The sequence below is a fragment of the Xanthomonas euvesicatoria genome (assembly GCF_013112235.1).
Taxonomy (GTDB): domain Bacteria; phylum Pseudomonadota; class Gammaproteobacteria; order Xanthomonadales; family Xanthomonadaceae; genus Xanthomonas; species Xanthomonas euvesicatoria.
On sequence record NZ_JABFFS010000001.1, the window covers coordinates 2,405,775 to 2,867,147 of the forward strand.

Sequence of the window (461,373 nt, forward strand, 5' to 3'; positions counted from 1 at the left end):
CTGTTCGGCCGCAACACGCCGGCAGGCGTGGTCAAGTTCAATTCGGTCAAGCCGACCATCGGCGCCAATGACGGCTACGCCAGCCTGTCGTACGGCACCTACGGCACCATGACCCTGGAAAGCGGCCTGAGCATCGCGATGGGCGACCATTGGGCAGCGCGTCTGTCCACGCTGGGCCAGCGCCGCGACGATTGGGTGGAAAACCGCGACGGCCGCGATCTGGAAGGCTATACCGATTCGGCCGTGCGCCTGCAGCTGCTGTACCAGGCCAGCGACGATTTCAGTGCCTTGTTCAATGCGCATGCGCGCCATCTGGACGGTACCGCGCGCCTGTTCCGCGCCAACATCATCCAGCCCGGTACCAATCAGCTGGTGGATGGCTTCGATGCGGAAAAATCCTTCATCGACGGTGCCAACCGCCAGGAACTGCAGACCTACGGCGGCAGCGCCAACCTGACCTGGGACCTGGGCGACATCGCGCTGCACTCGATCACCGCCTACGAAGGGATCGGCAAGTACTACAGCCGTGGCGATATCGACGGTGGCTTCGGCGCGGTGTTTGCGCCGCCGTCGGGCCCGGGCGTGATTCCGTTCCCGGTGGAAACCGCCGGCGGCATCAAGAGCCTGGACCAGTACAGCCAGGAAGTGCGCGCCGAATCGCAGTACGACGGCCCGCTCAACTGGCAGGCCGGCCTGTACTACTTCCACGACGATGTGGAAGGCGAAAACTACACCTACAACACCCTCAGCGGCGGTGATCTGGCCAGCTATCAGCTGACCCGCCAGCGCAATACCTCCTGGGCGGCGTTCGGCTCGTTGAACTACGCGGCCACCGACCGTTTGAACCTGCGCGCCGGCATCCGCTACACCTACGACAAGAAGACCTTCGACGTGCTGGCGCTGGACCGCGTCACCCTGGTCGAACCGTCCAGCGGCGAGACCGACAACTCCAAGGTCACCGGCGATCTGGCGGCTACGTTCTCCATCAACGACGCCGTCAATGTGTACGCACGTGCCGCACGCGGTTTCCGCGGCGCCAGCTTCGGCGTGCCGTCGGGCACCGCGCCGCTGACCGTGGCCGAGCCGGAGACGGTGGATTCGTTCGAGGTCGGCATCAAGTCGGACCTGTTCGACAACCGCGCGCGCCTGAGCTTTGACATCTACGATTTCCGGGTGAAGAACCAGCAGCTCACGGCGGTGGGTGGCGCGTCCAACGACATCCGCCTGCTCAATGCCGACAAGACCAAGGCCCGCGGCGCGGAGTTCGATTTCGAAGCCTTGCTCACCCAGAACCTGCGCGTCACCGCCGGCGGCGCCTACAACTGGACTCGCATCGACGACCCGAACCTGTCGGTGGGCATCTGCCGTACCTGCACGGTCACCGACCCGATCAACGCGGCCGGCCGTGCGGTGATCGACGGCAACGACCTGCCGCAGGCAGCGAAGTGGATGGCCAACGCCACCCTGCGTTACGGCATTCCGATGGGCAACGACGGCGAGCTGTTCTTCTACACGGACTGGTCGTACCGCAGTGAAGTGAACTTCTTCCTGTACGACTCCAAGGAATTCACCGGCCAGCCGCTGGTCGAAGGTGGCGCCAAGATCGGCTATAACTGGGGCGCGGGTGCGTACGAGTTGTCGGTGTTTTGCCGCAACTGCACCAATCAGATCCGCGTGACCGGTGCGATCGACTTCAACAACCTCACCGGCTTCATCAACGACCCGCGCATCGTGGGTGCGCAGTTCCGCGCCAACTTCTGATCGGCGTTTTGGTGGAGCACTATCGAACCGCCGGCGATCATGCCGGCGGTTTTTTTTATGGCAGCAGGAGTGGGCAGATGCAGCGGACCTGGCAACGCGCGTGGGTAGCGATGGCGATGTGGTGCGTGGCGACAACCGCGGGGGCGCAGCAGTCGGCCGCGGCCGTGCAATCCACGCTGGCATCGGTGCAGGCCGAGAAAGTGGTGGTCTCTACCGACGTTGGCGACGATATCGACGATGCCTTCGCGTTGGGGCTATTGCTGCGTCGCCCGCAGTTGCAGGTGCTGGGCATCGCATCGACATGGGGCGACACCGCGTTGCGTGCGCAGTTGCTGCAGCGGTTGTTGCAGCAGGCCGGGCGCAGCGAGATTCCGCTGGCAGCGGGCGCGCGTACCACCAGCACCATCGCCTTCAGCCAGGCGCGCTGGGCGGCCAAGGGGCAGTTGCCGGCGGCACTGCCGGATGCGGCCGCGATGATCCTGCAGCAGGCGCGCCAGCATCCGGGCGAGGTCACCTTGCTGGTGCTGGGGCCGATGACCGATGCGGCGCTGGCGCAGCAACGTGACCCGGTCGGCTTTGCCAAGCTCAAGCGTGTGGTGGCGATGGGCGGATCGGTGCGGGTGGGTTATGGCAAGTCTGCGTATCGTCCGGCCAGTGCGCCGGCGCCGGAGTACAACATCCTTGCCGATGTGCCTGCAGCGCAGCGCGTGTTCTCATCTGGTGTGCCAATCGTGCTGTTGCCACTGGATGCCACGCAGATCAGCCTGGAAGAACCCGAGCGCATCGCACTGTTTGCGCATGGCGACGGGCTGACCGATGCGCTCACGCAGCTGTACTACCAGTGGCGCAACACCGACCAGCCCTGGGCCAGCGCCACGCCCACGTTGTTCGATGTGGTGCCGGTGGCCTGGTTGCTACGTCCGGCGCTGTGCCCGACCACGCCCTTGCATCTGGACGTGGATGCGCAAGGCTATACCCGCGAAGGGGCTGGTGCGCCCAATGTGCAGGCCTGTTTGCACGTGGACAAGCCGGCGCTGATCGAGATGTACATGCGTGCGTTGTTGGAGTTGCACTGAGAATGAGGAACACAAAGAGTCATGCCTGATCCCGCGGCGAGTGCTTCTTTGCAGCTCTTTGTGATCTAGCCAAAAGCCGGGTTGGTCGACAGCGCGGTGCCCTCACCGATCACGGGACACGCCGTGAACCTGTCCGTGGGGGATCGATGGCGTCATCCATGCCGCCATCGGTCCCGCAAGCGGTGAGGGCACCGCGCTAAACAGTTGGCTGCTGACCAACTGAACGCGGGTCACTCGGCTCGCGTGCTGCCGCGGATCGATTGTTGGCATTCGATGGACGAGATGACAGAACGAGCGAGGCCCTGCAGGCAAGTCGCAGTCCAGCTGCCTGCGCCAGGCGGCATGACGTGGTTCGGCGGTCGCTCCAAGCGCGAGTACCAGACCACTGCGCTCACCGCCAGTCTGCCATCGCATCGCTCGCCAGCAGCGCACGCTTGCCGCCCATCGGCAAGCAGCCACGTCGTCGCATCGGCGCCATCAGCCAGATGCGCAGCGTCGTTATACTTGCGTTCTCACATTGCGAGTAGCACGAATGGACAGCCAGGGATCACGGATGATGCGGTCGGGCACGCGGCGGGTTGTGCTGTGGGCGGTGTTGCTGGCCGTGGCGATCGGCGCGGTGGCGTGCAAGCGCAACGAAAGCGGTCAGCGACCCGCCGCCAGTGGCGAGGCGATCAAGGCCGAAAAGCAGGCCATCACCGGTTTCGCGCTGGCGCGTGCCTATCCCGACCAGACCAGCGACGGCCTGTCGCTGGCACTGGAATTCTCGCGGCCACTGGTCGGCACGCAGGATTTCGATGCGCTGGTGCGCTTCGAAGAAAAGGTGGGCACGGGCGACAGTAGCTGGACGCTGTCCGAGGACGGCAAGACGCTGCGCTACCCGTACGTCGAAGCGGCCAAGGACTACACCGTCCTGGTCGACGCCAACCTGCTGGCCGCCGACGGCAGCCGCCTGGGCAAGCCACTCAAGCAAAAGGTCTACACCGGCGAACTCAAGCCTGTGGCCGGGTTCGCTTCGCAGGGCAGCGTGCTGCCGGCGCGCGAGAGCCGTGGCCTGCCGGTGGTGTCGGTGAACGTGCCGGAAGTGGACGTCGAGTTCCTGCGCGTGCGCGAGAAGTCGCTGCCGGCGTTCTTCCAGCAGTTCCAGCGTGGCGGGCGCCGTGGCAGCTGGGATCTGGAGAGCGAATACAGCGGCAACCAGCCGTTGTCCAAGCTGGCCGACCCGGTCTACGTCAATCGCTTCATCCTTGGCGGCAAGCAGAACGAGCGTGTGCTGACCTACCTGCCGACGCAGGACATCAAGGAACTGCAGGAACCGGGTTTGTATTTCGCGGTGATGAAGCGCGCCGGCAGTTTCGAGAACGAATTCGACACCGCGTTCTTTACCGTCAGCGACATCGGCCTGCATACGCGCGCCTACAAGGACAAGTTGTTCGTGCACACCGCCTCGTTGCAGAGCGGCGAGCCGGTCAAGAACGTGGAGCTGCGCATCCTCGATGCCAAGGGCGAGTTGTTCCTGAAAGGGGCGACCGACGGTAACGGCAATGCGCTGCTCAACTACACGCTCGACGCCGGCCATGTGCTGACCGCACGCAGCAAGACCGACATTACGCTGCTGCCGTTCAACCAGCCCGCACTGGATCTGAGCGAGTTCGCCGTGGCCGGGCGCCAGGGCGCGTGGTTCGATGTGTTCGCCTGGGCCGGTCGCGATCTGTATCGCCCCGGCGAGACCATGCGCGTCTCGGCGATCCTGCGCGACAACGACGGCAAACCGACCAAGCCGCAACCGGTGTTCCTGCGCCTGAAGCAGCCGGACGGCAAGACCTTCCGCGAGACCAAACTGCTGCCGGGCGAGCAGGGCTACTTCGAATTCGCCCAGCAGATTCCGGCCGATGCACCGACCGGCCGTTGGCAGGTGGAATTTCGCACAGATCCGGCCAGCAAGGACGCCGTGCAGGGCATGACCGTGCGCGTGGAAGAGTTCCTGCCCGAGCGCATGAAGCTGGACCTGGACAGCACGCAAAAGACCCTGAGCGCCGGCCAGCCGTTCAAGCTGGTGGCCAATGCCGCGTATCTGTACGGCGCACCGGCCGCTGGCAACCGTTTCACCGCCAAGCTGGCAGTCAGTGTGGAGCAGCATCCGCTCGAAGCGTTGCCCGGCTGGTTCTTCGGCGACCCCACGCTGGAGCTGCCGCGCGAAGCCAGGGACGTGATCGACACCGAATTCGGCGGCGACGGCATCCTGCACGAAGACATCGCATTGCCGGACGAGGCCAAGCCGCTCAGCACGATTGCCGCGGTCGTCTCCGGCAGCGTGTACGAAACCGGCGGGCGCACGGTCACCCGCACCCTCAAGCGCGTGCTGTGGCCGGCCAAGGCGCTGGTCGGCGTGCGTCCGTTGTTCGACGACGCCGACGGCGCCGATGCCAATGGGACGGCGCGCTTCGAAGTGACCCGCGTGGATGCCGACGGCAAGCCGCAGCCGGCCAAGGGCCTGAAGGTCACGCTGGTGCGCGAGCTGCGCGATTACCACTGGAACTACACCGACAACCACTGGGATTACGACTTCACCCGTCGCTTCGAAAACAAGGACACGCGCACGCTGGATGTGGGCAGCGTCAATGCCAAGATCGATTTCCCGGTGGAATGGGGCGAGTACCGCCTGGACGTATTCGACCCGGCGAGCGGGCTGACCACGCGTTACCCGTTCCGCGCCGGCTGGAGCTGGAACGATGAAAACCGTGGCCTGGATGCGCGCCCGGACAAGGTCAAGCTGGCGCTGGACAAGACCGGCTACCGTGCCGGCGACACGCTCAAGGTCACGCTGACCCCGCCGCATGCCGGCAAGGGCGTGCTGCTGGTGGAAAGCGACAAGCTGTTGTACGTGCAGGACATCGACGTCAAGCCCGGCAGCAGCTTCGAGATTCCGGTGACCGAGGCGTGGGAGCGCCACGATGTGTATGTCACCGCACTGGTCTTCCGCGGCGGCAGTGCGCCCAGCAAGATCACCCCGGCACGCGCGGTGGGCGTGGCCTATGTGCCGATGGACCGCAAGGCGCGGCGGGTGGCGGTGGGCTTGTCCGCGCCCAAGCAGATGCGCCCCGAGCAGCCGTTGCCGGTGACGGTGAGCGTGCCCGAACTGGCAGGCAAGGCCGCGCACGTGACCATTTCGGCAGTGGACGTGGGCATCCTCAACATCACCCGTTTCCCGGTGCCCGATGCCAACGCGCAGTTCTTCGCGCAGCGTCGTCTGGGGACCGATGCGTACGACATCTATGGGCGGGTGATCGAAAGTTTCGAAGGCGCCAGCGGCAAGCTGAAGTTCGGCGGTGACATGGCGCTGGAAGCCTTGCCGCAGGCCAAGCGCCCGACCGCGCGCGTGCAGACGGTTGACCTGTTTTCCGGCTCGGTAAAACTCGACGCAAAGGGCAATGCGCGCGTGCAACTGCCGGTGCCGGATTTCAATGGCAGCTTGCGCGTGTCGGCGTTGGTGTACTCGGATACCCGTTACGGCAACCGCGATATGGAAACCATCGTGCGTGCGCCGATCCTGGCCGAAGCCAGCATGCCGCGCGTGATGGCACCGGGCGACCGCAGCACGGTGACGCTGGACGTGCAGAATTTCACCGGCAAGCCGGGCGAATTCAACGTGCGTGTGGAGGGCATTGGCCCGCTCGCCATCGGCGAGGCGTCGCGCAGCGTCAAGCTCGGCGTGGACGCCAAGCAGACGCTGAGCTTCCCGCTGAGCGCCACCGAAGGCTATAGCGTGGCCAAGGTGCGCGTGCGCGTGGATGGCAATGGCTTCAAGGCCGACCGCAGCTACGAGCTGCCGGTGCGCGCCGGCTGGCCACAGGTGTTGCGGGCACAGACCCGCGTGCTCGACCCGCTGGCGCCGATCACCCTGGACAGCGGCTTTGCCGATGGCCTGATGGCCGGCTCGGTGACCGCGCGCATGGTGGTCAGCGCGTTGCCGCCGATTCCGTTCGCCAGCGCATTGCAGGGCGCGTTGGAGTATCCGTACGGCTGCGCCGAGCAGACCACCAGCAAGGGCTATGCGGCGCTGCTGCTCGACGATGCCGCCGCCAGAACGCTCGGCACCAAGGGGCTGGAGGCGGCCAAGCGCCGCGAGCGCATGGAAGGCGCGTTCGGGCGTCTGGCGTCGATGCAGATCGCCAGCGGGCATTTTTCGATGTGGGGCGACGATGGCCACGTCAATCCGGGCCTGACCCCATACATTGCCGAATTCCTGCTCGACGCCAAGGAGGCCGGTTTTGCGGTGCCCGACACGGTGCTGCAGAAGGCGCTCAATCGCCTGAGCGAAGATCTGTTGTCCGGTGGCAACGAGTTCTATGGGCAGGACCGTCGCGACAACTTGAAGTTCGCCAATCAGGCCTGGTCCGGCTACGTACTGGCACGCGTCAACCGCGCGCCGCTGGGCACGCTGCGCGCGCTGTACGACAACCAGCGCGACAAGGCGCTGACGGGCCTGTCGCTGGTGCATCTGGGCATCGCCTTGTCGCTGCAGGGCGATACCAAGCGTGGCGATGCGGCGATCAAGGCCGGGTTTGCCAAGGACAGCAGCGAGCGTCCGCCGTACTTCGGCGATTACGGCAGCGCGATCCGCGACGACGCGTTGATGATGGCGTTGCTGCACGAACGCGGTTTGTCCAAACCAGAGTACGACACCCGCGCGGTGGCCCTGGGCCGCGCGCTGGATGCACGTCGCGCGACCGGTTGGTTGTGGCTGAGCACGCAGGAGCAAGTGGCGCTTGCGCGGTTGGGCAAGGCGTTGATGGTCGGGCAGGGCAAACAGGTGTCCGGCAGCTTGACGGTGGGCGACCAGGTACAGCAGATCGCACCGGCACGCGTGTTCGGGCGCAGTTTCGACAGTGCCGCCCTGGCGCGCGGCGTGCAGTTCGCGCCACAAGGCGAGGCGCCGATGTACGCCAGCCTGGAAGTGGCCGGCATTCCGCGCAGCGCACCGGAACCGGACACGCGCAATCTCAGCGTGGAGCGCAGCTGGTACACCACCGACGGCAAGCCGTGGACCCCGCGTCCACTCAAGGAAGGCGAAGCGTTGATCGTGCGCGTCAGCATCACTGCCAACAGCAGCATGCCCGACGCCTTGCTCACCGACCTGTTGCCGGCCGGTTTGGAAATCGAGAATTTCAATCTCGGCGATGCCAAGCAATGGGCCGACGTGGTGGTGGACGGCATCGGCATCAGCGAGCGGTCCAGCGCCGCCGACGTCAAGCACGAAGAGTTCCGCGACGACCGCTATGTGGCCGCGCTGGCGCTGTCTTCGGGCAGCAAGGCGCAGGTGTACTACCTGGTGCGTGCCGTCACCCCGGGGACCTACACGGTGCCCCCCTCGCTGGTGGAAGACATGTACCGGCCGGAGCTGCGTGGTGTGGGGCGCAGCACGCCAGCCACGATGACGGTGGTGCAGCCGTAAGGTGACGCGTTCGCCCTTCTCCGTCGGGAGAAGGGGCCCTGCCAGGGGCGGATGAGGGGACGAGCGAAGCCTGGTGTCGTTGGCATGGCATGAGTGGCTTCGCCCGTACCCTCACCCCAGCCCCTCTCCCGCAAGTAGAGGGGCTTTTGCAGCGCGCTTGCGATGTTTCCCGGTAGCCGCTGAGTGCTTGCTTCGCATGCAGCGATATCGCTGCGCCTTGTCTTCTCGGTGCGATGGTAGCGACACGCAAAGGTCATTTTTACGCTCTACGGTGGCGTGCTTTCTCATCAGCGCAGCATGATTGCTGCGCGACTTACGGGATTCCATGCAGCGCTTCGATCCGTACCGTATGCACCTGTCCGTTCTCGCTGTGGCCATCGCAGCATGCTCGCCTGGCGTGCAGGCTCAAAGTGTCGCTACCTCATCCGACTCCGCGCGCCTGGCGTCATCGATGCGCCCAGCCGGTGCTTCATCCAACGAAAGCCAGCGACCTGTCGAGACAGCGTCAGCCTTTGAAAAACTCTCTGGCCTCGCGACCGCAGCCTCGCCGAGCGACGCACCCGACAGCGACGCACCTAGCAGAGATGCAACTGCCGCAGACATGGCCAAAACCGGCGTACAAACCCTCGATGCCATGCAGGTCACCGGCGTGCGCCGCGCCAACGCGGCTGCGGTGGAAAGCAAGCGTGCGGCCACCAATATCACCGATGTGATCAGCGCCACCGACGTGCGTGCCTTGCCCGACAGCACCATCGTTGAGGCATTGCGGCGCGTGCCGGGCTTGTCCGTCTTGCCTGCCACCGACAACGAGCATCCGCGCGATGAAGCGGCCACGCCGGTATTGCGTGGCCTGGGGCCGTCATACAACAACGTCACCATCGACGGGCTCACCATCGCCTCGCCCGGTACACCGAACGGCACGCTCGGTTCGATCACCCGCGGTGTGCGCCTGGATCTGTTGCCGGCCTCGATGGTCAGCGAATTGCAGGTGGTCAAGACCTTCACGCCCGACCTGGACCCCAACGCCACCGGCGGTGCGATCAACCTGAAAACCCGCAGCGCGTTCGAAAACGGCGGCAAGCCGTTCTTCAGCGCCGAGGCGGCGCTAGGCCACGCCAACGATGTGGGCAAGCCGCGCGATCAGGACGATCCGGGCTATCGCGTCAACGCCACCGGCAGCCGCACCTTCGGTAGCGAGCAGCAGTACGGTCTCACCGTGTCTGCCAACTATCAAACGCTGAGCAGCTACACCGAAACCCATATGACCACCGACACGGTGCACTACGGGTTCTACGACAACAGCGGTGTGTTGCAGACCGGCGACAATCTCGGCAATGGCTGGGCGGTGCCGCAGCAGGATAAATACTGGTACGTGCAAGATCAGCGCGACCGTTATGGCCTCACTGGCAAGTTCGAGATGCGGCCCAGTGCGGCGCTCGAAGCCTACGCCATGGCCGGCTACTACTATTTCAAGGACGACATGGAGCGCAACGAGGTCATCATCGACCCGCGCAACCGTGGCCAGGTCTTCAATCAAACCGCAACCTCCGGCAGTTATCCCGGTGGCGACATCGAGGTGGGCTATTCGAACCAGATCGTCACCACGCGTACCAAGGTGGCGCAGCTGGGAACGATCTGGCGGCCCACCGATCGCCAACAGCTTTCCGCGCGTGGCGCGTGGTCGGATGCGACCTACGACGAGCCGATTCGCATGATCAAGTACGCCACCGGCATCACGCGTCCGGCACCGGTGCCGGTGGGCCAGACCGGCAGTGGCGTGACCATCAATGCCACGCCCAATTATGCGTTCAATTACGACACTTCCGGCCTGGATCAACGCTTCGGCGTGTCGCCGCAGGCGTATGGCGACCTGGACAATTACAGCCTGTCGTACTGGCGCCCGGACTATAAACGCACCGCGTCCGACCGCATCCTCACCGGTCGGCTCGATTACGGTTTCAACCAAGGCGAAAGCGATCAAGGCATCGGTTTTGCGGCAGGCGTGTCGTATACCACCGACAAGCCGTCCTATGAGATCTATCGCGTCGAGTATCAGCCCAATACGACGGCGCCGGCGTTCGGCCTGGCCGACGTGGTAGGCACCGGCAGGGCGCCGATGCGCTATGCCGGTTTGAACCTGCTGAGCATCGACCCGAACAAGGCCAATCGCGTGCTGGCGGCCACGCCGTTGAGCGCGTTCAACAGCACCGACCAGCAGGCCTTCAGCAACCAGGATAATTTCACGCATACCGAAAAAATCTTCGGTAGCTATGGCTTGGTCAGCTATCGCAGCGATCGCTTGAACGCGCAGGCCGGTGTGCATTTCGATAGCACCAAGCTCGACACGGTGGGCCGCCAGCGGCAGCTGGATGCGGCAACCAATCACTACGTGTACGTCGATAACCCGACCAGTGCGGATTACGACTATCTGCTGCCTTCGGCGGTGATGACCTATCACCTGACCGATGCGCTGGATCTGCGTGCCGGTGCAAGCCGCACGTTGGGCCGCCCGCCGTACGACGCCTATGCGGCGCGCACCTCCATCGGCTTCGTCAATACGACAGACGCCGGCAACCCGAATGCGCAGGGCGTCACCGTCACCATCGGCAACCCCGACATCAAGCCGCGCGTGTCCAACAACCTGGACCTGTCGCTGGAATGGCGCCTTCCCGGCGATTTCGATGCGTTCGCATCCGCTGCCGTTTTCGACAAACATATCCAGGACGAGATCTTCACGCTCTCGCGCACCGATAGCTTCACCTTCGACGGCACCACATATGCGAATGCGTTGATCAGCACACCGGCCAATGCCGCCAAGGCGCGCATCCGTGGTGTGGAGTTCAACGGCATCGTCAACACGTTAGGGCCGGTCGCGCCGTGGTTGAGCGGCGTCGGTTTCAGCGCAAACCTCGCATTGCTCGATGGCAGCCTGGACGTGCCTTACAGCGTCGGCAGCGGCAGCAGCCTGACCCAGCGCGAGCGCACGCTCGACAATCTGGTCGGTCAGCCCGATTACACCGCCAACGCGACGCTGTTCTACAACACCGGCGGGCTGGAACTGCGCGCGGCCTACAACCGGCAAGGCAAGGCGCTGCGCTCGGTCGTCAGCAATATCGACTGGCAGGACCTGTATTGGTCGCCGCGTTCGCAACTGGATTTCACCGCCACCTATGCGGTGAGCAAGCAGTTGAGCCTGATCGGCCAGGTCAGCAACATCACCCACAGCCGCATCACCAGCGTGACCGGCCCCGGGCAGAATCTGCTCAAGGACAGTTACTCGGTGCCCACCACCTATTGGGTGGGTCTGCGGTTCACGCCCACGTTGTGAGGGCAGCCAGGCAAGAGGTGGCGAAGCCTGCCATCCTGAATTCGATGCCTGCCGTCCACCCGCTTAATTTCAGCCGCGTGTGCGACGCGCGGCAACGCCGGTCCTCCGCGCTACCGTTTGCAAACATCTGCTTGGAGTTGTTCGATGACATCACGCCCCATTGCCGTCCTCGCCGCCGTGCTGTGCACAGTCGTGACCACTGCAGCAAGTGCCGCACCGACAGGCGTGGCCGCGATCCAGGCGCGCCTGACCAACCCGCAGGGCGGCCTCGTCGTGGTGGCGCACCGCGGATGTCATGCCGCCGCGCCACAGCATGGCTTCACCGAGACCGCGCCGGAAAATTCGCTGGCGGCGTTGGAGCGCTGCATCGCCATCGGCGCCGATGTGATGGAAACCGATGTGCGGCGTGCCGCCGACGGCAGCCTGGTGATGCTGCATGACGCCACCGTGGACCGCACCACCGATGGCACCGGCAAGCTCTCCGAGTTGACCCTGGCCGATCTGCAGAAGCTACGCCTGCGCAGCGACGAAGGCGGTGCACAGGCACCGCTGACCGACCAGCGCGTGGTCACGCTCGAGCAGATGCTGGCCAAGGCCAAGGGGCACATCCTGCTCAACCTGGATGTCAAGGACGCGATCTACGTGCAGGTGATCGAGGCGGTCGCACGCGCCGGCATGCAGCATCAGGTGATCGTCAAGGCCGAAGCCGGTATTTCTACCGCGCCACTGGCTGCGATGCCGCCCTTCAACACCGTGTACTTCTTCCCGATCCTGATCAACGCGCATGGCAATGCCGATCTTGCGGCCATTGCAACGGCACAGACGCGCAATGCGCGTCCGATGGCATTCGAGTTACCCAAGATGACTGCCGCGCAATTGCCGGCCCTGGCAGCGGTGAGCAAGGCGCACAACGTGCGGCTGATGGTCAATTCGTTGTGGGAAGGCTTCATTGCCGGCTATGGCGGCGATGCGGACGCCGAGCGCGACCCTGGCAGGGTCTGGGGCCGGATGTATCGCGACGGTGTGTCGATCATCCAGACCGATGCACCGGAAGCCTTGTTGCGCTACCGCGCCACGTTGGAAAAGCGCTGAGCGGAAGCGACTATGCCGCCGTCCCAGGCGGCGGCAACCAGGTCTGGCACGGCGCGCCGTGCACCAGACAAATCGACGGACGAGACATAACGTCTACCGAAGTGCGCACGTGGGCATCGCCACCAGCTGCCGCCAATGCGTGCTGCTGCCGAAGGCCGCCGGCCGCGCCTTCGGTGTGAGTGGCCTGATCATCGCAGCCACCTGCATGCGGTGGCCACAGGTAGGATCAGACGGTTGCGCGCAGGCAGGTCCGCATGTGGCTCACGGGCTGTGCCTGGCCTTGCGCCCGTCGCTTGTCCGGCTGGCTGTGCGGCTGATCGCGCTGCCGATACGCCAGGCCCGAGCCGCGTAGGAGTGGCCGAAACGCGTTTTGCCCTGCATGCTTTGCGCGATGGATGAACAGCCGCAGGCACCAACAGGGATGGATCGGACGCCGTCGCGCCCGCAAACGCCGAACCATCAGGCCCGCAACGGACGCCGCTGGCTGCGGTGGCTGCGCTTGAGTGCGGCTGCCTTGCTGAGCGTCATGCTGCTGCTCGATCTGGCTTTTCCATTGCCGTTGCCCAAGTCCCGCGACACCTCCACCTTGGTGGTTGCGCGCGACGGCACGCCCTTACGTGCATTCGCCGACCGCAATGGCGTATGGCGCTATCCCGCCACGCCGCAGAGCGTCTCGCCGTTGTATTTGCAGGCGCTGCTGAATTACGAAGACCGCTGGTTCTGGCGTCACCCGGGCGTCAATCCCTGGGGTCTGCTGCGTGCCGGCGGGCAGTGGATCGGGCAGGGCCACATCGTGTCCGGCGGCTCCACACTGACCATGCAGGTGGCACGCATCCTGGACCCGCATACGCGCACACCGTGGGGCAAGGCCAAGCAATTGTTGCGCGCGTTGCAGCTGGAAGCGCACCTGAGCAAGCACGAGATTCTGATGCTGTATCTGGAGCGTGCGCCCTATGGCGGCACCATCGAAGGGGTGGAGGCGGCCAGCTGGGCGTATCTGGGCAAGCCGGCCAGGGCCTTGTCGCACGCCGAGGCCGCGTTGCTGGCGGTATTGCCGCAGTCGCCAAGCCGGTTGCGCCCGGACCGTCATCCCGAAGCCGCGCAGCGCGCACGCGACAAGGTGCTCGATCGCATGGTCGAGCTGGGCGTGTGGTCGCGCGCGCAGGTGGACGATGCGCGCATCGAACCGGTGGTCACCCGCTCGCTCAAACCACCGTTGCATGCGGCCTTGCTGGCGCAGCGCCTGCACAGTGCCCAGCCGCGTGCGGCGCGTATCGCCACCACGCTGGATGTGGAATTACAGCGCACGCTGGAAGAGCGCGTGTCCACGTATTTTTCGCAGCTGCCGGAGCGCACTTCCGCGGCATTGTTGGTGGTGGACAACGCCACGATGGAGGCGCGCGCCTATGTGGGCTCGGCCAGTTTCGGCGACCGCAAGCGCCTGGGTCATGTCGACATGGTGCAGGCATGGCGCTCGCCCGGCTCCACGCTCAAGCCCTTCCTGTATGGCATGGCGCTGGACGATGGCCTGATCCATTCCGAAAGCCTGCTGGTGGATGCGCCGCAGAGCTTTGGCGACTACCGGCCCGGCAACTTCGATGCAGCGTTCAACGGCCCGGTGAGCGCGGCCACGGCGTTGCGGCTGTCGTTGAACGTACCGGCGGTGGATCTGCTTGATCGCATCGGCCCGGCGCGCTTTGCTGCGCGACTGTCCAATGCCGGGATTGCGCTGCATTTTCCCTCCGGCAGCACGCCGTCGCTGGCCTTGATACTGGGCGGCACCGGCGCACAGTTGCAGGAGTTGGTGGGCGCGTTCGCCGCGCTCAATCGCGGCGGCATTGCCGGACGCGTGCGCTATACGCCGGATGACGCGCGCATCGATCGGCGCTTGATGTCGCCAGGTGCGGCGTGGATCGTGCGCGAAATCTTGCAAAGTAATCCGCGGCCCGGATACGGCAGCGGTACTTTCGACACTACTGCACGCCCAGGCGTGGCGTGGAAGACCGGCACCAGTTACGGCTACCGCGATGCATGGGCCATTGGCGGAACGCGGCGTTACACCGTCGGCGTGTGGGTAGGACGGCCGGACGGCACCCCGTTGCCGGGCCAATACGGTGCGGTCACCGCATTGCCGTTGATGTTCGAAGTCATCGATGCTTTGCCCCGCAGTGCTGGCGACAGTGCGCCATTGCCGATGCCGCCGTCGGTGCAGGCAATCGACATCTGCTGGCCGCTGGGCGGCGCTGCCGATCAAACGCCACCGGCTCTGTGCGCACGTCGTGCCGATGCATATGCACTCGACGGTGCCGTGCCGCCCACCTTTGCCGAGCGCGATGCGCGCCTTTGGCAAAGCGGGCAGGTGCGCTTCGAGGTCGATGCGCGCAGCGGTCAGCGGTTGTCGCAGGAATGCAGCCAACCGCATGCGCGTGCACCGCGCGCGGTGGCGCGCTGGCCGGCGTTGGTCTCGCCCTGGCTCAGTACATCCGAACGCGCCGCCGCACAACTGCCGCCCTTGGCTGACGATTGCGTGCCGGACGGGCGCATGACCGGTGGCGGGATGCTACGCATCGACGGCTTGAGCGACCGCGCCACGCTTGCGCGGGCCAACGACGCCGCGCGCCCGGTGCGGTTGCAGTTACGAGCGCTGGGCAGCGAGGCGCGAATCGATTGGCTGCTGGATGGCCGCTGGATTGCGCAAACCACCGGAAGACAAGGGTTTCAGCGCGATTTCGAAGAAGTGGGGTTGCACACGCTCACCGCAATGGCCAGCGATGGCGCATGGACGCAGTTGCGCTTTCGCGTGTTGCGCTGACCGGGTTGCCAACCAAGTGCGACCGCCCCGTGCGTGGCGGCAGACCGGCTGTGCGCGACAAACGTGTAGGAGCGCACCTGGGCGCGAAGAGGTCTTACCGGGAATGCGTCATCGCGCCCAGGTGCGCTCCTACAGAGGCGTTGACGAAGGCGGCGGCGTGTCGGATCTGGCCGCCTCATGCGATCGTTGCTCATTCGGGACGCGACCGTTTACGCGCAATCTGGCGGCACAAAAAAAGACAGACAGGGCGCTCGAGGCGCTGCCCTGTCTGTCTCATCATTGAATCGATTTCAATTTCAACTCGCTGCGATCTCCATCGCAACGCATCGCTACATCGCAGAACTCAACTCACTCGCCAATCCAGCCTTCCAGCATGTCGGCAAATTCATCGGCATGCTCTTCTTCCTGGGCCAGGATGCTTTCGAGAATGCGCTTGGTGGTGGTGTCCTTGTCGCCGATGAAGTCGATCATCTCCCGGTAGCTATCGATGGCGATGCGTTCGGCGATGAGATTTTCCTTGACCATGTCGCGCAGGTCGGTGCCTTCCTTGTATTCGGCATGCGAGCGCTTGGTCAGGGTGTCCGGATTGAGATCCGGTTCGCCGCCCAGCTGCACGATGCGCTCGGCCAGCTTGTGCGCGTGCTCTTGCTCCTGTTGCGCATGCTCCAGGAACTCGCCCTTCACTGCGTCGGCAAGCATGCCCTTGGCCATGAAATAGTGGCGGTAGTAGCGCAAGGTGCACACGTATTCGGTGGCAAGCGCGGTATTGAGCAATTCGATCACCTTCTCGCGATCGGCGTGGTAGCTCTCGGTGATGGCGCCGTCTTCGATGCTCTGGCGCGCGCGGGCGCGCAAGGTGGCAGTGTCGGTGATACCGGCGGGAGTTTTGGTGGCTGGCTGATCAGACATGGCTGGCCGTTTTCCTTCTGAGTGATGGGAGAAAGGGGTCTCAATCCGGCAGATGCTGCAGCACGTAATCGGCTGCAGAGACTTTGAATTCGCCGGGTTCTTCAACAAACAACGCCTTGACCACGGCGTCGTCTGCATACAGCGCGTAGCGGCGTGAGCGCAGGCCCATGCCCGAGCCGCTGGCGTCGATTTCAAGGCCCAGGGCGCGCGCCAGTTCGGCGTTGCCGTCGGGTAACAGGTGCAGGCCGTCGGGAATCAGCTGGCTGCGTCCCCAGGCCTGCATCACGAACGGGTCGTTGACCGCGGTGCACAACACCTCGATACCGCGCTTGCGGAATTGCTCGAAGTGTTCCACGTAGCCCGGCAGGTGCTTGGCCGAACAGGTGGGGGTAAAGGCCCCCGGTACCGCAAACAGCAGCACCTTGCGGCCTGCGAACAGGCTGTGGGTGTCGATAGCCTCGATGCCATCGCGCAGGCGCTTGAGCACGACTTCGGGAATGCGGTCACCAACGTGGATGGTCATGCGGCTAGCTCCTGTGGCTGAACGGATTCTAGAAAGGGGTAGGGGAAAAGCGCGTCAACGCGCTTGAAATCCGTGCGGCCACGCCTATCTGACGCACATGGCCGGCGCAACCGCGCACCGCGCAGTCGCCGGCCCCGTCATCAACCTGTTTGGAGGCTTTCAATGAACATCGTTCGTTATCCCCAATTTCCCACCCACGCGCTGCAGAACGAGATCAAGCATGTGTTCGATCGCTTCTTCGAGCAGAACGGCGACACCGACGAATCGGCCGTGGTGACCGCGCAGTGGGTGCCGCGCGTTGACATCAAGGAAGAGCCCAATCACTTCGTGCTGTACGCCGATTTGCCGGGCATCGACCCGAGCCAGATCGAGGTGCAGATGGACAAGGGCATCCTGTCGATCAAGGGCGAGCGCAAGAGCGAATCCAGCACCGAAACCGAGCGCTTTTCGCGCATTGAGCGCCGTCACGGCAGCTTCCATCGCCGCTTCGCGCTGCCCGACAGCGCCGATGCCGATGGCATCACGGCTGCGGGTCATAACGGCGTGCTGGAAATCCGCATTCCCAAGCGCCCGGCAGCCACGCCGCGCCGTATCCAGGTGGGCAACGGTCAGAGCACCAGCGGCAGCACGGTGCAGTAAGCGCAAGGAACGTCGCGGCGGCGCGCTGTGCAGGCGCGCGGTGTTCGCTGGGCCCGCCTGTACTGTGCGTGCAGGCTGGCCAGGCGCCCGGCAGTTTCGCCTGGCACCTCATGCCAGCCGGAACTGGCCGTCGCGCGACGCTGGACCTGGAGCGAGGCCGCAGCTTCGCTCTCCGGCGACAGTCGCGCCGTAGAATAGGCGCGGTTGCCCGCCCGGCTGCGAATAGATTGGCCACCAGCTCCATGGCGTGACCGCTTGTGGACGCGGCTGGTATGCGAACCCGGCACGTACGTCCGTACGGTGCAGGGTGCGTGCCTGCCGCGCCGCACTCGCGCTGTCCGCCGCAGCGCTGGCCGTTCGAACTGGCTCGTGGCCTCGGCTGCGGGCCGTTTTTTTTCCAGAGGTGATTAGATGGAATTCAAGGATTACTACGCAACGCTCGGCGTGGAGCCCAGTGCAGGCGATGCGGAGATCAAGACCGCCTACCGCCGGCTCGCACGCAAATATCACCCCGACGTCAGCAAGGAAGCCGGCGCCGAAGACAAGTTCAAGGCGATCAACGAAGCCTACGAAGCGCTGCGCGACCCAGCCAAGCGCAAGGCCTACGACCAGTTGAAGGCGCAGGGATTCCGGCCGGGCGACGAGTTCCAGGCCCCGCCCAATTACGGTGGCGGGCAGGGCTTCGATTTCGAAGAGGTGTTCGGCAACGGCGGTGCCGGTGGCGGCTTCAGCGATTTCTTCGAAAGCCTGTTCGCCGGCCAGCGCGGTGGCAGGCCGCGCGGTCCGGGCGCCGGGCCCGGTGCAGGCGCCGGTCCGCAGGCGCGCGGCGACACCCGCGCCAAGCTTGCGGTGCCGCTGGAAGCGGTGCATTCGGGCGACAGCGTGCGCATCACCATTAATGGCAAGCAACTGGACGTGCGCGTGCCCAAGGGCGTGCAGCCCGGCCAGGTGATCCGCCTGAGCGGGCAGGGCAACGGCGGCGGTAACCTGTTGCTGGAGATCGAATACGCGGCGCATCCGCATTTCGAAGTGGACGGGCGCAACATCCTGTACACCTTACAGGTCATGCCCTGGCAGGCGGCGCTGGGCACCACCATCAGCGTGCCCACCTTGGGCGGCTCGGTCGAATTGAAGGTGCCGGCCGACTCCGACGCCGGGCGCAAGCTGCGCCTGCGCGGCCGCGGCCTGCCGGGCACCACCCCGGGCGACCAGATCGTGGAACTGGAAATCCTCGCCCCAGCCCCGACCGACGACGCGCAGAAGAAGGCATACCGCAATCTGGCCAAGGCATTCGGCGAGACCGTGAGCTGAGCCGGTCGGCGCGGGCTGGATCAGCTGTGCGCGTACGAGGGATGAGGCAGGCTAGGGTCGTCCTGCGATGCAGCCGTTGATGTCGACGACCAACAGCGTCGAGTCTTGGCCGCACCCTCAGCCGGCCCCGGAGAGGGGAGCCCGCCCCTCTCCCTTGGGCGAGCGGGGCAGGGGATTCGGTTGCTCCGCAACGTGATCATCAACTCGATTTGCCCCCGGCGCATCGGGATCCCGCCCCATCCAGCGCCACGCGCCCCTTTCCCTGCCCCGAAAGGGGAGTAGGGGGGCAGCGAATCGACGCGTTGGCTCGGTAAGCCCTGTATTGAATCCAGCCTGGGCTATTGGACGTAATGGCTCCAGCGACTCGCAAAAACAGCGCCTCGCTCCATCACCTCTGGCCTCGCTCGCAAACCTCGAACCAGCACACAACTCACCTGGCCCAGCTATCGAAAGCGCGGCCGGCGCACTACACTCGCCGCGCACACTAGGGGAAACACATGGCACGTATTTTGATCGTCGACGACTCGCCGTCGCAGCTGCTGGGGATTCAGCGCATCGTCGAGAAGCTGGGCCACGAAACCATCACCGCCACCGATGGGGCCGCCGGCGTGGAAGCGGCCAAGGAATCGCTGCCGGATCTGGTGCTGATGGACGTGGTGATGCCCAACCTCAACGGGTTCCAGGCCACGCGCACGCTCAAGCGCGAGCCCACCACCCAGCATATTCCGGTCATCCTGGTCACCACCAAGGATCAGGACACCGACCGCATGTGGGGCATGCGCCAGGGGGCCCGCGCCTACATCACCAAGCCGTTCTCCGAAGACGAACTGCTGGAAGTGATGGAGCGCGTGTTCAACCAGAAAGACGAGCCGCCGAAAGCGTAAGTGCACCGGCCAGCCGTGATCGCAGTCGGATTTCGGCAACGCAAAGGTGGGATTAGCGGGAGACGGGCCAACCCTCTCCTGCGCACTGGGGAGCCGGTGTGAGTCGGCAGCCCGGCGATGCGCAACTCGACCTCGTCGTGCACCATCGCTTGGCAACTGGACCCCTCAGCCTGCGCCGAGCGCCATCTTCTGCCAACGGGCCAGGGGAGATCAGTTGGGGTGAGGCGGTGCAGCCGTCATTGCCTGGGAACAAGGTGTGCTGGGTGCCAGGGACGCAATCGCCGCTTGGCCCGCACGTGTGCGACGTCCCTCCCATCACCATCCGTGCCCCAAGCCCTGCCAGCAGGCATGCGCCCGGTAAATGGTCTTCAGCCGCCCAAGACCAATCAGGTACCCGGCTGCATCCAATGGACGCGCACGCAGCGCTCGGCAGGCGCACCGGGTGCCCGGCGCCGCCACGTGCATCCTTAGTCTCCAGGTCTTCAGCGCAAAGGCCCCTCCCGGCCAGCCGCTGCGTGTGTCCCCAGTCGGCCCGATCCGCCCCGCCGGCTAAACCAACAATGCATCGCACCGGGCCTTTCAAAACGGTGGGTCTGCCCCATCTAGTAGAATCGGCGAATCAAACAACATGGCGGCACTGCGGGACTGGCCCGCACAGCCCCTCGATCATGGAGCGTGCATGGCCTGGAACACACCCGGCAACAAGGGCGGAGACGGCCCGGATCCCAACCGTCGCAGGTCCTGGGGCCCGCGCGGTGGTGGCAACGGTGGCGGTTGGGGCAATCTGCCCGCTCCGTTGAAGGAGCTGTTCGATGGCGGCGTGGGGCGCTGGATCCTGGTCGCGGTGGTGCTGATGGTGCTGTTCTCCAGCTTCCAGCTCATCGGCGAGCAGCAGCGTGGCGTGGTGCTGCGCTTCGGCCAGTTCTCGCGCATCCTGCAGCCCGGCCCGAACTTCAAGCTGCCCTGGCCGATCGAGTCGGTGCGCAAGGTCAATGCCACCGAGATCAAGACCTTCAGCAACCAGGTGCCGGTGCTGACGCGCGACGAGAACATCGTCAACGTCTCGCTCAACGTGCAGTACCAGATCAGCGACCCGCGCAAATACCTGTTCGGTTCGCGCAACGCCGATCTGGTGCTGGAGCAGGCCGCGCAAAGTGCCGTGCGCGAGCAGGTGGGGCGTTCGGACCTCAATACCGTGCTCAACAATCGCGGCCCGCTGGCGATCGCGTCCAAGGACCGTCTGCAGGCGGCGCTGGATGCCTATAACACCGGCCTGGCCGTCACTGGCGTGACCCTGCCCGACGCCCGTCCGCCGGAAGAAGTGAAGCCGGCCTTCGATGAGGTCAACGGTGCCCAGCAGGTGCGCGAGCGCCTGATCAATGAAGCCCAGGCGTATGCCGCCAAGGTGGTGCCGGAAGCGCGCGGCCAGGGTGCGCGCACCCGTACCGGCGCCGAGGGCTACAAGCAGGCCACCATTTCCAAGGCCGAGGGCGACGCCGATCGCTTCACGCTGTTGCAGGCGCAGTACGCCGGCGCGCCGGAAGTCACCCGCAAGCGTCTGTGGCTGGAAACCGTGCAGAAGGTGCTGTCGGAGAACCGCAAGGTCATCGGTAGCGATGGCCGCCAGGTCATCTACGTGCCGCTACCGGCCGACGCCAGCAAGCCGGCCACGACCGGTGGCAATGCCGGCATGCCGTCGATGGTGCCCCAGGACGTGCTGTTGAATCCGCCGCAAAGCGCCAGTAGCGAGGCCATCCGCAACCCGGAGCGCGGCCCGCGCCCGACAGGCCGTGAGGGAACCGAATAATGAAGAATTCGCTAGTCATCGGCCTGATCATCGCCGTCTTGCTGACCCTGATGGGCTCGGTATTCGTCGTGCGCGAAGACCAGACCGCCATGGTGCTCAACCTGGGCCGCGTCGTGCGTGCCGACCTCAAGCCCGGCCTGCACTTCAAGATTCCGGTGGTGGAATCGGTGCGCGTGTTCGACCGCCGCTTTCAGGTACTGGACACCGCGCCGGCGCGTTACTTCACTGCCGAGCAGAAAGACGTGAGCGTGGACTTCTTCGCCATCGGCTACATCTCCGATGTGCGGGCGTTCTATCGTGCGACCGGTGGCGAGGAATCGGTGGCCAACTCGCGCCTGGCCCCGATCATCACCGATTCGCTGCGCAACCAGATCAACTCGCGCACCCTGCAACAGCTGGTTTCCGGCGACCGCAGCGAACTGATCGCCAACCAGCTCAAGGGCATCAATGGCGCCATCAAGGGCTTAGGCATGCAGATCACCGACCTGCGCATCAAGCAGATCGACCTGCCGACCGACAGCCAGGTGATCACCGACGTCTACGAGCGCATGCGCGCCCAGCGCAAGCAGGAAGCCAGCAAGCTGCGCGCCGAAGGCGAAGAGCAGGCCCTGACCATCCGCGCGCAAGCCGATCGCGAGTCCACCGTGATCGTGGCCGACGCCGAGCGCGACGCGCAGAAGCTGCGTGGTGAAGGCGATGCCGAAGCGGCCCGCATCTACGGCCAGGCCGGTTCCAAGGACCCGTCGTTCTATGCGTTCTACCGCAGCCTGGAGGCTTACCGCAGCTCCATGGCAGACGGCAACGGCGTAGTGGTGCTGGACAAGAACGACCCGTTCCTGCAGTACCTCAAGAGCGACCGTTGATCGCTCTGTCTTGAAACATCGCTCTGCCTTGAACCAAGAACGCCCGCGTCATGCGGGCGTTCTTGTATGTGCCTGTCACCGTAGGGCAGACAGACGCGCGCGCCCCATCGTAGGAGCGCACCTGGGCGCGACGGGCCTCACCGGTCGACCCCGCTGACGGCCTCTGACAGTCAGTCGCCACGTGGATTCCTAGCGCAGAACACGGCAACCGCCGATATCCCGCGTGGTCCAAGGCCATCAGCATTGCGGTATGGCCAATATCGACTCTCCCGGGCATCGCGCGCTGCGCCGCGGTAGGCAGTCTTCGCCCAACAGCGCTTACCTGCTGACTACCGCGACATGGCAGCGTCGCGCCGTGTTCGCAGATTTTCTGATTGCGGCAACCGCCTGTCGAGCATTCACCAAAGCGACGCCTTGCGATGCCAGGCTGCTGGCCTGGGTGTTGATGCCTGATCATGTCCATTGGTTGTTGCAACTTGGGAGCGACACCGCATTGAGCGACGCGGTTTCACGCATGAAAGCTTGCTCAGCCCGCGCAGCGAATGCGCAGCGTCAGTCTCGTGCACCGGTCTGGAGCCGCAGCTATCACGACCACGCATTGCGCACGGACGATGATCTGCCCGCTGCGGCGCGCTACATCATTGCCAATCCGCGACGGGCCGGGCTGGTGACGCGGGCCGGGGACTATCCGTTCTGGGACGCAGTCTGGCTGTGAGACACATCTGCCGTAGGAGCGCACCTGGGCGCGATGGCTTCACCGGTAATGCCTGTCGCGCCCGGGTGCGCTCCTACGGGGTGGTTTTATCGGGGTGGTGGTTAGGGCTGCCCGTCGTGGATCGGGCGATGGCCGCTTTGGGCGGTCTGCAGGTTTGCCAAGGCTCGCTACGTTGCCGTCCCTACGACCCAATTGGGATGTCGCTACGGTGATCCGGCAGGCTAGGGCCCCTAGGGACCCTGGTGGCCGGCAGCGCTCGGAGCACCACGCAACCGACTGCCAGCCGCAATCTGACCCGCCCCCGATCCGCCGTCCGCCAGGGGTAGTGCAGGCCAGCGGAAACCCGGATAATGCACAAAAGCCGGCCGGGCACGCTCCAACCAGAGCACTCGGTTCGGCTTTTTCCGTGTCAGGGCTATCGCGCCACTGCAACGCTCCCCGATGGAGCCGCGCGCAGGGTGTCGCGGCCAGCCCTGCAGCGGTCCCATCCCGCGGCCCCGATGGCCGCAGCAAAACTTAGGAGTTCACCCGTCATGGGTCAGTCAGTTGTCGTGCTCGGTGCCCAGTGGGGCGATGAAGGCAAAGGCAAGATCGTCGATCTGCTCACCGAGGAAATCGGTGCGGTGGTCCGCTTCCAGGGCGGCCACAACGCCGGCCACACGCTTGTCATCAACGGCAAGAAGACCGTCTTGCATCTGATTCCGTCCGGCATCCTGCGCGACGACGCGCTGTGCCTGATCGGCAATGGCGTGGTGATCTCCCCGGCTGCCTTGATCAAGGAAATCAGCGAGCTGGAAGACGCCGGCGTGGAAGTGCGTTCGCGCCTGAAGATCTCTCCGGCTGCGCCGTTGATCATGCCCTACCACATCGCCCTGGATCAGGCGCGCGAGAAGGCGGCCGGCGGCAAGGCCATCGGGACCACCGGTCGCGGTATCGGCCCGGCGTACGAAGACAAGGTGGCGCGTCGCGGCATCCGCATCGCCGACCTGCATTACCCGCCGCAGCTGGAAGAACTGCTGCGCACCGCGCTGGATTACCACAACTTCGTGCTGACCAAGTACCTGGGCGTGGAAGCGGTCGATTTCCAGAAGACCTACGACGAGGCGCTGGCCTTCGGCGAGTACGTGCAGCCGATGAAGTCGGACGTGGCCGGCATCCTGCACGACCTGCGCAAGCAGGGTAAGCGCGTGCTGTTCGAGGGCGCGCAGGGTGCGTTGCTGGACATCGACCACGGCACCTATCCGTACGTCACCAGCTCCAACACCACCGTGGGCGGCGCACTGGCCGGTACCGGCGTTGGCGCCGATGCGATCGACTACGTACTCGGCATTGCCAAGGCGTATGCCACGCGCGTCGGCGGCGGCCCGTTCCCGACCGAACTGGACGACGAAGTGGGCCAGGGCATCCGCGACCGCGGTGCCGAATACGGCGCCTCCACCGGTCGCCCGCGTCGCTGCGGCTGGATGGATATCGTGGCGCTCAAGCGTGCAGTGGCCATCAACGGCATTTCCGGCCTGTGCATCACCAAGCTCGACGTGCTCGACGGCATGGAGAAGCTGAAGATCTGCATCGCCTATGAATATCACGGCAAGCGCACCGAGTACGCGCCGCTGGACGCGCAGGGCTGGGAAGAGTGCACCCCTGTGTACCTGGAGTTCCCGGGCTGGAGCGAGAACACCCACGGCATCACCGTGTGGGATGACCTGCCGCCGGCCGCCCGCGCCTACCTGCGCGCGCTGGAGGAACTGGCCGGCTGCCCCATCTCGATCGTTTCCACCGGCCCGGACCGCGACCACACCATGGTGCTGCAGGACCCGTTCGCCTGATCGGCTGATGCGTGATCGAACCGACGAAAGCCCTGCGAAAGCGGGGCTTTTGTTTGCGCAATGCCATTGCGTTGCCTGGCCACGCGCCCGGCACCTGTCTGACGGCCGCTGGTGAGGTGTTGCTGGCCACCCCCGCCTGATCGATGCGGGGCGGGTTCAGCATGGCCGTGTAGCATGCTCGCGCCAGCCGGGATTGCCTTGCCCTGGTTTGATGCATGCGTGCCTTGTCGTTGCCGTGGCTTCTCTTTGACGTGTGTGTCTTCGCGTCTGTCAGGCAGGCGCATGACTTTCGGCCGTGTGTGGTCTTGCGGGCCGGCGCCATGATGCTGGCCGCTGTACGACTTCGTTTACTTCATTACTCTTTTTAGGAATGTCATGCGCCAGATCCTGGTGACTGCTATTGCGCTGGCCCTGGCCAGCACCTGCGCCGTTGCGCCGGCTCACGCTGCTGTGGCTGCACCGGAGGTGGTCAGCGCATCGGCCGCGCAGGTCACCAGCCAGTTGCCGCGCACGGCCAAGCCCACCCACTACGCGGTGGAGATCACCCCGCATGCCGACAAGATGACCTTCGACGGCAAGGTGGCCATCGACATCGTGGTGCTACAAGCCACCGACCGCATCGTGTTGCAGGCGGCCAACCTCAGCTTCGCGCGCAGTACGTTGGCGCAGCGCAAGGGGGGCAAGCCGCAGACGGCCAAGGTCAGCACCGATGAGCAGGCGCAGACCGCCACCTTCGCCTTCGACAAACCGCTGGCACCGGGCAACTACGTGTTGTCCATCGACTACAGCGGTGTGATCAATACCCAGGCCAACGGCCTGTTCGCACTGGATTACGCCACCCCGCAAGGCCAGCGCCGCGCGTTGTTCACCCAGTTCGAAAACTCCGATGCACGCCGCTTCATCCCCTCGTGGGATGAGCCTGATTTCAAGGCCACCTTCGACCTGGCAGTCAATGCGCCGGCCGCGCAGATGGCGGTGAGCAACATGCCGGTTGCCTCGTCCAGCAATGCTGCTGGCGGCATGAAGCGCGTGGCGTTCCAGACCACGCCCAAGATGTCAACGTACCTGTTGTTCCTGAGCGTCGGCGACTTCGAGCGGGCGACGCGCAAGGCCGACAACGGCACCGAGATCGGCGTGATCGCGCAGAAGGGCAAGGTGGGCCAGGCGCAGTTCGCACTGGATTCCGGGCGCGACGTGCTGCATGAATACAACGCCTATTTCGGCATTCCGTATCCGTTGCCGAAGCTGGACAACATCGCCGCACCCGGGCAAAGCCAGTTCTTCAGCGCGATGGAAAACTGGGGGGCGATCTTCACCTTCGAGTACTCGCTGCTGCTGGACCCGGCCACGTCCAACATCAACGACAAGCAGGACGTTTTCACCGTTGCCGCGCACGAGATCGCGCACCAGTGGTTCGGCAACCTGGTGACCATGGCGTGGTGGGACGACCTGTGGCTCAACGAAGGGTTCGCCAACTGGATGGAGGCGCGCACCACGCACAAGCTGCACCCGGAGTGGGATATCGACAACACCGGCGCAGCCTTCAAAAGCCGCGCGGCGATGCAGCGCGATGCGTATGTCACCACCCACCCGGTGGTGCAGCACGTCGCCACGGTGGAGCAGGCCAGCCAGGCATTCGACCAGATCACCTACGACAAGGGCGAAGCGGTGATCGCCATGCTCGAAGACTATGTGGGCGCGGACAACTGGCGCAGCGGCGTGCGCAGCTATCTCAAGCAGCACCAGTACGGCAACGCCGTCACCGATGCGCTGTGGCAGCAGATCGATGCAGTGGCACCGGGCAAGCAGTTCACCCAGGTGGCGCACGACTTCACGTTGCAGCCGGGTGTGCCGTTGATCCAGGTCAGCGCCAGCTGCACGGCCGGCACCACGACCGTGCAGCTGAAACAAGGCGAATACACTGTCGACCGCCCCGACAAACAGCCATTGCGCTGGCATGTGCCCGTCACGGTGCGCGGCGCCAGAGGCACGCCGGTGCGCGTATTGGTGGATGGCAGCGCGCAGGTGCAGTTACCCGGCTGCGATACGCCTGTCGTGGTCAATGCCGGGCAGAAGGGCTACTTCCGCACGCTGTATGCACCGGCGCAATTCACCGCGCTCACCAAGGGATTCGACGCCTTGCCGGTGGTCGATCAGTTGGGTGTGCTGATGGATACCGCTGCGCTGGCACCGGTGGGGCTGCAGCCCGAAGCGGACCTGCTTGAGCTTACCGCCAAGGTGCCGGTCGGTGGCTCGCCGGATCTGTGGAAAGTGGTGTCCGAAACGTATTCCAACATCGATCGCCTGTTCGCGGGCGACCTCAAGGCGCAGGCCAGCTGGCGGCGCTTCGCGCGTGCGCGGCTTGCTCCCGAGTTCGCCACGCTCGGCTGGGACGAGCGCAAGGACGACAGTGCACAGACCAAGCAGCTGCGTGCCAGCCTGCTCAACAGCCTGAGCGCGCTGGACGATGCACAGGTGATTGCCGAAGCGCAGCGTCGTTTCGCTGCGTTCCAGGCCGACCCGGGCACGCTGTCGCCGGAACTGCGTAGCACGGTGCTGCGTATCGTCGCCCGCCACGCCGACTCCGCCACCTGGGACGCATTGCATGCCATGGCGAAGAAGGAAACTTCCTCGATGCTGCGCGACCAGTCGTATGCGTTGCTCGCCTACGCCAAGGACCCGGGGCTGGCGCAGCGCGCCCTTGAACTTGCACTCACCGACGAACCCGGCGCCACCACTGGCGCCAGCATGATCGGCGATGTCGCCAGCGAGCACCCGGAGCTGGCATTCGACTTCGCCTTGGCGCATCGCACCCAGGTGGACACGTTGATCGACTCCACCTCGCGCGCCCGCTATTACCCGCACCTGGCTGCAGGCTCGAACAAGCTGGAGACCATCGACAAGATCAAGGCGTATGCCGACACCTACCTGGCCCCCACCTCACGCCGCGATGCCGAAACCGCCATCAGCACAATCCAGACGCGCGTGACGTTGCGCGAGCGGCGTGTGCCGCAGATTGCGGCCTGGTTGAAAAAGCGCAAAGCCTGACGCGTTGCGTGGAGCAACAAAAAGCTCGGTTTTTCCGGGCTTTTTGTTTGGTGCAGTGGCCACCAGTGCAGGTGAAGCGCGTTGGCCAGCAACAGTAGCGAAGGGATCCAGTGGTTAGATGCCTGAAAGTGGAACGCCTGCGGGGTGACTGCCGATTTCGGTGTCTAGCGATTCCGCGCGGTGCTGCGTGCTGCATCTTTGTGAGCTGCGCCTGGCTCCGGCGCGCTGGCCGACCGGCTGCGGTTGGCTGCGTGCATCACGTCATGCGCATTGACATATTCTCGCGAACCCGATTGTCCATGTCTTGCTGCTGGCTCTGCGCCAGCGCCTGCTGCCGCTGCACGCTGGCGGTTTCCAGTTGTTGCAGCGACTGCTCAACCGGTGTGCGCACCGCCACATCGGTGGGCATGGCAGCACGCAAATGGGCAGGGTTAAGCACCGACCGGATGACATCATGCGCATTGGCCAATCCATTGCTGGGTTCGTCGCGAACGATAGGCAACGCAGGGTCAACAGGGTATGCAAGCTCAAGCCAGCGATTGCATGTGCAATACGGCGCAAGACATGGGAAGACGATCCATCACGGCCAACAGCATCATGCATGTGGATCACGATGCTGGCGATGCAACAGCAGCTCGCCCCGTACGTCGACGGAGGGCGCTTGCCGCCATCCGTTGCGCTACATGTCGAGCTGCAGTGGCATCAATCCAAGCGACAACGCGTCACGCCCCGAACGCACCATCGATGGTATGCATCGCGCCGGTTACAAAGCTCGCTTCCGGGCCCGCCAGCCAGGCCACCATGCCGGCCACTTCCTCGGCGCGACCGTGGCGCTTGATCGCCATGAAGCTGTGCATCAGGTCTTTCATCGGCCCGTTTTCCGGATTGGCGTCGGTATCGATCGGGCCCGGTTGCACCACGTTGATGGTGATGCCGCGCGGCCCGAAATCGCGCGCCAGGCCGCGCGCCAGCCCTTGCAGCGCGGATTTGCTCAGCGCGTAAGAGGCCATGCCGGGCAGCGGCATGCGGTCGCCGTTGACCGAGCCGATCACGATGATCCGCCCGCCAGGTGGCATCTGCCGCGCGGCCTCCACGGCGGCGTGGTAGGGCGCGTGCACGTTGATGCGGAACAGCCGGTCCACCGCGTCCGGATCCTGGTCCAGCGCATCGCCGAACAAGGCGATGCCAGAGTTGACCACCAGGACATCCAGCGGCCCGCTGCGTCGCACCGTGTCGATGACCGCATCGCGATCGGCGCTGTCGGCCAGCACCGCGCTGCTGCCGGTGTCGCCGGCCAGGCGCTGCGCCGCCTCGGCGGAGCCGGCGTAGGTAAACGTCACTCGCGCGCCATCGGCTACGAAGCGCCGCACGATCGCGGCCCCAATCCCCCGGCTGCCGCCGAGCACCAATACCGACTTGTCTTTGAACGCTGACATGCACCCACCTCGCTATTAATGTAGCGGTTAATACATAATAGATCTCGTCTGCCGTCAAGGGTTTTGTAACAATGACTACAGAAATCTCCCGGTCCCGCGGCCGGCCGCGGGCGTTCGACCCGGATCAAGCGGTGGCCATCGCGCAGCAGCTGTTCCATGCGCGTGGCTACGACGCACTGAGCGTGGCCGACCTCACCCAGGCGCTGGGCATCAACCCGCCCAGTTTCTACGCCGCCTTCGGCAGCAAGGCCGGCCTGTATGCGCGCATCCTCGACCGCTACGCGCAGACCGGCGCCATCCCGCTGCCGCAACTCCTGGACACCGACCGACCGCTGGCCGACGCGCTGGCCGACGTACTGGAGCAGGCCGCCCGCTGCTACGCCGCAGATCCCGCCGCCACCGGCTGCCTGGTGCTGGAAGGCACGCGCAGCAACGACCCGCAGGCACGCGAGGCGGCCTGCGGGTTCCATGTCGCTGCCCAAGAGTTGATCCGCTCCCACATCGCCAAGCAGTGCCCGCACGAGGCAGACCGGCTGGCGGATTTCGTCAGCACCACCATGGCCGGGTTGTCGGCCAGCGCCCGGCATGGGCAGAGCCTGGAGCGTCTGCTGGCGAGTGCGCGGTTGGCGGGGGAGGGGATTCGGGCGGCGCTGCGCGGGTAGGCAGGGTGCTTGGTTGCAGGGGCAGGGGCGTTCTACTGTGGACCCACCTGCGTGCCAGCATGCCCACTGACGTGGTAGTCAGCGCCGGTGGAGCAGTCACTGGCAAGCTTGCAAGAGTTCGAGGTGCACACCTTGGTGCAGGGGCAAAGCCAGGCGCAGGAGAGATCGCTGCCGCAGCAGGGGCTGAAGCCGCTGAGCATTGGGTGAGCTGTGTCTGGCTTGCGCCGTTGAGCGGTAGACCCTCGTTTAGGTCAGAGCGTGCAGCTAAAGATTGGTCGCAAAACAGCTCGTTCGCCGGCTATTCCATATTCCGGAATATGGAATAAGGCGGGCCTGGCTGTGGAGCTGAAGCCCCTGGATCTGGTGGTGCTGTACAAGCAGGTCGCCCAGGTCAGCCAGGCCTGGACCTATGCATCCCTTGGAGAAGCGCTGGGCATGCGCCCTTCTCAGGTGCATCGCATCTTCAAGCGAGCGGTGGCATCCGGCTTGGCGCTGGAAAAAAGCCGCGGCGCGTTGGAGACGGTACGCAAGGCGCTGCATGAGTTTGCGGTCCACGGCGTGCGCTATGCCTTTCCCGCCGTGATCGGGCCGCCAAAGCGTGGCATTCCTACGGCCTTTGGCGTGCCCCCGCTGTCCACTGCGATTGCCAGCGCCCCAGGGGAGGCACCGGTGTGGCAAGCGCGCAGGGCACAGCCAAATGTGCCCTGTTAGCTGGAATACGCAGCGCTCTTGGGCGCTACTGTAGGAGCTGGCGGCGAAGTTCCAAGCGATGGCTGTCAGTCAGTCTCCACCGCTGCAGCACGCTTTCCCATTGCCGCCTCGATCAGCGCCAAGAGGTTCTGCTGGCGCTGATCGCAGAAGCTGTCGAAGTCATCGGCACGCAGGGCGGCTACCGGGATGCGATGGCTGGCCAGCAGTGCATCCATGCCTGCGTTGTCCAGCTGGACCTGCTTGTGGGCCTGCAGGGCGGCCAGATAGCTGGAGGGAGCGGAGCCTCCAATCATGCGGTTTGCCTTGTAGGAGATCGGCGTCTTGTTGATGATCGAGTCGTAGCGCCGGCGCGGGATGCTCTGCTTCTCGCACCAGTCGCGCGGGAAGATGTGGTGGATGTCCAATGCCACCTCGTCGGCCTCCAGGTCGCGAATACGCGACTTCCAGAACAGGTCCTGCGCACCTTCGCGCAGGACCAGCACGTTGATGCCCTTGTAGGCGGCGCTCAGGCGCGAGGTCAGCGAGGCGAGGCGGTCGATCTGAAAGGTGGCGTCGGCAATTGTGCGCGGCGGTTGGTCATCGTGCTCGATCCAGCTCAGCAGCTCGTCGACGTCATTTGCGATACGGGTCTCCACCGCGCCGCCGTAGAGTTCGCCCAGCACGCCGCACCAAAACCACTGCGCCAGCTTCTGGTGGATGCGCGGCTCGCGCCAGTGCTCGTCGGCGCCGATCAATGCCAACACCGCTGCCAACGGCGCCAACTGGGTGCGGTAAGGCAGGTCGCGTGGCGCGGTGAAACATTCCTGGCGCAGGAACTTGGCCGCACGCAGGAACCCTTGTTCAACGGGGTCAGCCCAGCGCTTGTAGGCATCCAGCGGTAGTTCCAGCACCGATGCGCGCTTGGCGCTGACCGGGGCCACTTGCTTGCCGGTCTTGCCGGCCTCGATATCGGCACGGCGCTTTTCCAGCGTGTGCAGCATGGTCACCGCCTGCAGAAAGTCGGTGTTCTCCACCCCGCGTAGGATTGGTTCTTTGGCCAGCCGCTTGTAGCGCGACGACACCTTACGCAGCTCGCTGCCGTACCAGTCGTCGCGCAGGTTGTAGCCATCGGCGGCGTAGCTGGCGGTCACCAGCTCGAACACCGATAGCGGGACGCCGCCGGTGTTGACCTTCTCGAACACCAGGCAGACTGCTTCCTTGCTGGTTTCTTTCTTCAGCACGATCAGCGGGATCTGGTACTCGTTGTATGCATCGAGCACCTTTTCTTTGAACTCAAAGAACTGCGCCTGCGCAGCGGCGTTGAACTTGAACAGGTGCTGCAGCCAGCCCATCGCCTCCAATATCTCCGAGCATGGGAAGTACAGCTGTTTGCATTCCAGCTCGCGCGTGGACAGGTCCAGATCCAGCCTGCGGCCGAAATCGCTGCGCTGCTGGCGGCTGCCGTCGGTGGCGATGATGGCCTCGTCCAGCCGGTCCGGGCCGGCCAGGGCGGTGGGGATGTGGATGTAGTAGTGGCGGTCGACCGGCTTGCCTTTGTCGGTGGTGGTCTTGACCGGGCCGGACAGCTTGAGCACCTGGGTCAGCGTCGTCAGACGCTGCTGACCGTCGAGGATCAGCTTCTCCGGCGCGGCCAGTCCTTGCAGCGGCACGTTCTCCACCGGGCGGACCTGGAAGCGCACCTCGCCGCCGGTTTCCAGCAGCATCACCGCGCCCACCGGGAACGAGCGCCCCAGGCTGACCAGCAGGCTGCGCACATGTTCGTCATCCCAGACCCAGCCGCGCTGGAAATCCGGTAGCTGGATCTTGCCTTGGACGACGTCCTTGAGCAGGTCCTTCAATGGTAGTTTGGTGCTGTCGAATGTGGTCATGGGTTCGCTTCCTTGTGATGGATGGGATGGATCGGATCAGCTTGTCGCCGCCTTGCGGCCGCGCTTTGGTTTGGGCGCGGCGGCGCGCTGGGCGCGGATGCGTTCCAGCAGCGCGCTGGCCGGTTCGTCGGTGGGGTCCTGTGGCACCAGTTCGCCGCGGAAGGCCTTGGCGAGCAGGCTCTGGGTCAGCGCGTCGATGCGCTGCTTGGCGGCGGCGACCTTGGCTTCCAGTTGGTCGGCGTAGGCGAAGAGCTGTTCTACGCGGCGGACGATTTCATCCTGAATTTGAGTTGGTGGAACAGGAAACACGAAGTCCCTGCATTGAGATAGCGAGATGTTGACTTGGCCAGCTGACCCCTTGGTCTCTTGGGAGACTCGTCTGATGTTAGTTCCCTCAAGAAGAACGAGGTGAATCCAAGCGGACGAAATCGACTCACTTGGGCGGAATAGGGTGATGGCCTGATTGATGTTCCACTCGTCTACTCCTTGAGGTACAACCGCGATCTTTCCAAGTGGTGGGCCGACGATATTCATCAATACATCGCCGGGGATTGTGATCGACTTGCGGCATGAGCCTTGATGAATATCGGCAGCGATATACTGCGGTCTATACTCAAATTCGATAATCCCGTCAACGATGTTGTAAACCTTGAGAAAGGGGATGCCTTCTGTGGTGAACCCTTCTTTGGGAGTTCCGCCGCTTTGGACCTTGGTGCATACGTCTTCCGCGCGCATGTTTCGCCACGTCGTGGTGTCGAATGAGGCATGTTGATCGAGAGCAAGCGATCCGCTTACACCATGATTTATTACTGATTGGCGGAAGCGCTTGAGTAGTGCGGGGATGGCGTCGATGCGGGCCTTGAGAGTGTCGACCTGGGCCAGCAGCGCATCCAGCTTCTGCGCTATGCGCTTTTGCTCTGCCGCCGGTGGGACGGGAACTTTCAGTTCGGCCAGCTTCCCGCGCGCAATCCGCTTCCTCGTGGTCCCGGAAGCGTTGCGCGAAATTTCTTCGCGAATAGGCGAAGCGTTGAGCGTATGCATCAACCAGCTATGGCTGATATCGCGGCTTCCAGAACGAAAAACAGCAACGTCGACGACCGTCAGGCACCGTTGCGGAAGGCGAGGCATTAGACACGCTCGTCCAAGAGGGTCAGGCATTCGGGCAAGCAAGATGTCGCCTTCTTCAAGCGCGGTGCAATTCAATCGGTCGAATGTCTCATCGTTGACGTAACGAGAGGACTTGTCGATAAAGCGCCCGTCGCCAATGTCTGCGAGTTGTAGCAGGCGATTACGCCCGTTTGGATCTTGATCCTTACTTTCAATCCAGTCCCCGTCAGCAAAAATGCCGCCCTGGGCCTGAAGTTCGTTAAGTGAGGCAAAAGCCCACCCTTGCGGCAACTCACTCACCGCCCACCTCACTGCTGGTCACTTCCAGCCCCATCACCTCGGCCAGCAGCCGCTTCTGTTCCAGCGCCTCATCACCGGCGCCCAGCGCCTGCATCAGCGCGTCGAGTTCGCGCAGCGCTTCGCTGAGTTCGGCCATGGCTTCGGCGGCCAGCACTTCGGGTGCGGGCAGGCTGTCGGCATCGACGCTGTCGGCGTCCTTGAGCCAGCTGATATCCAGCGAGTCGCCGCGCTCGGCGATCTGGGCGCGGGTGAAGCAACGGAAGCGCCCTTGCTCGCCTTCATCCGTGCGTGGGCTGGCGCCGTTGGGATCGCTGCCGTAGGCCTCCTCGAACGGTTTGAGATGCGTCGGCCCGAACGGGGTGCGCTTGCCGAAGCTGGGCATGTTGCTGCGCAGGTCGTAGACCCACGTGGCCTGGGTGCAGCCGGTGTCCTGGCGCGGGTTGGCGGCGGTGCCTTTCTGGAAGAACAGCACATTGGTCTTGACGCCCTGCGCGTAGAAGATGCCGGTGGGCAGGCGCAGCAGGGTGTGCAGGTTGCACTTGTCCATCAGGTCGCGGCGGATGTCGGTGCCGACGCCGGCCTCGAACAGCACGTTGTCCGGCAGCACCACGGCGGCGCGGCCACCGGGCTTCAAGCCACGGTAGATGTGCTGCAAGAAGGCGAGCTGCTTGTTGCTGGTCTTGTAGGTGAGGTCGTCACGGGTGGGGCCGCCGCCGCCCTTGGCGGTGCCGAATGGCGGGTTGGACAGGATGATGTCGGCCGGTGGTAGCTCTCGGCCTGCGTTGCTCAGACTGTTGCCAAGGCGGATGGGGCCTGCGCCTTCACCGTCCATGCCATGCAGCAGGCAGTTCATCAGCGCCAGTCGGCGTGTCCCGGGGACGAGCTCCATGCCGACAAAGGCCTTTTCGCGCTGGAAACTGCGCTTCTTGGCGGTGACCTCGGGACCGTACAGATCGTCGTGTTGCGCTTTGATGTAGGCATCGGCAGCGATCAGAAAGCCCGCGGTGCCCGCAGCGGGATCCTGGATGACGTCGCCAAGCTGCGGCTTGATGCAATGGATGATCGAATCGATCAACGCACGTGGGGTGAAGTACTGGCCAGCGCCGGACTTGGTCTCGTTGGCGTTCTTCTGCAACAGGCCTTCGTAAAGGTCGCCCAGGCCATCCTGGCGTGCGCTGAACCAGTCCAGCCCGTCCAGCGCGGTGACCAGCGTTTCCAGATGGCGCGGCTCCTTGAGGCGGGTCTGTGCGTCGGCGTAGATGGCGGCGATCATCGGATCGCTGCTCTGGCCCAGGTTCAGCAGCATTTGCCGGTAGTGGTTGAGCAGGTTGAGGCCAGACTTGCTTTTCAGATCCGGCCAGCGGCTGCCTTCAGGTAGCTTGTGCTCGAAGTTGGGATTGTTCTGCACCTGCTCGTATTCCATCTTGACGAACAGCAGCAGCACCAGCTCGGTGACGTAGTCGCTGTAGTTGATGCCGTCGTCGCGCAGGACGTCGCAGAGGTTCCAGAGTTTCTGGACGATGTCGTTATGGGTCATGGGGTGCTGCCTTGTTCTGAAGTGGTGCGGGCCGGCAGCGCGATGCTGGAGGCCGGCGTGTTGATGGCGTAACGGGTGCTGCGGCCGCTGCCGGGCAGGCGGCGCAAGCAGCCTTTTTCCAGCAGGTCGGCCAGATGGCGGGTGGCGGTGGCCTTGGAGACCTTGGCCACGGCCTGGTATTGCGAGGCGCTGATGCCGTGTTCGAAACCGCGCTCGCCGCCATCGAGCAGGCGGTTGAGCACCTTGACCTGTTCGGCGGACAACGGCTGGGCGTGGTGCAACTGCCAGAAGCGTGCTTTAGCCAATACCCGATCGATGCGGTGCAATGCCTGCACCAGGCTGTCGTGCAGGGTGGTGAGGAACCAGCGCAGCCAGCCGGTGATGTCCAGCGAGCCTTTCTGGGTAGTTTCCAGGCTGCGGTAGTAGCCGCTGCGGTCGGCGAGGATGCTGGCCGACAGTGCATGGAGGCGGATCGCCTGCGGTTGCGCCTGGGCCAGGGCGAGATCGGTGAGTGAGCGAGTGAGGCGGCCATTGCCGTCGTCGAACGGGTGCAGGGTGACGAACCACAGATGGGCGATGCCGGCGCGCAGCAGCGGGTCCAGCGTGGCGTCGGTGCGCGAGCTGGCGAACCAGTCGAGGAAGGCGGCGAGCTGGGCGTCCAGGTCGTCGCGCGGCGGGGCTTCGAAGTGGACGGTGGGGCGGTCGAGCCGGCCGGAGACGACCTGCATCGGCTCATCGCCACGCAGCGCGCCGATGCGGATGCGACTGGGCAGCAGGCTGTCCTGTTCGGCAAACAGCCAGCGGTGCCATTGCAGCAGGCGGGGCAGGTCCAGCGGGGTGTCGGCGTGGCCTGTGGCGTCCAGCATCAGCTCGGCCAGCCCCTCGCTGCGGCCAGTGGTGCGGCGCGGGCTGTCTTCGGCCAGGCCCAGATGGCGGGCCAGCGAGGAGCGTACCGAGCCGACATCCAGCCGCTCGCCCTCGATGGCCGAGGAGGTGACGATGTTGGAGAGCAGGGTGTCCAGCGCTTCGGCGGCCTGCTGGTCGCCGGCGACCGCGCCGGCCATGCCGAGCAGCTGGCCGTGGGCGTGCTGGCAGTCGCGCAGCAGCGCGGCCAGGGCGTCGGCCTGCCAGTGGAAGCCAGGCCAGTCGGGCTGCTGCCAGATCCAGCGGGGGCGGGGTTCGGTGGTTCGGTTGGGCATCGGTGAGCCGATTGGCTGGGTTAATTGGCTCTTTGGATGAGCCGATTATCCCGGCTAATCGGCTCATATGCCAGTGTGAACCACCGACTCAGCCCGTCTGATCCCACAGATGCTCGCCCAGATCGCCCAAGATCTGGTCCAGCCGGCCATCGAGCAGGCGGTCCAACTGCAGGGCGCCGCCGTCGCCGCTGAAGTTACGTTGTACGGTGTCGCGGTCCATCACCACCTCGTGTATCAGCTGCTGGGCCAGCCGCTTGAGCCAGCGCCGCTGCACCGGCGTCCAGCTGCGCTGGGCATAGATGCCCTGCATGGCCTTGTCGACGCGCTGCTCGAACGGCACTAATGCCTCGCCCAGCGCGGCACGGCGGATGTAGCCGATGATGCTGGCAGCGACCTCCTGCTGAGTGCTGTCGCGCCACGCGCCGCGCAGGTGGGCCTCGCTGTAGCCGTGCTGGTCGAGCAGCAGGCGCACCTCACGCAGTTGGGCGCGGGTGAGGTCGCGGGGGCGGTTGACGATGACGCTGAGCGCGGCGGACTGGTTGATCTGCTCGCGGATGAAGGCGTTGAAGCTGTCCAGGTAATCGGCCGGAGCTTCGTTGACGCCGTAGTTCTGTGCGCATTCGAGCAGGGTGTCAGTGTGTTCGGAAATGACCGGGTAGCGGTCGGTGCCCAGCAGCACGCCCACTTCGCCCAGTTGCTCCACCAGACGCGGGTGTTCGCGGAGGAAGCTGGCGGCATTGCGCGCGCCGAGCTTGTGCAGGTGGGTGTGCAGCACGGCGGGCGCTACGCCCCAGGAGGTTTCCAGCTCGCTGAGCTTGTCGCGCAAGTCCGGGCGCTGCTCGGCGCGATGCTGGGCCTTGCGCAGCACGCGCATGATGCGCTGGCTCAACTGGTCGAGCGCGTCGTCGGCATGGCTGCCGCCGTTGCTGCCGGGGGCATCGAAGCTGCGCTGCTGGCCGAGCTCGTGGACCAGCTGCTCGATGCTGATGTTGGGGTCCTTGACCAGCGGGCGCATGGTGTCGACGTCTTCGAGCGCGGCGTACAGATCGACCGGATCGAAGATGCGGAACACGGTCTTGCCGATATCGTCGCAGCGGCGGGTGGCGCGGCCCTTCATCTGTTCGTAGAGGATGCGCGAGCGGACCCGGCGCATGAACACCAGGTTGGCGATACGCGGCACATCGATGCCGGTGGTCAGCAGGTCGACGGTGATGGCGATATTGGGGTAGCGCTCGTTCTTGTAGTTGCGGATCAGCTGGTCGACCTTGTCGCTTTTGCCGGTGATCACCGCGACGCTGGCCTGGTTGTAGTAATCGCCATGGACCTGTTTGAAGGCCTCGTCCAGCTGGTTCTTGACGCGTTCGGCGTGGGGCTGGCTGACGCAGAAGATCAGGGTCTTTTCCTCGCCGTCCGGGTCCAGTTCGATGGCGAGCTGCTCGCAGACGACCCGATCGAAGTCTGCGGTGATCACACGCCGGTTGAACGACTCGATATTGAAGTCGAGTTCGTCTTCCAGCTCTGCGGTATCGACTTCGCCTGTCTGCGTGTTGATGACGCTGACGCGCTCGCCGCGATCGAAGTGGATGCCGTTCTTGCCGAGCGCGGTGGTGTAGCGGATGGGCGGCTCGTGGTCGATCAGCCAGTCATCTGCCACTGCTTCGCGGTAGCTGTAGGTGTAGATCGGCTTGCCGAAGATTTCGGTGGTGTGCTTGGCCGGCGTGGCGGTCAGGCCGATACGGCAGGCATCGAAGTAATCGAGCACGCGGCGGTATTGCGACAGGTATTGCGCGTGGTCGCGCACGGCCAGCTCGCCTTCGGTCATTTCCTGGTCGAGCGTGTAACCGCGGTGGGCCTCGTCGACGACGATACAGTCGAAGGTGCCGATCGGTGGCGGGTCATCGGATTGGAAAATGCGCCGGACCATCGCCTGCACCGTGGCGACCTGCACGCGGGTCTCATCGGCGGTGCGGGTGTCGTCCAGGCCATCGAGGTTGTAGATCTGCGCCAGCGTCTGGTTCTGCTCCAGCTGCATGTCCTGCATCGTCTCGGTGGCCTGGGTGCCGAGCGCGGAGCGGTCGACCAGGAACAGAATCCGGTGGAAGCGCTCGGCCTTGAGCAAGCGGTAGATCAAGCCAATCATTGTGCGCGTCTTGCCGGTGCCGGTCGCCATCGCCAGCAGGCAGTTGCGTGAGCCCGATGCCAGCGCGCCTTCCACTGCCTGGATCGCGCGCTGCTGGTAGTCGCGCAGGTTGAGGTAGGCGAAGCCTTCCTGGGCCAGGTCGCGCTCGGCCTGATCGCGATCGCGGGTGAGCAGATCGGCGATGTCCTCGGGCGTGTGGAACTTCTGCAGCGGGCGCCGCAGGTTGGCCGGTGAGCGCAGGTCGCGGAACCAGATGCCCGATTGCTCGGCCAGCTGCTTGACGTAAGGACGGCCATTGCAGGCGAATGCCAGGGGAATCTGGAAATGGCCGCCCTGGCCATCGGCCCAGCCCGCGATCGAGCTGGCGGCTGGGTAGGCGGGGGCTAGCTCGCCACGCATCACGAAATCGCGCGCGTAGCGCTCGGCCTGGGGAATACGGTCGGCGATGTTGATCTGCTTGCGCTTGGCCTCGACGATGGCGACCGGGGTGAGGCCGGCGAACAGCACATAGTCGGCGTTGGCACGCGGCACCTTGGTGGGCCACTCGGCGATGGCGAGGTTGCGGCCTTTTTCCGGGCGGATGCCCTTGGCGTGGGTGAGGTCGAGCGAGTCTGCTTCCCAGCCGGCCTCGCGTAGCTGTTGGTCGATCAGGATGCGGGTGAGGTCTTCGCTGAGGTCGAAGTTGTTGCTGGCCTGCTGGGTGGCGCCGGCGACCTGCTGGGTGGCGGCCTGGCGGGCGGTGTCGGGCTGTTGCAGGTTGGCGATGCGTTGTTCGAAGTCCTGTCGAAGCCGTTGCAGTTCCTGTTCGCGTTGGACTGCCAGCGCCGCCTGCTCACGCGCTTCGACATCCATCGCTTCGGCGAGATCGGCGTTGAGCTTGGCTTCGCGGTCCTTGAGTTCGGCGAGCGCCTGGCTTTGGTCATGTTGCTGGCGGGCAGTATCCAGCTCCGCTCTGAGGCGACTGACTTCGGCCTGCACTTCGCGCAACGGCGCGGCTGGATCCTTCGGGGGCACGAAAGCACCGGCCTTGAATTCGGCGGCGTTCCTGCCGAAGGCTCGGTGATACCAGACCGCCAGGTCGCGGGCGACCTTCAGGCCATCCATCGCTTCGCGGTGTTGCGTGGTGAAGCCGTGGGTCGCCTTGTTGCCCTCGACCCGCAGCACGTGGAACAGCTCCTGGATCCGCCGGTCCAGGCGTAGCTCGCGCGCGAGCTGGTAGATCAGATCTGCCTGGGTTGTCCGTTGGTCGTGGATGATGCCGGCACGTCCCGCGAGATCCTGGGCAAGTGCTTCGGCGAACTGCCGGAGCTTGATTAGCGTGGTGTTGGGATCGCTGGCAAAGACCTGCTCGGCCATCGAGGCCAGTTTGAAGAAGACCGGATCGTGTTCCTGCAGGAAGGAAAAGTTGCTGTCGACAGTCACACGCGTATCCGTACTTGGCGCCCGGCGGGATGGCATCTCGCGGTAGCCATCATAGGTCACCGATGCTGCCGTCGTCATTCTAGCGCCGGATGCGATGGACCGATATGTGATGGCTTGGGCCGTCCGCGGCGACCTTGTTGGTAGCTGCGCAAGTTTTTCCCGTGAGGCCCCAATCTTTTGTCGACAACTTAAGTCGTTGCCGCAATGAAATTCGATGGCAGCATCGATGCGTCTGCCTGATGATTCGTTCGGAATGGTCCTGCTGCTTAGATGAAATTCCAGGTACCGAAGGGGTTGACGGCGGTATTCCTTGACGGCGGCAGTCTGTAGTTGCACGATCACCTCACGGAGCCTCGAAACTCCACGTGTAGCGGTACCCACCTCCGACAAACCGGTGGGTTTTTTGTGCCTGCTTGTTTAGGGGTGCAACCGACGCGATGCCTGCGTCGGGAGGGCGGCTAATACAACACCCGCAAGGGGAATACGCCCGCCGGCTACACGCGGTTTCGAGCCTCCCGACTTCCCGTCCGTCGCCTTGCGGCGGGCGGGCGGATTCCATGGAATGAGGAGCAGGCCATGTCGGACGTTGTACATGATGTGCAGTCACACCCGGGCTACTACCTGCCAGAAGGCGCGCAGTACCGCTTGCAGCAGCTACGCGACCACATGCGCTTTCTGGCGCGTTTGGCGCAGCCACGTACGCAGGTTGAAGAGCAGGCTAGGCAGCCGGCCATCTGCATGGACGAGTTGGCGTTTTGTCTGGAGTTACTGGCCGAGCAGGTGGGCCGGGTGCTGGACGATGTGGAGTGCGCTGTCATCGAAGGCGCGCATCCATTGCCATGACGTGGTGTGCCGCCTGGATCTTGTTGACGTCTGGATCACCGCCGAATGGGCGCATCACCGGCACGGGTATGGCAGCACGCAGCGGTGCCGATTGAATGCCCGAATCAGCGCTCAAACTGCGCGCGTGTCTGCACACTTGCCTCACTTGTCTTTCAATCCCGCGCTTCTAGGCGCGGTCACTACACCCTACGTGGTCCATCGGCTCGCGCTTGCCTGTAACCGTGGGCGCTGCTGAAAATAATTGCTGCTAAAAAGAAGGCAAACGCTTCAGTTTTTCGTAGGTGCGGTGCATCCGATCACGGGGCGGGAGCGGCGGTTCGGTGAAAAAGGGGTCGCGCAGCAGTCTCTCTGCCTTGGTGCGCTCGCCGGTTCCGTCGTCCAGCATGCTGTTGAAGAAGCGGACCACAATGCGCTTGTGGTCGGCCGGGAGAGCCTGCAACGCATCCATGAAGGGGAAGGTGTCTGCGGTCTTGGCGCGATTGATCCCGATCATGCCCATGTTGTAGTCGGGGCGCTTGAGCACATGCACCAGCAATTGCGCCACGCTGTAGACGTCGCGCGCATGCCTGGCAGGGGTGCTCAAGTCGTAGAAGCCCGGTGTGCCGCCGCGGTTAGGGTCGCCTTCTTCTGCGCCGAGCCCCATGTCGATCAGCCGGAAGATCTTCATGGGTTGGTCGTACATGACGTTGTTGTGCGAGATGTCCTGATGCACGATGCCGGCGTCTTCGCAGCAGGCGATCCCCACCAGTACGTCGGCCATCAGCTGCCGGGCCAGGCCGAGATACTCCATTGCGCTGATGGCGCCTTGCTGCAGCGCTGTGCGTGCGCGGCCAATCATGCTGCGCACGCTGATGCCGTCGATTTTCTCCAGCAAAATGCCGAAGGTGTGTTCGATCTGCACCACGCCGTGGGCGCGCACGATATACGGCACTGCATCGACCGACCTGATCATTTGATACTCCTGGAAGATCATGGCTTTGCGCGCAGCGATCCGTTGCTGCAGCGCCGGTGCGTCTGCAGCGGTGGCAGGGTCGCACAATGTCGGCGGGATCGGCCGTTGCGGGTCGGTGCGCAACAAGGCCTTGAAGATGAAGTCGCGTCCGCAATTTTGCCCGCCCTGCCAAAGATCTTCGGCCAGCCGCACCGCGTAGGTCGAGGCGGATGCGCCGGTGCCGACGGTGGGCATGGCGTCCAGCGTTCCTGCAGTGCCTGCGTGCCCGGTTTCCAGGGTTACGTGGAGAAATCCATTGTCTACATCCAGGGCGCCGGGCTTCAACGCCGAGAGCTTCTGGATCAAGTCCGGGCGTTCGGAGCGGCTGGTCAGCGATTTCACCAGGCGCGGGCTCAGCACGACGTGCTGCCGGGCATGACGCGTATCGCTGACCAGCCGCCGTGCGTTGCGCAAGTTCTGGAATGCGTCACTGCTGTCGGCGCCCGCAAGGGCCGACAGGCGCGCCGGCGTCTCCAGCAGACAGGCCCAGGTCGGTGAGCCGGGTTGCGGGCCCAGACGGGGGCTGCGGCCGGTGACAGGCGTCGTTGGCGAGTCGCTACTGGATGAGGACCAGGTGTGCGGTGCCAACGCTGCCTGCAGGCGGGGCACCACGACTTCCAGACGCTTACGTTCGTCGGCAAGTACGCCGGTGATGCTTCTTCTTTTTTCCAGCAGGTTGAGCGGATGGTCTGCGACAGGATGGGGCGGGGTGTGTGGTTCGGGCGCCTGTGCAGTTTCGGGCGCATCGCGCTCTGCGTCTGCGCGCAGCGCCGTGGAAGGGAGAGTGAAGTTGCCGGAGATCTGTTTCATGGTCGAGGACAGTGGGGTCAACGATCAGGGGAGGTGGCTCTGGCGGTTCGCTTGCAACACGCGGCAGCTGGAGTGAGCCGCTGGCACCAGGGGCCACTCAGCGGCGATGCCGGCTGCGTCACTTTGATCATCATTGAGGCAGTGGTGCATGCGGAGGGAGCAATGCACGAAGCAGTGCAGGCGTGGGCGAAGTTGCGCGGCTGCTGCATGTCTTGGCCGCTGGCGCGGCGGGATCGGCGCCGGCTGTGGTGGCCAACGTGCGCGTTCAACACGATCGCCAGCCACCCTGCTGGTTTGCCTGCAGCGATACGTGGCGCGTGCGTGCACCGCCTGCGCACTTTGGCAAGCTCCGTGCCGCTTGTTTCGTGTTCGGCAATGGTTTTTCGGCCGGATGCGTCATGCCCGATCACGCTGGGGAACAATGGCGCGCAACGATAGCGGAGAAGTGACGATGCGACCTTTAGCATTGACGTCCGCCACGCGCCGAGGCGCCAGGCGCGAGCAGCAAGAGGGCGCGACCGTGGCAGATGCCGGCCCGCCTGCACCGGCCAACGACCCGCATGCCAATACGCAGTTGGCCCAGAGCCTGCCGCGGCGCCCCGTGCGCGAGGCGCGGCTGAGGGCGCCTGGCACGCCGCGTGGCGTCCCCCTCGTCAATCTAGGGCGAACGATGGCCCATTTGGGCGCCGTCGGGGCCGCAGTATGGGGCGGTTTTGCGGCAATCCAGGCGCCTGCAGCGGCGGCCTACGGCTATTTCAACGATGACCTGTATTACAAGAATCTTGCTGTAGTCAGTGGCTACCAGGCAGTGGGAGCGCTGGCCGCATTCCTGGGAATGGGGCTGGCCGACGTGTTGGCCGCGCGCTACGTGGAGGCGCAAAGCCGGTGGTACGAAGTGCCGACCAAGGCGCAGCGCGCAAGCGAGTTGGGAGCCACCGAGGCCTGCCTGGATCAGGCGGTCGACATGGTGACCAGATTGGACGCCGATCCTCCTGGGCCTGGCATGGACGAAGGCGAGCGGCTGGCCTTGGCCAGGGATCTGATGCACCTCATGACGGTAGAACGTTCCCGTCTGCCACCAGACCTATGGCGAGCAGCGCGCGGGGCCGGCAACGATGCGTACGGCCTGGTCGCCCGGCTACTGCAGGCCGCCAGAGCGCGTGCAGCGGAAGAGGCATCCACGTCGTCGGCAGGTTGAGCGCGCCTGCCGGCCAGGTGCCGGGGCGCGGCCCGCAATCGCCGAGCCGGTGCTGCTCGAGGATTACACCGGCGCCGACTTGAGGATGCCCGACAAACTCTCCCGCAGGATCAGCTGCAGATGCATGCGGTTGAGTTCCATGCCGCTGGTCATCACGCTGTGCAGGCCGCCGCACATGGCAGCGACGGCGAAGACGCGGGCCTGGAATTCGTGTTCGCTGCTGGCGGTGTCGGTGTGGCCGCGGAGCAGGCGCTTGAGCAATGCGCTGAGGTGTTCGATCAGCGATGCGCTCTGCCGGCGCATGAAGGCGGCCAGCACCGGGTCGCGCAGGGTGGCCAGGTGCAGCTCCAGGTCGATGCGGGTGCGCTTGATGTTGATTTCCTGCAGCAGCCAGTCTTCGAGCAGGCCGGCGATGAAGTCCACCACGTGCACGTTGGCCGGGCGTTCCACCAGCCACATCTGACGGATGGCGCGCATGTAGTTGCGTTCGAGCAATGCGCGCACCAGCGCGTCCTTGTCTTCGAAGCGCTGCAGCAGGCTGCCGCATGACAGACGGGTGCGTTCGGCGATGAGTTCGAAGCTGGTGGCCGAAAGGCCGATCTCGTCGATGCAGCGTTCGGCGGCATCCAGTACGTCGTCTAGCAGGAGCTCTTCGCGCTGTTTTGCGGTGCGCAGCTGAAGGACGTTGGACATGGGCGAGCGGCGTGGCGGGGGCCTGCAGTATACCGAGCCAGGGTTATGCATCCGTTGGAGCGGCGCTGGTCCGTGCCATGGCGCATGTTCCCTGCGGCATGCACCGTGTGCGGGCTCATGCATGACACCGGTGGCGCGGCGGCGCATGGCCGCACGCATGGTCGACCACCCGTTCACGGCGGCTGTGCGACACGTGGTGCCGACGTGATGCAGGAGACGGGTGTGAGTGAGCACAGTGCGGTTGCAGGGGTGTCGGCGCAGTGGCCGGCGCGCCTGTGGGTGGTGCGGCATGGGCAAAGCGCAGGCAACGTGGCGCGCGATGTGGCCGAGTCCAATGGCGCGACGTTGATCGACCTGGAGCACCGCGATGCGGACGTGCCGCTCTCGGCGCTGGGCGAGCGCCAGGCCGAAGCCTTGGGCGCGTGGATGGCTGGGCTCCCCGAACACGAGCGGCCGACCTTGATCCTGAGTTCGACCTATGTGCGTGCGCGGCAGACCGCCGCCGCGGTTGCGCGTGCGCTCGGCCGGCCGGCCGATGCGGTCAGCGTGGACGAGCGGCTGCGCGAGAAGGAATTCGGCGTGCTCGACCGCTACACCACGTCCGGCATCCTGGCGACGTTTCCGGAGCTGGCCGAGCAGCGCAAGCTGGTGGGCAAGTTCTATTTTCGCCCGCCTGGTGGCGAGAGCTGGTGCGATGTGATCTTTCGGTTGCGCAGCATCGTGGGCGACCTGCAGCGCAACCATGTGGGGGCGCGCGTGCTGATCGTGGGGCACCAGGTGATCGTCAATTGCTTCCGTTACCTGATCGAGCGGATGGACGAGGCCACCATCCTGGCCATCGACCGCGAAGGCGATGTGCCCAATTGTGGCGTCACCGAATATGCGGCCGCGGCCGATGGCCAATCGTTGCAGTTGGTGCGCACCAAGTTCGTACCGCCAGAGCTGGCCGATGAGCCGGTAACCACCGAATCCGACCGCCCGGCCGGAGCGCGCTGATGGCTGCCGCACGCCTTCGCACGCTGAGCGCTGCTGCATTGCGTGCGATGCCGCTGCCATCGCCCGGCGGCGACAAGGAGCAGCGGGGGCGCGTGTTGGTGGTGGGTGGCTCGATGCGCGTGCCCGGTGCGGCATTGCTGGCCGGAGAAGCTGCATTGCGCGCGGGCGCCGGCAAATTGCAGATCGCCACCGCTGCCAGCGTGGCGCCGGCCATGGCCCTGGCGGTGCCCGAGGCATTGGTGCTGGGGCTGGGGCAGAACGGGCAGGGCGAGATCACGCGCGGGCACCGTGCGTTGGATGCGGCGCTGGCAGCCTGCGACGCCGCCGTGATCGGGCCGGGCATGGCGTCGACCACAACGACAACGGCGCTGGTCAGGCTGGCCGCTGCAAAGGCCGTCTGTACCTTGGTGCTGGACGCCGGTGCATTGTCGCGCAGCCTGCGTGCGCCGCCCGGGCGCCCATTCGTCCTGACGCCGCATGCCGGCGAAATGGCAACGCTCGCCGGCGACGACAAGGCTGCAGTGGAAGCGGCGCCCGGCGAGTATGCGCTGACCTTCGCGCGGAAGATGCGCAGCGTGGTGATCGTCAAGGGCGCGGACAGCTTCATCGCCGGGCCGGACGGGGCGTTGTGGGTGCATCGCGGCGGCGTGCCTGGGTTGGGCACGTCGGGCTCTGGCGACACCTTGGCCGGATTTATCGCAGGGTTCGCTGCACGGGGCAGCGATGCATTGACCGCTGCGCTGTGGGGCGTGTTCGTGCATGCGGCGGCGGGCAAGCAACTGGCAAAGCGCATCGGCACGGTGGGCTTCTTGGCGCGCGAGATCCCGCCGGAAGTGCCAGGCATCCTGGATCGCTTGTCGCGTAGGTGATCACGCCCCTCTCCCCGCGGGAGAGGGGCTGGGGTGAGGGTGCTGTTGCTGGGATTGGTGCAGATTGAAGTTTTGTATTTCCTGCAGTTTGTGATGCATCACGCGCTGCCGGCATCGCCACGTGTACACGCACCCTCATCCGGCCCTGCGCGCCACCTTCTCTCCCATCAAGGGGAACGATGTCCCGGAGGGAGAAGGGAAGCTCGATTCGCGCTTGCGCTCGTTTGGAAGGCGATGTTGCGGCGCGTTGGTCGGTTAGGCTTGCGCGATCTACCTGGGAGGGTGCGCGGTGAAGCGAGCGATGACGTGGTCGGTGGTGGGAATGCTGGGGATGGGGCTGGGCACGGCGAGCAGCGCGAGCGCCGCAACGGCGGCCATGGCACACGCGGCAGCTCCGGCAGCATCAGATGCCAGCCTACCAGCGACGAACAACGATGGCGCGTTGCGTATCTACACCAGCTCTCAAGGCGCCACGCAACAAATGCGCGCCAGCACGGCGGCCGCTCCTGTCGCCGGCCATGCATTGACCGAAAAAGAAAACTCCATCTTCGTCAATCCGCAGCGGCAGTTTCAGCAGGTGCTGGGTATCGGTGGCGCGATCACCGATTCCAGCGCAGAGACCTTTGCCAAGCTGCCCAAGCGTACGCAACGTGCGTTGCTCACGGCCTACTACGATCGGCAACAGGGCATCGGCTACACGCTGGCGCGCACCACCATCCATAGCTCGGATTTCAGTAGCGGTAGCTACACCTACATCAAGGAGGGCGATGTGGCGCTGAAGAGCTTTTCGGTCAAGCACGATGCCAAATACCGCATCCCGATGTTGCGCCAGGCGATTGCGGCGGCCGGCGGCAAGCTCACCACGTTTGCCAGCCCATGGAGCGCGCCGGCCTTCATGAAAGACAGCAAGACCATGCTCAAGGGCGGCAAGCTATTGCCCGACTACGCGCAGGCCTGGGCAAGCTACTACACGCGCTTTATCGCGGCATACGAAAAAGCGGGCATCCCGATCTGGGGCATCAGCCTGCAGAACGAGCCGATGGCGGTGCAGACCTGGGAGTCGATGCTGTTTTCGGCCGAGGAAGAACGCGACTTTTTGAAGCATCATCTCGGGCCCACCATGGCCAGCGCCGGCTACGGCGATCGTAAGATCATCGTGTGGGACCACAACCGCGACATGATGGTGCACCGCGCGCATGTGATCTTCGACGATCCGGAGGCGGCGAAATATGCGTGGGGCATGGGCTTTCATTGGTATGAAACCTGGGCCGGATTCGAGCCGATGGTGGAGAACGTGGCGGCAGTGGCGCAGGCGTACCCGGACAAGCACTTGCTGTTGACCGAAGCGGCGGTGGAAAAGTTCGACCCGGCCAAGTTGCAGTATTGGCCCAATGGCGAGCGCTACGGCACGGCCATCATCAACGACCTCAATCATGGCGCAGTGGGCTGGACGGACTGGAACATTCTGCTCGACCAACACGGTGGGCCGAACCACGTGGGCAATTATTGCTTTGCGCCGGTACATGCCGATACGCGCACGGGCGAGGTGATCTACACGCCGAGCTATTGGTATATCGGCCACTTTTCCAAATTCATCCGGCCGGGTGCACGACGGGTCAGCGCAGCCAGCAGCCGTAGCAATCTGGCAACCACCGCGTTTCTCAACACCGATGGCAGCCTGGCCATGGTGGTCATGAATGCCAGCGACGCTGCGATTGCTTACAACCTGTATGTGGGCGAGGCATCCAGCACGTTGGAGATTCCGGCGCATGCGATCCAGACCGTGGTACTGGCGCAGTAAACGAATCGACGCACTTGGTTGAGCTGCGTTCTGGCGCAGCTGCATCCACCGAGCGTGCTCCTTCTGCCGATGGGAGAAGGAGTTTGCGGCGATAACAGCCTGGTGAAGGCGACAGATGCTGCGCTTCGCTTATTCGCCATCCACGGCCAGCGCCGCGTGGATCAGCGCAAGGTGGCTCAAGCCTTGCGGGACGTTGCCCAGCGCGGCGCCCGTGCTCGTGTCCAGCATCTGCGGCATCAGCGCGACATCGTTGCCCAGCTGTTCCAGCAACTGTTCGAACAAGCGCCTGGCTTCAGCACGCTCGCCGAGCAGGCCATAGGCTTCCACCAGCCAGAACGAGCAGGCAATAAATGCGCCTTCGCGTTGTTGCATGCCGCTGTAGCGGTGCAGCAATGCGTCGCTGCCAAGTTCTGAGGCAATGGCATCGCGGGTGGCGATCATGCGCTGGCGGCGCGGCCCGCCCAGCCCAAAGCGCGAGGCCAACAGCAGGCTTGCGTCCAGGTCGTCGGTGCCCGCGTAGAAGGTGTAAGCCTGCTTGGCGTCGGACCAGCAGTGCATGTCGATCCATTCGAGAATCCGCGCCTGTTCGCGTTCCCAGCGTGGCAGCATCGCGGTGGAGAGATGGCCGGCCTTGGCCAGCTCGCTGGCGCGGCGTAGCGCCAGCCAGCATTCCACTTTGGACATGGTGTAATGCTCGGCGGTTTCCAGTTCCCAGAAGCCGGCGTCCTTGCGCATCCAGGTGTTGGCGCATTCGTTGCCGAGCTCGAACAACTGGCGTGCGGTTTCCTGGTCCAGGATGTGCCCGGCATCGAGAAAGCGTGCGGCCATTTCGAAGATATCGCCGTACAGGCACAGCTGCAGCTGGTTGTTGGCGGTGTTGCCAACCCGCACCGGGCGCGTATTGCAATAACCGGGAATGTCGATCTCGCGTTCGTCCGGCACCAACGCGCCATCCAGGGTGTAGCAGGGGCGCACGCCAGGCCGATGCTGGCGGATGGTGCGCATCAACCAGCTAAACGCGGCCTTGGCATCGGCCAATGCGCCCACGCGCAGGAAGGCCTTGGTGGTGTAGGCGGCATCGCGGACCCAGGCATAGCGATAATCCCAATTGCCATTTGCGCCAATCTGCTCCGGCAATGACGTGGTGACCGCAGCGGCGATGGCGCCGGTAGGCGAAAACCACAGGAACTTGAGCGCCAGCGCAGAGCGCACGACCGCATCGTGGTAACTGTTGGCGTAAGACAGGTTGCCGCTCCACTCGCGCCACTCCTGGTCGCTGCGCTCGATGCGCCCACCGATGTCTTCCAGGGCGGGCACCGGGAGCGCATCTTCTTCGGCGGCCAGCAACGCAACGACCTGTGTGTCGCCTGCGCGGATCGCCAGCGTGGCGTGCACACCGCGGTCGTCGCAGTGCACCAGCTGCGCTGCCTCCGTGTCGTAGCGCAGCATGGTCATGAGCGGGCCGACGTGATGCACACGGCCGTTCGGCGTCTCGCTTTGCCAGGGAGTGGCTTCTCCGGCACGTGTGCCGGGGCGGTAGATCAGGTCGAAGACAACGCGGCCTTCGAGACCTTCGATGCGTCGCGCAAGTTCCGACCACGGCAGCCGGCCGGCTTCGCCGCTGTTGAGCGACTCGGTCAGACGTGCGCTGCCGGTTGCGGTGCTGAAGGTCGTTTCGAGAATATTGCTGCCATCGCGGTATCGGCGCTGTACCTGCTGCAGCTGTTGCGGCGTGAGGGCGAAATAGCCGCCTTCGCCTGCATCCAACAGGCGATCGAACAACGGCGGCGAGTCCATCTTCGGCACGCACCACCAATCGATGCTGCCATCGGCACCGCATAACGCCACCGAGCGCCCGTCGCCAATCGCCGCATAAGCGGCGATTGGCAAGGTGCCGGTGGCATCACGCTGAAACTCGGCGCCGGGACGGCTCAAGACAACAGCAGGCCGCCGGTGGCACCGAACACTTCGCCGGTGACGTAGCTCGATTCCTGCGATGCCAGAATCACATACAGCGGCGCCATTTCTACCGGCTGGCCGGCGCGCTTGAGCGGCGTCTCCGAGCCGAAATCGGGAATCTTTTCCGGCGGCTGACCACCGCTGGGCTGCAGCGGCGTCCACACCGGTCCGGGCGCGACTGCGTTGACGCGGATCCCCTTCTCGGCGACTTGCTGCGCCAGGCCCTTGGTGAAGTTGACGATGGCCGCCTTGGTGGAGGCGTAGTCGAGCAGCGTCGGCGAGGGCTGGTACGACTGGATCGAGCCGGTGTTGATGATGGATGCGCCCGGCGGCAAATGCGGGATGGCGGCCTTGCACAGCCAGAACATCGCATAGACGTTGGTCTTGTAGGTGGCGTCGAACTGCTCGGTCGTGATGTCTGCGATGTCTTTCACGGCGGTCTGTTTGCCCGCGATATTGACCAGGACATCCAGTCCGCCGAGCTCTTTCACTGCACGGTCCACCAGTTCGGTGCAAAACGCCTCGTTCTTGAGGTCACCCGGGACGCTGATGGCTTTGCGCCCTTCTGCCTGGATCAGCTGCACCACTTCGGCTGCGTCCTGTTCTTCTTCAGGCAGGTAATTGAGCACGATATCCGCACCTTCGCGTGCAAAGGCAATGGCGGTGGCGCGCCCGATGCCGGAATCTGCGCCGGTGATCAGGGCCTTGCGGCCCTGCAGACGACCAAAGCCCTTGTAGCTGTGCTCGCCATGGTCTGCCTTGGGCTGCAGTTCGTGGATGGTGCCCGGAGCCTGCTGGGTTTGGTGCGGAAATTGCGGCTGCGGAAACTGGGTCAACGGGTTCTGCATTTCGTACTGATTCTTGCTGCCGGACATGCACGCTCTCCTGCATTGGGGGAAGGGCAGGCACGCAGTCATTGTGCGTACCGATGACGGGGAGTGTGGAAAGCGAGGCGATGCGTATCAGTGAACGAAAGTTGTGCATCATGTGAATGCGTGACGGCGGTGCACGCCGTGCGATCACCTCGGCTTTGAAAACGTCGCATTCAGAAACTGACGGCAGACAAGCGCGTGCGTCATGCAGGAATCGACGGCGCTGGCACTGCTGGCGACATGGCAGCGGTGGTGGAACGCGCTGCGTGCGGCTTGCGCATGCGGATCTGCTACCGAGTCAGAAAGCGAGTGCCACTGCCAATGCCGCGACCGAAACCTAGCGAACGTTAGCTCGGGGTCGCGCAGACACCGCATTTGCTGCGGGGTTGCATCGCTACAGGATCATCGGCCGCTACATCTTGCAATTGCGTTGGATCATTGCAGCTGCGCCGACATCGAATACGGCCGCTGCGCTGGGTCGGTGGCCCACTGCTGATTCGGTTTCGCCTGCATGCGGAAACGCAATTCACCGCCAGCCTGGATTTGTTCGTGTGTCACGTAAGCGTGGGTCAACGGTGTGCCGTTGAGCGTGACGCTGCCGACGTAGCTGCGTGCATCGCTCAAGCCCTCGGCGATGATCGCGAAACGCTTCCCATTGGGCAGGTTGAGCGTAGCGCGCGGCAGGAACGGGCGGCCGATGATGTATTGATTGCTGCCGGGCGCCACCGGATAGAAGCCCAGCGTGGTGAACACGTACCAGGCCGACATCTGGCCGAGGTCGTCGTTGCCGGCCAGGCCCTCGGGCCCTGCGTGATACTGGCTGCGCATGATCTGGGTCAGGCGCGCCTGCGTGCGCCACGGTTGGCCTGCGTACGCATACAGATAGGCAACGTGGTGGCTGGGTTCGTTGCCGTGCGCGTACCAGCCGATCAGGCCGGTGATGTCTTCCATGTGCTCAAAGATCTTCGGGTCCACCTTGGCATCGAACACCGCATCCAGCCGGGCAAGCAATGTGTCGTCGCCGCCATGCGCGGCAGCCAGCCCGGCCACGTCCTGCGGCACGTACCAGGAGTATTGCCACGCGTTGCCTTCGGTGTAGTCGCTGCCGTAGCCACTGGCAGACGGGTCGAACGGCTCGCGGAAGGTGCCGGCGCGGGTGCGTGCGCGCATGTAGCCGGTGGCCGGGTCGAAGGCATGCTTCCAGTTGCCGGCGCGCTGGCTGAATTCTGCGGCGATGGCGGGTTTGCCGAGCTTGTCGGCCATGCGCGCGATGGTCCAGTCGTCGAAGGCGTATTCCAGCGTCTTGGATGCGGCTTCGCCTTCTTCGTCGATGGGCACGTAGCCCAGCTCACGGTATTGCGCAATGCCATCGTACGGGCCGTAGTTGGCGCTGGCGACCATGGCCTGCAAGGCTTCCTCTGCGTCGAAGCCGCCGATGCCTTTCATATACGCGTCGGCAATCACCGCGACGGCGTGGTAGCCGATCATGCACCAGGTTTCCAGGCCGTGGAATGCCCATACCGGCAGGATGCCGTAGGCGCTTTGGCGACGCGAGGCGAGCAGCGAATTGACCACGTCGCTGCTGCGTTGTGCCGGCTGCACCAGGGTGAGCAGCGGATGCAGGGCGCGGTAGGTGTCCCACAGCGAGAAGGTGGAATAGTTGGTCCAGCCAGTTGCTTGATGCACCGCATTGTCTGGCCCGCGGTAGCGGCCGTCGCTGTCCATGAACAGCGTTGGCCCCAGCAGGGTGTGATACAGCGCGGTGTAGAGCTGGGTGCGCTGTTGCGTGGTGCCTTGTGCATCGATCGCCGACAGCGCCTGCGTCCATTGCGCGCGTGCATCGGCGCGTACGCGATCGAAATCGAAGCCGGGCATTTCGGCATCGAGGTTGGCGATGGCACCGGCCTCGCTGACTGGCGAGAGCGCCACCTTCACCACCAGCGGCGTGCCGTCGTTGGTGACATCGAATACGCCGACCAGTTGCCGGCCTTCAATCTGCGCGCGCTGTGCAGGATTCTTTTCGCCCGGCGGTGGGAACCCCTTGTAGGGGATGTCCTGTTCGGTGTCGTGGAGTTGCGTGGCAGTGAGCGGGCGCGAGAAGCGCATGGCGAAATACAGCTGCCGGCCGGGCGCCCAACCGCGCGTTTCGCGAAAGCCGGTCACCGTGCCATCGCTGCGCACCCGCAGCCGCGACCACTGCACCTTGCCGGGGTAGTCGTACAGGCTGGTGCGCAGGTCGACCAGCACATGCGCCGGCGTGCCTTTCGGAAACTGGTAGCGGTGCACGCCCACACGCGCGCTGGCAGTGAGTTCGGCGCGGATGTTGCGGTCCTTCAGGGTCACTGCGTAATAGCCGGGCTGCGCCTGTTCGCTGGTGTGGTCGAACTGCGCGGTATAGCCGCTGCCCGGCTTGCTGGCATCGCCGCGTTCCAACTTGATGGCGCCAGCTTGCGGCATCAGCAGGATGTCGCCCAGATCCGAATGCCCGGAACCGGAAAAATGCGTGTGCGAGAACCCGACGATGGTGGTGTCGCTGTGCCGGTAGCCGGCCGCCCAGCCGTAGGCGTCCTTGCGCGGCTTGATTTGCGTATCCGGGCTCAGCTGCACCATACCGAATGGCACCGTGGCGCCAGGATAGGTATGGCCTTCGCCGCCGGTGCCGATGAACGGGTCTACCGCGTCGAAGGCAGCTGCAGGCGTGCGCGGCGCAGCGTTGCCGAAAACTGCGACGACAGCGGCAAGCACTGCCAGCCAACGGGCCCGACGCGGGGCGATCAAGCGAGGCGACATGCAGATTGCTCCAGGCGGATGCAGCGCCGGACCGTAGCACAGCTGCGTGGGCGCGCTACACCCTGGAGCCGCTAACAAAAGCCATTGCGTAGCCGCCAGGCGGGCGCGGCCGGTGCCCGGAATCGGCATACACCACGCGGACACTGCGGTGATGAGCGCGCCTTCCGCGCCCACCCGACGGCTGCGCGCTACGTTTTGTTAGCCACTCTTGGAGGGTGCGATGGCCCTCGCGGCCATGGTTGGGTTCGCTGATCACTCACGGCGTCACGATGTGTGCCGATCGGCATGCACGGCGGCGCACGCGCTTGCTGCGGTGGTGTCGCATTGAGGCTGGTCTACTTTCCCGCGTTGCCGCAGCGTCTGGAAATCGCCGGCAAACGCGCAATTGTCGGCACGGCATTGCAGACTTCAGCGACTCACTTGCGTCGTAAAGCCAGCACTGCCAAACCCGTGACTGCTGCAGCGGCCGCACCGATCAACATCTTGTCGCGCGCAGAGCGTGCCCGCAACGTGGGGCGCCGCCGGTAGCCACCGTCGATGCCGCCGGCAATGCCGGGCGCTGCGAACACATTGCCGCTGGATCGCGCCACCTGTGGTGCTTGCGCAAAATACCGCTTGAAAATACGGTACATGGCGCGCGCCAGGGTCTGCGGTGCCAGCGCATGACCTAGGCGCATCGCATGGACGGCGGTGCCCAACACCACCGTGTTGCGTGGCCGGTCCAGCAGGCGCACGACAGCTGCCGCGACGGTGCGGGTGTCCAGCATCAACGGCGGCCCGCTGATGCGGCGGCCCACGTAATTGGCGCCATGGGTCAGGCCTGGCGTGTCGACGAAGTACGGGTACACATCGCACACGTGGATATGCGGGTAGTCGCTCAGCTCGGCGCGTAACGCTTCGGAAAAGCCGCGCTGGCCGAATTTGCTGGCGCCGTACGCCGCTGCAAACGGCGTGGATGCAAAGCCGCCCGAAGAGATCATGTTGACGAAGATGCCGTGGCCTTGTTCGACGAAGATGGGGATGGCGGCATGGGCGTCGTGCATGCGACCGAGCAGATTGGCGTGGATGACGGCCGCGCTTGCTTCCATCGGTACCTCGTGGAATTTGCCGACCGTGCCCACCCCGACATTGCCGAACCACAGGTCGATGCGGCCCAGAAAACTCTGCGCGCTGGTGGCCAGTGCCTTGACCTGTTCGGCCTGTTTGACGTCGGTGGGCACCACCAAGACTTCGGCACCGCGCGCACGGCAGCGTTCGGCAACCGCATTGAGGGCTTCTTCGCCGCGTGCAGCCAGCACCAGGCGCGCGCCTTGTTCGGCGAATGCTTCTGCAGTGGCTTGGCCGATGCCGCTGGACGCGCCGGAAATCACCACGTGGGCAGGAGGGGTGCGATGCATGCGATGTCTCCACGAAAACGAGCAGGCATGCTTGATCGTCGTGCGTGAACACGGTGCGGCGCTTTGCGTACCGTAGCGTGAAGCTGAACTGGTCGGGCTGGCGCCACGCGTGATGACAGCGTGGCGCTGAAATCGGCGGCAGGCGCCCGCATATCGCGCCGATGGATCTGTTCAACGCTCCCATCGCACCGCTGCAGGTGCTGCACGACCAGCAAGGCGGCGTGCGCTACTGGCCGCAGCTGTTGCCGCCCGCACTTGCGCAGGAGGCGTTCGACGCATTGCGCGATGGCGCCGATTGGCGCAGCCAGCGCCGCGAAATGTACGAACGGGTCGTGGACGTACCGCGCTTGCTGGCCTCGTATCGGTTGGATGATGCATGGCCTGCGGGATTGCCGCTGCAGCGCTTGCTCGATGCGGTGCAGGCGGTGCTCCCGGCGCCATACAACGCGGTAGGTTTGAATCTGTACCGCGATGGGCGCGACAGCGTGGCAATGCATCACGACGCATTGCACACGCTGGTGGCACCGCACCCGATCGCGCTGCTGTCGCTGGGTGCACCGCGCCGGATGCAACTGCGCGCCAGGGACGGCAGCACGCGGGCGGTTGCGCTGGAGCTGGCGCCGGGGAGCCTGCTGGCGATGAGCCACGCCTCGCAACACACGCACGCGCACGGCATTGCCAAGACCGCGCGCGCGGTGGGCGAGCGCATCAGTGTGGTGTTTCGCGTGCGCCCGGCCCAGCGCATGGCGGCCGGGCAACATGGGCCACACTGGGAGCCTGTGCGATCGTAAGGCACAGGCTTGGGCTCGATTGATTGGCAGCTTGCAAACCGCCTGTGCTGCTGCCTGAGACGCACGGCCGTTGCTTCGTGCTGGATGCACCGCACTGCGTTTGCCATGTGCGGTTCGCCCCCGGCCTGAGGGCTGCTCGCTAGGTTATTTTTGTGCTGGATGTCCCGCATGCTGGGTGCATGCGATCTTTACAGCAGCTGCGTGCGCCTGACCGGCAGCAGCGCTCGCTCGCCTACGCGTGCCTGGCGTCTGCGCGCTGTCGTGGCCTTCAGTGACCATTTCGGGTGATTGCCATTGCCATCACCACTGCCCATGCTTGCATGTGATCCCCTAGCCGCGTCGCCCCTCCATGTCTTTGGACCAGACCCGCCACCATCAGATGTTTCCCGAGCTGGACGCGGGCCAATTGTCGATCACCCGGCGCTTTGCCAGTGGGCCGGCGCAACGGTTCGACGCGGGCGACCCCGTGTTCGAGGTCGGCGATGCCCATGCGCCGGTGTGGGTGGTGCTGGAGGGCGCCATCGAAGTGGTGCGCCGCGACGGACTGGGAAACGAAAAGCCGATCACCCGGCACACGCCCGGCCAGTTCACCGGCGAGGTGAGTCAGCTGGCCGGGCGCGCGTCGCTGGCGGCTGGACGTGCCGGGCCGGAAGGCTGCCTGGCGCTGCCATTCGATACTGCGCATCTGCGCGCGCTGATGATCAGTTCGGCCGAAGTGGGCGAAGTGGTGATGCGTGCCTTGATCCTGCGCCGCGTTGGGCTGATCGAGGGCGATGCGTCGGGTTCGGTGCTGATCGGCGAGCCTGACGATCCGCATCTGACCCGTTTGCAGGGCTTTTTGACCCGCAACGGCTACCCCAACACGGTGATGGACGTCTCCGACGACGAAGGCCGCGCGTTGGTGGAGCGCCTGGGTATCCAGGAGCACGACCTACCGGTGATGGTGTGCCCGAGCGGGCGCGTGCTGCGCCAGCCCAGCGATGCCGAAGCTGCGCATTGCCTGGGCATGACGCCGGACATCGACCCGGACAAACGCTACGACGTGGCGATTGTCGGCGCCGGCCCTGCCGGCCTGGCGACGGCGGTGTATGCCGCATCCGAAGGCTTGTCGGTGCTGGTGCTGGACCAGCGCGCCATCGGCGGGCAGGCCGGTGCCTCGGCGCGTATCGAAAATTATCTTGGCTTTCCCACCGGCATTTCCGGGCAGGCGCTGGCCGGGCGCGCCTACAACCAGGCGCTGAAATTCGGCGCGGAACTGGCGATTCCGATCGAAGCGGCCACGCTGGAATGCGGCCGCGACGATGGCGCGCTGAAGCTGGATCTTGCCGATGGCAAGCAGTTGCTGGCCAGCACGGTGGTAATCGCCTCGGGCGCGCGCTACCGGCGCCCGGAGATCGAGGGCCTGGATCGCTTCGAAGGCCACGGTGTCTCGTACTGGGCCTCGCCGGTGGAGGCGCGCCTGTGCGAAGGCGGCGTGGTGGCGCTGGTGGGCGGCGGCAATTCTGCAGGGCAGGCGGTGGCGTTCCTGGCGCCGCGGGTCAAGGAACTGCACCTGATCATTCGGGGCGATGGGCTGGAGAGCTCGATGTCGCAATACCTCATCGAGCGCATCGCCGCGTTGCCGAACGTGCAGCTGCACACCGGCACCGAAGTGGCCGCGCTGGAAGGCGACCCCGAGCGCGGCCTGCAGGCCGCGGTGTTGCGCACCCGCAAGGACGGTGCAACCGCGCGCGTGGCGTTGCGGCACCTGTTCCTGTTCGTCGGGGCAGATCCCAACACCGGTTGGCTGCAGGACTGCGTGGACACCGACAAACGCGGCTTTGTCATGACCGGCACCGCGCGTGGCGACGGCGTACCGGCGTGCCTGCCGCTGGAAACCAATCGCCCTGGCGTGTTCGCCATCGGCGACGTGCGTGCGGGTTCGGTCAAGCGCGTGGCGGCCGCAGTGGGGGAGGGCGCCGCCGTGGTCGCGCAGATCCATCAGTACCTCGCCCATCAGGCCAACCCGGTGCCGGTCTCCGAACTTGCCAGCGCCACCCAGGAGTCGACCAGCGCATGAGCCAGCACTGCCGCCATACTGATCAAATCCATGCAGTCACTCCCAGTGCGCGTGGCTGCGAGGAGTGCCTGGCCATCGACGGCGTCTGGGTGCATCTGCGCCTGTGCCGCAGCTGCGGCCATGTCGGGTGTTGCGACGATTCGCCCCACCGCCACGCCACCGCGCATCACCACGCCACCGGCCACCCCATCATCGAAGGCTACGACCCGCCTGAAGGCTGGGGCTGGTGCTACGTGGACGAAGTGGAAGTGGAGCTGCCGGATCAGACGCCGCAGCTGGGGCCGATTCCGCGGTATGTGTGAGCGGCGCCCCGTGGTGTTCGGCGGTCGCTGCTGGCTTGCGAGGCGGCCGGGAATCGGGAATCGGGAGTCGGGATTAGGGAATCGTAAGAGCGGCTTCCGCACGTTTCATTGCCGCTGTGTTCGGATGTTGTGGGTCTGTTACGGCGAGTGGCGCCTGCTGCTAGGTGCGCTGAGTTGCTTAGTTCATACGCACAAGCGTGAGCTTACTGCGGCCAATGCACCTTCGGCAGCTCGCCGATCTGTGGTCTGGCGAACAGATAGCCTTGCTGCAGGTGGATGCCCAGGTCGCGCAGGGTGCGGTATTGATCGGGTTGTTCGATGCCTTCGGCAATGACGGCGATGCCGAGTTCTTCGCACATGCGCGTCACGTGGCGCACGATGGCCTGGCGGCTGCGGTCGGTGTCGATACCGCGGACCAGGGCGATGTCCAGCTTGAGCAGATCCGGCTGGAACTCGGCCAGCAGGCCGAGCCCGGCGTAGCCGGCGCCGAAGTCGTCGATGGCCGTTTTCATGCCGCGCGCCTGATAGGTGCGCAGGATGCCGAGCAGATGCGCCGGATCGGTGAGATGTTCCTGTTCGCTGACCTCGAAGATGATGGCGTCGAGCGGCCAACCGTATTGCGCAGTGGCCGACAGCGTGGCGCGCAGGCAATGCTCGGGGTTATAGACCGCGTTGGGCATGAAGTTGATCGACAGCAGCGCCGGCAAGCCAATCTGCACAGCGCATTCGATGGCCTTGATGCGGCAGGCCTGGTCGAATGCGTAGCGATTGCGCTCATCCACTGCGGCCAGGATGCTGCCGGCCGACTCGCCGTTGATGCCGCGCACCAGCGCCTCGCCTGCGTAGATGCTGCGGGTGGACACGTCCACGATGGGCTGGAAGGCCATGGTGATCGCGGTGGGGAAGTCCTGGCCGTCGCGGCAGGCATTGCAGACAGGAAGCGTGGTCATGGCGTCAGGTCATCGAACAGCGTAGGTGCAGCCTAGACCTATCGGCCGCAATCGCGTGGGATTGAGCCTGAATCGCTCATGGCAGCATCCTCACCTGTCGGCAGTCGGGCTCGGCGATACTAGGCGCATCGCTCGCATCGGATGCCCCATGACCGCTCTCACCGAACGCTACGCCCTGGCCGTGGACTACGCGCGCATCGCTCACGCCGGGCAGGTGCGCAAGGGCACGCAGGTGCCCTACCTGAGTCATTTGCTGGGTGTCTCGACGCTGGTGCTGGAATGCGGCGGCGATGAGGAACAAGCCATCGCCGGCCTGCTGCACGATGTGGTGGAAGATTGCGGTGGCGGGCACGAGGCCTCGATCCGTGCGCAGTTCGGCGATGCGGTGGCCGATATCGTGATGGCTTGCACCGATGCCACTGCCGAAGACAAGGCCGAGGTGGACAACAGCGAGCGCGCACGCAAACGCGATTGGCGCGAGCGCAAGCAGGCCTATCTTGCGCACCTGCGCAAGACGCCCGAGCGCGCGCTGTTGGTGTCCGGCTGCGACAAGCTCTATAACGCGCGCAGCATCGTGCAGGACCTGGAAAATCCTGCCGTCGGTCAGGGCATTTTCGATGTGTTCACTGCCGGGCGCGAAGGCACGCTGTGGTATTACGCCGCGCTGGAAGAGGTCTTCCGTACACGCAATGCCGCCACCGCGCGGTTGTTCAGTGGCGTGGTGACGCGCATGCATGCCCTGGCCGACACCGGTGAGCAGGTGACGCCGGCACATGCGCTGGGCTGAGCGCCGCTGGGAGACGGCGGTACATCCGGCAGCGGCAGGTACGACGCGCAGATGTGTTGCTGCGCCCTGTCCGCCCTCCATCTGACGAATGCGTCCCGTGCCTCGTCAGCCACCGCATGCGCCCTGCAGCGCCTGGCACCTTGGGTGTTGCCTGCGCTCGATCACCATCGCTGACACCGGCTGCATGGCGCGCACGCTAGGCTGGCGTCTTGTCGATCTCTGGTTTCGGTAGTCATGTCAAACGCGACGTCTTCCACTGGCCTGGTGCGCGTGCGCGGCGCGCGCGAGCACAATCTCAAGAACGTGGATGTGGATATCCCCCGCGATGCACTGGTGGTGTTCACCGGCGTTTCCGGCTCGGGCAAGTCGTCGTTGGCGTTCGGCACCATCTTTGCCGAAGCGCAGCGGCGCTATCTGGATTCGATCTCGCCGTATGCGCGGCGGCTGATCGACCAGGTAGGCGTGCCGGAGGTGGATTCCATCGATGGCCTGCCACCGGCAGTGGCCTTGCAGCAGGCGCGCGGCGCGCCGAGTGCACGCTCGTCGGTGGGCAGCGTCACCACCATCTCCAACTCATTGCGCATGCTGTATTCGCGTGCCGGCCAGTACCCGCCGGGGCAGGAGATCATCTACGCCGACGGTTTTTCGCCGAACACGCCTGCGGGGGCATGCCCGACCTGTCACGGCCTGGGGCGCATCTATGACGCCACCGAAGCGACCATGGTGCTGGACCGCAGCCTGAGCATTCGCGAGCGTGCGGTCGCCGCCTGGCCGGGCGCATGGCATGGGCAGAACCAGCGCGACATCCTCACCACGCTGGGCATCGATGTGGATGTGCCATGGCACACGCTGCCGAAGAAGACCCGCGACTGGATTTTGTTCACCGACGAACAGCCGGTGGTGCCGGTATACGCCGGTTACGACCTGGCCGAGGTCAAACGCGCGCTCAAGCGCAAGGAAGAGCCCAGCTACATGGGCACCTTTACCAGTGCGCGGCGTTATGTGCTGCACACCTTTGCCACCACCCAGAGCGCGCAGATGAAAAAGCGCGTGGCGCAGTATTTGCTCAGCACGCAATGCCCGCAGTGCGATGGCAAACGCCTGCGCCGCGAGGCCTTGTCGGTCACCTTTGCCGGGCTGGATATCGGGGAGCTGTCGCGGCGCCCGCTGGACGAGGTTGCCGAGCTGCTGCGCCCCGCCGCCGAAGCCGCCCCATCCAAAGGTACGCGTAAAGATGCGCGCCAACATCCGGAACAAGCGATCGCCGCGCAACGCATCGCCGCGGATCTGCGCGCGCGTATCGCCGTCGTACAGGCGCTGGGTCTGGGCTACCTCAGCCTGGAGCGCAGCACGCCCACCTTGTCGCCTGGCGAGTTGCAACGGCTGCGGCTGGCTACGCAGATCCGCTCGCAGTTGTTCGGCGTGGTGTACGTGATGGACGAACCATCGGCCGGCTTGCATCCCGCCGATGCGCAGGCACTGCTGGGTGCGTTGGATCAACTCAAGGCGGCCGGAAATTCGGTCTTCGTGGTCGAACACGAAGTGGACGTGATCCGCCATGCAGACTGGATCGTGGATGTCGGCCCGGCAGCCGGCGTGCAGGGCGGGCAGGTGCTCTACAGCGGGCCGCCCGCGGGATTGGAGCAGGTGCAGGCCTCTTCCACACGGCGCTATCTGTTCGGCACGCCGCCGCAGGTGCATCGCCAGGCGCGCGCGGCACGCGGTTGGTTGCAGCTGCGCGGCATCACCCGCAACAACGTCCGCGCGCTGGATGTGGACCTGCCGTTAGGTGTGTTCACTACCGTGACCGGTGTGTCCGGCTCGGGCAAATCGTCGTTGGTGAGTCAGGCGCTGGTGGAACTGCTGGCCGCCCATCTGGGGCAGGCGCAGGCAGAGGACGAAGAAGCACTGGATCCACTGGAGCGCGGCACGCAGGTGCCGTCGGAGGGTGCGATTGTTGCCGGGCTGGATCAGGTGCGCCGCCTGGTGCGCGTGGATCAAAAACCCATCGGCCGTACCCCACGCTCCAATCTGGCCACCTACACCGGCCTGTTCGACCCGGTACGCAAGCTGTTTGCGGCCACGCCCGCCGCACGCCGGCGCCGTTACGACCCAGGGCAGTTCTCCTTCAACGTCGCCAAGGGCCGCTGTGCCACCTGCGAGGGCGAAGGCTCGGTGTATGTGGAATTGCTGTTCATGCCCAGCGTCTACGCACCGTGTCCCACCTGCCACGGCGCGCGCTATAACGCCAAGACGTTGGAGATCGCGCTACGCGGTCGCAACATCGCGCAGGTGCTGGAAATGACGGTGGATCAGGCAGCCATCTTCTTTGCCGACGATGCCAGCGTGTTGCGCCCGTTGCAGGTGTTGCGCGAAGTGGGGCTGGGCTATCTGCGTCTTGGCCAGCCGGCCACCGAACTGTCCGGTGGCGAAGCGCAGCGCATCAAGCTGGCGACCGAACTGCAACGCGCCCAAAAGCGCGACACCGTCTACGTGCTGGACGAGCCCACCACCGGCCTGCATCCGTCCGACGTGGATACCTTGATGGCCCAGTTGCAAGGGCTGGTCGATGCAGGCAACACCGTGATCGTGGTCGAACACGATATGCGCGTGGCCGCCAGCAGCGACTGGGTGCTGGATATGGGGCCGGGCGCGGGCGGTGCGGGCGGCAAGGTTGTGGTGGCCGGAGCGCCGGATGTCGTGGCGCGCCATCGTGGCAGCCGCACCGCACCGTTTCTGGCGCAGGTGTTGCGCGGACAGTAGAACCAACAGGTCAGCCCGCGCCGCATCGTACGAAGTGCCGTGCCTGCGATCCCCCGTGAGCCTACGGACGACGCTAACGGATGATGCCGGAAAGCTGTGATGCGTTGCGGGATGTATCTGGCATCGCGGTCAACTTGCCGCTGCCTGCCCAGGCTGATCACCCGCATGCCTGCCTGTCGATCACGACCGCTTGTGCAGGTGCGTACGAGCGGTATCGACACATAAGGCAGAAGACGCTGCGCATGACAGGGTTGCAAGTGGCATGCGTCGCATTTGCCGCGCTACCGTACGGCCATGCGTCTGACCGACATGGCAGCGGGCCCAATGCATCGCTGCATTGGGCCCGACTGTTGGGATCACTTCACTACCCAAAGCGCCAAGCATTGCCTGCAAGCGCAACGTGCACTGCAGGTCAGTCCGCCATCACCTTGTCCGGCGTCATCGGCGTGCTGCGGATGCGCTTGCCGGTGGCGTGGAAGATGGCGTTGCAGATCGCCGCAGACACGCCGACCAGGCCGATCTCGCCCACGCCCTTCGCACCCAGGCTGCTGACGACGCGGTCGTCTTCGTCGGCGAAGATCACGTCGATGTCGTGAATGTCGGCGTTGGCGGAGACGTGATACAGCGCCAGGTCGTGATTCATGAAGCGGCCGAAGCGATGGTCCGATTGGGTGTGCTCGTGCAGCGCCTGGCCGATGCCCCAGACCACGCCACCCACGATCTGGCTGCGTGCGGTGATCGGATTGAGGATGCGCCCGGCGGCAACGGCGCTGACCACGCGGGTGACCCGCACCGTGCCCAGTTCTTCGTCCACCCGGACCTCCACAAACACCGCGCCGTGCGTGGCACGGGTGTATTTGCGTTGCTTGAGCACGTTCGGCAGCAGGAGGAACTTATCTTCGATCTGCTCCAGCCCTGCAGTGCGCAGCAGGTCGGTCAAGGCGATGGCGCTGCCGGCATCGGCCCGCAATGCCAGCTTGCCGTCGGCAAAAACCACATCGTCAGGTTTGGCCTTGGCAAAGCGCGAGTCCGGCAGGGCCTGGGCCAGGCGCAATAGACGCCCGCGCAGCTTTGCGCACACGCCATCCACTGCCGAGCCCACCGTGGTGACGTGCGAGGAGCCACCTTCGATCGGCGCAACCGGCAAAGTGGAGTCGCCAAGTTGAAACGTCACCTGCTCCAAGGGCAGGCCCAGCGCTTCGGCAGCGATCATCGCCATCACCGTATAGGTGCCGGTGCCGATATCGCTGGCTGCGCTGCTGACCACCAAACGGCCGTCGGCATGCAGCGCCGCATGTGCGCGCGCGAACATCTGCATCGCATCCCACTGCCCGGTGGCCATGCCCCAGCCCACCCACTCGCTGCCTTCCTTGCGCGCGCGCGGCTGCAGGGGGCGTTGCGCCCAACCGAAGCGCTCAGCCCCTTGCTCGTAACACTGGCGCAGCGCCTTGGTGGAGTAGGGCTTGTCGTCGGCCGGATTGACCTCGGCGTAGTTCTTCAGGCGCAGTGCCAACGGATCGATGCCGACCTCATAGGCCAACTCGTCCATCGCCACTTCCAGCGCATGCACACCATGCGCGGCGCCGGGCGCACGCATGTCGATGGGGCTGTATTGGTCCAGACTCACCAGCTTGTAGCCCAGGTGCACGTTGTCGCAGGCGTACAACTGACCGCTCCAGTTGACCACCACCTCGACGTAGTCTTCGATGCGCGAGGTTTCGGCGATGGCTTCATGCCAGACCGAGCGCAAGGTGCCGTCGCGATCTGCGCCGAGCTTGAGCCGCTGCAGCGTTTCCGGGCGGTGGCCGAAGGTGAACATCTGTTGTCGCGTCAGCACCACGCGCACCGAGCGATCCAGCAGGATCGACGCCATCACCGCCAGCGGCAACTGATACTGCGGGCGCAGCCCGGAGCCGAACGCGCCGCCCACGTACGGGTTGCGCACGGTCACCTTGCGCTTGCTCAGCCCGAACACGTGCGACACGTACCAGCGGCTGTTCTGCGAACCCTGGGTTTTGTCGTAAATGGTGAAATGGCCGTCGGCGTCGCGGATGACGGTGGAAGCGAACAATTCCATCGGGTTGTGGTGCTCGACGCCGCTGTAGTAGTCGGCCTGTACCTGGCACGCGGCATTGTCGAATGCGCTCTGCGGATCGCCCTTGTCCTTGGGCGGCGGCGAAAATCCGGCCTTCAACGGCTTGGGCGCGTGTGCACGGTCCAGGTTGGTCATCAGGTTGGTGTCGTGCGGGTCCTGCAACAGCTCCACTTCCACCAAATGCGCGGCATGGCGCGCCGCTTCAAAGGTCTCGGCAACCACCAGCGCGATGGGCTGGCCGCTGTACAAGATCTTGTTGTCGTACAACGGACGGAAGGGCGAGCCGGCCGGCGCCGTCATGTCCTTGTAGAACAGGTCCATGCCGCGCATGTGCGGGCGGTTTTCATGGGTGACGATCTCCAGCACGCCGGGGACTGCGCGTGCTGCATCCAGATGGAAGGCAACGATCTCACCCTTGGCAATGCTGCTGTTGACCACCACGCCATAGGCCAAGTCCGGCACCGGCCATTCGGCGGCATAACGCGCCTGGCCGGTGACTTTTGCGCGTCCGTCGATGCGCGTGACGCCGGTGCCGGTGGGGCGATAGCCGGTGCCGCTGTCGGCAACCGGCGGGGTCAGCGCGCTGTCGGACAGGTCGGGGATGCGTGCGTTCATGGCGATTCCTCCAGCGCACTGGTGCGCCCGCGGTTGTCGAGGGTGCCCTCGCGCGCAACGCTCAATGCGCGCACGATGGCGCGGCGTGCCAGCGGCAGCTTGAAGGCATTCTCGCCCTGCGGTTGCGCACCCTGCAGCAGCGCATCGGCCAGGCGGCCGAAGGTGTCGGCAGTGGCCGGCTGGCCGACCAGCGGTGCCTCTGCATCGGCATTGCGCCAGGGTTTGTGGGCCACGCCGCCCAGTGCCACACGCACTTCGCGAATGCTGCCGTCGTCGGCCAGATCCAGGGCCGCTGCCACCGACACCAGCGCGAACGCATAGGAGAGGCGCTCGCGGATCTTGAGGTAGGCACTATGCGCAACGAAGCGCTGCGCATCGGGCAGATCGATATGCACGATCAATTCGTCCGGCGCCAAGGTGCTATCCAGTTCCGGGTGATCGCCAGGCAGACGGTGGAACTGCGCGAGCGGAATGTCGCGCTCGCCATTGGCGCCCTGCACGTGCACCACGGCATCCAGCGCGGCCAATGCCACGCACATATCCGATGGATGCGTGGCGATGCAATGCGCGCTGGTGCCGAGAATGGCGTTGTATTTGGTCAGCCCGCCAATGGCCGAGCAGCCGGTGCCCGGGTCGCGTTTGTTGCACGGGGTGGCATGGTCGTAGAAATACATGCAGCGCGTGCGCTGCAGCAGGTTGCCGCCATTGCTGGCCATGTTGCGAATCTGCGGCGAAGCGCCGGCCAGAATCGCCGCGCTCAGCAAGGGGTAACGCGTTTCCACCTCCGGGTGATATGCAGTGTCGGCATTGCGCGCCAACGCACCCAGGCGCAGGCCGCCGTCGGGTTGGGTGCTGATGCTGTCCAGCGGCAGCCGATTGATGTCGATCAAACTGCTGGGGCGCATCAGCTGCAGTTTCATCAAATCGGTCAGATTGGTGCCGCCGGCGATGAAGCGTACCGGTGCCTCGGAGGGCACCGGCTGCGTGTCGCCGCTGCGCACTGCAATGGCGCCAAGCGCCGCATCGACGGTGTCCGGGCGGGTGTAGGTGAGCGGAATCATGCCGGCACCGTCCCTGGCGTCCACGGAGTGGCCGCGCTGTCGCTGCTGTCGCTGGGCTTGCCCATCACCTCCATCACGGCATCGGTGATCTGCGGATAGGCACCGCAACGGCAGATATTGCCGCTCATCAGTTCACGTACCTGGTCGCGGTCGTGCGCCTTGCCTTCGTTGATCAAGCCCACGGCCGAGCACAGCTGCCCCGGAGTGCAGTAACCGCACTGAAATGCGTCGTTGGCGATGAAGGCGCGTTGCAGCGGATGCAGTGCGTCGCCATCGGCCAGCCCTTCGACGGTGGTGATGTCGGCGCCGTCCTGCATGACGGCCAGGGTCAGGCAGCTGTTGATGCGGCGGCCATCGACCAGCACCGTGCAAGCGCCGCATTGGCCATGGTCGCAACCTTTCTTGGTGCCGGTGAGGTCGAGGCGGTCGCGCAGCAGGTCGAGCAGGCTCACCCAGGCTTCGAGCTGCAAGTGATACGGCTGACCGTTGATGCGCAGGTTGATCGGGTAGGTCGGCGCACTGGTGGTGGCAGTGGCCGGCGCCGTGTCATGGGCAGTGGCGGGTGTGGCAGTCATGCGAACCCCGTGGCGATGGCTGAGGAGAAGGACCACCACCTTGACGGCGCTGTGGTCAACGCAAAGTGACCACGGCTGCGATTGGCACCGATACGACGCGGCGTACACGCATTCAGGAGCGGCATCGTGATCGCTGCACGCTCGTGCCTGCATGGCGCGAGCGTGCAGGCGGGCACTGTGTGGAGTGTCACGCGGTGCGCTGAATGTGTCAGCTTTGCGCATGCGTCGTGGTGCTGGTGTCCCAGCTGTTGCGACGTGCCGCCATTATCCTGGCGGCATGAAGACGAGGTGGCAGCAATGAGCCGGCGTGGTGGTAGTGCGGATCTTCCCTTGCATGGAGGCCGCGTTCCGCGTTGGTTGGGTGAGCGGATGACGCGGCTTGGCGCAGTGATGTGCGAGGCGATCGTGCACAGCTATGGGCGCGATGAATTGTTGCGGCGGCTTGCGCACCCGTTCTGGTTTCAGTCGTTCGGTGCGGTCATGGGCATGGACTGGCATTCGTCCGGCATTACCACCAGCGTGATCGGCGCGCTCAAGCGTGGGTTGACGCCACTGTCCGGCGAACTGGGCATTCATGTCTGTGGCGGGCGCGGCCGGCATTCGCGTGCCACGCCTTCGGAGTTGCTGGCCGTGGGCGATGCGGTCGGGTTGGACGGCGCCGCATTGGCACAGGCCAGCCGCCTGGTCGCCAAGGTGGACAGCGCTGCCGTGCAGGACGGTTTCGATCTGTATCTGCACGGCTTCATCGTCAGCGACGATGGCCGCTGGGTGGTGGTGCAGCAAGGCATGCATGGGCAGCGCAAGCAGGCACGCCGGTATCACTGGCTCTCCGAAGGCCTGAGCAGTTTTGTGGATGCGCCGCATGCTGCCATCGATGGCGCGCATCAAGGCAACATCGTCAATCTCGCCGACCACCGCGCCGCTGCCTCGCGCGATGCGCAGGTGGAACTGCTGCGCAGCACCGCGCCGGACCGGCTGGCACAGCAGTGGCAACGGATTGCGGGTGTGGAGGCGCCTGCGGCGCAAGGTCCGCTCACCGGCGATCTGTTCGCCGTGCACGCCTGGGACCCGGCACAACAACCGCATCTGTGCATGCCCGACCATCATGACGTGCGCAGCGAAAACGTGATCACACGACGGCTGCACGCCAGCTTGGCCGCCGCTGCCGAAGCGGGGCCGCGCGATTTCACCGCGCTGCTGCAAGTGCCCGGCGTGGGTGCGCGCACCTTGCGCTCGCTGGCGATGGTGGCCGAGGTGATGCACGGCACGCCATGCCGTTTCAGCGACCCGGCACGCTTTTCGCTTGCGCATGGCGGCAAGGACCGGCAACCGTTCCCGGTGCCCACACGCGTGCTCGATCACACCATCGGCGTACTCAAGCAAGCGATGCAGCAGGCCAGACTGGGCAACGACGAACGCTTGCAGGCGATTGCGCGGCTTGACGCGCAGGCGCGTCGGCTCGAAGCCAGCGCGCAAGGGCCGACGGTGGACGACTACATCGCGCAGGAACGTCGCGATTCGCATCGCTATGGCGGGCGTAGCGTGTTCGGGTGGGAACCGACGCCGGAGGATGCGCGCGCGGTGCAGCCGACCCAAGCGCATGCAGGTCGCCGATGAGCGTGCGCGCGCCTGGCAGCACGCCAGTGGCCATCGACGGACGTTGCTTCACCTATGTGTTCCCATGCCAGTGGGAAGACCATTGCAAGATCGGTTTCTCGCGCGATCCGCTGGGGCGCATCGGTAGCCTGCATCCGCGCTGGTTCGATTTTTTCGATCTGGAGCACGGGCTGCTGGTGGAAACCGAGCGCGAGCGCGATGCGCGCGATCTCGAACTGCAACTGCGGCGCCCGCTGCTTGCGCACAACGCACCGCCACCGATGGCGATCCGCGCAGTGGCCGGTGGGCATACCGAATGGTTTCGGGGCGTGGGCGAGGCATTGCAACGTGCAGTCGCGCAACTGCAGCAGGGCGGGTATCGCGTGTTCGTGTTGCGCGACTGGCTGCAGGCGGCGATGGCCCAGCGTATCGATCGGCTCTACGACTGGGCCGCGGTGCAGTTGAGTGCGGACGAACTGGATGGCCTGGTCGGCCCCACGCCAGCACAACGTGCGCTGCGCGATGTACTCGATGGTTACCGCGCATTGGATCTTCCCGTGCAGGCACATGTGCCCGAACATATTTGGGCCTGGTATTGCCGCAACGGCTGAGCATGTTGCCAGCACGTTGACGTGCGTCGCCTCAGCATCGCCTCAACCCTGAGGAGTGCCTTATGCAGATTGCACAACTGACATTGACCGACGCGTTCAAGGTGCTGTTTTCGGTGCGCCAGGTGCAAGCTGCCGAAATGGCGATTGCACCGGGCCAGGGCGAGGGCGGGCCAGACAATCGCCACCGTGGTGCCGATCAATGGCTGTACGTGGTGGACGGCACCGGCGAGGCGGTGATCGAGGGGCAGACGCATGCACTGCAGGCCGGTAGCCTGATCGCCATCGAGCGCGGTGAAACCCATGAGATCCGCAATACCGGGAGCACACCGTTGAAGACGGTCAATTTCTATCACCCGCCTGCCTACGACGCCCAAGGCGAACCGTTGCCAGCCGGTGAGGGGGCGTGATCGCTGGCGGTTTCGCATGTCGTTGAGTGGATCGGTCACGGCGCAGGTGCATGACCTGGAAAAAGCGGCAGGCATGCTTCAACGCCAGGTGAGCACCGCGCCCACTGCGCATTGACGCGGCGCTTGTTACATCGAGTTGCCATCCACAACAGGGGAAGTGCCATGCCACAGGCCAAGACACGCCGCGCTGCTGCCAAGGACAAGCGCGAAGGAAAATCGGCCAGCACCCAGGCCGGCGAATATGTCAAAGAAGAAATCGACCAGGTGCGCGACGGCGCGCATGGTGTGAAAAGTACCAAGCAGGCCATTGCGATCGGCTTGTCCAAGGCGCGCCGCGATGGCGTGGACGTCGCCCCGCGCAGTTCCGCGTCCAAGGCCACCAAGAAAAAAGCCGCGCAGGACAAGGCAGCGGCAACCTCCAAAAAGCCGGTGTCGCCTACGCGCTCGGCCGGTGCCAAGAAAGCCCTCAAGACCGCCAGCAAGGGCACTACCGCCAAGAAGACGGTAGGCAAAAAGGCATTGTCCAAACAGACCACGGGTGCCGCAAAAAAGCGCACTGCCAGCGACCGTTCGACGGCAGCAAAGAAGGCGGCCAAGACCAAGGGCCCGGCAGTACGCAAGGCCGCCGCAAAGAAAGCCGCGGCAACGCGCAAGCGTGCCGAGTAAGAGCGTCTATGCCGTGCAGTGACGTCAGTGCTGACTGGTTGCGGCGTGTGGATCCAAGACTGCGCGTGCAAATGCCAGACAAGCGCGTCGCGTGCCACAGGCCTGTTTTCAGCCGTAGTGGCCCTGCGGTTCGTGTACATGCGTGTCCGCGCGCAAACGCACGCGAGGTCGCAGCCATTGCGCAAACGTCGCTTCGCTCCACGCGCCATCGGCCAGGCCCATCATGGCAACGTATTTCTCTTCCTGCGAAGCGATGAGTTCGGCGCCGTTGAGTAGCAAAAAAACCCGATAGCACACATGGGCAGTCCGTTTGTTGCCATCTACGAACGGATGATTGCGCGCGAACCCGTAGGCCAGGCTGGCCGTCAGCTCTACAAGATCGGGTGGAGGATCGCCGTAGGAAAACAGTTGCTGCGGGCGTGCCAGTGCCGAGGCCAAGAGTGCCTCGTCGCGCACTCCGCTTGCGCCGCCGTGCTCGCTCAATTGACGTTCGTGGATCGCCAATGCAAGTGCGTGCGTGATCCAGACCAGCATGCGCGTGTTCACTTGGCCAGCTTGTTCAGCACTTGGCGATCCTCGCGCATCACCTGCTCGGCCACATCCATCTGCGCGGCCAACGTCGGGTCGAATGCGGTCAGCCTGATGCCGTCGGGCGTTTCCAGTGCATAGAGTTCGTCGCCCTTTCCAAGCCGCAGGCGGGCCAGCAGTTCCTTGGGCAGGATGATGCCGGCGGAATTGCCGATGGCGGTGATCTTGAGCTTCATGGCGGCATCTCGCGTTATTACGAAGGTTATAACCCTGTCGTCAGCCAGTCGCAAGTGGCGTGCTGAAGCGGCTCAGCACGCCAGTCTCGCCTGCTGCGATCGATTGGTGTACAAATGTACACCTTGTCCCGTCCTGCTGCCTCGCCCCGATGCCATCACTTCCCCCCCAACGTGCCGCCGTGTTGGCGTTCCTGCAGGAGCAGGCCCAGGCGGGCGTCTCGCCCAGTCTGGCCGAGATCGCGCAGGCCTTCGGGTTCGCCTCGCGCAATGCCGCACAAAAGCACGTGCAGGCGCTGGCCGACGCCGGATTGATCGAGCTGCTGCCCAATCAGAAACGTGGCATCCGTGTACCGGGAGGCGCCGGTCGCGATGCATTGCTGGCCTTGCCGGTGCTGGGGCGAGTGGCAGCAGGTCTGCCGATCGGTGCGGATATCGGCCTGGAGCGTCAGCTCTGGCTGGACCGCGCGCTGTTTTCGCTGCGCCCGGATTACCTGCTGCAGGTGCAGGGCGATTCGATGATCGATGACGGCATTCTGGATGGCGACCTGGTGGGCGTGCATCGCAGCAACGAGGCGCGCGACGGGCAAATCGTGGTGGCGCGGGTGGATGGCGAAATCACCATCAAGCGCCTGGAGCGCGGCGCCGAACGGATCCGCCTGCTGCCGCGCAATCGCGCGCATGCGCCGATCGTGGTGGCGGCCGATGCCGACTTCGCGATCGAAGGGCTGTACTGCGGCCTGATCCGGCAGGGCTGACATGAGCCAGGAGCCGGCGCGCATCAGACAGGACGGCAATGCGGCCGTGGCACTGCCGTTGGACGCCCTGCTGGCCGCGCGCACGGTCTGGCGTGCAGGCCAGGGCACGGCCACCGCCAATGGCGGTGAATCCACCGGGCATGTGGCATTGGATGCATTGCTTCCCGATGGCGGCTGGCCGCGGCGTGCCTTGACCGAATTGTTGTTGCCTGCGCATGGCATCGGCGAGATCGCCTTGTTGCTGCCCACGCTGGCACGCATGACCGCCAGCAGCAGCCGGGTGGTATTGGTGGCACCGCCGTTCATTCCCTACGCGCCGGCCTGGCAGGCGGGCGGGGTGGTGCTGGAGCATCTGGAAGTGGTGCAGGCCGAGCCGCGCGAAGCGTTATGGGCGTTCGAACAATGCCTGCGCAGCGGCGCATGCGCTGCGGTACTGGGCTGGCCGCAGACCGGCGATGCGCGTGCGCTGCGCCGGTTGCAGGTGGCGGCCGATAGCGGCAATTGCTGCGCGTTCGCACTGCGCGACCGCCGTCATGCGGTGAATGCATCGCCGGCGGCCTTGCGGCTGGAATTCCTGCCCGAGCGCGATGCCTGGCAGGTGCGCAAATGCCGGGGCGGGCAGGTGCCGTCGCAGCCGTTGCGGCTGGCGCATTGAGGCGCGCGCATGTTGTGGGCCTGCATATTGCTGCCGCAGCTGGCGCTGGACGCCGTCCTTCGGCGTCTGGAAGAACCGCAGGCGCCACTGGCGCTGGTGGAAGGCCCGGCGCAGCTGCGCAGCCTGCATTCGGTCAATGCTGCCGCTGGCGCAGCTGGGTTGAAGGCCGGCATGCGGCTATCGGCGGCGCATGCCTTGATGACGCAGGTACGCACCATCGATTACGACGCGCAAAACGAAGCGCGCACGCAGCGGTTTCTTGCGGCCTGGGCGTATCGGCATAGTTCGCTGGTCAGCCAGCAGTGGTCGCGCGCCATCGTGCTGGAAGCCGGTGCCAGCTTTCGCCTGTTCGGCCCCTGGCCGCGCTTCGAGCGTCGCCTGCGCGATGAGCTGCAGGCCTTGGGCTTCCAGCACCGGCTTGCGCTGGCGCCCACGCCGCGCGCCGCACGCGTGCTGGCTGGGCTGCGCGACGGCATGGTGGTGACGCAATTGCCGGCCCTGCACAGCACGCTCGACAAGGTGCCTGTACGCCGCGCTGCATTGCCTGACGATGCCGGCGAGCGCCTGCAGCACATGGGCGTGCGCACGCTCGCGGCGGTGCGCGGCCTGCCGCGTGACGGGTTGCGCCGGCGGTTTGGTGCGGGCCTGCTCGATCACCTGGATCGCCTCTACGGGCAGGTCGACGACCCACTGGAGTGCTACGCGCCGCCAGACCACTTCGACCACCGCGTGGAGCTGGGCTATGAGGTGGAAACGCATCCGGCGCTGCTGTTTCCGTTGCGCCGGCTGATCGGCGACCTGTGCACGTATCTGTCCATTCGCGATGGCGGCGTGCAGCGGTTTTTATTGCGCCTGGAGCATGAAGAAGGCGCGACCGATGTGGAGATCGGTCTGCTCACGCCGGAACGCGCGCCCACCTTGCTGTTCGAGCTGGCCCGCAACCGGCTGGAGCGGGTGGAGATTCCGCGGCCGGTGGTGGCGATGCGCTTGCTGGCACGGCAGCTGCCACCGTTCGTACCGGCCATGCGCGACCTGTTCGATCAGCGCGCGCAGCAATCGGTGGAGTGGCCGCAACTGCGCGAGCGCCTGCGTGCACGGCTTGGCGATGACGCGGTCTATCGCGTGTTGCCGGCCGACGACCCGCGCCCGGAGCGCGCGTGGCGTCGCGCCATCGGCGATGCGGTGCGCGAAGCCGCTGCGCCGCCGCGTCCGCCGCGCCCCACCTGGTTGCTGCCGCAGCCGGTGCCGCTGCACGACCCGCACCTGCGCATCGTGTCCGGCCCGGAACGGCTGGAAAGCGGTTGGTGGGACGACGATGAAGCCCGTCGCGATTACTACGTGGTGGAGACTGCGCGCGGCCGGCGTGGTTGGGCCTTCGCCGCGCCCGGTCGGGTGGACGGCTGGATGCTGCATGGATGGTTCGCGTGAGCGCGCGTATGTTCGCGCGGTATCGGAGCAGGTACCGGCTGTCTGGTGGTTGCGGCTGGGGCGCGTGGCCGATGCCAGGGCTGCAGGCAAGAGCAGCAGCATCTGCAACGGCGCGATCTGCTGCGCATTGCAAAAACCGTCTGGCGCAGCGCGCTGTTGAAGGTAGCCGTCCATGAGCTGGGATGACGCCATCGATGGCGTAGACCGCGACACGCCCGGCGGGCGCATGCCGCGCGCCTGGAATGTGGCCGCACGGTTGCGCGCGGCCAACGACGACATCAGCCATGCGCACGTTGCCGATGGCTTGCCCGCCTATGCCGAGCTGCACTGCCTGTCGGACTTCTCGTTCCTGCGTGGCGCCTCCAGCGCCGAACAGCTGTTCGTGCGCGCACAACACTGCGGCTACAGCGCCTTGGCCATCACCGACGAATGCTCGCTGGCCGGCATCGTGCGTGGCCTGGAAGCGTCGCGCGCCACCGGGGTGCGGTTGATCGTCGGTAGCGAATTCGCCCTGGTCGATGGCACCCGCTTCGTGCTGCTGGTGGAAAACGCGCACGGTTACCCGCAGCTGTGCGGGTTGATCACCACCGCGCGGCGCGCGGCCAGCAAGGGCGCTTATCGCTTGGGGCGGGCCGAGGTGCAAGCGCAGTTTCGCGATGTGGCGCCGGGCGTGTTTGCACTGTGGCTACCCGGCGCGCAGCCGCAGGCAGAGCAGGGTGCCTGGTTGCAACAAGTCTTCGGCGAGCGGGCGTTTCTGGCAGTGGAATTGCATCGCGAACAGGACGATGTCGCACGCCTGCAGGTCCTGCAAGCGCTGGCGCAGCAGTTGGGCATGACCGCGTTGGCCAGCGGCGATGTACATATGGCGCAGCGTCGCGAGCGCATCGTGCAAGACACCTTGACCGCCATCCGCCACACGCTGCCGCTGGCCGAATGCGGCGCACACCTGTTCCGCAATGGCGAGCGCCATCTGCGCACCCGGCGCGCGTTGGGCAATATCTACCCGGATGGGTTGTTGCAGGCCACGGTGGAGCTGGCGCAACGCTGCACCTTCGACATTTCCAAGCTCCAATACACCTATCCCAGAGAATTGGTGCCGCAGGGGCATACGCCTGCCAGTTATCTGCGTCAGCTCACTGAAGCCGGGATGCGGGAGCGCTGGCCGGATGGGGTGCCGAAGAAAATACGCGACGACATCGAGAACGAATTGGCGTTGATCGCCGAACTGGAATACGAGGCTTTCTTTCTCACAGTACAGGATGTGGTGCGGTTTGCGCGTTCCAAAGACATCCTGTGCCAGGGGCGTGGATCTTCAGCAAATTCGGCAGTCTGCTATGCACTGGGCATCACCTCGGTTGATCCGAGCAAGACGCGATTGTTGATCTCGCGCTTCTTGTCCAAGGCGCGTAACGAGCCGCCTGACATCGACGTGGATTTCGAGCACGAACGCCGCGAGGAGGTGTTGCAATACGTCTACGCCAAATACGGGCGCGAACGCGCAGCGCTGGCGGCGACGGTGATCTGCTATCGCGGCAAGAGCGCGGTGCGCGACGTGGCCAAGGCCTTCGGCCTGCCACCGGACCAGATTGCCTTGCTGGCCAATTGCTATGGCTGGGGCAATGGCGAAACGCCGATGGAACAGCGCATCGAAGAAGCCGGCTTCGATCTGGCCAACCCGCTGATCAACAAGATCCTGCTCGTGACAGACCACCTGCGCGATCACCCACGGCATCTGTCGCAGCACGTGGGCGGATTCGTCATCTCCGACGAGCCGTTGTCGTTGCTGGTACCGGTGGAAAATGCCGCGATGGCCGACCGCACCATCATCCAGTGGGACAAGGACGATCTGGAAACCATGAAGCTGCTCAAGGTCGATTGCCTGGCCCTGGGCATGCTGACCTGCATTCGCAAGACGCTGGACCTGGTGCGTGGCCACCGTCATCGCGACTACACGTTGGCGACCTTGCCGGATGAGGATGCGGCGACCTACAAGATGATCCAGCGCGCCGATACGGTCGGCGTGTTCCAGATCGAGTCGCGTGCGCAGATGGCCATGCTGCCAAGGCTCAAACCGGCAGAGTTCTACGACCTGGTCATCGAAGTGGCGATCGTGCGCCCTGGCCCGATCCAGGGCGACATGGTGCATCCGTACCTGCAACGTCGCAAGGACAAGAGCCTGATCAACTATCCCTCCGAAGGCGTAGAGCAAATTCTCGGGCCGACATTGGGGATTCCGCTGTTCCAGGAGCAGGTCATGGAGTTGGTGATCCACGCCGGCTACGACCCTGACGAGGCCGACAAGCTACGCCGTTCGATGGCGGCCTGGCGCCGCGGTGGCGACATGGAATCGCATCGCGTGCGCATTCGCGCATTGATGGAAGGCAAAGGCTACGCCTCCAGCTTCATCGACCAGATCTTCGAACAGATCAAGGGTTTCGGTTCCTACGGTTTTCCGCAGAGCCATGCCGCCTCGTTCGCCAAGCTCGTCTACGCCAGCTGCTGGCTCAAACGCCACGAGCCGGCCGCCTTCGCCTGCGGGCTGCTCAACGCGCAGCCGATGGGTTTCTATTCGGCCAGCCAGATCGTGCAGGATGCGCGCCGCGGCAGCCCCGAGCGCGAGCGTGTGGAGGTGCTGCCGGTGGATGTATTGCACAGCGACTGGGACAACGCCCTGGTCGGTGGCCGGCCGTGGCGCAGCGCTGTCGATCCCGGCGAACAACCGGCGATCCGGCTGGGCATGCGGCAGGTTGCCGGACTGTCGCAAGTGGTGGCGCAGCGCATCGTTGCCGCACGCACGCAGCGGGCGTTCGCCGATATCGGCGATCTGTGCCTGCGCGCCGCACTCGACGAAAAAGCACGCCTGGCATTGGCAGAAGCCGGCGCTTTGCACGGCATGGTGGGCAACCGCAACGCCGCGCGCTGGGCAATGGCCGGCGTGGAGGCGCGCCGCCCCCTGTTGCCGGGCAGCCCGGAGGAGCGCCCGGTGGCGTTCGAGGCGCCGCGCGCCGGCGAAGAAATCCTTGCCGATTACCGCTCGGTCGGCCTGAGTCTGCGCCAGCACCCGATGGCGCTGCTGCGCCCGCAGATGCGCCAGCGGCGCATCCTGGGCCTGCGCGAATTGCAGGGCCGCCGCCATGGCAGCGGCGTGCATGTGGCCGGCCTGGTTACCCAGCGCCAGCGCCCGGCCACCGCCAAGGGCACCATCTTCGTCACCCTGGAAGACGAGCAGGGCATGATCAACGTCATCGTCTGGTCGCACCTTGCGCTGCGTCGCCGCCGTGCGCTACTGGAATCGCGCCTGCTCGCCGTGCGCGGTCGCTGGGAACGCGTGGACGGCGTAGAGCATCTCATCGCCGGCGACCTGTACGACCTCAGCAACCTGCTCGGCGACATGCAGCTGCCCTCGCGCGATTTCCATTGACGCTTTTTAGGTGCATGGATTGCTGCTAGATTTCGCCATCGGTTTGCCTACAACACGGAGTCGTACATGCGGAAATGGATCATTCCTGCGGCCTTGGTGCTGCTGATGGCGGCCGGCACTGCCACGGCCCAGGTGGATGTCGGCGCCTATATCAAGAAGGACAAGTTCGCCGACATCAAGCTATCGCCCAGCGGCGCGTATTTCGCCGCGACCGTGCCGATGGAAGACAAGACCGCCCTTGCGATCATGCGGCGTTCGGACAACAGCATCGGCGCCACCTTCGTGCTGGAAAAAAACACCTACGTGAGCGATTTCGCCTGGGTCAGCGACACCCGCGTGTTGATCTCCATTGCACAGAAGTACGGCTTGCTCGACAAGCCGCTGCCGACCGGCGAGCTGTATGCCATCAATGCCGATGGCACCGGAGCCGAGTTGCTGGTGGGTTACCGCGCACGCGGCACCGGCCTTGGCACCAACATCAAGGTCAAGAAGACCGAAGCGGTGGCCGCATTCCTGACCGACCCCTTGCCCGACGACGACCGCAGCGTGATCGTGGCGATCTGGCCGATGTCGGGGCAGGATCCTTATACGCGCGCAGAAAAGCTCGACGTCACCACCGGCCGCCGCCTCCCGCTTGCGCGTGCGCCGATTCAGCGCGCCAGCTTCACCACCGACCATCATGGGCAGGTGCACTTTGCGCAGGGGGCGGGCTCGGACAACGTCAGCAAGCTGTATTACCGCAAGGGCGCGGGCGACGAATGGGCGCTGATCAATGACGAGCAGGTCAGTGGCCATGTCGAAACACCGCTGGGTTTTTCGCAAGACGAGCGCATTGCGTACTTGCGCGTGCAAAGTGCCGACGGCCCCGATGCGATCGTCGGCTGGGACATCCAGGCCAATCGCCGTGAGCAGGTATTGCGCGACGCGGTGGCCGACCCACTGGAGATCATCTACCGCAACGGCACCACCATCCCGGTCGGCGCCATTTTCATGGCCGACCGTCCCCGCACCCGCTTTTTCGACGAGCATGGGGCACAGGCGCGGATGTATCACAGCCTGGAGGCGGCCTTTGCCGGCAATGCGGTGCGCGTGACCTCCAGCACCAAAGACGGTCGCTACGTGATGCTTGAAGCCTATTCGGGCAGCAACCCTGGCGATTTCTACGTGTTCGATACGCAAGAGAACAAAGCCCAGCATGTGATCAGTCGGCGCGACTGGTTCGACCCCGAGCGCACGGCCACCGTGCAGCCGATTGCACTGCAGGCACGTGACGGGGTGCCACTGCATGGGTATCTCACGCTGCCGCGCAGTGGGGGCGACAAACATCTGCCAACGGTGGTGATGCCCCATGGCGGTCCCTTCGAGATCTTCGACAGCTGGCAGTTCGACGACGATGCGCAACTGCTGGCGCAAGCGGGTTATGCGGTGCTGCAGATCAATTTCCGCGGCTCTGGCAATTATGGGCGCCACTTCCAGCACGCCGGCGCGCGTCAGTGGGGCGGCACCATGCAGGACGATGTGACCGATGCAACGCGTTGGGCGATTGACCAGGGGTATGCGGACGCACGCAAGATCTGCATCTTTGGCGCCAGTTACGGTGCGTACGCAGCCCTGATGGGGGCGGCCAAGGAATCGGGCCTGTATGCGTGCGCGGCCGGGTATGTGGGCGTCTACGACTTGCCGATGATGTTCACCAGCGGCGATATCCAGAAGCGCGGTTCCGGCGAGAACTATCTCAAGCAATGGTTGGGCGATCCGGCCACCCTGGCCGCGCGTTCGCCGGTCAGTCTGGCCAGGCAGATCAAGGTGCCGGTGTTTCTGGCTGCAGGGGGCGAAGACGAGCGCGCGCCCATCCAGCACAGCAAGCGAATGGAAGCAGCGTTGCGCCAGGCCGGCACCCCAGTGGAAACGCTGTACTTCGACACAGAAGGCCACGGCTTCTACACCGAGCCCCATCGACGCGCGTTCTACACCCAGCTGTTGGCGTTTTTATCCAAATCGCTGGGTGGCGCCAAGGCCGACTGAGGGTCACCGAGACGGTCGCCTCGTCGAACTGTCCAGTTCGCTTGCCTCTCCTGTCAGTTGGGCCACGCGGTGAGGCAGTGCGCTGTACAGACCCAGCCAGAAGCCTGAGTGAATCATCCTGCCGTCGGTCATTGGCAGTGAACCGGTCCGTGCTACACCATGCAGGTCCGCGCAGCCGCGCTGGCTTGTCTTTCACCCACGAGGCGATCATGAAGTTGGAGGCGTTGTTCGACCAGTTGCACACCTTGCCCACCGTGCCCAAGGTGGCGCAAGACCTGATCCGTCAATTCGACGATCCGCAGACCGATATCGATACGCTGGCGCATAGTATCGAGCGCGATCCGGTGATTGCCGCCAAAGTGTTGCGGCTGGCCAATTCGGCGCGCTTCCATGGCCTGCGCGATTCCACCAGCGTGGAAGACGCGGCCATGCGGCTGGGCTTCAATACCCTGCGCACGCTGGTGCTGGCTTCGGCGATGACGGGCGCGTTCCGGGCTGGCCCGGGCTTCGACCTCAAGGCCTTCTGGCGGCACAGTTTCGAAGTGGCCGGCATCTGCCGCCTGCTGGCGCGCCAGCAGGGGCTGGACCCGGAGACGGCCTTCACCTGCGGGATGATGCACAACATCGGCGAGCTCTTGATCCAGTCCGGTGCGCCGGAATACGCCAGCCGCATCAATCACGAAACCTCCTCTGCCGGTCATGCGGCCGAAGAAACCCTGCAACTGGGCTTCGGCTACCCGGAAGTCGGGGCCGAGCTGGCACGGCGCTGGCAGCTGCCCGTGGTGATCCAGCACGCCATCGCGTACCAGGTCCGGCCCGCCGCGGCCCCGGACGGGGCACGCATGCCATTGCTGGTGGCCCAGGCGGTACTGGTCTGCGATGCGCTGCATGCGCATGGCGGCGCCACCGCGGCGGCATTGGAAGCGATACGCAGCCCGCTGATGGACGGCGTGGATCTGGACGCGTTGTTCGCCGCGCTGCCGGAGGTCATCGAGGCTGATCGCGCCTTTGCCGAGTTGCTGCACTAACCCTCGGCAGGATGCGCTGCTGCGTCATTCCCGGCGTAGCGGCGCACGCGCACTCTTCTGCGCCTGGCGTCGCACGCGCGGTGTCGGGCTGTTGCCGTGCAGTGATCGCCGCGCCGGGCGCAGATCCCGGCAGGCGCGTTAGCGCAATAACATCCACCCGGCAGCAGCTGACGCCAGTTGCACGGCGCGGCGCACCTGTATCGACGCTGGGGGTGAGCGTGGTTCGAAACGTGCCCGCGTCCTCAACAGCCAACGCGCCGGATACCGCCGCGATCGGACAGATTGCAACCCAGCCGGCAGCGCGTGCGTCGGTTGCCCCTGCGACGTCCACCCGCCATCGCACGCACACTGTCACGCCGCGCCGCAGCTGGACTCGCGTGGACGCAGGCGCTAGCGTGGTGCGGATTTTTGCCTACAGGGGAATGCCCAATGAGCCACGACGCGCAGCCGCGCCAGCTCACCTTCCGTGCCGTCGCGCTGGCCATCGTGCTGGCGGTCGTGCTTTCGGCCGCCAATGCCTACCTCGGCCTGTTCGCCGGCCTGACCATCGCCACCGCCATCCCGGCAGCCGTCGTGTCGATGGGTGTGCTGCGCCTGCTGGGCGGCGGCACCATTCTGGAGAACAACATCGTCCAGACCGGTGCGTCGGCCGGCTCGTCGATCGCGGCCGGGGTGATCTTCACCATCCCCGCGCTGGTGATCATGGGCTACTGGCCGGACTTCAAGTACTGGTGGGTGCTCGGCATCGCCGGCATGGGCGGCCTGCTTGGCGTGTTGTTCTCGGTGCCGTTGCGTCGCTCGATGATCGTTGAAGACCCGCTGCCGTTCCCCGAAGGCAAGGCGGCGGCCGAAGTGCTCAAGGCCGGCGAAAATCCCGGCCCGGGCTTGAAGATCCTGGCCATCTCCGGCGCCATCGGTGCGCTGGTCAAGCTGGCTGCGGCCAGCGGCCTGCGCGTGATTCCCGACACCTGGGCGCAGGCCACCTACCTGGGCAGCAGCCGGCTGGTGGGCTATATCGGCACCAACCTGTCGCCGGCGCTGCTGGGCGTGGGCTACATCGTCGGGTTGAACGTGGGCATCGTGGTGCTGTCCGGCTCGATCCTGTCCTGGCACATCGCCATCCCGCTGTATCAGCAGTTCTTCATGGGCTCGGACCCGGCCCTGGCGCAGAGCCTGGTCGATGCGTCGGCTGCCGATGCAGCGTTCGGCATCTGGGGCGCGAAGATTCGCTACCTGGGTGTCGGCGCGATGTTGATCGGCGGCGTGTGGACCTTGTTCTCGCTGCGGAAATCGCTGCTTTCCGGCGTCAAGAGCGGCTTTGCCGCTGCGCGCAAGAGTGGCGGCGGCGTGGTTGCAGAGACCGAGCGCGATCTGCCGATGAAGTGGATGCTGGTGGCGCTGGTGCTGTGCACGCTGCCGCTGCTGGGCCTGTATCAGGCCATCGTGCAGCAGTGGCATGTGTCGATCCCGATGACCATCATCATGATCGTGGCCGGCTTCCTGTTCGTGTCCGTTTCGGGCTATCTGGCCGGTTTGATCGGCTCTTCCAACAACCCGGTGTCGGGCATCACCATCTCCACCATCCTGTTCGCCTCGGCGGTGCTGGTGTTGCTGCTCGGCAAGAGCGGCCTGGTGCCGGTGGGTATCGGCGCTGCACCGCTGGGCGCAGTGGCCGCGATCATGATCGGTGCGGTGGTGTGCTGCGCGGCGGCGGTGGGCGGGGACAACCTGCAGGATCTCAAGGCCGGTTATCTGGTCGGTGCCACACCGTGGAAACAGCAGCTGATGCTGGGTATTGGCGCGTTCTCGTGCGCGTTGATCATGGCGCCGGTGCTGAACCTGCTGGCTCAAGCCTACGGCATCGGCCCAGCAACGCCACAGCATCCCAACTCGCTGGGCGCGCCGCAGGCGACGCTGATGGCCTCGGTGGCCAAGGGCCTGTTCGGTGGCCAGCTGCCGTGGAGCATGATCGCGATCGGTGCCGGCGTGGGCGCGGCCATCATCGCGCTGGACGAATGGTTGAAGGCCAACGGCAAGCGCTTCCGTGTACCGGTGCTGGCCGCGGCCATCGGCATCTATCTGCCGCTGGAACTGATGGTGCCGATCTTCCTCGGCGGCCTGATCGCGCATCTGGTGGAGCGCTTCCACAACATCCGTGCCGACGACGAAGACGGCCGTGACCGCGTGCATCGCCCGGGCGTGCTGTTTGCCGCTGGCCTGATCACCGGCGAGGCGTTGATGGGCATCGCCATTGCGGTGCCGATCGTGTTGTCCAGCCGCGCCGACGTGCTGGCATTACCGGCCGCGCTGCAGCTCAACCAGTGGGTCGGCCTGGCGATTCTGGCCCTGGTCGGCTGGCTGCTGTATCGCGTTGGCAAGCGCGGCGAACAGGCCGCCTGAGTGTGATGCCAGATGGCGCATGCGCCCCGCATGCGCCCCGCATGCGCCATCTGCAAGCCGCGCCTGGTTGTGCGCGCAGCTTGATCCAGCACAGCTGTGAGGGAACGGGAAACAGCTGTCTGGGCCCCCGGGCTTTACCTGGCGAAGACATGCCAGCGCTGCAATGGCGCCAGGTCCTGCGCACGATGGAGCTCGATTCGCCGTTTCGATTGCATCGCTGCCACTGCGTCCTGCACACCGCATGCAAACCGTGCAGCACTGCCGCATGCGGGCATCGCGGCCTGCACAGCCATCCGCTAACCCGCCATCCAGATTCAATGTCTTTGCGCCGGCTTTACGCCCTGCGCAACTGCCGTGCATAGCGACTTTATGCCGCTGCTGCTTATCGTGCCGTCTCCCGCACAACGGTGCGCCACGAGTGCTGCATGCTGGACTGATCTGATCCCAACCACCCGGTAGACCGTGGTGCGCTCATGCGCTGTGCATGACGCCACAACGCCAGGCAAGTGTCTGGCAGTGCAAGCCCGCGCACTTCCCTGCAGTGGGCGTGTGCATCGCATCGCGACCGCACCGACGCCGCCCGAAAAAACCGCAGTTGCGGCACCGTTGACCAAGCGCAGCGCCGCCATACCGCGCGTCGTAACGCACCACCTCCCACTCTTCAACGCGGCACGGTCATGCGATTCGTGCCGCGCTTTGCCCTGGAATCACCGCAATGCCCACCATCACCTCGCGCTCGTCTTCCCGCAAGACACTGCTCGCCGTCATCGTTACGGCAGCGCTGAGCAGCCTCGCAGTTCAGGCGCAGGCGCAAGACGCCACCGACGCGGCGCTTTGCACCGATCGGCCGACCAAGGCCAATGCCACCTGCACCGTGCCGGCTGGCGAGTGGCAGCTGGAAACCGACATCGGCAATTACACGCGCGACAGCCAGCCCGGCACACGCACAGAGACGGCGTACTTCACCAATCCCACGCTCAAGTACGGCGTCAGCGACCGCATCGATCTGCAACTCAACTGGGCGCCGCAGCTACAGGTCAAGACCACCGACCGCGCCACCGGCGCGCGCAGCAGCCTGAGCGGCGGCGGCGATCTCTATCTGCGCATGAAGGCGCGTGTGTACGAGAGCGACACCGCCAGCGTGGCGCTGCTGCCGTTCGTGAAGGCACCCACCGCGCGTACCGGCCTGGGCAACGACACCTGGGAAGGCGGCCTGGCGCTGCCGGTCAACTTCGTGCTGCCCAGCAGCTTCTCGCTGACGTTCGGTCCGGAACTGGATTGGTTGGCCGACAGCGATGGCAGCGGCAAGCATGTGGCCATCGTCAACGTGATCAATCTGGCGCGCCCACTGACACCAAAGTTGTCGATGGCGGTGGAGGTGTGGTCCTCCATCAACCGCGATCCGGCGCAGACCGTGGAGCAGTACTCGGCCGATATCGCGGCGTCGTATCTGCTCAATCCGCTCCTGCAGCTGGACGTAGGCGCCAATTTCGGCCTCAACGACCGCACGCCCGACACCCAGGTCTACGTCGGCTTGTCGCACCGCTTCTAAGAGCAGCGAACAAAACGACTGCGCAGCCGCCAGGCGGGCGCGGCCGGTGCCCGGAATCGGCATGTACCACGCGTACACGCCGGTTTCTGCGCGCCGTCCGCACCCACCTGACGATTGCTCGCTACGTTTTGCAAGCCGCTCTAAAGCGCCCAGCCGCCCGTGTCGCGTGCAGGCGGCATGGTCTGCGCATGCGTGCGCGGCGCACCGCGTCGCGCCGCAGGACCTCCTGCCTTTGCGCGTGCGCCGCAGCAACGCCTACCATCGACGTTTTGCCGTTGCCGGAGATCTCGATGAAGCTGCGTCACGCCGTACTGCCCCTGTGTTTGCTGGCTGCCCTGCCAAGCCTTGCCGCTGCGCGCGGTTTCGATGTGCGCGACATGGTGGCGCTGGACCGGGTGTCCTCGCCTACGCTCAGCCCGGATGGCAGCGTGGTGCTGTTCGCCAAGCGCCAGGCCAAGACCGCCAATGGCAAGCCGGCCACCAGCCTGTGGGTGCGCAATCTGCGCACGCGCGATCTGGCGCCGCCCAAGCGGCTCACCCCGGAAGGATGGAACGTCAACAGCCCGGCGTTGTCGCCGGACGGCAAGACGGTGTACTTCCTCAGCAGCAAATCCGGTAGCCAGCAGCTCTACGCGCAGCCGATGGCCGGCGGCACGCCGCAGCAACTCACCGCATTTGCGGTGGACGTGGACAGCTACAAGCTCTCGCCGGACGGCAAGCGCATCGCCTTCAGCGCGGGCGTGTTCCAGGACTGCGGCTCGGACCTGGGCTGCACCAAGAAGAAGCTGGGCGAGCTCAAGAACAACAAGGCCAGCGGCGTGGTGTACGACCAGTTGTTCGTGCGTCATTGGGACACCTGGAACGATGGCCGCCGCAACACCCTGTTCGTGGCCGAGTTGCCTGCGGCCGGTGCCAAGGCAGTGGTCGGGGCATCGGCGATCAGCGCCACGTTGGCCGGCGACGCGCCGTCCAAGCCGTTCGGCGGCAACGACGATTACACCTGGTCGCCCGATGGCAGCAGCGTGGTGGCCAGCGTGCGCATTCCGCAGCCGCATGGCCCGGAGGCGAGCAAGAATGCCAAGGCCAGCGGCAAGCCCACCGGCAACGACGAGCCGTGGCAGACCAACTTCGATCTGTACCGCCTGGATGCGACCGGCAAGTCCGCGCCGGTCAACCTGACCGCGGCCAACCCGGCCTGGGATGCCGGCCCGGTGTTCAGCACCGACGGCAAGACGCTGTACTACCGCGCCATGAAGCGCCCGGGCTTCGAGGCCGACCGCTTCGGCCTGATGGCGATGGATGTGGTCAGCGGCAAGACGCGCGAGATCGCGCCGAAGTGGGACCGCTCGGCGGGCGAGATCGTGTTGAGCGAAGACGGTGCCAGCCTCTACACCAGTGCCGACGAACTCGGCGAGCATCCGCTGTTCAAGATCGACATCGCCAGCGGCGAGGCGACCAAGCTGGTGGGCGAGGGTAGCGTGCACGCCCCCACGCTGGCCGGCAATACGCTGGCCTTCACCCGCAACTCGCTCAAGAGCGGTGACCAGATCTTCGTCAGCGACACGCAAGGCCAGGGGCTGCGCGCGATCAGCCAGAGCGCGGGCGAATTGTTGCCGGACGTGCAGTTCGGCGACTACGAGCAGTTCCAGTTCAAGGGCTGGAACAACGACACCGTGCACGGCTACGTGGTCAAGCCGTACAACTACCAGCAGGGCAAGACTTACCCGGTGGCGTTCCTGATCCACGGCGGCCCGCAGGGCAGCTTCGGCAATGGCTGGAGCAACCGCTGGAATCCGCAGACCTACGCCGGCCAGGGCTACGCGGTGGTGATGATCGATTTCCACGGCTCCACCGGCTACGGCCAGGAATTCACCGACGCCATCAGCCAGCATTGGGGCGACCGCCCGCTGGAAGATCTGCAAAAAGGCTGGGCCGCCGCGCAGAAGCAGTACGGCTTCCTCAACGGCGACAAGGCCTGCGCATTGGGCGCCAGCTACGGCGGCTACATGGTCTATTGGATGGCAGGCAACTGGAATCAACCATGGAAGTGCCTGGTCGACCACGACGGCGTCTTCGACAACCGCACCATGGGCTATGCCACCGAGGAACTATGGTTCAGCGAGTGGGAAAATGGCGGCACGCCGTGGCAGAACCCGGCCGGCTACGAGAAGTTCAACCCGGTGCTGCACGTAGACAAGTGGAAGGTGCCGATGCTGGTGATCCACGGCCAGCAGGATTTCCGCATTCCGGTCGAACAGGGCCTGGCTGCCTTCACCGCGCTGCAGCGCAAGGGCATCGATTCCAAGTTCCTGTATTTCCCGGACGAGAACCACTGGGTACTCAAGCCGGACAACAGCATCCTGTGGCATGACACCGTCAATGGCTGGTTGAAGCAGCATATCGGCCAGTGACGGACGACCGACACGCCGCCAGGCGCGGCGTGTCGGTTGCTTGAGCGAATGCGTTCCCTGGGCGATGGGCGTTGTCGAAGTCAGCGTTTCGGCAACCGCATCCTGCCCGTTGCGCCTGGAGTGCTCGCGCACCGCCAGAGCAAGCAGCGGTTATTCCACCTCGCATCTGCCGCGCGTGCACCGCAGTCTTGCCGGCAGTCCATGCCCACCTGACACCTGCGCAGTGCTAGCCGCGTTTGGCCAGCTGGCCTTCCACGATGTCCAGAATTTCCGACACCGCAATCCCGAACGAGCCGGCACGCCCGGCGTCGAACGCGGCCTTCCACTCGGCATACCCGGGCAGATACGCCTGATTGGGCGTGCTGTCGCCGACATGTTCGGCAGCGCTGCGCTCCAGCGTCTGTGCAATCACCGGAATGTGCGGCAGCGTGTCAAGCGTTCCGTTGGGCATTCCCGCATGACGGACCTGGACGTCGCTGATGGTCACGTGCAGGATCTGGCCTCCCTGCGGATGCGTATCGATCTGGTTGATCAGCAGTAGCGGCGTTTCGGCGGCACTGCGCCCGCGGCAGCGCCATAGCTGGCCGACTGCATAGGTTGAAGACGTCGTGGTTGAAGCGTTGGCAATGGCCATCGGGAACTCCGCGCGCAAACCGCAATGATGCAGCTTGCTTGCGACGATGGCGACCGGATCGGCGGTGGACGCGCTGATACCGATGAGTCTGCCGGCGGCAATTGTCGATCCGGAGCGTCTGGCCGTTCCACTGACATCCCGTGCGCTGGATGAGCACGCTTGGCGTGAACCGGTTGCAGCGCCGCTGTGCAGATCACGGGCCAATGCATCCCAAATGCAATTGCCGCAGCGCATCACAGGCATGTCAAACTAGCGCATCTTCCTCTTCCCAGTTCCCTGCCAGGACCGCAAGGACCGTTTGCATGCGCACGTCGTTCCGCCCCGCATTGTGGGTAATCGCTCTGATCTGCAGTCCCGCCCTGGGCGCCGCGTCGCGGCCTGCCGTTGCGCCCGCGCGCGCCCCGGTGGCGGTTGCGTCTTCCGAGCAAGGCGGCGATACGAGCGTGCCATTGCCGGCCGTGCTGAAATCCGGCATGGGGTATCGCGCGTTTGCGCAGGCGGTGATGGAGCAAGGCTGGCAACTGGTGGATCCCCTTGCGGCCGATAGCTGCATGGCCGCGGGCGACTGCGAGATCGAGTTCATCGCGCCCGGCGGCAGCGCGCGGCTGCGCGTGCAGGTGGGCTCACAGGCCGGTGCGGCGGTGGTGCAGAGCTGGCGTGCGCGACAGGTGCCGCTGGATCGCATCGGTAACCCGACCGCTGCGGCGGGAGATGCCAAGCCTGCACCGGCGGCAGTGGACGCAGGCAACACCTCGCGCTGAGTCCTCCGGCCGCAGGCCGATCGCGCATGCGGCGTATCATGGCGCGGCAGGGGCGAATCGTTTCAATCGCGCGCCTGGTTTGATGCGCCTTTCCCGGTCTCGAGCACCTTGCCCTGCATGAACCCTCTCGCATGAAGAGCATCGATCCTGCCGATCTTGAAGCGTTGTTCGATGCCGTGCCGGACGTGTTGTTCTTCGTCAAGGATCGCGAGGGCCGCTACACCCACGTCAACCAGACCATGCTGCGGCGGCTGGGGCTGAAATCGCGCAAGGACCTGATCGGCAAGCGTGTTGCCGAGGTCTATCCCAGTGGCCTGGGCGCCAATTACGCCAATCAGGACGAGCAGGTGCTGGCCGGCGAGGTGATCGACAACCTGCTGGAGCTCCACCTGTTCGCTAACCGTGAGCCTGGCTGGTGCCTGACCTGCAAGCGTCCGTTGCTGGTGAATGGCAAGGTGCAGGGCATCATCGGCATCTCGCGCGATCTGGGCCCGCAGGACGGGCACGAATCGCAGTACGAAAAGCTGCGACTTGCGCTGGCGTATCTCAACGCCAATTACGCGCAGAACGTCCGCATGCAGGCGCTGGTGGAGATCACCGGGTTTTCCATGTCCAAGCTGCAGCGCTCGTTCCGCAAGGTATTCCAGCTCACGCCGCAGCAAGTGTTGGCCAAGCTGCGTCTGCAGATGGCGATGCATCTGCTGCACGGAAACAAGAGCCTTACCGAAATCGGCCACGCTTGCGGCTTCAGCGACCAAAGCGCGTTCGCGCGGCAATTCAAGCAAGCGGTGGGCATGACGCCGCGCGAATATCGTGCGTTGGCGAATGCGCAGCAGTTTTCAGCCGAAACAGTGTAGAGGGCGGGGCGATCTCAACGTGCATGCGCAAGACGTGCGTTGAGCCTGAAAATTCTCTCGAACTGCCTGCTGAGGTTTCCGAACTAGGGCTTGCCATGGATAGGCGTCCACCGGATCTGCAACATTGCGTCGTTTCTTGATTCCTGAGCGTTGTGCCGATGATTCAAAGGCATCGGACATGATGACGGGTCTTGAGAGGTGCCCAAGTTATTGGGAGATGCCTTGACCGCCTCGTCTGGTCATTGAACAACTGCATGCGCAGCCGGCTCGTCTTCGTCTCAGTCACCACGCATTCGCGCCGCATGCAAACCGCGCCGCATTCGGTGGTTTACTAAGGCAGCGATGTCACGCACATCGACATGAGTGGGTCGTGGTTCCTGCGTTGAAACGGCAACACGGTTTTTGCTGCACGTCATCCGCAATTGCATGATGAACAATGCCGGGTCGAGCCAGCAGTGAGTGAGGCAGGCACTGCAGCATGCAACACGATGAGGCAGGCGGTTCGAGCGCCATGGCACGGGTCACGCGGTGACTGCGCCACGCAGTGGCAACACGCATCGCTGCCGGCTCGCAAGGCCTGGCGTAAGGCTCCGCCACGTTCCACGCACATTCCGGGACGGGGAAAACTGGGCGCGGTGTGCGAGCAAATCGAATGGCGATATCGGAGGATGCACCGTGCCTAAAATTGAATCGACCAAGCAGGCCCCACCGGATCCCGCGCAATTGATTCAAACTGCACCGACACCATCGGGCTCGGGATCAGCCGCAAGTAGCTCTGCCGCCAGTGCGGCGCCCTCAGCGCAACTCGGCGGGCTTTCCATCAGGCCGCGACGGCTGGGCCGAGCCTCCAGAGCCAATCTTCCAGCGGCATCGTCCACCAACGCACAGGACGTCATGGCGGCGCTCTTTGCCGCGGCGCCAGTTCCGCAAGGGCCAGATCCTTTCGAGGTATTGAGCAAGGCCTCTTCCAGGCTGAAACGCTTCAACGACCTGGCACAAAAACGTGACGCACCAGCGGATATCAGAGCGCTGGAAGCAAGACTCGAATCCGGAAAGTCTGCGATCGAATCCGCTCGACAAGCCTTGCAGGCGCTGGCCGAGCTGAATATCCGAAAACGCATGCCGGTCGACAACGTCGAAGAACACGAGAATTTCCTGGTGCCGCATTTCGCAGTAGCCGCATCGCTTCACTACGGCGCATGCGAGAAGATGATCGATCAGAAAATGGCCACCGAATTTGGCCATGTGAATACCCAAAGGGTCGAGATGGTGGTGTTGTCCGCTGACGCCATGCGTCTGCAGCAACCGGGACCATGGCTTGCGTTACGCGGGCATCTTCTGAATGCGCTTGCAGCGATGGAGGAGGTTTGCCAGCGCATCAGGTCGCCGATGACGGGTCAGGGGCCACGCGACTCGCTCAAGGACCATCTCCCGGTCGTCAGGGCGATGATGGGATCGTGCCATGAACGGATGCAGACCGTCCGCGGAATGCTCGTCGAAATACATTCAAGGCGCCTTGCCGATGAGGCCAGCGAGTGCGGCCTGCCCCAGGTGCTTGACGGACTGAGGGAGCTCGAAGAAATCGACAGCCTTCACCATGCTGAGGTGGGCGAAGCGCTCAAGCATGTGATCCAGGTCCATGTCGAACGCTTTTCCTCAACCGAGCATTCGCTCACCCCGGAGGGGCTGGCCCGGTGCAAAAAGGTACTCGTCGAATACGCCGAGATACGCGGCCGAGCCGGGATGCAGCTGTGTGTGGATGCCGCCGCGCTCATCGAAGCAGGTGAGCATGCCAGAGATCATCTATGGCCGACGATGCTCGATCTTGCACAGGCACTTGCCGACCAACGTCAGGCAATTGTTGACATGTGTGAGTTCGCCGTCCAGGACAGACAGCTGTTTGGCGCAGCGGCGGTTTCGCCCGGGCAGGCACCGGCGTCGACAACATCAAGCGTGCCGACAACCACGACGACAGCAGGCAAATCGAGCCGGTCGCGCAGGGCACGCGTGCGCACGCCTGATGCTTCCAGCTCGGCGGCAGCGCCCGCGCGGCGGGTCATGGACGAGCGCAGCGCAGCGCAAAAGCAGGCCGACGAGATACTGAAAGGCACGCGTCTGGAGTCGTTGCCGGTGGCAGAACTCGGCGGTGATTTCATCGCGCTCGCCAAGCGCCTTGGCAAGGACACCACCGACGTAGAGCGTCTGGTCGGCGACTCCAGATATGACGCGGCGACGGCCTTCGATTCTGCCAGGATCACCATGCAGGGCTGGTTCGGATCCAGTGAGCGTGTGCTGCAGCTCAAAGGCAAGCTCCGTGCAGGAGACGCGCGCATCGACCACCTCGACACGCGGTTGCGTCTTCTCCAGAGCATCGAGCACGATTTCAAGCGGCGCCAAGCCGATGCGCTCAAGACCGATCCGCAGCCACGTGCGCCGCATCTGGAGCGCCTGTTGGCGATGAATGGACTGGCACGCGTCACGGCGCCGCGCCGCCTTCGCTCGGAGGACGACATTGGCGACCGTGGCAGGCTATTTGAAGTGCGTATCGAGCACACGCCGCAGTCGAATGGAAACATCCCGCGGCCCTGGTTCGTCCACGTACATGCCAAAAGACCGGTCACCCCCGACGGGCTGCGCGCGCTCGACTATAAGGACTTGGCCGCCGTCCACTTGAAGACGGAGAGAGAAGTCAACCTGGGCGCACGCTGGGAGGAGATGATGCGCGCCCTCGGAAATACCGAGGCCAAGGTGCACCGGGCAACCATCGGCTCCAAGCTGCTTGGCCAGCTTTGGGCGCTTGGCGCTGGTGGACAGCAATAGCCACAACGGCCCAGGTGCCGTCGCATACCCAGACCATCAGGTCTCGGATCTGCGGAGAACAGGCGCATCTGGGCGTCCATGCGTGGCAATAGAATGGCAATGTCGGAGGATGCACCGTGCCGAGAGTTCGAGCGACCAATCAAGCCCCAGTGGATCCCGCGCAGTCCGCTCAACCAGCGGCGCCGCCACAGGATGCGTCAACCAACGCGAGCGTGCCTGACGAGGTAGCGGCGCTCTCCACGCAACTCAGCGGGCTTGCCATCAGAACGCCGCGACCGGCCAGAGCTTCCAGGGCCAGTGCGCCTGCATCATCATCCGCTAACGCCAGGGGCGTCCGCGGACCGCTCTTCACCTCGGCGTCTGTCTCAGCAGGACCAGATCAGCTCGAGGTATTGCACACGGCCTCGGCCAGGCTGCAACTGTTCAATCACCTGGTCACAAACGTGGCGCCAAGGGGGGTGGCAGACACAAGATCCCTTGAAGCAAGGCTCAAGTCAGGCGCATCGGCGATCGCATCCGCGCGACAAGGCTTGCAGGCGCTGAGCGAGCTCAAGATCCAACGCCGCATGTCATCCTCCGACATCGAAGCCCATGAGGATCGATTGATTTCGTCTCTCGGGCAAGCCGCAGCGATGAACTATCTGTCATGCGAAAAAATGATCGATCACAAATTGACCCAGGAATTGGGGTCTGTGCTTGCGGAAAGCAGCCAGTTTGCACGGTTTAATGTCCAGGCCATCCGTCTGCAGCAGCCGGAATCATGGCATGCGTTACGCACGCATCTTCTTGATGTCATTGCAGCGTTGGAAGAGGTTTTCCGGCGTATCAAGTCGCCGATGACGAATCGGGCGCCACCCGACGTGCTGAAGGCCCAGCTGCCGATCATCAGGATCACGATGGGATCTTGTCACACGCGGATGCAAACCGTTCGTGGAGTGCTGTACGAAATATATTCAAGAAGGCTTTCCGATCAAGCCAGTTGTTGCGGGTTGCGACAGGTGATGGATCGATTGAGCGCGCTCGAAGAAGTAGACAGATGCATGGAAGCCAAGGTCGGACAAGCGTTTACGGAGCTGACCAAGATCCATCTTGAACGCTTTCTCTCAACCGAGCACTCGCTGACGCCGCAGATGCTGGCCATGTACAAGCAAGTGCTTATCGAATACGCCGAGCTGCGTGGCCGAGCGGCGACGCAGCTGTGTATGGATGCCGCCGCGCTCATCGAAGCAGGTGAACATGCCAGAGATCATCTATGGCCGACGATGCTCGATCTTGCACAGGCACTTGCCGACCAACGTCAGGCGATTGTTGACATGTGTGAGTTCGCCGTCCAGGACAGACAGCTGATTGGCACAGCAGCGGCCTCGCCCGGGCAGGCACCGGCGTCGACAACATCAAGCGTGCCGACAACCACGACGGCAACAGGCAAATCGAGCCGGTCGCGCAAGGCACGCGTGCGCACGCCTGATGCTTCCAGCTCGGCGGCAGCGCCCGCGCGGCGGGTCATGGATGAGCGCAGCGCAGCGCAAAAGCAGGCCGACGAGATACTGAAAGGCACGCGTCTGGAGTCGTTGCCGGTAGCAGAACTCGGCGGTGATTTCATCGCGCTCGCCAAGCGCCTTGGCAAGGACACCACCGACGTAGAGCGGCTGATCGGCGACTCCAGATATGACGCGGCGACGGCCTTCGATTCTGCCAGGATCACCATGCAGGGTTGGTTCGGATCCAGTGAGCGTGTGCTGCAGCTCAAAGGCAAGCTCGGTGCAGGAGACGCGCGCATCGACCACCTCGACACGCGGCTGCGTCTTCTCCAGAGGATCGAGCACGATTTCAAACGGCGCGAAGCCGATGCGCTCAAGACCGATCCGCAGCCACGTGCGCCGCATCTGGAGCGCCTGTTGGCGATGAATGGACTGGCACGCGTCACGGCGCCGAACCGCCTTCGCTCGGAGGACGACATTGGCGACCGTGGCAGGCTCTTTGAAGTGCGTATCGAGCACACACCGCAGTCGAATGGAAACATCCCGCGACCCTGGTTCGTCCACGTACATGCCAAAAGACCGGTCACCCCCGACGCGCTGCGCGCGCTCGACTATAAGGACTTGGCCGCCGTCCACCTGAAGACGGAGAGAGAAGTCAACCTGGGCGCACGCTGGGAAGAGATGATGCGCGCCCTCGGAAATACCGAGGCCAAGGTGCACCGGGCAACCATCGGCTCCAAGCTGCTTGGCCAGCTTTGGGTGGCTGGCGCTGGTGGGGAGCGCTAATCACGACGCGTCGCCTGTCCTCACCAAGGAAGAGATCCTCGAACACACGGCTCAAAGCTCCACGGATCGCTCAACGTGAGTGGCCAGTTGCAGCGGGCCAGGCAGGAACCTGAAAACGGTGAGCATCTGATCGAGGCAATTCGGCGGGCAGGGAGCTCGGTCTTTGTGCCCGCCAACGCCGTGCTGAAAGAAAGCCGGTGTCGAACGCCCGAGCCAGTGCACGCACAGGCGCTGGCGCGCGGCCAGGCGTGGTTCGCCTGACCGTCGCCTTGGGCGGTACTGGTATCGCGCCCGTGCAGACCGTGGCACGTACTGGTCGCAGTCGTCATGTCCGGGATTTTTGAATCACATTGCTGAGGAAGGAGGAATTGCGTGCCAACACCTGATTCACCAGCGCGGCATCCGGCATCCAACCCGCGCCAGACATGTCTTTCAGCTGAGCGCCCAACGAGCGCAAGGAGGACGTGGCGGAGTCCACATCGAGCGCGGCGTACCACTGCTTGACCATTTCCACTTCAGGCGTGGCTTGCCAGGCAAGCGCCTCGCGTATCGCCTCAATCACCGTGGCATGTACGCCATCCAGGCCTTTCGCATAACGGCTGCTCATCACGCTGGCATCAAGCAGCACTTGCAGCGCCCGTGCCGGGTTCTGGACGACGTCTCCCCAACCATACCGAAGCGGTTCTCGTGGATTTGCCGGGGTATCTTTCTCCCGGTCGTAGCGAAAGCCGGTTACGTCAATGCTGACGACCTTGTGGCGTGCATCTTCTCCGGGAATGACCAGCATATTGTCAGGGCCCAGATCAGACGCTTCGCCCAGGGTCAGCCTGGCCAGCAACGAGGCGAACAGCCCGTCCAGACCGCTGTGGCGCAAGGTATCGATCAACGCCTGTTTGCCCGAACGAAGATTGACCGGATCGTTGATCCGCGCAAGCAGCGCGTGGTCTGCGGCGAGTTCATCGGCCTGCGCACCGCTGCCGGCTGCGCTTTTCACACGGGCAGCGGCTTGCTTGGCCTGCGCAAGCGAAACGTCAGGCGGCAAGAACGCCTTGGTCAGGAATGTATCCAGCGGCTCTGCATCATGAATCAGTCGCGAGGCGATGAAGGCGTTGTCGGGCAGTGTCAGCAGCGATGAGTCCGGAATGTGTTGCCGCGGAAGATGGCGTGCCTGTAGCGCGTTGACCAAATCCTGTGCGGCAGCGACGTTGATGATGTCAAACAAGGCCGGGATGCCAAGCGGATTGCGTAGACGAGGATCTGCAGCAACCAGGCTTTCGTGAATCTCGCAGACATCGTCGATGTCCAACGCATCCGTCTTCGCTTTTTCCGTCAATCTCTTACCTTTTTCGGTATCGAGAAAGGCATGGAAGGCCAGTGTCAGCCATTGCTGCGTGGCCTGCTTGTCCATGCTGCCCTCAAGCAGCCTGGCTGCCGAGCCGACGATGTAGCCCAAGCGTTTGTTGGCCTCCGCGCCTTGCCCCTTCGCGCAACATTTCACTGCCTGACCCAGCAGGCTGCGCGAAATTCCGGTTTTGACAAGATGCTCCTGGCCATCGAGCATCCCGACCATGCCCACATCGCTGCCTCCCAATGTCGCCTTGGAGCGCGAGAAGACAACAGCGCTTTCGGACAGGCTCATCGGGTGGCGATGGCCGCCGATGTCGGCCCTGGTGGCTAGAAACGCGATAGGCCGAATGATCGAGAATAGAGGTCTATCCAGGCGGTTTACGACGTGAGCCGAGGCAGGCGCACCGATGCTCCTGCTGCCCGCGGCGTCTGGCATTACGCAATCGAGCGCGGTGGCTGCGCTGGTCCGCGCCGCGCTGCGGCGGGGCGTTAGTCCAGCCAATCGGGCATCAGTGCGGTGGTGCCGATCGTCGTCGGTCGCCGGGCTGCGTGGTAACGCCGCGTCATCGGCTGCAGGAAGCGGCAAGTTTGCTGCGCCAGAGGTCGGGGTGATCCGAGATTCCATACCGTGCTCCAGTGACTAGCGGCACATTCTGCAATGCGGCCAATCCCAAGCAACGCCAGTTGGCGTAATCGTCATCCGGGAAGCGAATAGCGACCGAGCGTCGTCATCGACCCGACCTACATGACCTGGGCGCGAGCGACAGGTAAACCTCGCTCGCGTCAGGGTGCTCCATCGCGGCCTGGTAACGGACATCGCGCAGTGCGCATGCTGGTTGCGCGATCGAAGCTTTGGCCAACGCGAAACAGCTAGCGCTTGCCGTGGAAATGCGCAGTAACCTGCCGCTACCGCGCAAACGCGCGGCAGCGGCAAAAGCCGAGGGGTTTGGGGCCGCCAGCGCGCGGACGTGGCGTGCCTCGGTTTCAAGCCCGGGTACCGGGTCTTCCCGCGGTTACGCCAGCATGCGCACCTTCGGCTCGCGTGCCCACTGGCGGGTTTTTGCTGCGGTAATGAATGCCTTGGTATCGGCGGCCGGAACGACGCCCGCATCCTTGCCGACGTTGCCGGCCTTCAACAACACCTGCGCGCCTTCGTCGAATGCGATGGCCTTCAGATGCGCCCAGGCAAAGCTCACAAAATCCAGCGCCGCCGATTCGCGTGTCAGCAGCTTGGCCGCTTCCGAGGACAGCAATACCGCCACCGCGTCGAACACCACCGAAGGCGTCCCAGCCAGCTGCCCATCGGCGGCCAACTGCTTGCCGTCGCTAAGCTTGGCGCCGCCGAGCTTGGGCGCAACGATCTTGACCGTCGCACCCGCAGCTTCGGCCGCCTTGCGTACGGCCTTGATCGCCGCGGCATCGGAGCCGTCGTGAATCAGGATGCCCACCGTGCGCCCTTTCAGGGTGTCCTTCATCTTGCCGATGACCTGCAAGGCAGGCGAGAGCGGCATGTCGATCGGCGCCACTGCAGCCGGCGGTGCTGGCGGCAGGGCGGTCATGCCCATGCCATCGGCCACACGTTGCGCCAGCTCCTGGTCGATGTGGCGCAGATGACCCACGATGGCCTCGCGTACGTGGGCGGTTTCCACCTTCGACAGTTCGAACACCAATGCCGAGGCGATATGCGCCTGTTCCGGTGCGGTCTGGCTGCGGAAGAACAGCCGCGCCTGGCTGTAATGATCGGCAAAGCTTTCTGCACGCACTCGGCCCTTGGTGCCTTCTTCGGCCGCAGTTGCATGGCTGGGGAAGCCACGCAGCGCTTCACGCGGCGCATCGGCCTGCAGCGAACTGGGCTCATAGGCGACGCGGCCCTTGGGTACGTTCATCTGCATGTGACCGTCGCGCTGGTTGTTGGCGAACGGGCACTTGGGTGCGTTGATCGGAATCTGATGGAAGTTCGGCCCGCCCAGGCGGCTCAGCTGCGTATCCAGATACGAGAACAGGCGGCCTTGCAGCAGCGGGTCGTTGCTGAAGTCGATGCCGGGCACGATGTTGGCCGGGCAGTAGGCAACCTGCTCCGTTTCGGCAAAGAAGTTGTCCGGCCAGCGGTCGAGCACCATGCGGCCGACGATTTGCAACGGCACAAGCTCTTCGGGAATGACCTTGGTCGAATCCAGATGATCGAACGGGAACGTTGCTGCCTGGGCTTCGGTGAACAACTGCACGCCGAGTTCCCACTCGGGGAAATCGCCGTTCTGGATTGCTTCGAACAGGTCGCGGCGGTGGAAATCCTGATCGGCGCCGGCGATCTTGACCGCCTCGTCCCAGATCGTCGATTGCAGGCCCAGCTTGGGCCGCCAATGGAACTTGACGAAGGTGCTTTCGCCCTTGTCATTGAGGAATCGGAAACTGTGGATGCCGAAACCCTCGATCATGCGGAGCGAGCGCGGAATGGTGCGGTCGCTCATCGCCCACATCACCATGTGCATCGATTCGGGTGTCAGCGAAATGAAATCCCAGAACGTGTCATGCGCGCTGGCAGCCTGCGGGAAGCCCCGGTCCGGCTCCATCTTCACCGCATGAATCAGGTCCGGGAACTTCATCGCATCCTGGATAAAGAACACCGGGATGTTGTTGCCGACCAGATCCCAGTTGCCTTCCTTGGTGTAGAACTTCACCGCAAACCCGCGCACATCGCGCGGCGTATCCACCGAGCCGGCGCCGCCTGCGACAGTGGAAAAACGGGTGAATAACGGGGTCTTTTCGCCCACCTCGGTAAAGATCTTGGCGGTGGTGTACTGGCTCAACGACTTGGTGAGCTCGAAATAGCCGTGGGCGGCACTGCCGCGCGCATGCACGATGCGCTCGGGAATGCGTTCGTGATCGAAGTGGGTGATCTTTTCGCGCAGGATGAAATCTTCCAGCAACGTCGGGCCGCGCGGGGTGGCGCGGAGCGAATTCTGGTTGTCACCTACCGGAATGCCCTGGTTGGTGGTCAGCTGCGGGTGCGTGCCGCCTGCCTTCTGGTGCAATTCATCGCCAGTACCGCGCGACCCATCGACGGTGGTGTTGGCAGGTGCGAGGGCAGGGACCTGCGCGGATTTGCTGGGGGACTTGGCCATAGGAACTCCACTCTGGCGGGCTTGGGATGCGGGCTGAGCAATAAAGCCTGGGAGTGGCGCTGTTAATTGCATGTGTCTGCTTGCGAACGAAAACTCACATGTGCAGCAAACATTGCGCGACGTCGCAGTTGCATGTTGCAGCGATCACGAGCACGCACACGCGCAGCCGTGCAGATGCGCAGACAAGCGGGCGCGACTATCGGTGTTTTACAGCAGATCCAGCGGCTGTTTGCGGGTAGGCGGCGCGAAGGCGCGATCGATCTCGGCAAGATCGTCTGCGTGCAATTGCAGCGTGCAGGCCGCGGCATTGGCACGCACATGCGCCGGCGTTCCGGATTCGGGAATGGCGATGACATTGCCGCTGCGGATCGCCCACGCAAGCGCCACCGCGGTGGCTGCAACGCCACGACGCTCGCCAATGGCGTGCAAGACCGGATGATCCAGCAACGCGCGGCTGCCAAGCGGCGAATAGGCCATCACGGCCACCTCGTGCGCGGCGCACCACGGCAACAGGTCGAATTCGATACCGCGGCTGCCAGCGTGGTACAGCACCTGGTTGACCAGGCAACGCGAGCCGCCATCGATTGCCCAGAGCTCCTCCATGTCATCGACATCGAAGTTGGACACGCCCCAATCGCGGATCTTGCCGGCATCGCGTAGTGCTTCGAATGCATCCACCACTTCGGCCAGATCGCTGCCGCCACGCCAGTGCAGCAAATACAGATCCAAGGTGCGCACCCCCAGCCGTTGCAGGCTGGCTTCGCAGGCGCGTGCGATTCCGCGGGCGCTGGAATTGCCGGGCAACACCTTGGACACCACGTAGGGCGGCTGCGCACGGCCGATGGCCTGGCTGATCAGTTGCTCAGAGCGGCCATTGCCGTACATCTCGGCGGTGTCGATCAACTGCATGCCCAATTGCTGACCGAGTTGCAGCGCCTGGATTTCCTGCTCGGGCGCATGCCGGCCCTGGCCCAGGTTCCAGGAGCCCAGGCCTAACGCGGGCACGCGACGCCCGTTGCGCAGGCGCACCTGTGCGCAGGAAGGGGAAGACGATTCGGACATGATGGGTTCCTGTCGCGTTGGAATGAGGGTGGCGGTCGCATCACACCGATCGCCCTGTCACGGCGACGATGGCTGCACCGATGTTGTCGCAGTGTCTGCACGCGCATCCCAGAACGCACAACGATGACGCTGCACGAAGTCGGGCGTTGCGCCGATCCTGTGCGGCGACAGCGTCAGTGGCGTGTCGCCATCAAACAGCGGCCACCGCGGCCGCCCGCCACCGTTGGGATCGCCGGTGCGCGCGAACGCACCCCAATAATCCTGCACCGTATTGGCAAACGCCTGCTGCGCCGGACTGAACTGCGCCCGGCCACTGAGTACCCACGGGCGCTGAAACAGATACACCAGTTCAGAGGCGTGGAACGCGCCCAATGCAGGCGAAAACGGCAGGCGTAACAGACCGTACGGCGCGTGCGGGTCGTCGAACTCGTAGGCGTACACCGGCGCATGCGTGCGCAATGCTCGCCCCAGCCGGCGTGTGGGACAGGCGAAGCCTCCATCGGTCACGATGTCGGCGAACGCCTCCCAGCGCGATTGCGCGGCAACGGCTGCGTATTGCGTCAGCACCGGGGCTGGAGAGGCATGCATGCGTTGCACGCGCGCTTCATATCCGCCGCGCAGGTTGAGCTTGCCGATGTAGGACAGCAATTGCGCAAACAAACGCCCTTCATCGCGATTGGTGCCCATCAGTACCGGCACCTGCGCATGCCGACCGCTGGCGATTGCGGCGGCCGGCGGCAGCGGCAACGCCTGGCCGCCGGACATCGGCGCCCACGCATCGCTGCCGGTCAGGCCGCGCCGTTGTGGTACTGCATCGGCCAGCGTTTCGGCCGGCAGTGCGCGCAGGCATGCGGCAACATCGTGCGTGCGTGCGCAACCCAGGCGTTGCGCCATGCGGACGCCGCCACTTTCTGCTTCGCGCTGTGGCACGCTGGAATCGCTCGCCAGGCAACTGCCGCTTTGCAGGATGGCGCGTTGAAACAACCCCGCCGCGCCGGGCGAGGCGAGCTGATAACAGATGCTCCACGCACCGGCCGATTCGCCGAACACGGTGACGTTGTGCGCATCGCCGCCGAACGCGGCGATATTGCGTTGCACCCAGCGCAAGGCCGCTTGCTGGTCGAGCAATGCATAGGCGCCTTCGCCTTCGCCACGCAGGCCTGGATGCGCGAAGAAACCGAACACGCCCAGGCGATAGTTGGGTGCCACCACAATGACATCCTGGCGCGCAGCCAACGCGCTCAGGTCGTAGTCGACATTGCTGCCCAATTCCAGCGCACCGCCATAGATCCACACCATCACCGCGCGTGGATGCGCTGCTGCCGGGCCGGGCGGTGCGTAGACATTGAGCGTGAGGCAATCTTCGGACACATGCTTCTGCCCGAAGCGATAGCGCGGCAGGCAGGCCGGGCCGGCCTGGGTGGCATCGCGGACCTGCGTCCATGCGGCTGGCGGTTGCGGTGCGCGAAAGCGCAGTGCACCCACCGGCGGCGCTGCGAACGGCACCCCCAGGAATGCCCGACCCTGTGCACTGGCCACACCGCGCACCGGGCCGGCCGTTGTCTGCACCACTTCGGCACGCGCATCGGGCGCGTGCACCAGCGCCGGCACCTCGCCGGGACGGCGCGGTGCGCAGCCAATCAGCAGGCAGGCTGCCACCAGAACGGCACCAAGAAAGTTCAGTTCACGCATGCGCCAGGGTCTGCTGTGGGATGAAAGCGTCCGTCATCATCCTGGTGGCACGTGTAGGCCAGGAAAACGGCTGGCAGCGCGCTGGGGCGTGTATGGCATCCGGGCATTCACACGCAGCCCAATAAAAAACCCAGCCGTGTCACCGGCTGGGTTTTGTCGGCCATCGCGGGTACGGCGATCAGGCCTCGGCGTCTTCCTTGTATGCATCCACCGGGATGCAGGCGCACATCACGTTCTTGTCGCCGTAGACGTTGTCCACGCGCGCCACCGGCGGCCAGTACTTCTGCTGCTTGAGGCTGGGCAGCGGGAAGGCGGCCAGTTCGCGCGGGTAGGCATGCGTCCACTCGCTGGCCGACACCTGCGTTGCGGTATGTGGCGCGTGCTTGAGCGGGTTGTCCTCGCGGTCCAGGCGGCCGTCTTCGATGGCGCGGATCTCTTCGCGGATCTGGATCATCGCGTCGATGAAGCGGTCCAGTTCATGCTGCGATTCGCTTTCGGTCGGTTCCACCATCAGCGTGCCGGCGACCGGGAAGCTCAAGGTCGGCGCATGGAAGCCGAAGTCGATCAGCCGCTTGGCGATGTCCTCGGCGCCGATGCCGCTGGTCTTCTCCAGCGGGCGCACGTCGAGGATGCACTCGTGCGCCACCAGCCCGTTGCGGCCGGTATACAGCGTCTTGTAGTGCGGCGCCAGGCGCTTGGCGATGTAGTTGGCGTTGAGCAATGCCACTTGCGTGGCCTTGCGCAGACCGGCGCTGCCCATCATGGTCACGTACATCCAGCTGATCGGCAGGATCGAGGCCGAGCCGTAACTTGCAGCGCTCACCATGCCGACATCGCCTTCGCCGCCCAGCGTCTTCGGCAAATACGGGGCCAGGTGGGACTTCACCGCACACGGGCCCACGCCCGGGCCGCCGCCGCCGTGCGGAATGCAGAAGGTTTTATGCAGGTTGAGGTGCGAGACGTCCGAGCCCCATTTACCGGGCTTGGCCACGCCGACCAGCGCGTTCATGTTGGCCCCGTCGGTGTAGACCTGACCGCCATGCGCATGCACCGCTTCGCAGATCGCCACCACGTCTTCTTCGAACACGCCGTGGGTGGACGGGTAGGTGATCATCAGCGCCGCCAGGCGGTCGGAATATTTTTCCGCCTTGGCGCGGATGTCATCCACGTCCACGTTGCCGTTGGCATCGCACTTGGTCACCACCACGGTCATGCCGCACATCTGCGCCGAGGCCGGGTTGGTGCCGTGCGCCGATTCGGGAATCAGGCAGATATCGCGGTGGGCCTCGCCGCGGGAGCGGTGATAGGCGCGGATCGCCAGCAGGCCGGCGTATTCGCCCTGCGCGCCGGAGTTGGGTTGCAGGCTCACCGCGTCGTAGCCGGTGCACTCGACCAGCATCGCTTCCAGCTCGTCGATCAGCTGCGCATAGCCGGCCGATTGTTCTGCCGGAGCGAGCGGATGGATCGCACCGAACTCCGTCCAGGTCACCGGGATCATCTCGGCGGTGGCGTTGAGCTTCATGGTGCAGCTGCCCAGCGGGATCATGGTGCGATCCATCGCCAGGTCCTTGTCGGCCAGCGAGCGCATGTAGCGCAGCAGCTCGTGCTCGCTGTGGTGGGTATTGAACACCGGGTGGGTCAGGAACGGAGTGGTGCGCAGCAGGCCTTGCGGCAGGGCATCGGCGGTGGCGGCATCCAGCGCGTCCACATCGGCCGTGGCACCGAACAGCTGCGCCAGCGCAACCACATCGGCGCGCGTGGTGGTTTCGTCCAGGCTGATGCCCACCGCTTCGCTGTCGATGGCGCGCAGGTTGATGCCGGCCGCACGCGCACGGGCGTGGATGGCATCGGCATCGATCGCCTTGACGTGCAGGGTGTCGAAGAAGCGCTCGCCGACGGTAATGCCGGCGCTGCGCAGTGCCGCCGCCAGGATCGCCGCCAGGCGATGGGTGCGGCGCGCAATGCGGGTCAGGCCATCGGGGCCGTGGTAGACCGCATACATCGACGCCATCACCGCCAGCAGCACCTGCGCGGTGCAGATGTTGGACGTGGCCTTTTCGCGGCGGATATGTTGCTCGCGGGTCTGCAAGGTCAGGCGATACGCCGGGTTGCCGGCGGCATCGATCGACACGCCGATCAAACGGCCCGGCATCGAGCGCTTGTAGGCATCGCGGCAGGCCATGAACGCGGCATGCGGGCCGCCGAAACCGAACGGCACGCCGAAGCGCTGCGAGTTGCCGACCACGATGTCCGCACCCCATTGGCCCGGGGCGGCGATCAAGGTCAGCGCCAGCAGATCGGTGGCCACCGCGACCAGGCCGCCTTGCGCGTGCACGGCGTCTGCCAGTGCAGCGTGATCGCCGATATGACCGAAGCTGTCCGGGTACTGCAGCAGCACGCCGAAGCACTCGGCCTGCAGCGCTTCTTCCGGCGTGCCGACGCGCAGCACGATGTCCAGCGGCTCGGCGCGCGTGCGCAGCAGTTCCAGCGTCTGCGGATGCACTGCGTCATGCACGAAGAACGTGTTGGACCTGGACTTGGCCGAACGCTTGGCCAGCGTCATTGCCTCGGCCGCGGCGGTGGCTTCGTCCAGCAGCGAGGCGTTGGCGATCTGCATGCCGGTGAGGTCGGCGCACAGGGTCTGGAAGTTGATCAGCGCTTCCATGCGGCCTTGCGAAATTTCCGCCTGGTACGGCGTATAGGCGGTGTACCAGGCCGGGTTTTCCAGGATGTTGCGCAGGATGACCTTCGGCGTGTGGGTGCCGTAGTAGCCCTGGCCGATGAAGTTGCGGAACACGGTGTTCTTGTCGGCGATGGCGCGGATCTTGGCCAGCGCTTCTTCTTCGGTGATCGCCTCGGGCAGCGCCAGCGGCGCCGGCGACTTGATGTTGCCCGGCACGATGGCATCGGTCAGCGCATCCAGGCAGGCGTGGCCGACCACGTCCAGCATCTGGGCGATTTCCGCGTCGTTGGGGCCGATATGGCGCTCGACGAACGCGCTGTGGTGTTCGAGGTCGCGCAGGGAAGACGGGGTCTGGGACATGGCGGGCATCCGGAGTAGGGGCAGACGAATGGTCGACCCGCATCACGGCCGGTATGACGCGCATGCGCGCACCACGACCTGCCGCAGCAGCAGTCTTCCTCGCGCCCCTCTGTCCTTTTGCCTGAGAGTTTAAAAACGCGGCCTGGCCCGCGGCCTGCCTGCGTTTCGTGCCCCTTCGGCGCCGGCATCGGCCGGTCTCTCCAGAGTTGTACTGCGGATGGTATCGGGCCTGAGCGATTACGGGCTGTTGCGCCTTCGGCAGCGGCAGTGCCGCTTCTCCCACCGTGTTGCCTGGCTAGTATAGCCAGCGCCCAGCCGCTTGGCGAAACGCTTTTCGGCGCCATGAAATGCCAAAGGCCGGGCGAGTCGCCTCGTCCGGCCTCCGGGGTTTGAGCGGCTGCTGTTCTCCGCTACCGGGTGGTCCGGCAACGGCAGCGCCCGCTCGCGACTGCCCGCGCAGGCGGATCAGTGGTGCCCGTTCTTGGGCGGCGGATCGTGCTTGGTATTGGCGCCCGGCGGGGGATAGTCCCCACCGCCGACATGCTTCCACAGACGCTGGTCCAGGGGCTCCAGCTGGCCCTTGGCCCCGGCGGGCCGCTGCAGCGCTTGCGCACCATTGGTTGGCGATTTTTTCGACAGATTCATGTTGACGTCCTCACGGGTTTTCCCTTCGTACGCAGCGTCACGCCGCCCGAAGGGACGACTGCGTGACCGCCTCGGCCATCTGCCCGTTGGCCGGTGAGGCGACAGTGGTCGCTGGACCGCAGAGCCGGGGACAGCACCATGCGATCCAGCGTGCGCGGGTGCCGTTGCGACCCAGGGCCGGCGCACGACGCTGTGTGCGCGGTAACGAACGTCGCATCCGCCAGGTCCGTGCCGGCATGTGCCGATGTGATGCCGGTCACGGCAAGCGCTCCCGACCGCTCGGCCGGATCGCTGGCATTCGCAAAGCGCAGCGCCTTTGCGCAGCGCGTCCGCGTGTGCAGTGGCACGCGATGCAGGCTTGGCTGGCGATGCGTCTCGCCGGCATGCCGCCGCCGACCAGCATCGGACAGGGGAAGGCGCGCGGTGAACTACCACTTCATTTCCGGGCTGCCGCGGGCGGGCTCGTCCTTGCTGGCCGCGTTGCTGCGACAGAACCCGCATGTGCACGCCGATGTCACCTCGCCGGTGGCGCGACTGTACGCGGCGATGCTGATGGGCATGAGCGAGGAACATCCCTCCAACGTGCAGATCGACGACGCACAGCGGGTGCGGCTGCTGCGTTCGGTCTTCGACGCCTATTACCAGGATCGCCAGGGGCTGGGCACGGTGTTCGACACCAATCGCGCCTGGTGCAGCCGCCTGACAGGGCTGGCGACGCTGTTCCCGCACAGCCGTGTCATCTGTTGCGTTCGCGATGTTGGCTGGGTCGTCGATAGCTTCGAGCGCCTGGCGCAGACCCAGCCGCTGCGCTTGTCGGCGTTGTTCGGCTACGACCCGGAAGACTCGGTCTCGATGCGCGCGGACCTGCTGACCGCACCGCGCGGCGTGGTGGGCTATGCGCTGGACGGGCTGCGCCAGGCGTTCTACGGCGAACATGCCGATCGACTGCTGCTGTTGCGCTACGAAACGCTGGCGCAGCGGCCGGCGCAGGCGATGGAGCAGGTCTACGCCTTCCTGCAACTGCCGGCGTTCGCGCACGACTATGCCGGTGTCCAGGCCGAGGCCGAACGCTTCGATGCCGCGTTGCAGATGCCGGGCCTGCATCGCGTCCGTCGCGGGGTGCAGTATGTGCCCCGGCGCAGCGTGTTGCCGCCGGCGCTGTTCGGGCGGTTGCAGGAGCTGGCCTTCTGGGAACGCGGGCCCTCGCATGGAGCCCTGCTGGTATGAGCAGGCGCGTGGCGTGGCAGCGCACGGCGACGCGGCAGCACCGAGCAGGCAGGCAGCACGGGCGGGCGTCGGCGGCCGCCAGCGGATGACGACCCTGTTTCGACGCGAGGCGGTGGACTACCGGCAGCGCAGTCGGCTCGGGCCGGTGGTGCTGCGCCAGCATGGCGCGCTACGTTGGTGCGTCGGCCTGCTGATGACGACCGTGATCCTGCTGCTGGTCGGATTCTTCCGCCTGGGCTTCGCGCGCAGCGAGACCTTGTATGGCACGGTCGTCCCGGCGGGCGGACTGATCTCCGTCACCACACCGCAGTCGGGCGTGGTGGTGCAGGTCGGCGCCGTGCAGGGCCAGCGCGTCGCTGCGGGCCAGCTGCTGTTCGTGTTGTCGGCCGAACATCGCGACGATCGCGGGCGGCCGACCCAGCGCGCTGCTGTGGTGCTGGCCGAACAGCAGCGCCTGGCCGTCGAGGCGATGGCGCAGTTGCGTGCCCAGGGGCGCGTGCAGCAGCAGGCGGCTGCGCGGGCGCTGGCCGGCCTGCGCGACCGCTTGCAGCAGATCGACGCCGAGCTGGACTTGCTGCGCCATCGGCAGCAACTGACCCAATCGATCGAGCAACGTTACCGTACCGCGTTGACGCGCGGCCTGGTCAGCCAGCAATTCGTCGATGAGAAACAGGCCGACGTGCTCGACCAACGCGCGCATACCCTGGAGCTGCAGCGCGAGCGCATGGCCTTGGCCGATGCGCTTGCGCAGGCCCAGGCCGAGGTGCAGCAGTTACCGTCGAACTTGCGCCAACAATTGGCGATGGCCGGTGCCGGCCTGCAGGAGGACCGGCGTGCGGCGATCGAGCAGGCGGCCGCGTCGCGTTGGGAAGTGCGCGCGCCGCGTGCCGGGCGTGTAGCGCTGCGACCGCTGCAGCGCGGGCAGGCGGTCGCGCAGGGGCAACGCCTGGCCGATCTGCTGCCGACGTCGATGGCGACCGAGGTCGTGTTGTATGCGCCCTCCAGGGCCGCCGGGCTGATCGGCCCCGGCATGCCGGTGCAACTGCGCTTCGATGCCTTGCCCTACCAGCACTACGGTCAGTTCGCCGGGCAGGTGGTCGAGATCGCCGTCGCGCCCGAACCGCCGCGTGTCGACTCGGTCTCGGTAAGCGAGCCGTTGTACCGCGTGCGGGTGCGCCTGGCCGGGGATGCCGCGCTGCGTGCAGGACGCACGGCGGTCCTGCGACCGGGTATGCGCGTGCAGGGCACGCTGGCATTGGAATGGCGGCGCTTCTCGCAGTGGGCATTCGAGCCGCTGTCCAGTTTGCACGGCACGCTGCGATGAGCCGCTGGTGGGCGCAGTTGCGCCGAGCGTCCGGCGTGCGTGGATTGCCGATGATCCTGCAGGGGCAAGTCGGCGAATGCGGATTGGCGGCCATGGCCATGATCGCCCACTATCACGGTTGCCACATCGGCCTGGCCGAACTGCGCCGCCGCTTCCTGCTATCGCGACAGGGCACCAACCTGGCCAATCTGGTCGCGATCGCGCAGGTGCTCGGTCTGCAGGCGCGCGCGTTGCGGCTGGAAATGGACGCGCTGCCGGAGTTGCAGCTGCCCTGCGTCGTGCATTGGGATCTCAATCATTTCGTCGTGCTCAAGCGGGTGGGCACCCGTCGTCTGCAGATCCACGATCCGGCCAGCGGGCCGCGGAGCCTGACGCCGGGCGAATTCTCCCGGCATTTCTCCGGGATCGCGCTGGAACTCAGCCCGGCCGCCGACTTCCGTCCGCAAGCTGCGGCGCCGGCAGTGGCGTTGTCCTCGTTGATCGGTCGTGTCCACGGGCTTGGACGGGCGGTCTGGCAGGTGCTTGCGTTGGCATTCGCGCTCGAGGTACTCAGCCTGGGAATGCCGTTCCAACTGCAGTGGATCGTCGATCAGGCGGTGCCGTCGGCCGACATCGGGTTGATCCATGTCCTTGGCGCCGGGTTCCTGTTGCTGGTGGTCCTGCAATCCTGCATCGCCCTGCTGCGCGGATGGCTGATCGCCAGCGTGTCGGCACAGCTGGGTTTTCAATGGATGGGGCAGGTGTTTGCGCACCTGCTCGCGCTCCCGTTGGCGTATTTCGAGAAGCGTCACCTCGGCGGAATCCAGTCGCGATTCGCCTCGATCGTGCAGGTGCAACGCACCTTGACGACCGGATTCACCCAGACCCTGGTCGATGGCGTGCTGGTGATCGGCACCCTCGGCCTGATGCTGGTCTACAGCGTCGGCCTCAGCGCGATCACGCTGCTGGCGGTAGCGCTGTATGCGGCGACACGCTGGCTGTGGCTGCGGAGGATGCGCGAAGCTGCCGCCGAGCAGTTGTTGTGGGACGCGCGCCAGCACACCCACCTGCTGGAGAGCGTGCGCGGCATCCAGGGCGTGCGGCTGTTCGGGCGCCAGCAGGTGCGGCGCATGGACTGGACCCATCTGCTGGCCGAACAGACCAATGCACAACTGCGCCTGGCGCAGGGCGAGGTCTGGCAGTCGTCACTCAAGCGCCTGCTGTTCGGATGCGAGCGGGTGCTGGTGATCTGGCTCGCCGCGTTCGCGATCCTGCGCGCAGAGCTTTCGCTGGGCATGCTGTTGGCATTCATGGCCTATCGCGAGCAGTTCGCCATGCGCTTGTCAGAGCTGATCGATCGGCTGGTGGAGTTCCGCCTGTTGCGCGTCCATCTGGAGCGGGTGGCCGACATCGTCCACCAGCCGCGCGAGGAGGCCGCCGATCAGCGCATCGATGCGCCTGCCTGGAACGACACCACCATCGAACTGTGCGGCATCGGCTTCCGCTATGCCGACGATACCCCGGCCGTGCTCGAAGACGTCAGCGTGCGCATCGCCAGCGGGGAATGCGTGGCCATCACCGGCGCGTCAGGGTGCGGCAAGACCACCTTGGTCAAAGTGATCCTCGGGCTGCTGAAACCCAGCGCCGGACACGTAAAGATCGGCGGGCGCCCGCTGAGCGAGACGGCGCTGACGCCCTATCGCGCCATCGTCGGCACGGTGATGCAGGACGATCTGCTGTTCACTGGATCGGTCAGCGAAAACATCAGTTTCTTCGACCCGGAGCCGGATCAGGCGCAGGTCGAACGTTGCGCGCGCATCGCCGGCGTGCACCAGGAGGTGGAGCAGATGCCGCTAGGCTACGCCTCGTTGTTGAGCGAGGCGGGTACCGGGTTGTCGGGCGGGCAGCGGCAACGCGTCTTGCTGGCACGCGCGCTGTACAGGTCGCCACGCATCCTGGTGCTGGACGAAGCGACCAGCCATCTGGACGTCATGAACGAGCAGCGCGTCAATCGCGCCATCCAGGCAATGCAGGTCACCCGGATCATCGTGGCGCATCGGTGCGAAACCGTGGCCATGGCCGCGCGCGTCATTACCCTGGAGCAGGGCCGGGTGGTGAGCGATCAGCCGATCGCCGATTGGCAGCGGCTGCAGGAGCGCTCCGCCGCAGCCGACTGATCGCTGCCGTTGGCCGCTGGCGCCGAGCACTGCCGGCGCCGTCATTGCCGGGTGCGCAGCCGCTCGGCTGGGCAGGATGACGATGCCGTGCTAGGACGAAGCGGACGCGGCTGCGATTTATGTGCCTGCGTGCCGCGCATGCGCTCCATCGCTGGCCGCATGCGGTGGCAGTTGGCGTAAAGTGTCGGCTTCTTTGCCCCATGCCTGCCGCTGCGCTCGTTGGCCTGACCACCGCTGCCGGTGCCTGCGCGTGGGGAGTCCTCCGGGTACCGTTGCGCATGACTTCTGCTGTTCCCTCCACCCGTCGCATGGCGCTGCTGCTGGCCGGGCTGGCGATGTTCGGCCCGTTTTCGATCGACACCATCTTCCCGGCGTTCTCGCAGCTTGGCCGCAGCCTGGCGGTGGACCAGGTGGCGATCCAGCAGACCATCAGCGTCTATCTGCTGGCGTATGGCCTGATGAGCATCGCGCACGGGCCGTTGTCCGATGCCTGGGGCCGCAAGCGGGTGATCCTGGGCGGGCTGGCCTTGTTTATCGCCGGCTCGATCGGCTGTGCGCTGTCGCAAGACTTGCCCACACTGCTGGCATTCCGCGCGCTGCAGGGCCTGTCGGCCGGCGTGGGCATGATCGTCGGGCGGGCGGTGATCCGCGACCTGTTCCATGGCCCGGACGCACAACGGCTGATGAGCCAGGTGTCGATGATCTTCGGGATTGCGCCGGCCATCGCGCCGATCATCGGCGGCTGGATCCTGCTCAGTGGCGCCGGCTGGCCGTTGATCTTCTGGTTCCTGGTGGTGTTCGGCCTGGTGCTGCTCATCGCAACCCTGACCTGGCTTCCCGAGACCCACCCCGTGGAGGCGCGCACGCCGCTGCAGTTCAAACGCCTGTTGCAGGATTACGTGCGCATCGGCTTCAACCCGCGCTTCCAGCGCCTGGCCGCGGCCGGTTCGTTCAACTTCGCCGGCATCTTCCTGTACATCGCGTCGGCGCCGGTGTTGATCATGCAGCACCTGAAGCTGGGCGAAGGCGATTTCGCCTGGCTGTTCATTCCCACCATCGGCGGCATGACGCTGGGCTCGTTCCTGTCCGGGCGCATGGCCGGGCGCATGCAGCCGGTGCGCCAGATCCGCATCGGCTTCATCTGCTGCGGGGCGGCGGCGCTGGCCAATCTGGCCTACACCTTTGCGGTGGCGCAGATCGCGCTGCCGTGGGCGGTGCTGCCGATCTTCCTGGCCGGCGTGGGCATGGCGCTGATCTTCCCGATCCTGGCGCTGGCGGTGCTGGACATGTACCCGCAGCAGCGCGGCCTGGCCTCTTCGCTGCAGGCCTTCACGCAGTTGATGACCAATACGGTGGTGGCCGGGGTGCTGTCGCCGCTGCTGAGTGAGCATCCGCGGCATCTGGCGATCGGCATGACCGGCTTTTTCTTGCTGGGCTGGCTATTCTGGCGCTGGGAGCGCCGCAGCGGCCGCCGTCTACGGCACCGCCAGGCCACCGAGGCAGTGCCTCTGGAGCCGGCCGACCACCTCTGACCTCACAGGAGCCTGCATGTCCACCGATTCCAAGTTGCGCCGTGATGCCCGCAAGCGCGCCGCCGAGCGCCAGCGCAACCAGGCCGCCGCCAATCCCGCGCCGGTGTCCCCGATCGAACCGCATGCCGAACTCCGCGACCAGCAACGCACCCTGTTGGCCGGCATCGTCCGCCGCGACGGTGAATGGGTGCTGGGCATGGATGGCCGCATCGCCGGCGAAAGCACCAGCGCCGCCCAGGTGCTGGCGCTGATCATGCGCGCGGCCGAGTTGCACGAACGCCAGGGCACCCCGGTGCGGCTGACCTACTCGGACGCCCTCAAGGACGCCGCGCACGCCGAAGCCCGTGCCGACGGCATGGAGTTCGAGCAGTTCAAGACCAGGTTGAGCGAACGGTTGCAGGGCGGCACCAAGCTCAACTGAGCCTGCTGGAACAAGCGCTGCTAGACGCACTGCCTGACACGTCTGCTGTCCACGACAGCGTTGGGTGTCAGTCAGGGCGTGTCACTGGACGCGCAACAGCGGGTGGACGATGCCGACGTAGATGGTGCAGCAGCCTGCCGCAGGTCGCCAAAGCGATGAGCATGCTCATCGCGATCACGGTTTGATCAGTGGCAGGATGCCACCGCGCCATGCAGGCGGGAAACGCTGGCAGCTGCGCGCTGTGTTGCGAGCCGATCAATCCCGGCCACTGCCAGCAATAAGCAATCGTCAGGTGCCACGCCAGCGACAACAGCACCGCCAACGCTGCGATGCACCCACCTGCCGTCATACTGACCAGCAACCACCGCGTGCAACGCTGACCGATCATCGACGCAACACCTCGCTGTCAGAGAGCGCTGCGCCTGAGCAATCTGCCGAAGCGACGGTTGCCCGGTGGTCGACGCTTTCCCTTGCCATGCGTCATCAGCGCGCCGTCGCAGGCGCAGTCGTCGTGGTTGCCGGAGCGGCGGCCGTTGCCTGCCACCCGCACATCTGCCCTTGATTCTGCTGCTTGAGCCATTCGCTCATCGGCGCGAAGTATTCCAGCATCGGGCCGGCATCGAGTTTGTCGTTGCCGGTGAGTTCCTTGAGTGTGGTCTGCCAGGGTTGGCTGGAACCACGCTGCAGCATCGACCAGAACTTCTGCCCGGCGTCCTTGTTGCCGTAGAAGCTGCATTCGTACAGCGGCCCCTGATGGCCGGCGGCCTGGCACAGGCCTTTGTAGAATTGGAATTGCAGGATATGCGCCAGGAAATAGCGCGTGTACGGCGTGTTGCCCGGCACGTGGTACTTGGCGCCAGGGTCGAAGAATTCTTCGCCGCGCGTGCCGACCGGCGCCACGCCCTGGTACTTGGCTTTCAGTTCCCACCAGGCCTGGTTGTAATGCTCGGGCGTGATGGAGCCGTCGAACACGCCCCAGCGCCAGCGGTCGATCATCAAACCGAACGGCAGGAACGCCACCTTGCTCAGTGCCATGCGCATCTGCGAATTGATCAACGACTCGCGGCCGGTCTGTTGCTCGCCCACCATGCCGATCGACTGCAGATACTTGGGCGTCATCGCCAGCACGATGGTGTCGCCGATCGCTTCGTGGAAGCCATCGTTGGCGCCGTTCTGAAACAGCGGCGGCAACGGGTTATAAGCCAGGTCGTAATAGATGTGGCCCAGCTCGTGGTAGATGGTGGTGAAGTCTTCTTCGGTCGGCTTGATGCACATCTTGGTGCGCACGTCCGCGCCGATGTTCTGGTTCGGCTCGCCGCCCATGTTCATGTCCCAGGCGCTGGCGTGGCACACCACATCGCGGTCCAGCGGCTTGATGAACTGCGAGCGCTGCCAATACGTGTCCGGCAGCTTGGGCATGCCCAGCGATGTGTAGAAATCCTGCGCGCGTTCGGTCATCTGCTTGGCGGTACGCAGCTGCGCCTCGCGTTCGGCGTTGAAGCGTGCGGCCGCGCCACCATCGCCGCCGGTGTTGCGCGCCAGCACTGCGCTGAGGTTGCCCTGGTACTGCTTTTCCAGCGCGGAGGTGATGTCCAGATCGCCGGCGCCAGGGTAGGGCTGCAGCAGATCCCACAGGTTGCTCCAGTCCTGCTGCCACATATTGCCCATCAGGTGTGCCGGCAACAGGCCGCCGGCGACCTCGCCCTTGTCCTTGCCGTATTGCGTATCGAGTTTGCCGCGCGCATAGCACTGCAGCTGCGCATACAACGGTTTGACCTGTTCCCACAGACGGTCGGTTTCGCTGGCCAGTTGCGCCGGCGGCATGTCGTAGCCGCTGCGCCATAGCACCCCGACGTCGGCGAAACCCAGCCCGCGTGCGCCCTCGTTGGCCAGTTCGACGAAGCGTTGGTAGTCCTTGCGCATGGGCTGCGCAGTGCTGTGCCAGCCCTCCCAGGCGTCGAGTTGTTCGTTGTAGTCGCGGCTGCTGGCCAGCACTTGCTCCAACTCGCCGAGCTGGCGGCAGCGGCGCTGCTCGCCTTCGCCCACGCAGTAGCTGCCCGCGCCGTAATCGCCTTCCATCTTGGCGGCGATGCGGGTGAGTTCGGCCAGCTTGGCCGGGTCGCGCGGTGCGGGCAGGGCACTCATCAATTTCAGCAATTGCAGCGCACGCGCACTGTCGGCCGACATCGGTGTGCCGGCGTACTGCTTGGATTGTTCGATCCACCGGTCCAGCTGCGCCAGCGAGCGTTCGTTGGCCTTGGCCGCCAGCAACTGCGAATCGCCGTTGATGTAGGTCGACGACAGCCACTGCGCCGCAGTGATTTCCGGATAGGCCGCCTTGTATTCGGCGCTGATGCGCGCAACGAACTGGTCGGCGCTTTCGGCCAGCGCGGTCTTGCTCGCCACAGGTGTGTCCGGTGGTGCCGCATCCCGGCGGCAGGCCGACAAGCTCAGGGTGCCGGCAGCCACAGCCAACGCCAGCAACAGCAAACGAGGATTCACGGGTGGTCCTTGCAGTGAAGTCCGGCGAAGGCTAGAGCGCGCCGGGGTTCAGGGCAAGGGGCAACGCACGCCACGCATGCGATGTGCGGCGCGGGCAGATGCAGGCGTTGGCGATCAGCGCAGCGTGGTGCCGGTGCACTTGGCGAACAGGTCGCGCTCGGGCGCATAGACGCTGGTCTTGACCTGCATCAACCCAAGCACGGACGGGAACAACGCATCCTGATCGGTATATTGCCCTGCACGGTGGCGCAGGCAGGCTTCATCCAGGCCGCGATCGCGCGCGAACTCCGGCGAGAACCACATCACCATCGGCACATGGGTCTGCTCCTTGGGCGCGATGGCATACGGAACGCCATGCAGGTACAGGCCTTTTTCGCCAAGCGATTCGCCGTGATCGGAGAGATAGATCATCGCCGTGTCGTAGTCCGGCAGGCCACGCAGCGCGTGGATGGCCTGATTGAGGAAATGGTCGGTGTACAGGATCGAATTATCGTAGGCGTTGACGATGTCCTGGCGGCCGCAGCTGCCCAGATCCGCGGTCTTGCACACCGGCTTGAAGCGTTCGAACTGCGCCGGGTACCGTTCGAAGTAGCTCGGGCCATGGCTGCCCAGTTGGTGCAGCACCACCACGCGGTCGCCAGGCTTTGCGCGCACCTGCGCAGCCAGGTCGCTCAACAGGATCTCGTCCATGCAGCGGCCATCGGCGCACAGGCCCGGTGTGGTGGCATCGTCCAGCTTCTGGATCTCCAACCCGTCGCACACGCCCTTGCAGCCGGACTGATTGTCGCGCCACAGCGTCGAAATGCCGGCATGTTCCAGCACATGCAGGAACGACTGATGGCCACGAATCATGTCTTCGTTGTAGTCGCGACGCCCGTAGGGCGAGAACATGCAGGGCACCGAGACCTCGGTGCTGGTCCCGCACGAATGCATGTCGGGGAAGTTGATCACCCCTGCCTGTGCCAGCTCCGGCGTGGTCTGTCTGGCATAGCCGTTGAGTCCCCAGTTCTGCGCGCGTGCGGTTTCCCCCAGCACCACCAGCAACAAGCGCGGGCGGCTGCCCGGCGCGCGCGGCGTGGCCATGGCGTCGTGTTCGATCGGCTGTTTGGGAGCACGCTTGATCTGCGATTCGGATTTGAGGTTTTGCCGCAATGCCACGATGTAATTGATCGGCGTGGCCAAATAACGCACTTCGCGGTGATTGCGCATCAGTGCGGAAATATCCTGCGACGAGAGCATGGCGCCAGCAGCGCCCACCACCGCCACCACCAGCAGGAAGCCCGATCGCACCAGCACCGCCTTGCCCGCACTGCGTGCGCGCAAACGTGTGCGCCACAGTAATGCGGTCGGAATCAGGAAGTAGCACACCAGCGGCAGGATCAGGCCCGGCGTGAGCAACTCGCGCGATTCCTTGTGATCGGTATGCAGCACGTTGCGCAGCATGTCCGCATCCAGATAGACGTTGTAGCTGTCCATGTAGTGCGCGGCCAGCGCGGTGGTGAACAGCAAGAGCGTCAGCAGCGGCTTTGCATTCCAGCGCCAAACCAGGATGCCCAGGAGCAGCGCATGCACGGCCACCAACAGCGCCATCAACGAGATCGCGAACCCGATGCTGCCCGGATGCGTGGCCATGGCCGTGCGCCAGAACAACTGATTGCACACCAACGCAAAAAACAGGCTCGACAGCAGCACCAACGCTTCGGTCGACACCGTCGGCCGCGTACTCCACGTCAGCGCGCGCAGGCCACCACGCCTGCGCGGTTCCGGCAACCAGGTACTCATGCTGCATCCCCCGAGAGCAACACCAATCCAAGCGCGCGACGCGGCCGTTGCAGCATCACGCAGTACAGCGCCAGTGCGCTCACCCAGCACACCGCCAGCGACCACAGGTCGTGCGAGAGAAAATGCGCGCCACGCAATTGTTGCGCAACACCGAAAATGAGACCTGCTGCCAAGCCTATGAACAAACCTGCAAACCGCCATGCAGGACGGAGCGCCAGCGCACAAAAATACAGTGCCACCCACGCATAACCGGCACTGGCATGGCCGGCAGGAAAACACCCGGACGCGGCGATGCCGTGGCGCGATTCGAATAGCCCGATCATCGCTTGCGTACCGCCATAGCGGCTCAGATCCCATGGGCAATCCATCGCCGTCCACGACTTGAGTAGCGACACCAGCGAGGTCGACAGCGCGACGGAGGCGGCCAGGTAGGTCAGCGGCCAGCGCAACACCTTCAGGCGCGGCCTGCACCACGCAACGATGGCCAGCACCAGCACGCCGACTCCGGCCGCCGTGCTCAACCATTTACCCACGCGGTGGATCACGCCGCTGGTGAACCAGTGGTCCTTGAGTAGCCAGTGCCCGCCTTCCAACCGATACAGCGCATCGGCGATCCATTGGTCGCCACCGGCGCCCATCAGCAGCGCGCTCGCCAACAGGACGCAGGCCAGGGGCAGCCACAGATGGCGCACGAAGAAGTGCGTCTCCACGCCGCTGGCGGTATGCGCCACGGTCGGCGCACGGATGGGAAGCGTTGTCATCGAGATGGCGGCCTGTGTCAATGCCCGACATCTTCGAAACCCGGATGTCGGAAAGCGGTCGGACCGGGGTTGCCCGGCCGTTAACCCGACACCAAGCGTTCAGTCTGCATCGCCTTCGCCACCGGTCTGTTCGGCGTCGGACGCAGCGGCGATGCAACCGGCATGCCACGCCGTGCCCGGCAGCAACTGCCATTGATTGCGATTGGACTCGCCGATATCGATGCGTTGCGCCGGATCGATGCACGCCGGCACCGCCTGCTTGAGCACGAACAGCCAGCGAGTGTGCGGCGCTTGCGCAAGCCACGGGCCGGCCTTGGCCCATTGGTCCTGCCAGCTCGCCTTGAAGCCGAAATCGGTCACCGGGCGATCGGCCTGCAGCAGGTTCTGCTCGCGCCAGGCCAGCATGCCCAGCTGCGCGTCCGGGCCGATGCGCTGGCCCACGCGCTGCATCAGACATGAGGACGAACTATAAGGATCCAGCGCCGGCATCAACCCCAGGCCGAACACCGTCCACAGCGCGGCGGTCATCACCACCAACGCGGTGCCCGCGCGTTTACCGCGCGACCATGCACTCGCCGCCAGGCCGACCACGCCCAGGCCGATCAACCAGAAACCCACCGGCTGCAGCGAGGCAAGCTCCATGCCGCGCTTGACTGCGGTGTTCTCGGCCCAGTGCAGATGCAACGCAATGCCGCCGCCCAGCGCCAGGCCGGCGACGGCAAGCAGCAGCACATACCCGGTCAGCAGCGCCCGCACGCCGCGCTGACGCAACAACCCGGCCAGCAACGGCGCCGCGGCAATGCACAGTGCCGGCAGCATCGGGAAGATATAGACCTCGCGCTTGCCCGGGCTGGCGCTGAAGAACAGCAGCACCAGCACGCTCCAGGCCAGCAGCAGCACATAGCGCGGGTCGCCGCGGCGCAGTCGCCGCCACCAGGCCGGCAGCAGCCACGGCAACAACAGGCAGCCGGGCAGCCACAAGGTGGCGATCACCTGCAGGTAGTACCAGAACGGTTTGACGTGATGCCAGGCGTGCGCGTAGCGCGTGCCGGTCTGCTTGAACAACAGCTCGTGCGCATAGGCATGCAGCTGCGGGTCGTCGCTGTGCCACAGCGCGATGCCCAGCGGCCCCAGCCACACCGCCGTACCGGCCACGAACGCCGGCAGCACCAGTGCCCAGCTGCGTCCTGCCAGCGCGCGCGCCGGCAATACGCGCCAATGCGTACGCCGCAGCGCCATCCACGGCAGCAAAACCAGCAGCGGCAGAAAACCGACGCCCTTGGTCACCGTGCCGACGCCGGCAGCAAACAGGCCCAGCGTCCAGGCGCGCCAGTCCGGCCCGCGCAGCAGGTGCCGCAGCAGTCCCCACAACGACAGTGTGGTCAGCGCCACCAGCACCATATCGATCTGCGCACGCTTGGCCATCAGGCCGAACTGCAGCACCGTGAACAAGGCCAGCACCGCGTGGGCCGCCACGCGCCGCGTCCAGAGCCGGCGCGCGATATCCCAGGTCAGCCACAACGTGGCCAGCGCGGCCAGCAGCGACGGCAGCAGGAAGGCCACCGGCCAGTGCGGTACCAGTTCGTAGGTGGCCGCCTGCAGCCACATGAAGACCGGCGGTTTTTCTGCATACAACTCGCTGCCACGGTGCGGCAGCAGCCACTGGCCGGTCTCGACCATGGTGCGCGCGGCCAGCACGAAGCGCGGCTCGTCCGGCGGATTGGGTTGGCGCATGCCCAGCCCGGCCAGCAAGCTGACGACGATCAACAGCAGCGCGGCCAGCAGTGCGCGCTGGCGGGATGAGGCAGCGATGGCAGGCGACACGCGCACGTCCTGAGTAAATGCGGGCAGACACTATCTGGCAAGTGGGTCGGAAATTTGTCGGAGCCGAGCCTGCGTGATCGCGCATCGCAGCGCAGGCATCGCCATGCGCGGGTGCCGAAGCGCAACCGGTTGGACGGCCGTACCGGCGATAGCGGTCGCGTTTGGCCGGCCTCGGTTAGGATGCGCACACTGTGCCTGCCGGGCCGTCCTGGAACCCCGCTCATGCGGCTGCTGGTCATTGAAGACAACCGCAACATGGTTGCCAACCTGTTCGACTATTTCGAAGCGCGCGGGCATACCCTGGACGCCGCGCCCGATGGCGTCACCGGCCTGCATCTGGCGACCACCCAGCATTACGACGCATTGATCCTGGACTGGATGATGCCGCGCATGGATGGACCGGAAGTGCTGCGTCGGCTGCGCGAGCAGCACCAGTCCGAATTGCCGGTGATCATGCTCACCGCACGCGACGAACTGCCGGACAAGATCGCCGGCTTCCGCGCCGGCGCCGACGACTACCTGACCAAACCCTTCGCACTGCCCGAGCTGGAGGTGCGCATCGAAGCGTTGCTGGCGCGTGCGCACGGCCGTCGCCGCGGCAAACTGCTGCAAGTGGCCGACCTGCGCCTGGACCTGGCCACGCTGGAAGCGACGCGCGCCGGCCAGGTGCTGCATCTGTATCCGGCCTGCCGCAAGTTGCTGGAGGTGCTCATGCAGGCCAGCCCGGCCGCGGTGACGCGGCAACGCCTGGAGCAATCGTTGTGGGGCGACGATCCGCCCGATGGCGACATGCTGCGCTCGCATATCTATGAGTTGCGTCGCAGCGTGGACGGCCCGTTCGCGCAAAAACTGATCCATACCTTGCCGCGGCTCGGCTACCGGCTGGCGCAGCTGGATGCGGCTGATGCACCTGGCGCTGGCGACTGCAGCGATGTCTAAACAGCGCCCGTTGGGTCGCCGCGTGCTGGCGTGGTTGTTCGGCTACACGCTGCTGATGACCCTGGCGGTGTTCGGCACCGCGCAGTACCTGCACGAACGCGCCGAACACGGCGTGTGGCGCTCGCTGCTCAATTCCGAACTGGACAGCATCCTCGAGCGCAGCGTGCAGAATCCGGAGTATCACTGGCAGGACTCGGACACCTTGCGGCTGTACCGCGTCGACGACGTCGCGCGCACGCCGCCGGTCTTGCGCACCCTGCATCCCGGCCTGCACGACGGTCTGGAGATCGCCGGCCGCCAGAGTGCCGTGATGGTGCGCGACACCGCGCATGCCGGCCGCCTGGCCCTGGTGCTGGACATCACCGATTTCGAAGCGCTGGAAAAATTCCTGACCCGCTGGATGCTGGCCGCTGGCATCGCGCTGATCGGCATCACCTTGCTGATGGGCACGTATGCGATGGCCCGGCTGGTGCGCCCTTTGGTGGAACTTGCGCGCGACATCGGGGCGTTGCGTCCAGGGCAGCGTGCGCAGCAGATTGCGGTCGGGCCACAGGGCAGCGCCGAACTGTACGTAATTGCCGATGCGCTCAACGATTATCTGGAACGCAATAGCCAGTTCGTCGACCGAGAGCGGGCCTTCATCGACAGCGCCAGCCACGAATTGCGCACGCCCATCGCGGTGATCGGCAATGCGGTGGAGCTGGCGCTGGAGCAACCCGGCACGCCGCCGGCGGTACGCCACCAGCTGCAGCGCATTGCCCAGACCAGCGCCTCGGTCGAGCAGTTGATCACCTTGCTGCTGGTGCTGGCCAAGGACCCCGGCCGGCTGGTGCGCAGCAGCGATGCGTTGCGGCTGGATCAGTTGCTGCCGGACATCGTGGCCGACCACACGCACCTGTGCGCCGACAAGGATCTGCAACTGGTCGTGGACCCGTTGCCGCCGTGCAGCCTGGTCGCCCCGGTCGCCATCGTGCAGACGGCCATCGGCAACCTGCTGCGCAACGCCATCGAAAACAGCGACCGCGGCATCATTCGCATCTCGCTGTCGGCGCCCGGCGTGGTCCGCATTGCCGACCCCGGCCATGGCATGACGCCCGAAGAGATCAGCGCCATCTACACGCGCCTGGCGCGCGGCAACGCACGCCAGGGGAGTGGCATCGGGCTGGAGCTGATCGGACGGTTGTGCGAGCACCTGGGCTGGCATCTGCAGCTGGATTCCAATGCAGGGCAGGGCACGGTGGCCACGCTGGATCTCTCCGGCGCCACGGCAACGGGATCCTGAGGCCGATCATTCGACCGACTGCGCTCAGGCCAGACGGTGCGTCCGCTATTGGGTACTGCAGGTGCCACACGTTCGCCGCGGCTGCTGCGAACGCCGCACTGCCCTGATGCCCGTCGCTGCTGACCACTGCTCGCTGCGGTTGGGCAGCCACTTGAACGCGCCGCGCAAGCTCAGGCAGGCAACAGGCCGCGTGCGTCCAGCCAGCTGCGCGCGTTCTCCGCGTCCTGCTCGAACCAGGCACGGGTGGAGCCCAGCCGATACGTATAGCCCCAGCTGTCCATGTCCGCCATCAGGCGCGCGCTGCCCACGCCGGGCAGTTGCTCGGCCAGCAGGATCTGCAGGTAACAGGTGGCGTCTTCTTCCTCCACCGAATCGGTGGCGTCGGTATGCACGGCGGCGCGTTTTTCCGCAGGCAGCACGATCAGATGTCCGGCTTCGTGCAGGAGCGAATGCACCGGGGTGTCGTCGCGCACGTACACATCGCAGCCGATGATGCCGGCCTCCGGTTCGCCCCAGAAACTGCCTGGAATCGCTGCACCACTGTCCACGCGATGCAGGCGCAAGCCATAGCGCGCGAGCAGGGCGGCAGGTGCGTCCAGGCCGATATCGGCCACGCACAGGACATCGGCAGCGGTGGGTGTGGCAGTGGGGGCGGTGGTCACGCGCAATGGCTCGCGGTCGGGTCACATGCAACAACGGCACCGTGCGAACGCGGTGCCGTTGTCGGCGCTTACTTGTCGCCGTCTTCCGGAAGGGCGACCGAGATGTCCAGCACGTCGTGTTCGCCGTCCTTGACCAGATCCACGCGCACCGCATCGGCATCGATGTTGACGTACTTCTTGATCACTTCCAGCAGTTCGCGCTGCATCAGCGGCAGGTAATCCGGCCCGCCGCGGTGGTTGCGCTCCTGCGCAATGATGATCTGCAGGCGGTTCTTGGCCGTCTCGGCGGTGTTCTTCTTGCTCTTGAGAAAATCGAGCAGGCCCATGCTTACCCTCCGAACAGCTTGCTGAAGAAGCCTTTCTTCTCCACGGATGTGAATCGCATCGGGCGCTCCTCGCCCATGATGCGGGCGACTGCGTCGTCATACGCCTGGCCGGCCGGGGACTCGGCATCCAGGATCACCGGCTCGCCCTTGTTGGAGGCGTTGAGCACGTCGCCGGATTCGGGAATCACGCCGATCGCCTTCAGGCCCAGCACTTCTTCCACGTCGGTGATGCTGAGCATCTCGCCGCCTTCCACGCGGCCCGGGCTGTAGCGGGTCAGCAGCAGGAACGCCGGCACGGCCTTGCCTTCTTCGGCCTTGCGGGTCTTGGAATCGAGCAGGCCGATGATGCGGTCCGAGTCGCGCACCGAAGAGACTTCCGGATTGACCACCACCACCGCGCGGTCGGCGAAATACATCGCCAGGAACGCGCCTTTTTCGATGCCGGCCGGCGAATCGCAGACGATGTAGTCGAAGCCGTCGGCGGCCAGGTCCTTGAGCACCTTTTCCACGCCTTCCTGGGTCAGCGCGTCCTTGTCGCGGGTCTGCGAGGCGGCCAGGACGTACAGGTTCTCGAACCGCTTGTCCTTGATCAGCGACTGCTTGAGCGTGGCTTCGCCGTGCACGACATTGACGAAGTCGTACACCACGCGCCGCTCGCAGCCCATGATCAGGTCCAGGTTGCGCAAGCCGACGTCGAAGTCGATGACCGCCACCTTCTTGCCGCGTTTGGCCAGCCCGCAAGCCAGGCTTGCGCTGGTGGTGGTCTTGCCGACGCCGCCCTTGCCGGAGGTGACTACGATGATTTCAGCCAAAGGATTTCTCCGAATATTTCTGTGGTTGGGCCGCGTCAATCAAGCGCAGCGATCTTGATCTGATCCTGCTCCAGCCAGACCTGGACGGCCTTGCCACGCAGGTCCATGGGAACATCGTCCAGCACCTTGTAGTGGCCAGCGATGGCAACCAGTTCGGCGTGGAAGTCGCGACAGAAGATGCGCGCGTCGGGATTGCCCTGCGCGCCGGCCAGAGCGCGGCCACGCAGGGTACCGTAGATATGGATGCTTCCGTCGGCGATGACCTCGGCCCCGGCACCGACCGTACTGAGTACGGTCAGGTCGCAGTTCTCCGCGTACAGCTGCTGACCCGAACGCACCGCGGTGCGCTGCATCCGGCCCGGCGCCGGTCGCGCGGCCGGCGGTGCCGGCTCGGCACGTGCGGGCGGCGGCGGTGGCGGTGGCGGACTGACCGCGGTCGGCTCGTACTGCGCGCGAAATTTGGCCAGCAGCGGCACGCCCAACTGCTGGGACAGCAGGTCGATCTCGCTGGTGCCGTAGGCCAGCGCCACCGGCAGCACGCCGGCATCGCGCAGGCCGTCCAGCAGCGCCTTGGCCGTAGCCAGGTCCGGCACCTGCGACAGCCCGCCGAAATCCAGGATCACCGCCGCACGGCCGAACAACTTGGGCGCGCGGCTCACGCGCTCGCGCATTTCCTGCACCAGCCGCGGCACATCCAGCGTCCGCACACGCAGGTTGGCGATGCCCACCTGGCCGATCTTCAGTTCGCCGGCCTGTTCAAAATCCACATTCACACTTGCCACAACTCAGCTCCCCGTCGATGGGCTAGCGGTGGTGGCGGCATGACGCGGCCGGCCCACCCACGGCAAGTGGTCGGGCAACTTGCCGCCATAGGTCTCCTTGACCCACCGATAGCTGCACATGTCTTTCATCAGCATGCTGGCGCGCACTTCCACATCGGGCATGGTGTTCTGGCCAACCTCGCGGAAGCCGAAGCTGCCATGGAACAGCAAGGCCGCATCTGCGCCATGGTCCAGGAACACCTCGCACGCCAGCTGCGGGTAACGCAGCTCGGTATAGCTCTGCACATCGGCATAGAACGCCCGCCCGACGCCACCGCCGCGGCGGCGGCTGGCGACCACGATGCGGTCGATATAGAAGAATTCCGGGTGACGGTCCCGGAACCAGGCGAAATTGCTGCTGTCGTGCGCACTGCCGCTTCCGAAACCGACCAGAAACCCGGCCAGGTTGCCGTCGCGCTCGGCGACGCGGAAATACTCGGCCTGCTCGTAGAAACGTTGCAGCCTGGTTGAATCCAGCGGCAGGATCGCCAGTCCGGCATTGTTGTTCAGGGCCAGGACGGAATCGAGCTCGTGCTCGCGCACGTCGCGGATGACGATCGACATTGGGACTCCGTGGGGTAACGCGTCGACCCGAAATCGGATCTGCGTCGGATTATTACATGCGGGGCCTGAAGCGGCGACCCAGCGCATGCGATCGGCCGGCGCGCGGCAGGTGCCGGCGTGCAACGGCGCGTCAGCACAGGCGCTGCGCGGGCCCGACATCCGCCACCCGTGCACCTGCCGGCATGCATGACTTCCGGCAAGAGGGCAGCGCGGTCGCTTACGCCTAAGATGCGGGCATGTTGGGATACCTCAGTCACACGCGCGTCCTGCGCTTTGCCGGCCTGTTCACCTGGGCGATGATCGTCATGCCCTTGGTGTACACCTACTGGCCGCCGGCCGAAGAAGGCGACCACCGCAGCGTGGCCGAGGCGGTGATGATGTCGGCATTCTTCATCGGCTTCGGCGCCAGCTACTTCTGGTTGACCCGCGGCTTGAACAGCGGCGGCCACGCGCACTGGTACGACCGGTTGATCCTGTTGCTGCTCACCATCTGCGCGCTGGCGGTGAGCTATCTGAGCGGAACCGGGCTCGGCAGCATCCTGATGATGGTGGCGGCCGGGGTGATCCCGTGGCTGCTGCCGCTACGCGTGGGCGTGCTATGGCTGGTGCTGAGCCAGCTGGCGGTGCTGCCGGTGTTCTACTACCTGCGCCCGGACTTCACCCTGTTCGCGGCGCTGATGCAGTCGCTGTTGTACGGCGGCTTTTCGATGTTCATCTTCGTCACCAGCCTGGTGGCCCGCCAGCAGACCGATGCGCGCGAAGAGCAGCGCCGGCTCAACGCCGAACTGCGCGCCACCCGCGCGTTGCTGGCCGAGAGTGCGCGCATCAACGAGCGCACCCGCATCTCGCGCGAGCTGCACGACCTGCTCGGCCACCACCTCACCGCGCTCAGCCTCAACCTGGAAGTGGCCGGCCACATCACCGAGGGCCAGGCCCAGGAGCACGTGCGCCAGGCGCACACGCTGGCCAAATTGTTGCTCACCGATGTGCGCGAGGCGGTCAGCCATCTGCGCGACAGCGGCGCGATCGACCTGGAAGCGGCGCTGCGCCCGCTGGTCACCCAGGTGCCGTCGCTGGATATCCACCTGGACATCGCCCAGCCGCTGACCCTGGACGACCCCGAGCGCGCCCACGTGCTGCTGCGCTGTACCCAGGAAATCATCACCAATGCGGTGCGCCATGCCGGCGCGCGCAACCTGTGGATCCAGGTGCGCCGCGATGCCGATACGGTGCTGATCGACGCCCGCGACGACGGCCACGGCGCCGATGCGGTCGCGCCCGGCAACGGGCTGCGCGGCATGCGTGAGCGGCTGAACCAGTATGGTGGGAAGCTCGAAATTCAAACCCGGCGGGGTGAGGGCTTTGGCCTGCGCATCGCTGTTCCAGGCGCGCCGGCACTGATGCCTGCGGCCGTGACCCAAGGAGTGTTGTGATGATCCGTGTGTGCCTGGTCGACGATCAAACCCTGGTGCGCCAGGGGATCCGCTCGCTGTTGGCGCTGGACGACGGCATCGAGGTGGTGGCCGAGGCCTCCGACGGCAAGCAGGCAGTGGAGCAGATTCCGCAGATCCAGCCGGACGTGGTGCTGATGGACATGCGCATGCCGGTGATGTCCGGGCTGGAAGCGCTGCAGATGCTCTCGCGCAACGGCACCCTGCCGCCGACGATCATCCTGACCACCTTCGACGACGACCAATTGGTGCTGGCCGGGCTCAAGGCCGGCGCCAAGGGCTATCTGCTCAAGGACGTCTCGCTGGAACAACTGGTTGGCGCCATCCGCACCGTCGCCGAAGGCGGCTCGCTGGTGCAGCCGGCGGTGACCCAGCGCCTGCTGTCGGGTCTGGAGCACATGCGTAACGAGTTCGTCAGCCTGGACCGCCCCGATCCGCTCACCGACCGCGAAACCGAGATCCTGCGGCTGATGGCGAGTGGGTTTTCCAACAAGGAAATCGCCAACTCGCTGGGTGTGGCCGAAGGCACCATCAAGAATCACGTCTCCAACATCCTCTCCAAGCTCGGCGTACGCGACCGCACCCGCGCGGTGCTGAAAGCATTCGAACTGCAGCTGGTGTGAGCTCGGCCCTGCGCCGGCGAGCTCGACGCCAAGCCGGCCTGCAGCAGGCACCGGACTCGCATTCAGGACGCTGCGGCGCCGGTCGGACTGCGAAACGGGCGGGCCGGTGCCGCCTGGCCACTGCAACATCACACGCACGCAGCACGTGATGTGCATGATAGCGGCGCGCAATCGCCCAAACCCTTGTGCAGGTTGGGATTGCGCATCCCCCACGCGCTGCGTTGCGCGGTGAATGACACCGCAAGACCGCGCTACCCGTCGCACAACTGAACATCTTTCTCGAAGCCTGCTAGGATGGTGGCTTCGCTTCACTCAACCCGGCCGTGGGATCGGCCCCGGAGACCTCCTGAATGACCCGTATTATCGAGTTCCTGATCGCCTTGGGGATCGTGGCTGGCTTGTTTGTCGTGGTGGGCTTGGTGTTGCCCTCGGAGCGGCAGATGTCCGAGAGTGTTGAGACCAACCGCAGGATGACGATTGTTTACGACACCGTGAACAGCTTCCGTCGTTTCAAGGATTGGAACCCGCTTGTGCTGCGTGACCCGAAGATCCAGCTGAAGCTGGCCGGCCCGGAAGAGGGCAAGGGTGCACGCGTCGAATACAGCTCCACCGAGGGCTATATCGGCAACGGCAGCTGGGAGATCACCAACAGCGTCAAGAACGAGCGTGTTGAGATCGCAATCGAAGATCCCACCAAGGGCTACGACAAGGTCACCAATTTCACCCTGGTGCCGACCGGCAAGAACAACAAGAACGTCAAGATCACCCAGGATTACAGCGTCAAGTACGGCTGGAACCTGTTTGGTCGCTATGCCGGCCTGTACGTCAGCCGCCACGTGGGCGACGACCTGAAGCTGGGTCTGTCGCGTCTGGCGACTGCGCTGGCCACCGTGCCGAACTTCGACTACCGCGCCGAGCTTGACGGCAAGCCGGTGTTGAGCGACCTCAAGATCGTCGATGTGCCGGCCGAGGACCTGTTGGTCGTCACCGCGGGCAACATCGATCGTGACAACGAGACGATCAAGAAGTCGATCAAGGACAACCAGGAGTGGATCAAGCGCGTGATGGATTCCAACGGCCTTGAGGCGGTTGGTCCGGTGCGCATCGTGACCACCGACTTCGCTTCGGACAAGTACGCCTTCGACGTGGTGCAGCCGGTGCGCAAGCGCGCTGGTGGTGCTCCGAAGGCCGACGCCAAGGCCGACGCCGCCAAGGCCGATGCCAAGAAGGACGACGCGGCTGCCGCGGCACCCGCCGATGCAACCCCGGTGGCTGCAACGGGCGACGAGTTGAAGCTCAATATTCCGTCCGAAGCACCGGTGAAGTACCAGCGGGTTCCGGCGCACCGTTCGGCCTTTGCGACCTACGCAGGCCACATGGCCGGTCTGGACGCAGTGCGTAACTCGCTGCGCGCCTGGGCTGCCACCAGCGGCATGGACGTGACCGATCGTCCGTACGAAGCGTGGAAGGGTGGCGTGGACAAGTCGTTCACCCAGGACGGCACCTACGACGTCTACTGGGCCATCAAGTAATCGTCTCACCACGATGAGCTGATCCAGACGAAAACGCGCCGCAGTCTTGCGGCGCGTTTTTTTTTTGCGCTGCGGCGCTGCCATGGAAGTTGCCTGCATGTCTTTGCTTGATCGTCGCAAGAAGCACCCCTCGCTGCTGGCGTTCTGCGGCGGCCTGCTGGCGGCCACTGCCGTCGGTCTATCGGCCTATGCCTCGCACGGCGTTGCCGATGCGGTGGTGCAGTCGCGGCTGCAGTTGGCGTCGTTGTACGCATTCGGCCACGGCGCGGTCCTCACCGTGCTGGGCGCCACCGAAACGCGCGCGCTGGGCAGGGTGGGCTTGTACCTGCTGTTGCTCGGCACGTTGCTGTTTGCCGGCAGCCTGGTCGGGGGCGCGTTGCTGCAGTGGCCGACCACCCTGGCGCCGGTCGGCGGAGTGGGCCTGATGCTGGGCTGGGTGGTGCTGGCCATTGGTGCGCTGAGGCGCTGAGCATGCCGCGCCATGCCCGCGGATTCGATGTGGAGGCTGCGTTCGCGCATGTGTCCCGGCGCTATCGCGCGCTGGGTGCGTGGATGAAGCGCATCGGCCCGATCGCCCCGCAACCGGGCTGGCACAAACCCTTCGACCCGGTCGATGCGCTGGCACGCGCCATCCTGTTCCAGCAACTCAGCGGCAAGGCGGCGTCGACCATCGTGGCGCGGGTGGAAGTGGCGATCGGTGCGCAGCGGCTGCATGCGGACACCCTCGGTCGTATCGACGATGCAGCGCTGCGTGCCTGCGGCGTTTCCGGCAACAAGGCGCTGGCGTTGCGCGATCTGGCACGGCGCGAACGCGAAGGCGAGATTCCCTCGCTGCGCAGGCTCGCTTTCATGGACGAGGACGCCATCGTGCAGGCGCTGGTGCCGGTGCGCGGCATCGGCCGCTGGACGGTGGAAATGATGCTGATGTTCCGCTTGGGTCGCCCGGATCTGCTGCCCATCGACGACCTGGGCGTGCGCAAAGGGGCGCAGCGCGTGGACAAGCAGGAGCAGATGCCCACCCCCAGGGAACTGGCCGCACGCGGAGAACGCTGGGGCCCGTACCGCACCTATGCCGCGTTCTATCTGTGGAAGATTGCCGACTTCAGTGTGGCGACCAAGGTGCCGACACCGCGTTCGCAGGAGTAGGGCGAACGCATGCGGGGCAGACGCGACGGGCCGTCCTGTCCAGCGGCGCTGCGTGGCGCATGACGTTCGACCGGCTCATCCCGCCGACCAACGCCAATGCCACGGTTCGTAGACGATGCCATGCGGGTTGTCGCGTGGATAACTCAGGCGGTAGCCGAATGCGTGTGCGTTGCTGCACAACCAGGCGAATGCGGGCGTGGCTTCGAAGGACTCTTCGGCCGGCGGCTCGCCCGGTGTGCCCAGATCCAGTGCGTCGCCGCTGTGATGTTCGCTGAAACCCGGCGCTGCGTTGACCGTCAGGACCTGCTCCAGGGTGAGCCCGCGCGCGAACTTGCGCTCGAAGATGCCCAGTTGGTAGTCGTGGCTGCGGTAGCCGGAAATCGCATCGATCACGATGTCTGCGCGCAGCGCAGCCGCACGCATCTGTCGCCATGCGCGTGCAGCGCCGGCACTGAGCCACAGCGGGCGGCCGAAGCGATCGCGTCCGGCAAACTGCAGTGCGGCCGGTTCGGCAATCAACTGCAGGCCGGTCCGTTGCACATAGTCGTCGGCGGCGAGCCCCAGCTGGCTCAGCCGGCGCTGCAATCCGTCGATCGCCAGCGTGTCGTCGCGTACCTGGCCGATGCGGCCGGTTGCGGTCTGCAGACGGTCCAATGCTTCGTCCAGGCCATGCTCGCGTGCCAGCCGCGGGATCAGCGGCATCAGACCCTGCGGAAGATGTGCAGCCAGATAGCGCCCATCGCGTTTGCGCCGCAGTAGCCAGTCGGCCTGTGCCAGCACACGCGCATCCGCATTGCCGCGCGCGCGCAGCAGATCGGCCGGCCACAGCTCGATCGCGCTGGTATTGAGGAGTACACGTTGAAGATGATGCATCTACGCAGCTTAGCGGTTGCCTGGTGAGCGCTGCCAGTCCGGCCAGGCGCTGTGACCCGCACCGACCCAGATGGGCGAACCGCTACACCGGTGCGCAGTCGCGTCTGGATGATCGACGGCGCGTGATCAATTTTCGGATTGTTCTTTTTCGCCCTGCGGTTTCGGTAGCCGGCCAGCCTTGCGTAACGCATCGCGCAGCACGTATTCGATCTGCGCATTGAGGCTGCGCAATTCGTCGTCGGCCCAGCGCTGCACGGCGGCCAACACATCGGCGTTGATACGCAGCGGGTAGGCTTTTTTTTCGCTCATTTGCCGTCTCTGCGGCCGCCGTGACGGCGCAGGTGCATCACCATCGACACGATCAACGCGTTGACGCCGATGAGCATGCCGATCACCACGGCATAGATGCCGGCGCGATTGTCGCCGGCCCAGTACAGGCATGCGGCGCCGACCAGGATCACCAGGCTGATCAATGCCCAGCGCAGGCCCAGCCCGCGTGCGCGGTCGTCATCGTCGGCGCCGATGGACGCGGCGATGGCCAGCGCGGGCAAGCCGGAAAGCGCAACCACCAGGGGCACCATGATATTCATCAGATCGATCTCGGAGTGGCTGACGCAACGGAAGCGAGCGCTCGCCAGGTGGCGTGGAGGGCGCGCCCACAAGCGCAGTGTACGAGTGGCGCATGCCGATGCCGAACCGCGGCTGCGCCCGGGCGGCAGTGAGCGCAGGTGTTTTATCGGCAGCCCTCAATACAGCGAGCCGGCGTTGACCACCGGTTGGGTCCCGCGATCGGAACACAACACGGTAAGCAGGTTGCTGACCATATGCGCCTTGCGCTCTTCGTCCAGCTGCACCACGCCATTCTTGTGCAGCTCCGACAGCGCCATTTCGACCATCCCCACTGCGCCGGCGACGATGCGCGAGCGTGCGGCAATCACCGCATTGGCCTGCTGGCGCTGCAGCATGGCCTGGGCGATTTCCGGCGCGTAGGCGAGGTGGCTGATGCGCGCCTCGATCACGTCCACGCCGGCCTGGGTCAGGCGCTCGTCCAGATGCCGCTTGAGTTGCTCGCTGATTTCGGCCGGATGGCTGCGCAGCGAGATCTGGCCGTCTTCGTGCTGGTCGTACGGATAGCTGGTCGCCATCGCACGCAGCGCCGCTTCGGACTGGATATGCACGAAGCTTTCGTAGTCGTCGACGTTGTAGACCGCTTCGGAGGCATCCAGCACCTGCCATACGATCACCGCAGCGATTTCGATCGGACTGCCATCCAGCTCGTTGACCTTGAGTCGCCCGCTTTCGAAATTGCGTACGCGCTGGCTGACGCGACGCTTGGCGTAGAACGGCACATTCCAGCGCAGGCCGGCGTCCTTGACGGTGCCGACGTACTTGCCGAACAGGCTCAGTACCGCGGCCTGGTTGGGCTCCAGCGTGTACAGCCCGGCCAGCATGAAAATGCACGCCGCCGCGACCAGTACCGCGGCGATGAACGCGCTCAGCGTGACGCTGTTGTCGGCCATCATCGTCAATACAACCCAAGACGTACCGACAAGGCCGGCGCCTGCGACGAGAACGACGGGAATGCCGGGTAACGAACCGATCGGCTTCTCTTTCATGAGCGCGAGTCCTTGTGGAATGGTAAAAAGATATCAATGTGATATCAGTTAAACAATAGCCGTTCGTCGGCGTGGCAGTGGGCAACCGTTAGAATGGCGGCCCCTCTCGCTCTGGACCGCGCTCATGACCACTTTCGGCACGCCGTTATCGCCTTCCGCCACCCGCGTGTTGTTGCTGGGCTCGGGCGAACTGGGCAAGGAAGTGGCGATCGAGCTGCAGCGTTTCGGTGTGGAAGTGATCGCAGCCGACCGCTATGCCAATGCACCGGCGATGCAGGTGGCGCACCGCTCGCATGTGCTGGACATGCTCGACCCCGCAGCATTGCGCGCGCTGATCGCCAGCGAGCAGCCGCATCTGATCGTGCCGGAGATCGAAGCGATCCATACCGAAACCCTGGTGGCGCTGGAACGCGAGCAATGCCAGAAGGTCATCCCGACGGCGCGTGCCGCGCGCCTGACCATGGATCGCGAAGGCATTCGCCGCCTGGCAGCCGAAACGCTGGGCCTGCCGACCTCGCCGTATCGCTTTGTCGATACCGTCGAGGAATATCGCAATGCAATCGCCGCGGTGGGGGTGCCATGCGTGGTCAAGCCGGTGATGTCGTCCTCGGGCAAGGGCCAGAGCACCCTGCGTAGCGAAGCCGATATCGATGCGGCGTGGGCGTATGCGCAGACCGGTGGGCGTGCCGGTGCCGGTCGCTGCATCGTCGAAGGCTTCATCGATTTCGATTACGAAATTACCTTGCTTACCGTGCGGCATGCCGGTGGCACCTCGTACTGCGAGCCTATCGGGCACTGGCAGCAGGACGGCGACTACCGCGAAAGCTGGCAGCCGCAACCGATGTCGGCCGCTGCGTTGCGCCGCTCGCAGGAAATCGCCAAGGCCATCACCGACGAGCTCGGCGGCTGGGGCCTGTTTGGCGTGGAGTTGTTCGTCAAGGGCGACGAAGTGTGGTTCAGCGAAGTCTCGCCGCGCCCGCACGACACCGGTCTGGTCACGCTGGTCTCGCAGGACCTGAGCGAATTCGCGCTGCATGCCCGAGCCATTCTCGGCCTGCCGGTGGGCGCGCAGGACGGCGGCGTGATCCGTCAGGCCGGCCCCTCGGCATCGTGCGCGTTGCTGGCGCACGGCAATGGCGTGCCGGTGTTCGACAACGTGGCCGAGGCGCTGCGCGACCCGGACACCGCACTACGCCTGTTCGGCAAACCCCGGGTGGACGGCCATCGCCGCGTCGGCGTCACCCTGGCGCGCGCGGACAGCATCGATGCGGCGCGTGAGAAGGCGCGCGTCGCCGCTGCCGCGTTGACGATCCAGCTGCAGGCCTGAGTTTCCTGCCGACTCGCATTGGTGCAGTGACAAGGTTGCTGCACCGTAGACTATGGTTGCTGGCTCTGAGAAGTCAGTTAGTAGCCAACAGGTCGGGCGCAGGAGTGCACATCTGGCGACTCTCGTGCGGTCAGCTCATGGTCCGAGCTGCTGGTGCCTGCGTCTGCTCTTGTTGCAAGTTCCGATGCTGCTCTGCCTGCCCGCGTTCGGCTGCAGCCTTTGTCCATTCCTGACTGCTCTGCTCCAGCGGTGTATTGAGTGCGGCGACCGTATCGACATGGGCACGCAGCTGGTCGTGCGATCCGGCCGAGTAAGGATTGTTCTGCACTGCAAATGCGCGCGAGGCATCGTCGCTCAGCCTGACTTCGTCGATGCGGTCCATTCCCATCTTGCAGGACTGCACCGCCAGGCAGCCCGCAAGATTGGCGCTGCGCGCGTCCGTTTGTCGTCCGTGCTCGCGATCCAGTATCTGTATGTGATCCTTTGCCTGTGCAAACAGTTGGTAGCCGGGATGCGTGGGATCCTTTAACGATGGCGCGTGCCGCTCCTCGCTGAGAATGTGCTGCTGCAAAGACCTTTGCGATGGAAGCGGGTTACGGATTTCCCTGTTCAATGGACTGTCAGGAAATGGTGCCTCAATGCTCTCTACACCGTGGATATTGCGTAGCGGGCGGTAAGCATCTTTTCCAGGCCCTTCTAGCGGCAGAGGGATGCGAACGTCCGGAAGCAGTTGCCCGGCTCCTGGAATAAGTAAGCCATTTACATCAATGCTCTTGTTTCGATGGAGTCCGGCATGATTGAGGGCCGCCCAGGTGAAATCGACGCAATTGTTGCGTACGTCCCTGTATTGCGTGTCAAAACCAAATTTTTCTGGTTCTTCCCCAAATTTATGGAGTTTTTCATATTGTTCTTTGCTTATTTCGATGGTTCTTGAGTATGCTGGCCTGTGATATTCGCTTGCATCTGTGTCATAGATTTTTCCTGGGCCGTTCATTTGCCCATGAGTGATCGGGGCAAAGCCATAGCTGGCTGGCCTGCTTTTGCCATCGTCGAGTACGAAAAACATGTGCCCTGGGCCAGAGGTGGCTGGTTCACCATCCACCAATTGTTGCTTTCCCTTTGTATAAAGGGGCGTCCCGGGCGCGGCAATGACGACCGTTACTGTGTAATGCTGCCTGTCCATTAGATGCCCCATTCAAATTCATTTTTGATTATTTGGAGGAAGTCCATTCCCGTTGAACGGAAATTTGCGCAGACGGGTCTTTGAGTGCTGGATTTCCTGATTGAGATGAGACGTCGACGCGGTATCGGCCGTAGCTGTCTATTGGCAAATAGCAAACGGTCCAGTTGCTCGTATCTGAGGTGTGTGCGGCGACGTCAATGTATTTTTTTTCCTCGTTTCCGAACCGCCATTCAAAAAATTTACGTCTAGCTGGTTCTTTCTTGATGTACGCTTGAAACGCGTCTTCAGTGGGTAGTTTTTGGCATTGATCCCCGATCCATTTGCAGGCCTCGACATGGACCGCATATCGTGGCGGAGATTTCCCGTTATTTAAGAAAGTGACTGGATCGAGCTCGCCTTTGCGGTTCAAAGTCAATCCAACGATGTAGGATTGAGTGAGATTTACATTCTTCGGCGTTGCTTCGAATTCGAAGCGCACATGGGCATCGGTGGCATCCACCGGAAATGGCCGAATGAGGAGAAGGTCTTCTTTTTCAGAAGACGGTGGCTTGCTTGCGCTGCACGCGCTCGCAAGAAGCGCGAGCGCCAATGGCAGAAAAAAAGTACGCAGGAAACCGCGCGCGTCGTGGAAATGCAGTCTCATTCAACTTGCTCGCGATACCTGTCTGCGAGGGAGTGTAAGCCTGTCGATCGGATCGGGACCACCAGATTCAATGGGGGCGCCCTCGGAGCCTTGTCGATCACTGCCTCAGTTGCCTCCGAAAGTCGTCTGCTCTTCCGGCATGGCGTTAGGACTCGGGGCGCTGAATCTTCCCTTTCTAGCGTATGGCCTTACTGTTATAAGCAGCCGTCGACACCAGGCCCAGAGCGTGACATCTCGGAGCCTCGGTACGATTGCTTAGTTGCTAGCCACATCCACCCACACCGCATGGTGGTCGCTGCCATCGGCAATCGCCGCTTCTGGTGCGCTGCTGGCCGGCCAGAAAATGCCGCTGCCGATCAGGGTGAACTGGCGCGACGGCAGCACGTAGTCCAGGCGCATGGTGCCGGCCTGCGGGCCGAAGTCGCCGGTGACCTGGTGCGGGTCGCCGCTGTGGGCGATGCCCAGTGCGGCGTATTCGGCGGTTTTTTCCGGGCCGCCATCGCTGCGCGGGGTGGGGTAGTGAAGGACGCGCGGGTGGTCGATCAAGGCGCGGATCGCCGTATGCCGGCCGGCACCATCGACCGGGTCGTTGTTCAGATCGCCCAGGATGACGAAGCGCGCATCGCTATCCAGACCACCGCAGCCGCCCTTGTCGTCGCAGAGCCAGCGTTGGCTTTCGGGTGCGTTGTCCAGATACGCGCGCCACAGCTGCAGTTCGTCGTGGTTGCGCGCGGCGTTGCGTTTCTCGGCACCGTCGAACACCGGCGGGGTGGGGTGCGACACCAGCGCATGCACGACGCCCAGCGGCGTGCGCACCGGCACATCCCAATGCGATTTGGACGAAAGCCGCAGCTGTGCCCAGATGGCATCGCTGTAGTACGACGTCTTGCTGGCCGGATCGATCGGCCGCAGTGCGCCGGGTAGCGCGCTCCACTTCAGCAGCTGGAAGCTTCGCACCGCCTGCGCATCGATCGGGTAGCGCGACAACACCAGCATGCCGTACTGGCCAGGATGCAGCCCGTAGCCCCACGCGTCGTTGCCACGCGCGCGGCCTTCGCCGCCGGTGCTGCCGTTGTTGTCCAGATCCAGGCCGCTCGGCACGCCGGTGTTGACCGGTGCCAGATAGCGGTACGGATAACGCAACGCCTCGCCGCCGCCCGGCTGGGCGACCTGCAGGTAGCGTTGCTGGAACAGATCGGCAGCGCGGTGTTCCGGGTCGAAGTCGAATTCGTTGAGCAGCACCAGATCCGGGCGTACGCGCTGCAGGACCGCAGCGATCTTGCGCGCATGCGCGCTATCGCCCTGCAGCTCGCGAATCAGGCCGCCGGCCTCGTCCGAATATAGCGAGGTGTTGTAGGTGGCGATGCGCAGCTGTGCCGCGGCCGGCCGGGCGGCGAGGGTGTCGGTCTGCATCTTGGGCGAGGGCGCGGGGTGGGCGCAGGCCGCGCACAAGGCGGTCAGCGTCAGCAGCAGGAAAGGTTTGATCATTGCGAGATTCTCGCATGCGGGATGCGACACGCCGATGTCGCAATTCGGCGGTTCAGTCGACCGATGCGTGAGCAGGCAAGCCGCGCCAGTGGCGACCATCGTAGGCTTCCAGTGCACTGAAGCGGCGCTTGTAGTTCATCTTCGCGTGGCCATCGATCCAGTACCCCAGATACAGGTGCGCGCGTCGCTCGCGTTGCGCCCACTGGATCTGCTGCAGAATCGCGAACGTGCCCAGGCTGCGCGCTGCCGCCTCCGGCGCGTAGAAGGTGTAGACCGCCGACAACGCATGCTCGGTGACATCGGTCACTGCAACCGCCAGTAGCCGGCCGGGCAGGTGGGCGATGGCTGGTTCGCGGATCTCCAGAAAGCGCCCGTGCGACCAGCCGCCGATCAGGAACTGGTCGAACTCGGTGGCGCCATGTTCGTCCATGCCGCCGCCGGGATGCCGGTGCTTGAGGTAGCGGCGATAGAGCGCCAGTTGTTCGTCGGTGCGCTCGGCGGCCACCACGCGGACCATCAGATCCTGGTTGCGCGCCAGGCAACGGCGTTGGCTGCGATCCGGGTGGAACGCATCCACCGCGATGCGTACCGGCACACAGGCACGGCACCGTTCGCAGTGCGGCCGGTAGACCAGGTCGCCGGAGCGACGGAAGCCCCATGCCAGCGCTTGCGGATAGATCGCCCCCAGGCGCGGATCGTGCGGATCCAGCACCAGATCGCGCGCCTGCCGGTCGGACCAATAGCCACAGGCATGCTCGCCGGTCTGGAACAGGCGCAGGTCGTCGTGCGTGTCGGCATGGATGGCCATGGCCGAAGGATAGCGCCTGAGCGTCGCATCAGCGGCGACTGTCCGCCGGATGAATACGTCCGGCCTGGGCGTCAACGCACGCATCGATGGCTCGTTGATGGGGGTGTTGGTGGCAGCGCACGGATGATCCGCACGCACCACCCACGCGATGCGGCCCATGCAGGTGCCGCGTGTGGTTCCTATCTTTCAGGAGTGTCTCATGACGTCACGCAAACCCTTTCTCGCCCTGGCCGTGCTGGCCGCGCTGTCCGCTGGCACCGCATTCGCCGCCACTGTGCCGGCTCCCGGCGATGCGCCGCGGCCTGCCAAGCTCGACAAGAACGGCGATGGCGTGATCGACCGCAGCGAAGCGGCTGCCGATCCGACGCTGGCCGCGCAGTTCGATACGTTGGACACCAACAAGGACGGCAAGCTGTCGCGCGACGAGCGCCCGCACCATCGTGGCCCGGGGCGCGGCGGACGTGGCGAATGGATGGCCAAGCTCGATACCAACAAGGACGGCCGTATCAGCCGCGAAGAAGCCAAGGCCGACCCCAAGTTCGCTGCGCGCTTCGACCAGATGGATCTCAACAAGGACGGCTTCGTCGACCGTGCCGATCGTGAATTGCGCATGCAGCAGCATCGCGATGCGTGGTTCGCCAAGGCCGACACCGACAAGGACGGCAAGTTGAGCAAGGCCGAGTTCGATGCCGCGTCCAAGTGGCGTGGCGGGCACGGACCGGGTGGGATGGACAGGCACGGCGACGATGGCAAGCCGGCACCGGCGAGCGCACCTGCGGCCAACCGCTGAGGCATCGCCGAGTGCGGCGCTCGCTGCGTATCGGCGAGTGCCGCTCGGGTGAGCGGTGAGTTCACCCCGCGATTTGCAGTACGTAACAAGGCGCCGATCGACCGCGCCCTTCCGCCTGGCGGGAGGGCGCTTGCGTTTGGGGCAGACGCTGAGCGCGGCTACAACGCTCAGTCGTGCTTCCAGGACGTGGGAACCGGATTGGAGACGGTGTTCTTCTCCAGCGTGTAGGTGCCGTTCTGCTGCGCGATCGCTTCGCCGGTGTCGACGATGGCGTTCTGGATAAAGACATTCTGCTTGTCGCCGCGCACGAAGGTCAGCTGATGGAACGCGGTCTTGTTGCCCCAGTCTTCCGAGGGCAGGGAAATGAACCGGATGGTGTAGCTCTGGTCGTCGAACGTTCCCTGCAGGACATAAACGCCGTAATGGTTTTCGCCCTGGGAAATGATCTTGTACATGCCGTTGCTGAAATAATAGATTTCCGCATCGGGGAAGGGCTTCTTGTCGTAGAGCTTGCGGTAGTGAAGCACCTGCTTGAAGGTGGGTGCTCCGAAACTCACCGATAGCGTCTTGCCATCGGGGGACTTGGTGAGTCCGTCCGCATGCGCGCTCATGCTGACCATCATCAGCAGACTGGTGAACAGGCTTGCCTTCACTTCATGACTCCGTGGTCTGGTTGAATCCTGCCTGCTTATAGCAGCGCGGGCGCTGCCCGATGACGGCGACAGTCGGATACGAACCCATCACTTCGGATCATGCGACGTTGCTTGCTACGGGCTCACCGCCGCACGCGCATCGCACTGAACCGGTTCTCATCGCCCATGCCACCAGGCTGCCATACGCAGGGTTGCTCCGTCTGCGATCACTTGGCCCGCACCGGCGTGTCATCGTCTCCAGCGGTGATATCCGGTCGGCTCAGAGCATTCCCAACTGCATGTAGTGCCGCACGACGGGCACAATGACAGCCGCAGTGCTCACCAGCATCGCGCCTGGACTGAACATGCAGCGGTATAACAGCGGTGCCCGGGTGACGCCGCGTCTGCGCGCATCGCGCTCGAGCATGGGGCGCATGACGCGTGGCAGGACGCGCAGGGATTGATAGTTGAGCACCGCCATGCCCGCGCACAGCGTCAGAACCGATGCCCACGCGCCCGTCTGCAGGTATTTCAGCACCAACGTGCTGCCGCACACCAGCACCGAGGTCAGCGTGGTGACGTGCACGAACCGACGGATCGCCGCTGCCTCGCTGGCGGTCTGTGCGAAGCGCAGCAGGTACCAGTACGTCCAGTAGGTGCCGATCCCGGCAACCAGCACCGCGCACGCAGCGAACAGGGCCGGCATGCCGAGCCAGAGGCTGAGTGCGCCCGCGGCGCCGCCCCCACCCAGCGCCGAGCCGCTCAACCCGCTCGCGCCCAGTTTTCCCGCGCCTCCGATGCCCGTCAGCACAACGGCCGCGCTAGCCTTGCCCGGCGCGCCCAACAGGCTGGCCGAGCTTACTGCGCTGGCGAACGCCACGCCGGGGGCGCTGCCGCGCGCGAATTCGCCAAACCGGCGCAGCAGCTCGCTGCGTACGCTGGCACGTGCACGCGACAGGCGCTTGCGCACCGCTGCATCGCTGAGTCCAAGCAGCGAGGCAACCTGTTGCGAGCGCTGGCCTTCGCGGTAATACAACACCAGCGTTTCGCGACTTTCTTCCGGCAGTGCAGAAATGATGTCGAGCGCCGCGATCTCTTCTTCCACCTGCAGCAACTGGTCGGCGGGCGAGGGCGCCGGGTCGGCTGCCATCGCGATGGCAAGCTCCGCCGCCCCACCACCGAGCGCACGATGGCGGTTGGCGCGCAGCCAGTCGCGTGCCAGGTTGCGGGTGATCTGCCGAAGCCAGGGCAGGAAGCTGGCCGGCTGATGCAGTTGCGCCAGCCGCTGCCAGGCACGCAGGAAGGCCTCCTGGGCAATGTCTTCGCTGGCCGCGAGATCGCGGGTGATCGCCAGCGCAATCGCAGTCACCGTGTTCTGGCAGGCAAGCACGATGCGTCCGTAAGCCTGCTGGCAGCCAGCCGCGGCGCTGGGCAGGTCGCGTTGCAACATCAGATTCAGCGTGTCGGCGTTCATCGGCGCAATCCATGTCCTGGTGCCAGCATGACGCAGGGCGGCAACGGATGTGACCGCGCCGACGAGCATGCTTGTCGGACCAGCGGATGGCCACGCTGGCCAGCTGTGTTCAGCGGGTCGGCTGGATCCGTACGCGCACTTGGTCGTCTTCTGCTGCCGGTGGTGCGCCATCTGGCGTCGGCGTCCGTTGCGATGCCGGCTGGGCTGCTGGTGCCAGTTGCGTCGGCGCGCTGCGATGGCGCATCACCACCACCATCGCCACGGCGCCGATCACCAGCAGCAACACCAGGCGGATACGCCAGGCCCAGCTGCGCGCACTGGAGCTGGAGCCGTTTTCGCCGTCGCGGAAGGTGTATTCCACATTCGGCAGGTCGCGACGGGTGGTGTCCAGCAGGCGGGCGTCGCGCAACAGCTCGCGTGCGCGCGGTTGGTCGTTGGCATGCACGATCCAGACGGTGGGCTGCGCCTGGGCGTTGCTCTGCTCCAGGTAGCTGAACTGGCCGCCGCGCTTGCTCTGATAAGAGCGACCGTTGCTGATGCGGATCTCGATTCCCGCATCGCGCAACAGATTGGCCACGCCTTCGGCGGTTTCGATACGTTGACTGCTGAAGATCTTGCGCATGGTGGAAAACGCCGTTGGGTCCGGAACAGATGGCACCGTTGAGGCGCCAGTTCAAGATGAAACATCAAGGTGCGGGTGGTGCGGTCAGGTGATCGCATGCGCATGCCCATGGCAGGCAAGCATGCCAGCTTGCGGTGTCTGCCGTGCGCGGGGCGCGGTGCTCGGCTGCCTGCCTTCGACCCGGCCAAGGGTGCGTGCTGGCATCAAGCAGCGTGCCGTACCGTCGCGGCGTGCGGCGTGAGGTCTACTCCTTGGACGGCACGGCAATCGCGCTGCCGTCAGGCACCACCCGGATCAGGCCTTCCTGCGTGGTGCTGGCCACCAGCACGCCGTCGCGGGTGAAAAACTGCCCGCGGGCCAGGCCGCGTGACCCTTGCGCGGTGGGGCTGTCGAGCGAGTACAGCAGCCAGTCGTCGGTACGAAATGGGCGATGGAACCAGAGAGCATGATCGAGCGAGGCCATCTGCACGTTCGGCGTGTAATAGCTGATGCCGTGCGGAAATGTCGAGGTACCGAGCAACTGAAAATCCGACGCGTACGCAAGCAGCGCTTGATGCAGGCCCACATCGTCGCCGATGGGATCGTTCAGGCGCAGCCACATCTGCTGGAACGGCGGACGCTTGGGCGGCTTGAGTTCGTCGCGCGGAAAGACATGGCGAAATTCGAACGGGCCGCCGCGCGACAGCCAACGCTGCACCTTGGCCGGTAGCTTGGCCAACACTTCCGGTGCCAGCGGTGCGGCCGGTTCGATGTCTTCCGGTGGCGGCACCACCGGCATCGCCGACTGATGCTCGGCGCCATCTTCGCGCTCCTGAAACGAAGCTGCGCAGAAAAAGATCACCTTGCCATGCTGGATCGCGGTAACCCGGCGCACCGAGAAACTGCCGCCATCGCGGGTGCGGTCGACGTCGTAGACGATGGGGTGGTCGATATTGCCGGCACGCAGGAAATACGCATGCAGCGAATGCGCCTGGCGGCCGTTTTCGACCGTGGCCTGCGCTGCCGATAACGCCTGGCCCAGCACCTGCCCGCCGAACACGTATTTGGTGCCGATGTCGCGGCTCTGGCCACGGAACAGGTTGTCTTCCAGACGCTCCAGCGACAGCAGGCTGATCAGTTCGGAGACGACGGGTTCGGCGGTGGCGGACAAGGGGCTGGCCTGGACATGCGACGGAACGCGAGTATACCGGCCCGCCCAATGGGCGCCGCGAGGCAGGGCTCAGGCCTTTTGCAGGCGCGCCACCAGGCCATGCAGCGCGGCCTGCGCATCCGGCGCGTACCAGCCATCGATGAAACGCTCCAGCTGGATCAACTCCGGCGCCAATGCCGCGCGCAGGTCGGCACGCGCAATCGCGCGCGTGGTCAACATCGGTTGGCGGGGGAGCTGCTGCAGCTCCTGGAGCCACGCCACCGCACGCGCGGTGACCAGCTCGCCATCGACCAGTTCGTCCACCAGCCCGATCGCCACCGCCTGTTCGGCCGGCAGCAGTTGCCCGGAGATCAGCAGGCGTTCGGCGCGGTGCGCGCCCACCACGCGGCGCAACAGGCGTTGGATCCCCTCTGGCGCAGCAAGGCCAACCTGCACCTCGTTGAGGCCGATCGTATAGGGTCTTGCGGTATCGGCACTGCGTGCCATCACCCGGTAGTCGCAGCACAGCGCCAGCACGCAGCCGCCGGCCGGCGCATGCCCGCCGATGGCCGCCACCACCGGCACGCGGCTGTTGGCCAGCGCCTGCGCCGCATCGAAGAACGCGGTCCAACTGGCCAGTAGCGCGGCGCGGTCGGTACCGTGCGCCAGCAGATGCGGCACATCCATGCCGCCGGAAAAAATCCGCTCGCTGCCCGACAGCACGATGCCATCGACTTCCTCGCCCGCCTGCTGGACCGCGACGCTCAACGCCTGGCACAACGCGCTGTCCAGCGCATTGACCGGCGGACGCGCCAGACGGATTTCGCGAAGACGGCCATGGTCTAAGATCTGGATGCTCATTCGGGGCTCCTGGAGGTCAGGTCATGATAGACGGCAGTCGAAGCAGGCGGGTTAGGTGTGCCGGCGTGGTGCTCGCGGCGTTGGCGCTGGTGGCAAGTGCGGGCGTGTCGGCGCAATGCCTGCCCGAATTCAAGAATGGCTGGATCCGCATCCCGCCGCCCGGTGGCATGGGCATGGCGGCCGGGTTCGGGCAATTTCATAACGGCTGTGCGCAGCCGCTGAAGATCACCGCTGCCAACAGCAGCGTGTTTGCCGATGTCTCCTTGCACGAAACCACCCAGGTCAATGGCGTCAGCCGCATGCGCGCGGTGCCCGAACTGGCATTGCCGGCCGGCAAATCGGTGCCGTTGGCGCCGGGCGGCCTGCACCTGATGTTGATGGACGCCACTGCGCCGCTGCAGGAGGGCGCGCAGGTGCCGGTGAGCTTCACCCTGCAGGACGGCCGCCAAATCAAGGCCACCTTGGAAGCACGCAAGCGCGCGCCCGGGTCTTGAGTGTTTGATGGCTGTTGCGCGCCTGCGCCGGCATTGAAATGAAAGCGGCGGCTCCACACGGAGCCGCCGCCGATCTTTCGCGCTGCAGCCTCAGCGAATGAGGCGGTGGGAATTCAGCTGCTGGCCGCGCGCACCGCATCCGGCAGCGCGGCGCTCTTGCCGGTCTGCGTATCGATCCACACCACCACCACGTTGCCATCTGAGTACAGCTTGCTGTCGTCCTTCTGGTCGAAGATGCGGTGGCCGATGGTCACGCTGCTGGTGCCCAGGCGTTCGACGAACAACTCGACGGTGATGTCGTTGGGCCAGATCAACGGCTGCTTGTAGTTGACATTGGTGGCGGCCACCACCGGCGCGATGCGGTCGGTCATCGCCACGCCTTGCACGCCCAGCATCCAGCGCACCCGCGCTTCTTCCAGATAGGAAATGTACTTGGCGTTGTTGACATGGCCCATGCTGTCCATGTCGCGCCAGCGCACGCTGATCGGAATGCGTGCCAGTACCTTGTGTTCGCTCATCAGCTTGCCTTCTTCTTCGCAGTCTTCTTGGTGGCGGATTTGGCGGCCTTGCCCACCTTCTCCGGTTTGACCTTGCGCGGCGGGCGCGCATCGGGCTTGTTGGCCATCGCCGCCGGACGCGTCTCGCGCGCCTTCACCGATGGCAGCATCTTGGCCAGGAACTGCCCGGTATAGGACGGCTTATGCGCGGCCACGTCTTCCGGCGTACCGGAAATCAGGATGGTGCCGCCGCGATGTCCACCTTCCGGGCCCAGGTCCACGATCCAGTCGGCGGTCTTGATCACGTCCAGATTGTGTTCGATCACCACCACCGTGTTGCCTTCGTCGCGCAGCTTGTGCAGCACGCCGAGCAACGCTTCGATATCGTGGAAGTGCAGGCCGGTGGTCGGCTCGTCCAGGATGTACAAGGTGCGCCCGGTATCGCGACGCGACAGTTCCTTGGATAGCTTGACGCGCTGCGCTTCACCGCCGGAGAGCGTGGTCGCGCTTTGGCCCAGCTTGATGTAGCTCAGACCCACATCGACCAGCGTTTCCAGCTTGCGCGCGATCGACGGCACCGGTTCGAACAGGCGCAGCGCATCTTCCACGGTCATCTGCAACACGTCGCTGATGTTGAAGCCCTTGTAGCGGATCTCCAGCGTTTCGCGGTTGTAGCGCTTGCCGTGGCAGACATCGCAGGGCACGTAGACATCGGGTAGGAAGTGCATTTCCACCTTGATCATGCCGTCGCCCTGGCAGGCCTCGCAGCGTCCGCCACGCACATTGAAACTGAAACGCCCCGGCGAATAACCGCGTGCACGCGCCTCCGGTACCTGCGCGAACAGCTCGCGCAACGGCGTGAACATGCCGGTATAGGTCGCCGGATTGGAACGCGGCGTGCGCCCGATCGGCGACTGGTCGATATCCACCACCTTGTCGAACAGGTCCAGGTTTTCGACTTCGCGATGCGGCGCCACGGTGTGCGAGGCGCCATTGATCTCGTTGGCCGCCAGGGTGAACAAGGTATCGTTGATCAGCGTCGACTTGCCCGAGCCGGACACGCCGGTGATGCAGGTCAGCAGGCCGGCGGGAATGTCCAGGTCGACATTCTTCAGGTTGTTCCCGGTGGCCCCGCGCAGATGCAGCATCATCTTCGGGTTGGGCTTGTGGCGCTGCTTGGGAATCTCGATGCGGCGCTTGCCCGACAGGTATTGGCCGGTCAACGAGCGTGGCGATTTCAGGATGTCGTCCAGCGTGCCTTGCGCGCAGATCTCGCCGCCATGCACGCCGGCGCCGGGGCCGATGTCCAGCACGTGGTCGGCCAGGCGGATCGCATCTTCGTCATGCTCGACCACGATCACCGTGTTACCCAGGTCGCGCAGCCGCGTCAGCGTGCCGAGCAGGCGCTCGTTGTCGCGCTGGTGCAGGCCGATCGAGGGCTCGTCCAGCACGTACATCACCCCGACCAGGCCGGCACCGATCTGGCTGGCCAGGCGGATGCGCTGCGCCTCGCCACCGGACAAGGTGTCGGCCTTGCGCTCCAGGGTGAGGTAATCCAGGCCCACGTCGACCAGGAAGCCCAGCCGCTCGGCAATCTCCTTGACGATCTTGGCCGCGATCTCGCCACGCCAGCCCGGCAACGACAGGCCGCGGAAGAAATTCAACGCCTCGTTGACCGGCAGCACCACCAGCTCGGGCAGCGGGCGATCGGCCACGAACACGTTGCGCGCAGCGCGATTCAAGCGCGTGCCGTTGCACGCGGGGCAGGGCTGCTGGCTGACGTACTTGGTCAGTTCTTCGCGCACCGCTGGCGATTCGGTTTCGCGGTAACGGCGTTCCAGGTTCGGCAGGATGCCCTCGAAGCGGTGCTTGCGCGTGGTGCGCCCGCCCGCATCGGTGAAGTAGGTGAAGCTGATCACCTCATCGCCGCTGCCGAACAGCACCGCCTGGCGCACCTTGGCCGGCAGCGTGTTCCACACCGCATCCACGTCGAACTTGTAGTGCTTGGCCAGCGAGGCAATCAGCTGGAAATAATAGGCATTGCGCCGGTCCCAGCCGCGCACCGCGCCGGCCGACAGCGACAGTTCCGGATGCACCACCACGCGATCGGGGTCGAAGAATTCGGCTACGCCCAGGCCATCGCAGCTGGGGCAGGCGCCCACCGGTGCGTTGAACGAAAACAGACGCGGTTCCAGCTCCGGCAGCGAGTAGTCGCACACCGGGCAGCTGTACTTGGACGAGAACAGGTGCGGCGCGGCCGCCGGGTCGTCCAGCGACTGCACCGCCACCATGCCTTCGCCGAGCTTGAGCGCGGTCTCGAAACTTTCCGCAAGACGCTGCTTGATGTCCTCGCGCGGACGGAAGCGGTCGATCACTGCCTCGATGGTGTGCTTCTGGCGCAACGCCAACGGCGGCACCGCATCGATTTCATAGAGCTCGCCGTCCACGCGCACGCGCACGAAGCCCTGCGCACGCAGTTGCTCGAACACCTGCGCATGCTCGCCCTTGCGGTCGCGGATCACCGGGGCCAGCAACATGTAGCGCTGCTCCTGATCCTGGGTGAGCATGTGGTCGACCATCTGGCTGACGGTCTGCGCTTCCAGCGGGAAGCCGTGGTCCGGGCAACGCGGCTGGCCCACGCGCGCGTACAGCAGGCGCAGGTAGTCGTAGATCTCGGTGATCGTGCCGACGGTGGAGCGCGGGTTGTGCGAGGTGGATTTCTGTTCGATCGAAATCGCCGGCGACAAGCCTTCGATGTGGTCCAGGTCCGGCTTTTCCATCACGCTGAGGAACTGGCGCGCATACGCCGACAGCGACTCGACGTAGCGGCGCTGGCCTTCTGCATAAATGGTGTCGAACGCCAGCGACGACTTGCCCGAGCCGGACAGGCCGGTAATCACGATCAACTTGTCGCGGGGCAGGTCGAGGTCGATGTTCTTGAGGTTGTGCGTCCGCGCGCCGCGGATGCGGATGAAATCCATCGCCATGGGGGATCCGATGTCGGGCCGGCGAACCGGCAGTGGTGCGAGCGTGCTCAGCAGGAATGAGTGGCAGTCGATCAGCCTACCCGCCGACCTAGGTGAGGGCAATTGCCCCAAATGCCAGTCTGCCGGGGCCGTTGTGGCGGCCGGATGATGCGTTCTACCAGCCCAATGCGGGCCAGTCGCGGCCAGGCTGCTTGCGACTTGACCCGAAACCGGCTAAGCCAGTACAATTCCGCTCCTGTCTGCCCCATGGGCAAGGCAGGCGACCATAATAACTACAGAGGAACACCTGGTCATGTACGCAGTTCTGGTAACCGGCGGTAAGCAATACCGCGTCGCGCAGGGCGAAACGCTCCGCGTGGAAAAGCTCGAAGTCGAAGCTGGCAACGAGATCAAGTTCGACACCATCCTGATGCTGGGCGATAGCGATGGCATCAAGCTGGGCGATGCGCTGAAGGGCGCCTCGGTCACCGCCAAGGTCGTGGCCCACGGCCGCGCCGACAAGGTGCGCATCATCAAGTTCCGCCGCCGCAAGCACCACATGAAGCGTCAGGGACACCGTCAGCACTACACCGAAATCGAGATCACCGGCATTGCCGGTGGCGACAAGAAGTAAGGAGAACCAGTCATGGCACATAAAAAGGGCGTAGGTTCCTCGCGCAACGGTCGCGATTCGAATCCGAAGTACCTCGGCGTGAAGATCTTCGGTGGCCAGGCCATCGACGCCGGCAACATCATCGTGCGTCAGCGCGGCACCCAGTTCCATCCGGGCGCCGGCGTCGGCCTGGGTCGTGACCACACGCTGTTTGCGCTGGTCGACGGCAAGGTGGAGTTTTCCACCAAGGGTCCGAAGAAGCGTCGTACCGTCAGCGTGGTTGCCGAGGCGTAATCGCCCGCTCCATGCAGGCCAGTCCATGAGGCGGTAATGCCTTATGGGCAAGACGGAAAGCCCCGCTTTTGCGGGGTTTTTCGTTTGACGGCTGGGAATCGGGAATGGGGAGCAGGGAATCGGAAAAGCGATTCTGCACCCCGACCGGATTCCGCGGCTGTGCTGGCAAGCATTCTTGCTGGCAGGAGGCGGCCACTCGCTGTGCCGATTCCCGATTCCCCATTCTCCATTCCCGGTTGTCATCCCATGAAGTTAGTCGACGAAGCAGAAATCCTGGTCACCGCCGGTAATGGCGGCAACGGCTGTGTCGGCTTTCGCCGCGAGAAGTTCATTCCGCTGGGTGGGCCCGATGGCGGCGATGGCGGTGCGGGCGGTAGCGTCTGGATCGTGGCCGACGAGAACGTCAACACGCTGGTCGATTTCCGCCATGAGCGCACCTTCAAGGCGCAGCGCGGCGAGAACGGCATGGGCCGCCAGGCCTACGGCAAGGGCGGCGAAGACCGCATCATCGTGGTGCCGGTCGGTACCGTGGTGATCAATGTGCAGACCGACGAAGTGATCGGCGACCTGACCCGGCACGGCGACCGCTTGCTGGTCGCCAAGGGCGGCAAGGGCGGCCTGGGCAACATGCATTTCAAGAGCTCGGTCAACCGTGCGCCACGCCAGGCCACCACCGGTGAGGAGGGCGAGGAGCGTTTGCTCAAGCTGGAACTGAAGCTGCTGGCCGACGTTGGCCTGCTGGGTTTCCCCAATGCCGGCAAGAGCACCCTGATCCGCGCAGTGTCCTCGGCCACGCCGAAGGTGGCCGACTACCCGTTCACGACCCTGTACCCGAATCTGGGCGTGGTCAGTGTCGAGGCGTACCGCAGTTTCGTCATTGCCGACGTTCCGGGCCTGATCGAAGGTGCTGCCGACGGTGCCGGTCTGGGCACGCAGTTCCTGCGCCATCTGCAGCGCACCCGCCTGCTGCTGCATCTGGTGGATATTTCGCCTGCGCTGGGCGTGTATGGCGAGGGTGGTGTGGACGGCGTATCGCCGGCCGATCAGGTGCGCACCATCGAACGCGAACTGGAACGGCACGATCCCGAGTTGCTCAAGAAGCCACGCTGGCTGGTGCTCAACAAGGCCGACCTGATGTTCGAAGACGAGGCGCGTGCCGCCGCAGAGAGCATCGTGGCCGAGTTGGGCTGGACGGCGCCGTGGTACCTGGTGTCCGCCCTCGGGCGTGACGGCACGTTCCCGATCATGAAGGACGTGATGGCGTTCTTCGACCGCCAGCGCGAAGACGAGCTCGATGCACGCAATGCAGGCTGAGTGCAGGCGCAGGCACACAAAAAACCCGGCCAAGGCCGGGTTTTTCTGTATTGCCGGAAGCCAGGCTCCCGGCAATGCGCAAACCGATCGCTTACGCGGCCTTGATGGCCTTGATGCGCGCGGTCAGGCGGCTCTTGTGGCGTGCAGCCTTGTTCTTGTGGATCAGGCCACGGGCGCTGAAACGGTCGAGGATGGGCTGGGCAACGGCGAAAGCAGCTTCGGCGCCTGCAGCATCGTTGGCGTCAAGGGCCTTGATCACCTTCTTGACGGCGGTGCGCAGCATCGAGCGCTGACCGGTGTTGCGCTCATTGCGCACAATGGTCTGCTTGGCGCGCTTCTTGGCGGACTTGATATTGGCCACGGTGGTGGGTTCCTGAAAAATCGGTATGGTGGAAAAAGCAAGCGCGAAAGTATGATGGACCCGGATATGTACGTCAAGTCGGTTGTCAAGAGGGATGCAGAGTGAGCAAGCCCGGCATGTTGAGAGGCCTGCTCTCATTCAGCAGTATGACCATGATCTCGCGGGTGCTGGGCCTGATCCGCGACCAGGCGATTTCCACCACCTTCGGCGCCAATGCGGTGACCGACGCGTTCTGGGTGGCCTTCCGCATTCCCAATTTCCTGCGCCGGCTGTTCGCCGAAGGCTCGTTCGCCACTGCGTTCGTGCCGGTGTTCACCGAGGTCAAGGAGACCCGCCCGCATGCCGACCTGCGCGAGCTGATGGCGCGCGTGTCCGGCACCTTGGGCGGGATGTTGCTGCTGATCACCGCACTGGGGCTGATCTTCACCCCGCAACTGGCCGCGGTGTTTTCCGATGGTGCGGCCACCGATCCTGAAAAATACGGTTTGTTGGTCGATCTGTTGCGGCTGACCTTTCCGTTCCTGCTGTTCGTCTCGTTGACGGCGCTGGCCGGCGGCGCGCTCAACAGCTTCCAGCGCTTTGCCATTCCGGCGCTGACGCCGGTCATCCTCAATCTGTGCATGATTGCCGGCGCGCTGTGGTTGGCGCCGCGGTTGGAGGTCCCGATCCTGGCGCTGGGCTGGGCGGTCCTGGTGGCCGGTGCGTTGCAGTTGCTGTTCCAGTTGCCGGCGCTGAAGGGTATCGACCTGCTGACGCTGCCGCGCTGGGGCTGGAATCACCCGGATGTGCGCAAGGTGCTGACCTTGATGATCCCGACCTTGTTCGGCTCGTCGATTGCGCAGATCAACCTGATGCTGGATACGGTGATCGCCGCGCGCCTGGCCGATGGGTCGCAGTCGTGGTTGTCGCTGGCTGACCGGTTCCTGGAACTGCCGCTGGGTGTGTTCGGTGTGGCGCTGGGCACGGTGATCCTGCCGGCGCTGGCCCGCCATCACGTCAAGACCGACCGCAGCGCTTTCTCCGGCGCGCTGGACTGGGGATTTCGCACCACCTTGCTGATCGCGATGCCGGCCATGCTCGGCCTGCTGCTGCTGGCCGAACCGTTGGTGGCGACGTTGTTCCAGTACCGCCAGTTCACCGCGTTCGACACCCGCATGACGGCGATGTCGGTCTACGGTCTGAGCTTCGGTTTGCCGGCCTACGCCATGCTGAAGGTGCTGCTGCCGGCCTTCTACGCACGCCAGGACACCCGCACCCCGGTGCGTGCGGGCGTGGCGGCGCTGATCGCCAACATGGTGTTCAACTTCGCGTTGCTGGCGGTCGTGTACCAGATCATGGTGCCGCCCGAACTCAAGGCGCAGGGTGTGATGCAGGCGCTGGGCAAGCAGCCGGGCCTGCATCTGGCGTTGGGTATCGCCAGTGCATTGTCGAGTTATCTCAATCTGGGATTGCTGTGGTATTGGCTGGGCAAGTCCGGCGTGTACCAGCGCCGCCCGGGCTGGGGGGGCTATACGCTGCGTCTGCTGCTGGCGTGCGCGGCGATGGTGGCAGTGCTGTTGAGCCTGCTGTGGTGGCTGCCGTCGTTTACGCAGATGGACAAGTGGAACCGCATCGGCTGGCTGGCGGTACTGGTGGGCAGTGGCGGGGCGACGTATCTGGTCGCGCAGTTGGCGCTGGGGCTGCGGCCGCGGCATCTGCGCGAAGGCTGAGGCGACAGCCGAACGAATGCGCGGCACGGTCGCCTGCGCTGGCTGAGGTTGCGCATCCCCGCGCACCGCAGGCGGTGGCGCGCTGCCACGCCAAGGTGCCATACGGCTTGACAGGCACGGCTATACTTGCAGGTTATGTATCAACGAGGGTCGGCCGGCGGGCCGGCATCTGTTTGGATCGAGGAATGAGCAGGCTGTTTAGAGACGTCGAAGGCGGGACGCTGTTCCCGCGCGGAAGCGTGGTCTGCATCGGTGCCTTCGATGGCCTGCATCTGGGGCATCGGACGCTGGTGCAACACGCCGTGGCGCGTGCCCGCGCACTCGGTGTGCCGGCAGTGGCGGTGAGCTTCGAGCCGCTACCGCGTGAATTCTTCGCACCCGCCGCGCCGCCGCCGCGTCTGACCCTGGCGCGCGCCAAGATCGAAGGCTTATACGGGTTCGGCGCCGACAGCGTGGGCATGATCCGTTTCGACGGTCGCCTGTCCAAGATGCGTGCGGAAGATTTTGTGCGGCTGGCGCTGGTTGGCCGGCTGCGCGCGCGCGAAGTCTGGATTGGCCCGGAATTCCGTTTCGGCCATCGACGCAGCGGCGACATCGGCCTGTTGCGTACGCTTGGCGAGCAGCATGGGTTTGTGGCGGGCGAGATTGCGCCGGTGCATCTGCATGGGGAGCGGATTTCAGCGACGCGGATTCGCGAACTGCTCGGCGCCGGCGAATTTGCCCACGCTGGCGACTTGCTCGGTCGCCCGTACGCCATCGGTGGCCGGGTCGTGCGCGGCAAGCAGCTTGGCCGGACCTTGGGCTATCCCACCGCCAACCTGCGCTTTCCGCGCACGCCGGCGTTGTCGGGGATCTATGCAACCTGGGTGCACGGCGTGGCCGAACGGCCGTGGCCGTCGGTGTCGAGCTTCGGCACGCGCCCCACGGTAGCGGGCGTGGAGCCGCTGCTGGAAGCGCACTTGTTCGATTTCCAATGCGATCTGTATGGCCGGCACATTGCCGTGGAATTTGTCGCCAAGCTGCGCGACGAAGAAAAATTCGATGGCCTGGAGGCGCTGACCGTGCAGATGCACCGCGATGCCGAGCAGGCACGTGAGGTGCTGGCGGCGCAGATGCATGCTGAGCAACAACCCTCGAGTACGGCCAGTCCCTTGCAAGAGCCCGAAGATAATGCGAGTCCCTCGCAAGAGCCCGCACATCCATGTGCGGACTTCTCAAGCAATCCAGCGCAACGGTAGATTCCTGTGACCCAAGACTACAAAGCCACTCTTCATCTGCCTGCGACGGAATTTCCGATGCGCGGCGACCTGCCCAAGCGCGAGCCGGCGATGCTGGAGCGCTGGGAGCGCGAGGGCTTCTACGCGCAGCTGCGTGCCAATGCCGCCGGCCGCCCGTTGTTCGTGCTGCACGACGGCCCGCCGTATGCCAATGGCCAGATCCATCTGGGCCATGCGGTCAACAAGATCCTCAAGGACATCATCGTCAAGTCGAAGTATCTGGCCGGCTTCGACGCGCCGTACATCCCGGGCTGGGATTGCCACGGCCTGCCGATCGAGATCGCGATCGAAAAGAAATACGGCAAGGTCGGCGTCAAGCTCGATGCGGCCCAATTCCGGCAGAAATGCCGCGAGTACGCCACCGAGCAGATCGATCTGCAGCGACGCGATTTCAAGCGCCTGGGCGTGATCGGCGATTGGGACAACCCGTACAAGACGCTGGATTTCCGCTTCGAAGCCAACGAAATCCGCGCGCTGGCCAAGGTGGTCGACAACGGCCATCTGACCCGCGGCGTCAAGCCGGTGCACTGGTGCTTCGATTGCGGTTCGGCGCTGGCCGAGGCCGAGATCGAATACGCCGACAAGGTGTCGCCGACGGTGGATATCGCCTATCCGGCGCGCGATCCAGGTGCAGTGGCTGCCGCATTCGGCGCGACGCTACCGAGTGGCGTGGGTGTGGCGGTGCCGATCTGGACCACCACGCCGTGGACGCTACCGGCGTCGCTGGCGGTGAGCCTGGGCGCGGAGCTGGACTATGTGCTGGTGGAAGGCCCGGCCGATCGCGGCCAGCCGCGCTGGCTGGTGATCGCCGAAGCGTTGGCTGCCAAGGCGCTGGCGCGCTACGGCGTGGATGCTGTCGTGGTGCACGGCCATGCCAAGGGCGCCGCGCTGGAGCAGATGCTGCTGAACCACCCGTTCTATGCCGAACGCGAGATCCCGCTGCTGCTGGGCGATCACGTGTCGGCCGAGGACGGTACCGGCGCCGTGCATACCGCACCGGGTCACGGCCAGGAGGACTATCAGGTCTCCAAGCACTACGGTCTGCTGGAGCGCTATGGCGCCGCGCAGATCAATCCGGTGGACGGGCGCGGCGTGTATCTGCCGTCGACGCCGCCGCTGGGCGATACCGCGCTGGCCGGCCTACATATCTGGAAGGCCAACGACGTCATTATCGACGCGCTGCGCGGCACCGGTGTGCTGCTGGCGGCCAGCAAGATGGAGCACAGCTATCCGCATTGCTGGCGGCACAAGACGCCGATTGCGTTTCGCGCCACGCCGCAGTGGTTCATCTCGATGGAGCAGGCCAATCTGCGCGCCGATGCGCTGAAAGCCATCGAAAACGTGCATTGGTATCCGTCCTGGGGCCAGGCGCGCATCGCCGGCATGGTCGACGGGCGCCCGGACTGGACCATTTCGCGGCAGCGCACCTGGGGCGTGCCGATCGCCTTGTTCGTGCATCGCGAAACCGGCGAACCGCATCCGCGCAGCACCGAGTTGCTGCGCCAGGTGGCCGACCGCGTGGAGCAGGGCGGTGTGGATGTCTGGTACACGCTGGACGCGTCCGAGCTGCTGGGTAGCGAGGCGGCCGACTACGAGAAGATCACCGACATCCTGGATGTGTGGTTCGACTCCGGCGTGACGCACGAAGCGGTGCTTCCGGATCGTGGCCTGCCCAAGCCGGCCGACCTGTATCTGGAGGGCTCCGACCAGCACCGCGGTTGGTTCCAGTCCTCGCTGCTGAGCGGCGTGGCGATGGACAAGGCCGCGCCGTACAAACAGTGCCTCACCCACGGCTTCACCGTGGACGAGCACGGCCGCAAGATGTCCAAATCGCTGGGCAACGGCATCGAACCGCAGGACATCATGAAGACGCTGGGCGCGGACATCCTGCGCCTGTGGATCGCTTCTGCCGACTACAGCAACGAAATGTCGCTGTCGCAGGAGATCCTCAAGCGCAACGCCGATGCCTACCGCCGGCTGCGCAACACCGCGCGCTTCCTGCTCGGCAACCTGCATGGTTTCGATCCGCTGCAGCACCTGGTGGCGCTGGACCAGATGGTGCTGCTGGACCGCTGGATCGTGCATCGTGCCCACGAGCTGCAGGAAAAGATCGTGGCCGCCTACGCGCGCTACGACTTCGCCGAGATCGTGCAGGCGCTGCTGAATTTCTGCAGCGTGGACCTGGGCTCGCTGTACCTGGACGTCACCAAGGACCGCCTGTACACGATGGCCGAAGACGCACGCGGCCGCCGTTCGGCGCAGAGCGCGATGTACCACGTGGCCGAGGCGTTCGTGCGCTGGATCGCGCCGGTGTTGAGCTTCACCGCCGAGGAACTGTGGGGCTACCTGCCGGGCCAGCATGTCGACAACGTGCTGTTCGCCACCTGGTACGACGGCCTTGCGCCGTTGCCGGCCGATGCTGCATTGACCGGTGCGGATTTCGACAAGTTGCTGGTCCTGCGCGAGCAGGTGGCCAAGGTGCTGGAGCCGATGCGTGCCAATGGCGCGATCGGTGCGGCGCTGGAAGCGGAGATCACCGTGGCCGCCGATGCGCAGACCGCTGCGCGCTGGCAGCCGCTGGCCGAGGAACTGCGCTTTTTGTTCATCAGTGGCGATGTCACCGTGACCGCAGCCAGCACCGACGACATCTTCGTCAGTGCGCAGCCCACCACCAAGGCCAAGTGCGTGCGCTGCTGGCACCACCAGGCCAGCGTGGGCAGCGACCCGCGTCACCCGGAACTGTGCAGCCGTTGCGTCAGCAATATCGAAGGTCCGGGCGAGCAGCGTCGCTGGTTCTGACGCGGCCTCGCCGGCGGCGGCGCGTGGCGGGGATCTCGCCACGCACACTGCCGGCCTCTGGCGCTGGCGCAGCTCGCGTCAGCTGCCGGGGTAGCCCTGGTCGCCCTGCGGCGAGGCGGCCATTCCGCCGTGCGCCTGGCTTGCTGAAGCTTGGGGCATGCACGCGGTCAGGGCGGCGCGGCTGGTCGAGCTGCCCGTGCCATGCTTGTCCGCCTGCAATCGTGCATCTGTCGTTTTCTGCCGCTGCCGTCACTGTCTCCCACCCAGGCGTCTTCTCCGGCATCGGAGCAGCGGCCACCAACTGCGATCCTTCGACATGAGTCAACGCCCCAATCCCTCCGCCCTGATCTGGCTGCTGCTCTCTGTGCTGGTGGTCGGCCTGGACCAGTGGAGCAAGGCCTGGGTGCTGTCCAGCCTGCCCGAGTACACCCCGGTGCCGGTGATCGACGGCTTCTGGAACTGGTACCGCACCTACAACACCGGCGCGGCCTTCAGCTTTCTGAGCGATGCCGGCGGCTGGCAGCTATGGTTCTTCACTGCATTGGCGGTGGGCATCAGCGGCCTGCTGGCGTTCTGGCTCTCGCGCACCGCGCGCGGGCAGTGGCGCAGCGCGCTGCCGTATGCGCTGGTGATCGGCGGGGCGATCGGCAATGTGATCGACCGGCTGATGCACGGCCACGTGGTGGATTTCATCCAGTGGTACATCGGCAGCCATACCTGGCCGTCGTTCAATATCGCCGACTCGGCGATCGTGGGCGGCGCGATCGGAATTGCCGTGTTCGGCTTGTTCGACAAATCCGGCAAGCAGGAGCCGGGAACCGGGAATCTGCGCTGAAGCCTGCCTGCAGGCGCATGCCGCCCGGTCCGACCCCGCATCCCTCATTCCCGTAGAATGCCCGCCATGGATGTCCTGCTCGCCAATCCCCGTGGTTTTTGTGCCGGTGTCGACCGTGCGATCGAGATCGTCAAGCGTGCGATCGAGACGCTGGGCGCGCCGATCTATGTGCGGCACGAGGTCGTGCACAACCGCTTCGTGGTCGATGACCTCAAGCAGCGTGGCGCGATCTTCGTCGAAGAACTCGACGAGGTGCCCGACGATGCCACCGTGATCTTCAGCGCGCACGGCGTCTCGCAGGCGGTGCGTCAGGAGGCCGAGCGGCGTGGGCTGAAGGTGTTCGACGCTACCTGCCCGCTGGTGACCAAGGTGCATTTCGAGGTGGCGCGGCACTGCCGGGCCGGCCGCGACGTGGTGCTGATCGGCCACGCCGGGCACCCGGAAGTGGAAGGCACGATGGGGCAGTGGAGCCGCGAGCGCGGGGCGGGCACGATCTACCTGGTCGAAGACATCGAACAGGTCGCCACGCTCGATGTCCGCCAACCCGATAACCTTGCCTACACTACCCAGACCACGCTGTCGGTGGACGACACCATGGGCATCATCGAAGCCCTGCGGGCCCGGTATCCGGCCATGCAGGGGCCGCGCCACGACGACATCTGCTACGCCACCCAGAACCGCCAGGACGCGGTCCGCGATCTGGCGCGCCAGTGCGATCTGGTGCTGGTGGTCGGTTCGCCCAACAGCTCCAATTCCAACCGGCTGAGCGAACTGGCCCGGCGCGACGGGGTGGAGTCCTACCTGATCGACAACGCCAGCGAGATCGACCCGGCCTGGATCGTTGGCAAGCAGCATATCGGCCTGACCGCCGGCGCCTCTGCGCCGCAGGTGCTGGTCGATGGCGTGCTGGCGCGCTTGCGCGAATTGGGCGCAGCCGGCGTCTCCGAACTGGAAGGCGAGCCGGAATCGATGGTCTTCGCGCTTCCCAAGGAGCTGCGCTTGCGTCTGGTCAGCTGACGCGACTGCTTCCGGCATGACGGTGCAGGCGCGACGCGGTGCCTGCAGCGATTGACCCGGGGGCGGCTGCGCTCCTACAATTGGCGGCTCGCCGGAATAGCTCAGTTGGTAGAGCGGCGCATTCGTAATGCGTAGGTCGTAGGTTCGATTCCTATTTCCGGCACCACGCTTCAAGACTGGGTCGGCCTGTGCCGGCCCAGTTGCGTTTTGAGGCGTCGAGTGCCGCGTTTCACGCATTGCCCGCGTGTGTTGCAGCCGCGCAGGCGCTTCCCGTTCGGCGGCCGCAACGGCGCAATTCTTGCCTCGCGCTGCGCTGCGACAACATGTCGCACAAATTGGCGCGCTTTTATTGCGTCAGATCATTGCCAATGGGTTTCGTGCAGGTGCAGCAAAGACTAAAATTAGCGCGCTAACCCGTGTCTTCGGTCTGCGCAGTTCATCTCCTCCAGGAAGACAGCTGCGTCGGGAACATCCCGCGACCGATACGACGAACGAGGCTGGCGTTCCTTCGCACTTGGATCGACCGATGATTCCGCTGAAACAGCTCGGGCGTTTACTTCGTCCAGGTCTGATGTTGCCCTTCCTGCTGCTGGCAGGCTGCAACTCGGCCATCCTCAATCCGAAAGGCCAGATCGGCCACGACGAAAAGCAACTGCTGATCACCTCGGTGGTGCTGATGCTGATCGTGGTCATCCCGGTGATCGTGATGACGATTGCGTTCGCATGGAAATATCGCGCATCCAACACCAAGGCGCGCTACGAGCCGGACTGGTCGCACTCTACTGCCATCGAAGTGGTGGTGTGGTCGATCCCGTGCGTGATCATCCTGGTGCTGGCGGTGCTGACCTGGCGCTCGTCGCACGCGCTGGACCCGTACCGGCCGCTGGATTCGGACGTCAAGCCGATCAACATCGAAGCGGTGTCGCTGGACTGGAAGTGGATGTTCATCTACCCCGACCAGAACATCGCCACCGTCAACGAGATCGCGTTCCCGGTGCACACGCCGCTGAACTTCAAGATCACCTCCGACACGGTGATGAACTCGTTCTTCATCCCGCACCTGGGCACCATGATCTACGCCATGGCGGGCATGGAAACCAAGCTGCACCTGGTGGCCAACGAGCCGGGCGAATACTTCGGCCTGTCGACCAACTACAGCGGCCACGGCTTTTCGAAGATGAGCTTCAAGGCGCACGCCGTCGATCAGGCCGGCTTCGAGGCCTGGGTGGCCAAGGTCAAGGCATCGCCGACCGCGTTGAACGCTGCCGAGTACCAGGTGCTGGCAGCCAATCGCAACGACAAGGAACAGTATCCGGTCACCTACTACTCGTCGGTGCAGGACGGCATGTTCCGCTCGCTGGTCGACAAATACATGAATGGTCCGGGCCACAGTAAGGGCCACGGCGACCATCAGGCATCGGCTACGGAGCCGGTCGCCATGTGCACTTCTGGAGACAAGTGATGCTAGGCAAACTCACCATCGAGGCAGTTCCGTACCACGAGCCGATCATCATGGTCGCGCTGGGTGGTGCCGGCCTGCTCGGCCTGCTCATCGCGGGCGCCATCACCAAGTACAAGCTGTGGGGCTATCTCTGGAAAGAGTGGTTCACCTCGGTGGATCACAAGCGCATCGGCGTGATGTACATCATCGTGGCGCTTGTCATGCTGCTGCGCGGCTTCGCCGACGCGGCGATGATGCGCACCCAGCAGGCGCTGGCCGGCGGCGGTGGCGAAGGCGTGCTGCCTCCGCATCACTACGACCAGATCTTTACCGCGCACGGCGTGATCATGATCTTCTTCATGGCCATGCCGTTCATGACCGGCCTGTTGAACCTGATCGTGCCGCTGCAGATCGGCGCGCGCGACGTGGCCTTTCCGTTCCTGAACTCGCTGAGCTTCTGGCTGTTCGTGGCCGGCGCGGCGCTGATCAACATCTCGCTGGGCGTTGGTGAATTCGCGCAGACCGGTTGGCTGGCGTACCCGCCGTTGTCGGGGCTGGAGTACAGCCCTGGGGTCGGTGTCGATTACTACATCTGGGCGCTGCAGGTGTCCGGTTTAGGCACGTTGCTGACCGGCATCAACTTCTTCGTGACGATCATGCGCATGCGCGCGCCGGGCATGACCCTGATGCGCATGCCGATCTTCACCTGGACTGCGCTGATCACCAACATCCTGATCATCGCCGCGTTCCCGATCCTGACCGTGGCGCTGGCGCTGCTGGGTGCCGACCGTTACCTGGGCACGCACTTCTTCACCAACGACGGTGGCGGCAACGCCATGATGTACGTCAACCTGATCTGGATCTGGGGTCACCCGGAGGTCTACATCCTGATCCTGCCGGCATTCGGCATCTTCTCCGAGTTGATTGCGACCTACAGCCGCAAGCGCCTGTTCGGCTACACCTCGATGGTGTACGCCACCTCGTGCATCGGCGTGCTGTCGTTCGTGGTGTGGCTGCACCACTTCTTCACCATGGGCTCGGGTGCCAACGTCAATGCCTTCTTCGGCATCACGACGATGATCATCTCGATCCCGACCGGCGTGAAGATCTTCAACTGGCTGTTCACCATGTTCCGCGGTCGCGTGCACATGACCTCGCCGGTGCTGTGGACGATCGGCTTCATCATCACCTTCACCATTGGCGGCATGACCGGCGTGATGCTGGCGATTCCTGCCGTGGACTTCGTGCTGCACAACAGCCTGTTCCTGATCGCGCACTTCCATAACGTGATCATCGGCGGCGTGGTGTTCGGTTACCTGGCGGGCCTGACCTACTGGTTCCCGAAGGCGTTCGGCTTCAAGCTCAACGAGAAGATCGGCAAGGCCTCGTTCTGGTGCTGGATCATCGGTTTCTTCGTGGCCTTCATGCCGCTGTACGTGCTTGGCTTCATGGGCATGACCCGTCGCATGAACACCTACAACCACCCCGAGTGGGCGCCGTGGCTGTACGTGGCCGCGGTGGGTGCTGCCATCATCGGCATGGGCATCTTCTTGAACCTGGTGCAGATCGGTTACAGCGTGTGGAAGCGCAAGGAACATATGGACTACACGGGCGACCCGTGGGATGGCCGTACGCTGGAATGGGCAACCTCCTCGCCGCCGCCGTTCTACAACTTCGCCGTGCTGCCGCACATCGACGACCGCGATCAGTTCTGGGCCGACAAGCAGAATGGCAAGGGCTGGGTGCGTCCGTCCAAGTACGAAGCGATCCACATGCCGCGTAACACCGGCGCTGGCGTCTATATCGGTGCCTTCAGTGTGCTGCTGGGCTTCGGTCTGATCTGGCACATCTGGTGGCTGGCCATCATCGGCCTGGTGGGCATGATCGGCAGCTTCATCGCGCGCACCTTCGATGACGACATCGATTACTGGGTGCCGGCCGACGAAGTGGAGCGCATCGAAAACGCACGTTTCGCCCTGCTCGAACAGCAACAGGCGGCGCAGGCCGCGAAGGTGGTATGACCATGGCTTCCTCGACCACGCTTGACCACGCCGCCCACGCGGGCGGCCACGATCACGACCACGAGCATCACGACGGCGGTGGCAACACCGTCTTCGGGTTCTGGGTCTATCTGATGAGCGACTGCCTGCTGTTTGCCGGTCTGTTCGCCACCTATGCGGTGCTCTCTGGCGCCACGGTGGACGGGCCGACCGCCAAGGAGCTGTTCGATCTGAAGTTCGTGCTGGTGGAAACCTTCCTGCTGTTGTTCAGCAGCCTGAGCTTCGGCTTTGCGATGATTGCCGCGCACAAGCGCAAGATGGGCGGCCTATACGGCTGGCTGGCCGTCACCGCGCTGCTGGGTATCGGCTTCCTGTGCATGGAAGTATGGGAGTTCAACCACCTGATCCATGAGGGTGCCGGTCCGGGTCGCAGTGCGTTCCTGTCTGCATTCTTCACACTGGTGGGCACGCACGGCCTGCACGTGGCCTCCGGCCTGCTGTGGATGGCCGTGCTGGTGATCCAGATTTCCAAGAACGGCCTGACCGCGCGCAACAGCACGCGTCTGGCCTGCCTGAGCCTGTTCTGGCACTTCCTGGACATCATCTGGATCGGTGTGTTCACCGTCGTCTATCTGCTGGGAGCGCTGTAATGGCCAATCACCACCACACCGATACCGCTGCCGATGCGCATGCCGGCGGCCTGAAGTCCTACCTGATCGGCTTTGTGATGGCCGTGATCCTCACCGTCATCCCGTTTGCGATGGTGATGAGCGGCGCGTTCTCCAAGGGTGTCACCATCGTCGTGATCTCGGTCATGGCCGCGGTGCAGATGCTGGTGCACATGGTGTACTTCCTGCACATGGACCGCACGCCCGAGCAGCGCTCCAACGTGCAGGTGGGCCTGTTCTCGCTGCTGATCATCGGCATCGTGATCGTCGGCTCGCTGTGGGTGCTGCACAACATGAATGTCAACATGATGCATTGAGACGGCGACACGCCGAATCGCCGCAACGTTGAAGAAGAGGTCGCCAAGTGATTGGCGGCCTTTTTTTTACGCGTCAATCGCCCGCAGCATGACCAATGGCATACGGTCAAGCACAGGCAGGCGCTTAGCATCGTGGGCTTGCCTGTCCAGGTCACCTGCGGAGTTGCGATGAAAATGCCCACCCTGTTGTCCGTGTCGTTGTTGGCGGCGTTGTCGCTGCCGGCGGCTGCGCAAACCGCACCGCCGCAGGACGTGCCGTTCGACGGCACCTTGAAGATCGACGTGGACGCCACCGATCTGGCGCACCGCATCTTCAAGGTCAAGACCACCATGCCGGCCAAGCCGGGCCCGATGACGCTGCTGTACCCGCAGTGGATTCCCGGCAACCATTCGCCGACCGGACCGATCGATAAGCTCGCCGGTCTGGTGATCAAGGTCGATGGCAAGGTGGTGCCCTGGAAACGCGACCAATTCGATGTCTATGCGTTCAAGGTGGATGTGCCACAGGGCGCCACCGAGCTGACGGCTGAGTTCAGGTTCCTCTCGCCGCAGGCCGGCAACCAGGGCCGGGTGATGATGACCCCGGAAATGCTCAACCTGCAGTGGAACACCACGGCGCTGTACCCGGCCGGCTATTTCGCGCGCAACATCAAGGCGCAGGCCAGCGTCACGCTGCCGGCCGGCTGGAGCTATGCCACGGCACTGGAAACCGATCGCCGCGTCGGCGACACGGTGAGCTTCAAGCCGATCGATTTCGACGACCTGGTCGATTCGCCGATGTTCGCCGGCAAGTACTACAAGCGCGTGGAGCTGAGCACCGGCAAGCAGCCGGTCTACCTCAACGTGTTCGCCGATGAAGCCAAATCGCTGGAGGCCAAGCCCGAGCAGATCAAGGCACACGCCGCGTTGGTGCAGCAGATGGACAAGCTGTACGGCGCGCGTCACTTCGACCATTACGAATTCCTGCTGGCGCTGACCAAGAAGCTGGGCGGCATCGGCCTGGAGCATCACCGTTCCAGCGAAAACAGCGGCCCGCCGAATTACTTCACCGAGTGGGACAAGAGCTGGACCATGCGCGACCTGCTGGCGCACGAGTTCAACCACTCCTGGAACGGCAAGTACCGCCGTGGCGCCGACCTGGCGACGCCGAACTTCAACGTGCCGATGGGCGACAGCCTGCTGTGGCTGTACGAGGGCCAGACCCAGTTCTGGGGCGAAGTGATGGCCGCACGTTCCGGCCTGTGGACGCAGGACCAGGCGCGCGACATGCTGGCCGGCGTGGCGGCAACCTACGAGCGCGGCCGCCCCGGCATGGCCTGGCGCACGGTGCAGGACACCACCAACGACCCGACCATGTCGATGCGGCGTCCCAAGGCGTACCGCAGCTACCAGATGAGCGAGGACTACTACTCCGGCGGCCAGATGATGTGGCTGGAAGTGGATAGCAAGCTTCGCGCGCTCACCAACAACAAGCGTTCCATCGACGATTTCGCCAAGGCGTTCTTCGGCATGAAGAACGGCGATTGGGACGTCAATCCGTATACCTTCGACGACATCGTCAGCACGCTCAACGGCGTGGCCGCCTACGACTGGGCCAGCCTGTTGCGCGAGCGCATGGACGGGCACGGTTCGTTGAATGGCGGCATCGAAGCCAATGGCTGGAAGCTGGTCTACAACGACGAACCGAACCTGGCCATCAAGACCTACGAGAGCAACGAAAACGACGTCAGCCTGACCTATTCGCTGGGCCTGTCGCTGGAGGGCTCGGGCGAAGTCAACGAGGTGTTGTGGGACAGCCCGGCATTCAATGCCGGCATCATCAACGGCAATACCCTGGTGGCCGTCAACGGCCGCGCCTTCAGCGCCGATGTGATCAAGGATGCGATCAAGGCGGCCAAGGGCACCACTGCGCCGATCGAACTGCTGGTCAAGCGCGGCGACCGCTACGAAACCGTCCGTATCGACTACCACGGCGGTCTGCTGTATCCGCATCTGGAGCGTATCGCCGGCAAGCCGGATCGCCTGAGCGAGTTGTACAAGGCGCGCTGAGTAGCGCACGCCCACGTCGTTGCCCGACGTGGGATCAGTGGAATCCAAGCGGCATGGCCGGTCGTCACCGGTCATGTCGCCGTTGTGTGGGTGCAGCTGGTCAATCGCTTGCACTGCGCATCAGCAAATCGTCGACTTGTCCGAATCCCGAATCCCGAATCCCGAATCCGGAATCCGGAATCCGGAATCCGCAAAGTCCTGCGTCGCGCACACTGAGACCGTCAGCCACTATCCTGCTGCTTCAATAACGATGGGCAAGAACGATGGCGAAGGCGAAAACGGCCTATGTCTGCGGCGAGTGCGGTGCCGAGTACACCAAGTGGCAGGGCCAGTGCACCGAATGCGGTGTCTGGAACACGCTGAGCGAAATCGTGCTCGAGAGCGCCGCGCCGGGCGGCAAGGCGTCGCCAGCGGCATCGCGGCGTAGCGGCTGGGCCGGCAAGGCCGAGGCGCCCAAGATCACTGCGCTCAAGGACGTGCAGCAGTCCGAGCAGGCGCGTGTCTCCACCGGTATCGGCGAGTTCGATCGGGTGCTGGGTGGCGGGCTGGTGGAAGGTGCGGTGGTGCTCATCGGCGGCGATCCCGGGATCGGCAAGTCGACGCTGCTGCTGCAGGCGCTGGCGAGCATGGCCTCCACGTTGCCGGTGTTGTATGTGACCGGCGAGGAATCGCTGGCCCAGGTGGCCGGGCGCGCGGTGCGCCTGGACCTGCCGCTGGAAGGCCTGAACGCCCTGGCCGAAACCGGCATCGAAAACATCCTGCAGCACGCCAGCGTGGCGCGACCGAAGCTGATCGTGGCCGATTCGGTACAGACCTTGTGGACCGAATCGTTGACCGCAGCGCCGGGCTCGGTGAGCCAGGTGCGCGAGAGCGCAGCGCGGCTGGTGCGCTACGCCAAGGAAACCGGTACCGCGGTGTTTCTGGTCGGCCATGTGACCAAGGAAGGCGGCATCGCCGGGCCACGCGTGCTCGAGCACATGGTCGATGCAGTGCTGTATTTCGAAGGCGAGAGCGGTAGCCGGTTCCGCCTGTTGCGCGCGTTCAAGAACCGCTTCGGTGCGGTCAACGAACTGGGCGTGTTCGCGATGGGCGAGAAGGGCCTCAAGGAAGTCTCCAACCCGTCGGCGATCTTCCTGTCCGGCGGCAGCACCCAGCAGCCGGGCAGTTGCGTGATGGTCACCCGCGAAGGCACCCGCCCGCTGATGGTGGAGGTGCAGGCGCTGGTGGATGCCTCGCCGTTGTCCAACCCGCGTCGGGTGGCGGTGGGTCTGGAGCAGAACCGGCTGGCGATGCTGCTGGCGGTACTGCATCGCCATGGAGGCATCGTGGTGGGCGATCAGGACGTGTTCGTCAATGTGGTGGGCGGCATCCGCGTGCAGGAAACCGCGGCCGATTTGCCGGTGCTGCTGGCGGTGCTGTCGTCGCTGCGCGACCGGCCGCTGTCCGAAAAGACCATCGCGTTCGGCGAAGTGGGCCTGTCCGGCGAAATCCGCCCGGTGCCCAATGGCGAGGACCGCCTGAAGGAAGCGGCGACGCATGGCTTCAAGCGCGCCATCGTGCCCCGCGCCAATGCGCCCAAGACCACCAGCATCAAGGGCATGGAAATCATTGCCGTGGAGCGCCTGAGCCAGGCATTGGAAGCGGCGGCCGACTGAAGCCGCGCACCGCGCGGATGTTGCGATAGGCCGGGTTGGCGGCCTGCGAATGCGTCGGAAGTCTTTGCCATGTCCGGGGCCAGCCTGTCGCCATCGTCTCGGCCGGTTGCCGGGCGACCATCGATGATCGTCCGGCTTGGTCACCACTGGTGCGGCTGTGCCGCCACCCTCAAGAAACGCTGAGTGCAGAGGTCATCGCGCGCCTTTCAGACGTGCTGCGGGAGGCGCGCATGGCATGCGTCGCGGGGCGACCTGACGCCCGCAAGCCGTTTGTCGGACAAACGCCGGGATTTGGTAGTTGGTTGTCGAGAAAGCGTTTTCAGAAAGAGTGGGGCTATGGCAACATGCGCGGCCCGTTGCACTGTGCACCGGACCACAGACACCACTCACTGCGTTTTCAGGAGAATCACGATGGAATGGATGTTGCTGCCGCTCAAGCGTTACGCCGACTTCAACGGTCGCTCGCGCCGCAAGGAATACTGGATGTTCGCGCTGATGCAGCTCCTGGTGCTGTTCGTGTTTGGCGGCCTGTTCGCCGTCGCGGCAGTGGCGATGGGGAACGAGAACGGCCCGGGTGCGCTGGCTTGGCTGATCTGTGCGGTCATGGTGATCGTTTGTCTGGCGTTGATCGTGCCCGGTATTGCAGTCACGGTGCGCCGCCTGCACGACCAGGACAAGTCCGGCTGGTTTTATCTGATCAGCCTGGTGCCGTACGTCGGTGCTTTCGTGTTGCTGGTCTTCATGTGCATCGAAGGCACGCCCGGCCCGAACCAGTACGGCGAAAACCCTAAGCAGTAATTCGCGCGTTATGAAAGCGGACAACGGCGCAGGAGTTCCCTGCGCCGTTGTCGTGTGTGAATGTGCCAATCGTGCCATTGCGTATGGCGCATAGGCGCAAGGTCACGGCCTGCGTGCGTGAGAGTTGCCAAGTCTGCGCTCTGTAGAGTGGGCGTCCGCATCCGATCCCCAGAGATGGACGGCGGAGACACAGCGACATGCTTGAAGCGTGTTTCGCTGGACAGTCCCGGCGCAGCAGGCAGCGCCGCATTCGTCGCTGCCACGCCTGCTCACGGATGCAGCGACGTCGCTCAACGCCGATCAGCGTGCACCCCACGCTGTGCAGTGAACGATGCAGCCAGCCGCATGGCCGGTACCTGCAGAACTTGAATGACGGCACAGCTTGCGGGCCGAGTGCGCGCGTGCAGGCCGCTCCGTCGTCGATGCCGTGCCGACGCCCGTCCTGTCATCAAGCACCCTTCGCTGTCACGCAGGCGAGACTGCGCAATGCAGGTCGCAGGTCGCAGGTCGCATCTGCAGCGGTGCGCTTGCTCAGCAGGCGGCTGCGTGATGTGCAGGGCCAAGACTTGGGCTAACGGACTTGCTCATTGTCGTTGCCTCGGTATCGTGCAACGCGAGCTCCAGCTTGTAGCCGTGCGAATAGACGGTTCTGATGCGCACCGCGCTGCTGTCACCGCTCAGCTGCAGTTTCTTGCGCAACTTGTAGATGTGCTGCTCCATGGTGCGGTCGGTGAATTCGGTATGGCTGCCCCAGACCGCCTTGGCCAGCTGGCAACGCCGGAAGCACACGCCGGGGCTGGAAAAGAGCAGCCAGGCAATCGAGAACTCGCGTGCGGTCAACGCGATCGGCTTGCCTTCCAGGTAGACGGTATTTTCATCGCGGATCAGCTTGTAGGGACCCACGCTCAGGTGCTGCGTCTCCGGGCAGGCATGCGCCACCGGCGATATCGCCAGGGCCGCGCGCACGTGCAACTCATGCGAATTGAAAGGCAGCGCAAGGACCTCCTGCGCGCCTGCGCGATACCAGGCCAGAATGTTGTCGGCGCAATCGAAACGGCCAAGCACGATCAGCGGCGTGGGCTGGCCGCTATGGCAGCGCTGCCAGGCCAGCAGTGAACTGTCATCGGCGGCGACACAGCTGGCATCGAAGATCAGCAGCTCGCACGGCGAGTGCCGCAGCGAACGCAGGAGCTCCAGTTCATCGGAAAACGTCGAGACGTTGCGTGCGAGCGGTGCAAGGCTGGCGTTGACCTGCGAGGTCAGGCGCGCGTCCTGCGTCAACAGGAACACCGATCCGGCATTGGAGGGGGAGTGGTCGTTCATTCAGGCGGCCTTCGCGTGTCGGCGTACAAGCCACGCATGGGACGGGCGCCGGTGCGGGTCGGCCAATGCCAGGACAAAATCCATCTTCAAAGATCGCTGCATCGTCGGACCAGTCGGTTGGCGGGGGAGAGTCCAGTGGAGCTGGACGAATGGTATGTACCATTGCAGAGACCAAAAGTTTCACGCTTGCGTACGCGTCTTCGGATTTGTCGACATCGGCTTTAACTCGCGCTCATTTAGACGTAACAGAGCTCTTACATAGCGGGCATGTCTGGGACGCATGCAATTGCGCCATGCGCGTCATGCAGTAGCGAGTAAGCATGGACTGACGCGCGCGGGCAGAGGCATCCGGTTGCCGAGGTCTAGACCAATCTATTGCGATTGGTCGTGGGATCGCGCGCGGCTGGAATAGGTCAGCAGCGATTTTCCTTCGTGGCATGCCCGCTTCTCGCGATCAAAAACGCTTCGGCGTACGTGTCCGTACAGTCACGGTGCATCGTGGTGAACATCGCCGATGACCATCAATGCGCATGGAAGCGGCGCGTTCGCAGACGTTGTCCGACTGTGCCTGGGGATTGGCGTAGACCGGCGATATCAATACTCAACCGGATGGCGCGAAATGTCTGGCGTACGACAATGCCAACGATGTGCAAATGCGCTTTGCGTCGGGAGAAAACGCATCACATGGTTGTTTGACAGAGTGAGCTTTTTTGATTTTTTCAATGGCTTTCAGAGGGAAATTCTATTGGATCCGCTGCATACAATCGTTTGCGCCAGCGAGTTCGGCGCCTGTTGTCTTTTGCTCCGCCCCCCAAAGAGAGAGACCGGCATGATCCTTTCCACCTACTTTGCAGCGATCTCTGCGTTGTCATACGCAGAACGTCTTCCTACCTATACGAGCAGGATGCTGGTTGGTGCTTGGCCACAGGGACTGCAACATCTCCAACAGCGACGCGACGGACAGGGCGCAGCGGATGGCGCCGACGATGAGGTCAGCTTGTTCGGTGCCAGCGGCGATGCGTTGCTGATCCTGGAATATCAGGAAGAGGCCGAAGATGCGTATCGGCAGGCCTTGAAGGCCATGCGCGGGCATCAGCGTCAATTGCGCCTGCTGTCGTGCCGGAACACCGCCTGGTTGATGCTGAGCCAGCGGCGCCTGAGCGCGGCGTTGAATTGCTTCGCGCAGTTGGCAATGGACCGCGAAACGCCGCCCAGCCTGTGCGGCGAGAGCCTGTTGGGCAAATCGCTGACCCACTTCCATCTGGGCCAGAGCACGTTGGCCTTACAGACCCTGGAGCGTGCCCGCGAGGTGCTGGCCGACCTGGAGAGCGGCGCGTCGGACTGGCTGCGGATTGCCACTGCGCTGCGTCTGGACATGATTGCGCAGCTGCGTATCCGTCGCTCCGACCGCATGAGCGACCATGTGTTCTGGCAAGCCACGCTGCGCCAGGAAGATGCCACGCATGCCTTCGAGCCCAGCGACCTGCGCGCCTGCATCGCCGATCTGGCAGAGAGCATGCCGGTGCTTGCGCAGCGCATGCGGCATGTACGCAGCCTGTTGCGTATTGCCGGCGGCGACACCTTCGGCTTCGACGCGCAGATCGACGCATTGCCGGCCGCAGCCACCGGCTGCCCGCCGTGTGCGCGTCAGGACGCGCAGGTGGAACTGGCGCTGGCGGCATTGGCGGTGGGCCGTGCCGATCTGGCCGAGCGTGCGCTGGCCGGTGCCGGCCGACATCATGCGCCGCGCTGGAACCTGGAGTTCGAGTACTGCCAGGCCAAGATCAGCCAGGCGATGGGGCGCACCGAACAAGCGTTGCTGCTCTACAACCGCTACGCGCTGGGCGCGGTGCAGTGCCTGCGCAGCGAAGTGCAGGCACCGCGCTTGCTGGAAAGCGGCACCCCGGCGCACGTCAGCGACGATATCTCCGCCCGGTTGCCGGCCAAGTATCGGCGCGCCTACAGCTACATGATCACCAATGCGCATCGCTCGGATCTGTCGATCAACGAAGTGGCCGCACAGATCGGGGTCACCGGGCGCGCGCTGCAGCAAGCGTTCAAGTCGGCTACCGGGCTATCGCCGACGCAGGTGCTGCGCCGCTACCGGATGCAAAGCATCCGCGACGAACTGCTGGCCGAAGGCGGCTGCGGCAGTGTGTTGCAGGCGGCCAGTCGCTGGGGCGTCGGCAGCCGTTCGGCGTTGGCCAAGGGCTATCGCCAGCACTTCAATGAGGCGCCGATGGAGACCCTGCAGCGGTAATCTCCGCAACCCACGGATTGGTAGCGCTACCGATCCGTGGTGGGTCAACCCGGCGTGCGGTGCAGTGCGCGTCGCTGTACGCAACGGAGGCCAGGGGTCAAACTGAGACGTGCGTGCAATGTGGGTTCCGGCTATCCTTTCCGGCTGGCACTGGCACCCAGGGGGACGCGTCCGAGGATGGGCGTCGTCGCCAAGGAAACGACGACCGATCATGCAAGATCCCACTCCCGAGGCGACCGACGCCTCGCAGATCCGCCGGGCAGGCGTCGATCTCAATGGACTGATGTCGGTCCTCGGCAAGCACCTGTACTCCACCCCGGTGGTGGCGCTGCGCGAGCTGGTGCAGAACGCGCACGATTCCATCCTGCGTCGTCGTCTGGAACAACCCGATTGGCACGGCCAATCGCGCATCGAGGTGCATGCCGATACCGCGCAAGGCATCGTGCGCATCGTCGATACCGGTGCCGGACTGACCCAGCAGGAAATCCACGACTACCTGGCCACCGTGGGCGTGGGCTATACGCGTGGGCTGCGCCAGGGCGGCCACGAGGACAGCGGCCTGATCGGAATGTTCGGGCTGGGCTTCTTGTCCGCCTTCGTATTGGCGCGGCGGGTGACCGTGCGCACCACCTCCTACCAGTCTCCCACGCTGGGCTATTGCTACATCTCCAGCAACGCCGAGCAGTACACGGTCAGCCCGATTCCTGCGCGTGCGCAGGTGGGCACCGAGGTGGTGCTGGAACTACACGGCGATTATCTGTCGTTGGCTCAGGAAGGGCGGCTGCGCGAGATTCTGTCGCGCTATTGCGCGCTGTTGCGCGAGCCGATCTGGATCGGCGCCGCAACGCAGCCGATCAATCCCGAGCCGCCGCCGTGGCGCGTGCAGGACGCCGTACCGTTGCATCCGGTGCAGGCCTGGCGCCGGCAACGCGAGTTCGCCGCGCGCTTTGAGCGCAATTTCGAGCCGTTGTGCTGCATGCCGGTGCGTGCGGAAGAGGGCAGCGATGCGGTCGGCCTGTTGTGGGTGCAGGACGGTGCGACCTACGGCACCAGCGACAACCGCAATCTGTCGGTGTTCCTGCGCGGCATGTTGCTGGATGACAACGCGCGCGAACTGCTGCCGCCGTGGGCGGGCTTCATCGGTGGGGTGATCGAATCCAATCGGCTGACGCCTACCGCAAGCCGCGAAGACCTGCAGCGCGATACGGTCTATAGCGCGGTGCAGCACGCCTTGTCCGAGGCCTTGGTGCAAGGCCTGGCCGATGTGGCGCGCCAGCAACCGGAGGCATGGCGACGCATCCTGTTGCGTCATAACGAAGCTCTGCTGGGCGCGGCGCTGTGCGATGAGCGCCTGTTCGAATTGCTGCTGGAACACGTGCGGGTACCGACGTCGCAAGGCGATCTGCCGGCGCAGCAATTGCCATCGCGCGGTGCGGTGCACGTGATCCTCGACAGCGACAGCGGTTTCGAAGAAATGCTGTTCCGTGCGATGGGCGTGCCGGTGGCCTACGGCAACCGGTATGCGGTGGTGCCGTTTCTGCGGCGCTGGGCGCAGGTCAAGGGTGTGCGTCTGGTCGAGCTGGGCACCGAGCAGGGCAACCGCCAGTTGTTCCAGCTGGACACGCTGCCGGCCGATGAACTGGCCTGGCTGGAACAGCACCTGGGCGATGGCGAAGCGCTGGTGCCGGCGCGTTTCAGCCCGCAGGAACTGCCGTTGGTGGTAGTGCCCGACCGCGAGGCCGAGCTCAAACGCCGCCTGGAGCAGGACGAAAACGACAAGCGTGTCTCTACCGCCGCGTTGCGCCTGGCGCGGCAATTCACCGCGCGCATCCAAGCGCGGCAGACCCAGCGGCTGTATCTGAATCTGGATAATCCGGCGCTGCAGGCCTTGCTGGGCGCGCAGCGCGCAGGCAACCCGCAGGCCGCGGTGGCGGCGCGCTTGCTGCGTGCGCTCAAGGTGATCGTCGCGGCGCAGGGGCGTACGCAGCCGCAGCCGGGCAGCACCGAATCAGGTGTTTCCGATCTCAACAAGGCCTTCGGCGATTTCGCCGAGACCGTGACCCAATTGCTGGCGCGCTGAAGCGCCGCATCGCAGGAGCGGCACGATGGAAATCTGGAACTGGGTAGAAAAACTGCAGGACGATCTGGGCGAAGCCGGGCAGCCGCAAAATGCGCAGTTGCTGACGCGGCTGACCGACCACATCTGCGATCTGCAGATCGACCGCGCCGAGGCCTTGTTGCCGGAGGCACGTGCGCTGGGCAAGACGCTGGCCAACCCGTGGCTGGAGGTGTTCGTCGGGCATTGGGAAATGCGCAACCGGGTCGGCAACCTGTGCGAAGGCGAGCGTGCGCTGGGCGATGCGGTGGCGCTGTTCGAGCGTGCGCATCGCGCCGACGCAGTGGAGTGCCCGCAATCGGTCTGCGTGACCCAGGACCTGGCCGCGTGTTATGCCAACATCGATGGCCCGGGTTGGGTGGAAGAACGTATCGAGGTGTGCGACGAAACCCTGGGCCGCATCGACCCGAGCTGGTCGTGTTACCAGTGCCTGAGCTGCGAAAAAGCCGATGCATTGCTCGACGACGGGCGCGGTGACGCGGCGCTGCAGTACCTGGAGCAGCAGTCGCAGGCCATCCTGGACCATGGCGGCGAAATCTACGACGGCGTGCCGGACATGCGCATCTCGATCCTGCTTGCGCTTGGGCGTGCGCAGGAAGCGCTGGCGCTGGTGGAACAGCGCGAACGCGACGCCGCGCGCGAAGGTGCCGAGTGGGCCAATTGCAGCCAGCCGCGGCGCCTGCAGAAGGCACGCGCGTTGGCGCTGTTGCAGCGCGATGACGAAGCCATGGAAGCGCTGTTGCCATGGCGCGAGATTGCGCCGCGTTATCGCCTGCACTGGCTGCGTGCGGTGGCGGTGCTGGTGGCGCGCGCGCCCGAGCGCAATAGCTGGGACCTGGGCAGCCGCGTGCAGCAGATGCTCGACCATTACGCGCAGGTTGGCGCGCATCGCATCTTGATCGAAGCGGCCGAGCTTGCGATCGGGCTGGCGCTGCAACGCGGCGCGGTGTGGACCGCGCGCAGGCATCTGGCGCTTGCACGTGCGCATCTGCCCAAGTTGCGACAGGACCGTGGTGCCACGCTGGCGCTGGACGGTTGGGCTGCGCGCATCGCGGCCGTATCAGCGGGCGAGGAGTCACCGGTCGCTGCCGCGCAGTTGCTGGAATGGTTGAACGCGCAGGGCGATGATGTGGTGCGCAATCCCGAGCGCGAAGCGCAGTGGTTGCTGCAGGCCGTCGCTGACTGTCCGGACGATGCCGAGCTTGTCGACACCACTGCTTCTGCCTTGAGTGCCTGTGCGGCCGACGAGGAAGCGATCGCGTTGCTGTGGTCATTCGTGCAGCGGCATGCCGATCGCGAAACCAGCCCCACCTTCCGGCTGATGAATCTGTTGCTGGGCCGCGGCGATGAAGCCGGTGTGCGCCGGCTGGCACAGCTGTATCGCCCACAGGCGCCGGTGGCGGCATTGTGGTGCGAGGCGCAGCTGGCGCAGCGGCTGGGCGACTGGCCGGCGCTGGAGCAGGCCTGCACGGCACTGTTGGAGCTATCGCCCGGCTCGCACGGCGCACGCGGCTTGTTGGCGCGCATGTATCTCGATACCGGCCGTTTTGCCGAGGCCGCCGCGGTCTATCGGCAACTTACCGAGCTGCTGGAAGAACCGCGTTCTGCGCATTGGGATCACATGACGGCGGCCAGTGCGGCGCAGGATTGGGACGCGGTGCGTGCCTCTGTGCAGGCCATTGGCATGGAGCTGAGCAGCACCGGCGGCGTAGTCGAAGAGACCTGGGGCTGGGTGATCATTCGTTGCATGGATGATGGCGAAATGGCCGAGTACTACGCGCGCCGCACCGGCCCGGTCACTGCACGCATCGTCGAAAACGCGCCTGCGCATCGGCGCCAGCATGTCGGCGACTGGGTGGTGTTCGACGCGGAACTGTTGTATCCGCCGCCGGAAGACGAAGCCGAACGCGAGCGTTTCGTGCCGACCTACGCGCAGGTGCATGTGCTGCAAGCGGGTGGCTATGCCAATAGCTGGCTGGTGGACGGCGTGCATCCTGGCGACGAGGTGATCGAGGCGATGCGTGCAGACCTGGAAATGCGCGGCTGGAAGATGTGGCTGCACAGTCGCGACGACTACCGCGTGGTCGACCCGGACCATCCGGACGCGTTCAACCCGGAGGATGCAACATCCGGACTGCCGGGCGTGTTGTTCACCGTGGCCCTTCCGGAAAACGTCGCCCCGCAGGAACTGCATCGCGTCCTGCGATGCACGACCTCGCGCTGGTCGCATCCGATGTGCTGGCTGCGGCTTGCCGAGGCCTGCGGCCAGGATCCGCAGCCGCATCTGGATGCGGTGGAGCGTTACGGACTATAGGGCGGCGATCGGCCTGATCCAACGGCGTTTGTCGCCGGGGTGGGTGGACATTGGCGATCGTGGCGTGCGTTCGGGCGCCACGCTGGATGCGCGGCGCTGCATCCGGCGTCAAGAACACGCTCATTGCTCTTGTGCAACGCGGCGGCATTCATGCCGGCACACCCTCCCGCTTTGGACGTGCCGCCACACCGTCGGCAGGGCGATGACGCAAGTGCATGCCCTGCGTGCAGGCGCAGGGCGCAGCGCCACGCACTGCCGTTTCTGCGGCGTTTGGTCCTGTTTGGTCTCCAGTGTCCTGATGGAGCTCGCCATGGCAGTGGCAATGCCGATCGGAAGAGCATCGCCGCAGGCTCAAAACGCAGTGACGCGCCGTCGATCGGCCATCGCCAGGGCCCGGGGTGATGGCACGCCGACCGGTTGGCGTGTTGCCTTGCACGGGCGCTGGTGCAGTGCATGTCCGCAGGCGTGGACCGGCGCACGTTCGGCGTGCGCGCGGCAATGTCACACTGCGCCCGTGGGCGGATGACTGCTACAGGTTGGCTCGCTGGTTGGTCAATCTGAATTGCTTTATTCTGCTGCGCATCGGCGTGGGGGCGCCGCGTCGGTCAGGGCGCAGTCCAGCCCGCATGCCCAACCTCTTTTCTTTTGGTGGGTGATCTCATGGTGGCATTGCAGCAGCGCTCGATCGATGCGATTGGTGGCCAGGAACATGCGTTGCTGACCGCATGGTTGGAGTCCAGCCTGGGCAACGATGCGCGTCTGTCGCGGCAGGAATTCGAAGCGCAGGCCGGCGAATTCCTGCGCTTGCTGGTGGCGTCGTTGAAGCACGACGGTAGCAGCCTGGACAGTGCCGAATGGAGCGAGGTGCGTCGCTTCCTGGAACATCTCTCGCGCGACCGCGCCACGCGTGGTTTCGATTCGCAGGAAACCGCCAACTTCATCTTTTCGCTCAAGCGCGTGTTGTTTGCGCTGGTGCAGCGCGAATACGCCAATACCCCGGAAGAACTGGGCCAGCAGTTGTGGGCGTTGTCGGAATTGCTCGACCGCCTGGGCTTGTACACCGTGAAGGTTTTCCAGAAGACCCGCGAAGACATCATCGTGCGTCAGCAGGAAGAGATGCTGGAGCTGTCCACCCCGGTGGTGAAGCTGTGGGACGGCGTGCTGGCGCTGCCGATGATCGGCACACTGGATTCGCAGCGCACCCAGGTGGTGATGGAGTCGCTGTTGCAACGCATTGTCGACACCGGCTCGGAAATCGCCATCATCGACATCACTGGCGTGCCCACCGTGGACACCCTGGTGGCACAGCATCTGCTCAAGACCGTGACCGCGATCCGGCTGATGGGGGCCGACGCCATCATCAGCGGCGTGCGCCCGCAGATTGCGCAAACCATCGTGCATCTGGGCCTGGACCTGCAGGGGATCGTGACCAAGGCCAACCTGGCCGATGCCTTGGCGCTGGCGCTCAAGCGCACCGGCGTGACCGTCAGCAAGGCAGACTGACATGGAACGTATTCCGATCCTGCGGATGGGCCATCTGTTGCTGGTCACCATCCAGGTGGACATGCACGACCAACTGGCGTTGCAACTGCAGGACGACCTGTCCGAGAAGATCAGCGCCACTTCTGCGCGTGGCGTGTTGATCGACATTTCCGCGCTGGATATCGTCGATTCGTTCATCGGGCGCATGATCAGCACCATTTCCGGGCTGGCGACGCTCATGGGCGCGCAAACCGTGGTGGTGGGCATGCAGCCGGCGGTGGCGATCACCCTGGTGGAGTTGGGGCTGACCTTGCCGTCGGTGCGCACCGCGCTCGATGTCGAGCGCGGCATGCGCCTGCTGCAACAACCCGATGCGGCTCCATGACGGTCGGCTCGCAACCGGTGCGCACCGAGCAGGATGTGGTGCTGGCGCGGCAGACCGTGCGCAAGCTGGTGGTGCAATGCGGGCTGCGGTTGGTCGATCAAACCAAGCTGGTCACCGCGGCCAGCGAACTGGCGCGCAATACGGTGATCTACGGCGGTGGCGGCGACATGGACTGGGCACTGGTCGAAAGCGGCATCCGCAAGGGCGTGCAGCTGACGTTCCGCGACCAGGGCCCGGGCATTGCAGACCTGGAGCTTGCACTGACCGACGGCTGGACCTCTGGCAGTGGCCTGGGGCTGGGACTGTCCGGCAGCCGGCGGCTGGTGGACGATTTCGTGCTCGATAGCGCAGCCGGCAAGGGCACCCGCATCACCATCACCAAATGGAAGTAACCATGACCGGCGCGCTCACCCAGGTGATCCGCGTCGAAGAGGGCACCCAGGTCGGGCAGGTGCGCCGCGAAGCGGTGGCGCTTGCACAGGCCTGCGGTTTCGATGAAGACGGCTGTGGCCGCGTGGCCCTGGTGGCGACCGAGTTGTGCACCAACCTGCTCAACCATGCCGGTGGCGGGCAGATGCAGCTGTGCAGCGTCGCCGGCCGCGATGGTCTGGGCATCGAGTTGTGCACGCTCGATCAGGGGCGCGGATTCGTGCTGGCCGATTGTCTGCCGGACGGGTATTCCACCGGCAGCACGCCTGGCAACGGCCTGGGCACGGTGCAGCGACATGCCGCGTTGCTGGACGCCTATTCCGATGCCCGGGGGGCCGTGGTCCTGGCGCGTGTGTACGCCGACGCCGACAGCATGCCCGACCTGCCCTACGGCGCGCTGCGTGTGCCGCTCCAGAACGAAACGGTCTGCGGCGATGGCTGGCATCTGGCGATCGATGCGCAAGGCGTGACCGTGAGCATGATCGACGGCCTTGGCCACGGAGCGGGCGCGGCCGATGCCGCCGATGCGGGGACGCGCGCTGCGGCAGCGGCCCGTGGCGAACCCGGCGAACGCATCGCGCGCCTGCATGCCGGCATGAGCGGCACGCGCGGCGGCGCGGCGGCGGTCATGCAGTTCGATCCCGGCAGCGGCCAGGTGCGCTTTGCCGGGGTGGGCAATATCGTCGCCTCGTTGCGCGATGGCGACGGCGTGCGCGGCATGCCCTCGCACCCGGGCATCGTCGGGGTGCAGTTCCGCAAGGCGCAACCGTTCGACTTTCCACACGCCGCCGGCAAGTTACTGGTCATGCACAGCGACGGCCTGCAATCGCGCTGGACCCTGCGCGATCATCCGGGCCTGCTGTCGCGCCATCCACGCATCATTGCCGCAGTGCTGGCGCGCGATTACGCGCGCGGCCGCGACGATTGCTGCGTGTTCGTCATGCGCTTGGGAGGCATGCAATGAATTCAACCACCAAGATGCCGGCAGCCGAGGCGATGGCTGAACTGGAAAGCTTGCGCCAGCAGAACCAGGCCTTGCGCGAAGAGCTGGAAGAAACCAACCAGGGCGTGCTGGCCCTGTATGCCGAGCTCGACCAACAGGCCGAACAGCTGCGCGAGGTGTCCGAACTCAAGAGCCGCTTTCTGTCGTACATGAGCCACGAGTTCCGCACCCCGCTAGGCTCGATCCTGAGCATCACCCGGCTGCTGGAGGATGGCATGGACGGGCCGCTCAATGCCGAGCAGCTCAAGCAGGTGCGCTTTGTCAGCGGTTCGGCGCGCGAGCTCACCGAGATGGTGGACGACCTGCTGGACCTGGCCAAGATCGAGGCCGGGCGCATCACCATCTCGCCGGGCTGGTTCGACCTGATGGACCTGTTCGCGGCGCTGCGCGGCATGTTCCGTCCGCTCACCGATGTGGGCACGACCACGCTGATCTTCGAGGATCCGCCGGTGCTGCCGCTGCTGTACACCGACGACAAGAAGCTGGCGCAGATCCTGCGCAATTTCATTTCCAACGCGCTCAAGTTCACCCCGCAGGGGCAGGTGCGCGTGTTTGCGCAGCTGGAAGGCGACAGCCATGTACGCTTTGGCGTGCACGACACCGGCATCGGCATTCCGGCCGAGCTTCACGAGGCCTTGTTCGAAGATTTCGTACAGGTGGACTCGCCGCTGCAAAAACGCCTGACCGGCACCGGCCTGGGGTTGTCGATCTGCAAACGGTTCGCCGAATTGCTGGGCGGCCGGGTGGGGATCAACAGCGTGGTCGGGCAGGGTTCTGAATTTTACGTGGTGCTGCCGATGACACTGGCAGCGGAGGAAACGCGTGGGCAGTAAGCACCACATCCTGGTCGTCGACGACAACGCGGTGACGCGTTATTCGGTGCGGCGCGTGCTCGAACACCATCAGTTCGCGGTCGAAGAAGCCGGCACCGGGACCGAGGGTCTTGCCAAACTTGCCGCGCAGACGTTTTCTGCGGTGGTGCTGGACGTCAACCTGCCGGACATGAGCGGCTTCGATATCGTGCGGACGCTGCGTGCCGAGCCGCGCACCGCGTTGCTGCCGGTGGTGCATGTTTCGGCGGCCTCGATCGCCACCGGCGACATGATCACCGGGCTGGATGCCGGCGCCGACGCCTACCTGATCCATCCGGTCGACCCCAACGTGTTGCTGGCCACCTTGCGCACGCTGTTGCGCGCACGCCGCGCCGAGGAGGCGTTGCGGGTCAGCGAGGCGCGTTTCCGCGAAATCTTCGAACACATCAGCGCGCCGATTGCGGTGGTGGATGCCAACCTGCACATGCACGAGGCCAATGCCGCATTCCAACGCTTGATCGGTAGCGCCACACCCGGCGCTGCGATCCATGCCGCCGGGTTGGATCAGGCCGCCGCCGTGCACGCACTGACCACTGCGTTGGCGCAACGCGAGCGCTGGAGCGGCACCTTGTCGCTGCTGCGCGATGGCAAGCTCTGCGAAACCGAATGGCGCGTGTCGCCCTACCGCGAGCCGGATCTGGGGCTGTTGCTGGTGGAAGACGTGACCGAGCAGCGCCTGCGCGAGCGCGAGCAGCGCCAGGAACTGGATACCGCCACCAGCGAGCTCGCGCATCAGATCGCGCAGCGTCAGCACACCGAAATCCAGCTGCTGCAGGCGCAGAAGATGGAAGCGCTGGGCAAGCTCACCGGTGGCATCGCGCACGACTTCAACAACCTGCTGACCAGCATCATTTCCGGCTTGGACATGATCCAGCTCGCAGTGGAATCCAATCGCATCGAACGCGTGCCGCGCCTGGCCGAGATCGCTAACGGCTCGGCGCACCGCGCCGCCGCGCTGACCCAGCGCATGCTGGCGTTCGCACGCAAGCAATCGCTGGACGCGCAACCGTTCGACGTCAACACCCGTGTGCGTTCGCTGGAAGACATGCTGCAACGCTCGATCGGCGAAAACATCGCGCTGGAGCTGGATCTTGCGTCCACGCCGCTGGTGGCCATTGCCGATGCCAACCAGCTCGAAAACGTGGTGCTCAACCTGGTCATCAATGCGCGCGATGCCTTGAAAGGGCAGGGCACCATCCGCATCCAGAGCGCGGCCTACACCGCGCACAACGACCCGGAACTGGACGACGGCGACTATGTCGCGGTGAAGGTGATCGACAACGGGAGCGGGATCGAGCCGGCCATTCTCGACCAGGTGTTCGAGCCGTTTTTCACCACCAAACCCATCGGCGAAGGCACCGGTCTCGGCCTGTCGATGACCTACGGGTTCGCACGTCAATCCGGCGGTACCGCACGCATCACCAGCGATGTGGGTCGTGGCACCACGGTGGCGCTCCTGCTGCCGCGCGGGCTCTCGGCCAACGAAATGCTGCCGGCACCGGCGCCCAGCGCGCCGCGCACGCGCAACGAGCGCATACTGCTGGTGGACGACACCGACGTGGTGCGCATGATGGTGAGCGAAGTGCTCAGCGATGCCGGCTACCAGGTCATCGAAGCCGAGGATGCCAACGGCGCGCTGGAACACTTGCGCACCGAGGCGCACATCGATCTGGTGGTCTCCGATGTCGGCCTGCCCGGCATGAACGGGCGCGACATGGCCGATGTGGCGCGCACGCTACGCCCGGGTCTGCCGATCCTGTTCATTACCGGCTATGCCGAAAACGCGGCCACGCGGCAAGAATTTCTGGCAGAGGGCATGGCCTTGCTGCCCAAGCCTTTCAGCCTCAACGATCTGCTCAACACGGTGGTGCAGATGCTCGACAGCAGCGTCCTGGCGCGGGCGTAGGGCGTTAAGCGGCTCCAAACACGCATGCGTCGCTGCGGGGCGGGCGCGGCCTGCGCATGCAGCGGGCGTGCAGCCACGTTCCTGCATTTCGCTTAGCGCGCATACGCGTACGGCCCGAATGTGGCGCCAAGAAAACCGCCGGCCGACTCGGTACTGAGCACACTTGCATCGCCTTGTTCGAGCAGCGTCTGCCACTGCCCCTGGCCGACGGCGTAATCCACGCGCACGCGTGCGGCATCCAGCGCAAAGCGCAGTTTCACCGGTTGCGTGGCATCGGGCAGTGGCGCGCGTGCCAGTTCGGTGCCGGTGCCGGGCTGTTGCGCTCCGGCGCGGCAATACAGCACCACCGCAGCGCCGCTGTCCTCGCGCACCAGCATTGCTGCCAGGAAGTTGCTCTCCTTGGCCACGATCGCCAGACCGGCCTGTTCGCCTGGTGCCAGCGCACTGCCATCCACGCTGGCGACCAAGGTGGCGTGATGATGCTGCAGGCGATGACCCAGATAGGCCGGCTGACCACGGCCGATATCGCCCAGCGCAATGTTTGCCGGCGTCACGCGCAAGCCTTGTGCGCCGGGCTGATACCACGGCCTGATGGGTGGGTGGATGGTCATCCATTGCATCGGCACGCGCGCATCCCCGAAGCGCTCGCTCCACTGCATTGGCCCGGTGGTCGGCAGGGGCTGCGTGCCCGCCGGCAAGGGTGGGCGCGCTGCCACGACAGGGACCGCGGCGCCGTGCGGCAGCACCACCGGCCAGCCATCGCGCCATTGCACCGGCAACAGGAAGGTTTCCCGGCCCAGGTTGTAGTGATTGCCGCGGTAAGGGCGCGTCGCGAGAAACACCGCCCACCATGTGCCGTCCTTGAGTTCGACGAACTGTGCATGCCCGGCCGAGGTGATCGGCGCATTGCGCAATGGGTCCAGGTCGCGTTGGGTGAGTACCGGATTGCCGCTCCAGGTTTCGTATGGCCCGGTGATCTGGCGGCTGCGGTAGATCATCTGCGCATGCTGCTCGCCGGTGCCACCTTCGGCCGCGGTGAGGTAGTAGTAGCCATCGCGGCGGAACAGGTGCGGGCCTTCGATGTGTTCGGGATTGGTGGCCGGCTTGAAGCCCGAATCCACGATCACCTGACGGGTGCCGACCAACTTCATGCTGGCCAGATCCAGCCGCTGCAGCCAGATGGCGCGGTGCCCGTCGTAGCGCAGCTTGCCGGCCGGCACGTCGTTGTTGACCAGCCAGGCACTGCCATCGTCATCGAAAAACAGCGAGGGGTCGATGCCCTTGGCGTCCAGCCAGATCGGATCCGACCACGGCCCGGCCGGATCGGTGGCGGTGATCAGGAAATTGCCGCCATCGCAGTAGAAACAGGTGTTGGCGATATAGAAAGTGCCAGCGTGGTAGCTGATGCTGGCGGCAAACAGGCCGCGGGTCAGTTCGTCGTTGCCGTAGTTGATCTGGGTTGGACGGTCGATCGCGTTGCCGATCTGGTTCCAATGCACCAGGTCGCTGCTCTTGAACACCGGCAGGCCGGGGAAATAGCCGAAACTGGAATTCACCAGATAAAAATCGTCGCCGACGCGCACCGCCGATGGGTCCGGATGAAAACCGGCCACGACCGGGTTGCGGTAATGCGCGGCGGTTGGCGCGGGGCCGCCGTCGTCGCCCTGGTAATCGATCTGCGTGATCAACGCGGTGCCGGCATGCGCCAGCTGACAGCTCAATGCGGCCAGCAGGCCGGCCACCCATGCGAGTCGTTTCAAGAGATCCCCTCGTGCCATGCCCTGGCGCAACGCCAGTACGACACCAGCATGACAGCACGCAGGGCGGCGTGGCATGACGTTTTGCGATGCCAACGCCGCGTGGTGGCATGCCTCCGCGCGCGTGGCGGGGTGTGTGGACCGGGCGCTGCCACTTCGCTGCAACATTGCTGACATATCGTGCGCGCGGCGCCACGCGGCGCCGCCAACCGGCGTGCCATGCCAAACGGCTTGGACGCTGTGTCATCACCTCGCATCACTACCTAGGATCAACCCGCATGTCGTTGTACTCGCCTGTCTTTCCGTCGCCGGTGTCCGCTATTGCACAGGTCGCTGCGCGCCGCCGCACCGCCTTGCAGCGCACGCCGCTGGCCCGTGCCTGCGCCGGCCTGTTGCTAGCCTCGCTGGCGGCAACCGCGTCTGCGCAGCAAGCGCCGGCGACCCAGGGCGAAGCCAGCCCGACCGCGCTGGACACGGTCACCGTCACCGCCGAGCACCGCGAGCAGAACCTGCAGGACGTGCCGGTCTCGGTGGGCGTGGTGCAGGGCGCAGCGATGCGCGACTACACCGCCGGTGGCGATGACACGCTGCTGGCCCTGTCCGGCCGCGTGCCGGGCTTCTACGCTGAAACCACCACCGGGCGCATCTTCCCGCGCTTCTATATCCGTGGCCTGGGCAATATCGATTTCTACCTGGGTGCCTCGCAGCCGGTCTCCATCATCCAGGACGATGTGGTGCTGGAGCATGTCGTGCTCAAATCCAATCCGGTCTATGACGTGGACCAGGTCGAAGTGCTGCGCGGTCCGCAAGGCACGCTGTTCGGCCGCAACACCACCGCCGGCATCGTCAAGTTCGACACCGTCAAGCCCAGCGACACCTACACCGGTCGCGTCAACGCCAGCTACGGCAGCTACAACACCATCTCGCTGGATGGCGGCTTCGGTGGCCCCATCAACGACGTGCTGTCGTTCCGCGTGTCCGCGTTGTACCAGCACCGCGACGATTGGGTGGACAACACCTTTGCCGGCAGCAGCGCCGATGGCACGCGCACCCCGCGCAAGGACGCGATGGGCGGTTACAACGACCGCAATGCGCGCCTGCAGGTCTTGCTCAAGCCCAACGATGCGTTTTCGCTGCTGGGCTCGGTGCACACGCGCGATTACGACGGCACTTCCACCTTGTTCCTGCGCAACGCGATCACGCGTGGCAGCGACAAGGTGGACGTGCCGCGCGACCGTGTGGCCTATGATGAGGGGCACGACAACCCGCAGGCGTATCAAACCGATGGCGGCTCGCTCAAGGCGATTTACGACTTCGGTGGCGTGTCGCTGACCTCCATCACCGCCTACGAAACCACTTCCGGCTACAGCCGTGGCGACACCGATGGCGGTGCTGCCGCCAATTACCCGGTCAATGGCGTGCCGAACGGCTTTGGCCAGTCGATGGGACAGATCCGCGACCTGGACCAGTACACGCAGGAATTGCGCCTGGCCAGCGAAGGCGACGAGGCCCTGCAGTGGCAGGTGGGCGCGTTCTATTTCGACGGCCGCGACACCACCGATTTCTATCAACGTGCCTATTTCCTGCAGACCGCCGCGCGCAACCCGAATAACTGGGTGCGCCTGCGCAATACCAATACCTCGTGGGCCGGCTTCGGGCAGATCAGCTACAAGGCGACCGACGCGCTGACGCTCACCGCCGGCATCCGCCAGACCAAGGACACCAAGGAAACCCGTCTGCTCAAGACCGCCGATACCGCAGCCGGTGTGGTGACCTACCGCGGCCGGCGCGATGTGCGCATGTCCGATACCCAGCCCAGCTGGGATCTGAGCGCGATGTATGAGATCGACCCGCAGCTGAGCGTGTATGCGCGCGTGGCGCGCGGTTTCCGTGGCCCCACCATCCAGGGCCGCAGCGCGGTGTTCAATTCGGACTTCACCACCGCCGATTCGGAAACCATCCTGTCGTGGGAAGCCGGCATCAAGAGCAGCCTGTTCGAGAACCGTCTGCGCCTGAATGTCAGCGGCTTCACTTACACGGTCGACGATATCCAGCTCAACGGCAACGACTCGGACGGCAATGGCGTGCTGTTCAATGCCGACAAGGCCAAGGCCTACGGCATGGAAGCGGACCTGGACTGGCGCCCGATCTCCAACCTGTCGATCACCGCCGGCCTGAGCCTGTTGCACAGCGAAATCCACGATAAGCGCGTGTTTGCGCAGGCCTGCGCGCTCAATGGCGTGGTGGTGTGCACCGTCAACGACCCGACCATCCGCGTAGGTGCCAACACCTTCGCCCAGATCGACGGCAACCCGCTGCCCAACGCGCCCAAGTACAACCTCAACCTGGCCGCGCGCTATGACATCCCGGTGGGCAACGACGGCGCGTTCTTCGTGTCCACCGACTGGAACAAGCAGGGCCAGACCAGCTTCGTGCTGTACGACTCCACCGAGTTCCGTTCCGACGGCAATTTCGAAGGTGGCCTCAAGCTGGGTTACACCGGTGGCTACGGTGCCTGGGAAGTGGCGGCGTTCGCGCGCAACATCACCAACGAAAAGAACCTCAAGGGTGTGATCGAAAACTACATGGCCGCGGTCTACAACGAGCCGCGTGTCGTTGGGGTGTCGGTCAACGTCAACTGGCAGTAACCGGTTGATCGGCTGATGCAGTCACTGCGGCAACTGCGCCGCAGTGATGTTTCCTGCAGGTGGATGGGCCAACTGCGTGTATGCGCAGCTGGCCGTCGTGTCGTTTCACCGCTTGCTCAGGACAGAGCGCACCCAGTTGACGATTTGCGCGCTGCTCACTGCGCCGGAATGACGGCCTAGTTCCTGCCCACCCTGGATGACCAGCAAGGTGGGAATGCTGCGGATGCCAAAGCGCGTGCCCAGCGCCGGATGCAGGTCGGTATCCACCTTGGCCAGGCGCACCTGCGGTTCCAATGCTGCAGCGGCTGCGGCAAATTGCGGCGCCATGCTCAGGCATGGCCCGCACCAAGGTGCCCAGAAATCCACCACCAGCGGCAGTGCACTGCGCACCGCATGCTTGTCGAAATCTGCAGCCGACAAAGCCACCGGCGTCCCCAGGAACAGCGGCTGATGGCAGCTGCCGCAGTTGGGCGCATCGCGCAGGCGCGTGGGCGCAATACGGTTCATCGCAGCGCAACTCGGGCAGGCGATCAGTAGTGGTGCATCGGTCATGTGGGTCTCCAGTCGGCGGCGCTGCCTGCGCTGTCTTCGGCCATCGCTGGCGGCGCATGCTGCATGCGGCCAGTGTAGCGATCACCACCAGCGATTCCGTGCCCAATGCCAGCGGCGGCACCAGCCTGCGCATGCCTGGCCAAGCTCCTGCGGGCCGCCACGCGCCACACCGCTCACGCCGATTGGCCCAGCGCCACGATCGGCACGAAGCCACCGTAGACCATGCGCTTGCCATCGAATGGCATCGGATTGACCGACGGGTCCATGCGTGGGTCTTCCATCATCTTGCGCATGCCCTCATCGCGGGTGGCCTTGTCCGGCCATTCGATCCAGGAAAACACCACGGTCTCTTCGGCGGTGGCATCCACGGCGCGATAGAAATCGGTCCATTGCCCCGGCTGGACATCGTCGCCCCAACACTCCACTACACGCAGCGCACCGTATTCCATGATGACCGCATCGCCCATGCGGGCATGCGCGATGAATGCTTCTTTGTTGGCCGTGGGGACGGCAAGCACAAAACCATCGATATACGACATAACCACCTCCGCAGACGGGGTGCACGGTGTGCACCCGAGGATGACCAAGGGATGTTGGTACGACCAAGAACTGGAGAGCAGTGGGGCAGGAGCGTGCGTCCAGCGCGCTGGCCGCACGAGCATACGGCGCATGGGGTGCAACGGCACTGCTTGAGTTGGCTGTCACCTGGGCCGCCTGGCGCACTGCCAAGGCGCTGGCTGTCGGGCTCGCTGACACGGCGGCAGCGGATCTGTTGTGCGTTGATCGACGGCAGCGCGCTGTTGGCCCCTCTTGCTGGAGGCCGCGGCAATCCATCGGCCAAGATGCGCTGGTCGCACACCTGCGCGCGCCTCGGCACTGCAGCCGCCGGGAACGTGCGGCGGTCAGGCTGCCAGGTTGTGGCGGCGCAGTCGTGCTTCGAAGACCACATCGCCGTCCTCGTTGCGCGCCTGCAGCGTGCCGCCGTGTGCCTTGACGAACTGGTCGGCGATGAACAGGCCCAGTCCCAGTCCTTGGCTGGCATGGAAGCTGGCCTTGAACGGTTCGAACAGGCGCGGCATCAGGCTGTCGGGGATGCTGCCGGCGTTGCGCACCGACAGGCGCAGGGTGTCGTGTTCGCGTCCATCCAGATGCACCTGCACCGGATGGCGTCCGCCATGCAGGACGGCGTTGCCGACCAGATTGGACACGACCTGCGCCAACCGGTCGCCATCCCCATCGCCATCCAGGTCGCCCTCGGTGCGCAGGTCGATCGTAGTGTGCGGATTGGCCTGCGCCACTTCGCCCACCACGCTGTGCACCACCTCGCCCAGGTTGCATGGGCCGAACTGCATCGGCAAACCATCGGTGCGCAGGCGCGAAAAATCCAGCAATTGCTCGACCATGCGCGACATGCGGTGCGCGCTGTTTTCCAGGTGTTCCAGCGTGCGCGCCGCCGAACTGTCGGCATCAACATCCAGGCCGAGTTTGTCGGCGCACAGCAGGATCACCGACAGCGGCGTGCGCAGGTCGTGGGTGAGCACGGCCATCATGGTTTCGTTGAGCGTGAGCGCGCGTTCGAGCGAGGCATTTCTCGCCTTGAGCAGCCGCCGCTGCTGGTACAACTCGATGAACACGTTGACCTTGCTCAAGATCACGTGCGGCTCGATCGGCTTGTGCAGAAAATCCACGGCGCCGGTTTCATAACCCTGGAAAGCGCGCATCGGATCGTTTGGCGAGGCGGTCAGGAAAATGATCGGCACATGCCGGGTGCGCTGCGAACCGCGCATCAATTCCGCTAGTGAAAAGCCGTCCATTTCCGGCATGTGCACGTCCAGCAGCGCCAATGCCACGTCGTGTTCGAGCAGCAGTTCCAGCGCCTGCGCACCGGAAGCCGCGCATAGCACGCGGATGCCGTCGCGTTGCAGCAGCGCTTCCATGGCCACCAGGTTCTGCGGCACATCGTCCACGATCAGGATCTTGGTCGATTCGGTGTCGTCGCTGCTTGCAGCCAGGCCGGTCGCGGTGAGGTTCATGCGTGAAAAGCTTCCAGTCGGGTGCAGATGGCTTGCAAGGTCAGCACCGCATCGGCGCCGGCGTGGGCGAGAGCGGAGGCGGGCATCAACGAGGCGGCGGCGTCATCGGGGCGCTGGATCCAGGCGGTACCGCCCACCGCACGCACCGCGGCCACCCCGGCGCTGCCGTCGCTGCTGGCACCGGTGAGCAGGATCGCCAGCAGGCGTTCGCCGAAGACATCGGCAGCCGATTCGAACAGCAGGTCGATCGCCGGGCGCGAAAACAACACCGGCGCATCCATCGACAACGCCAGGCTGTGGCGGGTTTCCACCAGCAGGTGGTAGTCGGGCGGGGCGATGGTGACGGTGCCGGGCAGCAGCGGTTGCTTGTCGTCGGCCTCGCGCACCGGCAACGCGCAGCGCGCATCCAGCAGCTCGGCGATGTGGCTGGGGCGGTCGCGCGGCAGATGCAGCACGACCAACACCGGCATCGGCAAATCCGCCGGCAGCCCGGACAACAACGCCTGCATGGCCATCACGCCACCGGCGGAGGCACCAATCACGATCGCATCGAAACACTGGGCTGCAGACGCGCGGCTCATGCGGCCTTCCGATACAGCCGCTGCTCGCGCGCGCAGGCTTCGAAGGCCTGCGCGTGCGCGCCGAACTGCAGCGACTCCTTGCTGCCCAATCCGAGAAATCCGCGATGCACCAATGCGTCGTAGAACAGCCCCACCGCGCGATCCTGCAAGCTGCGGTTGAAATAGATCAGCACGTTGCGGCATGACACCAGGTGGACTTCGGAAAACACCGTGTCGGTGGCCAGGCTGTGATCGGCGAACACGATATTGCGTTTCAGGCGCCGGTCGAACACCGCACCGTCGTAAGCGGTGGTGTAGTAGTCCGACAGCGAGGTGCGGCCACCGGCGTCCAGATAATTGCGGCTGAACTGCGCGATACGATCGATGCCATAGGCGCCGGCTTCGGCCATGCCCAGCGCTTCGGGGTTGATGTCGGTGGCGTAGATCACCGCCTTTTCCAACAGGCCTTCTTCGTGCAGCAGGATGGCCAGGGACCAGACTTCTTCACCGGTACTGCAGCCTGCCACCCAGAGCTTGATCGAGGGATAGGTACGCAAGACCGGCACCGCATGCTCGCGCAGGACGCGGAAATATGCCGGGTCGCGGAACATCTCCGAGACCTGCACGGTGAAGAACTGCATCGCCTGCGCGAAGGTGTCCGGCTCGTGCAGCAGACGGTGCTGCAGATCGGCCACGCGCGCGCAGTCGAAACGCGCCATCGCGTGGCGCATGCGCCGTCGCAACGACGACACCGCATAGTCGCGGAAGTCGTAGTGATAGCGCTGGAATACCGCTTCCAGCAGCACGCGCAGTTCCAGGTCGAACAGCTCTACCGCGTTCATTGCCGCGAGCACCACACGCGGCACAGCGAGACCAGCTTGTCCACGTCGATGGGCTTGGCGATGTAGTCGTTGGCGCCGGCTTCCAGGCAGCGTTCGCGGTCGTCGGCCATGGCCTTGGCGGTCAGCGCGATGATGGGCAGATCCTGCCATTGACGGTTCGTACGGATCTGCCGCATCGCGGTGATGCCATCCATCTCCGGCATCATGATGTCCATCAGGACCAGGTCCACCTCGTGCTTGGCCAGGTGCTCCAGCGCCTCGCGGCCATTGCGTGCGATCTGCAGCGTGACGCCCAGCGGTTCGAGCACGCTGGAGAGCGCAAAGATGTTGCGCACGTCGTCTTCGGCCAGCAACACGGTGGCGCCGTCCAGCACCGCGTCGCGGCGGCGTGCTTCGCGCAGCAGGCGCTGCTGATCGCTGGGCAACGAGGCTTCCACGCTGTGCAGGAACAGCGTCACCTCGTCGAGCAGGCGTTCCGGCGAGCGCACGCCCTTGATGATGATGCTCTTGGAATACCGGCGCAGGCCTTGTTCTTCGTCGCGGGTCAGGGCGCGCCCGGTGTAGACGATCACGGGAGGGAAGGCGACCGCATCGTTGCCGGCCATGCGTTCGAGCAGGTCGTAGCCGCTGCCGTCGGGCAAGGCCAGATCGGTAACCATGCAATCGAAGGTGGAGCGTGCCAGCTGATCCATCGCCTCGGCAATGCTGCCGACCGCGACGATGTCCAGCTGGTCGCGCGCCAGCAGCAATTGCAGGTTCGCGCGCAATGCGCTGTCGTCTTCGACGATCAACAAACGACGCACTGCGCGTGCATTGGTTTCTTCCAGCTGGCGGATCGCACCGGCCAGCAGTTCGCGCGTGGCCGGCTTGATCAGGTAGCCAACCGCACCAAGCTCCAGCGCAATCTGGCTGCGTTCCAGCGCGGACACCACGTGGACAGGCACATGGCGAGTGGCCGGATCGCGCTTGAGGCGTTCGAGCACGCTCAGACCGGACGCATCCGGCAGGCCGATGTCCAGCAGGATGCCGCTCGGGCGCATCTCGGCGGCCAGGCGCAGGGCCTCTTCTGCGTTGGGGGCCACCACGCAATCGAAATCCAGTTCGTGGGCCAGTTCCACCAGTGCTTGCGCAAAGCGGGTGTCGTCTTCCACCGCCAGGATCAGCCGGCCGGGGCGGCTGCGTTGGTCGCGATCGTCGTCGGCCCGTTGGATCGGTGCAGCGTTGGGCGATGCGATTGGCACCGGCACCGTGTGGGCCACCGCACCACCAGATGCGCCGGATTGCGCACCCATCGCGCTGCCGTTGCGTTGTTGCACATGGGCAGCAGACGCCGGGCCTGCGACCGCGGCGGCGTTCGTAGCTGTATCGGCAGGGCCGGTCACCTCCGCAGGTGCGCCATCGGTCGGCAATTCCAGCGTAAAGCAGCTGCCGCGCCCGGGCTCGCTGTCCACACTGATGCTGCCGCCCATGCGTTGGGCCAGGTCGCGCGAAATCGACAGACCCAACCCGGTACCGCCATAACGGCGGCGCGTGCTGCCGTCGGCCTGACGGAACGCTTCGAAGATCACCTCGCTCTGTTCGCGCGCGATGCCGATGCCGGTATCGGTCACCGCAAAGTGCACACGGCCGGGCGCATGCGCCTGGACCGTCAAGCTGACCTTGCCGTGTTCGGTGAACTTGATGGCGTTGGCCAACAGGTTCTTCAGGATCTGCTGCAGGCGCTGGTTGTCGACGACCAACTGTGCCGGCGCGCCGGCAGCTGCCGCGATCTCCAATGCCAGACCCTTCTGTCGCGCCAGCGGTTCGAAGGTTTCGCGCAGGCGTTGCAGCACCGAATCGGTGACGACCGTTTCGTCGGCCAGCTCCACGTGCCCGGCTTCGATCTTGGACAGGTCCAGGATGTCGTTGATAAGCGCCAGCAGGTCGTTGTTGGACGACAGGATCGCCTGCGCATATTTCACCTGCTCGGCGCTGAGCGTGCCGTCCTTGTTGTCGGCCAGCAACTTGGCCAGGATCAAGGCGCTGTTGAGCGGCGTGCGCAACTCGTGCGACATGTTGGCCAGGAATTCCGACTTGTAGCGCGATGCAGTGGACAACTCGTTGCTATTGCGCACCAGCTGATTCTGCGCGATCAACAAGGCCTGCTTTTGCGCCTCAAGCGCCTGCGTGCGCTCTTCCAGCTGCACGTTGGTCTGTTCCAGTTCTGCCTGCTGCACTTCCAGGTCGCTTTGCGATTGCTGCAGGCTACGGCTCTGTTCTTCGAGTTCCTCGTTGGCCACGCGCAGTTCTTCCTGCTGGGTCTGCAGTTCCTCGCTCTGTCGCTGGGTTTCTTCCAGCAACGCCACCAGCTGCGCGCGCAGCAATGCGGTGCGCAGTGCCAGGCCGATGTTCTCGCCGCAGCGTGCCAGCAGTTCTTCTTCGCGCGAGCCGGCGGTGCGTGGGTCGGTCACGCGCCCGAGCTCGATGACGCCGATCACCCGGTCGTCGGCGGTGATCGGCGCCAGCAGCAGCTCCTGGCAGCTGCTCTGGCCCAGCCCGGAGGCAATCTGCAGATGCCCGGCGTCCATGCCACGGATGCGACGCACCGTGCCACGTTGCAGCACTTCGCCGAGCTGGCCGGCTGCGGTGGGCAGCGTCTGCGGCAGATCCGGCGGCAACGCCGCACCACCGGTGAGTCGCAGACGGTCGCCCTCGATGCGATACAGCGCGCCGACCTGCGCATCCAGTGTCTGGCACAGTGCGCGCACCGCGGCGTCGGCCAGCTCCTGCGGTGCCTGATCGCCGCGCAAACTGGCTTCGACCGTGTTTTCTGCCTGCTGCAACCATAGTGCGAATTCGGCCTGGCGGCGTGCGCGGATCGCCTGCATCACCACCAACGCCATTGCCAGGAACGACACGCCGCCAATGCTGCGATTGACCGAGGAAAAGCTCGAATTCGTGCTTGGTGGCGCGAGCTGAAAACCGATCGCCAGCAAGACACACGACAGCACGCCGACGATGAGTGGCACCTGCGGGCGGTTCTGAAACACCGTCACGCCCACTGCCACGAAGTAGGTCAGCCACACTGCATAACCGAGCGGGGTCACCAGTTCCATGCCCAGCGTTCCAGCCATCAAGGCCCCCGCGATGACCCACACCCAGCGGTCGCGTGTGGTCGAGATGGTGTGCATAAGGTGCGTGGACCGAACTGGAAGGGCGGTCATGGTAGCCGATAACTTTCACGCACAAATCGCCGGGAAATTGACGCTTTTTGCTGCCGGGTTGGCTTGCACGCAGCCTTCACGTCGCTATCAATATGGTCCCGCGCTTTTCCGGAGAATCATCGCGCGATGGATGCGGAAACGGCCGTCGACAGCGCAGGGCCGCTTTCTTACGACAGCCGGCAGTGTCAGCTGTTGGTACAGAGCGTGTCCGATTACGCGATCTATATGCTCGATATCGGTGGGCATATTCGCAGCTGGAACCCCGGCGGCGAACGCATCAAGGGCTACAGCGCAAGCGAGGTCCTGGGCACGCATTTCTCGCGATTCTACTTGCCCGAGGATGCGCAACGCGACGAACCCAGCCGCAATCTGGAAATTGCCAAGCAAGCAGGGCGCTTCGCTGCCGAAGGTTGGCGCCTGCGCAAGGACGGCAGCCGGTTCTGGGCCAGCGTGGTGATCGAACCGGTGCTGGAATTCGGCGTGCTGGTCGGGTTTGCAAAAGTCACCCGCGATCTGACCAAGCGCCATGAAGCGCAGCAGTTGCTGCAACAGGCGCAGCAGGCGTTGCTGCAATCGCAGAAGGTCGAAGCCTTGGGCCGGTTGACGCTGGGCATGGCCCACGATTTCAACAACCTGCTTACGGTGATGGTGACCAGCCTGGACCTGATAGCGCTGCGCGCTGGCGAGGATGCGCGCACCCGCATGTTGATCGAAGTGGCCCAAACTGCGGTGGATCGTGGCACCTTGTTGACGCGGCAACTGCTCGCTTTCGCGCGCGGGCAACAGCTGAACCCCGAGCGCCACCCCGTCAACGACATCGTGACCCGTTCGCTGGAACTGTTACGGCGTGCTTGCCCGCCGGGTGTGAGCTTGGCGTTGCAGTTCGCCGACGCACTGCCGCATGTGCGCGTCGACCCTGGCCAGCTGGAGGCGGCGCTGCTCAACCTGGTCTTCAATAGTTGCGATGCGATGCCCGCTGGCGGCAGCATCGTGTTGCTGACTTCTGCTGCGCAACGACCCGAACCCTCAGGCCACCAAGGCGTCCTTCGCCCGTACGTCGCCCTTGCGTTACGCGACGATGGTCCGGGGATGTCCGCGCACGTTGCACAGCGCGCCAGCGAACCTTTTTTCACCACCAAAGATGTCGGCAAGGGCTCCGGCCTGGGCTTGAGCCAGGTCTATGGCTTCGCATCCCAGTCCGGTGGCTTCGTCGAGCTTGAGACCGCACCCGGACGCGGCACCACCGTCACCGTGTTTCTCCCGGCCGTCGAGGAGGCCGAGCATGACTGAATCCCTTCGCCTACTGATGGTGGAAGACCAAGAAGAACTGCGCGAACTGATCGGCGAAGCGCTGCGCGATGCCGGCATCAGCGTCGACACCGCCGATGATGGTCACAGCGCGTTGCGCATGGTGCGCGACAGCGGCCCGTACGACGTGGTGTTCAGTGATATCCGCATGCCCAACGGCATGTCGGGCATTGAGCTGAGCGAGCAGGTGGCGCAACTGCTGCCGCAGGCACGCGTGATTCTGGCCTCGGGATTTGCCAAGGCGCAGTTGCCGCCGTTGCCGGCTCAGGTCGATTTCCTGCCCAAACCCTACCGCCTGCGCCAGCTCATCGACATGCTCAAGAGCACTCCCGCCAACGCGTAGACGTTGGCTGGGCGTGCGGCATCGACGGTGCTGCTAGTGCGCCTTGTCGATGGCGCCTTCAACCCGACGTGTCACGCCGGCACGGCGACGTGACCACCAGGCACACCAGATGCAACGATCGCGCCCGGTTCGAAGGCGCGCCCGCGCGCGGCAACGCGGCGCCACACGGCTGGCGGTGCCCGACACGTCATGCGCCTGGGCAGGCCCTGTGCATTGCATCCGATCGCTCATCGCAACTTGAGCATCACGATCGAATGCGCCGGCAGCGCCACGTTCACTGCCTTGCCTTGGACACGTGCGCCTTTGAATGCCGCCGGCGCAACGGCCTGTGGCTGCGCATAGGTGTTGTACGTGGTGATCGCCGGTGCGGTCAGGATCTGTCCCTCCACCGCACGCAGCGGCAGCCCTTCCACCTGCACGCTCACAGCCGCCGCCGCAGTCGCGTCCAGGTTGGTCAGCGCGAGATACACATGGCCGTCCTTCGCCTTGACCGCCGAGCCGTGCACGGCCGGCACCTGCGTGTCGCCATGACGATACGCAGGTGTCTGCAATTGCAGCGGCAGGTGTGTGGCGTCCTGGTAGGGCTTGTAAAGCGCAAACACGTGATAGGTCGGCGTCAGCACCATCTTCTCGCCATCGGTGAGGATCATCGCCTGCAGCACATTGACCATCTGCGCGATGTTGGCCATGCGCACACGCTCGGCATGCTGGCTGAAGATGTCGAAGTTGAGCGACGCCACCAGCGCGTCACGCAGGCTGTTTTGCTGCTGCAGGAAGCCGGGATTGGTGCCTGGCAATGGCGCATACCAGGTGCCCCATTCGTCCACGACCAGGGATACTTTCCTGGCCGGGTCGTACTTGTCCATGATCGCGCTGTGCTTGGTGATCAGCTCGTCCATCACCAGCGTGCGTGACAACGTCTGGATCCACGCGGTTTCGTCGAACGTGGTCGAAGACGCGCGCGGCGGCCAGCCACCGGGAATGGTGTAGTAGTGCATGCTCAGCCCATCCATGAACTTGGTGGCCTCGCGCATCATCACCTCGGTCCAGTGATAGTCGTCGTCGCTTGGGCCGGGCGCGATCTTGAAAATCTTCTGGTTGGCCGGCGACTTGACGAAGGTCTGGTAGCGGCGAAACACATCGGCTGCGTACTCCACGCGCATATTGCCGCCGCAGCCCCACAGCTCGTTGCCCACACCGAAGTAGGGAACCTGCCAGGGCGCATCGCGGCCATTGGCGCGGCGCTCGTTGGCCAGGCTCGAGCGTGTCGGCGCGGTCATGTATTCGGTCCACTGCGCAATCTCCTCCGGCGCAGCATCGCCCACATTCCCGGCGACATAGGCCTGGGTGCCGAGCAATTCGGTGAAGTCCATGAACTCGTGCGTGCCGAAACGGTTGGACTCTTCCACACCGCCCCAGTGCGTGTTGACCCGGATCGGGCGCTTGCCCGGCGTGCCGACGCCATCGCGCCAGTGGTATTCGTCGGCGAAGCAACCTCCAGGCCAGCGGATGTTGGGCACGGCAATGGCTTTCAGCGCGGCGACCACGTCGTTGCGATAGCCGCGCGTATTGGGGATCGGCGATTCCTCGCCCACCCACACGCCACCATAGATGCCGGTGCCCAGATGCTCGGCGAATTGGCCGAACAGGTGCCGTGACACCTGCGCGCCGGGCTGGTCCACGCGCAAGGTGCCGCTGGCTTTGACCTCGGCAGCGAAGCTGGCCGGCACGCTGGCAAGCGCGGTGGCGACGAAAACGGCGTTCAACAGCTGCCTGCGCGATGCCTGCAACGCGGGGGAAATCCACTGCATCGGGTCGGTGCTCCTGTGCTGGTCGATGGTCGGGTGGGTGCTGCTGCGATGGGAAGTGCGCGGCTAGCGTAGTGCCGGTGGCCGCCCTTTGTATTGCTGCAGCGCGGCCGCTGCAGGCGAGCGCGGCAGTCGCTTCGCCACTGCAATCGCCTCGCCGGCCAGGATGTGCGCGGCGGCATGGTCGGCAGCCATCGCATGCGGCTATGCTCGCGGGCTACCTCATCGGCAGGACGATCCATGCAGCGAGTGTTCGGGCAGTTGCCAGACGGTGTCGAAATCCATGCGCTCACGCTACGCAGCCAGGCTGGTCTGCAGGCGGAGGTGCTCACCTACGGCGGCATCCTGCATACGCTGCAGTTGACCACCGCACAGGGTGTCGTGCCGCTAGTGCTGAACCTGCCGGATCTAGCCGCCTATGCTGCCGATGGCGACAGCCTCAACATTCTGGTGGGCCGCTTCGGCAACCGCATCGCCGGTGCGCGTTACACCCTGGAGGGCGTCACCCACGTGCTGGCCGCCAATGAGGGGCGTAACCAGTTGCACGGCGGGCTGCGCGGTTTCGGGCGACGGGTGTGGAGCGTGCTGGAGCAGGCGCCGGACCAGGTGCTGTTGGGCTACGACTCACCCGATGGCGAAGAGGGCTACCCCGGCAATCTGCATGTGCGCGCGCACCTGCAGCTTCACGGGCTGAGCCTGCAGCTGAACTTCCAAGCGCACTGCGATGCCGCGACTGCGTTGAACCTTACCCACCACCCGTATTTCAATCTGTCCGGCGATCCGCAGCTGCGGGCCGCAGCGCAGGTGCTGCGCGTGCCGGCCGATCGCTACCTGCCGGTGGATGCCGAGTCGATCCCCACGGGCGAGATCGCATCGGTGACCGGTACGCCATTCGATTTCCGCCAGCCTGCTGCGCTGGCCGACAACACTCAGCCGGCGCATCCCCAGATCATCCTCGGCAAGGGCTATGACCAATGTCTGGTGCTGGCCGCCGACGCGGACTGCGTTGCCGAGCTGTACTCCCCGCACAGTGGCGTGGCGCTGCGCATCAGCAGCGATGCCCCGGCGGTGCAGGTGTACGAAGGCCAGCATCTGGACGCCCACCATCCCGGACTGGGCCGTGGCGTATGCCTGGAGCCGCAGGACTATCCGGACGCTCCCAACCACCCCAACTTCCCTTCGACCATCCTGCGGCCGGGCCAGACCTACCGCCGCAGTATCAGCTATCGCTTTGCCAAGGCGGGGCCGGACCAGCCCTGGGACGCCGTGCGCGCCGCGCTGGATGCGTGAGAGATTTCAGCGCTTGGGGGTTGGCTGAGCTGCGTCGTGCGGGCGCGACCCGGCGCCGCTGATCGCAGTGCCGGTTCTGAAGTCGCAAGACCTTCAGTTGCCGCAAGCCTGGGTTGCCAATGCTCTGGTGTGGCCTGTGCCCGTAGCAGGCCGCAGAAGTTCGATCCATGCGCGCGGCCAGCGCACCGGCCAGGATGTGCAATCCAGGCGATCGCACTTCGCCGTGTTCGATTTCACATCTGAGACGCTGGGCTAGGCCAACCGCGCTCAACGCGGCCCCAGCACCAGCTCGATGACGAACTTGCTGCCGAAGAACGACAGCACCAGTAGCGCCATCGCGGTCAGCGTCCAGTGCACCGCCTTGGTGCCGCGCCAGCCATTGCGCCAGCGGCCGATCAGCAGCGCACCGAACACGATCCACGACAGGATGCTCAGCACGGTCTTTTGCAACAGCCGCTGCGCCAGGAAGTCCTGCACGAACAACAGGCCGGTCAGCAGGGTCAGGCTCAACAGCACAAAGCCCACCGTGATCGTGCGGAACAGCAGCGTTTCCAGCTCGGTCAGCGGTGGCAGTGCGCGTAGCCAGCTATGGAAATCGCGCCGCCGCAACGCGCGTTCCTGCAGCCACAGCATGATTGCCAGCAGCGCCGCGATGCCCAGCGTGGCGTAGGCCAGCAAGGCCAGCCACGCGTGCAATTCGAGTCGCCAGCCCAGATCCGAACTGGGCTCATGGCCGTAGGCGTGGTAGCTGGCCAACAGGATCGCCGACAGCGGGAACACCACCACACCCACCGCCGCCATCCGCCCGCGGCCGCCGAACACCGCCGTCAGCGCAGCCATACCCAGCCCGCACAACGACAAGGCCGCGAAGAAGTGCATGTCCGGCCCGCCGGCGGTGCGCACGGCCACCAGCACGTGGTAACCGGCGTGCAAGGCCACTGCAGCCAATGCGGGCGCCAGCCAGTGCGCAGGCGATTGGTTGCCATCGCGCAACACCGCCCGGGTGAGCAGTGCCGTGGCAAGCAGATACAGGGCGAACGCGATGAGAACGATTGTCATCGTGGAAGTTTCGCATGGTGGGGCCGGGATTGGGGATTGGGGAATCGGGAATCGGGAATCGGGGAAGCCTGGCAATGGGTCGCTGGGGTTTTGCTGGCCGGCAGGGGGGGGGCGGTACCTCGCATGAAGCTGGGTGCGCCGGGTGCGCAGTAGAGCGTCTATTACCGGCCTTGCTGCCGTTCTGCTCGTCGCAGTCCCGGTCCCGGCGGATTGCCCGCCGCGCGGTGCGGTCGAAGAGTTCCTTAAAAGGTCACGTTTCCGGGGCTGGGGCCGGCCGCCAGCCGGTGCCGCTATAATCGGCACCCGTTTCCCCTCCGCGGTCCTTTGCGCATGTTCGAGTCCCTTACCCAACGTCTCTCCGGCACCATGGAGCGCCTGCGCGGCCGCGGCCGCCTGACCGAGGAGAACATCCGCGAAGCCACCCGCGAAGTGCGCATCGCGCTGCTCGAGGCCGACGTGGCGCTGCCGGTGGTGCAGGCGCTGATCGAGCGCATCAAGGTGCGCGCAGTCGGTCAGGAAGTGCTCAAGTCGCTGACCCCGGGCCAGGCGCTGATCAAGGTGGTGCGCGACGAGCTCACCGCCGTCATGGGCGCGGCCGCCACCGACCTCAATCTCAACGTGCCGGCGCCGGCGATCGTGCTGATGGCCGGTCTGCAGGGCGCAGGCAAGACCACCACGGTCGGCAAGCTCGCCAAGCACCTGAAGGAAAAGCGCAAGAAGAAGGTCATGGTGGTCTCGGCCGACGTCTACCGCCCGGCCGCGATCGAGCAGCTCAAGACCCTGGCCGAACAGGTGGGCGTGCTGTTCTTCGCCTCCGACGCCTCGCAGAAGCCGGTGGACATCGTGCGCGCGGCCATCTCCGATGCGAAGAAGTCGTTCGTCGACGTGTTGCTGGTCGATACCGCCGGCCGCCTGGCGATCGATCAGGCGATGATGGACGAGATCAAGGCGCTGCACGCCGCGGTCAACCCCACCGAAACCCTGTTCGTGGTCGATGCGATGACCGGCCAGGACGCGGCCAACACCGCCAAGGCGTTCGGTGAGGCGTTGCCGCTGACCGGCGTGGTGCTGACCAAGACCGACGGCGACGCGCGCGGCGGCGCGGCACTGAGCGTGCGCTACATCACCGGCAAGCCGATCAAGTTCGTCGGTACCGGCGAAAAGACCGACGGCCTGGATGTGTTCCATCCCGACCGCGTTGCCAGCCGCATCCTGGACATGGGCGACGTGCTGTCGCTGGTGGAGCAGGTCGAGCACAGCGTCGATCAGGAAAAGGCCGCCAAGCTCGCCGCCAAGGTCGCCAAGGGCAAGAAGTTCGACCTCAACGACATGAAGGAACAGCTCGAGCAGATGCAGAACATGGGCGGCATCCATGGGCTGATGGACAAGCTGCCGGGCATGGGCCAGATCCCGGACAACGTCAAGCAGCAGGTCACCGGCAAGGAAGTGCCGCGCATGATCGCCATCATCAATTCGATGACCAAGAAAGAGCGCCGCAACCCCGCGCTGCTCAACGGCTCGCGCCGCGCCCGCATCGCACGCGGCTCGGGCATGCAGCCGGCCGACGTCAACAAGCTGATGAAGCAGTATCAGCAGATGGAAAAGATGATGGGCAAGCTGGCCGGCGGCGGCATGAAGGGCCTGATGCGCAACATGAAGGGCATGATGGGCGCCATGGGCGGCCGCGGCGGCATGCCGTTCCGCTGAGCAACCTGCGTACGCCGCGCTGCGAAGACATTCGCAGGCGCAGTGCGTGCATCTTGCGCTGGCCCTTGTGCTGGCGTGGCAGACCACTTCAAGGTAGACGGGCGCGGCAGGTGCCCGTGCCCGTGCCCGTGCCGGCATCAGCGTTTCTCCATCGCGGTTACCATGCGCAATCTCATGGTGTGCGAAGTGATTGATGACCAGGTTTTCCAACGTCGATGCCTTCCAGCAGCGCTTTGGGCTGCGCTTGCCGATCCTGCTCAGTCCCATGGCCGGCGCCTGCCCGGTGCCGTTGTCGGCGGCGGTTGCCAACGCCGGTGGCATGGGCGCGATGGGTGCGGTGTTATCGCAGCCGCACGACATCGTGGCGTGGATGGCGGCATTCCGTGAGGCCAGCGCAGGGCCTGCGCAGATCAATCTATGGATTCCCGACCCGACACCTGCACGCGATGCGGCCACCGAGGCGCGGCTGCGCGCGTTTCTTGCGCAGTGGGGGCCACCGGTGGCGGAGACAGCGGGCGATGCGACACCTGCCGATTTCGATGCGCAATTGGATGCCTTGCTCGCTGCGCGGCCAGCAGTTGCCTCATCGATCATGGGTGTCTTTCGGCCCGATCAGGTGGAGCGTCTCAAGAATGCCGGGATCGCCTGGTTCGCCTGCGCGACCACCTTGGACGAAGCCCTTGCGGCGCAGGCAGCAGGCGCCGATGCAGTGGTTGCGCAAGGGGCCGAGGCCGGGGGTCATCGCGGTGCGTTCGAGGCCGGCCGCGCAGCGCAGCAGATGACCGGGCTGTTGGCGCTGTTGCCGCGTCTGGTCGATCGTCTCGATGTCCCGGTCATCGCGGCCGGCGGCATCGCCGATGCGCGCGGCATCGCGGCAGCGCTGACCTTGGGCGCAAGCGCGGCACAGATCGGCACCGGCTTGCTACGCACGCCCGAAGCTGCATTGCCGAGCGCCTGGGCCGACGCGTTATCTCAGGCAGAGCCGGAGCACACCCAGCCAACCCGTGCATTCTCGGGCCGGTTGGGGCGCGCGCTGACCACAGCGTATGTCAGTGCAGCAAGCGCTGCAGACGCACCGCCACCCGCGCCGTACCCGGTGCAGCGCGGGCTCACCGCGCCGATGCGCCAGGCGGCCGCGCGCGATAACCGTCTGGATGCGATGCAGGCCTGGGCCGGCCAATCCGCCTGGATGGCGCCTGCACAGCCGGCTGCGCATGTCGTGACGCAGTGGTGGGAACAGGCGCAGGCGCTGTTGTGCCGTTGATCTTCTGCAATGGCATGGCCGCCACCGCGCAGCAGCTCAGTGCCGCGGCGTTGAACAATTACGGCCACTTCACCACGCTGCAGGTGCGCAACAACGCTGCGCTTGGGCTGGACCTGCATCTGCAACGGCTGCAGCACGACAGCGCAGCCCTGTTTGGTGCTGCCGTCGATATTGAGGCCATTCGCGCGCAGTTGCGCGCCGCACTGTCGGTCGCCGGCAGTGCCGATGCGAGCGTGCGCATCACGGTGTTTTCGCAGGATTTCGACCTGCGCGATCCAGCGCGCGTCGTTGCACTGGATGTGTTGATCGCGCTCTCGCCCGCTGCGCAGATGCCAGCAACTGCTGTGCGCGCGCAGCCGGCCTGCTACGTGCGCGAGCAGCCGCTGTTAAAGCACGTCGGCACCTTTGCGCTGCTGCAACTGCGCCGTCAGGCAATGCTTGCCGGGTTCGACGACGCGCTGCTGATCGATCCGCAAGGCCGGCTAGTGGAGGGGGCATTCTGGAATCTGGGCCTGTGGCAGCAGGGCAGGGTCGTGTGGCCACGGGGGCCGGCCTTGCCCGGCACCCGGCAGCGGCTGCTGCAGGCCGGGCTGCAAGCGATTGGCATCGAGCAGGACACGCGCCCCGTCACGCTGGACGAACTCCACGGATTCGATGGCGGCTTCAGCTGCAATGCGCGTGGGCAACAGGCGTTGGCGGCGGTCGGGTCTGTGCAGTGGCCGGACGCCGCCGCCCAGCTGGCAATTCTGGAGCAGGCCCTGCAAACCCAGGCCTGGCAAGCGATCTGAGCGGTTCAGGGGTGACTTGGCTTCGCCGCCGGAGCCCGCTATAATCGCCGGCTTACCGCGCCACTCTGGCGACTGGGCAACTCAGGAAAACAACACCATGGTCAAGATCCGACTGACCCGCGGCGGCGCCAAGAAGCGTCCGTTCTACCACATCATCGTGACCGACGTGCGCAGCGCGCGCGACGGCCGCAACATCGAGCGCCTGGGTTACTACAACCCGGTTGCCCAGGGCGCAGAACCGCGCATCGTGCTGGACGTCGCACGCGTCGACCATTGGGTCGGCAACGGCGCGCAGCTGACCGACAAGGTGCGTAACCTGTATCGCGAAGCCAAGTCTCAGGCCGCTGCGGCCTGATCTTGAGGGCCGGGTGTTGCCACCTGGCCTAGAGTCGACGCAGATGAAGCAGACCGAGCGCCGCATCCTGTTAGGCAGGATTGTCGGCGCTTTTGGTGTCAAGGGTGAGCTGAAGCTCGAATCCTGGACCGAGCCACGAACCGCCATCTTCCGGTACCAGCCGTGGATCGTGCGCGCGCCATCCGGACAGGAGTCGGTGGTCAGCGGCGTGCGTGGGCGCGATCAGGGCAAGAATCTGATTGCGGTGTTCCCCGGCGTCACCGACCGTGACACGGTCGAAGCCATGCACGGGACTGAAATCTATGTCGCGCGCAGTGCGTTGCCGCCGCCCAAGCCCGACGAATATTACTGGGTGGACCTGGAAGAGTTGCAGGTGGAAACCGTCGAAGGCGTCAAGCTGGGCACGGTGTCGCACCTGTTCTCCACCGGCTCCAACGACGTGGTGGTAGTGCGTGGCGATCGCGAGCGGATGATTCCGTTTGTGTTCCCGGATTTCGTCAAGTCGGTCGACTTCGACGCCAACCTGATCGTGGTGGACTGGGATCCGGATTTCTGATCAAAGCGGTGCTTCGGCGCTGCGCTTGACTCTACCCATTCCCCAATTCGACTCCCGATTCTCCAGTGCGCATCGACGTCATTAGCCTGTTTCCCGAGTTCATCGCGCAATGCGCGGCGTTCGGCGTGGTCGGGCGTGCGCAGGAGCGCGGCTTGCTGGAATTGCAGGGCTGGAATCCGCGCGAGCATGCGCAGGGCAACTATCGCCGCGTGGACGACCGTCCGTTCGGTGGCGGGCCCGGCATGGTGATGCTGATCGAGCCGTTGCGGGCCTGTCTGGAGACGGTGCAGGCCGCAGATACGCGGCCAGCGCCCGTGATCTACCTCAGCCCGCAGGGGCGTCCGCTCACGCAGGCGCTCGCACGCGAGTTGGCGCAGTTGCCGCGCATGGTGTTGTTGTGCGGCCGCTATGAAGGCGTGGACGAGCGCTTTCTGGCGCAGGCGGTGGAGATGGAAATCTCCATCGGCGATTACGTATTGTCCGGCGGTGAATTGGGTGCTGCAGTGCTGGTGGACGTGGTGGCGCGGTTGCAGGACGGCGTATTGAACGATGCCGAATCTGCCGCCCAGGACAGTTTTGAAGGGCCGCAAGGCCTGCTCGATTGCCCCCATTACAGCCATCCGGCGACCCATGCATGGGGCGATGTGCCCGATGTATTGCGTTCGGGCAACCATGCGGCAATTGCGCGCTGGCGCCGGAAGCAATCGCTGGGCCGGACCTGGCTGCGCCGCCCGGACCTGCTCGACGAGGCGGGGCTGGAGAAGAACGATCGCCGTCTGCTGGACGAGTTTCGCCGCGAACTCGCCCCGGACGACGAGAAATAAAGGGCTCACCCCTAGCTCTTGCAAGATTGATTGGGGTACAATATGCGGCTTGCTGGCCAGCCTTGCGTCTGGCCCTCCTACGAACCTCGAGCAATCGCCGTGCGGCGACTGCCGGTCCAATATCACCAGACACGCGGTGCCCACCATGAGCAAACTCAACAAGACCATCCTGGCTGACTTCGAAGCCGCCCAGATCCAGCGCAAGCTGCCGGAATTCAACCAGGGCGACACCGTTGTGGTGAACGTCAAGGTGAAGGAAGGCAACCGCGAGCGCGTGCAGGCCTATGAGGGCGTGGTGATCGGGACCAAGAATGCCGGCCTGAACTCCTCCTTCACCGTGCGCAAGATCTCGCACGGCTTCGGCGTCGAGCGCGTGTTCCAGACCCACAGCGCCATCATCGACTCGGTCGAAGTGAAGCGTCGCGGTAAGGTGCGCGCCGGTAAGCTGTACTACCTGCGTGGTCTGGAAGGCAAGGCTGCCCGCATCAAGGAAGATCTGGCCGCCGCTGCGCAGGCCAAGGCCGCTCGCCAGGCTGCTGCCAAGGCCGAGTGAGCCACATTGGCGGGCCTGTCCCGCCACTGCCAAACAGCCGCCTTCGGGCGGCTGTTTGCGTTTGTGGGAATGGTTTTTGGGAATGCCTGTCCGGTTGCGGCATCCACGCATGATGCACACTGGGCCTTGCGGGAATTCTTCAGCAACCCCGTGTTCTCGATCGCGGGTGGTCGAGATACGGAGGCTGGCTACCCCGATCCCATGACGGTTCCAAGCGCATGCGCCCGGGATGGCTACGGAGCCGGCGGTACGCCTGCGGCAAACGTAACTAACGCTGCGGTGTCCGCGGTACTTGCTGCCCGCCTGGTGCGTCGGTGAGCGGGGCCGGGTCGGCGACCGGTGAGGCCGGATGCGCGGGTACTTCCGCTGCAGCCGCAAGCTCCGACGGATGCGCGGGTGCGGTCAGCATGCGCGCCTTGCGCCAGCCGCCCCAGCGGTAATACGCCAGCGACAGCAGCATCGAACAGGCCGAACTGATCGGAAAGCTCCACCACACCGCATCGGCGCCCAGATGCGGCAGCAGCGCGTTGGCCAACGGCACGCGCACGCCCCACAGCGAAAACGCCAGGATCAACAACGGCGGAATCACCGCACCGGTGGCGCGTACCACGCCCGAGACCACGAAGCTGACACCGAACAGCAGGAACGACCAGATCGCGATGTGGTTGAGGTGTCGCGCAACCTCCAGCGTGGCGCTGCCTTCGGGCAGGAACAGGGCCAGGGTCCAGCGATCGAACAGGATCAGCAGCACGATCAGCAGGCCCGTCATCAGGAAATTGGCGGCGATGCCGGTACGTGCGACCGCATCCACGCGTGGCCACAGGCCGGCGCCCACATTCTGCGCGGCCATCGACGAACAAGCGGCGCCCACCGCCATGGCCGGCATCTGCACATAGTTCCATAGCTGCAATCCTGCGCCGAATGCCGCAGCGGTTTCGGTGCCGAAGCCATTGACCAGCGACAACATGGCGATCATCGACAGCGAGATCATCACCATCTGCAGGCCCATCGGCACGCCTTTGACGATCAACGCGCGCAGGATGGCTGGGTCGATGCGAAACAGGCGCAAGTCGCCCCGGCCCAGCCACAAGACATGGCGTTTGTTGCGCAGATACACCAGCAACCCGGCCAGTGCGACGACCTGCGCGATCAACGTGGCCCAGGCCGCACCGGCAATGCCCAATGCCGGAAACGGGCCGATGCCGAACAACAGCAGCGGGTTGAACACGATATCCAGCAGCACCGACAGCAACAGGAAACGGAACGGCGTGCGCGCATCGCCGGTGCCGCGCAAGGCCGCCGACAGGAAGGCGAACAGATACAGCGTGGGCATCGCCAGGAAGATCACCCGCAGATAGTCTTCGGCCAGCGTTTGCGAGGCGGCGGGCGTGCCCATGGCGGTCAGCAGATGCGGCGCCAGGTACCAGCCGAGCACGGCAATCACGGCCGACAGCCCGCCGAAGAAGCTTGCGCTGGTGCCCATCACTTTGCGCGCTTGGGCGATATCGCGTGCGCCCATCGCCTGGCCGATCAGGATGGTCGAGGCCATGCCGATGCCGAACACCGAGCCGATCAGGAAGAACATGATGCTGTTGGCATTGGCCGCCGCGGTCAGCGCTTCTTCGCCGAGATAGCGACCGATCCAGATCGCGTTGATCGAGCCGTTGAGCGACTGGGCGATGTTGCCGGCCATGATCGGCAGCGCGAACAACAGCAGGTTCTTGCCGATCGGGCCTTCGGTCAGGACAGCGGATTTGGGCATCGCAGTCGTATCGTCGCGCAGAAGGTGCGCACACTAGCATTGCCTAGGTGAGCCCGGATGCAGCGCACGTGCGGCGAGGCGGCGTGGGCGCGCCGCTCGTGGAGCACGCTGCGCGTTTTGTCTGGCGGCGACATGCAAGTTGCCGCAGGCTTGCGCCCGCATAGGCAACGCGGCAGGTGCAGCCTGGCGAGGATGGGGGAGTGCGCGTCGGCTGGGGCGCAGCCAGGTCGGACGTGTTCGACAGCTGGCCTGCTGATGCGCCGGCCGATCGCTGCATCGCGGTTGGATTCCTATTGGTGCGTCCGTTCGTCTAAGAACCGAATGCAGGATCGCTATGCTGCCCAAGGCAGCAAGGACGCAAAGCCCACTATGCTGTCGCGATGGTGATCCGTGCGACCCGTTTGCTGCATCTGCTCGACGCCCTGCGCGGACGGCGTCGGCCCGTGGCCGGTGCGCAGCTCGCCACTGCGCTGGGCGTCAGCCTGCGTACGCTGTATCGCGATATCGCCACCTTGCGCGCGCAGGGCGCCGACATCCTCGGCGATCCCGGCGTCGGCTATGTGTTGCGTCCAGGCTTCCTGCTGCCGGCACTGAATTTCACCGAGGACGAACTGGAGGCCTTGACCCTGGGCGCGCGCTGGGTGGCGCGCCAGGCCGATCCGGAACTGGCGCAGGCGGCGCAGCGTGCGGTAGCGCGCATCACCGCCACGCTGCCCGGCAATCTGCGCGCATCGATCGAGACCAGCGGGCTGCTGGTGCCTGCGGCCGATGCCGCGCAACCGCCCGCACCGTGGCTGCCGATCCTGCGTCGCGGCATCCGGCTCGAACACGTGCTGCGGATGGACTATGCCGATGCCGAAGGCGCTGCCTCGCAACGGCGGGTCTGGCCGTTCGCGATGGCCTTTCTTGGCGGCTACGGCATGGTCGCCGCGTGGTGCGAACTGCGCGGCGATTTCCGCCATTTCCGCGCCGACCGGGTGCTGGCCCTGGCCGACGATGGCGAACGCTATCCCTCGCGCCGGCATCTGCTGATCAAGCGCTGGCGCGCGGCGACCGGCTACGGAGCCGACTGCTGACAGCACCTGTCAGCAGGGCAGGACCAGACTGCAGGCTGTCCACCAGGAAAGTCTGCCCATGTCCACCGAGATCGTGCTCTACACCCACCCGTTGTCACGCGGCCGTGTCGCCCGCTGGATGCTGGAGGAGACCGGCCTGCCGTACCAGACGGTCATCCTCGACTACGGCACCACGATGAAGGCGCCGGACTATATGGCGATCAACCCGATGGGCAAGGTGCCGGCGCTGCGCCATGGCGAGACGGTCGTCACCGAAAACGCGGCGATCTGTGCCTACCTGGCCGACCTGGTGCCGGAGCGGCATCTGGCGCCGCCGCCGGGATCGCCGGCGCGCGCCGATTATTACCGCTGGCTGTTTTTCCTGGCCGGCCCAGTGGAGGCGCTGCTGACCGCGAAGGAAAGCGGCGTGCTGGCACCGGCACGCAGCGCCGGCTACGGCCACGAAGCGGACCTTCTGCAGACCCTGGAACAGGCCATCGCGGGCCGCGAATACCTGGCCGGCGCGTGCTTCAGCGCGGCCGACCTGTACATGGCGGCGGTGGTGGGTTTCTACACGCGTACCGGCATGCTGGAGCCGCGGCCTGCGTTTACTGCCTTCGCGCAACGGCATGCCGCCCGACCTGCGGCACTGCGTGCCAACGCTGCCGACGATGCGTTGATTGCGGCGCATCCGAACCCGGACATGCCGCGCACCGTGGACACGACGAACACCTAGCGGCGGCGACGGTCCGCTGGCGGTGCTGCCCTGCGGTGCGGACCAGGCCGCACCTGGTTCTGCCCGCTTGAGTTCCGCAGTCGTTGCCCAAACATCGGGTGTGGCGCACACCATCGTCGCCGAAGGCGCCGGCAAGCGAGCCGGCGTTTGCGCAAGATCGCAGCGCTTGCACGCATGCAAGGCGTGCTGCGCTAGCCAACGCACGACACGAGACCGCGAGACGAATGAATCTAGAGCTGGAACGGGCGATGACGGTCAGGCTGGATGTCTGGCTGTGGGCAGCGCGCTTTTTCAAGACGCGTAGCCTGGCCAAGAATGCAGTGGAGACCGGCAAGGTCGACGTGGCCGGTCAGCGTCCCAAGCCGTCGCGTGCGCTGCGCAGCGGCGAACGACTGCGTATCGACCGCGGCGGCGAAATCTTCGAGATCACCGTTGCCGCGCTCAGCGATGTGCGCGGCCAGGCCCCGGTCGCACAGGCGCTCTACATCGAAACCGACAGTTCGCGCGAGGCCCGCGCGCAATGGCGCCTGCAGCGCGCGGCCGAGCGCACCGGTTACCGTGCGCCCGAGGGTAAACCGGACAAGCGTGCGCGCCGCCTGATCACGGCATTGGGCGATATCGACGCGTTGTAGCGCGCTGTCGGCGCAGGCTGTCATGCAATCGACCCGCAAATGCAAACGCCCCGGCGATTCGGGGCGTTTGCATTAGGTGGAACACGCACCTGGGTGTTGGCAGGTGCGTGTGAGTGAGCACGCTTAGGCCAGATCGAAACGATCCAGCTGCATCACCTTGGTCCAGGCGGCAACGAAGTCGTGCACGAACTTTTCCTGCGCATCGGCGCTGGCGTAGACCTCGGCCACCGCACGCAGGATGGAGTTGGAGCCGAACACCAGGTCCACGCGCGTGCCGGTCCAGCGAAGTTCGCCGGTGCTGCGGTCGCGGCCTTCGTACTCGTCCTTCGCCTCCGAGGTGGCCTTCCACTCGGTGCGCATGTCGAGCAGGTTGGCGAAGAAGTCGTTGCTCAACACACCGGGACGGCTGGTGAACACACCATGCTTCGAGTCGCCGACATTGGCGCCCAGCACGCGCAGGCCGCCGACCAGCACGGTCAGCTCCGGCGCGGTGAGGGTGAGCAGCTGGGCCTTGTCGATCAGCAGCGCTTCGGCCGGCACTGCGTAGCGACGCTTGGCGAAGTTGCGGAAGCCATCGGCCACCGGTTCGAGCACGGCGAAGGATTCCACATCGGTCTGTTGCTGCGACGCATCGGTACGGCCGGGTGCGAACGGCACGGTGACCTGGTGGCCGGCGGCTTGCGCTGCATGTTCCACTGCGGCGTTACCGGCCAGCACGATCAGGTCGGCCAGCGAGATCTTCTTGCCACCCGATTGCGCAGCGTTGAAGTCGGCCTGGATGCGTTCCAGCGTTGCGAGCACCTTGGCCAGTTGCTCGGGCTGATTGGCCTGCCAATCCTTCTGCGGGGCCAGGCGGATGCGCGCACCGTTGGCGCCGCCACGCTTGTCCGAGCCGCGGAACGTGGAGGCCGACGCCCACGCAGTGGACACCAGGTGCGCCACGCTCAGGCCCGAGGCCAGAATGGTCTGCTTGAGCGCGGCGGCGTCCTGCGCATCGACCAGTGGGTGATCGACCGCCGGCACCGGGTCCTGCCACACCAACTCTTCAGCAGGCACGTCAGCGCCCAGGTAGCGCGAGCGCGGGCCCATGTCGCGGTGGGTGAGCTTGAACCAGGCGCGTGCGAAGGCATCGGCGAATTGTTCGGGATGCTGCTGGAAACGCCGCGAGATGGCTTCGTACGCCGGGTCGAAGCGCAGCGCCAGATCGGTGGTCAGCATCGTCGGGCGATGCTTCCTCGAGGCGTCGTGCGCGTCGGGAATGATGGCGTCGGCGTTCTTGGCCACCCACTGATGCGCGCCGGCCGGGCTCTTGCTCAGCTCCCACTCGAAACCGAACAGATGGTCGAAGTAATCGTTGCTCCACTGCGCCGGCGTGGTGGTCCAGGTGACTTCCAGGCCGCTGGTGATGGTGTCGGCGCCCTTGCCGCTTCCATAGCGGTTGTGCCAGCCCAAGCCCTGGCTTTCCAGCTCGCCGGCTTCGGGTTCGGCACCCACGTTGTCGGCCGGGCCGGCGCCGTGGGTCTTGCCGAAGGTGTGGCCGCCGGCGATCAGCGCCACGGTCTCTTCATCGTTCATGGCCATGCGCGCGAAGGTGTCGCGGATGTCGCGCGCGGAGGCGATCGGGTCGGGGTTGCCGTCCGGGCCTTCCGGATTGACGTAGATCAGGCCCATCTGCACGGCGGCCAGCGGGTTTTCCAGGTCGCGGGTATGCGGCACCTGGCTGTCGTCGTCCTTCACCAGCACCCCGTGCGCTTCGTCCACGCCCGGCGAACCGCGCGAGTAGCGGTCGTCGCCACCCAGCCACTTGGTTTCGCGACCCCAGTACAGGTCCTGATCCGGCTCCCAGGTGTCTTCGCGGCCACCGGCAAAACCGAAGGTCTTCAAGCCCATCGATTCCAGCGCGACGTTGCCGGTGAGAATCATCAGGTCGGCCCAGGAAATGGCCTGGCCGTACTTCTGCTTGATCGGCCACAGCAGGCGACGCGCCTTGTCCAGGCTGACGTTGTCCGGCCAGCTGTTGAGCGGGGCGAAGCGTTGCTGCCCACGTCCGCCACCGCCACGTCCATCGCCGATGCGATAGGTGCCGGCGCTATGCCAGGCCATGCGCACGAACAGCGGGCCGTAATGGCCGAAGTCGGCCGGCCACCAGTCCTGCGAATCGGTCATCAACGCATGCAGGTCCCGCTTGAGCGCCTGCAGGTCCAGGCGCTTGAATGCGTCGGCATAGTTGAACGACTGGCCCAGCGGGTTGGATTTGCTCGAATGCTGGCTGAGCAGATCCACGCGCAGCTGCTTGGGCCACCAATCGCGATTGGTGGTTCCGGTACCGACGACGGCGTGGTTGAACGGGCACTTTGCTTCGGTGGTCATGGCAATACCTGTGTGCGGGAGCACTTGGGGAGCTGCGTGCCGAAGGTTGCAGACACGTGCTGTTGGAGTCGAAGTGGCGGACGGGGCTTAAGGCTGGGTCATCGGGATTGCGGGAAGGTACGAGCGATACCGGTCTGACGTGGCCGCTGCGTTCGTCGATGCTAGCGCCTGCCTGGAAGGCCCGGAATAGGTCGACCGGGAGCGGACGGTGATCGCAAGGACACGCATCAGGCGGGCTCATCATGGCGGCGTTGCGCACACGATAAGGAGCATCGATCATTTGGTGAATTCGAATTATTCAACCATATCGATAGCGTGCCACTATGGATAGCACGCCGGTGCCCGACCGGCGTGCCGCACGCCCATTGCATGGGGGTTGCAGGCCGTCATCCGCATCTGCAACAGAGGCGGCCGCCCGGTTGGCCTGCCGGCTCAGCGTTTGCCGAACAGGCTGCCGCCCAGCTTCATGACGTCGCCCAGGCCCAGCTGCCCGTCGCCGTCCTGGTCCAGCACGCTGGTCAGTAACCGGCCGGCGCCGGGATGGCTGCGCACCTGCTGATGTTCCTGTGCCAGCGCAGGCCCGAGCTGGCTGCTGGCTGTGGCATCGCCGCCCAGAAAGCGCTTGGCCAGATATGCCATCACGATCGGGGCAAGCAACTGCAACAGCTGACTGGCCTTGCTGGTCTCCAGCCCGGTGGCCTGGCCCAGGCCGGCAGCGGCCTGCGGCGCCTTGTCGCCGAACAGATGGCCGACGATGCCGGCACCGTTGCCCTGCGCACCGGTGGCCGAGCCGCCCAACAACGAGCCGAGCAAGCTGCCCAGGTCCGGGCTGGCAGCATGGTCGCGTTGCAGTGCGCCCAGCAACGCGTCGGTGCCACCGGCCTGCTGGCTATTGCGGCCCAGCGCACCCATCAGCAACGGCAGCGCGGCCTGCACTGCCGACTGCGCCTGCTCAGGCGCAATGCCCAGGCGGCCGGCGAGTTGCTGCAGCTGCGGGCCCTGCAATTGCGCGGCAAGTTGATCGGTCAACGAAGCGGACATGGTCATCGGAAGGTTTCCTGTCTGGCGAAGCGTTGCGGCAGGGTGCGCCCGTCGCGCCGACAGATCAATCCGGCGGCAAGCACACGCCGCGCGTTACGCACGGCGCGATGCAGGACATCGCAATCACGCAACCATGCCTCGACGGCTTCCAAATTCTGCTAACAAACCTCCGCAAAACAGCATCAAGCCGATCACCAATTCCCGCATGGCAAAGCATCCGCACGCGCAGCAAACGTCAGCCATGCAGCCCCGCTCCTACGAATCCCAAATCCCGACTCCCCAATCCCGGCACCTCAAAGCAACGCCTTCAACCGATACAGCGCCTCCAGCGCCTGCTTGGGAGTGAGCTCATCCGGGTCCAGCGCCTGCAAGGCTTCCTGTGCAGCGGAGGAGGGTGCGGTGAACAGCCCGAACTGTTGTGGCGCATCCAGCGCGGTGGGCGCCATCTGCGCGCTGTGGCTTTCGCCGCCGCGTTGTTCCAGTTCCACCAGCCGGCGCCGCGCCTGCGTCACCGCCGCCTTGGGCAAGCCGGCCAGCGCGGCCACCTGCAGGCCGAAACTGCGATTGGCCGGGCCATCTTTCACTGCATGCATGAACACCAGGCGCTCGCCGTGTTCGACCGCATCCAGATGCACGTTGGCGATGCCGCTGGCGCCACCGGCATGCGATTCGTCGGCCAGCGCAGTGAGCTCGAAATAATGCGTGGCAAACAGCGTGTAGCAGCGGTTGGTCTGCGCCAGATGGCGCGCGACGGCATCGGCCAGTGCCAGGCCATCGTAGGTGGAGGTGCCGCGGCCGATCTCGTCCATCAGCACCAACGATTGCGGCGTGGCGTGATGCAGGATGTAGCTGGTTTCGGCCATTTCCACCATGAAGGTGGATTGCCCGCGCGCCAGGTCGTCGCCGGCGCCGATGCGGGTGAGGATGCGGTCGATCGGCCCGATCACCGCACGGCTGGCCGGCACATAGCTGCCGATATGCGCCAACAACACGATCAGCGCGTTCTGCCGCATGTAGGTCGATTTACCGCCCATGTTGGGGCCGGTGATCACCAGCATGCGGCGATCGCTGTGCAGGTCCAGATCGTTGGGCTCGAATGGTTGCTCGCGTACCGCCTCCACGACCGGGTGACGGCCGCGTTCGATGCGCAGGCACGGCGCATGATCGAGTTCCGGCTGCGACCAATCCAGCGCCTGCGCGCGTTCGGCAAAGCCGGCCAGGACATCCAGTTCGCTCAAGGCACCCGCGCAGCGCTTGAGACCTTCCAGCTCGGTGCCGAGTGCGTCGAGCAGACCTTCGTACAGCAGTTTTTCGCGCGATAGCGAACGCTCGCGCGCGGACAGCACCTTGTCTTCGAAACTCTTGAGTTCTTCGGTGATGTAGCGTTCGGCGTTGGTCAACGTCTGCCGGCGGCTGTAATGCAACGGGGCTTTCTCGGCCTGGCCCTTGCTGATCTCGATGTAGTAGCCGTGCACGCGGTTGTAGCCGACCTTGAGCGTGGCGATGCCGCTGCTGGCGCGCTCGCGTTGTTCCAGGTCGATCAGGAATTGATCGGCATTGGTGGACAGGCGGCGCAACTCATCCAGCTCGGCGTCGTAGCCGGTGGCGATCACGCCACCGTCGCTGAGCTTGAGCGGCGGCGTCTCGGCAACTGCGCTGATCAACAGATGCGCGGTGGCATCGTGCTCGCCGAGTTCGGCATGCAGCGTCTGCAGGCGCGGCGAATCCAACGGTGCCAGGATCGTGCGCACCTTCGGCAACAGCGCCAAGCCATCGCGCAAGGTGGAAAAATCGCGCGGCCGCGCCGAGCGCAAGGCCACGCGGGTGAGGATGCGTTCCAGATCGCCGAGCGCACGGAAGGCTTCGCGCAGATCGGCATCGGCACCTGCATCGATCAGCGTACCGACCGCATGGTGGCGCTGCACCAGTACATCGCGCAGGCGCAGCGGACGGTGCAGCCAGCGCCGGAGCAGCCGCCCACCCATCGGCGTGACGGTGCTGTCCAGCACGCCGAGCAAGGTGTTGCGCGTATCGCCGTCGACGCGCGTATCCAGCTCCAGATGCCGGCGCGTGGCCGCGTTCATCGAGATGGCCTCGCTGGCCACTTCCATCGCGATCGAGGTCAGATGTGGCAGGCGCTGTTTCTGGGTCTCTTCGACATAGCCCAGCAGCGCGCCGGCGGCGGCCGTGGCGCAGGGTTTGTCGTCGATGCCGAAGCCGGACAGATCGTGCAGTTTGAAGAACGCCAGCAGCTGTCGGCGCCCGCTGTCGGCATCGAATAACCACGGCGGCCGGCGCCGCACGCCGGTCCGTCCGCGCAGGAAGTCCGGCCAGTTGTCTTCGTCGGGCACCAATAGCTCGGCCGGTTCCAGGCGCGCGATTTCCGCTTCCAGCGCATCGGCGCTGTCCACTTCGTTGACCAAGAAGCGCCCGCCGGCCAGATCGGCCCAGGCCAGGCCGTAGCCGTGTTTGCTGCGCGAAATCGCCATCAACAGCGTGTCGCGGCGCTCGTCCAGCAGTGCCTCGTCGGTGACCGTGCCCGGCGTGACGATGCGCACCACCTTGCGCTCGACCAGCCCCTTGGCCAGCGCCGGATCGCCGATCTGCTCGCAGATCGCCACCGACTCGCCCAGTGCCACCAAGCGCGCCAGATAGCCTTCATACGCATGCACCGGCACCCCGGCCATGGGAATCGGCGCACCGCCGGAGCTACCGCGCTGGGTCAGGGTGATGTCGAGCAGCCGCGCGGCCTTGCGCGCGTCGTCGTAGAACAGCTCGTAGAAATCGCCCATGCGGAAGAACAGCAGCAGGTCGGGGTAATCCGATTTGGCTGCGAAGAATTGCTTCATCAGCGGCGTGTGCTCGGGAGTACACGTGCTGGGCTTGGAGGTGTCTTTGGCGTTGGAGCTTTGCAAGAAGGTCTTCCAGAATCGGGGCGAGTTGGCGCAAACACGATGGGGGGACACTGCGCGAGTGACGCTGCGATGGTGCCCGCCCTCTCGGCGCTGCGGCGGCCGTGGGGCCATCAGCCTGCGAGCCGTCAGTTTAGCCGAGTAGTGGCCAGATCCTGGACTCTCGTTGGCGGCCTGGCGCCCGCATCCCTGGGGCGCAAGGCGGTCTCGGTCGGTTCATCCGCGTGGCATTCAGAGCTTCTGCCTCCGGGCGCTGTACGGGCTTCCCTGTCGACGCGCCCCCGCGCTGCGAACATCGTTGGACGGCCCGTCGTTAAAGGAATGCGAGCCCGTCCTTGCTGCAGATCCGCTGGTGCGGACGCGATGACCAACCGTTGTCGCGACGCATGCAACTGCCGCCCGGCAGAAAAGGCGACGAGACCGCACGCGGAAGCTCCACGCCCGCGCGATGCGGCGCGTGCGAAGACAGGCGCAATGGCAATGCCCCGAGATGTGGGCGCCGGCGAAGGACTCGCTTGAGTGCCTTGACCCGACCGCCGCTGTGAACGGATACGGACGATGACGCAATCGCGTTCGACCTGACACGCTGCACGCGGCTGCATGTCATGGACAGGCACGGCCAGTGCGGCACGACGTCGGCGACATGGCTTATGCGCCCGGTTGCTGCCAACTGATCGGACGCCCCGCAAGCGTGCCGCTTCACCGACGCCAGCGTGCGGCCACGCCGCGGCCGATGGGTAGCTGGCGGGCTGGTTGCTATTGGGGGCCAAGGCGGTGACTTGCCAGGTCGCGATACCGATGCGTACACGCCCGCCACGTCGGTCAGGCAGCGGTGATGTCGCCGCTTGCGACGCCGTTTCGTAGCGTGCGTCTGGCTATTGCATGGAAAGACGGCGAAACCCTCGACGACTTCGTTAGTAGTAAACAGGCGTAACAGCTATCAGATCATCGTCGGAATGCGATTTGGTGACGCGCAGCGCTTGCTTCGCGATGGGAAAGGATTTTTGTAATGGCCTGTGTGATCGCGATCAATCGCGGATTGTGAAAAAACATGCTCCGTGCTGGATTCCGAAAAACTGGTTGCCTTTCCATGATTGAAATTCCGGGCGCAATTGTGCGGTTTCGATAATAAAAAACATCTGGCGTTTGTCGCGGCGTCACAAGACTCTTTTGCAGCAACTACGCATACCGGCGCGATCGATGGGCATAGATTTGCGCTCTGGGAATTGACTGATTTCTCAAAAGGCTTGTCGACCGAACGCGCGCGAGCTGCCGCTCTCCAATGCCATTGGTTCCAGGTTTTGCGTTCGGTAGCAGCGTGATGTACGGATGCCTGCATGCAGTGGTTCCATCCAATCAAGAGGCGCTAGTTCATGTTGAAAAAACTGCATCACGTCGGATACCGCTGCAGGGACGCCAGCGAGACCGTTGCGTTCTATACGCAGGTTATCGGCTTGAAGTTTGCCGCTGCCATGATCGATCACGTGCCATCGAGTGGGGCACGGCCGATCAACAACAATATTTTCTTCGAAATGGAAGACGGCAGTTACATCTGCTTCTTCGACATCCTGGGAAGCGACGATGCAATGGTGCCGGTTGCCGATGACTGGGCGCAGCATCTGGCGCTGGAGGTAAGCGATGAGACGCGTGCCGAACTGATCGCATCCAGGCTGCGCGCACACGGCACTCAGGTCGAGGGACCGGTGATCCATGACGTGGCCGGTGACGATACCCATGCCGAGCTCGCGCGTTCCTGGTACTTCCAGGATCCCAACGGACATCGACTGGAACTGCTGGTCAAGCCGGCCATTGCCCAGACCGGCATCTGGAGCGACTTGCATAAAAATGCCTACGCCAATCTTGCCAGGTGGGAGCGTTTGAAGAGGAGCGCCGCGGCATGAGCGCCCTGCATTCACTCAGCGGCCAGCAGGCACTTCCGAGCGCGCCGCGGTGCAAGTGACCGGAGCCGAGCGTGGCGCAATGAACTACTGGGACTACATCAAGGTGGAGCAACTATTGGCGCTGCAGGGCGGGCTGGGAGACGACGAAACGGCCGTCGGCAACGACGAGGCGCTGTTCATCGCAGTGCACCAGATCTACGAGTTGTGGTTCAAGCTCATCCTGCGTGAGCTCGGCTCGACACGCGACTTGCTGCAGGAACTGCAGCCGGACGACGAACGTATCGTCACCGCCGTTCGCTCGCTGGGCCGTGCAACGGCGGTGTTCGAGCAGGCCAATCTGCATTTCAAGCTGATGGAGACCATGACGGCGCGCGATTTTCTGGAGTTCCGCGGCCGTCTGGCGCCTGCCAGCGGCTTCCAGTCCGCTCAGCTGCGCGAGATCGAGGTGTTGCTGGGTCTGGAGGATTCCGACCGTCTTGCCACCGGGCAGGGCTACTCGTTCAAGGATGCCCTCAGGCTGCCCGATGGCGCCCTTTCGGCATCGGCGCGCCGTCTCGAAGCGCGGATCGCAGGTGGTCCCAGTCTCAAACAATGCCTGTACGCGTGGTTGGAACGTCTGCCGATCGCTGGATCGACCGATCCGGCGGTCGCCGAGCGGTTTGCGCAGCGCTATCTCGATGCCCTGCGTGCTGAAGGCCGCTGGCGCCTGAAGTTGGCGCAGGACAACGGGACGCCGCCGCAGGCCATCGATCAGCAACGCTCGCGATTGGCACTTGAAGACGCGCGTGCAGCGGCCTTCCTGCGTGCAGAGGAAGATCCGCCGGCACCGGCACACGTGCGTGCGCAACGCCGTGCGGTGCGCACGGCCATGATCTTCGTGGAAAGCTATCGCGAGCTGCCGCAGATGGCCTGGCCACGCGAGCTACTTGAAGGCGTGATCGCGCTGGAACAGGCCATGCTGATCTGGCGCCAGCGGCATGCGCGGATGGTGGAGCGCTTCATCGGTCACCGTGCAGGTACCGGTGGATCGCCCGGGGTCGCTTACCTGGACCAGACCGCGCTGCAGTATCGCGTGTTCTCCGACCTGTGGACCGTGCGTTCGCTGCTGTTGCGCAAGGACTGCCTACCGTCGCTGGATGCTGTCCGGCATGGCGAGGACGTCACCCAATGAGAGGCAAGCACATTGCAGTGCTGGGCGGCAGTATCGCGGGGTTGACGAGCGCGCTGGCGTTCGCGCGCAGTGGTGCCAGGGTGACATTGATCGAGCGGGACGCGGTTGATGCAGCGCTTCCTTCGGGTGCTGCCGGTGGTGGGTCGGTCGATCATGGGTGGCGCAAGGGGGTGCCGCATGCCAGACATACGCACGCGCTGGCCGCGCTCGGGCGGCGGACGCTACGAGAGCGTGCGCCGGACGTGTGGAGCGCATTGATCGCCGCAGGCGCCATCGAAATGCCCTTCGGTGCGCAGTTGCAGGGCCTTGCCGCCACACCGCGTTGCGACGATCCGGACCTGTTCGGGTTGTCGGTGCGTCGGGCCTTCGTCGAGACGGTGTTGCGGCCGATCGTGCTGGCCGAGCCAAACGTCACCGTGCTCGCGCAGACCGCGGTAAGCGGGCTGCTTGTTGGAGGGGAGGGGATTGCGATGGTGCACGGCGTGCAGACCGGCAACGGCGAGGTACGCGCGGATCTGACCATCGATGCGCTTGGCCGCGGGTCCGCGCTTTGCAAGTGGCTGCGCACGGCAGGTGCTGCACCCCCCTCGGAATCAGTTGAGAACTGCGGGCTTGCCTACTACACCCGCTGGTACCACCTGATCCGTCGGCCAACGGTTCGGCTTGACGCAGGGTTCTCCGCAGGCGGGTATGCCGCCACAAGCGGGTGCATCGTCTGTCCTGCGGACAATGGCTACGCGTCGATCACCCTGATGGTGCCGCAGGGCGACAAGGCGCTGCATGCGTTCGATGCGCCGGAGCTGTTCACCGCTGCGGCGCGGCAACACGTCGGCATCGCAGCGTGGCTGCAGCCTGGCGTCTGCGAGCCGGTATCGGACGTGCTGCGCTGGCCTGTCTGCGAGAACCGCTTCCGACACTTCATGGTCGATGGGCAGCCGGTGGTGCTGGGTGTGGTCGCCGTTGGCGATGCGTTGTGCACGACCAATCCCACTTATACCCGCGGCATGTCGTTGGCGATGCGTCATGCGTTCGCGCTTGCCGATCTAGTGCAGCAAGACGGCTTGGACGATCCGCATCGCTTCGCGGCGCAGGCCGATGCTCTCGTACAACAGTGGATTCGGCCATGGCACGACGACAGCGTCATGCAGGACCGTACGCGCAGCGCGCTGTGGGCCGGTACGCCATCCCCGCCGCCGCAGGGGCAGATCACGCTGCAGCACATCTCCGCCGCCGCGCGCCATGACGCAGTGGTCTGGCAGGCACTGGCGCGCCGGACAGGGATGCTGGACCCGCCCGATGCGATCTTTGCGCGGGCCGATGTGCTGGCGCGCGTGCGCGCATTGGGCGTGCAGCCCATGCCGCCATCGCAACCTGGCCGAGACGCACTGCTACAGCTCATCGACCGGCACCGCTCCGCCAACTGTGTCCACCCGCCTGCCTGATGACCGGGTCACCTGGAGTTCTTCATGCAACAAGCAACCTGGGGTCTGGACCGCAGTCCAAGCCCGTTTCGGAGCTACTTTGCGTTGGATCCCGACGTGCGCTGTCTCAATCACGGCATGTTGGGCGCCTGTCCTGTCATGGTCCTGCAACGGCAAGCCGAGCTGCGCGCGCGCATGGAACGTCAACCCGCGGCGTTTGTCCTGCGCGAACTTCCGCTGTTGCTGGACGAGGCTCGTCAGGCCCTGTGCGAGGTGATCGGCGCCGATCCCGAGGATCTGGCTCTTGTCCCCAATGTCACCACTGCGTTGAGCGCGGTGCTGCGCTCGCGTGTCTTCGTGCCGGGCGATGAGATCCTCACCACCGATCACGCCTATCTGTCCTGTGCCAATCTGCTGGATTTCATTGCGCATTCCACCGGGGCGGTGGTGGTGGTGGCCAGGGTACAGGTGCCTGTCAGTCATCCCGATGAGATCCTCGATGCGGTGCTCGATCGCGTGACCACGCGGACACGCTTGGCGGTGCTGGACCATGTCAGCAGCCCGACCGCCATCGTGTTCCCGATCGCAGCATTGGTGCAGCGCCTGGACGCGATGGGGGTCGACACGCTGGTGGACGGTGCGCATGCACCGGGCATGCTGGCGCTGGATCTTCGCGCCATTGGGGCGGCCTACTACGCAGGGGATTGCCACAAATGGCTGTGCAGCCCGCGCGGCGCGGGTTTCCTGCATGTACGAAGCGATCGCCAGCAGGGCCTGCATCCGGCAGTGATCAGTCGCGGCTACGGCGATACGGCGACACGTAGGCCGCGTCTGCATCTCGAGTTCGACTGGCTGGGCACTTCGGATCCGACCGCGCTGCTTTGCATTCCCGCCGCGCTGCAGTTTCTGGCCGGCCTGCTGCCTGGCGGCTTGGACGCCCTGTACACACGCAACCATGCATTGGCCACCAGCGCAGCTGCGCGTCTTGCACAGTCGTTGCCGTTGATGCGCGTGGCCCCGGATACGATGGTGGGCAGCATGGTGGCGTTGCTGATGGAATGCCAAGCTCCGACGATCACCGCCGCCCAACTGCAGGATCGGCTGTACGACGCCCACGCGATCGATGTCGCAGTAGCCGCCTGGGCAATGCCATCGGGGCAGTTGGTCCGGCTATCGGCGCAGGTCTACAACGCCCTGGACGACTATGCCCGGCTGGGGGAGGCATTGGCTCACTGCCTTGCGGCACCAAGCGATGCCCAGACGCAAGGAGTGCTGGCATGAGCATTCCCGGCTTCGAGAACAAGCATGTCGTGATCACCGGTGGCGCAGGCGGGATCGGTATCGAGCTGATCAAGGTCTTTGCGCATGCGGGGTGCAAGGTGACCTTTACCTACCGGCCGGGCGAAGACAGTCGCTTGCGCGCAGGCGCGCTGGTAGAGGCGATCGGTGCCGATCGGGTGGTTGCACGCGTTCTGGATGTTGGCGATCGCGACAGCCACGCACACTTCATGCAGGCCCTGCGCGAGCCTGTCGACATCGTCATCCATAATGCGGGCGTCGGCACCAAGACCGTGGAGCGCGCAGCGGCAAGCCACAAGGAACAGGACGAGGTGTTCTTCCGCGTCAATACGCTCGGGCCGTTGTGGTTGAGCGAAGATCTGATTCCCGGCATGCAGGCTCGCGGGCACGGGAAGATCCTGTTTATGAGTTCGGTGGATGGCGGCATCACACATTTCCCACGCTTCCGTGCCGCCGACGGCATGAGCAAGGCGGCGGTGGCGTTTCTGGGCCGGCAACTGGCTGCGACGTACGCGTGTACCGGCATCGATGTCTTTACCGTCTGTCCAGGCGCGACCGATACGCCGATGTTTCAGGCCAGTACCTTGAACGCGCTGTCGTCCGAGCAACGACGGGTGCTCGAAGCCTCGCTGCCGGGGGGACGGTTGATTCATCCACGCGAGATCGCCGATCTCTGCTTCTACCTCTGTCGCGAGGAGGCGCGCATCCTGCGTGGCGCCGTCATCGATGCATCGCTTGGCCTGGGTGTCTGCCCGGCCGTCATGGGATAAGGACCGCACGCATGCCTGTACCGTCGAACAGTTTTTGGGAGCAATGGCTCACCGCGCATCGTGCCAAGCCCGAGGCCTGCGTGACCTACTCGTTGTCGCCCCCGCCGCCGTTGCAGCCGTTCCTGTCGCAACTAGATCCAGCGTCGTCGCTGGACTGGACGGGTGAGGATTACCAAGGCTTGCCCAGCTTGCGCGAGCGGGTGCTTGAGCAGTACGGCTACCGTCCGAGCTGCGATGTGGACGATGTGCTTATCACCGCCGGTGCGCAGGAGGCCAACTATCTGGCGCTGACGCAACTGTTGCGTGCGGACGACGAATTCATCATCGACGCACCGGGCTGGCAGCAGCCACTCGTACTTGCCGAGCAGATCGGTGCGGTCGCCAAGCGGGTGCACCGGACGGAAGCATCTGGCTGGGAGCTGGACATCGCGCAGCTCGAATCGCTGGTGACGCAGAAGACCAAACTCATCTTCCTGTGCAACCCGAACAATCCCACCGGGCGGGTGGAAGATGCGCAGACGGTGCAACGCATCATTGCCGCCGCAGACCGGGTTGGTGCGTACATCTTGTCCGACGAGGTCTATCGTGGACTGGAGTGGACCGGGCAGGAGACCCCGCGTATCGCAACGCTGTACGCGCGCGGCATCAGTACCGGAAGCGTCTCCAAACTGCTTGGTTTGCAGGGCTTGCGTACCGGGTGGATGGTGACGCGCGACCGCGCGCTACTGAACGCGGCGATGGTGTTGCGCGAGAACACCAGCGAGATCATGAACGTGCTGGGCGAGCGCATTGCCGAGATTGCGCTACGACCGGAATACTTCGGGCCGGCGGTGACGCACTCGCGTGCTGTCGGGCAAGAACGAATCGCGTTGCTGGATCGTTTTGTCTCCGGGCAGCCTGCGTTGACATGGACGCCGCCGCAAGCCGGGCTGCTGGGACTTGCACGCTTGCATTTGCCGATCGGTGCCGATGATTTCAGCAGGCAACTGCTGGCGCCGCCATACAACACGTTCGTGATGTCCGGTGGTGCGTATGCCTGTCCGCAGCATATGCGTCTTGGAGCGGGCGGGGTGTCGCTGCCGGAACTGGAGCTGGGGCTTGCACGGATGGCGCAGTTATTGGCGGCGATCAGGCAGGACCGGCAGTAGCCCGGCTACGGCGGCGTTCGCGTCTGGCCTGTCAGCGCGCATCAGCGAACGGGTTTTTGATACGCCATGACGTGTTCGGTGCCTGTCGTCCGTTCGACAGTGCGGGCTATGGCGGCTCAGTCCGATTTGGACGACATAACCCGTGACACAGCCTGCTGCATGTTCCCGGCCTGCCTGGCGCGGAGATGCCAGTCCGGCTGCTTGCGCAGCCGGCCGTCAGTCGATGCCTGTGTGGTTGGAAAGTGCAACTGGGCGTCGCGGTGAAGCTGTCAGGTGAGTGTGGAGGAAGGAAGAATCGCAAAAAATCCCGCGCTGGCAAGGCCAGCCCGACGAATGGGAACGCCTCTGGTCGCGCGCTTAGAAATCCTGCCAGTCGGTACTGTTGCTTGCGACACTCCCTATTGCCGCCTGCCTGGCCGGACGCTTGGCCGCTACTGTGGCGACGTCGTGCTTGGCGGTGGCGACTGGCTTGCGCTTGGGCTGCAGCACGGCGGGCGCAATCGGGCGTATGGCGGCCGGCCGCTCGGCTTGGATCTTGAAGATCGACACCGCCTGGGTGAGTTCGCCGGCCTGTTCTTCCATCGAACGTGCGGCAGCAGTGGCTTCTTCCACCAGCGCGGCGTTTTGCTGGGTGGTTTCGTCCATCTGGGTGACGGTGAGGTTGACCTGTTCGATGCCCGCCGACTGTTCCTGCGAGGCAGCAGAGATCTCGCCCATGATGTCGGTGACGCGCTGCACGCTGGCAACGATTTCCGCCATGGTGGTGCCGGCGGTGTGCACCAGGGTGGAACCTTCTGCCACCCGCTGTACCGAATCGTCGATCAGGCTCTTGATCTCCTTGGCGGCCGCGGTGGAGCGCTGCGCCAGCGTGCGCACTTCGCTGGCCACCACGGCAAAGCCGCGGCCCTGTTCGCCGGCGCGCGCCGCTTCCACCGCGGCGTTAAGCGCCAGGATGTTGGTCTGGAACGAGATGCCGTCGATGACGCTGATGATGTCGGCGATCTTCCTGGACGAGGCCTCGATGCCGCTCATGGTCCCGACGACCTTGCTGACGACGTCGCCACCTTGCGAGGCGACGCTGGCAGCGCCGATCGCCAGTTGATTGGCCTGGCGGGCGTGCTCGGCATTCTGGCGCACGGTGGAAGTGAGTTCTTCCATCGACGCTGCGGTTTCTTCCAGATTGGCAGCCTGCTGTTCGGTGCGCTGCGACAGATCCTGGTTGCCGGCGGCGATTTCACTGGCTGCCGCGTTGATCGACACCGCCGAGTGCTGGATGCGCCCGACGATTTCGGCCAGCTGCGTGGTGGTGGCATTGGCATCGTCGCGCATCTGCGCGAACACGCCCTTGAAGTCGCCGCTCATGCGTGCGGTCAGGTCGCCTGCAGCGATGGATCGCAGCAGCGAGGATAGCGATTGCAGGTTGCCGTCTGCGGTGGACATCAACTGGTTGAGGCTGTCGACCATGATGTGGAAGTCGTACTGGAAGCGGCTGGCATCGCCACGCGCGCTGAAGTCGCCATTGGCGGCGGACTGCGCAAGTTGCTTGATTTCCGCGTTCATCGCCGACAGGTTGGCCTTGACCTCGTTCATGGTCTGCGTAAGCACGGCTTTTTCGCCGGGCAATGCGTCCATGCTCACGCTCAGATCGCCAATGGCATAGCGCCCCATGATGCGGGCGAGCGTGGCCTGCACCTCAAGATGCGAGGCAACCAGCGCGTTGGTGTCCTGTGCCATGCGGCCGTACTCGCCGGGGAACGCATCGGCGTCGATTCGGAAGCTGATCTGTCCCTGGTCATGGCGCTTGGCCATGTCGGTCTGCGCGTGCAGCAACGACTGCAACTGCGTCTGCATGCCGCTCATGGCACGTAGCAGGCGACCGGTTTCATCTCGCGCGTTGGACTGCACCTGGTTGTCCAGTTGGCCCTTGGCAATGGCTTCGGCGGCCTTGGTGGCGCGGGCGAGCGGGTGGGTGAGGCTGCGGGTGATCAGCCAGGCAAGCAGGGCGCTGACGGTGACCACGGCCACGCCGCCGAGAAACAACAGCCACTTGGCGCGGGTCAGGGACTGCACAGCGTCGGCGTAAGCTTGCTGGCTCTGTTCTTCCTGCCGGCTGACCAGCTGGCGGATCTTGTCCTGCCATGCGGCATTGGCCTGACGCCCCGTCTCGTTGAGCAGTGCCTGCGCGGCTGCGTTTTCGTCTTTGGCCGCCAGTGCCATGACCTGATCATTGATCTTGCCGGAAATCAGGCGCTGCGCATCCATTTCCTTGCGGATCTTGCGGCCTTCTTCCGAGGTGGGCAGCGTATCGAGCTTTTCGCGCAGTTCCTTGTAGCGCTGGCGTTGCGCCTTGATCGCTTCCAACGCCTGTGCGTTGAGCGCTTCGCTGGTGGCCATGGCGTAAGTGCCCAAGGCGATCATGATCGACGAGTTGGCGTCCAGCATCCCGTTGCCCATCTGGATTTTGGCCATACGATCCAGCACGATGAAATCCAGCTGCTTCCTGGCGCTGGCCATCGAGCTCAGCCCGGTCGCGACCAGCAAGCCCGAAAGCACGATCAGCAGGCCGAAGGCGGCGCCGAGACGGCGACCGACGGAATAACGTTGAAGTAAGGCGGTCATGCAGCAGTCCCGGAATGAAGTTGATGGGCGCCGTCCGGTCAGCTGTGTGAAGAATGCATGAAGGTGGGCAGCATCGGGATAACGACAGGAAATCGTCAAACTTGACTCCCCGCGGTACCGCTCGGATTTAGGCCCGAGTTGCAACGTCGACGTTCAGACCCCAGCGCCGGCAAGCGCTGCATGACGAAGTCAAACCATGGCAGCGGCCGCTTTCTGTGCCGTCATTGCTGACCTCTGCTGTCCATCTCGTTGCGGTTGTCGGGTCTGCTGCCTGCAACCTTCCCGTGCGACAGCCGCGCATGAAGGACTGCAATCAGGAATGGGCGTGCTGCCGTCGACGCGCCGGGCGATCTGCTGGCCGCGCTGCGCCAGGCGCGCTGCTGAACCCGACGCTGATTTCGCATCTAGTTCCACTCGTCTCGCGGAACGCCTGATGCGAACCGTCTTCCTGGATCGTCGTCCTTACACAGAACAAGGCTGTCGCCGCGGTGGAACGACCGGCGGATGAGGGCATCCTGGAACACCCAAGGCATGCGAAGCCACGTCTCGCGCCACTGTGCCAGGTAGATTTGCGATAGGCGCGCCATCGCGTGTCTTGTTGTCCTGATACATGTCAGCACCAGACGCGGCGCGGCGAAATCTCCGAATGACTGCCGGTTTACCCGAAGGATGGAAATTCAGCATCACCGCTCAGGGTTCTTTGCTGGAACTGGAGCCGATTCGGGCGCTCTCAGCGATATGACGCGAGAGCCGGCAAGGCGCCGTGGGGCGAACCATTCGCCGTCGACCATGAACGCTTGTCGCATGTTTCCACGTTCTTCGACGCCAGCCGGGACAGCGCCAGTGCGTGTGCGGTGCTTGCATCACCATCCGTTGCTGCGGGGTAGGACGCTTCGCCGTTGGAAAAGCTAAGATCGAAACTTGTGCAAAGTCGGAAGTCGCCAATGATCGATCGTCGTACCTTTCTTGCCACGGGTGTGGTGGCCGCTGCCGCCAGCTTCGGCGCGTCGGCAGCGCGCATCGCGCAGACGCCGCGTGCCAGCGGGCCGGCGCCGTGGGGTGCGGTGCCCAGCCCGCGCCAGCTGCGCTGGCATCGGTGGGAGCAATATGCCTTCGTGCATTTTGCGATGAACACCTTCACCGACAAGGAATGGGGCTACGGCGACGAGGATCCGCGCAAATTCGATCCCAGCGATTTTTCAGCCGACCAGATCGTCGCTGCTGCGAAGGCCGGCAATCTGAAAGGGCTTATTTTCACTGCCAAGCATCACGATGGATTCTGTCTTTGGCCGACACGCCTGACCGAGCATTGCATCCGCAATTCGCCCTACAAAGACGGCAAGGGTGACATCGTCGGCGAGATGGCCGCGGCGTGTCGACGCGCTGGCCTGGCCTTCGGTATCTATTTGTCTCCCTGGGATCGCAACCACGCCGAATATGGCCGCCCTGGCTATCTGGACTATTTCCGCAAGCAGATCGTCGAACTCTGCACAGGCTACGGGGATCTGTTCGAGTTCTGGTTCGACGGCGCCAATGGCGGCGATGGTTATTACGGTGGGGCGCGCGAATCGCGCAAGATCGATGCGCCTGCGTACTACAACTGGCCGCGGATGATCGAGCTGGTGCATCGGCATCAGCCTATGGCATGTACCTTCGATCCGCTTGGCGCCGATATCCGGTGGGGCGGCAACGAAGATGGCATTGCCGGCGATCCGTCCTGGCCGACCATGCCCAATGCGCCGTACACCCAGGAAAACGGCAATTCCGGCGTGCGCGGAGGGGCGTTGTGGTGGCCGGCCGAAACCAATACGTCGATTCGTCCGGGCTGGTTCTATCACGCCGACGAAGACGGCAAGGTGCGGAGCCCGGAGAATCTGGTGCGCTATTTCGACACCTCGGTGGCGCGCGGTACCAACATGAACCTGAATCTGCCGCCCGACCGACGCGGCCGCATCCCCGACCACGACGTGGCGGTGCTGCAGAGTTTCGGCGACGCGATCCGCGCCAGCTTCGCCATCGACCTGGCCAAGGGCGCCAAGGCCAGCGCCAGCGCCTCGCGCGGTGCCGGGTTCGAGCCGGCGCGCGTACTCGATCGCCAGCCGGACAGCTACTGGTCCACGCCGGACGAGGTCACCACGCCGACGCTGACGCTGGAACTGTCGAGCGCGCACAGCTTCGACCTGATCCGGTTGCGGGAGTATCTGCCGCTGGGCGTGCGCGTCACCCGCTTCGCGGTCGAAGCCGAGGTCGATGGGCAGTGGCGGCGGCTGGCCGAGGCGCAGTGCATCGGTGCACAGCGGATCGTGCGTCTGGAGCGCCCGATCGCCGCACGCCGGGTGCGCCTGGTCGTGCTCGAGGCGCCGGTCTGCCCGGCGATCAGCGAATTTGCCCTGTTCCGCGCCGTTGCGCCGGTGCCGGTCGCACGGCCGACGGCGACAGCGCCGGACGTGCTGTCCACCGCCGGCTGGCGCATCGTCGAGGCGAGCGCGCCAGGGGCGGAGACGTTGCTCGACGACGATGCCAGCACGATCTGGATCACGCCCGCACCGACGCCGGGCCATCCCGTGCAGGTAACCATCGACCTCGGCGGCTCGCGTCAGGTTGCCGGGTTCAGCCTCACGCCCTCGCGCGCAGTGATGACCGGTGCGGCGCCGCCGAAGGGCTATCGCGCAGAAACCAGCGAAGATGGCCAGCACTGGCAGCCGGCCGGCGCGGGCGAGCTATCCAACATCGCCTATGCGCTCTCGACCCAGCGGCTGAATTTCCCCGAAGTCCGCCAGAGCCGCTATCTGCGGCTGTCGTTCGCGGAGACGGCCGTGCCCGCCGAGCGGCTGGCGATCGCAGGGATCGGCGCGTTCTCACGCTTGCGATGAGAGCCTGCACTCCCGCGCGGCCGTGCGTCGCGTGGGAGGGGATTGCTGGGTGGCGACAGTTTCGTGCGTCGAAATACGTCAAGCGAAGCGATGGAGAGGGCGCTGGCCGCAGTCGCACCACGCGGTGATCTGAATCTTCAACCTGCCTTGCACGCCGCCGTTCCAGATCAGGCGCTATGGTGCGCGGCGCATTACGCAAGCGAGCTGGCTGGATATGCAACAGAAACAACACGAGTGGATGCAGGCCGTGACCGAGGCGCTCAGCGATCTGCTGGCCGCGCGCGTGGCCCAGGCCACGCTGCTGGAGGCGATGCTGGTCTCGCATCCGGATCCGGTCATGCTCAGGAAGGCGTGGGATGAACTGTCGTCCCAGCGCATCGCCTATGTGGCGCAGAAGAAGGCGCTGGCCGACGACCCGCGTCCGATGGATGCCCAGACCTTGGAGCAATTCCGCGCGTGGGAAGAAAAACTCAACCGCTATTTTCCGCGCGACCCGGCTGCCGGAAGTGCGCAGACCTGAGGTTGCCGGTATCACGCGAACGGTCGCGAGCTGACCGGTCAGCACTGCCGACGATGTTCTGGCCGCGGCCAACGCCCGCATGCGATCTTCTACCTGGGATCACCTGCTCGGCCATCCCCGTCAGCACACATGCCGATGGCTGGCCTTCGACTCGCGTATGGCATCGCGACGCTACCGAGGCCACCACTGGCCCAGGTAACGCAGCACGTTCCGTTGTCGTGCGCAGCGACTGCGTTTCAAGCCACCGACGCGCGCGCTCGGGTGGGCTCGGCAGGCAGGCGCAACGTGGATGCGGTCAGGCCAGGCGCGGTGGCCTGCAGCACGATGTCGCCGCTGCTGCGCGTGGTTTGCAGCAGCGCCGCACACAGGCCGTTGAATGCCTTGCGCCGCGGCGCCTTGTCGTCTTCGTGGCTGCTGGGATCGCCATTGCCGACCCCAATCAGCCGTGCAGGTCCGCGCAGCGCGAACTGCACCAGGTTGTCGGCAGTCGGTACCAGGCGGCCTTGTGCGTCGACGATTTCCACCTTGACCACTGCGACGTCTTCGGCATCGGCACGCAGCGTGTTGCGATCGCAGCTCAAGCGAATCGCCGCCGGCTTGCCCGTGGTTTGGCGACGCTCGCTCAGCACCAGCTTGCCGCCGCGATAGCCGCGCGCTTCGATCATGCCGGGCGCATAGAGCACACGCCATTCGACATGGCCGTAGGCCGGCACCTGCTGCGTGCCCTGGCTGACGCCGTTGACCAGCAGTTCCACCGCCTCGAGATTGCTGTGGCACCAGACCGCGATGCGGCCGTTGTCGTCGGGCTGCAGCAAGCCGTCCCAGTTCCAGTGCGGGAACAGATGCAGTACCGGTTCACTGGTCCACTGCGCGCGGTAGTACCAGTAGTTGTCTTTCGGAAAACCGCAGCTATCGAGTACGCCGAATTGCGAAGCCACATTCGGCCAGCGGTTGTAGGGCGTGGGCTCGCCGCGATAGTCGAAGCCGGTCCAGATGAAGCCGCCGGCAATGTATGGGCGTTGCGCGACATAGCTCCACCAGGCTTCGGCGGTGCTGGCCCACCAGGGGTGGTCCAGGTCGTAGGCACGGGTATAGCCGCGTTGGTCGTCGCGCTGATAGTTGCCGCGCACTGACACGGTGCTGCCGGTTTCGCTGCCGTAGATCGGGATGTGGGGATATTGCGCGTGGAAGCCATCCATCTGGCTGGTGCGGTAGTTGAAGCCGACCACATCCACCACCTGGCCCACGCCATCGCCAAAACCTTTGTCCATCGCGAAGGTCGTGGGGCGGGTGGGATCCAGCTGGCGCACGCGTTGTTGCATGCGGGTCACGATGCGTGCACCGCGCGCGGTCACTTGCTGCGGCTCTTCGTTGCCGAGCGACCACAGGATGACGCTGGGATGATTGCGGCCACGCCGCACCATCGTTTCCAGTTCGCCCATCGCTTCCGGGTCGATGGACATGCGGCGGGTTTCTTCGATCACCAACATGCCGAGGCGGTCGCACAGCGCGAGTAATTCCGGCGTGGCCGGATTGTGCGAACTGCGGTAGGCGTTGCAGCCCATCGACTTGAGCTGGCGCAGGCGCCAGGCGTGCAAGGCGTCCGGAATGGCGGTGCCGACACCGGCATGATCCTGGTGATTGTTGGTGCCATGCAGCTTGAGCGGTGCGCCGTTCAACAGGAAACCGCGTTGCGCATCGAAGGCGATGCTGCGCACGCCGAACGGCGTCACCAGCGCATCGAGCGCGGTGCCGTCGCTGTGCACGCTGGTGGTCAGGCTGTAGAGCTGCGGGGTGTCGATCGACCACAGCGCCGCCTGCCCGAGCGGCAAGGTCTGTTCGACCACCTGCACCTGGCCGGGCGCGACCGTGATCGCTGCGCTGGCCGCCTGCGCCACGGTGCGTCCATCCGGTGCGGCAATGCGCGCCTGCACCACGCACTGGCGTGGCGCGGTGCCGTCGTTGCGCACTTCGGTGGAGAGCTGCGCAGTGGCGTTGCCGTCCTGCACGCTGCCGCGTACGAACACACCGTCTTGCGGAATGTGGAGGGGGTCGGTCTTCTGTAGCCACACATGCCGGTAGATGCCGGCGCCTTCGTAAAACCAGCCTTCGCCCAGCGTGGCATCCACGCGGATGGCGATGATGTTGGGCTTGCCGTAGTCGAGCACTTCGCTGAGGTCGACCTCGAAGCCGCAGTAACCGCTCGCGTGACGGCCGACGATGTGGCCATTGCAGAACACGATGCATTCGCGAAACACGCCATCGAACACCAGGCTGATGCGCTTGCCCAGATCGCTTGCCGGAATCTGCAGCGTGCGCCGGTACCAGCCCACGCTGTTCTGCGGGAAACTCGTGCCCAGCGGCTTGTAGCCGTGTGCAGCGGCCGGGTCTTCCTCGGTCATGAAGGCCGAGATCGGCTCCTGCCGAAATGGCAAACCGACGGCCCAGTCGTGCGGCAAGTCCACCTGCTGCCAGGCGCTATCGTCGAATGCCAGTTGCGCGGCGGTCGCGGTGTCCTTGCCGGCCTTGGCGAAGGTGCGCTGGAAGGTGCCGAATTCGAAATCGCGCGCGGCATCGCTGGCATGGCCCAGGTGGAAGCGCCAACCGAAGTCGAACAGCAGACGCTCCCGCGGTGCCAGCGCTGCATCGCCTAGCGCTGCTGTCGATACGGTGTTTTTGGCCGCAGGTGCAGCCATCGCGCCAGGCGATGCCAAAGCACCGGCTGCCCCCACCGGCAACGCGGCGCTCACGCCACTTGCCAGCATGCCGCGCAGCAACTCGCGTCGATTGATACCACTCATGGCTGCGTCCTTTTGCCGGCATCTACCGAACTCTCTGGCGCGCTTGCATCATGCTTGCCCGCGTCGGATGTACGCGATGCAGGCACACCGGTATACGGGTGGCGCATGAAGTCGATCGCCGGCAACACCTCGTTGCCGTGCTTGAAATCGAAGAAGCTGGCGTTTTCCCACGACGAGCCGGTGCCCCAGCGCGTTTTGCAATGGCTGCTGGTCCATGCCGGCTCCCAATACACCACGCCGGCGCCGCCGGTATCGATGACCAGTTGGGTGAGGTCCACCATGTAGCGCGCCTGGCCTTGCGGCGTGGCCGGGTAGCCGGCAATCAGCGAATCCTCGCCGAGCAGATTGTGCGAGGTGTCGCCGGAGTCCAGCGTCCACGGGTACGCGGTTTCCACTACCACCACATCGGCATCATAGCGGCCGCGCAGGCGCCTGATGGTCTTGCCCAGCTCGGCCATCGATTGCGTGGACCATTTACGGTAGTAGCTGATGCCGATCAGATCGAAATCGGTGACGCCGGCCTTGGTGGCATCGGCGAACCACGGCTCCACATTTTCCGGCTGGGCGATATGCAGCATCACCCGCGGTTTGATCGCCGAGCGTACGCTCATGTCGCGCACTGCCTTGATGCCGGCGTTGAACAGCTTGGCATTGCGCTGCCAGTTGATGGGGCGCTTTTTGTCCCAGGGCGTGCTGTCCATCAGGTCGGAATTGCTTTCGTTGCCCACTTGCACGAGCTCGGGCATCAGACCGGCACGGTCGAGCGCGCTGAGCGTGTCATAGGTGAAGCCGTACAGCGTGCGTGCCAGTTCATCGGTGTCGGTGATGCTGGCCCAGGCCTTGGGGATCAATTGCTTTTCGCCGTCGGCCCAATCGTCGGAGTAGTGCAGATCCAGCAACACCTGCATGCCTTGCGCGCGTGCACGTGCAATGGTCTTCTTGACGTCCGACAGGTCGCTGTAGCGGGTCCAGCGCGCATCGTTCCACAAGCGTACGCGCACCAGATTGGCCCCGTGCGCATGGAACAGTTCGAACGGATCTTTGACCACGCCGTTCTCGCGGTATTGCACACCGCATTCTTCCATCTCGTTGACGTAGGACAGGTCCGCGCCGAGATACAACGTGGCGGGAGCCGGGGCGGCGTGTGCGAAGGTGGAAATGGTCAGCGCCAGGAGCGCGGGTGTCCAGAGACGGCGTGGTGAGCGCATGCAATTCCTCGACAGAGACAACGTGGAGCGGGTGACAGCATGCCGCAGGCGGCCGTGCTGCTGCACGGCCGCTGTGCAGAGTCCAAACGTGGCTTGCAGATTGGATTCCACCTAGTAGCTGCGGTGTTATGCAGGTGCAATCAGATCGGCTGCGCAGCAGCATGTGCAGCCGATCAAGCGACGCCTAGAACTTGTAGGTTGCTTCCAACTGGTAACGGCGACCGAATACCTGGTAGCCGCCATCGTCCTGATTGGCCAGCCGGTTGGGCTTGTTGTCGGTATAGGCGCGCAACGGCTCGTTGGTGAGATTGCTGGCCTGGAAACGGAAGCCGAGCTGCTTGCTGTACTGCCAGTTCAAGCTCAGATCCACCGTGCCTTCGCTTTGCAGGCGCGCCAGCCGTGCGGCATTCCAGCCGTACACCACCGTGTAGGGGCTGTGGTACTTGTAGCCCACGCGCGCTTCGAAGGTGCCGTTGCTGTACCACAGGTCGAAGGTGCCGGTCTTGCGTGCCAGCCCGCTCAACGGCAGCGGGTTGTCTTCCGGCGAGAATTCCTTGAGGTTGGAATCGACCAGCGAATAGTTCGAGTAGACGCCGAAGTTTTCCATGTGCGGGATGAAGTAGAACGGCGTCTGGAAGGTGAGCTCCACGCCATTGATGTAGCCGCCACCGCCATTGAACGGCGCGCTGACCAGGTAATCCAGGCCGTTGATCGTTTCGCGGTCGGTGCGGTAGCCGATGCTCGAATCCACTTCCTTGCGATACACCGCCAGGGCGGCGAGCGCTTCGGTGTGGAAGTACCACTCGTAAGAGACATCGACCTGGGTGGCCTTGAACGGGTCCAGCTGCGGGTTGCCGCCGCTGCCGGTGAGCTGGCCAACGGTCACGCTGGGGTCGTCCAGACGGCGGCCGGTGCGCAGTTCGTCCAGCGGCGGACGCGCGATGACCTTGGCCACTGCAAAGCGCAGGATGCGCTGGTCGTCGATCAGGAAATTGAGCGTGGCACTGGGCAGCACGTCGGTGTATTCCTTGCTGCCGGTGCTGGGCTGGATGGTGCTGCCGACCGAATCGAAACCCTCGCTGTTGGTCCTGGTGTTGACCAGGCGCACGCCGACATTGCCGGTGACATCGGTGCCGAACAGCTGCGAGCTGAAGACCGCCTTGGCGAAGGCTTCGCGCACGTCTTCCTTGACGTTCCAATGGTCGAGCAGTTGTTCGTCGAGCGTGCTCGGATCGAACCCGCCAAAGCCGATGCGTGCGATCTCGGCCATGTTGCCGCCGGTCAGCGTGGGCACGTTCAAGTCGGGCATGGTGACCGGGTAGATCAGGTCCTGATACGCCGAGATCGGCTGATCGTAGCCGGACTGGTTACTGAGAAAGCGACGGTTCTGTTTTTCGCGACGCGCGGCGCGTGCGCCCAGTTCCAGCGACGTGAACGGGCCGGCATCCACGGCGCGGCTGGCGTTGAGTGCCAGCGCAGCGATCTTGTCGCGCAGCGCCTGCGGCTCGGTCTGCCCGGCAATGCCGTATTCGGGCGTGTCCGAGCTGGTGCTGATGGTGGGGGTGACGCTGCGACGGAAATCGAACGAGATGGTGTCCGGGTTGCTGCCGAAACGCACCGCCTGCCAGGTGTTGTCGCGCTTGGCCTGCGAAAACGACAGGTCGCTGCCCAAGGTCCATACATCGCCGCTCCACTTGGCGTTCAAACCGCCGGCGGTGAGTGTCTTGACCTCGTTGTAGTGGCTGACCACATGGTCGACCTGCAGGTTCGAATTGGCCAGCGTACCGGCCACCACATCGCCATCGACGATGGTGTAGGACGAGCCCGGCGTGGTGTATGGATTGGTGCTGCCGGAGAAGGTGCTGAAGGCCAGCCCGTTGAACCAGTTCTGCAACTGGTCTTCGTCGATTTCGATGCGCGAATACAGGCCGTCGAACTTCAATTCGAGATTGCCCGAGCGCCACTGCACGGTGCCCATCGCGCCGGTGCGGGTCTGGTCGATCAGCTTGAGCTGGTCGGCCGCGCCCCACGGGGTCGGGTCCACGGTGCCGTCGCCATCCACATCGCGCGAGGTGGTGGCATCGGTATAGCCCCAGCTGCCGATCGACGAGCTGGCGTTCTTCTGCTTCTGGTAGGTGGCGCCGAAGGCGACCGCCAGGTTGTCGTTGAGCTTGTGCACCCAGCTGGCGCCGAAGCGGCTGCCCCACGGGCTGTAGCCGTCCACATCCTTGGCGTGGTCGTAGAACACCGGGCCGGCGGTGCCGACGAATCCCGGACCGGTGTAGTCGAGCGGGCTGATGGTGGAGATGTCCACGGTGGCGGCAAGACCGCCGGCGACCAGATCCGCCGACTGGGTCTTGTAGACCTTGACGGTGGAAACGATCTCGGTGGGGAACACCTCCCAACGCACTGCGCGGTTGGGCTCGGACGAGGCGATTTCGCGCCCGTTGACGGTGCCCATGGTCATGCGCGGGCCCAGCCCGCGCACGGTGGCCAGGCTCTCGTTGCCGCGGTCGCGGGTGCCATTGACGCCGGGCAGCCGCACCAGCGCCTCGGCCACGGTGACGTTGGGCATCTGGCCCATGTTGTCTGCGGAAATCACTTCCACGACATGATCGGACATCTGCTTGGCTTGCACCGCCTGATTCAGGCTGGCGCGCTGGCCGATCACGGTGATGTTGTCCAACGTGACCGGCGCCTGGCCATTGCTGGCGGCGCTGCTGGTGTCGTTGGCCGGCGGCGCGGCGGGTGCAGTGTCCTGTGCATGCGCGCCGAACGCTGTGGCCAGCACGCAAGCGATGGTGGTGCACAGGATGGCGCGAACGGGCGTGCGGCGCAGGCGCCGACTGGCCGGGTGGCCGGTATGGTGAACAGGCATCGGTTGATCCCTCCCAGGACAAAGTGACCGAATACGGTGGTAGCTGCTGGTGCGGCCAGCCGCATGGAGCGGGGCGGGCGCATCTGCGCGGGTGTGGCCAGTGGTGCTGTGCTGCGTGATCGCTGTTGGTCGTTCGGTGCGTGACGCCGCACGCGCGCTGCGGCGCGCTGGCGTCCCCCCTGTCTTGCATGTGTCCGCTTCAGGGTAGAAGCGCAAGCCATTCCATTCCAATGAAGCATTTTGCGGCAGCTATCTCGGCTTGGAATGCTGCGCTGCGGCACTCGCGCTTGCTTGGCCCCTGAAGGTAAGGCGGTGATGCGGCAGAAGCTTTGGCATCGGGGCGGGTGCTTGGCTGACGTGGACTGATGCGATTGCCCAAGGCTGTTGCCGCTTGTGCACGCGGCGGGAGCGCCAGAGTGGCCAATGCAATAGCCCAGGTGCAGTGTGTCTGTCGTTGCGATCGCGGGCCGACGCACGGCTACGTCCGACAACCAGATCCACTTCCACCAACTCGCTAACGCGCGCGCGCGGGCAGGCGCGGCAGCGCAGGAAACGCGCGCTGCACGCAGTCGCTGCGTTCGCAGGTCAGGCAGCCCGGGCCGATCGGTACCGCATCGTCGACCGCGTTCAGATCCCAACCCCGCGCATACACCAACTGATCGGCGTGGCGCAGGTCGCAGCCCATTGCCAGGGCAAAGGTCTTGCGCGGGCGGCCATACCCCGGCGGACCGCTGCTGACCTGGCGGGCCAGCCAGAAATAGCGCCGGCCGTCGGGCATGCGCGCGATCTGGGTGAGGATGCGGTCAGGCTGGTTGAACGCCTCGTACACGATCCACAGCGGGCAGGCGCCGCCGACATGCGAGAAATGGAAATCGGTGGCCGAGTGGCGCTTGGAGACATTGCCGGCGCGGTCCACCCGCATGAAGAAGATCGGCAAACCGGCTGCCCCGCGCCGCTGCAAGGTGCTGAGCCGGTGACACACCGCTTCGAAGCCCACGTCGAAGCGGTCGGCCAGCCATTCGATGTCGTAGCGCGAGGTTTGCGCGCTGTGCAGGAACGCGCTGTAGGGCATCACCAGCGCGCCGGCGAAATAGTTCGACAGGCCAATCCGCGACAGCGCGATGCGCTCGGCGTCCTCGAAACCGGCATCGGCAATGCGCGCGTCCAGCAGCGGCGCGCACTCCAGCAAGGCCAGCTGTGCGGCCATCTGAAATGCCTGCTGGCCCGGCCGCAAGTGCGCCGGCAGCCACAGCACACGGGCTTGCGCATCCATGCTGCGTTTGTCGCTGTGCAGGTCGGGAGCGTCCTGCACCAGCAGGCCGTGGCGATCGGCGAGGCGTTGGCGCAGCCGCAGCGGCAGATTTTCCGGGGTCAACCCAAGTTCGGCGTAAAGCGCTTCGGCGCGCTCGTCCAGTTCCGGCAGATAGTTGTGCGCGCGGTTGAAGTAGTCGCGCACCTGCTCGCCGGGCGATAGCGATGGGATTGCCGCGTGCTCGACCCCGATCTGCAGCTCCAGCGCTGCGTTGCGTTCGAGCAGATGCTGATGGGCGCGGTGCAGGTCCAGCAGCGCCTGCGCTACCTGCGGCAGATTGCCGGTCAGCGCACGCAGCTCGGCCGGCAACAGCGTATGGCCCAGGCTGCGCAGCGATGCGTCCAGCGGCTCGACCAGTGCGGCCGGGTCGTCCAGGTCCAGCAGGCCGTCCAGGTCGCCCAGCGCGCTCTTGAGCCGCTGCTGGATGGCCAGGGTGAGCGGGCGCTGATTGCGCTCGATCTGGTTGAGATAGCTCGGCGACAGCTCGAGCCGGCGCGCCAGCTCGGCCTGGGTCAGGCCATGGCGCTGGCGCAGCCGCTGCAGGCGCAGCCCAAGCTGGTGGCGGAGTTGAGCGTGCGACTGGGGCATTCGCAAGATTCGCAAAATTGTGTCGTCAGCTTAGCGCGATTAAGCAATAGCGGGCTGGGAATGGAGGGTGTCGATGCAAACAATGCGAAGTATTGGCCTGCAATGGCCCGATGTCCTTCTCAACAAGCGAGCCCTGCAATGAGCCAATCCGTCCCCCGCGTCTTCCTGTTGATCGATGGCGAAATGGTGGTGTCCGCCAGCACGCAGTGGCAGGACGTGGTCAACCCGGCCGACCAATCGGTGTTGGCCCAGGTGCCGTTCGCCACCACCGCCGAAGTGGATGCCGCAGTGGCGGCGGCCAGCCGCGCCTTCGTGACCTGGCGCAAGACGCCGATTGGCACCCGGGCGCGTATTTTTCTCAAATACCAGCAGCTGATCCGGGAACACATGCCCGAACTGGCTGCGCTGCTCAGCGCCGAGCAGGGCAAGACCCTGGCCGATGCCGAAGGCGATGTGTTCCGTGGCCTGGAAGTGGTGGAGCACGCCGCGGCGATCGGCAACCTGCAACTGGGCGAGCTGGCCAACAATGTCGCCACCGGCGTGGATACCTATAGCCTGCTGCAGCCGTTGGGCGTGTGCGCGGGCATCACCCCGTTCAACTTTCCGGCCATGATTCCGCTGTGGATGTTTCCGATGGCGATTGCGACCGGCAACACCTTCGTGCTCAAGCCCTCCGAGCAAGACCCGATGGTGACCATGCGGCTGGTGGAACTTGCGCTGGAAGCCGGCATTCCCAAGGGCGTGCTCAACGTCGTGCATGGCGGCGAGGAAGTGGTCAATGCGCTGTGCGATCACCCCGACATCAAGGCGTTGTCGTTTGTCGGTTCCACCAAGGTGGGCACGCACGTGTATCGACGTGCCTCGCTGGGCGGCAAACGCGTGCAATGCATGATGGGCGCCAAGAATCACGCCGTGGTGCTGCCCGACGCCAACCGCGAGCAGACGCTCAATGCGATGGTCGGTGCCGCGTTCGGCGCCGCCGGGCAGCGCTGCATGGCCGCCTCCACGCTGGTCCTGGTCGGTGACGCCCGTACCTGGATTCCGGAGTTGGTGGCCAAGGCCAAAAGTTTGAAGATCGGCGCCGGCAACGCGCCGGGCACCGAGGTCGGTCCGCTGATTTCCTGCGCCGCACGCGAGCGGGTGGAAGGCTTGATCGCCTCCGGCGTGGAGCAGGGCGCCACCCTGGAACTGGATGGCCGCGCGCCACAGGTGCCGGGCTTCGAGCAGGGCAACTTTGTTGGCCCGACCATCTTTTCCGGCGTCAAACCCGGCATGCGGATCTACGACGAAGAGATCTTCGGGCCGGTGCTGGTGATTCTGGAAGCCGCCACGCTGGACGAGGCCATCGCCTTGGTCAACGCCAACCCCAACGGTAACGGCACGGCGCTATTCACTCAATCCGGCGCGGCTGCGCGGCGTTTCCAGGAAGACATCGATGTGGGTCAGGTCGGCATCAACGTGCCGATTCCGGTGCCGGTGCCATTGTTTTCCTTCACCGGCTCGCGCGCTTCCAAGCTCGGCGACCTGGGCCCGTACGGCAAGCAGGTGGTGATGTTCTACACCCAGACCAAGACCGTGACCGCGCGCTGGTTCGACGATCAGACGCTGGCCCATGGCGTCAACACCACCATCTCCCTCAAGTGACCCGATCGCCATGAATGCAGCCATCCAGCTCCACCCCAACGCGGCCGATTTGAACGACGAGCAGGAAGCCTTCCGCGCTGCCGCGCGCGACTTCGCCGACAAGGAACTCGCCCCGCATGCAGCGCAGTGGGACGCAGAAGGTCACTTCCCGCGCGAGGCCATCGCCAAGGCCGCCGAGCTTGGCTTTTGCGGTCTCTACACCGACGAAGGCGTGGGCGGCCTGGGCATGCGCCGCCTCGATGCCGCAGTGGTGTTCGAAGAACTGGCCACGGTGGATCCGTCCACCTCGGCGTTCATCAGCATCCACAACATGGCCACCTGGTTGATCGCCAGCTACGGCACCGATGCGGTGCGCGCGCAGTGGGGCCAGGCGATGACCAGCGGCGCCAAGCTGGGCTCGTACTGCCTGACCGAACCGGGCAGCGGCTCGGATGCGGCATCGCTGAAATCGCGCGCCCAGCGCGACGGCGACAGCTATGTGCTCAATGGCAGCAAAGCCTTCATTTCCGGTGCCGGCGCAACCGACGTGCTGGTGGTGATGGCACGCACCGGCGAAGACGGTGCGCGTGGCATCAGTGCCTTCGTGGTGCCGGCCGATGCGCCTGGCATCAGCTACGGTCGCAAGGAAGAGAAGATGGGCTGGAACAGCCAGCCGACGCGCGGTGTGAGCTTCGAAAACGTGCGTATTCCGGCCGAGAACCTGCTGGGCAATGAGGGCGAAGGCTTCAAGATGGCGATGAAGGCGCTGGATGGTGGCCGCATCAATATCGCCGCATGTTCGTTGGGCGCCGCGCAAGGCGCGCTGGATGCCGCGCGTCGCTACATGGGCGAGCGGCGCCAGTTCGGCAAGAAACTGGCCGATTTCCAGGCATTGCAGTTCAAGCTGGCCGACATGGCCACGCAGCTGGTGGCCGCGCGGCAGATGGTGCACACCGCCGCGCGCAAGCTCGATGCCGGCAGCCACGACGCCACCGTGTGGTGTGCGATGGCCAAGCGCTTCGCCACCGATGCCGGCTTTGCCATCTGCGACGATGCCTTGCAGATCCATGGCGGCTACGGCTATATCCGCGAATACCCGATCGAGCGTTTGCTGCGCGATAGCCGCGTGCACCGCATTCTGGAAGGCACCAACGAGGTGATGCGCATGATCGTGGCGCGTCACCTGCTCAATGGCGAGGAGGAATTGCGATGAGCGATTGGGAAGGACGTCTCCATACCGGTCTGCAGGTCGAGCGCGATGGGCACGTGGCCATCGTGACCTTGAGCAACCCACCGGCCAACACCTGGACCTTGCACAGCCTGGCGGCCCTGCGCGACCTGGTGCGCGCACTGGATGCCGACCGCAGCATCTATGCGCTGGTGATCACCGGCGAAGGCGAGAAGTTCTTCAGCGCCGGGGCCGATCTCAAGCAGTTCGCCGACGGCGACAAGGCCAATGCACGCCAGGCCGCGCGCCGGTTCGGCGAAGCATTCGAAGCCTTGAGTGCGTTCCGCGGCGTGTCGATTGCCGCCATCAACGGCTATGCGATGGGCGGCGGGCTGGAGTGCGCATTGGCTTGCGATCTGCGCATTGCCGAGCAGCATGCACAGCTCGCGTTGCCCGAAGCCAGCGTTGGCTTGCTGCCGTGTGCCGGTGGCACCCAGAACCTGCCGCGTCTGGTGGGCGAGGGCTGGGCCAAGCGCATGATCCTGTTGGGCGAACGTATCGATGCGGCAACCGCGCAGCGCATCGGCCTGGTGGAAGAGGTGGTCGGCAAGGGCGAGTCGCGCGCGCTGGCGGTTGCCTGGGCGCAACGTGCCGGCAAGCAGAGCCCGGTCAGTGTGGCGGCGTGCAAGCAGCTGGTGCAGTCCACGCGCCATGGCACCCACGCAGCGGCGTTGATTGCCGAGCGCGAAGCCTTCGTCGATCTGTTCGAGCACGCCGATCAGGCCGAAGGTGTGGCCGCGTTTCTGGACAAGCGCGCGCCGCAGTGGAGCAACCGCTGATGGGGCAGGTCAGCGCAACCGACGAGGCACCGGTGCTGTTCGAGCAGCGTGCGTGCGCCGATGGGCATCGCATCGGCATTGCCACCTTGAATGCGCCCAAGACGCTCAACGGCCTGTCGCTGCAGATGACCCGGCAACTGGAGACGCAGTTGCGCGCGTGGGCCGACGACGCGCAGATCGCGTGCGTGGTGTTGCGTGGCGCCGGCGAAAAAGCGTTCTGTGCTGGTGGCGATCTGCATGGCCTGTACCAGAGCATGCGTGCGCACCGCGATGCAGTGCCCGACAGTGCAACGCGACGCGCAGCGCCGCAGGCCAACGCGCAGGCGGCCGCATTTTTCGAAGAGGAATACCGGCTCGACTACCGCATCCATACCTATCCGAAGCCACTGCTGTGCTGGGGCCACGGCATCGTGATGGGCGGTGGCATCGGCTTGATGTCCGGCGCCAGCCATCGCGTGGTCACCGAACGCTCGCGACTTGCCATGCCGGAGATCAGCGTGGGGCTGTTTCCCGATGTGGGTGGCAGCTGGCTGTTACGCCGCGTGCCCCAGGGGGCCGGCCTGTTTCTGGCGCTGACTGGCGCGCCGCTGGATGCCAGTGATGCCATTTACGCGGGGCTGGCAGATGTGCGCCTGGAGCATGCGCAGTACGCAGCAGTGCTGGATGCGCTGAGCGCGCACGCATGGACAGGCAATGCGGACAACGACCGCACCCAGCTCAGTGCATTTCTGCATGGCATCGCGCAACCGACCGAGCCGGGCCCGCTGCAAGTCCACGCACAGTTGATCGAACAGTTGGTGGCCGGCGAATCACTGGAGCACGTTGTCGCTGCGATCCTGGCGCTGCAAAGCGAAGACGGCTGGCTGCAGGCTGCACGTGCCAACTTGGCCGCGGGGGCTCCGGGCTCGGCACGCCTTGCCTGGGAGCTGCATCGCCATGCGGGCACCACGACGCTGGCCGACACCTTCCGTACCGAATACGTGGTCGCATTGCATGCGGCGGCGCACGGCGATTTTGCCGAAGGCATCCGCGCGCTGTTGATCGACAAGGATCGTCAACCGCACTGGCAACCGGCGTCGCTGGAAGCAGCCGATGCGCAGTGGGCCGCAGCCTTCTTTGTTGCGCCCTGGTCGCCTGCATCGCATCCGCTTGCCGATCTGGGGGCAGGCGAGCTGGGTGTGCAGTGAGTGGCTGGCAACTTGCGAAGCATGTTCGGCTCACGCCGGATTGCAGTGCGGTTGCCATCTCTGACCTGCGTCATCGCAGCTGAAAACCGGCGGTGGCTCCGCGCGCGCAATCCGCGATGATCCCGGCCATCTGTTGAAGATGGTCCTATTTTGGAAACCGACACCATGAGCAAGATCGCTTTTATCGGCCTGGGCAATATGGGCGGGCCAATGGCTGCCAATCTGATCAAGGCCGGGCATCAGCTGCGGGTATTCGATCTCGCACCGGCCGCCCTGGAGGCTGCCTCGGCGGCTGGTGCGCATGCTGCCAGCTCCGCGCAGGACACGCTGGCCGATGCCGAGGTCGTGATCTCGATGCTGCCTGCAAGCCGCCACGTCGAAGGTGTGTACCTGGGCGAATCCGGCATCCTGGCGCAGATCCCGGATGGCGCCCTGGTCATCGACTGCAGCACCATCGCGCCGGTGTCTGCGCGCAGGGTGGCCGATGCGGCCAAGGCGCGTGGCCTGACGATGCTCGACGCCCCGGTCTCCGGTGGCACGGCCGGGGCTGCAGCCGGCACGCTGACCTTCATCGTCGGCGGCGCTGCCGATGCGCTGGAGCGCGCGCGCCCGGTGCTGCAGGCCATGGGAAAGAACATTTTCCATGTCGGCGACAACGGGGCAGGGCAGGTCGCCAAGCTATGCAACAACATGGCCCTGGGCGTGATCATGGCCGCCACCGGTGAAGCGCTGGCGCTCGGCGTCGCGCAGGGCCTGGACCCTGCGGTGCTGTCGCAGATGATGGCGGTCAGTACCGGCCGCAGTTGGGCCACCGAGGTGTGCAACCCGTGGCCCGGCGTGCTGCCCAATGCGCCGGCGTCGCGTGGGTATAGCGGAGGTTTCGGCAACGACCTGATGCTCAAGGATTTGGGCCTGGTTGCCGAATCGGCGGTGCAGGCCGGCGTCTCGATTCCGCTCGGTGAGCTGGCGCGCAACCTGTATGCGATGAACAGCCAGGCAGGCAACGGGGCGCTGGATTTTTCCAGCGTGGTCAAGCTGGTCGCCAAGATATAACAGGCGATCCGCTCGCGCCGCGGAGTGTTGGATTGGCGGTGCGAGGGGCATGCTTCCAGAGCGTGACTTCTTTCGCCCCGCAAATAGCGCAACCACTGCGCCTTGTGCGGCACGCCGCACGGCTCGCGTGATGTGATGTCATTACGCGCAGGTGTAATAGTCTCCGCCATCGCGTGCGCCTAAGGTGCGCGCATTGCAGCAGGCCACGACACCCATGGGACACGACCACAACCACGCACCCAGCGAAATCCGTCACGAAGCCCCCTTGTGGTGGGCACTGGGGTTGACCGCCACCTTCCTGCTGGCAGAGATCATCGGCGCATTCGTGACCAACAGCCTGGCGCTGCTGTCCGACGCTGCGCATATGGCCACCGACACCGTCGGCCTGATGATCGCGCTGGTCGCGGTGCGCCTGAGTCGTCGTCCGGCCGACGCGCGTCGCACCTATGGCTATGTGCGGCTCGAAGCGCTTGGCGCACTGGCCAATGGCGCGCTGTTGTTCGTAGTGGGTGGCTACATCCTGTGGGAGGCCGCGCAACGCTTCCGCGCTCCGCAGGACATCGCGTACAGCGGCATGCTGCTGATCGCCGGCTTCGGCCTGGTGATCAATCTGGTCGCCATGAAGCTGCTGCACGCCGGCAGCGGCGAAAGCCTTAACGTCAAGGGTGCCTATCTGGAGGTCTGGAGCGACATGCTCGGCTCGGTGGCAGTGATCATCGGTGCCCTGCTGATCCGCTGGACCGGCTGGCAATGGATCGACCCGGTGCTGGCCGTGCTGATCGGCCTGTGGGTATTGCCGCGCACCTGGGTCTTGCTGCGCGAGGCGATCAACGTGTTGCTCGAAGGCGTGCCCAAGGGGATCGACCTGGCCCAGGTGCAGCAGGCACTCACCAGCCATCCCGGCGTCGAAGACGTGCATGACCTACACGTCTGGGCGCTGGCCTCCAGCACGCCCGCGCTCACAGCGCACGTGGTGGTCAATGAGGCCACCGACCGCGACCGCCTGCGTGATGCGCTCGGCGCCCTGTTGCACGACCGCTTCGACATCGCCCACGTCACCTTGCAGGTGGAAAGCGGCCACTGCGGCACTGAACCCTGCGGCACACCAAAGCCGGCTGCAGACGCTGGCCATGACGCGCACCATGGGCACAGGCATGCGCATGGGCATTCCCATCATTAACCTCTGGTAGCAGCAGGTCGGCAGGTCATCGAATCAGCGCGTTTCGACCTGCGCAATCTACCGCACCTGTCCGGCCCTGGCGCGACATATCCAGATCGACTCCGACTGCCAGGTAATCGGTGCCAGCATCTGCACGCTGCGGCCCTGACGCAAAAAGAAGGCTGCCAACGGCAGCCTTCTTGCAAATCAGACTTGTCGATAGATGCCTGCCGGCCTCAGGCCACCGCTTCCCGCAACAACGGCGAGTCCCAACCCGGGCGCGGCGCGAAGCGTTCGCCATAGCGTGCATGCAGCGCGTGCAGGCGCTCCAGCAGCGCGTCTGCGCCGACGCTGCGGATGTACTGGATCGGGCCGCCACGGAAAGGTGCGAAACCTGTGCCGAAGATGACCCCGGCGTCCAGCAGGTCTGCGTCGGCCACCACGCCATCGTGCAGGCAGGCCACCGCTTCGTTGAGCAGCGGCAGGATCAGGCGGTCTTCCAGATCCGCCGGTGCGGTGTAGCCGCTGGCAACCTCGGGTTTGACGGCGCGTCCGTTCTCCCACTTGTACAGGCCCTGGCCGTCCTTCTTGCCGCGCTTGCCGGCTTCCACGGTCGCCAGTGCCGCCGGGATGGGCAAACGCAGGAACGGCGCCAGCTCCGCGCCTACGCCCGCCGCCACATCCAGGCCCACGGTGTCGATCAGTTCGATCGGCCCCATCGGCATGCCGAACTTCACCGCCGTCTTGTCCAGCACCGGGCCAGGAATGCCTTCGGCATACGCGGTGGCCGCCTCGAGCAGGTAGGGGAACAGCACCCGGTTGACCAGGAATCCCGGCGTGCCGGCCACCGGCACCGGGAACTTGTCCAAGGCCTTGCAGAACGCAGCCAGGCGCGCGACGTTGGCCGGATCCAGACCATCGTGCTGCACGATTTCCACCAGCGGCATCATCGCCACCGGGTTGAAGTAGTGCAGGCCGGCAAATTGCGCCGGGCGCTGGATGTGGCCACGCAATTCGGTCAGCGGAATCGACGAGGTATTGGTCGTCAGCAAGGCATCCGGCTTGAGTTGCGGCTCGATCGATTGGTAAAGATCGCGCTTTGCCTGCGGGTTTTCGATGATCGCCTCGATCACCAGGTCGGCCTGCGTCACGCCCGCGCCGGTCAGGTCGCCACGCAGCCGCGCGGCCACTGCCGGCCGCTTGGCGTCGTCCTTGACGCGCTTGGCGAACAGCTCGCCACCACGTGTCAGCGCCGTATCGATAAAACGCTGCTCGCGGTCCTGCAACGTGACCTCGAAGCCCTTGTAAGCCGCCCAGGCCGCGATATCGCCGCCCATGACGCCTGCGCCGATCACATGCACATGGCGAATCGGGGCCGCCGCCGCACCGGCTGCGTCCTTGCCGCCCAGCGCTTTCAGGCGCTCGGTCAGGAAGAAGATGCGGATCAGGTTGCGCGCGGTCGGCGTGCTGGCAAGTTTGACCACCGCCTTGCGCTCGGCCGCCAGGCGCGCCTGGATGCCGCTGCCGCCCGCCCGCTCCCAGACGTTGATCAGGGCGTAGGGCGCCGGGTAATGCTCCTTGCGCGCCTTGCGCGCCACCTGCTTGCGCATCTGCGGCGCCAGTAGTTTGCGCGCGAGCAAGGTATTGGTGGCCCACGCAGTGGCGCGCTGCTTGAACGCACGCGTGGTGCCGGCGAGCGCCAGGCTGGCTGCCACATCCACCAGCACGGCAGGCGCGGCGACCTTGTCGACCAGCCCCATCGCGCGCGCAGCCTTGGCCGATACCGTGCGGCCGGTGAGCATCAGATCCATCGCGGCCGGCGCACCGATCAGGCGCGGCAAGCGGGCGCTGCCGCCCCAGCCGGGGAAGATGCCCAGCTTGGTTTCCGGCAGCCCGATGCGGGTGCTACCGTCATCGGAAGCCACGCGGTAGCGGCAGGCCAGCGCGATTTCGGTACCGCCGCCCATGCAGAAGCCATGAATCGCCGCGACGGTCGGGCAGGGCAGTTCGGCCAGCTTCTGGAAGACCTGCTGCCCGCGGTGGATGGCATCGTTGACCGTACCCTTGCGATCGAATTCCTGGAATTCCTTCAGATCGGCGCCGGCGATGAAGCCGTTGGGCTTGCCCGAGCGCAGCACCACGCCCTTTGGCGGATCCAGTGCCAGCCGCTCGACCACGGCGCCCAGCTCCAGCAGCACCTCCTGCGAAAATGCGTTGACCGGTGCGCCCTGCCGATCGAGGCTGAGCACCACCACGCCGTCCTCGCGCAGATCGGCCTGCCAATGGCTGAATCGGAGCCCGTCGAAACCTGGAAGCATGCGTCTGGCCGTCCGGCAATAGAAGGAAAGGTCGTTATCATCCAGAGGTTGTTTCCTTCACGTCAAATACCCATACCTGTCGACAGGGGAGATCCGTGCGTTGCGCGCGGCGTCGCCAGCGGTGCATCGCTGCCGCTACCCTGATGCGTGACGGTCGTACGGATCGGTATGAACTTTTCTTTTCAATGGCGGTCTCATTGCCCGACTTCGGTGGGCTGACAGGAGTGCGGCCCGACATGGCCGAAGTCGATACACCTCAGGAGCTGGACCTGGAACTGGTCCGGCGCGTGCAGCGCGGCGAAAGCGCGGCGTTCGATGTGCTGGTGCGCAAATACCAGCATCGGATCGTTGCCTTGATCGGGCGCTACATCGCCGACTGGAGCGAATGCCAGGACGTTGCCCAGGACACGTTCGTGCGCGCCTACCGCGCGATCAACAGTTTTCGTGGCGACGCCCAGTTCTACACCTGGCTGCACCGCATTGCCGTCAACACTGCCAAGAACCATCTGGTTGCGCACAACCGCCGCCCGCCCACCGACGACATCGAGATCAGCGATGCCGAGCAATTCGATGGAGCGACCCGGTTGCGCGACACCGATACCCCGGAGCGTGAATTGATGCGACAGGAGCTGGAACAAACGGTGATGCGCGCGGTCCAAGCGCTACCGGAAGAACTTCGGTTGGCCATCACCCTGCGCGAGGTGGAGGGCCTGAGCTACGACGAAATCGCGCAAAAGATGGATTGCCCGATCGGAACGGTGCGCTCGCGCATCTTCCGGGCGCGCGAGGCCATCGACATCGAGCTGCGGCCTCTGCTGGAGACCGAAAGCGCTACCCGTGAGCGACACCGCGTATGAACCAGAACCCTGCCATGTCCACCACCGACAAATTCGAGCTTCACTATCGCCAGCAGCTGTCTGCGCTGGTCGACGGCGAGTTGAGCGCCGACGAGTCGCGCTTCCTGCTGCGCCGTCTGGCCCACGACGAAGACTTGGCCGGCTGCCACGAGCGCTGGCAGTTGTGCGGCGATGTGCTGCGCGGTGCGGCCAGTGCGCCGGCGCCGCTGGATTTTGCGGCGCGTGTGCGCAGCGCCATTGCCGAGGAGCCGGCACCGCAAGCGCAACCGGCGACCCGCCCTGGTGCACGTTGGCGCTGGGGCGGCGGTGCAGCGATTGCCGCCTCGGTCGCGGCGATTGCCTTGTTCCTGGCGCGCGAGCGCCTGCCAGACACCGCCGCGCCGGGTGCTGAAACAACCCCCGTCTATGCCACCGCCGCGCAGCTTCCGCCCGCCTCGCAAGCGCCGCAGGGACCTGAGGCACCGAAGGTGCCGGCCGCACCGGCTCCTGGGGCGCCGGATGAGGTGGCCGCGCTTGCTGCAGCCGTGCCTGCCGCTGCGCTGGCGTCTACTCGGCGCGGCGCGGCAACCCGCAATCAGCAAGTCGCACGCAGTGCGGCTGCGCGTCAGCAGCAGGCGCCGACCCGTATGGTCGCTGCGGCAGCACCGGCATCCACGGGCACTGCATCTGCGGTTGCGGCGACGCCGTCCAACCCGTTCACGCATCCGGATACCACGCTGCAGGCACGCCCGTGGCCGCGCGCGGCCCTGTCCGGGGCTGGCGAAAGCTCGCTCAATGCCAGTTTCCGCCAGAGCCAGCCCGGCACGGCGTTCTATCCGTTCGAACCCGCGCCACAGGCCGTTACCAGCCCGGCGCCGAACCGGCCGGCGCCGGCGCAGGCCCCGCAGGACTGACCCTGTCGCCGGCCTTCATCCGTTCGGCAATCTCCCTCCCGTTATCGTGCCGGGCCCGTGTTGCTACTCGGGTTCTGGCCCCTGTCGCCCTGCCATCGGAGGCAACCTGATGAACCATCGCATCCGCACCCAGATGTTCGGCCTGATCGCCATGACCCTGCCGCTGGCCGCCTGCGCGCAGCAGCCCGCACCTGCTGCCAAGGACCTCGCCCCGATTGCCGCCAACCGCAGTGCCACGCCGGCGCCGCAGCTGGTGGCGGGGCTGCCGGACTTCACCAATCTGGTCGAGCAGGTCGGCCCGGGCGTGGTCAATATCGAAACCACCATCACCCGCAAGGACGCCATGGCGCGTCAGCAGCGCAGCGGCCCGGGTGGTCGCGGTGGTGGCGCGATGCCCGATGACGATCAGATGCCGGAATTCTTCCGCCGCTTCTTCGGGCCGGATTTCCAGATGCCGGGCGGTCCGCGGCAGGGGCCGGGTGGCGGCGATGACGACGGCGGCATCGCCGGCAAGTCGATGGGCTCGGGCTTCATCATCTCGGCCGACGGCTATGTGCTGACCAACCACCACGTGGTCGATGGCGCCAGCGAGGTGACCGTCAAGCTCACCGACCGCCGCGAATTCAAGGCCAAGGTGGTGGGGAGTGACGAGCAATACGACGTGGCGCTGCTGAAGATCGAGGCCAAGGGCCTGCCGACCGTGCGCCTGGGCGATTCCAACACGCTCAAGCCGGGGCAGTGGGTGGTGGCGATCGGCTCGCCGTTCGGTCTGGATCACTCGGTCACCGCCGGCATCGTCAGCGCCACCGGCCGTAGCAATCCCTACGCCGACCAGCGCTACGTGCCCTTCATCCAGACCGACGTGGCGATCAACCAGGGCAATTCCGGCGGCCCGCTGCTCAACACGCGTGGCGAGGTGGTCGGCATCAATTCGCAGATCTTCTCCGCGTCGGGCGGATACATGGGCATCAGTTTCGCGATCCCAATCGACCTGGCCTTCAGCGCGGCCGAGCAGATCAAGGCCACCGGCCACGTGAGTCGCGGCATGCTGGGCGTGGCGGTCGGCCCGATCGACTCGCTCAAGGCCCAGGGCCTGGGCTTGCCGGACAGCCGTGGTGCCTTGGTCAACGACATCCCGGCCGGTAGCCCGGCAGCCAAGGCCGGCATTGAGGTGGGCGACGTGATTCGTGCAGTGAATGGCAAGTCGATCGACGTCGCCAGCGATCTGCCGCCAATGATCGGGCTGATGGCGCCTGGCACCAAGGTAACCCTGGACGTCTTGCGCGACGGCAAACCGCGCAAGGTGACGGTCACCCTTGCACCGCTGCAGGACGGCGGCGAGAACGCCGCACCGCGCACCGCCGCCGATGAGGCCAAGCCCAGCGCTCCGGCCAGCGTGGAATTGCTCGGCCTGCAAGTTGCCGACCTGACCGCCGCCGAGCGCAGCCGCCTGGGCCTGGAGGCGGGCGAGGGCGTGCGCATTGCGGCGGTCACCGGCGCGGCGGCGCGCAGCACCCAGCCGCCGCTGTCGCCGGGCCTGATCATCGCCCGCGTCGGCCGGACCAAGGTCGGCAGCGTCGCCGAACTCAACCGCGCCCTGTCCAGCTACAAGAAGGGCGACGTGGTCATGCTGCTGGTGACTGACGGCAAGGCAACCAGCTACGTGGCCTTGAAGGCCGGCGGCTAACGCAGGGAATGGAGAATCGGGAATGGCAAGAGCGGCTCCGCGACACGAGAGCACGCCTGGCTTTTCCGATTCCCCACTCCCGATTCCCAATTCCCGGCCCCAGAGGGGTCGGCCGTGCGATAATGCTGCGTTACCCTGACGACGGCTGCGCCGGCGCCCACCTCAATGTCCTCTGATTCAATGCGGAATATCCGCAACTTCTCCATCATTGCCCACGTCGACCACGGCAAATCCACCCTGGCCGACCGCATCATCCAGCTGTGCGGCGGCTTGCAGGCGCGCGAGATGGAAGCCCAGGTGCTCGACTCCAACCCGATCGAGCGCGAACGCGGCATCACCATCAAGGCGCAGTCGGTGTCCCTGCCGTACACGGCAAAGGACGGGCAGACCTACCACCTGAATTTCATCGACACCCCCGGGCACGTCGACTTCTCCTACGAAGTCAGCCGCTCGCTGGCTGCATGCGAAGGTGCGCTGCTGGTGGTGGATGCCGCGCAGGGCGTGGAAGCGCAGTCGGTGGCCAACTGCTACACCGCGGTGGAGCAGGGGCTGGAAGTGGTGCCGGTGCTGAACAAGATCGACCTGCCCACCGCCGATGTCGACCGCGCCAAGGCCGAGATCGAAGCGGTGATCGGCATCGATGCCGAAGACGCGGTCGCTGTCAGCGCCAAGACCGGTCTGAACATCGATCTGGTGCTGGAAGCGATCGTGCATCGCATCCCGCCGCCGAAGCCGCGGGAGACCGACAAGCTGCAGGCGTTGATCATCGATTCCTGGTTCGACAACTACCTGGGCGTGGTCTCGCTGGTGCGCGTGATGCAGGGCGAAATCAAGCCCGGCAGCAAGATCCTGGTGATGTCTACCGGGCGCACCCATCTGGTCGACAAGGTTGGCGTGTTCACCCCCAAGCGTAAGGAACTGCCTGCGCTGGGCGCCGGTGAAGTGGGCTGGATCAACGCGTCCATCAAGGACGTGCACGGCGCCCCGGTCGGCGACACCCTGACCCTGGCGGCCGACCCGGCGCCGCACGCCTTGCCCGGTTTTCAGGAAATGCAGCCGCGCGTGTTCGCCGGCCTGTTTCCGGTCGATGCCGAGGATTACCCGGATCTGCGCGAAGCGTTGGACAAGTTGCGCTTGAACGATGCCGCGCTGCGCTTCGAGCCGGAAAGCTCCGAAGCGATGGGCTTCGGCTTCCGCTGCGGCTTTTTGGGCATGCTGCACATGGAAATCGTGCAGGAGCGCCTGGAGCGCGAGTACAACCTGGACCTGATCAGCACCGCCCCCACCGTGGTGTATGAGGTGCTCAAGACCGATGGCACGGTCATCAACATGGACAACCCGGCCAAGTTGCCGCAGTTGAACCTGGTGCAGGAAATCCGCGAGCCCATCATTCGCGCCAACGTCCTCACGCCCGAGGAGTACATCGGCAACATCATCAAGTTGTGCGAGGAAAAGCGCGGCACCCAGATCGGCATCAACTACCTGGGCAGCCAGGTACAGATCAGCTATGAGCTGCCGATGGCCGAAGTGGTGCTGGACTTCTTCGACAAGCTCAAGTCGGTCAGCCGTGGCTATGCCTCGCTGGATTACCACTTCGTGCGATTCGATGCCGGCCCGTTCGTGCGCGTGGATGTGCTGATCAACGGCGACAAGGTCGACGCGTTGTCGTTGATCGTGCACCGCAGCCACGCCGATCGTCGCGGCCGCGAGCTGTGCGAAAAGATGAAAGACCTGATTCCCCGGCAGATGTTCGACGTGGCGATTCAGGCCGCGATCGGCTCGCAGATCATCTCGCGCTCCACGGTCAAGGCGATGCGCAAGAACGTGCTGGCCAAGTGCTATGGTGGCGACGTTTCGCGCAAGAAAAAGCTGCTGGAGAAGCAGAAGGAAGGCAAGAAGCGCATGAAGCAGGTCGGCCGCGTGGAGATTCCACAGGAAGCCTTCCTGGCCGTCCTGCAGATGGACAAGTAGCAGGGATTCGGGATTCGTCATTCGGGATTGGCAACGGCTTGCCCATCCTCTTGCTCTTACTAATCCCCAATCTCAAATCTCGAATCCCGTTCCGAAGGAACATCAATGAAATGGTTTGAAATCATCCTGGTTGTCCTGACGCTGGGCAGCGGCTTCATCTGGCTGCTGGACAAGCTGTTTCTGGCCAAGCGCCGTGCGGCGCGTGCCGGGTTGCTGGACAGCGAGCCGGCGATCATCGATTACTCGCGCGCCTTTTTCCCGGTGCTGGCGGTGGTGCTGATCCTGCGCAGCTTCGTGGCCGAGCCGTACAAGATTCCGTCCAGCTCGATGATGCCCAACCTGCTGATCGGCGATTTCATCCTGGTCAACAAGTTCGCCTACGGCTTCCGTCTGCCGATCACCAATACCAAGTTCATTCCCACCGGCGAGCCCAAGCGCGGCGACGTGGTGGTGTTCAAGCCGCCGCACGCGCCGGACCAGAACTGGATCAAGCGCGTGGTTGGCCTGCCGGGCGACAAGATCGGCTTCCACGGCGATACGCTGTACATCAACGACAAGCCGATGCATTACACGGTCAAGGGCGAGTACATCGGCAAGGGCAAGGGCGCCGAGATGACCGGCACCACGCTGCTGGTCGAGGACCTGCCGGGCCGCACGCACACCGTGCTGGAATGGCTGGACCGCAACATGCCGGCCGGGCAGGGCGACTGGACCGTGCCGGCGGACAGCTATTTCGTGATGGGGGATAATCGCGACAACAGCGAGGACAGCCGGTTCTGGACCCAGACGCACTTTCTGCCGGAAGCCAATCTGCGCGGCAAGGCGTTCCTGATCTGGCTCAATTGCGAAGGGTGGTTCTGCAAGGGGAGTTTCGATCCATCGCGGATCGGGACTGGAATCCAGTAAATGCACGCACGGCGTGCCAGGGGAAGCACAATGAAGCGCAAGCAAAGCGGTATGACGTTGACGTCGTTCGTGGTGGTGCTGGCGGTAGTGGGGTTCGGTTTGTACATCGGGATGAAGCTGTTCCCGATGTATCAGGAATATTACGCAGTGCGTACGTCGATGAAGGGCCTTGCCAACGAGGCTGGCAGTGCAGACATGGATCCTTCCAAATTGCAGGACATGTTCTTCAAGCGGCTCGATATCAATGCGTCCGAAAGCGTGAAGCGCGAGAACGTCAAGTTCGAGCGGATCGAAGGTGGCTGGCGCATGAAGGTCAATTACGAAGTCCGCCGCGAGCTGGTTGGCAATCTGGATGTGGTCGGCAAGTTCGATACGGCACAGGATCTGACGAAGCGCGGTGTCGAATAGAACCTTCCAACGCGGTGATCCGATCGGGCACGCATTCGCCGATCCGGCTCTGCTCGCCCAGGCGCTGCGGCACCGCAGCGCCGGGACGCCGCATAACGAGCGACTGGAATTTCTCGGCGACGGCATCGTCAACCTGCTGATCGCCGAGGCGCTCTATCAACGGTGGCCCAAGGCCGACGAAGGCGCATTGACCCGTGCACGTGCCGAGCTCGTGCGCGAAGGTGCGCTGGCAGTGATCGGACGCACGTTGAACCTCGGCGAGCGCCTCACGCTGGGGCCAGGCGAGCTGAAGTCCGGAGGTCACCGGCGCGATTCGATCCTGGCCGATGCGGTCGAGGCGATCGTCGCAGCCATCTATCTGGACTGCGGTTTCGAGCGTTGCCGTGCAGTGGTGCTGCCGTGGTTCGAAGCGTCGCTGGCGGCATTGCCGGTGGGCAAGGCAGAAAAGGATCCCAAGACCCGGCTGCAGGAGTGGCTGCAGGCACGGCAACTGCCGCTGCCCACCTACGCGCTGATCAGCGAGAGCGGCGACGAGCATGCCAAGCAGTTCCACGTCGCCTGCATTCTGGAGCAGCCAGTCGCCCGCGCCGAGGGCCAGGGCACTTCGCGTCGCCTCGCAGAGCAACAGGCGGCGACTCTTGTCATCGCACAACTGGATTCAAACACGTGAGCGAAACCTCTTCCCCCCACCGCAGCGGTAGCGTTGCGGTGATCGGCCGGCCCAACGTCGGCAAGTCCACCCTGACCAACGCCCTGGTCGGCGCGAAGGTCAGCATCGTCTCCAACCGGCCGCAGACCACGCGTCATCGGTTGCTGGGCATCGCCACCTTCCCAGAAGGGCAGCTGGTGCTGGTCGACACACCGGGCTTGCACCGCGAGCAGAAGCGCGCAATGAACCGGGTGATGAATCGCGCTGCGCGCGGCTCGCTCGAGGGCGTGGACGCGGCGGTCCTGGTGATCGAAGCCGGCCGCTGGGACGAGGAAGACACGCTGGCGTTCCGCGTGCTCAGCGACGCCGGCGTGCCGGTGGTGCTGGTGGTCAACAAGGTCGACCGGCTCAAGGACAAGACCGCGCTGTTCCCGTTCCTGGCCCAGGTCAGCGAGGGGCGCACCTTCGCCGCCGTGCATCCGGTGTCCGCGCTCAAGCGCAAGGGCCTGGACGCGTTGGTGGGCGACCTGCTCAAGCTGGTGCCCGAAGCCGAGGCGATGTTTGGCGAAGACGAGATCACCGACCGCAGCCAGCGCTTTTTGGCTGGCGAACTGGTGCGGGAACAGCTGATGCGTCAGCTCGGCGAAGAGCTGCCGTACGCCACCACCGTCGAGATCGAGCGCTTCGCCGAAGATGGCGCGCTGCTGCGCATCGGTGCGGTGATCTGGGTCGAGCGCGAAGGCCAGAAGGCCATCGTGATCGGCAAGGGCGGCACCCGTTTGAAAGAAATCGGCGGCAAGGCGCGCCTGCAGATGGAGCGCCTGTTCGGTGCCAAGGTGTTCCTGGAAACCTGGGTGCGCGTGCGCGAAGGCTGGTCGGACGACGAGGCTGCGCTGAAGGCGTTCGGCTACGAATGAGGCCGGGAAGGCCGGGACCCGGGACCTGGAACCTGGGACCAGGGAAGAGCTGGGTCAGGCAGGTGGTGTGCATGCTGCGGGGGAGGCGGCTTTTCGCATTTTTCAGATTCGCGTGCTGCGCTGACGGCATTGGCTCGGCCCCCCGTCGCTGCCCCGCGCGGCCCTCCGATGGCCGATCCAGTGCTTTTCCCGGGTCCCGGGTCCCGGGTTCCCGGTCCTGGCTCCTCCCCCCATGCTGATCGAGCACGAGCGCGGGTTCGTCTTGCACGTACGGGCCTGGCGCGAAACCAGCCTGCTGGTGGAAGTGCTGACCGAGCAGCACGGGCGGGTGGGACTGCTGGCGCGCGGTGTGCAGGGGCCGCGCAAGCAGGCGCTGCGCGCGGCCTTGCAGCCCTTGCAGCTGATCCAGTTTAGTGCCGTGCAGCGCGGCGAGCTGGCCCAGCTGCGCCAGGCCGAAGCGCTGGACACCGCGCCGCGACTGGTCGGCGACACCATGCTGGCTGGTTTTTATATCAGCGAATTGCTGCTGCGCCTGGCCCCGCGTAACGATCCGGTGCCCGAACTTTATGCCTGTTATGCGCAGGCACGTACTTACCTGGCGTCCGATCTGCCGTTGGCGTGGGGGCTGCGCCGGTTCGAGCGCGACGTGCTGGACGGGCTGGGGTTCGCCTTCGATCTGCAGCATGACAGCGACGGGCAGCCGATCGACCCGGCGGCGCGGTATCGGCTGGATCCGCAGGAGGGCGCCTTGCGCGTGTTGAGCGAACGGCTAGCCCAGGACCGCCGCGAAACCGTCACCGGTGCGGCGCTGCTGGCGCTGGGCGAAGACGTCATGCCGGATGCCGACGACATGCCAGGCCTGCGGCGCAGCATGCGCGGGGTACTGCTGCACCATCTGGGCGGGCGTGGTCTGAAATCCTGGCAAATGCTCGAGGACCTGGCGCGCCGCCGCTAATGGCGCGGAGTGCTGGAGGCCCATGCGTGATAGCGCTGGACAAAAGTCCAGCAGCGACCGGCGATCCCACGAGCCAGCAGCGAATTGAGCGAAGCGGGCGCTCGGAAAACCGGCAGACAGCACCCGTGCCCGTCGGTTTATAAAGCCCTTCGCCTGCCCTCGACCACGAGCGCCACTCTCGTCACCGACATGGACCGGGCGAGCAGCAACTGCATATGCCCTGCGTCGAGCTGTAGATCATCCAGGCAGTCAAACGCCAGCAACTGGAGCCGGTGCTGCCTGCCATACGCAGCTCGATCGGCAGGACGACGATGCATCGACCGCGGCGGCGAGCCGGAAGCACACCGACGCCGGCGTCTGGCACACCTCCTCTGGCAAGGAGGTGCTGCGCTCGATTCGCTCAATGCAGCAATGCAGCCACCGCCGCGTGGAATTGGGTGCGTGCGGTCCGCGAGTGCGGGTCGCCACGCAGCAGGCGCACTGCGCCGGCAAGCCGCGCCGCGCCGACGAAGCCACAGCTGGCCTGCAACCGATGAAGATGGCTGCGCAGTGCCTGTTCGTCGCTGATCTGCAAGGCCGAATCCACCGCATCCCGGGTGCCCGGCAGCTCGGCCAGGAACAGCTCGCGCAGGGCATTGAGATGATGCTGCTGGCCGTTGAGCGCGCTCAGCGCAGCGGTCTCGTCCCAGTCGCTGGCGGCGATGTCCAGCACGCCCACCGGGGCCACGCTATAGCGACCGCGTGCCAGGCCGCGCCGCACCGCCTGCAGCAGGCGCTCGGAGGTCAGTGGTTTGACCAGCATTTCCAGGAACCCGTCGGACTGCAGGCTGTGCTGCATCGACATGGTCGCGTCGGCGGTGTGCGCCAGTGCCGGCACGTCCGGGTGCAGCAGGCGCAATGCACGCAGTAGCCCGCTACCGGTGCCATCGGGGAGGTTGACGTCGATCAGCCAGAGGTCGTGGCGGCGTTCGCGCGCGCGGTCGAGTGCGGAAGAAAGGGAATCGGCACAGTCGACCGTGGCCGGAAGACTTTCAAGCACAGCCTGCAAGAACCCGCGGCTGATCGGGTCGTCTTCCACCAGCAGTAGGCGTGGGTGGGGTTCCTGGCGTGTGGCCATGTTCATGCTGCCTCCTTGTCAGCGATGCCGCGTCCTGATTTGTCGCGCGCAGCGGAAGTTTGCCTGTGTTTGCGGGGCGCGACAATTGTTGCGCTGACCGGCGCGGCCTCCGTCGGTCGCATCTGCGACAATACGCACCCTTTTTGCCCGCAGCTTGTCGCCACGTGGCCAGAACCAGAAACCGTCTCGACCGTACCCCCTTCCAGACCGCGGTCACCGACCTGAGCCATGACGGCCGCGGGGTCGCCCGCCGCGACGGCGAGGGCGGCAAGGTCACCTTCATCAGCGGCGCCTTGCCGGGCGAGTTGGTGCGCGCCGAACCCACCGCCCGTAGCCGGCATTTCGATGAGGCCAAGACCGTGGAGGTGCTGGAGGCATCGCCGCAGCGGGTCACCCCGCGCTGCCCGCACTTTGGCGTCTGCGCGGGCTGCGTGTTGCAGCATCTGGAGGAGTCGCAGCAGATCGTGGCCAAACAGCGCGTGCTGATGGACAACCTGGAACGTATCGGTCACGTCACTCCGCAAGCCGTGCTGCCCGCGCTGACCGGCGACAACTGGGGGTATCGGCGCAAGGGCAGGTTCTCGGTGCGTCGCGTCGAGAAGAAGGACAAGACCTTGGTCGGCTTTCGTGAGCTGGACCCGCGGTTCGTGGCCGATCTGTCGATCTGCTACACGGTGATTCCGCAGATCGGCGAGAAGATCCCCTTGCTTGCCGCGCTGATCGAAGGCATGGACGGCAAGCGCGACATTCCGCAGATCGAATTCATCGCCGGCGACGATGCGGTGGCCTTGACCATTCGGCATATGCAGCCGCTCAGCGAGCGCGATCGCCAGGCCTGGGTCGCCTTTGCCCAGGAGCACGGCTTTGCGATTTTCCTGCAGCCCGGCGGGGTGGACAGCGTGCATCCGCTGTGGCCGCAGGACGTGCCGCTATCGTTCCGCTTGCCGCAGTGGGAGGTGGAACTGGCGTTCCGGCCGCTGGATTTCATTCAAGTCAACGCGTCGCTCAATCAGAAGATGATCGCCCATGCGGTCGCGCTGCTGGAGGCCAAGCCCGACGACCGCGTGCTGGACCTGTTCTGCGGCCTGGGCAACTTCACCCTGCCGCTGGCGCGCGTGGTGCGTGAGGTGGTGGGGGTGGAAGGCGACGCCGGACTTGTGGCACGGGCCAAAGAGAACGCCCAGCGCAATGGCCTGGACAATGCGCAGTTCCACGCCGCCGACCTGACCCAGGATCAGCGCAGCGCACCCTGGATGCGCCAGGGCTTCGACAAGCTGCTGCTGGACCCGCCGCGCTCCGGCGCCCTGGAAGTGCTGCAGCAGCTGCCGTTGAAAACGTTCGATCGCATCGTCTATGTGAGCTGCCACCCGGGCTCGCTGGCGCGCGACGCCGGCTATCTGGTCAACGAGCAGGGCTTCACGCTGGTTTCGGCAGGCGCGATGGACATGTTCCCGCACACCGCGCACGTGGAAAGCATTGCGGTGTTTGAGAGGCGGTGAATCGGGAGGAGGCAATCGGGAATCGTAACGGCGAACGGCTTATGCTTTTGCCATTCCCGACTCTCGATTCCCGATTCCCATGCCTGTAGAAATCGAACGCAAATTCCTGGTTGCCGGCGATGGCTGGCGCGACGCCGCGCATGCGGTGATTCCGATGGCGCAGGGCTATATCAACGATCAGGCGGCGCTGCGCAGTGGCACGCAGAACGCCTCGGTACGGGTACGGATTCAGGGCGAAAGCGCATTTCTCAATCTGAAATCGCGCGAGGTAGGGCATACGCGGCAGGAGTTTGAATATCCGATTCCACTGGCTGATGCACGCGCATTGCTGGCGCTGTGCGTAGGCGGCCTGATCGACAAACGCCGGCATCTGGTCGCCTACCAGGGACATGTGTGGGAAGTGGACGAATTCCTCGGCGACAACGCCGGCCTGATCGTGGCCGAGATCGAACTCGAACGCTCCGACGAAGCATTCGCCACGCCGGAATGGATTGGGGCCGAAGTCACCGACGACGTGCGCTATTACAACCTGGCCCTGGCCTCGCATCCATTCAAGCAGTGGAAAGAGGATTTGTGATTAGGGATCTGGACTCGCAAAGGCGGACACGCAGCCCGGTGCCTTGGAGGCCTGATGCGTGAGGTGGATCGCTGATGCGTAGAACAGATGAGTGCGCGGCGCCAGGCCGCCTTGCTTGATCATCGCTTCCCGGTTCGGCATTGGCAAACGCTTTGCGATTGCAGAATCCCGTCTATGCTCTGCCAATCCCAATCCCACAAACGAATCCCAGCTCATGCGCATCGACATCTGGTCCGACGTAGTGTGCCCCTGGTGCTGGATCGGCAAACGCCGTTTCCAGGCCGCCCTTGCGGCACTTGGCGCGCAGGCGCCAGCCTTGGACATTCATTACCACGCGTTCCAGCTTGATCCGGATGCCGGCCTGGAGCCCACGCCATTGCGCGCGGCCCTGGCGTCGAAGTTCGGCGGTACGGCACGCGTCGAACAGATCCTGGCGCAGACCCAGGCCACCGCGCAGGCGGAAGGCTTGCCGCTGGATTTCGGCCGTGGGCAGGTGCAGGTCAGCACGCTGCGTGCGCATCGTTTGATCTGGCTGGCCAGCCACGAGGGCGATGTGGATGCGGTCATGGAAGCGCTGTTCCATGCGCATTTTGCCGAAGGCCAAAACGTGGGCGCGCCCGACACGCTGGTGCGTGCCGGTGAGGCCGGTGGCCTTACGGCGGCGCGTGTGCAGGCGATGCTGGAATCGGACGAAGGCACCGTCGAGGTGCAAGCGCAGCTAGCGCAGGCCGCCGCGTTGGGCATCCGTGCAGTGCCCAGTTTCGTGATCGACGGCCGTGCGCTGATCCAGGGCGCGCAACCGCCGGAAAGTTTTGCGCAGGCGCTGCTGCAATTGGCGGCCGAATCGACGCCAGTCGGCGGGCCCGATGCCTGCGGGCCTGACGGCTGCGCGGTGTGACCCGCATGCCTGCCGCATGCCCCGGCACGTGCGCGATGGCATGACACTGCCCGACCGCGCACAGACGATCGCCGTGATCGGCGCCGGGCTGGCGGGGTTGGCCTGCGCGCAGCAACTGCAGATGGAAGGCCATGCAGTGACGGTGTTCGATCAGGCGCAGACCCCGGGCGGCCGCATGCGCCACTACAGCGCCGAGCAGTGGCAATGCGATCACGGAGCGCAGTATTTCACCGCGCGCGATCCTGCATTTGCAGCGGTCGTGGATGCCTGGATCGATGCCGGTATTGCCGCGCCCTGGCAGGCGCGCATCGCAAGCTGGGACGGCACGCAGTTGCGCCGATCCCAGCACGCGCTGATGCGCTATGTGGGTGTGCCCGAGATGACCGCACCGGCGCGTACGCTTGCCGCGCAGCTGGATGTGCGTCTGAGTGCCGAGGTGCGCGCGCTGCGGCGCAGCCGGCAGGGATGGCGCCTGTCGGTGTCGCAAGCCGCTGCAGAGCATCTGTTCGATACGGTGTTGCTGGCCGTCCCGGCGCCGAGTGCGGCTGGGTTACTCGCGCAGGCTGCGCCTGCGTTGGCGACGATTGCCGAGCAGGTGCGCATGCAGCCTGCGTGGGCGGTGATGGCGCACTTCGATGCGCCCATCGATCCGGGCTACGATGCGCTGTTCGTCAATGCCGGCGCGTTACGCTGGGTGGCGCGCAACTCCAGCAAGCCCGCGCGTGCGGGTGCGGAGACCTGGCTGGCGCATGCAACGGCCGAGTGGAGCCAGGCGCAGTGCGATGCCATGCCTGGGCACGTCAGCGCCAGCCTGGTGCCGGAGCTTGCAGCGCTCGGGTTGCCAGTGCCGCAGTCCTGCGATGCTTTTTTTTGGAAGGTTGCCAGCAGCGACCCGGCATTGCAGCTTGGCTGCGTCTGGGATGCGCAGCTGGGCTTGGGCATGTGCGGCGACTGGCTGGCCGGCGGCAAGGTGGAGGGCGCATGGCAGAGCGCAATGGCATTGGCCCGGCGCGTGTCTGCCGGCGATGTGCTGTACAGCGCTGGCCACTGACGCTGTGCCAGGCAGCGCAGAACTAAAGGGCAGTGCGATGCAAGTCCATACCGCGGTCATGGCAGTCGTTGGTGCATGCGTTGCCGGTGATTCGAGTGTTTTTTTCGGGTCCAAGGCATGCCCATGCGCCGCGTCGGCACGGACGCGCCCATGCGCCCCGCATCATCGGGCGTCACTTTGATGCATGATTCCAGCGCACTTGTCGCGCAAACCACCCCACAAACGCCGGCCCATACGCTGCGTTTGGTTCTGGGCGACCAGCTCAATCCGCAACACAGCTGGTTCGCGACGCGCGATGCAGGCGTGGTCTATGTATTGATGGAAGTGCGGCAGGAAACCGACTACGTGCTGCATCACGCGCAGAAGGTCCTGGCGATCTTCGCGGCCATGCGCGCGTTCGCTGCGGGCCTGCGGCGTGCCGGGCATCGGGTGCGCTATGTGACCATCGACAATGCCAGCAACCGGCAGTCGATCCCGCACAACCTCGAGGCGTTGATGGCGTATTACCGCGCCGGCCATCTGGAATACCAGGCCCCGGACGAATGGCGGCTGGACGAAGCACTACAGCACTGGAGTGCCGCGCAGCCCTTTGCCACGCGCATGGTCGGCAGCGAACATTTTTTGACCGCACGCAGTGAAGTCGCCGGCTGTTTTCGCGCCGGAAGCCCGTGGCGCATGGAAGTGTTTTATCGGCGCATGCGGCGCCAGCATCGCATCCTGCTCGATGCCGCGGGCGAGCCGGAAGGCGGGCGCTGGAACTTCGATCGCGACAACCGTGCGCCGTGGCCGGGCGACCCGCCTGCCCCACAGGATTGGCGCACGACCCACGACCACAGCGCGCTGTGGCGCACGATCGAAGCCGCCGGGGTGCGCAGTTTTGGCGCACCGAATGCGCACGCCCTGCCATGGCCGCTGGATCGCGACGAAGCCTTGCAGCATCTGGACGCTTTCATCGCGCATGCATTGCCCAATTTCGGCCGCTACGAAGATGCGATGAGCACGCGTAGCCCGCGCCTGTTCCATTCGCTGCTTTCGTTCGCGCTCAACGTCAAGATGCTGCACCCGCGCGAAGTGATCGCGCGCGCCGAAGCGGCATGGCGGCAAGGGCATGCGCCGTTGGCGGCGGTGGAAGGCTTCATCCGGCAGATTCTGGGCTGGCGCGAGTACGTGCGCGGTGTGTATTGGTCGCAGATGCCCGGCTATGCGGACTCGAATCATCTCGATCAGCATGCAGCGCTGCCACACTGGTTCTGGGACGGGCAGATCGGCATGCGCTGCCTGGCAGATGCGATCGGCAATTCGTTGGCCAATGCGCATGCGCATCACATCCAGCGGCTGATGGTGATCGGTAATTTTGCGCTGCTGGCGGGGCTGGACCCGCAGGCGCTGCATCGCTGGTACCTGGGCGTGTATATCGACGCCTTCGAGTGGGTGGAGCTGCCCAATACGGTGGGCATGAGCCAGTTCGCCGATGGCGGCCTGCTCGGCAGCAAGCCGTATATCAGCGGTGCGGCCTATATCGATCGCATGAGCGATTACTGCGGTGGTTGCCGGTATCAGCGCAGGTTGCGGGTCGGGCCGAACGCCTGCCCGTACAACGCGTTGTACTGGGACTTTCTGCAGCGCCAGCGCCTGCTGTTGGGCGCCAACGAACGCCTGGCGCTGCCGTACCGCCAGCTCGACGGTATGGCCCCCGAAGTGCTGGCACAGGTGCAGGCCCAGGCCGCGCATTGGCGCGCCCACCTCGAGGTGCTGTAAGCCTGCCCGCCGCGCCCGCAGGGCACGCACCTGAATGCGCGATCTGACGCTGCCACGCGCATCTGCGACAATGCCGCGCTGCGCCACCGTGGCGCCTGGCCCGGGAGTCCCCAACATGCTTCTGATCGGCGTTGCCGGTACCGAACTCAGCGCGCAGGAACGCGATTGGCTGCAGCACGATGCGGTTGCCGGCGTGGTGCTGTTCAAGCGCAACTTCGCCTCGCGCACCCAGGTGGCCGAGCTGTCGGCTGCCATTCGCGCCGCCGCGCCACGCCCGGTGCTGGTCTGCGTGGACCAGGAAGGCGGGCGCGTGCAGCGGTTTCGCGAAGGATTCAGCGCGCTGGCGCCGCTGCAAAGCTTCGGTGCGCAGTACGCGCATGACCCGGAGTCTGCACTGGCCGCCGCGCGCGCGCATGCGCAGTTGATGGCCAGCGAGGTCCGCGCCAGCGGCGTGGACCTGAGCTTTGCCCCGGTGGTGGACCTGGGGCGCGGCAACCGCGCCATCGGCGATCGCGCCTTCAGCGACGACCCGCAGATCGTGGCCACCTTCACGCGTGCTTATGTGCAGGCGCTGCACGGCGCCGGCATGGCCGCCACGCTCAAGCATTTTCCCGGCCACGGCACCGTGCTGGAAGACACCCATGTCGACCACGCCAGCGACCCGCGGCCGCTGGAGGTGCTGCAGGCCGAAGACCTGGTGCCGTTCGTGGCGGGGATCGAGGCCGGCGCCGACGCCGTGATGATGGCGCACGTGGTCTACCCGCAGGTCGCGCCGGAGCCGGCCGGCTATTCGCAGCGCTGGATCGAGCAGATCCTGCGCGGCCAGATGGGCTTCCGCGGCGTGGTCTTTTCCGACGACATCGGCATGGCTGCCTCGTTCAGTGCCGGCGGTGTGGCGGGCCGGGTGCATGCGCATCTGGATGCCGGCTGCGACGTGGTGCTGGTGTGCCATCCGGAGCTGGTCGCCGAATCGCTGCAGGCCGTGCAGGGCCGCAGCCTCAATACCGCTGCATTGATCGGCCTGATCGGCCGCGGCGCACTAGGCTGGGATGGCCTGCTCGCCGGCACCGACGCCTCATTTACCACTCCTCCTTCTGCCCATTTCGGAACAACTGCCTGATGTCCACGCTCACCATTTCCCAGGCCCTGGCCCAAGCCGATCTGCTGGTCGACCGTCCCGCCATCGATGCCGCCGTTGCCACCATCGCCGATGCGATCGCACGCGACTACGCCGGCGAAGTGCCGGTGTACCTCACCATCATGCACGGTGCGCTGCCGTTCTCCGGCCAGCTGGCGCTGGAGCTGGGCGCACGTGGCCAGGACCTGCAGTTCGATTACCTGCATGCCACCCGTTACCGCGGCGAAACCACCGGCGGCGAACTGGTGTGGAAGCACCGCCCGGCCACCGCATTGTTCGGCCGCCGCGTGATCCTGGTCGACGACATTCTCGACGAGGGTTACACGCTGCAGGGCGTGCGCCAGTGGTGCCTGGAGCAGGGCGCCACCGACGTGCGCGTGGCGGTGTTGACCGTCAAGCGGCACGACCGGTGCGTGCCGGGCGTGACTGCCGACTACGTGGGCGTGGAAGTGCCCGACCGTTACGTGTTCGGCTTCGGCATGGACGTCAACGAGCAGTTGCGCGGCATTCCTGCCATCTATGCGATGAAGCAGTAACGCTGCAAATCCATGCCCGCATCGTTGCGGGCAGATCGGCGCGCACGCCTGCGCGCCCCATCATGTCTTTCGCTGCAGAGGTCGGTTGTGTCCGCAAATTCCATCGCATTGGCCGTCATCGGCGGCACTGGTGTCTACAAGCTCGCGCAGCTGGACGATGTGCAGTCGCACGACGTCGAAACGCCCTATGGCGCGCCGTCCGGGCCGATCCGCGTCGGCATGCTGCTCGGCCATCGCGTCGCCTTCCTGGCACGCCATGGCGAAGGCCACTCGCTGCCGCCGCACAAGGTCAATTACCGCGCAAACATCGCTGCATTGCAGCAAATCGGCGCCTCGCGCGTGCTGGCGCTCAACACCGTGGGGGGTATCACCGAACAGTTTGGCCCGCGCGTGTTGGCGTGCCCGGATCAGTTGATCGATTACACCTGGGGCCGCGTGTCCACCTTCTGCGAAGAGCCCGGCAGCGAGGTACAGCATGTGGATTTCGGCCATCCGTATTCGCCGATGTTTCGCAGCAAGGTCATTGCGGCAGCCAAGGTGACCGGCGTCACGCTGGTGGCCGGCGGCTGCTACGGCGCAACGCAGGGACCACGACTGGAAACGGTTGCAGAGATCGCCCGCATGCGTCGCGACGGCTGCGATCTGGTGGGCATGACCGGCATGCCCGAAGCGGGCCTGGCGCGCGAAAAAGGCCTGGAATATGCGTGTTTGGCGATCGTGGCCAACTGGGCGGCCGGCTGTGGCGACGCGCTGGAAATCACCATGGCCGAAGTCTTGGCCAACGTCGATGCGGCGTCGTCCGGGCTGCCCGAGCTGATTGGCGAACTTGCACGCGGGTGATTGTCATCGGGGCATAAGCTTTGCATACTCGGCGCGTACGCACCGCCGTACACCACCCATTAATTATTGCAAAGGTCTCGCATCACCATGCCGAACGGTACCGTCAAGTGGTTCAACGACGCCAAGGGATTTGGCTTCATCTCACCGGAGGACGGCAGCGCCGATGTCTTCGCGCACTTCTCCGCGATCAATTCCAAGGGCTTCCGCAGCCTGCAGGAAGGCCAGCGCGTCAGTTATGACGTGACCCAGGGCCCCAAGGGTGCCCAGGCTTCGAACATCACGCCGGTCGAGTAATCTGACTCGATTGTGCGGTTGAAAAACCCCGCCACGGCGGGGTTTTTTTGCGCCGGTTGTGCGCGGGCAGCAATAGCCAAACAGAGCAGGGACGATGCAACGAGCATTACGTATTGCAGTGGTGGGCTACGGAACCGCGGGGCAGGCATTGGCCGTGCTGCTGGGCGCCGATGGGCATCAGCTGGAGGTATTCGAGCGCGCAGCTGCACCCGGGCCGGTGGGCGCCGGTTTTCTGCTGCAACCCAGCGGGTTGCAGGTGCTCTGGAACATGGGCTTGCTGCCGCAGGCGCTCGCGCATGGCGCGCCGGTGCGCCGCTTGTATGGCGACACGCCGTGCGGGCGCGCGGTGATGGACATGCAGTACCGCGATCTGGATACGCGCCTGATGGGTGTAGGCATGCAGCGCGGCGCGTTGTTTACGCTGCTGCGCGAGGCCTGGCCGCAGCACGCGCAACTGCATGTGGATACGCAGATTACCGCGATCGATCACGCGGGCGTGCGCGTGCAGGATCAACGTGGGAAGTGGCATGGCCCCTTCGATCTGATTATCGCCGCCGATGGCTCGGCTTCCACGTTGCGTGCGCAGGCACAGGGAACGCAGCTGGATCGGGTGTATCCATGGGGAGCGCTGTGGTGCCTGCTGCCGCGCGAAGACTGGCCGTTTGTGGACGAATTGCGCCAGCGCTATATCGGCGCACGCAAGATGATCGGCCTGTTGCCGGTGGGCACGCGCCCGGGCGACGACACGCCGCGGCTGAGTTTTTTCTGGAGCCTGCCGTGCAGCGATTTCGTTGCGTGGGAACAGCGCGGCATTGCCGCCTGGCGCGATGAGGTGGCGCAGATGTGGCCAGAGGCGCATGCGCGGCTTGCTACGGTGCAGGTGCATGGTGCTCTGGCGCGCGCGAGCTATCGCGATGCGGTGGTGTCGCGCTGGCATCGCGGCCGTTTCGTGCTTGCAGGCGATGCCGCGCATGCGATGAGCCCGCAGTTGGGGCAGGGCGTGAACATGGCGCTGCTGGATGCGTTGGCGATGCGCGATGCCTTGCGCGCCAGCGCCGATCTGGACGCTGCCTTGCAGCGCTACCAGCGCGAACGCAAGGCGCACGTGGCGATCTATCACCGCTGGAGCCGCTGGCTGACGCCGCTGTTCCAGTCCGAACGCGATCTGTGGGCACATGGCCGCGACCTGCTGCTACGCCCGATGGGGCGCGTGCCGGGCGGGCGCGGGCACATGCTGCGCGTGCTCAGCGGCACCCAGCATGGTTGGTTCGGCAAGCTGGCGCTGGCGCCGGAATTCGTCGAGGCTTTGGCGCGACCAGTCGCGCGGCTGGCCGACGCTAACGCCGAAGCAGCTGCGCAGTCGTAGCATCGGCCGGTGCGTGCGTCATTGGCTACGCATCGGCAGTGCCAGCGCATCGCCTTCCACGCAGGCAACCAGGCGCTCGCCTTCGGCCAGCGTCGGCACGATGCCTGCGGTGAACTGCGAGAACGCCGGCAGGATGGTGACGCGCTCGCGCAACCAGAACGCCGGCCAGCGCCGTGACAGCCCCGGTAGCTTGGCCAATGGATGCAGATGCCCGCACAGCACGTGGCCGCTGGGATGCGGCAACGGGTCGTGGCGCAGCACGAACGGGCCATCTTCGACCTGTTCGCCGGCCGCTTCGATGTGCAGCTCCGCACCGGCCAGGGCGCGGTCGTGATTGCCGCGAATGGCGATCACGCGTAACGCGCAATGCCGTTCGCGCCATGCGCTCCAGCGTCGGTGCCAGGCCGCGCGTGGGGCAGGGCCGTGCAAGAGGTCGCCCAAAATCCATAGCGCCTGGACATCGCGTTGATCGAGCAACGCATCCAGCCGCTCCAGATCGTGCGCGGTGCCGCCGGCCGGCAAGCCGATGCCGGCACGTCGGAACACATCGGCCTTGCCCAGATGCAGATCGGCGATCAACAGCGCACGTTGTGCCGGCCGATACAACGCGCGTTCGCCGAGCAATTCCACGGTTTCGCCGGCCAGCTGCAGCTGCACGCTATCGCCCATGCTTGCGCTCCAGTTGTTGGGCAGCGCGCAAGACGCGGGCCTTCCAGTCTTCGGTACTCAGTTGCCCACGCACGCGTTCTGCCCACAGCGGAAACGATAATGGTGTGAGGCTGCGCGGTTTGCACAGGCGCAACGCGCGGCGCGCGCAGTCTTCCAGCGCATGTGCAAGCCGCGCCAGTTCGAGCTGGCCTTCGAACACTTCGCGTTCGGCCTGGGCGAGCAGCAGGTGATCGGGGTCGAAGCGTTGCAATACGTCGTACAGCAAGCCGCTGGAGGCCTGCAGCTGACGCAGGCTGCGCGGCGCACGGCCAGGCAACGAGGGCGACAACAATCCCGCCACGCGCGCGATCTCGCGAAATTGCCGGCGCGCCAACTCGCCCAGATTGAGGCTGTCGCGCAGATCGTCGAACAGGCCCACCGGCGAGAGCAGGGCTTGCAGTACATCGGCATCGATGTCGACATCCTGCGCCGGCGACAGCACAAATCCATAGTCATTGGCAGCGAAGCTGAAGGTATTGCGTTGGCGCCGGCCCCAGCGTGCCGCGAGCAACGCGGCCAGGCCTTCGTTGACCTGCCTGCCGGCGAAGGGGTAGACGAAGACGTGGCGGCCGTCGCGCGCCTTGACGCTTTCCACCAGCAGATGGTCCGGCCCCGGCAGCGAAGAAAGCGAGCCTTGCAGGTGCAGCAACGGCGCCAGGGCCTGCATCTCCGGCGCATCGCCAGGGTCGGCGAACACCGCTTCCACCTCGCGGCCCAGCGCCGACGACAACGGCATGCGCCCGCCCATCCATTTCGGCACCACGCCACTGCCGCCCTTGGCCACGCGCACGTAGGCGGTCATGTCTTCCAGGCGCACCAGTTCCAGCAGGCGGCCGGCGAACTGGAAGCGGTCGCCGCGGCGCAGGCGGCCGATGAATTGTTCTTCCACCGCGCCCAGCCGCCCGCCGCGCAGGAACTGCACGCGCACGCTGCCGTCGCTGGTGATCGTGCCGATGGACAGCCGGTGCCGCAGCGCGACGCGTCGGTCGATCACGCGGTACAGACCCTCGTCGTCGCGTACCACCTTGTGGAAGTCCGGATAATGCGCCAGCGCGCTGCCGCCTTGCACGATGAAATCCAGCACCGCGTTCCAGGTGGTTTTCTCCAGCGCGGCGAAGGCATCGGTACCGCGCACTTCCTCGAACAACGCATCGGCGTGGAAGCCGCCGCCGAGGGCGAGGGTGACGCAGTGCTGCGCCAGTACGTCCAGCGACAACCGTGGCGGTGGACGCGCTTCGATATGTCCATGCACCAGCGCGCGACGTGCCGCGGCGTATTCGACCAATTCCAGCGCATGCGAAGGCACGCACACCACGTGCCCGGATTCGCCGGGGCGATGGCGTGCGCGCCCGGCGCGTTGCAGCAGGCGCGCGATGCCTTTCGGGCTGCCGACCTGCAGCACCTGATCCACGGCCGGGAAGTCGACGCCCAGATCCAGGCTGGAGGTGGCCACCACGCAGCGCAGGCTGCCGTCGGCCAGCCCGCGTTCGGCGGCCGCGCGTAGCGATGGATCCAGCGAGCCGTGATGCAGCGCCAGCGTGGCCAACTCCTCCGGCCACACCGCGCTCAAGGCCTGATGCCACAACTCGGCCTGCGCGCGCGTATTGGTAAACACCAGGCTGGTGCGCTGTTGCATGATCTTTTGCAGCACGCGCGCCAGTTGCGCCAGACCAAGGTGGCCTGCCCAGGGAAAGCGCTCGCCACTGTCCGGCAGCAAGGTTTCAAGCGTCATGGTGCGCGGTTTGACGCCGGAGACCAGCGCCGCCTCGGGGCAATGCGGCAACAGCACATCGCGTGCCTGCGATAAGTTCCCAAGCGTCGCCGACAGCCCCCAGATGCGCAGGTGCGGCGTCCATCCGCGCAAGCGCGCAAGACACAATTGCAGCAACACGCCGCGCTTGTTGCCCAGCAGCTCGTGCCATTCGTCGACGATCACACAGCGCAATGCCGACAGCTGCGGCGCGGTATCCGGATACGACAATAGCAATGCCAGCGATTCGGGCGTGGTGACCAGCACGTCGAGCTTGCCGCTGCGTGCCAGCCGCTTGTCGCGCGCGCTGGCATCGCCGGTACGCAGGCCCACCTGCCAATCCAGCCCCAATGCGTCCACCGGCTCGCGCAGCGCGCGTGCGGTGTCGGCGGCCAGTGCGCGCAGCGGCGTGATCCACAACACTTGCAGATTGCGTTGCGGCTGGCGGCGCGCAGGGGAGGTGGGTTTGCCCGGTTTGCGCGGGGATTTGCGCCCACGCGTGGCCAATGCCTCCAGTAACGGACCGCCAAATGCCGCCAGCGTCTTGCCGCTGCCGGTGGGCGTATGCAGCAGGCCCGATTCGCCGTCGAGATAGCGCTTCCACACATCGCGTTGGAACGGCAGTGGCGCCCAGCCGCGCTGCGCGAACCAGGCACGCCACTGTTGCAGTGGCGTGCCATACGTGTGCTGCGTGACGCTCACCGCGCCAGTGCCTGCAGGGTGCTCAGATGATCGGCTTCGGCCATCGGCTTGTCGTGACGCCAGCGCAGGATGCGCGGGAAGCGCACCGCGATGCCGGACTTATGCCGCGCGCTGCGGTTCACCGCTTCAAACCCAAGCTCGAACACGTGATGCGCGGTGACCGCGCGCACCGGGCCGAAGCGCTCGGTGGTGTTGGCACGGATCCAGCGATCCAGTTGAAGAATTTCCTTGTCGTCCAGGCCCGAATAGGCCTTGGCGATCGGCACCAGTTGGCCCTCGTGCCATAGCCCGAAGGTGTAGTCGGTGTAGAGCGTGCTGCGTCTGCCGTGGCCGGCCTGCGCGTACAGCAGCACCGCGTCGATGGTCAGTGGGTCGATCTTCCATTTCCACCAATCGCCGCGACGGCGACCGGATTGATACACCGAACTGGCGCGCTTGAGCATCAGCCCTTCCACGCCGCGTTCGCGCGCTTCCACGCGCACCTGCGCTGCGGCCTGCCAATCGCTGACCTGCACCAGCGGCGAGGCAACGATGCGCGGATCTGCCAGCGTGGCGAGCACGCCTTCCAGCAGTGCGCGCCGCTCCTGCAACGGGCGCTCGCGCAGGTCTTCGCCCGCCAGTTCCAGCAGGTCGTAGGCCACCACGCGCGCCGGTGCGGCGGCCAATGTCTTGGGCCCGGGCTTGAGCCGCTGGATGCGCGTCTGCAACGCGGTAAACGGCATTGGCAGGGGCTGTTTGGGTTGCCAGGCCAGCAGCTCGCCATCGATGACGGTGCCGTCCGGCAATTGCAGTGCGGCGTGTTCGATTTCGGGGAAACGTCCATCCAGACGCTCTTCGCCGCGCGACCACAGCGCCGCTTCGCCGGCGCGGCGAATCAGCTGCAGGCGGATGCCGTCCCATTTCCATTCCAGCAGCCAGTCGTCGATGGGGCCCAGCGTGTCGACCTCCGCTTCCAGCGGCGATGCCAAAAAGAACGGATAGGGCTGCTGGCGGTCGCCGGGCAGTTCTTCGCTGGTCAACAGGTCTGCAAGATAGGTTGGATGCGGCCGCCAACTGCCGAGCATGCGCTGCGCAATGCGCGCGATATCCACGCCCGACAATTCGGCCAGCGCGTGCTGCACGAGCCGTTGCGACACCCCAACCCGCAATGCGCCGGTCAGCAGCTTGTTGAACACCAGCCGCTCGTCGAAGGCCAGGCTGCCCCACGCCTGCACGATGCAGGCCTTGCGGACCTCCACGTCCTGGTTGGCGATCGGCAGCAGCCGTTGTTCGATCCATTCTGCCAATGGCAGATCGGCCGCCTCGGCGACCGGGTCGTCCAGCAGCAAGGCCAGGGTTTCGGCCAGATCGCCGACATGGTCGTAGCTGTCGGCGACCAGCCAATCGGCAACGCCGGCGGTGTCGGTGATCCATTCGCGCAGTTCGCCGCTGCTGGCAATGCGCATGCGCGCGCTGGCTACCTTGCCACCGGCCAGCAGATACAGCGCCCATGCCGCGTCCAGCGCGGGCGCATCGCGGAAATACGCGACCAGCGCAGCGCGCTTGTCGAGCGTGCCGGTGCTGCGGTCCAGGGTGCGGTACAACGCCGCGAAACGCTTCACGGCAGCGCCTGTGTCGCTGCGCGCCTGTCGGCAGCACGCAGCTCCAGTGCGCGTCGGGTAAACGCGGCAAGCACGCGTGGGCGCCGCAGCGGTCGCGGTGGGCCGATGGTGGCCGCTGGCGCGTTGCGATGCACGCAAAACGCCAAGGCATGACGGCGGAACGCGAGCGCGCCGCTCAAGCGAATGCGCGGACGCGCGCGAACATAACGACGTGCGGGCAGCGGGTTCATTCCTCGGCTCCAAAATCGGTGCGGAAGGCTTCTGCTGCGACGCCCCGTTCCCGCAAGTGTTGGATCAATGCATCGGTATTGCCATGGGTGGCAATGACGCGCTGTGCGCCGGTTTCTTCGATGGTGCGCAGCAGGTCGGGCCAGTCGGCATGGTCGGAGACCACAAAGCCCCGATCGTAATTGCGCCTGCGGCGATTGCCGCGGATGCGCATCCAGCCCGAGGCAAAACCCTGCTGTGCGCTGCGAAAACGGCGGATCCAGGCGCTGCCGGCCGCCGATGGCGGCGCGATGACCAATTGCCCGGCATAGTCGGCGCCGCGCGCATGCTCGCTGACCGGCTGGGTATCCAGCATCGGGATGCCCGCCTGGCGATAGACCTCCACACCCACCGCGACCGCGCCATGCAGCAACGCCGGCTGCGTCTCCCACGCGCGCAATTCGGCCAATACGCGCTGCGCCTTGCCCAGCGCATAGCAGTACAGGATGGCCGCTTCGCCGCGTTCGGCGCATTCGCGGCGCCAGGCAGAAATATCGGCCGCAACCTGGGAGGTGTCGGGCCAGCGGTACACCGGCAGGCCGAAGGTCGCTTCGGTGATGAAGGTGTCGCATGGCACCACTTCGAACGGCTTGCAGGTGGGGTCGGGTTGGCGCTTGTAGTCGCCGGAGGCGACCCAGACCTCGCCATCCACTTCGATGCGCACTTGCGCCGATCCCAGCACGTGTCCGGCCGGATGCAGCGACACGCGCGCACGCCCCAGCTGAAACGCTTCACCGTCCGCATGCGTGTGATAGACCTGTTCGCCCAGGCGCCATTGCAGGATGGACAGGCTCTCGCGCGTGCAGTGGTACTCGCCCATGCCGCTGCGGGCGTGGTCGCCGTGACCATGCGTAATCACCGCGCGCGGCACCGGCCGCCACGGGTCGATATGGAAATCGCCTTGCGGGCAATACAGGCCCTCCGGCCCGAGCACCACCAGATCGCCGCGTGTGTGAGATGTCTCATCGTTGCCGTTGCGCATGCGGCAACTCTGGCCAAGCCGGTGTGCAGATCCTGAGAATGGGAACCGCGTGCGGCGGTGCCTTCGCGCGGCGCGCGCTTACCGGCAGGTGCCACTCCCTCGCGAGCAGCCGCCGGACGGGCCGTGGACGGCGCACAGAGGCTACGGGTGCACGCACGGCACATGCCGATCAACTCACCGCCACGTTCGTCCGGCAGTGCGCGTTTAGGGTGTTGGCAGCCGCGTGGATCGTGGACGCCTCAGAGCGGCCAACAAAACGTAGCGAGCGGCCGTCAGGTGGCGTGGACGGTACGAAGGAGCCGCGGTGTACGCGTGGTACATGCCGATTCCGAGCACCGGCCGCGCCCGCCTGGCCGCTGCGCAGTCGTTTTGTCAGCTGTTCTCAATGCCGCGTACGCCGCCCGGGCGAACGCACCGCGCTCGCTTCCACCGCCAGGGTGAAGCCGCGTTCTTCGCCGCCGTGCATGGCGCCGACATCGACCACCTGGCGACGGATCTCCTCGCCCTTCCCGTTGCGCACCACCACCACCACCGTGTATTCCCACGGATCGCCGTCGGCCGGGTGGCGGATGGTGCCGTCGACCTTGAGCGGCACGATCGGCGCCGGCTGCGCGTGTTGCGCAGCCGCTGAATCGAAGCGCAGGTGGTGCTTGCACGCAGGGCAGACGCTGGCGCTTTCCAGGATCGTCGCCTTGCAGTGCGGGCAGCTGCGCGTGGCGCCGGGCGTGCCCGGGCGAGGTGCACTCATGTGGCGTCGCTGTCTCCGCTGACCAACGGCTTGCTGGCAGTGACCGGCTTGCCGCCATCATCGCCCCAGCCGAAATCGGCCTGGCCGCGCATGCGCGCACCCGAGGCCACCGTGAGGCTGCCAGCCTTGACGTCGCCGACCAACACACCGGACGTCTGCAGTTCGACCTGCGCGGCAGATTCGATGTTGCCCTCCAGCTCGCCGGCGATGATCACCTTGTTGGCGCGCACGCCGCCATTGAGCTTGGCGCCGCGTTCGATGGTCAGATCGCCCTTGACGTTGACATCGCCCTTGAAGCGGCCGGCCAGACGCACGTGGCCGGCGCCCTCGATCTTGCCTTCGATGCTGATGTCGGCAGCGATCAGCGACTCTTTCGCTTCGCTGTGACGCTGCGTGGCCGCAGCTGCCGGCGCGACGCTGGGCGCTGCGGCGGCGGGCACCGGCGGTGTGGGGCTGGCCTCGGCGGTGAAGAGCCTGCCATCGGCCGCAGGAACCTCGGGGGTGACCGGAACGCCGTCTTTCTTGTTGGGACCTTGATCGCGCCACATCGACATCGGACTGCCTCGCTTTAGGGGTCGAGGCCGACTATCGCTGCGCAACTGGATCTTTTGTGTGACGGACTCCGCAAACCGGGATGGGCGGCGCGCGTGCCGAAGCTGTCGGCAAACGCTGCGAGCAGCCGTCAAGTGGGTGCGCGCGGCGCACCAGGGCCGCAGTCTCCGCGTGCTACCTCCCGGCTTCGGGCGCGGCCGCGCCTGGCTGCCCGCCGTGGCCTTGTCAGCTACCTTCAGTCCGCACTGTCCGTAGCAGCACCGTATCGCTCGACCCGGTTGCGCCCAGCATGCTTGGCCCGATACAGCGCTGCGTCGGCTTTCTGGATCAGGCTCGCACCCTGTTCGCCATCGGCAGGGAAGCTGGCCACGCCGATCGAGGCCGTCACCTTCGGCAAGGCGCGCGCACCGTCGCTGACCGCCAGCGCGGCGATGTAACTGCGAATCTGCTCGGCCACGCGCATGGCTTCTTCGCCATCGGCTTCGGGCAGAAGGACGGTGAATTCCTCACCGCCGTAGCGGCATGCCACGTCCTCGGCGCGCAGGCGGGTCAGCAGCAATTCGCCCACCGCTGCCAGCAACAGGTCGCCGCCGGCATGGCCCTGGCTGTCGTTGAACTGCTTGAAATGGTCCACGTCCAGCATCAAGACCGACAACGGCAGACCACGCCGTGCGCACCGCGCCAACTCGTGGCTCAGCGATTCTTCCAGATAGCGGCGGTTATACAGCCCCGTCAGCGCATCGCGGATCGACTGCCGGCGCAGCGACTCGCGCAGGCGCAGGTTGCTCAGCGCCAACGACAACTGTTCGGCGGCCGCCTCGGCGATTTCCAGCCGCGGCATCGGCCCCGGGCCGGCGGCAGACAGGAACAGAAACCCGAGCTGGGTGCCTTGCGCCGACATCGGCAGGCACGCGGTGGTGACGGACGCATCGTGTGCGGGTTCTTCGATATGCGCACACAGCGCATCCCGGCCCAGGTCTTGGACGATATGCGGCTGGCCGCGGCGCAGCGCCCAGCACTGCTCGGGCGACAGATGCGGCGCGCTGCGCACCAGCGGCTCGCCCCAGTGGCTGATCGCCTCGGCGCGGTCCTGCGAGGCGCGCAGCAGGTACACGCTTCCCGCCACGCCCGGCAGCAGGCCGGCCAGGGTACGGCTGCTGACCATCAACGCTTCTTCGGCACTGATGCAGCTCTGCAGCAGGCCGGTGTAACGGCTGAGCAGGTTGAGATCGGCGGTACTGCGCTGCAGTGCCTCGATGCTCTTGCCCAACTCGCGATTGGCCTGCGCCGCCAGCTGTTCGGCCTGCGCGCGGTGGCGCAGTTCGCGCATCAACAGCGCATAGACCATGCCCACCACCAACAGCCCGAACGGAATGCCGGCCAATGCCAGTGCCAGCAACAGGTTGGCGCTTTGTTCGCTGCTTCGCGCGCGTTGTGCCAGCAGCTCCTGTTCGCGCTGCACCATCGTCAATGCCTGCTCGCGGATGGCGCTGGTAGTGCGGAATGCGCTCTGCCGGATGTCGGCACGTGCCGGCTCCAGCCCACCTTGTGCATAGAGGTCGAGCACGTGCTGAATCTGCCGCAGGCGGGTTTCCACCAGCCGTTGCAACTGTGCCAGGTGCTGCTCCTGTGCGGGGTTGTCGACGATCAGGCGGCGCAGGTTGTCCAGCAGGATCGGCAGACGTTCGACACTGGTCTGGTAGTCCAGCAGGTAGGCGTCGTTGCCAGTGAGCAGGAAGCCACGCTGCGCCGATTCGGCATCGAGCACGCGCGCCTGGATCTCGTCCACCCGCCCGATCACCTCGTGGGTGTGCGACACCAGCGCAGCGTCGGCCAGCGAACGGCGGGCACCGACGAAGATGCCGATTCCGATGACGACGAAGATCAGCGCAGAAAAAATCAGCGCCAGCTGGTTGCGCCGGCGCGACGTAAAAGAAGAGGACATATGCGAATGCTAGCCTGCCGGCCTCGACAACACGAGCCACCCGTCGGCCGAGACAAGCGCGCCGGCACATGGCCGGCGCGTTGCGGGTGCTGTGAGAGGGGAGCGACTCAGTGCTGCGCGTGGTCGGCGTCGTGCTTGTCGGCGTTCTGTTCGGCCTTGTTGGCCATTTCGCGCGTCTTGTCGGCAGTGGCATCGGCCGCATTGGCGGTGGCACGGCTGGCGTCTGCGGCCAACTCGCGCGCAGCCACGCGTGCATCGGCAGTTGCGGCCTTCGCTTCCACTGCCGCACGGTCGGCGGCCTGTTCGGTCGCGGCGGCGGCGTGCTTGGCGGCAGAAGCGGCATCGCGGCGGGCCTGCTCGGCATCCGGGCCCTGACAGGCAGCAAGGGTAAGGGCGGCGATGGCGTTCAACGACAGCATGTGGATCGTCTTCATGGGTGGTCCTGTTCCTGTTCCGGTGTTGGAAGCCGGAGCTTATGCAGGAGGCGATGCAGTCTGCGTCAATGCGCAGCCGGCCATTCAGCCGCCGGGGAGACAGACGCAATCGTGCAGGTTGTTCGTGTCCTTGCTGCTGTCACGGTGTGCGAGGCTTGATTGGCAGACAAAGAAAAAGCCGCTGGAAACCAGCGGCTTTTTCCGAACTCGCTTGGAGTCAAGAAGTGATTACTTCTTGGCTTCTTCTGCGGTGTCCTTAGCAGCCTTGGCGGTGTCTTCAGCCGTCTTGGCAGCGTCGGCAGCCTGGTCAGCAGCAGCGTCGGTCGCGGCGCCGGAAGCAGCCTGAGCAGCGTCAGCAGCGGTGTCGGCCGAAGCAGCAGCGGTGTTGGCAGCAGCCTGAGCGGCGTCAGCCGACTGCGAGCCCGAGGCAGCAGCCTGGTCGGCAGCGGTCTGAGCGTCGGCAGCAGCTTCGTTAGCCGAAGCAGCAGCGTCCTGAGCCTGTTCCGGCTTCGAGCAAGCGGTCAGGGCCAGGCCCAGAGCCATTGCGATCAGCAGCTTGTTGATGGTCATTGTTTCAATCCTCGTCGTTAGATTAGGCAACGCGCTATTGCGCGCCCCCGACATGATGACGGCCACAAGACGAGTGTCAAGCGCACGCGCATTCAGTTTTGCAAAATCGCCGTTAAAGATAGTTAAATCAATTCGATAGCGATGGCGGTCGCTTCGCCGCCGCCGATGCATAGCGTTGCGATTCCGCGCTTGCCTCCGCGGCTGCGCAACGCGTTCACCAATGTCACCACCAAACGCGCGCCGGATGCGCCGATCGGATGGCCCAGTGCGCAGGCGCCGCCATGCACATTGACCTTGCCGTGCGCGATGCCAAGTTGCTTGATTGGCGCCATCGCCACGACGGCGAAGGCTTCGTTGATTTCGAAAAGGTCCACATCGTCCAATTGCCAGCCGAGCTTGCCGAGCAGCGATTGAATCGCAGCGACCGGTGCGGTGGTGAACCATTCCGGCTCCTGCGAGTGGGTGACATGGCCGACGATGCGCGCCAGCGGCGTCACGCCGCGGCGTTGCGCGTCGTTCGCGCTCATCAGTACGGTGATTGCCGCGCCATCGGAAATACTCGAGGAACTGGCCGCGGTCACGCTGCCGTCCTTCTTGAAGGCTGGCTTCAACGTCGGAATCTTGGCCACGTCGGATTTGCCCGGCTGCTCATCGCTGTCCACGACGACTTCGCCCTTGCGCGTGGCGACCGTCACCGGCACGATTTCGTCGGCAAACGCGCCGCTGCGCTGCGCCGCCTGCGCGCGTTCCACCGAGGCGATCGCGAACGCATCCTGGTCGGCGCGGCTGAAGCCGAACTTCTCCGCAGTGGCTTCGCCGAATACGCCCATGGCCTGGCCGTCATACGGGTTGGTCAGGCCGTCCCAGGCCATGTGATCGACCGCCTGGAAATTGCCGTAGCGGTTGCCGGTGCGCGAGTTGGGCAGCAGATGCGGGGCATTGCTCATCGACTCCATGCCGCCGGCCACCACGATGCTGGCCGAGCCGGCCCTGATCAGGTCGTGTCCCAACATGATCGCCTTCATGCCCGAGCCGCACACCTTGTTGATGGTGGTGGCGCCGGTCGAGGTAGGAATGCCTGCGGCAATCGCGGCCTGGCGCGCAGGTGCCTGGCCGAGATTGGCCGGCAGCACACAGCCGACGATGACTTCGGAAATATCGGCAGGCGCGATACCCGATTGCGCGAGCGCCCCCCGGATGGCAGCCGCGGCAAGCGTGGGTGCCGGCACCGCGTTGAATTGGCCGAGGAACGAGCCGATGGCAGTACGTTTGGCAGCAACGATGACGATGTCGGACATGAGCAGATACCGTTTAAAGTGAAACGATTATCTGCCTCATGGCGGCGCCGCGCCAGCACGCGCCCCACGCGCACGCTTTCCGATTAAAGTAAGCAAAGCGTTATTCGGGCCCGATTGGGCCCCATCCATGGAATGGGTTCGGGGAGAACACCAATGAAGAAGCAAGACGTCGCCAGGACCGTGCTGGCCTCGGCGCTGGCTGTTGCGTTGACCGCGTGTGGCGGTGGTGGTGGCGGAGGTGGTATCCGTCCAAGCACCCCGGCCGCACCGCCGGTGACCTCGCCACCACCGCCTCCGCCGCCAACATCACCGCCGCCACCGGTGACAACGCCAACGACGCCGGAGCCGGCGATCGATGCGCATCTGGCGCTGACCAACGCGCGTGCGGCACAGGCGCTTGGCTTTACCGGCGCGGGGTACCGCATCGGTGTCATCGATACCGGCATCAATGCCAATCATCCGGCGTTGCAGGGACGCGTCAGCGACAGCTTCATCTATGTGGATCCACGCACCAACAACACCGCAGTGGGCGATGTGGTCGGGCACGGGACCGTGGTGGCCGAGCTGGCCGCCGGGCGTGCGGTCGGGCAATGGCCCGGCGGCATCGCGCCGGGTGCGGGCCTGGTGTCTGCGCGCATCATCAGCGACCGTGCGCCGGACGATGACGGCAGCGGCGACGGCAACGAGGTCGATGGACCGCTCGGTCTGGGGCCGGTGCATGCCGATCTGATCAGTGCCGGTGTGCGCATCATGAACAATTCGTGGGGCGGCCTGTATTGGAACGACCCGACGGTGACCAATCAGATTGCCCAGGAATACCGCCCTTTCATCCTCAGCAACGATGGGCTGGTGGTGTTCGCGTCGGGCAATGAATCGCGCTCGCAGCCCTCCGATACGGCGGCGCTGCCCAGTCAGCCTGGCCCGAACGGGACGCTACCGGCGGCCGATCTGGAGCGCGGTTGGTTGGTGGTCGGCGCGCTGGATACCGCCAACCCGACGCAACTGGCGTCGTACTCCAACGCCTGTGGTGTGGCGATGCGCTACTGCCTGGTCGCGCCAGGCACTTCGCTGTTCATCGACCCGGACGCCACTGCCGGCAATGTCCGTTATTTCTACGGCAGCGGCACCTCGTTCGCAGCGCCGCTGGTCTCCGGTGCGGCTGCGCTGGTGTGGCAGGCATTTCCGTATTTCAACAATGATCTGGTGCGCCAGACCTTGCTGGGAACCGCCACCGACTTGGGGGCTGCGGGCGTGGATCCGGTCTTCGGCTACGGCCTGCTCAACGTCGGCAAGGCAGTATTGGGGCCGGCACGCTTTGATTGGGGCACGGTGGATGTCAATGTCACGACCCTGCGTTCGACTTGGGCCAACGACATCAGTGGCACCGGCGGCCTGACCAAGCGCGGCACCGGCACCTTGGTATTGAGCAGCACGGCCAATACCTTCAGCGGCGACACCCAGGTCCTTGGCGGCACCTTGCAGACCGCCAGTTTGCAGAGTGCGCGGGTGAGCGTCGCCAATGGCGCGCGCCTGGTTGGCGCGGGCAACATCGGTGGTCGGGTCGACAACGCCGGGACCTTGCAGGTCAACGGCGCGACCGCCTCCATTGCCGGCAACTACACGCAGGCCAGCAATGGTCGCCTGGCACTGAATGTGGGTGACCGGTTGAATGTCGCGGGCACGGCGACCATCGCCGGCGACCTGCAATTGCTCGGTCGGCGCGACTACGTCGCCAACAACACGACCTACGCGGTGCTGCAGGCGACCAATGGTCTGCAAGGCACATTCGACACGCTGAGCAGCGGGCCGGCGGTGACCTTTCTGAGCGCCACGCGCAGCTACGACGCCAACACCGCGTATGTGTCGCTGCAGCGCATGGATGTCACCGCGGTCGCTGCGTCGCTGGGCGCGATCGGCACCGCGTCGATGGATTCGGCCATCCGCGTCGAGCAGGCGTTCCAGCAGGTCGATGCGCAGCAGTTCCAGGGCAATGGTGCGCTCAGCGGCGGCTTCATTCGCGCTGCAGCTGCCTTGCAACAATCGCCAACCGCCAAGGCCGCGGCGGATTCGCTGCGCAGCCTGTCCGGCCGTGCGCATGCCGACTCTGCGGCGATGACCTTCGACACCATCGATCTGGGTCGCCGCGCGCTGGCAGCGCATTTCGATGGGCTCTCGCAACAGCCGCGTCTGTTGGGCAACTGGCAACGGGCACTCGGCGGGCCGGGCGAGGGCGGTGCAACCACTTCGGGCTTTGCCACCTCCGGCTGGATGATGGGCAACGATGTGCGTCTGGCTTCCGGTGCGGTCGCCGGTTTTGCGTTCGGCGAAACGCGCTCCAGCAGCCTGGGCGACCTGGATGGGGCACGCGGGCGCGATCGTCAGGTGCAGGCGCAGCTGTATTGGGGCACGACATTGGGCGCTGCGTACACGCTGGGCCAAGTGGGCTTTGGCAACGTCAATCGGCAGATCGAGCGCATCCTGCAGCTGGGCGAAGACCGCAGCAGCGCCTTCAGCGACTACAGCGGCAGTTACCTCAGCAGCAATCTGGAAACCGGGTACCGCCTGGGTGGCGCGCATGCAAGCCTGACGCCGTACATGGGCCTGGATTACGTGCGTTTGCGCAGCGACGGTTTCCGCGAAAGCGGCGGCGATGGCTTCGGCTTGCGTGCCGACGCGAATACGTCATCGCGCACGCAGGCGCTTGCCGGTGTGCGATCGGCGTATCGCTGGCGCGGTATCCAGCTGGGCGGCTATGCGGAATGGCAGCAGGCGCTGAGCAGCGATGGCTTGACGCTAGATGCCAGCTTCGTGGGGGTGGATGCGTGGGCACCGCTGCGTGGCATGCAGCCCGCACGTTCGGGGGGTCTGTTCGGCATCACCGCTGCAGCACCGCTTGGCCAGCAGAGCCAGCTGCGTTTCGGTTACGACCAGCGGGTGGGCGAGCGCGGCGACGACCGTGCGTTTAGCCTGAAGTACAGCGCCGATTTCTGATCGGCGTGCATGACGCCCGGGCGCAATGCCCGGGCGTGGCGTTTTCAGCGGCAATCTCGTACTGCGCTGATCGCTACGCCCAATCTATCTGTTGCCAGTTACTCGCCGCGTAGTTTGTGCAGGAAGCGCGGCGCAGTACGACCCAGCGGCAGCTTGAGTTTGCTGATGGCCTCAATGCGCGCTTCGGCAATCTGATCGGCCGCCTGCTGCGGCGAAACGTCCAGCTGCGTGGATAGATCGAAGACCTTTTCCAGGTTGTGATAGATGCTGCGGATCAGCCGCATCGCACGCTCACGGTTGTAGCCGTCGATCTCCAGCGACACATTCATCACCCCACCGGCATTCACCACGTAATCGGGTGCATACAAAATGCCGCGCCGGTGCAGCTCTTCGCCGATGGCGGCGCTGGCAAGCTGGTTGTTGGCGGTGCCGCAGATGATCTTGGCCTTGAGCTGCGGTAGCGTGTCTTCGTTGATGGCGCCTTCCAGCGCGCAGGGAGCAAATACGTCGGCCGATACCTGATGGATTTCATCCGGGCGCACCGCTTCTGCGCCGTATTCGGCCACTGCGCGGTCCACCAGCGCCTGATTCAGGTCGGCCACATAGAGTTTTGCGCCGCGCTCCTTGAGCAGCTTCACCAACTCCATGCCGATATGGCCCAGCCCCTGGATCGCAATGCTGGCCTTGCCGACTTCTTCGTGGCCGAGCTTGCGGTTGAGCGAGGCCATCAGTGCCTGCAGGGCGCCGTAGGCCGTGAACGGGGCAGGGTCGCCGGAGCCGCGGTGCACCTGGTGCACACCGGTGACGTACTCGCTTTCCAGGTAGATCTGCTCCATGTCATTGACGTCCGTGCCGACGTCCTCGGAGGTGATGTAGCGCCCGCCGAGGGTATCGACGAACCGGCCGAACGCGCGGAACAGCGCTTCGGTCTTGTCGGTCCGAGGGTCGCCGATGATGACCGCCTTGCCGCCGCCGACATTCAGGCCGGCCAGGGCGTTCTTGTAGGTCATGGTGCGGCTCAGCCGCAGCGCGTCGTTGAGTGCCGCCTCGCTACTGGCATAGGGGCGCATCCGCACGCCACCCAACGCTGGCCCAAGGCGCGTGCTGTGCAGGGCGATGATCGCCTTGAGCCCGGCGTCGCGGTTGTGACAGAAAATCACCTGCTCGTGGCCGGTGGTATCGAGGGTTTCGAAAAGCATCGAAGGCTCCGCGGGGCTGCGTGATGTGCCTTCCCTGAAGCCGGGCGTGCACCCGTGCCGTGGGAAACAAAAAACGCGACGTTTGCAGATCCTGTCCGATCACGTCGCGCTGCAACATTTTAAACCACGTCGGCAGGGGGGTGTGTATGAATCTGTTCACCAATCCCGGTAGCGTTGCTGGCGGAACCACAGCGTCCCCAACCATTTGCTGCCTGCCGTGACCGGCAGGCCGGCGTGCAGCGAATCGGCGTCCGGGCGGCCATCGGCATGCAGGTTGTCGAAGCAGACCAGTGTGCCGGGACGTGGCCGCACGCGAACGCCGGCGACCGGGAATTCGGTCTCGCCAGCGGCGCCGACGTCGTTGAGATAGACGCAGACGGTGCGCTGGCGGTTGCCGGCGGTGGGGCGGTCGGCGGCGATCGTTCCGGGCGGCAGGTAGTCGCGGTGCGCGCGGTACTGCTCGCCCGGTGCGTAGCACAACACCGAGAGCGGTTCTGCGTGGGCGAGCGGGAGCTGCGCGCAGGCCGCCAACCGCGCCTGTGCGGCACGCGCGGCGAAGTCCTCGATGATGGGGTCCAATGTCGCGCCGTGGCTGGTGCGGATCGGCGCGCGCCCGGTGCTGGCATCGTTGGGATCGATCACCTTCGAGGCACGCAGATGCGGTCGCGCCAGCAGCATGAGCAAGCGGCATTCGTCGGCCGACAGGACTGCGGCATATTCTTCGATGCGTGGGGCTGTGTGGCGTCGCACCGGGCCAACACGCGGCGCGAATGCGATGCGGTGACCGGCGGTGTCGTCTGCGGGGTCCGGCGGCGCGACGTCCACCGGCGGTAGCGCGGTCATGCCCAGGGGCTGCAACTGCTGCAAGAGCTGTGCAGCGGCATCGGGCTGGGGCGGCACGCCTTCGCCGCGCAGCAGGCGCTCGGCCAACAGGGCGGCCGACACGGCATCGCCGCCGGCCGCCGCGCGTTCCAGCAAGGCGACGCACTGCCGTTGCCGCTCCGGATGCGCCACACGTCCGTGCTGGATGGCGATGGCGCGTAGTGCTGGCGGGTAGTCGGCATTGGCTGCCGACTGCAGTCGATCCTGCGCAGTGCCGGCCAGGGTCAGCGGCTGCTCTCCCACAGCCAGGGTCGCCAGCAAATAGCGTGCTGCTGCCGCGCCCTGCCGCTCGGCCAGCTCCCAGTGCGCACGCGCCTGACCGACGTCCACCTCGCAACCGACGCCATAGGCCCTCATGCGCCCGGCTTCGACCTGCGCCAGCGCATCGCCGGCGGCCGCGCTGCGCAAATACCAGACAAGCGCTTCTTCCGGTTGGCCGGCACGCACCAGCGCCTGGGCCAGCGCGTTGATCGCGCCGGGTTGCTGGCGTTGCGCCGCGCGGGTGAGGTCTGCAAAAGAGGAGGGCTGCATGCGCGCATCCTAAAGTGGCCAACACCACGTGGCGAGCGGTCGTCAGGTGGAGGTGGGCGGCGCGCTCGGAACTGCAGTGTACGAGAGTGTGCGAAGGAGACTTGCCGATTCCGGGCACCGATGGCGTGCGCGCCCGCCTGTCGGTGAGCGCAGTGGTTCGGTCAGCCGCGCCAAGTCCTGCGCGTGTCCTGCACGCTCAGCGATCGGCAGACAGGGCTAATTGCGTCAGATACAGGCGCAGATCGAATTCCAGCTGATGGTAGTCCGGGGTTATGTGGTTGCAGAGCTGGTAGAAGGCCTTGTTGTGATCGGCCTCCTTCAGGTGCGCCAGTTCGTGCGCCACGATCATCTGCAAGAACGGCTCCGGCGCGTCGCGAAACACCGATGCGATGCGGATCTCGCGGCTGGCCTTCAGGCGGCCGCCGTGCACGCGGGAGATCGCCGTATGCGTGCCCAGGGCGTGCTTGACCACGTGCAGATGATTGTCGTACGTCGCCTTGTGCAGGGTCGGCGATGAGCGCATGTAGCGCTCTTTCATCGCCTTGACGTACTCGTAGAGATGGCGATCGGTGCGGATCGCGTGCCGGTCGGGGTAGCGTCGCGCCAGTACGGTGGCGAGCTTGTCCTGTGCGATCAGCTCGCGCACCTGATCCAGAACGGCGGGCGGGTAGCCGGTGAGGTAGCGAAGAGTGTCCATGGCGATCTGTCGCGGGCAGGCGCGCATGATCGCCGATGTGTCGGCCACTGACCAATCCATCCGTGCAGATGCGTGACTACGAACCAGTCGCGCATGCGCGCTGAGAGTCGATGCGGCAAGCGCGTGCATCTGTTGCGCCCAGTGCGGCTTGCACGATGCCATGCGCATGTGGTGTTTCGTCGTGCAAGGACGGCCCCGCGCGCAGCTGCGATGATCCCTCCACGGGCGCGTGCGCTCGCGTGGACACGGCGCTTCCTCTCTGAATGCAACGCGTGTATTGCAGCGTGTGTCAGGCGTATTCACGAGTGCGGCACATTCGAATCGGTAGCGTGCGGTGCATGTTCTGCGGCGCTGCGCCGCAAGCACACGATCGAACAACGGCACGGTGCCGATGAGGAGACAACATCATGATCAAGTGGGCCATCATTTTCGCAATTATCGGCTTGATCGCCGGTGCGCTGGGCTTCGGCGGCATGGCCGGCGCGGCGATGGGTATCGCCAAATTCCTGTTCTGGGCGGGCATCATCATCGCCATCGTGCTGTTCGTGCTGGGCATGACGATTGCCAAAAAAGTGACCTAACGCAGGTTACACAGCCGGGCACGCGCGTGGCTGCCCGCTGTACTGCCTGCGATGCAAAGGAGCGGCCCATGGCCGCTCCTTTTTTTTCACCAATGCGCTGGCAAGCATGTCAGCTGCAGGCGATCTCAAGCGTGGCGCACGTGAGTGCGTGCCTGGCTCAAACGCCGGTATCGTCGGCAGTGGTATGCAGGGCGATATTGAGCTGATCGATGGTCACGATCCAGTCGGCATCGTCGAGGCGTTCTTCACGCAATAGCTGGGATTGGGCAGGCGTCCAGAACGGCGCTTCTTCCAGGCGCATATCGCCCGGCAGCGGGGAGTGCTCGGCAATGAAGCTGCGAATGCTGGCTTCGTCGGACGGCAGGCCAAGCTGGGCGAAGAGTTCGGAAAACGGGTGGACGGGCTGTTCCATTGCTGTTCCTTCGTGGGTGCGGATGGCGGAGTACCTGGTCACTGACGCGCGCGGCGGCCAGTGGCGTTGATTTGATGCTAGTTGAACCAGCTTGAGCGTACTGTGCACACGCGGCTTGGATTTGTTTGCGCGAGTGACCATATATGTGTCCAGACCAGCGAGGTATGGCGATCATGGCGACCGGATGGGCGGGTGATGGAGCGGTACAGGACCAGATCGATGCCACTGTCGACGATGCGATCAAGCGCGCGCGGAGTCAGTTGCACCACGGCCCGAGCCTAACGCACTGCGAAGACTGCGAGGCACCGATTCCCGAGGCGCGCCGCAAGGCGGTGCCCGGCGTGCACTTGTGCGTGCACTGCCAAGAGGCGCATGACCTGGAGCAGGCTGGGCAAAGCGGCTACAACCGTCGCGGCAGCAAGGACAGTCAGCTGCGTTGAGTGGCTGATGGGTCATGTCCGCGATGCGACCGCGACCGCGGTCCCCGCAGACGGCGCCGCTATCGCAAACGTGCGCCGCAGTGGAGCCTGCTGCGGTCGTCGAAGGTTGCCGCTTGCCGACATCGCCGTGTATAGGTTCTGCCACTGGCGAACTCGCCGCAGTATCGCGTCTTGGCCTTGCGCCTAGTTGGCGTTGAAGCTGCCGGTCTCGCGCCAGCGACGCGTCGTGCGCTGGAAAAACAGGCTGTTGGGAACTTGCAGTACGCTGCCGGCACGCTCGCCGGTTTCTTCCAGCGTGGTGTAGATCACGTTGATATCGATCACACGTCCCTTCAAGCCGGGCTTGTCGCCGCCTTCGAGAACCTCGATGTGATCGTGCAGGCGAAATGGCCGCGTGGTGATGATCAGGAATGTGCAGAAGATATTGGACAGCACGCTCCATGCAGCGAAGAACGCTACTGCGCCGACGGCTGCGAACCCGGTGAATGCGGTCCACAACGTGCCGCCCGAGACGCCGATGACCCGTAGCACCATCAGCAAGGCACTGACCGAAATGACGAAGCTGCCGACGCGGCGGATGCCGATCATCATTTCGGCGGGCACGCTGTAACGCGTGCACAGCCGCCGCAGCAACTGCCGGAGCAGCAGGCGGACCAACGCGGCAACTGCCAGGATCAGCACGATCTTGACCGTCGGTACCGCAATCGCCAGCCATTCGGGATTCCAATGGGGCAACAGGCTGCGGATCATGGCGGGCAACGCATCGGAGGCAGGCATCACGGCGTGCAGAATCAAAGGGGAATCCATTGTAGCGGGCCAACTCTGCGCTGTCGGTGTGCAAAGTGAATGCATGCTCGTCTGCGAATGCAGAAGTGCGGCAGATCGCATGCGTTCAATGCATGCCTACGCGCGCATGCGGATGGAGTCGTGGGTACGCGCCTGGAGTTTTTGCGCGGATGCAGCGCAAGGCGCCGACGCGTCCGCAGCGTTCGGTTGCCACGCATCGGCGGCCTGTGAGAAGTCATTGTGCGGGTCATCGCCAGAAGCGACACGAGGTCGCATTGGAGTTGCAGTCCTGCGCGATGCGTATGAATGACATCGGCGGACGCCAGACACAAACATGCCACCTTGCGGTGGCACGTTGATACAACAATCCAACTTCGCGGCAACATGCATTGCAGCCTGCCGCGGTGTTGGTGGCGTTAGGCGCTCTTGTCGCCGTCGTTGCGCGCCGGGCCGAAGTTGGTGGTGAGCACTTCGATCCGGCCGCCGGTCTTGCGGAACGCGGCGATGTCGGCAGCGATGCGCTCACGACTGAGCGGCTGCGACTTACCTTCGCTGCGAGCGATGCTGGGCTGGGATTTCTGCTTGGTCGCGGGACGTGCCATGTGGCCTCCTGTAGCGGGGAAGTGCGGTGACACCGCGTGCGGCTAGGGTGGCGCGCGCGGAAGCGGTGTCGAGAGTGCGGCGGCGTTCGGTGCGCCGTCGCGGCGGCACGGTCTACGTGCCGTTGCAGGCAAGACGGCGGGGCGTCGAGCAGCAACCGCTCATTATAGGGGATGACGTTGCAGCGCGTGTTAATCGTCCGACGAGTGGGCCACCTGCGCGGCAGCCCAGGCCAGTCCCTGGACCACACCGAATGACGGATCGCCATGCACCAGGCGCGATTCGGGGAACGCAGCGGCCACGGTCTCGCGGATGTAGCCCGCCCGCGACATGCCGCCGGTGAGGAACACCGTCGTCGGTGCGGCGGCCATGTCGGCGCGCACCTGTGCCAGCAGGCCTGCCAGTTCGCCCAGATAACTGGAAGCGGACGCAACCAACGCATCGGCCTGCACCTCCACGCCCAGGCCGCGCTCGATGAAGTCGAGCGCGGCCTGGTGCCGATCCAGCTCGCTGAGCGCGATCTTGCAGGCTTCCACGCCGCGGTACAGGCGCGCGGTGTTGCCGGTGTCCTGCAAGGCCTGCAGACGCTTGTCGAAGGGGGCGGGCACGTCCCGGTACTTGTGCAGGCGGAATTCGCGCTGTCGCGTCATGTCTTGCACCATCGCCGCCTCCACGTAATGGTGGGTGGGCACGCGCGTGATGCCGCGGCCGAACAGGGGCATGTAGGCCGCCAGGCTCAACGCCAGATCGATATCGGTGCCGCCACGCGCGATGCCCCAGGCACGGTGTACCTGCGGCGCAGCGCTGCCGCCGACGCTGGCATGGGCAATGTCGGTGGTGCCGCCGCCGATATCCACCACCACGGTGTCGTGGCGGCTGTCATGGCTGACGTGGTAATGCATCGCCGCCGCTGCAGGTTCTTCGAGAAAGTCCACGCTGTCGAAACCGGCGGCGATCGCGGCGGTCTGCAGGATCTCCAGCGCCTGCGCATTGCCGGCCTCACCGATCGAACTGCGAAATTGCACCGGCCGGCCCAGCGTGGCGTGACGGATGTTGATGTCGAACTGGCGCGAGGCTGTCAGCCGGATGTGTTCCAGCACATGGGTGGCGATGCCGGTAATGGTCTGGCGTGCGCGCGGATGCAGGTTGTAGCCCAGCATCGACTTGGGGCTTTGCACCAGGCTGCCTTCGCCTTCGAGAAAATACGCATCCAGCGCTTCGTCGCCGTAGACGGCGTTTTGCAGCAGGGCGGCGGAACTGCGTGGCTCACGCACCTGCTCTTCCATCCACTGCCGCCGCACGATGCGGATCGCATCGCGGCGCAGGCGGTCGGTGTTGGGGGTGCCGCCGGCGGCCAATGCATCGCGCCGGCCCGAGTCAATGAGCCGCTCTACCTCGTACTCCAGCGCTGGCGTCAGGCTGAAATCGTCCGGGTCGCGCATGGTCTCGGGAAAATACACCGTGGTGCGGAACTGCAAGGCCTCGCCGAAGCGCACCGGCACCACTTGCCCATCGACGATCGCCGCGGCGGCGGAGTTGCTGGTACCGAAGTCGATGCCGAGTTTCATGCAGACAGGTCTGGGAGCGGGCCGCGCACTTTACTACGCCCGCCGCACCTGCCGTCGAGATCGGCAGCGTCGGTGACGCCATGGCCCAGCGCGAGCGCTGTGTTACGCACTGGCCCGCGCCGCAGCCAGGAGGGCGCGCGGCGCGCGCCGGGTCAGGCGGCCAGCTCGGCCACGTGACCGTCGTTCAATTCCTGCGTGGTGGCCTCGCGCACTGCCACCACCTCGACCGCGAAGTGCAGGGTTTGCCCGGCGAGCGGGTGGTTGCCGTCCACGGTGACCTGATCGGGGCCAACCGCGGTCACGGTGACCAGGACCGGGCCTTGCTGCGTGCGCGCCTCGAACTGCACGCCGGGTACCACGTCGACATCGGTCGGAAACGCGTCGCGCGGCACCTGCTGGATGAGCTGCTCGTGGCGCGGGCCATAGTCCTGTTCGGGCACGACGTCGGCGGTGAGCGTATCGCCCAGCCGCTTGCCTTCCAGTGCCTGCTCCAGGCCGGGCACGATGTTGCCGGCGCCATGCAGATAACTCAGCGGAGTGTCGGGCGTGGAGCGGTCCAGCACTTGGCCGTTGTCGTCGGAAAGGGTGTAGTGGATGGTCGCAACGCGACCCTGGCTGATTTCCATTGGAAACCTCCATGAATGGGTGATCGAGGGGAATGCATCGGCTGATTCACGATGCGAAGAGGTGCCGCACGCACACCGTAGGCAATCGCACCGGATCATGCAACCGCAGCCAGGTTTGCGGTTGAGGCGGGGATCAGCTTGGCGGCACGACCGCCACGACCAGGCTCGCGCCGGCTGCCTCAGCGCGAAGACGGAGTGGAGCGTGGAGTGCGTTGGGCCGACCGTCCGCGGCGCGATCGGCGATTGCGGCGTTGGCGCTGCGTTCGATGGACCAACGCGCAGCGACGCGGTGACCCACGGGCATGCTTCACGACATCTGCATGCCGCACGCTTCGGTCTCCCTCAGTCCGGCGCTGCTCCGCTCTCGATCTGCGCACGCCGTGCACGCCAGGTTTCCGGGGTCTGCGGCTTGATGAACAGTGCGGTGAGCTCGGGATGTTGCTGCTTGGCGGCGGCTTCGATCCGCCCGACGCAGGCCTCGATCTGCGGTGTGGTGCGGCTGTCTTCGAACTCGGCGCTCAACGCCGCCACCACCTGGTTGGGGCCCATTTGCATGGTGAGCACGCCATTGGCCGCACGCACGTCCGGGTCGCTGGCGGCGATGCGCAGCAGCGAGTCGGTAACATGCGCATGCGCCGGCTCGCCGATCAGCAGGCCCTTGGTTTCGCGCGCCAACAGGAACGCGGTAAACGCCAGCACGCCGGCAATGCCGATCGAGGCGATGCCGTCGAGTTCGGGCATGTCGAACAATTGCGCACCGGCCAGGCCGAGCAGCGCCATCAGCAGGCCGATCAACGCAGCGCTGTCTTCCAGCAACACGGTGAAGGTGGTGGGGTCCTTGCTCTGGCGAAATGCCTGGAAATAGCCCATGCGGCCTTTCTTGGAGCGAAATTCGCGCACCGCCACCACCCATGAAATGCCTTCGAACACGATCGATACGCCGAGCACGCAGTAGGCAATCAGGTGGCTCTTGGCCGGCTCGGGGTTGCGCAAATGCACGATGCCTTCGTACAGCGACACGCCTGCACCCATCGCGAAGACCAGCAGGGCGACGATGAAACTCCAGAAATACAGCTCGCGCCCGTAACCGAACGGATGGGTCGGGGTGGGCGGCTGTGCGGCGCGGCGCAAGCCATACAGCAGCAGCACTTCGTTGACGGTGTCCACCAGCGAATGCACGCCCTCGCTGAGCATGGCCGAGCTGCCGGAAATGCCGGCGGCGATGAACTTGGCCACGGCAATGGCCAGATTGCCCGCCAGTGCCACGTACACCACCACGTGCGAACCCTTGGGCTTGCCTGGGCCATTCTCGCTGGCGGCGGGGTCGCTTTGTTGGGTGTGAGGGGAGGGCGGCGTTGTGCGCGGGGAAGTGGACACTGGCTGATTGGACACGCGCGACCTGCGGGGCATTCGACAAGCGCCGCACTATCGCCCCATCCCCGTGCCGGGTGCGTGATCGCGCACCCGGGCGGCTACAATCCACGCCCGCTTCGATCAAGGAATTGCATGCCTACTGTCCCCGCCTGTCCGCAATGCGGACTGGAAAACACCTATGCCGATGGCGCGATGTCGATCTGCGCCGACTGCGGCTTCGAATGGAGCGCAGGCGATGCCGCGGCAGACACGACGGTGGTGCGCGACAGCAACGGCAACGTGCTGCAGGCCGGCGACACGGTGACCGTGATCAAGGATCTCAAGGTCAAGGGCTCTTCGATCCCGCTCAAGCAGGGCACGGTGATCCGCAACATTCGCCTGGTCGAAGACGATGCCGAGCACATCGAGGGCAACTCGGAAAAGATCAAGGGCCTGGTGTTGAAGACCTGTTTCCTGCGCAAGGCGTAAGCGCGGTGACCCAGTGGCGCGGCAGTGTGCGTTGGCGGAAGCCGGCGCGCGCTATGGCCCCAATGTGCAGCGCACCTGCGGATAGGCAGTGCAGGCCCATTGCGCTAGTCGCGCGGATACACCGCCGCCACCATGCAGCCCTGTCGCATGCGCGAGAGCCTTGGCAATGAGATAGCTGCATCATCGGCAGCGTTGGCGTACTGGCAATCGCGACGGTAAGCGCGCATGCGCCGCTGCGAAATCACGTGTGGTGATGGGGTGGCGTTGCGGATCAGATGATGCAGGGTGACGAGTGTCGGGCGCGCATGGCAACCGGCAAAAAACTCGATGCCAATAACGCACGACCAGGTGCGCGCAGGCGATGCGCAGGATGCCGGCAGCGGTCCGCCTGGCAATCGCCGAGCGGCCGCATGGCCAGCGGCGCGCATGCAAGACCGGTCGCTGCTTATCGGCCAACAGCAGGCATGCAGTGCATCGGCGTCACCCACGGCAACCGCACCGTGCCAGCCGGCAGGTGCGGTCGCCTGGTCAGCGGCCGATCAGGCGATTACTCCGGCAAAGCGGGGTAGTCGGTGTAACCCTTGGCACCGCCGCCGTACATGGTGGCCTGGTCGATCTCGGCCAGCGGCGCGTTCTCGCGCAGGCGACGCACCAGGTCCGGATTGGCGATGAACGGGCGGCCATACGCGATCGCATCGGCGTAGCCGCTGCTGATGGCCTGTTCGGACATGCCGCGGTCGTAGCCGTTGTTGGCGATCCAGGCGCCGTCGAACTTGGCGCGCAGCGCGGCATAGTCGAAGGCGATGTTGTCGCGCGGGCCGCCGGTGGCGCCCTCGATCACGTGCACGAAGGCCAGCCTGCCGATCAGGTTCAGGCGCTCGACCGCACGTTCGAACAGCGGCTGCGGGTCGGAGTCGTGCGCGCCGTACACCGGGGTCACCGGCGACAAGCGCACGCCGGTGCGCTCGGCGCCGATTTCATCGGCAATCGCCTGCACCACTTCGGCAAGCAGGCGGGTACGGTTTTCGATATCGCCACCGTAGGCATCGGTGCGCTGGTTAGAGCTGTCGCGCAGGAACTGGTCCAACAAATAGCCGTTGGCCGCATGCACTTCCACGCCGTCGAAGCCGGCATCGATCGCGTTGCGCGCCGCGATGCGGTAGTCCTCGATCAAGCCGGGGATTTCATCCAATGCCAGCGCGCGCGGCTCGGACACGTCCTCGAATCCATTCTTGGTGAAAGTCTTGCCTTCGGCGCGAATGGCGCTGGGCGCAACCGGCACTTCGCCCGGCGGCAGCACACTGGTGTGCGAGACGCGGCCAACGTGCCACAGCTGCAGCACGATCTTGCCGCCGCGGCGATGCACTTCGTCAGTGACGGCGCGCCAGCCCTCGATTTGTTCCTTGGTGTAGATGCCGGGCGTATCGAGGTAACCCTGGCCCAGCGGACTGATCTGGGTGCCTTCGGCCACGATCAGGCCGGCGGTGGCGCGCTGGCCGTAATACTCAGCGGCAAGCGGCGAGGGCACCTGGCCGGCGACCGCGCGGTTGCGCGTCAGCGGGGCCATGATCACGCGGTTGGCAAGCTCCAGCGCGCCCAGGCGCACCGGCGAGAACAAGGGGGATTGAGTGGATTTGGACATCAGCAACCAGTCGAAATTGATCACGCGCCAGGCGCGACGCCGCGCCGATCGCGGTGCCCGGTAGCGATGGTGGCGGACTCAAGCAGATTCGAGCGATGCAGATAGGACACAGCGTCCCTGTCGCGTCGAAAGCGTGGCAACTGTGATGGAGTGGGCGCTGGCGCTGAACCGCCCCTGGTGTCGCGCTTTCCTGCTCTGCTGCATTGCACAATAATAGGCCGCCCCGCCACTCTGGAGTCGGGCATGACCGATACCGACCTTTCTTCGCCACGCGTGTCCCGGCGCGATTACGTGCTGATCCTGCTTGCGCTGGCGATGGGCGGCTTTGCGATCGGCATCAGCGAATTCTCCACCATGGGCCTGATGACGCAGATTGCGCAGGGCCTGCAGATCACCGAGCCGCAGGTCGGTCACGTCATCAGCGCGTATGCGTTGGGCGTGGTGGTGGGTGCGCCCTTGCTGGCGATCCTGGGCGCGCGCTGGCCGCGGCGCACCTTGTTGCTGCTGTTGATGGTCTTCTATGCGCTGGGCAACGTGGCCAGCGCATTGGCACCGAGCTACCACGCCATGCTGCTGTGCCGCTTTATCGCCGGACTGCCGCATGGCGCCTACTTCGGCGTTGCGTCGCTGGTGGCCGCATCGATCAGCCCGCCCAATCAACGTGCCACTGCAGTGGGGCGCGTGTTGTTGGGTCTGAGTGTTGCGCTGCTGGTGGGCAACCCGCTGGCAACCTGGCTGGGGCAAATCGTGAGCTGGCGCTGGGCCTATGCGTCGGTGTCGGTGATTGCGCTGGGCACGGTCGCCGCCGTGGCGGTCCTGTTGCCGCCGCAGCCGGAGGAGCCGCGCCAGCAGCCGCTGCGCGAATTGCGCGCGTTCAATCAGCCGCAGGTGTGGCTGGCATTGGCGATCGGGGCGGTGGGTTTTTCCGGCATGTTCTGCGTCTTCAGTTACCTTGCGCCGACCTTGACTGCGGTGACCGGCGTGACCGCAGCGCGCATCCCGTTGGCGATGGTGGCGTTCGGCGTGGGCGGGGTGCTGGGAAGCATCCTGGGCGGTTGGTTGTTCGATCGCATGCAGTTCCGCGCCGTACCGGTGTTGCTGCTGTGGTCGGTGGTGGTGATGTTGACGTTTCCGCTGGCAGCGCAGTCAGGCGTGTGGGTGTTCGTCTCGATCGTGGCGGTCGGCACCATGGGGGCGTTGGCGCCGGCCTTACAGACGCGCTTGATGGACGTGGCGGCAGAAGCGCAGACCCTGGCCGCAGCGTCCAACCATGCAGCGTTCAATACGGCCAATGCATTGGGTCCATGGCTGGGCGGCATGGCGATCACGGCAGGCTGGGGTTGGACCTCCACCGGCTACGTCGGCGCGGCCACCGCGCTCGGCGGGTTGCTGGTCTATGCAGCGGCGGTGTGGCAGGAACGCCATCGGCAACGTGCGGTGCTGACGAATTGCTGAGCTGCCGGTGCCGCGATGCGTCAAGCGCCCGCGGCGCCGTTTCGCTCAGGTGGCAGCTTGCGGCGCCATGCAGCGATTCGCACAGCCCATGTGCCATCACGACAGCCATCTCACGGGGCGCCGGCGAGACTTCGCGTTCCATCAAGCGGACCGAACAGTGCCATGAACGAGTTCACTCCACCGCCGTGGAAGCGCTCCAATTCCAAGGGCAAGGCGAAGTCGACACCGTTGACCGATGCGCAAAAAGCAGCCGCCAAGCAGCGCGCCGAAGAGGCGGGGCGGCCGTATCCGAATCTGGTCGACAACATGTGGGCCAGTCGCCAGCCGAAGTGATCTTGACCCGCTGTTGGCATGGATGAATTGCAATTCATCGCCTGCATGATGGCGTGAGGACGATGCCCACATCGCTCACATATCGATTATGCAGGCAACGCGAGGATGAGGCCGTACACAACGTGACGGCACTGCAATCAACCCATCGATTGACTCAACCCGCCGCACGCGCAGTCATCGCACCGCGCCGCGTCGGTCCATCCAAACAAGGAGCCACATATGAGCATTCAGAGCAAAACCGAGCATAGCCTCAATGACCTCATCGCCATCTCGCGCGACGGCAAGGACTTCTACGAAGAAGCCGCGGCCAAGGTGGGCGACGCGGAGCTCGCGACGCTGTTCCGCCGCATCGCCGGCGTCAAGACCGACATCGTCAGCAGCCTGAGCAGTGTGGTCGCCGCCGCCGGTGGCACGCCGGAACAGCACGGCACCATGGTGGGCAGCATGCAGCAGTTCTACGGCAAGGTTCGCGCAACCCTGGGCGACACCAAGTACGGCTATGTGGCCGAGTTGGAAGAGTCCGAAGACCGTCTGTTGAAGGCGTTCGACGAAACCATCGCCGACCAGGACATCCCGGCCGCTGCACGCGAAGCCGCGCTGCGCCTGCTGCCTGAGGTACGCGCTTGCCATGACGTCATGCGCAACCGCAAGCATGCGATGAAGAGCGCCGCATAAGCTGCGCGTTGAACCGAGTGCATCGTCACCGATCCGATGCAGCTCCGGAGTAAGACGATAAAGGCGGAAACGGGCAGCGCATGCTGCCCGTTTCTTTGTGTGTCGCCGCAGGCGCGCATGCATGGCGCAAGGCCGCAATCGCAGTTCCACGCAATGCAAGAGGTTCCACACCCGCGCATGCATGCCGGCATGTCCGGCACGCGTTGGGTCTGCTAGTATCCGCCGCCCTTCTTCAGGCAGGCCCGCGTTGCGCGGTCGTGGCATCCACCCATGAAGCAACAGTTCCTGTATCTGTCATCGGCCGAGGCACAGCTGTCGCTCGGGCTTGGAGAAGAGAAGACCACCGAACGTCTGTTTTTCGCGGTGATGGCCGATGCGTCCACTGCCGAGCATGCAGCGCGCATTGCCGATCGCCTGTTGCAAGGCGGGCACGCCCAAGGCAAGGCGCTTGCGCGCGAACGGCTGCATGTGACCCTGCATCATCTGGGTGATTACGCCGGTGGTCTGCCGCCATCGTTGGTGAGCCGCGCCAGCCAGGCAGCGACGCGCGTGCAGATGGACGCGTTCGAGGTGGAGTTCGATCGCGTCGGCACCTTCGGCGGCAGGCGCTCGCAACTTCCCTGCGTGCTGCGTGGCGAAGAGCAGGTGCGCGGGCTTTACGAGCTGCAGGGCGCATTGGGAAGGCAGCTGGCGCATGTGGGCATTGCCGGTGATGCGCAATACACGCCGCACATGACGCTGCTGTACTGCAATCAGGCAGTGCCGCAGCGACGCTGCGATGCGCTTGCCTGGACCGTGCGCGATTTCGCGCTGGTACGTAGCTTTCTTGGCCAGTCGCGCTACCAGATCGAAGGCCGCTGGTCGCTGCGCTGATGTGCATGGCCGCGCGTACGCGGTAGCCTGCGGACATGGACATCGCCACGCCATTGCCATTGCACGCCGACCACCTGGCCGCGCTCGAACAGGCCTATGCCGCCCCGCCGCGCGCTTACCACCACTTCGGCCACGTTCGCGCGGTGCTGCAGCACTACGCCGAGGTCGCGGCCGGGCCGGGCTGGCGCCAGCCGACAGAAGTCTGGCTGGCGGTGCTGTTCCATGATGCGGTGTATCAGCCCGGACGCAGCGACAACGAGGCGCAATCGGCACTGATGGCGGCCGAAGCCATCCCGCGCTGGTGGCCGCAGGCGCGGGTGGATGTCGAGCGGGTGCAGGCGCTGATCCTGCTCACGGCTCGGCACGGGCACGTGCTGCCGCAGGACGTGGATGAAGACGCCGCGCTGTTCCTGGACTGCGACATGGCGATCCTGGCCGCGCCCGCAGCGGTGTTCGATGCCTACGATCAGGCCATCGCCGAGGAGTATCGCGGGCACGTGCCCAGCGTGCTGTTCCGGGTCAATCGCCGCCGGTTCCTGGCCGGTGTGCTCAAGCAGCCGCGCATCTTCCTGAGCGACTACTTCCATACCCATTACGACACCGCGGCGCGCGCCAATCTGCGCCGGCGGCTGGGGCGCTGAGCCTACGCCCCAGCCGGCTGCATGTCCGGCTGAGTCCGATGCGCACGCTACAATGGCCGCATGCACGACAGCGCTGCTTCCCGCCCAGACCCACGCCCGATCGCCCCGCAGCCGCCTGCGCCCAACGAATGCTGTGAGAGCGGCTGCCCGCTGTGCGTGCACGATCTGTATGCCGAGGAGCTGACGCGTTACCGCCAGGCCCTGGCAGCGTGGGAAGCGCGCCAGCCGGCGGTCAGCCGCCCCGAGGCGCAATGAGCCAGGTCCTGCGCTTCGCGCTGCAGTCCGGAACGATTATCTTTGAACCACTTTTCCCGATGGTGCGACATGCGACGACTTGAAATGTGGAGCGCGCTCTGCGGCGCGGCGATGTTGACGCTGTCGGGCATGGCCGCCGCGCAGGCGCCGGAACCGGTCAGCCACGGCCGTTTCGAGCAGGTGCCGGTGCTGATGCCCAAGGGAGAGCCGCAACGGGTGGTGATCTGGCTGGCCGGTGCGGGCGATGCCGCCAAGCGTCAGGCCCAGGCAGAAAGCCTGCGCGCCGACGGTGCGATGGTGGCGGTGGTGGACACCGCGCACCTGTACGCAGTGCTGCGCAAGGCTGGCGGCACCTGCACGTTCTCGGTCGGCGACGTGGAAAATTTCTCGCGTTACGTGCAGGCCTTCTATCACATCCCCACCTATCGTCTGCCGCTGCTGGTGGGCGATGGCGAGGGCGCCGCGTTGGCCTACGCGATCGCGGCTCAGGCCAAGCCGCACGTCCTGGCCGGCGTGCTCACCGACGGGCTCTGCCCGGCCACCGTGTCCAACCAGGCAATCTGCCAGCCGGGTGTACGCCCGGGGACCAACACGCTGTTGCCGGTGCCGTTGCAGATTCCCTGGGTGCTTGCCGCCAGCCAGGACAAACGCTGCCCGGCGGCTGCCGAAGAGGGTTTCCTCAAGCAGGTGCCGCAGGCGCGAACCTTCCGGCGCTCTGCCAAAGGCGACATCCTGCCCGGCCTGCGCGCCGCGGTGCGTTCGCTGGGCGAACAGAAGGGCGTGGCGTTGCCGCCGCCGCCGGGCGGTCTTGCGGATCTGCCGGTGGTGGAACTGCCGGCCAAGCCCGATGGCGACAGCGACGACGACACCTTCGTGATCTTCGTGTCCGGCGATGGCGGTTGGGCAGGCCTGGACGAAGAGGTGGCCGATGCACTCGCCGCGCAAGGCATTCCGGTGGTCGGCCTGGATTCGCTGCGTTACTTCTGGACCGAACGCACCCCGCAAGGCTTTGCCGACGACCTGGATCGCATTGCCCGCGTCTATGCGCAGCGCTGGGATCGCCAGCGCGTGGTACTGATCGGCTTTTCGCAGGGCGCCGACGTGCTGCCGGCGGCCATCAATAAACTGCCCGCTGCGACCAAGCAGAACCTGCGTATGACGGCGCTGCTGTCGGTCGGCAAGCTGGCCGACTACGAGTTCCACGTCAGCAACTGGCTGGGCTCGGACGACGAGGGCCTGCCGATCGCGCCGGAGATCCAGCGTCTGCCGGCCGGCACGACGGTGTGCATCTACGGCCAGGACGACGACGATGCGCTTTGCCCGAACCTGCCCGCAAACGTGGCCAAGCGGGTCGCACTGCCAGGCGATCACCATTTCAAGGGCGATTACACGACCCTGGCCAAGACGATCATGGACCAGTTGCACACGCTGTCGAAGCCGTAAGGCCGGACAGTGTTTGATCTGAGTGCGCCGACCGTGTCCTGGTCGGCGGCACGGTGCCGGGTCCGGTCCGGAATCGCGACACGCTGTGAATCCATCCTTGGAAGCTCGATGGCGGCATCCATGCCGCCCCACATGCGCTGGCCCGCGGACGTGGCACCGCGCTTTCACGGTCTGCGACCGCTGCTCCGCACACCAGGATTGCCGGAAACGGCGTGCTCCTGCGTTGTCAATCCGCTCCGGTGGGCGCCAGCAAAGGCGGCCGGACCTGCATGTTCGGCGCCAGCGTCGCGCGCGGGCTTACTCCTGCCGCCCAGGATCGGCCGAGATCAGGCGGGTGACATCCAGCAAGGCGGCCGGCAGATGCATGCCGCCGGGGGCGACCAGATAGCGTGGACGCCAGGTCGGGGCGAACTTCGACTTGAAGCGGCGTAGACCGCTGAATCCGTAGAAACGCTCGCCGTGCCGCGCGACCAGGCTGGCGAAGCGGTTCCAGCGCCCGGCCAGGCGATGTTCGGCCAGGCCCGACAACGGCGCCATGCCCAGCGAGAACCGCGTGTAGCCGTTGGCCTGGCCCCACAGGAACAACTCGATGAACAGGAAGTCCATGGTGCCCTTCGGTGCCTGCGCGCTGTGCCGCATCAGGTCCACCGACAGTTCGCCGCCGGCCGGTGCCCACCACACGTTGGCAAATGCCACGATCTGGCCTTCGACCTCGGCCACCGCCAGTGGGAAGCGACGCAGGTAATCCGGATCGAAGCTGCCCAGCGAAAAGCCTTTCTCTTCGCCGGATTTTTCTTCCAGCCATTGTTCCGACACCTCGGCCAGGCGCGGCAATACCTCCTCCACCTGTTCGGGCGGCAGCATGCGGAAGCTCAGGCCGCCGCGCTTGCCGCGGTTCCAGGCCTGGCGCAGGTCGGCGCGGTCGCGGCCTTCCAGGGTGAAACCCTCCAGCGGCACGATCGCCTCTTCGCCCAGCTTGACCAGGGTCAGGCCCATGTCGAGATAGGTCTGCCAGTAACGTTCGCCGACCTGGTAGAACACCGGGCGCAGGCCCATGTGGTCGGCCTCTTCGCGGAAGCGCCAGATCAGCGCGCACGCCACCTCCGGCGGGCCGACCGGGTCGCCCATGGAAATCAACGAACCGCCATAGCGCTGCATCATCACAAAGCCACGGCGCTGCTCATCCAACAAAAACGCCTTGTCGCCGGTCAGCGCCAGGCAGGCCTGGGTATCGGTACTGGTGGCCAGGATCGGTGCCAGCGTTTGCAGCGTCTGCGCATCGGCCGCCGGCATCGGCCTGCGTCCACCACGCAGCAGGCGCGCCATGCCGAACACGATCACGCCCACGCACAGGATCAGCGCGGCGCGCAATGCACGCGGCGCATTGGCCGAGGTGGCGAACTGCCACCACAGATCGTTGCTGTATTCGACATGGCTGTAGACGAAGAACAGCAGCCAGAACGTGGCCACCAGCACCAGGCCCAGGTTGCTCAGCCAGCGCCACGACCAGGCTTCGTCCAGCAGCGCGCCCTGGCGATAGAACTCGCGTCGCGCCGCCCACAGCGCAACCGCTGCCAGCGCCGCCGACAACGACACCGAGATATGGCTGCCGCGCAGCAGCGCCAACGGCGGCAGCAGCAAGCACACGCCCAGCGCCAGCACCCAGGCCGCATGGCTGCGGCGCTGCAGGCCCTGCCCGATCAGCAGCAGCATCATGCCGCCCAGGCTGACCAGCAGGTGCGAGGTTTCGATCAGCGGCAGCGGCGCCACTTCCTGGCGCGCGCGCGGTGTCGGCAGGGTGCCGTCGATCACCAGCGCGGCACCCACTGCAAACACCGCCAACGCCAGAATCTGCGGCAGCCACGGGCGCAGGGTCTTCCACACGGTGCGCGCGGTGCTGGCGCCGACGCGTACCGGCGCGCGCAGCCCGGAGGCGGCCGCCATGGCCACCGAGATCAGCAGTGGCACGATGTAGTACGTGACGCGGTAGGCCAGCGCCGCGGCCAGGACCGCGGCGGGAGTCACGTGCGGCAGCAGTTTGAGCAGGCTCCACTCGAACACGCCCAGGCCGGCCGGCACGGTGGAGATCAGCCCGGCCACCACGGCCACCAGCCAGATGCCGATGAAGCCGAAGTAGCCGGTACCGGGGTCCGGCGGCAGCAGCACGTAGAACGCGGCCGCGGCCAGGCCCAGTTCCACCACGCTCAGTGCGGTGACGCCCAGCACCGTGGTGCGGTCCGGTAACCAGAACCGGTGGGTGCGGATGCCGAACTCGCGGCCCTGTTTGCCGACCAGCGCCAGCATGGCGCCGTAGCCGACCAGCAGGGCGATGCCGGCGATGCGGATGGCCTGCGCGGTGATCGGCAACGCGCGCGCGGCCGCTTCCGGTTCCAGCAGCAATGCCAGACCCAGCAGCACCCAGGCCCCGAAGATGAAGCCCAGGGTGCTCATCAGCACCACCTGGCCAATCTCGGCCAGGGTCAGGCCCACGCTGCCGTAGCCGCGCAGGCGCACGGCGCCGCCGGTGAGTGCGGCAAATCCCAAGGTCTGCCCGACCGCATGCGCCATGAAGGCGGTGATGCCCACCCGTGCCGGATGCAGCTGCTTGCCGGTGCGCTTGAGCCCCACCCAGTCGAAGCCCACCAGGCACGCGTAGCTGCTCAGGCCGAGCAGCAGCGTCAGTGCGATCTGCCCCGCGCCCAGCGCACGGAACGCATGCCGGATCTGGCGGTAGCCGTGGTCGGTGAACTGCGACGACAGCGCATGCAGGGCCATCGCCAGGATCGCCAGGCTGATGATGACCGGCAAGGCGCGACGCCAACCGCTGGCGGACGTTTCGGAAGACGCGGGGGTATCCGTCATGAGGGCAACGGGATCTGCTGAAAGGGAAGGAGGGTGCATGCACGAGGTGTGCCGCGCGCGCGTTTGCAATGCATGGGCCGGTCGGGTTGAGGGTGCATGCAGCGTGGTTGCGAAGGTGCCGACATCCAGTGAACGCGTGGTTCGATCGTACCGACACAGTGTCCGTGCGGGCCGGCCGCGCGCATCATAGGGCAAAGCCGCACACGCGTGCCGAACGAACACGACAGGACAGCCATGACAGTTGGAAGGCAGACAGGCTGCTGATGCGCACTCCACCCGATTCCCCAACGTTTGCGCCGCACGCGCGGGCCATGCCGCCGCGCTGGAGCGGCCACGCCGGCCGCATCGCCGCCGCCGCTGGCATGGTCTTCATCGGGCTGGTGCTGGTGTTGCAATGGCTGCGCCGCGATCTCTGGTGGGTGGATGCGCAACTGAGCGCCTATCTGCACGGTCCGTATGGCCTGTTGCTGCGCACCGCCTACTGCCTGCTGGCCGCCAGCATGGCGTGGCTGGCGCTGGGGCTGTATGCGGCGTTGGCGCCGGCCGCGCGCAGCCGCACCGTGCTGGGTTTGTTCTGGATGGCGGCATTGGGGCTGTGCATGGTCTCGATCGGCGACAGCTGGATGCCCGAGCTGGCGCCGGAGGCGGCCGCGATGGTGCATGTGTTGTCGGCGGATACGACGTTTCTGTGCGTGATTGCCGCGGTATTGCTGCAGGCGTGGTACTTCCGGGCCGATGTGCGGTGGCGTGCACACTTTCCTTCGGCCTTCCCGCTGGGCTGGGCAGCGTTTGCGGTGTTGCTGTTCCATGTCACCGTGACCAGCGCACCCCTGGGCATCAGCCAGAAGATCGCCATCGTGCTGATCGTGGCCTGGATGGTGCGCGCGGGCACCGTGTTGGCGCGCTGCGAGCGCGACGGGGCTGCACGTCTGCCGCATTCGCGGGACAATGCAGGGGTCAATCAACCGTAGGAAGCCTGAAATGCTGCAGCGATTCGATGCGGGTCCGCGTATGTCCGAAATGACCGTCCATGCCGGCGTGTGTTACCTGGCTGGCCAGATTGCCGAGGACACCAGCCAGGACATCACCGGGCAGACCCGCCAGGTGCTGGGCGAGATCGACAAGCTGCTGGCGCTGGCGGCCAGCGACAAGACCAAGATCCTGCGTGCGGAGATCTTCCTCGCCGACATCGCCGATTTCGATGGCATGAACAAGGCCTGGGACGAGTGGGTGCCGCACGGCTTCACGCCTGCCCGCGCCACCGTTGAAGCCAAGTTGGCGCGGCCGGAGTGGAAAGTGGAAATCGTGGTGACCGCTGCGGCGGGCTGATCGCGCCACTGGGTGCGGCGCTTGAAGCGGTGCGCGCGATGGCACGCAGCGCTTCAGCGCAACCAGGTGACTGCTGCGCGGTTGTCGCAGTGCGCGCAAGCACGCGCGGTGCATGGTGGCCGGCAGTCATGTTCGCAACGGCTGCCGGCGGTGCAATCAACGTTTGACGAAGCGGTAATGCGCCACGCCCCACTCGCGGCCGTGGTCGTAGCCGAACAATTCCGCGCAGGCCAGCCAGAACATCCGCCAGCGCTGCCACCAACGCTGCGCGTCGTCGCCGTAGGTCTGCTTCAACAGCGGCATGATCTGGTCGCGGTGGCGGTCCTGGTTTTCCAGCCAGGCGTTGGCGGTCTTCTCGTAATGCTCGCCCGACAGCAGCCAACGTTGTTCGATCACCACATCCTGCTGGAAGTGCAGCAGGGTATCGGCCGCCGGCATCAGCCCGCCGGTGAAAAAATGCCGGCCCATCCAGTTGTCTTCGCCGACCACTTCGAACGGGTAGGCCAGATCGCGGTGGCAAAAAATGTGCACGAACAGCTTGCCGCCCGGTGCCAGCCAGCTGCCGACGCGTGCGAGCAGGTCGCGGTAGTTGCGCATGTGCTCGAACATTTCCACTGACACCACGCGATCGAAGTCGCCCGGTGGCAGGGTCAGCGCGTTGACGTCGGCAGTGATCACCTGCACGTTGCTCAGCCCGCGCACGCGGCACTGCTCCAGGATATGCGCGCGCTGCGGGCGCGAGTTGGACACCGCCGTGATGCTGGCGTTCGGATAGCGCTCGGCCATCCATAGGGTCAACGAGCCCCAGCCGCAGCCCAGTTCCAGGATGCGTTGACCATCGGCCAGTTCGGCGCGCTCGCCGTACAGCGCCAGCATGCGTTCTTCGGCGGCATCCAGATTGGGCGTGGTGGCATCCCAGTAGCAGCTGCTGTACTTGAGCCGGCGGCCCAGGCACAGGGTGAAGAACTGCGGCGGCAATTCGTAATGCTGGCGATTGGCCGCATCGGTTTCGATCGCGATCGCGCTGGCCCGCAGGCTGTCGATGAAGGCGCGTTGCCGCTCGCCGTTGGCATCGGCATCGTTGCCGCGCTCATCGCGCAGGCGCTGCGCGCACAGGCGACGGATGCCGTGGCGCAAGACGGCGTCGGGCAGCACACCGGATTCGGCGAGCCGCGTGGCGAAGGCTTCTTCGGGCTGCGCGGAGGGCGGGACGATAACGGTAGACATGCAACTCTCCAGGCAAATCAGGACGAAGGGGGAAGCGGAAAGAACGCGCTGGTGCTGCGCTGGTACCGGGCATAGTCCTCGCCACGCGAGCGCAGCGCCTGCTGCTCGGTGTAAGGAATGCCGGTGAAGCGATACAGAAACACGAACATCACCACCGGCCCAAGCGCGCACAGCGCCACCGGCCACGGGCCGGCACCGACGGCCAGCGCCAGATACGCGAACCAGTGCACGAACTCGAAAAAATAATTGGGGTGACGCGAATAACGCCACAGCCCGGCGCGACAGGTCTTGCCGCGATTGGCCGGGTTGGCCTTGTGCGCCGACAACTGCCGGTCCGCCAACGCCTCGCCACCGACCGCGATCAACCACACGACGATCGCGATGCCTGTCCATGCGCTCCATTCCGCGTTTGGGTTGCTCGCCGCGGCCAGGAACGGCACCGCGAACAGCACCACCACCCCGGCCTGTGCCAGGAAAAAACCGAGGAACTTGCTCTGGCTGCCGTTCCAATGTTCGCGCAACGCGCGGTACCGGCCGTCTTCATGCGGGTCGCCGAAGACGCGCACGCCCAGGTGCAGCGCCAGACGCGCCCCCCACACGCCCCCGAGCACCGCCACCAGCACGCGCGGCAGCAGTGCGCCCTCGGACATCCACGCACAGTACGGCGCAGCCACCGCCAGGCAGCCCGCCCACAACACATCGACCGGGCCGGCGTTGCCGCTGCGACGCTGCCACAGCCAGCCGATCACCATCACCACGCTTGCGAACACGCCCACATGCAGCAGCGGCCAGGCATTCATTGCAGTTCTCCAGTGGGGTCATCGGGTAATGGTCGCGCCAGCCGGCGTGCATATAGCGACAACACGCCGCAGGCCACGCCCCAGCCGATGCCCACGGCAAGCACGGCATGCAGGTAAGGCGATTGAAATTCCACCGCGTGCCAGCTGCGTTGCGCCAGCCAGTACGAAAACGGCCCGAAGATCGCGCCCAGCAGCACCGCCAGCCACGGCCGCTGCATTGCCGTGGCCAGCGAATGGTTGAGGGTGAGCGCAAAGCCCAGCCACAACGCCAGGATCCACGGCGGCGCCAGCAGGCTGCCCGGCCACGGCGCGGCGTAGCGCACCCAATTGCCCGCTGCCAGCGTGGTGTCCAGCAGCAATCCCAGCGACAAGGCCGCCACCATCAACTGCACGTCGCCGGGCGCGCGTCGCGAAGGCCACAGCTGGTAAAGCGCGAAGACCGCCAGCGCCAGCAGCGTCGGCCAGATGCGCGCATGCGCAGCGGAACCGACCGCGACCAGCCACAGCACCTGCAGGCCGAGGTAGTTGCCGAGCTGCTTCATGCGCCGGCAGTGAGGCCAGGCACGAACTGCGGCGGGCGTGCAGCGGGTTTGCTCAGCCACAAATGCACATCGCCGATCGAGCGTTCCAGAAAGCCGGCCTCGCAATAGGCCAGATAGAACTCCCACATGCGGATGAAGCGCTCGTCGTAGCCCAGCGCACGCACCTGCGGCAACTGCGCCATGAAGCGCTGGCGCCACGCGCGCAAGGTCAGCGCATAGCTCGGGCCGATGTCTTCCAGATTGAACAGGCGCAGATCGCTGGCGCGCGCGATCGCGCCGGTCATCGCCGCAACCGAAGGAATGAAGCTGCCCGGGAAGATATGCCGTTTGATGAAGTCCACCGAGTGCAGCGCCTGCTTGTAGCGGTGGTCTTCGATGGTGATGGCCTGGATCAGCGCTTCGCCATCGTCGGCCAGCAGGCTGCCGACCTTGGCGAAGTAGGTGTCCAGATACTGGTGGCCGATGGCTTCGATCATCTCGATCGAGACCACGCGGTCGAAGCGGCCTTCCAGGTCGCGGTAGTCGTGCAACAGCACCGTCACCCGATCGCTCAGGCCTGCCGCGGCGATGCGTTGGTTGGCCAGTTCGAACTGCTCGCGCGAAATGGTGGTGGTGGTGACGCGGCAGCCGTGTTCGCGTGCGGCGTGCAGCGCAAAGCCGCCCCAGCCGGTGCCGATCTCCAGCACATGATGGTGCGGCGCCAGGCGCAGTTTCTGGCAGATGCGTTCGAGCTTGCGGGTCGCCGCGCGCTCCAGTGCCGCCTCCCCCTGCGCCTCTTCGCCGTCGACAAAGATCGCCGACGAGTACATCAGGTTTTCATCCAGGAACAGCTTGAACAGCGGGTTGCCCAGGTCGTAGTGCGCGGCGATATTGCGCCGGCTGCCGCTGCGGGTATTGCGCGCAAACGCATGCAGGCTGCGCATGGCCCAGCCGCCCAGACGTGCGGTGCCGGTCTCCATCGCGTCCAGCCGCTCGCGGTTGCGCAGCAGCAGCCGCATCAACGCCACCAGGTCGTCGCACTGCCACTGCCCGTCCATATACGACTCGCCTGCACCGACACTGCCGTTGAGCGCCGCCTGGCGATAAAAGCCGGGGTCGATCACGCGCAGCTGCATCTGCAAGGCCTGCGCGCCCGTGGCCGTGCCAAGCGTGGTGACGGTGCCGGCTTCATGCAGCTGCAGCTGCCCGTCACGCAATTGCCCAAGCGTGGCCAGCAGGCGCTTGCGCAGCAGGCGGTCCGTCCAGGAAGCCGCGCGCGGCGCAGCGTGATCGGGCAGGGACGTGGCGTTCATCGGGGTTCTCGCACAGGCGGGTGAGGGTGGTCGTGGACGGGGTTGCCGCGCAGCCACAGGCGCAAGGCCTGCCAGTGGATGGCAATCACCACCCACACCGTCATCAACGGATAAGCCAGCAACGTGCGCGCCAGGTTGCGCGCGGTGAGCGGTTGACGTTGCAGTACCAGGGTGGCGTCGAAGCGGCGCGTGCCGCTGTTGTCGAGGGCACCGCCAGCATCGTCGCCAACGGCGTCCAGCACATCCATGTGCACGCGCAACTGCGCATCCGGCACGCTGAAGCGCCAGTCGTAGCGGTGTTGCATGCCCATGAACGGCGAAACGTGGAAGCGCTTGTCGAAGCGCCACGCATGCACGTCGCGATGCGTGCGCGCCTGCGCGACCGGCAGCACGTAGGTGTGGCGCTGCTGCCAGGGGGTGTTGGTGATTTCGGCCACGATCCAGCGCAGGCCGTCGTGGCGATCGAAGCAATAGTAGAAGCTGACCGGGTTGAACACGTGGCCGAAGTAACGCAGATGGGTCAGCAGCCGGATCGCGCCCTCGGGGCGCTCGCCGGTGTGCGTCTGCACGCAGTCGCGCACGGCCTGGTCCAGCGGAATGCGCGCATCGCCCAGATAGTCGCTGCGCCGGAACTGCGCCAGGTTGGCGCGCCCCACCGACCACAACCAGCGTCGTGCGAACACCTGATCCAGCTCGGACAGATCCAGGTACATCAGGAACAGGCGATGGCGAAAGTGCAGCGCCTTGGGCATGAAGCGCCGGTGCCGCACCCAGCCGGTATAGATCGCGCTGCGCAACGGCGCCTCCACGCGACCGGCGCCGCTGCCCTCGGCAGGGGGCAACGGCACCGCGTCGTGGTGGGCGTCGCGCAGCAACTGCATCACCAATGCACTCCCAGGCCATGCGCGACGTCCACGCCGCTGCGCAGGCCGTCTTCGTGGAAACCGAAGCCCCATGCGGCCCCGGCGAACCAGGTGTGTTGCACACCCTGGATCTCGGCCTTGCGCGCTTGTGCTGCCACTGCTGCGGCGTTCTGCACCGGGTGGCGATAGCGCATGCGCCGCAGCACCTTGCCCGGGTCGATCTCGTGATTGCGATTGAGGCTGACGATGAATGGCTGCGGTGACGCGATCGACTGCAGTGCGTTCATCCAGTAGCTCACCGTGCAGGCGGCATCCGGGTCGGCCGGCACGTGCGCGTTCCATGCTGCCCAGGCGCGCCGGTCGCGCGGCAGCACGCTGGCATCGGTGTGCAGCACGGTGTCGTTGTCCTGGTAGGTGATGCCACCGAGGATGTGGCGTTCGGCCGGCGTGGCGTCGCTGAGCAAACCCAGCGCATCGTCGGCATGGCAGGCCAGCACCACGTGGTCGAAATGTTCCTCGCAACGCGAGGCCTTCAGCACCACGCCATTGGGCGTGCGGCGGATTGCCTGGACCGGCGTGGACAGGCGCTCGATCACCTGCCAGCGCCGCCGCAGCGCACGCACATAGCTGTTGGACCCGCCCCGCACCACCTGCCACTGCGGGCGCCCGCTCAGTTGCAGCATGTGGTGATTGGCCATGAAGCCGATCAACTGGCCCATGGGGAATTCGAGAATGGTCTGCGAAGGCGAGGACCACAGCGCGGACGCCATCGGCACCAGGTGCTGGTCGCGGAATGCATCCGAGTAGCCGTGCCGCTGCAGATACGCGCCCAGCGTGCTGAAACGCTCGTCGCTGTGCAGCACCGCCGGTGCCTGGCGATAGAAGCGGCGCAGGTCGGCCAGCATGCCCCAGAAGCGCGGGCTGAGCAGGTTGCGGCGCTGGCAGAACAACCCGTTCAAGGTGCCGGCGTTGTATTCGAGCCCGCTGCGCGCGTCGTGGACCGAAAAGCTCATCGTGGTCGGCTGCGCGGCCACGTCCAGCTCGGCGAACATGCGCGTGAGCAGCGGGTAATGCTGCGGGTTGAACACGATGAAACCGCTATCCACCGCGTAACGCTGCCCCTCCAGCTCGATGTCGTGCGTGTGCGTATGCCCGCCCAGATAATCGGCTGCCTCGAAAAGGGTCACCTCGTAGCGCCGCGACAACAGCCACGCCGCGCCGAGGCCGGCGATTCCGCTGCCGACCACGGCAATCCTGCCCTCGCTCATCGTTTCACCCGTTCGGCGCGCTGGGTGAGCAGTTTCGGCATCGGCTTGAGGTCCCACACCAGCCCCACCCACGACATCGCGGTGAGTCCGTACCAGGTCGCGTCGTATTCCCACCATCGCAGTCCCTGGCGCGCCGAGCCGGGAAAGAAATGGTGATTGTTGTGCCAGCCTTCGCCGAAGGTGAGCAACGCCAGCAGCCAGTTGTTGCGGCTGTCGTCGCGGGTGTCGAAGCGCCGGCTGCCGAAACGATGCGCCAGCGAGTTGATGGTGAAGGTGGCATGGAACAACGCCACGGTGGAGATCACAAAGCCCCACACCAGCAACTGCGCACCGCTGGTCTTCAGCGCGGGCGCAGCCACTGCCAGCCAGTCGCCGAGCAGGTACAGCCCCAGCGCCAGCAGCACCGGCATCACGATGTCGAAGCGGTCCAGAAAGCGCAGTTCGGCGAAACGGCGTAGGTCGGGGATCACTTCCCAGTCGGTGCGGAAATTGCGCGGGGTCAGGAACCAGCCGGTATGGCTCCACCAGAAGCCGTGCTGCGCCGGTGAATGCGGATCGCGGCCGGTGTCGGTATGCCGATGGTGGTTGCGATGATGCGCCGCCCACCACAACGGCCCGCGCTGCACGCAGGTGGCCCCGATAGCGGCAAAGACGAATTGCAGTGCGCGCGACGTCTTGAACGCGCGGTGCGAGAAGTAGCGGTGATAAAAGCCGGTGAGTGCGAACATGCGCAGCGCGTACAGCGCCACCGCCATGCCCACCGCGAACCAGGATGCACCGACCCAGAACACCGCCAGGCAGGCCAGGTGCAGGGCGATGAAGGGCACGGCACGTAGCCAGTCGATGCGATCGGCACGCGCTTCGTCCAGGGGCTCGTCGGCTTGCGAATCCACCCAGCGACGCAGACTGCCGACGCGTGCGGCCAGGCCGCCACGCGGTGGCGCGGTGGCGGGCTGGGGCGCTGCGGCGTGAGGGTCCAGGCCAGTGCTCGGCACGCGTGATTCTCCATAGGTAGTCGTGACCCAGTACGGACGCTGCCGGCAAACAGATGCACCAGCCCGCTTGATCGTCGCACGCATGGGTGGGGTTCGCTTGGCGTCGCGAATGAATCGCGCAGCTGCGCACACATTGCCCGCGCCAGAGACGTCCGGCGCGGATGAGGCTGTTTTGCAGAGCCCCGCCTGCGAGTGCCCGCAGGCGAGGTTAGGCGCGCTGGATCAGGGAGCCATCGCCAGCGTGCTGATGCCGCCCTTGGCCACCACGGTGCCGGTGGCAACGCCACCGGGCGCGCCGCCCGGCGGCTCCAGCGTGACGGCCAGAATGGCCTCGTTGCTCAACATGGGCATCAACTGATCGGGAATCTGCGCACGGCGTGCACGCTGATCGTCGAAGGTGCCCATCGAATGGGCCTTGCCGTCGGGGGTGATCAGCCACAGCTCCGGCACCTTGTCGGCGGTGGCGGTGCGGTCCAGCGGCGTCACCGTGATGGTGTGCTTGTCGGCGTCCATCAAGGCCACATAACCCGGGCGACCGTCTTCGGTGGCCAGGGTCGAGGTCATGGCGATCCCGGTCGCGGCAGGTGGATTGGTCGCAGGCGGGGTGACCGGGGTCTGCACCACTTCGCCGGTTGACGGCGGCTGCACCGGTGCCGGCGGCGTGCGCACGTTGAGCAGGGCGAGCACGCAGACCGCGGCAGTGGCCAGGCCGCCGACGCTGGCCCAGCGCCAGAACCGCACGTTGTTCCACAACGGGGCCGCGGGCGCGGTCGTGCTGACCGGCGCTGCAGACGGCACCGCGCGCAAGGGCGTATCGAAGCCCAGCGCCTGGCGTACGCGTACCCACACCTGATCCGGTGGCGTCTGCGCCACGATTTCCTCCAGCAGCGGCGCCAGCAGTTCCTGCCACTGCAGCACTGCCTGGGCGAACTGGCCGTCGGTGGCAATGCGTTGTTCGGCCGCCAGGCGTTCTTCTGCGCTCAACAGGCCAAGCACGTATTCGCCAGCCAGTACGTCGCGTGGCGGTTCCTGGTCGATGGGAAAGGGCGTACTCATCGTTCCAGACATGCCTTGAGTTTGGCCAGACCCCGACGGATCCAGCTCTTGACCGTGCCGATCGGCGTATCGGTGCGCGCGGCGAGTTCTTCGTAGGTGATGCCTTCGAAGAACGCCGTGCGAATCAACTCGCTGCGTGGCGGTTCCAGTTCGGCCAGGCAGTGATCGATGCGCCGGCGCGTGCTGGCGCGCTCGGTGCGATCCAGCGGCGAGGCATCGCTGGATCGCAGTTCGCCGGCATCGTCCAGCGCCACGTTGCGGCGCTGCGGCGCGTTGGCGCGCAGATGGTCGATGGCCTTGTTGCGCGCGATCATCGCCAGCCACGTGAGCCCGCGTGCGCGGTTCGGGTCGAACTGCCCGGCCTTGTGCCAGATCAGCGTGAACACGTCCTGCAGCACCTCTTCGGCTTCGGCACGTTGCGGGATCATCCGCAGGCACACGCCGAACAGCTTGGCGGAGGTCTGCCGATACAGCGCTTCGAAAGCATGCCGGTCGCCGCCCGCGGTGGCGGTCAGCAGGCGTCCGGTCTCATCGTCGTCGTGGCCAGGAATGGCACTCATGCGGTCGGGCGTTGGGTGAGGTGGGGGCGATGCTACCGGACTGGGCCGAGCGTGTCTTTCACTTGCGCTGGAACCACAGCAGCACCGCGGCGAGCAACAACAGGATCTCCACCCCGGCAAGCGCAACAGTGGGTGCGGAGACCGGCCACAAGCGCGAGAGCGAGACGCTGCGGAACAGCACGATGGGAACATAGAACGCCAGGGCGACCACCAGGCCGGTGCGGGCTTGGTCGATCCAGGCGAAGTAGCCGAACAGGAACGCCATGCCCAGCTGCAGCCCGCCGTAGATGACCAGATACTCCGATTGCCCGGCCGGCGAGAGCTGGGTATAGCCCACTGCCGTTGCGGTCTTGGCCGGAGAGAGCGTGCACCACACCGCCAGGACGACGTAGAGCACTGCATTGATCCAGAGATAGGCTTTTGCCACGGCGGTGCTCCTGTAGGGGGAATGGGTGCCCGGGCCGTTGTACGCAAGCGCGCGTGGTCGGACGTGAAGATGGCGCGGGCGTGTTTCATGGGGCGCTGCACGAGGTGGCCAGCGGTTGCTCGCGCGCGTCGCGCAATTCCTCGGCACTGGCCGCCCGCGCGGGGGTGTCCGGAAAGACGATGCGCACGCGCGGATAGCGGCCGTTCGCATCGCGCAGATTGCCGACCCCGCGGAACTCGAGCAGCCGCTTGTCGGCGAGCGAATAACGCACCTCCAGCGATGGCACTGCCGCGCCGTACCAGGCATCCAGGCTGATGCGGAAGCGCCGCTGGCCGGCAGCATCGCCCAGGCGTTCGACCCGGAAGCCCAACTGCCGCTGCAGGCTGGGCAGCACGAAGTCCACCTGTTGCGGCGCACGCGCAATGGCGTCCCACTGCTCGCGCAGGTAGGCGTCGAACCCGGCATCGATCACCCGCGCGCCGCCGCCAGACGGCAGCGTGGTGCGGCGTTCGGGTTTGCCCGGGGCGAGCTGGTACATTTCGCGGACGCCGTCGCGTTGGCGTACGCCTTCGCGATATCCGTCGCGTCCATCGATCAGGCTGAAATCAGGCGAGCTGCCGCCGCCGTCGACCTGCTTGCGCGCAAACGCCCGCCCGTCCGGGCAGCGGTACAGCACCAGCCGCCCGCCATCGTCGAGCAACCAGTGCGACTCGCGATACCGCAACGCGCCGTTGTCGCCATCGAAGGCATCGCCGTCCACCCGCGTCACCGCGCCTGCGCCGAGCGGCAGGCTGCCGAGTACCAGCAGCAACAACGGCCGAATCGGCCGGCAACGGACGGTGAGCGCGGCGAGGGTGGCGGCAAGTGGACGCATCGGCAGATCCTCGATGGGGTGCCTACCAATACGGGCGCGGCCGCAGCACGGATGCGCCGGCTGCGTCAGGACGTTCCTGACGGCGCGGTGGTGGGCGCTGGCGTGGCTGGCTTGGGAGTGGTTGGCGACAGTGCTGCAGCGGCACGGCCTCGTGTGGCAACCGGTGGTCTTGCCGCCATGGGCGAGCGAGAGTGACGGCAAGCGTGGTGGCATATGCCACGGCGCGCGCGTAGTGCAACGTTTCCAACGGTGGGCGCATGCGCGCGCGGCACGATCAGGTCGCGCAGTCCGCGGTGGCTCGCGGCCACCGGTCCGCAGCGTGGCGCATCGACATGTCGGTGGCACACGCTTGCATGCGCATGCGACTGGCGCGCAGCCAAACGCGGTTGTAACCCGGAGATTCGGATCAATGCCAACCCGCTTGCGGCGGTGTCGATGTTCTTGGTGCCGGCCTTCCAACCTGCATGCGCAGGCCACTGATCGATCGGGGCATCGCCTGCCTGTCGCGCAGTTCGAAATCTGCCTTTCGCAGCTGGTGGTCATGCTGGACTGCGCGCCAATCCATGAGCATGCAGGCATCGACTGGACGCGGTATCGCGCTGACCGCCGCCTCAGCCGGTCGGATGCAACTCGATGCAATCCACCGGGCACGCCGGCAGACACAGTTCGCAACCGGTACACAACGGTGCGATCACCGTGTGCATATGCTTGGCGCCGCCGACGATGGCATCCACCGGGCAGGCCTGGATGCATTTGGTGCAGCCGATGCAGTCGGCTTCCACGATCCAGGCCACCTGCGGCAGTTTGTGTGCGCCGCGACTGCGATCGTAGGGACGTGCAGGCACGCCCAGCACTTGCGCCAAGGCGCGTGCCCCGGCATCGCCGCCGGGCGGGCAGTGATCGATCGTCGCCTGGCCATCTGCCATCGCCTGCGCGTACGGACGACAGCCGTCATACCCGCATTGCCCGCATTGGGTCTGCGGCAGCAGGCGGTCGAGGCGTTCGACCAGATCGGGTGCAGGGGCGGACGTCGCGGCCATTTCAGTGCAGCAGATGCCCGCGATACCAGCGTTGTTGCGCAAGCGCGAGCATCGGTTTGTCTTCGCGGCTGTCGCCATAGGCGTGCACGCAGTCGTACCGATGCAAGTCGTATTGACTGCAAATCCGCGCGACCTTGTGCGGCCCGCAATCGCCGTCGGCATAGCGCCCGCTCAGCACACCTGCAGCGTGTTCCAGCCGATTGCAGATCAGCGACAACCCATGCTGGGTACACCACGGTTGCAGATACAGATCCAGCGATGCCGACACCAGCACCACTTCATGTCCCTGCGCCTGATGCCAGTCGATACGTTGCATCATCTCGCCGCGCAGCATGCCTGGCAGCGCGGTGCGCGCGTACTCGGCGCCATGCGCGTCCATCTCATCGAGCGAGCGGCCGCTGAAAACCAGCCGCGTCACCCGCGCGCGCAGTGCGGCGGCAGACACCACGCCCATCCGGAACCCCAGCACCCATGGCCCCGCCTGCCATCTGGCCGCGGCAACCTGCGCCGGCGTTGCCACCTTGCGCAGGAAACGGCCATAGCTGTCGCAGGTGGTGATGGTGTGGTCGAAGTCGAACAGGGCCAGGTGCATTGGGGCGTGGATGGTGGATTGGAGTTGGTTGAAGCTGTGCCGGATGTCCCTTCCCCCACCGGGACATTGTCCTCCTTCATGGGGGAGAAGGTGCCCCGCAGCGGCGGATGAGGGTACGAGCGAAGCCACGTGCAGCGACAACCACACCAGAGCTTCGCCCCGACCTCACCCCAACCCCTCTCCCGCAGGAGAGGGGTTTGAGAGCGCGCTGTTCGCGCATCCCTCATCAGTTCGTGTTTTCCAATATGTTTTGTCAGCCTCTCAAGCGCAAATCGCTGTGTGGATGTCGGGTGCGGCGATTCTCAAGCTCGCAATCAGCAGACCTTGCAGACTCCGCTTTTACGATTCCCGATTCCCAACTCCCAACTCCCAACTCCCAACTCCCCAATCCCATTACCTGACCGGCATGCCCGGCTGTGCGCCGCTGTCGGCATCCAGCAGCGCCAGCGCGCCGCCGTCGAAGCCGGCCGACAAGATCATGCCTTCGCTGATGCCAAAACGCATCTTGCGTGGGGCCAGGTTGGCAATGAACACCACGCTGCGGCCGACCAGTGCGTCCGGCTCGCCGTAGCTGGCGCGAATGCCGGAGAAGATCTGCCGCTTGCCCAGTTCACCGGCGTCCAGTTCGAAACGCAGCAACTTGTCCGAGCCTTCCACGAATTCGCACACCAGCACCTTGCCGATGCGCAGGTCGAGCTTGGCAAAGTCATCCATGCCGATGAAGCCGGGATTGGTGCTTTGGGATTCGGGATTCGCAACGGCGGCAGGCTTTGCGTCGGCCCTGCTCGGTGCGGGCTTGGTGGTTGCAGCCGGTGCCGCAGGTGCGGCCATCGTGTCTTTGGAAGCGTCGGTCATGGCGTCGATCAGTTTGGGGTCGATACGGGTAAACAGGGCGGTGTAGGGCTGGATCGTGTGCGCTGTCAGCGGGCGGACCACGTCTTCCCAACTGGTCATCGGCGCCGACAGGAAGGCTTCGGCTTCGGCGCAGGTGCGCGGCAGGATCGGCTTGAGCGCGGCCACCAGGATGCGGAACAGGTTCAGGCCCTGCGTGCAGACCGACTGCAGCTGCGCATCGGCGCCGTCCTGCTTGGCGATCACCCACGGCTTGGTGTCGTCGATGTACTTGTTGGCCTCGTCGGCCAGCGCCATGGTCTGGCGGATCGCGCTGGCCGCGTCGTTGCGCTCGTAGGCCTCGCGGATCGGCGCCAGCGCGGCGACGAAGCGGTCGTACTGGTCGGCATCGGGTAGCGCATCAGCCAGCTTGCCGTCGAAGCGCTTGCCGATGAAGCCCGCGCAGCGGCTGGCCAGGTTGACGAACTTGCCGACCAGGTCCGCATTCACCCGCGCGATGAAATCGCCCAGGTTGAGGTCCAGGTCGTCCACGCCGCCGGAAGACTTGGCCGCGAAGTAGTAACGCAGCGCTTCCGGTTCAAGGCCCACATCCAGGAAGGTCCGCGCCATGACGAAGGTGCCGCGCGACTTGGACATCTTGGCCCCGTCCACCGTCAGGTAGCCATTGACGTGCAGGCGGGTCGGCGCGCGGTGGCCAGTGCCGTGCAGCACCGCCGGCCAGAACAGGCCGTGGAAATTGACGATGTCCTTGCCGATGAAGTGATGCAACTCGGTCTGGGTGCCGGCCACCAGATGCGAGGCGAAGTCCTCGCCCATCTGCGCGCACAGCGTCTTGAAGCTGCACAGGTAGCCGATCGGCGCATCCAGCCACACGTAGAAATACTTGCCCGGCTGGCCGGGAATCTGGAAGCCGAAATACGGCGCATCGCGCGAAATGTCCCAGGCGCGCAGGCCGCCCTCGGCATCCAGCCATTCCTTGAGCTTGGCCTTGACCCCGGGCAGCGCCACATCGCCGGCAAGCCACTCGCGCAGGAAGCCGTCGAAGTGGCCCACTTCGAAGAAGAAGTGTTCCGAATCGCGCAGTTCCGGGGTGGCACCTGAAATCACCGACTTCGGTTCCTTCAGCTCGGTGGGCGCATAGGTGGCGCCGCACACTTCGCAGTTGTCGCCGTACTGGTCGGGGCTGCCGCAGTTGGGGCAGATGCCCTTGATGTAGCGGTCCGGCAGGAACATGCCCTTGGCCGTATCGTAGAACTGCGCCACCGAGCGGCGGCTGATGTGGCCGGCGGCCTCCAGCTTGGCGTAGAAGGCTTCGGTGAGCTCGCGATTGACCGGCGAATTGGTCGAATCGTAATGGTCGAAGGTCACGCCGAACGCGGCGAAATCGCGCTCGTGGCTGGCCTGGATGTTGGCGATGAAGGCTTCCGGGGTCACCCCGGCCTTCTCTGCAGCCAGCATGATCGGCGTGCCATGGGTGTCGTCGGCACAGACGAACCAGGTCTTGTCGCCGCGCAACCGGCGCGCGCGCACCCAGATATCGGCCTGGATGTAGCCGACCAGATGGCCAAGATGCAGCGGGCCGTTGGCGTAGGGCAGGGCAGTAGTGACGAGTGCGGTGCGGGTCATGGCGGGCGTAATGCGGGGGACGCGCGATTATCGCATTAGTCGTGAGCCGGGATTGGGGATTGGGGATTCGTCAAAGCAGGATCAAGCCGCCTGCCTGTCGAGCCGCGCGGCGTTAGCCATCTCTGCAGCAGCGGCAGCCGTTGATCCTGCTTGCAGGCAAGCCCCAAAATGCGCCTGTGCACAAAAAAGGGCGCCCCGAAGGACGCCCGCTCTTGCAAATCCCGAATCACCAATCTCGAATCCCGATTACTCACGCACCCACGTCTGGGTACGGCCCAGCGCTTCGATGCCGACGTAGCCGCGCATCTGCAGCTTCTTGCCGCCGTCGGTGAGGGTGATCTTGGACTTGTAGGTCTTGCCCTTGGCCGGGTCGAGTACCGAACCACCGCTCCACACTGCGGTGCCGTCGGGCTTGAGGCCCCACAGGATGGTCATGCCCTTGATCGGCTTGCCCTTGAGTGCGCCGTCGCACTTGTCGCAGACCGGGTTGGGTCCCTTGGACGACTGCAGGATCTCGACCACCTTGCCGCTCAGCGTGCCATTGGCGGCCTGCTCGATCTGCACCACCGACTTGGGCTTGCCGGTTTCATCGTCGATGGTCGTCCAGCGGCCCACCGGCGAATCGGCCGCATGGGCCATCAGCGAAGCGGCCGCCAGCGGCAGCGCGAGCAACAGGGTCTTGAAGGTCTTGCGCATGGTTCCCCTCCCAGGGTTTGCTAGGGCCGCCGTCGGCGGCCTGATCGCGAATGTATACCGTGGGGTATGGTGCGGGAAAGTCAGGGCGTTCAGTTTGAAACGGGGCAACGCGATGCCGCCACCGTCTGCTCGGCCATGAGGCGTGTTCGTCCCTGCTGGGTGACGATGCGGAACATCTCCACCTCGCACTGCTGCCCTTGCAACAGGAGGGTGGCGACATAATCCTGGCCGGCCTCAGGGACAAAGCTGCGGCTTACGGTACATAGCGGTGCGTTCACTACGCAGCGGTTGTCCATGCAGCCACCTGCCGACAGCGACAGGGTGAGCGGCTCGCCTGCCTTGACCTGCGTTTCAGTCACGTAGCGTCCTCCGCTGACGGCAACGGCAGGTATCCCTATCTTCTGCCCTGCGCCCGTGCCGAATGGACCGGGCCGCGAGCTTGGCGCAATTCCGGCGCCACGGATCGCTCCGCCGACGCATGTGCGGTTTGGATAAAGCACGGGTGCGGGTCGTTCGGTGACCAAGCGGATACGCGCACGCGGCCCATCGCGTGGCTCATCGAAGGTCGACAAGGAAATCGACGCGCTGCGCGTCATCCCACAACCGGCCAGAAGCGCGACCAGTGCCGTGATCAGGATGCGTCTAGTCGGCATGGCACTCGCCTGAAATCGGAACAACTTCCACATCTGCCGGGGCAAGGCCGGTCTTTTCGTCGATGACGGTAAGCAGGCAGCGTTGATCATCATAGAGCTGGCTAGCGACATAGTGCTCGCCAGGCGCGGGCGTGAATGTCACCAGGTTGGTGCAATTGTTTGTGGTCAGGCTCCGACGACGCGAGTCGAGCGTTTGCACCATTCGTGCACGTAAAAACAGCTGTCTGTCGGGGACAACCGAATACGCCTCGCGAGACTGATTGTTGCTCAACTTCCCGAGCACGCCGTTGACGGGCGGCGTCAGTGCGCCCAGAAATCCGCCATGGCCACCCTTTGCGCAGCTGGCATCGTCGAAAACATCGAAGTATTGGACCGGCTCGATGGGTATCGGGTTGGGCCTGGTGGGCTTGGCCAGCGACAGGGTGGCGAACGGCTCGCCAGGTTTTGGCGCGACATAGCGCTTGGGGAAAAGAAAACCGCAGCCGGCAAGTACGATCGCCACGGCTACAACGATGCGCAAGATGAAATGAAACATGCGTCAGGTCCGGCATGGCGTACGTTGTCTGTGCCGCATCCATGCCTGCGACGCCACCGCGGCGACATGACGCCAGCCTCTTGATAACGGCCGCTCGTCCCTGCGCTTGAGTCACGCGGTCGATACCTTTGCGAGGCGAAGGTCGGCGTATGACTCAACGGGTACGCGTGCCTCGCTGCCCTGCGGTTCCGTCAGGCATACGCGCTAGCCGACCTCGTACAACTCCAGCGGCAGCTCGTCCGGATCTGCAAAAAAGGTAAAGCGGCGGCCGGTGTATTCGTCGATGCGGATGTCTTCGGTGGCCACGCCGGATGCATTGAGGTGCGCAACCGCGCTGTCCAGATCTGCGACGCGAAACGCCAGGTGGCGCAGCCCTTGGGCTTCAGGGCGGCTGGGGCGTGCCGGGGCAGCGGGGAACGAGAACAACTCGATCTGTCCGCCATCGGGCAGCGCCAGATCCAGCTTCCACGAATCGCGCGCCTGTCGGTAATGCTCGTCGAGCACACGCAGGCCCAGGATCTGGCAATAGAACCGTTTGGAACGCGCGTAGTCGCCGGCGATGATCGCCACATGGTGGATGCCGGCGAGCATCATGCCGCGCTCCGGCGCATTGACGTTGACCGGCCGGGCAGTGCCGGCACGCTCGACGGCGCCTCGCGTGCAGATAGCAGGCGCCCGTCCGCGATGCAGGACGCAGCACCGTTATCGCACGCAGCGTGCTGTGGCCTTGGCAGATTTGTGGGCAAGCGCCCGGCAAGCAGGCAGTGCACGGATGTTTGCGCAGATGGAAGGTAATGGTGTGGCATGTCAGAGGACCAGCAGAAACCAATCGGCAGCATAACCGCCCGAGCGTTAGCCGCAGGTCCTGTTTCACCGCGCGCCTACGCATGGCTGTGCCGGTCTGCGCGCGTTTGGCAGGATGGCCGATCGACATCGGGCGGGGTTATGCAATGCGCGTGACGCAGCGCTCCGTGCGTGCACATCGAAGACCACCGCACGGCTGACGCGCGCATGGCGCCAGCACAGACGTGCAGCGCCAACATCCTCCGCGTGGCAGGCCGATCTCAGGGGTTTGCCGATGGACTGCACTGTCGCCGCCACCGATGCTGGACACCGATGTCGCACCGGCGCGCGTTTTGCATGACGCGGCCGCGGCATCGTCCTTCCATGCCAACCGAGCCTGCCCATGTCCATTCTTGCGTTCCAGCCGCAGAATCTCAAATCCATCCCCCAGGGCGTGCATGTGATCCGGCACCCGGCCGGCACGCTGCCCGATCGCGACGCCATCGTCGCGGCCTTGCCGCGCACCGAGCAGGGCACGCCGCAGTTGCATTACGACACGCTGTGGATCGGCGGCGGCCACGGCGATGTCGACAACCAAGGAGCACCGACCAAGTTAAACGACTGCACAGGTGTCGAAAAGGTCACGAGCTTCATCGAGGATCTGGTCACCATCGGCATCCGCACGCCGGCGCTGATCGTCGATAGCTGCTTTTCGCTGGCCTGGCTGCCGCAATTTGCTCCCCTGCTCACCGAGGACGGCATGTTTGCCGGCTGGTCGTGCATCTGCAGCGTCAATCGCCTCGAACTGCTGACATCGCACCGGTTGCCGGCGCTGGTGGAGCAGATCGAGATCAATATGGACACGGCGACGTCCAGCCAGGTGGTCTACATCGCACGTGATCGGTTGCTGATCCGCTATGCGCAGTTGACCGAGAGCGTGGAGGTTAAGGCCGCCGATCTCACCGATGCCCAGGTAGCCCTCGCCCGCGTCGGCAAGGCGACCTGGCAGGGCAGGCCGCTGATCGCCACCGACCAGCGCATCGAGGACCGCACGCGGTTCATCGAACGCCTGCACCAGCTCTGACCGGCCCGGCACCGTCGCCCATCCGGTCATCCACCCAACACCAGAGGATTTCTCCATGACCACCTACACCAACAACGGCACCGGCACGTTCAGTAGTGCCAGCAACGCGATCCGCAGGCATGTGCTCGACGACTACCTGGCGGCGAAGATCGCCAACCATCTCGGCATCCGCCGCAGCGATGTCAACGACGGTACCGTGATCCAGGTCCCCGCCAACTACGCCAACAGCGAAGGCGTGATTTCGGGCATGGAACTGGTCAAAGGCCTGCGTGTGGACCTGCAGCGCGCGCAGGCCCACGACGGTAATACCTACGCAACCTGGCAGGTGCAGTGGGGCACCGGCAGCAACGGCAAAACCGGCGGTGCCTATGCCGGCGTGTTGATGCGAGTGGCGACCGACTTCACGTTCGCCGAGTTTCGCAAAGCGATGAGCGAGAGCTTCGGCTATACACCAGGCGCCTATTGCCGGCTCGATCCCTGACCGGCACGGCGAACGAACCGATCGGCAGCATCACCGCCCGCCAGTCAGAGGCGGGCCCTCGCCCACGGCTGGCCCGCGCACGGCTGTGCCCGTCTGGCTGCGCGTGGCAGGATAAAGCTTCCCCCCGATCAGATGCGCCCATGCCCGAATCGTCGTCTGCCACCGCGCCGCAGTTCCAGCGCAGCATGCAGGTGCGCCATCTGGTGATGCTGTCGCTGGGCGGCGTGATCGGCACCGGCCTGTTTTTCAACACCGGGTACATCATTGCCAGCACCGGCGCGCTTGGCACGGTACTGGCGTATCTGATCGGCGCACTGGTGGTGTACCTGGTGATGCAATGCCTGGGCGAGCTGGCGGTGGCGATGCCGCAAACCGGTGCGTTTCACGTGTATGCCGCGCGTTACCTCGGCCCGGCGACCGGCTACGTGGTGGCGTGGTTGTACTGGTTGACCTGGACGGTGGCATTGGGCTCGAGCCTGACTGCCGCAGCGTTCTGCATGCAGTACTGGTTTCCGCACAGTCCGGCGTGGCCCTGGTGCCTGCTGTTCTGCGCGCTGATCTTCGCCCTGAATACAGTCTCGGCGCGCTGGTTTGCCGAAGGCGAGTTCTGGTTTTCGTTGATCAAGGTGGTCACCATCCTGGTATTCATCGTGCTTGGCGGCGCGGCGGTGATCGGTCTGTTGCCGTTGGCCGATGGTTCGCCCGCACCGGGGCTGCGCCATCTGCGCGCCGAGGGCTGGTTTGCGCATGGCGCGCTGCCGATCTTGATGACGATGGTGGCGGTGAATTTCGCATTTTCCGGCACCGAGTTGATCGGTGTGGCGGCCGGCGAAACCGCCCAGCCTGCACGCGCGATTCCGCTGGCAATCCGCACCACGCTGGTGCGGCTGGTGGTGCTGTTCGTCGGCACGGTGCTGGTGCTTGCGGCGCTGCTTCCCGCCAAACAAGCGGCGGTGGAAACCAGCCCGTTCGTGCGCGCCTTCGAGCTGTTGGGCATTCCATATGCAGCCGACATCTTGAACGCGGTGATCCTCACTGCGATCCTGTCGGCGGCCAATTCCGGTCTGTATGCAGCCGCGCGCATGCTGTGGTCGTTGGCCAATGAAGGCACGTTGCCGAGTGGCCTGGCGCGCTTGACCGGCCGTGGCATTCCACTGCGTGCCGTGTCGCTGAGCATGCTGGGCGGCTTGCTGGCGCTGCTCACCGGCGTGTATGCGCCAGAGACGGTGTTCGTTGCGATCTCGGCGGTCTCGGGATTCGCGGTCGTGGTGGTGTGGCTGAGCATCTGCGCGGCGCATTACCGTTTCCGTCGCCAACTGCTGCGCGATGGCGCTGCGCTGGAAACGTTGGCGTATCGCGCGCCGTGGTACCCATGGACCCCAATTCTGGGCTTTTCGCTGTGTCTGCTCGCCTGCATCGGCCTGGCATTTGATCCGCAGCAGCGCATTGCGCTGTGGTGCGGTGTTCCGTTCGTCGCGCTGTGCTATGGCGCCTACGCACTGACTCAATGGCTTGCGGCCCGGAGACTGCACGCATGACGATTCTTCCACGCCAGCCGCGCGCCAACGCACCTTTCAGCCAGGCCTTGCAGCACGATGGCTATGTGGTGCTGGATGGCGCGCTGGCCACCGAGCTGGAACAGCGCGGCTGCGATCTCAACGATGCGCTGTGGTCGGCGCGCGTGCTGATGGAGCAGCCGGAGCTGATCTATCAGGTGCATCGCGACTACTTCGCTGCCGGTGCGCAATGCGCGATCACCGCCAGTTATCAGGCCACGCCGCTGGGATTTGCCGCACGCGGACTGGATGCTGCGCAAGCGCAGGCGTTGATCGCTCGCAGCGTGGCGCTGGCGGCGCAGGCGCGTGCCGATCATCTGACCCTGCACCCGTATGCGGCGCCGCTGTGGGTGGCCGGCTCGGTGGGGCCGTATGGCGCGTATCTGGCCGATGGCTCGGAATATCGTGGCGACTACGTGCTGCCGATCGAGCAGTTGATGGATTTCCATCGCCCGCGCATCGCCGCGCTGGCCGAGGCGGGCGTGGATCTGCTGGCTTGCGAGACGCTGCCATCGGCCAGCGAAATCGTGGCCCTGCGGCAGTTGCTGCAGCACGAATTTCCGCAGCTGCATGCCTGGTTTTCCTTCACCTTGCGCGATGCGGCGCATCTGAGCGACGGCACGCCGCTGGCGCAGGTGGTGCCGGCGCTGGATGCCTGCGCGCAGGTGATTGCGGTGGGCATCAACTGCATTGCACTGGATCAGGCGAGCGCTGCATTGCACAGCCTTGCGGCGTTGACTGCGCTGCCGCTGGTGGTATATCCGAACTCGGGCGAGCACTACGACGCCAGCGACAAGCGCTGGCACGCCGGTCACGGGGCTGCGCTCACGTTGGCCGACCAGCATGCGCACTGGTTGGCGGCTGGCGCGCGCTTGATCGGTGGCTGCTGCCGCACCGCACCGCGCGATATCGCCGCGCTGGCGGCGGCGCGTGCGCTGGGCTGACCCGACCTGCGAACGCGCGCGCATCGAAGGCCTACCCGCAGTAACGGGTCAGCAGCGTCCAACTACCGTAGCCGTACGCTTTATCCCTTCTGCGTGGCGATCCAGCGCTGGATCTTGTCCTGCAAGATATCCAGCGGCACCGAGCCGTCCTTGAGTACTTCGGTGTGGAAGGCGCGGACATCGAAGCGTGGGCCCAGCTCGCGCTGCGCCTGCTCGCGCAATTGCGCAATCTTCATCTCGCCCACCTTGTAGGCCAGCGCCTGGCCGGGGATGGCCATGTAGCGGTCGACCTCGGCTTCGGCATCGGCACGGCTCATGGCGGAGTTGTCCACCATGTAGTCGATGGCCTGGCTACGCGTCCAGCCCTTGCTGTGCAGGCCGGTGTCGGTGACCAGGCGAATCGAGCGCCACAAGGCGTTCTGCAGATAGCCGTAGTAGTTGTAGGGGTCGTCATACAGCCCTAGCTCGCGGCCAAGCGATTCGGCATACAGGCCCCAGCCTTCGATGTAGGCGGTCTCACCGCCCAGGCGGCGGAACTTGGGCAGGTCGGTCAACTGCTGCTGCAACCCCAGCTGGTAGTGGTGGCCGGGCACCGCTTCGTGCAGGTACAGGCTCTCGGCCTCCCAGGTCTTGCGTGAAGGCAGGTCCGAGGTGTTGACGTAGAAGATGCCCGGCGTGCTGCCGTCGCCGCTTGGGCGCATGTACGAGCCGCTGGCGGCCGATTGCGCACGCTGCGGTTCCACCGCACGAACTTCCAGCGCCGGCATGCCCTGGGTGTTGAACAGCCGCGGCACCGCCAGCTGCACGCGGCCCTGCAGGCTGCGGTACGTGCCCAGCAACTCGGTGTCGCTGCGGAAGCCGAAGCGCCGGTCGGTCTGCATGAACTTGTAGAACTTGGGCAGGTTGCCGCGGAATTTGACCTGTTTGGCCACTGCCTGGATTTCTCCCTGCAGGCGAGCGACCTCATCCAGGCCGATCTGATGCACCTGTTCCGGGGTCAAATCCGTGGTGGTGCTCTGGCGTACGTCATAGGCGTACCACGCCGCGCCATTGGGCAATGCCGCCAGTCCATCGCTATCGCGGCAGGCGGGCAGGTATTCGGTGGCGATGAAGCCGCGCAACGCGCGGTAGGCCGGCATGATGCGCACTTCGATCATGCGCTTGTACTCGGCAGTGATGCGCTGCTTGTCGGCCTCGGGCATGTCGGCGGGCAGGTTGCGCACCGGCCCCCAGAACAGGCTGTCTTCGGCATTGCGCGCGATGATCGCGTCCAGCTGCGGCAGCACCTTCTGCATCAGCACCTTGGGCTGCACCACGCCGGCCTGCATGCCGGCACGCATGTTGGCGATGGCCTGCTCGAACAGGTCGGGAATGCCGAGCGCACGCCGCGACCAGTTGTCGTAATCCTTGACCGTCTTGAACGGCTGCGCGCCGGTGCCCGAGCCCAGCACCACCGCAATGCTGGCGATGTTGTAGAACTGGTTGATCGGCAGCATCCAGCTGGGGAACTGCTCGGCGGCCAGTGCGCTGCGCGCATCGCGCACGAAGATCTGGTAACTGAGCAGGTCCTGCCCACTCAGCCCATCGGGCCCCAGCGCCTCGGCCTTGCCCAGCCACAGTACGGTGAAATCGTGCGATTGCTGGCGGAATGCCGGCGACAGGAAGTTCGGCAACTGGTCGTTGTAGCGGCTCTCGCCCTGGAAGGTGGCCTGCAGCGGGTTGAGCTTGAGCGAGGCGTCCCAGTATTGGTCGTACAGCAGGTTGAGCTGCTGCGCCTTGGTCAGCACCACCGGCGCGGCCACCGTGCGTGGCCTGACCTTGGCGGCCTTGCTGCCCTTGCCCTTGGTGCTTTTGGCTGCCGGCTTGGCGGTCTTCTTGCCTTTGCTCGCCTTCGCGCGCGTTTGCGTGGTCTGTGCCTTGGCGGTCTTCTTCTTGGCCGCATCGGCCGGCGCCGCCAGCGACAGGCTCACGAGGGCGGCCATGGCCAGGGACAGCAGGCGGGAAAAGCTGAGGGGCATTACCGGCTCCGGAAACAAGCGAGGGGGGAGCTTGCCCGATCCGCACGGTTACGGCCACCCATTGGGGGCATACCGCCTATCGGCAATTCATGCGGCGCATGGGCGCGGTGCTGCGCCTGGGGTGATGTGGTGCGCTGCGACATGACCGGCAAGGCTGCGTCCAAGTCACACCGCGGTGGGCTGGCTCGCAGCGCCGCGATCAGGACCACTGGCGACCAGACGTTGCCGCCGCAACCCATTGCGTTGCGATGACCCTGGCTGGGAGACAGCCCGGCTCAGTCGGCAGCGGCTTCTTCGCGCAGCTGCTCGGCACGCTCGGCGCCCAGGTACGCGGTGATGCCGCGGCGTGCCAGATACAGCAGCGGGATCAGCAAGATCGCAAAGCCCATCTTGTAGATGTAGTTGAGCGTGCTCACCGCCAGGAACTGGTCGATCGACCAATGCTGCGGGCCGAGCACGAAGGCGATATAGATCACCACGAAGCTGTCCACCACCTGCGAGACCGCAGTGGAGCCGGTGGCGCGCAGCCACACGTGTTTTTCGCCAGTGACGCGACGGATGCGGTGAAACACCGAGACATCGATCAACTGGCTGAACAGGAATGCCACCAGCGAGCCGCCGATGGTCCACAGCCCTTGTCCGAACACTGCCGCAAATGCGGCCTGGTAATCGGGCACCCCCTGGCTCTGCGCCGCAGTGACCCACCAGCCCGCCGGCGCCAGCGCAATGGCCGCGAAGGCGAACACGAAGCCATAGCCGATCAGCACCACCGCCACCCACGAGATGAAACGCACCCCGCGGCTGCCGAAGAACTCGTTGATGGTGTCGGTCATGATGAACACGATCGGCCACAGCAAGGTGCCGGCGGTGAAGCTGAGCGAGCCGCGCTGGCCGAACAGATTCCAGTTCAGTGGCGCAATGCCGAGCGTGTCTTCCAACGCGAAGATCTTGACGCCAATGAACTCGGCCAGCGCCGCGTTGACGCAGAAGAAGGCCGCCAGTGCGATGAACAGGCGGACCGCACGATCGTCGAGGGTGCGCACATGGGACATGGTGTCAGCGATCCGCAGTCCGGGTGAAGGGAACCGATTCGGGCGCCACGGCGCCACCGGAAATGATGAAGCTCATTGCCTGATCCACGCTCCAGTCGGTGGGCGTGAGCAGTTCCACCGGCACGATTTCCAGGTAGCCGGAGGTGGGGTTGGGCGTGGTGGGCACGTAGACCGCGGCCAGCTCGCGGCCGGTGCCCTGTTCCTTGATCACGCGGGTGACCAGGCCCACCGATTTCATGTCGCGATGTGGGAAATCGATCAGCACCACGCGCTGGGTGCTGCCGGGCTGGGTCTGCAAAATGTCCAGCAGCTTGCGCGCGCTGTCGTAGACCACGCTGGCCAGCGGAATGCGCCGCATGATGGCCTCGAACCAGCGCAGCAAGCGCTGGCCGATCACGCGCCGGCTCAGGATCCCGACGAACAGGATGACTGCCACCGTGGCGATCAACGCGATGGTGTTCTGCACCCACAGCGCCTTGAACCAGCCCAGGTAATCGGGGAACGAGGCAGCGATGCGTTCGGACAGCGGCACCACCCACGGGCTGCTGATGCCCGAAAGCAGCGAGAAAACGAACTTCACCACCACCCAGGTCAACCAGACCGGCAGCAAGGTGAGCAACCCGGTCAGAAAGACCCGTTGCAGGGAAGGGCGGACGTGGGGAGTGGGGGATTCGGACATCGCCATAGTGTAGGCATTCGGCCACGCTCGGTGGAGCTGGGGGCGCGGTTTGGCAGCTGGCATTCGCGATTGGCAAGAGTGTTTCGCGTGCCGCGATCCGCTGCAATCCCATGATTCCTGTACTTATCCCGACCCAGACCTGGCGGCACCCGCAGCCCAGCGGCGGATGAAGGGTGGGGCGACGTCTGCCAGCACCCGGATTCTTTCAACCACTTACCGAGACCACCGCCCATCGCCAGCGCGCGGTGTCGTTGCCCAACGTTGCGCGGGCCGCCAGACACACGGTTGCCGATGGCCTGTAGCCCCAAGGCACGCGATGCGTCTATGCCCATCGCAGGCCTGCGCAGATGGCACTAAGATGCGCAGCTCCCAGGGATGGATCTTTCGCACGTGCTCGCCAAATTTCTCAAAGCCGCCTTGCTCGGTGTCTGCATCCTGATCGCCGCGGTGCTGTCGCTGTATACGGTCTCCAGGCATTGGCCGATTCCCGAATCGCAGCGTGAGGCGTTGGCGCAGCTGCGCCAGCCGCTTCCACCGTTGCGCGGGAGCAACATGTTCGGGGCGCTGTGGTCGTTGTCGTACGCGATTCCCGAGGCGCAGCGCGAGACAGTGCTGGCGCAAGACCTCGCGCGATTCAATCGGTTGCCGGAGCATGCGGCATTCCAAAGCGCCGCTGCAGGCTATCGGCGCTTGCCAGGTTGGCCATCCGGCGCGCCTGCGCTATGCATGGCCAGCGCTGGCGGATGCTTGCAGCGCGTGCGCGAACAACCGCAGGCCTATGCCGCTGCGCTGGCCGCACAGGCACCGATGCTGGCGCGGATGCGGGCGTTGGCGCAACACGCCGACTACCGCAGCCCGTTCCGTCCACGCGCCGATACGCCGTTGCCCGAACTGCCGCGCATGTCCTTGTCGATGACGGCCAGCGCCTTGGACTTTGTCCAGGGGCGCACCACCCAGGCCTTGTCCGGTGTCTGCACCGATGCGCAGGTGGCCCGTGTCCTGATGCGCAGTAGCGACAATCTGGCGATCACGATGATCGGCGCGGCGATGTTGCGCGGCAATGCGCACCTGTTTGCCGACATGCTGGCCGAATTGCCGGCGCAGCATCCGCTGCCCGCGCAATGCGCCGCTGCCTTTGCGCCGCTGCCGGTGGATGAGATCGCGCTGTGTCACGCATTGCACGGTGAATCGCGGATGGTGTTTGCGATGCTGCAGGAGGATGCGTTGACGCAAGGCAGCCAATCGTCCTGGCAAGACCGCTTCCCGTTGCGGTTGCTGGACGACGAACGCACCCAGGCCTTGCTGGCGCCCACCTTTACCTGGGCCTGCAGCGCGCCGGTGCGGACCTTGCTGGCGCAGGATCGGCCGGTTCCGCAAACGCTGATCCCGCTGCCCCAGACCGCATCGGTGGCCTGCATCGCCAATGCAACCGGGTGTTTGCTGGCGAGCGTGTCGCATCCGGACTACGTCAACTATCAGCACAAGATGCAGGACACCGCCGCTGCATTGCGCGCGCTGTCGGCGCTGCAGTGGTTGCGCGACCATCCTGCGCCGACAACGCCGCTGGCGCAGCAGATCGCCGCGCTACCGCCTGCGTTGCGTGGACAGGTGCGCCCGCTAGGCACCGGAAACGACGGCAAGAGCCTGACGCTTCGGCAGTACGCACGACCGGAGGGCGTGGCGGGCAATGATCGCTGGCCGTTGCCAGGCAGTGCGATCGCGGCCACACAGGCAGCCTCAGCGGCTCACTAAAACAAGACGCCTTCCGCATCGCCAGGCGCAGGTCGCAGCGCTGGTGCAGGCGGTCTGCGCTTGCATGCGCAATGCTTGCATCCGCAGCGGCTGCCTGGCGACCTCCGACGGATAGCAGTCAATCGGATCGAGCAGTCGCCAGGTGCGCTCGGAGGCGCGCATGTATCAGCGTGCGTGGCAATGCCGATGCGAAGCATCCGCCACGCCTGCCTGGTATCTGCGCAGTGGTGCGTTGGTTGCCTGAAGCGGCCGGAGGTCAGGACGACCTTACGCCTTGAATGCAGCGCGCGCGTCTGTGTCTGCCTTGTTCGCTGTCATCGGCATGCCCGCACGTAAAAAACAACATGCCGCGTCCTTGCGGGACGCGGCATGTGATGACGCCACTGCCTATTGGGGATGCATGACGCACCCAACGGCTGTGGTCAGAAGCGGAAGTTCAACCAGCCCATCACAAAGGTCGAATCGCCGTAGCCGGCCTTCTCCAACGCCGGCCCGGCCATCAGATGTTCGGCGCGGAAGGTCACCGACCAGTTCGGGTCGATGTTCCAGGTGGCGTTGATGCGCGGCATGGTGCCGATGCGGCGCTCGCCGGTGTTCTGGGTGCGTGCGTAGGCGCGTGCCTGGTTGTTGTAGATCGCATCGCTGGTGGTCTGGCGCCACAGCGTTTCCCACTCCAGGTTCACGGTGAGCTTGGAGGTCGGCGAGAACGTCAACGTCGGTGCAGCCGTGACCAGGTTTACCGGGCCGAAGAACGTGGCCCAGCTGAAGTAGATCGTGTTGCCGTACAGGAAGTTGTTGTTGCGCAACGTGCCGGTGCCGGAGGTGCCGCCGCCACCAGAGGCGATTTCGCTATGGAAGCCCAGGCGCGGCTTCCAGCCCGATTCGCTCAACGACCAGGCATTGGAGGTACTGGCCATGTAGGCGCGCAGGTCGCGTCCACCGAAGCTGCCGCGCTGCACGGTCACGAACGAATCGGTGCGCAGCTTGCCCACATTGCCCCACAGGCGCAGGCCGTAGTAATTGCGGTTTTCTTCCGCGGTCTGGCGTCCCCACACCTGGTTGTCGTTGCGGAACTGATAGAAGAACGGCTCCAGGTACATCGGCTTGGCAGTCGCCAGGCGGTAGCCACCGACCACGCCGCGGAAGTGCCGCGAGCGGTCGATGCGATCATCGCCGAGGCCTTCGGTGCCATCGATGTTGAAATTGAAATCGAACAGGTCAACACGTGTCCTGTCGCCAATTGCCCAGGCGCGCGCGCCGTTGAAGGTCACGAAGATATCGGTGTTGTCGCGCAGCGCCATCAGCGTGGTCGGGCCATCGACGAACACCTGGCGGCCGACGCGCAAGCCGGTGTCGGCGCTGCCGATCCGGCCTTTCACGTCGAAGAACACCTGCTGCAGGATCGCGTTGTTTTCCTGGGTGCCGGTCTTGGTGCCTTCGTTGCGCCCGTCCAGGCTGCCATGCGCCAATTCCGTGTACAGACGGAAGTGCTCGCCCACATGGAAGTCGGCGCCGAAGAAGGCGCGCAGCAGATATTGCTGCTGAGAATGGCTGCCGGGAATCAGTCCCGGATTGGTGATGGTATTGCTGCGCACGCGCAACTCGTTGCTGAGCGACACGTACACATCGCCGTCGTCGTTGAGCGGGATGTACTTGAGCGGATCGAACGGACTCTTGCGCTTGGACGGGTCCTTCAGATACGACCAATCTTCGGCCCAGCGCACCTGCCACATGTTGCCGCCTTGTTTGGCACCCCAACCCTGCGCTTCGAGCGGATAGCCCTTGGCGGTTGCCGGTGCGGCGGTGACCGGCGCTTTGGCCGGCTCGGCGACCGCCTGCTCGGCATTGGTCGGCGCCGGCTGCACCTGCGCCAGGCCAAGGCCCGGCAGCGCCAACCCGATCGCAAGGCACAGGCGCCGTGTGGCACCAAAGGAAGTATCAGCCATGGCCGGCTGCGCCAAGCGTGTCATTTGCATCGTATTCCCCGTCGAAAGTGAAAACCCCTAGGCGAAAGGTATCGGCAGGGGGGACACCGACTGTAGTAAAGCCGTGCCAGAAAGGCAGTAACCCAAAGGTTCTAAGCTCATGAACGCACTGGGTTTACGCAGGCGGGCGCGACATGGAAAGGGAATCGGGAATCGGGAATCGGGAATCGCGACGGCAGTGGCTGCTCCCCGTGCTCGCGCGATTCCCTATTCCCAATTCCCCATTCGCATGACTACCGGCACATTCACTATAGCTAGGTTCTACATAGCATCACCTTCAACCTAGCGGAGATGCCCGATGAGCGAGCCGGATATCCACCTACGCAAATTTCAGAAGGAACTGAGTGCGGGCACCGTGTCGCTGGCCTTGCTGGCTGTCCTGGCGCAGGCCGATGCACCGCTGTACGGCTACCTCATTGCCAAGCGGCTCGAGCGTCTGGAGGGCGTGCTCAGCGGCAAGCAGAGTGCCCTGTACCCGGTGCTGCGCAATCTGGAGGGGGCCGGGTTGCTGCACAGCCATGTCGAACCCTCGGCCTCCGGGCCGCCGCGGCGGTATTACCGCATCACCGACAGCGGGCGTGACTGCCTGCGCGACTGGACCGCCGCCTGGCGTGCCACCCGAGATTCCGTTGATTCCGTGCTGGAGGGGACCCACTCATGAACACGATTGCACAGGCCCACCCGTTGCCGACCACCATTGGCGATTATCTGCTGCAGCTGCGCCAGGCGCTGTCCGGGGCAGATCCGGCAATGATCCAGGACGCGCTTTACGACGCCGAAGAATATCTGCGTGCCGAACTGGCAGAACAGCAGGGCAAGAGCGAGGCCGAGGTCATTGCCGGCGTGGCCAGCAGCTACGGCGCCCCGGAGGAAGTGGCAGAGATCTACCGCGAAACCGAAGTGACCGTGGCACGCGCACTGCGTCCCCCGGTGCCACCGCAGCGGGCATCGTGGATCGGCACGTTCTTCGGTGTGGCTGCCGACCCGCGCACCTATGGCGCATTGTTCTACATGCTGCTGTCACTGCTCACCGGGGTGTTCTATTTCACCTGGGTCGTGACCGGCGCCAGCCTGTCGGTGGGGATGCTGATCCTGATCATCGGCGTGCCGCTGCTGGTGTTGTTCTTCGGCTCGGTGCGGGTGTTGTCGCTGGTGGAAGGCCGCGTGGTCGAGACGTTGCTGGGTGTGCGCATGCCGCGTCGCCCGCAACACCCGGGCCTGCAAGGCGGTTGGCTGCAGCGCATCGGCGCGATGTTCACCGACGCGCGGACCTGGAGCACGATGCTGTACTTCCTGCTGATGCTGCCGCTTGGCATTGTGTATTTCACCGTGTTTTGCACGCTGCTATCGCTGTCGTTGGGCCTGGCCGCTTCACCGATCGCGGCGTTGTTCGACCAGGTCGCTGTGCTGACCTGGGATGGCGTGGACATCACCAGCGCCTGGCTGACGCTGCCGTTGTTCGCGGTGGGCGTGCTGTTGTTGTTCGTTACGCTGCATCTGGCACGCGCGTTCGGCAAGCTGCACGGCATGTTCGCCAAGCAACTGCTGGTCAGGAGCGGAGAGGCGGCTGCGTGATGCGACTGGCCTAGATGTCAGCGTGCGCAGGTCGATGGTGCTGCTTGCCGCTGGCATGACGCGCTGTGGCGGTTGCACGCAGATCGAGATGAAAATCCCCGGCATTGCCGGGGATTTTCTTGGGTAGCTCAGGCGCGTTTGCCGCGCTTGCGGATCGGGGTCACGGTGGCCAGGTCGCGGCTACCGACCGGATCCGCATCGTAGCGCGCGATGAATTCGCGCACCTGCGGATACACCACCTCGCGCCAGCGGCGGCCGCTGAAAATGCCGTAATGACCGGCGCCTTCCACGACCAGGTGACGACGATGCGCCGCATCGATGCCGGTGCACAGATCGTGCACCGCCTCGGTCTGGCCGAGGCCGGCGATGTCGTCCAGTTCGCCTTCGATGCTCAGCAGCGCGGTATTGCGGATCGCCGATGGCTTGACCAGTTGGCCGTCCACTTTCCACTTGCCCTGGGGCAGCAAAAACTCCTGAAACACCACGCGGATGGTGTCCAGGTAATACTCGGCCGGCATGTCGAGCACGGCGTTGTATTCGTCGTAGAACTGCCGGTGCGCTTGCGCATCCTGCAGGTCGCCCTTGACCAGGTCGGTGTAGAAATCCCAGTGCGACATCACGTGCCGGTTGGGGTTCATCGACAGGAAGCCGGCATGCTGCAGGAAGCCCGGATACACCTGGCGGCCATGGCCCGGATACGGGAACGGCACCGTGTGGATCAGGTTGTTCTGGAACCACTCGATGCCGTTTTCCGTGGCCAGGTTGTTGACCTGGGTGGGGCTACGACGCGCATCGATCGGACCGCCCATCATCACCAGCGAGCGCGGGGTGGGCTCGTCGTTGCTGGCCATCAGCGACACTGCCGCCAGCACCGGCACGGTGGGCTGGCACACGCTCACCACATGCAGGCGCTCGGCGCCGATGTGGCGGATGAACTCCTGGATGTAGGTGATGTAGTCCTCGAGCCGGAACGCGCCGGCCTCCAGCGGCACCATGCGCGCATCCACCCAATCGGTCACGTAGACCTTGTGGTTGCGCAGCAGGGTGCGCACGGTGTCGCGCAGCAACGTGGCGTGGTGGCCGGACAACGGTGCAACCACCAGCACGGCGGGCTGCTCCTTCATCTTGCCGATCAGTTCGACGTGGTCGCTGAAACGCTTGAAGCGCAGCAACCGGCAGAACGGCTTGCTCAGCACTTCGCGTTCGATGATCGGCAGCGAATGGCCGTCGACCTCGACATCGTCGAGCGCCCAGGCCGGCTTTTCGTATTCCTTGCCCAGACGGTGGAACAGCTCGTTGCTGGCGGCCATGCGCTCGGCGCCCGGGAGCGAGGCCCACAGGCTGTCGGGGTCGGAAAACATCTTGGCGTTCGCCTGGGCCTGATGCACCCAGGGGGCTAGCAGATTGCGGGTCAGCTCATGCAGTTGATAAAGCATTCCACCCATCCGTGCGGTTTTGCTGCCGCGCAGCATACCGGTTTTGGCGCATTTGCACCTTAATGGGGCTGCGGACGGTTGAGGCTGTCACGGCTTTGTGGCAGCGATTTCTGGAAGGTAAACGCCTTGCCTGCAGGGCGCGACGACAGGCCCCGCGCACCACCTGACGCGTACCTTGAGCGCCCCGCCGCAAGCGCGGGCAGGGCGGAGCGGGGGAGAAGGTGCTGGGCGATCGACGCAGCGATGGCTCCAGGCGACGCGATACCCCCACGCGCTGCTCGCTGGCAGCCACCATCCCGCTCAGCCGCGCTCCAGCGCCGATGCCTGGTCAGCCAGCTGCGGCGACAGCCAGCAGTGCGACCCCAGCGCAGCGAAGCCCACGCTGGCGAAGCGCTTGCGATACCAGCGCGCCGTTCGCGACTGGAAATCGTCGTGATCGCCCTCGAACGCATCTTCTTCGGCGAAGGCTTCCAGAAACGCCACGCCTGCGCACATCTCGGCCAATCCAGGCAGGCCCTGGTTGAATTCGCGGGTGGGCACGTAATGCAGCACGTCCGAGCAGATCAGCAAGTCCACCGGTGCGCACGGGCGCAACCAGGCGAAGTCGCCGAAGCGGGCGGGGTGGATCTGGCGGCTGCGGCCATAACGCTGCACCGCATAGGCGCTGCTGTCGAAACCCAGATAGCTCAGCTTCGGCCGCAATGCCAACAACGGCGCGCGCCACGCGGCCTCGCCGCAGCCGACGTCGAGCACGCTGCGGATCGGTCGTTCCAGATAGTACTCGGCCTGTGCGACGGCGAGTGCGACCTTGCGTCGCAGGCGCGCGTGATCGGCCAGGCCGGCATCGCGATACCAGCGGCGGAAATAGTGGGCGTCGTATTGTTTGGGGGCGGACTGCTGCATGGGCTTGGCTGCTTTCGCGCGTGCGGATAGGTGAAAATGCGGGCCATCCTACGCGAGCCAGCGGAGCCAGCGCATGACCCTGTATTTGTGGATCAAGACCTTCCATCTGTTGTTCGTGATCGCCTGGATGGCCGCGGTGTTCTACCTGCCGCGCATTCTGGTCAACATCGCCGAAGCCGGCAGCGACACCGCGGTGCGCGCGCGCCTGGTGTTGATGGGGCGGCGGCTCTACACATTCGGCCACAGCATGCTCGGTCTGGCGCTGCTGCTGGGCGCGGTGCTATGGCAGGGCTACCGGGTCATTCCGGATTTCCCGACGATGGTCGCTGGCGGCTGGTTGCACGCCAAGCTGTTTGCCGTGGCCTTGATTCTGGCCCACTACATCGTGTCCGGCCGCTGGGTCAAAGGCGCCGAACAGGGGCGTGCAGTGCCCAGCGGGCGGGCGTTGCGCTGGTTCAATGAAGCACCGGTGATCCTGCTGGTCGGCGTGATCTGGCTGGTGCTGGCCAAGCCGTTCTGAGCGCATTGCGCACCGCATCTACGCACACCCGACGGTTTCGGTGCGCAGGTGCCCACAGCTGCCACTGCTAAAAATGCGGGGCATTCCGGTGTCCCACCGCGAATGCCTGCGGTGCTTCATGGTGGGACGGCCAGTGACGTCGCGATGTGCGCGCCAGAGCAAGGGTCGATGAATCCTGGAGGCCGCGCTAGGGCGAACATGAATTCATGCGCCGGTCGGGTGTTGCTTGAGCAGCATCTCCAGATACCGTTTCTGGTGTCCGGCAAATCCCTTTTTGCCATACAGCGTGTAAATTTTGCCGAAGGCAGCGCAGGCACGTGCCTCATCGCCGAGCTGCAGCATCGCCTCGCCTTCGGTCATCAGCACAAGATGATCGGTGTGGTCTGGGTCGTCGTACATCAGCGCCATCACCTCGATCCATCGATGCACGTTTTCCTGATCGTGCAGGTCGGCGTAATCCTTGACGAAACCTGCAGACAGGCTTTGCGGGTAATAGTCCCAGTTCGCCTTGGGTTCGGGGATCAGCGCCCACGCCTGTAATCCCAGGGCGAGCGATTCCGCCAGGGCGCCGCTGCGAAACCGCTGTGTGGATTGCTCCAGCAGATGATCGATCTCGGCTTTCAGAACTGCCTCGATTTCAGGCTTCCTTTGCACGTTGATGGCCTTGATCAGGTGCCGAGCGATTCGTTGCCGAGCGATTCAATGCATGTGACCTGCAGCTGCGAGCGTCTTGTCGGCGGCCCTCAGGCGCTGGTGTCCAGCTCGCGCAGGCCCTTGCGTGCCAGGTCGACCCAGGCGCGTTGCTCGCGTTGGTAATGCTTGGGCGAGGCGGCGGCGTGACGCAGCACCTGTTCGTACACCGCCCTGGCCTGGTCATTGCGTGCGATGCGCTGCAGCAGTTGCGCATAGCGCACGCGCGCTTCTTCGCCCGGGTAGCCTTGGGCCAGCGTTTCATACTCGTGCAGCGCAGCCTCGGTGTCGCCGCTGCCTTCGACCGCGCGTGCATACAGCAGATGCCCGTCATGCGAGCGGAAGCTGGGGTTGGCCGCGATCAAGGCATCCAGGGTCTGCCGCGTCTGCTGTGGCTGGCCCAGCCCGAACTGGGCCCTGGCCAGACCGAGCATCAGGTGCGGATCATCGCGATACAAGCCGCGCAACGCGCCCTGGTAATGCTCGGCGGCCTGGGCGTAATCGCCGCGCGCCAGCAAGGTCTCTGCGAGCTGGCGGCGATTTTCCGGAGTGTCGGCCACATCCAGCCGGCGCGACGCATCGCGCTGTTCGCGTTGCGGATCCAGGGTGCTGCGCACGCGCTTGAGGCGACGGCGTGCATTGGGGTCGTTGCGCAGATCGGGGATGACCGCCACGCACACATAGACCAGCACCGCCAGCAGCGAAAACGCCAGCAGCAGGAAGATCCAGTACAGGGGCCGCCCGCTGCGCACGACGTGGACGCAGCAGGCGGCTTGCAGCAGCAGCGAGATCAGCAGGAGCGGTGACATGCGGGTGTGGCGTCCTTTCCATGGCCGCGCACTGGGCGCGGCCGGCCATCGTGCGAATCAATGCCCTTCGTAGGCACCATAGCTGCGCAGGCGCTCGTAGCGCTGCTGCAGCAACGCATCCACTGGAATCTTTTCCAGCGCGTCCAGCTCGTTGAGCAGCACCGCTTTCAAGCGCTTGCCCATCTGTTCGGGATTGCGATGCGCACCGCCGGTGGGTTCACGGATCACCTTGTCGACCAGGCCCAGGCCCTTCAGGCGCTTGGCGGTCAGGCCGAGCTGTTCGGCGGCGTCCTTGGCCTTGGCCGCGTCCTTCCACAGGATCGAGGCGCAGCCTTCCGGCGAAATCACCGAATAGGTGCCGTATTCCAGCATCAGGGTGCGGTCGCCCACACCGATGGCCAGCGCGCCGCCGGAGCCGCCTTCGCCGATGACGGTGCAGATCACCGGAATTTTCAGCTCGGCCATTTCCAGCAGGTTGCGCGCGATCGCCTCGCTCTGGCCGCGCTCTTCGGCGCCGATGCCAGGGTAGGCGCCGGGGGTGTCGATGAAGGTCAGCAGCGGCAGGCGGAAGCGCTCGGCCAGCTTCATCAGGCGCAAGGCCTTGCGGTAGCCCTCCGGGCGCGGCATACCGAAGTTGCGCGCCACCTTGGTCTTGGTGTCGCGGCCCTTCTGGTGGCCGATGATCACCACCGGGCGCCCGTCGATGCGGCCCAGGCCACCGACGATGGCCTTGTCGTCGGCATAGGCGCGGTCGCCGGCCAACTCCTGGAATTCGTCGCAGATGGTGTCGATGTAGTCCAGCGTGTACGGGCGCTGCGGATGACGCGCCAGCTGCGAGACCTGCCAGGCCGACAGATCGCGGAAGATCTGCGCGGTGCGCACGCGCAGCTTGTCGCGCAGCGCCCGCACCTCGGTCTCCACGTTGACCGCAGGCCCGGTACTGGCCTTGCGCAGTTCCTGGATCTTTGCTTCCAGATCGGCGATGGGTTGCTCGAAGTCGAGGTAGTTAGGATTCATGCAATGTCGTCGTCAACGTAAGGCGGGGAGTGTAGCTGAAGCGGTGTGGCTGGCCCGTACGGGGGCGTTGGGAGCGGAATCGGGAATGGAGAATCGGGAATCAGAGCAAGGTATCCGGGGCGCCCCGCTGTTGCGATTCCCGATTCCCGATTCTCACGCCCACGGCGGGCTGTACTTGATCTTCACCGTCCGCACCGCCGGGTCTGCGCGCAGGCCGTCCATCAGCTGCTGGTCGATGCGCACCGAGTGGTTGCCGTTGAGGTCGAGCATGCCGGCCACGCCGCCGCTGGGCGCGCGTAGCAGCAAGTCCAGGCGCAGGGGCGTCTTGCCGGGGCGGTGCTTGGCCAGCAGGGCGTCGATGCGCTTGAAGGCCTGCTTTTCGCGCAGGTCCAGGCGCAGCGACAGCCGCTGCGCGTGGTCGGCGCAGATCTGCTCGTAGTCCCAGCACTGGCGGATGCGCAGGCTGTAGCCGCCGTTGAATTCGTCCTCGCGCAGGCCGCCCTTGACGATCAGGATGCGGTCGCGGGTGAGCAGGTGGCCGAATTCGGCCATCGCATCGGAAAACGCGCTGCATTCGACCCGGCCGCGGCCGTCTTCGAGCTGCACGAACACCTGGCTGTCGCCCTTGCGGCGTACGCCGACCACCTGGCCGGCCAGGATCGCGCTCACTTCCGGCCGCCAGGCGCGTTTTTCGCCATCGCCACCGCCCCCACCGCCGCCACGTTGTTGCGAGGCCAGGATCTTTTCCAGCGCACCCAGGTCGCAGCCAACCAGCTCGCGCACTTCTTCGCGGTGCGGGTCGAACGGGTGGCCGCTGAGATAGAAGCCCAGCGTTTCGCGCTCGCCGGTGAGCAGCTGGCCCAACGGCCATTCCTTGCTTTCGGGCAGGTCCAGGCGCATTGCCGGGGCGCTCGGGTCCGGCCCGCCGAACAGCGAGTTCTGCCCGGAGGCGCGTTCACGCGCCATCTGCTCGGTGGCCTTCATCACCTCGGGCAGCTGCAGCATCAGCGAGGCGCGGTTCTTGCCCAGCCCATCCATCGCGCCGGCATTGATCATCGCTTCCAGCGTGCGCCGGTTGAGCTTTGCGGTGCCCACGCGCGTGCAGAAATCCAGCAGCGTGGTGTAAGGGCCGCCGCGCTGGCGTTCTTCGACGATCGCCTCGCAGGCGCCCTGGCCGACGCCCTTGATCGCGCCCAGGCCGTACTGGATGGTGTCCGGGCTGGCGGCCTCGAACATGTAGGCCGATTCGTTGACGCGCGGCGGCTTGACGGTGAGGCCGAGGTTGCGCACTTCATCGAGAAAGCCGACCACCTTGTCGGTGTTGTCCATGTCAGAGGACAGCGTGGCGGCCATGAATTCGGCCGGGTAATGCCGTTTCAGCCACGCGGTCTGGTAGCTGACCAACGCGTAGGCGGCGGCGTGCGACTTGTTGAAGCCGTAGCCGGCGAACTTCTCCATCAGGTCGAAGATTTCGTCGGCCTTGGCTGCGCTCACGCCGCCCTTGGCCGCACCTTCGCGGAAGATTTCGCGGTGCTTGGCCATTTCGGCCGGCACCTTCTTGCCCATCGCGCGACGCAGCAGGTCGGCGCCGCCCAGCGAATAGTCGCCGACGATCTGCGCCATCTGCATCACCTGCTCCTGATACACCATGATGCCGTAGGTGTCTTTCAGGATGACTTCGGTGCGCGGATCGGGGTAGACGATCTCCTGCTGGCCGTGCTTGCGCGCGTTGAAGTCCGGGATCAGGTCCATCGGGCCGGGGCGGTACAGCGACACCAGCGCGATCAGGTCCTCGAAGCGGTCCGGGCGCGCGTCCTTGAGCAGGCGGCGCATGCCCGAGGATTCGAACTGGAACACCGCACCGGTATTGCCCGAGGCGAACACGCCCTTGTAGGTGGGCACGTCGTCGAGCGGAATGGCGGTGATGTCCACCGGGTCGATGCCGGCGCGCGCGTGGCGCACGTTGATCGCCTTGACCGCCCAATCGATGATGGTCAGCGTGCGCAGGCCGAGGAAGTCGAACTTCACCAGTCCCACCGCTTCGACGTCGTCCTTGTCGAACTGGGTCACCGGGTTCTTGCCGCGGCCATCTTCGTCGTGTTCGGCGAACAGCGGGCAGAACTCGGAGAGTGGATCGGGGGCGATCACCACGCCGCCGGCGTGCTTGCCGGCGTTGCGGGTGAGGTCTTCGAGCTGGCGCGCCAGGTCCATCAGGTCGCGCACGTCGTCTTCGACCTGGTAGCGCTGGATCAGGTCCGGCGAGGCCATCTCCGAGTCCTTGCCTTCGCCCATCGCGTCCTTGAGCGTGATGCCCAGGATGTTGGGGATCAGCTTGGCCACGCTGTCCACCAGCCCATACGAGAAGCCCAGCACGCGCCCGGCATCGCGCACCACCGCCTTGGCGGCCATGGTGCCGTAGGTGATGATCTGGCTGACGCGTTCGCGGCCGTATTTGCGCGCCACGTAGTCGATGACTTCGTCGCGGCGGTCCATGCAGAAGTCGATGTCGAAGTCGGGCATCGACACGCGCTCTGGATTCAAAAAGCGCTCGAACAGCAGGTTGTAGGGCAGTGGGTCCAGGTCGGTGATCTGCAGCGCCCAGGCCACCAGCGAGCCGGCACCGGAACCGCGGCCCGGGCCGATCGGAATGCCCTGGTTTTTGCCCCACTGGATGAAGTCGGCCACGATCAGGAAGTAGCCGGGAAAGCCCATCTTGATGATGGTGTCCAGCTCGAATTCGAGCCGGTCCACATAGTCCTGGCGGGTCTTGCCCGGCGCGATCGGGTTCTTTTCCAGGCGTGCGGCCAGACCCTGTCGCGACTGGCTGCGGATCCAGCTGTCCAGCGTCTCGTCTTCCGGCACCGGGTAGGCGGGCAGGAAGTAGGTGCCCAGGCGCATCTCGATGTTGCAGCGCTGCGCCAGCGCGTGGGTGTTGTCGATGGCGTCGGGGATGTCGGCGAACAGCGCCGCCATCTCCTCGCTGGACTTCATGTACTGCTGGTCGCTGTACTCGCGCGGGCGCTTGGGGTCGTCGAGCACGCGGCCGGAGGAAATGCAGACGCGCGCTTCGTGCGCATTGAAGTCGCTGGCGTACAAAAAACGCACGTCGTTGCTGGCCACTACCGGCAGCCCGCGCACGCCCGCGGCGTGCAGGGCGAACTGGTTGAAGCGTTCTTCGCCCTCGCGCCCGGTGCGGGTCAGTTCCAGGTGCAGGCCATCGCCGAACACGCGCTGCCAGTCGGCCAGCTGTTGCTCGGCCAGGTCCGCGCGGCCCTCGTTGAACAGGCGCCCGGCCAGGCTGTCGCGGCCGGCCAGCGCAAACAGGTTGGCGTGCCCGGCCTGCAGCCATTCCGGATGGATCGCCACGCCGCCTTCGGGGCGGTGGCCTTCCATCCAGGCGCGGGTGAGCAGTCGCGACAGGCTCAGGTAGCCCTCGCGGTCGCGGCACAGCAGGGTCATGCGCCAGGGCGTCATGTCCGGGGTGGCGATCATCACATCGGCGCCGGCGATCGGCTTGATGCCCACGCCTTCGGCCGCCTTGTAGAACTTGACCAGCGCGAACAGGTTGTTGAGGTCGGTGACCGCCAGCGCGGGCATGTCGAGTTCGACTGCCCGGCTCAGCAGGTTGGCCTGCTTGGCCTTTTTCGGGTCAGCCTGATCCGGTTTCTCGGGCACACGGATGGTGGAATCCGCCAGCGAGAACTCGGTGTGGACGTGCAGATGGACGAAGCGGGAAGTGGACATGCGGGACCGGAATAATGCGCGGTCAGGGTACCGGCGGGGGCGGGGGCGAACAAGGCTTGACAGCTGGGGGCGGGACCTGGGGACCTGCCAGGCTTGAGGAGCCGGGACCCGGCACCGGGGACCCGTGAAAGCAAAGCGGGAAGACGTAGCGGGACGCCACTCGTCGTTTCCTGGCTGTTGCTGTGCTGGTGCTTTTCCGGGTCCCGGGTCCCGACCTCTAAAGCGGCACCACCAACCGGCCCACCTGCAGCTGTTCCGGGTCCCGGGTCCCGGGCCCCGGGTTGCGGCCTTCCAGCGCCAGGCGCACCGGCGCAAAGCTGCGCCGGTGCTGGGGGCATGGCCCGTGGGTTTGCAACGCGGCCAGATGCACCGGCGTGCTGTAGCCCTTGTGCTGATCGAAGCGATATTCCGGGTGCCGCGTGTGCAGTTCGTACATCAGCCGGTCGCGCGTCACCTTGGCCACGATCGAGGCGGCCATGATGGCGCGGTCCAGCGCGTCGCCACCGATCAATGCCTCGGCCGGGCAGGGCAGGCCTTTGGGCACACGGTTGCCATCGATGCGCGCGAACCCGGCCACATGCGCCACGCCTTCCACCGCGCGCCGCATGCCGAGCATGGTCGCCTGGTAGATATTGATGCGGTCGATCTCTTCGCTGTGGATCAACACCACCGACCACGCCAGCGCCCGGTCGACGATGCGCGCATACAGCTGCTCGCGCCGCTCGGCCGTGAGCTGCTTGGAATCGTCCAGCCCATTGATGCGTGGTTTGCCGGGGTCGAACACCACGGCCGCCACGGCCACCGGACCGGCCAGCGGGCCGCGGCCAGCTTCGTCGACGCCGGCGATCAAACGCCGGGATTCGACATTCGGGATTTGGGATTGGTCAAACAAGGGCGACTGGCGCGCCTCAGCGTCGGCGCTATCGGCTTGGGTGCCTAAAGCAATGATTTTCATGCCTTCGCTCCTGCCGAATCCCCAATCCCGACCTCCGAATCCCTGCCTTCCAGCAGCCCGGCCACCGCATCCGCTGCCCGCGCCGACGCGTCGCGGCGCAACTGCGCATGCAGGGCCAGGTAGCGCGGTTGCAGGGAGGCGACCTTTTCGGGGTGTTTGAACCAGTCCAGCAGCGCCACGCACAGGCGCTCGGGGGTGCAGTCGTCCTGCATCAGTTCCGGCGCCAGGTCGTCATTGGCCAGGATATTGGGCAGGGCGTAGCGGTTGACCTTGAGCAGGCCCAGCAGCTTGACGATGCGGTAGGTGAGCGGTGCGACCTTGTAGCCCACCACCATCGGGCGCTTGACCAGCATCGCTTCCAGCGTGGCGGTGCCGGAGGCCAGCAGCACCACGTCGGCGGCCAGCATCGCAGTGCGTGCCTGGCCGTCGAGCAGGTGGGAGCGCATCACCGGCAGCGACGAGCGTGAGAGCTGCTCGGCCAGCAGTTGCTTGCAGCCCGGATTGGCGGCCGGTACCAGCACGTGCAGGTTGGGCAGGTGCTCGGACACCAGCCATGCGGCCTGGAAAAAGGTGTCGCCGAGCCGGCTGATTTCGCCGTGCCGGCTGCCCGGCAACACTGCCAGGACGGTGCTGGAGGCGGACAGGCCCAGCGTTGCGCGCGCCGCTGCGCGGTCGGCCTGGTAGGCGATATCGTCGGCCATCGGGTGGCCGACAAAACGGGCGTCCACGCCATGCCTGGCGTAGATCGGCGGTTCCATCGGAAACAGGCACAGCACCAGATCGGCGCTGACGCCGATTTTTTCGGCACGCTTCTCGCGCCACGCCCACACTGACGGGCTGACGTAGTGCACGGTCTTGATCCCGCGCTGCTTGAGCCAGCGTTCCACCGGGAGGTTGAAATCCGGCGCGTCGATGCCGATGAACACGTCCGGCTTCCACGCCAGCACCCGCTCGCGGAACGCGCTGCGCAGCTTGAGCAGGCGCGGCAAATGCCGCAGCACCTCGGTCAGGCCCATCACCGCCAGCTCGCTGGCATCGAACCAGGTCTGGCAACCGACCCCACGCATCGCATCGCCACCGATGCCGACGAATTCGGCATTCGGATAGCGCAGCCGCAGCTGCTCGATCAGTCCCGCGCCCAGGATGTCGCCAGAGGCCTCGCCAGCGATCAGCGCGATGCGGGGAGGGCGCGCATGCGCGCCGGGAATGGGGAGTGGGGAATGGAGAATCGGCAGCGCAGTCGGGTCGCTGCCGACCGACGCGCCGTTGCGCTGACCGTCCACGATTCCCGACTCCCGATTCCCGATTCCCTTCATCGTAACAACGGCCGTTCTGCCGCTTCGATGAACTCGAGCATGCCGCGCACATCCTCGCTGCTCTTGGCCTGTTCGGCCAGCTGCAGCTTGGCATCGGCCAGCGGCAGGCCGGCCACGTACAGCGTACGGTAGGCGCGCTTGATCGCGGTGATGCGTTCGGCGTCGAAACCGCGACGCTTGAGCCCTTCGCTATTGATGCCGCGCGGACGCCCCAGCGAGTCGCTGCCCACCATGGTGAACGGCGGGACGTCGCCATTGGTCAGCGCGCCCATGCCCAGGAAGGCATGCGCGCCGATGCGGCAAAACTGATGCGCGCCGGCAAAGCCGCTGATGATTACGTAGTCGCCCACGGTGACGTGGCCGGCCAGAGTGGTGTTGTTGGAAAACACGCAGTGGTTGCCCACGTGGCAGTCGTGCGCCACGTGCGTATAGGCCAGCATCCAGTTGTCGTTGCCGACCACGGTGACGCCGCCGCCGCCGCCGGTGCCGCGATTGATGGTGACGAATTCGCGGATCACGTTGCCGTCGCCGATCACCAGTTCGGTGCGCTCGCCAGCGTACTTCTTGTCCTGCGGTTCGCCGCCGATCGCGGCGTGGCCGATGAAGCGGTTGTTGCGACCGATCCGGGTCGGGCCGTGGATCGAGCAGTGTGGCCCCACCTCGGTGCCCGCCCCGATCTGCACATCGGCGCCGATCAACGAGAAGGCGCCGACGCGGACGTCGTCTGCCAGCGTTGCCGATGGATCGATGACCGCCGTCGGATGAATCAAAGGTGTTGAATCGCGCATCGTGTCTTACTCCGAAAGCGGGTGATTACCTGGCGCCGGCGCACATCACCTCGGCACTGGCCACCACTTCGCCATCGACCTTGGCTTCGCCGTAGAAGCATCCCACGTTGCGGATCAGGCGCTTCATCTGCACTTCCATGATCAATACGTCACCCGGGACCACCTGCTTGTTGAAGCGGGCCTTGTCCACCTTGACCATATAGAACAGCTGCGACAAGGCATCGCGGCCCAGACCGAGCTGGGTCATCACGCCGCCGACCTGCGCCAGCGCCTCGATGATCAGCACGCCAGGCATCACCGGGCGGTTCGGAAAATGGCCCTGGAAGAACGGCTCGTTGATGCTGACGTTCTTCTGCGCCACGATCCACTTGGTTTCAAGATCGAGTTCGAGGATGCGGTCGACCAGCAGAAACGGGTAACGGTGCGGGAGCAGCGTCTGGATTTGACTGACGTCGATCGGCAGTTCGTAAACGTGGTGGCTCATTCTTTCTCCTTGCCCACAGCCAGGATGCGCCTAGCGAGCACATCAAGCTGCTTGAAGCGCGCGGCGTTTTTGCGCCACGTGCGATTGTCGGTGAGAGGGGTGCCGGACGAATACTCGCCCGGCTCATGGATGGAATTACGCACGACAGACTTGCCGGTGATCACCACCTTGTCGCAGATCTCCAGGTGGCCGACCACGCCGACATGCCCGCCAAGCAGGCAATAACGGCCGATCTTGGCGCTACCGGCAATGCCGGTGCAGCCGGCGATCGCACTGTGCGCGCCGATGCGGCAGTTGTGCGCGATCTGCACCAGGTTGTCCACGCGCACGTCTTCTTCCAGCACGGTGTCTTCCAGCGCACCGCGGTCGATGCAGGTATTGGCACCGATTTCGCAGTCGTCGCCGATCACCACACCGCCGAGCTGGGGCACCTTGATCCAGTGCCCGGCATCCATGGCCAGGCCGAAGCCGTCGGCGCCGATCACCGCGCCAGGGTGGATGCGCACGCGCTTGCCCAACCGCACGCGCGTGACCAGGGTGACGCGGGCGAGCAGTTCGCTGCCCTCGTCCACCACGCAGTCCTCGCCGATGATGCTGCCGGTGCCGATCACGCAGCCATCGCCCACGCGGCTACGCGCACCGATGCTGACGAACGGACCGACATGCGCGCCAGGCGACACCTGGGCGGTCGGGTCGATCACCGCAGAGGCATGGATGCCCGGTTCGCGCACCGGTGCCACGTCGAACAGCGCGGCGATCTTGGCGAATGCGGTATACGGATCCTTGGCGACCAGCGCGGTGCCCTTGGCGGCGTCAGCATCGTCGGCGCGCAGCACCACGACGGCGGCCTGGGTGTCGGCCAGTTGCGGACGATAGCGCGGGTTGGACAGGAAGCTCAGCTGGCCTGCGCCGGCATGAGCCAGGGTGGCGACGCCGCTGACTTCGGTGGTGCCGTCACCGACGACGGTCAACCCGAATTGTTCGGCAATCGCACTGGCGGTCAATCGCATCAGGGTAAACCTCGCGTAAACGGTAGGTGGCTGGTTTAACAGGGGGAAAACGTCGCCAAAAGTTGGCTAAACAGTCGAGGGTATTGCTTGCCGGGCCGCAACGAAGCGGCGAACCCAGGAAGAAACATATGAAAACTGTTCTCTCCATTTTCGGTAGCGTGATCCTGCTGGGCGCAGTCACCAGTGCATCGGCCGACGATTTCGCGCAGCAGCGCACCAACGCGCTGAGCTTCTGGGACCAGCAGGTGCAATGCGTGGACGCATCCGATTGGGGCGCCACCGCCACCTGCCTGGGCAATGTCTGGAACAACTACTTCTAAAGCTGTTTCATACCAGGGTGTTCAAACAACAATGGCGGCCCGGGCGTCCGGGCCGCCATTGTTTCGCGTGCCAATCTTAGAACTGGCCGCCGAAGGTGAACTGCAGACGCTCGATCTCGTCGTTGTCTTCCTTCTTCAGCGGGAATGCATAGCTGATCGAAATGGGGCCGACAGGCGCGCGCCACAACAGCGCCACACCGGTGGAGGCGCGCAACTCGTTGGCCTTGAAGTTGTCCACCCCGTTGTACACGTTGCCGAAGTCGACGAATGCCGAAACGCGCGCCGACGGGCTGTCGAACAGCTTGGGGAAATACATTTCCACCGAGCCCACCGTCTTGAACGAGCCACCCAGCGGCTGGCCGCGGGTAAAGCCATTGATCGCTTCCGAGCGCGGGCCCAGGGTGTTGTCTTCGAAGCCACGGACCGAGTTGGTGCCGCCGGCGTAAAAGTTCTCGTAGAACGGCAGGCCGGTGGCGGTGACCGTGCGGGTGCTGCCATCCGGGTTGGTCAGCACGCGGGTGCTGTCCTTCCCGTAACTGTCGCCGTAGCCCAGTTCGAAGCGCGTGTTCAACACCAGCGCCGGAATGATCGGCCAGTAGTTGGAGATCTGGTAGTTGAGCTTGTAGTACTCGACCGTGGAGCCGGGCAGGGTGGTCTCCAGGCCCACGCGTTGGTACATGCCGCGGGTCGGCATGAAGAAGTCGTTGCGGGTGTCGCGTGCCCAGCCCAGCTCCGTGCGCCAGGCATGGAAGGTGCGCGTGCCGATCGCATTGATGTAGTCGATGATCGCCTGCGGTGTGGTGCCCGCGAAGGTCGTGATCTGGTTGCTGTCGATACCCACCATCGCCGAGACGGTGTCGTTTTCGGTGATCGGCACGCCGAACACCACCTGCGCCGAGCCATTCTTGCTGTTGAACTGCGCGGTATTGAAGTCCGAGTAATCCAGCGCGCGCCAGGACAGGTTGTAGCCCAGCGATACGCCGTCGTCGGTAAAGAACGGATTGGTGTAGGAGAACGCGTAGCGTTGCTGATAGCTGCTGCGCGAAGCCTCCACTGCCACGCGGTTACCGCCGCCCAGGAAGTTGTTCTGCGACAACTGCACCGAGGTGGTCACACCGAAGCTCTGCGAGTAGCCCAGGCCGAACACGAAGCTGCCGGAGGTGGTCTCCTTGACGTTGTAGACCACGTCGACCTGGTCGTTGCTGCCGGGCACCGCGGGCGTTTCCACGTCCACGCTTTCGAAGTAGCCCAACCGCTGCAGACGGATCTTGGAACGGTCGATCGCCGCCTGCGAATACCAGGTGTTTTCGAACTGGCGCATTTCGCGGCGCAAGACCTCGTCGGAGGTGCGGCTGTTGCCCTTGTAGAGGATACGGCGCACGGTCACGCGCGGGCCGGGCACCACCTGCAGGTTCACTGCCACGGTGCGGTCTTCGCGGTTCGGCGTCGGGATCGGGTTGACCTTGGCGAACGCGTAGCCGACGTTGCTCAGCGTGTTGGTGATCGCATCGGAGGTGTACTCCAGCAATGCACGCGAGAAGATGTCGCCGGCCTTGGGGATCACCAGGCGCTCGATGTCGGCCTGCGGCAGCACGGTGTCGCCGGTCACCTTGATTTCGGAAATCTTGTACTGCTCGCCCTCGGTGACGCCGGCGCTGATGAACATATCGCGCTTGTCGGGGCTGATCGAGACCTGGGTGGAGTCGATGCTGAAGTCGACATAGCCGCGGTCCAGGTACCAGGAGTTGAGCTTTTCCAGGTCGCCGGACATCTTTTCCTTGGAGTACTGGTCGTCGCGGCGGTACCACGAGGCCCAGTTGTGCTCCTTGGATTCCCAGTTGTCCAGGATGTCCTCGTTGGCGAACTTTTCCGTACCGATCAGGTTGACGTGGCGGATCTTGGCCGCCTTGCCTTCCTTGATCGCGATGGCCACGTCGACGCGGTTACGGTCCAGCGGGCTCACCGTCGGGGTGATTTCCACGTTGTACTTGCCGCGGTTGTTGTACTGGCGGGTCAGTTCCTGGGTCACGCGGTCCAGGCTCAGGCGATCGAAGGTGCCGCCCTCGGACAGGCCGATGTCACCCAGGCCCTTGAGCAGTTCCTCGGACTTGATGTCCTTGTTGCCGGTCACGGTGAGCTTGTTGATCGCCGGGCGCTCCTTGACCGTGATCACCAGGATGTTGCCCTGGCGATCCAGCTGCACGTCCTCGAAGAAGCCGGTGCGGTAGAGCGCACGGATCGCGTCGGCCACCTTGGCATCGTCCACGGTGTCGCCGCGGTTCACCGGCAGATAGGTGAATACGGTGCCGGAGGCGATGCGCTGCAGGCCGTCGACGCGGATGTCGCTGGCAACGAACGGCTCGACGGCCAGAGCAACGGCCGGCAGGCTGAGGCCGGCGGCAAGAGCGAGGGCAAGCAGGCGGCGAGTGGGAAGACGCGTCATGTCACATCCGGTTGGAGTCGTATTCGGGTGTTGCTGGATGCCGGCGTATGACGACGACAACAGGCGGAAAGAGTGGAGCAGCTTCATCGTGGAACCAGGCCGAGGATGTCGTTGTAGAACGCCAGTCCCATCAACCCGGCCAGGACCGCCAGGCCGACGTATTGTCCGGCAATCATGGCCCGTTCGCTGATCGGGCTGCCCTTGATCAACTCGATAAGGTAATACAGCAGATGCCCACCGTCCAAGATCGGGATGGGCATCAGGTTGATGATCGCAAGGCTGAGCGACAGCAATCCGAGGAAATACAGGAACCAGTCGAGCCCGCGTTCGGCCGAGGCGTTGGCGGCACGCGCAATGGTGACCGGGCCGGAGATGTTCTTGACCGAGGCCTGGCCGGTCAGCATGCGCTTCATCATGCCCAGCGAGTCGGCGGTCATCCGACCGGTTTCGCGGATCGCAGCCGGCACGGCGGCGAACAGCCCGTACTGCTGGCGGCTGTCGTATTCCGGAGCCGGCGCGGCGGCCGGACGCACGCCGATCATCCATTGGCCCTGCGGCGACTTGCGCGGGGCAATTTCCAGCGCCAGCCGGTCTTCGCCGCGCGCCACCTCGATCATGCCCGGCCCGCCGTGGGCGCCCAACGCCTGAACTTGCGGAATGATGTCTTCGGCCGAGCGGATCGGCTGGCCGTCGATGGCCACGATGCGGTCGCCCGGCTTGAGCAGGCCATCGGCCACCGAGCCCTTCACCACTTCGGCAATCACCGGTGGCTGCAGCATGAACTGCCAGCCGATGCCGGCCAGTGCGGCCACGCGGCGTTCGTCGAAACCGACCGGCAGCTGCGACAAGCGCAAGGTGTGCTCACTGCTGCCCGCAGTGTCAGAGGTGGTCAGGACGCGGACATCGCGCCTGTCCATTGCCGCAGTGGTGAGCTGCATGCTGGCATCGCTCCAGCTGCTCACGCTGCGACCGTCGATGCGCACGATGCGCTCGCCCGGGCCCAGCCCGGCCTCGGCGGCCAGGCCATCGGCCCGACCAATGGTTGCCGAATAATCCTGCTTGCCTACCACGAACATCGCCCACAGCATCGCCATGCACAGCAACAGGTTGGCAATTGGACCGGCTGCGACGATCGCGATGCGCTGCCACACGGTCTTGCGATTGAAGGCTTGGTCCTGCTCGGCCGGATGCACGTCGCCTTCGCGCTCGTCGAGCATTTTGACGTAGCCGCCCAGCGGAATCGCGGCAACCACGAACTCGGTGCCGTGGCGGTCGCGGCGCATCCACAGCGGTTTGCCGAAGCCCACCGAAAAGCGCAGCACCTTGACGCCGCAGCGCCGCGCCACCCAGAAATGCCCGAATTCGTGAAAGGTCACCAACACGCCCAGGCTGACGATCATCCACCAGACCGAACCGATGAAATCACCCATGTGTGCAGCTCGCGTGCGTGGAACGATCAGGCATGAAGGGCGTGGTGGGCGAGGGCGCGTTCAGTGATTTGCCGGGCTTGCGCATCGGCAAAAAGCAGGGTGTCGAGGGAGTCGGCATTGTGCCGCGGGAGCGTTGTCAGTGTGTGTTCGACCAACGCAGGGATCGCTAGGAAACCCACCTGGCCCTGAAGAAAGGCTGAAACAGCCACTTCATTGGCCGCGTTCAGGATTGCCGGGGCGGTGCCGCCGGCCCGTAACGCGTCCCAGGCCAGGCGCAGACATGGGAACGCGGCGGTGTCGGGGGCCTCGAAATCCAGCCGGCCCTGGCGAAGCAGGTCCAGCCCGCCGACGCCGGAGTCGACCCGCTCCGGCCAGGCCAAGCCCACCGCCAAGGTGGTGCGCATGTCTGGCAGGCCAAGCTGGGCAAGCGTGGAGCCGTCGACGAATTCCACCAGCGAATGCACCAGGCTCTGCGGATGCACCAGCACATCGATCTGCTCGCCCGGCAGTCCGAACAGGTGATGCGCCTCGATGACTTCCAGGCCCTTGTTCATCAGGGTTGCCGAATCCACCGAGATCTTCGGGCCCATCGACCACTTGGGATGCGCCACTGCCTGCGCGGGCGTGACTGCGGCAAGTGCCGCGCGGTCGCGGCCGCGGAACGGGCCACCGGAGGCAGTCAGGATGACCCGGCGCACGCCGCGGCTGGCGTCGCAGGAGCGCAGGCACTGGAAGATGGCGCTGTGTTCGCTGTCGATCGGAATGATTTCAGCGCCGGCAGCGGCTGCGGTGCGGGTCAGCAGCTCGCCGGCCAGCACCAGCGATTCCTTGTTGGCCAGCAACAGACGCTTGCCGGCGCGCGCTGCCGCCAGCGTAGACGGCAGCCCGGCCGCACCCACGATCGCCGCCACCACGGTGTCGCACGCATCGCCGCTCGCCAGTGCGTCCAACGCCTCGGCGCCGGCATGCGCCTGGGTCGCCAGGCCCAGCGCGCGCAGGCCATCGCGCAGCGCGGGATACAGCGCTGCATCGGCAATCACCGCATGCGCAGGCCGGTGGGTGGCGCACAGCGCCAGCAGCTCATCGACCTTGCTGCCGGCCGACAGCACGCTGGCGCGCAGCCGCTCGGGGTGACGCGCGATCACGTCCAGTGCCGATGCACCGATCGAGCCGGTGGCGCCGAACACGGCGACCTGACGGAGAGAGGAGCCAGCCATGCCTAGAATCCGAGAATTTCCTTGCCGAGTGCGAACACCGGCAGGGCAGCGAGCACGCCATCGATGCGGTCCAGCACGCCGCCATGGCCCGGAATCAGCGTGCCCGAGTCCTTGGCGCCGGCGTGGCGCTTGAGCAGGCTTTCGAACAGGTCGCCCAGCACCGATGCCAGCACCGCCAGTGCGGAGACCAGCACCAGCTGCGGCACATGTGCCAGCGTCAGCCCGGCCAGCCAGCCGAACGCGCAGGCAACCGCAATGCCGGCGATCAGGCCTCCGAGCAACCCTTCGATGGTCTTGTTGGGGCTGACCCGCGGCGCCAGCTTGTGCTTGCCGAACGCGCGGCCGGCGAAATAGGCACCGGAGTCAGCCGCCCACACCATGGTCAGCGCGGTCAGCAACCACAGGTTACCCTTGTCCGGGCTGGCATGCAGCAGCACCAGCGCCGCCCACGCCGGCAGCACTGCCAGGGTGCCGGCGGCCAGCTTGAGTGCGCGCGCCTGGCCGTTGCCATGATCGGCGCCGAAGGTGAAAAAACGCAGCCACAGCAGCGCCAACAGCCACCACGCCACGCCGACCAGCGACGCAATCCGAAACAGCACCATCGAGCCGGCGGACGCCCACACCATCAACACCATCAGCAGCAGATTGAGCATCAGCAGCACGGTGCGCGGCAGGCTGTCGTCGATGCCGGAGAGCTTGAGCCATTCCCAAAGGCCGATTAGGAACAGGACTGCCGATAGCGCCGCCAGCAAATTAGTGGGCAGCAGCACGATCGCGCAAATCGCGAGCGGCGCCATGATCAGCGCGGCAATCACGCGAGTCTTGGTCATGCGGAGGAGCTCTCCGTCGCCTTGTCGGCGATCTGTGCGCTGGTCAGGCCGAAGCGGCGTTCACGCCCGGCAAAGTCGTCCAGCGCTTGCTGCAGCACGCCGGCATCGAACTCCGGCCACAGGGTTTCGGTGAACCACAGCTCGGTGTAAGCCAGCTGCCACAACAGGAAATTGCTGATGCGGGTGTCGCCACCGGTGCGGATGAACAGGTCCGGTGCGGGCAGGTCGGCCAGGGCGACCCGGCTGGACAGCAGCGCTTCGTCGATCTGCTCTGGCTGCAGGCGGCCGGCAGCGACGTCTTCGGCCAATGCGCGGGCAGCCGCTGCGATGTCCTGGCGGCCGCCGTAGCTGGCTGCGATGCTCAGCACCAGCCGCGAGTTCGTTGCGGTGCTGCGCTCGGCGCCGGCCATGCGCTCGCGCAATGGTGCGGCAAAGCGGCTGCGGTCGCCGATGAAGCGCACCTGCACGCCACGTCGCTGCAGTTCTTCGACCTCGCGGTCGAGCGCATGCAGGAACAGCTTCATCAGCGCGTCGACCTCATCCTGCGGACGGCCCCAGTTTTCACTGGAAAACGCGAACAGGGTCAGCGCCGACACGCCTTTTTCCAGGCAGAAATCGATCGTGCGATTGACCGCGCGCGCGCCGGCGCGATGGCCGATCATGCGCGGACGCCGCCGACGCTGCGCCCAACGCCCATTGCCATCCATGATGATGGCGATGTGGCGCGGCACAGCAGCAGAAGGGACTGGATGCATGGCAGGCGATGCCACGATCAGACCGTCATCAATTCCTGTTCCTTGCCCTTGACGACCTCATCCACGTCCTTGATGGCCTTGTCGGTGAGCTTCTGGATATCGTCCTCGGCGCTGCGGGCTTCGTCTTCGGTGACGGCCTTGTCCTTGAGCAGATCCTTGACCTGCTGGTTGGCGTCGCGGCGGATGTTGCGAATGGCGACCTTGCTGTCTTCGCCCTCGCCATGCACGGACTTGCTGAGCTCCTTGCGGCGCTCCTCGGTCAGCGGCGGCAGGTTCAGGCGGATCACGGTGCCGACCACGGTCGGGGTCAGGCCCAGATCCGAAGCGTAAATGGCTTTTTCCACGTCCTTGATCATGCCCTTGTCGAACAGGCTGATGACCAGCGAGCGGCCTTCGGACACGCTGATGCTGGCAACCTGATTCAGGGGCGTATCGGCGCCGTAGGCCTTGACCTTGATACCGTCCAGCAGCGCCGGCGAGGCACGGCCGGTGCGGATGGTGGTGAGGGAATGGCGCAGAGCATCGATGCTCTTGGTCATGCGCGTCTGCGCGTCTTGTTTGATCTGGGTGAGCATCGCCGGAATCCGTGTGGAGCTGAATCCGGGGATTATAGCCGGGACTGGGGTTTCACGACTCGCGGGCCGTCAGCACCCGCGCAGCCGGTTCACTTGGCGCCCCTTTTCACGCCGGGCGCCGGGTTGGAGATCGCTGTGCAGCCTGCGGCCGTGCGCTCTTGCGATTCCCCAATCCCGATTCCCGACCTCAGCTGCGGCCCTGCACCAACGTGCCGATCTGCTCGCCGTGCAGGATGCGCAGCAGCACGCCCGGTTCGCTCATGCCGAAGATGCGCAGCGGCAGGTCGCTGTCGCGCGCCAGTGCGAAGGCGGCGGTATCCATCACTTCCAGGCCCTGCAGGATCACCTGGTCGTAGGTCAGGCTGTCGTAGCGCACCGCATCGGTGTGCTTCTTCGGGTCCTTGTCGTACACGCCGTCGACCTTGGTTGCCTTGAGCAGCAGGTCGGCACCGATCTCGATCGCGCGCAGCGCTGCGCCCGAGTCGGTGGTGAAGAACGGGTTGCCGGTGCCGGCGGCGAAGATCGCGATGCGGCCCTTCTCCAGGTGACGGATCGCACGGCGACGGATGAAGTCTTCGCAGACATCGTTGATCTTGATGGCGCTCATCACGCGCACCTTGGCGCCGAGCTTTTCCAGCGCATCCTGCATCGCCAGCGCGTTGATCACCGTGGCCAGCATGCCCATGTGGTCGCCGGTGACGCGGTCCATGCCGCTGGCAGCCAGGCCGGCGCCGCGGAAGATGTTGCCACCGCCGATCACCAGCGCCACCTGCGCGCCGGCCTGCTGGGCTTCGATCACTTCATGCGCCAGGCGATTGATGACCTTGGGGTCGATGCCGTAATCCCCGTCCCCCATCAGCGCCTCCCCGGAAAGTTTGAGAAGAATGCGGCGATAGGAAAGTTCGGACATGGGGAAACCTCGGGGGTGGGGGATCGGCAAACGCCGGCAATTCTAGCGGAAGCCTGTCACCTGGCGTGGTAAAAATTCCTTTGTTGGCAGTGGCGTGACCGGTTGCTCAATGCGCGCGCGGGTTCGGCGGCGTTGGTACATCGGTCGCATCGTACGCGGTGACGCGGTTGCGGCCGCGATGCTTGGAGCGATACAGCGTGCTGTCGGCGGCCTGCAACAAATGGTCGATGCTGTCGAACTGGCGCTCGGCACCGCCGTGCGTGGCAAGACCCGCAGAGAAGGTGATATGCAATGGGCCGCCCTGCAGTTGCGCCATCGGCGTACGCGCGATTTCGGCCAGGATGCGTTCGATCACCATCAGCGCCGCATCGGCAGGTGTATTGGGCAGGATCACCAGGAATTCTTCGCCGCCGTAGCGCGCCACCAGGTCGCTGGTGCGCACCATGCGTTGCAGCGTTTGCGCGAAATTGCGCAACACTTCATCGCCGACCAGATGTCCGTGCGCATCGTTGACGCGCTTGAACTCGTCCAGGTCGATGAAGGCGATCGACAGCGGCCAGCCCTGGCGCGAGGCCAGTTCGAACTCATGCGTCAGCGCGGTACCGAGCTGATGCCGATTGAATACCCCGGTCAACGCATCGCGGCTGGCCTGTTCGGCCAGATGACGCATGCGGTTTTCCGATTCGTCGGCATGCCGGCGCGCTTCGGCCACGTCCTGCAATTCGCGCAGACTGCGCAGCATCGCCAGTTCACGCGCCTGCTCGAAGATCATCTGGATGTGCTCGGGCTGCGGCACGCGGATGTCGAACAGCGCCTCCAGTTCCGGCAGCGATTCGGCGATGCGTTCGATCACTTTTTCGAAGCGTTCGGCATCGAGCTCCAGCACGTCCTGCGCCTGCTGCTGCGCATGTTCGGTTGCAGCGACCGCACTGGCCGAGAGCCAGATATCGGCCAGGCGCCCGGATAGCGCCACGCAGGCCATGAACGGTTCCAGGCCTGCCGGTTCTTCTTCGCTCTGCGCAATCGCATTCTGCAGATACGGCGGCAGCTGCCACTGATGCGCCAGCCAGGCGCCGACTTCGGCATGCGTGGCGCCCAGCTGTTCGCGTTCGGCAGCCAGCAGCGCGGTGTTGTCGGCGGCCTGTTCCAGCAGCGGCCCGTATAGATCGGGCGCGCCCTGCAGCAGGGCCAGCTTGCCGATGTCCTGCAGCAGGCCCGCCAGCATCAATTCTTCGGGTTTGCGGATGCCGTAGGCCTGGCCGAGGATGCGACTGGCCAGCGCGCATAGGCCGGCGCGGCGCCAGATGCGCTCGTGCAAGGGGTGGGCGATGAAGGTGCTGCGCACGCCGTGCACCATCGAAAAGCCCAGTGCCAGGCTCAAGGTCGCGTTGAGACCGAGCATGGTCAGCGCCTGGCCGAGATTGTCGATGCGGCGGCGACTGGCGTAGAGCGGCGAATTGGCCACCCGCAGCATACGTGCGCTCAATGCCATGTCCATGCCGATGACCTTGGCCGTGGTGGTCATGTCCACGTCCGGATCCTGCGCAAGTTCGATGATGCGCAGCGCAACGCCGGGCGGCGAGGGCAGGTTACGGCAGTAGTGCAGGGCGGCCTGGAGATCTGGTTGCATGAGTCATCGCCAACAGTGGCCACAAGCATACAGCTGCGGTCGTTGAGTAGGGCGCGCCATGCTCCGCCATCGCCGTGCCACAAAACATGCGTGATGGAACGCCAGAGCCTGGTCGGCATCTTCAGGTAACGGCAATGCCGATGACATCTGTAGAGTTGAGGCCGCTTGCCGCCGTGCCGGATGCGTTCGCTTCAGGTTCGCGCCAGTGTGCGGATGCGCGACCGACAGGCAAAAAAAAAGCCGCGGCATGCCGCGGCTTTTTTCCGAGCGGGGAAGATCAGGCCAGGCCGGCCTGCTTCATCACTTCGGCGGCGTAGTCTTCCACCACCTTCTCGATGCCTTCGCCAACGGCCAGGCGCTGGAAGCCGATCACGTCGGCGCCGGCGGCCTTGACTGCCTGCTCGACGGTCTGGTCGGTGTTGAGCACGTACGGCTGGCCGTACAGCGTCACTTCGTTGACGATCTTGCTGATCTTGCCGCTGATGATCTTTTCCAGGATCTCGGCCGGCTTGGCCTTGTCCTTTTCGGACATCTTGGCCAGTTCGATTTCCTTTTCCTTGGCAACGAATTCGGCTGGAACGTCGGAGGCCTTGACGTGCGGCGGGTTCATCGCCGCAATGTGCATGGCGATGCCGCGCGCCAGCTCGATGTCGCCACCCTTCAGTTCGACCAGCACGCCGATACGGCCGCCGTGCACATAGGCGGCGACGTTGTTGGCGCTGTCGATACGGACCAGGCGACGCACCTGCAGGTTTTCGCCGACCTTGGCGATCACCGCAGCGCGACGCTCTTCGATGGTCTCGCCGCTGTCGAGCTTGACGCTCTTGAGCGCTTCGGCATCGGCAGCGTCCGAGTTCAGTGCGGCATTGGCCACGACCTCGGTGAAGGCCAGGAAGTTCTCGTCCTTGGCGACGAAGTCGGTCTCGGAGTTGACTTCGACCAGCACGGCCTTGCCGCCGGCCTGGGCGGTGGCGATGCGGCCTTCGGCGGCAACGCGGTCAGCCTTCTTGTCGGCCTTGGCCAGGCCCGACTTGCGCAGCCACTCGGCCGCGGCGTCGATGTCGCCTGCGTTTTCGACGAGTGCCTTCTTGCACTCCATCATGCCGGCGCCGGTGCGCTCGCGCAGTTCCTTGACCAGGGAAGCAGTGATTTCCATGGAATTACCTCATATGGACGAATGCGTGCGGCGGAAGCGATTCCGCCAGTAGGAGACGGTGCGGCATGCCGCCGCCCCCGTAGATGTATGCAGTAGCCTCAGCGACGGAGCGCGAGGGCGCCGTCGGGACTGCGGCCGCACAGCATGGTGCGGCCGCATTGCACGCCGATTACTCGGCGGCGTCAGCCTTCTTGTCGCCCTTCTTGGCCGGAGCGCGACGGCCCTTGCCTTCGTCGGCGGACTCGGCCGAGAACTCTTCTTCGCGCACCGAAGCGGAGTTCGGCGCAGCCGCCTTGCCTTCCAGCACGGCGTCGGCAGCGGCGCGTGCGTATAGCTGCACGGCGCGGATGGCGTCGTCGTTGCCCGGGATGGCGTAGTCGACCAGGGCCGGATCGTAGTTGGTGTCGACCACGGCGATCACCGGAATGCCGAGCTTCTTGGCTTCCTTGATGGCGATGTCTTCATGGCCGATATCGATCACGAAGATCGCATCGGGCAGGCGGTTCATTTCCTTGATGCCACCGAGCGAGGCGTCCAGCTTCTCGCGCTCGCGACGCAGGCCCAGCACTTCGTGCTTGACCAGCTTGTCGAAGGTGCCGTCGGTTTCAGCCGCTTCCAGTTCCTTCAGGCGGGCAACCGACTGCTTGACGGTGCGGAAGTTGGTCAGCGTGCCGCCCAGCCAGCGCTGGGTCATGAACGGCATGTTGCAACGCTCGGCTTCTTCCTTGATGGACTCGCGCGCGCTGCGCTTGGTGCCCAGGAACAGCACGGTGCCGCGCTTCTGCGCAACCGAGGAGAGGAAGTTCATCGCGTCGTTGAAGAGCGGAACGGTCTTCTCGAGGTTGATGATGTGTATCTTGCCGCGCGCGCCGAAGATGTACGGCGCCATCTTGGGGTTCCAGTAGCGGGTCTGGTGGCCGAAATGGACGCCGGCTTCCAGCATCTGACGCATGGTGACTTGGGGCATTGAAAAAACTCCTGATAGCGGAATCGCCGTGCGCGGCTTGTTGTTGAAAAGTCCGCACATGGATGTGCGGGCTGTTGCGAGGGGCTCGCATCAAAACGCACACGATTCCGGGGTTGGGCTTCCCTGTTGCCTCCGCGACGAACCCTGTGTGAGGGCACCCCGGCGCGGATGGCGGCAGCAGGTGTGAATTCGTCGGTGACGTCCGACGTGGACGACGCAATGCGCAAGAGACGCAAAACAGCCGGCGGAGTATAGCTGGCGAGTGGGCGTGGCGCAATTGGCGGGAATCGGGAATCGGGAATCGGGAATCGGGAATCGCAGAGCCCGGTTCGCTTGGGCCTTCACCAGCCCACGATCAGCTAGCGCAATCGGCTTGACCCATTCCCAATTCTCAATTCCCGATTCCCGGCTCCAGCGCCAACGTGCTTTCGATATCGCTGTTGATACGCGCCACGAAGCGGCCACTGCCTGCGGGCAGGTTGGCGGGCAGGGCCCATTGGCGGGTCTGGCCGGGGAGGACGTAGCCGGCCAGGTCGCCGCGGATGTTGCGGCGGGTGCCGCCGGCATCGATATAGGCCAGGTCGGCCAGGCGCGCATGGCTGGAGCCGGAATTGTGGATACGCAACGCGCGCTGGCTGCCGTGCCCGGCCAGGCTGGCGTGCAACGCCGGTTGCGCTGCACTGGCCTGGCTGGGCTGTGCAAACACCGGGGTGGAATAACGCAGCAGGTCGGTCTCGTTGCCGATCGCGTGCTGGGTCACCACGAGCCGGTAGCTGTCTTCGGCCTGCGTGGGGCTGGGGCCGAGGCGGATCACGCGCAACAGCTGCCGGCCTTGCGACGGAATTTCGAAGTGCGACGGGCTGACCGTGACGCCGGTGGCTGGCTCGAGGAGTTCGCGCTCACCGTCCTGGCGCCAGCGGTAGAGCTTGGCGTCGGCACGCCAGGGTTGCGCGGCCTGGTTGTAGAGCCAGACCGTTGCCTGGTCGCTGTCGGCCGGGATGTGCGCGGTGGTCGGCGCGATGGCGATCTCGGCAGCACTGGCGGCACCGCTTGCTGCCATACAGCCCAGGGCCAGGACCCGGGCCAACAGATCGCGAAGGTGGCGAGCAGTGGCCATGCTCAGAACGCAATGGTGGTGATGCGCGCGCTGCCGGCGGGCAGCGGCCCGGCAAGCGCGCTGGCGTCCTGGCCGGTGCTGGTGACGGTGGGTGCCTCATTGCTGCTGGGCGGCTCGGCGATCGCCATCGGCGTGCCCCTGGAGCAACTGGCGCGCGGCGGCGCGGTACGCAGTTCGCAACCGCTGAGCAGGCGCAGGCCGATGTGGAGGGTGGAATTTTCCGGCCCCCGCGCGGTGGCTGCGTTCGCCGCGGTAGATGTCGCGGCGCAAGCGAGAGCAGCCAGGGCCAAGCGCTTCAGGAAGGTGACCTGCGTCATGGAGGCAATCGTTTGCATTGGAGACGTAACGAATAGCGACGCCCCCGATACGAACTTTATTAACTGTCAGTAAGTGATGGAGACGGTCACCGTGTCGGTATAGGCGCCGGCAATCGGCAGTTGTGGGGCCGGCGCACGGCCATAGACGGTGACCGTCTGGGTGGTGCCGTTGCCGGTGCCTGCCAGCGTATCCACCCCGATGACGGTACCCCACCGATTACTGCGGCCGGTATTGCTGTAGAGCTCGTAATTGATGTAATTGGCGCTGCTGGCGTGGCGCATTCGCCGCACGCTGCCGCTGGCATTGCTGCCATTGTCCAGGCCGATATTCCACGCGGTGCGGTTGGTGCAGGCCAGGCTGATGGTGGAGGTGCGATCGATGGCGGTGTCGATGCTGCCGGCAATGCTGCCGAAGTCCAGATCGGTGGTGACGTAGGCATTGCAGCGTGCCGGCACGGTGGCCGAGGCAGTGAACGGGAAGGCGTTGCTGGCAGTCTTGGAGCCGGTGCCGCCCGCCGTGCAACTGCTCGGCAGCGAGGGCATCCCGGTGATGCTTTCGTTGTAGGAGTAGCGCAGCACGGTGTCGGCGCCACCAAAGCTGCTGGTGTGGTTTCCGACCGAAAGGATCTGGTTGGCCGGAATCCGCCCATACACGGTGATGGTGGCGGTCTGCGAGCCGCCGGTGATCACCGGCACGTTGTAGGACAGTGTCAACGTGCGCGGCGAGGGGGCCGCCGACCCGGTGGCGCCCCAGATCTGCGTGCGGGTTGCCTCGCTGTAGATCTGGAAATCCAGGCTGTCGGTGGTGGAGTTGAGCATGCGACGAGGGGCATACACGCCGCTGCTGGCACTGCCGGGGCCAAGGTCCAGGCAGAGGCTGACTTGTACGTAGCCCAGCACGCTGAGCGCAGCAGTCGCGCAGGAAACGTTGAGTGTTGCCACTGCATCGGTGGTGCCGTTGGCCGCCACGTTGCCAAATGCCAACGGTGTGCCGAGGGTGACGGTGCAGGTGGTCTCTGCGTGCGCCCGCTCGCTGGGCCCAAGCCACACCATCGCGATCGTCAGCGCGAGCATCAGGCGCCAAAGCGTGGACATGCTCATGGCGTGGTCTGCTCAGGGATGCACTGCAGCGGCCCCACCCGCGGAATGCTGCCCGGATCGGCGGGATACGCGAACTGCGCAACGCAACGGCCCTCGGGCAGGTCGACCAGGATGCGGTTGTCGCGTTGCAGATTGTCCAGATAGGTTTCGCCGTCGTAGCCGACCACCACGCGTTCGGTACTGCCGTCGCGCTGCACCACGCTGCCGACGGGCAGCGGCGCGCCTTGCGCGTCGTGCAGCACGATGATGGCGGCGCGCACGCGGGTAATGCCGAAGCGCACCGCCACGCCGGATTGCTGGCGTGGTGTCACCGTGGTGTCGACACGGTCCACGCGCAGGTCTGCCGGCAGGCTCAAGGTGTCGATGGAGAGCTGGTTGCGCTGCCACGATTGCAACGGCGTCACCAGCAGGGTGCCGCGCGCGTCGGTGACTCCGATCAGGCGGTTTTCCAGGCGGACCGGAATGCCGGGCTGGCCGTCGGTGGAGACCACCGCGAACGCGTCCTGGATATCGCGCGCGGCGAAGGTGCGGCCATTCATCCACACCAGGCTGCCGCTGGCGCTGGCATAGCCGAAGCTGTCGCCGTCCTGGGTTGCGGCGCCGAGGTTGTAGCGGCCGACCCGGTTCAACCAGCCCAGTTCGGCCAGCCCGCCGCTGGCGTCGTCGCCGGCACGGCCTTGCAGGCGCCAGCCGATGCCGCCCAGATCGCCATCGCCAGGCAGCGGCTGGCTGACGTCGGCCACCAGGCCGGTACGCTCGCCGTTGCGCTGCATCGATGCGCTGGCCTGACGCACTTCGCCGAAGGTGGTCGACAGCGACAGGTACAGGCTGCGATCGCTGGAGACATCCAGATTCTGATTGCCCGACAGATTGGCCGCCCAGTTGCGCCCGAAGCTGCGGGACCAGAACACGCTCGCATAGCGCGAGGTATCGCCTTGCGGATAGCTCAGCCGCACATAGCTGGTGCCGAGCGAGCCGATCGGGTCGACGTTGACCCCGACTGCTGCGCGGTCGCTGACGCGCGCTGGCAGGGCGCCTTGCAATGCGCCCAGGTCGCGATAGTCGCCATGGGTGCGCTGGCTGCCCAGATTGACGTTGAAACGCCGGTTGTTCCAGGCGTAGCCCAGCACGTACTGGCCGCCCCGTAGCGCGTCCATCCGGCTGTGCGCGTAGGCGGCATTGACCACACCGCCCACGCCAAGCAGCCACACGCCGCCTGCGCCTGCGTTGATCACGCCGCCGCCAGTTTCGGCATGCGCTTCGATCGTGAAATCGTCGCGCAGGCCTTTGCGAAAGGTGGCGCTGGCCACACGGCGTCGGTCGTAGGAAAACGAGCGCACGCCGTAGTCGCGGCGCAGATGGCCGATGCCGGCCGACCATTCGGAAATGCCGCGCGCCAGCAACTGCGGTGTGCCATAGAACGCGAAATCCAGCCGACGCACGCGTCCGAACGCATCGGTCACCACGATCTGCGCCTGGCCGGTGCCGCTGATGCCCGGTTGCGCGGCCAGCTGAAACGGGCCGGCCGGCACCTGGCCGCTGTACTGGCGCAAGCCGTCCACATACAGCTCAACGGTGGAAGGCACTGCCGCTTCGCCGAGAAAGCTCGGCGTCGGCGTCAGCACCCGATACGGTTGCAAGGCGTAATTGCGGCCGATCTGCACGCCGCCCAGGCGGATCGAGCGGCTCCAGTCGACAAAGCCGCTATAGAAATCGCCCACGCTGAGGCTGGTGGCGCTGTCCGGGAAATCCATCTGCCAGGCACTGTCCAGACGCACCGCTTCGCTGCGCCAGCGTTTGTCCTGGGGGCGGTCGTAGGCCAGGAAGACCGCGGTGGTATCGACCATGCCGCGCCCGATGCCGAACGCGCGCACTTCGGTGGCCAGCGACGCGCTGCTGACGCCGGCATTGCGGGTGGCATACAGGTCGTAATTGAGCAGCATGCCGGGCGATGCAGTGGCGCTGGGCGGGGCCACTTCTTCGGCTTTGAGCACCGTGGTGGACAACGACAGCTGCGCCAGCGGCGCCTGCAGCGCCAGCCGCTGCAGCGCCGCGTCGTAGCGCACTTCCACGTCGGGCAGGCGGTCCAGATCGACCAATTCGCCAGGCACGCGGTCGGCCAGGATGAAGCCGAGTTTGCGCAGGGTTTCCACCGAGCCGCGTAGCCGCCCGTCGACCAGTTCGAATGGTGCCAGGCCGCGGTCGGCCTGGTTCAAGGTCACGTCCAGATACAGCGTTTGCGGCTGTGGCGTGGCGCTGGGTGGCGGCTGATCGGGAAGCGACGTCACATCGGCCAGATCGCCGGCTGCGGCGCTGCCCAGGCAACCGGCGGTCGCAAGGAGCGTCATCGCCAGCCGCGCCGCATCAAGGCGCCGTCGGCGCGGCCAACAAGGTACGTTCGTCAGCCTCACCATTGATCCTTGCGATGATGGTGCCGCGGCCGAACTGCGCCAGCGGCGCACCCAGCGACCAACGCATGGTCTGCCCGGGCAGTACATAACCGACCAAGCCGTTCAACGCGGTCTTGGTTGCGCCATCGACCTGGTGCCGCAGGTCGGCGACCTGCGCATGGCCGGTGCCGGTGTTGCTGATCTGGATCTGCGCCTTGCCATCGCTGCCGGCAACCACCTGCGCGCTCAGGGTCGGCGAGGGTTCGGTGTTGCCGGGCGGCAGCAGGAAGATCGGCACCGAATAACGCAGCACGAACTGCATGCCTTTGCGGTCGGCATCGGCACTGGGCAGTTCGTCGACGATGATGCGGTAACACTGCTCCTGCCCGCTCGGGGCAGGCCCGGCACGGATGACCCGGATCAACTGGCGCTCGCCAGCGGCCAGGGTGCGCATCGGCGGGCTGACCAGCAGATCCTGGGTGGGGTCGAGCTGATCCTGCCCATCGCGCTGGGTCCAGCGATAGGCGCGGGTCTGCACCTGGACCGGCGCGCTGCCGCTGTTGCTCAGCCACAGGCCGTCGGCGGTCTGCTGGGCGCTCAGGCTCAGCGATGTGGGTGCCAACTGCAGGCTGGCGGCATGCGCCGGCGTCGGCACGGCGCCGTTGGCCATGACCAGCGTCATCGCCAGCCCGGCCGACATCAGCCAGGCAGGTAAACGTGACAACGGGCGGTGATGCACAGGCATGCGCGGGCTCAATAGACGATCGTGGCAGTGATCGTGTCCTGGTAACTACCGGTCGCAGGGTTGTTGGCCGACGGGTTGGTCACGCGGCCGTAGACCGGGTAGACCTGGTTCAGGCCGGTGGCGGTGCGGCTGAGCGTGTTGGTGCCGGTGGTGCTGCCCCAGACCGTGCTGCGGCCCAGATCCTGGTAGAGCTGGTAGGCGATGTAGTTGTTGGTGGTCACCAGCGCGTCGGTATTTTTCATGCGGCGGGTGGTGACGTCGTTGGCAGTCCCGGCATTGCTGCCCGCGCTCAGTGCAATGTTGTACGGCGTCAACGCGGTGCACTGGGCCGTCACGCTGCCGTTGGCGTCCGCATTGGCGGTCGAGGTCGAGAGTACCGAGCCGAAGTCGACGTCCGTGGCGGATGCGGCGGTGATCGTGCAGGCCTTGGTGACCGCGATCTTGACGTTGAAGGTGGTGGTGTCTGCCGCGCTCGCCATGCCAATGGTCGAAAGCAGGCCGAGCGATAGCAGGACAGGGCGGACAGTACGCATGGACATTTCCTTGACCGTTCTGGTCATTGATAACGCGACGAGTCGTCGCCTTCCCTGCAATGCATCAGCTGTGCCAAACATAACGCCGAATTCACACGCTATCTAGCTGTCCTGGCTCGCTTTATTGACAAAAGTGCGATGTCCTATGGATGACTTCGTTAAGATGTTTTTTGACGCCGCGTGCACGGCGTCACGCATGAATAGGCGGCTGCGCCGGTTTTCTGCTGTGCGGTCCGCTTGAGGCCAGTCGTTGCGTCCGCAAAAAAGCGCGTGCGCTGGTCGTTCAGATTCAGCCCGGATCGGCGATAATCTCGGCCATGAGCGTCAATCTGAAAACCAAAGAAGAAATCGAACTGATGCGTGTCGCCGGCCGCTTGGCCGCCGAGGTGCTCGATGTGGTGGCGCCGCACGTGAAGCCGGGCGTGACCACTGCCGAGCTGGACCGCATCTGCCATGACCACATCGTCAACGTGCAGGGCACCATCCCCGCCAATGTCGGCTATCGCGGCTTCCCCAAGAGCGTGTGTACCTCGGTCAACAACGTGATCTGTCACGGCATCCCGAGTGCAGCCAAGGTGTTGAAGGACGGCGACATCGTCAATATCGACGTCACCGTCATCAAGGACGGCTGGCATGGCGACACCAGCCGCATGTACTACGTCGGCACCCCGTCGGTGATGGCCAAGCGCTTGGTCGAAACGACATATGAAGCGATGTGGCGCGGCATCCGGGCGGTCAAGCCGGGCGCCACGCTGGGCGATGTGGGCCATGCCATCCAGAAGTTCGCCGAAGCCGAGCGCTTCAGCGTGGTACGCGATTACTGCGGCCACGGCATCGGCAAGGTGTATCACGACGAGCCGCAGGTCATGCATTACGGCCGTCCGGGCGAAGGGCTGGTGCTCAAGCCGGGCATGACCTTCACCATCGAGCCGATGATCAACGAAGGCACCTATCACCATAAGACGCTGCCGGACGGCTGGACCGTGGTCACCAAGGACCGCAAGTTGTCTGCGCAGTGGGAGCACATGGTTGCGGTGACCGAAGACGGCGTAGATGTGTTGACGCTGTCGGCCAATTCGCCCGCGCCGGTATGACCGACACGCCGGCGGAGCGACCCGACCCGGGCGTCGCCGGCGACGCGGACTGGGCCGCGCAGGCCCGTCCGCTGCTGGTGCATGCGGACATGCGCCTGTGCAAACGCTTCGATCAGGGCGAGCCGATCGAGCGTCTGGTCGCGCTGCGCGCACGCGCGGTCGACCAATTGATGCGCAATGCCTGGATGCGCTGTATCCCGGCCGACAGCGGTTTGTCGCTGCATGCGGTCGGTGGCTATGGGCGCGGCGAATTGTTTCCGCGCTCGGACGTGGATGTGCTGGTGCTGGGCGACACCGCCGCGCAACAGCAGCACGAGCAGGCCCTGGCACGCTTGTTCGCGCTGCTGTGGGATGTGGGCTTGCCGATCAGTCACGCGGTGCGCTCGCCAGCGCAGTGCACCGCTGCGGCGGCGGACCAGACCGTGCTCACTGCCTTGATCGAATCGCGCGCACTGGTGGCCGACGGCCAGGCGCGTGCTGCGCTGGCCACGGCGATCGCGCCGCCGCAGGTGTGGCCGCCGCGCGATTTCTTCCAGGCCAAGCGCGAGGAATTGCTGGCGCGCCATCAGCGCTTCGGCGACACCGCCGATAATCTCGAGCCGGATATCAAGGACGGCCCCGGCGGTCTGCGCGATCTGCAGACGCTGGGCTGGATGGCCTTGCGCGCGTTCGGGGTCAAGGACCTGGAGGCCCTGGTCGGGCTGGGCCATGTCGGCTTCGACGAGGCCGCCGCGTTGCGTCGCGAGCGCGAAGAACTTGCCCGTCTGCGTTTCGGTCTGCACATCGTGGCCAACCGGCCGGAAGAGCGCCTGCGGTTCGATTACCAAAAGACCCTGGCCGAACGGTTGGGGTTCGCCGACGACCCGGAAAGCCTGGGCGTGGAAAAAATGATGCAGCGCTTTTATCGCAGCGCTGCACTGATCCGCCGCATCAGCGACCGCTTGTTGCAGCGCTTCGAAGAACAGTTCGATGGCGAAGCGACGCCGGAGCCGCTGGGCGGCGGCTTCAGCCTGCGCCGCGGCTATCTGGCTGCCGACGCCGAGAGCTGGCCGGACGGCGATGTGCTGCAGGTGTTCGCGCTGTTTGCGCAATGGGCCGCGCATCGCGAGGTGCGCGGACTGCATTCGCTGACCGCGCGCGCGCTGGCCGAGGTCCTGCGCGATCTGCCGGCGTACGACATTGCCGATGCAACGGCCCGGGAACGCTTCATGGCGTTGCTGCGCGGCCCGCGTGCGGTGGAAACGCTCAATCGCATGGCGCGGCTGGGCGTGCTGGGCCAGTGGATTCCGGCATTCGCCAGCGTTTCCGGGCGCATGCAGTTCGACCTGTTCCATGTCTACACGGTGGACCAGCACACCTTGATGGTGCTGCGGAACATCGCGCTGTTTGCCGCCGGCCGTGCCGACGAGCGTTTCTCCATCGCGCATGAAGTCTGGCCGCGTCTGCGCAAGCCGGAACTGCTGTTGCTGGCGGGCCTGTTCCACGACATCGCCAAGGGCCGCGGCGGCGATCATTCGGAACTGGGCGCGGTGGATGCGCGCGCGTTCTGCCTGGCGCATCGCTTGAGCGAAGGCGATACCGAGCTGGTGACCTGGCTGGTGGAGCAGCACTTGCGCATGTCGGTCACCGCGCAGAAGCAGGACATTTCCGACCCGGAGGTGATTCACCGTTTTGCGACGTTGGTGGGCACACGCGAGCGTCTGGATTATCTGTACCTGCTCACCTGCGCCGATATTGCCGGCACCAGTCCCAAGCTGTGGAACGCCTGGAAAGACCGGCTGTTGGCGGATCTGTATTTCGCCGCGCGTCGCGCGTTGCGCGAAGGCCTGGAACACCCGCCGCCGCGTGAGGAACGGCTACGCGAAGCGCGCGAATCGGCGCGTACCTTGATGCAGGCGCAGGGGCACGATGACGTCACCATCGACCGCCAGTTCGCCGGCATGCCGGACGAGAATTTCCTGCGCTTCCGTCCCGAGCAATTGGCCTGGCAGGCGGCCTCGCTGATCGAAGTGGAGATCGGCCAGACCCTGGTCAAGGCGCGTCGTGCGGTGCCGGACAACGACGCACTGGAAGTGTTCGTGTATTCGCCGGACCGCGATGGGCTGTTTGCGGCCATCGTGGCCACGCTCGATCGCAAGGGCTACGGCATCCATCGCGCACGTGTGCTGGATGCGCCACACGATGCGATCTTCGACGTGTTCGAAGTGTTGCCGCAGGAGACCTATGCCGACGGCGACCCGCAGCGGCTGGCGGCAACGCTGCGTCAGGTGTTGGCAGGCGATCTGCACAAGGTGCGCCCGGCGCGCCGCGCAGTGCCGCGCCAGTTGCGCCATTTCCGCTTCGCACCGCGGGTGGAATTCAGCGAAAGCGCCGGCGGCCGCCGCACCCGCATCAGTCTGGTCGCACCCGACCGTCCCGGCCTGCTCGCCGATGTCGCGCACGTGTTGCGCATGCAGCACCTGCGCGTGCACGACGCGCGTATCGCCACCTTTGGCGAGCGTGCCGAAGACCAGTTCCAGATCACCGACGAGCATGACCGCCCGTTGTCCGAATCCGCCCGGCAGGCGCTGCGCGATGCGCTGTGCGCCTGCCTTGACCCTGTCTAGCTAGCAACTCCGGAGACCCCATGGCCACCAGCAAGAAGACCGCGCGCAAGCAGAGCACGACCACCCCCACCGCAGCGTCCAAGCGCGCGAGTGCAACGGCCAAGGCCGCCAAGGTGCCGGCTGTTGCCGCTTCCAAGCCAGGCGCTGGCGTCGGCAAGCAGGGCGCGGCAGCTGCCGCTGTCGGCAAAAAGGCTGCTGCATCTGATGCGGCAAGCCCGAAAACCGCTGCAAGGAAGACCGGCGGCAAGTCCGCGACGTCCGCTGCACCGCGCGTGGCCAAGCAGCCGACCAAGGTGGTTGCTGCACCGGCCGCAAAGAAGGCTGCGGCGGCAAAGAAGCTGCCGATTGCAGAGCAGGTCGTGCACAGCGCCGCAACGCAGGTCGGCAGCGACGAACTCAAACTGGGCATCGAAAGCGCATTCGAACGGCGCGCCACGCTGACCATGGACGAGATCGACGGTTCCACCCGTGCCATTGTCAATCGCGTGATCGACGGACTGGAAAGCGGGCAGTTTCGCGTCGCCGAGCCGGACGGGCAGGGCGGCTGGACCGTCAACGAGTGGCTGAAAAAAGCGGTGCTGCTGTATTTCCGCGTCAACGAGATGGCGGTGATCGAAGCGCAGCCGGCGCCGTTCTGGGACAAGGTGGAATCGCGCTTTGCCGGCTTCCATGAAGCCGAATTCCGCAAGGCCGGCGTGCGCGTGGTGCCGGGCGCGGTGGCGCGTCGCGGCAGTTACTTCGGCAAGGACGTGGTGCTGATGCCGAGTTTCACCAACATCGGTGCCTATGTCGGTGAAGGCACCATGGTCGATACCTGGGCCACCGTGGGGTCGTGCGCGCAGATCGGCAAGCACTGCCATTTGTCCGGCGGCGCCGGCATCGGCGGCGTGCTCGAACCGCTGCAGGCCAGCCCCACCATCATCGAAGATCACTGCTTTATCGGCGCACGCTCGGAAGTGGTGGAAGGCGTGGTCATCGGGCACCACAGCGTGATCGGCATGGGCGTGTTCATCGGCCAGAGCACACGCATCTACAACCGCGCTACCGGCGAGATTTCCTATGGCTATGTGCCGCCGTACAGCGTGGTGGTGTCCGGGCAGCTGCCCTCCAAGGACGGCTCGCACTCGCTGTATTGCGCGGTGATCGTCAAGCAGGTGGACGCCAAGACGCGCAGCAAGACCAGCGTCAACGAACTGTTGCGTGGTCTGGCGGATTAATCCGCTTCGCGGCGGCAACAGATGACGCGCAGCGCCGGTCGAGGGTGCGCCTTTGGCACTCTCGGCCGCTGCGATGACACGCGCGTCCAAGCGCGCTTGTGAGATCGCCTGCCGGTCGCGTTACACGCAGTTTTATCGCACCCCCTTTCGAGAAGTGAGGGGCTCTGCAAACCGCCTTTTGGGATATTTCGCATGACCACGCTCTACGGACTCAAAAACTGCGATACCTGCAAGAAAGCCGCCAAGTGGCTGGATCGTTTTGGTGTGGCGTATACGTTTGTCGACTATCGCGATCACAAGCCGGAGCCGGAGACTCTGGCGGCGTGGGCGCAGCAGGTCGGTGGATTCGATGTGTTGATCAACAAGTCTTCGACCACCTGGCGGCAGTTGCCGGACAACCGCAAGGCGGCGGGCAGTGCGGCCGAATGGAAGCTGTTGCTGCGCGAGTACCCGCAGCTGATCCGGCGGCCGCTTGTCATCACCGACGAGGGCGCGCTGCATCAGGGCTTTTCCGACAACGGCTTCAAGAAGCTATTCGGCATTGGCTAAGCGACTGCGGTTTTCGATGGTGCTGCGGACGGTGTTACCGCTATCGTCGTGATACGTGATGTCTGGCATGTTGATCGCGCGCTCATCGGCCGGGCAAGCCGTTCGACCTCGCGCCGGCAATGACGCGACGACTGCCTGCAAACCGGTTAGCTGCCACCACTGCAAGTGCGTTCAAGCCACGCCGATCGATGCAGACACGATCCCTCCATCAACGCCGCGCTGCGGCCCTACTGCGGTGACGTTTCATGAGCGATGTGCTGGAGTTGACCTGTGACCTCATTGCACGTGCCTCGGTAACGCCGGCGGATGCCGGTTGCCAGGCCGCGATTGCGCAGCGCCTGCGCGCAGCCGGCTTCGGCTGCGAGCACTTGCGCCTGGGCGAGGTCGAGAATCTGTGGGCAACCCATGGCAGCGGTGCGCCGGTGCTGGTGTTGCTCGGGCATACCGATGTGGTGCCGCCGGGCCCGCGCGAGGCGTGGACCAGCGACCCGTTCGATCCGCAGATCCGCGACGGCGTGTTGTATGGGCGTGGTGCAGCGGACATGAAAGGCAGCGTGGCCGCGTTCGTGGTCGCCGCAGAGCAATTCGTCGCTGCACACCCAACGCACTCCGGCACGCTGGCGGTGCTGTTGACCTCGGACGAAGAGGGCGATGCCATCGATGGCGTGCGCCGGGTTGCCGAGGCGTTTCGCGAACGCGGGCAAACGATCGACTGGTGCATCACCGGCGAACCGTCGTCCACCGAGCGCCTGGGCGATCTGTTGCGCGTGGGCCGTCGCGGCAGCCTGTCCGGCACGTTGACCGTGAAGGGTGTGCAGGGGCATGTGGCGTATCCGCACAAGGCGCGCAACCCCATCCATCTGGCAGCGCCTGCGCTGGCCGAACTGGTAGCGCGGCAATGGGACGACGGCTTCGAAAGCTTTCCGCCCACCAGTCTGCAACTTTCCAACATCCACGCCGGCACCGGCGCCAATAACGTGATTCCTGGCGAGCTGCAGGTGGCCTTCAATCTGCGCTATACGCCACACTGGGACGCGCCGCGCCTGGAGGCCGAAATCACCGCGCTGCTCGATCGGCATGCGCTGGACTACACGCTGCGCTGGCACCGCAGCGGCGAGCCGTTCTATACCCCGGAAGGGCGGTTGCGCAGCGTCGCGCGTGAGGTCCTGGGGGAGTTCGCCGGTGCGCCGCCGGAAGAAAGCACCGGGGGCGGCACCTCCGATGCGCGGTTCATTGCGCCACTGGGTGCGCAATGCATCGAAGTGGGCCCGGTCAATGCCAGCATCCACCAGGTCGACGAGCATGTGCGCGTCGCCGACCTGCAGGCGCTACCGGCGCTGTACCGCACGTTGATCGAGCGCCTGCTGGTCGAGTGAGCGGGCCACGCAGACGCCGTCGTTGCCACTGAAACAGTTGCGCCGGTACCACCGAACCGTTAGCGTCGCCGACATGGTCCTTCGCCTCGCCAACCTCAATAACGCCAACCGCAGCAATCTGCGCGCGAATAATCGTGCGCGGCCGATGCGGATCTGCGACTAGGCGACGTCCACCAAGCGCCCAGGAACCAGAAAAACCCGCATCGGCCGATGCGGGTTTTTTTATGGGCGTCAATCCATGCAGCACGCTCTCACCCGGCCGCCACCCCCCCGCAGTTCTTCAGGAGTGTTTCCATGTGTTCCATCTTCGGTATTTTCGGCCTGCAACCCGGTGACGACCTGCAGGCGCTGCGCCGGCAGGCGCTGGAATGTTCGCAGCGGCAGCGTCATCGCGGGCCCGACTGGAGCGGCGTCTACGTCGATACCGGTGCCATCCTGGTGCACGAGCGCCTGGCCATCGTCGATCCGGCCGGAGGCTCGCAACCGTTGCTCTCCGATGACGGGCAGCTCGCCTTGGCGGTCAATGGCGAGATCTACAACCACCGCGAACTCAAGGCGGAGCTGCTGCAGCCGTACGCATTCCAGACCGGCTCCGATTGCGAGGTGATCAATGCGCTGTATCGCGAAGATACGCCGGCCTCCTATCTCAACCGCCTCAACGGCATCTTTGCATTCGCGCTGTGGGACAAGACGGAAGGGCGCGTCATCATCGCGCGCGACCCGATCGGCGTGGTGCCGCTGTACTGGGGACACGACCGCGAAGGCCGTTTGCGTGTGGCCTCGGAACTGAAATCGCTGGTGGACGACTGCGCCGATGCAGCGCAGTTTCCGCCGGGCCATTGGTACGACAGCGCCACCGGCGCACTGAGCCGTTACTACGAGCGCGCCTGGCGCCACTATGACGCGGTGGAAGGTGTACAGGTGCAACTGCAGGAATTGCGCGAAGCATTCGAGCGCGCCGTGCACCGTCAGCTCATGACCGATGTGCCGTACGGTGTGCTGCTGTCCGGTGGACTGGATTCTTCGCTGGTTGCGGCCGTTGCCGCGCGCTATGCCCGTCACCGCATCGAAGAAAACGACACCACCGAAGCCTGGTGGCCGCGCCTGCACTCGTTCGCGATCGGCTTGAAAGGCTCGCCGGATCTGGCCGCCGCCGAAGTGGCCGCCGCGGCGCTCGGCACCGTGCATCACGGCTTCGAATACACCTTCGACGAAGGCCTGGATGCATTGCCCGACGTCATTCGCCACATCGAAACCTATGACGTCACCACCATTCGCGCCTCCACGCCGATGTTCTTGCTGGCGCGGCGGATCAAGGCAATGGGCGTCAAGATGGTGCTTTCCGGCGAAGGCAGCGACGAGATCTTCGGCGGCTACCTGTATTTCCATAAGGCGCCGAACGCGCGCGAATTCCACGAAGAGCTGGTCCGCAAGCTCGACGCGCTCAACAATTACGATTGCCTGCGCGCGAACAAGTCGATGATGGCCTGGGGCGTGGAGCCACGCGTACCGTTCCTTGACCGCGAATTCCTGGATGTGGCGATGCGCATGGATGCCAGGTTCAAGATGATCGACAAGACCAGCGGTGGGGCAACGCGCATGGAGAAGGGCGTACTGCGCGAGGCATTTGCCGGCTATCTGCCCGAATCGATCCTGTGGCGTCAGAAAGAGCAGTTCAGCGACGGCGTGGGCTACGGCTGGATCGACGGGCTGAAGGCGCATGCGCAGGCGCAGGTGAGCGACCGCGAACTGGCCGCCGCCGACCGGCGCTACCCGGTCAATCCGCCGCAGACCAAGGAGGCGTATTTCTATCGCAGCTTGTTCGAGCAGTTTTTCCCCGGTCAGGCGGCGGCGGAAACCGTGCCGGGCGGCAAGTCGATTGCCTGTTCGTCGCCAACGGCGATTGCCTGGGATGCGAGTTTTGCCGCGATGGCCGACCCATCGGGTCGCGCGATTGCCGGGGTGCACGCGCAGGCGCTGGCTTCGTAAGGCTGCAGTCACTGCAGCGGCCGGCATGCATCGCTGCACGGCCGGCCGCTGTGTTGATCGGCGCGTCTTATTGCTCGTGACGCACGCAGTACCCATAGCGCTGCGGATCGATATCCACACCGGCCATGTCGGCCTGGTTGTTGCGCCATAGGTTCGGCTTGAAGTCGGCCGACGTGCAGTTGGCCGCGCGGTCCACGCCGATGGTGTAGGTAAATGGCGTGTTGGCGAAACGGTTGTTCTCGAACACGTTGTCCTGGCTCATGCTGTTGTCCCAGCACAAAATTTCCGGGGTGCGATAACGAATCGCGCAGGCCAGAAACACGCCGGCCACCTTGTTGCCGTCGAATTGATTGTTGCTGAAGCGATTGCGCCGCGCATCGGAGAGATAGATGCCCTGGCTGCCGTTGCGCTCGAAACGGTTGTTGCGGATCTCGCTGTCTTCCAGGTGTTCGGTGGTCAAGCCGGCGGCCACGTTGTCGTGGATGTAGTTGTTGACCATCGTGACCTTGGCGGTGCGGTTGAACGAGACGCCGTCCCAGATTGCGCCGGACACATCGTTGTTTTCGATGGTGATCTCGCGGGTGTCGTACTCGCTCAGCAGGCACGCGCTGCGGCACTTGTTGACCTGCAGGCCTGCAAGCCGGATGCCTTGCCCGGACCGCACCACCACCGCGCTGTTGCTCAGGTAGGGGCGCTCGGGCATGAACTCCTTGTCGCCTGTGCTCGCTACGATCTGCATGTCTTCGATGCTGACGTTGCGGATCACACCGGTGGGCTGCTGGTTTTCGTAATCGCCAACCACCAGCACCGGCTGCTGCACGCCGTCGGCCATGCGCACGATGGTGCTGGGGCCCTGGCCGCGCAAGGTGAAGTTGCCGCGATGGATCGACACCAAGCCGTTGAGCGGGAACTCGCCCTTTTCCAGGCAAAGTACCGTGGGTTTGTCGCTTTGCGGCAGTTTGTCGATGGCTTTCTGCAGGTCCTGGCCAGGACGTACCTTGGCAGTGCATGCAGCCACGGGCGCATCCGGCGGGCCGGATTTGGCTGGCGGCGCTGCCGTGCAGGCAGTCGCAAACATCAGTGGCAACAGGGCGGAAACGGAGCGGGCAAGCAAAGGCATGCGGATTCCGGTCAGTGGGGGAAGGAGGGCGATGTGCGGAGCAAGACTCCACATTCGCGACGGGCTCTAGTGTGTCCCACCGAACGTTAAGTTCCAGCCCATGCGCAGCCGCTCGATTCGGCGCAGGTTCATTACGTTGCCGCAGTCGAGGCTGCCTTGAGCACACCGCACGGTCGGCTTGGCTGACCTGCATCACATTGCGCACGCTATGTTGTCAGCGTGCGATTCGTCTTGCGCCGAACGTCTTCGCGCCTTCAAGCGACGGCTGCGGCCGTTTCCAGGCGTTTTGCGCATGTAACTTGCACACCGAGCCAGACGCGGTTTGCCGTTCCAAACAGGAGAGACACGTGTCTTGAGCGGGTGGCGACCGCAGGCACGCTGCGCTGTTTACGTTGCCGTCGCAGCGGGCCGGCGGCGCGCCACCGATCCGCTGCGCGCTGGTCAGAAGCTGTAAGCCAGCTGCGCGTAAAGGCGACGCGGCTCGCCGGGGAAGTGCCCGGCGCGCGTATTGAAACCGCTCACTGCATACACCTTGTCGAACAGGTTCTTGATGTTGATCTGCAGCTTCCACGCGTTCCATTGCGTCTGCCAGCTGATGTCGTAGATGGCGTACGGTTTGACGCGTTGCCCATCCAGGCTGACGCGTTCGCCCACGTAGTCGGCACCGAAGGCGATCGCCGAGCGCCAGGCGGGCAGGTCGTAGCGTGTCCACAGGCCAAAAGTGTTGCGCGGTGCATTGGCGAAGCGATCGCCAGAGGCATTGGTGATGCCGTTGGTGCCGGCATCGAGCACGCGTGCATCGTTGTAGGCATAAGTGAGATTGAGCACCCAGCGTTCGGTCAGGTCGGCCAGCAGGTCGACTTCCAGCCCTTCGCTGCGCACCAAGCCAAGCGCGGAGAGTTGATTGACGCCGTCGACGACGCGCCCGTTCGCCTGCACGATGTTGCTACGCTCGATGCGATACAGCGCCGTGTTGAGGGTGAGCCCGCCATCGTTGAGCGCAGTCTTCAGGCCGATTTCCCATTGGGTGCTGCGTTCCGGTGCGAACGGGCCGCCCACGCTGCTGTCCTGGTTGGCCGCGTCCTGCGGCAGGAAGCCGCTGGCATAGCTTGCGTAGGCATTGATGCCGTCGCGTAACACGACGGTGCTGCCGACGCGCCAACTGAGATCGTTGCCGGTGACGCGCGAACCAGTCAGCAGGTCGTCGTCCTTGAAGCCGTCCCAGCGTAGCCCGGCCATTGCATGCCAGCGTGGCGTCAGCGTGAGTTCGTCCTGCAGATATGCACCGTAGCGTTGACTGCGCGTGCTGGTGGCGCGCCAGGGCAGGGCATCCAAGCCGTAGTCGTAGAAGCCGCTGCGGCCGTACACCGGGTTGAAAAAATCGATGCCGGGCACCGGGCCACGTACGCGTCCGGTGTCGGCGGTGTTGGCGGTTTGCGCGCGGAAATCCGCGTCCAGGCGGTAGTAGTCCGCGCCCATCAGCAACGTGTGGTCGATTGCCCCGGTACTGGTGCGGAATATCGCGTTGACGTTGCTGGAGATCGCATCGTTGTCGCGGTATTGATTGCGCAGCTGCCGGGTCATCCACTCGGCGGTACCGTCGCGATCGCGGTCGATCAACCCCATTGGCTCGTGATAGATCTGATGCTCCTGGTTCTTGAACCAGCGCAGCGCCATGTCCACCTCCCACGCGCTGGACGGCGCAAACCGGTATTGCGCAAGCGCCACCTTGGCGCGCATGTCCAGGAAATCTGTGGGTTCGTTGTGGTTCCAGCGCCGGTCGGTGAGGAAGTTGCCGGCGTTATCGACCGGCACGCCGCGCAAGCGGTTGCCGCCCAGGTTTTGGGTGATGTCGGTGTATTGCAGGGTGAGCTCGCCGGTATCGCCCAGATCGAAGGCCACCGACGCATCGCCGATCTGGCTCTGGCTGTCGGTATTCCAACGAAACCCGTCTTCGCCATCGGCATAGGCGCCGATGCGGTACCGGATGCGGCCATCTGCGCGCGCAGGGCCGGTGGCCTCGAACGAGGCTGCACCGAAGGATTGATTGCCCAGCTGCAGCTCGATGCGTCGCGCCGCCTGATGAGCGGGTTTGCGCGTGACATAGTTGATCACACCCCCGGGTTCGCCACCGCCGTACAGCGCACCGGCTGGACCCTTGAGCACTTCCACACGCTCGATGTTGAACAGCTGCGGCACCGAGAACCCGGCATACGGGTCGCCACGCAGGCCGTCGTACAGCACGTTTTCCTGGCGGAAACCGCGCAAGGTCACACCGGCATAGCTGAAGAAGCTGATGCCACTGATGCTGCGATACAGATCGGTGATCTGCCGCGCAGCCTGGTCGTCGATCAACTCGCGCGGCAGCACCTGCACCGACTGCGGCACCAGTGCCAGCGGGGTATCGGTGCGCGTGGCAACAGCTGCGTCTTCGGACTTGTAGAGCGTCTGCGCACGGCCGATGACATCCACGCCATCCAGCTCGGTCACGGCTGGCGTGGTGGTGTGTTGAGCGAAGGCGGGCAGGGTGTGCAGAGCGAGCGCAGCGGCGAGCGCGGTGACAAGAAGCGTGGGGCGCATTGGTCACTAATGGGAATGGTTATCAAATGCATTTTAGCATGATGTGTTTGCTTGATCACGGAGGTCGCCGGGCGTTGGGCATCCTGTTTGGTGGCAGATGCGCGCGCACCTGTGCGGATGCAGACATGCGACGCGAAGATGCGGAGCCCGGAAATGGAGGCATGAGTGCGCAGCTTCCCCTCTCCTTCCGGAATATTGTCCTGCTACACAGGTGAGAAGGTGCCCGAAGGGCGGATGAGGGTACGTGCGAAGCCTGATGGGCGCGCGCAGGGGCACATCACGCACTCGTCCAATCGTGCTGATGGCCGTACCCTCACCCCACCCCCTCTCCCGAGGGGAGAGGCGCCTGAAGCGGCGATGCTGTGACGTCTCGTCCTGCTTCGCTGGACGCTGCGCAGCCGCGTTGCCGCCCGCTGTTACTGCGGATGCAATTGCAGCGTATATCGCATGGCAGTGGGCAAGAATGGTGTGGGTCTGCCATGCACCCAATCGTCGTGCCCTGCGCCCCAGAACGGCGAGAGCGGGTGGCCGCTCTGGCCGCCGGGCATGTGCACGATGCCGTCCTGCTCGTGGCCGGGCGAAACCACCATGCGCTCGGAGGCGCCAAAGGCCGGGCCTTGCACACGCGGCATGTCGCGGTCGCCCGGCAGTTGATCGGGCGGCATGCAGAGCCAGCGCTTGGCCAGGGCGGGCAGGGCACGCGCGATGGGGTGGCAGATGGCGGCGGTGTTGCGCTGGCCCCAGGTGTGCTGGCCGCGCGGTTCGCTTTGTGCGTCTTCTGCAATCACCTCTGACTGCGCACTGCGCGCAGCATCGTCGAGCAACTGGTCCCAGCTTGCGGCGGTGGGCGGTAACAGGTGGGCCGGGCGCTGTTGCAGCAACGGCCAAACGACGCCCTCCAGTTGCGCGCGACGCGGCGGCAGGAACTCCTCGCCAAGTGCGGCTTTTGCCGGGGCCAACAGGCCGGCTTCCACCGCTTCGATGGTCTTGTTGCGGAATTCGCGCACGATGCGATAGCTGGCCGAGCCAGTCGATGCGTGCCCGTCCCAGTCGCGCGTGGCATGTGCAATCTGTTGCAGTGCCGGGTCCTTGCTGTGCTCGACCACGCTACGCAGCAGTTGCCACCATCGCGTAAGCAGCACGGCGCGATCGTCGAGCTGGATGGCGAGCAGATCGCGTTCGTTGAAGCGCTGCTTTGCGAAAAGATCATCGCGAATCTGCTGGGCACGCGCGCCAAGGTCGTAACCTGCGTTGCCAAGCGTGGCCAGTTGCTGCGCATCGACGATACGGTTGTTGGCGGTCCAGAGCCGGTGCGACGGTGGATCGATCAACGCAGGCGCAGCATCGCTGCGCAGCGACCATGGCAGGCAGGTGCCCGACATCGGCGCTGCAGCCGGTTCTGCAGGTGCGCCGGATGCTGCCTCAGGGACGGGCGTCGATGTCGCCAGTTCGGCAATCCCGCTCGGGCCGCACCCGGCATTGCGGGCGGGGCGCGCGCCGATCAGCCGCCAGGCGATGCGCCCGCTGCGATCGGCAAGCAGCAGGTTCTGCGCCGGAATGCCGGAGCGGTCGGCCACCGCGAACGCCGCCTGCAGATCGCCCGCCGTGCTCATCTGAGCGAAGTCCAACCGGATCGCACCGGGCAACTGCGCCACCCAGCGCAATGCCAGCGCGCTGCCGTCGGCGTTGACGTGCAGCAGCGGTCCCCACGCCGCTTCGCGGAACTCGAACTGCACCGGCGCTGCGCCCGCCACGCGGATGGTTTCCACATGCCTGGTCAGTGCTTGCGGGTGACCCGGCGTGGGTGCAGGAATGCGCGCGAAATCCGCGGTGTCGATATAGCTGTTGGTAAATGCCCAAGCCACGTGCCCATTGCTGCCCACGACCACCGCCGGCAAACCCGGCAGGGTGAATCCGGTGACATCCACCTTGCCCTCGGGCGCATTGCTGTCTGCATAGCGCAGGCGTGCGCGGAACCAGATATTGGGCGCGCGCAGGCCCAGATGCATGTCGTCGGCAACGATGGCGCGGCCGTCGGCGGTGAGGCTGCCGTCTACCGCGAAGTTGTTGCTGCCCGGTGTCGGCGTTTCCGCGTGGGGCGCGGCAGGCCGATGCTGTAGACGCCGTAGATCCAGCGTGGTCGCATCCGGCAAGCTGGCATCGCCCTGCGGCTCCCCGAACAACGGCGCGTCCCAACTGGAGCCCTGGTGGTCGAGCAGTGCCGCCAGCGCAGGCGGCACCACGGCACGGATGCGCGCGGCGGCCAGCTCGGTCTGGTTATCGCTGTCCTGCAGGTCCGCGTACATCGCAAGGCCGGTGAGGATGGAGTCGTCCAGCGTCCATGCGCGCGGTGTCTGGCGCAGCAGCAGATAGGGCCAGGGCCGTACGCGCAGTGCCGCCAGTCCTGCGTTGACGCCATCGGTATATGCTTGCAATGCAGCGTGCTGGCTGCCGGTGGCGATGTCCAGGCTGGCCTGCACGCGGGCACGCAGGCGATGCACGCGGTTGCGCTTGTCCAGGTCCACGGCCTTGGCGCCAAACAGCTCGGACAACTCGCCGGCCGGTGCGCGGCGCATCAGATCCATCTCGAAATAGCGTTCCTGCGCATGCACGTAGCCGAGCGCGCGCATCGCATCGAGCTGGTTTGCTGCATCGATGGTGACCACGCCCAGCCGGTCGCGCTGCACGCTGACCGGCGCAGCCAGGCCGCTGAGCGCGCTGTCGCCGTCCAACTGCGGCAGGCTGCCGCGCATCAACAGATACAGCCCCAGGCTGGCCGCCAGGACCAGCAACACGATTCCCAGCAGCAGCCGGCCCAGCCATTTACGCATTGTCGGTTCCTTGGACCCCGGTGAAGTGTGGCCGGCGGACATGACCGTGGCGGGTCCGGCCGCAAGCGCAACTGAAAGTGATTCCGATTAGATCATTGCCGGGCGGCTTAGGGCACCATGCGCGCATTGCGTCGCTGGAGCACACCATGAAAGGCCATCCCGAAGTCGTCGATTACCTCAAGCAGCTGCTGCGCGGCGAATTGGCGGCGCGCGATCAATATTTCCTGCATTCGCGCCGGTACGAGGATCAGGGCCTGATGGCGCTGTACGAGCGCATCAACCATGAGATGGAAGAGGAGACCGAGCACGCCGACGCGCTGCTGCGGCGCATCCTGTTCCTGGAAGGCGACCCGGACATGCGCCCGGCCGAATTCACCCCCGGCAAGACCGTGGTCGAAATGCTGGAGCGCGACCTGGTGGTCGAGTACGAAGTGCGCGCTGCGCTCGCTGCCGGCATGAAGCTGTGCGAAGAACATGGCGACTATGTCAGCCGCGACGTGCTGCTCAAGCAGCTGCAGGACACCGAAGAAGATCATGCGTGGTGGCTGGAGCAGCAGCTTGGCCTGATCAAGCGCATCGGACTGGAGTTGTATCAGACATCAAAGATCGACAAGGGTCACGTCGCCGGTTGAGCCGGCAACGCCGCTGCGCAGTCGCTTGGCTGGCTGACGCGGCGTGAACCGGCTCGGCATGGAATAGGCGTGCCTGGCCATTCCACGATGGTCTGTGCGGCCTGCCTGCCACTCCTGCAGCTGGCTGCAGGATTCCGTTTTGTCGCGTTTTGCTGCAGAACGACCGCATGGCGCAATGCCGCGCTGTCCTGATCCGCCACCCACGCTTGCCGCATGCAGACATGCAATTGCCACGTGATGGGCGTGCAGCGCCCGACGGCCTTTCAGCGGCGTTGCAGGCGATAGACAGCCGTCGATAACCCGGTGACGCCTTCATCGCGGAAGCGTGGTTCCTGATCGAGGATGTCGCGGTGTTCCAGCTGGTCTACCTGCCAGGCGGCATCGAAAAGTGCATGCACGTGCGTTGCGTCCACCGAGAACGGCGGGCCGGCCTTTTCAGCCTGCGGATATTCCAGGGTGATCAGCAGGCCGCGGCAGCGCGAGGACAACGGCGCGTAGACCGTTTGCAGGTAATGCTGGCGCAGTTCGGCCGGTAGCGCGACCAGTGCGGCGCGGTCGTAGACGGCCGTGCAGTCGGCCAGCGCGCTGGCGTCTAGCGCGAATGCATCGCCGCAGATGATCTCGATCGGGCCGGCGATGAAATGCTCGCCAGCAGCGCTGCTGTGACGCTTCGGTTGAAGCCCTGCCTCATCGAAGAATTGCGTCACCGCCAGCGGCGACACCTCCACGCCAAGCACGCGATGGCCTTGCGCCGCCAGCCAATGCATGTCCAGCGTCTTGCCGCACAGGGGCACCAGCACGCGCGCTTCCTTCGGCAGATCCAGCGCGTGCCAGTGCTTTTGCAGCAGCGGCAATACCTCTTGCTGATGAAAGCCGGTGTGTCCCAGCTGCCAACGTTCCAACCAGAAATTCGTGTCCATGCGTTGCCTTGTCAGTGGCTGTCTCCACTGTGGTCATGCGAGCGTGGGGCGTGGCGCGTTCTGAAGCAGTGCGCGGCGTTGGCTGTGCGTTTGCGACTGCATCGTTGCGCCTGGATGAGAATACTTGATGCCAGTGCATCAGCAGTTTTATTGCCTGCAATGCCCCAGGTGTGCGGACGCCTGGTTGCGTTGCACGGGAGCAGTAGGGGAGCAACGTCCTGCAGCGGAGGGGTGGCGCGTTGAAGGAGGATAAGTTCCTCCGCCAGGGCAGACTCCTGCGTGTGTTGGGCCGCCCCAGCAGCCTAAGGCGACCGCAGTCCCAAACGCGCCGCTGCGCGCCGGGCGAGTGAATTGCCGTCTACTACTGCACCTCCAACCCGTCCACCTTCCGCCGCGCCCAGCAGCCTGAGGCGACCGTAGTCCCCACCGCGCCGCTGCGCGCCGGGCGAGTGAATTGCCGTCTCCTACTGCACCTCCAACCCGTCCACCTTCTGCCGCGCCCCAGCAGCCTGAGGCGACCGCAGTCCCCACCGCGCCGCTGCGCGCCGGGCGAGTGAATTGCCGTCTCCTACTGCACCTCCAACCCGTCCACCTTCTGCCACCCACGCGGCAACAACGATCCACGGCTCGCACGCGCACCCACATACGTATCCAGGTCCTTGAACGACAGGCTCATGGTGCGTGCGCCGCTGCGCACCAGCAGCGTGTTGCCTGGTGCGACCGCCACCACGGCCACCACGCGTTCGGTGCCGAGCTTGGCCTTGGGGATTTCGATGATCTTGTTGCCTTTGCCCTTGTCCAGCTCGGGCACGTCGGTGGCCGGCACCGCCAGCAGATTGCCGGCACTGGTCACGGCGACGATGCGATCGGTTTGCGGGTTGCTTACCTGGGCCGGCGTCAGCACATGCGAGCCGGTGGTGAGATTGAGCATCGCCTTGCCGGCCTTGTTGCGGCCGGTGAGGTTTTCGAAACGGGTGACGAAGCCGTAGCCGTGCGAGGATGCCAGCACGAAGCGGGTGGCGTTGTCGGCGCTGGCCATGACCTGGAACGCTGCGCCCGAGGCCGGCGAGAACCGTCCGGTCAACGGTTCGCCATTGCCACGCGCCGAGGGCAGGGTGTGCACGGCGGTGGAATAGGCGCGGCCGTCCGAATCCAGGAACGCCACCTGATGCGTGCTGCGGCTGCGCACTGCCGCCAGCAGGCCATCGCCTTCGCGGTAGGACATGCCGGCAGGATCTACCTCGTGGCCCTTGGCTGCCCGCACCCAGCCCTTCTCCGATAGCACCACGGTCATCGGTTCGCTGGCCACCATTTCGGTTTCGTCGATGGCCTGCGCGGCGCCACGCTGCACCAGCGGCGAACGCCGCGCATCGCCGAACTTCTTGGCGTCGGCAGTCAGTTCGTCCTTGATCAGCTTCTTCAGCTTGGTCTTGCTTTCCAGGATCGCCATGATCTGCGCGCGTTCCTTGGCGAGTGCTTCCTGTTCGCCGCGGATCTTCATTTCCTCCAGGCGCGCCAGTTGGCGCAGCTTGGTTTCCAGGATGTATTCGGCCTGTTCTTCGCTCAGCGCGAAGCGCGAGATCAGCACCGGCTTGGGTTCGTCTTCGCTGCGGACGATGCGGATCACTTCGTCCAGGTTGAGGAAGGCGATCAACAAGCCTTCCAACAGGTGCAGGCGACGCTCGACCTTCTGCAGGCGATGGTTGAGGCGGCGGGTCACCGTATCGCTGCGGAAGCTCAGCCATTCGCTCAGCAGGTGCTTGAGGTTCTTGACCTGCGGGCGGCCATCCAGACCGATCACGTTGAGGTTGACGCGGTAGCTGCGCTCAAGATCGGTGGTGACGAACAGGTGGCCCATCAGCTGTTCGGCATCGACGCGATTGGAGCGCGGCACCAGCACCACCCGCACCGGGCTGGTGTGGTCGGACTCGTCGCGGATGTCTTCCAGCCATGGCAGCTTCTTGGCGCGCATCTGCTGGGCGATCTGTTCGATCACCTTGGACGGGGAGACCTGGTAGGGCAGCGCATCGATGACGATGTTGGCGTGCTCTTTCTTGTAGGTGGCGCGCGCGCGTACGCTGCCGTGACCGGTCTCGTAGATGTTCCGCAGGTCCGCAGCCGGGGTGATGATCTCGGCGGTGGTCGGGTAATCCGGGCCCAGCACGTGCTCGCACAGGTCGGCGACGCTGGCATCGGGATCATCGAGCAGCCGCAGCAGTGCGCTGACGATCTCGTTGAGATTGTGCGGCGGCACGTCGGTGGCCATGCCCACCGCAATCCCGGTGGTGCCGTTGAGCAGCAGGTGCGGCAGGCGTGCCGGCAACCAGGTGGGCTCTTCCAGGGTGCCGTCGAAGTTGGGCGCCCAATCGGTGGTGCCCTGGCCAAGCTCGCCCAGCAGCACTTCGGCGATCGGGGTCAGCTTGGACTCGGTGTAGCGCATCGCTGCAAACGACTTGGGGTCGTCGGTGGAGCCGAAGTTGCCCTGGCCTTCGATCAGCGGATAGCGGTACGAGAACGGCTGCGCCATCAGTACCAGCGCCTCATAGCAGGCACTGTCGCCATGCGGGTGGTACTTACCGATCACATCGCCCACGGTACGCGCGGATTTCTTCGGCTTGGCGGCGGCGTTCAGGCCCAGCTCGCTCATCGCGTAGACGATGCGGCGCTGCACCGGCTTCAGGCCGTCACCCAGGAACGGCAGGGCGCGGTCGAGCACCACGTACATCGAGTAGTCGAGATAGGCGCGTTCGGCGTATTCGCGCAGCGGCAGCTGTTCAAAGCCGTGGAAGGTGGGGCGGGTCAGATCGGTCATGTAAAGCCAGGTCCTGCGTGAAGAGGAACCCGCGCCGGGGCGCGGGCTCGAAGAGCGCCGATTATCCGGATGCGGCGGGGGATGCCAAGCCGCGCGCATGCGGGCCGGCCAGATAACGGGTGGGCGGGGCGCCGAAATGGCGATGGAACACGCTGACGAAGGCGCTGGGGCTGCTGTAGCCAAGCTGGTCGGCAACCTGCGCCACCGCGTGGCCCTGGCTCAGCCGCCGCAGGCCTTCGGTCAGCCGTGCCTGCTGCCGCCACTGCGCAAAACTCAGGCCGGTCTCGTCGCGGAAATGCCGGCTCAGGCTGCGCGGCGACAATCCGCCCCAGTCGGCCCAGGCGTCGAGCGGGCGCGGGTCGGCGGGCGTATCGAGCAACTGGCGGGCGATCCGCAGCAGCCGGCGGTCGGCCGGCATCGGCAGGTGTAGGTGGTCGATCTGCACCTGGCATAGCTCGTCCAGCAGCACTGCGGCCAGACGTTGCTGGGCGGCATCCAGCGGCTGATCCAGTGGCCAGTCGGCGGCCCGCATGATGGCCTCGCGGGCCAGCCCGGTCAGCCGGATCACCCCGCCTTGCGCAGGCAGGGCGGCGCAGGCATCCGGCCGCACAATCACGCCCCACCCGCGCATCGGCCCGGCCAGCTCCACGGTGTGCTGCTGCCCGGGCGGCATCCAGCCGGCGCAGCCCGGCGGCAGCGACAGGGCACCCTGTTCGGTATGTACGGTGAGCACGCCATGCTCCACATACATCAGCTGGCCGCGGACATGCGCGTGCCAGGCAGTTTCCGGCGCCCACACCTCGCGCAGCTCCGCCAGAAGCGCGATCAGCACCGGCCCATCGGCCCTTTCGAAGCTGGCGCGTACGCCTGGTGGCAAGGCATCGATCTGGGTTGGCGGGTTTTCGATACTCATTGGCCGAATTGTATTACCGAGCCAGCGCACGCGCCGCGTAAGGTGGCGATCCTTGCGGGCGGTTTAATCCCTGGCGGGATAATTGCGTTGACAAATATATTTTTCGGAACAAAATGTGCGGCATGAATGTTTCGTCTTCCGCCACACCGTCGTTCGGCCTGTTGCTGCGTCAGGTGCGCGATGCGCTGATGCGCCAGCTCGATGCCGAGATGAAGGGCGAACTGCCCGATTTCGGTTTCAGCCACTACGTGGGCCTGAAGATCCTGGCGGTGCGCTCCCCGTGCACGGCCAACGAACTGGCGCTGGCGCTGGACCAGACCCCGAGCGCGGTGACCCGCCTGCTCGACAAGCTTGAAGCGCTGGGCGCGGTGCGGCGTGAGCCGCATGCGCAAGACCGGCGCGCGCTGCAGATCGTCATGACCGAGCAAGGCGTGGCGCTGTGGGAGCGGTTGCGCCTGCGCGGCGAACGCGCCATCGAGCACGGCCTGCGCGACCTGTCCGCGGCCGAGCGCGAACTTCTTACCTCACTTCTTATCCGTGTCCGCGATGCACTCAACTCATGAACGCTGCTAGTTCCCCGACCCAGATCCTGCGCCCGCGCTCGATGCGCCTGGCGCGGCCGCTCGTTATCACCGCCCTGGCATTGGCGTTGGCCGCCTGCGCCAGCAGCCGCGGGCTGAATCCGCAAGGCGCCGTGCTGGATCCGAGCACGCTGCATGCAGAGCGCACCCTGGCGCAGCAAACCACGTTGAGTCCGGCCGCGTGGCCGGCCAGCGATTGGTGGCGCGCGCTGGGCGATGCGCAGCTGGACGCGCTGATCGCCGAAGGCCTGCAGCACAGTCCCAGCCTCGCTGCGGCGGATGCGCGCCTGCATCAGGCGCAGGCGCGTATCGGCACTGCGCAGGCCGAGCGCGGCCCCAGCCTGTCGGCGTCCGGCGGCTACACCGGCCTGCAGCTACCTGAATCGATGGTCGGCGAAGAGCTCGGCGGCAGCTACGGCGGCAGCGCGCAGGTCGTGCTGGATTTCCGCTACGGCATCGATCTGTGGGGCGGCAAGCGCAGCGCGTGGGAAGCGGCGGTCGACCAGGCGCATGCGGCCGAAGTGGATGCGCAGGCGGCACGATTGAATCTGTCGTCTGCGATTGCCGAAGGCTATGCACAGCTCGCGTACGCGTGGAGCCTGCACGACCTGGCCAACGACGAATTGAGCCGTGCGCAGAAGACCCTGGAGCTGACCCGGCAACGCCGCAGCGCCGGCATCGACAGCGAGTTGCAGGTGCGCCAGGCGCAAGCGCGCGTGCCGGCCGCGCAGCAGCAGCTGCAATCGGCGCAGCAGCAGATCGACGAAGCCCGCACCGCGCTGGCGGCCTTGGTCGGGCAGGGCCCGGATCGCGGTTTGGACATCGCCCGTCCCGTACTCGGCGCGGGCATCGCCACGCAGTTGCCGAGCATGCTGCCGGCCGACCTGCTGGGTCGTCGGCCTGACGTGGTGGCGGCACGCTGGCGCGTGGAGGCGGCCGACAAGGACATCGCAGTCGCCAAGACCCGCTTCTATCCCAGCCTCAACCTCACCGCGCTGGGCGGTGTGATCAACCCGGATGTCGGCAAGCTGCTGGAAAGCGGCTCGGTGTTCGGGCTGGTCGCGCCGGCGCTGAGCCTGCCGATCTTCGACGGCGGCAAGCTGCGCGCCAATCTGGCCGGCAGCGACGCGCAATACGACCTGGCCGTGGCCGACTACAACCAGAAAGTGATCGCTGCGCTGCGCGAAGTGGCCGACCAGGTCACCGCCGTGCGTTCGCTGGAGCAACGCGCGCAGGCGCAGAACGATGCCGTGCAGACCGCCACGGCCGCCTTCGATCTGGCCCAGCAGCGTTACCGCGCCGGCATCGGCAGCTATCTGGAAGTGCTCAGCGTACAGGAGCAGTTGCTCCTCGCACGCCAACGCATGGCCGGGCTGCAGTCGCAACAACTTCTGGCCTCGGTGAGGTTGCAGCGTGCGCTGGGCGGCGGATTCACGCCGGAACCCGCACGCGACACCGCCCACGCCGCGCCCACTTCCGCACAACCGAATTCCTGAGACATCGACGATGAGCCAGACGACTTCAACTTCTCCTCAACCCGCACCGGCCGCGCCCAGCAAGCGCCGCGCTGCGCTGCGCATCGTGGCCATTGTGGTGATCCTGGCGATCATCGGTCTGGTGGTGTGGTACTTCCTGGTCGGCCGTTGGCACGAAGACACCGACGATGCGTATGTGCAGGGCAACCAGGTGCAGATCACCCCGATGGTGGGCGGTACCGTGGTCAGCATCGGCGCCGAAGACGGCATGCGTGTGGAGCGCGGCCAGTTGCTGGTGCAGCTGGATCCGGCCGACACCGAGGTCGCCTTGCAGCAGGCCGAAGCCAACCTGGCCAAGACCGTGCGTCAGGTGCGCGGTCTGTATCGCACCGTGGAAGGTGCGCAAGCGGAGTTGTCCGCTCGCGAAGTCACGCTGCGCAGTGCGCGCTCGGACTTCGCACGGCGTAAGGATCTGGCCGCCACCGGCGCGATCTCCAACGAAGAACTGGCGCATGCCCGCGACGAACTGGCCGCCGCCGAAGCGGCCGTAAGCGGCTCGCGCGAGAGCTTGGAGCGTAACCGAGCGTTGGTGGACGACAGCGCGGTGGCCAACCAGCCGGACGTACAGACCGCCGCCGCACAGCTGCGTCAGGCGTATTTGAACCATGCGCGCACCGGCGTGGTGGCGCCGGTGTCCGGCTATGTCGCACGGCGTTCGGCGCAGGTGGGTCAGCGCGTGCAGCCGGGCAGCGTGTTGATGGCGGTGGTGCCGCTGGAGCAGGTGTGGGTGGAAGCCAATTTCAAGGAAACCCAGCTCAAGCACATGCGCCTGGGCCAGGAGGTGGAACTGCATTCTGATCTGTACGGCGGCGGCGTGAGCTACACCGGCCGTATCCAGAGCCTGGGCCTGGGCACCGGCAGCGCGTTCTCGCTGTTGCCGGCGCAAAACGCCAGCGGTAACTGGATCAAGATCGTGCAGCGCGTGCCGGTGCGCATTGCAGTGGATTCCAAGCAGCTGGCCAGCAATCCGCTGCGGATTGGCCTGTCGATGAAGGTCGATGTGAACCTGCACGATCAGCAGGGCAGCGTGCTGCCGACCAAGGTCGCCAACGGCGCGGTGTTTTCCACCGACGTGTATGCGCAGCAGCTCAAGGCTGCCGACGCCGACATCCAACGCATCATCCAGGACAACCTGCCCTCGCAGGCTGCCAGCAAGGCGGGCTAAGCCACCATGTCTTCGCAAGCTCCCACCGCGCCCGGCGGCCCGGCGGCACCGGCGCCGGCCGCCGGATTTCGCCCGGCCAGCGTGGCGTTGTGCACCGTGGGCCTGGCCATGGCCTCGTTCATGCAGGTGCTGGACACCACCATCGCCAACGTCTCGCTGCCGACCATCGCCGGGAACCTCGGCGCCAGTTCGCAGCAGGCTACCTGGGTGATCACCTCGTTCGCCGTCAGCACTGCCATTGCGCTGCCGCTGACCGGTTGGTTGAGTCGCCGGTTTGGCGAAACCAAGTTGTTCGTGTGGTCCACGCTGGCGTTCACCATTGCCTCGCTGCTGTGCGGCCTGGCGCAGAGCATGGGCATGCTGGTGGTGGCGCGCGCGCTGCAAGGATTCGTTGCCGGCCCGATGTATCCCATCACCCAGAGTCTGCTGGTGTCGATCTATCCGCGCGAAAAACGCGGACAGGCGCTGGCGTTGCTGGCGATGATTACCGTGGTGGCCCCGATCGCCGGGCCGATTCTCGGCGGCTGGATCACCGACAACTACAGCTGGGAATGGATCTTCCTGATCAACGTGCCGCTGGGCGTGATCGCCAGCAGTATCGTGGGTTCGCAATTGCGGCATCGCCCCGAACAGCTCGAAAAGCCGCGCATGGACTACATCGGCCTGATCCTGCTGGTGGTTGGCGTGGGCGCCCTGCAGTTGGTGCTGGATCTGGGCAATGACGAGGACTGGTTCTCTTCCGACAAGATCGTGGTGCTGGCCTGCATCGCGGCAGTGGCGCTGGTGGTGTTCGTGATCTGGGAGTTGACCGACAAGGATCCCATCGTCGATCTCAAGCTGTTCCGGCATCGCAATTTCCGCGCCGGCACCTTGGCGATGGTGGTCGCATATGCCGCGTTCTTCAGCGTGAGCCTGCTGATCCCGCAATGGCTGCAGCGCGATATGGGTTACACCGCGATCTGGGCCGGCCTTGCGACTGCGCCGATCGGCATCCTGCCGGTGCTGATGACGCCATTCGTGGGTAAATACGCGCTGCGCTTCGACCTGCGCATGCTGGCGACCATCGCCTTTATCTTCATGTCCTTCACCAGCTTCTTCCGCTCCAATTTCAACCTGCAGGTGGACTTCGGCCATGTGGCCACGATCCAGTTGGTGATGGGCGTAGGCGTGGCATTGTTCTTCATGCCGGTGTTGCAGATTCTGTTGTCGGATCTGGATGGCCGCGAGATCGCGGCGGGTTCGGGCCTGGCCACTTTCCTGCGCACGCTGGGCGGGAGTTTCGCCGCGTCGTTGACGACCTACCTGTGGGCACGCCGTACCCAGGTGCACCACGCGCACATCACCGAGCACATTTCGGTGTACACGCCCGGCATGCAGGAGCAGGTGACCGCGATGGGGCAGGGCGACCTGCAACGCGGCGCGGCATCGCTCAATAACATGATCAACCACCAGGCTTCGCAGATGGGCTTCAACGACATCTTCTATCTGCTTGGATGGACCTTCCTGGCGATCATCTTCTTCCTGTGGCTGGCAAAGCCGCCGTTCGGCGCCGGCGCCGGGAGCGCGGCAGCAGCAGGGGGGCACTGAGCCCTTCTGTCCAGAGCGTTACGGCATCGTCGGCGGTGTCTGTGGTGCATAACGGCAAGCCGCTAGTTCGCGTCGTCGATGGGCTTGCCGATCTGGACACCACACAGCCAGCAACGCCGGAGCAGCGTTCGTTTGGCGTCGGTGCCATCTTGAAAAACACGCATCGCCTTTCCGCTGCACTCGCCGGCGGATGGCGACATGCGGGCATTTGCCCATGCGCTACGCACCGAAAACGCCGGTGCTGCAGACCAGCTTAGGGCGGGGCGTCAACACGGCCGAATCCACCATTGGTTGGCAGCGTGAGGGCGGCTCTCATGCGCGCGCGATGGGCCGCTTGCGCAGATAAGGCGCCAGGCGATCTCGCAGGGGTTGGGGTAGCATGCGTCGCTGCCGCTAGCGCGGTCCTGTTTTTTCCGCGAGGGCCACGTGCGGCGTCGTGCGCGGGCATGCCGCCTGCGTTTTTCATCACACAAGGAAGCTTCGATGATGTTTCGATCCTCATGGCGTCGCGTCTGTGCGACGACATTGCTCATTCCACTCCTTGGCATCGCTGCCGTTGCGCAGACGCAGGCCGCGGCCGCACGTCCGGAGGTGGCCAAGCAAGCCAAGGCGTATAGCTCCAGCGATGGCGTCAAGGTGTCGACCTTGCGTTACGGCCCGCGCGAAAAGAATCAGGCGCTGATGCAGGTGACCGGTGCCGACAGCGAGATCGACGACAAGATCCTGCTGGCAACGACGGCTGCCACGCAAAAGGACACCCGCTACACGGTTCAGCTGAAAGGCCGTCCGTATGTGCTGCTCATCCTCGACGAAGGCGGCGGCGAGTTGTACCTGCCAGGTGCGGCGAAGCCGGCGCGCGTCGGCTATGACGCCGGTGTGTCGGAGCAGATCAATCCCGAGCATTATCTGACCGATTATCTTGAGCAGATGGCCGGCAGCAAGTAAGCCACGCGACGCGCTGCAGGCCAGCGTGGCCAGGTCTGCAGCGCGGTCTGGTTTCAAAACGCGGCAATGTTGCCGCTTCGTACGGTGCAGTTGCACGCGAGGGGTTTGCGATCATGCCAGGGACGTCGTTCGTCGGATCATTGCGGTGCATAACGGTGCTTCTCGCACCGGTGCTTGCCTTGCCTGCCTTGGCCGAACCCACATTGCAGTGCCCGGCCGCGTTGCACATCACCGATGGCACCTTGCAGAGCCCGGACCTGCCGGTGGGCGCGCAGCTCGGCGTCGACCCGCACCAGGCGCTGCGGTTAGCGTCGATTGGCGTGTATTCGGGCCACCCCCGCGAGCGTGCCGCACTGGTGCCGCGCAACGCGGAAGCAGCGCAGCCGCGTGGCGTGGCGCACTGGGTCTGGCGTTTCGATGATGCAGACCCGCACGGCACCTATGTGGTTTGCGCGTACGGTGAGGCAGTGCAGGTGTCCCTGCGCATCAGCGATGACGCACGCACCTGCACAGGCACCTTGCGCAGCGACCCCATGCCCGCAGCCGAGCGGAGCGCATCCTTCGACTGCCAGTAGCGCGCCCGACCCGATGGCCGAGCAGGCGGCAGCGCACTGTCGATCAGCGCAGCGCGCTGCCCAGCCCAGGCGATCGCCCAAACGCAAAAAACCCCGCCGAAGCGAGGTTTTTTACGATCTACCGTGAGTCGTGGTGCCCAGGAGAGGACTCGAACCTCCACGAAGTTGCCCCCGCTAGCACCTGAAGCTAGTGCGTCTACCAATTCCGCCACCTGGGCGACTCAGGGGGCGAATTGTGCAAGCTGCGCGCGAGGCTGTCAACGCACCCGACACATTTTTTCGTCGCCCGTACGCAGTCTGGCAACCGAACCGGCCCGATGGTGGCGCACGCACGGGTTAGTGCATGCGCCACGTGCGCTCACGGCAACTGTGCCGCCTGCAGCGTGACCTGGGCAGTTTGCACCGGCTCGCTCGCCGAGCGCGCCAGTTGTACGCGGTACGTGCCTGCGGCGATCGTCCAGCGACGTGCCTGGGCATCGAAGTCGGCCAGGGTCCTGGGCTCTGCCACCACCTGCACGCTGCGTTTTTCGCCGGGCTTTAGCGTGAGCTTCTGCCAGCCGATCAGGCGCAGCGGGGTGGCGTGGCCGTCGGGCAGGGTGACGTAGAGCTGCGGCACGGCGGCGCCTTCGCGCGAGCCGGTGTTTTCCACCTCGAAGCTGGCGGTGAGCTGGCTGCCGCTTGCCTCCACCTGCAGCCCGCCCATGCGGAACTGCGTGTACGACAGGCCGTGGCCGAATGGGTAGCGTGGTGTCAGCTTGCGCGCGGCGAACCACTTGTAACCGACGTTAGCGCCTTCGATGGCGTAGTCAATGGTGTCTTCGCCAGGCTTGGCCGGCTTGAAGCCCAGCCCCGGAATCGACGGACGCGGCAGCTGCGATTCGTCCACCGGCCAGGTCACCGGCAGGTGGCCGGAGGGATTCACCGCGCCGGTCAGCAGGTTGGCGATCGCCTCACCGCCACCGATGCCCGGATACCACGCCTGCAGCACCGCCGGCACGCGTTCGGCCCACGGCATGCGCACCGGTCCGTTGGTTTCCAGCACCACGGTGGTCTTCGGGTTGGCTTTGGCCACCGCTTCGATCAACGCGTCCTGGTTGTCGGGCAAGCGCATGTCCGGCAGATCCACCGATTCGGCCGCCCACTGGGTGGCGAACACGATCGCCACATCGGCCGCCTTGGCGGCGCGTGCGGCAGCGGCGCGGTCGGTGCCGTCTACATAGTCGATTTGCGCATTCGGCAACGCGGAACGTAGCGCCTGCAGCGGCGAGGATGGGTGGATGATCACCGGGCCGGGCCAAGTGGTCGGGGTGATGCCGGGCACCGCGTTGCCGCCGTTGATGGTGTAGTCCACCCGCGAGGAGCCGCCGCCGGACATCACGCCCTTGTCGGCGTAGCCACCGATCACGGCAATGCGACGCACGTCCTTGGACAACGGCAATGTGGCTTGCTCGTTACGCAGCAACACGCTGCCTTCTTCGGCCACATGTTGCGCAGCCAACAGACCGGCCTTGCCGTCGATGGGCTGGCGCTGGGTCGGGTGATCGAAGGCACCATGCGCGAACAGGCTACGCAACACGCGCCTGACCATGTCGTCGAAGCGCGCGCGCGGCACCACGCCGGCAGACACCGCCATGCGCAGCGGCGTATCGAAAAACACCGCCGCGTCGAACACTTCGCCGGCCGATTGCTGGTCCAGCCCGGCCAATGCCGCCTTGGAACCGCTATGCACGCCGCCCCAATCGGACATCACGTAACCGGGGTATTTCCATTCCTGCTTGAGCACCTGGTTGAGCAGGTAATCGTGCTCGCAACCATAGGTGCCGTTGATCTTGTTGTACGAACACATCACCGAGGCCGGGTCGCCGATCTTCAGCGCAATCTCGAAGGCCAGCAGGTCCGATTCGTGCATCGCCTGCTCGCCGATCTGCGCGCTATGAAAGTTGCGCCTTGTTTCCATATCGTTGAGTGCGAAGTGCTTCATCGTGGACAGCACATGCTCGCTTTGCACGCCGCGAATCGATTCGCCGACCATGGTGCCGGCCAGCAACGGGTCTTCACCGGCGTATTCGAAATTGCGCCCATTACGCGGGTCGCGCTGCAGGTTGACGCTGCCGGCGAGCAACACGTTGAAGCCTTGCTGCCAGGATTCGCGCCCCATGGTCTTGCCGCCGGTATACGCCAGTTGCCTGTTCCAGCTCGATGCGGTCGACGGTCCGGATGGCATCGCGGTGGCGTAGTCGCCCTTGCGGATGCCGCCGGGGTTGGTCACGCCCACGCCGGCATCGGCCAGTTGCTGGGCGGGAATGCCCAGGCGCGCAATACCGGGAACGTAGCCGGCCGAACCGAGCGCGCCTTCGGGCTTGGGAATCTTGTCGGTGCCCAGGCCGAAATAGCTGCGCAGCATCTGGAATTTTTCGTCTTCGGTCATCTGCGCCAGCAGGCGGTCGGCGCGCTGGTCCGGGGTCAATGCAGTGTCCATCCACGGCTGCGAAGCGGGCGCGCCTTGCGCAACTGCCAGCGGCGCGGTCAGGGCGATGCCCAAGCCCATCACGACCGCCAGGACCAGGGGGCGTGGACGGTATTTGCGGACTGTAAACGGTTTCATATCGAGCTGTGGCACGGAATATCCTTGTGGTGCTGGGTCAAAACATATGAGAGGGGCACTAAGTGCCCACGTCTGGAAGGCGCGGTGATGCCGCGCCGACGCGTGCAGGAATCGGCAGGCGGCTAGAAGTCGGTCTGCGCGGTGCGGAGTACCGGGTAGAGCTGGTAGCGCTCATCCCAGGATGCGTGGCGCTTGGCAAAAAATTCCAGCCGCGCCTGCGGGTTGTTGGAAAAGTCCGGATCGCTGGCGATGCGCTGTTCGAACTGCGCCTTCAACGCGGCATCGTTGGCGAGCATGTCGCGCGCCACCTCTTCGGCGACGTAGGCTTCCATGTATTCCTTGCGCTCGAACGCGGTATTGAAAAAGCCCCACTGCAGCAGCGAATCCGGCGCCTGCGGTTCCAGGATCGCCATCACCAGGCGCGCCTTGGGTTGGGCGATCGGCACGAACAACGAGCCGGCCGGCACGCTGCGGGTTTCATTGCGCCACTGCCCGCTGAGTTCCACTGTCTGGTGGCTTTCGTTGGAGCGTGCTGCGAACTTGATCGCGTCGGCGCGGAAGGTTTGCACCGGCCGCTGCGCCGCAGTGCCGATGGTCGTGAATTGGATGCCATGCAGGCGCAGTTTTTCGCCCACCAAGGCCGCTTGCGCAGGCGGGACCAGGTAGCCGCCGCGTGGCGCATCCACCACCACATCGGGCTTGATCTGGTCGCGCAGCGGCACCTTCCAGACTTGCGGCTTGCTTTCGTCGTAGTGCGTCATCAGTGCCCCGGAAATCGGCGACGGTGTGCGCGTATACGCATAGCCACGGAACGCGACGGTGCGTGCGTCTGGGCTAGCAGCGAAGCTCAACGGTTCGGTCGTGCCGGCCAAACGCGTGGCGCGCTGATCGGCAGCCAATGCATCGGCGCGCCACTGCGTGCCATGGCGTGCGGCCTGCTGCAACACCGAGACGATGGCATTGCGGGTGATCCGCACACGGGTGGGGTAATCCTTCCACGAATGCGTTTCCACCAGCATGCCGAAGCGGTTGCGTAGCAGGAAATAGCCGTGCGAAAAGCGTGGCGGCGACACATCATCGGCAAAGCCGGAACTGGGGTCGTCTTCGTGCACGAAGGACGGGTAGTACGGCAGCGGCAACGAGCCCTGTTTTTTCAGATCGGCGAGCACTGCGTCGCGCCAGCGTGTGCCATCGCGCTGCAAGCCCGCATCGCCGGCATGCACCGGTTCCACCTGCACCGAGACGTCGTGCTCGAACTTGGCGCCGTCGGTGACGTGCAGGTCTACATACATCAACGGGTCCCATTGCTGCACCAGTTGCAGCATGGCCTGCATTTCCGGCGCGTCGGCCTTGACGTAATCGCGGTTGAGATTGAGGTTCTGCGCGGTGGTGCGCCAGCCCATCTGTTCGGGACCGCGCTGGTTGGGGCGGTTCCAGGCACCGAAGCGCTCATGCCCATCGACGTTGAATACCGGCACGAACACCCACACCAGCTTGTCCAGCACGCCATGGCCGGCCTTGCCATCGAGCAACTCGCGCAGGGCCAGAAAGCCCGCATCCTTGCCATCGATCTCGCCGGCATGGATGCCGCCCTGGACCAAAACCACCGGCAGCTTGCGTTGCGCGGCCGATTGCGCGTCGAGTGCGCCACTGGTGGAGACGATCAAGGCCTTCATCGGCCTGCCCTCGGGCGTGGTGCCGAACTGGATGCAACGCACCGCCTGCGGGTAGCGCTGCGCAAACGCATCGCACAGTGCAATGACTTCGTCGTAGCGGCCGGTCTGGATGAAACCGCTGCGCTCTGCCTGGGTGGTCAGCGGCGCGGCAGCCAGCGCGGCGGGGGCGGAAGTCAGCAGCAACAAGCTCAGGGCAAGGCGAGTGAAGCGGGGCATCCAGCGGTCCAGTGTTCCAGGAAAACGTTTGCAATGTAGCCGAGCCGGCGTGCAAGGCCAATCTGCACTGCGTCATGGTCTTGCTGTGATCGGTGCCAAGCGTGGGTTTCACCCGGACACGCTGCGGCTTTCCCTTGATCGGGCGAGCAACATTCGAGGGCGCGCAGGCTACGCGGCTGCCGTGCAACGCTTGGCGCCATGGCGTTGTCGGCCAACCTGGACGACACCGATCACGCTGGGCGAGGTCCGCCAGCTGCGTCCGCTGAGCGCCCGCGTCCGACAGGTTCGGGCGGGCAATGGCGGCCGGCGGGCGGGCGCCGGTACGATAGGGCCTGTTTTCAGCATGACCGGACTGCCTTTGACCACCTCCATCTCGCCAGGCGCTTCTGCCGGGGCGCGGCTGCCGCGCCAGATTCCTTTCATCATCGGCAACGAGGCCTGCGAGCGTTTCAGCTTCTACGGCATGCGCAACATCCTGGTGCAGTTCCTGATCACCTCGCTGTTGCTGCAGGAAATCAGCGGGCCAGGGCGCGAAGCCGAGGCCAAGCACATCCTGCACAGTTTCATGATCGGGGTGTATTTCTTCCCGTTGCTGGGCGGTTGGCTGGCCGACCGCTTTTTCGGCAAGTACAACACCATCCTGTGGTTCAGCCTGGTGTATTGCGCCGGGCATGCCTGCCTTGCGCTGTTTGAAGGCAGCCGCGACGGGTTTTTTGTGGGTCTGGGCCTGATCGCGCTGGGCGCAGGTGGCATCAAGCCGCTGGTGGCCTCGTTCATGGGCGACCAGTTCGACCAGTCCAATAAACACCTGGCCAAGGTGGTGTTCGACGCCTTCTACTGGATCATCAACTTCGGCTCGCTGTTCGCCTCGCTGCTGATTCCGCTGGCGCTGAAGAATCTTGGCCCGGCCTGGGCATTCGGCATTCCAGGGATCCTGATGTTCGTGGCGACGCTGGTGTTCTGGCTGGGGCGCAAGCGCTATGTCCTGGTGCCGCTGCCGCCGAAGGACCCGCATGGGTTCGGCGCGGTGGTGCGCACTGCGTTATTGACGCACGCGCCCGGGCAGGGCCGTCCGGGCTTGATGCTGGCGGTCGTCTCGGTGTTGCTGGCGCTGGCCGGCTTCGCGCTGGTCGAGCAATTGGGCATCGTCGTGTGCCTGTGCATTGCGCTGGTACTGCTGCTGGCCGGAATCGGCGGCGGGACCTGGTGGCAGCTGGAACGTGCGCGTGGCACCCATCCGGATGTTGCGGTGGAAGGCGTGCGTGCGCTGTTGCGGGTGTTGGTGATCTTTGCGCTGGTGACGCCGTTCTTTTCGTTGTTCGACCAGAAGGCCTCGACCTGGGTGCTGCAGGGGCGCGAGATGACCATGCCAGCCTGGTTCACCGCTTCCCAGATGCAGGCGCTCAATCCGCTGCTGGTGATGCTGCTGATCCCCTTCAACAACCTGGTGCTGTACCCGCTGTTGCGCCGTGGTGGCTGGGAGCCGACCCCCTTGCGCCGCATGACCAGCGGCATCGCCTTCAGTGGCGTGGCCTGGGTGGCGGTAGGCGCGATCCAGATGGTGATGGACGGTGGCGAGCCGATGCACATCGCCTGGCAGATCCTGCCGTACGCACTGCTCACCTTCGGCGAGGTGCTGGTGTCGGCCACCGGCATCGAGTTCGCCTACAGCCAGGCGCCGCCGTCGATGAAGGGCGTGGTGATGAGTTTCTGGTATCTCACTACCACCGTCGGCAATCTATGGGTGCTGCTGTCCAACGTGGCGGTGCGCAATGCGACGGTGACTGCGCATATCGCCGATACTGGGCTCAGTGAAGCGGCCTTCTTGATGTTCTTCTTCGCGGCCTTCGCGTTCCTGGCGGCACTTGCCTTCGGCTTGTACGCACGCCGGTATCGCATGGTCGACAATTACCGTACTGCCTGAGGTCTGCATGATTACCCTGATCCTGATCGCCATCACCGGCATCGTCTCTTGGATGGCGTTCAACAATCGCAAGTTGAGCGACCGGCTGATCCTGTGGCCGCCGGCGGTAGACAAGCACAAGCAATACGATCGCCTGGTGACCTATGGCTTCATCCACGCCGATCTGGGGCACCTGATCTTCAACATGATCACGCTGTTCTTCTTCGGCCGGGTGATCGAGAACGTGATGGCCCAGCTCACCGGCAGCGTGCTGACCTATCCGCTGTTCTATCTGGCCGCACTGGTGGTCTCGATCCTGCCCAGCTACCTGAAGAACCAGAAGAATCCGAATTACCTCAGCCTGGGCGCATCCGGTGCGGTGTCGGCGGTGCTGTTTGCCTTCATCCTACTGCAACCGTGGACGATCATCCTGGTGCTGTTCATTCCGGCCCCGGCGATTCTCTACGCGGTGTTCTATGTGGGCTACAGCCTGTGGATGGACCGCCGCGGCGGCGATCGCATCAACCACAGCGCGCATCTGGCCGGCGCTGCGTTCGGCGTGATGTTCATGCTGATCATGGAACCGCGCGTGTGGCAGGTGTTCCTGGAGCAGCTGTCCAACCCGCGCTTCGGCTGAGCGCGGCCGGCGATGGTGACGCTTGCCCAAGCTCAACGCGCTGGACGCTGCCGCGGTTAGAGAGTGGACTTTTGTGCGCGCGTGTCCCTTCTGCAGGCCGAACGCGTGGTTGCCAGCTAGCGCGATGGGATGCCCGACGACTGCCGGCGTGTACGGACCGGAGCGTTTTAGGAAGCGGGTGAAAAGCCGCCCCGATACGGCCGAGCCATGTCAGACCCGCGCGATGGCACGGTCTGGACAGACGTGTTGGATGGGATTAACGACTGCACAGCGGATGAGACCGCTGCGCAGCGATGCGCCAGCTCAGGCCGCGTTGCGTTCCTGATCGGCGCTGGATGCCACGCCGTAGGCCTGCTGCAGGCGCTCGTACACCGTATCGTTGAGCTGCGTGAAATCCGGATTGTGGGTGTCGCCCTTGAGAGCGAACTGGAACAAGCCCTCTAGCAACGAGCTGTCGCTGTCTGCGCTGTGTCCTGCCGAATCGTTGTTCATGCGGTGGCTCCCTCGTAGGTAAGGCGAAGACGTCGCTGCTTCCGCACACCGGTTGCCGCGATTGCCTTCGGGTCAGCTATCGGCGCTCCCCGGGCGAACTTGAGGGCGCATTGCGCAAGCTGCGCAGCCGATCACAGCACCGATTCACTTTCACGCAGGCGCGGCATCGCGCTGGTCACACTGCGCCTTACTCTTGCTGGCGCAGAACTTGAGAGAGGCGTCGACAGTGCACGCAGAACACGATCCGGACCGGCAGCGTTTCAACATAGACACCGATGGACATCGCGCCGAGCTGGCCTATCGGCGCGAGGGTGAGATCATGACCATCACGCACACGCAGGTGCCGGACGCGATCAGCGGACACGGCGTTGCCGCGGCATTGGTCGAGGACGCTTTGACATTCGCACGGCAGCACGGTTTGAAGGTGATTCCGGCGTGCAGCTATGCCGATGCATATCTGCGGCGACATTCGCAGTATCACGATCTGCTGGCCTGACCAGCAGCGGTTCTTTTCGTAACATGATTCATATCAGGGGAGCGGGTGGTAATGGGGCGGTTGCTTGGATTCAAGGCAGTGCAGGGCTTGCTGGTGCTGGCCGTGTTGGCAGGGTGTACGCAGCGCGCACCGACAACGGCAGAGCCAAGTGCACCGTCAGCCGATGCGGCGCCCGCGGCGGCGGCGCCTGCAGAGCCGACTGTCGTACAGAGCGGCCCGCTGGAAGATGTGATCGAACATGCACCGGCCTACATGGTGGGCATCAGCTATCCGCGCGGGCTGGATGCATATCCGGAACTCACTGCGCTCATTCGCGGCTATGCGCAGGATGCGCGTGCCGAACTGATGCAGGCGGTTTCCGGCCTGGGCAACGACAAGCCGCCGGCGCCGTACGAGCTGTCGTTGGCATTCGAAACCGTGTTGCAGACCCCCGATCTGATCGTGATTTCCGCCGACGGCAGCAGGTACACCGGCGGTGCGCATGGCGAGCCGCTGGTGGCGCGCTTCGTCTGGTTGGTCAAGGAGCGCAAGCAATTGACCGCACAAGCGCTGATTCCGGATTCGGCAGGCTGGGAAAAGATCGGCCGGGAGGTCGCGGCGCAATTGCATGCAGCAGCGACCCAGCGTGTCCAGCAAGATCGCGTGCCGATAGAAGAGCAGGCTGAGCAGGTGGCTTCGGCGGATCGCATGATTGCCGAAGGCACCGCCGCGCAGGCGGAGAATTTTGCGCAGTTCGTACCGGTATTGAATGCAAATGGGCAGATCACTGCCGTGCGCTTTGTATTTGCGCCCTATCAGGTTGGTCCCTACTCGGATGGCACGCAGATGGCAGAGGTCGCTGCCTCCACATTATTGCCTTCGGTCGCACCGGAATATGTACATCTCTTCGCGCGCTGAGGTGTCGCATCGCGCATGATGTGATTGAATGGCCCGGCCATTCAGCAACGTACTCCAACGGGTGATATGAGTAGTTTCGATCCAACCGCAAGTCGCGTGGACCACACCTGCGTGCGTTATCCGGCGTTCCCGCGGGAGCCGGCAATATTGGTGAGACTGATCAAGCATCTCTACAAGCGCCTGCATACGCTCGGGTGCGTGCGACTCAAGCCTTATGGCCTCAGTCCGCCGGAATACGAGATCTTGATGATGCTCTACGGCACACCGGAGCAATCGATCACTCCGACCGAGGTGGCCGAAGCCGCCAGCGAAAAGCCGGCCAACATCACCCGGCTGACCGATCAACTGTGCGAGAAAGGCCTGATCTCTCGCACCAGCAGCCCCGAGGATCGGCGCAAGATCGTACTGACGCTGCAGCCCGCAGGCTCGGCCTTGATCGAAAGCCTGTTGCCCGATGCCTGCACGCTGTTGCATGCAGAGACCGCCAGCATGAGCGAGGCCGAGCAGCTGCGTCTGGAGAAGCTGCTGAAAAAGCTGCTGGATGGCGTGGACGCGGTCGAACTCTAAGCACTGCGCGTTGCGCGTGCGATAAGGCGTTGCAAACGCAGCCAGCAAAAGGCCGCCCTGATCGCTCAGGGCGGCGTGTCGGCTCATCGGTCCTCAAACAAGCACTTGCCGATACCATCGCGAGCAGCTGGATGTCGCGTCTGGTGTTCGAGATCGGCATGCCCGCAGGGGACATGCCGATCCTGTTGCCAAGCACGCGGCCCGATGACCGCGCGCGGATCGTGCAGCCGATCTACGGCTTGGACTGCGGCGATTCCGCAGTGGCACCATCGCCGCCTTGCGCGCTGAGGCCGCGCTTTTCGAGCAGCGGCTCGATCTGCGGCGCATGCCCGGCAAAGTTCTGGAACAGCTCCATCGCATCCACGCTACCGCCGCGCGAAAGCAGGGTCTTGCGGAAACGATCGCCATTGGCGCGGCTCAGGCCACCGTGCTGCTTGAACCACTGCTGGGTGTTGGCGTCCAGCACTTCCGACCAGATGTAGGCGTAGTAGCCTGCCGCGTAACCGCCCATGATGTGGCTGAAATACGGGGTCTTGTAGCGCGGCGGCACCGGCGCGTAGGCAATGCCGTCCTGCTGCAGCGCCTTGGCTTCGAATGCCATCACGCCGGCGGCGTCCGGTACCTGGCTGGCGCTGACCTGGTGCCAGTTCTGATCCAGCATCGCCGCACCCAGGTATTCGGTGGTGGCAAAGCCCTGGTTGAACTTGGATGCGGCAATCACCTTGTCCAGCAATGCCTGCGGCATCGGGGTGCCGTTCTGGTAATGCTTGGCGTAGTTCTTCAGGATGGATGGTTCGTCGGCCCACATTTCGTTGACCTGCGAGGGGAACTCGACGAAGTCGCGCGGCACGCTGGTGCCGGAGAAATACGGGTATTTGACGTCGGAGAACATGCCGTGCAGCGCATGCCCGAACTCATGGAACATGGTGGTCACCTCATCCCAGGTCAGCAACGTGGGCTGGCCGGCCGGCGGCTTGGGAATGTTGAGGTGATTGGCCACCACCGGCTTGAAGCCGGTCAGCTCCGACTGCGAGACGTACGAGTTCATCCATGCGCCACCGCGCTTGGATTCGCGCGCATACATGTCGGCAATGAAGATCGCCAGCTGCTTGCCGTCGGCGTCGAACACGTCGTAGACGGTGATGTCGTCGCGGTAGGTCGGCAGGTCGGTGCGCTGTTTGAAGGTCAGGCCATATTCCTGATTGGCCGCATAGAACACGCCGTTTTCCAGCACGTTCTTCAGTTCGAAGTACGGCTTGAGCTGGGATTCGTCGAAGTTGTACTTGGCCTGGCGCACCTTCTCGCTGTAGTAGGCCCAATCCCAGGCTTCCAGCTTGAACGTCGGCTTGCGCGCGGCCTTTTGTTCCTTGTCGATCATGGCCTGCAGATCGGCGGCTTCGCGCTTGGCATTGGCCACCGCGGCCGGCGCCAGTTTGCCCAGCATCGCGTTGACCGCTTCGGGCGTCTTGGCGGTCTGGTTTTCCAGCGAGTAGGCGGCATAGGTGGGGAAGCCCAGCAGCTTGGCCTTGTCGGCGCGCAGCTTCATGATGCGCGACACCAGCGCGGTGTTGTCGTACTGGCCGCCGTGGCTGCCGCGCGACACCGAGGCGTCGTAGATCCTCTTGCGCAGCTCGCGATTCTTCAGCTGGGTCAGTGGCGGCTGGCCGGTGGTGTTGAGCAAGGCAATGACGTACTTGCCATCGAGCTTGCGCGCCTTGGCCGCTTCGGCGGCGGCGGCAATCTGCTCCTGCGACAAACCGTCCAGCTGCTTGACGTCGTCCACGACCACAGCGGCAGCATTCACTTCGGCCAGCACGTTCTGGCTGAAGGTGGTGCCCAGGTTGGCCAGCTCGGCATTCATGGCCTTGAGCGTGGTCTTGTCGGCGTCGGAGAGCTTGGCGCCGTCGCGCACGAAGTCGCTGTAGTACTTCTCGACCAGGCGCACGCCTTGCGCATCCAGCCCCAGCGTGGCGCGTTGGTCGTACAAGGTCTGGATGCGTGCGAACAGCTTGCCGTTGAGCGAAATCGCATCGCGGTGCGCTGCGAACTTCGCCGAATAGTCGGCCTGCAACTTCTTGCGTGCGTCGTTGGTGTCTGCGCCCACCAGATTGAAGAACACCGTGGTGGCGCGGTCGAGCGTGGCGCCGCTCTTTTCCAGCGCGATGATGGTGTTGTCGAAGCTGGGCTTGGCTTTCTGGTTGGCGATTTTTTCCACTTCCTTCAACTGTTCGGCCATGCCGGCATCGAAGGCAGGTGCGAAATCGCTGTCCTTAATTTTGTCGAACTGCGGGTAATGCAGCGGTAGCGTGCTGTCGGCAAAAAAGGGATTGGCTTGGGTGGCGGCCTGCGTGGCAGCGGGGGCGGCGATGCTGTAGGACGGCATGGCAAGTCCCAGGGAGGCGGCCAGGGCAAAAGCGAGACGGGTGGTCAAGAGAGTTGCTCCAAAGTGCAAACCGCCGAGGCTAACCCAGCCCGTCGGGACAGGCGTGTGACAAAAGGCATGGCTGCCAAGCCAAGGTGACGCGATCAGGCGGGCACAACCGTTGCTCGCCCTGCAATCGCGCGAGTCGATGCAAGCTGGGCCTGTACCGCCGCCGACAGTGTGCCCGTCGCACTTTGTGGCAGTACGAGCTAGCGGTCTTCGGGCGACCTCGGCGAGCTGCCGGGGCGTCTGCTTGACGATCCTGGCGTGTCGCGCGGCAGGCGATCTGCCGCACGACTGCCCTTGGCAATCTTTCCCCGCCGCATGGCTGTCGTGCCGGCGGCTACGGTACGCTGCCCGTCTCGCACACTGCAGGGCAACCATGAGCGACATCTCCACCTTCGCCTTCACCGACCTGGAAGGTCGCACCCAGTCGATGCGCGATTACGCCGGCAACGTCCTGCTGGTGGTCAATGTTGCATCCAAGTGCGGGTTTACGCCGCAATACGCGGGGCTGCAGGCGCTGTGGCAGCGTTATCGCGAACGTGGGCTGGTGGTGATCGGCTTTCCGTGCGATCAGTTCGGCCATCAGGAGCCGGGCGATGCGGCGCAGATCCGCCAGTTCTGCTCGCTCGACTATGCGGTGGATTTTCCGCTGGCAGCAAAAATCGAGGTCAACGGCAACGGCGCGCATCCGCTGTGGCAATGGCTCAAGCACGAACAACGCGGTGTGCTCGGATCCGAAGCGATCAAGTGGAACTTCACCAAGTTCCTGGTCGGCCGCGACGGCCGCGTACTGGAACGTTATGCGCCCACCACCAAGCCGGAAGCGTTGGCCGCCGACATCGAGCGCGCGCTGGGCGCATGATCCGGCAGGGCATGGGAGTGGAACCGTAGGTGCGCACCCGGGCGCGACGAAGCTTTCCCGGTAACGCCTGGTCGCGCCCGGGGGCGCTCTACGATCTCGGGTTCTTCAGATGAAACGCCGCGCCGCGCGGGTCTTGCACGCGTCGCATCACTTTTCGACGAATGCACGCTCAAACACGTAATGCCCCGGCGTGCCGATGCGCGGCGAGGTCTGGAAACCGCGGCTATCGAGCAGGGTGCGCAGGTCGGCCAGCATCTGCGGGCTGCCGCAGATCATGAAGCGGTCGTTGGCCGGATCCAGTGTCGGCAACCCGAGCGTCTGCTGCATGCGCCCATCGGCCATCAGCTCGGTCAAACGGCCTTGGTTGGCGAAGGCTTCGCGCGTGACGGCCGGGTAGTACAGCAATTTCTCGCGCAGCAGGTCGCCGAGGAATTCGTGCTGCGGCAATTCGCGTTCGAAGTAATCGCGGTAGGCCAGATCCTGCACGAACCGCACGCCCTGGGTGAGGATCACCTTGTCGAAACGCTCGTAGGTTTCCGGGTCCTTGATGATCGACAGCCACGGCGCCAGGCCGGTACCGGTGCCCAGCAGATACAGGTTGCGCCCGGGGTGCAGGTCGCTGATCAGCAGCGTGCCGGTGGGCTTCTTGCCGACCAGCACCTTGTCGCCGGGCTGGATGTGCTGCAGCCGCGAGGTCAGCGGGCCGTCCGGCACCTTGATGCTGAAGAACTCCAGATGTTCTTCCCAATTGGCGCTGGCGATCGAATACGCACGCAGCAACGGACGCGTTTCGGTTTCCAGCCCGATCATCACGAACTGCCCGTTTTCGAAACGGAAGCCGGCATCACGGGTCGTGGTGAAGCTGAAGTAGGCATCGGTCCAATGACGGACCTCAAGCACCGTTTCGGCGCCAAAAGCGGAAGACATACCGGTCGTGTCGTGGGAGGAGTACGCGCCAATTCTACCTCAAGCTGGCCAAATGAGATGAACTCTCATTTGGGTGCGGGGATTCGGGAGTCGGGATTGGGGATTCGCAATTCGCAAGAGCAGATCCTGGATCCTGAGCGCGCCGGGCTCGCGGATGAGCCGGCAGCTTTTACCAATCCCCAATCCCGAATCCCTGCCTCACCGATACCCCGCCGCCTGCAATTCGAACAATTCCGCATACCGGCCGCCCTGCGCCATCAGCTCTTCGTGGGTGCCGTTGGCCTCGATGCGGCCAGCAGCCAGCACCAGAATGCGGTCGGCCATGCGCACGCTGGAGAAGCGGTGCGAGATCAGCACGGCGGTGCGGTTGTCCGACAGCTCCTTGAAGCGCTGGAACACCTCGAATTCGCTGCGCGCATCCAGCGCGGCAGTGGGTTCGTCCAGGATCATCAGCTGCGCATCGCGCATGTAGGCGCGGGCGATGGCGATCTTCTGCCATTGCCCGCCGGACAGATCCACGCTGTTCTTGAAACGCCGCCCGATCAACTGGTTGTAACCGTCGGGCAGGCTGTCGATCAGCTCGCCGGCCATCGCGCGTTGCGCGGCGGCGCGGATGCGTGGCGTGTCGTCCATCGCGTCCACCTGGCCCACGCCGATGTTTTCGCCAACGCTCAGGTGATAGCGCACGAAGTCCTGGAAGATCACGCCGAGGTTGGCGCGCAGGTCGTCCAGGTCGTAGTCGCGCAGGTCGTGGCCATCGAGCAGGATGCGGCCTTCGTCGGGGTCGTAGAGCCGGGCCAGCAGCTTGACCAGGGTGGTCTTGCCGGCGCCGTTTTCGCCGACCAGCGCCAGCACTTCACCGGCGCGCAGTTCGAAATCCAGGTGCCGCACCGTCCACTGTTCCGCGTCCGGGTAGCGGAAGCCGACGTCTTCGAACACGAAGCCCTGGCGGATCGGGCGTGGCACCGGCAGTGCGTTCGGGCGCGAGCGGATTTCCGGCACGATGTTGAAAAACGAATACAGATCGTCCAGATACAGCGCCTGGCCTGCGACCTGCGAAAAGCCGATCAGCAAGCCTTCCAGCAATTGCCGCAGGCGCAGGAAACTGCCGGCCAGGAAGGTCAGGTCGCCGATGCTGAAGTCGCCGCGCACCGTGCGCCAGGCGATGTAGCCGTAGGCCATGTAGTAGCCCAATGTGCCGAGCGCGGCCAGCAGCGCTCCCCACATTGCGCGCTTGCGTGCCAGCGCACGGTTGGCCTGGAAGAATTTGTCGGCCAGCCGGCGGTAGCGCGCGATCAGGAAGCGGTGCAGGTTGAGGATCTTGACTTCCTTGGCCGTCTCCACGCTGGCGCCGACCTGGCGCAGGTAATCGAGCTGGCGCCGTTCCGGCGTCCACTGGAAGTTGAGCGAATAGCCGAGCGCATTGAAATGCGCCTCGCCGATGAAGGCCGGAATCAACGCGACCGCCAGCAGCACGATCAACCAGGGTGCATAGACCACCAGGCCCACCGCCAGGCTGATCACGGTAATGGCGTCCTGCACCTGGCCGAACAGCTGGCTCATCAGGTTCATGCGGTTCATGGTCTGGCGTCGCGCGCGATCCAGCTTGTCCTGCCGGTCCGGGTCTTCGAAATCCTCCAGATCCAGCTGCGCGGCATGTTCCATCAGACGCACGCTGGCAGCGTTGTTGAACAACTCCGACAGCAGCGCATCGGCATAGCCGACCAGCCGGCCGAGCAGGTCCGAGCCGATCGCCAACGCCAGTTCCAGCGCCAGCAGTTCCAGTAGCCGGTTCAGGCGGCCGCTGCCCAGGGCCTGCGCAAACGAGTCGAATGCCGACGGCTGGCCGACCAGGTGGATCGCCTCGTCGATGATCAATTTGCCGATGTACAGCGTCGCCACCGGCATCAGCGCGCGCAGCACGCGCAAGCCGATGCTGCTGGCACTCAGCCAGCGGCTGGTCTGCCAGATCTGCTGCAGGAACGGCGGTAGATTGCGCAGCGCATCCAGGCGCTCGCGCAGGGTAGGGCCGGTACGGGGAGCGGCAGGCGCAGTGGCGCCGGAACGGGAAGCTGACATCGCGCTAGTGTGCCGCGCCCGGCGTGGGCGCGGGGTGTTGGCTGGCGGCAGGAAAGGCCAGGGCCCGCGCGCAGGCGCGGGCTCGCCTTGGCGCACAGGGCTCACCGCCAGCCGGTGCGCCGGCAACGGTCCGTGGACTCGTCGCTTGCCATCACCGCAGCACGGCCGCAGCGCTGCGCCGACGACGACCGGCCAAAGACCGCATCAGTCAATCGTAGCGATAGACGCCGCCGCCGGACGCGCCTGCGGTTTGCTCTAAAATGCCCGGATTGCACCCCCGCCAGCCGTAGAGCCAGCCGTGACCTCGATCAAGCAGGAAGACCTCATCCAGTCCGTCGCCGATGCGCTGCAGTACATCAGCTACTACCACCCGGTCGACTACATCAAGAATTTGTCCGCCGCCTACGAGCGCGAAGAATCGCCGGCCGCCAAGGACGCCATTGCGCAGATCCTGATCAATTCGCGCATGTGCGCCGAGGGCCACCGCCCGATCTGCCAGGACACCGGCATCGTCACCGTGTTCCTGGAAATCGGCATGCACGTGCGCTGGGACGACGCCACCATGGGTGTGGAAGACATGGTCAACGAAGGCGTGCGCCGTGCCTACAACCATCCCGACAACAAGCTGCGCGCCAGCGTGCTGGCCGATCCGGCCGGCAAACGCACCAACACCCGCGACAACACGCCGGCAGTGGTCAACACCAAGATCGTGCCCGGCCACCATGTGGAAGTGATCGTCGCGGCCAAGGGCGGCGGTTCGGAGGCCAAGAGCAAGTTCGCCATGCTCAATCCGTCCGATTCCATCGTCGATTGGGTGCTCAAGACCGTGCCGACCATGGGCGCCGGCTGGTGCCCGCCGGGCATGCTCGGTATCGGTATCGGTGGCACCGCCGAAAAGGCGATGCTGCTGGCCAAGGAAGCGTTGATGGAACCGATCGACATCGTCGACCTGCAGGCGCGCGGCGCCTCCAACCGTGCCGAAGAGCTGCGGCTTGAGCTGTACGAAAAGGTCAACGCGCTGGGCATCGGCGCGCAGGGCCTGGGCGGCCTGACCACCGTGCTGGACATCAAGGTCAAGGATTATCCGACCCACGCCGCCAACTTGCCGGTGGCGTTGATCCCCAACTGCGCGGCCACCCGCCACGCGCATTTTACCCTGGATGGCAGCGGCCCGGTGATGCTGGATCCGCCGTCGCTGGAAGACTGGCCCAAACTCACCTACAACCCGACCAATGCGCGCCGGGTGAATCTGGACACCATCAGCAAAGAAGAAGTGGCCAGCTTCAAGCCGGGCGAAGTGATCCTGCTCAACGGCAAGCTGCTGACCGGCCGCGATGCCGCGCACAAGCGCATGATCGACATGCTCAACCGCGGCGAAACCCTGCCGGTGGATTTCACCAATCGCTTCATCTACTACGTCGGCCCGGTCGATCCGGTGCGCGACGAAGTCGTCGGCCCGGCTGGCCCGACCACCGCCACGCGCATGGACAAATTCACCCGGCAGATGCTGGAGCAGACCGGCCTGCTCGGCATGGTCGGCAAGTCCGAGCGTGGCGATGCGGCGATCGAGGCGATCCGCGACAACAAGGCCGTCTACCTGATGGCGGTCGGTGGTTCTGCGTATCTGGTGTCCAAGGCGATCAAGGCCGCCCGCGTGCTGGCGTTCGAGGACCTCGGCATGGAGGCGATCTACGAATTCGAGGTCAAGGACATGCCAGTGACGGTCGCGGTGGATTCCAGCGGCGAGTCGGTGCACAAGACCGGCCCGCGGCAATGGCAGTCGCGCATCGGCAAGATTCCGGTGGTGGTGGAGTAACGGCGGCGATCGAGCCGGCTGCACCGCCGTTGCGCGGGTGTGGCCGGTGCCGGTGAGCTGCAGGGACGATGCGCGCATGCGGCATCGTGTGGAGGGCGTTTCATGTCGGTGCGCGCGCCGGTGCAGCGGTGATTGCACCACACAGGTCTTCGACAGCCCGGTAAAACAACGACAATCGCCGTGAGTCGCGCAGGCTTTGCCCGCCTTGCGCGCCTGTCCCTACGGATCCCGGAGCCCGCATGGTCGCCACGCTGTACCACTCCCCCAGCACCGCAGCGTTGGTGGTGCATTGGCTGCTGATCGAACTGGATATTCCGCACGCACTGCACCCGCTGGATTTCGAACGCGGCGAGCACAAATCGCCGCAGTATCTGGCGCTCAACCCCGCCGGCGTGGTGCCCACGCTGGTGCTCGATGGTCAAGTGCTCACGGAAGCCGCCGCCATCGTGCTGCAGCTGGTCGATCTGCATCCGCAGGCCGGGCTGGCCCCGGCAGTCGGCACGCCGGAGCGTGCGGCGTACTACAAGTGGATGTTCTTCTGCGCCAACACCCTGCAGCCGGCGTACCGCGCCTGGTTCTACCCGAGCGAGCCGGCCGGGGCCGGGCAGGCCGAGGCGGCGCAGATGCACGCCCGCCGCAAGCTCGAAGCGGCCTGGACCCAGGTCGATGCGCATCTGCAGGCCCACGGCCCATATCTGCTCGGCAAAACCGTGTCTGCGGCCGACTTCATGCTGACCATGCTGATGCGCTGGTCGCGCAACATGCCGCGGCCGACCGATACCTGGCCTGCGCTGCGGGCGCATGCAATGCGGATGAAGGCGCGCCCAGCGTTCCAGGAAACCTATCGCCGGGAGGGCCTGACGGACTGGACCTGAACCTGCGCCCGCGGACTGCGTCTTTTGATCGCAGACGCTCCATCCGGCCCGTTTGGTCGCGTCCGCCACATAGTACGATCGCGTCACCAACCACAGAGCAGGGGGCTCGTCCATGTCGCATTCCGCATCGCGTCGAAAATTGCTTCAGTGCGCCTGTTGCGCGCCGATCGCGGCCGCTGCCGCATCCCTGCCGTTCGCCTTGCGCGCGGCGCCGTCCAAGAAAACCGATTTGAATGCCGAGCAGGCGCTGCAGATTCTGCGTGACGGCAACAACGCGTTCGTCGAAAACCGCCCCAAGAAAGTGATCTCCGACAGCAAGCGCCGCCTGGAGCTTGCGCTGGGCCAGACCCCGTTCGTCATCCTGGTGTCGTGCTCGGATTCGCGCGTGCCGCCGGAGTTGCTGTTCGGCCGCGGCCTGGGCGAAATGTTCATCGTCCGCAACGCCGGCAATACTGTCGACACCACCGCGCTCGGTTCGATCGAATATGCGGTCAGCCAGCTCGGCGTGCCGCTGGTGGTGGTGATGGGCCACGAAAGCTGCGGTGCGGTGGCGGCGGCAGTGTCGGTCGTGGAGAACAACACGTTCTTCCCGGGCGCAATCGGCTCGATGATCGAGCCGATCGTTCCGGCGGTGCTGACCGCCAAGGCCAAGGGCGGTACCGACCTGCTGGCCGACTCGGTCAAGGCCAACGTCAAACGTACCGTCGACCGCTTGCGCGCGGCATCGGAGCCTGCGTTGCTCGAACCATTGCGTGCCGGCAACGTGCGCGTGGTCGGTGCGTACTACACCTTGCAGGACGGCAAGGTGGACTTTTTTGACGTCTGAGTCGATTGCAAGAAAGCCGCGGCAACAGCGGTGTTGCCGCAGCTGTGGGGAGTCCCAAGTGTCTTGCAGACAGGGTTTAAAAGAACAAGAAAGCCGGCATGCACGCATGCCGGCTTTTTGATTGGATTGACTCAGTGCGGCGTGTCGATTAACTCCGGCGCATGATGCGCCGGGACCACGGCGTACGCGAATTCAGCTGACATCAGCGCCGGTCGTGGGTTGCCGCAACTAGGCGCCGCGCCGACAGCGGCTCACAAAACGTAGTGGAGTCGCCAGCCACGAGGATGGCGCACAGGAATGGCAGTGTACGAGTCGTACATGCCATTCCGCGCACCGGCCGCATGCGGCCGGCGGTGAGCGCAGTGGTTTTGTGAGCTGCGCTTAGAACCACTCCAGCAACGACACGCCCACACCGATGTAGGTTGCCTTGTGGTTGTAGTCGATCATGCTTTCGCCGTAGCCATCGAATACCTGCACATGGCCGCGCAACAGGTTGGTGATGGGGAAGCCGTAGTCCAGCTGCACCGAACCGTGCGAGCGGTCGCCGCCACGCAGCGAATGGCGTGCGATCAGCGCGAATTCGTGACCATCCTTGTTGTACACCAGCGTCGCATCGCCGCGGCCCATGTAATCCTCGATATCAGGATTGTTGTCGTCGGCGCGGTCTTCCTTGATGCGGAACCACGGGCGCAGTGTCAGCGCCCAGTTCTCCCGATCCAGCCCGAAGTTCAGGATCACCCGATTCCACGAGCGCGACAGCGGGTCGGCGCGCCCGTTGGACATGTGATTGAGGCTGATGCCGCTCATGCGGCCCTTCCAGCCGAAGATGCTGTAGTTGTTGCGAAAGACCAGCATCGCTTCGGGCTCGTAATTGGTCTCGCGGAACGGGCGCGACGCATCGGCGTTGTAGGCCTGCCAGCGCGAGCTCTGGGTGTAGCCCATCCAGATATCGCCGTTGTCGCCGAACAGGTCTTCCACCACCTTGGTCTTGAAGCTGAGCTGGAACTTGAGCTCGGTGCTGTCCAGCTGTTGCGGCGTGTTGACCGAGTTGGCCGGATTGGGCGACTGCGGGGTGCGGTTGGTGTCGCTGGTCCAGAATGCCGGCAACAGGTATACCGGCTTGTAGCCGCGCAGCTGGAAGGTGCCCAGCTTGGAATCCTTGGCCAGCTCCCAGCGGCGGTCCAGCAAGGAGCCACGGCCGGCATTGGCCACGGCTTCTTCTTTCGGCTGGTCCTGGCCGTCGGCGCGGAAGAAATCGCCGACCCGGCTGATGGTGCGCGTATCGTCGGGCCTGGCCTCCTTCTGCTTGGCCAATTGCGCGGCGGCATCTGCCTCCGCGGTTTGCTGCGGCGTGTAGCCCAGTGCCTTGTCGTAGCAGGCCAGGCGAGCGGCATCGGACGTCACCGAGGTGCAGGCTTGCGGCGAGGCCGGCTGCGGTGCGATTTCCTGCGCATGGGCCAATGGCGCGGCGGCCAGTGCGATCAGCATCAGGGGGCGGGTGTGGTGCTTGGACATGGGCAGTCTGGCCGAGGGAAAGGCGCCAGGCAGGCGCAGAGATGCGCAGCTTAACGGTCGCGTCTGCATACGCCGCGTGTACACGGCGACATAACATTCGATCAAATCCGGTCGCTCAGTCTGTGCCTGCGACGTGTTGCCGTAGAGCGGGTATGCGCATGGAGCGTGGCTGCCACGCGTCAGCGGAGTGAGCGCATGTGGCTCCTACGCGCGTCCTGGACTAGGAGCGCGTGCACCGCCGTGGAGCCGTTCCAGAGCCCTAGAAAAACCAGCCGATGGCGAACACGCCCAGCATGCACAGGCCAAGCGCCAGTTTGGTGGCGGTGCCAAGCATGATGCCGACCCAGGTCCCGAGACCGACCTTGGTGGCCTGGCCGGACTTGCGTGTCTGGTAATACTCGCCAAGCCAGGCGCCAGCGAACGGACCGACGAACAGCCCGATCGGCATGAAGAAAATGCCTGCAATGCCCCCGATGACCGAACCCCATAACGCCAGCTTGCTGGCACCTACCCGCTGCGCCCCGTACAGCGTGGCCAGGAAGTCCACCAGGTACGACAGCGCGGTGATCAACCCCAGCACGACCAGCGTCACCCAGCCGATGTGGGTGAAATGGTCGGCCCAGGCGGCGACCAGCAGGCCGGCGAACACAAGGGGCAGGCCCGGCAGGGCCGGCAGGATGACCCCAGCCAGGCCGATCAGCACCAGCGCTGTGGCCAAGACGTAGTAAACGACGGCAGTGTCCATGAGGGTTACGCAGGTCCTAATTCAGGCTTGACAAAAAGGCGCAAGAGGTGCTTGAAAATTCATTTTGTGCGGGTTAAGTTGCAGCCGCTGCTGTTTGCAAAGGTCACCGTGAATCGTGGCCTGATGCGGTAGATCGCCTGATCCGCTACATCCTTGTACCTCGCTTCCTCCTTGCAATCACAGCCACCACCGCTAGTCCATCACAGTGTCGTAGGGAGTCAGTCGAGATGTCCAACATCGAACGCGAAAATGGTGTCGTGAAGTGGTTCAACGATGCCAAGGGCTTTGGATTCATCAGCCGCGAAAATGGCGAAGACGTCTTCGTGCATTTCCGCGCGATCCAGATCCAGGGCTTCAAGAGTCTCAAGGAAGGTCAGAAGGTCAGCTTCACGGTCGTGCAAGGCCAGAAGGGCTTGCAGGCCGATGCAGTGCAGGTGGTCTGAGCCGGTTGCGCGGAGCGCATCAGCCACGCAACAAAAAGGCCCGTCACCGGGCCTTTTTGTTGTCTGCAACCGTGTTGTCCGCGGCCCTTGCCAACTGGCGACGCATTGGCGCTGCGTCTGTGCCGCCGAGCCGATGGATCAGCGCAACACGACCTTGCCGTTGACCACGCGCACGTACGCATTCTCGCGCACGCCAGCCAGGTCGCGCTGGTTGACCACGATCACGCGGCCGTCGTCCATGCGCACCTGCACATCGAAGCTGGAACTGGTGACATTGTTCTGGATGGCGTTACCTGCCAGCGCGCCGGCAGCGGCACCGGCGACGGCCGAAACATTCTTGTTGCCCGTGCTGCCCCCGGTTTCCTTGGAAATCTGGCGGCCGGCCACCGCGCCCACGATGCCGCCCAGCACGGCGCCAGTGCCGGTCGGCGCGGTGCGGGTCGGGCCGACTTCGTCGATCCGGGTGACGATGCCGCAATCCACGCAACGCTGCGTCTGCGAGTAGCCCTGGTCATAACCGCGGTCGCCGCGATAGCTGCCGTACTGGGGCTGCGAGGTGGCGCAGCCAACCAGGGTCGCGGTTGCAGCCAGGCCAATGACGAGCAGTCGGGTTTTCATGAGATCTCTCCGGGGTGGTTTGAAAAGGCGGCCGGGGCCGCGGCGACGCCATCCTGTGATGGTCCAGGTGAACGGCCTGCCAACTGCGACACTGCAGGCTTAACGAAACCCGAGCGTTGTATTCATCCAACCTCAGCGAAAGTCGCGATGGCAGGCCTCGCAGGCATCGGAGATGCGGGTGTGGAGTTGGCCCAGTTGACTGCAATCGGTCAGCGTTACGCCCTGGGCCTGATCCAGCGCGGCACGCAATGCCTGTGCGTGCTCGCCGAAGCGGCGGTCCTCGCCAATCGCAGGGAAGGCCGGCTCGACTTCGTCGGCCAGCAGGCGCAGCGATTGCAGCCGTCGCTGTTGCTGCGCCGGCGCGCAGGCGACGCCTTCGCCCGGTCGCAATGCGCGTAATTGGTAGGCCATGATCTGCATCAGGCTGTCGGGCACCGGGTCGCGTCGCGCCTGTAGTGCGTTGGCCACCATGACCGTGGCGACCAGGCCGATCAGCAGGCCCAGCACCAGCATGAAGGCGTAGCGGGCCGCGCGGGATTGGGTGGAAGGCGGGGCGTGCATGAGGTGGCTCCTGGGACGCAACGTTCGTTGCGGCAGCGTGGGCGCGCCCTGGACGGGGCGCGTAAAATAGGCCGATGAAAGCACAATGGCGTGAACGCTTTGCCGGTATCGACCGGCTGTATGGGGTCGGCACCGTCGAGCGCCTGTCGGCGTGCCGCGTGGCGGTGGTCGGCATGGGTGGGGTGGGCTCGTGGGTGGTCGAGGCGCTGGCACGCACCGGGGTGGGGCACATCCGCCTGATCGATGCCGATGACGTGTGCGTGTCCAACACCAACCGGCAGTTGCCGGCGCTGGCTGGCCAGTACGGTCGCAACAAGGCCCGCGCGATGGCCGAACGCTGCGTGGCGATCAACCCGGACATCGAAGCCGACGCGGTTGAGGCTTTCCTGACCTCGGGCAATATCGAGACCTTGCTGGGTGAGGACTTCGATCTGGTGATCGATGCCTGCGACAGCTTTCGGGTCAAGGTGGAAACCATCGCCTGGTGCCGTTGGCGCAAGTTGCCGCTGCTGACCGTGGGCGCGGCGGGCGGGCGCACCGACCCGACGCTGGTGCGCGTGCGCGACGTCTCGCGCACCGAGCACGATGCGATGCTGGCGCTGATCCGCAAGAAGCTGCGCAGCGAATTCAATTTTCCCAAGAACCCGCAGCGCTACTTTGGCGTGCCCGCGGTGTATTCGCTGGAAAACGTCAAATACCCGCAGGCCGATGGCAGCGTTTGCGGCATCCGCCCGCAGCTCGATGCCGATGCCACGCTCAAGCTTGATTGCGGGGCAGGGCTGGGCGCAGCCACGCATATCACCGGCACCTTTGCATTCGTGGCAGTGGGCAAGGCGCTGGAGATGTTGCTCAAGCCCAAGCCCAAGGCCGCAGCGCCGGCAGCCGAGGCGGTTGCGGCGTCGTGATGTTGCCTGCGCGCTGTCGTGCTGACCGGGCGCTCGCGCTGATGCGCACGCTGCGCTCAGCGCCGTAGGCCGAACAGGTTGCGTGCGTTGGCCGACGTGAGCGCGGCAATGTGCGCAGGGTCTTGCCCGCGGAGCTGGGCGATGCAGTCCAATACCGTGCGCAGATACGCAGGCTCGTTGCGTTGGCCGCGGTTGCCGGCGTCGGGCTGATCCGGCGCGTCGGTTTCCAGCAGCAGGTGCTGCAGCGGCATGCTGGCGACCAGCCTTCGCAAGCGATTGGCACGCGGGTAGGTCACCGGGCCGCCCAGACCGATCATGAAATCCAGTTTCCACAACTGCTGCGCCTGCTCGGGGCTGCCGGCAAAGCTGTGCACCACGCCGCGCAGGCCACCTATCGCCTTGATGCGGGCGATGACTTCCTCGGTGGCGCGGCGGGCATGCACGATCAGCGGCAGGTCGAATCGCTTGGCCAACTGCAGCTGAGCATCGAAATAGGCGCGCTGCGCCTGCGCATCCAATCCGTCGACGAAAAAGTCCAGGCCGCATTCGCCGATCGCGCAGGGCCGCTCGCGTTCGATCCACTCGGCCAGCAGCTCCAGGTGTTCGGGGCGGTGCTGGTCCAGAAACAGTGGGTGCAGGCCATAAGCGGGGTAGAGACCAGGCGCCTGATCGCAGACCGCACGCAGGCCCGGCCAGCTGGCAGCAGTGATCGCTGGTACCACTTGCTCCATGACGCCCGCGGCGCGCGCGCGCGCGATCACCGCCGCACGGTCGTGGTCGAACTCGCCTGCATCCAAATGGCAATGGCTGTCGATCAACTGCATCAGTCGCGGCGCGCCGGTGCCGGCATTGGCGACTTGCGGGTTTTCCAGTTGGCCAGCAGCAGCGTGGTCAGGCCGAAGAGCACTTCATCCAGGAACGGGATCGGGTCCGGTATCACCACGTCGATCAGAAACATCGCCGCAGCCAACTTGAACAAGGTGGGATATCGCAGCGTGCTGGCCCAGTCCAGCGCGCGTGCGGTCAAGGGATTTCGCATGCGAATGCTCCGGCTGTTAGAGATGCATGAAGTAACCGCTAGCTGAACTTAACCGTCGTGTTCATGAGCGAGCGCCTTTTCGTTCAGGGTTCCCATGCTGGAATCACGGCCGTCAACAACGCGGTGCGTCCGCAGGGAGCTGGTAATGAAGAGCAATACGACAACTATACTGGTCGCTGCTGGTGCCTTGCTGGTCGGAGGCGTCGCCACTGCCGCCTTCATGAATAACCGCCCATCGTCCGGCGATTTTGTCGCCAACGGCCAGCCGGCGCCGCGCGGCCTGGAATATGCCGATGTGGTCAAGGTTGCTCCCATCACCCAGCGCGAGCCGCAATACGCGCAGGTGATCAACAGCAACGCCATCCGCGAAACCACCACCAGTACCTCGCCACGTGAGGTGTGCCGCGATGTCGTGGTGCAGGAGCGTCTGCCCGAGCGCGACGGTAACGTCGGCGGCACCGTGGCCGGTGCGGTCATCGGCGGCCTGATCGGCAATCAGGTCGGTGGCGGCAACGGCCGCAAGCTGGCGACTGCCGCAGGCGCGGTGGGTGGCGGCTTCATCGGTAACCGCATCGACCGCAACCACGTCGGTGGCCGGGTCGTCGATCGCACCGAGCGTCAATGCCATACCGAAAATGCCAACTCGCAGTCCTCGCGCGTGGTGGGCTACGACGTGACCTATCGCAATGCCGACGGCACCACCGGCACCATGCGCATGGACAGCAAGCCGGGCGAACGCATCTCGCTGGGCGACGCCGACAACGTGGTGGCCTATGACGTCACCTACCGCTACGACGGGTTTGAAAAGACCGTGCGCATGAACGACAAGCCCACCAGCGACCGGCTGCCGGTGGTCGATGGCCAACTGGTGACCCAGATGGCATCGACGGCGGGCGATTCCAACGTGCGCCAGGACGGTTTGAGCACCCGGCAGTAACGTGTAAGCCGCCGCGCCGCGCAGTCAGCGCAGCAGTGAGAAAAGAGCCGGCAATGCCGGCTCTTTTCGTTTGCGCCATTGCCGCACGGGTGCACTGCCATGTTCGGCCGGCAACTGGCAGATAATCGAGCTTTCAGCTTGCGATGGAAGCCAACATGCCGGTGCGCCCCGATGACCTGTTCGATGTACGCGCGCTGCTCACCGACGAAGAGCGGGCGGTGCAGGACGCTGTCGCGCGCTTTACCGACACGCGGGTAGTGCCGGCCATCGGCGATGCCTTCGATGCCGGACGCTTTCCGCGCGAGTGGATCCCGGAACTGGCCGAACTGGGGTTGCTGGGTGCCAGCCTGCCGCCGCGCGACGGCGGTGCAGGCCTGGGCGCGGTGTGCTACGGACTGATCTGCCAGGAGCTGGAGCGCGGCGACAGCGGCCTGCGCAGCTTCGTCAGCGTGCAATCGTCGTTGTGCATGTACCCCATCCACGCCTACGGCAGCGACGAACAGCGGCAGCGCTGGCTGCCGGAAATGGCCGCCGGCCGGGTCATCGGTTGTTTCGGCCTCAGTGAGGCGCAGGGCGGGTCGGACCCGGCTGCGATGACCACCCGCGCGGTGCGCGAGGGCGATGGCTGGCGCTTGAATGGCGCCAAGCTGTGGATCACCAACGGCAGCATCGCGGGGCTGGCAATCATCTGGGCGCATACCGACGATGGCGTGCGCGGCTTTCTGGTCGAAACCGACAGCGCCGGTTTCAGCGCGCACGACATCAGCCACAAGATGAGCCTGCGTGCGTCGGTCACCTCGGGCCTGTTCCTGGACAATGTGTTCGTGCCCGAGCAGATGCGGTTGCCGCGGGCGGCCGGTTTGAAGGCGCCACTGAGTTGCCTCAACCAGGCACGCTACGGCATTGCCTGGGGCGCGATCGGGGCGGCGGGGGCCTGCCTGCGCGAGGCGCTGGCCTATGCCGGCGAGCGCATCCTGTTCGGCCGGCCGCTGGCCGCCACGCAAAGCGCGCAGATCAAACTGGCCGACATGGCGCGGCGGATTTCCACCGCCCAGCTGCTCGCCTTGCAGCTCGGGCGCTTGAAGGACGCCGGGACGCTGCAGCCGGAGCAGATCTCGCTGGCAAAATGGAATAATTGCCGCATGGCGCTGGATGTGGCGCGCGAATGCCGCGACCTGCTGGGCGCGGCCGGCATCACCACCGAGCATGTGGCGATCCGGCATGCGCTGAACCTGGAATCGGTGATCACCTACGAAGGCACCGAAACCGTGCATCAGCTGGTGGTGGGCCGTGCGCTGACAGGACTCAATGCGTTTTGACGAGGAGTGGGGCTTGATCAGCAGGGATGTGATGCGACGCCTGTGCGGCGTCTTCTGCACGATGTGGTTGTTGGCCGGCGCCGGGATCGTGCCGGCATGGGCCAACGAGGCGCCGCGCATGGCGCCGACGCCGGGCTGGGTGGTGGCAGATGCCGTTCCCGGTAACGTGCCTGGCGCTGCCGGGCTGCGCTATGAACTGGTGTCCGACCAGGTCGATCTGACCGGCCGCGTGCCGCAGGCTTACCGCCGGCTCAGCTACACCGTGCAACGGGCCAAGAGCCTGGAGGAAGCCGGGCAGATTTCCATCGACTACCAGCCGCAGTACCAGCAGCTGGAACTCAACAGCCTGGAGGTCTGGCGCGCCGGCAAGCGCATCGATATGCGCACGCAGGCGCACTACGCCAGATTGCGGCGCGAAAGCGGGCTGGAGAACGGCCTGATCGATGGTGCGCTGACGCTGTCGATCACCTTGCCGGATCTGCGCGTGGGCGATCGCGTTGACTATGGCGTGACCATCAGTGGCAGCAATCCGGTGTTCGGCAAGGGCTATTACGACGTGTTCGAAGCGCGCTACGGCGTGCCGCTGGGCGAGCGCCGGGTACGTGTGCGCTATCGGGCCGACATGCCGCTGCAGTGGCGCATCAGCGCGCCGGGGTTTGGCCGGAACGTGCGCACGCTCGATGGGGTGACGCAACTGGATATCGGGGCCAGCAATATCGCGGCGGTGCAGGAAGAAAAAGACGCGCCCGACGATGTGGACCCGTATGGCGTGATCGAAGTGTCCACCGCCGGCAGTTGGGGTGCGGTGGCGGCCTGGGCGGCGCAGCTGTATCCGCGTGCATTCAACCAGACGCAGGTGGCCGCCAAGATGGCGCAGAGCCTGGGGTTGCGCAGCGACGACCCGCAGGGCGCGTTGTTGCGCGCCGTGGCGTTCGTGCAGGGCGAGATCCGTTACGTCGGCCTGGACATGGGCGAAAACTCGCACGCCCCGCACGCGCCCGAAGTAACGCTGCGCAACCGCTACGGCGACTGCAAAGACAAGGCGACGCTGCTGATCGCACTCTTGCAGCTGGCCGGCATCCGCGCCGAGCCGGTGCTGGTCAACAGCGACAAGGGGCATGGGCTGGAGAAGCGGTTGCCCAGTCCGTACGCCTTCGATCATGTGGTGGTGCGTGCGCATCTGCCGCAGGGCGAGGTGTGGGTGGATGCCACGCGCGATCGCGAAGAGGGCCCGTTGGCACAGCGGCGGCCACTGCCGTTCGTGCGCGGATTGCCCGTGATTGCAGGGCAGGACACATTGGTTGAAGTGCCTGCGCCGATGCCCGCGTTGCCGCAGATCGAAGTGAACGAAGAAATCTCCATTTCGCTGCGCAAGCCGCAGCGCTGGGCAAGCTTCACGGTGGACACCATCTATCGCCAGGGCCGCGGCGAGCGTGTCGCCGGTAGCTTCGACGACGATGGTGCGCAGACGGTGGGCGAGCACTATCTGGAATTCATGCAGCAGTACTACACCGCGCTGACCCAGGTGAGCGTGCCAAGCATCGACGCTGCCGACCCGCTGAATGTGCGCACGCACGAGGCCTATCGGCTGGAGTGGCCAGCGAAGGAGGGCGATGAGCTGGGTTTCCCGTTGTTCCAGCTTGGCGAATGGATGGATGCGTTACCGAAAGAGGCGCGCAAGAGCCCGCTGGCACTGGGCGGACCGCGGCTGGCGCGGCAGACCGTGCGCGTGCACAGCGACCCGGCGACCCAGGTGGAGGCAGACACCCAAGTGGTCGCCAATCCGTGGTTCCGCTTTTCGCGCAGCATCGCGATGCGCGAGGGAAAGCTGGTCATCGTGGGCGAGTGGCAGCGCTTCACCGACCGTATTCCGGCCAATGGCGTGGCGCGCGCGGCTGCCGACATGGAACGCGCGCGCGACCTGCTGTACTTCAATCACGATCTCAGGCCGCAGCGGCGCACGCAGCCTCCCGACTGGCGTGCGCTCGGCTACCCGCTGGCCGGCTTGGTAGCCCTGGTGTCGTTGCTGGTGGCGTGCTTTTTCTGGTGGCGCGGCGGTGGCCTGGGTGGAATCATGTTCGATCCACATGCCACCGTGGCCCGGATGCCGCAGCATGCTCGGTTGCGCTGGAGCGCCTGGGCAGTGTTTGCGGCGACCACGCTGCTGTCGGCGTGGGTGTGGCTGTACGCGCTGCCGCTATGGGCCAAGGCCGGTGGGGTCATTGTCGTGGTTGCAATCGCCTTGCTGGGATGCGTGCTGCTCACGCAGATCCTGCGGTGGATGGGCAGCGGCGCCCAGCTTGGGCAGGTGTTGCCGGCGATGGCCGGCTGCGCCTTGCCTTGGCTGGCATGCCTGCTGGCGGCCGTGGTCGCGCTCAAGGGCCAGGTTGCATTGCTGCGCACCGGCGCGACCGATCCGGCCGGCATGGCGCAACTGGCGACATGCATCTTGCTGCTGATGCTGGGGGCGCTGTGGTGGTCGGTCTGCTCGGTGCAGGCGGCGGCCGCCGCTGTCGGCTGTGCGCGCACGCGTGCGTTCGGCGCCTGGGCGCTGACGGTGGCGGCACTGGGCGTCCTGATCGCGGTGTTGAGTGTGCCGGTGGCGGTGGTGGCCTTGGCCTGACGCAGGTCGGCGCGGCAGTGCACGCAACCCTGGCATCGGTGCGCCGCTGCTGCGTGCAGGGCTTTGCAAAGGCACGCGGGGCTGTGACACTGCCAGCCCCCTCGTTGCTGCCGCGGAGCCAGCCAGATGTCGAGCGTGCGTCCCCCGTTGACCGTCCATGGCATGTCCAGTTCCGGCAATTGCTACAAGGTGCGCCTGCTGCTGGAACAATTGGGCAGCCGCTATCACTGGGTCGAGGTGGACAGCGTGGCCGGGCAGACCCGCACGCCCGAATATCTGGCCAAGAACCCCAACGGCAAGGTGCCGATGGTCGAGCGCGACGATGGCCGCGTGTTGACCGAATCCAACGCGATCCTGTTCTGGCTGGCCGAAGGCACGCCGTATCTGCCCACCGATGCGTGGCAGCGCGCGCAGGCATTGAGCTGGATGTTCTTCGAGCAATACAGCCATGAGCCATATGTGGCAGTGGCGCGGTTCATCAGCCTGTGGACGCCGCGCGATGCCGCACGCCGCGCCGAGTTGCCGCAGCTGCGCGCGCGGGGCGAGCAGGCGCTGGCGGTGATGGAGCAGCATCTGCAGCAGCACACCTGGTTCACCGGCAGCGACTACGGCATCGCCGATATCGCACTGTTTGCCTACACCCATTGCGCCGAAGACGGCGGTTTCGATCTGGAGCGCTTGCCCGCGATTGGTGCGTGGATACAACGCGTGCAGGGCTTACCGCGTTTCGTGCCGATGCCGGCAGCTGCATCGGTGGCGGCATGAGCTGTCTGCGCGATCTGCACGTGGCTGATGGCCATACCGCTGCGTGCCGGGCAGACGCTTGTCTCTGCTCTCTTGCATCGCCATCGCCATCGCCATTTGCCGTGCGCCTGCTTGCGGGGATGCAAGGCGTCACGCGTGCCGCCGCCGCGCGGTTACCCGTGGCCGGCCGGAAGGAGCGCTGACGATGTGCGGATTGGCAGGAATGTTGCTGGCCTCGCCGCGCCTACATGGCGAACAGCTCGATGCGCTGGTGCGGCCGATGGGGGCCGCCTTGCGCCACCGCGGCCCCGACGATGCCGGCACCTGGTGCGATGCACAGGCAGGCGTAGCGCTGGCGCATCAGCGCTTGAGCATTCTGGACCTGTCGCCGCTCGGCCATCAGCCGATGCGCTCGGCAGACGGCCGCTACGTGCTGGCCTACAACGGCGAGGTCTATAACTTCGCGCAGTTGCGCGCAGCGCTGTCCGCGCTTGGGCATCGCTTCCGCGGCCACTCCGATACCGAAGTGCTGCTGGCGGCCGTGGTGGAGTGGGGCCTGGACGAGACGTTGACCCGCTGCAACGGCATGTTCGCCATTGCGTTGTGGGACGAGCGCGACAACTGCCTGTTCCTGGCCCGCGACCGCGTCGGCAAGAAGCCGCTGTACTACGGGTGGGCCGGCGACACCTTGGTGTTCGGTTCCGAACTCAAGGCCTTGTGGCAGCATCCGGATTTCGACAACGGCGTGGATCGCGATGCGCTCACGCTGCTGCTGCGGCTGGGCTATATCCCGGCGCCGGCCTGCATCCACGAGCACACCTTCAAGCTGATGCCCGGCCGCGTGCTGCGCATGGATGCGCAAGCCGTTGCAGCCGGCGCAGCCGCGCATCGTCCCGATCAGGCGCAGCAACCGTTCTGGAACGCCCGCGAGGCGATGCAGCGCGCGCTGGCGACGCCGTTCACCGGTACCGACGCGCAGGCCGAAGAGCAGTTGGATAGCGTGCTGCGCGATGCGGTGGCCCTGCGCATGGTGGCCGACGTGCCGGTGGGCGTGTTTCTCTCCGGCGGCACCGACTCGTCCATCGTCACTGCGATGATGCAGGCGCAGAGCGCGCAGCCGGTGCACACCTTCAGCATCGGCTTCGAAGGCTCGCACCACGACGAAGCGCCGCTGGCGCGCGAAGTGGCCACGCATCTGCGCACCGACCACACCGAACTGTATGTCAGCGGCGCCGATGCGCTGGCGGTGGTGCCGGGCCTGCCGGACATGTTCGACGAACCCTTCGCCGATGCCTCGCAAGTGCCGACGGCGTTGGTCGCACGGCTGGCGCGCGGCGGGGTCACGGTGGCGCTGTCCGGTGATGGTGGCGACGAATTGTTCTTCGGCTATGGCCGGTATCAGCGCGCACTGCGCAATTGGCGCATGCATGGCCTGGTGCCGGGCCCGCTGCGTCGCCTGATGGCGGTGGCAGCGCGTCGCAATGGCGAATCTTCGCGCACCGGCGGCCTGGCCGCGCTGGTGGCCGAGGCCGGTGCACGTGGCATCGGCGACATCTACCGCAACCGCATTTCGCGCTGGCGCGATCCGGCCGCGGTGGTGCTCGGCGCCACCGAACCCGACAGTTTCTACAGCCTGGCCGACCCGCTGCATGGGTCCGGCACCCCGGCCGATGCGATGATGCTGGCCGATTTTGCCGCCTACCTGCCGGACGATCTGCTGTGCAAGGTGGACCGCACCACCATGGCGGTGGGGCTGGAAGCGCGCGCGCCGCTGCTGGACTGGCGCGTGGCCGAATTCGCCTGGTCGCTGCCGCTGTCGCTGAAATATCGCGATGGAGTGAGCAAGTATCTGCTCAAGCGCGTGCTGTGCCGCTACCTGCCGGACGCAATGGTGTACCGCGGCAAGCGCGGCTTCGGCGCCCCGGTCAGCGCATGGCTGCGTGGCGACCTGCACGGCTGGGCGGACGATCTGCTGGCGCACGGCGCCCTGCAACGCGAAGGCGTGTTCGCCGCCGACAGCGTGGCCCGCCTGTGGCGCGACTTCAACGGTGGCGAGCGCAAATGGCATACGCATCTGTGGACGGTGCTGATGTTCCAGGCATGGCAGGCACACTGGCGCGAACAGCGTGCGGCCGTGGTGCGCTGACACCTGTAGGTTGTGGTCTGCACACGGGCCGGCGTGGGCGAAATCCCCTCTGGACGGTGCCGCGCTCGCGTGCACGCACTGCCGCTTGCGCTACAGACGCCGGCGGCGTTTCACCGGCCCTGAGCATCCGGCTGGGTAGGGTGGGGCCCTGTTTCCACGGAGCATTCCCCATGAGCAAGCCCACCATTGCCGTGCTGGTCGGCAGCCTGCGCGCCGAGTCGTATAACCGCCAGCTGGCACGCGCGCTGGAGCATCTGGCCGGCGACAAGGCCGTGTTCGAGTACCTGGAGATCGGCGATATCCCGCTCTACAACCAGGACCGCGACGGCGATTATCCCGCCGAAGGCACGCGGCTGAAGCAGCAGATCCGCGCTGCCGATGCGGTGCTGGTTGTCACCCCCGAATACAACCGCTCCATTCCCGGCGTGCTCAAGAACGCCATCGACACCGGCTCGCGTCCCTACGGCGATAGCGCGTTTGCCGGCAAGCCGGCGGCGGTGGTGGGCATCTCGGTCGGCGCGATCGGTACTGCCACCGCGCAGCAGCATTTGCGTAACGTGCTGGCGTATCTGGATATGCAGGTGCTCGGCCAGCCGGAAGTGTTCCTGCAATACAAGGACGGCCTGTTCGGGCCCGACGACCAGATCGCCAACGCCGACAGCCGCAAGTTCCTGCAGGGCTTCATCGACCAGTTCCTGGGCCTGATCGGGCACCTCAAGCGCTGAGTTGACCACAGCGGCGCCGCACGTCAATGCGGCGCCCCGTTGGGCCCTGGGCGAGGGCGGAAACCCAAGCGGCGCAAGGGTCTCGGCATCTGCGACGGCCGGCGCGTAGCACGTGGATGCACCGGCTATACACCAGTTATCCACAGAGTTGTGCATGGTCGCCGGCCGCGCCGATGACTATGCTTCCTGCCCTCGTCTCCCTGCGTCAGGTTTGTTTGTCCATGTCCGCTCGTCCTGGTTTCCGTTCCAAGCGCAGTCGCGATCGCGACGACGACGATTACGATCGTCCCGAGCCGCGTCTGGACCAGTTGCGGGTACCGCCGCATTCGGTCGAGGCCGAGCAGGCGGTGTTGGGTGGCCTGATGCTGGCGCCGGACGCGTTCGACCGCGTCAACGACCAGCTCACCGAAAACGACTTCTACCGGCGCGACCATCGGCTGATCTACCGCGCGATTCGCGAACTGAACGAGAAGGACCGCCCGTTCGATGCAGTGACCCTGGGCGAATGGTTCGAGTCGCAGGGCAAGCTGGAGCAGGTGGGCGATGGTGCGTACCTGATCGAGCTGGCCAGCACCACACCGTCGGCGGCCAACATCGCCGCGTATGCGGAAATCGTGCGCGACAAGGCAGTGCTGCGGCAGTTGATCGAAGTGGGCACCACCATCGTCAACGACGGCTTTCAGCCGGAAGGGCGCGACAGCGTCGAGTTGCTGTCCTCGGCCGAGAAGGCCGTGTTCAAGATCGCCGAGGCAGGCGCGCGTGGGCGCACCGACTTCGTGGCCATGCCCGGGGCATTGAAGGATGCCTTCGAAGAGCTGCGCAACCGCTTCGAAAACGGCGGCAACATCACTGGCCTGCCGACCGGCTACACCGATTTCGATGCGATGACCGCCGGCCTGCAGCCGACCGACCTGATCATCCTGGCGGCGCGTCCGGCGATGGGCAAGACCACCTTTGCGCTGAACATTGCCGAATACGCCGCGATCAAGTCCAAGAAGGGCGTGGCGGTGTTTTCGATGGAAATGTCGGCCTCGCAGTTGGCCATGCGCCTGATTTCCTCCAATGGCCGCATCAATGCGCAGCGCCTGCGTACCGGTGCGCTGGAAGACGAGGATTGGGCGCGCGTGACCGGCGCGATCAAGATGCTCAAGGAAACCAAGATCTTCATCGACGACACCCCGGGCGTGTCGCCGGAAGTGCTGCGTTCCAAGTGCCGCCGGCTCAAGCGCGAACACGACCTGGGCCTGATCGTCATCGACTACCTGCAGCTGATGTCGGTGCCGGGCAACAGCGAAAACCGCGCGACCGAAATTTCGGAAATCTCGCGCTCGCTGAAAGGCCTGGCCAAGGAGCTCAACGTGCCGGTGATTGCGTTGTCGCAGCTCAACCGCTCGTTGGAAACGCGCACCGACAAGCGCCCGGTAATGGCGGACTTGCGCGAGTCGGGCGCTATCGAGCAGGACGCGGACATGATCGTCTTCATCTACCGCGACGATTACTACAACAAGGAAAATTCGCCGGACAAGGGCCTGGCCGAAATCATCATCGGCAAGCACCGCGGCGGACCGACCGGCTCGTGCAAGCTGAAGTTCTTCGGCGAGTACACCCGCTTCGACAACCTGGCGCACGACTCGGTGGGCAGTTTCGAGTAAGCGCTGCCGGGGAACGGCCGGGTGGTCATCCACCGCCCGGCATCGCGCCATCGTTGCGCCCGCTGGCTTATGCTGCGCAGCCTCACCGTTTGCTGCCGAGCTCGTATGTCATACGCCATCGTCTGGTTCCGTCGCGATCTGCGTTTGGAAGACAACCCGGCCTTGCGCGCCGCACTCGATGCTGGGCATCACCCGATTCCGTTGTACATCGATGCGCCGCACGAAGAGGGCGAATGGACGCCTGGCGCCGCGTCGCGCACCTGGCGGCATCGTTCGCTTGCAGCGCTGGACGGTGCCCTGCGCGCGCTCGGCAGCGGCCTGGTCATTCGCTCCGGCAACAGCGCGCAGGTGCTCGATGAGGTGATCGCGCAGACCGGTGCGGCGGCGGTGTACTGGAACCGCAAATACGAGCCGGCCACGCAGCCGCGCGACGCGCAGATCAAGCGCGACCTGCGCGAGCGCGGCATCGAGGTGCAGAGCTGCAATGCCGCGCTGCTATTCGAACCGTGGCAGTTGTCCACGCAGCAGGGCGGCCCCTACAAGGTGTTTACCCCGTTCTGGCGCAATGCGCTGACGCAGCTGCAATTGCCCGCCGCCATGGACGCGCCGCGTCGCCTGCCGCCGCTGCCTGCGAGCTTGAAGACCGATGCGCTCGACACGCTGCAGTTGGTGCCGGGCCTGCAGTGGGACCAGGGCTTCTGGGAGCACTGGCAGCCCGGCGAAGCCGGCGCGCACGAAATGCTGGAGATCTTTATCGACGGCGCGTTGTCGGGATATCGCGAAAACCGCGATCGCCCCGATCGCGTCGGCACCTCGCAACTGTCGCCGCATCTGCACTTCGGCGAAATTGCGCCGTGGCGGATCGCCAGCACCCTGGAGACGCATCGCACTGCGCGCAATGGCGCAGAAATCGATGCCTATATCCGGCAGCTTGGCTGGCGCGACTTTGCCTATCACTTGCTGCATCACTTCCCGGACACCACCAACCAGAATCTCAACCCGCGCTTTGCAGGATTCGATTGGGCAACGGTCGATCCGGTTGCATTGCAGGCCTGGCAGCGGGGCCGCACTGGCATTCCGATCGTCGATGCCGGCATGCGCCAGCTCTGGCATACCGGTTGGATGCACAATCGCGTGCGCATGATCGTCGCCAGTTTTTTGTGCAAGCATCTGCGCATCCACTGGATCGAAGGCGCGCGCTGGTTCTGGGACACGCTGGTCGATGCGGACCTGGCCAACAACACCCTGGGCTGGCAGTGGGTGGCCGGCACCGGCGCCGATGCGGCGCCATATTTCCGTGTGTTCAATCCGGTCACGCAGGCGGAGAAGTTCGATCCGCAGGCCGCCTACATCACGCGCTGGGTACCTGAGCTCGGCAAGCTTGCGGTGAAGGAACGCTTCGCGCCGTGGCTGCATCCGTTGTCGCTGGCTCGCTTTGCACCGGAGTATCCGCGCAATCCGATCATCGGCTTGGCCGAGGGCCGCGATGCGGCGTTGGCCGCGTATGCGAAATCGCGCGCCTAGTCGCTGCTGATCGATGCGCGTGTGCCTGTTTCTGGACGGTGCTCGCAACGCTGTCTGATGAGCGAAACAGGGCATGGAATGCGCCCTGTGTACTGCCGTGCGCTGGCTCATGTGACGGCGCACGTGCACGCGTCATCGCCGAAAACGTTTTCCTGAATGGCACACCCGTTACACGTGGGTTGCGGCAGTTTTCATCATGCGCCAGTCGCGTGGGCCTGTTTATCCTCGCGCACACGATTGAGCGCCGGATGGTCCGGCCATAGGAGAGCACCATGTCCCCAGCAGCCACCAAGAGTCTTGCCGTTGCATTGGCCAGCGCCATTGCGCTGTCCGCGTGTGCCACCGGCGGCTCGTATGTGCAGCGCGACCAATACGGCGAGCAGACGCAACAGCAGAATCGGACCGGCCGCAATGCGCTGATCGGTACCGCCATTGGTGTGGCTGCAGGCCTGCTCACCGGCGACAGCGCCACCGAGCGTCGTCAGCACGCAATGGTCGGCGCTGGCATCGGTGCACTGAGCGGCGCGGCAATCGGCCAGTACCAGGACCGCCAGGAGCGCGCGCTGCGTGAGCGCACCGCCAACACCGGTATCGAAGTACAACGCCAGGGCGACAACATCAGCCTGAACCTGCCCGACGGCATCACCTTCGACTTCGGCAAGTCGGCATTGAAGCCGCAGTTCTACACCGCGCTCAACGGCGTGGCCTCCACCCTGCGCGAGTACAACCAGACCATGGTGGAAGTGGTGGGGCATACCGATAGCGTCGGTAGCGATGCGGTGAATCAGCGCCTGTCCGAAGAGCGCGCCAGCGCGGTAGCGCAATACCTGACCGCGCAAGGTGTGCAGCGCGAGCGCATGGAAACCATGGGCGCCGGCAAGCGTTATCCGATTGCCGACAACACCACCGATGCCGGCCGCGCCAAGAACCGTCGCGTCGAAATCCGCCTGATTCCGTTGCGTGCCGAAGGCGCGGCCAGCAACACCGGCATGCGTTGAGGAGATGCAGTGAATCGTGGCGGGTCGGATGACTCACCTGCGATGTGCTGATGTACGCAACACAGGCCGCGAAAGCGGCCTGTTTTTTTGCTGCATGGTGGATCAAGAGCAGCGAACCAATCGCTTGGATTTAGAACGGCTGGTCTGCACGGCTTTGAGGTCTCGATCTTTCTCACGTCATCGGCGCGAATGTGTCGGCGTAACTGTGGAACTTCGAAGCGCGGATCTGAGCGTTGCTGCAGGGCCCTTGCTCGCTCACCATCGCGGGATACGCTGCAAGTACGTCCCTATAAGCTCCGTGGCGGCATCCATGCCGCCAAGGGTCCCGCGACGGTGAGCGGGCAAGGACCAATCGAGTTGGTCGCTGTATTTGTGCAAGCGATAGATGCGTTCGCTAGCGATTCAAGGAGGCGCGGCTAGCTCGCGGTGCTCAGGCGAGAAGGTATCTCCATCCCCTTTCCTACGATGGGCCGCTTTCCGCGCGACCGACCAACGTTCTGGTGCGGTGTCCTCGCCGCTTGGAACCGTTGGCGGCATGGGTGCCGCCATCGAGCCCCCATGGATGGGTTGACGGCGTGTCCCGCGAGCGGCGAGGGCACCGCGCGCGACCGAGTCGGCTTTGCGCTCATCGGGTGATCGCATCCAACGACGCCACGACGGACGTCTCGATCTTTCCCAACTCACCGCTGACGGTAGTGAGATCATCTGCAAAGCGACCGAGCTGTCGTCGGCTGTACGCGTGTGGTGACAGAGATGCATTCACTGGGTTGCATCGATGAACTTATGGCCTGCGCCAGACGGCAACCACCGCCGGCGCAGTCGATCCGGCACTACGCCGTGACGTTTTCCAAGATTCGCTTGCCTTCGGCACGCAACTCCGCGTCTGCGCCCACTTCGACTTTCGCATCGTTGTCGGCCTTTTGTGCGGCCAGGCGGGCAGGGCACTGCGCCATCATGTAATCCGCATCGAAATTCATGCGCGTCACCAAAAAGTCCACGAATGCCCGCACTTTCGGCGACACCAATCGGCCGCCGGCGAACACCGCGTTGAAGTCCACCTCAGGCCCGGTCCAACCGGCCAGCACGCGACGCACCAGGCCCGATTGCACGAACGGTTTGGCCATCACATCGCCAGTCAGCAAGAGGCCTTCGCCGCACAACACCGCACCGTTGAGCGCGGCCGGATCGTTGGCCACCATCAGCGGATTGACCGGGAAATCGCGTACATCGCTGCCGTCGCTGAGCGACCAGAAAAAGCGGTTGTTGTGCACGTTGCGGTTCTTGCGCAAGGCGAGCGTGCGATGGAATTGCAATTCGTCCGGATGCAGCGGCTCGCCATAGCGTTCGATGTAGGAGGGGCTGGCGAACACCTGGGTGCGCAAGCTGCCGAGCTTGCGCGCCACCAGATTGGAGTCGGGCAGCGCGCCGACGCGCAATGCCAGATCGGCTTCGCCGCCGATCAGGTCCAGCTTCTCGTTGCCCAGATGCATGTCCAGCTGGATTTCCGGGTATTGCGCGTGGAATTCGCCCAGCAACGGCGCGATCCAGGTAATGCCCAGCGAATACGGCACGGTAAAACGCAGCCAGCCACGCGGGCCCGATTGCAGCTGTCCCACCGCGCTTTCGGCTTCTTCCAGTTCGCGCGCGATGCGCTGGCAATGTTCGTGGTACACCGAGCCGGCTTCGGTCAGGCCGATGCGGCGGGTGGTTCGATGCAACAGGCGCGCACCCAACCGGGTTTCCAGTTCCTGCACCTTGCGGCTGACGGTGGTCTTGGGCAGGCCAAGCGCATTGGCGGCGGCGATGAAGCTGCCTTGTTCGACCACCTTGACGAAGATCAAGGTGTCGTTGAGATCGTGAGTCATGGGATGCCTTCCGGGGGTCAGGAGGGATTAGACCGCTTGCGGGACGATTATTCCCCTAAATCCGGACTAATCAAGTGCTGCTTTGAAGCCTAACTTATGCGGCATCCCCTCCATGCAGGAGCACGGCCATGTGGTTGTGCAACGTTTTCGGCGTGTCTTCCAGTCAGCGCAGTGCAATCGAAAGCGCCTTCGATCCGGTCATTTCCACGGAAAAACGGTCGTACGACAGTGCCTTGCGCGAATTCTCCAGCTCGCCACGGCGGCAGGCTGGCGGCGCGCCTGCGCAGCGGACTGGACTGCAGGCGCGCTGGGCGCGCCGTGGAATTATCCCGATCTCGGGAGCGAAAATCCCATGAGCGGGATGGTTAAATCCGAGACGGCCGTCATCGGCGGCGCGGGCAACGTGGGCATGGGCATCGTCTCTGCATTGCTGGACGCCGGTATGCCAACGGTGGTGATTGGGCGCGACGCCGCCAAGCTGGATGCACTGCGTGCGCAGCACGGTCATTCCCCGCTGCTGGACATCGTGCAGGGATCGGTGGCCGACGATGCATCTGCGCAGCGCCTGGCCACCGAACTGGCCCAGCGGCATCGACCGCTGGGCGCGGTGATCGCCAGCCTGGGCAGCCCGCCCAAGGCTGGGCGGCTGGTGGATCGGCCGGTGGCCGCCCTGCGTCGTCGCCTGGAGCGTGACGTGCTGCCGCATCTGGCTGCCGCCCGCCACCTGCTGCCGCTGCTGGCCGAGGTCGACGGCGGCGGCCGCTATCTGCTGCTTGGCAGCCCGTGTGCGCTGCGCGCCTGGTCGGCGCATGGCGATCGTTCGGTTGCGGCCTCAGCCACCCGCATGCTTGCCCAGGTGTTGCACGAGGAAGCCAAGCCGTTGGGCGTCCGCGTGCAGTTGCTCTCGGTCGAGCAGCCGGTCTGCACGCCCGGCCGCGCCAAGGACGCCTGTCCGGAATGGATCCGCGCCGTGGACGTCGGCCGCGCCGCTGTTTCCCTGATTGCCGGGCCTGGCCAGCCCGGACAAGCCATCGTGACCGTGAGTCGTCGCCCGCCGGCCGCACCGTCGGCCAGCCGGCTGGCCGGTCTGCAATTTCCCATCCCCACCCGAGAGATTTCCCCATGACCACGAACGCCACCCCGTTCCGTTTTCCCTTGCGTACCGTGTTGGCGGGCGCCGTGCTTGCGGTCGTGCTCGCCGGCTGCGGCAGCAAGGCCGCCGAGACCGGCGCACCGCCGCCGCCCAGCGTCAGCGTCGCGCCGGTGTTGATGAAGCAGATCAGCCAGTGGGACGAATTCAGCGGCCGCATCGAGCCGGTGGAAAGCGTGGAACTGCGTCCGCGCGTGTCCGGCTATATCGACAAGGTCAACTACACCGAAGGTGCAGAAGTGAAGAAGGGCGATGTGCTCTTCACCATCGATGAGCGTAGCTACCGCGCCGAGTTCGCGCGTGCCAACGCGTCGCTGGTGCGTGCCCGCACCCAGGCCACGCTGGCACGTAGCGAAGCCACGCGCGCACGCAAATTGTCCGAGCAGCAGGCCATCTCCACCGAAACCTGGGAGCAGCGCCGCGCCGCCGCCGATCAGGCCGATGCCGACCTGCAGGCCGCCCAGGCCGCGGTGGACACCGCCAGGCTCAACCTGGATTGGACGCGCGTGCGCGCTCCCATCGATGGCCGCGCCGGGCGTGCGATGGTCACCGCCGGCAACCTGGTCACGGCCGGCGACAGCGCCAGCGTGCTGACCACCCTGGTGTCGCTGGACAAGGTATTCGTCTACTTCGATGCCGACGAAGGCACCTTCCTGCGCTATTCGCAGATGGCCCGCAACGGCGAGCGCCCGGACGAACGTGGCGGCGAGTTGCCGGTGCGGATCGGGCTGGTCGGCGAGCAGGGCTTCCCGCACACCGGTCGCGTGGATTTCCTGGACAACCAGGTGACCCGCAGCACCGGCACCATCCGCGTCCGCGCGGTACTGGACAACGCGCAACGGCAATTCACGCCGGGGTTGTATGCGCATGTGCAGTTGCTGGGCAGCGGCCAGTTCAAGGCCATGCTGGTCGACGAAAAGGCCGTGCTCACCGACCAGGACCGCAAATACGTGTATGTGGTGGACAAGGACGGCAAGGCGCAGCGCCGCGATGTGGAGCTCGGCCGCAGTGCCGATGGTCTGCGCATCGTGCGTAGCGGCCTGGCCGCCGGCGACCGCGTGGTGGTCGATGGCGTGCAGAAGATCTTCATGCCCGGCATGCCGGTGGACGCCAAGACCGTGGCCATGGCGCCGGCGGCGGACAAGCGCACCGCTTCCAACTAGGGATCGCCAACGCGCGTTGCGCGCTGTCGCGCCTGCCTGGCGACAGCGCACCACCTGCAATGGCTGTACTGCTGTATCGCTGCATCGCAGCTCATGACTGCCGGCCTCGTCATCAGGCCGGCCCGGGGCCGCTGTGCCGCGCCGCCACCCGGCGGCAACCTCTTTCAGGACCATCCCAATGGACTTTTCCCGTTTTTTCATCGACCGGCCGATCTTTGCCGCGGTGCTGTCGATCATCATCTTCGCGGCCGGCCTGATCGCCATGCCGCTGCTGCCGATCAGCGAATACCCAGAAGTGGTGCCGCCGAGCGTGCAGGTGCGCGCGGTGTATCCGGGCGCCAACCCCAAGGTCATCGCCGAGACCGTTGCCACGCCGCTTGAGGAAGCCATCAACGGCGTGGAAAACATGATGTACATGAAGTCGGTGGCCGGCTCGGACGGCGTGCTGGTGGTCACCGTGACCTTCAAGCCCGGCACCGATCCGGACCAGGCGCAGGTGCAGGTGCAGAACCGCGTCAGCCAGGCGCAGGCGCGTCTGCCCGAGGACGTGCGCCGCCAGGGCGTGACCACGCAGAAGCAATCGCCGACGCTGACCATGGTCGTGCATCTGACCTCGCCCAAGGGCAAGTACAACTCGCTGTACCTGAGCAACTACGCCACCTTGAAGGTCAAGGACGAGCTGTCGCGCCTGCCGGGCGTGGGACAGATCCAGATCTTCGGTGCCGGCGACTACGCCATGCGCATCTGGTTGAACCCGGACAAGGTGGCCGCACGCGGGCTCACCGCCAGCGATGTGGTCGCCGCCATCCGCGAGCAGAACGTGCAGGTCTCCGCCGGCCAGCTCGGCGCGGAACCCATGCCCAACAAGAGCGATTTCCTGCTCTCGATCAATGCGCAGGGCCGCCTCACCACCGAAGAAGAGTTCGGCAACATCGTCATCCGCAGCGGCAACAGCGGCGAGATCGTGCGCCTGAGCGACGTGGCGCGCCTGGAGCTGGGCGCCGGCAACTACACCCTGCGGTCGCAGCTGGACAACCAGAACGCGGTGGGCATGGGCGTGTTCCAGTCGCCCGGTGCCAACGCGATCGAATTGTCCGATGCGGTGCGCGCCAAGATGGCCGAACTGGAAAAGCAGTTCCCGCAGGACATGGCATGGTCGGCCGCGTACGACCCAACCGTGTTCGTGCGCGATTCGATCAGCGCGGTGGTGCACACGCTGCTGGAAGCGGTGCTGCTGGTGGTGCTGGTGGTGATCCTGTTCCTGCAGACCTGGCGCGCTTCGATCATTCCGTTGCTGGCGGTACCGGTGTCGGTGGTCGGTACGTTCGCTGCGTTGTACCTGCTGGGCTTTTCGATCAATACGCTGAGCCTGTTCGGTTTGGTGCTGGCGATCGGCATCGTGGTCGACGATGCGATCGTGGTGGTGGAAAACGTCGAGCGCAACATCGAAGAAGGCCTGAGCCCATTGGCGGCTGCCCATCAGGCCATGCGCGAAGTGTCCGGGCCGATCATCGCCATCGCGCTGGTGCTGTGCGCGGTGTTCGTGCCGATGGCGTTCCTGTCGGGCGTGACCGGCCAGTTCTACAAGCAGTTCGCGGTGACCATCGCCATTTCCACGGTGATTTCGGCGATCAACTCGCTGACCTTGTCGCCGGCGCTGGCGGCAATGCTGCTGAAGTCGCACGACGCGCCCAAGGATGGTCCGTCGCGGTTGATCGACCGTTTGTTCGGCTGGTTGTTCCGCCCGTTCAATCGTTTCTTCAACACCAGCTCGCACAAGTACCAAGGCGCGGTGTCGCGTGCGCTGGGCAAGCGGGGTGCGGTGTTCGTGGTCTACCTGCTGCTGCTGGTCGGTACCGGTTTCATGTTCAAGCTGGTGCCGGGCGGCTTCATTCCGACCCAGGACAAGCTGTATCTGATTGCGGGCACCAAACTGCCGGAAGGATCGTCGCTGGAGCGCACCAATGAGGTGATCCGCCAGATCACCCAGATCGCGCTGCAGACCGACGGTGTGGATCACGCAATCGCGTTCCCGGGCCTGAACCCGCTGCAGTTCACCAATACGCCCAATACCGGCACGGTGTTCCTGACGCTCAAGCCGTTCAGTCAGCGCAGCCGCACCGCCGCGCAGATCAATGCGGAAATCAACGCACGCATCAGCCAGATCCAGCAGGGCTTCGCGTTCGCCTTCATGCCGCCACCGATTCTTGGCTTGGGCCAGGGCTCGGGCTACTCGCTGTACATCCAGGACCGTGCCGGCCTGGGCTATGGCCAGTTGCAGAGTGCGGTCAATGCGATGTCCGGTGCGATCTCGCAAACGCCGGGCATGCAGTTCCCGATCGGTACCTACCAGGCCAACGTGCCGCAGCTCGATGCCAAGGTCGACCGCGACAAGGCCAAGGCGCAGGGCGTGCCGCTGACCAATCTGTTCGATACGCTGCAGACCTATCTGGGTTCGTCCTACATCAACGACTTCAATCGCTTCGGTCGCACCTATCAGGTGATCGCCCAGGCCGATGGACAGTTCCGCGATAGCGTGGAAGACATCGCCAACCTGCGCACGCGCAACGCCAACGGCGACATGGTGCCGATCGGCAGCATGGTCACGCTGGGCCAGACCTACGGCCCGGACCCGGTGATCCGCTACAACGGCTACCCGGCCGCCGACCTCATCGGCGAAGCGGACCCGCGCGTGCTGTCGTCCACCGAGGCCATGCAGAAGCTGTCCAGCATGGCGCCGCAGGTGCTGCCCAACGGCATGAACATCGAGTGGACCGACCTGAGTTATCAGCAGTCCACGCAAGGCAACTCGGCGTTGATCGTGTTCCCGATGGCGGTGTTGCTGGCGTTCCTGGTATTGGCTGCGTTGTACGAAAGCTGGACCCTGCCGCTGGCAGTGATCCTGATCGTGCCGATGACCTTGCTGTCTGCGCTGTTCGGGGTGTGGCTCACCAATGGCGACAACAACGTGTTCGTGCAGGTGGGTCTGGTGGTGTTGATGGGCCTGGCGTGCAAGAACGCGATCCTGATCGTGGAGTTCGCCCGCGAACTGGAAATGCACGGCAAGGGCATTGTCGAAGCCGCACTGGAAGCCTGCCGCCTGCGCCTGCGTCCGATCGTGATGACCTCCATCGCCTTCATCGCCGGCACGGTGCCGCTGGTGTTCGGCCACGGTGCCGGCGCCGAAGTGCGCTCGGTCACCGGCATCACGGTGTTCGCCGGCATGCTGGGTGTGACCTTGTTCGGCCTGTTCCTGACTCCGGTGTTCTACGTGGCACTGCGCAAGTGGGTCACCCGTCGCGGGCCCGCGACACCGCCCGCGGTTGCGCACGATCACGCGCACGTCAACGCCTAAGCACGCGTGACTTCCCCCTACATACATTCGAAGGATTTACACATGAGCAACACCAAGATCGCATTGGTCACCGGCGCAACCCGCGGCATCGGCCTGGAGACCGTTCGGCAATTGGCCACCGCCGGCGTGCACACGCTGCTGGCCGGCCGCAAGCGCGACGACGCCGTGGCCGCGGCCCTCAAGTTGCAGGCCGAAGGCCTGCCGGTGGAGGCCATCCAGCTCGACGTCAACGACGACATCAGCATTGCTGCCGCGGTGGGCACGGTGGAGCAGCGCCATGGTCATCTGGACATCCTGATCAACAACGCCGGCATCATGATCGAGGACATGCAGCGCACCCCGTCGCAGCAGAGCCTGGAGGTGTGGAAGCGTACCTTCGACACCAATCTGTTCGCGGTGGTCGAGGTGACCAAGGCCTTTCTGCCGCTGCTGCGTCGCTCGCTGGCCGGGCGTATCGTCAACGTGTCGAGCATCCTCGGTTCGCTGACCTTGCACAGCCAGCCCGGCTCGCCGATCTACGACTTCAAGATTCCTGCTTACGACGCGTCCAAGAGCGCGTTGAACAGCTGGACGGTGCATCTGGCCTACGAATTGCGCGACACAGCCATCAAGGTCAACACGGTGCATCCGGGTTACGTCAAAACCGACATGAACGGTGGCGGCGGCGAAATCGAAGTGGAGCAGGGCGCGCATAGCAGCGTGCAAATGGCGCTGTTGGATGCCCACGGTGCCACCGGCAGCTTTACCCATCTGGGAGAGGTGTTGCCATGGTAAGAAACTTCCTGAGCGTGGCACTGGCTGCACTGGTGCTCAGCGGTTGCGCGGTCGGGCCGGATTACCGCCCCGATCCGCCGGCGGCGGTGACGCTGCAAGGCGCGCAAGACCCGGCCTACAGCGCGCAGTCGCCGGTGGGCAACTGGTGGTCGCAGTTCGACGACCCGGTGCTGGAGCAATTGGTGCGCGACGCCTTGTTCGCCAACCACGACCTGCGCATCGCGGTGGCGCGCGTCAAGCAGGCGCGCGCGGTGTTCGTCGAGCGCCGCCTGGATCAGGCGCCGCATATCACCGCGCAAGGCAGCTTCGATCGTCGCGAGCAGCAGCAGGTGATCGCCGGCAATCAGCGCTTTCTGACCGAGCAGACCACGCTCGGTCTGGATGCGGCGTGGGAGCTGGACCTGTTCGGCCGTCAGCGGCGTGCATCGGAGGCCGCGCGTGCCGACCTGGATGCCGAGCAGGCCAACCTGCAGGACGTGCAGGTCACCGTTGCTGCCGAAGTGGCGCGCAATTATTTCGAATTGCGCGGCACCCAGAAGCGCTTGGACGTCTCCAAGCGCACGCTCACCAACCTGCGCGACACCCAGAAGCTGACCCAGACCCGATGGGATCTGGGTGCCGGCAGCGAACTGGACGTGCAGAGCAGCCTGGCGCGGTTGAAGGCGATCGAGGCGGATATTCCGCTGCTGGAAACCGCCGAGGCGCAATACCGCCACCGTCTGGCTGTGTTGCTGGGCCAGCAACCGGACGCGTTGGATGCCACCTTGGCCGCGCGCGAGATGCCGGCGTTCGCGCGCCCGCTGCCGCTGGGCGATACCGCCGGCTTGCTGCGTCAGCGTCCGGATGTGCGCGGCGCCGAGCGCCGGCTGGCGGCAGCCACCGCGCAAGTGGGCGTGGCCACTGCCGACCTGTTTCCGCGCATCAGCGTGAGCGGGTTCGTCGGCTTCCTCACCGGCGACGCAGCCAGGTTGACCGAGGGCAACGCCAAGGCCTGGTCGGTGACCCCGTCGATCAGCTGGGCCGCCTTCGATTTGGGCACCGTGCGTGCGCGCTTGCGTGCCAGCAAGGCGCAGGCCGAAGGTGCGTTGGCCCAGTATCAGCAAACCGTATTGCTGGCGCTGGAAGACACCGAAAACGCGTTGATCGGCTATGGCCGCCAGCAGGCGCGCCTGGCCATCGTGGTGGAGCAGGCCAATGCCGCGCGGCGTGCCGAGCAGCTGGCGCAGATCCGCTACCGCGAGGGCTCGGAAGACTTCCTCACCCTGCTGGATGCGCAGCGCACCCAGCTGGCGGCCGACGATGCGTTGGCGCAGGCCGAAGCGGCGGTGAATGTCGGCGTGGTCGGCGTGTACAAGGCGCTCGGTGGCTGGAAGCAGGACCAAGCGCCTGCGGCACCGGTGGCCGTAGTCAATCGTTGAACGATGCGCGCGGGGCGGCCAGTGGGTCGCCCCGCAGTTCTGGCTGCAGCGTCAGAGCTAACGAGGCGCGAACGTGTGCGGGTGATGGCTGGCGATACCGGCCATGCATCCGACGCCATCGGTTCGCCCGCCTCTCTGACAGGCGCGCTACCGCCGCTTCATCAGCAACATTGCATTCGTGACCAATGCGATTACCCAGCTGCCAGCTGCGTGTGCCCAGGCGGACCCCTGCGCAGCAGGCATGCCGCCAGGCGCTTATTCGGCGACCCGTACGCTGTCGCGTCCGCCGTTCTTGGCCAGATACAGCGCTGCATCGGCACGCGAAAACCAGTCCTGCCAATGCGTTTCGCCGTCGTGGCGCGCCGCGCCCAGCGAGACGGTGATACGCCCACCGGGTCCGCGCAAGCCGTTGCGTATCACCTTGCGCAAGCGTTCGGTGGCCGCTTCCAGTTCGGCCAGCGATCCGGCACGCAGCAGCACCACGAATTCTTCGCCGCCAAAACGGAACACCTGGTGCGGTTCGCGGACTTCGAAGCGCAGGATGGTGGCCAGATCCGAGAGCGCCGCATCGCCGGCGGCGTGTCCGTACAGATCGTTGACCTCCTTGAAGTGATCCAGATCCAGGATGATCAGGCTGTTGAGCCGGTCGTGCGGTTGGCGTTGATCGATCTGGTGGGTCAGCGCACGTTCCAGCATGCGACGGTTGGGCAAGCCGGTCAGCGCGTCCAGCGAGGCCAGTTCTTCCAGATGCACGCGGTCGTCCTGCATCCGCAGCGAAAACGCGTAGCCCACCGCCAGCGTCACCAGCGTCACCACGATCGTCGACACACCCTGGCCGGGGCTGGTGATCAAGCCGGGCAAGAACAACAAGGCGGCCAGCAGCGGCAAGCTCAACAACACCGCGCGCCGCGGCCCGCACAAGAAATAATTGGTGGCCAGCACCGGGAACAGCCACGGCAGGGCGCCATCGCCACCGGTCCAGCACGCCACCAGGCACCCGCCAACATTGATCGATGCCAGCCACACGCCGCCGGCGCCGGTGTCTTCGGCACTGCGCATCTGCCAGCCGCGCCATACCGCGAGCACGCCCAGCGCCGCGGTGACCAGACACGCAACTGCCTGACCGGTCATGGCCAGGTACACCGCATAGAGGCAAAGCAACAGCGCGGTGATTGGCCCGAGCATCTTGACGATGCCGAGTCGGAAATCCCGCCGCAGGTGGAGGATCACAGGGAAGGTTCTATAGGAGTCGGCATCATTATCGGCGGAGTGCGGTCAAAGTTGAGCGTGTCTTCATCACCGCAATGGGTAGGAAAGTGAAGCGTTGCAGCGCAAGGCTTCGCACATCCTTGACGGCGCTGCCGCAAACGTATCGTTTTGGTTGTCGGAGTCTGCCATGCCCACCCGCGAAGAACTGGCCACGCGCCTGGACGCGTTGCAGGAAGAGTTGCCCAAGTTGTCGGCAGATGAAGATGCGGATTTCGACTATCTGGATTTTCAGGCGCGTGCCGAAGCGATCCTGAGCAGCGCCGCGCAGGACGATGCCGCCTATGTGCGTACGCGTATCGACGGCATGCTGGCCGGTGCGGGCCTGATCCCCACCGACGACGCGGGTCAGTCCTGCGGCTGAGGCCTCGTCTTGGCATGAGCCCATGTGCCTGTGCATTTGTCGATGCAATGCACGCGCCAGCGAATGATCCGAGCATCTTCGTTCAGGCGCTCGCACCCGGGTTCGCCAAGCGCGCGCGATGTGGATCTGAGCGTCGACCGCGCGACACAGGCCTCTGCGACAGACCGCAGCAGCACGCCCGGCTGCTTGCGTTCAGGCCACGGATGCAAGCACATCCGCGCTCACGACCTGATTGCGGCCACCCTGCTTTGCGCGATACAGCGCCGCGTCCGCCCGTTGCAGTAACGAGGCCACGGTGCTGGCGTGAGCGGGAAAGCTGGCCGCGCCGAACGAGGCGGTGACCTTCGGCAGACAGACGCCATCGCCCATGACCTGCAGGGCCTCGATGCCGGCGCGCAATTTCTCCGCCATCATGCACGCGGTTGGCAGATCGACTTCGGGCAGGATGATCGTCAATTCTTCGCCGCCGTACCGGCAGCAGATGTCCTCGCCACGCGTCTGCGCCAGCAACAATTCGCCAATGGCCGCCAGCACGCGGTCGCCGCCGCTGTGCCCGTGCAGGTCGTTGAACCGCTTGAAGTGATCCACATCCAGCATCAGCACCGACAAGGGCAGCTCGCGGCGCGTGCAGCGCGCCAACTCGTGACTGAGGGTTTCTTCCAGATAGCGGCGGTTGTACAGGCCTGTCAGCGGGTCGCGGATCGATTGCTGGCGCAGCGTTTCGCGCAGGCGCAGGTTGTGCAGCGCCAAGGAGAGTTGTTCTGCTGCCGCCTCGGCCACGGTCAGCGAGGCAAGATCGTCAGGGTCTTCGCTACGCAATGCCAGCATCCCCAGCTGCGTGCCCTGCGCCGATAGCGGAATACAGGCGGTGGCCGCATGCGCCGGGAGGTTGACGCCGGCATGCTGGCACAGCATGCCCTGGCCGGCGTCCATCACCACATGGGTGCGGTCGCGGCGCAGCGCCCAGCAGTTGTCCGGCGCGATGCTGGCACTGGCGTCGTCTGCCATCTCGCCCCAGGCGACCACCTGTTCGGCGCGATCGCGCGAGGCGCGTAGCAAGTAGACCGCGCCGGCGGCACCGGGAATCAGCGGTGCAATCGTGCGTGCAGTGATTTCCAGCGCTTCTTCGGCATCGCGGCAGTTCTGCAGCAACCCGGAGTAGCGTGCCAGCGCCTCCAGGCCAGCGGAGGTGCGTTCGAGTGCGGCAAACGACTCGATCAGGCGCTCGCTGGTCCGGCTGGCGTCGTTTTCGGCACGCGTACGCCGTTCCAGCTCGCGCGACAACAAGCGGTACGCCAACAGCATCACCAGCAAGCCACTGGCAATGCCGATCACGGTCACCCACAGCACCCACTGTGCGCTGCGGGTGGTGGCTGCATTGCGCCTGATCAGTTGCTGCCGCTCCAGCTCCGTCATGGTCTGCACCTGGCGGCGCAGCGATGAAGAGGTCTGGAACACCCCGCGCGCGATGGCAGCACGCGCGCCATCCAGGCCTTGCTTGCGATAGCTATGCAATAACTCGTCGATCTGCACCAGGCGCGCGTCCACCAAACGGCTCAGCACGACCACATTGCGCCGCTGCGTCGGGTTGTCCTGCACCAGGGCGTCCAGCCGCACGATGCGCTCGGGCAGGCGGCCGATCGCATCGGCATACACGCCCAGAAAGGCCTCGTTGTCGGTCAAGACATAGCCGCGCGCCGACGATTCCGCCGACAGCATGCCCGCCTGGATTTCGTCGATGCTGGCAATCACTTCCTGGGTGTGCGTCACCCAGCCGGCGTCCGACAGCGAACGCTGCGTCGTGAGGTACCCGCCCACGCCGATCAGGACAAAGATCAGCCCACCCACCAGCAAGGCCCCGGCAGCACGACGTTTGGTTCTTTTGGTCAACACCGCGTTCCCCCGGCACGATTGTCTGGTCGAGGCCGATGCAAGCCGCGTGCCTACGCTCCACTTCGCTTGCCGAGTCAGCTGGCAGACGGCACATTGCCCCCGGAAGCAGCGTCGTGGCGGTATGCTGGCAAGCAGTCACCGAAAAGGGCGCCCGTTGGTCATTTTTCTAGGCAATTACCAACTCACCTGTCATGCCGTCAAAGGCGATACCCCCGCCCATGGCTGGGTGGCAGGCTGGGATATTGCGCAGATCGGCATCGGCCGCGGCGCGAACCTGGCAGGCGCCGCGCTGTCGTCGACCTTTCCCGACCATCGCAGCGCCATTGCAGCCGCCCGGATTGCCGGCATGGTCACGCTGGAAGCCATGCACGCCAAGGCGCAAGAGCAGCGCGAGTACGCCTGAGCGGGAAGCCCTGACGGCTGGCACGCGATTTGCTCGGGTTTGATCAGGGCGCCGTCGAGCGTCTCTGGAGCAAGTGCAATGGAAGAGCCCAATAAAAGCGCACTGGCGTTGCTGCAACACGAAGCCAGCGCGTTGCTGGCCTTGTTCGATCAACTCCGCGGCGATGCCGCCCCGCGGTGTGCAGCTGCCGACGACCGGGCAGGCGCCCTCGTTCGTCGCGATGAGCCCGACCATGCCGCGCGCGTCACTAACTGACGCAGCGCGCGCAGTCTGCTTCGTCCTTCGCAATGGCCAACGTCTGACCTCTGCATCGGGAAATCCCGGCCTTGTCCGTTTATCTCTGGGGCGAGGTTGAAGCGGGTGGGCAGGGCCCCAGCACGCACTGACGCATGTCGCAACGCGCAAGCGCTTTCGGTGACCTCGCTGTCAAACGAACGCCTCAATGGTGAGGTGGCTTATACCTTCTGGATCGCGATGGCACGCCTCGTCCACACAAAAGGAGGGCCGCTGCTGCCAGCGTTGCTGCCAAGCCTGGAACATGAGAATGGGCCAAAGATGCGTGTGCCACTTTCGTTGACCTGCGATGAACGCTTGCCAGAGATGCGTCACCACCCCGACGTCGAAGACGCCTTGCTCTTCAAGTTTTGAAGGTGTCAACAAGTCTTCAGCCCACTCGCGTAAGGGGCCGCGTAGCCACCGGCCGACAGGCGCACCGAAGCCTCGCTTGGGTCGATAGATAAGCTCCTGCGGCAGATACAGTTCGAGCAGGCGCTTCAAAATGTATTTTTGCTCCCCACGAACCATTTTGAGCTTGAGCGGAATCTGCCAGGCCAGCTGAAATACCTGCTGATCCAGGAAGGGGGGAAGACGTGTTCAGGCCATGCAGCATGCACGCGCGGTCGACTTTGGTCATGAGTCCTTCCCCAAGTTCCATGGCAATGTCCATAAAGAGAACGCGCTCGCCTGGGGATCCGACGGTCAGCTGCTCCATGGGCGTGTCATAGATCGTGGGGTACTCCATGGAGCCAAGCACGGCGCAACGGGGGTTGCGCCAACGCGAGACTCTGAGCAGGTAGCTCTCTTCCACCGCGCGGCTGATTGTCTCCCCCAGGGCCGCTCGCCATCCGCCCAAACGGGCCGACTCCTTCGTGTAGACGCCCCGGCGACGCAGCGAACAGCGCAGCGTGTCCGGGATCATGGAGCTCAGGCGCGCATTGCGCAGTGCACGCGCATACGCGGCATGGCCGAAGAACAATTCGTCGCCTCCATCGCCTGTCAGCATGTGACTGACTTGGCGGCGCGCGGAGCCTGCTGCAAGCAGTGTCGGAATCTGGGACGAGTCCGCAAAGGGTTCGCAAAACGCCTCCGATATCTCCGGCAGAACGGCCACGGCCTGCTGATCGCTGATGCGTTGTTGGAAATGCCGCGTAACTAGATGGCTTGCAACCTTTTGTGCCCAATCCATTTCGTCGTGGTCGGCATCCTCAAATCCGATGGTGACGGTATCGACAGGTGTTGAGCGTTGCGACTGCAGGAGGGACGTGATGAGGCTGGAATCGGTTCCTCCCGACAGGAATGAACCAGTCTTGCGATCGCTGACGCGGTCAACCGCCATCGAGAGCGCATCCTGCAGGCGGCTGATCGCACGCTCTTCGGTCACATGCTCTCTTGCTTGGATTAAGTTGCTGACATTTCTTTTCGGATGCCAGTAGCGCGCCCCCTCGCTGGGGTCGTGATGAGGCGCACCGCGTTCCACATCCAGCGTGCTGAAAACTTGAATGGTTCCTGCCGCTAGTTTGAAGATGCCTCGATGGATGCTATATGGCGATGGAATGTAGCCGTATCGCAGCAGGAGCGTCAGCGCATTCCGATCGATCAAGTTACTGAAGCCATGAGAGGAAGCGATCGCTTTGAGTTCAGAAGCAAACACAAAACCCTGATGTGTCCAGCCGTAGTACAGGCTGCATTGACCGATGCGGTCGCGCACTAGCGACAGCGTGTGTAATCGACGATCAAGAATGGCCAGGCAGAAGCTGCCATCGATGAGCTCTAGGGTTCGCTGCAGCCCCAACGACTGAATGCTTTGCGCGATCCTTGCGGCAGAGGTGTTGCTCTCACAAGCCTCTGGTGTGCTGTAAAGCGGCGAGAGGCCATTGGCGCGTCCAGCCAGAGCGACAAGATAACGACCATCGGTAGAAAAGCCCATGCGAGTCCCCGGGGTGCCAGAGCTCCCGCATGCAGCAAGTACCAGGGGCGTGTCAACGACGGTTGCCACACACGCTTTATCTCCACGGTGCTTCATCACAGCAACCATCGCACTTCCACGCCGTCCTAGCGTGCTGCTGTCTTTGTGAGAATTTGGTTCCAACCACAATCCACAGATACCCGACATCTGACCCGTCCGCCCTTGACCATATAGAGAGGTGCACTGGGCCGGGCAACGCGACTTGCTGGCGACGTCGTTCCCGATCCGGTGCGGCGCGCATGGTGGGCCGGTCGTATGTGGATTCCGCCTGGAAATGATCAAGGAACGGTTGAGAGGGCGCTGTTTTTTTGAGCACTTTGCATCGATGTCGCTCCGGTGCGCTGCGTCATGTCGAGCGCGTGGATGGCCGCGTGCAACCAGGCGCAGCGATGACTCGAACAGGTGACAGATGGCGTTTGCCTGATCGCTCTCTCGCCCGCCACGTCGCCGGCAACCAATGACTGCGCCCTGCGGAGATCGTGGCCGACAAGGCGCCCCGGCATCGGCTCATCGAAGTCGATATCGGGATGCCGGACCGCTTGCCGGTGCTGGCGGAATCCGAGCGCAGCTTTGGCGCGGCATATCGCAAGGTGGGCGAGGGCATCGTGGGGGTATCGACGTTGGCCATTGGCTGCATGCCCCCAGATGTCCCCAGCGTCGCATGGCGTGATACGTTCACCTGCGCACTGCGTCGCACATGAAAAAGGCCGAGAACCCTTGTTTTACGGGGGTTCCCGGCCTTCTCAGGACCTCATCGGTCCACTCATTGGTGGAGGTGGGCGGAATCGAACCGCCGTCCGGAAGCACTCCATCCCCAGCACTACATGCTTAGCCCTCCGTTAGATCTCGTTCCCAGGCAGCACGGTTGGCAAAGCGCACCTGGAAACCAGCCTGCTTTATCTGACCGGTAGCTGACAGGCAGCCACTACCGATGGTTCCGTGATAATGACCCTACACCTACGAGCACGGGCACAAGTAGGTTCGGGGGTTCGCCTTAGGCGGCTGTAGAACTACAACTAAAGCCAATTAAGCGGCGATAGCGAAGTCCGAACCGTAGTTGTCATCGTTGGCAACTAAAAGTTTGCTGCTGGATTAACGAGGAAAGCTGCCCCCTCGGCATGCGCCAAGCGACTTCGCGACCCCCGTCGAGACCAGTGCACCCCCGGGGAAAGCAATAAAACGCTGACCGGGTCAGTGTAGGGATCGGCGCGCCCTGTCACAAGTGGTGAGATGCGCAACGCTTACAGTGGCTTCAGTCCCGTACCGAACGGAACAGTCTGCATACGAAGGAGCGAAGCGATGGCGACAGGCAAGCCCCCACGTTCGAAACCTGCACGCGCGCTGCCGCGCAAGGCGGCTGCAAGCACGCAACAACCGGCGCGGCCGCGCGCTTCGCGCGCGCAGCAGGCCGGGACCCAGGAGTCCGCGGCGACCCGCGTGCAGGGCAAGGCGCGCACGGTGATCTACATCCATGGCATCGGCAACAAGCCGCCGGCCGATGTGCTGCGTTGTCAGTGGGACAAGGCGTTGTTCGGGCGGCCCATGGGCGAGCGCACGCGGCTGGCGTACTGGGTCAATCGCGAGCGGTATCCAGTGGCCGAGCCGGGCAATTGTGACGCGCGCGATGTGGGGCCGGCGCTCAATCAAAGCGTGCAGCGCGCCTTGAGTACGCTTGGCCTGGTGCCGGGCGAACAGGACCTGCACCTGTTGGCAGACGCGCTGGCGCAGAGCGAGCAAGAACGCACCGATCTGCATCGGCTGCTGGACGAGCTTCAGGGCACGTCCGTGTCCGGCAGCGTGCAGGCCAAGGGCGCCATCGATGCGATCAACCGGGTGTTGCTGCGGCTGATTTCGGCTGCATTGTTGCAGGATGTGCATGACCTGTTCTTCGTGCCGGAACGTGCGGCGTTGATGCGCGAGAGTCTGGCGCAGCGGCTGCGCGCAGGGGGCGGGCCATTCGTGGTGGTGGCGCACAGCCAGGGGTCGATGATCGCCTTCGATGTGCTGCGCCAGCTGAAGCCCGCCGATTGCGAGGTCAGTTTGTTCCTCACCCTGGGTTCGCCACTGGGCTTGCCGCAGGTGCGCAGCATGTTCAAGCGCTGGACCGGCACGCGCAAATTGCCGTTTCCCGAGTGCGTACAGCGCTGGATCAATGTGGCCGAAACGCGCGACCCGATCGCGCTGGACCCGGACCTCACCGACGACATCGCCAATGCCAAAGGACGTTTCGAGAACCTGGCCGCTGCGCGTTTGAATCCGGATTGGCAGCACAACCCGCATTCGGCTTCGGGCTATCTGTCCATTCCGCAGGTGCGCGCCGCGGTGCGCCAAGCCGTGGGTGTGGGCTTCGATCAGCCGGTGTCCAATGCAGTGCTGATCAAGGACCTCAGCGAGCAGCTCGAAGCGCATGGCCCTGAGTACCGGCACGATGTGCTGATCGAGCTGGATCGGCGTGTGTTGGGGAACGACCCTGCCGGTGTGCGCGCATTGCTGTTGCAGCATGTGCGCGAAGTCGCTGCGCGTACCACCGGCCTGAGCGGCGATGCGCTGGATGAGGCGATCGAGCTGGAAGACAGCCTGCAGCGTTTCGTGTCTGCGCGGCTGACCCGATTCGAGATCGAGTCGCTGCAGGATCGCTACCGCGCGTTGGGCTTTCGGCGGGTGTGGCGCGATGCCGGAAAACGCGCGTTGATCCATGTGTCGGGCAATGTGCTGCATGCCGATGCGGCACGCACGGCGTATCGCGCACGCGGGCAGCAGATCGGTTGGGCGGTGATGGATACCGGCATCGTGGCCGATCACCCGCATTTTTTCGTCAAGGGTGAACGCGACACCGTGGTGGCACAGTGGGATTGCACGCGGCGCGGCGCGCCCAAACGGCTGACCCGCGCCGATGGCACGGCGTTTACCCGGCTCGATCGGCATGGCCACGGCACGCATATCGCCGGCATCATCGCCGGCCAGTGCCGCGCGTCGATCCCGGAGGCGGGCGGCACGCCCGGCCGTCCTCTGGAATTTTCCGGCATGGCGCCGGATACCCAGCTGTATGGCTTCAAGGTGCTCGACAATGCCGGAAACGGCCGCGATTCGTGGACGATCAAGGCAGTGCAGCAGGTGGCCGACATCAACGAGCGTGCCGGCGAGCTGGTCATCCATGGCGTCAATCTGAGCCTGGGCGGCTGCTTCGACCCGGAGAGCTACGGTTGCGGGTTTACGCCGTTGTGCAACGAATTACGCCGGCTGTGGCGGCAAGGCGTGCTGGTGGTGGTCGCGGCCGGCAACGAAGGCCTGGCCTGGTTGATGCGTAACGACGGTGACGCATATGCCGCCAACATGGATCTGTCGATCAGCGACCCGGGCAATCTGGAAGACGCCATCGTGGTCGGCTCAGTGCACAAGAGCAGCCCGCACAACTATGGCGTGTCGTATTTTTCCTCGCGCGGGCCGACCGCCGACGGCCGCAGCAAGCCGGATGTGGTCGCGCCAGGGGAGAAGATCCTGTCGGCCTACTACGACTTCGACCCGAACGACCCGACCAGCCTGATGGTGGAGATGAGCGGCACCAGCATGGCCGCACCGCATGTCTCCGGCGTGCTGGCCGGCTTCCTGTCAGCGCGCCGTGAGTTCATCGGCTTTCCCGATCGGGTCAAGCAACTGCTGATGGATACCTGCACCGACCTGCAGCGCGACCGCTATGTGCAGGGCAGGGGAGTGCCGAATTTGATGCGGATGCTGGGAACGACGTGATCCGGGAATCGGGAGTGGGGAATCGGGAATCGTAAAAGCGACCAGCATCCACGACCTCAGCTCGTGCTCAGCCGGCTATATCGCCTGCCGTTGCGGGAAAGGATCTTGCCGTTGCGATTCCCAATTCCCAATTCCCAATTCACGCATCGCGGTTATGCCGCCGCATCACGCGCTGCTTGTCGCGCTGCCAGTCGCGGTCCTTGGCGGCGTCGCGCTTGTCGTGATTCTGCTTGCCCTTGGCCAGGGCGATTTCCAGCTTGACCTTGTTGCTGCTCCAATACAGCGCGGTAGGCACCAGGGTGTAGCCTTCGCGCTCCACGCGGGTGAGCACCTTGTCGATCTCGGCCCGGTGCAGCAGCAGTTTGCGGTCGCGCCGTTCCACTGGCACCGTGTGGGTGGAGGCCTGGATCAGTGGCGTGATCTGTGCGCCGATCAGGTAGATCTCGCCGGAGCGCACATAGGCATAGCCGTCGACGATGTTGGCGCGGCCGGCGCGGATCGCCTTGACCTCCCAGCCCTGCAGTGCCAGGCCGGCTTCGTAGCGTTCTTCCAGGTGGTATTCGTGGCGCGCACGCTTGTTCAACGCGATGGTTTTCGTGGCCTTCGCGCCGTTTGCTTTATCCTTGGTCTGTTTCTTGCTCATCCGCCCATTGTCGCCGATTCGGTGTCGTCAAACGATCTTCCGTCTTTCACAAGTTAGCGAATGCCTACCATCCGTCGCAGCGCCCTGGTCGAACACAGCGCCTCCCGCATGTTCGATCTGGTCAATGATGTCGCCGCCTATCCGCGCCGCTTCGGCTGGTGCGACGCTGCCAATGTGCTCGAGCAGGACCAGGCGCACATCGTGGCGCGCCTGGATTTGGGGCTGGGGTCGTTCCGCACCTGGTTCACCACCGAGAACATCCTTGAACGCCCGGAGCGCATCGTCATGCACCTGCGCGATGGCCCGTTCAAGCGCCTGGAAGGCCTGTGGGAGTTCCAGGCGCTGGGCGAGGGCGCCTGCAAGGTGAGTCTGACCCTGGAGGTCGAAACCAGCTCGCGGCTGCTTGGCCCGGCGCTGGCGCTGGGGTTTCAGGGCCTGGCCGATCGCATGGTCAATGATTTCGTGCGCGTCGCCGACCGCGGCGACGTCTAGGTTGCGCAGCGGCATGCGCATCGAAGTCGTGCTGGCCTGGCCGGATCGCTACAGCTCGGTACACCTGGAATTGCCTGAAGGCGCAACGGTGGCCGAAGCCGTTGCCATGTCCGATCTGGCGGTGGAGCGGGCCCCCGCCGCGTATGCGGTGCACGGGCTGATCGCGCGGCCGGAGCAGGGGTTGCGCGACGGCGACCGGGTCGAATTGCTCAGGCCGCTGTTGCTGGATCCGAAGGAAGCCCGCCGCAGGCGTGCCGGACCAAGCAAGAAAGCCGGCCCCAACCGCTAGCGATTGCCAGCGCTGCGACGACGCAGACTCGCTGCAACGCCATCGCTGCTGACGGCGTGTCTCGAAGAATCAGCCGTGTTGGTTGAGTTCGAACGAGCGCGCTTGGACTAAGACATGCGACAGACGGCGCGATCGATCGGTCCTGGGAGTCAGCGCTGTAGAGTCACTGAAGCGCTCTGTTGGCATCGGGCAAAACGAAAAACGCATCCGTTCGAAGGGATGCGTTTTGGGTCCGATCAAGCGATCACGAGACCGCCCGGTAACCGCATCAACGGCCGCGTTGCTTCTTCTTGTCGCGGGCCAGGTTGCGGCCGAACTGCTTGGGCGCGGCTTTGGCCAGTTGCTCGTCCTGCGACGGGAAATAGTCGCCTTCCCAGCGTGCGACCTGTTCGTTCTCGAAGAACACGGTGAAATTCTTGATCTCGGTACGCGCCAGACGGTCCACGCGCTGCGTGGAGGTGTAGTCCCAGCGCTGGGCATGGAACGGGTCGGGGATCGAGGGCGTGCCCAGCAACGCACTGACCTGCTGCTTGCTCTGGCCTACCTGCAGTTGCTCCACGGCGTTCTGTTTGATCAGATTGCCCTGGTAGATCGGCTGCTTGTAGATGATGCCGCAGCCAGCGGTGGAAAGAGCAATGGCGGCGACCAGCAGGAGATTACGCATCGGGGATTAAGTGCTGAGGAAATCACGCCGATGATACACTTCCGCCGGTCGCCGCGACCCGTTTGATGGCAGCTGGCGCTAAATCGCCAATGAACGGAGAACGTATGGAAACCCACGACCTGCGCAAAGTCGGGCTCAAGGTGACCCATCCGCGCATGCGGATCCTGGAACTGCTCGAACAGAAGAGCAATCAGCATCACCTCAGCGCAGAAGACATCTATCGCCAACTGCTCGATCACGGCGACGAGATCGGGCTGGCAACGGTCTACCGGGTGCTGACCCAGTTCGAGGCGGCCGGCCTGGTGCTGAAGCACAATTTCGAAGGCGGGCAGGCCGTCTACGAGCTGGACCGCGGCGGTCATCACGACCATATGGTGGACGTGGATACCGGTCATGTGATCGAGTTCGAGAGCGAGGAAATCGAGGCGCTGCAGCGCCAGATCGCCGCCAAGCATGGCTACGAACTGGAAGAGCACTCGCTGGTGCTGTACGTACGCAAGAAGCGTCCGCGCTGAGCTGGGTGTCCCTGTGCAGCCATGAATGTTACAAGGCGGCCCAGGCCGCCTTGTGCGTTCTGGGAGCGTGTTGGCGGATTCGATGCACGACCTTCCCACATCCGCCCTTCGGGCACCTTCCCCCGCGAGCGGGGGTAAGCAAGCCTTGTCGGCGAATGCTGGGGCTTGGCTGGCGGGGAGGGAGCGGGTCAGCTGAGCGAGGAAACCTCGCTGACGAGGGCCAGCAGTTGTGTCAGTGGAAAGGCGCCTCTCGCAAGCGGACGAAGGTCGCGGGGCCGCCCAGGCTGCCTGAGTGCATGGAGACGGCCTAGGGGAGCTCCACGTGGCCGATTGGTAGCGGCAACCTATGCATCGACAGCGTCGGTGGGCCATGCGTGATTACCCCTACCGGCGCACCGGCGCAGCAGCACCAACAGTGCCGGCTGCCCTGATCAAGCCCTTCGCACTGGCTTGCGAACGACCGGCCCCGCTCAGGCGCTCTGCAGCAGCTTGCGGGCGGCCGCGCGCGCTTCCTTGCTCACTTCCACGCCACCCAGCATGCGTGCCAATTCTTCCTGGCGGGCCTGCGGGCCGAGCAGTTCGACCGCACTCTGGGTCATGCCGTCCACCGGCGCCTTGCTGACCCGGTAATGCGCGTGGCCCTTGGCGGCGACCTGCGGCAAGTGGGTGACGCACAGCACCTGGTGCTCTTCGCCCAGCGCGCGCAGCTTCTGCCCGACGATGTCGGCCACCGCGCCGCCGATGCCCGAATCCACTTCGTCGAACACCATGGTGGGCACGCTGTCCAGGCCCAGCGCCGCCACTTCGATGGCCAGCGAAATGCGCGACAGCTCGCCGCCGGAGGCGACCTTGCGCAAAGCGCGCGGGGGCTGCCCGGCGTTGGCGGCGACCAGGAATTCCACCCGTTCGGCGCCATTGGGGTCCGGCCGGGGGCTCTCGTGCGGCTGTAGCTGGATCAGGAACTGCCCGCCGCCCATGCCCAACTCGCCGATCAGCGCGGTGGTCGCGGCCGACAACGCCTCGGCGGCGGCGGTGCGGCTGTCGCTGAGCACGCCGGCCGCGCTGCGCCAGGCGCCGGTGGCGATTTCGATGTGCTTGTCGAGCTGCTGCAGGCGCTCGTCGGCGCCGCGCAGGCTCTCGACTTCGGCGCTCAGGTGGTCGCGATGCGCGGCCAGTTCGTCCGGCGTGACGCGGTGTTTGCGGGCCAGGTCGTGCAGGCGGCCGAGGCGGCGCTCCATCGCCTCGAACTGGGCCGGGTCGGCCTCCAGGTCGTCGCGCACACGGTCGAGCAGGGCCAGCGCTTCCTCGATCTGGATCACGGCGCTGTCCAGCAGCGCGTCCACTTCGGCCAGCCGCGGTTCGTGTTCGGCCACGCGCGACAAATCGTGGCGGCTGTCCTGCAACAGGCCCAGGGCACTGGCGCCGTCGTCGCCGTTGAGCTGCTGGGCGACGCTGTCGCAGGCACCGATCAGCGCGGTGGCATGGGCCTGGCGGCGGTGATTGACGTCCAGTGCGGCAATCGCGGCCGGATCCAGGTCCTCGCGTTCCAGTTCGGCCAGTTGGTGTTCCAGAAAGCCGATCCGGTCGGAGACATCGCCCTGCGCGGAGAGCGCATCGCGCTCGTCCAGCAGCGCCTGCCAGCGCTGGCTGGCCTGGCGCACCTGCTCGCGCTGGGCGCTGTTGCGGGCGTAGGCATCGAGCAGGGCGAGCTGGCTGTGCCGGGCCATCAGCGCCTGGTGCTCGTGCTGGCCGTGGATTTCGACCAGTCTCGAGGCCAGTTCCGCCAGTTGCGAGGAGGTGACCGGGCGGCCGTTGATCCAGGCGCGCGAGCCGCCGTCGGCGCGGATGATCCGGCGCAGCTGGCATTGCGCCTCGTCGTCGAGTTCGTTGTCGGCCAGCCAGCGCAGCCCGGGATGCTCGGCCGGCAGCTGGAATTCGGCCGAAAGTTCGGCGCGCTCGGCGCCATGACGCACCACGCCGCTGTCGGCGCGCAGCCCGGACAGAAAGCCCAGCGCGTCCACCATCAGCGACTTGCCGGCGCCGGTTTCGCCCGATACCACGGTCATTCCCGGCCCGAATTCCAGTTCGGTGGCACGGACAACGGCGAAATCCTTGATCGAGAGGTGTCTGAGCATGAGGTCGAGTGTGAACGCTTTGGGGAAGCTTAGGGTGGCAGGGGCAGACGGGGAATCGGACGCTTGCCATCCCCGGGGCCAGACATTATCTATGCGCTGTCTCACCGGATGATCCCATGCGCGCGTCCCAGTCCCCAATGCTCGACCCCCGCGCCCGCCAGTTGCTGCGCACCCTGATTGCGCGCTACATCCGCGACGGCGAGCCGGTGGGGTCAAAGACGCTGGCCCAGCATGCGGGGTTGGACGTCAGCCCGGCCACCATCCGCAATATCCTGGCCGACCTGGAAGACGTCGGCCTGCTCAGCTCCCCGCATACCTCGGCCGGACGCGTGCCCACTGCGCATGGCTACCGGGTGTTCGTCGACAGCCTGGTGCAGATGCAGCCGCCTGGCGAAGAGGAAGTCCGCCGCCTGCGCGCGGAGCTGGCCAGCGGCAACGGCACGCAATCGTTGCTGGGCAGCGCCTCGCAGATGCTGTCGGCGATGAGCCACTTCGTCGGCGTGGTCAGCGCGCCGCGCCGCGAGCAGTTCGCGTTCCGGCATATCGACTTCGTGGCGCTGGATGCGCGCCGCGTGCTGGCGATCCTGGTGTTTGCCGACAACGAGGTGCAAAACCGCGTGATCGAGCCGCGCCGCGCTTACGAGCCGGCCGAGCTGGAACGGGTGGCCAATTACCTCAATGCGCAGTTCGCCGGGCGCGCGCTGGCCGACATCCGCGCCTGCCTACTGCGCGAGCTGCGCATGGCCAAGAGCGAGATGGAACAACTGCTGGCGCACAGCGTGGACCTGGCCAGCGAGGCGCTGGTACCGGCCGATGCCGAGGACATGGTGATGGCCGGGCAGACCCGGCTGATGGGCGTGCAGGACCTGTCGGATCTGGATCGCCTGCGCGAACTGTTCGAGGCCTTCGCCAGCAAACGCGAGATCCTGCAGCTGCTCGAACGCACCATCCAGGCGCCGGGCGTGCGCATCTTCATCGGCGAAGAAACCGGCATGGTGTCGCTGGAAGACGTCTCGCTGGTCACTGCACCTTACGCCGCCAATGGCCAGGTGCTGGGCGTGCTGGGGGTGATCGGGCCCAAACGCATGGCCTACGACCGGCTGATTCCGCTGGTGCAGACCGCCGCCGACGTGCTGGGCGCGGCCATGGAGTCGCCCGGTACGCGATAACCGGCATCGATCGGCGCGATGCTTTGCTTGAAACGCGCGCGGGCGCCCATATACGGGGTGACGTTGGGGCGGGCGTTCCGCTTGCCCGGGAACTGCATATGAACCAAGACCACCCCGAATTCGACTCCGAAGACCTGTCCCAGAACCCGCCCGAGACCGATCCGCTCAAGGCCGAGATCGAATCGCTGCGCAGCGAGATCGCCCTGGTCAAGGCCGATGCCCTGCGCGAGCGCGCCGACCTGGAAAACCAGCGCAAGCGTATCGCCCGCGACGTGGAAAACGCGCGCAAGTTCGCCAACGAGAAGCTGCTCGGCGAACTGCTGCCGGTGTTCGACAGCCTGGACGCGGGACTCACCGCCGCCGGCACCGAGCCCAGCCCGCTGCGCGACGGCCTGGACATGACCTACAAGCAATTGCTCAAGGTGGCCGCCGACAACGGCCTGACCCTGCTCGATCCGGTCGGCCAGCCGTTCAACCCGGACCAGCACCAGGCGATCAGCCAGGGCGAGGCCGAGGGCGTTGCGCCGGGCCACGTCGTGCAGGTTTTCCAGAAGGGCTACCTGCTCAACGATCGCCTGCTGCGCCCGGCCCTGGTGGTCGTGGCCAAGCACGACTGAACCGCAGCGCCGGCTGAACTGCCAGGCGCAGGCATGAAACACAGATGTGCGCCGGTGGCTTGAACACCTGCGCACCACCCCCACATCTCAGCCAGACCCGGCGTCGCCGGACACAGCTACAGAATCATCAGGAGCGTATCCATGGGCAAGATCATTGGTATTGACCTCGGCACCACGAACTCGTGCGTGTCGATCATGGACGGCGGCAAGGCCCGCGTCATCGAAAACTCCGAGGGCGATCGCACCACGCCTTCGATCGTCGCCTACACCAAGGACGGCGAAGTGCTGGTCGGCGCCTCGGCCAAGCGCCAGGCGGTGACCAACCCGAAGAACACCTTCTACGCGGTGAAGCGCCTGATCGGCCGCAAGTTCACCGACGGCGAAGTGCAGAAGGACATCTCGCACGTGCCGTACGGCATCCTGGCGCACGACAACGGCGACGCCTGGGTGCAGACCAGCGATGCCAAGCGCATGGCGCCGCAGGAAATCTCCGCGCGCGTGCTGGAGAAGATGAAGAAGACCGCCGAAGACTTCCTCGGCGAGAAGGTCACCGAGGCGGTGATCACCGTGCCGGCATACTTCAACGACAGCCAGCGTCAGGCCACCAAGGATGCCGGCCGCATCGCCGGTCTGGACGTCAAGCGCATCATCAACGAGCCGACCGCCGCAGCCCTGGCCTATGGCCTGGACAAGAACGGCGGCGACCGCAAGATAGCCGTGTACGACCTGGGCGGCGGTACCTTCGACGTGTCGATTATCGAGATCGCCGAAGTCGATGGTGAAAAGCAGTTCGAAGTGCTGGCCACCAACGGCGACACCTTCCTGGGCGGCGAAGACTTCGACAACCGCGTCATCGAGTACCTGGTCGACGAATTCAACAAGGACCAGGGCATCGACCTGCGTAAGGATCCGCTGGCGCTGCAGCGCCTGAAGGACGCCGCAGAGCGCGCCAAGATCGAGCTGTCGTCCAGCCAGCAGACCGAAGTGAACCTGCCGTACGTCACCGCCGATGCGTCGGGCCCGAAGCACCTCAACATCAAGTTGACCCGTGCCAAGCTCGAAGCGCTGGTGGAAGACCTGGTCAAGAAGTCGATCGAACCGTGCCGCACCGCGTTGAACGACGCCGGCCTGCGCGCCAGCGACATCAACGAAGTGATCCTGGTCGGCGGCCAGACCCGCATGCCGAAGGTGCAGCAGGCGGTTGCCGATTTCTTCGGCAAGGAACCGCGCAAGGACGTCAACCCGGACGAAGCGGTGGCCGTGGGTGCGGCGATCCAGGGCGGCGTGCTGGCCGGCGACGTCAAGGACGTGCTGCTGCTGGACGTGACCCCGCTGTCGCTGGGTATCGAGACCATGGGCGGCGTGTTCACCAAGATCATCGAAAAGAACACCACCATTCCGACCAAGGCCTCGCAGACCTTCTCCACCGCCGAAGACAACCAGTCGGCCGTGACCGTGCATGTGTTGCAGGGTGAGCGCGAGCAGGCCCGCTTCAACAAGTCGCTGGCCAAGTTCGACCTGTCCGGCATCGAGCCGGCGCCGCGCGGCATGCCGCAGGTGGAAGTGTCCTTCGACATCGACGCCAACGGCATCCTGCACGTGTCGGCCAAGGACAAGAAGACCAACAAGGAACAGAAGGTCGAGATCAAGGCCGGTTCGGGTCTGTCGGACGAAGAGATCCAGCGCATGGTCGCCGACGCGGAAGCCAACCGCGAAGAAGACAAGAAGTTCCAGGAGCTGGTGCAGGCCCGCAACCAGGCCGATGGTCTGATCCACGCCACCCGTACCGCGATCACCGAGCATGGCAGCAAGGTCGGTGGTGATGTGATCGGCAAGGTGGAAGCGGCGCTGTCGGATCTGGAAACCGCCATGAAGGGCGACGACAAGGCGCAGATCGAAGCACGCACCAAGACGCTGGAAGAAGCCGGCCAGTCGTTGTACGCAGCAGCTGCGGCGGCAGAGCAGGGCGGTAACGCCGATGCGGCCAGCGGCAATGCCCAGGCCTCCAAGGCCGCCGACGACGTGGTGGACGCCGAGTTCACCGAGGTCAAGGACGACAAGAAGGCGTGAGTGGGGAATAGGGAATCGAGAATGGGAGGAGCGGTGCTGCGGCATCGCTCCTTCCCGTTGTCTGATCCTTCCACTTCGATTGCGATTTACTGAGGATGTGCGCTTTGAACGATTCCCGTCTCCCGATTCCCGATTCCCTGTCATGAGCAAACGCGATTACTACGAAGTGCTGGGCGTTGCCCGTGGCGCCAGCGACGAGGAGCTGAAGAAGGCGTACCGGCGCTGTGCGATGAAGCACCACCCGGACCGCAATCCTGGCGACGCGGCTGCCGAAGCGGCGTTCAAGGAATGCAAGGAAGCCTACGAGGTGCTGTCCGATGGCAATAAGCGGCGCGCCTACGACGCGCACGGCCATGCGGCCTTCGAGCACGGCATGGGCGGTGGCGGTGGGCCGGGTGGCCCGGACATGGGAGATATCTTTGGCGATATCTTCGGCAATATTTTCGGCGGTGGCGCCGCCGGTCCGCGCGCTGCGCGACGTGGTGCCGACGTTGGTTACGTCCTGGAACTGGATCTGGAAGAAGCTGTCGCCGGCATCGAGCGCCGCATCGAGATTCCGACGCTGGTCGAATGCGCGCCCTGTCACGGCAGCGGTTCGGAAGACGGCAAGGTCGAGACCTGCGGTACCTGCCATGGGCGCGGCCAGGTGCGCATCCAGCGCGGCATTTTCGCCATGCAGCAGAGCTGCCCGCATTGCGACGGGCGCGGCACGCTGATCCAGAACCCCTGCAAGACCTGCCACGGTGCCGGTCGCGTGGAAGAAGACAAGGTGCTGTCGATCAAGGTGCCCGCCGGCGTGGATACCGGCGACCGGATTCGTCTTGCAGGCGAAGGCGAGGCCGGCCCGGCCGGCACGCCGCCGGGCGATCTGTATGTGGAAGTGCGGGTGCGCGAGCATGCGATCTTCCAGCGCGACGGCGACGATCTGCATTGCGAGGTGCCGATCCGCATTTCGCAGGCCGCGCTCGGCGATACCGTGCGCGTGGCGACCCTGGGCGGCGAAGCGGAGATTCGCATCCCGGCCGAGACCCAGACCGGCAAGTTGTTCCGTCTGCGCGGCAAGGGCGTGCGTTCGGTGCGCAGCCGCAGCGAAGGCGATCTGTATTGCCGCGTGGTGGTGGAGACCCCAGTCAATCTCACCGCCGACCAGCGCGAACTGCTGCAGCAGTTCGAAGCGACGTTCACCGGCGAGGATGCACGCAAGCATTCGCCCAAGTCGGCCACCTTCATCGACGGCGTCAAGGGGTTTTGGGATCGGATGACGTCCTGACCCAGGCGGCGTGATGTCTAGATGGCCCGGCGTGCGGCTTGCTGCGCGTCGGGCTCTTTTTTTGGGTTGTCCCGAAGGCTGCCCGCGATGCGGCCGATGCGTTGAAGTTGCGGACGCAACGCGATGTCAGCGTGAGAATTGCCGGGGCAGCTGCGCGCGTTTCAGTAGCGCCACTGCGAGATCTCCAGCGACATCTCCGCACATCGCACGTGTGTGTTTGACGCGTCGTTATTGCCTTCAGACGCAGCACGCTGTCGCCCGCAACGCGAGCCAACGCCAGTCCTTGATCCTGCAGTTCGGCCATTGGCCTGCAGCATCGGTCGAGCGTCTTTTGGCGTCTCACCTTGCTCAACGAGCGTACTGCCACTCACGCTGCGCCGGCGGGCTTGGGCATCTGGCCGTGATGTGTTCGAGACCAGGGGCGTGCTGTTCAGCAGCGCCCACTGCCGGTGGTGCCGTTCCTCCACGACATCCTGGCAAGGTTACGCGGATAATCGGTGCCATCTCTCCAGCACGGCCGCCCGCATGAGCGATGCAACCGACAGCCACCTCGTCCATGGTCGCCGCCAGCGTCCGGACGGCCCTTCGCCGATCGACGTGATTTCGGTGCAATCGCAATTGGTCTATGGCCATGCCGGCAACAGCGCTGCGGTGCCGCCGCTGCGCGCGCTGGGACTGCGTGTGGCCGAAGTACCCACCACGTTGCTGAGCAACGCGCCGTTTTACGCGACCCTGCGCGGGCGCATCCTGCCAGCCGACTGGCTGGCGGATTTGTTGCTGGGCGCCACCGAACGTGGCTTGCCGCAGCGTGCACGCATGCTGGTGTCCGGCTATTTCGGCAGCCTGGCCAACGGCGAAGCCTTCGCCGACTGGCTGGAGCAGACCTTGCCGCAGGCCCCGCAGCTGCGTTATTGCCTGGACCCGGTGATTGGCGACACGCACACCGGCCCATATGTGGAACCCGGGCTGGAGCGCGTGTTCGCCGAGCGTCTGCTGCCGCACGCCTGGCTGGTGACGCCCAACGCGTTCGAGTTGGGGCGGTTGACCGGTTTGCCGAGCCTGCAGCAGGACGAGGCCATCGCCGCCGCGCGCGCGTTGCTGGCGCGTGGGCCGCAATGGGTACTTGCACACAGCGTGGCCGGTGCCGCAGGTGAGCTGGTGACCTTGGCAGTCAGCGATGCGGCGGTGTATCGCTGGGCCAGCCCGCACCTGCCGGTCGATGTGGCAGGCACCGGCGATGTGCTGATGGCCTTGCTGATTGGCTTCCTGTTGCGCGATGTGCCGTTCGAGCAGGCGGTGGGACACGCGCTCAGCGGCGTGCATGGCGCGCTGGAAGCGACGCTGGCCGCAGGTTTCGAGGAGTTCGACGTGCTGGCCGCGGCGCCGGCCGCACTTGCTGGGACGCCGCGATTTGCCGTCGAGCGATTGGCATGATCGCGCAGCCGGTGGTCGGCATCGTCGGCATCGCCGGCGCGTACGGGCGCTGGCTGGCGCAGTTCCTGCGCACGCGCATGCAGCTGGACGTGATCGGGTTCGATCCGGCCGACAGCGGCAGCATGGACGAAGCCACACTGGCGCAGCGTGCTGACGTACTGATTTTCGCCGCGCCGATTCGCCATACCGCCGCATTGATCGAGCGGTATGTGGCACTCGCCGGCGCACGGGCTGCCGCGCAGCTGTGGCTGGATGTCACCTCGATCAAACAGGCACCGGTCGCGGCAATGCTGACCTCGCAGGCGGACGTGGTCGGCCTGCATCCGATGACCGCACCGCCAAAATCGCCGACCTTGAAAGGGCGCGTGATGGTGGTCTGCGAAGGGCGGCTGCAGCACTGGTCGGCGTGGGTGCAGAACTTGTGCAGCGCGCTGCAGGCCGAATGCGTGTATGCAACGCCGGAGCACCATGACCGCGTGATGGCGCTGGTGCAGGCGATGGTGCACGCCACTCACCTGGCGCAGGCCGGCACCTTGCGCGACTACGCACCGCTGCTGGGCGAGCTGCGCGCACTGATGCCGTACCGCTCGGCATCCTTCGAACTGGATACTGCGGTGATCGCGCGCATTCTCTCGCTGAACCCCTCGATCTACGAAGACATCCAGTTCGGCAACCCGTATGTGGGCGAGATGCTCGACCGGTTGCTGCAGCAGCTGCAGCAACTGCGTGCCTTGGTGGCGCGGGGCGACGATGCTGCGCGTGCGCAGTTCCGCACCCAGTTCCTGCACGACAACGCGCAAGCCTTGCAGCACGACGCGCTTGCGGCAGGCAATTACACCTACGAGCGCGTGGGCTACCTGCTGGCCGATCTCACCGAGCCGTTGACACTGAGCGTGTATCTGCCCGAAGACCAGCCCGGCTCGCTGCGCGCCTTGCTGCATGTGTTCGAGCGGCATGGAGTGAACCTGTCTTCGATCCACTCGTCGCGCACGCCGGTTGGCGAACTGCATTTCCGGATTGGCTTTGAGGTGGCGAGCGATCGTGCCGCATTGGCGCAGGCAGCGACCGAGATCGACCGAAGCGGGATCGGCCGGGTGCTGGAGCGTTCCGGCAGCTAGTGGCGTGACCAAGCCCGCCCCAACGCGGTCGAATTCATCCACACAGGGTGTGGATGAAACTTGCACAAGCGTGTGGATAACTGCGCACGGCCCTTGCAGCGCAAGGGTCGGGCAGTGGGTGGTCAAAATTTGACCAGGCTGTGAGGTGACGAAGCGCGGGTTTGGCTGCCGTACCTAGAGCGCGGAAAGGCGTAGCTCGCCGCCGTCGGTGACAAACCGCTGCCCCTGACGTTGCAGATGTCGACCGTCGGGAAGCTCGTAACGCGGTGCCGACTGCGGGT

At 65.2% G+C, this 461,373-nt stretch carries 374 protein-coding genes, 2 tRNA genes, 5 other RNA genes, 3 pseudogenes and 1 riboswitch (2 of these 385 running past the window's edge); of the genes and pseudogenes, 208 read left to right on the forward strand and 176 right to left on the reverse strand.

Annotation, left to right across the window (positions count from 1 at the left end; all coding sequences use genetic code 11):
* The 6 genes from HLH45_RS10470 to pbpC form a co-directional block, all read left to right on the forward strand.
* Positions 1 to 1,761: the 3' portion of a TonB-dependent receptor gene (locus HLH45_RS10470; protein ID WP_008571586.1), read on the forward strand. The gene continues 456 nt to the left of window position 1, outside the view; the window shows 1,761 of its 2,217 coding nt (coding positions 457-2,217); its start codon lies off the left edge, out of view; the stop codon is at positions 1,759 to 1,761.
* A 77-nt stretch (positions 1,762 to 1,838) separates the two neighbouring features.
* Positions 1,839 to 2,837, forward strand: coding sequence for a nucleoside hydrolase (locus HLH45_RS10475; protein ID WP_033478517.1), 999 nt, complete (start codon positions 1,839 to 1,841; stop codon positions 2,835 to 2,837).
* 553 nt (positions 2,838 to 3,390) lie between these two features.
* Complete coding sequence (locus HLH45_RS10480) at positions 3,391 to 8,292, forward strand: alpha-2-macroglobulin family protein (RefSeq protein ID WP_008571584.1); 4,902 nt, start codon at positions 3,391 to 3,393, stop codon at positions 8,290 to 8,292.
* 325 nt (positions 8,293 to 8,617) lie between these two features.
* The gene (locus HLH45_RS10485) at positions 8,618 to 11,620 is read left to right on the forward strand and encodes a TonB-dependent receptor (protein ID WP_074053217.1); all 3,003 of its coding nucleotides are present in this window, start codon (positions 8,618 to 8,620) and stop codon (positions 11,618 to 11,620) included.
* Positions 11,621 to 11,764: 144 nt separating this feature from the next.
* Complete coding sequence (locus HLH45_RS10490) at positions 11,765 to 12,712, forward strand: glycerophosphodiester phosphodiesterase family protein (protein ID WP_029818840.1); 948 nt, start codon at positions 11,765 to 11,767, stop codon at positions 12,710 to 12,712.
* Between the two features lie 421 nt (positions 12,713 to 13,133).
* A complete protein-coding gene (pbpC, locus tag HLH45_RS10495) occupies positions 13,134 to 15,524 on the forward strand; it encodes a penicillin-binding protein 1C (protein WP_008571581.1) in 2,391 nt (796 codons plus the stop codon).
* Between the two features lie 348 nt (positions 15,525 to 15,872).
* Here the strand turns inward: pbpC and HLH45_RS10500 are convergent, their stop codons facing one another.
* Together HLH45_RS10500 and HLH45_RS10505 are read right to left on the reverse strand one after the other, a co-directional pair.
* The gene (locus HLH45_RS10500) at positions 15,873 to 16,433 is read right to left on the reverse strand and encodes a ferritin-like domain-containing protein (protein WP_008571580.1); all 561 of its coding nucleotides are present in this window, start codon (positions 16,431 to 16,433) and stop codon (positions 15,873 to 15,875) included.
* A 40-nt stretch (positions 16,434 to 16,473) separates the two neighbouring features.
* Positions 16,474 to 16,956 (reverse strand): peroxiredoxin, encoded by a 483-nt coding sequence (locus HLH45_RS10505; RefSeq protein ID WP_008571578.1) that lies wholly within the window; start codon positions 16,954 to 16,956, stop codon positions 16,474 to 16,476.
* Between the two features lie 162 nt (positions 16,957 to 17,118).
* Here HLH45_RS10505 and HLH45_RS10510 point away from each other — a divergent pair, with 162 nt between their 5' ends.
* The 8 genes from HLH45_RS10510 (at position 17,119) to HLH45_RS10545 (ending at position 28,049) form a co-directional block, all read left to right on the forward strand.
* The gene (locus tag HLH45_RS10510; RefSeq protein ID WP_008571577.1) at positions 17,119 to 17,595 is read left to right on the forward strand and encodes an Hsp20/alpha crystallin family protein; all 477 of its coding nucleotides are present in this window, start codon (positions 17,119 to 17,121) and stop codon (positions 17,593 to 17,595) included.
* A gap of 411 nt (positions 17,596 to 18,006) precedes the next feature.
* Positions 18,007 to 18,906 carry a DnaJ C-terminal domain-containing protein gene (locus tag HLH45_RS10515; RefSeq protein WP_011346657.1) on the forward strand — a complete coding sequence of 300 codons (900 nt, stop codon included), beginning with the start codon at positions 18,007 to 18,009 and terminating at the stop codon, positions 18,904 to 18,906.
* A 497-nt stretch (positions 18,907 to 19,403) separates the two neighbouring features.
* Positions 19,404 to 19,790, forward strand: a complete 387-nt coding sequence (gene pilH / locus HLH45_RS10520; RefSeq protein ID WP_008578169.1) for a twitching motility response regulator PilH — start codon at positions 19,404 to 19,406, stop codon at positions 19,788 to 19,790.
* Positions 19,791 to 20,469: 679 nt separating this feature from the next.
* Entirely contained in the window at positions 20,470 to 21,597 is a 1,128-nt protein-coding gene (gene hflK / locus HLH45_RS10525; protein ID WP_011346658.1) for an FtsH protease activity modulator HflK, read from the forward strand.
* On the forward strand, positions 21,597 to 22,460 hold the full coding sequence (gene hflC / locus HLH45_RS10530; RefSeq protein ID WP_008578171.1) for a protease modulator HflC: 864 nt from the start codon (positions 21,597 to 21,599) through the stop codon (positions 22,458 to 22,460). Before hflK ends, hflC begins: the two co-directional genes overlap by 1 nt.
* A gap of 250 nt (positions 22,461 to 22,710) precedes the next feature.
* Positions 22,711 to 23,175, forward strand: coding sequence for an REP-associated tyrosine transposase (locus HLH45_RS10535; RefSeq protein WP_033479543.1), 465 nt, complete (start codon positions 22,711 to 22,713; stop codon positions 23,173 to 23,175).
* A gap of 533 nt (positions 23,176 to 23,708) precedes the next feature.
* Entirely contained in the window at positions 23,709 to 25,001 is a 1,293-nt protein-coding gene (locus tag HLH45_RS10540; protein WP_005913957.1) for an adenylosuccinate synthase, read from the forward strand.
* Between the two features lie 375 nt (positions 25,002 to 25,376).
* Positions 25,377 to 28,049, forward strand: a complete 2,673-nt coding sequence (locus tag HLH45_RS10545; protein ID WP_008578172.1) for a M1 family metallopeptidase — start codon at positions 25,377 to 25,379, stop codon at positions 28,047 to 28,049.
* Between the two features lie 256 nt (positions 28,050 to 28,305).
* Here HLH45_RS10545 and HLH45_RS21775 read toward each other — a convergent pair whose 3' ends face one another.
* Together HLH45_RS21775 and bdcA are read right to left on the reverse strand one after the other, a co-directional pair.
* The gene (locus tag HLH45_RS21775) at positions 28,306 to 28,458 is read right to left on the reverse strand and encodes a hypothetical protein (protein ID WP_008578173.1); all 153 of its coding nucleotides are present in this window, start codon (positions 28,456 to 28,458) and stop codon (positions 28,306 to 28,308) included.
* A gap of 313 nt (positions 28,459 to 28,771) precedes the next feature.
* Positions 28,772 to 29,485 (reverse strand): SDR family oxidoreductase, encoded by a 714-nt coding sequence (gene bdcA / locus HLH45_RS10555; protein WP_008578174.1) that lies wholly within the window; start codon positions 29,483 to 29,485, stop codon positions 28,772 to 28,774.
* 71 nt (positions 29,486 to 29,556) lie between these two features.
* Here bdcA and HLH45_RS10560 point away from each other — a divergent pair, with 71 nt between their 5' ends.
* The gene (locus HLH45_RS10560; RefSeq protein ID WP_008578175.1) at positions 29,557 to 30,147 is read left to right on the forward strand and encodes a TetR/AcrR family transcriptional regulator; all 591 of its coding nucleotides are present in this window, start codon (positions 29,557 to 29,559) and stop codon (positions 30,145 to 30,147) included.
* 339 nt (positions 30,148 to 30,486) lie between these two features.
* Positions 30,487 to 30,845, forward strand: a pseudogene (locus HLH45_RS10565) (hypothetical protein); the annotation flags it as partial.
* Between the two features lie 78 nt (positions 30,846 to 30,923).
* On the opposite strand, the gene HLH45_RS10570 reads toward HLH45_RS10565, so the two are convergent.
* The 5 genes from HLH45_RS10570 to hsdR all read right to left on the reverse strand — a co-directional run bounded on the left by HLH45_RS10570 (position 30,924) and on the right by hsdR (position 40,431).
* Positions 30,924 to 32,726 carry a GmrSD restriction endonuclease domain-containing protein gene (locus tag HLH45_RS10570; RefSeq protein WP_008574150.1) on the reverse strand — a complete coding sequence of 601 codons (1,803 nt, stop codon included), beginning with the start codon at positions 32,724 to 32,726 and terminating at the stop codon, positions 30,924 to 30,926.
* Between the two features lie 36 nt (positions 32,727 to 32,762).
* Positions 32,763 to 34,145 carry a restriction endonuclease subunit S gene (locus HLH45_RS10575; protein WP_046931925.1) on the reverse strand — a complete coding sequence of 461 codons (1,383 nt, stop codon included), beginning with the start codon at positions 34,143 to 34,145 and terminating at the stop codon, positions 32,763 to 32,765.
* The gene (locus HLH45_RS10580; protein WP_008574148.1) at positions 34,126 to 35,670 is read right to left on the reverse strand and encodes a class I SAM-dependent DNA methyltransferase; all 1,545 of its coding nucleotides are present in this window, start codon (positions 35,668 to 35,670) and stop codon (positions 34,126 to 34,128) included. Before HLH45_RS10580 ends, HLH45_RS10575 begins: the two co-directional genes overlap by 20 nt.
* The gene (locus tag HLH45_RS10585) at positions 35,667 to 36,869 is read right to left on the reverse strand and encodes a Fic family protein (protein WP_008574147.1); all 1,203 of its coding nucleotides are present in this window, start codon (positions 36,867 to 36,869) and stop codon (positions 35,667 to 35,669) included. The genes HLH45_RS10580 and HLH45_RS10585 overlap by 4 nt, the downstream gene beginning before the upstream one ends.
* Positions 36,870 to 36,957: 88 nt before the next feature.
* Positions 36,958 to 40,431, reverse strand: a complete 3,474-nt coding sequence (gene hsdR, locus HLH45_RS10590; RefSeq protein ID WP_046935137.1) for a type I restriction-modification system endonuclease — start codon at positions 40,429 to 40,431, stop codon at positions 36,958 to 36,960.
* Between the two features lie 576 nt (positions 40,432 to 41,007).
* On the opposite strand from hsdR, the gene HLH45_RS10595 reads away from it, so the two are divergent.
* Positions 41,008 to 41,274: an XAC0095 family protein gene (locus tag HLH45_RS10595; protein WP_008574145.1), complete on the forward strand. Its 267-nt coding sequence runs from the start codon at positions 41,008 to 41,010 to the stop codon at positions 41,272 to 41,274.
* 247 nt (positions 41,275 to 41,521) lie between these two features.
* On the opposite strand, the gene xopAU is transcribed toward HLH45_RS10595, so the two are convergent.
* Positions 41,522 to 43,096, reverse strand: a complete 1,575-nt coding sequence (gene xopAU, locus HLH45_RS10600; RefSeq protein WP_033478814.1) for a serine/threonine protein kinase — start codon at positions 43,094 to 43,096, stop codon at positions 41,522 to 41,524.
* A gap of 400 nt (positions 43,097 to 43,496) precedes the next feature.
* Here xopAU and xopAV point away from each other — a divergent pair, with 400 nt between their 5' ends.
* A complete protein-coding gene (gene xopAV / locus HLH45_RS10605) occupies positions 43,497 to 44,273 on the forward strand; it encodes a type III secretion system effector XopAV (protein ID WP_033478813.1) in 777 nt (258 codons plus the stop codon).
* A gap of 63 nt (positions 44,274 to 44,336) precedes the next feature.
* Here the strand turns inward: xopAV and HLH45_RS10610 are convergent, their stop codons facing one another.
* Entirely contained in the window at positions 44,337 to 44,966 is a 630-nt protein-coding gene (locus HLH45_RS10610) for a TetR/AcrR family transcriptional regulator (RefSeq protein ID WP_008574141.1), read from the reverse strand.
* 207 nt (positions 44,967 to 45,173) lie between these two features.
* Between HLH45_RS10610 and HLH45_RS10615 the strand changes: the two genes are divergently transcribed.
* The 3 genes from HLH45_RS10615 to HLH45_RS10625 all read left to right on the forward strand — a co-directional run bounded on the left by HLH45_RS10615 (position 45,174) and on the right by HLH45_RS10625 (position 48,632).
* The gene (locus tag HLH45_RS10615; protein ID WP_033478815.1) at positions 45,174 to 45,962 is read left to right on the forward strand and encodes a histidine phosphatase family protein; all 789 of its coding nucleotides are present in this window, start codon (positions 45,174 to 45,176) and stop codon (positions 45,960 to 45,962) included.
* Entirely contained in the window at positions 45,962 to 46,831 is an 870-nt protein-coding gene (locus HLH45_RS10620) for an NAD(P)H-hydrate dehydratase (RefSeq protein WP_008574139.1), read from the forward strand. The genes HLH45_RS10615 and HLH45_RS10620 overlap by 1 nt, the downstream gene beginning before the upstream one ends.
* 322 nt (positions 46,832 to 47,153) lie before the next feature.
* Positions 47,154 to 48,632 (forward strand): glycoside hydrolase family 30 protein, encoded by a 1,479-nt coding sequence (locus HLH45_RS10625; RefSeq protein ID WP_033478812.1) that lies wholly within the window; start codon positions 47,154 to 47,156, stop codon positions 48,630 to 48,632.
* A gap of 129 nt (positions 48,633 to 48,761) precedes the next feature.
* Here the strand turns inward: HLH45_RS10625 and HLH45_RS10630 are convergent, their stop codons facing one another.
* The 3 genes from HLH45_RS10630 to HLH45_RS10640 form a co-directional block, all read right to left on the reverse strand.
* The gene (locus HLH45_RS10630) at positions 48,762 to 50,567 is read right to left on the reverse strand and encodes a glycoside hydrolase family 15 protein (RefSeq protein ID WP_008574136.1); all 1,806 of its coding nucleotides are present in this window, start codon (positions 50,565 to 50,567) and stop codon (positions 48,762 to 48,764) included.
* Complete coding sequence (locus HLH45_RS10635; protein ID WP_008574134.1) at positions 50,564 to 51,466, reverse strand: SDR family oxidoreductase; 903 nt, start codon at positions 51,464 to 51,466, stop codon at positions 50,564 to 50,566. Before HLH45_RS10635 ends, HLH45_RS10630 begins: the two co-directional genes overlap by 4 nt.
* Before the next feature lie 432 nt (positions 51,467 to 51,898).
* On the reverse strand, positions 51,899 to 54,253 hold the full coding sequence (locus HLH45_RS10640; protein WP_008574133.1) for a GH92 family glycosyl hydrolase: 2,355 nt from the start codon (positions 54,251 to 54,253) through the stop codon (positions 51,899 to 51,901).
* Positions 54,254 to 54,380: 127 nt separating this feature from the next.
* Between HLH45_RS10640 and HLH45_RS10645 the strand changes: the two genes are divergently transcribed.
* Positions 54,381 to 54,457, forward strand: a non-coding RNA gene (locus HLH45_RS10645) — sX9 sRNA.
* A gap of 212 nt (positions 54,458 to 54,669) precedes the next feature.
* Here the strand turns inward: HLH45_RS10645 and HLH45_RS10650 are convergent.
* The gene (locus tag HLH45_RS10650; protein ID WP_008574131.1) at positions 54,670 to 55,650 is read right to left on the reverse strand and encodes an SDR family oxidoreductase; all 981 of its coding nucleotides are present in this window, start codon (positions 55,648 to 55,650) and stop codon (positions 54,670 to 54,672) included.
* Between the two features lie 161 nt (positions 55,651 to 55,811).
* On the opposite strand from HLH45_RS10650, the gene HLH45_RS10655 reads away from it, so the two are divergent.
* From HLH45_RS10655 to HLH45_RS10665, 3 genes are all read left to right on the forward strand, one after another.
* Positions 55,812 to 56,441, forward strand: a complete 630-nt coding sequence (locus tag HLH45_RS10655; RefSeq protein ID WP_008574129.1) for an alpha-ketoglutarate-dependent dioxygenase AlkB — start codon at positions 55,812 to 55,814, stop codon at positions 56,439 to 56,441.
* 349 nt (positions 56,442 to 56,790) lie between these two features.
* Positions 56,791 to 58,500 (forward strand): FAD-dependent oxidoreductase, encoded by a 1,710-nt coding sequence (locus HLH45_RS10660; RefSeq protein WP_008574125.1) that lies wholly within the window; start codon positions 56,791 to 56,793, stop codon positions 58,498 to 58,500.
* Positions 58,497 to 58,802, forward strand: a complete 306-nt coding sequence (locus HLH45_RS10665; protein WP_008574123.1) for a UBP-type zinc finger domain-containing protein — start codon at positions 58,497 to 58,499, stop codon at positions 58,800 to 58,802. The genes HLH45_RS10660 and HLH45_RS10665 overlap by 4 nt, the downstream gene beginning before the upstream one ends.
* 203 nt (positions 58,803 to 59,005) lie before the next feature.
* Here HLH45_RS10665 and HLH45_RS10670 read toward each other — a convergent pair whose 3' ends face one another.
* Positions 59,006 to 59,752, reverse strand: a complete 747-nt coding sequence (locus HLH45_RS10670) for an EAL domain-containing protein (RefSeq protein ID WP_008574121.1) — start codon at positions 59,750 to 59,752, stop codon at positions 59,006 to 59,008.
* A 148-nt stretch (positions 59,753 to 59,900) separates the two neighbouring features.
* Here HLH45_RS10670 and HLH45_RS10675 point away from each other — a divergent pair, with 148 nt between their 5' ends.
* Positions 59,901 to 60,539 (forward strand): HD domain-containing protein, encoded by a 639-nt coding sequence (locus HLH45_RS10675; RefSeq protein ID WP_008574119.1) that lies wholly within the window; start codon positions 59,901 to 59,903, stop codon positions 60,537 to 60,539.
* A gap of 234 nt (positions 60,540 to 60,773) precedes the next feature.
* The gene (locus HLH45_RS10680; RefSeq protein ID WP_033478811.1) at positions 60,774 to 63,302 is read left to right on the forward strand and encodes an excinuclease ABC subunit UvrA; all 2,529 of its coding nucleotides are present in this window, start codon (positions 60,774 to 60,776) and stop codon (positions 63,300 to 63,302) included.
* Between the two features lie 412 nt (positions 63,303 to 63,714).
* Here the strand turns inward: HLH45_RS10680 and HLH45_RS10685 are convergent, their stop codons facing one another.
* From HLH45_RS10685 to HLH45_RS10695, 3 genes are read right to left on the reverse strand one after another with little or no spacing between them, the layout of a single operon-like run.
* Positions 63,715 to 66,012, reverse strand: coding sequence for a xanthine dehydrogenase family protein molybdopterin-binding subunit (locus HLH45_RS10685; protein ID WP_008574116.1), 2,298 nt, complete (start codon positions 66,010 to 66,012; stop codon positions 63,715 to 63,717).
* Positions 66,009 to 67,097 carry an FAD binding domain-containing protein gene (locus HLH45_RS10690; RefSeq protein ID WP_008574115.1) on the reverse strand — a complete coding sequence of 363 codons (1,089 nt, stop codon included), beginning with the start codon at positions 67,095 to 67,097 and terminating at the stop codon, positions 66,009 to 66,011. The genes HLH45_RS10685 and HLH45_RS10690 overlap by 4 nt, the downstream gene beginning before the upstream one ends.
* Complete coding sequence (locus tag HLH45_RS10695) at positions 67,070 to 67,648, reverse strand: (2Fe-2S)-binding protein (protein ID WP_008574114.1); 579 nt, start codon at positions 67,646 to 67,648, stop codon at positions 67,070 to 67,072. Before HLH45_RS10695 ends, HLH45_RS10690 begins: the two co-directional genes overlap by 28 nt.
* A 297-nt stretch (positions 67,649 to 67,945) precedes the next feature.
* Here HLH45_RS10695 and HLH45_RS10700 point away from each other — a divergent pair, with 297 nt between their 5' ends.
* The 4 genes from HLH45_RS10700 (at position 67,946) to HLH45_RS10715 (ending at position 70,928) form a co-directional block, all read left to right on the forward strand.
* Positions 67,946 to 69,265 (forward strand): DUF763 domain-containing protein, encoded by a 1,320-nt coding sequence (locus tag HLH45_RS10700; RefSeq protein WP_031421529.1) that lies wholly within the window; start codon positions 67,946 to 67,948, stop codon positions 69,263 to 69,265.
* On the forward strand, positions 69,262 to 69,855 hold the full coding sequence (locus tag HLH45_RS10705; RefSeq protein WP_008574111.1) for a GIY-YIG nuclease family protein: 594 nt from the start codon (positions 69,262 to 69,264) through the stop codon (positions 69,853 to 69,855). The genes HLH45_RS10700 and HLH45_RS10705 overlap by 4 nt, the downstream gene beginning before the upstream one ends.
* Before the next feature lie 62 nt (positions 69,856 to 69,917).
* A complete protein-coding gene (locus HLH45_RS10710; protein WP_008574109.1) occupies positions 69,918 to 70,262 on the forward strand; it encodes a cupin domain-containing protein in 345 nt (114 codons plus the stop codon).
* Between the two features lie 162 nt (positions 70,263 to 70,424).
* Positions 70,425 to 70,928 carry a DUF6496 domain-containing protein gene (locus tag HLH45_RS10715; protein ID WP_008574107.1) on the forward strand — a complete coding sequence of 168 codons (504 nt, stop codon included), beginning with the start codon at positions 70,425 to 70,427 and terminating at the stop codon, positions 70,926 to 70,928.
* 108 nt (positions 70,929 to 71,036) lie between these two features.
* Here the strand turns inward: HLH45_RS10715 and HLH45_RS10720 are convergent, their stop codons facing one another.
* Together HLH45_RS10720 and HLH45_RS10725 are read right to left on the reverse strand one after the other, a co-directional pair.
* Entirely contained in the window at positions 71,037 to 71,462 is a 426-nt protein-coding gene (locus HLH45_RS10720; RefSeq protein WP_011346700.1) for a type II toxin-antitoxin system death-on-curing family toxin, read from the reverse strand.
* A gap of 8 nt (positions 71,463 to 71,470) precedes the next feature.
* Positions 71,471 to 71,692 carry an AbrB/MazE/SpoVT family DNA-binding domain-containing protein gene (locus HLH45_RS10725; protein WP_008574105.1) on the reverse strand — a complete coding sequence of 74 codons (222 nt, stop codon included), beginning with the start codon at positions 71,690 to 71,692 and terminating at the stop codon, positions 71,471 to 71,473.
* 149 nt (positions 71,693 to 71,841) lie between these two features.
* On the opposite strand from HLH45_RS10725, the gene lexA reads away from it, so the two are divergent.
* From lexA to HLH45_RS10780, 10 genes are all read left to right on the forward strand, one after another.
* Positions 71,842 to 72,447 carry a transcriptional repressor LexA gene (gene lexA / locus HLH45_RS10730; protein ID WP_011346701.1) on the forward strand — a complete coding sequence of 202 codons (606 nt, stop codon included), beginning with the start codon at positions 71,842 to 71,844 and terminating at the stop codon, positions 72,445 to 72,447.
* Between the two features lies 1 nt (position 72,448).
* Positions 72,449 to 73,102 (forward strand): translesion DNA synthesis-associated protein ImuA, encoded by a 654-nt coding sequence (gene imuA, locus HLH45_RS10735; protein WP_011346702.1) that lies wholly within the window; start codon positions 72,449 to 72,451, stop codon positions 73,100 to 73,102.
* 9 nt (positions 73,103 to 73,111) lie between these two features.
* Complete coding sequence (locus HLH45_RS10740) at positions 73,112 to 74,530, forward strand: Y-family DNA polymerase (RefSeq protein ID WP_008571902.1); 1,419 nt, start codon at positions 73,112 to 73,114, stop codon at positions 74,528 to 74,530.
* Between the two features lie 172 nt (positions 74,531 to 74,702).
* Positions 74,703 to 77,951, forward strand: a complete 3,249-nt coding sequence (locus tag HLH45_RS10745; RefSeq protein WP_008571901.1) for an error-prone DNA polymerase — start codon at positions 74,703 to 74,705, stop codon at positions 77,949 to 77,951.
* A 432-nt stretch (positions 77,952 to 78,383) separates the two neighbouring features.
* Entirely contained in the window at positions 78,384 to 79,976 is a 1,593-nt protein-coding gene (locus HLH45_RS10755; RefSeq protein ID WP_033478577.1) for an alpha/beta hydrolase family protein, read from the forward strand.
* Between the two features lie 209 nt (positions 79,977 to 80,185).
* Positions 80,186 to 81,004, forward strand: a complete 819-nt coding sequence (locus tag HLH45_RS10760) for an HDOD domain-containing protein (protein WP_033478574.1) — start codon at positions 80,186 to 80,188, stop codon at positions 81,002 to 81,004.
* Between the two features lie 429 nt (positions 81,005 to 81,433).
* The gene (locus HLH45_RS10765; protein ID WP_008571898.1) at positions 81,434 to 83,404 is read left to right on the forward strand and encodes an OPT family oligopeptide transporter; all 1,971 of its coding nucleotides are present in this window, start codon (positions 81,434 to 81,436) and stop codon (positions 83,402 to 83,404) included.
* A 715-nt stretch (positions 83,405 to 84,119) separates the two neighbouring features.
* A complete protein-coding gene (locus HLH45_RS10770) occupies positions 84,120 to 84,956 on the forward strand; it encodes a transporter (RefSeq protein ID WP_008571897.1) in 837 nt (278 codons plus the stop codon).
* Positions 84,957 to 85,017: 61 nt separating this feature from the next.
* Positions 85,018 to 85,093: non-coding RNA, sX9 sRNA (locus HLH45_RS10775), on the forward strand.
* A 153-nt stretch (positions 85,094 to 85,246) separates the two neighbouring features.
* The gene (locus HLH45_RS10780) at positions 85,247 to 87,367 is read left to right on the forward strand and encodes an alpha/beta hydrolase family protein (RefSeq protein ID WP_008578164.1); all 2,121 of its coding nucleotides are present in this window, start codon (positions 85,247 to 85,249) and stop codon (positions 87,365 to 87,367) included.
* Between the two features lie 226 nt (positions 87,368 to 87,593).
* Here HLH45_RS10780 and HLH45_RS10785 read toward each other — a convergent pair whose 3' ends face one another.
* Complete coding sequence (locus tag HLH45_RS10785; protein WP_370486015.1) at positions 87,594 to 88,019, reverse strand: hypothetical protein; 426 nt, start codon at positions 88,017 to 88,019, stop codon at positions 87,594 to 87,596.
* A 284-nt stretch (positions 88,020 to 88,303) separates the two neighbouring features.
* Between HLH45_RS10785 and HLH45_RS10790 the strand changes: the two genes are divergently transcribed.
* From HLH45_RS10790 to HLH45_RS10810, 5 genes are all read left to right on the forward strand, one after another.
* Positions 88,304 to 88,762 (forward strand): hypothetical protein, encoded by a 459-nt coding sequence (locus HLH45_RS10790; RefSeq protein WP_011346711.1) that lies wholly within the window; start codon positions 88,304 to 88,306, stop codon positions 88,760 to 88,762.
* 131 nt (positions 88,763 to 88,893) lie between these two features.
* Positions 88,894 to 89,619: an AraC family transcriptional regulator gene (locus tag HLH45_RS10795; protein WP_008578160.1), complete on the forward strand. Its 726-nt coding sequence runs from the start codon at positions 88,894 to 88,896 to the stop codon at positions 89,617 to 89,619.
* Between the two features lie 675 nt (positions 89,620 to 90,294).
* Complete coding sequence (gene xopP / locus HLH45_RS10800; protein ID WP_046933462.1) at positions 90,295 to 92,439, forward strand: type III secretion system effector XopP; 2,145 nt, start codon at positions 90,295 to 90,297, stop codon at positions 92,437 to 92,439.
* A 116-nt stretch (positions 92,440 to 92,555) separates the two neighbouring features.
* The gene (gene xopP / locus HLH45_RS10805; protein ID WP_046933245.1) at positions 92,556 to 94,706 is read left to right on the forward strand and encodes a type III secretion system effector XopP; all 2,151 of its coding nucleotides are present in this window, start codon (positions 92,556 to 92,558) and stop codon (positions 94,704 to 94,706) included.
* A 75-nt stretch (positions 94,707 to 94,781) separates the two neighbouring features.
* Positions 94,782 to 94,967 (forward strand): hypothetical protein, encoded by a 186-nt coding sequence (locus HLH45_RS10810; RefSeq protein WP_126952700.1) that lies wholly within the window; start codon positions 94,782 to 94,784, stop codon positions 94,965 to 94,967.
* Between the two features lie 64 nt (positions 94,968 to 95,031).
* On the opposite strand, the gene HLH45_RS10815 is transcribed toward HLH45_RS10810, so the two are convergent.
* From HLH45_RS10815 to raxX, 6 genes are all read right to left on the reverse strand, one after another.
* Complete coding sequence (locus tag HLH45_RS10815; protein ID WP_033479138.1) at positions 95,032 to 96,267, reverse strand: hypothetical protein; 1,236 nt, start codon at positions 96,265 to 96,267, stop codon at positions 95,032 to 95,034.
* A gap of 799 nt (positions 96,268 to 97,066) precedes the next feature.
* Positions 97,067 to 99,175: a catalase gene (locus tag HLH45_RS10820; RefSeq protein WP_008576589.1), complete on the reverse strand. Its 2,109-nt coding sequence runs from the start codon at positions 99,173 to 99,175 to the stop codon at positions 97,067 to 97,069.
* Between the two features lie 207 nt (positions 99,176 to 99,382).
* On the reverse strand, positions 99,383 to 100,237 hold the full coding sequence (locus HLH45_RS10825) for an aldo/keto reductase (protein ID WP_033479137.1): 855 nt from the start codon (positions 100,235 to 100,237) through the stop codon (positions 99,383 to 99,385).
* A 57-nt stretch (positions 100,238 to 100,294) separates the two neighbouring features.
* Positions 100,295 to 101,929 (reverse strand): carboxylesterase/lipase family protein, encoded by a 1,635-nt coding sequence (locus HLH45_RS10830; protein WP_008576585.1) that lies wholly within the window; start codon positions 101,927 to 101,929, stop codon positions 100,295 to 100,297.
* A gap of 178 nt (positions 101,930 to 102,107) precedes the next feature.
* Positions 102,108 to 104,981 carry an aminomethyl-transferring glycine dehydrogenase gene (gene gcvP, locus HLH45_RS10835; RefSeq protein ID WP_171309837.1) on the reverse strand — a complete coding sequence of 958 codons (2,874 nt, stop codon included), beginning with the start codon at positions 104,979 to 104,981 and terminating at the stop codon, positions 102,108 to 102,110.
* 90 nt (positions 104,982 to 105,071) lie between these two features.
* Positions 105,072 to 105,186, reverse strand: a riboswitch (glycine riboswitch).
* A gap of 251 nt (positions 105,187 to 105,437) precedes the next feature.
* Positions 105,438 to 105,617: a RaxX family RiPP gene (gene raxX, locus HLH45_RS10840; RefSeq protein ID WP_014089614.1), complete on the reverse strand. Its 180-nt coding sequence runs from the start codon at positions 105,615 to 105,617 to the stop codon at positions 105,438 to 105,440.
* Between the two features lie 423 nt (positions 105,618 to 106,040).
* Between raxX and raxST the strand changes: the two genes are divergently transcribed.
* From raxST to HLH45_RS10865, 5 genes are all read left to right on the forward strand, one after another.
* A complete protein-coding gene (gene raxST / locus HLH45_RS10845) occupies positions 106,041 to 106,844 on the forward strand; it encodes a RiPP modification sulfotransferase RaxST (protein WP_033479228.1) in 804 nt (267 codons plus the stop codon).
* Positions 106,825 to 108,168, forward strand: coding sequence for an HlyD family secretion protein (locus tag HLH45_RS10850; protein ID WP_008577036.1), 1,344 nt, complete (start codon positions 106,825 to 106,827; stop codon positions 108,166 to 108,168). Before raxST ends, HLH45_RS10850 begins: the two co-directional genes overlap by 20 nt.
* Positions 108,165 to 110,324, forward strand: coding sequence for a peptidase domain-containing ABC transporter RaxB (gene raxB, locus HLH45_RS10855; RefSeq protein WP_008577034.1), 2,160 nt, complete (start codon positions 108,165 to 108,167; stop codon positions 110,322 to 110,324). Before HLH45_RS10850 ends, raxB begins: the two co-directional genes overlap by 4 nt.
* 278 nt (positions 110,325 to 110,602) lie before the next feature.
* Positions 110,603 to 111,856, forward strand: coding sequence for a multidrug effflux MFS transporter (locus tag HLH45_RS10860; protein WP_031421558.1), 1,254 nt, complete (start codon positions 110,603 to 110,605; stop codon positions 111,854 to 111,856).
* Between the two features lie 16 nt (positions 111,857 to 111,872).
* On the forward strand, positions 111,873 to 112,277 hold the full coding sequence (locus HLH45_RS10865) for a hypothetical protein (RefSeq protein WP_003484384.1): 405 nt from the start codon (positions 111,873 to 111,875) through the stop codon (positions 112,275 to 112,277).
* Positions 112,278 to 112,760: 483 nt separating this feature from the next.
* Here HLH45_RS10865 and HLH45_RS10870 read toward each other — a convergent pair whose 3' ends face one another.
* The 4 genes from HLH45_RS10870 to HLH45_RS10885 form a co-directional block, all read right to left on the reverse strand.
* Positions 112,761 to 114,779 carry a M2 family metallopeptidase gene (locus tag HLH45_RS10870; protein WP_081397835.1) on the reverse strand — a complete coding sequence of 673 codons (2,019 nt, stop codon included), beginning with the start codon at positions 114,777 to 114,779 and terminating at the stop codon, positions 112,761 to 112,763.
* A 114-nt stretch (positions 114,780 to 114,893) separates the two neighbouring features.
* Positions 114,894 to 116,561 (reverse strand): phosphoethanolamine transferase, encoded by a 1,668-nt coding sequence (locus HLH45_RS10875; protein WP_008577029.1) that lies wholly within the window; start codon positions 116,559 to 116,561, stop codon positions 114,894 to 114,896.
* The gene (locus tag HLH45_RS10880; RefSeq protein WP_014089620.1) at positions 116,558 to 117,322 is read right to left on the reverse strand and encodes a phosphatase PAP2 family protein; all 765 of its coding nucleotides are present in this window, start codon (positions 117,320 to 117,322) and stop codon (positions 116,558 to 116,560) included. Before HLH45_RS10880 ends, HLH45_RS10875 begins: the two co-directional genes overlap by 4 nt.
* A gap of 99 nt (positions 117,323 to 117,421) precedes the next feature.
* Positions 117,422 to 119,152: an ArnT family glycosyltransferase gene (locus HLH45_RS10885; RefSeq protein WP_008577025.1), complete on the reverse strand. Its 1,731-nt coding sequence runs from the start codon at positions 119,150 to 119,152 to the stop codon at positions 117,422 to 117,424.
* 216 nt (positions 119,153 to 119,368) lie between these two features.
* On the opposite strand from HLH45_RS10885, the gene HLH45_RS10890 reads away from it, so the two are divergent.
* The gene (locus HLH45_RS10890) at positions 119,369 to 120,085 is read left to right on the forward strand and encodes a response regulator transcription factor (protein WP_003484375.1); all 717 of its coding nucleotides are present in this window, start codon (positions 119,369 to 119,371) and stop codon (positions 120,083 to 120,085) included.
* Positions 120,051 to 121,367 (forward strand): sensor histidine kinase, encoded by a 1,317-nt coding sequence (locus HLH45_RS10895; protein ID WP_033479235.1) that lies wholly within the window; start codon positions 120,051 to 120,053, stop codon positions 121,365 to 121,367. The genes HLH45_RS10890 and HLH45_RS10895 overlap by 35 nt, the downstream gene beginning before the upstream one ends.
* Before the next feature lie 170 nt (positions 121,368 to 121,537).
* Here the strand turns inward: HLH45_RS10895 and HLH45_RS10900 are convergent, their stop codons facing one another.
* From HLH45_RS10900 to HLH45_RS10920, 5 genes are all read right to left on the reverse strand, one after another.
* Positions 121,538 to 122,029: a hypothetical protein gene (locus HLH45_RS10900; RefSeq protein ID WP_014089622.1), complete on the reverse strand. Its 492-nt coding sequence runs from the start codon at positions 122,027 to 122,029 to the stop codon at positions 121,538 to 121,540.
* Positions 122,030 to 122,097: 68 nt separating this feature from the next.
* Positions 122,098 to 122,355: a cell division topological specificity factor MinE gene (gene minE, locus HLH45_RS10905; RefSeq protein WP_003484370.1), complete on the reverse strand. Its 258-nt coding sequence runs from the start codon at positions 122,353 to 122,355 to the stop codon at positions 122,098 to 122,100.
* Positions 122,356 to 122,357: 2 nt separating this feature from the next.
* Positions 122,358 to 123,167, reverse strand: a complete 810-nt coding sequence (gene minD, locus HLH45_RS10910) for a septum site-determining protein MinD (protein ID WP_005930297.1) — start codon at positions 123,165 to 123,167, stop codon at positions 122,358 to 122,360.
* A gap of 35 nt (positions 123,168 to 123,202) precedes the next feature.
* On the reverse strand, positions 123,203 to 123,949 hold the full coding sequence (gene minC / locus HLH45_RS10915; protein ID WP_011346732.1) for a septum site-determining protein MinC: 747 nt from the start codon (positions 123,947 to 123,949) through the stop codon (positions 123,203 to 123,205).
* A gap of 3 nt (positions 123,950 to 123,952) precedes the next feature.
* Positions 123,953 to 124,552, reverse strand: coding sequence for a GNAT family N-acetyltransferase (locus HLH45_RS10920; protein WP_008574695.1), 600 nt, complete (start codon positions 124,550 to 124,552; stop codon positions 123,953 to 123,955).
* Positions 124,553 to 124,788: 236 nt separating this feature from the next.
* Here HLH45_RS10920 and HLH45_RS10925 point away from each other — a divergent pair, with 236 nt between their 5' ends.
* From HLH45_RS10925 to HLH45_RS10945, 5 genes are all read left to right on the forward strand, one after another.
* On the forward strand, positions 124,789 to 125,985 hold the full coding sequence (locus tag HLH45_RS10925) for a sensor histidine kinase (RefSeq protein WP_008574698.1): 1,197 nt from the start codon (positions 124,789 to 124,791) through the stop codon (positions 125,983 to 125,985).
* Positions 125,985 to 126,626, forward strand: coding sequence for a response regulator (locus HLH45_RS10930; protein ID WP_008574699.1), 642 nt, complete (start codon positions 125,985 to 125,987; stop codon positions 126,624 to 126,626). The genes HLH45_RS10925 and HLH45_RS10930 overlap by 1 nt, the downstream gene beginning before the upstream one ends.
* Before the next feature lie 350 nt (positions 126,627 to 126,976).
* Positions 126,977 to 128,158 carry a polyketide cyclase gene (locus HLH45_RS10935; RefSeq protein WP_008574701.1) on the forward strand — a complete coding sequence of 394 codons (1,182 nt, stop codon included), beginning with the start codon at positions 126,977 to 126,979 and terminating at the stop codon, positions 128,156 to 128,158.
* 82 nt (positions 128,159 to 128,240) lie between these two features.
* On the forward strand, positions 128,241 to 128,627 hold the full coding sequence (locus HLH45_RS10940; protein ID WP_008574702.1) for a DUF423 domain-containing protein: 387 nt from the start codon (positions 128,241 to 128,243) through the stop codon (positions 128,625 to 128,627).
* A gap of 2 nt (positions 128,628 to 128,629) precedes the next feature.
* The gene (locus tag HLH45_RS10945) at positions 128,630 to 129,304 is read left to right on the forward strand and encodes a DNA-3-methyladenine glycosylase family protein (protein WP_008574704.1); all 675 of its coding nucleotides are present in this window, start codon (positions 128,630 to 128,632) and stop codon (positions 129,302 to 129,304) included.
* A gap of 75 nt (positions 129,305 to 129,379) precedes the next feature.
* Here HLH45_RS10945 and HLH45_RS10950 read toward each other — a convergent pair whose 3' ends face one another.
* The 4 genes from HLH45_RS10950 to HLH45_RS10965 form a co-directional block, all read right to left on the reverse strand.
* Positions 129,380 to 130,177, reverse strand: a complete 798-nt coding sequence (locus HLH45_RS10950) for a M15 family metallopeptidase (RefSeq protein ID WP_008574705.1) — start codon at positions 130,175 to 130,177, stop codon at positions 129,380 to 129,382.
* Between the two features lie 126 nt (positions 130,178 to 130,303).
* Positions 130,304 to 130,486: a type II toxin-antitoxin system antitoxin gene (locus tag HLH45_RS10955; RefSeq protein ID WP_008574708.1), complete on the reverse strand. Its 183-nt coding sequence runs from the start codon at positions 130,484 to 130,486 to the stop codon at positions 130,304 to 130,306.
* Positions 130,483 to 130,767 carry a hypothetical protein gene (locus HLH45_RS10960; RefSeq protein WP_008574709.1) on the reverse strand — a complete coding sequence of 95 codons (285 nt, stop codon included), beginning with the start codon at positions 130,765 to 130,767 and terminating at the stop codon, positions 130,483 to 130,485. The genes HLH45_RS10955 and HLH45_RS10960 overlap by 4 nt, the downstream gene beginning before the upstream one ends.
* Positions 130,768 to 130,923: 156 nt before the next feature.
* The gene (locus HLH45_RS10965; protein WP_008574711.1) at positions 130,924 to 131,793 is read right to left on the reverse strand and encodes an SPFH domain-containing protein; all 870 of its coding nucleotides are present in this window, start codon (positions 131,791 to 131,793) and stop codon (positions 130,924 to 130,926) included.
* A gap of 124 nt (positions 131,794 to 131,917) precedes the next feature.
* On the opposite strand from HLH45_RS10965, the gene purT reads away from it, so the two are divergent.
* The gene (gene purT / locus HLH45_RS10970) at positions 131,918 to 133,120 is read left to right on the forward strand and encodes a formate-dependent phosphoribosylglycinamide formyltransferase (protein WP_008574712.1); all 1,203 of its coding nucleotides are present in this window, start codon (positions 131,918 to 131,920) and stop codon (positions 133,118 to 133,120) included.
* A 130-nt stretch (positions 133,121 to 133,250) separates the two neighbouring features.
* Here purT and HLH45_RS21780 read toward each other — a convergent pair whose 3' ends face one another.
* From HLH45_RS21780 to HLH45_RS10990, 4 genes are all read right to left on the reverse strand, one after another.
* Positions 133,251 to 134,303: an XVIPCD domain-containing protein gene (locus tag HLH45_RS21780; protein ID WP_011346739.1), complete on the reverse strand. Its 1,053-nt coding sequence runs from the start codon at positions 134,301 to 134,303 to the stop codon at positions 133,251 to 133,253.
* A gap of 28 nt (positions 134,304 to 134,331) precedes the next feature.
* Complete coding sequence (locus HLH45_RS10980; protein WP_011346740.1) at positions 134,332 to 134,946, reverse strand: hypothetical protein; 615 nt, start codon at positions 134,944 to 134,946, stop codon at positions 134,332 to 134,334.
* A 255-nt stretch (positions 134,947 to 135,201) separates the two neighbouring features.
* A complete protein-coding gene (locus HLH45_RS10985) occupies positions 135,202 to 136,533 on the reverse strand; it encodes an endonuclease/exonuclease/phosphatase family protein (protein WP_033478887.1) in 1,332 nt (443 codons plus the stop codon).
* Positions 136,487 to 137,401 (reverse strand): arginyltransferase, encoded by a 915-nt coding sequence (locus HLH45_RS10990; RefSeq protein WP_008574719.1) that lies wholly within the window; start codon positions 137,399 to 137,401, stop codon positions 136,487 to 136,489. The genes HLH45_RS10985 and HLH45_RS10990 overlap by 47 nt, the downstream gene beginning before the upstream one ends.
* A gap of 40 nt (positions 137,402 to 137,441) precedes the next feature.
* Here HLH45_RS10990 and HLH45_RS10995 point away from each other — a divergent pair, with 40 nt between their 5' ends.
* Entirely contained in the window at positions 137,442 to 138,032 is a 591-nt protein-coding gene (locus tag HLH45_RS10995) for an EF-hand domain-containing protein (RefSeq protein ID WP_033478888.1), read from the forward strand.
* A 167-nt stretch (positions 138,033 to 138,199) separates the two neighbouring features.
* Here HLH45_RS10995 and HLH45_RS11000 read toward each other — a convergent pair whose 3' ends face one another.
* From HLH45_RS11000 to HLH45_RS11020, 5 genes are all read right to left on the reverse strand, one after another.
* Positions 138,200 to 138,685, reverse strand: coding sequence for a hypothetical protein (locus HLH45_RS11000; RefSeq protein ID WP_008574722.1), 486 nt, complete (start codon positions 138,683 to 138,685; stop codon positions 138,200 to 138,202).
* Positions 138,686 to 138,944: 259 nt separating this feature from the next.
* Positions 138,945 to 140,138, reverse strand: a complete 1,194-nt coding sequence (locus HLH45_RS11005) for an RNA polymerase sigma factor (RefSeq protein ID WP_033478889.1) — start codon at positions 140,136 to 140,138, stop codon at positions 138,945 to 138,947.
* A 109-nt stretch (positions 140,139 to 140,247) separates the two neighbouring features.
* Positions 140,248 to 140,760, reverse strand: a complete 513-nt coding sequence (locus HLH45_RS11010) for a putative signal transducing protein (protein WP_008574726.1) — start codon at positions 140,758 to 140,760, stop codon at positions 140,248 to 140,250.
* A 244-nt stretch (positions 140,761 to 141,004) separates the two neighbouring features.
* The gene (tesB, locus tag HLH45_RS11015; RefSeq protein ID WP_008574727.1) at positions 141,005 to 141,910 is read right to left on the reverse strand and encodes an acyl-CoA thioesterase II; all 906 of its coding nucleotides are present in this window, start codon (positions 141,908 to 141,910) and stop codon (positions 141,005 to 141,007) included.
* Between the two features lie 69 nt (positions 141,911 to 141,979).
* Positions 141,980 to 142,750, reverse strand: coding sequence for an enoyl-CoA hydratase/isomerase family protein (locus HLH45_RS11020; RefSeq protein ID WP_008574729.1), 771 nt, complete (start codon positions 142,748 to 142,750; stop codon positions 141,980 to 141,982).
* A gap of 65 nt (positions 142,751 to 142,815) precedes the next feature.
* On the opposite strand from HLH45_RS11020, the gene HLH45_RS11025 reads away from it, so the two are divergent.
* A complete protein-coding gene (locus HLH45_RS11025) occupies positions 142,816 to 143,244 on the forward strand; it encodes a copper chaperone PCu(A)C (RefSeq protein ID WP_014089634.1) in 429 nt (142 codons plus the stop codon).
* A 113-nt stretch (positions 143,245 to 143,357) separates the two neighbouring features.
* On the opposite strand, the gene HLH45_RS11030 is transcribed toward HLH45_RS11025, so the two are convergent.
* Both HLH45_RS11030 and uvrA read right to left on the reverse strand, forming a co-directional pair.
* Positions 143,358 to 143,762: an acyl-CoA thioesterase gene (locus tag HLH45_RS11030; RefSeq protein ID WP_007967522.1), complete on the reverse strand. Its 405-nt coding sequence runs from the start codon at positions 143,760 to 143,762 to the stop codon at positions 143,358 to 143,360.
* Complete coding sequence (uvrA, locus tag HLH45_RS11035; protein ID WP_008574733.1) at positions 143,762 to 146,728, reverse strand: excinuclease ABC subunit UvrA; 2,967 nt, start codon at positions 146,726 to 146,728, stop codon at positions 143,762 to 143,764. The genes HLH45_RS11030 and uvrA overlap by 1 nt, the downstream gene beginning before the upstream one ends.
* A gap of 292 nt (positions 146,729 to 147,020) precedes the next feature.
* On the opposite strand from uvrA, the gene rplU reads away from it, so the two are divergent.
* The 3 genes from rplU (at position 147,021) to obgE (ending at position 148,928) form a co-directional block, all read left to right on the forward strand.
* Entirely contained in the window at positions 147,021 to 147,341 is a 321-nt protein-coding gene (gene rplU / locus HLH45_RS11040) for a 50S ribosomal protein L21 (RefSeq protein ID WP_003484328.1), read from the forward strand.
* A gap of 12 nt (positions 147,342 to 147,353) precedes the next feature.
* Complete coding sequence (rpmA, locus tag HLH45_RS11045; RefSeq protein WP_003484326.1) at positions 147,354 to 147,614, forward strand: 50S ribosomal protein L27; 261 nt, start codon at positions 147,354 to 147,356, stop codon at positions 147,612 to 147,614.
* A 246-nt stretch (positions 147,615 to 147,860) separates the two neighbouring features.
* The gene (gene obgE / locus HLH45_RS11050; RefSeq protein WP_011346750.1) at positions 147,861 to 148,928 is read left to right on the forward strand and encodes a GTPase ObgE; all 1,068 of its coding nucleotides are present in this window, start codon (positions 147,861 to 147,863) and stop codon (positions 148,926 to 148,928) included.
* A gap of 91 nt (positions 148,929 to 149,019) precedes the next feature.
* On the opposite strand, the gene rpsT is transcribed toward obgE, so the two are convergent.
* Complete coding sequence (gene rpsT / locus HLH45_RS11055; protein ID WP_003484323.1) at positions 149,020 to 149,289, reverse strand: 30S ribosomal protein S20; 270 nt, start codon at positions 149,287 to 149,289, stop codon at positions 149,020 to 149,022.
* Between the two features lie 116 nt (positions 149,290 to 149,405).
* Here rpsT and murJ point away from each other — a divergent pair, with 116 nt between their 5' ends.
* The 13 genes from murJ to HLH45_RS11120 all read left to right on the forward strand — a co-directional run bounded on the left by murJ (position 149,406) and on the right by HLH45_RS11120 (position 165,854).
* Entirely contained in the window at positions 149,406 to 150,998 is a 1,593-nt protein-coding gene (gene murJ, locus HLH45_RS11060) for a murein biosynthesis integral membrane protein MurJ (protein ID WP_008577111.1), read from the forward strand.
* 185 nt (positions 150,999 to 151,183) lie between these two features.
* Entirely contained in the window at positions 151,184 to 152,236 is a 1,053-nt protein-coding gene (locus HLH45_RS11065; RefSeq protein WP_008577112.1) for a bifunctional riboflavin kinase/FAD synthetase, read from the forward strand.
* Positions 152,237 to 152,242: 6 nt separating this feature from the next.
* The gene (gene ileS, locus HLH45_RS11070; RefSeq protein ID WP_033479258.1) at positions 152,243 to 155,074 is read left to right on the forward strand and encodes an isoleucine--tRNA ligase; all 2,832 of its coding nucleotides are present in this window, start codon (positions 152,243 to 152,245) and stop codon (positions 155,072 to 155,074) included.
* A gap of 316 nt (positions 155,075 to 155,390) precedes the next feature.
* On the forward strand, positions 155,391 to 155,909 hold the full coding sequence (lspA, locus tag HLH45_RS11075; protein ID WP_008577115.1) for a signal peptidase II: 519 nt from the start codon (positions 155,391 to 155,393) through the stop codon (positions 155,907 to 155,909).
* Positions 155,910 to 155,975: 66 nt separating this feature from the next.
* Positions 155,976 to 156,926, forward strand: a complete 951-nt coding sequence (gene ispH, locus HLH45_RS11080) for a 4-hydroxy-3-methylbut-2-enyl diphosphate reductase (RefSeq protein ID WP_014089639.1) — start codon at positions 155,976 to 155,978, stop codon at positions 156,924 to 156,926.
* Between the two features lie 90 nt (positions 156,927 to 157,016).
* Positions 157,017 to 157,092, forward strand: a tRNA-Thr gene (locus HLH45_RS11085).
* A gap of 360 nt (positions 157,093 to 157,452) precedes the next feature.
* Positions 157,453 to 158,388 carry a ubiquinol oxidase subunit II gene (gene cyoA, locus HLH45_RS11090; RefSeq protein WP_011346764.1) on the forward strand — a complete coding sequence of 312 codons (936 nt, stop codon included), beginning with the start codon at positions 157,453 to 157,455 and terminating at the stop codon, positions 158,386 to 158,388.
* Positions 158,388 to 160,388, forward strand: coding sequence for a cytochrome o ubiquinol oxidase subunit I (gene cyoB, locus HLH45_RS11095; RefSeq protein ID WP_003484298.1), 2,001 nt, complete (start codon positions 158,388 to 158,390; stop codon positions 160,386 to 160,388). Before cyoA ends, cyoB begins: the two co-directional genes overlap by 1 nt.
* A complete protein-coding gene (gene cyoC / locus HLH45_RS11100) occupies positions 160,385 to 161,017 on the forward strand; it encodes a cytochrome o ubiquinol oxidase subunit III (protein WP_008577121.1) in 633 nt (210 codons plus the stop codon). Before cyoB ends, cyoC begins: the two co-directional genes overlap by 4 nt.
* Positions 161,017 to 161,352: a cytochrome o ubiquinol oxidase subunit IV gene (gene cyoD / locus HLH45_RS11105; RefSeq protein WP_003484294.1), complete on the forward strand. Its 336-nt coding sequence runs from the start codon at positions 161,017 to 161,019 to the stop codon at positions 161,350 to 161,352. The genes cyoC and cyoD overlap by 1 nt, the downstream gene beginning before the upstream one ends.
* 168 nt (positions 161,353 to 161,520) lie before the next feature.
* Entirely contained in the window at positions 161,521 to 163,401 is a 1,881-nt protein-coding gene (locus HLH45_RS11110; protein WP_029818923.1) for a M61 family metallopeptidase, read from the forward strand.
* Positions 163,402 to 163,664: 263 nt separating this feature from the next.
* Positions 163,665 to 165,056 (forward strand): DNA repair protein RadA, encoded by a 1,392-nt coding sequence (gene radA, locus HLH45_RS11115; RefSeq protein ID WP_008571089.1) that lies wholly within the window; start codon positions 163,665 to 163,667, stop codon positions 165,054 to 165,056.
* Between the two features lie 411 nt (positions 165,057 to 165,467).
* On the forward strand, positions 165,468 to 165,854 hold the full coding sequence (locus tag HLH45_RS11120; protein WP_008571090.1) for a DUF805 domain-containing protein: 387 nt from the start codon (positions 165,468 to 165,470) through the stop codon (positions 165,852 to 165,854).
* A 531-nt stretch (positions 165,855 to 166,385) separates the two neighbouring features.
* On the opposite strand, the gene HLH45_RS11125 is transcribed toward HLH45_RS11120, so the two are convergent.
* A complete protein-coding gene (locus HLH45_RS11125) occupies positions 166,386 to 167,177 on the reverse strand; it encodes a response regulator transcription factor (RefSeq protein WP_008571091.1) in 792 nt (263 codons plus the stop codon).
* Positions 167,178 to 168,081: 904 nt separating this feature from the next.
* Between HLH45_RS11125 and HLH45_RS11130 the strand changes: the two genes are divergently transcribed.
* The 9 genes from HLH45_RS11130 (at position 168,082) to HLH45_RS11170 (ending at position 179,944) form a co-directional block, all read left to right on the forward strand.
* Positions 168,082 to 169,437 (forward strand): helix-turn-helix transcriptional regulator, encoded by a 1,356-nt coding sequence (locus HLH45_RS11130; RefSeq protein ID WP_017156588.1) that lies wholly within the window; start codon positions 168,082 to 168,084, stop codon positions 169,435 to 169,437.
* Positions 169,438 to 169,648: 211 nt separating this feature from the next.
* Positions 169,649 to 171,517 carry an ATP-binding protein gene (locus HLH45_RS11135; protein ID WP_008571094.1) on the forward strand — a complete coding sequence of 623 codons (1,869 nt, stop codon included), beginning with the start codon at positions 169,649 to 169,651 and terminating at the stop codon, positions 171,515 to 171,517.
* 25 nt (positions 171,518 to 171,542) lie between these two features.
* The gene (locus tag HLH45_RS11140; RefSeq protein ID WP_008571095.1) at positions 171,543 to 173,867 is read left to right on the forward strand and encodes a tetratricopeptide repeat protein; all 2,325 of its coding nucleotides are present in this window, start codon (positions 171,543 to 171,545) and stop codon (positions 173,865 to 173,867) included.
* 660 nt (positions 173,868 to 174,527) lie between these two features.
* Positions 174,528 to 175,370: an STAS domain-containing protein gene (locus tag HLH45_RS11145; protein ID WP_008571096.1), complete on the forward strand. Its 843-nt coding sequence runs from the start codon at positions 174,528 to 174,530 to the stop codon at positions 175,368 to 175,370.
* A gap of 1 nt (position 175,371) precedes the next feature.
* Entirely contained in the window at positions 175,372 to 175,734 is a 363-nt protein-coding gene (locus HLH45_RS11150; RefSeq protein WP_003484273.1) for an STAS domain-containing protein, read from the forward strand.
* Positions 175,731 to 176,126, forward strand: a complete 396-nt coding sequence (locus tag HLH45_RS11155) for an ATP-binding protein (RefSeq protein ID WP_008571097.1) — start codon at positions 175,731 to 175,733, stop codon at positions 176,124 to 176,126. Before HLH45_RS11150 ends, HLH45_RS11155 begins: the two co-directional genes overlap by 4 nt.
* Positions 176,127 to 176,128: 2 nt before the next feature.
* Positions 176,129 to 177,127, forward strand: coding sequence for an ATP-binding protein (locus HLH45_RS11160; RefSeq protein WP_008571098.1), 999 nt, complete (start codon positions 176,129 to 176,131; stop codon positions 177,125 to 177,127).
* Entirely contained in the window at positions 177,124 to 177,999 is an 876-nt protein-coding gene (locus HLH45_RS11165) for a sensor histidine kinase (RefSeq protein WP_008571099.1), read from the forward strand. Before HLH45_RS11160 ends, HLH45_RS11165 begins: the two co-directional genes overlap by 4 nt.
* Positions 177,989 to 179,944 carry a response regulator gene (locus tag HLH45_RS11170; RefSeq protein WP_008571101.1) on the forward strand — a complete coding sequence of 652 codons (1,956 nt, stop codon included), beginning with the start codon at positions 177,989 to 177,991 and terminating at the stop codon, positions 179,942 to 179,944. Before HLH45_RS11165 ends, HLH45_RS11170 begins: the two co-directional genes overlap by 11 nt.
* 92 nt (positions 179,945 to 180,036) lie before the next feature.
* Here HLH45_RS11170 and HLH45_RS11175 read toward each other — a convergent pair whose 3' ends face one another.
* On the reverse strand, positions 180,037 to 181,722 hold the full coding sequence (locus HLH45_RS11175) for a glycoside hydrolase family 43 protein (RefSeq protein ID WP_033478392.1): 1,686 nt from the start codon (positions 181,720 to 181,722) through the stop codon (positions 180,037 to 180,039).
* Positions 181,723 to 181,979: 257 nt separating this feature from the next.
* Between HLH45_RS11175 and HLH45_RS11180 the strand changes: the two genes are divergently transcribed.
* Positions 181,980 to 184,349 (forward strand): TonB-dependent receptor, encoded by a 2,370-nt coding sequence (locus HLH45_RS11180; protein ID WP_008571103.1) that lies wholly within the window; start codon positions 181,980 to 181,982, stop codon positions 184,347 to 184,349.
* 105 nt (positions 184,350 to 184,454) lie between these two features.
* Here the strand turns inward: HLH45_RS11180 and trxC are convergent, their stop codons facing one another.
* The 6 genes from trxC to HLH45_RS11210 form a co-directional block, all read right to left on the reverse strand.
* Complete coding sequence (gene trxC / locus HLH45_RS11185; protein ID WP_029818931.1) at positions 184,455 to 184,901, reverse strand: thioredoxin TrxC; 447 nt, start codon at positions 184,899 to 184,901, stop codon at positions 184,455 to 184,457.
* Between the two features lie 173 nt (positions 184,902 to 185,074).
* A complete protein-coding gene (locus tag HLH45_RS11190) occupies positions 185,075 to 185,440 on the reverse strand; it encodes a DUF1428 domain-containing protein (RefSeq protein ID WP_008571105.1) in 366 nt (121 codons plus the stop codon).
* 363 nt (positions 185,441 to 185,803) lie between these two features.
* A complete protein-coding gene (locus HLH45_RS11195) occupies positions 185,804 to 186,934 on the reverse strand; it encodes a hybrid sensor histidine kinase/response regulator (RefSeq protein ID WP_008571106.1) in 1,131 nt (376 codons plus the stop codon).
* On the reverse strand, positions 186,931 to 187,515 hold the full coding sequence (locus HLH45_RS11200; protein WP_008571107.1) for a chemotaxis protein CheB: 585 nt from the start codon (positions 187,513 to 187,515) through the stop codon (positions 186,931 to 186,933). Before HLH45_RS11200 ends, HLH45_RS11195 begins: the two co-directional genes overlap by 4 nt.
* Entirely contained in the window at positions 187,512 to 188,360 is an 849-nt protein-coding gene (locus HLH45_RS11205; protein ID WP_008571108.1) for a CheR family methyltransferase, read from the reverse strand. The genes HLH45_RS11200 and HLH45_RS11205 overlap by 4 nt, the downstream gene beginning before the upstream one ends.
* A complete protein-coding gene (locus HLH45_RS11210) occupies positions 188,333 to 191,506 on the reverse strand; it encodes a response regulator (protein ID WP_008571109.1) in 3,174 nt (1,057 codons plus the stop codon). Before HLH45_RS11210 ends, HLH45_RS11205 begins: the two co-directional genes overlap by 28 nt.
* A 159-nt stretch (positions 191,507 to 191,665) precedes the next feature.
* Between HLH45_RS11210 and HLH45_RS11215 the strand changes: the two genes are divergently transcribed.
* Together HLH45_RS11215 and HLH45_RS11220 are read left to right on the forward strand one after the other, a co-directional pair.
* Positions 191,666 to 192,829, forward strand: coding sequence for a PAS domain-containing hybrid sensor histidine kinase/response regulator family protein (locus tag HLH45_RS11215; RefSeq protein WP_008571110.1), 1,164 nt, complete (start codon positions 191,666 to 191,668; stop codon positions 192,827 to 192,829).
* Positions 192,822 to 193,190 (forward strand): response regulator, encoded by a 369-nt coding sequence (locus tag HLH45_RS11220; RefSeq protein WP_007967477.1) that lies wholly within the window; start codon positions 192,822 to 192,824, stop codon positions 193,188 to 193,190. Before HLH45_RS11215 ends, HLH45_RS11220 begins: the two co-directional genes overlap by 8 nt.
* A 227-nt stretch (positions 193,191 to 193,417) precedes the next feature.
* On the opposite strand, the gene HLH45_RS11225 is transcribed toward HLH45_RS11220, so the two are convergent.
* Entirely contained in the window at positions 193,418 to 195,001 is a 1,584-nt protein-coding gene (locus HLH45_RS11225) for an alpha-N-arabinofuranosidase (RefSeq protein WP_008571112.1), read from the reverse strand.
* Between the two features lie 237 nt (positions 195,002 to 195,238).
* Here HLH45_RS11225 and HLH45_RS11230 point away from each other — a divergent pair, with 237 nt between their 5' ends.
* Complete coding sequence (locus HLH45_RS11230; protein ID WP_008571114.1) at positions 195,239 to 196,288, forward strand: aldose epimerase family protein; 1,050 nt, start codon at positions 195,239 to 195,241, stop codon at positions 196,286 to 196,288.
* A gap of 267 nt (positions 196,289 to 196,555) precedes the next feature.
* Here HLH45_RS11230 and HLH45_RS11235 read toward each other — a convergent pair whose 3' ends face one another.
* A complete protein-coding gene (locus tag HLH45_RS11235; RefSeq protein ID WP_008571117.1) occupies positions 196,556 to 197,347 on the reverse strand; it encodes a cytochrome C assembly family protein in 792 nt (263 codons plus the stop codon).
* A 330-nt stretch (positions 197,348 to 197,677) separates the two neighbouring features.
* Between HLH45_RS11235 and ffh the strand changes: the two genes are divergently transcribed.
* The 7 genes from ffh (at position 197,678) to rplS (ending at position 203,394) form a co-directional block, all read left to right on the forward strand.
* On the forward strand, positions 197,678 to 199,054 hold the full coding sequence (ffh, locus tag HLH45_RS11240) for a signal recognition particle protein (protein ID WP_008571118.1): 1,377 nt from the start codon (positions 197,678 to 197,680) through the stop codon (positions 199,052 to 199,054).
* A 193-nt stretch (positions 199,055 to 199,247) separates the two neighbouring features.
* Entirely contained in the window at positions 199,248 to 200,318 is a 1,071-nt protein-coding gene (locus tag HLH45_RS11245; RefSeq protein ID WP_008571119.1) for an NAD(P)H-dependent flavin oxidoreductase, read from the forward strand.
* Positions 200,309 to 201,106, forward strand: a complete 798-nt coding sequence (locus HLH45_RS11250) for an aminotransferase class IV family protein (RefSeq protein ID WP_008571120.1) — start codon at positions 200,309 to 200,311, stop codon at positions 201,104 to 201,106. Before HLH45_RS11245 ends, HLH45_RS11250 begins: the two co-directional genes overlap by 10 nt.
* A gap of 97 nt (positions 201,107 to 201,203) precedes the next feature.
* Complete coding sequence (gene rpsP, locus HLH45_RS11255; RefSeq protein WP_003484223.1) at positions 201,204 to 201,461, forward strand: 30S ribosomal protein S16; 258 nt, start codon at positions 201,204 to 201,206, stop codon at positions 201,459 to 201,461.
* A 43-nt stretch (positions 201,462 to 201,504) separates the two neighbouring features.
* Positions 201,505 to 202,017, forward strand: coding sequence for a ribosome maturation factor RimM (gene rimM / locus HLH45_RS11260; RefSeq protein ID WP_008571121.1), 513 nt, complete (start codon positions 201,505 to 201,507; stop codon positions 202,015 to 202,017).
* 65 nt (positions 202,018 to 202,082) lie between these two features.
* Complete coding sequence (gene trmD, locus HLH45_RS11265) at positions 202,083 to 202,841, forward strand: tRNA (guanosine(37)-N1)-methyltransferase TrmD (protein WP_008571122.1); 759 nt, start codon at positions 202,083 to 202,085, stop codon at positions 202,839 to 202,841.
* Positions 202,842 to 202,986: 145 nt separating this feature from the next.
* Entirely contained in the window at positions 202,987 to 203,394 is a 408-nt protein-coding gene (gene rplS / locus HLH45_RS11270; protein WP_003484215.1) for a 50S ribosomal protein L19, read from the forward strand.
* Positions 203,395 to 203,662: 268 nt separating this feature from the next.
* Here the strand turns inward: rplS and HLH45_RS11275 are convergent, their stop codons facing one another.
* Positions 203,663 to 205,156 (reverse strand): MATE family efflux transporter, encoded by a 1,494-nt coding sequence (locus tag HLH45_RS11275; protein WP_008571123.1) that lies wholly within the window; start codon positions 205,154 to 205,156, stop codon positions 203,663 to 203,665.
* 380 nt (positions 205,157 to 205,536) lie between these two features.
* On the opposite strand from HLH45_RS11275, the gene HLH45_RS11280 reads away from it, so the two are divergent.
* The 3 genes from HLH45_RS11280 (at position 205,537) to HLH45_RS11290 (ending at position 207,579) form a co-directional block, all read left to right on the forward strand.
* Positions 205,537 to 206,232 (forward strand): helix-turn-helix transcriptional regulator, encoded by a 696-nt coding sequence (locus HLH45_RS11280; protein ID WP_008571124.1) that lies wholly within the window; start codon positions 205,537 to 205,539, stop codon positions 206,230 to 206,232.
* Positions 206,233 to 206,290: 58 nt separating this feature from the next.
* On the forward strand, positions 206,291 to 206,947 hold the full coding sequence (locus HLH45_RS11285; protein WP_008571125.1) for a glutathione S-transferase family protein: 657 nt from the start codon (positions 206,291 to 206,293) through the stop codon (positions 206,945 to 206,947).
* 224 nt (positions 206,948 to 207,171) lie between these two features.
* A complete protein-coding gene (locus HLH45_RS11290; protein ID WP_008571127.1) occupies positions 207,172 to 207,579 on the forward strand; it encodes an Hsp15 family ribosome-associated heat shock protein in 408 nt (135 codons plus the stop codon).
* 123 nt (positions 207,580 to 207,702) lie between these two features.
* Here the strand turns inward: HLH45_RS11290 and katG are convergent, their stop codons facing one another.
* The 3 genes from katG to mutS all read right to left on the reverse strand — a co-directional run bounded on the left by katG (position 207,703) and on the right by mutS (position 213,905).
* Positions 207,703 to 209,949: a catalase/peroxidase HPI gene (gene katG, locus HLH45_RS11295; protein ID WP_008571129.1), complete on the reverse strand. Its 2,247-nt coding sequence runs from the start codon at positions 209,947 to 209,949 to the stop codon at positions 207,703 to 207,705.
* Between the two features lie 432 nt (positions 209,950 to 210,381).
* On the reverse strand, positions 210,382 to 210,996 hold the full coding sequence (locus tag HLH45_RS11300) for a DUF937 domain-containing protein (RefSeq protein WP_008571130.1): 615 nt from the start codon (positions 210,994 to 210,996) through the stop codon (positions 210,382 to 210,384).
* Between the two features lie 287 nt (positions 210,997 to 211,283).
* Positions 211,284 to 213,905, reverse strand: a complete 2,622-nt coding sequence (mutS, locus tag HLH45_RS11305) for a DNA mismatch repair protein MutS (RefSeq protein WP_033478393.1) — start codon at positions 213,903 to 213,905, stop codon at positions 211,284 to 211,286.
* A gap of 1,370 nt (positions 213,906 to 215,275) precedes the next feature.
* Here mutS and HLH45_RS11310 point away from each other — a divergent pair.
* The 6 genes from HLH45_RS11310 (at position 215,276) to HLH45_RS11335 (ending at position 221,612) form a co-directional block, all read left to right on the forward strand.
* Complete coding sequence (locus HLH45_RS11310) at positions 215,276 to 215,803, forward strand: VOC family protein (protein WP_008571133.1); 528 nt, start codon at positions 215,276 to 215,278, stop codon at positions 215,801 to 215,803.
* A 49-nt stretch (positions 215,804 to 215,852) separates the two neighbouring features.
* Complete coding sequence (locus tag HLH45_RS11315; RefSeq protein WP_014089669.1) at positions 215,853 to 216,974, forward strand: tryptophan 2,3-dioxygenase family protein; 1,122 nt, start codon at positions 215,853 to 215,855, stop codon at positions 216,972 to 216,974.
* Entirely contained in the window at positions 216,971 to 218,416 is a 1,446-nt protein-coding gene (locus HLH45_RS11320) for an FAD-dependent oxidoreductase (protein WP_014089670.1), read from the forward strand. Before HLH45_RS11315 ends, HLH45_RS11320 begins: the two co-directional genes overlap by 4 nt.
* Before the next feature lie 174 nt (positions 218,417 to 218,590).
* Positions 218,591 to 219,676 (forward strand): aminotransferase class V-fold PLP-dependent enzyme, encoded by a 1,086-nt coding sequence (locus tag HLH45_RS11325; protein WP_228996792.1) that lies wholly within the window; start codon positions 218,591 to 218,593, stop codon positions 219,674 to 219,676.
* Positions 219,673 to 220,464 carry an SDR family oxidoreductase gene (locus HLH45_RS11330; protein WP_014089672.1) on the forward strand — a complete coding sequence of 264 codons (792 nt, stop codon included), beginning with the start codon at positions 219,673 to 219,675 and terminating at the stop codon, positions 220,462 to 220,464. The genes HLH45_RS11325 and HLH45_RS11330 overlap by 4 nt, the downstream gene beginning before the upstream one ends.
* An 11-nt stretch (positions 220,465 to 220,475) precedes the next feature.
* Positions 220,476 to 221,612 carry a pyridoxal phosphate-dependent aminotransferase gene (locus tag HLH45_RS11335; RefSeq protein ID WP_008571138.1) on the forward strand — a complete coding sequence of 379 codons (1,137 nt, stop codon included), beginning with the start codon at positions 220,476 to 220,478 and terminating at the stop codon, positions 221,610 to 221,612.
* 357 nt (positions 221,613 to 221,969) lie between these two features.
* Here the strand turns inward: HLH45_RS11335 and HLH45_RS11340 are convergent, their stop codons facing one another.
* Positions 221,970 to 224,231 (reverse strand): methyl-accepting chemotaxis protein, encoded by a 2,262-nt coding sequence (locus HLH45_RS11340; RefSeq protein WP_008571139.1) that lies wholly within the window; start codon positions 224,229 to 224,231, stop codon positions 221,970 to 221,972.
* Positions 224,232 to 225,175: 944 nt separating this feature from the next.
* Here HLH45_RS11340 and HLH45_RS11345 point away from each other — a divergent pair.
* Entirely contained in the window at positions 225,176 to 227,104 is a 1,929-nt protein-coding gene (locus HLH45_RS11345; RefSeq protein WP_008574322.1) for an alpha-L-fucosidase, read from the forward strand.
* Positions 227,105 to 227,270: 166 nt separating this feature from the next.
* The gene (locus HLH45_RS11350; RefSeq protein WP_033478826.1) at positions 227,271 to 227,624 is read left to right on the forward strand and encodes a hypothetical protein; all 354 of its coding nucleotides are present in this window, start codon (positions 227,271 to 227,273) and stop codon (positions 227,622 to 227,624) included.
* Positions 227,625 to 227,860: 236 nt separating this feature from the next.
* Here the strand turns inward: HLH45_RS11350 and galA are convergent, their stop codons facing one another.
* From galA to HLH45_RS11370, 4 genes are all read right to left on the reverse strand, one after another.
* Positions 227,861 to 230,425: a beta-galactosidase GalA gene (galA, locus tag HLH45_RS11355; protein ID WP_008574319.1), complete on the reverse strand. Its 2,565-nt coding sequence runs from the start codon at positions 230,423 to 230,425 to the stop codon at positions 227,861 to 227,863.
* Positions 230,422 to 231,633 (reverse strand): glycoside hydrolase family 53 protein, encoded by a 1,212-nt coding sequence (locus HLH45_RS11360; RefSeq protein WP_008574317.1) that lies wholly within the window; start codon positions 231,631 to 231,633, stop codon positions 230,422 to 230,424. The genes galA and HLH45_RS11360 overlap by 4 nt, the downstream gene beginning before the upstream one ends.
* A gap of 184 nt (positions 231,634 to 231,817) precedes the next feature.
* Positions 231,818 to 234,511 (reverse strand): TonB-dependent receptor, encoded by a 2,694-nt coding sequence (locus HLH45_RS11365; protein WP_008574315.1) that lies wholly within the window; start codon positions 234,509 to 234,511, stop codon positions 231,818 to 231,820.
* A 514-nt stretch (positions 234,512 to 235,025) separates the two neighbouring features.
* A complete protein-coding gene (locus HLH45_RS11370) occupies positions 235,026 to 236,411 on the reverse strand; it encodes a helix-turn-helix domain-containing protein (protein ID WP_008574314.1) in 1,386 nt (461 codons plus the stop codon).
* 138 nt (positions 236,412 to 236,549) lie between these two features.
* Between HLH45_RS11370 and HLH45_RS11375 the strand changes: the two genes are divergently transcribed.
* The 6 genes from HLH45_RS11375 (at position 236,550) to HLH45_RS11400 (ending at position 243,461) form a co-directional block, all read left to right on the forward strand.
* A complete protein-coding gene (locus tag HLH45_RS11375) occupies positions 236,550 to 238,055 on the forward strand; it encodes a CoA-acylating methylmalonate-semialdehyde dehydrogenase (RefSeq protein ID WP_008574312.1) in 1,506 nt (501 codons plus the stop codon).
* A gap of 10 nt (positions 238,056 to 238,065) precedes the next feature.
* Positions 238,066 to 239,247, forward strand: coding sequence for an acyl-CoA dehydrogenase family protein (locus tag HLH45_RS11380; protein WP_008574310.1), 1,182 nt, complete (start codon positions 238,066 to 238,068; stop codon positions 239,245 to 239,247).
* Positions 239,244 to 240,041: an enoyl-CoA hydratase gene (locus HLH45_RS11385; RefSeq protein ID WP_008574308.1), complete on the forward strand. Its 798-nt coding sequence runs from the start codon at positions 239,244 to 239,246 to the stop codon at positions 240,039 to 240,041. The genes HLH45_RS11380 and HLH45_RS11385 overlap by 4 nt, the downstream gene beginning before the upstream one ends.
* Entirely contained in the window at positions 240,041 to 241,228 is a 1,188-nt protein-coding gene (locus tag HLH45_RS11390; protein ID WP_008574305.1) for an enoyl-CoA hydratase/isomerase family protein, read from the forward strand. Before HLH45_RS11385 ends, HLH45_RS11390 begins: the two co-directional genes overlap by 1 nt.
* 150 nt (positions 241,229 to 241,378) lie before the next feature.
* Positions 241,379 to 242,281 carry a 3-hydroxyisobutyrate dehydrogenase gene (gene mmsB / locus HLH45_RS11395; protein WP_031421779.1) on the forward strand — a complete coding sequence of 301 codons (903 nt, stop codon included), beginning with the start codon at positions 241,379 to 241,381 and terminating at the stop codon, positions 242,279 to 242,281.
* A gap of 214 nt (positions 242,282 to 242,495) precedes the next feature.
* Complete coding sequence (locus tag HLH45_RS11400) at positions 242,496 to 243,461, forward strand: cation diffusion facilitator family transporter (protein ID WP_008574302.1); 966 nt, start codon at positions 242,496 to 242,498, stop codon at positions 243,459 to 243,461.
* 215 nt (positions 243,462 to 243,676) lie between these two features.
* Here the strand turns inward: HLH45_RS11400 and HLH45_RS11405 are convergent, their stop codons facing one another.
* Complete coding sequence (locus tag HLH45_RS11405) at positions 243,677 to 245,758, reverse strand: 3-hydroxyacyl-CoA dehydrogenase NAD-binding domain-containing protein (protein WP_008574300.1); 2,082 nt, start codon at positions 245,756 to 245,758, stop codon at positions 243,677 to 243,679.
* Positions 245,759 to 245,994: 236 nt separating this feature from the next.
* On the opposite strand from HLH45_RS11405, the gene rpoE reads away from it, so the two are divergent.
* The 9 genes from rpoE to recO all read left to right on the forward strand — a co-directional run bounded on the left by rpoE (position 245,995) and on the right by recO (position 255,001).
* Positions 245,995 to 246,615, forward strand: a complete 621-nt coding sequence (gene rpoE / locus HLH45_RS11410; protein WP_003488227.1) for an RNA polymerase sigma factor RpoE — start codon at positions 245,995 to 245,997, stop codon at positions 246,613 to 246,615.
* Positions 246,612 to 247,508, forward strand: coding sequence for a sigma-E factor negative regulatory protein (locus tag HLH45_RS11415; RefSeq protein WP_008574297.1), 897 nt, complete (start codon positions 246,612 to 246,614; stop codon positions 247,506 to 247,508). Before rpoE ends, HLH45_RS11415 begins: the two co-directional genes overlap by 4 nt.
* 109 nt (positions 247,509 to 247,617) lie before the next feature.
* Positions 247,618 to 249,195 (forward strand): DegQ family serine endoprotease, encoded by a 1,578-nt coding sequence (locus HLH45_RS11420; RefSeq protein ID WP_046931935.1) that lies wholly within the window; start codon positions 247,618 to 247,620, stop codon positions 249,193 to 249,195.
* 180 nt (positions 249,196 to 249,375) lie between these two features.
* Positions 249,376 to 251,166: a translation elongation factor 4 gene (gene lepA / locus HLH45_RS11425; RefSeq protein ID WP_008576898.1), complete on the forward strand. Its 1,791-nt coding sequence runs from the start codon at positions 249,376 to 249,378 to the stop codon at positions 251,164 to 251,166.
* A gap of 105 nt (positions 251,167 to 251,271) precedes the next feature.
* Complete coding sequence (lepB, locus tag HLH45_RS11430) at positions 251,272 to 252,072, forward strand: signal peptidase I (RefSeq protein WP_007970507.1); 801 nt, start codon at positions 251,272 to 251,274, stop codon at positions 252,070 to 252,072.
* Positions 252,073 to 252,480, forward strand: coding sequence for a DUF4845 domain-containing protein (locus tag HLH45_RS11435; protein ID WP_014089684.1), 408 nt, complete (start codon positions 252,073 to 252,075; stop codon positions 252,478 to 252,480).
* Positions 252,470 to 253,150 carry a ribonuclease III gene (gene rnc, locus HLH45_RS11440; protein ID WP_008574282.1) on the forward strand — a complete coding sequence of 227 codons (681 nt, stop codon included), beginning with the start codon at positions 252,470 to 252,472 and terminating at the stop codon, positions 253,148 to 253,150. Before HLH45_RS11435 ends, rnc begins: the two co-directional genes overlap by 11 nt.
* A complete protein-coding gene (gene era / locus HLH45_RS11445; RefSeq protein ID WP_014089686.1) occupies positions 253,147 to 254,046 on the forward strand; it encodes a GTPase Era in 900 nt (299 codons plus the stop codon). The genes rnc and era overlap by 4 nt, the downstream gene beginning before the upstream one ends.
* Before the next feature lie 232 nt (positions 254,047 to 254,278).
* A complete protein-coding gene (gene recO, locus HLH45_RS11450) occupies positions 254,279 to 255,001 on the forward strand; it encodes a DNA repair protein RecO (RefSeq protein WP_008574279.1) in 723 nt (240 codons plus the stop codon).
* 400 nt (positions 255,002 to 255,401) lie between these two features.
* Here recO and HLH45_RS11455 read toward each other — a convergent pair whose 3' ends face one another.
* Positions 255,402 to 256,124: an Hpt domain-containing response regulator gene (locus HLH45_RS11455; protein WP_008574276.1), complete on the reverse strand. Its 723-nt coding sequence runs from the start codon at positions 256,122 to 256,124 to the stop codon at positions 255,402 to 255,404.
* Positions 256,125 to 256,282: 158 nt separating this feature from the next.
* On the opposite strand from HLH45_RS11455, the gene rlmD reads away from it, so the two are divergent.
* From rlmD to HLH45_RS11505, 10 genes are all read left to right on the forward strand, one after another.
* Positions 256,283 to 257,617, forward strand: a complete 1,335-nt coding sequence (gene rlmD / locus HLH45_RS11460; protein WP_008574275.1) for a 23S rRNA (uracil(1939)-C(5))-methyltransferase RlmD — start codon at positions 256,283 to 256,285, stop codon at positions 257,615 to 257,617.
* 79 nt (positions 257,618 to 257,696) lie between these two features.
* Positions 257,697 to 258,194 carry a CYTH domain-containing protein gene (locus HLH45_RS11465; protein ID WP_008574272.1) on the forward strand — a complete coding sequence of 166 codons (498 nt, stop codon included), beginning with the start codon at positions 257,697 to 257,699 and terminating at the stop codon, positions 258,192 to 258,194.
* A gap of 214 nt (positions 258,195 to 258,408) precedes the next feature.
* Complete coding sequence (locus HLH45_RS11470) at positions 258,409 to 259,092, forward strand: DsbA family oxidoreductase (RefSeq protein WP_008574271.1); 684 nt, start codon at positions 258,409 to 258,411, stop codon at positions 259,090 to 259,092.
* A gap of 16 nt (positions 259,093 to 259,108) precedes the next feature.
* Complete coding sequence (locus HLH45_RS11475; protein WP_008574270.1) at positions 259,109 to 260,143, forward strand: NAD(P)/FAD-dependent oxidoreductase; 1,035 nt, start codon at positions 259,109 to 259,111, stop codon at positions 260,141 to 260,143.
* Between the two features lie 117 nt (positions 260,144 to 260,260).
* Positions 260,261 to 261,901: a cryptochrome/photolyase family protein gene (locus tag HLH45_RS11480; RefSeq protein WP_008574268.1), complete on the forward strand. Its 1,641-nt coding sequence runs from the start codon at positions 260,261 to 260,263 to the stop codon at positions 261,899 to 261,901.
* Positions 261,902 to 262,016: 115 nt separating this feature from the next.
* Positions 262,017 to 263,021, forward strand: coding sequence for a beta-N-acetylhexosaminidase (gene nagZ, locus HLH45_RS11485; protein WP_008574267.1), 1,005 nt, complete (start codon positions 262,017 to 262,019; stop codon positions 263,019 to 263,021).
* Positions 263,021 to 263,575 carry a hypoxanthine-guanine phosphoribosyltransferase gene (locus HLH45_RS11490; protein ID WP_003488192.1) on the forward strand — a complete coding sequence of 185 codons (555 nt, stop codon included), beginning with the start codon at positions 263,021 to 263,023 and terminating at the stop codon, positions 263,573 to 263,575. Before nagZ ends, HLH45_RS11490 begins: the two co-directional genes overlap by 1 nt.
* Before the next feature lie 87 nt (positions 263,576 to 263,662).
* Positions 263,663 to 264,415 (forward strand): S-methyl-5'-thioinosine phosphorylase, encoded by a 753-nt coding sequence (locus tag HLH45_RS11495; protein ID WP_011346828.1) that lies wholly within the window; start codon positions 263,663 to 263,665, stop codon positions 264,413 to 264,415.
* A gap of 87 nt (positions 264,416 to 264,502) precedes the next feature.
* Positions 264,503 to 264,709 (forward strand): transcription antiterminator/RNA stability regulator CspE, encoded by a 207-nt coding sequence (cspE, locus tag HLH45_RS11500; protein ID WP_003488188.1) that lies wholly within the window; start codon positions 264,503 to 264,505, stop codon positions 264,707 to 264,709.
* Between the two features lie 94 nt (positions 264,710 to 264,803).
* Positions 264,804 to 266,075, forward strand: a complete 1,272-nt coding sequence (locus tag HLH45_RS11505; protein WP_033478824.1) for an FAD-dependent oxidoreductase — start codon at positions 264,804 to 264,806, stop codon at positions 266,073 to 266,075.
* Between the two features lie 18 nt (positions 266,076 to 266,093).
* On the opposite strand, the gene pdeM is transcribed toward HLH45_RS11505, so the two are convergent.
* The 12 genes from pdeM to HLH45_RS11565 all read right to left on the reverse strand — a co-directional run bounded on the left by pdeM (position 266,094) and on the right by HLH45_RS11565 (position 277,632).
* Positions 266,094 to 266,744: a ligase-associated DNA damage response endonuclease PdeM gene (gene pdeM / locus HLH45_RS11510; protein ID WP_008574245.1), complete on the reverse strand. Its 651-nt coding sequence runs from the start codon at positions 266,742 to 266,744 to the stop codon at positions 266,094 to 266,096.
* Positions 266,734 to 269,235, reverse strand: a complete 2,502-nt coding sequence (locus HLH45_RS11515; protein WP_008574244.1) for a ligase-associated DNA damage response DEXH box helicase — start codon at positions 269,233 to 269,235, stop codon at positions 266,734 to 266,736. The genes pdeM and HLH45_RS11515 overlap by 11 nt, the downstream gene beginning before the upstream one ends.
* The gene (locus HLH45_RS11520; RefSeq protein WP_008574242.1) at positions 269,232 to 270,836 is read right to left on the reverse strand and encodes an ATP-dependent DNA ligase; all 1,605 of its coding nucleotides are present in this window, start codon (positions 270,834 to 270,836) and stop codon (positions 269,232 to 269,234) included. Before HLH45_RS11520 ends, HLH45_RS11515 begins: the two co-directional genes overlap by 4 nt.
* Positions 270,833 to 271,066 carry a hypothetical protein gene (locus HLH45_RS11525; RefSeq protein WP_029818981.1) on the reverse strand — a complete coding sequence of 78 codons (234 nt, stop codon included), beginning with the start codon at positions 271,064 to 271,066 and terminating at the stop codon, positions 270,833 to 270,835. Before HLH45_RS11525 ends, HLH45_RS11520 begins: the two co-directional genes overlap by 4 nt.
* Positions 271,063 to 272,085 (reverse strand): ligase-associated DNA damage response exonuclease, encoded by a 1,023-nt coding sequence (locus HLH45_RS11530; RefSeq protein ID WP_014089699.1) that lies wholly within the window; start codon positions 272,083 to 272,085, stop codon positions 271,063 to 271,065. Before HLH45_RS11530 ends, HLH45_RS11525 begins: the two co-directional genes overlap by 4 nt.
* Before the next feature lie 246 nt (positions 272,086 to 272,331).
* Positions 272,332 to 272,406, reverse strand: a non-coding RNA gene (locus HLH45_RS11535) — sX9 sRNA.
* A gap of 61 nt (positions 272,407 to 272,467) precedes the next feature.
* The gene (locus tag HLH45_RS11540) at positions 272,468 to 272,833 is read right to left on the reverse strand and encodes a hypothetical protein (RefSeq protein ID WP_008578205.1); all 366 of its coding nucleotides are present in this window, start codon (positions 272,831 to 272,833) and stop codon (positions 272,468 to 272,470) included.
* Entirely contained in the window at positions 272,830 to 273,387 is a 558-nt protein-coding gene (locus tag HLH45_RS11545; RefSeq protein WP_008578206.1) for a bactofilin family protein, read from the reverse strand. The genes HLH45_RS11540 and HLH45_RS11545 overlap by 4 nt, the downstream gene beginning before the upstream one ends.
* A gap of 233 nt (positions 273,388 to 273,620) precedes the next feature.
* Positions 273,621 to 275,330, reverse strand: coding sequence for a diguanylate cyclase (locus tag HLH45_RS11550; protein ID WP_008578207.1), 1,710 nt, complete (start codon positions 275,328 to 275,330; stop codon positions 273,621 to 273,623).
* 107 nt (positions 275,331 to 275,437) lie between these two features.
* A complete protein-coding gene (locus HLH45_RS11555; protein WP_008578208.1) occupies positions 275,438 to 275,764 on the reverse strand; it encodes an XAC1346 family secretion chaperone in 327 nt (108 codons plus the stop codon).
* A gap of 228 nt (positions 275,765 to 275,992) precedes the next feature.
* Positions 275,993 to 276,334 (reverse strand): hypothetical protein, encoded by a 342-nt coding sequence (locus HLH45_RS11560; RefSeq protein WP_003489455.1) that lies wholly within the window; start codon positions 276,332 to 276,334, stop codon positions 275,993 to 275,995.
* A gap of 122 nt (positions 276,335 to 276,456) precedes the next feature.
* Entirely contained in the window at positions 276,457 to 277,632 is a 1,176-nt protein-coding gene (locus tag HLH45_RS11565; RefSeq protein WP_008578210.1) for a thiolase family protein, read from the reverse strand.
* 153 nt (positions 277,633 to 277,785) lie between these two features.
* Here HLH45_RS11565 and HLH45_RS11570 point away from each other — a divergent pair, with 153 nt between their 5' ends.
* Positions 277,786 to 280,623 (forward strand): autotransporter serine protease, encoded by a 2,838-nt coding sequence (locus tag HLH45_RS11570; protein WP_033479567.1) that lies wholly within the window; start codon positions 277,786 to 277,788, stop codon positions 280,621 to 280,623.
* A gap of 98 nt (positions 280,624 to 280,721) precedes the next feature.
* Here the strand turns inward: HLH45_RS11570 and HLH45_RS11575 are convergent, their stop codons facing one another.
* The 4 genes from HLH45_RS11575 to HLH45_RS11590 all read right to left on the reverse strand — a co-directional run bounded on the left by HLH45_RS11575 (position 280,722) and on the right by HLH45_RS11590 (position 284,061).
* Positions 280,722 to 281,822 (reverse strand): Glu/Leu/Phe/Val dehydrogenase dimerization domain-containing protein, encoded by a 1,101-nt coding sequence (locus tag HLH45_RS11575; protein ID WP_005924809.1) that lies wholly within the window; start codon positions 281,820 to 281,822, stop codon positions 280,722 to 280,724.
* A gap of 156 nt (positions 281,823 to 281,978) precedes the next feature.
* On the reverse strand, positions 281,979 to 283,235 hold the full coding sequence (locus tag HLH45_RS11580; protein WP_008578213.1) for a 2OG-Fe(II) oxygenase: 1,257 nt from the start codon (positions 283,233 to 283,235) through the stop codon (positions 281,979 to 281,981).
* A gap of 16 nt (positions 283,236 to 283,251) precedes the next feature.
* A non-coding RNA gene (locus HLH45_RS11585) (sX9 sRNA) lies at positions 283,252 to 283,329 on the reverse strand.
* Between the two features lie 102 nt (positions 283,330 to 283,431).
* Positions 283,432 to 284,061 carry a YgjP-like metallopeptidase domain-containing protein gene (locus HLH45_RS11590; RefSeq protein WP_029818989.1) on the reverse strand — a complete coding sequence of 210 codons (630 nt, stop codon included), beginning with the start codon at positions 284,059 to 284,061 and terminating at the stop codon, positions 283,432 to 283,434.
* A gap of 278 nt (positions 284,062 to 284,339) precedes the next feature.
* On the opposite strand from HLH45_RS11590, the gene HLH45_RS11595 reads away from it, so the two are divergent.
* A complete protein-coding gene (locus HLH45_RS11595; protein WP_003489471.1) occupies positions 284,340 to 284,513 on the forward strand; it encodes a DUF1328 domain-containing protein in 174 nt (57 codons plus the stop codon).
* Positions 284,514 to 284,670: 157 nt separating this feature from the next.
* Here HLH45_RS11595 and HLH45_RS11600 read toward each other — a convergent pair whose 3' ends face one another.
* Complete coding sequence (locus HLH45_RS11600; RefSeq protein ID WP_008578215.1) at positions 284,671 to 284,925, reverse strand: DUF2789 domain-containing protein; 255 nt, start codon at positions 284,923 to 284,925, stop codon at positions 284,671 to 284,673.
* A gap of 173 nt (positions 284,926 to 285,098) precedes the next feature.
* On the opposite strand from HLH45_RS11600, the gene HLH45_RS11605 reads away from it, so the two are divergent.
* On the forward strand, positions 285,099 to 285,365 hold the full coding sequence (locus HLH45_RS11605; protein ID WP_029818991.1) for a DksA/TraR family C4-type zinc finger protein: 267 nt from the start codon (positions 285,099 to 285,101) through the stop codon (positions 285,363 to 285,365).
* Between the two features lie 183 nt (positions 285,366 to 285,548).
* Here the strand turns inward: HLH45_RS11605 and HLH45_RS11610 are convergent, their stop codons facing one another.
* The 5 genes from HLH45_RS11610 to HLH45_RS11630 all read right to left on the reverse strand — a co-directional run bounded on the left by HLH45_RS11610 (position 285,549) and on the right by HLH45_RS11630 (position 290,337).
* Positions 285,549 to 286,142 (reverse strand): mechanosensitive ion channel family protein, encoded by a 594-nt coding sequence (locus HLH45_RS11610; RefSeq protein WP_029818992.1) that lies wholly within the window; start codon positions 286,140 to 286,142, stop codon positions 285,549 to 285,551.
* A 425-nt stretch (positions 286,143 to 286,567) separates the two neighbouring features.
* Complete coding sequence (locus HLH45_RS11615; protein ID WP_008578219.1) at positions 286,568 to 286,753, reverse strand: hypothetical protein; 186 nt, start codon at positions 286,751 to 286,753, stop codon at positions 286,568 to 286,570.
* Positions 286,754 to 286,942: 189 nt separating this feature from the next.
* Positions 286,943 to 288,319: an Hsp70 family protein gene (locus tag HLH45_RS11620; protein WP_008578220.1), complete on the reverse strand. Its 1,377-nt coding sequence runs from the start codon at positions 288,317 to 288,319 to the stop codon at positions 286,943 to 286,945.
* Between the two features lie 152 nt (positions 288,320 to 288,471).
* Positions 288,472 to 288,945 carry an FKBP-type peptidyl-prolyl cis-trans isomerase gene (locus HLH45_RS11625; protein ID WP_008578221.1) on the reverse strand — a complete coding sequence of 158 codons (474 nt, stop codon included), beginning with the start codon at positions 288,943 to 288,945 and terminating at the stop codon, positions 288,472 to 288,474.
* A 342-nt stretch (positions 288,946 to 289,287) separates the two neighbouring features.
* Positions 289,288 to 290,337, reverse strand: a complete 1,050-nt coding sequence (locus tag HLH45_RS11630) for a cation diffusion facilitator family transporter (RefSeq protein ID WP_014089712.1) — start codon at positions 290,335 to 290,337, stop codon at positions 289,288 to 289,290.
* A 114-nt stretch (positions 290,338 to 290,451) separates the two neighbouring features.
* Between HLH45_RS11630 and HLH45_RS11635 the strand changes: the two genes are divergently transcribed.
* Positions 290,452 to 290,787 (forward strand): zinc ribbon domain-containing protein YjdM, encoded by a 336-nt coding sequence (locus HLH45_RS11635; protein WP_011346848.1) that lies wholly within the window; start codon positions 290,452 to 290,454, stop codon positions 290,785 to 290,787.
* Between the two features lie 547 nt (positions 290,788 to 291,334).
* On the opposite strand, the gene HLH45_RS11640 is transcribed toward HLH45_RS11635, so the two are convergent.
* Entirely contained in the window at positions 291,335 to 292,453 is a 1,119-nt protein-coding gene (locus tag HLH45_RS11640; RefSeq protein WP_008578224.1) for an alkene reductase, read from the reverse strand.
* Positions 292,454 to 292,672: 219 nt separating this feature from the next.
* Here HLH45_RS11640 and HLH45_RS11645 point away from each other — a divergent pair, with 219 nt between their 5' ends.
* From HLH45_RS11645 to HLH45_RS11675, 7 genes are all read left to right on the forward strand, one after another.
* Positions 292,673 to 293,884 carry an MFS transporter gene (locus HLH45_RS11645; protein ID WP_008578225.1) on the forward strand — a complete coding sequence of 404 codons (1,212 nt, stop codon included), beginning with the start codon at positions 292,673 to 292,675 and terminating at the stop codon, positions 293,882 to 293,884.
* 162 nt (positions 293,885 to 294,046) lie between these two features.
* On the forward strand, positions 294,047 to 294,217 hold the full coding sequence (locus HLH45_RS11650; protein WP_008578226.1) for a hypothetical protein: 171 nt from the start codon (positions 294,047 to 294,049) through the stop codon (positions 294,215 to 294,217).
* Positions 294,218 to 294,436: 219 nt separating this feature from the next.
* Complete coding sequence (locus HLH45_RS11655) at positions 294,437 to 294,892, forward strand: PA2169 family four-helix-bundle protein (RefSeq protein ID WP_008578227.1); 456 nt, start codon at positions 294,437 to 294,439, stop codon at positions 294,890 to 294,892.
* 270 nt (positions 294,893 to 295,162) lie between these two features.
* On the forward strand, positions 295,163 to 295,765 hold the full coding sequence (gene thpR / locus HLH45_RS11660) for an RNA 2',3'-cyclic phosphodiesterase (protein WP_008578228.1): 603 nt from the start codon (positions 295,163 to 295,165) through the stop codon (positions 295,763 to 295,765).
* 35 nt (positions 295,766 to 295,800) lie between these two features.
* Positions 295,801 to 296,406: an HD domain-containing protein gene (locus HLH45_RS11665; protein WP_008578229.1), complete on the forward strand. Its 606-nt coding sequence runs from the start codon at positions 295,801 to 295,803 to the stop codon at positions 296,404 to 296,406.
* Positions 296,407 to 296,466: 60 nt separating this feature from the next.
* On the forward strand, positions 296,467 to 296,661 hold the full coding sequence (locus HLH45_RS11670; RefSeq protein ID WP_008578230.1) for an oxidoreductase-like domain-containing protein: 195 nt from the start codon (positions 296,467 to 296,469) through the stop codon (positions 296,659 to 296,661).
* Positions 296,662 to 296,730: 69 nt separating this feature from the next.
* On the forward strand, positions 296,731 to 298,104 hold the full coding sequence (locus HLH45_RS11675; protein WP_033479569.1) for a virulence factor: 1,374 nt from the start codon (positions 296,731 to 296,733) through the stop codon (positions 298,102 to 298,104).
* A 297-nt stretch (positions 298,105 to 298,401) separates the two neighbouring features.
* On the opposite strand, the gene mprF is transcribed toward HLH45_RS11675, so the two are convergent.
* Positions 298,402 to 300,966, reverse strand: a complete 2,565-nt coding sequence (gene mprF / locus HLH45_RS11680) for a bifunctional lysylphosphatidylglycerol flippase/synthetase MprF (protein ID WP_033479572.1) — start codon at positions 300,964 to 300,966, stop codon at positions 298,402 to 298,404.
* A 92-nt stretch (positions 300,967 to 301,058) separates the two neighbouring features.
* Between mprF and HLH45_RS11685 the strand changes: the two genes are divergently transcribed.
* Positions 301,059 to 301,937, forward strand: coding sequence for a DUF998 domain-containing protein (locus HLH45_RS11685; protein WP_306460196.1), 879 nt, complete (start codon positions 301,059 to 301,061; stop codon positions 301,935 to 301,937).
* Between the two features lie 10 nt (positions 301,938 to 301,947).
* Entirely contained in the window at positions 301,948 to 302,295 is a 348-nt protein-coding gene (locus HLH45_RS11690; RefSeq protein ID WP_008578235.1) for a RidA family protein, read from the forward strand.
* 156 nt (positions 302,296 to 302,451) lie between these two features.
* Here HLH45_RS11690 and HLH45_RS11695 read toward each other — a convergent pair whose 3' ends face one another.
* The 18 genes from HLH45_RS11695 to gloA2 all read right to left on the reverse strand — a co-directional run bounded on the left by HLH45_RS11695 (position 302,452) and on the right by gloA2 (position 318,787).
* On the reverse strand, positions 302,452 to 303,522 hold the full coding sequence (locus HLH45_RS11695; RefSeq protein WP_008578236.1) for an SAM-dependent methyltransferase: 1,071 nt from the start codon (positions 303,520 to 303,522) through the stop codon (positions 302,452 to 302,454).
* 17 nt (positions 303,523 to 303,539) lie between these two features.
* Positions 303,540 to 304,322: a DUF1295 domain-containing protein gene (locus tag HLH45_RS11700; RefSeq protein ID WP_008578237.1), complete on the reverse strand. Its 783-nt coding sequence runs from the start codon at positions 304,320 to 304,322 to the stop codon at positions 303,540 to 303,542.
* Positions 304,319 to 304,864, reverse strand: a complete 546-nt coding sequence (locus HLH45_RS11705; protein WP_008578238.1) for a DUF2878 domain-containing protein — start codon at positions 304,862 to 304,864, stop codon at positions 304,319 to 304,321. The genes HLH45_RS11700 and HLH45_RS11705 overlap by 4 nt, the downstream gene beginning before the upstream one ends.
* Entirely contained in the window at positions 304,861 to 306,156 is a 1,296-nt protein-coding gene (locus HLH45_RS11710; protein WP_008578239.1) for an SAM-dependent methyltransferase, read from the reverse strand. Before HLH45_RS11710 ends, HLH45_RS11705 begins: the two co-directional genes overlap by 4 nt.
* Positions 306,153 to 307,037 carry a DUF1365 domain-containing protein gene (locus HLH45_RS11715; protein WP_008578240.1) on the reverse strand — a complete coding sequence of 295 codons (885 nt, stop codon included), beginning with the start codon at positions 307,035 to 307,037 and terminating at the stop codon, positions 306,153 to 306,155. Before HLH45_RS11715 ends, HLH45_RS11710 begins: the two co-directional genes overlap by 4 nt.
* Complete coding sequence (locus tag HLH45_RS11720) at positions 307,037 to 308,287, reverse strand: NAD(P)/FAD-dependent oxidoreductase (RefSeq protein ID WP_008578241.1); 1,251 nt, start codon at positions 308,285 to 308,287, stop codon at positions 307,037 to 307,039. The genes HLH45_RS11715 and HLH45_RS11720 overlap by 1 nt, the downstream gene beginning before the upstream one ends.
* Positions 308,284 to 309,282, reverse strand: coding sequence for an acyl-CoA desaturase (locus HLH45_RS11725; RefSeq protein ID WP_008578242.1), 999 nt, complete (start codon positions 309,280 to 309,282; stop codon positions 308,284 to 308,286). Before HLH45_RS11725 ends, HLH45_RS11720 begins: the two co-directional genes overlap by 4 nt.
* 222 nt (positions 309,283 to 309,504) lie before the next feature.
* The gene (locus HLH45_RS11730; RefSeq protein ID WP_008578243.1) at positions 309,505 to 310,338 is read right to left on the reverse strand and encodes an anti-sigma factor; all 834 of its coding nucleotides are present in this window, start codon (positions 310,336 to 310,338) and stop codon (positions 309,505 to 309,507) included.
* Positions 310,335 to 310,898: a sigma-70 family RNA polymerase sigma factor gene (locus HLH45_RS11735; protein ID WP_008578244.1), complete on the reverse strand. Its 564-nt coding sequence runs from the start codon at positions 310,896 to 310,898 to the stop codon at positions 310,335 to 310,337. Before HLH45_RS11735 ends, HLH45_RS11730 begins: the two co-directional genes overlap by 4 nt.
* Before the next feature lie 58 nt (positions 310,899 to 310,956).
* Complete coding sequence (locus tag HLH45_RS11740) at positions 310,957 to 311,325, reverse strand: hypothetical protein (protein ID WP_008578245.1); 369 nt, start codon at positions 311,323 to 311,325, stop codon at positions 310,957 to 310,959.
* 85 nt (positions 311,326 to 311,410) lie between these two features.
* On the reverse strand, positions 311,411 to 312,199 hold the full coding sequence (locus HLH45_RS11745; protein ID WP_033479578.1) for a hypothetical protein: 789 nt from the start codon (positions 312,197 to 312,199) through the stop codon (positions 311,411 to 311,413).
* 611 nt (positions 312,200 to 312,810) lie between these two features.
* Positions 312,811 to 313,239, reverse strand: coding sequence for an Rnf electron transport complex subunit RnfB (rnfB, locus tag HLH45_RS11750; protein ID WP_008578248.1), 429 nt, complete (start codon positions 313,237 to 313,239; stop codon positions 312,811 to 312,813).
* A gap of 1 nt (position 313,240) precedes the next feature.
* Positions 313,241 to 313,831 carry an HAD family hydrolase gene (locus HLH45_RS11755; protein WP_008578249.1) on the reverse strand — a complete coding sequence of 197 codons (591 nt, stop codon included), beginning with the start codon at positions 313,829 to 313,831 and terminating at the stop codon, positions 313,241 to 313,243.
* 393 nt (positions 313,832 to 314,224) lie between these two features.
* A complete protein-coding gene (gene metG / locus HLH45_RS11760; RefSeq protein WP_008578250.1) occupies positions 314,225 to 316,309 on the reverse strand; it encodes a methionine--tRNA ligase in 2,085 nt (694 codons plus the stop codon).
* A 246-nt stretch (positions 316,310 to 316,555) separates the two neighbouring features.
* Complete coding sequence (locus tag HLH45_RS11765; protein ID WP_003485424.1) at positions 316,556 to 317,005, reverse strand: DUF2147 domain-containing protein; 450 nt, start codon at positions 317,003 to 317,005, stop codon at positions 316,556 to 316,558.
* Between the two features lie 89 nt (positions 317,006 to 317,094).
* Entirely contained in the window at positions 317,095 to 317,658 is a 564-nt protein-coding gene (locus HLH45_RS11770; protein ID WP_033479576.1) for a hypothetical protein, read from the reverse strand.
* Positions 317,648 to 318,193: a hypothetical protein gene (locus tag HLH45_RS11775; RefSeq protein ID WP_008578252.1), complete on the reverse strand. Its 546-nt coding sequence runs from the start codon at positions 318,191 to 318,193 to the stop codon at positions 317,648 to 317,650. The genes HLH45_RS11770 and HLH45_RS11775 overlap by 11 nt, the downstream gene beginning before the upstream one ends.
* A 204-nt stretch (positions 318,194 to 318,397) precedes the next feature.
* A complete protein-coding gene (gloA2, locus tag HLH45_RS11780) occupies positions 318,398 to 318,787 on the reverse strand; it encodes an SMU1112c/YaeR family gloxylase I-like metalloprotein (RefSeq protein WP_008578253.1) in 390 nt (129 codons plus the stop codon).
* Positions 318,788 to 319,379: 592 nt separating this feature from the next.
* Between gloA2 and HLH45_RS11785 the strand changes: the two genes are divergently transcribed.
* The 4 genes from HLH45_RS11785 to mmuM all read left to right on the forward strand — a co-directional run bounded on the left by HLH45_RS11785 (position 319,380) and on the right by mmuM (position 323,041).
* Positions 319,380 to 320,060, forward strand: a complete 681-nt coding sequence (locus HLH45_RS11785) for a hypothetical protein (RefSeq protein WP_008578254.1) — start codon at positions 319,380 to 319,382, stop codon at positions 320,058 to 320,060.
* 55 nt (positions 320,061 to 320,115) lie between these two features.
* The gene (locus HLH45_RS11790) at positions 320,116 to 320,541 is read left to right on the forward strand and encodes a hypothetical protein (protein ID WP_008578255.1); all 426 of its coding nucleotides are present in this window, start codon (positions 320,116 to 320,118) and stop codon (positions 320,539 to 320,541) included.
* A gap of 140 nt (positions 320,542 to 320,681) precedes the next feature.
* Positions 320,682 to 322,079, forward strand: a complete 1,398-nt coding sequence (gene mmuP / locus HLH45_RS11795; RefSeq protein ID WP_008578256.1) for an S-methylmethionine permease — start codon at positions 320,682 to 320,684, stop codon at positions 322,077 to 322,079.
* Complete coding sequence (gene mmuM / locus HLH45_RS11800) at positions 322,076 to 323,041, forward strand: homocysteine S-methyltransferase (RefSeq protein ID WP_008578257.1); 966 nt, start codon at positions 322,076 to 322,078, stop codon at positions 323,039 to 323,041. Before mmuP ends, mmuM begins: the two co-directional genes overlap by 4 nt.
* 80 nt (positions 323,042 to 323,121) lie before the next feature.
* Here mmuM and HLH45_RS11805 read toward each other — a convergent pair whose 3' ends face one another.
* The 3 genes from HLH45_RS11805 to HLH45_RS11815 all read right to left on the reverse strand — a co-directional run bounded on the left by HLH45_RS11805 (position 323,122) and on the right by HLH45_RS11815 (position 326,790).
* Positions 323,122 to 325,059 (reverse strand): DUF885 domain-containing protein, encoded by a 1,938-nt coding sequence (locus tag HLH45_RS11805; RefSeq protein ID WP_008578259.1) that lies wholly within the window; start codon positions 325,057 to 325,059, stop codon positions 323,122 to 323,124.
* A gap of 275 nt (positions 325,060 to 325,334) precedes the next feature.
* Positions 325,335 to 326,111: a queuosine precursor transporter gene (locus tag HLH45_RS11810; protein WP_008578260.1), complete on the reverse strand. Its 777-nt coding sequence runs from the start codon at positions 326,109 to 326,111 to the stop codon at positions 325,335 to 325,337.
* A 4-nt stretch (positions 326,112 to 326,115) separates the two neighbouring features.
* Positions 326,116 to 326,790 carry a DUF502 domain-containing protein gene (locus HLH45_RS11815; RefSeq protein ID WP_011050890.1) on the reverse strand — a complete coding sequence of 225 codons (675 nt, stop codon included), beginning with the start codon at positions 326,788 to 326,790 and terminating at the stop codon, positions 326,116 to 326,118.
* 375 nt (positions 326,791 to 327,165) lie between these two features.
* Between HLH45_RS11815 and HLH45_RS11820 the strand changes: the two genes are divergently transcribed.
* Entirely contained in the window at positions 327,166 to 328,542 is a 1,377-nt protein-coding gene (locus HLH45_RS11820) for a hypothetical protein (protein WP_008578261.1), read from the forward strand.
* Between the two features lie 422 nt (positions 328,543 to 328,964).
* Here the strand turns inward: HLH45_RS11820 and HLH45_RS11825 are convergent, their stop codons facing one another.
* A complete protein-coding gene (locus HLH45_RS11825) occupies positions 328,965 to 330,518 on the reverse strand; it encodes an alginate export family protein (protein ID WP_008578263.1) in 1,554 nt (517 codons plus the stop codon).
* 307 nt (positions 330,519 to 330,825) lie between these two features.
* Here HLH45_RS11825 and HLH45_RS11830 point away from each other — a divergent pair, with 307 nt between their 5' ends.
* Both HLH45_RS11830 and HLH45_RS11835 read left to right on the forward strand, forming a co-directional pair.
* Positions 330,826 to 331,188 (forward strand): PadR family transcriptional regulator, encoded by a 363-nt coding sequence (locus HLH45_RS11830; RefSeq protein ID WP_008578264.1) that lies wholly within the window; start codon positions 330,826 to 330,828, stop codon positions 331,186 to 331,188.
* Positions 331,185 to 332,102: a sensor domain-containing protein gene (locus HLH45_RS11835; RefSeq protein WP_008578265.1), complete on the forward strand. Its 918-nt coding sequence runs from the start codon at positions 331,185 to 331,187 to the stop codon at positions 332,100 to 332,102. Before HLH45_RS11830 ends, HLH45_RS11835 begins: the two co-directional genes overlap by 4 nt.
* Positions 332,103 to 332,230: 128 nt before the next feature.
* Here the strand turns inward: HLH45_RS11835 and HLH45_RS11840 are convergent, their stop codons facing one another.
* Positions 332,231 to 333,574: a polyhydroxyalkanoate depolymerase gene (locus HLH45_RS11840; RefSeq protein WP_008578266.1), complete on the reverse strand. Its 1,344-nt coding sequence runs from the start codon at positions 333,572 to 333,574 to the stop codon at positions 332,231 to 332,233.
* A 264-nt stretch (positions 333,575 to 333,838) separates the two neighbouring features.
* Positions 333,839 to 334,441 carry a methyltransferase gene (locus HLH45_RS11845; RefSeq protein ID WP_008578267.1) on the reverse strand — a complete coding sequence of 201 codons (603 nt, stop codon included), beginning with the start codon at positions 334,439 to 334,441 and terminating at the stop codon, positions 333,839 to 333,841.
* Between the two features lie 73 nt (positions 334,442 to 334,514).
* Between HLH45_RS11845 and HLH45_RS11850 the strand changes: the two genes are divergently transcribed.
* Positions 334,515 to 334,961 (forward strand): HemJ family protein, encoded by a 447-nt coding sequence (locus HLH45_RS11850; RefSeq protein WP_008578268.1) that lies wholly within the window; start codon positions 334,515 to 334,517, stop codon positions 334,959 to 334,961.
* A 204-nt stretch (positions 334,962 to 335,165) separates the two neighbouring features.
* On the opposite strand, the pseudogene HLH45_RS11855 reads toward HLH45_RS11850, so the two are convergent.
* The 9 genes and pseudogenes from HLH45_RS11855 to lpxD all read right to left on the reverse strand — a co-directional run bounded on the left by HLH45_RS11855 (position 335,166) and on the right by lpxD (position 345,774).
* A pseudogene (locus tag HLH45_RS11855) lies at positions 335,166 to 335,680 on the reverse strand (hypothetical protein).
* 24 nt (positions 335,681 to 335,704) lie between these two features.
* Positions 335,705 to 336,460: a tetratricopeptide repeat protein gene (locus tag HLH45_RS11860; RefSeq protein ID WP_008578270.1), complete on the reverse strand. Its 756-nt coding sequence runs from the start codon at positions 336,458 to 336,460 to the stop codon at positions 335,705 to 335,707.
* A 57-nt stretch (positions 336,461 to 336,517) separates the two neighbouring features.
* Positions 336,518 to 337,477: an acetyl-CoA carboxylase carboxyltransferase subunit alpha gene (locus HLH45_RS11865; protein ID WP_008578271.1), complete on the reverse strand. Its 960-nt coding sequence runs from the start codon at positions 337,475 to 337,477 to the stop codon at positions 336,518 to 336,520.
* A 153-nt stretch (positions 337,478 to 337,630) separates the two neighbouring features.
* A complete protein-coding gene (gene dnaE, locus HLH45_RS11870; RefSeq protein ID WP_008578273.1) occupies positions 337,631 to 341,221 on the reverse strand; it encodes a DNA polymerase III subunit alpha in 3,591 nt (1,196 codons plus the stop codon).
* Positions 341,222 to 341,438: 217 nt separating this feature from the next.
* Positions 341,439 to 342,176, reverse strand: a complete 738-nt coding sequence (locus HLH45_RS11875; protein WP_008578274.1) for a ribonuclease HII — start codon at positions 342,174 to 342,176, stop codon at positions 341,439 to 341,441.
* Positions 342,173 to 343,459: a lipid-A-disaccharide synthase gene (gene lpxB, locus HLH45_RS11880; RefSeq protein ID WP_008578275.1), complete on the reverse strand. Its 1,287-nt coding sequence runs from the start codon at positions 343,457 to 343,459 to the stop codon at positions 342,173 to 342,175. The genes HLH45_RS11875 and lpxB overlap by 4 nt, the downstream gene beginning before the upstream one ends.
* A 29-nt stretch (positions 343,460 to 343,488) precedes the next feature.
* Positions 343,489 to 344,280, reverse strand: coding sequence for an acyl-ACP--UDP-N-acetylglucosamine O-acyltransferase (lpxA, locus tag HLH45_RS11885; protein WP_011346889.1), 792 nt, complete (start codon positions 344,278 to 344,280; stop codon positions 343,489 to 343,491).
* Positions 344,281 to 344,305: 25 nt separating this feature from the next.
* On the reverse strand, positions 344,306 to 344,764 hold the full coding sequence (gene fabZ / locus HLH45_RS11890; protein WP_003485378.1) for a 3-hydroxyacyl-ACP dehydratase FabZ: 459 nt from the start codon (positions 344,762 to 344,764) through the stop codon (positions 344,306 to 344,308).
* A complete protein-coding gene (lpxD, locus tag HLH45_RS11895; RefSeq protein ID WP_008578280.1) occupies positions 344,761 to 345,774 on the reverse strand; it encodes a UDP-3-O-(3-hydroxymyristoyl)glucosamine N-acyltransferase in 1,014 nt (337 codons plus the stop codon). The genes fabZ and lpxD overlap by 4 nt, the downstream gene beginning before the upstream one ends.
* A gap of 128 nt (positions 345,775 to 345,902) precedes the next feature.
* Here lpxD and HLH45_RS11900 point away from each other — a divergent pair, with 128 nt between their 5' ends.
* Positions 345,903 to 346,094, forward strand: coding sequence for a hypothetical protein (locus HLH45_RS11900; protein WP_005911715.1), 192 nt, complete (start codon positions 345,903 to 345,905; stop codon positions 346,092 to 346,094).
* A 76-nt stretch (positions 346,095 to 346,170) separates the two neighbouring features.
* On the opposite strand, the gene bamA is transcribed toward HLH45_RS11900, so the two are convergent.
* The 16 genes from bamA to HLH45_RS11980 form a co-directional block, all read right to left on the reverse strand.
* The gene (bamA, locus tag HLH45_RS11905) at positions 346,171 to 348,537 is read right to left on the reverse strand and encodes an outer membrane protein assembly factor BamA (protein ID WP_008578281.1); all 2,367 of its coding nucleotides are present in this window, start codon (positions 348,535 to 348,537) and stop codon (positions 346,171 to 346,173) included.
* 83 nt (positions 348,538 to 348,620) lie between these two features.
* A complete protein-coding gene (gene rseP, locus HLH45_RS11910; RefSeq protein WP_008578282.1) occupies positions 348,621 to 349,967 on the reverse strand; it encodes an RIP metalloprotease RseP in 1,347 nt (448 codons plus the stop codon).
* A gap of 26 nt (positions 349,968 to 349,993) precedes the next feature.
* On the reverse strand, positions 349,994 to 351,184 hold the full coding sequence (locus tag HLH45_RS11915) for a 1-deoxy-D-xylulose-5-phosphate reductoisomerase (RefSeq protein ID WP_029819025.1): 1,191 nt from the start codon (positions 351,182 to 351,184) through the stop codon (positions 349,994 to 349,996).
* Positions 351,185 to 351,186: 2 nt separating this feature from the next.
* Positions 351,187 to 352,014, reverse strand: a complete 828-nt coding sequence (locus HLH45_RS11920; RefSeq protein WP_008578284.1) for a phosphatidate cytidylyltransferase — start codon at positions 352,012 to 352,014, stop codon at positions 351,187 to 351,189.
* Positions 352,011 to 352,769: a polyprenyl diphosphate synthase gene (gene uppS / locus HLH45_RS11925; RefSeq protein WP_011346894.1), complete on the reverse strand. Its 759-nt coding sequence runs from the start codon at positions 352,767 to 352,769 to the stop codon at positions 352,011 to 352,013. The genes HLH45_RS11920 and uppS overlap by 4 nt, the downstream gene beginning before the upstream one ends.
* Before the next feature lie 17 nt (positions 352,770 to 352,786).
* Positions 352,787 to 353,344: a ribosome recycling factor gene (gene frr / locus HLH45_RS11930; RefSeq protein ID WP_005921623.1), complete on the reverse strand. Its 558-nt coding sequence runs from the start codon at positions 353,342 to 353,344 to the stop codon at positions 352,787 to 352,789.
* A 187-nt stretch (positions 353,345 to 353,531) separates the two neighbouring features.
* The gene (pyrH, locus tag HLH45_RS11935; protein WP_005911727.1) at positions 353,532 to 354,254 is read right to left on the reverse strand and encodes a UMP kinase; all 723 of its coding nucleotides are present in this window, start codon (positions 354,252 to 354,254) and stop codon (positions 353,532 to 353,534) included.
* A 106-nt stretch (positions 354,255 to 354,360) separates the two neighbouring features.
* On the reverse strand, positions 354,361 to 355,884 hold the full coding sequence (locus HLH45_RS11940) for a sensor domain-containing diguanylate cyclase (protein ID WP_008578286.1): 1,524 nt from the start codon (positions 355,882 to 355,884) through the stop codon (positions 354,361 to 354,363).
* A gap of 277 nt (positions 355,885 to 356,161) precedes the next feature.
* Positions 356,162 to 357,040, reverse strand: coding sequence for a translation elongation factor Ts (gene tsf / locus HLH45_RS11945; RefSeq protein ID WP_008578287.1), 879 nt, complete (start codon positions 357,038 to 357,040; stop codon positions 356,162 to 356,164).
* A gap of 169 nt (positions 357,041 to 357,209) precedes the next feature.
* Entirely contained in the window at positions 357,210 to 358,007 is a 798-nt protein-coding gene (rpsB, locus tag HLH45_RS11950) for a 30S ribosomal protein S2 (RefSeq protein ID WP_011346896.1), read from the reverse strand.
* Positions 358,008 to 358,398: 391 nt separating this feature from the next.
* Positions 358,399 to 359,124, reverse strand: coding sequence for a fimbrial biogenesis chaperone (locus HLH45_RS11955; RefSeq protein ID WP_008578289.1), 726 nt, complete (start codon positions 359,122 to 359,124; stop codon positions 358,399 to 358,401).
* A gap of 2 nt (positions 359,125 to 359,126) precedes the next feature.
* Positions 359,127 to 359,459, reverse strand: coding sequence for a hypothetical protein (locus HLH45_RS11960; RefSeq protein ID WP_008578290.1), 333 nt, complete (start codon positions 359,457 to 359,459; stop codon positions 359,127 to 359,129).
* A 48-nt stretch (positions 359,460 to 359,507) separates the two neighbouring features.
* The gene (locus tag HLH45_RS11965) at positions 359,508 to 360,542 is read right to left on the reverse strand and encodes a Csu type fimbrial protein (protein ID WP_031421856.1); all 1,035 of its coding nucleotides are present in this window, start codon (positions 360,540 to 360,542) and stop codon (positions 359,508 to 359,510) included.
* Positions 360,539 to 362,890 (reverse strand): fimbria/pilus outer membrane usher protein, encoded by a 2,352-nt coding sequence (locus tag HLH45_RS11970; protein WP_008576690.1) that lies wholly within the window; start codon positions 362,888 to 362,890, stop codon positions 360,539 to 360,541. The genes HLH45_RS11965 and HLH45_RS11970 overlap by 4 nt, the downstream gene beginning before the upstream one ends.
* 16 nt (positions 362,891 to 362,906) lie before the next feature.
* Positions 362,907 to 363,677, reverse strand: coding sequence for a fimbrial biogenesis chaperone (locus HLH45_RS11975; protein WP_033479161.1), 771 nt, complete (start codon positions 363,675 to 363,677; stop codon positions 362,907 to 362,909).
* An 8-nt stretch (positions 363,678 to 363,685) separates the two neighbouring features.
* Complete coding sequence (locus HLH45_RS11980) at positions 363,686 to 364,210, reverse strand: Csu type fimbrial protein (RefSeq protein WP_005911736.1); 525 nt, start codon at positions 364,208 to 364,210, stop codon at positions 363,686 to 363,688.
* A gap of 317 nt (positions 364,211 to 364,527) precedes the next feature.
* Here HLH45_RS11980 and map point away from each other — a divergent pair, with 317 nt between their 5' ends.
* The 6 genes from map (at position 364,528) to asnB (HLH45_RS12010) (ending at position 373,041) form a co-directional block, all read left to right on the forward strand.
* A complete protein-coding gene (map, locus tag HLH45_RS11985; protein ID WP_008576697.1) occupies positions 364,528 to 365,304 on the forward strand; it encodes a type I methionyl aminopeptidase in 777 nt (258 codons plus the stop codon).
* Positions 365,301 to 367,910: a [protein-PII] uridylyltransferase gene (locus HLH45_RS11990; protein ID WP_008576698.1), complete on the forward strand. Its 2,610-nt coding sequence runs from the start codon at positions 365,301 to 365,303 to the stop codon at positions 367,908 to 367,910. Before map ends, HLH45_RS11990 begins: the two co-directional genes overlap by 4 nt.
* Positions 367,911 to 367,930: 20 nt before the next feature.
* Positions 367,931 to 369,127, forward strand: a complete 1,197-nt coding sequence (dapD, locus tag HLH45_RS11995) for a 2,3,4,5-tetrahydropyridine-2,6-dicarboxylate N-succinyltransferase (protein ID WP_008576699.1) — start codon at positions 367,931 to 367,933, stop codon at positions 369,125 to 369,127.
* A 192-nt stretch (positions 369,128 to 369,319) separates the two neighbouring features.
* Complete coding sequence (locus HLH45_RS12000) at positions 369,320 to 369,676, forward strand: arsenate reductase (RefSeq protein WP_008576700.1); 357 nt, start codon at positions 369,320 to 369,322, stop codon at positions 369,674 to 369,676.
* 245 nt (positions 369,677 to 369,921) lie between these two features.
* Positions 369,922 to 371,052, forward strand: coding sequence for a succinyl-diaminopimelate desuccinylase (gene dapE / locus HLH45_RS12005; RefSeq protein ID WP_008576701.1), 1,131 nt, complete (start codon positions 369,922 to 369,924; stop codon positions 371,050 to 371,052).
* A gap of 294 nt (positions 371,053 to 371,346) precedes the next feature.
* A complete protein-coding gene (gene asnB, locus HLH45_RS12010; RefSeq protein ID WP_008576702.1) occupies positions 371,347 to 373,041 on the forward strand; it encodes an asparagine synthase B in 1,695 nt (564 codons plus the stop codon).
* 67 nt (positions 373,042 to 373,108) lie between these two features.
* On the opposite strand, the gene hpaM is transcribed toward asnB (HLH45_RS12010), so the two are convergent.
* The 3 genes from hpaM to HLH45_RS12025 form a co-directional block, all read right to left on the reverse strand.
* Positions 373,109 to 374,161: a type III secretion-associated outer membrane-bound protein HpaM gene (hpaM, locus tag HLH45_RS12015; protein WP_031421864.1), complete on the reverse strand. Its 1,053-nt coding sequence runs from the start codon at positions 374,159 to 374,161 to the stop codon at positions 373,109 to 373,111.
* Between the two features lie 441 nt (positions 374,162 to 374,602).
* Entirely contained in the window at positions 374,603 to 376,741 is a 2,139-nt protein-coding gene (locus tag HLH45_RS12020; RefSeq protein ID WP_008576707.1) for a TonB-dependent siderophore receptor, read from the reverse strand.
* A 416-nt stretch (positions 376,742 to 377,157) separates the two neighbouring features.
* Positions 377,158 to 379,572 (reverse strand): penicillin acylase family protein, encoded by a 2,415-nt coding sequence (locus tag HLH45_RS12025; protein WP_008573883.1) that lies wholly within the window; start codon positions 379,570 to 379,572, stop codon positions 377,158 to 377,160.
* Between the two features lie 146 nt (positions 379,573 to 379,718).
* Between HLH45_RS12025 and bfr the strand changes: the two genes are divergently transcribed.
* Positions 379,719 to 380,204 carry a bacterioferritin gene (gene bfr / locus HLH45_RS12030; protein ID WP_003485327.1) on the forward strand — a complete coding sequence of 162 codons (486 nt, stop codon included), beginning with the start codon at positions 379,719 to 379,721 and terminating at the stop codon, positions 380,202 to 380,204.
* 263 nt (positions 380,205 to 380,467) lie between these two features.
* Here the strand turns inward: bfr and HLH45_RS12035 are convergent, their stop codons facing one another.
* The 3 genes from HLH45_RS12035 to HLH45_RS12045 all read right to left on the reverse strand — a co-directional run bounded on the left by HLH45_RS12035 (position 380,468) and on the right by HLH45_RS12045 (position 384,849).
* Positions 380,468 to 381,124: a thiopurine S-methyltransferase gene (locus tag HLH45_RS12035; protein ID WP_008573882.1), complete on the reverse strand. Its 657-nt coding sequence runs from the start codon at positions 381,122 to 381,124 to the stop codon at positions 380,468 to 380,470.
* Between the two features lie 568 nt (positions 381,125 to 381,692).
* Entirely contained in the window at positions 381,693 to 383,936 is a 2,244-nt protein-coding gene (gene parC, locus HLH45_RS12040) for a DNA topoisomerase IV subunit A (RefSeq protein ID WP_008573881.1), read from the reverse strand.
* A 61-nt stretch (positions 383,937 to 383,997) separates the two neighbouring features.
* On the reverse strand, positions 383,998 to 384,849 hold the full coding sequence (locus HLH45_RS12045; protein WP_008573880.1) for an AraC family transcriptional regulator: 852 nt from the start codon (positions 384,847 to 384,849) through the stop codon (positions 383,998 to 384,000).
* A gap of 122 nt (positions 384,850 to 384,971) precedes the next feature.
* Between HLH45_RS12045 and HLH45_RS12050 the strand changes: the two genes are divergently transcribed.
* The 6 genes from HLH45_RS12050 (at position 384,972) to HLH45_RS12075 (ending at position 391,237) form a co-directional block, all read left to right on the forward strand.
* Positions 384,972 to 385,412, forward strand: a complete 441-nt coding sequence (locus HLH45_RS12050; RefSeq protein ID WP_014089765.1) for a MarR family winged helix-turn-helix transcriptional regulator — start codon at positions 384,972 to 384,974, stop codon at positions 385,410 to 385,412.
* A gap of 23 nt (positions 385,413 to 385,435) precedes the next feature.
* Positions 385,436 to 386,926, forward strand: coding sequence for an AdeC/AdeK/OprM family multidrug efflux complex outer membrane factor (locus HLH45_RS12055; protein WP_181388247.1), 1,491 nt, complete (start codon positions 385,436 to 385,438; stop codon positions 386,924 to 386,926).
* Between the two features lie 10 nt (positions 386,927 to 386,936).
* Complete coding sequence (locus HLH45_RS12060) at positions 386,937 to 388,130, forward strand: HlyD family secretion protein (protein WP_031421872.1); 1,194 nt, start codon at positions 386,937 to 386,939, stop codon at positions 388,128 to 388,130.
* A gap of 6 nt (positions 388,131 to 388,136) precedes the next feature.
* Positions 388,137 to 389,717 carry a DHA2 family efflux MFS transporter permease subunit gene (locus HLH45_RS12065; protein WP_014089768.1) on the forward strand — a complete coding sequence of 527 codons (1,581 nt, stop codon included), beginning with the start codon at positions 388,137 to 388,139 and terminating at the stop codon, positions 389,715 to 389,717.
* Between the two features lie 483 nt (positions 389,718 to 390,200).
* Positions 390,201 to 390,662 (forward strand): hypothetical protein, encoded by a 462-nt coding sequence (locus HLH45_RS12070; protein ID WP_011346915.1) that lies wholly within the window; start codon positions 390,201 to 390,203, stop codon positions 390,660 to 390,662.
* A 155-nt stretch (positions 390,663 to 390,817) separates the two neighbouring features.
* Complete coding sequence (locus HLH45_RS12075; RefSeq protein ID WP_306460197.1) at positions 390,818 to 391,237, forward strand: STY0301 family protein; 420 nt, start codon at positions 390,818 to 390,820, stop codon at positions 391,235 to 391,237.
* A gap of 131 nt (positions 391,238 to 391,368) precedes the next feature.
* Here the strand turns inward: HLH45_RS12075 and HLH45_RS12080 are convergent.
* The 3 genes from HLH45_RS12080 to HLH45_RS12090 form a co-directional block, all read right to left on the reverse strand.
* Positions 391,369 to 391,455, reverse strand: a tRNA-Leu gene (locus HLH45_RS12080).
* A gap of 140 nt (positions 391,456 to 391,595) precedes the next feature.
* On the reverse strand, positions 391,596 to 393,785 hold the full coding sequence (locus tag HLH45_RS12085) for a beta-glucosidase family protein (protein WP_033478464.1): 2,190 nt from the start codon (positions 393,783 to 393,785) through the stop codon (positions 391,596 to 391,598).
* A gap of 179 nt (positions 393,786 to 393,964) precedes the next feature.
* A complete protein-coding gene (locus HLH45_RS12090) occupies positions 393,965 to 395,734 on the reverse strand; it encodes a M14 family metallopeptidase (protein WP_008571403.1) in 1,770 nt (589 codons plus the stop codon).
* Between the two features lie 343 nt (positions 395,735 to 396,077).
* Between HLH45_RS12090 and HLH45_RS12095 the strand changes: the two genes are divergently transcribed.
* The gene (locus HLH45_RS12095) at positions 396,078 to 397,658 is read left to right on the forward strand and encodes a POT-type proton-dependent oligopeptide transporter (RefSeq protein WP_008571404.1); all 1,581 of its coding nucleotides are present in this window, start codon (positions 396,078 to 396,080) and stop codon (positions 397,656 to 397,658) included.
* 7 nt (positions 397,659 to 397,665) lie between these two features.
* Positions 397,666 to 398,274, forward strand: coding sequence for a rhomboid family intramembrane serine protease (locus HLH45_RS12100; protein ID WP_003483519.1), 609 nt, complete (start codon positions 397,666 to 397,668; stop codon positions 398,272 to 398,274).
* 303 nt (positions 398,275 to 398,577) lie between these two features.
* Here HLH45_RS12100 and HLH45_RS12105 read toward each other — a convergent pair whose 3' ends face one another.
* Positions 398,578 to 398,766: a hypothetical protein gene (locus HLH45_RS12105; protein WP_005911777.1), complete on the reverse strand. Its 189-nt coding sequence runs from the start codon at positions 398,764 to 398,766 to the stop codon at positions 398,578 to 398,580.
* A 226-nt stretch (positions 398,767 to 398,992) separates the two neighbouring features.
* On the opposite strand from HLH45_RS12105, the gene HLH45_RS12110 reads away from it, so the two are divergent.
* From HLH45_RS12110 to HLH45_RS12120, 3 genes are all read left to right on the forward strand, one after another.
* Positions 398,993 to 399,262 (forward strand): GNAT family N-acetyltransferase, encoded by a 270-nt coding sequence (locus HLH45_RS12110; protein ID WP_033478463.1) that lies wholly within the window; start codon positions 398,993 to 398,995, stop codon positions 399,260 to 399,262.
* 51 nt (positions 399,263 to 399,313) lie between these two features.
* Entirely contained in the window at positions 399,314 to 400,159 is an 846-nt protein-coding gene (locus HLH45_RS12115) for a PdaC/RsiV family protein (protein WP_008571406.1), read from the forward strand.
* Positions 400,160 to 400,225: 66 nt separating this feature from the next.
* On the forward strand, positions 400,226 to 400,726 hold the full coding sequence (locus HLH45_RS12120; RefSeq protein ID WP_008571407.1) for a MarR family winged helix-turn-helix transcriptional regulator: 501 nt from the start codon (positions 400,226 to 400,228) through the stop codon (positions 400,724 to 400,726).
* A 232-nt stretch (positions 400,727 to 400,958) separates the two neighbouring features.
* Here HLH45_RS12120 and HLH45_RS12125 read toward each other — a convergent pair whose 3' ends face one another.
* Complete coding sequence (locus HLH45_RS12125) at positions 400,959 to 403,157, reverse strand: M3 family metallopeptidase (protein WP_008571408.1); 2,199 nt, start codon at positions 403,155 to 403,157, stop codon at positions 400,959 to 400,961.
* A gap of 373 nt (positions 403,158 to 403,530) precedes the next feature.
* On the opposite strand from HLH45_RS12125, the gene HLH45_RS12130 reads away from it, so the two are divergent.
* Positions 403,531 to 404,016 carry a glutathione peroxidase gene (locus HLH45_RS12130; protein WP_008571409.1) on the forward strand — a complete coding sequence of 162 codons (486 nt, stop codon included), beginning with the start codon at positions 403,531 to 403,533 and terminating at the stop codon, positions 404,014 to 404,016.
* A 147-nt stretch (positions 404,017 to 404,163) separates the two neighbouring features.
* Here HLH45_RS12130 and HLH45_RS12135 read toward each other — a convergent pair whose 3' ends face one another.
* Positions 404,164 to 404,943 carry a ferredoxin--NADP reductase gene (locus tag HLH45_RS12135; RefSeq protein ID WP_008571411.1) on the reverse strand — a complete coding sequence of 260 codons (780 nt, stop codon included), beginning with the start codon at positions 404,941 to 404,943 and terminating at the stop codon, positions 404,164 to 404,166.
* Positions 404,944 to 405,141: 198 nt separating this feature from the next.
* The gene (locus HLH45_RS12140; RefSeq protein WP_008571412.1) at positions 405,142 to 407,022 is read right to left on the reverse strand and encodes an ABC transporter ATP-binding protein; all 1,881 of its coding nucleotides are present in this window, start codon (positions 407,020 to 407,022) and stop codon (positions 405,142 to 405,144) included.
* Between the two features lie 298 nt (positions 407,023 to 407,320).
* Here HLH45_RS12140 and HLH45_RS12145 point away from each other — a divergent pair, with 298 nt between their 5' ends.
* The 3 genes from HLH45_RS12145 (at position 407,321) to HLH45_RS12160 (ending at position 410,539) form a co-directional block, all read left to right on the forward strand.
* Entirely contained in the window at positions 407,321 to 408,838 is a 1,518-nt protein-coding gene (locus HLH45_RS12145; RefSeq protein ID WP_008571413.1) for a fumarate hydratase, read from the forward strand.
* Positions 408,839 to 409,077: 239 nt separating this feature from the next.
* A complete protein-coding gene (locus HLH45_RS12155) occupies positions 409,078 to 409,713 on the forward strand; it encodes a glutathione S-transferase family protein (RefSeq protein ID WP_008571414.1) in 636 nt (211 codons plus the stop codon).
* Positions 409,714 to 409,900: 187 nt separating this feature from the next.
* Entirely contained in the window at positions 409,901 to 410,539 is a 639-nt protein-coding gene (locus HLH45_RS12160) for a carbonic anhydrase (protein ID WP_029819060.1), read from the forward strand.
* 381 nt (positions 410,540 to 410,920) lie between these two features.
* On the opposite strand, the gene HLH45_RS12165 is transcribed toward HLH45_RS12160, so the two are convergent.
* Together HLH45_RS12165 and HLH45_RS12170 are read right to left on the reverse strand one after the other, a co-directional pair.
* Positions 410,921 to 412,054: a phospholipase A gene (locus HLH45_RS12165; RefSeq protein ID WP_008577290.1), complete on the reverse strand. Its 1,134-nt coding sequence runs from the start codon at positions 412,052 to 412,054 to the stop codon at positions 410,921 to 410,923.
* Positions 412,055 to 412,313: 259 nt separating this feature from the next.
* Positions 412,314 to 412,799 (reverse strand): DUF456 domain-containing protein, encoded by a 486-nt coding sequence (locus HLH45_RS12170; protein ID WP_008577289.1) that lies wholly within the window; start codon positions 412,797 to 412,799, stop codon positions 412,314 to 412,316.
* Positions 412,800 to 413,026: 227 nt separating this feature from the next.
* Between HLH45_RS12170 and HLH45_RS12175 the strand changes: the two genes are divergently transcribed.
* Positions 413,027 to 413,242, forward strand: coding sequence for a cold-shock protein (locus HLH45_RS12175; RefSeq protein WP_003483561.1), 216 nt, complete (start codon positions 413,027 to 413,029; stop codon positions 413,240 to 413,242).
* Between the two features lie 138 nt (positions 413,243 to 413,380).
* Here HLH45_RS12175 and HLH45_RS12180 read toward each other — a convergent pair whose 3' ends face one another.
* The gene (locus HLH45_RS12180) at positions 413,381 to 413,860 is read right to left on the reverse strand and encodes a glycine zipper 2TM domain-containing protein (protein ID WP_007966687.1); all 480 of its coding nucleotides are present in this window, start codon (positions 413,858 to 413,860) and stop codon (positions 413,381 to 413,383) included.
* A 132-nt stretch (positions 413,861 to 413,992) separates the two neighbouring features.
* Positions 413,993 to 414,421: a cytochrome c gene (locus HLH45_RS12185; protein WP_014089781.1), complete on the reverse strand. Its 429-nt coding sequence runs from the start codon at positions 414,419 to 414,421 to the stop codon at positions 413,993 to 413,995.
* A 74-nt stretch (positions 414,422 to 414,495) separates the two neighbouring features.
* Here HLH45_RS12185 and HLH45_RS12190 point away from each other — a divergent pair, with 74 nt between their 5' ends.
* Positions 414,496 to 415,326: a tRNA threonylcarbamoyladenosine dehydratase gene (locus tag HLH45_RS12190; RefSeq protein WP_008577287.1), complete on the forward strand. Its 831-nt coding sequence runs from the start codon at positions 414,496 to 414,498 to the stop codon at positions 415,324 to 415,326.
* A gap of 56 nt (positions 415,327 to 415,382) precedes the next feature.
* Here HLH45_RS12190 and HLH45_RS12195 read toward each other — a convergent pair whose 3' ends face one another.
* The gene (locus HLH45_RS12195; protein ID WP_008577286.1) at positions 415,383 to 416,150 is read right to left on the reverse strand and encodes a TatD family hydrolase; all 768 of its coding nucleotides are present in this window, start codon (positions 416,148 to 416,150) and stop codon (positions 415,383 to 415,385) included.
* Positions 416,150 to 416,365: a DUF6116 family protein gene (locus HLH45_RS12200; RefSeq protein WP_033479292.1), complete on the reverse strand. Its 216-nt coding sequence runs from the start codon at positions 416,363 to 416,365 to the stop codon at positions 416,150 to 416,152. Before HLH45_RS12200 ends, HLH45_RS12195 begins: the two co-directional genes overlap by 1 nt.
* Before the next feature lie 145 nt (positions 416,366 to 416,510).
* Between HLH45_RS12200 and HLH45_RS12205 the strand changes: the two genes are divergently transcribed.
* The 9 genes from HLH45_RS12205 to HLH45_RS12245 all read left to right on the forward strand — a co-directional run bounded on the left by HLH45_RS12205 (position 416,511) and on the right by HLH45_RS12245 (position 429,033).
* The gene (locus HLH45_RS12205; protein WP_011346932.1) at positions 416,511 to 417,302 is read left to right on the forward strand and encodes a glycine zipper 2TM domain-containing protein; all 792 of its coding nucleotides are present in this window, start codon (positions 416,511 to 416,513) and stop codon (positions 417,300 to 417,302) included.
* 143 nt (positions 417,303 to 417,445) lie between these two features.
* Entirely contained in the window at positions 417,446 to 418,621 is a 1,176-nt protein-coding gene (locus HLH45_RS12210) for an acyl-CoA dehydrogenase family protein (protein WP_008577282.1), read from the forward strand.
* A 61-nt stretch (positions 418,622 to 418,682) separates the two neighbouring features.
* Positions 418,683 to 421,244: a DUF3857 domain-containing protein gene (locus HLH45_RS12215; protein ID WP_008577281.1), complete on the forward strand. Its 2,562-nt coding sequence runs from the start codon at positions 418,683 to 418,685 to the stop codon at positions 421,242 to 421,244.
* Between the two features lie 126 nt (positions 421,245 to 421,370).
* On the forward strand, positions 421,371 to 422,009 hold the full coding sequence (locus HLH45_RS12220) for a glutathione S-transferase family protein (protein WP_011346936.1): 639 nt from the start codon (positions 421,371 to 421,373) through the stop codon (positions 422,007 to 422,009).
* A gap of 184 nt (positions 422,010 to 422,193) precedes the next feature.
* On the forward strand, positions 422,194 to 424,134 hold the full coding sequence (gene asnB, locus HLH45_RS12225) for an asparagine synthase (glutamine-hydrolyzing) (RefSeq protein ID WP_011346937.1): 1,941 nt from the start codon (positions 422,194 to 422,196) through the stop codon (positions 424,132 to 424,134).
* A gap of 170 nt (positions 424,135 to 424,304) precedes the next feature.
* The gene (locus tag HLH45_RS12230) at positions 424,305 to 424,859 is read left to right on the forward strand and encodes an NADPH-dependent FMN reductase (protein ID WP_008577276.1); all 555 of its coding nucleotides are present in this window, start codon (positions 424,305 to 424,307) and stop codon (positions 424,857 to 424,859) included.
* Positions 424,860 to 425,080: 221 nt separating this feature from the next.
* Entirely contained in the window at positions 425,081 to 426,511 is a 1,431-nt protein-coding gene (locus tag HLH45_RS12235) for a replicative DNA helicase (protein ID WP_003483586.1), read from the forward strand.
* 105 nt (positions 426,512 to 426,616) lie between these two features.
* Positions 426,617 to 428,035 carry a cryptochrome/photolyase family protein gene (locus tag HLH45_RS12240; protein WP_008577274.1) on the forward strand — a complete coding sequence of 473 codons (1,419 nt, stop codon included), beginning with the start codon at positions 426,617 to 426,619 and terminating at the stop codon, positions 428,033 to 428,035.
* Between the two features lie 272 nt (positions 428,036 to 428,307).
* On the forward strand, positions 428,308 to 429,033 hold the full coding sequence (locus tag HLH45_RS12245; protein ID WP_007966703.1) for a YiaD family glycine zipper/OmpA-like lipoprotein: 726 nt from the start codon (positions 428,308 to 428,310) through the stop codon (positions 429,031 to 429,033).
* A gap of 830 nt (positions 429,034 to 429,863) precedes the next feature.
* Here HLH45_RS12245 and HLH45_RS12250 read toward each other — a convergent pair.
* Positions 429,864 to 430,898: an XC_2801 family transcriptional regulator gene (locus HLH45_RS12250; RefSeq protein ID WP_005925689.1), complete on the reverse strand. Its 1,035-nt coding sequence runs from the start codon at positions 430,896 to 430,898 to the stop codon at positions 429,864 to 429,866.
* Positions 430,899 to 431,026: 128 nt separating this feature from the next.
* Here HLH45_RS12250 and HLH45_RS12255 point away from each other — a divergent pair, with 128 nt between their 5' ends.
* From HLH45_RS12255 to HLH45_RS12280, 6 genes are all read left to right on the forward strand, one after another.
* On the forward strand, positions 431,027 to 431,254 hold the full coding sequence (locus HLH45_RS12255; protein ID WP_033479290.1) for a hypothetical protein: 228 nt from the start codon (positions 431,027 to 431,029) through the stop codon (positions 431,252 to 431,254).
* Positions 431,251 to 432,024, forward strand: a complete 774-nt coding sequence (locus HLH45_RS12260; protein WP_033479288.1) for an SDR family NAD(P)-dependent oxidoreductase — start codon at positions 431,251 to 431,253, stop codon at positions 432,022 to 432,024. Before HLH45_RS12255 ends, HLH45_RS12260 begins: the two co-directional genes overlap by 4 nt.
* Positions 432,021 to 433,211 carry an efflux RND transporter periplasmic adaptor subunit gene (locus HLH45_RS12265; protein WP_008577270.1) on the forward strand — a complete coding sequence of 397 codons (1,191 nt, stop codon included), beginning with the start codon at positions 432,021 to 432,023 and terminating at the stop codon, positions 433,209 to 433,211. The genes HLH45_RS12260 and HLH45_RS12265 overlap by 4 nt, the downstream gene beginning before the upstream one ends.
* Before the next feature lie 178 nt (positions 433,212 to 433,389).
* Positions 433,390 to 436,566 (forward strand): efflux RND transporter permease subunit, encoded by a 3,177-nt coding sequence (locus HLH45_RS12270; RefSeq protein ID WP_008577268.1) that lies wholly within the window; start codon positions 433,390 to 433,392, stop codon positions 436,564 to 436,566.
* Between the two features lie 42 nt (positions 436,567 to 436,608).
* Entirely contained in the window at positions 436,609 to 437,340 is a 732-nt protein-coding gene (locus tag HLH45_RS12275; protein ID WP_008577266.1) for an SDR family oxidoreductase, read from the forward strand.
* A complete protein-coding gene (locus tag HLH45_RS12280) occupies positions 437,334 to 438,758 on the forward strand; it encodes an efflux transporter outer membrane subunit (protein ID WP_033479286.1) in 1,425 nt (474 codons plus the stop codon). Before HLH45_RS12275 ends, HLH45_RS12280 begins: the two co-directional genes overlap by 7 nt.
* A gap of 255 nt (positions 438,759 to 439,013) precedes the next feature.
* On the opposite strand, the gene HLH45_RS12285 is transcribed toward HLH45_RS12280, so the two are convergent.
* Positions 439,014 to 439,988, reverse strand: a complete 975-nt coding sequence (locus tag HLH45_RS12285) for a GGDEF domain-containing protein (protein ID WP_014089795.1) — start codon at positions 439,986 to 439,988, stop codon at positions 439,014 to 439,016.
* 94 nt (positions 439,989 to 440,082) lie between these two features.
* On the opposite strand from HLH45_RS12285, the gene HLH45_RS12290 reads away from it, so the two are divergent.
* On the forward strand, positions 440,083 to 440,388 hold the full coding sequence (locus HLH45_RS12290) for a hypothetical protein (protein ID WP_008577261.1): 306 nt from the start codon (positions 440,083 to 440,085) through the stop codon (positions 440,386 to 440,388).
* Positions 440,389 to 440,580: 192 nt separating this feature from the next.
* Here the strand turns inward: HLH45_RS12290 and HLH45_RS12295 are convergent, their stop codons facing one another.
* Positions 440,581 to 442,236: a sensor domain-containing diguanylate cyclase gene (locus tag HLH45_RS12295; protein WP_033479294.1), complete on the reverse strand. Its 1,656-nt coding sequence runs from the start codon at positions 442,234 to 442,236 to the stop codon at positions 440,581 to 440,583.
* A 199-nt stretch (positions 442,237 to 442,435) separates the two neighbouring features.
* Here HLH45_RS12295 and HLH45_RS12300 point away from each other — a divergent pair, with 199 nt between their 5' ends.
* Positions 442,436 to 442,684 (forward strand): hypothetical protein, encoded by a 249-nt coding sequence (locus tag HLH45_RS12300; protein ID WP_008577256.1) that lies wholly within the window; start codon positions 442,436 to 442,438, stop codon positions 442,682 to 442,684.
* Between the two features lie 78 nt (positions 442,685 to 442,762).
* Positions 442,763 to 442,939: a hypothetical protein gene (locus HLH45_RS12305; RefSeq protein WP_008577255.1), complete on the forward strand. Its 177-nt coding sequence runs from the start codon at positions 442,763 to 442,765 to the stop codon at positions 442,937 to 442,939.
* Between the two features lie 171 nt (positions 442,940 to 443,110).
* On the opposite strand, the gene HLH45_RS21785 is transcribed toward HLH45_RS12305, so the two are convergent.
* Together HLH45_RS21785 and HLH45_RS21790 are read right to left on the reverse strand one after the other, a co-directional pair.
* Entirely contained in the window at positions 443,111 to 443,488 is a 378-nt protein-coding gene (locus tag HLH45_RS21785) for an asparagine synthase-related protein (protein ID WP_230201288.1), read from the reverse strand.
* A gap of 112 nt (positions 443,489 to 443,600) precedes the next feature.
* Positions 443,601 to 445,076: pseudogene (locus HLH45_RS21790) on the reverse strand (asparagine synthetase B family protein); the annotation flags it as partial.
* 332 nt (positions 445,077 to 445,408) lie between these two features.
* On the opposite strand from HLH45_RS21790, the gene HLH45_RS12320 reads away from it, so the two are divergent.
* Positions 445,409 to 445,630 (forward strand): hypothetical protein, encoded by a 222-nt coding sequence (locus HLH45_RS12320; protein WP_008577251.1) that lies wholly within the window; start codon positions 445,409 to 445,411, stop codon positions 445,628 to 445,630.
* 66 nt (positions 445,631 to 445,696) lie between these two features.
* On the opposite strand, the gene ssrA is transcribed toward HLH45_RS12320, so the two are convergent.
* Positions 445,697 to 446,093, reverse strand: a transfer-messenger RNA (tmRNA) gene (ssrA, locus tag HLH45_RS12325).
* A 135-nt stretch (positions 446,094 to 446,228) separates the two neighbouring features.
* Between ssrA and HLH45_RS12330 the strand changes: the two genes are divergently transcribed.
* Entirely contained in the window at positions 446,229 to 448,676 is a 2,448-nt protein-coding gene (locus HLH45_RS12330) for a S8 family peptidase (RefSeq protein ID WP_008577249.1), read from the forward strand.
* 139 nt (positions 448,677 to 448,815) lie between these two features.
* Here HLH45_RS12330 and smpB read toward each other — a convergent pair whose 3' ends face one another.
* Positions 448,816 to 449,319, reverse strand: a complete 504-nt coding sequence (gene smpB / locus HLH45_RS12335; protein WP_005913721.1) for an SsrA-binding protein SmpB — start codon at positions 449,317 to 449,319, stop codon at positions 448,816 to 448,818.
* Positions 449,320 to 449,379: 60 nt separating this feature from the next.
* On the opposite strand from smpB, the gene HLH45_RS12340 reads away from it, so the two are divergent.
* Complete coding sequence (locus HLH45_RS12340; RefSeq protein WP_008577248.1) at positions 449,380 to 449,811, forward strand: type II toxin-antitoxin system RatA family toxin; 432 nt, start codon at positions 449,380 to 449,382, stop codon at positions 449,809 to 449,811.
* A 1-nt stretch (position 449,812) separates the two neighbouring features.
* Positions 449,813 to 450,100, forward strand: a complete 288-nt coding sequence (locus tag HLH45_RS12345; protein WP_008577246.1) for an RnfH family protein — start codon at positions 449,813 to 449,815, stop codon at positions 450,098 to 450,100.
* A 268-nt stretch (positions 450,101 to 450,368) separates the two neighbouring features.
* Here HLH45_RS12345 and HLH45_RS12350 read toward each other — a convergent pair whose 3' ends face one another.
* Complete coding sequence (locus tag HLH45_RS12350; RefSeq protein ID WP_008577244.1) at positions 450,369 to 450,764, reverse strand: outer membrane protein assembly factor BamE; 396 nt, start codon at positions 450,762 to 450,764, stop codon at positions 450,369 to 450,371.
* A gap of 104 nt (positions 450,765 to 450,868) precedes the next feature.
* Here HLH45_RS12350 and fur point away from each other — a divergent pair, with 104 nt between their 5' ends.
* Positions 450,869 to 451,279: a ferric iron uptake transcriptional regulator gene (gene fur / locus HLH45_RS12355; protein WP_005988392.1), complete on the forward strand. Its 411-nt coding sequence runs from the start codon at positions 450,869 to 450,871 to the stop codon at positions 451,277 to 451,279.
* Positions 451,280 to 451,749: 470 nt separating this feature from the next.
* Here the strand turns inward: fur and recN are convergent, their stop codons facing one another.
* On the reverse strand, positions 451,750 to 453,414 hold the full coding sequence (gene recN, locus HLH45_RS12360; RefSeq protein WP_008577242.1) for a DNA repair protein RecN: 1,665 nt from the start codon (positions 453,412 to 453,414) through the stop codon (positions 451,750 to 451,752).
* Between the two features lie 137 nt (positions 453,415 to 453,551).
* On the opposite strand from recN, the gene hrcA reads away from it, so the two are divergent.
* The 6 genes from hrcA (at position 453,552) to HLH45_RS12390 (ending at position 461,092) form a co-directional block, all read left to right on the forward strand.
* Positions 453,552 to 454,583, forward strand: a complete 1,032-nt coding sequence (gene hrcA, locus HLH45_RS12365) for a heat-inducible transcriptional repressor HrcA (RefSeq protein WP_008577240.1) — start codon at positions 453,552 to 453,554, stop codon at positions 454,581 to 454,583.
* Positions 454,584 to 454,681: 98 nt separating this feature from the next.
* Positions 454,682 to 455,200 carry a nucleotide exchange factor GrpE gene (grpE, locus tag HLH45_RS12370; RefSeq protein ID WP_003483633.1) on the forward strand — a complete coding sequence of 173 codons (519 nt, stop codon included), beginning with the start codon at positions 454,682 to 454,684 and terminating at the stop codon, positions 455,198 to 455,200.
* A gap of 141 nt (positions 455,201 to 455,341) precedes the next feature.
* On the forward strand, positions 455,342 to 457,270 hold the full coding sequence (gene dnaK, locus HLH45_RS12375; protein ID WP_008577238.1) for a molecular chaperone DnaK: 1,929 nt from the start codon (positions 455,342 to 455,344) through the stop codon (positions 457,268 to 457,270).
* Positions 457,271 to 457,412: 142 nt separating this feature from the next.
* A complete protein-coding gene (dnaJ, locus tag HLH45_RS12380) occupies positions 457,413 to 458,540 on the forward strand; it encodes a molecular chaperone DnaJ (RefSeq protein WP_008577236.1) in 1,128 nt (375 codons plus the stop codon).
* A gap of 525 nt (positions 458,541 to 459,065) precedes the next feature.
* Positions 459,066 to 459,974 carry a pyridoxal kinase gene (pdxY, locus tag HLH45_RS12385; protein WP_008577235.1) on the forward strand — a complete coding sequence of 303 codons (909 nt, stop codon included), beginning with the start codon at positions 459,066 to 459,068 and terminating at the stop codon, positions 459,972 to 459,974.
* On the forward strand, positions 459,971 to 461,092 hold the full coding sequence (locus HLH45_RS12390; RefSeq protein ID WP_008577232.1) for a prephenate dehydrogenase: 1,122 nt from the start codon (positions 459,971 to 459,973) through the stop codon (positions 461,090 to 461,092). The genes pdxY and HLH45_RS12390 overlap by 4 nt, the downstream gene beginning before the upstream one ends.
* Positions 461,093 to 461,266: 174 nt before the next feature.
* Here HLH45_RS12390 and HLH45_RS12395 read toward each other — a convergent pair whose 3' ends face one another.
* On the reverse strand, positions 461,267 to 461,373 hold the 3' portion of the coding sequence (locus tag HLH45_RS12395) for a hypothetical protein (RefSeq protein ID WP_008577231.1). Its footprint extends 88 nt past the window's final position; 107 of the gene's 195 nt are visible here — the last part of the coding sequence; its start codon lies off the right edge, out of view; its stop codon occupies positions 461,267 to 461,269.

What these genes read in the sequence shown, in the direction of transcription:
- HLH45_RS12260 (WP_033479288.1), top strand. Translation starts at nt 431,251, where the DNA reads ATGAGCGGGATGGTTAAATCCGAGACGGCCGTCATCGGCGGCGCGGGC.
- grpE (WP_003483633.1), top strand. Translation starts at nt 454,682, where the DNA reads ATGAACCAAGACCACCCCGAATTCGACTCCGAAGACCTGTCCCAGAAC.
- HLH45_RS10670 (WP_008574121.1), bottom strand. Translation starts at nt 59,752, where the DNA reads ATGACCACGCTTCCTGTCTGCAATGCCTGCCGCGACGGCCAGGACTTC.
- tsf (WP_008578287.1), bottom strand. Translation starts at nt 357,040, where the DNA reads ATGGAAATCACTGCTTCCCTGGTCAAGGAACTGCGCGAGCGCACCGGC.
- HLH45_RS10865 (WP_003484384.1), top strand. Translation starts at nt 111,873, where the DNA reads ATGTCCACCGATTCCAAGTTGCGCCGTGATGCCCGCAAGCGCGCCGCC.
- HLH45_RS11475 (WP_008574270.1), top strand. Translation starts at nt 259,109, where the DNA reads ATGCCCCGGCACGTGCGCGATGGCATGACACTGCCCGACCGCGCACAG.
- HLH45_RS10480 (WP_008571584.1), top strand. Translation starts at nt 3,391, where the DNA reads ATGATGCGGTCGGGCACGCGGCGGGTTGTGCTGTGGGCGGTGTTGCTG.
- HLH45_RS10895 (WP_033479235.1), top strand. Translation starts at nt 120,051, where the DNA reads ATGCACCTGGCGCTGGCGACTGCAGCGATGTCTAAACAGCGCCCGTTG.
- HLH45_RS11435 (WP_014089684.1), top strand. Translation starts at nt 252,073, where the DNA reads ATGCACGCACGGCGTGCCAGGGGAAGCACAATGAAGCGCAAGCAAAGC.
- HLH45_RS12180 (WP_007966687.1), bottom strand. Translation starts at nt 413,860, where the DNA reads ATGAAAACCCGACTGCTCGTCATTGGCCTGGCTGCAACCGCGACCCTG.
- lepB (WP_007970507.1), top strand. Translation starts at nt 251,272, where the DNA reads ATGAAATGGTTTGAAATCATCCTGGTTGTCCTGACGCTGGGCAGCGGC.
- HLH45_RS10490 (WP_029818840.1), top strand. Translation starts at nt 11,765, where the DNA reads ATGACATCACGCCCCATTGCCGTCCTCGCCGCCGTGCTGTGCACAGTC.
- HLH45_RS10700 (WP_031421529.1), top strand. Translation starts at nt 67,946, where the DNA reads ATGAGCCGGCGTGGTGGTAGTGCGGATCTTCCCTTGCATGGAGGCCGC.
- HLH45_RS10615 (WP_033478815.1), top strand. Translation starts at nt 45,174, where the DNA reads ATGCAGGAGACGGGTGTGAGTGAGCACAGTGCGGTTGCAGGGGTGTCG.
- HLH45_RS11805 (WP_008578259.1), bottom strand. Translation starts at nt 325,059, where the DNA reads ATGCCCCTCAGCTTTTCCCGCCTGCTGTCCCTGGCCATGGCCGCCCTC.
- HLH45_RS11215 (WP_008571110.1), top strand. Translation starts at nt 191,666, where the DNA reads ATGGATGCGGAAACGGCCGTCGACAGCGCAGGGCCGCTTTCTTACGAC.
- HLH45_RS12140 (WP_008571412.1), bottom strand. Translation starts at nt 407,022, where the DNA reads ATGTCAGCTTCCCGTTCCGGCGCCACTGCGCCTGCCGCTCCCCGTACC.
- HLH45_RS11235 (WP_008571117.1), bottom strand. Translation starts at nt 197,347, where the DNA reads ATGACAATCGTTCTCATCGCGTTCGCCCTGTATCTGCTTGCCACGGCA.
- HLH45_RS12275 (WP_008577266.1), top strand. Translation starts at nt 436,609, where the DNA reads ATGAGCAACACCAAGATCGCATTGGTCACCGGCGCAACCCGCGGCATC.
- HLH45_RS11875 (WP_008578274.1), bottom strand. Translation starts at nt 342,176, where the DNA reads ATGAAAATCATTGCTTTAGGCACCCAAGCCGATAGCGCCGACGCTGAG.
- HLH45_RS11970 (WP_008576690.1), bottom strand. Translation starts at nt 362,890, where the DNA reads ATGACGCTCCTTGCGACCGCCGGTTGCCTGGGCAGCGCCGCAGCCGGC.
- HLH45_RS21780 (WP_011346739.1), bottom strand. Translation starts at nt 134,303, where the DNA reads ATGGACAGGCAGCATTACACAGTAACGGTCGTCATTGCCGCGCCCGGG.
- xopAV (WP_033478813.1), top strand. Translation starts at nt 43,497, where the DNA reads ATGGCGCGCAACGATAGCGGAGAAGTGACGATGCGACCTTTAGCATTG.
- hrcA (WP_008577240.1), top strand. Translation starts at nt 453,552, where the DNA reads ATGCTCGACCCCCGCGCCCGCCAGTTGCTGCGCACCCTGATTGCGCGC.
- radA (WP_008571089.1), top strand. Translation starts at nt 163,665, where the DNA reads ATGGCGAAGGCGAAAACGGCCTATGTCTGCGGCGAGTGCGGTGCCGAG.
- HLH45_RS11285 (WP_008571125.1), top strand. Translation starts at nt 206,291, where the DNA reads ATGTCCACCGAGATCGTGCTCTACACCCACCCGTTGTCACGCGGCCGT.
- HLH45_RS11835 (WP_008578265.1), top strand. Translation starts at nt 331,185, where the DNA reads ATGAACACGATTGCACAGGCCCACCCGTTGCCGACCACCATTGGCGAT.
- HLH45_RS10995 (WP_033478888.1), top strand. Translation starts at nt 137,442, where the DNA reads ATGACGTCACGCAAACCCTTTCTCGCCCTGGCCGTGCTGGCCGCGCTG.
- HLH45_RS10825 (WP_033479137.1), bottom strand. Translation starts at nt 100,237, where the DNA reads ATGTCCGAATCGTCTTCCCCTTCCTGCGCACAGGTGCGCCTGCGCAAC.
- HLH45_RS11160 (WP_008571098.1), top strand. Translation starts at nt 176,129, where the DNA reads ATGACCGGCGCGCTCACCCAGGTGATCCGCGTCGAAGAGGGCACCCAG.
- hflK (WP_011346658.1), top strand. Translation starts at nt 20,470, where the DNA reads ATGGCCTGGAACACACCCGGCAACAAGGGCGGAGACGGCCCGGATCCC.
- HLH45_RS11330 (WP_014089672.1), top strand. Translation starts at nt 219,673, where the DNA reads ATGAGCATTCCCGGCTTCGAGAACAAGCATGTCGTGATCACCGGTGGC.
- HLH45_RS11200 (WP_008571107.1), bottom strand. Translation starts at nt 187,515, where the DNA reads ATGAGCCGCGCGTCTGCAGCCCAGTGTTTCGATGCGATCGTGATTGGT.
- HLH45_RS11810 (WP_008578260.1), bottom strand. Translation starts at nt 326,111, where the DNA reads ATGTCCCATGTGCGCACCCTCGACGATCGTGCGGTCCGCCTGTTCATC.
- fur (WP_005988392.1), top strand. Translation starts at nt 450,869, where the DNA reads ATGGAAACCCACGACCTGCGCAAAGTCGGGCTCAAGGTGACCCATCCG.
- HLH45_RS11820 (WP_008578261.1), top strand. Translation starts at nt 327,166, where the DNA reads ATGGATCTTTCGCACGTGCTCGCCAAATTTCTCAAAGCCGCCTTGCTC.
- HLH45_RS11675 (WP_033479569.1), top strand. Translation starts at nt 296,731, where the DNA reads ATGCGACGACTTGAAATGTGGAGCGCGCTCTGCGGCGCGGCGATGTTG.
- HLH45_RS10815 (WP_033479138.1), bottom strand. Translation starts at nt 96,267, where the DNA reads ATGCTCGATGGCCAGGAGCATCTTGTCAAAACCGGAATTTCGCGCAGC.
- HLH45_RS12135 (WP_008571411.1), bottom strand. Translation starts at nt 404,943, where the DNA reads ATGTCTTCCGCTTTTGGCGCCGAAACGGTGCTTGAGGTCCGTCATTGG.
- HLH45_RS12245 (WP_007966703.1), top strand. Translation starts at nt 428,308, where the DNA reads ATGTCCCCAGCAGCCACCAAGAGTCTTGCCGTTGCATTGGCCAGCGCC.
- HLH45_RS12165 (WP_008577290.1), bottom strand. Translation starts at nt 412,054, where the DNA reads ATGTCCAAGCACCACACCCGCCCCCTGATGCTGATCGCACTGGCCGCC.
- HLH45_RS11690 (WP_008578235.1), top strand. Translation starts at nt 301,948, where the DNA reads ATGCTGCAGCGATTCGATGCGGGTCCGCGTATGTCCGAAATGACCGTC.
- HLH45_RS11345 (WP_008574322.1), top strand. Translation starts at nt 225,176, where the DNA reads ATGATCGATCGTCGTACCTTTCTTGCCACGGGTGTGGTGGCCGCTGCC.
- rpmA (WP_003484326.1), top strand. Translation starts at nt 147,354, where the DNA reads ATGGCACATAAAAAGGGCGTAGGTTCCTCGCGCAACGGTCGCGATTCG.
- HLH45_RS11275 (WP_008571123.1), bottom strand. Translation starts at nt 205,156, where the DNA reads ATGCCCAAATCCGCTGTCCTGACCGAAGGCCCGATCGGCAAGAACCTG.
- HLH45_RS10960 (WP_008574709.1), bottom strand. Translation starts at nt 130,767, where the DNA reads ATGAATATCATGGTGCCCCTGGTGGTTGCGCTTTCCGGCTTGCCCGCG.
- lpxD (WP_008578280.1), bottom strand. Translation starts at nt 345,774, where the DNA reads ATGCGATTGACCGCCAGTGCGATTGCCGAACAATTCGGGTTGACCGTC.
- HLH45_RS11525 (WP_029818981.1), bottom strand. Translation starts at nt 271,066, where the DNA reads ATGAACCCGCTGCCCGCACGTCGTTATGTTCGCGCGCGTCCGCGCATT.
- HLH45_RS10940 (WP_008574702.1), top strand. Translation starts at nt 128,241, where the DNA reads ATGGAAGTTGCCTGCATGTCTTTGCTTGATCGTCGCAAGAAGCACCCC.
- HLH45_RS10485 (WP_074053217.1), top strand. Translation starts at nt 8,618, where the DNA reads ATGCAGCGCTTCGATCCGTACCGTATGCACCTGTCCGTTCTCGCTGTG.
- frr (WP_005921623.1), bottom strand. Translation starts at nt 353,344, where the DNA reads ATGCTCACCCAGATCAAACAAGACGCGCAGACGCGCATGACCAAGAGC.
- raxB (WP_008577034.1), top strand. Translation starts at nt 108,165, where the DNA reads ATGAGCCGCTGGTGGGCGCAGTTGCGCCGAGCGTCCGGCGTGCGTGGA.
- HLH45_RS11545 (WP_008578206.1), bottom strand. Translation starts at nt 273,387, where the DNA reads ATGTCGATGTGGCGCGATCAAGGTCCCAACAAGAAAGACGGCGTTCCG.
- HLH45_RS11550 (WP_008578207.1), bottom strand. Translation starts at nt 275,330, where the DNA reads ATGTCCTCTTCTTTTACGTCGCGCCGGCGCAACCAGCTGGCGCTGATT.
- HLH45_RS12060 (WP_031421872.1), top strand. Translation starts at nt 386,937, where the DNA reads ATGAGCCAGACGACTTCAACTTCTCCTCAACCCGCACCGGCCGCGCCC.
- HLH45_RS11955 (WP_008578289.1), bottom strand. Translation starts at nt 359,124, where the DNA reads ATGGCCACTGCTCGCCACCTTCGCGATCTGTTGGCCCGGGTCCTGGCC.
- HLH45_RS12045 (WP_008573880.1), bottom strand. Translation starts at nt 384,849, where the DNA reads ATGAGTATCGAAAACCCGCCAACCCAGATCGATGCCTTGCCACCAGGC.
- HLH45_RS10890 (WP_003484375.1), top strand. Translation starts at nt 119,369, where the DNA reads ATGCGGCTGCTGGTCATTGAAGACAACCGCAACATGGTTGCCAACCTG.
- pbpC (WP_008571581.1), top strand. Translation starts at nt 13,134, where the DNA reads ATGGATCGGACGCCGTCGCGCCCGCAAACGCCGAACCATCAGGCCCGC.
- HLH45_RS11180 (WP_008571103.1), top strand. Translation starts at nt 181,980, where the DNA reads ATGTCGTTGTACTCGCCTGTCTTTCCGTCGCCGGTGTCCGCTATTGCA.
- HLH45_RS12190 (WP_008577287.1), top strand. Translation starts at nt 414,496, where the DNA reads ATGAAAGCACAATGGCGTGAACGCTTTGCCGGTATCGACCGGCTGTAT.
- HLH45_RS10795 (WP_008578160.1), top strand. Translation starts at nt 88,894, where the DNA reads ATGAAGAGCATCGATCCTGCCGATCTTGAAGCGTTGTTCGATGCCGTG.
- HLH45_RS11210 (WP_008571109.1), bottom strand. Translation starts at nt 191,506, where the DNA reads ATGCACACCATCTCGACCACACGCGACCGCTGGGTGTGGGTCATCGCG.
- HLH45_RS11110 (WP_029818923.1), top strand. Translation starts at nt 161,521, where the DNA reads ATGAAAATGCCCACCCTGTTGTCCGTGTCGTTGTTGGCGGCGTTGTCG.
- metG (WP_008578250.1), bottom strand. Translation starts at nt 316,309, where the DNA reads ATGACCCGCACCGCACTCGTCACTACTGCCCTGCCCTACGCCAACGGC.
- HLH45_RS11625 (WP_008578221.1), bottom strand. Translation starts at nt 288,945, where the DNA reads ATGGAAATCAGCCAGGGTCGCGTTGCGACCATCCACTACACCCTTTCC.
- HLH45_RS11335 (WP_008571138.1), top strand. Translation starts at nt 220,476, where the DNA reads ATGCCTGTACCGTCGAACAGTTTTTGGGAGCAATGGCTCACCGCGCAT.
- HLH45_RS10980 (WP_011346740.1), bottom strand. Translation starts at nt 134,946, where the DNA reads ATGAGACTGCATTTCCACGACGCGCGCGGTTTCCTGCGTACTTTTTTT.
- HLH45_RS12305 (WP_008577255.1), top strand. Translation starts at nt 442,763, where the DNA reads ATGGAAGAGCCCAATAAAAGCGCACTGGCGTTGCTGCAACACGAAGCC.
- pyrH (WP_005911727.1), bottom strand. Translation starts at nt 354,254, where the DNA reads ATGTCCGAACTTTCCTATCGCCGCATTCTTCTCAAACTTTCCGGGGAG.
- HLH45_RS11785 (WP_008578254.1), top strand. Translation starts at nt 319,380, where the DNA reads ATGTCCATTCTTGCGTTCCAGCCGCAGAATCTCAAATCCATCCCCCAG.
- HLH45_RS11420 (WP_046931935.1), top strand. Translation starts at nt 247,618, where the DNA reads ATGAACCATCGCATCCGCACCCAGATGTTCGGCCTGATCGCCATGACC.
- HLH45_RS12170 (WP_008577289.1), bottom strand. Translation starts at nt 412,799, where the DNA reads ATGGACACTGCCGTCGTTTACTACGTCTTGGCCACAGCGCTGGTGCTG.
- HLH45_RS11005 (WP_033478889.1), bottom strand. Translation starts at nt 140,138, where the DNA reads ATGAACGCCGACACGCTGAATCTGATGTTGCAACGCGACCTGCCCAGC.
- HLH45_RS11555 (WP_008578208.1), bottom strand. Translation starts at nt 275,764, where the DNA reads ATGAAGACGATCCACATGCTGTCGTTGAACGCCATCGCCGCCCTTACC.
- HLH45_RS11290 (WP_008571127.1), top strand. Translation starts at nt 207,172, where the DNA reads ATGAATCTAGAGCTGGAACGGGCGATGACGGTCAGGCTGGATGTCTGG.
- HLH45_RS11610 (WP_029818992.1), bottom strand. Translation starts at nt 286,142, where the DNA reads ATGCCTGCCTCCGATGCGTTGCCCGCCATGATCCGCAGCCTGTTGCCC.
- HLH45_RS10685 (WP_008574116.1), bottom strand. Translation starts at nt 66,012, where the DNA reads ATGAACGCACGCATCCCCGACCTGTCCGACAGCGCGCTGACCCCGCCG.
- HLH45_RS12205 (WP_011346932.1), top strand. Translation starts at nt 416,511, where the DNA reads ATGAAGAGCAATACGACAACTATACTGGTCGCTGCTGGTGCCTTGCTG.
- HLH45_RS10585 (WP_008574147.1), bottom strand. Translation starts at nt 36,869, where the DNA reads ATGCCCAACCGAACCACCGAACCCCGCCCCCGCTGGATCTGGCAGCAG.
- HLH45_RS11670 (WP_008578230.1), top strand. Translation starts at nt 296,467, where the DNA reads ATGCACGACAGCGCTGCTTCCCGCCCAGACCCACGCCCGATCGCCCCG.
- HLH45_RS21775 (WP_008578173.1), bottom strand. Translation starts at nt 28,458, where the DNA reads ATGCCCACCGATGTGGCGGTGCGCACACCGGTTGAGCAGTCGCTGCAA.
- HLH45_RS10625 (WP_033478812.1), top strand. Translation starts at nt 47,154, where the DNA reads ATGCTGGGGATGGGGCTGGGCACGGCGAGCAGCGCGAGCGCCGCAACG.
- HLH45_RS11840 (WP_008578266.1), bottom strand. Translation starts at nt 333,574, where the DNA reads ATGCTGCGCGGCAGCAAAACCGCACGGATGGGTGGAATGCTTTATCAA.
- cyoB (WP_003484298.1), top strand. Translation starts at nt 158,388, where the DNA reads ATGCTAGGCAAACTCACCATCGAGGCAGTTCCGTACCACGAGCCGATC.
- HLH45_RS10620 (WP_008574139.1), top strand. Translation starts at nt 45,962, where the DNA reads ATGGCTGCCGCACGCCTTCGCACGCTGAGCGCTGCTGCATTGCGTGCG.
- HLH45_RS11455 (WP_008574276.1), bottom strand. Translation starts at nt 256,124, where the DNA reads ATGAACATGGCCACACGCCAGGAACCCCACCCACGCCTACTGCTGGTG.
- minE (WP_003484370.1), bottom strand. Translation starts at nt 122,355, where the DNA reads ATGGGCCTGCTCGATTTTCTCAAGAGCAAGAAGAACACCGCCGAGACG.
- HLH45_RS10505 (WP_008571578.1), bottom strand. Translation starts at nt 16,956, where the DNA reads ATGACCATCCACGTTGGTGACCGCATTCCCGAAGTCGTGCTCAAGCGC.
- dnaK (WP_008577238.1), top strand. Translation starts at nt 455,342, where the DNA reads ATGGGCAAGATCATTGGTATTGACCTCGGCACCACGAACTCGTGCGTG.
- HLH45_RS11150 (WP_003484273.1), top strand. Translation starts at nt 175,372, where the DNA reads ATGGAACGTATTCCGATCCTGCGGATGGGCCATCTGTTGCTGGTCACC.
- HLH45_RS10635 (WP_008574134.1), bottom strand. Translation starts at nt 51,466, where the DNA reads ATGTCCGGCAGCAAGAATCAGTACGAAATGCAGAACCCGTTGACCCAG.
- HLH45_RS11695 (WP_008578236.1), bottom strand. Translation starts at nt 303,522, where the DNA reads ATGTCTACCGTTATCGTCCCGCCCTCCGCGCAGCCCGAAGAAGCCTTC.
- HLH45_RS10715 (WP_008574107.1), top strand. Translation starts at nt 70,425, where the DNA reads ATGCCACAGGCCAAGACACGCCGCGCTGCTGCCAAGGACAAGCGCGAA.
- HLH45_RS10950 (WP_008574705.1), bottom strand. Translation starts at nt 130,177, where the DNA reads ATGCATCATCTTCAACGTGTACTCCTCAATACCAGCGCGATCGAGCTG.
- HLH45_RS12195 (WP_008577286.1), bottom strand. Translation starts at nt 416,150, where the DNA reads ATGCAGTTGATCGACAGCCATTGCCATTTGGATGCAGGCGAGTTCGAC.
- HLH45_RS11655 (WP_008578227.1), top strand. Translation starts at nt 294,437, where the DNA reads ATGAGCATTCAGAGCAAAACCGAGCATAGCCTCAATGACCTCATCGCC.
- HLH45_RS10540 (WP_005913957.1), top strand. Translation starts at nt 23,709, where the DNA reads ATGGGTCAGTCAGTTGTCGTGCTCGGTGCCCAGTGGGGCGATGAAGGC.
- HLH45_RS11140 (WP_008571095.1), top strand. Translation starts at nt 171,543, where the DNA reads ATGGAAATCTGGAACTGGGTAGAAAAACTGCAGGACGATCTGGGCGAA.
- HLH45_RS11300 (WP_008571130.1), bottom strand. Translation starts at nt 210,996, where the DNA reads ATGACCATGTCCGCTTCGTTGACCGATCAACTTGCCGCGCAATTGCAG.
- HLH45_RS10965 (WP_008574711.1), bottom strand. Translation starts at nt 131,793, where the DNA reads ATGAAAGAGAAGCCGATCGGTTCGTTACCCGGCATTCCCGTCGTTCTC.
- HLH45_RS10560 (WP_008578175.1), top strand. Translation starts at nt 29,557, where the DNA reads ATGACTACAGAAATCTCCCGGTCCCGCGGCCGGCCGCGGGCGTTCGAC.
- HLH45_RS11375 (WP_008574312.1), top strand. Translation starts at nt 236,550, where the DNA reads ATGAGCCAATCCGTCCCCCGCGTCTTCCTGTTGATCGATGGCGAAATG.
- HLH45_RS12250 (WP_005925689.1), bottom strand. Translation starts at nt 430,898, where the DNA reads ATGACTCACGATCTCAACGACACCTTGATCTTCGTCAAGGTGGTCGAA.
- HLH45_RS11920 (WP_008578284.1), bottom strand. Translation starts at nt 352,014, where the DNA reads ATGACCAAGACTCGCGTGATTGCCGCGCTGATCATGGCGCCGCTCGCG.
- HLH45_RS12115 (WP_008571406.1), top strand. Translation starts at nt 399,314, where the DNA reads ATGGGGCGGTTGCTTGGATTCAAGGCAGTGCAGGGCTTGCTGGTGCTG.
- HLH45_RS10985 (WP_033478887.1), bottom strand. Translation starts at nt 136,533, where the DNA reads ATGGTCGCCACTGGCGCGGCTTGCCTGCTCACGCATCGGTCGACTGAA.
- HLH45_RS11765 (WP_003485424.1), bottom strand. Translation starts at nt 317,005, where the DNA reads ATGCGCAAGACCTTCAAGACCCTGTTGCTCGCGCTGCCGCTGGCGGCC.
- fabZ (WP_003485378.1), bottom strand. Translation starts at nt 344,764, where the DNA reads ATGAGCCACCACGTTTACGAACTGCCGATCGACGTCAGTCAAATCCAG.
- HLH45_RS12120 (WP_008571407.1), top strand. Translation starts at nt 400,226, where the DNA reads ATGAGTAGTTTCGATCCAACCGCAAGTCGCGTGGACCACACCTGCGTG.
- HLH45_RS12000 (WP_008576700.1), top strand. Translation starts at nt 369,320, where the DNA reads ATGACCACGCTCTACGGACTCAAAAACTGCGATACCTGCAAGAAAGCC.
- HLH45_RS11380 (WP_008574310.1), top strand. Translation starts at nt 238,066, where the DNA reads ATGAATGCAGCCATCCAGCTCCACCCCAACGCGGCCGATTTGAACGAC.
- HLH45_RS11980 (WP_005911736.1), bottom strand. Translation starts at nt 364,210, where the DNA reads ATGCGTACTGTCCGCCCTGTCCTGCTATCGCTCGGCCTGCTTTCGACC.
- HLH45_RS12105 (WP_005911777.1), bottom strand. Translation starts at nt 398,766, where the DNA reads ATGAACAACGATTCGGCAGGACACAGCGCAGACAGCGACAGCTCGTTG.
- obgE (WP_011346750.1), top strand. Translation starts at nt 147,861, where the DNA reads ATGAAGTTAGTCGACGAAGCAGAAATCCTGGTCACCGCCGGTAATGGC.
- HLH45_RS10680 (WP_033478811.1), top strand. Translation starts at nt 60,774, where the DNA reads ATGTCAAACGCGACGTCTTCCACTGGCCTGGTGCGCGTGCGCGGCGCG.
- pdxY (WP_008577235.1), top strand. Translation starts at nt 459,066, where the DNA reads ATGAGCGATGCAACCGACAGCCACCTCGTCCATGGTCGCCGCCAGCGT.
- HLH45_RS11755 (WP_008578249.1), bottom strand. Translation starts at nt 313,831, where the DNA reads ATGCACCTGGCCCTGTTCGACTTCGACCACACCATCACCACCTGCGAC.
- HLH45_RS10920 (WP_008574695.1), bottom strand. Translation starts at nt 124,552, where the DNA reads ATGTCGATCGTCATCCGCGACGTGCGCGAGCACGAGCTCGATTCCGTC.
- HLH45_RS10990 (WP_008574719.1), bottom strand. Translation starts at nt 137,401, where the DNA reads ATGGGCCGCATCGCGTGGGTGGTGCGTGCGGATCATCCGTGCGCTGCC.
- HLH45_RS12085 (WP_033478464.1), bottom strand. Translation starts at nt 393,785, where the DNA reads ATGGGCTTGGGCATCGCCCTGACCGCGCCGCTGGCAGTTGCGCAAGGC.
- recO (WP_008574279.1), top strand. Translation starts at nt 254,279, where the DNA reads ATGCTGATCGAGCACGAGCGCGGGTTCGTCTTGCACGTACGGGCCTGG.
- HLH45_RS10955 (WP_008574708.1), bottom strand. Translation starts at nt 130,486, where the DNA reads ATGAGCGAAAAAAAAGCCTACCCGCTGCGTATCAACGCCGATGTGTTG.
- HLH45_RS10655 (WP_008574129.1), top strand. Translation starts at nt 55,812, where the DNA reads ATGGATCTGTTCAACGCTCCCATCGCACCGCTGCAGGTGCTGCACGAC.
- HLH45_RS10660 (WP_008574125.1), top strand. Translation starts at nt 56,791, where the DNA reads ATGTCTTTGGACCAGACCCGCCACCATCAGATGTTTCCCGAGCTGGAC.
- HLH45_RS11310 (WP_008571133.1), top strand. Translation starts at nt 215,276, where the DNA reads ATGTTGAAAAAACTGCATCACGTCGGATACCGCTGCAGGGACGCCAGC.
- gloA2 (WP_008578253.1), bottom strand. Translation starts at nt 318,787, where the DNA reads ATGATGCTCGCCGGCATCCACCATGTGGCGATCATCGCCGGCGACTAC.
- HLH45_RS10760 (WP_033478574.1), top strand. Translation starts at nt 80,186, where the DNA reads ATGAAGTTGGAGGCGTTGTTCGACCAGTTGCACACCTTGCCCACCGTG.
- HLH45_RS11705 (WP_008578238.1), bottom strand. Translation starts at nt 304,864, where the DNA reads ATGAAGCAGCTCGGCAACTACCTCGGCCTGCAGGTGCTGTGGCTGGTC.
- HLH45_RS11735 (WP_008578244.1), bottom strand. Translation starts at nt 310,898, where the DNA reads ATGAGTGCCATTCCTGGCCACGACGACGATGAGACCGGACGCCTGCTG.
- HLH45_RS11665 (WP_008578229.1), top strand. Translation starts at nt 295,801, where the DNA reads ATGGACATCGCCACGCCATTGCCATTGCACGCCGACCACCTGGCCGCG.
- HLH45_RS10570 (WP_008574150.1), bottom strand. Translation starts at nt 32,726, where the DNA reads ATGACCACATTCGACAGCACCAAACTACCATTGAAGGACCTGCTCAAG.
- HLH45_RS10850 (WP_008577036.1), top strand. Translation starts at nt 106,825, where the DNA reads ATGGAGCCCTGCTGGTATGAGCAGGCGCGTGGCGTGGCAGCGCACGGC.
- hpaM (WP_031421864.1), bottom strand. Translation starts at nt 374,161, where the DNA reads ATGCCTTTGCTTGCCCGCTCCGTTTCCGCCCTGTTGCCACTGATGTTT.
- HLH45_RS10610 (WP_008574141.1), bottom strand. Translation starts at nt 44,966, where the DNA reads ATGTCCAACGTCCTTCAGCTGCGCACCGCAAAACAGCGCGAAGAGCTC.
- HLH45_RS11360 (WP_008574317.1), bottom strand. Translation starts at nt 231,633, where the DNA reads ATGCGCTCACCACGCCGTCTCTGGACACCCGCGCTCCTGGCGCTGACC.
- HLH45_RS10510 (WP_008571577.1), top strand. Translation starts at nt 17,119, where the DNA reads ATGAACATCGTTCGTTATCCCCAATTTCCCACCCACGCGCTGCAGAAC.
- trxC (WP_029818931.1), bottom strand. Translation starts at nt 184,901, where the DNA reads ATGACCGATGCACCACTACTGATCGCCTGCCCGAGTTGCGCTGCGATG.
- rseP (WP_008578282.1), bottom strand. Translation starts at nt 349,967, where the DNA reads ATGGGTGATTTCATCGGTTCGGTCTGGTGGATGATCGTCAGCCTGGGC.
- HLH45_RS11600 (WP_008578215.1), bottom strand. Translation starts at nt 284,925, where the DNA reads ATGGAACAGCCCGTCCACCCGTTTTCCGAACTCTTCGCCCAGCTTGGC.
- HLH45_RS10545 (WP_008578172.1), top strand. Translation starts at nt 25,377, where the DNA reads ATGCGCCAGATCCTGGTGACTGCTATTGCGCTGGCCCTGGCCAGCACC.
- HLH45_RS21785 (WP_230201288.1), bottom strand. Translation starts at nt 443,488, where the DNA reads ATGGTTCGTGGGGAGCAAAAATACATTTTGAAGCGCCTGCTCGAACTG.
- HLH45_RS10720 (WP_011346700.1), bottom strand. Translation starts at nt 71,462, where the DNA reads ATGCTGGTCTGGATCACGCACGCACTTGCATTGGCGATCCACGAACGT.
- HLH45_RS11530 (WP_014089699.1), bottom strand. Translation starts at nt 272,085, where the DNA reads ATGCGCAACGGCAACGATGAGACATCTCACACACGCGGCGATCTGGTG.
- HLH45_RS10860 (WP_031421558.1), top strand. Translation starts at nt 110,603, where the DNA reads ATGACTTCTGCTGTTCCCTCCACCCGTCGCATGGCGCTGCTGCTGGCC.
- HLH45_RS11400 (WP_008574302.1), top strand. Translation starts at nt 242,496, where the DNA reads ATGGGACACGACCACAACCACGCACCCAGCGAAATCCGTCACGAAGCC.
- HLH45_RS12350 (WP_008577244.1), bottom strand. Translation starts at nt 450,764, where the DNA reads ATGCGTAATCTCCTGCTGGTCGCCGCCATTGCTCTTTCCACCGCTGGC.
- HLH45_RS12280 (WP_033479286.1), top strand. Translation starts at nt 437,334, where the DNA reads ATGGTAAGAAACTTCCTGAGCGTGGCACTGGCTGCACTGGTGCTCAGC.
- HLH45_RS11490 (WP_003488192.1), top strand. Translation starts at nt 263,021, where the DNA reads ATGTCCACGCTCACCATTTCCCAGGCCCTGGCCCAAGCCGATCTGCTG.
- lpxA (WP_011346889.1), bottom strand. Translation starts at nt 344,280, where the DNA reads ATGCGCGATTCAACACCTTTGATTCATCCGACGGCGGTCATCGATCCA.
- HLH45_RS12255 (WP_033479290.1), top strand. Translation starts at nt 431,027, where the DNA reads ATGTGGTTGTGCAACGTTTTCGGCGTGTCTTCCAGTCAGCGCAGTGCA.
- murJ (WP_008577111.1), top strand. Translation starts at nt 149,406, where the DNA reads ATGTTGAGAGGCCTGCTCTCATTCAGCAGTATGACCATGATCTCGCGG.
- HLH45_RS11155 (WP_008571097.1), top strand. Translation starts at nt 175,731, where the DNA reads ATGACGGTCGGCTCGCAACCGGTGCGCACCGAGCAGGATGTGGTGCTG.
- nagZ (WP_008574267.1), top strand. Translation starts at nt 262,017, where the DNA reads ATGCTTCTGATCGGCGTTGCCGGTACCGAACTCAGCGCGCAGGAACGC.
- dnaE (WP_008578273.1), bottom strand. Translation starts at nt 341,221, where the DNA reads ATGTCCACTTCCCGCTTCGTCCATCTGCACGTCCACACCGAGTTCTCG.
- bfr (WP_003485327.1), top strand. Translation starts at nt 379,719, where the DNA reads ATGAAAGGCCATCCCGAAGTCGTCGATTACCTCAAGCAGCTGCTGCGC.
- HLH45_RS11280 (WP_008571124.1), top strand. Translation starts at nt 205,537, where the DNA reads ATGGTGATCCGTGCGACCCGTTTGCTGCATCTGCTCGACGCCCTGCGC.
- HLH45_RS11120 (WP_008571090.1), top strand. Translation starts at nt 165,468, where the DNA reads ATGGAATGGATGTTGCTGCCGCTCAAGCGTTACGCCGACTTCAACGGT.
- HLH45_RS11590 (WP_029818989.1), bottom strand. Translation starts at nt 284,061, where the DNA reads ATGCACGCGCTTGCCGCATCGACTCTCAGCGCGCATGCGCGACTGGTT.
- HLH45_RS11990 (WP_008576698.1), top strand. Translation starts at nt 365,301, where the DNA reads ATGACCGACACGCCGGCGGAGCGACCCGACCCGGGCGTCGCCGGCGAC.
- pdeM (WP_008574245.1), bottom strand. Translation starts at nt 266,744, where the DNA reads ATGGGCGATAGCGTGCAGCTGCAGCTGGCCGGCGAAACCGTGGAATTG.
- HLH45_RS12065 (WP_014089768.1), top strand. Translation starts at nt 388,137, where the DNA reads ATGTCTTCGCAAGCTCCCACCGCGCCCGGCGGCCCGGCGGCACCGGCG.
- HLH45_RS10780 (WP_008578164.1), top strand. Translation starts at nt 85,247, where the DNA reads ATGAAGCTGCGTCACGCCGTACTGCCCCTGTGTTTGCTGGCTGCCCTG.
- HLH45_RS12100 (WP_003483519.1), top strand. Translation starts at nt 397,666, where the DNA reads ATGATTACCCTGATCCTGATCGCCATCACCGGCATCGTCTCTTGGATG.
- HLH45_RS10935 (WP_008574701.1), top strand. Translation starts at nt 126,977, where the DNA reads ATGACCCGTATTATCGAGTTCCTGATCGCCTTGGGGATCGTGGCTGGC.
- HLH45_RS10740 (WP_008571902.1), top strand. Translation starts at nt 73,112, where the DNA reads ATGTTGTGGGCCTGCATATTGCTGCCGCAGCTGGCGCTGGACGCCGTC.
- HLH45_RS11030 (WP_007967522.1), bottom strand. Translation starts at nt 143,762, where the DNA reads ATGAGCGAACACAAGGTACTGGCACGCATTCCGATCAGCGTGCGCTGG.
- gcvP (WP_171309837.1), bottom strand. Translation starts at nt 104,981, where the DNA reads ATGCCCGCCATGTCCCAGACCCCGTCTTCCCTGCGCGACCTCGAACAC.
- HLH45_RS11390 (WP_008574305.1), top strand. Translation starts at nt 240,041, where the DNA reads ATGGGGCAGGTCAGCGCAACCGACGAGGCACCGGTGCTGTTCGAGCAG.
- HLH45_RS12390 (WP_008577232.1), top strand. Translation starts at nt 459,971, where the DNA reads ATGATCGCGCAGCCGGTGGTCGGCATCGTCGGCATCGCCGGCGCGTAC.
- dapE (WP_008576701.1), top strand. Translation starts at nt 369,922, where the DNA reads ATGAGCGATGTGCTGGAGTTGACCTGTGACCTCATTGCACGTGCCTCG.
- cyoC (WP_008577121.1), top strand. Translation starts at nt 160,385, where the DNA reads ATGACCATGGCTTCCTCGACCACGCTTGACCACGCCGCCCACGCGGGC.
- rpsP (WP_003484223.1), top strand. Translation starts at nt 201,204, where the DNA reads ATGGTCAAGATCCGACTGACCCGCGGCGGCGCCAAGAAGCGTCCGTTC.
- HLH45_RS11325 (WP_228996792.1), top strand. Translation starts at nt 218,591, where the DNA reads ATGGAACGTCAACCCGCGGCGTTTGTCCTGCGCGAACTTCCGCTGTTG.
- HLH45_RS12090 (WP_008571403.1), bottom strand. Translation starts at nt 395,734, where the DNA reads ATGCCCCGCTTCACTCGCCTTGCCCTGAGCTTGTTGCTGCTGACTTCC.
- rpoE (WP_003488227.1), top strand. Translation starts at nt 245,995, where the DNA reads ATGGCCGAAGTCGATACACCTCAGGAGCTGGACCTGGAACTGGTCCGG.
- asnB (WP_008576702.1), top strand. Translation starts at nt 371,347, where the DNA reads ATGTGTTCCATCTTCGGTATTTTCGGCCTGCAACCCGGTGACGACCTG.
- HLH45_RS11605 (WP_029818991.1), top strand. Translation starts at nt 285,099, where the DNA reads ATGGCGACCGGATGGGCGGGTGATGGAGCGGTACAGGACCAGATCGAT.
- rplU (WP_003484328.1), top strand. Translation starts at nt 147,021, where the DNA reads ATGTACGCAGTTCTGGTAACCGGCGGTAAGCAATACCGCGTCGCGCAG.
- HLH45_RS12070 (WP_011346915.1), top strand. Translation starts at nt 390,201, where the DNA reads ATGATGTTTCGATCCTCATGGCGTCGCGTCTGTGCGACGACATTGCTC.
- HLH45_RS11650 (WP_008578226.1), top strand. Translation starts at nt 294,047, where the DNA reads ATGAACGAGTTCACTCCACCGCCGTGGAAGCGCTCCAATTCCAAGGGC.
- HLH45_RS12175 (WP_003483561.1), top strand. Translation starts at nt 413,027, where the DNA reads ATGTCCAACATCGAACGCGAAAATGGTGTCGTGAAGTGGTTCAACGAT.
- HLH45_RS11135 (WP_008571094.1), top strand. Translation starts at nt 169,649, where the DNA reads ATGCAAGATCCCACTCCCGAGGCGACCGACGCCTCGCAGATCCGCCGG.
- lepA (WP_008576898.1), top strand. Translation starts at nt 249,376, where the DNA reads ATGCGGAATATCCGCAACTTCTCCATCATTGCCCACGTCGACCACGGC.
- HLH45_RS10705 (WP_008574111.1), top strand. Translation starts at nt 69,262, where the DNA reads ATGAGCGTGCGCGCGCCTGGCAGCACGCCAGTGGCCATCGACGGACGT.
- uppS (WP_011346894.1), bottom strand. Translation starts at nt 352,769, where the DNA reads ATGCATCCAGTCCCTTCTGCTGCTGTGCCGCGCCACATCGCCATCATC.
- HLH45_RS11540 (WP_008578205.1), bottom strand. Translation starts at nt 272,833, where the DNA reads ATGAGTGCACCTCGCCCGGGCACGCCCGGCGCCACGCGCAGCTGCCCG.
- HLH45_RS11700 (WP_008578237.1), bottom strand. Translation starts at nt 304,322, where the DNA reads ATGAATGCCTGGCCGCTGCTGCATGTGGGCGTGTTCGCAAGCGTGGTG.
- HLH45_RS11465 (WP_008574272.1), top strand. Translation starts at nt 257,697, where the DNA reads ATGCCTGTAGAAATCGAACGCAAATTCCTGGTTGCCGGCGATGGCTGG.
- HLH45_RS12210 (WP_008577282.1), top strand. Translation starts at nt 417,446, where the DNA reads ATGGAAGCCAACATGCCGGTGCGCCCCGATGACCTGTTCGATGTACGC.
- HLH45_RS12050 (WP_014089765.1), top strand. Translation starts at nt 384,972, where the DNA reads ATGAATGTTTCGTCTTCCGCCACACCGTCGTTCGGCCTGTTGCTGCGT.
- HLH45_RS10725 (WP_008574105.1), bottom strand. Translation starts at nt 71,692, where the DNA reads ATGAAGCTCAAGATCACCGCCATCGGCAATTCCGCCGGCATCATCCTG.
- uvrA (WP_008574733.1), bottom strand. Translation starts at nt 146,728, where the DNA reads ATGGCGATGGATTTCATCCGCATCCGCGGCGCGCGGACGCACAACCTC.
- pilH (WP_008578169.1), top strand. Translation starts at nt 19,404, where the DNA reads ATGGCACGTATTTTGATCGTCGACGACTCGCCGTCGCAGCTGCTGGGG.
- HLH45_RS11505 (WP_033478824.1), top strand. Translation starts at nt 264,804, where the DNA reads ATGCAACGAGCATTACGTATTGCAGTGGTGGGCTACGGAACCGCGGGG.
- HLH45_RS12200 (WP_033479292.1), bottom strand. Translation starts at nt 416,365, where the DNA reads ATGCGAAATCCCTTGACCGCACGCGCGCTGGACTGGGCCAGCACGCTG.
- katG (WP_008571129.1), bottom strand. Translation starts at nt 209,949, where the DNA reads ATGACCACCGAAGCAAAGTGCCCGTTCAACCACGCCGTCGTCGGTACC.
- HLH45_RS11900 (WP_005911715.1), top strand. Translation starts at nt 345,903, where the DNA reads ATGAAAACTGTTCTCTCCATTTTCGGTAGCGTGATCCTGCTGGGCGCA.
- smpB (WP_005913721.1), bottom strand. Translation starts at nt 449,319, where the DNA reads ATGAGCAAGAAACAGACCAAGGATAAAGCAAACGGCGCGAAGGCCACG.
- HLH45_RS11405 (WP_008574300.1), bottom strand. Translation starts at nt 245,758, where the DNA reads ATGCTTCCAGGTTTCGACGGGCTCCGATTCAGCCATTGGCAGGCCGAT.
- HLH45_RS12020 (WP_008576707.1), bottom strand. Translation starts at nt 376,741, where the DNA reads ATGCGCCCCACGCTTCTTGTCACCGCGCTCGCCGCTGCGCTCGCTCTG.
- mmuP (WP_008578256.1), top strand. Translation starts at nt 320,682, where the DNA reads ATGCCCGAATCGTCGTCTGCCACCGCGCCGCAGTTCCAGCGCAGCATG.
- mmuM (WP_008578257.1), top strand. Translation starts at nt 322,076, where the DNA reads ATGACGATTCTTCCACGCCAGCCGCGCGCCAACGCACCTTTCAGCCAG.
- cyoA (WP_011346764.1), top strand. Translation starts at nt 157,453, where the DNA reads ATGATTCCGCTGAAACAGCTCGGGCGTTTACTTCGTCCAGGTCTGATG.
- HLH45_RS11225 (WP_008571112.1), bottom strand. Translation starts at nt 195,001, where the DNA reads ATGCAGTGGATTTCCCCCGCGTTGCAGGCATCGCGCAGGCAGCTGTTG.
- galA (WP_008574319.1), bottom strand. Translation starts at nt 230,425, where the DNA reads ATGAGTGGTATCAATCGACGCGAGTTGCTGCGCGGCATGCTGGCAAGT.
- rimM (WP_008571121.1), top strand. Translation starts at nt 201,505, where the DNA reads ATGAAGCAGACCGAGCGCCGCATCCTGTTAGGCAGGATTGTCGGCGCT.
- HLH45_RS11385 (WP_008574308.1), top strand. Translation starts at nt 239,244, where the DNA reads ATGAGCGATTGGGAAGGACGTCTCCATACCGGTCTGCAGGTCGAGCGC.
- HLH45_RS11715 (WP_008578240.1), bottom strand. Translation starts at nt 307,037, where the DNA reads ATGCAGTTGCTGCGCGACGCCCACCACGACGCGGTGCCGTTGCCCCCT.
- HLH45_RS11620 (WP_008578220.1), bottom strand. Translation starts at nt 288,319, where the DNA reads ATGAAACTCGGCATCGACTTCGGTACCAGCAACTCCGCCGCCGCGGCG.
- HLH45_RS11960 (WP_008578290.1), bottom strand. Translation starts at nt 359,459, where the DNA reads ATGCAAACGATTGCCTCCATGACGCAGGTCACCTTCCTGAAGCGCTTG.
- parC (WP_008573881.1), bottom strand. Translation starts at nt 383,936, where the DNA reads ATGACCGATCTGACCCGCCCCACCTTCCACGGCTTTGAACAGCTGCCG.
- HLH45_RS11815 (WP_011050890.1), bottom strand. Translation starts at nt 326,790, where the DNA reads ATGTCCGAATCCCCCACTCCCCACGTCCGCCCTTCCCTGCAACGGGTC.
- HLH45_RS11645 (WP_008578225.1), top strand. Translation starts at nt 292,673, where the DNA reads ATGACCGATACCGACCTTTCTTCGCCACGCGTGTCCCGGCGCGATTAC.
- HLH45_RS11940 (WP_008578286.1), bottom strand. Translation starts at nt 355,884, where the DNA reads ATGCAACCAGATCTCCAGGCCGCCCTGCACTACTGCCGTAACCTGCCC.
- HLH45_RS11130 (WP_017156588.1), top strand. Translation starts at nt 168,082, where the DNA reads ATGCTGGTTGGTGCTTGGCCACAGGGACTGCAACATCTCCAACAGCGA.
- HLH45_RS11580 (WP_008578213.1), bottom strand. Translation starts at nt 283,235, where the DNA reads ATGCAGCCCTCCTCTTTTGCAGACCTCACCCGCGCGGCGCAACGCCAG.
- rplS (WP_003484215.1), top strand. Translation starts at nt 202,987, where the DNA reads ATGAGCAAACTCAACAAGACCATCCTGGCTGACTTCGAAGCCGCCCAG.
- HLH45_RS11340 (WP_008571139.1), bottom strand. Translation starts at nt 224,231, where the DNA reads ATGACCGCCTTACTTCAACGTTATTCCGTCGGTCGCCGTCTCGGCGCC.
- HLH45_RS10710 (WP_008574109.1), top strand. Translation starts at nt 69,918, where the DNA reads ATGCAGATTGCACAACTGACATTGACCGACGCGTTCAAGGTGCTGTTT.
- HLH45_RS11195 (WP_008571106.1), bottom strand. Translation starts at nt 186,934, where the DNA reads ATGAACCTCACCGCGACCGGCCTGGCTGCAAGCAGCGACGACACCGAA.
- HLH45_RS11965 (WP_031421856.1), bottom strand. Translation starts at nt 360,542, where the DNA reads ATGAGCATGTCCACGCTTTGGCGCCTGATGCTCGCGCTGACGATCGCG.
- HLH45_RS10595 (WP_008574145.1), top strand. Translation starts at nt 41,008, where the DNA reads ATGTCGGACGTTGTACATGATGTGCAGTCACACCCGGGCTACTACCTG.
- HLH45_RS11020 (WP_008574729.1), bottom strand. Translation starts at nt 142,750, where the DNA reads ATGAGCATCCAGATCTTAGACCATGGCCGTCTTCGCGAAATCCGTCTG.
- HLH45_RS12215 (WP_008577281.1), top strand. Translation starts at nt 418,683, where the DNA reads ATGTGGTTGTTGGCCGGCGCCGGGATCGTGCCGGCATGGGCCAACGAG.
- ffh (WP_008571118.1), top strand. Translation starts at nt 197,678, where the DNA reads ATGTTCGAGTCCCTTACCCAACGTCTCTCCGGCACCATGGAGCGCCTG.
- HLH45_RS11145 (WP_008571096.1), top strand. Translation starts at nt 174,528, where the DNA reads ATGGTGGCATTGCAGCAGCGCTCGATCGATGCGATTGGTGGCCAGGAA.
- HLH45_RS11730 (WP_008578243.1), bottom strand. Translation starts at nt 310,338, where the DNA reads ATGAGTACGCCCTTTCCCATCGACCAGGAACCGCCACGCGACGTACTG.
- HLH45_RS11845 (WP_008578267.1), bottom strand. Translation starts at nt 334,441, where the DNA reads ATGCAGCAGTCCGCCCCCAAACAATACGACGCCCACTATTTCCGCCGC.
- HLH45_RS11365 (WP_008574315.1), bottom strand. Translation starts at nt 234,511, where the DNA reads ATGCCTGTTCACCATACCGGCCACCCGGCCAGTCGGCGCCTGCGCCGC.
- HLH45_RS11720 (WP_008578241.1), bottom strand. Translation starts at nt 308,287, where the DNA reads ATGAGCGAGGGCAGGATTGCCGTGGTCGGCAGCGGAATCGCCGGCCTC.
- cspE (WP_003488188.1), top strand. Translation starts at nt 264,503, where the DNA reads ATGCCGAACGGTACCGTCAAGTGGTTCAACGACGCCAAGGGATTTGGC.
- cyoD (WP_003484294.1), top strand. Translation starts at nt 161,017, where the DNA reads ATGGCCAATCACCACCACACCGATACCGCTGCCGATGCGCATGCCGGC.
- hflC (WP_008578171.1), top strand. Translation starts at nt 21,597, where the DNA reads ATGAAGAATTCGCTAGTCATCGGCCTGATCATCGCCGTCTTGCTGACC.
- lspA (WP_008577115.1), top strand. Translation starts at nt 155,391, where the DNA reads ATGAGTCAACGCCCCAATCCCTCCGCCCTGATCTGGCTGCTGCTCTCT.
- HLH45_RS11575 (WP_005924809.1), bottom strand. Translation starts at nt 281,822, where the DNA reads ATGCTTTTCGAAACCCTCGATACCACCGGCCACGAGCAGGTGATTTTC.
- thpR (WP_008578228.1), top strand. Translation starts at nt 295,163, where the DNA reads ATGAAGCAACAGTTCCTGTATCTGTCATCGGCCGAGGCACAGCTGTCG.
- map (WP_008576697.1), top strand. Translation starts at nt 364,528, where the DNA reads ATGAGCGTCAATCTGAAAACCAAAGAAGAAATCGAACTGATGCGTGTC.
- HLH45_RS11230 (WP_008571114.1), top strand. Translation starts at nt 195,239, where the DNA reads ATGCAGCGAGTGTTCGGGCAGTTGCCAGACGGTGTCGAAATCCATGCG.
- purT (WP_008574712.1), top strand. Translation starts at nt 131,918, where the DNA reads ATGACCACTTTCGGCACGCCGTTATCGCCTTCCGCCACCCGCGTGTTG.
- HLH45_RS11470 (WP_008574271.1), top strand. Translation starts at nt 258,409, where the DNA reads ATGCGCATCGACATCTGGTCCGACGTAGTGTGCCCCTGGTGCTGGATC.
- HLH45_RS12035 (WP_008573882.1), bottom strand. Translation starts at nt 381,124, where the DNA reads ATGGACACGAATTTCTGGTTGGAACGTTGGCAGCTGGGACACACCGGC.
- HLH45_RS11850 (WP_008578268.1), top strand. Translation starts at nt 334,515, where the DNA reads ATGACCCTGTATTTGTGGATCAAGACCTTCCATCTGTTGTTCGTGATC.
- HLH45_RS12025 (WP_008573883.1), bottom strand. Translation starts at nt 379,572, where the DNA reads ATGCGTAAATGGCTGGGCCGGCTGCTGCTGGGAATCGTGTTGCTGGTC.
- HLH45_RS10640 (WP_008574133.1), bottom strand. Translation starts at nt 54,253, where the DNA reads ATGTCGCCTCGCTTGATCGCCCCGCGTCGGGCCCGTTGGCTGGCAGTG.
- HLH45_RS11370 (WP_008574314.1), bottom strand. Translation starts at nt 236,411, where the DNA reads ATGCCCCAGTCGCACGCTCAACTCCGCCACCAGCTTGGGCTGCGCCTG.
- raxX (WP_014089614.1), bottom strand. Translation starts at nt 105,617, where the DNA reads ATGAATCTGTCGAAAAAATCGCCAACCAATGGTGCGCAAGCGCTGCAG.
- HLH45_RS11915 (WP_029819025.1), bottom strand. Translation starts at nt 351,184, where the DNA reads ATGGCTGGCTCCTCTCTCCGTCAGGTCGCCGTGTTCGGCGCCACCGGC.
- HLH45_RS11245 (WP_008571119.1), top strand. Translation starts at nt 199,248, where the DNA reads ATGACCAGGTTTTCCAACGTCGATGCCTTCCAGCAGCGCTTTGGGCTG.
- HLH45_RS10765 (WP_008571898.1), top strand. Translation starts at nt 81,434, where the DNA reads ATGAGCCACGACGCGCAGCCGCGCCAGCTCACCTTCCGTGCCGTCGCG.
- HLH45_RS11010 (WP_008574726.1), bottom strand. Translation starts at nt 140,760, where the DNA reads ATGCGCAAGATCTTCAGCAGTCAACGTATCGAAACCGCCGAAGGCGTG.
- HLH45_RS11830 (WP_008578264.1), top strand. Translation starts at nt 330,826, where the DNA reads ATGAGCGAGCCGGATATCCACCTACGCAAATTTCAGAAGGAACTGAGT.
- HLH45_RS10925 (WP_008574698.1), top strand. Translation starts at nt 124,789, where the DNA reads ATGTTGGGATACCTCAGTCACACGCGCGTCCTGCGCTTTGCCGGCCTG.
- HLH45_RS10790 (WP_011346711.1), top strand. Translation starts at nt 88,304, where the DNA reads ATGCGCACGTCGTTCCGCCCCGCATTGTGGGTAATCGCTCTGATCTGC.
- HLH45_RS10945 (WP_008574704.1), top strand. Translation starts at nt 128,630, where the DNA reads ATGCCGCGCCATGCCCGCGGATTCGATGTGGAGGCTGCGTTCGCGCAT.
- HLH45_RS11165 (WP_008571099.1), top strand. Translation starts at nt 177,124, where the DNA reads ATGAATTCAACCACCAAGATGCCGGCAGCCGAGGCGATGGCTGAACTG.
- HLH45_RS11860 (WP_008578270.1), bottom strand. Translation starts at nt 336,460, where the DNA reads ATGTCACCGCTCCTGCTGATCTCGCTGCTGCTGCAAGCCGCCTGCTGC.
- HLH45_RS11320 (WP_014089670.1), top strand. Translation starts at nt 216,971, where the DNA reads ATGAGAGGCAAGCACATTGCAGTGCTGGGCGGCAGTATCGCGGGGTTG.
- HLH45_RS12270 (WP_008577268.1), top strand. Translation starts at nt 433,390, where the DNA reads ATGGACTTTTCCCGTTTTTTCATCGACCGGCCGATCTTTGCCGCGGTG.
- HLH45_RS11790 (WP_008578255.1), top strand. Translation starts at nt 320,116, where the DNA reads ATGACCACCTACACCAACAACGGCACCGGCACGTTCAGTAGTGCCAGC.
- HLH45_RS10880 (WP_014089620.1), bottom strand. Translation starts at nt 117,322, where the DNA reads ATGACAACGCTTCCCATCCGTGCGCCGACCGTGGCGCATACCGCCAGC.
- HLH45_RS12095 (WP_008571404.1), top strand. Translation starts at nt 396,078, where the DNA reads ATGACCGGACTGCCTTTGACCACCTCCATCTCGCCAGGCGCTTCTGCC.
- HLH45_RS11125 (WP_008571091.1), bottom strand. Translation starts at nt 167,177, where the DNA reads ATGAACGACCACTCCCCCTCCAATGCCGGATCGGTGTTCCTGTTGACG.
- HLH45_RS10745 (WP_008571901.1), top strand. Translation starts at nt 74,703, where the DNA reads ATGAGCTGGGATGACGCCATCGATGGCGTAGACCGCGACACGCCCGGC.
- HLH45_RS11565 (WP_008578210.1), bottom strand. Translation starts at nt 277,632, where the DNA reads ATGTCCGACATCGTCATCGTTGCTGCCAAACGTACTGCCATCGGCTCG.
- HLH45_RS11615 (WP_008578219.1), bottom strand. Translation starts at nt 286,753, where the DNA reads ATGGCACGTCCCGCGACCAAGCAGAAATCCCAGCCCAGCATCGCTCGC.
- HLH45_RS10535 (WP_033479543.1), top strand. Translation starts at nt 22,711, where the DNA reads ATGGCCAATATCGACTCTCCCGGGCATCGCGCGCTGCGCCGCGGTAGG.
- HLH45_RS11480 (WP_008574268.1), top strand. Translation starts at nt 260,261, where the DNA reads ATGCCCATGCGCCGCGTCGGCACGGACGCGCCCATGCGCCCCGCATCA.
- HLH45_RS12185 (WP_014089781.1), bottom strand. Translation starts at nt 414,421, where the DNA reads ATGCACGCCCCGCCTTCCACCCAATCCCGCGCGGCCCGCTACGCCTTC.
- HLH45_RS12130 (WP_008571409.1), top strand. Translation starts at nt 403,531, where the DNA reads ATGAGCGACATCTCCACCTTCGCCTTCACCGACCTGGAAGGTCGCACC.
- HLH45_RS11975 (WP_033479161.1), bottom strand. Translation starts at nt 363,677, where the DNA reads ATGCCTGTGCATCACCGCCCGTTGTCACGTTTACCTGCCTGGCTGATG.
- HLH45_RS10820 (WP_008576589.1), bottom strand. Translation starts at nt 99,175, where the DNA reads ATGGCCAAGTCCCCCAGCAAATCCGCGCAGGTCCCTGCCCTCGCACCT.
- HLH45_RS11175 (WP_033478392.1), bottom strand. Translation starts at nt 181,722, where the DNA reads ATGGCACGAGGGGATCTCTTGAAACGACTCGCATGGGTGGCCGGCCTG.
- HLH45_RS12265 (WP_008577270.1), top strand. Translation starts at nt 432,021, where the DNA reads ATGACCACGAACGCCACCCCGTTCCGTTTTCCCTTGCGTACCGTGTTG.
- rnfB (WP_008578248.1), bottom strand. Translation starts at nt 313,239, where the DNA reads ATGGCCGCGACGTCCGCCCCTGCACCCGATCTGGTCGAACGCCTCGAC.
- HLH45_RS10475 (WP_033478517.1), top strand. Translation starts at nt 1,839, where the DNA reads ATGCAGCGGACCTGGCAACGCGCGTGGGTAGCGATGGCGATGTGGTGC.
- HLH45_RS11595 (WP_003489471.1), top strand. Translation starts at nt 284,340, where the DNA reads ATGATCAAGTGGGCCATCATTTTCGCAATTATCGGCTTGATCGCCGGT.
- HLH45_RS11635 (WP_011346848.1), top strand. Translation starts at nt 290,452, where the DNA reads ATGCCTACTGTCCCCGCCTGTCCGCAATGCGGACTGGAAAACACCTAT.
- HLH45_RS12340 (WP_008577248.1), top strand. Translation starts at nt 449,380, where the DNA reads ATGCCTACCATCCGTCGCAGCGCCCTGGTCGAACACAGCGCCTCCCGC.
- HLH45_RS10580 (WP_008574148.1), bottom strand. Translation starts at nt 35,670, where the DNA reads ATGACCCATAACGACATCGTCCAGAAACTCTGGAACCTCTGCGACGTC.
- asnB (WP_011346937.1), top strand. Translation starts at nt 422,194, where the DNA reads ATGTGCGGATTGGCAGGAATGTTGCTGGCCTCGCCGCGCCTACATGGC.
- HLH45_RS10695 (WP_008574114.1), bottom strand. Translation starts at nt 67,648, where the DNA reads ATGACTGCCACACCCGCCACTGCCCATGACACGGCGCCGGCCACTGCC.
- HLH45_RS11825 (WP_008578263.1), bottom strand. Translation starts at nt 330,518, where the DNA reads ATGCAAATGACACGCTTGGCGCAGCCGGCCATGGCTGATACTTCCTTT.
- HLH45_RS10770 (WP_008571897.1), top strand. Translation starts at nt 84,120, where the DNA reads ATGCCCACCATCACCTCGCGCTCGTCTTCCCGCAAGACACTGCTCGCC.
- HLH45_RS11710 (WP_008578239.1), bottom strand. Translation starts at nt 306,156, where the DNA reads ATGAACGCCACGTCCCTGCCCGATCACGCTGCGCCGCGCGCGGCTTCC.
- HLH45_RS11775 (WP_008578252.1), bottom strand. Translation starts at nt 318,193, where the DNA reads ATGTTTCATTTCATCTTGCGCATCGTTGTAGCCGTGGCGATCGTACTT.
- mprF (WP_033479572.1), bottom strand. Translation starts at nt 300,966, where the DNA reads ATGACGGATACCCCCGCGTCTTCCGAAACGTCCGCCAGCGGTTGGCGT.
- lexA (WP_011346701.1), top strand. Translation starts at nt 71,842, where the DNA reads ATGCCATCACTTCCCCCCCAACGTGCCGCCGTGTTGGCGTTCCTGCAG.
- HLH45_RS11065 (WP_008577112.1), top strand. Translation starts at nt 151,184, where the DNA reads ATGAGCAGGCTGTTTAGAGACGTCGAAGGCGGGACGCTGTTCCCGCGC.
- imuA (WP_011346702.1), top strand. Translation starts at nt 72,449, where the DNA reads ATGAGCCAGGAGCCGGCGCGCATCAGACAGGACGGCAATGCGGCCGTG.
- ispH (WP_014089639.1), top strand. Translation starts at nt 155,976, where the DNA reads ATGGATGTCCTGCTCGCCAATCCCCGTGGTTTTTGTGCCGGTGTCGAC.
- dapD (WP_008576699.1), top strand. Translation starts at nt 367,931, where the DNA reads ATGGCCACCAGCAAGAAGACCGCGCGCAAGCAGAGCACGACCACCCCC.
- HLH45_RS11745 (WP_033479578.1), bottom strand. Translation starts at nt 312,199, where the DNA reads ATGCGTCCACTTGCCGCCACCCTCGCCGCGCTCACCGTCCGTTGCCGG.
- bamA (WP_008578281.1), bottom strand. Translation starts at nt 348,537, where the DNA reads ATGACGCGTCTTCCCACTCGCCGCCTGCTTGCCCTCGCTCTTGCCGCC.
- HLH45_RS10650 (WP_008574131.1), bottom strand. Translation starts at nt 55,650, where the DNA reads ATGCATCGCACCCCTCCTGCCCACGTGGTGATTTCCGGCGCGTCCAGC.
- dnaJ (WP_008577236.1), top strand. Translation starts at nt 457,413, where the DNA reads ATGAGCAAACGCGATTACTACGAAGTGCTGGGCGTTGCCCGTGGCGCC.
- HLH45_RS10665 (WP_008574123.1), top strand. Translation starts at nt 58,497, where the DNA reads ATGAGCCAGCACTGCCGCCATACTGATCAAATCCATGCAGTCACTCCC.
- HLH45_RS10930 (WP_008574699.1), top strand. Translation starts at nt 125,985, where the DNA reads ATGATCCGTGTGTGCCTGGTCGACGATCAAACCCTGGTGCGCCAGGGG.
- HLH45_RS12240 (WP_008577274.1), top strand. Translation starts at nt 426,617, where the DNA reads ATGTCATACGCCATCGTCTGGTTCCGTCGCGATCTGCGTTTGGAAGAC.
- HLH45_RS10500 (WP_008571580.1), bottom strand. Translation starts at nt 16,433, where the DNA reads ATGTCTGATCAGCCAGCCACCAAAACTCCCGCCGGTATCACCGACACT.
- HLH45_RS10875 (WP_008577029.1), bottom strand. Translation starts at nt 116,561, where the DNA reads ATGAGTACCTGGTTGCCGGAACCGCGCAGGCGTGGTGGCCTGCGCGCG.
- HLH45_RS11570 (WP_033479567.1), top strand. Translation starts at nt 277,786, where the DNA reads ATGAAGAAGCAAGACGTCGCCAGGACCGTGCTGGCCTCGGCGCTGGCT.
- HLH45_RS12230 (WP_008577276.1), top strand. Translation starts at nt 424,305, where the DNA reads ATGAGCAAGCCCACCATTGCCGTGCTGGTCGGCAGCCTGCGCGCCGAG.
- HLH45_RS11865 (WP_008578271.1), bottom strand. Translation starts at nt 337,477, where the DNA reads ATGAATCCTAACTACCTCGACTTCGAGCAACCCATCGCCGATCTGGAA.
- HLH45_RS10830 (WP_008576585.1), bottom strand. Translation starts at nt 101,929, where the DNA reads ATGCGTGAACTGAACTTTCTTGGTGCCGTTCTGGTGGCAGCCTGCCTG.
- HLH45_RS11560 (WP_003489455.1), bottom strand. Translation starts at nt 276,334, where the DNA reads ATGACCATCAACAAGCTGCTGATCGCAATGGCTCTGGGCCTGGCCCTG.
- HLH45_RS12155 (WP_008571414.1), top strand. Translation starts at nt 409,078, where the DNA reads ATGGTCGCCACGCTGTACCACTCCCCCAGCACCGCAGCGTTGGTGGTG.
- HLH45_RS12330 (WP_008577249.1), top strand. Translation starts at nt 446,229, where the DNA reads ATGGCGACAGGCAAGCCCCCACGTTCGAAACCTGCACGCGCGCTGCCG.
- HLH45_RS12235 (WP_003483586.1), top strand. Translation starts at nt 425,081, where the DNA reads ATGTCCGCTCGTCCTGGTTTCCGTTCCAAGCGCAGTCGCGATCGCGAC.
- HLH45_RS10515 (WP_011346657.1), top strand. Translation starts at nt 18,007, where the DNA reads ATGGAATTCAAGGATTACTACGCAACGCTCGGCGTGGAGCCCAGTGCA.
- bdcA (WP_008578174.1), bottom strand. Translation starts at nt 29,485, where the DNA reads ATGTCAGCGTTCAAAGACAAGTCGGTATTGGTGCTCGGCGGCAGCCGG.
- HLH45_RS11190 (WP_008571105.1), bottom strand. Translation starts at nt 185,440, where the DNA reads ATGTCGTATATCGATGGTTTTGTGCTTGCCGTCCCCACGGCCAACAAA.
- HLH45_RS12220 (WP_011346936.1), top strand. Translation starts at nt 421,371, where the DNA reads ATGTCGAGCGTGCGTCCCCCGTTGACCGTCCATGGCATGTCCAGTTCC.
- HLH45_RS11770 (WP_033479576.1), bottom strand. Translation starts at nt 317,658, where the DNA reads ATGCCGACTAGACGCATCCTGATCACGGCACTGGTCGCGCTTCTGGCC.
- HLH45_RS11415 (WP_008574297.1), top strand. Translation starts at nt 246,612, where the DNA reads ATGAACCAGAACCCTGCCATGTCCACCACCGACAAATTCGAGCTTCAC.
- HLH45_RS11220 (WP_007967477.1), top strand. Translation starts at nt 192,822, where the DNA reads ATGACTGAATCCCTTCGCCTACTGATGGTGGAAGACCAAGAAGAACTG.
- HLH45_RS10675 (WP_008574119.1), top strand. Translation starts at nt 59,901, where the DNA reads ATGACCGCTCTCACCGAACGCTACGCCCTGGCCGTGGACTACGCGCGC.
- rpsB (WP_011346896.1), bottom strand. Translation starts at nt 358,007, where the DNA reads ATGCCCCAAGTCACCATGCGTCAGATGCTGGAAGCCGGCGTCCATTTC.
- recN (WP_008577242.1), bottom strand. Translation starts at nt 453,414, where the DNA reads ATGCTCAGACACCTCTCGATCAAGGATTTCGCCGTTGTCCGTGCCACC.